The sequence below is a fragment of the Pantoea phosphatilytica genome, from assembly GCF_051025615.1.
In the GTDB taxonomy this organism is placed as follows: Bacteria; Pseudomonadota; Gammaproteobacteria; order Enterobacterales; family Enterobacteriaceae; genus Pantoea.
The window spans coordinates 1-405,980 of the sequence record NZ_JBPFDF010000004.1 but is presented as its reverse complement, the minus strand read 5'-3'; the positions used below and the strand labels follow the sequence as shown (position 1 = coordinate 405,980).

360 protein-coding genes, 9 pseudogenes and 3 riboswitches are annotated in these 405,980 nt (G+C 57.4%); of the genes and pseudogenes, 169 read left to right on the top strand and 200 right to left on the bottom strand.

The window, feature by feature from the left end:
* A partial coding sequence (locus ACR6AS_RS16845) for an Ig-like domain-containing protein (protein ID WP_434163164.1) occupies positions 1–2,189 on the top strand: 2,189 nt, incomplete at its 5' end.
* Positions 2,190–2,430: 241 nt separating this feature from the next.
* Here the strand turns inward: ACR6AS_RS16845 and ACR6AS_RS16840 are convergent.
* Both ACR6AS_RS16840 and ACR6AS_RS16835 read right to left on the bottom strand, forming a co-directional pair.
* Positions 2,431–5,658 carry an autotransporter domain-containing protein gene (locus ACR6AS_RS16840; protein WP_293772160.1) on the bottom strand — a complete coding sequence of 1,076 codons (3,228 nt, stop codon included), beginning with the start codon at positions 5,656–5,658 and terminating at the stop codon, positions 2,431–2,433.
* Between the two features lie 780 nt (positions 5,659–6,438).
* Positions 6,439–7,149, bottom strand: a complete 711-nt coding sequence (locus ACR6AS_RS16835) for a biotin--[acetyl-CoA-carboxylase] ligase (protein ID WP_434163161.1) — start codon at positions 7,147–7,149, stop codon at positions 6,439–6,441.
* Positions 7,150–7,394: 245 nt separating this feature from the next.
* Between ACR6AS_RS16835 and ACR6AS_RS16830 the strand changes: the two genes are divergently transcribed.
* Positions 7,395–8,297 (top strand): pyridoxal-phosphate dependent enzyme, encoded by a 903-nt coding sequence (locus tag ACR6AS_RS16830; RefSeq protein WP_434163159.1) that lies wholly within the window; start codon positions 7,395–7,397, stop codon positions 8,295–8,297.
* 98 nt (positions 8,298–8,395) lie between these two features.
* Here ACR6AS_RS16830 and ACR6AS_RS16825 read toward each other — a convergent pair whose 3' ends face one another.
* Positions 8,396–9,316 carry a LysR family transcriptional regulator gene (locus ACR6AS_RS16825; RefSeq protein ID WP_434163156.1) on the bottom strand — a complete coding sequence of 307 codons (921 nt, stop codon included), beginning with the start codon at positions 9,314–9,316 and terminating at the stop codon, positions 8,396–8,398.
* Between the two features lie 102 nt (positions 9,317–9,418).
* On the opposite strand from ACR6AS_RS16825, the gene ACR6AS_RS16820 reads away from it, so the two are divergent.
* Positions 9,419–10,444 carry a zinc-dependent alcohol dehydrogenase family protein gene (locus ACR6AS_RS16820; protein WP_293772169.1) on the top strand — a complete coding sequence of 342 codons (1,026 nt, stop codon included), beginning with the start codon at positions 9,419–9,421 and terminating at the stop codon, positions 10,442–10,444.
* Between the two features lie 226 nt (positions 10,445–10,670).
* Here ACR6AS_RS16820 and ACR6AS_RS16815 read toward each other — a convergent pair whose 3' ends face one another.
* Both ACR6AS_RS16815 and ACR6AS_RS16810 read right to left on the bottom strand, forming a co-directional pair.
* Positions 10,671–11,357 carry a ZIP family metal transporter gene (locus ACR6AS_RS16815; RefSeq protein WP_293772172.1) on the bottom strand — a complete coding sequence of 229 codons (687 nt, stop codon included), beginning with the start codon at positions 11,355–11,357 and terminating at the stop codon, positions 10,671–10,673.
* A gap of 200 nt (positions 11,358–11,557) precedes the next feature.
* A complete protein-coding gene (locus ACR6AS_RS16810; RefSeq protein WP_293772175.1) occupies positions 11,558–11,698 on the bottom strand; it encodes a hypothetical protein in 141 nt (46 codons plus the stop codon).
* Between the two features lie 343 nt (positions 11,699–12,041).
* Here ACR6AS_RS16810 and ACR6AS_RS16805 point away from each other — a divergent pair.
* Positions 12,042–12,413: pseudogene (locus ACR6AS_RS16805) on the top strand (methyltransferase domain-containing protein); the annotation flags it as partial.
* 22 nt (positions 12,414–12,435) lie between these two features.
* Here the strand turns inward: ACR6AS_RS16805 and ACR6AS_RS16800 are convergent.
* A pseudogene (locus ACR6AS_RS16800) lies at positions 12,436–12,702 on the bottom strand (methyl-accepting chemotaxis protein); the annotation flags it as partial.
* 275 nt (positions 12,703–12,977) lie between these two features.
* Between ACR6AS_RS16800 and ACR6AS_RS16795 the strand changes: the two are divergent.
* Complete coding sequence (locus tag ACR6AS_RS16795; RefSeq protein WP_434163154.1) at positions 12,978–13,871, top strand: LysR family transcriptional regulator; 894 nt, start codon at positions 12,978–12,980, stop codon at positions 13,869–13,871.
* Between the two features lie 491 nt (positions 13,872–14,362).
* Here the strand turns inward: ACR6AS_RS16795 and ACR6AS_RS16790 are convergent, their stop codons facing one another.
* The 12 genes from ACR6AS_RS16790 to ACR6AS_RS16735 form a co-directional block, all read right to left on the bottom strand.
* Positions 14,363–15,565: a multidrug effflux MFS transporter gene (locus tag ACR6AS_RS16790; RefSeq protein WP_434163152.1), complete on the bottom strand. Its 1,203-nt coding sequence runs from the start codon at positions 15,563–15,565 to the stop codon at positions 14,363–14,365.
* A 501-nt stretch (positions 15,566–16,066) separates the two neighbouring features.
* Complete coding sequence (gene araD, locus ACR6AS_RS16785) at positions 16,067–16,765, bottom strand: L-ribulose-5-phosphate 4-epimerase (RefSeq protein WP_111140186.1); 699 nt, start codon at positions 16,763–16,765, stop codon at positions 16,067–16,069.
* On the bottom strand, positions 16,762–17,622 hold the full coding sequence (locus ACR6AS_RS16780) for an L-ribulose-5-phosphate 3-epimerase (protein WP_111140185.1): 861 nt from the start codon (positions 17,620–17,622) through the stop codon (positions 16,762–16,764). The genes araD and ACR6AS_RS16780 overlap by 4 nt, the downstream gene beginning before the upstream one ends.
* Positions 17,619–18,275, bottom strand: a complete 657-nt coding sequence (gene ulaD / locus ACR6AS_RS16775) for a 3-keto-L-gulonate-6-phosphate decarboxylase UlaD (RefSeq protein ID WP_434163149.1) — start codon at positions 18,273–18,275, stop codon at positions 17,619–17,621. The genes ACR6AS_RS16780 and ulaD overlap by 4 nt, the downstream gene beginning before the upstream one ends.
* Positions 18,272–19,753 (bottom strand): FGGY-family carbohydrate kinase, encoded by a 1,482-nt coding sequence (locus tag ACR6AS_RS16770; RefSeq protein WP_434163146.1) that lies wholly within the window; start codon positions 19,751–19,753, stop codon positions 18,272–18,274. The genes ulaD and ACR6AS_RS16770 overlap by 4 nt, the downstream gene beginning before the upstream one ends.
* Entirely contained in the window at positions 19,750–21,045 is a 1,296-nt protein-coding gene (locus tag ACR6AS_RS16765) for an MFS transporter (protein ID WP_293772191.1), read from the bottom strand. Before ACR6AS_RS16765 ends, ACR6AS_RS16770 begins: the two co-directional genes overlap by 4 nt.
* Positions 21,046–21,060: 15 nt before the next feature.
* Entirely contained in the window at positions 21,061–21,528 is a 468-nt protein-coding gene (locus ACR6AS_RS16760; protein ID WP_111140181.1) for a NanQ anomerase/TabA/YiaL family protein, read from the bottom strand.
* A 10-nt stretch (positions 21,529–21,538) separates the two neighbouring features.
* Complete coding sequence (yiaK, locus tag ACR6AS_RS16755; protein ID WP_434163141.1) at positions 21,539–22,537, bottom strand: 3-dehydro-L-gulonate 2-dehydrogenase; 999 nt, start codon at positions 22,535–22,537, stop codon at positions 21,539–21,541.
* A gap of 251 nt (positions 22,538–22,788) precedes the next feature.
* Positions 22,789–23,619 (bottom strand): SMP-30/gluconolactonase/LRE family protein, encoded by an 831-nt coding sequence (locus ACR6AS_RS16750; protein ID WP_111140179.1) that lies wholly within the window; start codon positions 23,617–23,619, stop codon positions 22,789–22,791.
* Between the two features lie 14 nt (positions 23,620–23,633).
* The gene (locus ACR6AS_RS16745; RefSeq protein ID WP_111140178.1) at positions 23,634–24,734 is read right to left on the bottom strand and encodes an ABC transporter substrate-binding protein; all 1,101 of its coding nucleotides are present in this window, start codon (positions 24,732–24,734) and stop codon (positions 23,634–23,636) included.
* The gene (locus tag ACR6AS_RS16740) at positions 24,731–25,831 is read right to left on the bottom strand and encodes an ABC transporter permease (protein WP_418803798.1); all 1,101 of its coding nucleotides are present in this window, start codon (positions 25,829–25,831) and stop codon (positions 24,731–24,733) included. Before ACR6AS_RS16740 ends, ACR6AS_RS16745 begins: the two co-directional genes overlap by 4 nt.
* A gap of 22 nt (positions 25,832–25,853) precedes the next feature.
* Positions 25,854–27,380 carry a sugar ABC transporter ATP-binding protein gene (locus tag ACR6AS_RS16735; protein WP_111140176.1) on the bottom strand — a complete coding sequence of 509 codons (1,527 nt, stop codon included), beginning with the start codon at positions 27,378–27,380 and terminating at the stop codon, positions 25,854–25,856.
* A 317-nt stretch (positions 27,381–27,697) separates the two neighbouring features.
* On the opposite strand from ACR6AS_RS16735, the gene ACR6AS_RS16730 reads away from it, so the two are divergent.
* The 3 genes from ACR6AS_RS16730 (at position 27,698) to ACR6AS_RS16720 (ending at position 29,790) form a co-directional block, all read left to right on the top strand.
* Complete coding sequence (locus ACR6AS_RS16730) at positions 27,698–28,510, top strand: IclR family transcriptional regulator (RefSeq protein ID WP_111140175.1); 813 nt, start codon at positions 27,698–27,700, stop codon at positions 28,508–28,510.
* 642 nt (positions 28,511–29,152) lie between these two features.
* Positions 29,153–29,425: an antitoxin gene (locus ACR6AS_RS16725; protein ID WP_111140174.1), complete on the top strand. Its 273-nt coding sequence runs from the start codon at positions 29,153–29,155 to the stop codon at positions 29,423–29,425.
* Positions 29,425–29,790: a type II toxin-antitoxin system PemK/MazF family toxin gene (locus ACR6AS_RS16720; RefSeq protein WP_293772208.1), complete on the top strand. Its 366-nt coding sequence runs from the start codon at positions 29,425–29,427 to the stop codon at positions 29,788–29,790. The genes ACR6AS_RS16725 and ACR6AS_RS16720 overlap by 1 nt, the downstream gene beginning before the upstream one ends.
* Before the next feature lie 217 nt (positions 29,791–30,007).
* Here ACR6AS_RS16720 and ACR6AS_RS16715 read toward each other — a convergent pair whose 3' ends face one another.
* From ACR6AS_RS16715 to ACR6AS_RS16685, 7 genes are all read right to left on the bottom strand, one after another.
* A complete protein-coding gene (locus tag ACR6AS_RS16715) occupies positions 30,008–30,688 on the bottom strand; it encodes a VIT1/CCC1 transporter family protein (protein ID WP_418798989.1) in 681 nt (226 codons plus the stop codon).
* Between the two features lie 140 nt (positions 30,689–30,828).
* Positions 30,829–31,449: a tetratricopeptide repeat protein gene (locus tag ACR6AS_RS16710; protein WP_434163136.1), complete on the bottom strand. Its 621-nt coding sequence runs from the start codon at positions 31,447–31,449 to the stop codon at positions 30,829–30,831.
* On the bottom strand, positions 31,450–32,256 hold the full coding sequence (locus ACR6AS_RS16705; protein WP_111140170.1) for an SDR family oxidoreductase: 807 nt from the start codon (positions 32,254–32,256) through the stop codon (positions 31,450–31,452).
* Positions 32,240–32,857: an iron-containing redox enzyme family protein gene (locus ACR6AS_RS16700; protein ID WP_434163133.1), complete on the bottom strand. Its 618-nt coding sequence runs from the start codon at positions 32,855–32,857 to the stop codon at positions 32,240–32,242. The genes ACR6AS_RS16705 and ACR6AS_RS16700 overlap by 17 nt, the downstream gene beginning before the upstream one ends.
* Before the next feature lie 51 nt (positions 32,858–32,908).
* Entirely contained in the window at positions 32,909–34,345 is a 1,437-nt protein-coding gene (locus ACR6AS_RS16695) for an AMP-binding protein (protein WP_434163132.1), read from the bottom strand.
* Positions 34,335–34,985, bottom strand: a complete 651-nt coding sequence (locus ACR6AS_RS16690) for a thermostable hemolysin (RefSeq protein ID WP_111140167.1) — start codon at positions 34,983–34,985, stop codon at positions 34,335–34,337. The genes ACR6AS_RS16695 and ACR6AS_RS16690 overlap by 11 nt, the downstream gene beginning before the upstream one ends.
* Before the next feature lie 10 nt (positions 34,986–34,995).
* Positions 34,996–35,580: a cytochrome b/b6 domain-containing protein gene (locus tag ACR6AS_RS16685; RefSeq protein WP_434163129.1), complete on the bottom strand. Its 585-nt coding sequence runs from the start codon at positions 35,578–35,580 to the stop codon at positions 34,996–34,998.
* Between the two features lie 708 nt (positions 35,581–36,288).
* Here ACR6AS_RS16685 and ACR6AS_RS16680 point away from each other — a divergent pair.
* The gene (locus ACR6AS_RS16680) at positions 36,289–37,851 is read left to right on the top strand and encodes a methyl-accepting chemotaxis protein (protein WP_434163126.1); all 1,563 of its coding nucleotides are present in this window, start codon (positions 36,289–36,291) and stop codon (positions 37,849–37,851) included.
* Positions 37,852–38,030: 179 nt separating this feature from the next.
* On the top strand, positions 38,031–38,408 hold the full coding sequence (locus ACR6AS_RS16675) for a YkvA family protein (RefSeq protein WP_434163125.1): 378 nt from the start codon (positions 38,031–38,033) through the stop codon (positions 38,406–38,408).
* A 56-nt stretch (positions 38,409–38,464) separates the two neighbouring features.
* Here the strand turns inward: ACR6AS_RS16675 and ACR6AS_RS16670 are convergent, their stop codons facing one another.
* A complete protein-coding gene (locus ACR6AS_RS16670; protein WP_111140163.1) occupies positions 38,465–38,812 on the bottom strand; it encodes a hypothetical protein in 348 nt (115 codons plus the stop codon).
* A 618-nt stretch (positions 38,813–39,430) separates the two neighbouring features.
* Here ACR6AS_RS16670 and cybB point away from each other — a divergent pair.
* Together cybB and ACR6AS_RS16660 are read left to right on the top strand one after the other, a co-directional pair.
* A complete protein-coding gene (cybB, locus tag ACR6AS_RS16665) occupies positions 39,431–39,955 on the top strand; it encodes a cytochrome b561 (RefSeq protein WP_111140162.1) in 525 nt (174 codons plus the stop codon).
* Between the two features lie 80 nt (positions 39,956–40,035).
* Positions 40,036–40,386: a DUF3147 family protein gene (locus ACR6AS_RS16660; protein ID WP_111140161.1), complete on the top strand. Its 351-nt coding sequence runs from the start codon at positions 40,036–40,038 to the stop codon at positions 40,384–40,386.
* Positions 40,387–40,511: 125 nt separating this feature from the next.
* Here the strand turns inward: ACR6AS_RS16660 and ACR6AS_RS16655 are convergent, their stop codons facing one another.
* Complete coding sequence (locus ACR6AS_RS16655; RefSeq protein ID WP_434163122.1) at positions 40,512–41,000, bottom strand: DinB family protein; 489 nt, start codon at positions 40,998–41,000, stop codon at positions 40,512–40,514.
* A 61-nt stretch (positions 41,001–41,061) separates the two neighbouring features.
* Here ACR6AS_RS16655 and ACR6AS_RS16650 point away from each other — a divergent pair, with 61 nt between their 5' ends.
* The 6 genes from ACR6AS_RS16650 to ACR6AS_RS16625 all read left to right on the top strand — a co-directional run bounded on the left by ACR6AS_RS16650 (position 41,062) and on the right by ACR6AS_RS16625 (position 45,174).
* On the top strand, positions 41,062–41,721 hold the full coding sequence (locus tag ACR6AS_RS16650; protein WP_434163120.1) for a DUF1345 domain-containing protein: 660 nt from the start codon (positions 41,062–41,064) through the stop codon (positions 41,719–41,721).
* Between the two features lie 246 nt (positions 41,722–41,967).
* Positions 41,968–42,453, top strand: a complete 486-nt coding sequence (locus ACR6AS_RS16645; RefSeq protein WP_434163118.1) for a hypothetical protein — start codon at positions 41,968–41,970, stop codon at positions 42,451–42,453.
* Positions 42,454–42,682: 229 nt separating this feature from the next.
* Positions 42,683–43,351, top strand: a complete 669-nt coding sequence (gene fetA / locus ACR6AS_RS16640) for an iron efflux ABC transporter ATP-binding subunit FetA (RefSeq protein ID WP_434163116.1) — start codon at positions 42,683–42,685, stop codon at positions 43,349–43,351.
* A complete protein-coding gene (gene fetB, locus ACR6AS_RS16635; protein ID WP_434163115.1) occupies positions 43,338–44,117 on the top strand; it encodes an iron efflux ABC transporter permease subunit FetB in 780 nt (259 codons plus the stop codon). Before fetA ends, fetB begins: the two co-directional genes overlap by 14 nt.
* Before the next feature lie 251 nt (positions 44,118–44,368).
* Entirely contained in the window at positions 44,369–44,680 is a 312-nt protein-coding gene (locus ACR6AS_RS16630; RefSeq protein WP_434163112.1) for a hypothetical protein, read from the top strand.
* 197 nt (positions 44,681–44,877) lie between these two features.
* A complete protein-coding gene (locus tag ACR6AS_RS16625; protein ID WP_418798639.1) occupies positions 44,878–45,174 on the top strand; it encodes a hypothetical protein in 297 nt (98 codons plus the stop codon).
* A 199-nt stretch (positions 45,175–45,373) separates the two neighbouring features.
* Here ACR6AS_RS16625 and ACR6AS_RS16620 read toward each other — a convergent pair whose 3' ends face one another.
* From ACR6AS_RS16620 to ACR6AS_RS16595, 6 genes are all read right to left on the bottom strand, one after another.
* Positions 45,374–45,604 carry a hypothetical protein gene (locus ACR6AS_RS16620; protein ID WP_111138365.1) on the bottom strand — a complete coding sequence of 77 codons (231 nt, stop codon included), beginning with the start codon at positions 45,602–45,604 and terminating at the stop codon, positions 45,374–45,376.
* 189 nt (positions 45,605–45,793) lie between these two features.
* Positions 45,794–46,879, bottom strand: coding sequence for an ATP-binding protein (locus ACR6AS_RS16615; protein WP_434163109.1), 1,086 nt, complete (start codon positions 46,877–46,879; stop codon positions 45,794–45,796).
* On the bottom strand, positions 46,876–47,571 hold the full coding sequence (locus tag ACR6AS_RS16610) for a response regulator (RefSeq protein WP_434163107.1): 696 nt from the start codon (positions 47,569–47,571) through the stop codon (positions 46,876–46,878). The genes ACR6AS_RS16615 and ACR6AS_RS16610 overlap by 4 nt, the downstream gene beginning before the upstream one ends.
* A gap of 172 nt (positions 47,572–47,743) precedes the next feature.
* Positions 47,744–50,848: a multidrug efflux RND transporter permease subunit gene (locus ACR6AS_RS16605; RefSeq protein WP_434163105.1), complete on the bottom strand. Its 3,105-nt coding sequence runs from the start codon at positions 50,846–50,848 to the stop codon at positions 47,744–47,746.
* Between the two features lies 1 nt (position 50,849).
* Positions 50,850–52,010 carry an efflux RND transporter periplasmic adaptor subunit gene (locus ACR6AS_RS16600; RefSeq protein ID WP_434163102.1) on the bottom strand — a complete coding sequence of 387 codons (1,161 nt, stop codon included), beginning with the start codon at positions 52,008–52,010 and terminating at the stop codon, positions 50,850–50,852.
* 163 nt (positions 52,011–52,173) lie between these two features.
* Entirely contained in the window at positions 52,174–53,064 is an 891-nt protein-coding gene (locus ACR6AS_RS16595; protein ID WP_293772289.1) for a GNAT family protein, read from the bottom strand.
* A 600-nt stretch (positions 53,065–53,664) separates the two neighbouring features.
* On the opposite strand from ACR6AS_RS16595, the gene ACR6AS_RS16590 reads away from it, so the two are divergent.
* Together ACR6AS_RS16590 and ACR6AS_RS16585 are read left to right on the top strand one after the other, a co-directional pair.
* Positions 53,665–54,774: an SDR family oxidoreductase gene (locus ACR6AS_RS16590; protein ID WP_418798650.1), complete on the top strand. Its 1,110-nt coding sequence runs from the start codon at positions 53,665–53,667 to the stop codon at positions 54,772–54,774.
* A 663-nt stretch (positions 54,775–55,437) separates the two neighbouring features.
* Positions 55,438–56,544 (top strand): tyrosine-type recombinase/integrase, encoded by a 1,107-nt coding sequence (locus ACR6AS_RS16585; RefSeq protein WP_434163098.1) that lies wholly within the window; start codon positions 55,438–55,440, stop codon positions 56,542–56,544.
* 20 nt (positions 56,545–56,564) lie between these two features.
* On the opposite strand, the gene pagP is transcribed toward ACR6AS_RS16585, so the two are convergent.
* Positions 56,565–57,137, bottom strand: a complete 573-nt coding sequence (pagP, locus tag ACR6AS_RS16580; RefSeq protein WP_293772295.1) for a lipid IV(A) palmitoyltransferase PagP — start codon at positions 57,135–57,137, stop codon at positions 56,565–56,567.
* 449 nt (positions 57,138–57,586) lie between these two features.
* On the opposite strand from pagP, the gene fhuE reads away from it, so the two are divergent.
* The gene (gene fhuE / locus ACR6AS_RS16575; protein WP_434163095.1) at positions 57,587–59,800 is read left to right on the top strand and encodes a ferric-rhodotorulic acid/ferric-coprogen receptor FhuE; all 2,214 of its coding nucleotides are present in this window, start codon (positions 57,587–57,589) and stop codon (positions 59,798–59,800) included.
* A 106-nt stretch (positions 59,801–59,906) separates the two neighbouring features.
* Here fhuE and ACR6AS_RS16570 read toward each other — a convergent pair.
* From ACR6AS_RS16570 to ACR6AS_RS16560, 3 pseudogenes are all read right to left on the bottom strand, one after another.
* Positions 59,907–60,566: pseudogene (locus ACR6AS_RS16570) on the bottom strand (DUF2931 family protein).
* Positions 60,557–62,432: pseudogene (locus ACR6AS_RS16565) on the bottom strand (type VI secretion system family protein). The pseudogenes ACR6AS_RS16570 and ACR6AS_RS16565 overlap by 10 nt, the downstream one beginning before the upstream one ends.
* Before the next feature lie 79 nt (positions 62,433–62,511).
* A pseudogene (locus ACR6AS_RS16560) lies at positions 62,512–62,846 on the bottom strand (recombinase family protein); the annotation flags it as partial.
* Here ACR6AS_RS16560 and ACR6AS_RS16555 point away from each other — a divergent pair.
* Positions 62,835–63,233: pseudogene (locus tag ACR6AS_RS16555) on the top strand (helix-turn-helix domain-containing protein). The pseudogenes ACR6AS_RS16560 and ACR6AS_RS16555 sit on opposite strands and share 12 nt — an antisense overlap.
* Before the next feature lie 104 nt (positions 63,234–63,337).
* Here the strand turns inward: ACR6AS_RS16555 and ACR6AS_RS16550 are convergent.
* From ACR6AS_RS16550 to ACR6AS_RS16480, 15 genes and pseudogenes are all read right to left on the bottom strand, one after another.
* Positions 63,338–64,184: pseudogene (locus tag ACR6AS_RS16550) on the bottom strand (VOC family protein).
* Positions 64,185–64,204: 20 nt separating this feature from the next.
* Complete coding sequence (locus ACR6AS_RS16545) at positions 64,205–65,344, bottom strand: amidohydrolase (protein WP_434163197.1); 1,140 nt, start codon at positions 65,342–65,344, stop codon at positions 64,205–64,207.
* Between the two features lie 11 nt (positions 65,345–65,355).
* The gene (locus ACR6AS_RS16540; protein WP_434163092.1) at positions 65,356–66,447 is read right to left on the bottom strand and encodes an alkylhydroperoxidase domain protein; all 1,092 of its coding nucleotides are present in this window, start codon (positions 66,445–66,447) and stop codon (positions 65,356–65,358) included.
* A complete protein-coding gene (locus ACR6AS_RS16535) occupies positions 66,444–67,451 on the bottom strand; it encodes a putative FMN-dependent luciferase-like monooxygenase (RefSeq protein WP_418803763.1) in 1,008 nt (335 codons plus the stop codon). Before ACR6AS_RS16535 ends, ACR6AS_RS16540 begins: the two co-directional genes overlap by 4 nt.
* Positions 67,448–69,067 carry a dipeptide ABC transporter ATP-binding protein gene (locus ACR6AS_RS16530; RefSeq protein ID WP_111138379.1) on the bottom strand — a complete coding sequence of 540 codons (1,620 nt, stop codon included), beginning with the start codon at positions 69,065–69,067 and terminating at the stop codon, positions 67,448–67,450. The genes ACR6AS_RS16535 and ACR6AS_RS16530 overlap by 4 nt, the downstream gene beginning before the upstream one ends.
* Entirely contained in the window at positions 69,064–69,915 is an 852-nt protein-coding gene (locus ACR6AS_RS16525; RefSeq protein ID WP_418803761.1) for an ABC transporter permease, read from the bottom strand. The genes ACR6AS_RS16530 and ACR6AS_RS16525 overlap by 4 nt, the downstream gene beginning before the upstream one ends.
* A complete protein-coding gene (locus tag ACR6AS_RS16520; RefSeq protein ID WP_111138381.1) occupies positions 69,912–70,853 on the bottom strand; it encodes an ABC transporter permease in 942 nt (313 codons plus the stop codon). Before ACR6AS_RS16520 ends, ACR6AS_RS16525 begins: the two co-directional genes overlap by 4 nt.
* A gap of 12 nt (positions 70,854–70,865) precedes the next feature.
* A complete protein-coding gene (locus ACR6AS_RS16515) occupies positions 70,866–72,500 on the bottom strand; it encodes a TIGR04028 family ABC transporter substrate-binding protein (RefSeq protein WP_434163089.1) in 1,635 nt (544 codons plus the stop codon).
* A gap of 213 nt (positions 72,501–72,713) precedes the next feature.
* Positions 72,714–73,943, bottom strand: a complete 1,230-nt coding sequence (locus ACR6AS_RS16510; RefSeq protein ID WP_418798658.1) for an MFS transporter — start codon at positions 73,941–73,943, stop codon at positions 72,714–72,716.
* Positions 73,944–74,020: 77 nt separating this feature from the next.
* Positions 74,021–76,375: a GNAT family N-acetyltransferase gene (locus ACR6AS_RS16505; RefSeq protein WP_434163087.1), complete on the bottom strand. Its 2,355-nt coding sequence runs from the start codon at positions 76,373–76,375 to the stop codon at positions 74,021–74,023.
* A gap of 1 nt (position 76,376) precedes the next feature.
* Positions 76,377–77,669, bottom strand: coding sequence for a lysine N(6)-hydroxylase/L-ornithine N(5)-oxygenase family protein (locus ACR6AS_RS16500; protein ID WP_434163086.1), 1,293 nt, complete (start codon positions 77,667–77,669; stop codon positions 76,377–76,379).
* A gap of 1 nt (position 77,670) precedes the next feature.
* Positions 77,671–79,233, bottom strand: a complete 1,563-nt coding sequence (locus ACR6AS_RS16495; protein ID WP_434163084.1) for a pyridoxal phosphate-dependent decarboxylase family protein — start codon at positions 79,231–79,233, stop codon at positions 77,671–77,673.
* Positions 79,234–79,731: 498 nt separating this feature from the next.
* A complete protein-coding gene (gene ulaA / locus ACR6AS_RS16490) occupies positions 79,732–81,105 on the bottom strand; it encodes a PTS ascorbate transporter subunit IIC (RefSeq protein WP_111138387.1) in 1,374 nt (457 codons plus the stop codon).
* Between the two features lie 40 nt (positions 81,106–81,145).
* Positions 81,146–81,418, bottom strand: a complete 273-nt coding sequence (locus tag ACR6AS_RS16485) for a PTS sugar transporter subunit IIB (protein ID WP_111138388.1) — start codon at positions 81,416–81,418, stop codon at positions 81,146–81,148.
* Between the two features lie 46 nt (positions 81,419–81,464).
* Positions 81,465–81,914 carry a PTS sugar transporter subunit IIA gene (locus ACR6AS_RS16480; protein WP_111138389.1) on the bottom strand — a complete coding sequence of 150 codons (450 nt, stop codon included), beginning with the start codon at positions 81,912–81,914 and terminating at the stop codon, positions 81,465–81,467.
* 514 nt (positions 81,915–82,428) lie between these two features.
* On the opposite strand from ACR6AS_RS16480, the gene ACR6AS_RS16475 reads away from it, so the two are divergent.
* The 12 genes from ACR6AS_RS16475 to ACR6AS_RS16420 all read left to right on the top strand — a co-directional run bounded on the left by ACR6AS_RS16475 (position 82,429) and on the right by ACR6AS_RS16420 (position 93,312).
* Entirely contained in the window at positions 82,429–83,163 is a 735-nt protein-coding gene (locus tag ACR6AS_RS16475; RefSeq protein WP_111138390.1) for a GntR family transcriptional regulator, read from the top strand.
* A gap of 487 nt (positions 83,164–83,650) precedes the next feature.
* Positions 83,651–84,649 (top strand): MsnO8 family LLM class oxidoreductase, encoded by a 999-nt coding sequence (locus tag ACR6AS_RS16470; protein ID WP_111138391.1) that lies wholly within the window; start codon positions 83,651–83,653, stop codon positions 84,647–84,649.
* Between the two features lie 19 nt (positions 84,650–84,668).
* On the top strand, positions 84,669–85,820 hold the full coding sequence (locus ACR6AS_RS16465; protein ID WP_434163079.1) for an amidohydrolase: 1,152 nt from the start codon (positions 84,669–84,671) through the stop codon (positions 85,818–85,820).
* A 78-nt stretch (positions 85,821–85,898) separates the two neighbouring features.
* Positions 85,899–87,212 carry an LLM class flavin-dependent oxidoreductase gene (locus tag ACR6AS_RS16460; protein WP_111138393.1) on the top strand — a complete coding sequence of 438 codons (1,314 nt, stop codon included), beginning with the start codon at positions 85,899–85,901 and terminating at the stop codon, positions 87,210–87,212.
* Between the two features lie 11 nt (positions 87,213–87,223).
* The gene (locus tag ACR6AS_RS16455; RefSeq protein WP_434163078.1) at positions 87,224–88,165 is read left to right on the top strand and encodes an ABC transporter substrate-binding protein; all 942 of its coding nucleotides are present in this window, start codon (positions 87,224–87,226) and stop codon (positions 88,163–88,165) included.
* Positions 88,166–88,175: 10 nt separating this feature from the next.
* On the top strand, positions 88,176–88,694 hold the full coding sequence (locus ACR6AS_RS16450; RefSeq protein WP_293772338.1) for a GNAT family N-acetyltransferase: 519 nt from the start codon (positions 88,176–88,178) through the stop codon (positions 88,692–88,694).
* A 9-nt stretch (positions 88,695–88,703) separates the two neighbouring features.
* A complete protein-coding gene (locus ACR6AS_RS16445) occupies positions 88,704–89,627 on the top strand; it encodes an amino acid ABC transporter permease (protein WP_128086787.1) in 924 nt (307 codons plus the stop codon).
* Complete coding sequence (locus tag ACR6AS_RS16440; RefSeq protein WP_434163075.1) at positions 89,611–90,405, top strand: amino acid ABC transporter ATP-binding protein; 795 nt, start codon at positions 89,611–89,613, stop codon at positions 90,403–90,405. The genes ACR6AS_RS16445 and ACR6AS_RS16440 overlap by 17 nt, the downstream gene beginning before the upstream one ends.
* Positions 90,402–91,310, top strand: coding sequence for an ABC transporter substrate-binding protein (locus ACR6AS_RS16435; protein WP_434163073.1), 909 nt, complete (start codon positions 90,402–90,404; stop codon positions 91,308–91,310). Before ACR6AS_RS16440 ends, ACR6AS_RS16435 begins: the two co-directional genes overlap by 4 nt.
* Before the next feature lie 157 nt (positions 91,311–91,467).
* A complete protein-coding gene (locus ACR6AS_RS16430) occupies positions 91,468–92,028 on the top strand; it encodes a non-canonical purine NTP pyrophosphatase (RefSeq protein ID WP_111138399.1) in 561 nt (186 codons plus the stop codon).
* The gene (locus tag ACR6AS_RS16425) at positions 92,025–92,819 is read left to right on the top strand and encodes an SIR2 family protein (RefSeq protein ID WP_111138400.1); all 795 of its coding nucleotides are present in this window, start codon (positions 92,025–92,027) and stop codon (positions 92,817–92,819) included. Before ACR6AS_RS16430 ends, ACR6AS_RS16425 begins: the two co-directional genes overlap by 4 nt.
* A 157-nt stretch (positions 92,820–92,976) precedes the next feature.
* Positions 92,977–93,312, top strand: coding sequence for a YebG family protein (locus ACR6AS_RS16420; RefSeq protein ID WP_111138401.1), 336 nt, complete (start codon positions 92,977–92,979; stop codon positions 93,310–93,312).
* A 68-nt stretch (positions 93,313–93,380) separates the two neighbouring features.
* Here ACR6AS_RS16420 and ACR6AS_RS16415 read toward each other — a convergent pair whose 3' ends face one another.
* Positions 93,381–94,517, bottom strand: a complete 1,137-nt coding sequence (locus ACR6AS_RS16415) for a Fic family protein (protein ID WP_434163070.1) — start codon at positions 94,515–94,517, stop codon at positions 93,381–93,383.
* A 518-nt stretch (positions 94,518–95,035) separates the two neighbouring features.
* Here ACR6AS_RS16415 and ACR6AS_RS16410 point away from each other — a divergent pair.
* Positions 95,036–96,976 (top strand): methyl-accepting chemotaxis protein, encoded by a 1,941-nt coding sequence (locus tag ACR6AS_RS16410; protein ID WP_111138403.1) that lies wholly within the window; start codon positions 95,036–95,038, stop codon positions 96,974–96,976.
* A gap of 129 nt (positions 96,977–97,105) precedes the next feature.
* Here the strand turns inward: ACR6AS_RS16410 and ACR6AS_RS16405 are convergent, their stop codons facing one another.
* From ACR6AS_RS16405 to ACR6AS_RS16385, 5 genes are read right to left on the bottom strand one after another with little or no spacing between them, the layout of a single operon-like run.
* On the bottom strand, positions 97,106–98,188 hold the full coding sequence (locus ACR6AS_RS16405; RefSeq protein WP_418798676.1) for an ABC transporter ATP-binding protein: 1,083 nt from the start codon (positions 98,186–98,188) through the stop codon (positions 97,106–97,108).
* A gap of 2 nt (positions 98,189–98,190) precedes the next feature.
* Complete coding sequence (locus tag ACR6AS_RS16400; RefSeq protein WP_293772353.1) at positions 98,191–99,138, bottom strand: carbohydrate kinase family protein; 948 nt, start codon at positions 99,136–99,138, stop codon at positions 98,191–98,193.
* Between the two features lie 2 nt (positions 99,139–99,140).
* Positions 99,141–99,980, bottom strand: a complete 840-nt coding sequence (locus ACR6AS_RS16395) for a carbohydrate ABC transporter permease (RefSeq protein WP_111138406.1) — start codon at positions 99,978–99,980, stop codon at positions 99,141–99,143.
* Positions 99,970–100,878, bottom strand: coding sequence for a carbohydrate ABC transporter permease (locus tag ACR6AS_RS16390; RefSeq protein ID WP_434163194.1), 909 nt, complete (start codon positions 100,876–100,878; stop codon positions 99,970–99,972). The genes ACR6AS_RS16395 and ACR6AS_RS16390 overlap by 11 nt, the downstream gene beginning before the upstream one ends.
* A 9-nt stretch (positions 100,879–100,887) precedes the next feature.
* On the bottom strand, positions 100,888–102,135 hold the full coding sequence (locus tag ACR6AS_RS16385) for an extracellular solute-binding protein (RefSeq protein ID WP_434163064.1): 1,248 nt from the start codon (positions 102,133–102,135) through the stop codon (positions 100,888–100,890).
* A gap of 295 nt (positions 102,136–102,430) precedes the next feature.
* On the opposite strand from ACR6AS_RS16385, the gene ACR6AS_RS16380 reads away from it, so the two are divergent.
* Positions 102,431–103,600: an ROK family transcriptional regulator gene (locus tag ACR6AS_RS16380; RefSeq protein WP_434163061.1), complete on the top strand. Its 1,170-nt coding sequence runs from the start codon at positions 102,431–102,433 to the stop codon at positions 103,598–103,600.
* Positions 103,601–103,642: 42 nt separating this feature from the next.
* On the opposite strand, the gene ACR6AS_RS16375 is transcribed toward ACR6AS_RS16380, so the two are convergent.
* The 3 genes from ACR6AS_RS16375 to ACR6AS_RS16365 form a co-directional block, all read right to left on the bottom strand.
* Complete coding sequence (locus ACR6AS_RS16375) at positions 103,643–104,917, bottom strand: Glu/Leu/Phe/Val family dehydrogenase (RefSeq protein WP_111138409.1); 1,275 nt, start codon at positions 104,915–104,917, stop codon at positions 103,643–103,645.
* Between the two features lie 465 nt (positions 104,918–105,382).
* Entirely contained in the window at positions 105,383–105,772 is a 390-nt protein-coding gene (locus ACR6AS_RS16370) for a DUF1090 domain-containing protein (protein ID WP_111138410.1), read from the bottom strand.
* Positions 105,773–105,888: 116 nt separating this feature from the next.
* Entirely contained in the window at positions 105,889–106,659 is a 771-nt protein-coding gene (locus tag ACR6AS_RS16365) for a MerR family transcriptional regulator (protein WP_111138411.1), read from the bottom strand.
* 45 nt (positions 106,660–106,704) lie between these two features.
* Between ACR6AS_RS16365 and ACR6AS_RS16360 the strand changes: the two genes are divergently transcribed.
* Positions 106,705–106,935: a hypothetical protein gene (locus ACR6AS_RS16360; RefSeq protein WP_146240815.1), complete on the top strand. Its 231-nt coding sequence runs from the start codon at positions 106,705–106,707 to the stop codon at positions 106,933–106,935.
* Positions 106,936–107,020: 85 nt separating this feature from the next.
* Entirely contained in the window at positions 107,021–107,416 is a 396-nt protein-coding gene (locus ACR6AS_RS16355) for a hypothetical protein (protein ID WP_434163056.1), read from the top strand.
* A 45-nt stretch (positions 107,417–107,461) separates the two neighbouring features.
* Here the strand turns inward: ACR6AS_RS16355 and ACR6AS_RS16350 are convergent, their stop codons facing one another.
* Positions 107,462–107,935, bottom strand: a complete 474-nt coding sequence (locus tag ACR6AS_RS16350; RefSeq protein ID WP_434163053.1) for a nuclear transport factor 2 family protein — start codon at positions 107,933–107,935, stop codon at positions 107,462–107,464.
* 52 nt (positions 107,936–107,987) lie between these two features.
* On the bottom strand, positions 107,988–108,422 hold the full coding sequence (locus tag ACR6AS_RS16345) for a 6,7-dimethyl-8-ribityllumazine synthase (RefSeq protein WP_111138415.1): 435 nt from the start codon (positions 108,420–108,422) through the stop codon (positions 107,988–107,990).
* A gap of 368 nt (positions 108,423–108,790) precedes the next feature.
* Between ACR6AS_RS16345 and ACR6AS_RS16340 the strand changes: the two genes are divergently transcribed.
* Positions 108,791–109,498: a phage antirepressor KilAC domain-containing protein gene (locus tag ACR6AS_RS16340; protein WP_111138416.1), complete on the top strand. Its 708-nt coding sequence runs from the start codon at positions 108,791–108,793 to the stop codon at positions 109,496–109,498.
* 122 nt (positions 109,499–109,620) lie between these two features.
* On the opposite strand, the gene ACR6AS_RS16335 is transcribed toward ACR6AS_RS16340, so the two are convergent.
* Positions 109,621–110,418 (bottom strand): MetQ/NlpA family ABC transporter substrate-binding protein, encoded by a 798-nt coding sequence (locus tag ACR6AS_RS16335; protein ID WP_162287380.1) that lies wholly within the window; start codon positions 110,416–110,418, stop codon positions 109,621–109,623.
* Positions 110,419–110,682: 264 nt separating this feature from the next.
* Between ACR6AS_RS16335 and ACR6AS_RS16330 the strand changes: the two genes are divergently transcribed.
* On the top strand, positions 110,683–111,066 hold the full coding sequence (locus ACR6AS_RS16330) for a cupin domain-containing protein (RefSeq protein WP_288474785.1): 384 nt from the start codon (positions 110,683–110,685) through the stop codon (positions 111,064–111,066).
* 21 nt (positions 111,067–111,087) lie between these two features.
* On the opposite strand, the gene ACR6AS_RS16325 is transcribed toward ACR6AS_RS16330, so the two are convergent.
* A complete protein-coding gene (locus tag ACR6AS_RS16325; RefSeq protein WP_434163191.1) occupies positions 111,088–111,798 on the bottom strand; it encodes a substrate-binding domain-containing protein in 711 nt (236 codons plus the stop codon).
* On the bottom strand, positions 111,798–112,847 hold the full coding sequence (locus ACR6AS_RS16320) for an ABC transporter substrate-binding protein (protein ID WP_434163048.1): 1,050 nt from the start codon (positions 112,845–112,847) through the stop codon (positions 111,798–111,800). The genes ACR6AS_RS16325 and ACR6AS_RS16320 overlap by 1 nt, the downstream gene beginning before the upstream one ends.
* Positions 112,848–113,121: 274 nt before the next feature.
* Positions 113,122–113,220: riboswitch (guanidine-I (ykkC/yxkD leader) on the top strand.
* Positions 113,221–113,279: 59 nt separating this feature from the next.
* Between ACR6AS_RS16320 and ACR6AS_RS16315 the strand changes: the two genes are divergently transcribed.
* From ACR6AS_RS16315 to uca, 6 genes are all read left to right on the top strand, one after another.
* Complete coding sequence (locus ACR6AS_RS16315) at positions 113,280–114,335, top strand: putative urea ABC transporter substrate-binding protein (RefSeq protein ID WP_111138420.1); 1,056 nt, start codon at positions 113,280–113,282, stop codon at positions 114,333–114,335.
* Positions 114,336–114,359: 24 nt separating this feature from the next.
* Positions 114,360–115,175 carry an ABC transporter permease gene (locus ACR6AS_RS16310; RefSeq protein ID WP_434163045.1) on the top strand — a complete coding sequence of 272 codons (816 nt, stop codon included), beginning with the start codon at positions 114,360–114,362 and terminating at the stop codon, positions 115,173–115,175.
* The gene (locus ACR6AS_RS16305; RefSeq protein ID WP_111138422.1) at positions 115,172–115,957 is read left to right on the top strand and encodes an ABC transporter ATP-binding protein; all 786 of its coding nucleotides are present in this window, start codon (positions 115,172–115,174) and stop codon (positions 115,955–115,957) included. Before ACR6AS_RS16310 ends, ACR6AS_RS16305 begins: the two co-directional genes overlap by 4 nt.
* Positions 115,954–116,682, top strand: coding sequence for an urea amidolyase associated protein UAAP1 (locus tag ACR6AS_RS16300; protein WP_111138423.1), 729 nt, complete (start codon positions 115,954–115,956; stop codon positions 116,680–116,682). Before ACR6AS_RS16305 ends, ACR6AS_RS16300 begins: the two co-directional genes overlap by 4 nt.
* Before the next feature lie 10 nt (positions 116,683–116,692).
* Positions 116,693–117,328 carry an urea amidolyase associated protein UAAP2 gene (locus ACR6AS_RS16295; RefSeq protein ID WP_111138424.1) on the top strand — a complete coding sequence of 212 codons (636 nt, stop codon included), beginning with the start codon at positions 116,693–116,695 and terminating at the stop codon, positions 117,326–117,328.
* A 117-nt stretch (positions 117,329–117,445) separates the two neighbouring features.
* The gene (uca, locus tag ACR6AS_RS16290) at positions 117,446–121,051 is read left to right on the top strand and encodes an urea carboxylase (RefSeq protein ID WP_418798697.1); all 3,606 of its coding nucleotides are present in this window, start codon (positions 117,446–117,448) and stop codon (positions 121,049–121,051) included.
* A 64-nt stretch (positions 121,052–121,115) separates the two neighbouring features.
* On the opposite strand, the gene ACR6AS_RS16285 is transcribed toward uca, so the two are convergent.
* Complete coding sequence (locus ACR6AS_RS16285) at positions 121,116–122,027, bottom strand: LysR substrate-binding domain-containing protein (protein WP_434163041.1); 912 nt, start codon at positions 122,025–122,027, stop codon at positions 121,116–121,118.
* 99 nt (positions 122,028–122,126) lie between these two features.
* On the opposite strand from ACR6AS_RS16285, the gene ACR6AS_RS16280 reads away from it, so the two are divergent.
* Positions 122,127–122,900: a HalD/BesD family halogenase gene (locus tag ACR6AS_RS16280; protein ID WP_434163038.1), complete on the top strand. Its 774-nt coding sequence runs from the start codon at positions 122,127–122,129 to the stop codon at positions 122,898–122,900.
* 56 nt (positions 122,901–122,956) lie between these two features.
* On the opposite strand, the gene ACR6AS_RS16275 is transcribed toward ACR6AS_RS16280, so the two are convergent.
* The gene (locus ACR6AS_RS16275; protein WP_418798705.1) at positions 122,957–123,883 is read right to left on the bottom strand and encodes a LysR family transcriptional regulator; all 927 of its coding nucleotides are present in this window, start codon (positions 123,881–123,883) and stop codon (positions 122,957–122,959) included.
* 131 nt (positions 123,884–124,014) lie between these two features.
* Between ACR6AS_RS16275 and ACR6AS_RS16270 the strand changes: the two genes are divergently transcribed.
* Positions 124,015–124,851, top strand: coding sequence for a type 1 glutamine amidotransferase domain-containing protein (locus ACR6AS_RS16270; protein WP_111138429.1), 837 nt, complete (start codon positions 124,015–124,017; stop codon positions 124,849–124,851).
* A 192-nt stretch (positions 124,852–125,043) separates the two neighbouring features.
* Complete coding sequence (locus ACR6AS_RS16265; RefSeq protein WP_418803723.1) at positions 125,044–126,033, top strand: zinc-binding dehydrogenase; 990 nt, start codon at positions 125,044–125,046, stop codon at positions 126,031–126,033.
* Between the two features lie 370 nt (positions 126,034–126,403).
* Here the strand turns inward: ACR6AS_RS16265 and ACR6AS_RS16260 are convergent, their stop codons facing one another.
* From ACR6AS_RS16260 to ACR6AS_RS16250, 3 genes are all read right to left on the bottom strand, one after another.
* Entirely contained in the window at positions 126,404–127,636 is a 1,233-nt protein-coding gene (locus ACR6AS_RS16260; protein WP_434163034.1) for a methyl-accepting chemotaxis protein, read from the bottom strand.
* Positions 127,637–128,102: 466 nt separating this feature from the next.
* Positions 128,103–128,570, bottom strand: coding sequence for a DUF3237 family protein (locus ACR6AS_RS16255; RefSeq protein ID WP_418803721.1), 468 nt, complete (start codon positions 128,568–128,570; stop codon positions 128,103–128,105).
* Between the two features lie 135 nt (positions 128,571–128,705).
* Complete coding sequence (locus tag ACR6AS_RS16250; RefSeq protein WP_434163033.1) at positions 128,706–129,914, bottom strand: aldose 1-epimerase family protein; 1,209 nt, start codon at positions 129,912–129,914, stop codon at positions 128,706–128,708.
* Between the two features lie 359 nt (positions 129,915–130,273).
* Here ACR6AS_RS16250 and ACR6AS_RS16245 point away from each other — a divergent pair, with 359 nt between their 5' ends.
* The 5 genes from ACR6AS_RS16245 (at position 130,274) to ACR6AS_RS16225 (ending at position 133,935) form a co-directional block, all read left to right on the top strand.
* Positions 130,274–130,837 (top strand): peroxiredoxin, encoded by a 564-nt coding sequence (locus ACR6AS_RS16245; protein WP_111138435.1) that lies wholly within the window; start codon positions 130,274–130,276, stop codon positions 130,835–130,837.
* Between the two features lie 24 nt (positions 130,838–130,861).
* Positions 130,862–132,103, top strand: a complete 1,242-nt coding sequence (locus ACR6AS_RS16240) for a protein-disulfide reductase DsbD family protein (RefSeq protein WP_434163029.1) — start codon at positions 130,862–130,864, stop codon at positions 132,101–132,103.
* Positions 132,104–132,174: 71 nt separating this feature from the next.
* The gene (locus ACR6AS_RS16235; RefSeq protein ID WP_434163026.1) at positions 132,175–132,726 is read left to right on the top strand and encodes a sigma-70 family RNA polymerase sigma factor; all 552 of its coding nucleotides are present in this window, start codon (positions 132,175–132,177) and stop codon (positions 132,724–132,726) included.
* The gene (locus ACR6AS_RS16230; protein WP_418798715.1) at positions 132,713–133,354 is read left to right on the top strand and encodes a DUF1109 domain-containing protein; all 642 of its coding nucleotides are present in this window, start codon (positions 132,713–132,715) and stop codon (positions 133,352–133,354) included. Before ACR6AS_RS16235 ends, ACR6AS_RS16230 begins: the two co-directional genes overlap by 14 nt.
* A gap of 170 nt (positions 133,355–133,524) precedes the next feature.
* Positions 133,525–133,935: a GFA family protein gene (locus tag ACR6AS_RS16225; protein WP_111138439.1), complete on the top strand. Its 411-nt coding sequence runs from the start codon at positions 133,525–133,527 to the stop codon at positions 133,933–133,935.
* Between the two features lie 16 nt (positions 133,936–133,951).
* On the opposite strand, the gene ACR6AS_RS16220 is transcribed toward ACR6AS_RS16225, so the two are convergent.
* Positions 133,952–134,437: a helical membrane plugin domain-containing protein gene (locus ACR6AS_RS16220; protein ID WP_434163023.1), complete on the bottom strand. Its 486-nt coding sequence runs from the start codon at positions 134,435–134,437 to the stop codon at positions 133,952–133,954.
* Complete coding sequence (gene fdhF / locus ACR6AS_RS16215) at positions 134,437–137,409, bottom strand: formate dehydrogenase subunit alpha (protein WP_434163020.1); 2,973 nt, start codon at positions 137,407–137,409, stop codon at positions 134,437–134,439. Before fdhF ends, ACR6AS_RS16220 begins: the two co-directional genes overlap by 1 nt.
* A gap of 654 nt (positions 137,410–138,063) precedes the next feature.
* Here fdhF and ACR6AS_RS16210 point away from each other — a divergent pair.
* Positions 138,064–138,885, top strand: a complete 822-nt coding sequence (locus tag ACR6AS_RS16210; RefSeq protein ID WP_434163018.1) for an alpha/beta fold hydrolase — start codon at positions 138,064–138,066, stop codon at positions 138,883–138,885.
* A 199-nt stretch (positions 138,886–139,084) separates the two neighbouring features.
* Here the strand turns inward: ACR6AS_RS16210 and ACR6AS_RS16205 are convergent, their stop codons facing one another.
* From ACR6AS_RS16205 to ACR6AS_RS16190, 4 genes are all read right to left on the bottom strand, one after another.
* On the bottom strand, positions 139,085–140,065 hold the full coding sequence (locus ACR6AS_RS16205) for a LacI family DNA-binding transcriptional regulator (protein ID WP_293772404.1): 981 nt from the start codon (positions 140,063–140,065) through the stop codon (positions 139,085–139,087).
* 56 nt (positions 140,066–140,121) lie between these two features.
* Positions 140,122–141,183, bottom strand: coding sequence for a sugar phosphate isomerase/epimerase family protein (locus ACR6AS_RS16200; RefSeq protein ID WP_434163015.1), 1,062 nt, complete (start codon positions 141,181–141,183; stop codon positions 140,122–140,124).
* A complete protein-coding gene (locus ACR6AS_RS16195) occupies positions 141,180–142,439 on the bottom strand; it encodes an MFS transporter (protein ID WP_111138445.1) in 1,260 nt (419 codons plus the stop codon). Before ACR6AS_RS16195 ends, ACR6AS_RS16200 begins: the two co-directional genes overlap by 4 nt.
* A gap of 134 nt (positions 142,440–142,573) precedes the next feature.
* Entirely contained in the window at positions 142,574–143,485 is a 912-nt protein-coding gene (locus ACR6AS_RS16190; RefSeq protein ID WP_111138465.1) for a DMT family transporter, read from the bottom strand.
* A 228-nt stretch (positions 143,486–143,713) separates the two neighbouring features.
* On the opposite strand from ACR6AS_RS16190, the pseudogene lplA reads away from it, so the two are divergent.
* Positions 143,714–144,729 (top strand): annotated as a pseudogene (gene lplA, locus ACR6AS_RS16185) (lipoate--protein ligase).
* A gap of 162 nt (positions 144,730–144,891) precedes the next feature.
* Here the strand turns inward: lplA and cspE are convergent.
* The 3 genes from cspE to ACR6AS_RS16170 form a co-directional block, all read right to left on the bottom strand.
* Positions 144,892–145,104: a transcription antiterminator/RNA stability regulator CspE gene (gene cspE / locus ACR6AS_RS16180; protein ID WP_111138446.1), complete on the bottom strand. Its 213-nt coding sequence runs from the start codon at positions 145,102–145,104 to the stop codon at positions 144,892–144,894.
* A gap of 371 nt (positions 145,105–145,475) precedes the next feature.
* On the bottom strand, positions 145,476–146,672 hold the full coding sequence (locus tag ACR6AS_RS16175; protein WP_293772411.1) for an MFS transporter: 1,197 nt from the start codon (positions 146,670–146,672) through the stop codon (positions 145,476–145,478).
* 160 nt (positions 146,673–146,832) lie between these two features.
* Positions 146,833–147,726 (bottom strand): ABC transporter six-transmembrane domain-containing protein, encoded by an 894-nt coding sequence (locus tag ACR6AS_RS16170; protein ID WP_434163009.1) that lies wholly within the window; start codon positions 147,724–147,726, stop codon positions 146,833–146,835.
* Between the two features lie 95 nt (positions 147,727–147,821).
* On the opposite strand from ACR6AS_RS16170, the gene ACR6AS_RS16165 reads away from it, so the two are divergent.
* The 3 genes from ACR6AS_RS16165 (at position 147,822) to ACR6AS_RS16155 (ending at position 151,736) form a co-directional block, all read left to right on the top strand.
* The gene (locus tag ACR6AS_RS16165) at positions 147,822–148,397 is read left to right on the top strand and encodes a TetR/AcrR family transcriptional regulator (RefSeq protein WP_434163188.1); all 576 of its coding nucleotides are present in this window, start codon (positions 147,822–147,824) and stop codon (positions 148,395–148,397) included.
* 475 nt (positions 148,398–148,872) lie between these two features.
* Positions 148,873–150,255, top strand: coding sequence for a diaminobutyrate--2-oxoglutarate transaminase (locus tag ACR6AS_RS16160; protein WP_111138467.1), 1,383 nt, complete (start codon positions 148,873–148,875; stop codon positions 150,253–150,255).
* Between the two features lie 14 nt (positions 150,256–150,269).
* On the top strand, positions 150,270–151,736 hold the full coding sequence (locus tag ACR6AS_RS16155) for a pyridoxal phosphate-dependent decarboxylase family protein (protein ID WP_434163006.1): 1,467 nt from the start codon (positions 150,270–150,272) through the stop codon (positions 151,734–151,736).
* A 117-nt stretch (positions 151,737–151,853) separates the two neighbouring features.
* Here ACR6AS_RS16155 and ACR6AS_RS16150 read toward each other — a convergent pair whose 3' ends face one another.
* Positions 151,854–153,167, bottom strand: coding sequence for an MFS transporter (locus ACR6AS_RS16150; protein ID WP_111138450.1), 1,314 nt, complete (start codon positions 153,165–153,167; stop codon positions 151,854–151,856).
* Positions 153,168–153,359: 192 nt separating this feature from the next.
* Between ACR6AS_RS16150 and ACR6AS_RS16145 the strand changes: the two genes are divergently transcribed.
* Positions 153,360–153,671 (top strand): VF530 family protein, encoded by a 312-nt coding sequence (locus ACR6AS_RS16145; RefSeq protein ID WP_111138468.1) that lies wholly within the window; start codon positions 153,360–153,362, stop codon positions 153,669–153,671.
* A gap of 72 nt (positions 153,672–153,743) precedes the next feature.
* Here the strand turns inward: ACR6AS_RS16145 and mqo are convergent, their stop codons facing one another.
* Complete coding sequence (gene mqo, locus ACR6AS_RS16140) at positions 153,744–155,393, bottom strand: malate dehydrogenase (quinone) (RefSeq protein WP_111138451.1); 1,650 nt, start codon at positions 155,391–155,393, stop codon at positions 153,744–153,746.
* 305 nt (positions 155,394–155,698) lie between these two features.
* Here mqo and ACR6AS_RS16135 point away from each other — a divergent pair, with 305 nt between their 5' ends.
* A complete protein-coding gene (locus ACR6AS_RS16135; protein WP_434163003.1) occupies positions 155,699–157,333 on the top strand; it encodes a sensor histidine kinase in 1,635 nt (544 codons plus the stop codon).
* On the top strand, positions 157,330–158,049 hold the full coding sequence (gene dcuR, locus ACR6AS_RS16130; protein WP_111138453.1) for a two-component system response regulator DcuR: 720 nt from the start codon (positions 157,330–157,332) through the stop codon (positions 158,047–158,049). Before ACR6AS_RS16135 ends, dcuR begins: the two co-directional genes overlap by 4 nt.
* On the opposite strand, the gene ACR6AS_RS16125 is transcribed toward dcuR, so the two are convergent.
* Positions 158,043–159,005, bottom strand: a complete 963-nt coding sequence (locus tag ACR6AS_RS16125) for an FAD:protein FMN transferase (RefSeq protein WP_434163000.1) — start codon at positions 159,003–159,005, stop codon at positions 158,043–158,045. The two genes, dcuR and ACR6AS_RS16125, sit on opposite strands and share 7 nt — an antisense overlap.
* Positions 159,006–159,068: 63 nt before the next feature.
* Positions 159,069–161,849, bottom strand: coding sequence for a flavocytochrome c (locus ACR6AS_RS16120; RefSeq protein WP_434162997.1), 2,781 nt, complete (start codon positions 161,847–161,849; stop codon positions 159,069–159,071).
* 592 nt (positions 161,850–162,441) lie between these two features.
* On the opposite strand from ACR6AS_RS16120, the gene ACR6AS_RS16115 reads away from it, so the two are divergent.
* A complete protein-coding gene (locus tag ACR6AS_RS16115) occupies positions 162,442–163,950 on the top strand; it encodes a DASS family sodium-coupled anion symporter (protein ID WP_434162994.1) in 1,509 nt (502 codons plus the stop codon).
* A gap of 156 nt (positions 163,951–164,106) precedes the next feature.
* Positions 164,107–165,753 (top strand): class I fumarate hydratase FumA, encoded by a 1,647-nt coding sequence (gene fumA, locus ACR6AS_RS16110; RefSeq protein WP_434162992.1) that lies wholly within the window; start codon positions 164,107–164,109, stop codon positions 165,751–165,753.
* Positions 165,754–165,856: 103 nt separating this feature from the next.
* Here the strand turns inward: fumA and ACR6AS_RS16105 are convergent, their stop codons facing one another.
* Both ACR6AS_RS16105 and ACR6AS_RS16100 read right to left on the bottom strand, forming a co-directional pair.
* Positions 165,857–166,513, bottom strand: coding sequence for an SDR family oxidoreductase (locus ACR6AS_RS16105; protein ID WP_111138457.1), 657 nt, complete (start codon positions 166,511–166,513; stop codon positions 165,857–165,859).
* Between the two features lie 77 nt (positions 166,514–166,590).
* Positions 166,591–167,658, bottom strand: coding sequence for an SDR family oxidoreductase (locus ACR6AS_RS16100; RefSeq protein ID WP_293772427.1), 1,068 nt, complete (start codon positions 167,656–167,658; stop codon positions 166,591–166,593).
* A gap of 100 nt (positions 167,659–167,758) precedes the next feature.
* Between ACR6AS_RS16100 and ACR6AS_RS16095 the strand changes: the two genes are divergently transcribed.
* A complete protein-coding gene (locus ACR6AS_RS16095) occupies positions 167,759–168,661 on the top strand; it encodes a LysR family transcriptional regulator (RefSeq protein WP_434162988.1) in 903 nt (300 codons plus the stop codon).
* Positions 168,662–168,765: 104 nt separating this feature from the next.
* Here ACR6AS_RS16095 and yfiB read toward each other — a convergent pair whose 3' ends face one another.
* From yfiB to malT, 4 genes are all read right to left on the bottom strand, one after another.
* Complete coding sequence (gene yfiB / locus ACR6AS_RS16090) at positions 168,766–169,239, bottom strand: outer membrane lipoprotein YfiB (RefSeq protein WP_434162985.1); 474 nt, start codon at positions 169,237–169,239, stop codon at positions 168,766–168,768.
* Positions 169,240–169,241: 2 nt separating this feature from the next.
* Positions 169,242–170,447: a diguanylate cyclase DgcN/YfiN gene (dgcN, locus tag ACR6AS_RS16085; protein ID WP_111138461.1), complete on the bottom strand. Its 1,206-nt coding sequence runs from the start codon at positions 170,445–170,447 to the stop codon at positions 169,242–169,244.
* Position 170,448: 1 nt separating this feature from the next.
* Positions 170,449–171,009, bottom strand: coding sequence for a regulatory sequestration protein YfiR (gene yfiR, locus ACR6AS_RS16080; protein WP_434162981.1), 561 nt, complete (start codon positions 171,007–171,009; stop codon positions 170,449–170,451).
* A 359-nt stretch (positions 171,010–171,368) separates the two neighbouring features.
* Positions 171,369–174,071 (bottom strand): HTH-type transcriptional regulator MalT, encoded by a 2,703-nt coding sequence (gene malT, locus ACR6AS_RS16075; RefSeq protein WP_434162978.1) that lies wholly within the window; start codon positions 174,069–174,071, stop codon positions 171,369–171,371.
* 281 nt (positions 174,072–174,352) lie between these two features.
* On the opposite strand from malT, the gene malP reads away from it, so the two are divergent.
* Both malP and malQ read left to right on the top strand, forming a co-directional pair.
* The gene (gene malP, locus ACR6AS_RS16070) at positions 174,353–176,755 is read left to right on the top strand and encodes a maltodextrin phosphorylase (RefSeq protein ID WP_434162975.1); all 2,403 of its coding nucleotides are present in this window, start codon (positions 174,353–174,355) and stop codon (positions 176,753–176,755) included.
* 8 nt (positions 176,756–176,763) lie between these two features.
* The gene (gene malQ, locus ACR6AS_RS16065; RefSeq protein WP_434162973.1) at positions 176,764–178,839 is read left to right on the top strand and encodes a 4-alpha-glucanotransferase; all 2,076 of its coding nucleotides are present in this window, start codon (positions 176,764–176,766) and stop codon (positions 178,837–178,839) included.
* A gap of 235 nt (positions 178,840–179,074) precedes the next feature.
* On the opposite strand, the gene malM is transcribed toward malQ, so the two are convergent.
* The 3 genes from malM to malK form a co-directional block, all read right to left on the bottom strand.
* A complete protein-coding gene (gene malM / locus ACR6AS_RS16060; protein ID WP_293772439.1) occupies positions 179,075–180,016 on the bottom strand; it encodes a maltose operon protein MalM in 942 nt (313 codons plus the stop codon).
* Between the two features lie 104 nt (positions 180,017–180,120).
* The gene (locus ACR6AS_RS16055) at positions 180,121–181,422 is read right to left on the bottom strand and encodes a maltoporin (protein ID WP_111139646.1); all 1,302 of its coding nucleotides are present in this window, start codon (positions 181,420–181,422) and stop codon (positions 180,121–180,123) included.
* A gap of 42 nt (positions 181,423–181,464) precedes the next feature.
* Positions 181,465–182,574: a maltose/maltodextrin ABC transporter ATP-binding protein MalK gene (malK, locus tag ACR6AS_RS16050; protein ID WP_313653314.1), complete on the bottom strand. Its 1,110-nt coding sequence runs from the start codon at positions 182,572–182,574 to the stop codon at positions 181,465–181,467.
* A 362-nt stretch (positions 182,575–182,936) separates the two neighbouring features.
* On the opposite strand from malK, the gene malE reads away from it, so the two are divergent.
* The 3 genes from malE (at position 182,937) to malG (ending at position 186,706) form a co-directional block, all read left to right on the top strand.
* Positions 182,937–184,127 carry a maltose/maltodextrin ABC transporter substrate-binding protein MalE gene (gene malE, locus ACR6AS_RS16045; RefSeq protein WP_146240841.1) on the top strand — a complete coding sequence of 397 codons (1,191 nt, stop codon included), beginning with the start codon at positions 182,937–182,939 and terminating at the stop codon, positions 184,125–184,127.
* Positions 184,128–184,187: 60 nt separating this feature from the next.
* The gene (gene malF / locus ACR6AS_RS16040) at positions 184,188–185,714 is read left to right on the top strand and encodes a maltose ABC transporter permease MalF (protein ID WP_111139644.1); all 1,527 of its coding nucleotides are present in this window, start codon (positions 184,188–184,190) and stop codon (positions 185,712–185,714) included.
* A gap of 101 nt (positions 185,715–185,815) precedes the next feature.
* Positions 185,816–186,706: a maltose ABC transporter permease MalG gene (malG, locus tag ACR6AS_RS16035; protein WP_111139643.1), complete on the top strand. Its 891-nt coding sequence runs from the start codon at positions 185,816–185,818 to the stop codon at positions 186,704–186,706.
* 85 nt (positions 186,707–186,791) lie between these two features.
* Here the strand turns inward: malG and ACR6AS_RS16030 are convergent, their stop codons facing one another.
* The 6 genes from ACR6AS_RS16030 to ACR6AS_RS16005 form a co-directional block, all read right to left on the bottom strand.
* The gene (locus ACR6AS_RS16030; protein WP_111139642.1) at positions 186,792–187,400 is read right to left on the bottom strand and encodes a TetR/AcrR family transcriptional regulator; all 609 of its coding nucleotides are present in this window, start codon (positions 187,398–187,400) and stop codon (positions 186,792–186,794) included.
* Positions 187,397–187,993 (bottom strand): NAD(P)H-dependent oxidoreductase, encoded by a 597-nt coding sequence (locus ACR6AS_RS16025; protein WP_434162968.1) that lies wholly within the window; start codon positions 187,991–187,993, stop codon positions 187,397–187,399. Before ACR6AS_RS16025 ends, ACR6AS_RS16030 begins: the two co-directional genes overlap by 4 nt.
* A gap of 229 nt (positions 187,994–188,222) precedes the next feature.
* The gene (locus tag ACR6AS_RS16020) at positions 188,223–188,891 is read right to left on the bottom strand and encodes a methionine ABC transporter permease (RefSeq protein ID WP_111139640.1); all 669 of its coding nucleotides are present in this window, start codon (positions 188,889–188,891) and stop codon (positions 188,223–188,225) included.
* Complete coding sequence (locus ACR6AS_RS16015; protein ID WP_434162964.1) at positions 188,879–189,667, bottom strand: methionine ABC transporter ATP-binding protein; 789 nt, start codon at positions 189,665–189,667, stop codon at positions 188,879–188,881. The genes ACR6AS_RS16020 and ACR6AS_RS16015 overlap by 13 nt, the downstream gene beginning before the upstream one ends.
* Positions 189,660–190,463 carry a MetQ/NlpA family ABC transporter substrate-binding protein gene (locus ACR6AS_RS16010; RefSeq protein ID WP_111139638.1) on the bottom strand — a complete coding sequence of 268 codons (804 nt, stop codon included), beginning with the start codon at positions 190,461–190,463 and terminating at the stop codon, positions 189,660–189,662. The genes ACR6AS_RS16015 and ACR6AS_RS16010 overlap by 8 nt, the downstream gene beginning before the upstream one ends.
* Before the next feature lie 32 nt (positions 190,464–190,495).
* Positions 190,496–191,515, bottom strand: a complete 1,020-nt coding sequence (locus ACR6AS_RS16005) for an isopenicillin N synthase family dioxygenase (RefSeq protein ID WP_111139637.1) — start codon at positions 191,513–191,515, stop codon at positions 190,496–190,498.
* A 472-nt stretch (positions 191,516–191,987) separates the two neighbouring features.
* Here ACR6AS_RS16005 and proP point away from each other — a divergent pair, with 472 nt between their 5' ends.
* Positions 191,988–193,454, top strand: coding sequence for a glycine betaine/L-proline transporter ProP (proP, locus tag ACR6AS_RS16000; RefSeq protein ID WP_111139636.1), 1,467 nt, complete (start codon positions 191,988–191,990; stop codon positions 193,452–193,454).
* A 40-nt stretch (positions 193,455–193,494) separates the two neighbouring features.
* Here the strand turns inward: proP and ACR6AS_RS15995 are convergent, their stop codons facing one another.
* Positions 193,495–194,094 carry a CGNR zinc finger domain-containing protein gene (locus ACR6AS_RS15995; RefSeq protein ID WP_418798764.1) on the bottom strand — a complete coding sequence of 200 codons (600 nt, stop codon included), beginning with the start codon at positions 194,092–194,094 and terminating at the stop codon, positions 193,495–193,497.
* Positions 194,095–194,269: 175 nt separating this feature from the next.
* Between ACR6AS_RS15995 and ACR6AS_RS15990 the strand changes: the two genes are divergently transcribed.
* Positions 194,270–195,136, top strand: a complete 867-nt coding sequence (locus ACR6AS_RS15990) for an alpha/beta fold hydrolase (protein WP_418798767.1) — start codon at positions 194,270–194,272, stop codon at positions 195,134–195,136.
* Between the two features lie 42 nt (positions 195,137–195,178).
* Here the strand turns inward: ACR6AS_RS15990 and ACR6AS_RS15985 are convergent, their stop codons facing one another.
* Both ACR6AS_RS15985 and ACR6AS_RS15980 read right to left on the bottom strand, forming a co-directional pair.
* The gene (locus ACR6AS_RS15985) at positions 195,179–195,727 is read right to left on the bottom strand and encodes a YbhB/YbcL family Raf kinase inhibitor-like protein (protein WP_434162960.1); all 549 of its coding nucleotides are present in this window, start codon (positions 195,725–195,727) and stop codon (positions 195,179–195,181) included.
* Between the two features lie 230 nt (positions 195,728–195,957).
* Positions 195,958–197,595: a dihydroxyacetone kinase subunit DhaK gene (locus tag ACR6AS_RS15980; protein WP_293772456.1), complete on the bottom strand. Its 1,638-nt coding sequence runs from the start codon at positions 197,593–197,595 to the stop codon at positions 195,958–195,960.
* Between the two features lie 249 nt (positions 197,596–197,844).
* Here ACR6AS_RS15980 and fucO point away from each other — a divergent pair, with 249 nt between their 5' ends.
* From fucO to glsB, 5 genes are all read left to right on the top strand, one after another.
* The gene (fucO, locus tag ACR6AS_RS15975) at positions 197,845–198,993 is read left to right on the top strand and encodes a lactaldehyde reductase (RefSeq protein WP_293772458.1); all 1,149 of its coding nucleotides are present in this window, start codon (positions 197,845–197,847) and stop codon (positions 198,991–198,993) included.
* A gap of 289 nt (positions 198,994–199,282) precedes the next feature.
* Positions 199,283–199,456 carry a GhoT/OrtT family toxin gene (locus tag ACR6AS_RS15970; RefSeq protein ID WP_009093071.1) on the top strand — a complete coding sequence of 58 codons (174 nt, stop codon included), beginning with the start codon at positions 199,283–199,285 and terminating at the stop codon, positions 199,454–199,456.
* A gap of 103 nt (positions 199,457–199,559) precedes the next feature.
* Positions 199,560–199,730, top strand: a complete 171-nt coding sequence (locus ACR6AS_RS15965; RefSeq protein ID WP_199560000.1) for a hypothetical protein — start codon at positions 199,560–199,562, stop codon at positions 199,728–199,730.
* Between the two features lie 173 nt (positions 199,731–199,903).
* On the top strand, positions 199,904–201,103 hold the full coding sequence (locus tag ACR6AS_RS15960) for a CynX/NimT family MFS transporter (RefSeq protein WP_434162956.1): 1,200 nt from the start codon (positions 199,904–199,906) through the stop codon (positions 201,101–201,103).
* A gap of 84 nt (positions 201,104–201,187) precedes the next feature.
* Positions 201,188–202,108: a glutaminase B gene (glsB, locus tag ACR6AS_RS15955; protein WP_434162954.1), complete on the top strand. Its 921-nt coding sequence runs from the start codon at positions 201,188–201,190 to the stop codon at positions 202,106–202,108.
* A gap of 123 nt (positions 202,109–202,231) precedes the next feature.
* On the opposite strand, the gene ACR6AS_RS15950 is transcribed toward glsB, so the two are convergent.
* Both ACR6AS_RS15950 and ACR6AS_RS15945 read right to left on the bottom strand, forming a co-directional pair.
* Complete coding sequence (locus ACR6AS_RS15950; protein WP_434162953.1) at positions 202,232–203,113, bottom strand: Rpn family recombination-promoting nuclease/putative transposase; 882 nt, start codon at positions 203,111–203,113, stop codon at positions 202,232–202,234.
* Positions 203,114–203,520: 407 nt separating this feature from the next.
* Complete coding sequence (locus ACR6AS_RS15945; RefSeq protein WP_434162950.1) at positions 203,521–204,459, bottom strand: D-2-hydroxyacid dehydrogenase; 939 nt, start codon at positions 204,457–204,459, stop codon at positions 203,521–203,523.
* Between the two features lie 220 nt (positions 204,460–204,679).
* Here ACR6AS_RS15945 and ACR6AS_RS15940 point away from each other — a divergent pair, with 220 nt between their 5' ends.
* The 3 genes from ACR6AS_RS15940 to ACR6AS_RS15930 all read left to right on the top strand — a co-directional run bounded on the left by ACR6AS_RS15940 (position 204,680) and on the right by ACR6AS_RS15930 (position 207,668).
* Entirely contained in the window at positions 204,680–205,090 is a 411-nt protein-coding gene (locus tag ACR6AS_RS15940; protein WP_418798781.1) for a DUF2946 domain-containing protein, read from the top strand.
* Between the two features lie 58 nt (positions 205,091–205,148).
* Positions 205,149–206,876, top strand: coding sequence for a DUF2534 family protein (locus tag ACR6AS_RS15935; RefSeq protein WP_434162947.1), 1,728 nt, complete (start codon positions 205,149–205,151; stop codon positions 206,874–206,876).
* A gap of 114 nt (positions 206,877–206,990) precedes the next feature.
* Positions 206,991–207,668, top strand: a complete 678-nt coding sequence (locus ACR6AS_RS15930; protein ID WP_434162944.1) for a pirin family protein — start codon at positions 206,991–206,993, stop codon at positions 207,666–207,668.
* A gap of 122 nt (positions 207,669–207,790) precedes the next feature.
* Here ACR6AS_RS15930 and ACR6AS_RS15925 read toward each other — a convergent pair whose 3' ends face one another.
* The gene (locus tag ACR6AS_RS15925; RefSeq protein ID WP_418798789.1) at positions 207,791–208,018 is read right to left on the bottom strand and encodes a hypothetical protein; all 228 of its coding nucleotides are present in this window, start codon (positions 208,016–208,018) and stop codon (positions 207,791–207,793) included.
* 165 nt (positions 208,019–208,183) lie between these two features.
* On the opposite strand from ACR6AS_RS15925, the gene ACR6AS_RS15920 reads away from it, so the two are divergent.
* From ACR6AS_RS15920 to crtB, 6 genes are all read left to right on the top strand, one after another.
* Positions 208,184–208,714 (top strand): YtfJ family protein, encoded by a 531-nt coding sequence (locus ACR6AS_RS15920; RefSeq protein ID WP_111139622.1) that lies wholly within the window; start codon positions 208,184–208,186, stop codon positions 208,712–208,714.
* 219 nt (positions 208,715–208,933) lie between these two features.
* A complete protein-coding gene (locus ACR6AS_RS15915) occupies positions 208,934–209,842 on the top strand; it encodes a polyprenyl synthetase family protein (protein WP_111139621.1) in 909 nt (302 codons plus the stop codon).
* A 9-nt stretch (positions 209,843–209,851) separates the two neighbouring features.
* On the top strand, positions 209,852–211,147 hold the full coding sequence (locus ACR6AS_RS15910; protein ID WP_434162941.1) for a glycosyltransferase: 1,296 nt from the start codon (positions 209,852–209,854) through the stop codon (positions 211,145–211,147).
* Positions 211,134–212,294: a lycopene beta-cyclase CrtY gene (gene crtY, locus ACR6AS_RS15905; RefSeq protein WP_434162939.1), complete on the top strand. Its 1,161-nt coding sequence runs from the start codon at positions 211,134–211,136 to the stop codon at positions 212,292–212,294. Before ACR6AS_RS15910 ends, crtY begins: the two co-directional genes overlap by 14 nt.
* Positions 212,291–213,769 (top strand): phytoene desaturase, encoded by a 1,479-nt coding sequence (locus tag ACR6AS_RS15900; protein ID WP_111139618.1) that lies wholly within the window; start codon positions 212,291–212,293, stop codon positions 213,767–213,769. The genes crtY and ACR6AS_RS15900 overlap by 4 nt, the downstream gene beginning before the upstream one ends.
* A complete protein-coding gene (crtB, locus tag ACR6AS_RS15895) occupies positions 213,766–214,695 on the top strand; it encodes a 15-cis-phytoene synthase CrtB (protein WP_111139617.1) in 930 nt (309 codons plus the stop codon). Before ACR6AS_RS15900 ends, crtB begins: the two co-directional genes overlap by 4 nt.
* On the opposite strand, the gene ACR6AS_RS15890 is transcribed toward crtB, so the two are convergent.
* The 6 genes from ACR6AS_RS15890 to ACR6AS_RS15865 form a co-directional block, all read right to left on the bottom strand.
* Entirely contained in the window at positions 214,634–215,161 is a 528-nt protein-coding gene (locus ACR6AS_RS15890; protein ID WP_434162936.1) for a sterol desaturase family protein, read from the bottom strand. The genes crtB and ACR6AS_RS15890 overlap by 62 nt on opposite strands.
* Before the next feature lie 198 nt (positions 215,162–215,359).
* Positions 215,360–216,469 (bottom strand): fimbrial protein, encoded by a 1,110-nt coding sequence (locus ACR6AS_RS15885; protein WP_418798803.1) that lies wholly within the window; start codon positions 216,467–216,469, stop codon positions 215,360–215,362.
* Between the two features lie 16 nt (positions 216,470–216,485).
* On the bottom strand, positions 216,486–218,936 hold the full coding sequence (locus ACR6AS_RS15880) for a fimbria/pilus outer membrane usher protein (protein ID WP_476140034.1): 2,451 nt from the start codon (positions 218,934–218,936) through the stop codon (positions 216,486–216,488).
* A 137-nt stretch (positions 218,937–219,073) separates the two neighbouring features.
* The gene (locus ACR6AS_RS15875; protein WP_293772486.1) at positions 219,074–219,742 is read right to left on the bottom strand and encodes a fimbrial biogenesis chaperone; all 669 of its coding nucleotides are present in this window, start codon (positions 219,740–219,742) and stop codon (positions 219,074–219,076) included.
* A 52-nt stretch (positions 219,743–219,794) separates the two neighbouring features.
* On the bottom strand, positions 219,795–220,421 hold the full coding sequence (locus ACR6AS_RS15870) for a fimbrial protein (protein ID WP_111139613.1): 627 nt from the start codon (positions 220,419–220,421) through the stop codon (positions 219,795–219,797).
* A gap of 450 nt (positions 220,422–220,871) precedes the next feature.
* Positions 220,872–221,141 (bottom strand): hypothetical protein, encoded by a 270-nt coding sequence (locus ACR6AS_RS15865; RefSeq protein ID WP_418803682.1) that lies wholly within the window; start codon positions 221,139–221,141, stop codon positions 220,872–220,874.
* A gap of 310 nt (positions 221,142–221,451) precedes the next feature.
* On the opposite strand from ACR6AS_RS15865, the gene ACR6AS_RS15860 reads away from it, so the two are divergent.
* Together ACR6AS_RS15860 and ACR6AS_RS15855 are read left to right on the top strand one after the other, a co-directional pair.
* Complete coding sequence (locus ACR6AS_RS15860) at positions 221,452–221,994, top strand: DsbA family protein (protein WP_434162932.1); 543 nt, start codon at positions 221,452–221,454, stop codon at positions 221,992–221,994.
* A 214-nt stretch (positions 221,995–222,208) separates the two neighbouring features.
* Positions 222,209–222,622, top strand: a complete 414-nt coding sequence (locus tag ACR6AS_RS15855) for an ASCH domain-containing protein (RefSeq protein ID WP_418798812.1) — start codon at positions 222,209–222,211, stop codon at positions 222,620–222,622.
* 6 nt (positions 222,623–222,628) lie between these two features.
* Here the strand turns inward: ACR6AS_RS15855 and ACR6AS_RS15850 are convergent, their stop codons facing one another.
* The 10 genes from ACR6AS_RS15850 to ACR6AS_RS15805 form a co-directional block, all read right to left on the bottom strand.
* Positions 222,629–223,597, bottom strand: coding sequence for a HesA/MoeB/ThiF family protein (locus ACR6AS_RS15850; protein WP_418798815.1), 969 nt, complete (start codon positions 223,595–223,597; stop codon positions 222,629–222,631).
* A gap of 9 nt (positions 223,598–223,606) precedes the next feature.
* Entirely contained in the window at positions 223,607–224,365 is a 759-nt protein-coding gene (locus ACR6AS_RS15845; RefSeq protein WP_111142139.1) for a thiazole synthase, read from the bottom strand.
* Between the two features lie 2 nt (positions 224,366–224,367).
* Entirely contained in the window at positions 224,368–224,565 is a 198-nt protein-coding gene (gene thiS, locus ACR6AS_RS15840; protein WP_111142138.1) for a sulfur carrier protein ThiS, read from the bottom strand.
* The gene (locus ACR6AS_RS15835) at positions 224,555–225,493 is read right to left on the bottom strand and encodes an FAD-dependent oxidoreductase (protein ID WP_434162928.1); all 939 of its coding nucleotides are present in this window, start codon (positions 225,491–225,493) and stop codon (positions 224,555–224,557) included. The genes thiS and ACR6AS_RS15835 overlap by 11 nt, the downstream gene beginning before the upstream one ends.
* A gap of 125 nt (positions 225,494–225,618) precedes the next feature.
* Positions 225,619–225,738, bottom strand: a riboswitch (TPP riboswitch).
* A gap of 122 nt (positions 225,739–225,860) precedes the next feature.
* Complete coding sequence (locus tag ACR6AS_RS15830; protein WP_418803678.1) at positions 225,861–226,175, bottom strand: ArsR/SmtB family transcription factor; 315 nt, start codon at positions 226,173–226,175, stop codon at positions 225,861–225,863.
* A gap of 16 nt (positions 226,176–226,191) precedes the next feature.
* Positions 226,192–227,310, bottom strand: a complete 1,119-nt coding sequence (locus ACR6AS_RS15825; protein ID WP_434162926.1) for an alkene reductase — start codon at positions 227,308–227,310, stop codon at positions 226,192–226,194.
* A gap of 454 nt (positions 227,311–227,764) precedes the next feature.
* Entirely contained in the window at positions 227,765–228,193 is a 429-nt protein-coding gene (locus ACR6AS_RS15820) for a GFA family protein (RefSeq protein WP_434162924.1), read from the bottom strand.
* A gap of 56 nt (positions 228,194–228,249) precedes the next feature.
* Positions 228,250–228,879 (bottom strand): LysE family translocator, encoded by a 630-nt coding sequence (locus ACR6AS_RS15815; RefSeq protein ID WP_111142133.1) that lies wholly within the window; start codon positions 228,877–228,879, stop codon positions 228,250–228,252.
* Positions 228,880–229,076: 197 nt separating this feature from the next.
* Positions 229,077–230,108: a methionine synthase gene (locus ACR6AS_RS15810; protein WP_434162921.1), complete on the bottom strand. Its 1,032-nt coding sequence runs from the start codon at positions 230,106–230,108 to the stop codon at positions 229,077–229,079.
* 29 nt (positions 230,109–230,137) lie between these two features.
* Positions 230,138–231,118, bottom strand: a complete 981-nt coding sequence (locus ACR6AS_RS15805; protein WP_434162918.1) for a DUF1852 domain-containing protein — start codon at positions 231,116–231,118, stop codon at positions 230,138–230,140.
* A 747-nt stretch (positions 231,119–231,865) separates the two neighbouring features.
* Here ACR6AS_RS15805 and ACR6AS_RS15800 point away from each other — a divergent pair.
* Together ACR6AS_RS15800 and ACR6AS_RS15795 are read left to right on the top strand one after the other, a co-directional pair.
* Entirely contained in the window at positions 231,866–232,666 is an 801-nt protein-coding gene (locus tag ACR6AS_RS15800; RefSeq protein WP_434162916.1) for an SDR family oxidoreductase, read from the top strand.
* 156 nt (positions 232,667–232,822) lie between these two features.
* Complete coding sequence (locus tag ACR6AS_RS15795; RefSeq protein ID WP_418798832.1) at positions 232,823–233,299, top strand: glutathione peroxidase; 477 nt, start codon at positions 232,823–232,825, stop codon at positions 233,297–233,299.
* Positions 233,300–233,328: 29 nt separating this feature from the next.
* Here the strand turns inward: ACR6AS_RS15795 and ACR6AS_RS15790 are convergent, their stop codons facing one another.
* Positions 233,329–234,240, bottom strand: a complete 912-nt coding sequence (locus tag ACR6AS_RS15790) for a LysR family transcriptional regulator (protein WP_434162912.1) — start codon at positions 234,238–234,240, stop codon at positions 233,329–233,331.
* 125 nt (positions 234,241–234,365) lie between these two features.
* Between ACR6AS_RS15790 and ACR6AS_RS15785 the strand changes: the two genes are divergently transcribed.
* From ACR6AS_RS15785 to ACR6AS_RS15775, 3 genes are all read left to right on the top strand, one after another.
* Positions 234,366–235,745 carry an MFS transporter gene (locus ACR6AS_RS15785; RefSeq protein ID WP_434162910.1) on the top strand — a complete coding sequence of 460 codons (1,380 nt, stop codon included), beginning with the start codon at positions 234,366–234,368 and terminating at the stop codon, positions 235,743–235,745.
* Positions 235,742–236,134 (top strand): DUF4440 domain-containing protein, encoded by a 393-nt coding sequence (locus tag ACR6AS_RS15780; protein WP_111138965.1) that lies wholly within the window; start codon positions 235,742–235,744, stop codon positions 236,132–236,134. The genes ACR6AS_RS15785 and ACR6AS_RS15780 overlap by 4 nt, the downstream gene beginning before the upstream one ends.
* Positions 236,135–236,311: 177 nt before the next feature.
* Positions 236,312–237,556 (top strand): aromatic amino acid transporter, encoded by a 1,245-nt coding sequence (locus tag ACR6AS_RS15775; RefSeq protein WP_434162907.1) that lies wholly within the window; start codon positions 236,312–236,314, stop codon positions 237,554–237,556.
* 75 nt (positions 237,557–237,631) lie between these two features.
* On the opposite strand, the gene ACR6AS_RS15770 is transcribed toward ACR6AS_RS15775, so the two are convergent.
* Both ACR6AS_RS15770 and ACR6AS_RS15765 read right to left on the bottom strand, forming a co-directional pair.
* Positions 237,632–238,141 carry an SRPBCC family protein gene (locus tag ACR6AS_RS15770; protein ID WP_434162904.1) on the bottom strand — a complete coding sequence of 170 codons (510 nt, stop codon included), beginning with the start codon at positions 238,139–238,141 and terminating at the stop codon, positions 237,632–237,634.
* Between the two features lie 139 nt (positions 238,142–238,280).
* Entirely contained in the window at positions 238,281–239,192 is a 912-nt protein-coding gene (locus ACR6AS_RS15765; protein ID WP_111138976.1) for a LysR family transcriptional regulator, read from the bottom strand.
* Between the two features lie 298 nt (positions 239,193–239,490).
* On the opposite strand from ACR6AS_RS15765, the gene ACR6AS_RS15760 reads away from it, so the two are divergent.
* The gene (locus ACR6AS_RS15760; protein ID WP_111138962.1) at positions 239,491–240,111 is read left to right on the top strand and encodes a protein phosphatase CheZ; all 621 of its coding nucleotides are present in this window, start codon (positions 239,491–239,493) and stop codon (positions 240,109–240,111) included.
* Between the two features lie 265 nt (positions 240,112–240,376).
* On the opposite strand, the gene ACR6AS_RS15755 is transcribed toward ACR6AS_RS15760, so the two are convergent.
* Both ACR6AS_RS15755 and ACR6AS_RS15750 read right to left on the bottom strand, forming a co-directional pair.
* Positions 240,377–242,371, bottom strand: a complete 1,995-nt coding sequence (locus ACR6AS_RS15755; RefSeq protein ID WP_111138961.1) for a BCCT family transporter — start codon at positions 242,369–242,371, stop codon at positions 240,377–240,379.
* Between the two features lie 78 nt (positions 242,372–242,449).
* Positions 242,450–243,724, bottom strand: coding sequence for a DUF2254 domain-containing protein (locus ACR6AS_RS15750; protein WP_418801249.1), 1,275 nt, complete (start codon positions 243,722–243,724; stop codon positions 242,450–242,452).
* A gap of 593 nt (positions 243,725–244,317) precedes the next feature.
* Between ACR6AS_RS15750 and ACR6AS_RS15745 the strand changes: the two genes are divergently transcribed.
* Positions 244,318–245,796, top strand: a complete 1,479-nt coding sequence (locus tag ACR6AS_RS15745) for a SulP family inorganic anion transporter (RefSeq protein WP_434162901.1) — start codon at positions 244,318–244,320, stop codon at positions 245,794–245,796.
* 389 nt (positions 245,797–246,185) lie between these two features.
* Here ACR6AS_RS15745 and ACR6AS_RS15740 read toward each other — a convergent pair whose 3' ends face one another.
* The gene (locus ACR6AS_RS15740; protein ID WP_111138959.1) at positions 246,186–246,857 is read right to left on the bottom strand and encodes a winged helix-turn-helix domain-containing protein; all 672 of its coding nucleotides are present in this window, start codon (positions 246,855–246,857) and stop codon (positions 246,186–246,188) included.
* Between the two features lie 731 nt (positions 246,858–247,588).
* Here ACR6AS_RS15740 and ACR6AS_RS15735 point away from each other — a divergent pair.
* Positions 247,589–247,990 (top strand): GFA family protein, encoded by a 402-nt coding sequence (locus ACR6AS_RS15735; protein ID WP_434162898.1) that lies wholly within the window; start codon positions 247,589–247,591, stop codon positions 247,988–247,990.
* Between the two features lie 1,107 nt (positions 247,991–249,097).
* Entirely contained in the window at positions 249,098–250,006 is a 909-nt protein-coding gene (locus ACR6AS_RS15730) for an alpha/beta hydrolase (protein WP_418798853.1), read from the top strand.
* A 130-nt stretch (positions 250,007–250,136) separates the two neighbouring features.
* Here the strand turns inward: ACR6AS_RS15730 and ACR6AS_RS15725 are convergent, their stop codons facing one another.
* Entirely contained in the window at positions 250,137–251,360 is a 1,224-nt protein-coding gene (locus ACR6AS_RS15725; protein ID WP_375717758.1) for a cupin domain-containing protein, read from the bottom strand.
* A 503-nt stretch (positions 251,361–251,863) separates the two neighbouring features.
* The gene (locus tag ACR6AS_RS15720) at positions 251,864–252,313 is read right to left on the bottom strand and encodes a GNAT family N-acetyltransferase (protein ID WP_293772526.1); all 450 of its coding nucleotides are present in this window, start codon (positions 252,311–252,313) and stop codon (positions 251,864–251,866) included.
* A gap of 195 nt (positions 252,314–252,508) precedes the next feature.
* Here ACR6AS_RS15720 and ACR6AS_RS15715 point away from each other — a divergent pair, with 195 nt between their 5' ends.
* Positions 252,509–253,279, top strand: coding sequence for a carbon-nitrogen hydrolase family protein (locus tag ACR6AS_RS15715; protein WP_434162894.1), 771 nt, complete (start codon positions 252,509–252,511; stop codon positions 253,277–253,279).
* 36 nt (positions 253,280–253,315) lie between these two features.
* Here the strand turns inward: ACR6AS_RS15715 and ACR6AS_RS15710 are convergent, their stop codons facing one another.
* Entirely contained in the window at positions 253,316–254,968 is a 1,653-nt protein-coding gene (locus tag ACR6AS_RS15710; protein ID WP_434162892.1) for a methyl-accepting chemotaxis protein, read from the bottom strand.
* Positions 254,969–255,293: 325 nt separating this feature from the next.
* Here ACR6AS_RS15710 and ACR6AS_RS15705 point away from each other — a divergent pair.
* From ACR6AS_RS15705 to ACR6AS_RS15695, 3 genes and pseudogenes are all read left to right on the top strand, one after another.
* A pseudogene (locus ACR6AS_RS15705) lies at positions 255,294–255,641 on the top strand (transcriptional regulator); the annotation flags it as partial.
* A 335-nt stretch (positions 255,642–255,976) separates the two neighbouring features.
* Complete coding sequence (locus ACR6AS_RS15700; RefSeq protein WP_293772543.1) at positions 255,977–257,233, top strand: MFS transporter; 1,257 nt, start codon at positions 255,977–255,979, stop codon at positions 257,231–257,233.
* Between the two features lie 124 nt (positions 257,234–257,357).
* On the top strand, positions 257,358–258,041 hold the full coding sequence (locus ACR6AS_RS15695; protein ID WP_434162888.1) for a hypothetical protein: 684 nt from the start codon (positions 257,358–257,360) through the stop codon (positions 258,039–258,041).
* Positions 258,042–258,099: 58 nt separating this feature from the next.
* Here ACR6AS_RS15695 and ACR6AS_RS15690 read toward each other — a convergent pair whose 3' ends face one another.
* Complete coding sequence (locus tag ACR6AS_RS15690; RefSeq protein WP_111138949.1) at positions 258,100–258,828, bottom strand: SDR family NAD(P)-dependent oxidoreductase; 729 nt, start codon at positions 258,826–258,828, stop codon at positions 258,100–258,102.
* Between the two features lie 98 nt (positions 258,829–258,926).
* On the opposite strand from ACR6AS_RS15690, the gene ACR6AS_RS15685 reads away from it, so the two are divergent.
* On the top strand, positions 258,927–259,307 hold the full coding sequence (locus ACR6AS_RS15685; protein ID WP_293772547.1) for a winged helix-turn-helix transcriptional regulator: 381 nt from the start codon (positions 258,927–258,929) through the stop codon (positions 259,305–259,307).
* A gap of 217 nt (positions 259,308–259,524) precedes the next feature.
* On the opposite strand, the gene ACR6AS_RS15680 is transcribed toward ACR6AS_RS15685, so the two are convergent.
* Positions 259,525–260,784 (bottom strand): diguanylate cyclase domain-containing protein, encoded by a 1,260-nt coding sequence (locus ACR6AS_RS15680; RefSeq protein ID WP_418798871.1) that lies wholly within the window; start codon positions 260,782–260,784, stop codon positions 259,525–259,527.
* A 721-nt stretch (positions 260,785–261,505) separates the two neighbouring features.
* On the opposite strand from ACR6AS_RS15680, the gene ACR6AS_RS15675 reads away from it, so the two are divergent.
* The 4 genes from ACR6AS_RS15675 to eptA all read left to right on the top strand — a co-directional run bounded on the left by ACR6AS_RS15675 (position 261,506) and on the right by eptA (position 266,919).
* Positions 261,506–262,279 (top strand): COG4705 family protein, encoded by a 774-nt coding sequence (locus ACR6AS_RS15675; protein WP_111138946.1) that lies wholly within the window; start codon positions 261,506–261,508, stop codon positions 262,277–262,279.
* Between the two features lie 358 nt (positions 262,280–262,637).
* Positions 262,638–263,246: a dTMP kinase gene (locus tag ACR6AS_RS15670; protein ID WP_111138974.1), complete on the top strand. Its 609-nt coding sequence runs from the start codon at positions 262,638–262,640 to the stop codon at positions 263,244–263,246.
* A gap of 275 nt (positions 263,247–263,521) precedes the next feature.
* On the top strand, positions 263,522–264,835 hold the full coding sequence (locus ACR6AS_RS15665; RefSeq protein ID WP_434162883.1) for an NAD(P)/FAD-dependent oxidoreductase: 1,314 nt from the start codon (positions 263,522–263,524) through the stop codon (positions 264,833–264,835).
* 443 nt (positions 264,836–265,278) lie between these two features.
* The gene (gene eptA, locus ACR6AS_RS15660; RefSeq protein WP_111138945.1) at positions 265,279–266,919 is read left to right on the top strand and encodes a phosphoethanolamine transferase EptA; all 1,641 of its coding nucleotides are present in this window, start codon (positions 265,279–265,281) and stop codon (positions 266,917–266,919) included.
* 64 nt (positions 266,920–266,983) lie between these two features.
* Here the strand turns inward: eptA and ACR6AS_RS15655 are convergent, their stop codons facing one another.
* From ACR6AS_RS15655 to ACR6AS_RS15595, 13 genes are all read right to left on the bottom strand, one after another.
* Entirely contained in the window at positions 266,984–267,661 is a 678-nt protein-coding gene (locus tag ACR6AS_RS15655; protein WP_111138944.1) for an anti-sigma factor, read from the bottom strand.
* A complete protein-coding gene (locus ACR6AS_RS15650) occupies positions 267,658–268,206 on the bottom strand; it encodes a sigma-70 family RNA polymerase sigma factor (protein WP_111138943.1) in 549 nt (182 codons plus the stop codon). Before ACR6AS_RS15650 ends, ACR6AS_RS15655 begins: the two co-directional genes overlap by 4 nt.
* Positions 268,207–268,266: 60 nt before the next feature.
* A complete protein-coding gene (locus ACR6AS_RS15645; RefSeq protein ID WP_199559976.1) occupies positions 268,267–268,827 on the bottom strand; it encodes a fasciclin domain-containing protein in 561 nt (186 codons plus the stop codon).
* 266 nt (positions 268,828–269,093) lie between these two features.
* Entirely contained in the window at positions 269,094–269,873 is a 780-nt protein-coding gene (locus ACR6AS_RS15640; RefSeq protein WP_111138941.1) for an ATP-binding cassette domain-containing protein, read from the bottom strand.
* Positions 269,870–270,556 carry an ABC transporter permease gene (locus ACR6AS_RS15635; protein WP_111138940.1) on the bottom strand — a complete coding sequence of 229 codons (687 nt, stop codon included), beginning with the start codon at positions 270,554–270,556 and terminating at the stop codon, positions 269,870–269,872. The genes ACR6AS_RS15640 and ACR6AS_RS15635 overlap by 4 nt, the downstream gene beginning before the upstream one ends.
* A gap of 9 nt (positions 270,557–270,565) precedes the next feature.
* Positions 270,566–271,291 carry an ABC transporter permease gene (locus ACR6AS_RS15630; RefSeq protein ID WP_199559975.1) on the bottom strand — a complete coding sequence of 242 codons (726 nt, stop codon included), beginning with the start codon at positions 271,289–271,291 and terminating at the stop codon, positions 270,566–270,568.
* Positions 271,292–271,297: 6 nt separating this feature from the next.
* Entirely contained in the window at positions 271,298–272,146 is an 849-nt protein-coding gene (locus ACR6AS_RS15625; RefSeq protein ID WP_199559974.1) for a transporter substrate-binding domain-containing protein, read from the bottom strand.
* A gap of 19 nt (positions 272,147–272,165) precedes the next feature.
* Positions 272,166–273,353, bottom strand: a complete 1,188-nt coding sequence (locus tag ACR6AS_RS15620; RefSeq protein ID WP_111138939.1) for a M20 metallopeptidase family protein — start codon at positions 273,351–273,353, stop codon at positions 272,166–272,168.
* 378 nt (positions 273,354–273,731) lie between these two features.
* Positions 273,732–274,457, bottom strand: a complete 726-nt coding sequence (locus tag ACR6AS_RS15615; protein WP_434162877.1) for a DJ-1/PfpI family protein — start codon at positions 274,455–274,457, stop codon at positions 273,732–273,734.
* Positions 274,458–274,568: 111 nt separating this feature from the next.
* Entirely contained in the window at positions 274,569–275,468 is a 900-nt protein-coding gene (locus ACR6AS_RS15610) for an alpha/beta fold hydrolase (protein ID WP_434162875.1), read from the bottom strand.
* A 50-nt stretch (positions 275,469–275,518) separates the two neighbouring features.
* Complete coding sequence (locus ACR6AS_RS15605; protein ID WP_111138936.1) at positions 275,519–276,121, bottom strand: TetR/AcrR family transcriptional regulator; 603 nt, start codon at positions 276,119–276,121, stop codon at positions 275,519–275,521.
* Between the two features lie 190 nt (positions 276,122–276,311).
* Positions 276,312–276,635: an AzlD domain-containing protein gene (locus ACR6AS_RS15600; protein ID WP_434163181.1), complete on the bottom strand. Its 324-nt coding sequence runs from the start codon at positions 276,633–276,635 to the stop codon at positions 276,312–276,314.
* Complete coding sequence (locus ACR6AS_RS15595) at positions 276,632–277,300, bottom strand: AzlC family ABC transporter permease (protein ID WP_418803818.1); 669 nt, start codon at positions 277,298–277,300, stop codon at positions 276,632–276,634. Before ACR6AS_RS15595 ends, ACR6AS_RS15600 begins: the two co-directional genes overlap by 4 nt.
* 111 nt (positions 277,301–277,411) lie before the next feature.
* On the opposite strand from ACR6AS_RS15595, the gene ACR6AS_RS15590 reads away from it, so the two are divergent.
* Entirely contained in the window at positions 277,412–277,960 is a 549-nt protein-coding gene (locus ACR6AS_RS15590; protein WP_111138934.1) for a helix-turn-helix domain-containing protein, read from the top strand.
* Here the strand turns inward: ACR6AS_RS15590 and ACR6AS_RS15585 are convergent, their stop codons facing one another.
* Positions 277,961–278,299, bottom strand: coding sequence for an ASCH domain-containing protein (locus tag ACR6AS_RS15585; RefSeq protein ID WP_434162871.1), 339 nt, complete (start codon positions 278,297–278,299; stop codon positions 277,961–277,963). It lies immediately after the preceding gene.
* A gap of 116 nt (positions 278,300–278,415) precedes the next feature.
* Here ACR6AS_RS15585 and zigA point away from each other — a divergent pair, with 116 nt between their 5' ends.
* Together zigA and ACR6AS_RS15575 are read left to right on the top strand one after the other, a co-directional pair.
* Positions 278,416–279,645 (top strand): zinc metallochaperone GTPase ZigA, encoded by a 1,230-nt coding sequence (gene zigA, locus ACR6AS_RS15580; RefSeq protein ID WP_434162869.1) that lies wholly within the window; start codon positions 278,416–278,418, stop codon positions 279,643–279,645.
* Between the two features lie 93 nt (positions 279,646–279,738).
* On the top strand, positions 279,739–280,917 hold the full coding sequence (locus ACR6AS_RS15575) for an NAD(P)/FAD-dependent oxidoreductase (protein WP_293772568.1): 1,179 nt from the start codon (positions 279,739–279,741) through the stop codon (positions 280,915–280,917).
* A gap of 3 nt (positions 280,918–280,920) precedes the next feature.
* On the opposite strand, the gene ACR6AS_RS15570 is transcribed toward ACR6AS_RS15575, so the two are convergent.
* Entirely contained in the window at positions 280,921–282,291 is a 1,371-nt protein-coding gene (locus ACR6AS_RS15570; protein WP_293772570.1) for an aldehyde dehydrogenase family protein, read from the bottom strand.
* Positions 282,292–282,751: 460 nt separating this feature from the next.
* Between ACR6AS_RS15570 and ACR6AS_RS15565 the strand changes: the two genes are divergently transcribed.
* The 3 genes from ACR6AS_RS15565 (at position 282,752) to ACR6AS_RS15555 (ending at position 287,435) form a co-directional block, all read left to right on the top strand.
* Positions 282,752–283,681 (top strand): RepB family plasmid replication initiator protein, encoded by a 930-nt coding sequence (locus tag ACR6AS_RS15565; protein ID WP_111138929.1) that lies wholly within the window; start codon positions 282,752–282,754, stop codon positions 283,679–283,681.
* Positions 283,682–285,256: 1,575 nt separating this feature from the next.
* Positions 285,257–286,456, top strand: coding sequence for an AAA family ATPase (locus ACR6AS_RS15560; RefSeq protein WP_434162866.1), 1,200 nt, complete (start codon positions 285,257–285,259; stop codon positions 286,454–286,456).
* Positions 286,457–286,463: 7 nt separating this feature from the next.
* Positions 286,464–287,435: a ParB family protein gene (locus tag ACR6AS_RS15555; protein ID WP_418798887.1), complete on the top strand. Its 972-nt coding sequence runs from the start codon at positions 286,464–286,466 to the stop codon at positions 287,433–287,435.
* A gap of 1,061 nt (positions 287,436–288,496) precedes the next feature.
* Here the strand turns inward: ACR6AS_RS15555 and ACR6AS_RS15550 are convergent.
* From ACR6AS_RS15550 to ACR6AS_RS15535, 4 genes are read right to left on the bottom strand one after another with little or no spacing between them, the layout of a single operon-like run.
* A complete protein-coding gene (locus ACR6AS_RS15550; protein WP_288473333.1) occupies positions 288,497–289,507 on the bottom strand; it encodes a transketolase family protein in 1,011 nt (336 codons plus the stop codon).
* 1 nt (position 289,508) lies between these two features.
* The gene (locus ACR6AS_RS15545) at positions 289,509–290,351 is read right to left on the bottom strand and encodes a transketolase (protein WP_293772576.1); all 843 of its coding nucleotides are present in this window, start codon (positions 290,349–290,351) and stop codon (positions 289,509–289,511) included.
* Between the two features lie 12 nt (positions 290,352–290,363).
* The gene (locus tag ACR6AS_RS15540; RefSeq protein ID WP_128087003.1) at positions 290,364–291,662 is read right to left on the bottom strand and encodes an MFS transporter; all 1,299 of its coding nucleotides are present in this window, start codon (positions 291,660–291,662) and stop codon (positions 290,364–290,366) included.
* A gap of 54 nt (positions 291,663–291,716) precedes the next feature.
* Complete coding sequence (locus tag ACR6AS_RS15535; protein ID WP_418803613.1) at positions 291,717–292,466, bottom strand: SDR family NAD(P)-dependent oxidoreductase; 750 nt, start codon at positions 292,464–292,466, stop codon at positions 291,717–291,719.
* 197 nt (positions 292,467–292,663) lie between these two features.
* Between ACR6AS_RS15535 and ACR6AS_RS15530 the strand changes: the two genes are divergently transcribed.
* Together ACR6AS_RS15530 and ACR6AS_RS15525 are read left to right on the top strand one after the other, a co-directional pair.
* Complete coding sequence (locus tag ACR6AS_RS15530) at positions 292,664–293,566, top strand: LysR substrate-binding domain-containing protein (RefSeq protein ID WP_111138923.1); 903 nt, start codon at positions 292,664–292,666, stop codon at positions 293,564–293,566.
* A 193-nt stretch (positions 293,567–293,759) separates the two neighbouring features.
* The gene (locus ACR6AS_RS15525) at positions 293,760–295,211 is read left to right on the top strand and encodes a sugar porter family MFS transporter (protein ID WP_293772580.1); all 1,452 of its coding nucleotides are present in this window, start codon (positions 293,760–293,762) and stop codon (positions 295,209–295,211) included.
* A 337-nt stretch (positions 295,212–295,548) separates the two neighbouring features.
* Here ACR6AS_RS15525 and ACR6AS_RS15520 read toward each other — a convergent pair whose 3' ends face one another.
* The 3 genes from ACR6AS_RS15520 to ACR6AS_RS15510 form a co-directional block, all read right to left on the bottom strand.
* Positions 295,549–296,403: an oxidoreductase gene (locus ACR6AS_RS15520; RefSeq protein WP_434162859.1), complete on the bottom strand. Its 855-nt coding sequence runs from the start codon at positions 296,401–296,403 to the stop codon at positions 295,549–295,551.
* Positions 296,404–296,590: 187 nt separating this feature from the next.
* Positions 296,591–301,123 (bottom strand): ATP-dependent helicase, encoded by a 4,533-nt coding sequence (locus tag ACR6AS_RS15515; protein ID WP_434163178.1) that lies wholly within the window; start codon positions 301,121–301,123, stop codon positions 296,591–296,593.
* A 104-nt stretch (positions 301,124–301,227) separates the two neighbouring features.
* The gene (locus ACR6AS_RS15510) at positions 301,228–302,421 is read right to left on the bottom strand and encodes an MFS transporter (RefSeq protein ID WP_434162857.1); all 1,194 of its coding nucleotides are present in this window, start codon (positions 302,419–302,421) and stop codon (positions 301,228–301,230) included.
* Positions 302,422–302,705: 284 nt separating this feature from the next.
* On the opposite strand from ACR6AS_RS15510, the gene ACR6AS_RS15505 reads away from it, so the two are divergent.
* Entirely contained in the window at positions 302,706–303,098 is a 393-nt protein-coding gene (locus ACR6AS_RS15505; RefSeq protein WP_434162855.1) for a VOC family protein, read from the top strand.
* An 84-nt stretch (positions 303,099–303,182) separates the two neighbouring features.
* Here the strand turns inward: ACR6AS_RS15505 and ACR6AS_RS15500 are convergent, their stop codons facing one another.
* Complete coding sequence (locus ACR6AS_RS15500; protein WP_111138917.1) at positions 303,183–303,800, bottom strand: pyridoxamine 5'-phosphate oxidase family protein; 618 nt, start codon at positions 303,798–303,800, stop codon at positions 303,183–303,185.
* A gap of 285 nt (positions 303,801–304,085) precedes the next feature.
* On the opposite strand from ACR6AS_RS15500, the gene ACR6AS_RS15495 reads away from it, so the two are divergent.
* On the top strand, positions 304,086–304,640 hold the full coding sequence (locus ACR6AS_RS15495) for a GNAT family N-acetyltransferase (RefSeq protein WP_434163175.1): 555 nt from the start codon (positions 304,086–304,088) through the stop codon (positions 304,638–304,640).
* 160 nt (positions 304,641–304,800) lie between these two features.
* On the top strand, positions 304,801–305,346 hold the full coding sequence (locus ACR6AS_RS15490) for a TetR/AcrR family transcriptional regulator (RefSeq protein WP_111138915.1): 546 nt from the start codon (positions 304,801–304,803) through the stop codon (positions 305,344–305,346).
* Positions 305,347–305,353: 7 nt separating this feature from the next.
* Here the strand turns inward: ACR6AS_RS15490 and ACR6AS_RS15485 are convergent, their stop codons facing one another.
* Positions 305,354–306,235, bottom strand: a complete 882-nt coding sequence (locus ACR6AS_RS15485; RefSeq protein ID WP_111138914.1) for a LysR substrate-binding domain-containing protein — start codon at positions 306,233–306,235, stop codon at positions 305,354–305,356.
* A 96-nt stretch (positions 306,236–306,331) separates the two neighbouring features.
* Here ACR6AS_RS15485 and ACR6AS_RS15480 point away from each other — a divergent pair, with 96 nt between their 5' ends.
* The 3 genes from ACR6AS_RS15480 to ACR6AS_RS15470 are packed head-to-tail and all read left to right on the top strand — an operon-like array spanning position 306,332 to position 307,547.
* A complete protein-coding gene (locus ACR6AS_RS15480) occupies positions 306,332–306,652 on the top strand; it encodes a carboxymuconolactone decarboxylase family protein (RefSeq protein ID WP_293772588.1) in 321 nt (106 codons plus the stop codon).
* Positions 306,634–307,023, top strand: a complete 390-nt coding sequence (locus ACR6AS_RS15475; protein WP_418798905.1) for a tautomerase family protein — start codon at positions 306,634–306,636, stop codon at positions 307,021–307,023. Before ACR6AS_RS15480 ends, ACR6AS_RS15475 begins: the two co-directional genes overlap by 19 nt.
* Positions 307,020–307,547, top strand: coding sequence for a DUF4865 family protein (locus ACR6AS_RS15470; RefSeq protein WP_434162850.1), 528 nt, complete (start codon positions 307,020–307,022; stop codon positions 307,545–307,547). Before ACR6AS_RS15475 ends, ACR6AS_RS15470 begins: the two co-directional genes overlap by 4 nt.
* A gap of 10 nt (positions 307,548–307,557) precedes the next feature.
* Here ACR6AS_RS15470 and ACR6AS_RS15465 read toward each other — a convergent pair whose 3' ends face one another.
* Positions 307,558–307,935 carry a RidA family protein gene (locus ACR6AS_RS15465; protein WP_434162848.1) on the bottom strand — a complete coding sequence of 126 codons (378 nt, stop codon included), beginning with the start codon at positions 307,933–307,935 and terminating at the stop codon, positions 307,558–307,560.
* Positions 307,936–307,985: 50 nt separating this feature from the next.
* Complete coding sequence (locus ACR6AS_RS15460; protein ID WP_111138909.1) at positions 307,986–308,306, bottom strand: hypothetical protein; 321 nt, start codon at positions 308,304–308,306, stop codon at positions 307,986–307,988.
* 223 nt (positions 308,307–308,529) lie between these two features.
* On the opposite strand from ACR6AS_RS15460, the gene ACR6AS_RS15455 reads away from it, so the two are divergent.
* From ACR6AS_RS15455 to ACR6AS_RS15445, 3 genes are all read left to right on the top strand, one after another.
* Positions 308,530–309,222, top strand: a complete 693-nt coding sequence (locus tag ACR6AS_RS15455; protein WP_128084640.1) for an aspartate/glutamate racemase family protein — start codon at positions 308,530–308,532, stop codon at positions 309,220–309,222.
* A 33-nt stretch (positions 309,223–309,255) separates the two neighbouring features.
* Entirely contained in the window at positions 309,256–309,585 is a 330-nt protein-coding gene (locus tag ACR6AS_RS15450; protein WP_111138907.1) for a DHCW motif cupin fold protein, read from the top strand.
* Between the two features lie 211 nt (positions 309,586–309,796).
* Complete coding sequence (locus tag ACR6AS_RS15445) at positions 309,797–310,537, top strand: YoaK family protein (RefSeq protein ID WP_111138906.1); 741 nt, start codon at positions 309,797–309,799, stop codon at positions 310,535–310,537.
* A gap of 37 nt (positions 310,538–310,574) precedes the next feature.
* On the opposite strand, the gene ACR6AS_RS15440 is transcribed toward ACR6AS_RS15445, so the two are convergent.
* Positions 310,575–311,300 (bottom strand): SDR family oxidoreductase, encoded by a 726-nt coding sequence (locus ACR6AS_RS15440; protein WP_111138905.1) that lies wholly within the window; start codon positions 311,298–311,300, stop codon positions 310,575–310,577.
* A 99-nt stretch (positions 311,301–311,399) separates the two neighbouring features.
* Here ACR6AS_RS15440 and ACR6AS_RS15435 point away from each other — a divergent pair, with 99 nt between their 5' ends.
* Positions 311,400–312,320 (top strand): LysR family transcriptional regulator, encoded by a 921-nt coding sequence (locus ACR6AS_RS15435; protein ID WP_418798913.1) that lies wholly within the window; start codon positions 311,400–311,402, stop codon positions 312,318–312,320.
* On the opposite strand, the gene ACR6AS_RS15430 is transcribed toward ACR6AS_RS15435, so the two are convergent.
* Both ACR6AS_RS15430 and ACR6AS_RS15425 read right to left on the bottom strand, forming a co-directional pair.
* On the bottom strand, positions 312,295–312,690 hold the full coding sequence (locus ACR6AS_RS15430) for a (R)-mandelonitrile lyase (protein ID WP_434163173.1): 396 nt from the start codon (positions 312,688–312,690) through the stop codon (positions 312,295–312,297). The two genes, ACR6AS_RS15435 and ACR6AS_RS15430, sit on opposite strands and share 26 nt — an antisense overlap.
* Positions 312,691–312,802: 112 nt before the next feature.
* A complete protein-coding gene (locus tag ACR6AS_RS15425; protein ID WP_111138902.1) occupies positions 312,803–313,819 on the bottom strand; it encodes a LacI family DNA-binding transcriptional regulator in 1,017 nt (338 codons plus the stop codon).
* A gap of 408 nt (positions 313,820–314,227) precedes the next feature.
* Here ACR6AS_RS15425 and ACR6AS_RS15420 point away from each other — a divergent pair, with 408 nt between their 5' ends.
* Entirely contained in the window at positions 314,228–314,422 is a 195-nt protein-coding gene (locus ACR6AS_RS15420; protein WP_111138901.1) for a hypothetical protein, read from the top strand.
* 410 nt (positions 314,423–314,832) lie between these two features.
* Here the strand turns inward: ACR6AS_RS15420 and ACR6AS_RS15415 are convergent, their stop codons facing one another.
* The 4 genes from ACR6AS_RS15415 to ACR6AS_RS15400 form a co-directional block, all read right to left on the bottom strand.
* Positions 314,833–315,087: a biofilm/acid-resistance regulator YmgB/AriR gene (locus ACR6AS_RS15415; RefSeq protein ID WP_434162841.1), complete on the bottom strand. Its 255-nt coding sequence runs from the start codon at positions 315,085–315,087 to the stop codon at positions 314,833–314,835.
* Between the two features lie 163 nt (positions 315,088–315,250).
* On the bottom strand, positions 315,251–315,544 hold the full coding sequence (locus ACR6AS_RS15410; protein ID WP_111138899.1) for a hypothetical protein: 294 nt from the start codon (positions 315,542–315,544) through the stop codon (positions 315,251–315,253).
* Positions 315,545–315,716: 172 nt separating this feature from the next.
* Positions 315,717–315,962, bottom strand: a complete 246-nt coding sequence (gene ycgZ, locus ACR6AS_RS15405; RefSeq protein ID WP_111138898.1) for a regulatory protein YcgZ — start codon at positions 315,960–315,962, stop codon at positions 315,717–315,719.
* Positions 315,963–316,254: 292 nt separating this feature from the next.
* Entirely contained in the window at positions 316,255–316,545 is a 291-nt protein-coding gene (locus ACR6AS_RS15400; protein WP_111138897.1) for a hypothetical protein, read from the bottom strand.
* Between the two features lie 458 nt (positions 316,546–317,003).
* On the opposite strand from ACR6AS_RS15400, the gene ACR6AS_RS15395 reads away from it, so the two are divergent.
* The 4 genes from ACR6AS_RS15395 to ACR6AS_RS15380 are packed head-to-tail and all read left to right on the top strand — an operon-like array spanning position 317,004 to position 320,413.
* Complete coding sequence (locus ACR6AS_RS15395) at positions 317,004–317,918, top strand: metal ABC transporter substrate-binding protein (protein ID WP_111138896.1); 915 nt, start codon at positions 317,004–317,006, stop codon at positions 317,916–317,918.
* The gene (locus tag ACR6AS_RS15390) at positions 317,915–318,712 is read left to right on the top strand and encodes a manganese/iron ABC transporter ATP-binding protein (RefSeq protein ID WP_111138895.1); all 798 of its coding nucleotides are present in this window, start codon (positions 317,915–317,917) and stop codon (positions 318,710–318,712) included. The genes ACR6AS_RS15395 and ACR6AS_RS15390 overlap by 4 nt, the downstream gene beginning before the upstream one ends.
* Positions 318,712–319,584, top strand: a complete 873-nt coding sequence (gene sitC, locus ACR6AS_RS15385) for an iron/manganese ABC transporter permease subunit SitC (protein ID WP_434163171.1) — start codon at positions 318,712–318,714, stop codon at positions 319,582–319,584. The genes ACR6AS_RS15390 and sitC overlap by 1 nt, the downstream gene beginning before the upstream one ends.
* On the top strand, positions 319,571–320,413 hold the full coding sequence (locus ACR6AS_RS15380; RefSeq protein ID WP_111138894.1) for a metal ABC transporter permease: 843 nt from the start codon (positions 319,571–319,573) through the stop codon (positions 320,411–320,413). Before sitC ends, ACR6AS_RS15380 begins: the two co-directional genes overlap by 14 nt.
* A gap of 13 nt (positions 320,414–320,426) precedes the next feature.
* Here ACR6AS_RS15380 and ACR6AS_RS15375 read toward each other — a convergent pair whose 3' ends face one another.
* Positions 320,427–321,320 (bottom strand): LysR family transcriptional regulator, encoded by an 894-nt coding sequence (locus ACR6AS_RS15375; protein ID WP_293772610.1) that lies wholly within the window; start codon positions 321,318–321,320, stop codon positions 320,427–320,429.
* Between the two features lie 745 nt (positions 321,321–322,065).
* Between ACR6AS_RS15375 and ACR6AS_RS15370 the strand changes: the two genes are divergently transcribed.
* Complete coding sequence (locus tag ACR6AS_RS15370) at positions 322,066–323,115, top strand: GTP pyrophosphokinase (protein ID WP_434162837.1); 1,050 nt, start codon at positions 322,066–322,068, stop codon at positions 323,113–323,115.
* A gap of 127 nt (positions 323,116–323,242) precedes the next feature.
* Here ACR6AS_RS15370 and ACR6AS_RS15365 read toward each other — a convergent pair whose 3' ends face one another.
* Together ACR6AS_RS15365 and ACR6AS_RS15360 are read right to left on the bottom strand one after the other, a co-directional pair.
* Positions 323,243–323,725 (bottom strand): NUDIX hydrolase, encoded by a 483-nt coding sequence (locus tag ACR6AS_RS15365; protein ID WP_434162834.1) that lies wholly within the window; start codon positions 323,723–323,725, stop codon positions 323,243–323,245.
* 275 nt (positions 323,726–324,000) lie between these two features.
* Positions 324,001–324,906, bottom strand: coding sequence for a LysR family transcriptional regulator (locus tag ACR6AS_RS15360; protein WP_111140999.1), 906 nt, complete (start codon positions 324,904–324,906; stop codon positions 324,001–324,003).
* Positions 324,907–325,003: 97 nt separating this feature from the next.
* Between ACR6AS_RS15360 and ACR6AS_RS15355 the strand changes: the two genes are divergently transcribed.
* The gene (locus ACR6AS_RS15355; protein WP_418798923.1) at positions 325,004–325,531 is read left to right on the top strand and encodes a GNAT family N-acetyltransferase; all 528 of its coding nucleotides are present in this window, start codon (positions 325,004–325,006) and stop codon (positions 325,529–325,531) included.
* On the top strand, positions 325,528–326,754 hold the full coding sequence (locus ACR6AS_RS15350) for an MFS transporter (protein ID WP_111140995.1): 1,227 nt from the start codon (positions 325,528–325,530) through the stop codon (positions 326,752–326,754). The genes ACR6AS_RS15355 and ACR6AS_RS15350 overlap by 4 nt, the downstream gene beginning before the upstream one ends.
* Positions 326,755–326,835: 81 nt before the next feature.
* Here ACR6AS_RS15350 and arsC read toward each other — a convergent pair whose 3' ends face one another.
* Positions 326,836–327,264 carry a glutaredoxin-dependent arsenate reductase gene (arsC, locus tag ACR6AS_RS15345; RefSeq protein WP_293772617.1) on the bottom strand — a complete coding sequence of 143 codons (429 nt, stop codon included), beginning with the start codon at positions 327,262–327,264 and terminating at the stop codon, positions 326,836–326,838.
* Between the two features lie 195 nt (positions 327,265–327,459).
* Here arsC and ACR6AS_RS15340 point away from each other — a divergent pair, with 195 nt between their 5' ends.
* Entirely contained in the window at positions 327,460–327,714 is a 255-nt protein-coding gene (locus tag ACR6AS_RS15340; RefSeq protein ID WP_418798929.1) for a YrhK family protein, read from the top strand.
* Between the two features lie 103 nt (positions 327,715–327,817).
* On the opposite strand, the gene ACR6AS_RS15335 is transcribed toward ACR6AS_RS15340, so the two are convergent.
* The 6 genes from ACR6AS_RS15335 to ACR6AS_RS15310 form a co-directional block, all read right to left on the bottom strand.
* Entirely contained in the window at positions 327,818–329,875 is a 2,058-nt protein-coding gene (locus tag ACR6AS_RS15335; RefSeq protein WP_366509716.1) for a pyrroloquinoline quinone-dependent dehydrogenase, read from the bottom strand.
* Between the two features lie 43 nt (positions 329,876–329,918).
* Positions 329,919–330,284, bottom strand: coding sequence for a hypothetical protein (locus ACR6AS_RS15330; RefSeq protein ID WP_111140989.1), 366 nt, complete (start codon positions 330,282–330,284; stop codon positions 329,919–329,921).
* A 406-nt stretch (positions 330,285–330,690) separates the two neighbouring features.
* On the bottom strand, positions 330,691–330,981 hold the full coding sequence (locus ACR6AS_RS15325) for a Bor family protein (protein ID WP_111140987.1): 291 nt from the start codon (positions 330,979–330,981) through the stop codon (positions 330,691–330,693).
* A gap of 229 nt (positions 330,982–331,210) precedes the next feature.
* The gene (locus ACR6AS_RS15320; RefSeq protein ID WP_434162829.1) at positions 331,211–331,537 is read right to left on the bottom strand and encodes an alpha/beta fold hydrolase; all 327 of its coding nucleotides are present in this window, start codon (positions 331,535–331,537) and stop codon (positions 331,211–331,213) included.
* 238 nt (positions 331,538–331,775) lie between these two features.
* Positions 331,776–332,303, bottom strand: a complete 528-nt coding sequence (locus ACR6AS_RS15315; RefSeq protein ID WP_434162826.1) for a rhodanese family protein — start codon at positions 332,301–332,303, stop codon at positions 331,776–331,778.
* Positions 332,300–332,611 carry an ArsR/SmtB family transcription factor gene (locus ACR6AS_RS15310; RefSeq protein ID WP_293772624.1) on the bottom strand — a complete coding sequence of 104 codons (312 nt, stop codon included), beginning with the start codon at positions 332,609–332,611 and terminating at the stop codon, positions 332,300–332,302. Before ACR6AS_RS15310 ends, ACR6AS_RS15315 begins: the two co-directional genes overlap by 4 nt.
* A 414-nt stretch (positions 332,612–333,025) precedes the next feature.
* Between ACR6AS_RS15310 and ACR6AS_RS15305 the strand changes: the two genes are divergently transcribed.
* The 5 genes from ACR6AS_RS15305 (at position 333,026) to ACR6AS_RS15285 (ending at position 338,435) form a co-directional block, all read left to right on the top strand.
* A complete protein-coding gene (locus tag ACR6AS_RS15305) occupies positions 333,026–333,514 on the top strand; it encodes a (2Fe-2S)-binding protein (protein WP_233498999.1) in 489 nt (162 codons plus the stop codon).
* A complete protein-coding gene (locus ACR6AS_RS15300; protein WP_418798938.1) occupies positions 333,511–334,503 on the top strand; it encodes an FAD binding domain-containing protein in 993 nt (330 codons plus the stop codon). Before ACR6AS_RS15305 ends, ACR6AS_RS15300 begins: the two co-directional genes overlap by 4 nt.
* Positions 334,500–336,794 (top strand): xanthine dehydrogenase family protein molybdopterin-binding subunit, encoded by a 2,295-nt coding sequence (locus tag ACR6AS_RS15295; RefSeq protein ID WP_434162823.1) that lies wholly within the window; start codon positions 334,500–334,502, stop codon positions 336,792–336,794. The genes ACR6AS_RS15300 and ACR6AS_RS15295 overlap by 4 nt, the downstream gene beginning before the upstream one ends.
* Before the next feature lie 94 nt (positions 336,795–336,888).
* Positions 336,889–337,455: a nucleotidyltransferase family protein gene (locus ACR6AS_RS15290; RefSeq protein ID WP_111140981.1), complete on the top strand. Its 567-nt coding sequence runs from the start codon at positions 336,889–336,891 to the stop codon at positions 337,453–337,455.
* Entirely contained in the window at positions 337,452–338,435 is a 984-nt protein-coding gene (locus ACR6AS_RS15285; protein WP_293772635.1) for an XdhC family protein, read from the top strand. The genes ACR6AS_RS15290 and ACR6AS_RS15285 overlap by 4 nt, the downstream gene beginning before the upstream one ends.
* Here the strand turns inward: ACR6AS_RS15285 and ACR6AS_RS15280 are convergent.
* Together ACR6AS_RS15280 and ACR6AS_RS15275 are read right to left on the bottom strand one after the other, a co-directional pair.
* Positions 338,424–339,518: an ABC transporter substrate-binding protein gene (locus ACR6AS_RS15280; protein WP_434163167.1), complete on the bottom strand. Its 1,095-nt coding sequence runs from the start codon at positions 339,516–339,518 to the stop codon at positions 338,424–338,426. The two genes, ACR6AS_RS15285 and ACR6AS_RS15280, sit on opposite strands and share 12 nt — an antisense overlap.
* A gap of 34 nt (positions 339,519–339,552) precedes the next feature.
* A complete protein-coding gene (locus ACR6AS_RS15275; protein ID WP_434162820.1) occupies positions 339,553–341,676 on the bottom strand; it encodes a TonB-dependent siderophore receptor in 2,124 nt (707 codons plus the stop codon).
* A gap of 402 nt (positions 341,677–342,078) precedes the next feature.
* Between ACR6AS_RS15275 and ACR6AS_RS15270 the strand changes: the two genes are divergently transcribed.
* From ACR6AS_RS15270 to ACR6AS_RS15250, 5 genes are all read left to right on the top strand, one after another.
* Entirely contained in the window at positions 342,079–342,969 is an 891-nt protein-coding gene (locus tag ACR6AS_RS15270) for a MurR/RpiR family transcriptional regulator (protein ID WP_111140978.1), read from the top strand.
* Positions 342,970–343,147: 178 nt separating this feature from the next.
* Positions 343,148–345,121, top strand: a complete 1,974-nt coding sequence (locus ACR6AS_RS15265; protein ID WP_434162818.1) for an autotransporter outer membrane beta-barrel domain-containing protein — start codon at positions 343,148–343,150, stop codon at positions 345,119–345,121.
* Positions 345,122–345,242: 121 nt separating this feature from the next.
* The gene (locus ACR6AS_RS15260; protein WP_111140976.1) at positions 345,243–345,713 is read left to right on the top strand and encodes a GNAT family N-acetyltransferase; all 471 of its coding nucleotides are present in this window, start codon (positions 345,243–345,245) and stop codon (positions 345,711–345,713) included.
* Positions 345,714–345,816: 103 nt separating this feature from the next.
* Complete coding sequence (gene rluF, locus ACR6AS_RS15255) at positions 345,817–346,668, top strand: 23S rRNA pseudouridine(2604) synthase RluF (protein ID WP_111140975.1); 852 nt, start codon at positions 345,817–345,819, stop codon at positions 346,666–346,668.
* A gap of 409 nt (positions 346,669–347,077) precedes the next feature.
* The gene (locus ACR6AS_RS15250) at positions 347,078–347,749 is read left to right on the top strand and encodes a hypothetical protein (protein WP_293772645.1); all 672 of its coding nucleotides are present in this window, start codon (positions 347,078–347,080) and stop codon (positions 347,747–347,749) included.
* Between the two features lie 56 nt (positions 347,750–347,805).
* Here the strand turns inward: ACR6AS_RS15250 and ACR6AS_RS15245 are convergent, their stop codons facing one another.
* Complete coding sequence (locus tag ACR6AS_RS15245; RefSeq protein WP_434162814.1) at positions 347,806–348,657, bottom strand: Vmh family MBL fold metallo-hydrolase; 852 nt, start codon at positions 348,655–348,657, stop codon at positions 347,806–347,808.
* 130 nt (positions 348,658–348,787) lie between these two features.
* Between ACR6AS_RS15245 and ACR6AS_RS15240 the strand changes: the two genes are divergently transcribed.
* The 3 genes from ACR6AS_RS15240 (at position 348,788) to ACR6AS_RS15230 (ending at position 350,873) form a co-directional block, all read left to right on the top strand.
* Positions 348,788–349,666 (top strand): LysR family transcriptional regulator, encoded by an 879-nt coding sequence (locus ACR6AS_RS15240; protein ID WP_293772648.1) that lies wholly within the window; start codon positions 348,788–348,790, stop codon positions 349,664–349,666.
* Between the two features lie 38 nt (positions 349,667–349,704).
* On the top strand, positions 349,705–350,124 hold the full coding sequence (locus ACR6AS_RS15235; RefSeq protein ID WP_293772650.1) for a bleomycin resistance protein: 420 nt from the start codon (positions 349,705–349,707) through the stop codon (positions 350,122–350,124).
* A gap of 446 nt (positions 350,125–350,570) precedes the next feature.
* Positions 350,571–350,873, top strand: coding sequence for a YmdA family protein (locus tag ACR6AS_RS15230; RefSeq protein ID WP_111139560.1), 303 nt, complete (start codon positions 350,571–350,573; stop codon positions 350,871–350,873).
* A gap of 174 nt (positions 350,874–351,047) precedes the next feature.
* On the opposite strand, the gene gabP is transcribed toward ACR6AS_RS15230, so the two are convergent.
* Both gabP and gabT read right to left on the bottom strand, forming a co-directional pair.
* On the bottom strand, positions 351,048–352,463 hold the full coding sequence (gene gabP, locus ACR6AS_RS15225) for a GABA permease (protein WP_111139559.1): 1,416 nt from the start codon (positions 352,461–352,463) through the stop codon (positions 351,048–351,050).
* A 74-nt stretch (positions 352,464–352,537) separates the two neighbouring features.
* Positions 352,538–353,824 (bottom strand): 4-aminobutyrate--2-oxoglutarate transaminase, encoded by a 1,287-nt coding sequence (gene gabT / locus ACR6AS_RS15220; protein WP_434162810.1) that lies wholly within the window; start codon positions 353,822–353,824, stop codon positions 352,538–352,540.
* Between the two features lie 110 nt (positions 353,825–353,934).
* Between gabT and pdxR the strand changes: the two genes are divergently transcribed.
* From pdxR to ACR6AS_RS15200, 4 genes are all read left to right on the top strand, one after another.
* Entirely contained in the window at positions 353,935–355,425 is a 1,491-nt protein-coding gene (pdxR, locus tag ACR6AS_RS15215; RefSeq protein ID WP_293772656.1) for a MocR-like pyridoxine biosynthesis transcription factor PdxR, read from the top strand.
* 113 nt (positions 355,426–355,538) lie between these two features.
* Positions 355,539–356,885, top strand: coding sequence for a glycoside hydrolase family 10-like protein (locus tag ACR6AS_RS15210; protein WP_434162807.1), 1,347 nt, complete (start codon positions 355,539–355,541; stop codon positions 356,883–356,885).
* Positions 356,886–356,967: 82 nt separating this feature from the next.
* Positions 356,968–357,708, top strand: a complete 741-nt coding sequence (locus ACR6AS_RS15205) for a nitroreductase family protein (RefSeq protein WP_111139556.1) — start codon at positions 356,968–356,970, stop codon at positions 357,706–357,708.
* A 165-nt stretch (positions 357,709–357,873) separates the two neighbouring features.
* Entirely contained in the window at positions 357,874–359,076 is a 1,203-nt protein-coding gene (locus tag ACR6AS_RS15200) for an MFS transporter (protein ID WP_293772661.1), read from the top strand.
* 250 nt (positions 359,077–359,326) lie between these two features.
* Here ACR6AS_RS15200 and ACR6AS_RS15195 read toward each other — a convergent pair whose 3' ends face one another.
* The 3 genes from ACR6AS_RS15195 to ACR6AS_RS15185 all read right to left on the bottom strand — a co-directional run bounded on the left by ACR6AS_RS15195 (position 359,327) and on the right by ACR6AS_RS15185 (position 362,247).
* Positions 359,327–359,806: an Hcp family type VI secretion system effector gene (locus ACR6AS_RS15195; protein ID WP_434162804.1), complete on the bottom strand. Its 480-nt coding sequence runs from the start codon at positions 359,804–359,806 to the stop codon at positions 359,327–359,329.
* Positions 359,807–360,038: 232 nt separating this feature from the next.
* Positions 360,039–360,731, bottom strand: a complete 693-nt coding sequence (locus tag ACR6AS_RS15190) for a hypothetical protein (protein ID WP_434162802.1) — start codon at positions 360,729–360,731, stop codon at positions 360,039–360,041.
* A 598-nt stretch (positions 360,732–361,329) separates the two neighbouring features.
* Positions 361,330–362,247 (bottom strand): LysR family transcriptional regulator, encoded by a 918-nt coding sequence (locus ACR6AS_RS15185; RefSeq protein WP_288474346.1) that lies wholly within the window; start codon positions 362,245–362,247, stop codon positions 361,330–361,332.
* Positions 362,248–362,406: 159 nt separating this feature from the next.
* On the opposite strand from ACR6AS_RS15185, the gene ACR6AS_RS15180 reads away from it, so the two are divergent.
* The gene (locus ACR6AS_RS15180; protein WP_434162800.1) at positions 362,407–363,087 is read left to right on the top strand and encodes a type 1 glutamine amidotransferase domain-containing protein; all 681 of its coding nucleotides are present in this window, start codon (positions 362,407–362,409) and stop codon (positions 363,085–363,087) included.
* A 1,020-nt stretch (positions 363,088–364,107) separates the two neighbouring features.
* Entirely contained in the window at positions 364,108–364,632 is a 525-nt protein-coding gene (locus tag ACR6AS_RS15175; protein WP_111139549.1) for a phenolic acid decarboxylase, read from the top strand.
* Positions 364,633–364,651: 19 nt separating this feature from the next.
* On the opposite strand, the gene clcA is transcribed toward ACR6AS_RS15175, so the two are convergent.
* Positions 364,652–366,040, bottom strand: a complete 1,389-nt coding sequence (gene clcA, locus ACR6AS_RS15170) for a H(+)/Cl(-) exchange transporter ClcA (protein WP_111139548.1) — start codon at positions 366,038–366,040, stop codon at positions 364,652–364,654.
* A 514-nt stretch (positions 366,041–366,554) separates the two neighbouring features.
* Here clcA and ACR6AS_RS15165 point away from each other — a divergent pair.
* The gene (locus ACR6AS_RS15165; protein ID WP_111139547.1) at positions 366,555–367,781 is read left to right on the top strand and encodes an FAD-dependent oxidoreductase; all 1,227 of its coding nucleotides are present in this window, start codon (positions 366,555–366,557) and stop codon (positions 367,779–367,781) included.
* 152 nt (positions 367,782–367,933) lie between these two features.
* Entirely contained in the window at positions 367,934–369,709 is a 1,776-nt protein-coding gene (locus ACR6AS_RS15160) for a sensor domain-containing phosphodiesterase (RefSeq protein ID WP_434162796.1), read from the top strand.
* A gap of 33 nt (positions 369,710–369,742) precedes the next feature.
* On the opposite strand, the gene ACR6AS_RS15155 is transcribed toward ACR6AS_RS15160, so the two are convergent.
* The 6 genes from ACR6AS_RS15155 to ascF all read right to left on the bottom strand — a co-directional run bounded on the left by ACR6AS_RS15155 (position 369,743) and on the right by ascF (position 376,089).
* Complete coding sequence (locus tag ACR6AS_RS15155; protein ID WP_111139562.1) at positions 369,743–370,678, bottom strand: ABC transporter substrate-binding protein; 936 nt, start codon at positions 370,676–370,678, stop codon at positions 369,743–369,745.
* Between the two features lie 23 nt (positions 370,679–370,701).
* Positions 370,702–371,463, bottom strand: coding sequence for an ABC transporter permease (locus ACR6AS_RS15150; protein ID WP_111139545.1), 762 nt, complete (start codon positions 371,461–371,463; stop codon positions 370,702–370,704).
* Positions 371,460–372,200, bottom strand: coding sequence for an ABC transporter ATP-binding protein (locus ACR6AS_RS15145; protein WP_434162793.1), 741 nt, complete (start codon positions 372,198–372,200; stop codon positions 371,460–371,462). Before ACR6AS_RS15145 ends, ACR6AS_RS15150 begins: the two co-directional genes overlap by 4 nt.
* The gene (gene tenA / locus ACR6AS_RS15140; RefSeq protein WP_434162790.1) at positions 372,197–372,898 is read right to left on the bottom strand and encodes a thiaminase II; all 702 of its coding nucleotides are present in this window, start codon (positions 372,896–372,898) and stop codon (positions 372,197–372,199) included. The genes ACR6AS_RS15145 and tenA overlap by 4 nt, the downstream gene beginning before the upstream one ends.
* A 70-nt stretch (positions 372,899–372,968) precedes the next feature.
* A riboswitch (TPP riboswitch) is annotated at positions 372,969–373,071 on the bottom strand.
* Positions 373,072–373,172: 101 nt separating this feature from the next.
* Positions 373,173–374,603 (bottom strand): 6-phospho-beta-glucosidase, encoded by a 1,431-nt coding sequence (locus ACR6AS_RS15135; protein WP_111139542.1) that lies wholly within the window; start codon positions 374,601–374,603, stop codon positions 373,173–373,175.
* Positions 374,604–374,640: 37 nt separating this feature from the next.
* On the bottom strand, positions 374,641–376,089 hold the full coding sequence (gene ascF / locus ACR6AS_RS15130; RefSeq protein ID WP_418798971.1) for a PTS cellobiose/arbutin/salicin transporter subunit IIBC: 1,449 nt from the start codon (positions 376,087–376,089) through the stop codon (positions 374,641–374,643).
* A gap of 258 nt (positions 376,090–376,347) precedes the next feature.
* Here ascF and ACR6AS_RS15125 point away from each other — a divergent pair, with 258 nt between their 5' ends.
* Entirely contained in the window at positions 376,348–377,364 is a 1,017-nt protein-coding gene (locus tag ACR6AS_RS15125) for a LacI family DNA-binding transcriptional regulator (protein ID WP_434162787.1), read from the top strand.
* Here ACR6AS_RS15125 and ACR6AS_RS15120 read toward each other — a convergent pair.
* A complete protein-coding gene (locus ACR6AS_RS15120) occupies positions 377,343–378,110 on the bottom strand; it encodes a DeoR family transcriptional regulator (RefSeq protein ID WP_434162785.1) in 768 nt (255 codons plus the stop codon). The two genes, ACR6AS_RS15125 and ACR6AS_RS15120, sit on opposite strands and share 22 nt — an antisense overlap.
* Positions 378,111–378,175: 65 nt before the next feature.
* Positions 378,176–379,438, bottom strand: a complete 1,263-nt coding sequence (locus ACR6AS_RS15115; protein WP_434162784.1) for a DUF1479 domain-containing protein — start codon at positions 379,436–379,438, stop codon at positions 378,176–378,178.
* 253 nt (positions 379,439–379,691) lie between these two features.
* Between ACR6AS_RS15115 and ACR6AS_RS15110 the strand changes: the two genes are divergently transcribed.
* The gene (locus tag ACR6AS_RS15110) at positions 379,692–380,513 is read left to right on the top strand and encodes a Cof-type HAD-IIB family hydrolase (protein WP_434162783.1); all 822 of its coding nucleotides are present in this window, start codon (positions 379,692–379,694) and stop codon (positions 380,511–380,513) included.
* 29 nt (positions 380,514–380,542) lie between these two features.
* Here ACR6AS_RS15110 and ACR6AS_RS15105 read toward each other — a convergent pair whose 3' ends face one another.
* A complete protein-coding gene (locus ACR6AS_RS15105; RefSeq protein WP_293772745.1) occupies positions 380,543–380,935 on the bottom strand; it encodes a winged helix-turn-helix transcriptional regulator in 393 nt (130 codons plus the stop codon).
* Between the two features lie 109 nt (positions 380,936–381,044).
* Here ACR6AS_RS15105 and ACR6AS_RS15100 point away from each other — a divergent pair, with 109 nt between their 5' ends.
* Positions 381,045–382,094, top strand: coding sequence for an NAD(P)-dependent alcohol dehydrogenase (locus tag ACR6AS_RS15100; RefSeq protein WP_111139535.1), 1,050 nt, complete (start codon positions 381,045–381,047; stop codon positions 382,092–382,094).
* Between the two features lie 207 nt (positions 382,095–382,301).
* Here ACR6AS_RS15100 and ACR6AS_RS15095 read toward each other — a convergent pair whose 3' ends face one another.
* From ACR6AS_RS15095 to ACR6AS_RS15085, 3 genes are all read right to left on the bottom strand, one after another.
* Positions 382,302–382,988: a RipA family octameric membrane protein gene (locus tag ACR6AS_RS15095; protein WP_434162779.1), complete on the bottom strand. Its 687-nt coding sequence runs from the start codon at positions 382,986–382,988 to the stop codon at positions 382,302–382,304.
* A gap of 92 nt (positions 382,989–383,080) precedes the next feature.
* Positions 383,081–383,323, bottom strand: a complete 243-nt coding sequence (locus ACR6AS_RS15090; RefSeq protein ID WP_434162776.1) for a hypothetical protein — start codon at positions 383,321–383,323, stop codon at positions 383,081–383,083.
* Between the two features lie 2 nt (positions 383,324–383,325).
* A complete protein-coding gene (locus tag ACR6AS_RS15085) occupies positions 383,326–383,550 on the bottom strand; it encodes a hypothetical protein (RefSeq protein ID WP_111139532.1) in 225 nt (74 codons plus the stop codon).
* Between the two features lie 229 nt (positions 383,551–383,779).
* Here ACR6AS_RS15085 and ACR6AS_RS15080 point away from each other — a divergent pair, with 229 nt between their 5' ends.
* A complete protein-coding gene (locus ACR6AS_RS15080) occupies positions 383,780–384,085 on the top strand; it encodes a hypothetical protein (RefSeq protein ID WP_293772693.1) in 306 nt (101 codons plus the stop codon).
* Positions 384,086–384,262: 177 nt separating this feature from the next.
* Positions 384,263–385,354 (top strand): diguanylate cyclase, encoded by a 1,092-nt coding sequence (locus tag ACR6AS_RS15075; RefSeq protein WP_418803533.1) that lies wholly within the window; start codon positions 384,263–384,265, stop codon positions 385,352–385,354.
* A gap of 21 nt (positions 385,355–385,375) precedes the next feature.
* Here ACR6AS_RS15075 and map read toward each other — a convergent pair whose 3' ends face one another.
* Positions 385,376–386,173, bottom strand: a complete 798-nt coding sequence (gene map / locus ACR6AS_RS15070) for a type I methionyl aminopeptidase (protein WP_111139529.1) — start codon at positions 386,171–386,173, stop codon at positions 385,376–385,378.
* A complete protein-coding gene (locus ACR6AS_RS15065) occupies positions 386,170–386,415 on the bottom strand; it encodes a ParD-like family protein (RefSeq protein ID WP_111139528.1) in 246 nt (81 codons plus the stop codon). Before ACR6AS_RS15065 ends, map begins: the two co-directional genes overlap by 4 nt.
* 243 nt (positions 386,416–386,658) lie before the next feature.
* Between ACR6AS_RS15065 and ACR6AS_RS15060 the strand changes: the two genes are divergently transcribed.
* The 7 genes from ACR6AS_RS15060 (at position 386,659) to cobA (ending at position 398,605) form a co-directional block, all read left to right on the top strand.
* A complete protein-coding gene (locus tag ACR6AS_RS15060; RefSeq protein ID WP_434162771.1) occupies positions 386,659–387,882 on the top strand; it encodes a nitrate- and nitrite sensing domain-containing protein in 1,224 nt (407 codons plus the stop codon).
* A gap of 260 nt (positions 387,883–388,142) precedes the next feature.
* Positions 388,143–389,405 (top strand): CmpA/NrtA family ABC transporter substrate-binding protein, encoded by a 1,263-nt coding sequence (locus ACR6AS_RS15055; protein ID WP_418798977.1) that lies wholly within the window; start codon positions 388,143–388,145, stop codon positions 389,403–389,405.
* Positions 389,405–390,277, top strand: a complete 873-nt coding sequence (gene ntrB, locus ACR6AS_RS15050) for a nitrate ABC transporter permease (RefSeq protein WP_434162769.1) — start codon at positions 389,405–389,407, stop codon at positions 390,275–390,277. The genes ACR6AS_RS15055 and ntrB overlap by 1 nt, the downstream gene beginning before the upstream one ends.
* 10 nt (positions 390,278–390,287) lie before the next feature.
* On the top strand, positions 390,288–391,076 hold the full coding sequence (locus ACR6AS_RS15045; RefSeq protein ID WP_434162766.1) for an ABC transporter ATP-binding protein: 789 nt from the start codon (positions 390,288–390,290) through the stop codon (positions 391,074–391,076).
* A 10-nt stretch (positions 391,077–391,086) separates the two neighbouring features.
* On the top strand, positions 391,087–395,160 hold the full coding sequence (gene nirB, locus ACR6AS_RS15040; protein WP_434162763.1) for a nitrite reductase large subunit NirB: 4,074 nt from the start codon (positions 391,087–391,089) through the stop codon (positions 395,158–395,160).
* Positions 395,157–397,778, top strand: coding sequence for a nitrate reductase (locus ACR6AS_RS15035; RefSeq protein ID WP_434162761.1), 2,622 nt, complete (start codon positions 395,157–395,159; stop codon positions 397,776–397,778). Before nirB ends, ACR6AS_RS15035 begins: the two co-directional genes overlap by 4 nt.
* On the top strand, positions 397,775–398,605 hold the full coding sequence (gene cobA, locus ACR6AS_RS15030; protein ID WP_418803523.1) for a uroporphyrinogen-III C-methyltransferase: 831 nt from the start codon (positions 397,775–397,777) through the stop codon (positions 398,603–398,605). The genes ACR6AS_RS15035 and cobA overlap by 4 nt, the downstream gene beginning before the upstream one ends.
* A 332-nt stretch (positions 398,606–398,937) precedes the next feature.
* Here the strand turns inward: cobA and ACR6AS_RS15025 are convergent, their stop codons facing one another.
* Entirely contained in the window at positions 398,938–399,204 is a 267-nt protein-coding gene (locus tag ACR6AS_RS15025) for a hypothetical protein (RefSeq protein WP_111139519.1), read from the bottom strand.
* Positions 399,205–400,005: 801 nt separating this feature from the next.
* On the bottom strand, positions 400,006–400,356 hold the full coding sequence (gene iraP / locus ACR6AS_RS15020) for an anti-adapter protein IraP (protein ID WP_111139518.1): 351 nt from the start codon (positions 400,354–400,356) through the stop codon (positions 400,006–400,008).
* Positions 400,357–401,503: 1,147 nt separating this feature from the next.
* Between iraP and ACR6AS_RS15015 the strand changes: the two genes are divergently transcribed.
* The 3 genes from ACR6AS_RS15015 to ACR6AS_RS15005 all read left to right on the top strand — a co-directional run.
* Entirely contained in the window at positions 401,504–401,809 is a 306-nt protein-coding gene (locus tag ACR6AS_RS15015) for a hypothetical protein (protein WP_434162757.1), read from the top strand.
* Positions 401,810–402,634: 825 nt separating this feature from the next.
* A complete protein-coding gene (locus tag ACR6AS_RS15010) occupies positions 402,635–403,309 on the top strand; it encodes an SOS response-associated peptidase family protein (RefSeq protein WP_111139515.1) in 675 nt (224 codons plus the stop codon).
* A gap of 1,161 nt (positions 403,310–404,470) precedes the next feature.
* A partial coding sequence (locus ACR6AS_RS15005) for a BapA prefix-like domain-containing protein (RefSeq protein ID WP_434162754.1) occupies positions 404,471–405,980 on the top strand: 1,510 nt, incomplete at its 3' end.

Genomic DNA, 405,980 nt, shown 5'->3' with positions numbered 1-405,980 from the left:
GGCAGGTGTCGCTGACGCGCGACCAGCTGGCAGAGGCGGAGCTGAACGAGGGCAGCCATAGCCTGACCCTGACCGCCACCGACCTCTGGGGCCAGACCGGCGTCGCTGAGGCGACGTTTATCACCGACACCCTGGATCCGGCTGTCACGATCACGACGCTGTCGGGCGACGGGCTGATCGACCGCAGCGAGATCAGTCAGCCGCTGGTGATCGCGGGCAGCGGCGAAGCGGGCAGCACCATTGAGGTCACCTTTGGCGATCTCCGCTGGAGTGACGTCATCGGACAGGGCGGGCAGTGGCAGTTCACGGTTCCGCCGGAAACGCTGCAGGCGATGGGGGAAGGGAGTTACCGTGCCACGGCTACCGTCACCGACGCGGCGGGCAACAGCGGTTACGCCTCGTCGGGAGTGGAAATCTACGCCTCTGACGCGTTACCGACGCTGACGCTGGATCCTGTCACCGGTGACAACGCCGTCAGCTATAAAGAGGGGATCTACGGCATCACCTTTACCGGCACCGCGGCCCATCTTCCCTCCGGCACAACCATTGAGCTGACGCTGGATGGCCGGGTCTGGCAGGGCAGCACCTGGCAGGACCAGTGGCAGGTCCAGATATCGGACAGCGAGCTGAAGACGATAAAGGATGGCAACTACAGCATCACGGTCAGCGCAGCGGACGCAAACGGCAACAGTACCAGCCTGAGCCACGACCTGCTGCTGATCACCCACTACAACAGCAGCATCCCGAAGGTGACCGTCAACCCGGTGACGCTGGCGGATGCCGTGCAGCATGATGGTGAGACGTGGTACGTTCTCAGCGGCACGATGGAAGCGCCGCTGCCGCTGAAAAGTTTCTCGGTGCAGGTTGACGATACTTTCCACTGGAACACGGCAGTCATTCAGGCAGACGGCAGCTGGCGGGCGGAAATCAGCGCCGCCGAACTGTCTGAGGGAGGGAATAACCTGATGTTCGGCGTGCTGGACGGCGCCGGAAACTGGTTTGAAAAGGCTGGTTACGTCACGGCCGACCTGACCACGCCAGTCACGGACAGCGGCAGCGAGCCAGTCCTTGCCATGGATACGCCCTTTGGCGATGGCCTGCTGAGTCGCGCGGAGAAAAAAGAGGTTGAGACGCTGACCGGCACCACGGGCACCAGCGGCAGCGGTCAGACGGTCACGGTCAGTATTGGCGGGAAGCATCACGCTGCAACCGTCAGCGACGACGGTCACTGGAGCCTCTCCCTGACGCCGGTGATGATGAAAACCGGTTTTGGCAAAGGCCAGCACGATATCGTCGTCACCGCGACGGATGCAGCAGGCCACCAGGCAGTGATGACGACCCATTTCCAGGTGGAAGCTTGTGCGCCGAAAGCGGCGGCTAAACATCTCAGCGACAGTCCCCCGATTCATGCGGAGGCCAGCCACGATCAGCCACTGGCGGGAACGACTGAAACCGATGCTCTCTTTACGGTGAACGCCGGGGAGCATCAAAGCCAGACTCTGGTCACACGTCAGGAGACCCGGACCCATCAGCCTGAAAGCACTGAGGCGGAAACGTCCACGCAAAGCGGAGAAAGGCTGATCGCTGGCGGAGCTGATGGAGATGTTAACCCCGTTTCGCACAGCGCGGCGGCGGAAAGGGGGGACTCGCAGGTGACTCTTGCTGCGGTAGCCCAGGAGGGCCAGGAGACGACCGCTATTCAGGATAGCAGCAGCGCAGGCATCGCTCATGTTGAGGCACCGAATCCTGCAACTGAGGCCGTCAGCGTCTTCGGGTCAGAAAACAGTGACGACTTTACGTTTTCCTTGACGAATCTGCTCACCCGGCCGGACAACGTGGCAGGCCACGACACGCTACCCTTGAATGATACGCACGATACGCTGGACTTTGCCCAGCTCGGACTGAAGGCAGAAAACCACGAGGCGATCGATCTGGCCGCTTTCAGCAGTTACAGTGTCACGCCAGCGCAGACCGATCTGCCGGAGCCGACCCACGAGGCACTCTCGGTAAAAAGCGCGGATGGCAACGTGGTCACGCTGAGTGATACTGAAGGCGGCGTCTGGCACGATGCGGCACCGCGTGCTCTGGATGGTCAACCGGCCGATCTCTACCCCAGCGGTTCTGTCGGCCATCAGGGTTCACTGGCTGATATCCTGAACCAGCATAATCAGCTTCAACATCTGGCCTGATCCTGACTGCCGGGGCGGATTTTCGCCCCGGCCTGTTTGCACTTTCTACTACGTTCTGACTGCCATTTCAGGCAGACAACCCTTCATCCCGTTATTCAGCCTGATGTAAATCAGGCTGTCAGCTTGATCTCGCGGGAAATGGCAGGTGAACTATTCGATCACCACCGCCTTAACTGCCCAGGCGGGATTCAGGCAGAGGAAAACGGGCCGCCCTTATCCTTCAGCATGGGTCGTTTAGTCTTCAGAAGCCGATATTCAGACGAAACATGAGCATCTGATCCTGTGAACGCGCGGCGTCAAGACCCAGCGTAGCCTGATAAGCGAGACCCGGGGTGATATTGTGAGGCAACAGAAAATCAATGGCGGTCCCTATCGTCATACTCTGGCGGCTCTGCTCTGTAAGCGGCACCTGCCAGGTATCATTGCCCGTGTCGGCATAGCCTACCCTGGCCTCACCCGTGTGATTCAGCATCTGTGCATACTCCAGCCGACCCTGCAGGCGCATGACCCCCCATGGGGCAGGAACCGCGCGTTCTCCGCGCAGGCCTCCGCCCGTGATGACCTGCGAGAAGGTCTGCGGGGCATAGGCCAGGCTGAAGGCACCTGCGCGGGTTTCACTGTAGCCATCCAGTCTGGTCCGGAAATACTGCAGACGGGCATAGGGTGAAATCAGTGTATCCGTTGAGCGAAACTCATAACCGGATGTCAGCGCGCTGAATATCTGGCGTCCTGAGCGACTGCCTCGCGCCTCTGCCGCGTTTTCTTTAACATGACGCCGGCTGTCAAAGCTCATCTGCCCCTGTCCAAGCAGCCCATCGACAAAAAAAGTGCCGGGATGATAACTGCCATAGAGCGCAGTGCTGAATGCCCGCCCGCTGGATTCTGAACGGTTATCGCCAATGTCGCTGACGTCGCGTCCGAAGCCCATTCCCATGCCAGCGGTTAACGCGGGCGTAATCCGGTAATCGCCCCCGGTGGAGATGCCCGCCGTTGTGTGACTGAAACGTATGCCATTGTCCTTATCGCTGCCAAAGTCAATGTAGCCGCCTGTCCAGAAAGAGAAACGGTCAGCCTGCTGCGACGGAGTGAAAGGCAACGACGGGTAGGGTTCTGCACGGCTGTCTGTGAGCGGACGCTGATGTTGCCAGGCCGTGGCCCACATTTTCTGATCGGCATCCTGCTCTGGTCGCGATGAGGGCATCGTGAAGCGAATGCCACTCATATCAGAGGGCAAATCTGCGCCGCTGTGTAGCTGCTCAAGCCGGTCACTGAAGTTATGCAGTTGCGCACGAGCAAAACTTTGTGCCGCGCGATACTGCGCACTGACCATACCTATAACGTCGGCATCCCGGGCCGGATTGGGACGTTCCGTAATCGTCAGCAGGATCCGGGCAGGCTCGGTCGCTCCGCTGGGGCCGCTCAGCGTATACCTGAGAACGACGCTTCCACTGGCCTGAGCCGCTGCGGTGAATAGCAGCTCGTAGTCTGCGCCGGTAGCGCGCACAGAGGCAGTGCCTGTACTGCGTTCCGGCTGGTCAAGAAGCTGTGCGCCTGTGAACGGCCCTCCGGTAGCGCCGCTGGTAAGTGAGATCGCAACGGACTGACCCGCGTTGAGCGTGGCACTGTGATCCGTCGCAACGGCAGAAGCAGCACCAATCTCAAGGGTGTATGCCGTTTGCAGCGTATTCCCGGTCGCATCAGTAACCTGAATAGTGAAGGCGCTATTACCGCTGCTCTGCGGCGTACCGCTAAGCTGGCTGTCAGCAAACGTCAGTCCGGCAGGTAGCGGCCCGTTAAGCTGCCACTGATAAGGCGCCACGCCCCCGTTTACATTGAAAGTCTGAGCATACATTTTTCCTGCAACACCCGGAGGCAGTGCGCCGCGTCCGGGTTGCATTAGCAGGAGGGGTTGCATCGCGGCATTTACAGCCAGCGTGTAGCTTGCTGTGCCGCTGGATCCGGAACTGTCCACGGCTGAAATCTGGAAGGTATAGGTTCCTGCAGCGGCAGGTGAACCTGACAGAACGCCGGTCGACGCATTAAGCGTTATCCCGGCGGGCAGGCTGGCGGCACTAAAAGAGTAAGGGCCATTACCACCCTTGACGCTGAGCGTCTGGCTCCAGTTTTTTCCTGCAGTTGCCGGTGGCAGAGCGCCACTCGCTGGCGACAGAGTTAAAAGGATCGGCGAGACACTGAGTGAAACATGGGCGCGAGGCGAGGAACCGCTGCTGTTTGCGGCAGTGTAGGTGAAGCTGTCGTTACCGACATAACCCGCAGCGGGGCTATAGGTAATGACTGTGCCGCTGACGACTGCTGTGCCGTGAACCGGCATGTCCACGAGAGTCACGGAGGTGACTGTGCCGGACAAACTGAGCGTGACAGGGTTGTTATTACTGTTTGCAGCGACAGTGGCTGCACTGTCGCTGGCTACCGGTGGTGCACTATTGACGATCAACAGATAATCAGTGCTGCCCGTAGCACCCAGCGTATCCCTGGCAGCGATCCGAAAGTTATAGTGGCCTGCCACAGAGGGCGTTCCTGACAGGGTTCCTGATGCGGAATTTAATGTGATACCCGGCGGAAGCGCGGTGCTGGTCCAGGTATAGGGTGCGGTGCCACCGGATGCAGCCAATGTCTGCGACCAGGCGGTGCCAGCCGTCGCTGCCTGAAGCGCACCCGCAGCAGGGGACACCGTGAGAACAGGGGCGCTGATAGTCAGCGAGACTGTGGCATCGGAGGATGTCCCGCCACTGTTTGAGGCATGCCATGTGAAACTGTCGCTGCCGGAAAAGCCGGCGACAGGCGTATAAGTGACCGTCGACGCCGAGAGGGTGGCGGTACCATGCGAAGGTGGCGTGACGAGGGTAACGGCAGCAGGTGTGCCGCCAGTCAGGGCCAGCGGTATAAGGTTATTCACACTGCCGGACGCGACAGTGCTGCTGCTGTCAGCCGAGACGGGCGGTGCCTCTGCGCGGTTTACCGTGATGCTGTAGGCGCGGGTCGATCCATCCTGTGCAGTAACCACCACAGAAATAGTGTTGTTGCCTGTCGTCAGGCCAATGCCCGGCGTGGCGGAGCCTGAAGCGACGATCTGACCATTGACGCTGACGGTAGCATGATTTTCACTCACTACGGGCGTGACGGAGATGGATGTCACACTGTCTGTGACCGACGCACTGTAATTGCTGGTCAGGGAGCTGAACGAAGGCGACAGCGAGCCTGACGAAAGCGACAGCCCGGCAAGGGTTGCGTCACTGGATGCGGTAATGGCGCTGGTGCAGGTAAACACCAGATTGCTTATCTGTCCATGTGACGTTGTGGCACGAACCGCAAGACCATAAACTTCCAGGCTGCCCGAAGGAACGGTAATTGAAACATTATGCGCGCTGTTACTCGTCGAGTTTGTCGCATTGTAAGTCTGGGCATTACTCAGGTCATTACGGGCCAGGCTCACACTGTCAGTATTCATCGGGGGAAGCCCCACACCTGTGCCGCTATCGGTGAAGCTGAGCGTCAGAGTATCGCCGGGGGCGAAGTCTGTGGCCGGATATCTGTTGCCGCTGTAGGAAAGCGAAGAGGAGCCCGATAAGCTGTTAAGGACTGCACAACCATTTGAAAGCGCGAGTGCCCGATTTGCTGAACATAACAACAGCAATATGCAAAGCACGTTTGCAGCTAAACGTTTAAAAGACAAAGTCTGCGCCATCAATTACCCCAAAGTCAGTCAGGAAAGTTAATCTGAAAATCATCATGCAATGGCGTGCCTGACAGCCAGCGTGAACTGCTACAGCGACGGTTGCTGAATCCTATGCTTGTGGTTTTAACATCGGCATGAAGTCGCAAAACTCAAATAGTTAATGCACGCATCCGCAGCAGGAACAGATGGATCAGGGAAGGATGTGCGCCTGCCCGTCAGAGCAAGAGAAAAAAAAGGAATGCGTCATTAAATGGGATTCAGGAAAGCGGCTGAGAACGTGGTCAACAGATAATGCGTCTGTTTATAGAGTAAAAATAGACAGGAGAGCGCCTGGTCTGGTTCAGGCAGGGGCAAAAAAAGGCCGCAGAAAATAGTGAGGCACTTCTGCTTTGAGTAAATCTGAGAATTGATTGTTACGTAATGACAATTGAGAAGCAGCACGCTTAGTCCAGGCAGGTACGTGCCTGTTCGTAATAAGGTCATTTATTTTCCGAATGCTCTGGCCCGATGCCCTGACCGGGGCAGGGAGCCAGAAGCGGAAATCAGCGAGAATTAATCCAGAATCAGTATGTCGCCATAATTATACGCCTGAACAGCATTATCCCCGCTCTCAAGCAATATATTGCCGTTCTCATCAATACCGCGACATTGGCCGGTATGCTTCAGCGATTTTTCTGCATCCAGCGAAATCGTGACCTGCGCATTCAGACCATACATGCGGGTTTCATAGGCATTTTTCAGTGCAGCAAAACCCATTTCTGACCAGATTTCAAAGTAGTCCTGCCAGCGGGCAATAAGCATCTCCAGAATCTGGTCGGCACTGTTTTTGCTGAACTGCTCAAGGGTGGCGGTGGCATAGGGGACATCTGCAGGCGCGGCAACGCGATTGATCCCGATACCGATGTAAAGCGCCTTACTGTCGGCTTCAATCAGCGTTCCGCTTATTTTGGCTCCATTCACCAGAATATCGTTGGGCCATTTAATGCGGATATCGGCATCGCTGATGTAAAGACTCAGCGCATCGTGGATAGCCAGGCCCGCCACCAGCGACAAAGAGGCGATATCCTGACGCTGTTCCGGTCGGGGAACCACCAGCGTTACAGCAATATTGCCTTCTGGTGTCTGCCACACACGGTTAAAGCGCCCCCGGCCAGCCGTCTGCATTTCAGCCGAAACGGCAAAGTTCATCCTGCCTGTTGAGTGGACACGACGTCTGGCTTCAGTGTTAGTACTGTCAACACTCTTGAGTTTAATAAGTTGCATAACACACAGATAGAAAGATAAAGAGTGCGCAATCATACCTTATGTAAACTCTGTTTTTCGAGTCTGGTTTACAGGCGGGCAACGTTCATGGGGTGATGTCAGGCGCGCAGCTTAACGCGCATGCTGCAAGGATAAGGGCACAGGGAGCCGATAACGTTAATGCCTCTTGTGCTTTCCCCATCGATCAGGAATGCTCTGTTACGCCTGAACCCGCAGTCACGGGTGAAAACATAAGGACAAAATTCATGGACATCGCTATCCGAACCCCTCTGATCCATTCACTGCCTTTAAGTCAGCATTGCGGCAGCCACGTCTGGCTCAAGATGGAATCGTCGCAGCCGACCGGCTCGTTTAAGCTCAGAAGCGCAGGGCATGTATGCCGTCACTATGCAGAGACGGGCGCGAAAGGTTTTATCAGCTCCTCCGGCGGTAACGCAGGCATCGCCGTGGCGCACAGTGGCCGCAGGCTGGGATTACCCGTCACCGTGGTGGTACCGGAAACCACCTCCGCCAGAGCCAGAGAGCTGATTGAGCAGGAAGGCGCCAGGCTAATCGTTCATGGAAAAATCTGGAGTGAAGCCAACGATTACGCCCTGTCGCTGGCGACAGAAGAGCAGGTCTATGTGCACCCTTTTGACCACCCCCTTTTATGGGAAGGGATCAGTTCTCTGGTGGATGAGGTAATAAGCGAAGGCGTCAGACCGGATACGGTGATCCTCTCTGTGGGCGGTGGCAGCCTGTTATCCGGCATCGCGAAAGGGCTGAAAAATCACCAGTTAAGCCATATTCCTGTCTACGCGGTGGAAACCGAAGGCACGGCCTCGCTGAACGCCTCTCTGAAGGCCGGTCAGCTTGTCAGGCTGGATAAGGTCAGCGGTATCGCCACCACCCTGGCCGCCAGCCAGGTGTGCGAAAATGTGTTCAACGTGGCTACCCGGCTGGATGTCAGAAGCAGAGTCGTCTCAGATGACGAGGCGCTCAGGGCCTGCCGTCGCTTTCTCGATGATCACCGCGTGCTGACAGAGCCCGCCTGCGGCGTGTCGCTGTCACTGCTGTACGATCGCAAAGTGACGTTTAATCCTGAAGATAACGTTCTGGTCATTGTCTGCGGGGGTGCCTCTGTGACGCTGGCAGGCATCACCGGCTGAACAGCCAACGCCTCTGTTCAGCGGATGAACTGGCCGGACGGTGGCAGGTGCGTTTCTGACATGCCGCCGCTGACTGAACGCGATGCCCGCACATGGGATCAGATCGGGCTTTCTGCCGCAGACATCATGGCCGGTAACGCGCTGACCAGCCTGTCCACGGCCAGCCGGACCTTCAGCGAGAGATGTGGCGTATGAGGCCAGACCGCATAGACATTCTGATTTTCCGACCGCCACGCTTTCAGGAGCTGTGTCAGATCGCCGCTGATGAGGTTATCCCGCACCAGCCAGTAAGGCAGCCAGGCAATCCCGCCGCCCGCCAGCGTGATATCCCTGACCGCCTGCATATCATCCATTCTGAAGCGGGCGGGCGGAAGCATCTCAACGATCCCGCCGCTCTCGTTTATGAAGCGCCACCGGAGCATTTGTCCAGAACGGATATAGGCAACCGCGTCATGATCCCTCAGCGCATCCGGTGATGCCGGCTCTCCGGCCCGCTGGAGATAGTCGGGAGACGCGCAGAGCACCATGCTATGCGAGGCGAGTTTACGGGCAACCAGGCGACTGCTGTCAGAGAGCGTGCCGATGCGGACGGCCAGATCAAATCCCTCTTCAATTAAATCGACCGGGCGATCGCTGAATGAGAGTTCCAGTTCCAGGCCGGAATGCTCTTTCGCCAGTGCATAGAGCAGGGGCGAAATACAGAGGTGGCCGAACAGCACCGGCACAGAGACGCTGAGTTTCCCGCTGACCCGCAGTTTTCCCTCCTCCAGGATCTCCTCCGCGCTGCTGATTTCAGCCAGCGCCCGGCGGCAGGCCTCATAAAAAAGTGTGCCCTCATCCGTCAGGCTCTGGCTGCGGGTGGTGCGGTTAAAGAGCGTGACGCCCAGCCGCTCCTCGAGTCTGGCAATGGTTTTAGCCACCGCAGAGCGGGTGACGTGAAGTTTCAGGGCCGCCTGTGAAAAACTCGCCGACTCCGCCGCAGCCACAAAGATCGGAAGAGTGTTCATCTCGCTTTTCATATTGTCGCCATTCAGGAATCAATTTGGGGAAATAGTATCGCCACTGTCGCCTTAATGGCAGTGTTAGGATGCGGTTTCTGTTATCAGCCCGGAGAAATTCCTGTGAATCGCACCATGAAACGCTGGACGTTAAACCAGCCTGGCCGTTCTGCCCTGACACTGATCGACACCGATATTCCGCAGCCCGGTCCCCATGAGGTGCTGGTGCGGGTGAACGCCGTCGCGCTCAACTACCGTGATAACGCCATTATTGAGGGCAGGATGGGGGAAGGCATGGTGATGCCCCTGACGCCAGGTTCCGATATGGCAGGCGTGGTCGAGGCTGTTGGACCCGGCACGACCCGTTTCCATACCGGCGATCGCGTCATCTCCTCGTTTAATGCCGACTGGATCGACGGCAGGCTGCACAATAACGCCAGAGCACCCCACTACAACACACTGGGTTATGGGATTCAGGGTGTGCTGGCCGAATATGTGGTGATGCATGAAAACTGGCTGGTCAGGGCCCCGCTCACGCTGACCGATGCCGAGGCCAGCACGCTGGTCTGTGCCGGTCTGACGGCCTGGTTTGCGCTGGTTGAACGTGGCGGCCTGCGTCCGGGAGAAACCGTGCTGGTGCAGGGCACCGGTGGCGTGTCGCTATTCGCGTTGCAGATTGCCAAATCCCTGGGGGCAGAAGTCTTCGTGACCTCATCCAGTGATGAGAAGCTGGCTGCGGCGCTGGCACTCGGGGCCGATCATGCGATAAACCGCCATAAAGAGGAGTGGGTCGAGGCCATTCACCGCCTGACAGACGATCGCGGCATCGATCACGTCGTTGAAACCGTGGGCGGTCGTAACTTTGCAAACGCTGTGCGCGCGGTCGCCTCACAGGGCCGCATCTCCCTGATTGGGATGATGGATACGCAGGATACCGCCGCGCCCGGCGGATTACTGCTGCTCAAATCCCCTGTTATTCAGGGTATCGGTGTAGGACATCGTCGTGCGCTGGACGATCTGACCCGCGCCGTGGATCAGATCGGACTGAAACCGGTTATCGATTCCACCTTCTCTTTCGGGGCACTGCCGGAGGCGCTGGCGGCGCTTGAACGCGGACCCTTCGGGAAAATCGTCATCGAGCTCAGCTAAGCTCCCGGGTAAATCGCAGCCGAAGCGGAATAAAGATGGCGAAACCTGGAAGTCATACAGTCTGTAGCAGTAACCGGAGGGCTTCACCCGGTAAAGGTTTGCTGAGAAATCGAAAGCGTCCTCAGGGACGCTGTTTTAATGCCGGACGGGGGACGATTGATTCAGCGGCAGTGAACCGGAATCGGGAGTTATCGTGAATGATTACCTGCAACACCACGGCCGCCGATCAGAGCCCTTCTTCAATCAGCATCAGTATCATAAAGCCTGCAAAAAACATCGCTGTCCCCAGCGGAGTGTCCCGATCGCCTTTGTGCGCCTCGACCAGCAGCTCTTCGGTTACCAGGTAGAGCAGCGCCACCAGACCGAATGAAAGAAAGTAGGTCAGCCAGAATTCACCCAGATCGGCGACGGGTGCGCCCGCCATTGCGCCAGCAGGCAGCAGCAGGGCAATACCGGTTACCGCCAGAAGAACCTTAAATGCGCTGCCGAGCAGGGCACGCAACTCTTCCACCACCGACAAACCAAGGAACAGGATCTCAAGCGTCAGCGCCAGTGTCAGCATGATGCCGGTTTTCACCCCCGACGCGAAGCTGATCCCCAGCACCAGACCATCGATAAAAATATCCAGACCAATAGCAATCAGCATCCCTTTCTGGCTGGCCGCTTTTTCGCCAAAGTGCTGGATCAGCATCATCAGTACCACACCGGTAACACCCCCCGCGACAACGGCCATCATCGAATGTTGTTTAAGGCCGGGCAGCACTTCTGTCGCGGCTGCGCAAAATATTACACCCGCCGTGAAATGGTGGATCAGGCTCATCACCTTTTCACCCGGCTGGCGGAACAGGGCGACACCCGCACCCGCTATCGCAGCCGTGACCGGAAAAAGGGTATAGAGAAGAGTCAGAAACATCAGGGGGTCCTTTTTAATAAAGCGTCACCCGTCACCGGTAAAGTCTGATCCCGGACGGTGAAAGCAGAAGAGAGACTCGAACCCTCACATCAGTCAGCAGAGGAGAGCGTTCAGGGGGGAGCATGGTGCGGAATTATCCACGCGTGATCAATAAAAAAGGCCGCACGAGTGCAACCTCTTCGTTCAGATTGCTTTAAGCGTTACTTACCATCAGCCCATTTGGTTATCTGATTATCAATTTTACCATCAAGATAGTCGGTGAAATGAACGGACCCCGCTTTCACTAACATTGCCAGGCAGGCGGCAAAAACCAGGACCAGTAACACTCTGCTGATACTCATAACCTTTCCTTGTATGAATAATGTCCTCTCCTTTATAGCTGTTCTCTTCTGATTGTGATAGTCAGGATTTTATTTACTCTTTCCCGAATAGCACCTTCTTTCAGCGGCAACGGCTTTTCAAAACGCTCTGCGGCCAATGAATGCAAAGAAGTACAACGTCCGCGGCATCCTGCCGCAGAGATTGAAGGTTTACTATCAACTGTGAGGAATGGCTGTATCGCTTCACTGACAGATAAATATTTTTTACCGTGGATGCCAGCGTGCAGAGCTTAAGGTATCGCTGAAATGAATCCTTATGAAAGATATTACAGGCAAATTCGGGCAGAGGGTGCAGCGGCCTGTTGTGGATGATGTTTGCGACATTCACCCCTGCACAGACGCTATGTTTGAATTGATTATTGATGGCAGCTGTTTACATTGCCTGATAGATGACGCGCGCAGACGCTTTTATGCGGAGGTAAAAAGATTGCTCAGGCCCGGTGGACGGTTTGTGATCGGTTCTATGTGTGGAACTCCCCGTTACTCTGAGGACTGGAGCACATATGATCCCCACAGGCATCATCTACTGAAAGAGGGGCGGCCCTGGCGAACGCTGATGCCACTCACGGATTTAACGGATGAAATTGAGCGCGCGCATTTCAGTGTGGAGGCGCTGACGGTGAATGAAAATAAAGGGTGGGATCACGCCACAATAGTCTGTTCAGTGAAGCAATAGCCTGATGCGGCCTCTGCCGGTCTGCGATGCTTTCAATGACAGACGTGATGTCACGAACCCTGGTGGCGCTCACGGAAATCTCCTGCATGGTCGCAGACATCAACTGAACGTCCGCCCCGCCCTAAAGGGCGAGCTGTGCGGTTCCTCGGGCGGACTGAGCGGTCTGCTCTGCTCCGGCGGTGTTTCTCTTCACGGTGGCGGTTAACTGTTCCATGCTGGTTGTCGTCTCCTGCAGCGCGGCGGCCTGCGGTTCTGTCCGCGACGACAGTTCACTGTTGCCCTGAGCGATCCTGCTTCTGAAGCCGTTAAGATGAATTACTTCGCCTCTCCTGTATTGCCAGGCCCTGCATTTCAATAACGGTATTCACGACATGAAGACCAATGCTTTCTGTCGCCCCGGCGGTGAGTGTTGCTATGATAAAATTACTGATAATTAAGACTTATTTTCGACGCAGCCAGAATATTAATTATCATTACTGTCAGTAACAGGGCTAAGATGATGGTGTCTGTGAACACCCTTCATAAGTGTGCATTGAAGGGAATGCCTCAATAAGGAAATCGTCGATGCTGAAAGAGAACTTCAACGAGCTGCAAATCTTTCTGGTGATAGCAAGGGAGCGAAGTTTTACCAAAGCAGCGGGCAAGCTTGGGGTTTCTCAGTCGGCACTCAGCCACGCGATGAAGGCCCTGGAGGAAAGGCTGAATATCCGTCTTCTGACCCGTACGACCCGAAGCGTTGCGCCTACGGAAGCCGGTGAGAGAATTATTGCCTGCCTTGAACCCCGCATCGCCGATCTTGAACAGGAGCTGGAGTCGCTCGTACAACTGAATGGTACCGTCTCCGGCAATATCCGTTTATCTGCCGGGGAGCATGCCGCGCGAAGTCTGGTATGGCCGAAATTAAAACCCTTTCTCAATGAGTATCCGGAAGTTAATGTCGAACTGGTGATTGATAACGGCTTTGTCGATATCGTCGAAGGGCGTTTTGATGCCGGGATCCGTCTGGGTGAAAGCGTGGATAAAGATATGATCGCCGTGAAGATTGGACCAGATATACGTATGGCTGTGGTTGGCGCACCATCCTGTTTTGCCGCTAACCCTGTGCCCGAAACACCTCACGAGCTGCAAAATCATCGGTGTATCAATATGCGCCTGCCGACTTCCGGTGGACTTTATCACTGGGAGTTTGAGAAGGAAGGGAAACCGTTACGGGTAAGAGTGGAAGGGCAGGTAACGTTTAATTTGCAGGCGGAAAGGATCGATGCTGCGTTATCCGGTTTTGGCATCGCCTGTATACCTGAAGACAGGGTGCAGGATTATATAAAGTCAGGAGAGCTTATTCAGATTCTGCAGGACTGGTGTCCGTCTTTCCCCGGATATTATCTTTACTACCCGAGCCGTAAGCAGCATCCGCCCGCTTTTGCGCTGATGATCGATGCACTTCGCTACTCGGAATAACGGGTCCGCCATACGCGGTGGACTCGTCCGGGTATTAACGGCCTGCGCGAGCCTGGTGTTCAGGAGAGTAACGTTCGCCAGCGATTTTAATCGTTTCAAGCGCCTGTTATCTGGTTCGATTCATAATCGGATGTTGTGCGGGGGATAACTTAAGCCGCTCAGAAGTGGTGGAACGCAACGCAATGTTATTCGGGGCGACTCATGTTGCTCTGTTATTCACTCCGGGACAATGTTCGCCTTGCCTCTGATGCCGGGATGTATGCACAGGCATTTCTGCTTTCTCTGGCAGCCTATGATTACGCAGCCATTCCACAGACAACACTGAGTTATTCTGCCAAAACGTTATAGCGGATAGTAAATATTCCTGAGGGCGTCAGTCTGCTATTCGTTATTTCTTTTGGAATGCCAGATAAAACGCCCCTCCTCCCTGAGTTACAGGGAAGAGCGAATAGCTTTATAAACAAGTGTCGTCTGGCATCAATAATAAAGTTTTATTTTTTTAGCTGAACGGTCAGTGCCATTAAGGCGCTGACCGCAGTAAACAACGCAATTATCCAGCCCATCGTCCATGGCGTGCCATCACTGAACAGAGCGAGAAGAAGTGAAGAGATGATGCCACTGCCATATTGCAACGCTCCCATCAGTGCCGATGCAGAGCCTGCAACGTCAGGCACTGCGTCAAGTGCGCAAGCTGTTGATGTTGCAGCGATGATGCCATTCATGGAGAAGAATACGAATACAGCACCGACAATCACGGTAATGCCACCTGCCTTCAGCCCGGTCGCGACCGCCAGCACTATTGTGGCAATAGTGGCGATGAGTACGGCATTCCTGAGCAACGTTTCCAGTGGATAACGATGAACCAGGCGTCTGTTGACCATACTTACAGCCATTAATCCTAAAACGTTTATTGCAAACAGCCAGCCGTAATGCTGCGGATCAACACCGAAGTAGGTGATGTAAACAAACGGAGAGCCCGTAATAAAGGCGTAAGCCGCGACGTAATAGAACATCAGGCAGAGAGTAAACCGCATGTATCTGGCGTTAGTTAACAAGGCATAATAGTTTTGAAAGGCTCTGGTTACGGAGGCTTGCGAACGTTTTTCAGCCGGTAAGGTCTCCGCTAACCAGAATAACGAGATCAGCATCAATGTTCCGATAATCGCCAGCAGCCAGAAAATGGTATGCCATGAGGTGACCTTAATCATCTGCCCGCCGATCAGTGGACCCGCAATGGGCGCGATAGCCATAATAATCATCAGGGTTGAAAGCATCTGTGCTGCACGAGTGCGGCTAAACAGGTCACGGATCATTGCTCGTGCCAGCATCGGACCGGTACAGGCACCTAACGCCTGAAAAACACGCCAGAAGACGATTTGCACGATATCTGTTGATAACGCGCAGCCCACCGAGCCGATGATGAACAGACCTAAGCCGATAAATAACGGCCGACGACGCCCGTAACGATCGCTAATCGGTCCCCAAATCAGTTGTGCGATGCAAAAGCCGATAAGGAACCCTGTTATTGTCAGCTCTGCATTACCCTGCAAATCTCTGGCCATGACGGGCATAGCCGGAAGATAGATGTCGGTTGATAAAGAGGTAACAGCCATCAGGGCGCTGAGAATGAGTAGAAACGACAGACCGGTTTTATTAGCTGTAGCCGACTGCGCACTTGCCTGTTGATTAAGCATGGTAATCCGTCAGAAATGAAGAGATAAGGATATGTTAACGGGTTTGTGCGTGCAGATAATCGCAGGCGGGAGGATAGGGACTATGAATAACATTCATGAATGTTGTGAAGAGCTAAAGCAGTGAAAGAAGGATTCTGACAGGCACTTAATCAGGCCCTGCAGGGACCGATTACCAAATCATAAAACACCCTGCCTTCCTGTCTGATATAAGCAAAGAAAAGGGACTGGTCGAGGCTGGATAATTCCCGGCTATTGCGTTGCCGGATATGGCAATAAGCTTTATGACAGCACCGGATTAACTGACAGGTCTGCATGACCTGTGGCCCGGAAAATTCATGACTCTCCTCATGTAAGCGTAAACCTCACCCCTTGAAGTTATCGTTAATATGTCCGTTTCGCCCCAATTAACTGAAAAGTGACGCGGATGTCATCATGCTGACATCCGCGTTTTAAGAGGGCCGATGATATCCCTGCGGCAACACGTCAACGATTTAACTCCGCTTACTGCCCGTACCAGGCATCCGGCCCATGCTTTCTGAGAAAGTGTTTGTCCAGCAAAGGCTGCTGCATAGAGGGGATTTCCGGGGAGAGATGTCGGGAGAAGAGACCCATATAGGCAATCTCTTCCAGTACGACAGCGTTATGTACCGCGGTATCGGCATCTTTTCCCCAGGCAAACGGGCCATGCGAGTTGACCAGCACCGCAGGGATCGCCGAAGGAGATAACCCGCGCTGCGCAAACGTCTCGATAATCACTTCGCCGGTATTGTGTTCATACTCATGCGTGATCTCGGCTTCTGTCATCTGTCGGGTACAGGGGATCGTGCCGTAAAAGTAGTCGGCATGCGTTGTTCCCCATGCGGGAAGATCCTGACCCGCCTGGGCCCAGATGGTCGCGTGACGCGAATGGGTGTGGACAATACCGCCGATATCCTCAAAAGCGCGGTAGAGTGCCAGGTGAGTCTTCGTGTCCGATGAGGGCTTCCTGCTGCCTTCAACCACGCGTCCGCTTTCCAGCTCCACCACCACGATATCGTCCACGGTCATATTTGCGTACTCCACGCCCGACGGTTTAATGGCGACCAGTCCCTGTGTGCGATCCACCGCGCTGACATTGCCCCAGGTAAAGGTCACCAGCTTATGGTGTGGCAGCGCCAGATTCGCGGCCAGCACCTCTTCTTTCATTGCGGCTATGCTCATAGTAAACCTCCTTCCTGCATTTTTTGTTCAATCCAGCGCCGGGCATGAACGATTTCGGCAACCGGCTCCTCTGCTTTCTCGGTCCACATTTCGATCAGGAACGATCCACGGTAATTCAGCGATTTAAGCGTGCGGAAGATGCTGACAAAGTCGACACAGCCCTGACCAAAGGGCACGTCACGGAACTGGCCCGGCGAACTTTCCGTTACGGGTTGGGTATCTTTCAGGTGAATGGCAGCGATGCGGTCAATGCCCAGGGTCAGCTCTGCGGTAACATCGTTGCCCCAGGCGCTGAGATTGCCGACGTCGGGATACACCGAAAACCACGGTGAGCCCTGCTGCTGCTCCCAGACTTTCCACTTGCTGATCGCGTTCATGAATTCCGTATCCATGATTTCAACCGCCAGCATCACCTGGGCGGCCGCAGCACGCTGCACCGCGCGTGATAGCCCATCGGCAAAGCGTGCCACGGTGCCTTCATCATGGGGTTCGTAATAGACGTCGTAACCCGCCAGCTGAATCGTGCGGATACCCACATCCTTAGCCAGCTGAATAGCCTGATCGATCAGAGCGTCCGCGCGCTGGCGGGTGGCCGGATCGTGACTGCCAAAAGGAAAGCGGCGGTGTCCCGACAGGCACATTGAGGGAATGGTGACGCCGGTTTCAATCATGGCATTCACCAGCGACAGTCGCTGCTCTTTACTCCAGTTCAGGCGCGCCAGCCTTGCATCGGTTTCGTCCACCGACATTTCCACAAAATCAAAGCCACAGGCTTTTGCCAGCGCGAGTCGTTCAGGCCAGGTGAGGTTGGCGGGCAGGGCTTTTTCGTAAATACCTAACGGATGCTGGCGTTTCATACGGTTCCCCAGATACTGGCAATGGCCTGATGAAATTCTGCTGCGCGCGAAATGCCGCAGGCAGGATCGCTGAGTGCTCGCCCGGCGATAAACGCTTTAACGTCAACGTCTTTAAACTGGTAAAGATCCTGCGGCGTAATCCCGCCGGTGATGGAGAGGGCAAAACCCAAATCTGATAAGGCTTTCAGGGTATCCAGATCGTGCTGATTCCACTGCTGCCCGCTGGCCTGCGCATCCCGGCCTCGGTGATAGATGGCCTGTTTCAGACCCAGCTGCCGCCATTTTCGGGCATCCTCCAGCGTCCAGTTGCCAAAGAGTTCGATCTGAATATCGCCCTGATACTGCTGTGCGACCTCCAGTGCGCTGGCAAAGGTAGCCAGCGGGGCGGCACAGATCACCGTCATCCAGCTTGCGCCCGCGCTGAAGGCCATCTCTGCCAGCGTGCCGCCGGCATCCGCCACTTTATAGTCAGCCACCAGCGTTTTCTCAGGATGCTGCTGGTGCAGACGGCTAACGGCTTCGAGGCCGCAGCTCAGGCACAGCAGGGTTCCGGCTTCGATGATGTCCACATGCGGGTGGAGCTGTTGTGCGGTGCTCAGCGCCGCATTCAGCTCGGTATGATCCAGCGCCAGCTGGAGTAAGGGCAGGCTCATAGGGTAGCTCCTTGTGCGTCACTCAGGACGCGGATCAGATGCTGATAACGCTGATACTTCTGCTGATAGCGGGCGTGCCTTGCGCTGTCTGGCTGCCAGACAGCGATATCGGGGGCTAAGGCTTGCTGCGCCTGTTGCAGCGAGGCATAAGCGCCGGTTCCGGTCAGCGCGACCAGTGCCGCTCCCAGACAGCCGCTTTCGCTGATCTGTGGCACCTCGACCGCCAGGCCGCTGGCATCGGCAAACATCTGCATCCAGGGCGCGGATCGCGTGGGGCCACCGCTCAGACGCAGGGCGGTGACCTGAGGGAAACGTAGCAGAATGCGGTTGAGATGGGTCAGGTGTGAAAACACCACGCCTTCATAAATAGCCTGCACCAGATGTGCGCGTGTATGGCCCGCCTGCAGGCCAAAGAAGCTGCCGTGCAGATCGGCACCGGCATTGGTGCCGTACAGAAACGGCAGAAACAGCAGCGTGCTGCTGGCGGGTTCCAGATCCGCGACCCACTGATTCAACTGACGGTAGTCGCTGATGCCCCACTGCTCACAGAACCACTCCAGGTTGGCTGCCGAGGTCGGGCTGGCTTCATGGATCAGGTACTGTCCCTCTATGGCATAGCGACCATAGACGTAGGGATAGTCGGCTTCATCGCTGATGCAGTCGGTGATGCCGCTGGTAACCGACCAGGTGCCCATCACCGCGTTAAGGCGTGTTGCATCATTCAGTCCGGCACAAAGCGCGGTGGACATCACATCAAACAGACCGCCGACCACCGGCGTTCCGGGCAGCAACCCGCAGGCGGCTGCGGCCTGCGGAGTCACGAAGCCTGCAATCTGCGTCGGACCGATAATCGGAGGCAGCGCGGAGACGATCTCGCTGATACCCAGCATCTCAGCCAGCGCGGGCGACCAGTCGGCTGCCTGCATGTCGTAGAGGTTGGATTCGGAGATATTGGTCTCTTCACAGGCCAGCTCACCGGTGAGGCAGAAACGCAGGTAGTCATGAGCCATCAGTACGCTGCCAATCGCAGCATAACGCTCTGGCTGATGCAGCTTCAGCCAGCGCAGCAGTGAAACCGGATGGCCGGTCCACAATGTCTGGCGCGTCAGCGGATAGAGCCGTTGCGGCGTGCCGTCACGCTGCCACTGCCGGACCAGACTCAGGGCGCGACGATCGGAAGATAAAATGCCATTCCCCAGCGGGTTCCGCGCTTTATCCAGCAGAAACAGTCCTTTACCCTGAGCAGAGATGCCCAGACCAGCCACGTCGGCCGCATCCTGACCGCTGGTGGCCAGCACCTCGCGGATCACCGCGGCCGCCTGCTGCCAGAGCTGCGTCATATCACGCTCGGCATAACCCGGCTCCGGCACCTGTACGGGCAGGTTTTGCCGCGCAACGGCCAGTTCACGGCCCGCTTTATCGTAAAGTCCGGCTTTGATGAAGGTGCCGCCGCAGTCCACTCCAATCCAGCGTTTCATATGGCCTCCCGTGTCGCAGCGTCGCAACGGGCAGGCAGCGTCATGGCCAGAAGTGCAGCCAGCGCCAGCGAAATGGCGAGGCTGTAAACGCCGGCATCTTTGCTGTAAAACGCAATCAGCATCCCGACCATGTAAGGCCCGCAGAAACCGCCCAGGTTGCCCAGCGCGTTGATCAGACCACGGGCTCCGCCCGCTACTTCAGCATTGAACAGGCGCGGGGGAATGCTCCAGAACACGCCCGCCGCAGACTGGATAAACACCCCACAGCCCACCAGCGCCGCGTAAGACCACCAGATATGGGCTTTCAGCATCACAGACAGCGCCATGCACAGTGCGAAGCCCGCCAGCGGCAGCGCCACAAACAGCTTGCGCCGCCCGGTCGCATCTGAGAGAACCGAAAACAGAAACATGCCGAAGATGGCGCCCACATAGGGAAGAATAGCCAGCATACCGACCTGTTCGACGTTGCCGTGCGTCAGCTCTTTCAGGATGGTCGGCAGCCACAGGGTGTAGCCATAAATGCCGGTCTGATAAAAGAAATTCACCAGAATCAGCCGCCACATCACCGGCTCACGCATCACCCGACGCAGGGAGGCATTACGCACGTTCTGCCCTTTGATCATCAGCTGCTCGTTATGCAGGGTGGTGATCAGGTAGTGCTTTTCCGCCGCAGAGATCCACGTTGCTTCCTGCGGCCGGTTACTGATGGTGAAATGCCACAGAGCCATGACGAGCAGCGACAGGGCGCCTTCCACATAAAACAGCATGCGCCAGTCCCACTGTGTGATGATCCAGCCGGAGAGCGGGGCAGTAATGATCCCGGCGATCGGCACAAACATAATGACGATGGCATTGGCACGGCCGCGTTCTGCATCAGGAAACCAGTTGCCTATCATCGTCAGCACCACCGGCAGCATGCCGCCTTCGGCAATACCTAACGCGAAGCGCAGCGCCAGCAGCTGATACTGACTGGTTGCCAGCCCGGTGAGGATCGAGATGACCGCCCAGGCCAGCAGTGACCAGCCGATAAAGCGTTTACCGTTGCCATAGACGGCCAGCCTGCCGCCCGGCACCTGCAGAAACAGATAACCAATGAAGAAAATGCCGCCCGCCAGCCCGGCCATGGAGGCGCTGATACCGAGTTCGGCGTCCATTCCGCCCGGCATGGCAAAGGCAATATTGACCCGATCCATATAAGAAATGATGCAGGTGATGAGAATCGGCGGAATGATCCGTAACCAGCGCAGGGCGGGGATCTTCTCACGGTTAACAACGGTGGATGTCAGACTCATGGCATTCCTCCTTGCCTAGACCAGCTCGCGGGTGGGGATCTTGATCACCACTTTGCGAATCGGCCCGGGAGTCGCTGTCGAGCAGTTCGGGCGGTGAATATCCTGCGGAAAAAACACGGCAAACGTGCCCGGCAGCATGCGCACCAGAGTTTCATCCGGCGCGTGCTGGTAAAAGATAATGTCGCGCTCGCTGTCGTAAGGCTGGTGGATTGGCAGATTCAGGGGCTGCGTGGCGACCCCGATGACCTCTTCGCCCGCCACCAGATACTGCACATCGATATGCAGGCGATGCGCTTCCGGGTAGTTCTCTTCAGGCCGGGCGGTGTGCAGATCCAGAACCTGCATCACCCAGCCCGTTTCGCTGTCCTGATAGCGTCCTGCCGCCAGGGTACTCAGGTCCTGGCGGGTGAGACAGGCGATCGCCCGTGCAATGGCAGGCGGATAGTGACGCGGGTCGGTGTTTGAAATATGTCCGGTGATCATGCTTTTCTCCTCACAGCGCCTGAATACGCGCCCAGATGCGTTCATCGACCGGAATACCCAGGCGCTGATTTTCAGCTCGCAGCGGCGGGAATTTATCGCCGGGCAGGCGAATTGCCTGCTCGCTGTTGGCCCTTTCAGCATTGATAACAGAGGCTCGTATACGGTCGAGTTTGTGCTGGCGGGTGTCGCCATCAATCAGCCGGTCTACATCAATGGCGATAAAGACCTGCGAGATGCCAAATTCATCGCCGTTGTCGTGGGTCACTTCAGTCACGGACGCGCCGTTGGAGAGGAGGGTGGCCAGCATGTCCAGCACCACTGACAGCGCGGAGCCTTTCCAGTAACCCATAGGTAAGATACGGCGGTTTTTCTCAAGCGTGGCCGGGTCGCGGGTGTAATGACCCTCATCATCAAATCCGCCGTCAACCGGCAGGCTCTTCCCGGCCAGACGGTTCACCTCCAGCATGCCGTAAGAGAACATCGACATCGACATATCCACCATGGTGATCGGCTCACCCGGCACGGCGATAATCAGCGGATTGGTGCCGATAGCGCCGCTTTTTGCACCCCAGGGCGGCATCACAGCAATAGAGTTCGTCCAGCAGATCCCCACAAAGCCTCTCTCCGCCGCCTGCCAGCCGTAACTGCCACCGCGCATCCAGTGATTGGCATTACGCAGCGCCACCAGCCCGATTCCGTGTTCAGAAGCCACTTTCATGGCGCGCTCCATCATGCTGTGCGCAGTGATGTTGCCGATGGCACGCTGCGCATCCCATTGCTCGATCGCGCCCAGTGACAGAACTTTTTCTGCGTCGGCTTCGGGAACGATATGACCCGCGTCCAGTTGCTGAATAAAACGCGGGAAGCGGTTTACGCCATGGGAATAGACGCCGTTGAGACTGGTTTCGGTAAACATCTGTGCACAGGCTTCAGCTTTATCCTGGGGCACGTTGCGACTCCTGAGAACGCGGAGAAACTCCGCATATAACTGCTGATAGCTGATTCTCATACGACTGATACTCCCGGCGTTGCCGCCTGTTTCATAATGTGGAATGTCATTTCAACTAAATGCTATGGGGAAAAACAGAGCCAGTCAAAGAAATGATCTGAAAATTATTTCTTATAAATCATGCATATATATTTATGTGTGGTTTTTGTGATCTCAGCCTTTTTTGCCGGATTTTGCCCGCAGAAAATCTGTCAGCTCAGGACGAACTGACAGGGTGGTGATGCGTATGCGTTCTGTCTGCCGGGGTTAGCTCAGCGCAGAATTACCCGGTAGAGTGAGGTCTGGGCTGTAATATAAAGTTCATTATTATCGGGTCCGCCAAAGGTGCAGTTAGAGACCGTCTCAGGAACGGGAATTTTGCCTTTACGCGCCCCGTGAGCGTCAAAAATAATGACGCCGTCGGCGCAGCTGCAGTAAATGTCACCGTTGCTGTCCACACAAAATCCATCCGGAAAGCCTGGCGTCACATCGGCAAAAAATTGCCCGGCTGAGAGCTCCTGTCCTTCCACTCTGTAAACCCGGAGCTGATGGCGTCCCAGGGTCGGGAAGTCCACTACGGACATATCGGCCACATACAGCAGGCTTTCATCGGGTGAAAATGCCAGCCCGTTAGGACGTTGCAGATCGCTTGCCGCAATGCTGAGCTGCCCGCTATCGGGGTCGTAGCAGTAGAGATAGCAGCCGATGACCTGGCTGGGTGCCAGATAGCCTTCGTGATCGTTAACGATTCCGTAGGGCGGGTCGGTAAACCAGATCGTGCCATCAGATCGGATCGCCAGATCGTTGGGCGAGTTAAAGCGTTTGCCCTCGACTTTATCGATCAGGACGCTGACCGAGCCGTCAGTGTCGGTCCGGCTGATCGCCCGACGGCCATGCTCGCAACTGACCACACGTCCCTGACTATCCCGGGCATTGCCGTTGGCGTAATTAGCGTGATGACGCCAGATGCTGAGTTCACCGTTGCGCTGCCAGCAGTACATGCGGTTACCTTTTACATCGCTGAATACCACCGCATCATGCTGCGGAAGCCAAACCGGGCCTTCGGCCCAGATGGCAGGGGAACACAATTTTTCAACCTGCATGCTGCTGGCCTCCCTTACTTCACGCCCCAGATGGTTTTGTAATGCGCCTGATAACCGTTTGCAGGATCGTAGTTATTCTGCGGTCCGCCATCCTGGCTGATATTCTCCTGGGTTATGAGATGCGCGGGCGTCACGTAACCTGACGAGGGCTGACCGGCAAAGGCACGGTTAAACTCATCCAGCAGTTGCCAGCCGTGCAGTTTTAACGGTTCCGCCACGGTAGCGACCTGACTTTCGCCATTGCGAATACGCTGGAAGGCCGAAACGGAACCATCGCCTGCGGAGATATTGTAAGGCGCATTTTTGCCCCCTTTTCCGGCGGTTTTCAGTGCCGGTGACATAAAGTCAAAATAGAGATCGTTGATGGCCAGCGAATACTGCCAGCGATCGCCATACTTCTGTAACAGACTGAAGGTCAGCGACGGCATACGGTTAGAGGTATCGGCCAGCGGCGTATCAATAAAATCGATGACTTTACACTCGCTGCATTTTTCAATTTCCTGCTTCATCGCATTGGCTTTATCCAGCGCAATTTTATACAGCGAGTCGGTAAAGATAATGACCTGGGCTTTACCGCCCGACTTCACTACGGCGTATTGTGCCGCCAGGCGGGCCACCTCGTTTGAGTCCGAAGTGATGTTATCTGTAATGCCGTACTGCTTAATCGGCCCTGGTGCAGGCTCCGCATGCCAGGCCATCAGCACTATCTTCTGCTGCACGGCTTTTTTAAGCGGCATTTTGGCGACGTTAGGGTTCCAGCCGCCAATAATGATGCCGTCCGGACGCTGAGCGATAGCCTGATTCAGGGCGGCCAGCTGATCTTTCACCGACCCTGCGCCATCCAGCGTATCCAGCTGCCAGCCCGCAATTTTTGCCGCCTCGCTAAGTCCCTGCTGAACCCCCTGCACGCCGCCGTTTTTCATATCGGAGGCAATAAAAATTAACTTCTTATTCGCCTGGAGCTTTGGACCCGTAGTGGGGCCGTCCCAGGCGGTTGCGCTGGAGGTGGCTTTAGCAACGGCCGCCGTAGCTTGTTCCAGATAGCTCTCTGCATGGGCAGGCAGAGAAGCTACCATGATGGCAACGAGAGAAAGACCAGATACCGGATTTTTCATAATGAGTTTCCTGGTGTGATGGTTTTTTGCTGTGGGTCTGGTGTGGTCGCTGGCGTGCTCTGACTGCGCACGACGGCTTTTTGGTTCAACATACGGCGACGCTGAGCGTAGCCGGCGAGCGTAATTGACAGCAACAGCGTGGCCCCGTTAAAGAGAGGTTCAACCCAGAAGGCCCCGCCGAATTGCTGGATCCCGGCGATACCGATAGCCAGAATCGCTATCCCGACCACCGTGCCCCAGACGTTAACCCGACCCGGACGGATGGTGGTGCTGCCAAGGAAGGCGCCGACTAAGGCAGGTAACAGGTAGTCCATGCCGACGCTGGCCTGACCGACGCCCTGTTCTGCGGCGATCAGCACGCCGCTGAAGCCGGTAATGACGCTGGAGGCGATAAAGGAGCCAATCACATATTTATTGACGGCAATACCGTTGAGTCGGGCCGCCACCGGATTACCGCCCACGGCGTACATGCATCTTCCCAGCGGCGTATGCTCGGTGATCAGCCATAACAGCAGCGCCAGAGCCAGCACATAGAATGCGCCAATCGGGATACCTGCGATCTCCGTGCTGTGCAGCGCACTGAAGGCGTCCGGGAGATCACCCACAATCTGCCGGCCACCGGAGTGCCACAGCGCAATGGCATACAGCACCGTGCCCGAGCCCAGCGTCGCGACAAAACTGTCAATGTCGGCCAGTGCCACCAGAATGCCGTTCAGCAGGCCATACAGCGCAGATAAGATCAGCACCGTCAGCACCGCCATCTGCCAGGAAAAACCGTATTCCACCTGCAGCGTTATGGCCAGAATGTGCCACAGTACGATGCCAAAACCGACGTTCAGGTCGATTTTGCCCACGATCATAGGCAGGGTAGCCGCCAGCGCCAGCAGAGCAATTTTCGCCTTACTGGACAGAATCGCCTGCACGGTCAGCAACGAGGCAAACGTGGGGGAGAGCACTGAAAAAATTAACGCTAACAGCACACATAACAGCAGTAAGCCGTAGCGGGTGAGGAACTGCATCGACCACGGCGCAAAGCCGTGCTGTGCAAGGCTGACCCGTTGTTCGAGTGCGGTGGATTTCACCGAAGTTTTGGACATATCGTTTCTCCTGTCGGCCTGTTCAGACGGTAGCTAAGGGAGCCGCAGAACTGGCGGAGGCCAGCTCCAGTAAACCTGCAAAAGTAACCTGTTCATTTCTGAGTTCGCCGACCACCTGACCCCGGTTAAACACCAGGGCGCGGTTGCAGATGTGAGCGATTTCCTCAAGGTCATTGGAAATCACCAGTATCGCCACGCCATCGGCGAGGGCTTTATTGAGCAGGTGATAGATTTCTTCCCGTGCGCCGACATCCACACCTGCGGTGGGATCTTCGAGGATCAGCAGCGGTGCGTTGAGATGCATCCAGCGTGCCATCACCACTTTCTGCTGGTTGCCACCAGAAAGGGCGCTGATATCCAGGTTCACATCTTTGGGACGCACATCGAACAGCTGAACTTTCCACCAGCTGGCACCCATCTCCGCGCGGCGGCCATAATGGGAGATCAGCCGGTTACCGCTGGCGCAGGGGTTAATAAACAGGTTTTCACGCACGCTCATCGACATCACCAGGCTTTCGCCGGTGCGATCGCCCGCCACAAATGAAATGCCTGCGGCCATCGCATCACGCGGGGTGCGCGAGTGGCAGGGTTTGTCGCGGAAGATCACCTGACCACGGGTGGACTGCTTCAGTCCAAACAGCATCCGGCCAATCTCCTCCTGCCCGGCACCGCGCAGTCCTGCCAGCGCCAGCATTTCGCCGGGTTGCAGGCTGAAAGAGACCGGACCGACTTCATCGATGCAGATCTGGTCCAGTGTCAGAACAGGGGGTCGCGCCTCGGGCAGAGCAAGACGCTGATTGCTTTCCAGCGCTTCACCCACAATCATTTCGACCAGATCGTGCAGCCGGTAATCTGCCGTTATGCCCTCCGCCACGCGCTTACCGTCCCGCATTACGCAGATACGGTCTGCGATTTCAATGACCTCATCCAGGCGATGCGTCACATAAATCATGCCGACGTTGCGGCTTTTCAGGCGTTCAATCACGCCAAACAGGTGACGTACATCATTGGCGGGCAGCGAGGCGGTTGGCTCATCCAGTACCAGCACTTCCGCGTTCACCGCCACAGCGCGCGCGATAGCCAGCAGGGACTTCTCCGTGCGCGACAGCTCAAAGACGCGCGCATCGGGATCCAGCTGGATACCCACCTCTTCCAGTGCCAGACGCGCACGTTCACGCACCGCACGCCAGTTAACCAGACCAAAACGGCGACTGAATCCCATCACCAGCGCCATATTTTCCGCCACGGTCATCCACTCAATCAGCCCAAGATCCTGATGAATGAACGCGATCGGTTGAGTCGTTGCAGTTTTCAGCGCAGCGGCGGATGCTATGGCGTTGCCCTGAAAAGTAATCTGACCTTCATCGCTGGTGTACACGCCAGCCAGGACTTTGATGAGCGTGGATTTACCTGCGCCGTTTTCTCCCAGAAGTGCCACCACTTCGCCGGGGAAGACGTCCAGACTCACATCGTTAACCGCGGCGTTGCCGCCGAAACGCTTCGTGATGTGGCTGAGTGTGAGAACCGGTTTATCCGGATGAGGTTGCATTCCTGCCTCCCGTAACGCCTGATTTTGTTGGCAGCAAGAGCAGAGATCGCTCATGGCTGATTTCAACATGTGAAATAGCATTCCAAAAAATAGTATTCCTGCCGCAGAGGAAATGCAAAGAAGGCGCCCGGTTATTTATTCAACAGAAACAGCAAGTTAAAATATTGTTTTGAATTTGTGATGGACGGCGCACTTCTGCGATGACGGAACAGGCGTGTCCGGCCACACTAAAAAGCTTAAGATTCCCTGCACGCAGGTCATGAGTTAACATCACGCCTTAGCGCGTTCAGGCAGTGAGCAACGGAGAGGTGAGGTGGATGGCGGGTAAAATGGATAAAGAAAAGGATACAAAGAGCGAAAAGCCATCAGGGACACAGAGCCTGTTTCGTGGTCTGCATTTAATTGAGTTGCTGAGTAATTATCCTAACGGTTGTCCGCTGGCCCAGCTTGCTGAGCTGTCAGGAATGAACAAAAGCACCGTACATCGGCTATTACAGGGATTACACAGCAGTGGTTACGTGACTCAGGCCCCTTCGCCTGGCAGTTATCGCTTAACCACCAAGTTTATTTCGGTGGGTCAGAAGGCGCTTTCGTCGCTCAATATTATTCACGTTGCCGGGCCACATCTGGAAAAACTGAATCTGGACGTGGGCGAAACCGTGAACTTCTCCAGCCGGGAAGATGACCATGTTGTCCTGATCAACAAGCTGGAACCCACAACGGGCATGATGCGCACCCGAGCCTATATTGGTCAGCATATGCCCCTTTACTGTTCAGCCATGGGCAAAATTTTTCTGGCCTGGGGCAGCGAAGATTACCTGCTCAAATACTGGCAGAGCCATCAGGACACCATTCAGCAACTCACCAGAAACACCATCACCACGCTGCCTGAGATGCAGCAGGAACTCAAAGATATCCTTGTTCAGCGTACCGCGATGGATCGTGAAGAAAACGAACTGGGCGTCACCTGTATCGCGGCGCCGGTGTTCGATATTCAGCAGCGCGTGCCCTATGCCGTGTCGGTCTCATTACCCACAGCAAAGCTGCAACTGATTGGCGCGAAAAACCTGATGGATAAAGTGGTTGCCACCGCCCGGGCCATTTCAGAAGAGCTTGGGAGTACAGTCTGAGATCTTTATGGCATAGAAGGATCCAGCCGCGGCCACCCTGACCGCCGACGCCGCCAGGGCCCGCAGTCCCTCCGTTTACTCGATTACCTAATCCATCACCCTTACCTCCGTTTCCACCATCAGAAATCACTGTCAGAAAATCACTAAAAGAGAGGGAGTCTGCCGTTGAGGCATAACCGTAGCGTGTTAAAACGGTCTGTATCAGATGAATTACTTCAGTAAGGTAAGGCATTGTTTACAGTTGTTGTGACGGATCATTGTTAACACCATTCCACGCCTGTACCTCCGGTTGCGCCGTCTTTACCGTTTTCTCCATGAGGAGAAGTGGCGTTTCCATTCTGACTCTCACAGGCAGACGGCTGGGTAGCGTCCCGCGGGAGTCACTGACTGAATAACGGAGTGAAAAGACTGGAAGCACCGAGAGCGTTATAAAAACCAGAGTGTTGTGCAGCTCAGATACCACAGTTGCTCCTGTGATTAATGGCTGACCTCATGAGGCAACCCCTTTTAGTCAGATTTTACAGGCTGATTACGCACCGCCCGCAATGAGACGATTTTGTGCTTAAAAAGAGAGCGTAAAAGTGTGACTTAGTGTCACTTGATGATAAGGTATGTGCTATTGATTCACATAGCGGAGGACATATGGCATCAACAAGATTACGCCAGCAGGGCGGCGCCGTCGTGCTGACCATCCCGAGTGACATCGCGGCAAGAGCAGGCTGGACGGTCGGCATTGAGCTGAACGTGACCACAGAGGGCGAGTCCGTCAATATTGCCCCGATGGCGCGTATACCGCGGGGTCGTCGTACCCTGGCACAGCTACTGGCCTGTATCGACCAGCAGGAAATTCAGGGTTACAACGAAGAAACTGCTGACGGTCTGGATGATGCGCCGCAGGGCAGGGAGCTTATCTGATGGTTTCAGGTAGAGTGCCGCAGAAAGGAGAAATCTGGCATGTTAATGGCGATCCGGTAGAAGGCCGCGAATTTAAAGGTCCGCATTACTACCTGGTTATCTCTCAGCGCGAACTGGTTCAGGTGCTGGGAACAGCCGTTTGCGTGCCGGTGACGAGCGGCGGCGGTGCGTCCCGCTCACAGGGCGTAACTGTTTACCTGGATGGCAATAGCACGGATACGGGTAAAGTGACTGGCGTGGCGCTGTGTTATCAACTGCGCTCGCTTGACCTGGTGGCACGCAGGGCAAGCTATGCCGCAAAGGTTGAGCCACACATCATGGATGAGATCCTGTCACTGGTGGTCGATCTTATCGATCCGCGTTAGACCGTCACAGCCAGACCAAAGCAACGTCCCTGAATAACTGCACGAAAAAGAATATTGAGAAGGCGGGAAGCGAGTAACTCACGCTCTGCTGAATGCGCCCTGCATCGGCCAGAATATATCGACGTGCAGAGACGCTCAGTCTCATCTGTTCAACGGTTGTTTCACAGCCTATTTCAGCGCATTTCGCGCCGACTTTCTCATGCCTTATCGCAGCGCCTCAGCCTGCGAAATGCCCAAACAGCGCGCCGGTGACGCCCGACAACGCCATAGCCAGGCTGCTCCAGAAGCTGACGCGGACAACGCTGCGCAGCACCGGTGCGCCCCCAGCCCGGGCGGCGACGGCACCCAGAATGATCAGGGCTAGCAGGGCGGCGATGACAATCCCGGCGATGCCCTGTAGCAGCAGCGCCGCCGCAAACGGAATCACCGCGCCGAGCGTAAAACTACCCGCTGAAAAGAGGGCCGCCTGAAGAGGCCGCGCAGTGGAGGTATCGGAGATGCCCAGTTCATCGCGGGTATGGGCATCCAGCGCATCATGTTTCATCAGTGCGGTAGCGACCTCGTGGGCTAACTCCCGACTCAGGCCGCGATGGACATAAATCGACGCGAGTTCATGGGTTTCAGCCTGATAGTTCTCTTCCAGTTCGGCCCGCTCTTCGGCAATAGCCGCGCGTTCCGTATCCGCCTGTGATGAGACGGAGACATACTCTCCGGTTGCCATCGACATGGCCCCCGCGACGACCCCCGCCACTCCGGCCAGTAAAATACTGTGCGATGAGCTGTTGGCGGCGGCCACACCCGTAAGCAGGCTGGCGGTGGAAACAATGCCATCATTGGCACCCAGCACGGCGGCACGCAGCCAGCCAGAACGCGAAATCTTGTGCGATTCTCCGTGTATCAAAAGCCTGTTCCTTTCAGATCGGATAGGGAATGCCGCAGGGCTGGCACTGTGCGAACCTCATCCCGGTCGCTGTTTTCTGTACGTCAACGTCAGGATGAGGATCGTTACTATAGCCGACAGAGGGGCGTTGTCAGCGGTTAATCCAGTTTTTTCAGGTCGCGCTGGATGTCGGCATGTCGGCCGCTGTCCGCAATTTCACGTCCGGGACGCGGTGCGGCTTTGAGCGCCTTGTCCAGATAGCGTCTGGCTACCTCTTTGTTGCCCTGTTCGAGCTGGAAATCACCATAGAAATAGTTGGGATCGATGCCGTCCGGGTTGATCGCCAGGGCTTTCTGCAGCATCGCTTCGGCTTTTTTATTATCGCCAAAACCAACCGGCCAGCCCGGCACCTGGTAGTAAAGCGCCCCGAGGCTGGTATAGGCCGAGCCCTGCAGCGCCTGCGGATTAATCGCCATAGCCTTTTCCAGATCGGCCTTCGCCTGTTTGACCAGACTCAGCGCGCCCAGGCCACCTTTTGCACCTGCCCAGCTACTGTCGATGATCGCGCTCCAGATCAGCAGTTCAGGATCGCTGTCACGCCCCTGAACGCGATGGGCCTGCTGGCTGAGGTCGCTCAGGCAGTTCTGTTTCTGGTTTTCCAGCGTGCGGTACTGGCACACTGACCACGCTTTCTGCAGGGAAGAGAGCGGGGTTTCCGCCGACGCGAGGCCGGGCAGGGCTGTCAGCGACAGCGTTAACAGTGCGAATAGGGGTTTCATTTATTTTATCTCCGCTGAAGCGTCCGACTGTAGAAAACGATTGATAACCGGCAGTTTTTTAAGCAGCGCCCGGTCAACCAGCGCAGGAAAGAGCGCATTGACACGCACAAAGATGCCCTCCATCACGCCAATCCTGGCCCGGCGGCGACCCTGGATCAGCGTGTCCGTAATAAACCGGGCGACCTCTTCCGGCGTGTCGCTCTGGTTACCCAGCGCGGCATTCATGGCGTTCACCGCTGCCGAATTCAGCCCGGTCCGCGTGGCGCGGGGCGCGGCGTACAACACCTTCACGCCGGTTGCCGCAAGCTCGCGGCCCAGCGATTCCGAAAAGCGATGCAGCGCTGCCTTTGAGGCGCAGTAGACGCTGTAGCCCGGATGACCCAGCTCGCCCAGAATCGATCCCACATTCACAATGGTGCCGCCGGTACTGAACTGATGAATCAGCGCGCGCGTAAGGATCAGGGGGATCTCCACATTGACGCGCAGCTGCTCACGAATATCCGCAAAACTCTGCTGTTCCAGCCGCGCAAAACGACTGGTGCCGGCGTTATTAATCAGTACGTCAAGCTGCCGCCCGCCCTCAAAACAGCTGCCGAGGGAGAGGATCTCGTCGTCGCTGTAGTCAAACAGGGCAAACACGGTATGGCGATCGGGGTCCTGCATCCGGTGACGCAGGTTCTCCAGTTCGCTGTGGTTGCGGCCCACCAGCCAGACGCAGGCTCCCGCCGCGGCCAGGCGCAGAGCCAGCGCCTGACCAATCCCGCCGTTGGCGCCGGTCAGCACCACATTTTTATTGCGCAGTTCCATCAGGTACCTCAGCAAGAGCACGGAGCATGTCGCCGTAAAGCGCATAGACGACGTTAGCGGTATGGACGATATCCTGCTGATCGCGCGCATCGGTCACTTTGTCCATCAGGCTGGCAAAGAACTTCAGATGCTCCAGATCCAGCGCACCGTGCGACCGCAGATAAGTTGTCGCCTCTTCCGGTAACTTCAGCGCGTGCTGCAGCGATTCCGCAATCGGCGTAGCGATGTTAACGCTGGTGCCTTCCAGCACATGCACCATCCCGAATATGCACAGCGGGTTAACGCGCTCAATACGGTAATAGAGATAGGCGAGCATCAGCTCAATGGCCCGTTCGGGCGCGCCGTTGCGTACCGCTTCCGCATCGCCCCCGCAGGCACGGATGTCGTTCAGGATCCATTCGTGATGCCCATATTCCTCTTCGATATACTCAGCCAGCGCCGCCCGCAGCCACTCTTTCTCGGCGGGCAGACGGCTGCCTGCGCTCATCAGCAGGGGAACGGTATGGCTGACGTGATAAAAGGCCTGGCTGAGAAAGGCGATATACATGTCACGCGTCACGTTACCCTGGGCGCTCTGTTCGATGACAACGCTGCTTAACATTGCGTTGCGTGCCTGTTCTGTTTGATCCTGTAATTGCTGATAAAAGGCCATTCAGATGTACTCCTCACAGTTCAGTATTTGATGCTTCATCAACGTCCAGATCGCATCGCGACGCGGGCGTCCGTTGGCGGTCAGCAGCTCAGGTGATGAAATGACCGGGGTAAAAATCAGGTGGTGCGGGCGGGCGTAATCCGGCAGGGCGGCGGACAGCGCCATCAGCTGGTCACGGGCGGCAGACTCCATGCCCTCCATCGCATGGATCAGGGCCACGTTGCGCTGCAGCCCTTCGCCGAACATAACGATGCGCCGGACGGCGCTGCAGCTCATTGCCTCTGCCTCAATCCACTCTGGCGAGAAATTGCGGCCAAAGGCGGTGATCTGCACGTTGCGCGCCCGCCCGTTAATGTGAATAAAGCCCGAGGCGTCGCGCTCGGCGAGATCGCCGGTGTTAACCCGCGTGCCGAACGGTGCCTCGCCCAGATAGCCCGCAGCATTACCGGGGCTGGCCACCAGCAAACTGCCGCTGGCGTCGAAGGTGATATCAACACCGGGCAGGGGGCGGCCGGTGCTGCCCGCCTGTGCGTTGTCGGGCAGATTCAGGGTGACGACTGAGCCACACTCAGAAAGGCCATAACCTTCATAAACCGGCAGACCCGCTTCTCTGGCGGCGTGCAGCAGACCGACGGCCACTTTGCCGCCGCCCGCCGCCACAAACTTCAGTGAGGCACTCACTGACGGCATACGGCTGTGCAGGAAGCTCAGCACGCGCAGCAGTTCAGGAACCAGCACCAGGCTCTGCGGCTGCCAGCGCAGCAGCGCCCCGGCGAACACCTCATGGCTGAACTGGCTCGAACCGGTAAAGCCGACCTCGGCGGTGGAGGGGATCACCGTGGTGACGCCCAGCAGCAGCGGCACATAACCGCCACAGATATTCTCCAGCAGCGTGCTCAGAGGCAGAACGACCAGATGACGCGCCAGCGCCAGCGGTTCCATCGCCGTCGCCAGCGCAGAGGCGGTCCACTCGATCCCGAGCTGCCGCAGACAGACCCCTTTTGGCTGGCCGGTGGTGCCGGAGGTGTAGGTGATTTTGACCGTGTCCCGGTGCAGTTCAGGCTGGTGCGTGCAGGGTAAGCGCTGCAACTGGCCAGCGGAAACGGGGACGGATTCACCCTCATCCGAAGACGCCTCATCAAGAATGGCGTCAAGGCCCGCGGAGCTGATGACCCACGAACGCTGCTGCGGCGAGAAAAACGCAGGTATTGGTACGCAGACAATACCCGCTTTTAAACAGGCGAGATCGGCGATGATCCAGCGCGGTCCGTTTTCCAGCGCCAGACCGAGTCGCTGAACGCCCGCCTGCTGCAGCTCAGCAGCCAGAAGAGAAACAGCCTGTTCATATTCGCGCCACGTCCAGCTTCGCGCGGTGCTGACCAGCGCCACGGCATCGGGCTGGCTGTTAGCATGACGATCAAGGGTTTCAATGAGCATGACGAAGGTTCTCCTGCTGCACGTCCCAGGGGGCCGGGGGTAATTCACCAAAAAGATTGAGAAGCAGCGAACTGCCTGCCAGCGCTTTCTGTCCGCCAGCGAGATCGCCCGCCATGACCTGAGGCCGGTGCTGGTAGTAGCGCCCCCATGTGGCTTCTCCGCCTGCCACTCTGGCGTGGTCGGCCATCGAAATGCACACGGGCGACAGATGGAGCCTGGCGAAGATATTGCGGATCTTCTGCGTGCCCGTGAACATGATGTACTGATAGCGATAGGCGTTAAGCAGCAGGCAGACGGCGGCATACATGACGCGGGCAGCCGCCCCATCAACCGCCGCAAAGTTGCCGGCTTCGACGATGCTGTTGCGATGGACGCTGGTGAACCCGTGTTCAGGCAGGCTCGCCTCCGCCGGTTTGTCCAGATACTGCTCAAGAAACATCGGGCCCTGGGACGCTGGCATCACGCCACAGGCGGCCAGCAGATTATCCTCTCCGTCACAGAGCATCAGAATCCACGGCATCAGAACCGTCAGTCGGGCATCAAAATGGTGTGAATAGTGGTCGCGTATAAAATCGGTGGCGATATTGACCTGTGACGCACCTGCGACCCATTTCAGCGAACATTCCGGCGTGATTCTCATTGCGTCACCTTTACTCTGCGGAGCGTAAATCAGCGGTCTGTTTTTTAGTGCGCAGGAACATATGCGCAACGCCCATCAGCCCATGTGCATAAAAGTACGTTTCAATGAAGGTGGTCAGGAATTTATGCCAGTGCAGAAACAGCCCCGAATAGAGCGCCAGCGAGGGCAGCAACCTTTCTGCGGCAAACCATGCGCTGCCTGACGCCGCAACCAGCAGCAGAGCGGCGACGCCCAGTCCCTGCACCGTGGCGGCGATACTGCCGCGGGAGGATTCCGGTAAAGTGAACTGCATCAGCTGACGGAGGTCAGCTTTGATCTGTTTAAAATCGAAGAAGGCCCAGCTGAAGTACCATCTGACGCCTCGCTGAGTAATCATCCAGCTCAGCAGGATCAGGCCCAGGAGCAGCAGCAGTGCACCGGAAAGGGCATGCCACCAGGTCATCAGCGCCGGCCAGCCCGATTCGCTCAGGGCGTCGGCGTCGATAAAGTTTGAATTGATGATCTGCAGTGCGATCAACAGCGCAATGGAAATATGAAGGCCACGAAAAAAAGGGGCGTAATCATGCGGCAGAGATCTGAGTAAAGTCTTAAGCATTTTTTTCACTCCAGGTCAGTATGGAATGAATTATCGCGGCCGGATATTAGGATTACCTTAAGCAAAACAGCCTCATAAATTTTTTTATTCCTGCCTGCCCGGCCAGAAAGAAAAAAGAGTTCCTTCCTCGTTATCCCGTAAAATCATTGGGATAATGACTTAATCAGGCCGCCTGTTCAGGGGCAGGAGAGTGTTGCGATGACGATCTGATGGCGAGGTTGTTTATGGGAATGAGGATTAATCTGCGCTGCCTGAAATAAATCCGCCCATTTCAGCTTTTATCCCGATACTACGTGTCGTGATTATTCCGGCGGAAATGTAATGCCCTTATTTCTCTTTTCCAGAAAAATGAAATAGCGCCTGTGCGTCAGGTTCTCATTACGCAGATCAACGCTCAGACGCAGAGGCGTATTCTGCATCACCGACTGAGCCTGACGCCTCAGCGCCCTCCGTCTGTTCAGGATAACGGCCTGTAACCTGACTCAGCTGGTCCGGCTGATCAGCCCCCCCGATGTCTGGTCTCCCGCTTTTTCTGATCGTTGCCCTGTCGCCTTCCGGCCCCATCCGACAGAACAAAAAGATTTATGTTATATGCGCGTTTAATCACTCTTTTTCCCGCTTCGCCTGCCGATAACGGGATCAGGCACCAGCGAACCTCAGACAGGGATCTGTCGCTGATCACTTTTTTTTCTTATATCGGGATCTTCCATGAAACAGCATAAAAAAATGAAATTAAGCGTCATGCTTAACGCCGCATTTCTGGCCGTTATTCTGATGGGGGTTTTAGTGACCGCTTTTGCCGGATTTAAACTGAATACGGCCAGCGATCAGCAGAAATTAACGCGTGCGCGACTGACCGACCTTCAGACGCTCCAGACACTTAAAGATAACTTAACGCAGCAGACGGCACTTTTATTGTCCATTTCTCCAGAGACGCAGCCGCAGGTGAAAACGCAGTTTTTTGATCTGCAGTCAAACAGCGACAACACGATTGCGCATTTTCGTACGCTGATTAACGGCGCGAAAAGCATCCCCGGCATCAACCTGGCCGAGGTGGATGAGGCCTCCGGAAATTTAAAGAAAATTGAAGATGCCGCGGGGCCGCTGAATCAGGCTGCGCAGAATCTGTTCAGTGCTGATGCGGCCGCTTTCCCGGCCAGGCTGCGTGACGGATTGATCCCGGTGCTGGAGCAATACCGCGTTGCCGTGAATGGCATGGTTGAGTATCAGGCAAGGGTGACGGGCAAGACTGCGGAAACCTCCAGTGAGGCGTTATCAGGCGTTTATATGACTCTCGCGGCCCTGACGACCCTGTTTGTGGTGATGGGCTTTGTCATGAGTGCGCTAATCACGCGCCGGATCAAGTCTCAGCTGGGCGGTGAGCCTTCACATGCCCAGCATCTGGCGGCGGCCATTGCCGCTGGCGATCTGACCACGACCGTCACATTGTGCAAAGGGGACAGCGTCAGCCTGATGGCTTCGCTGGATAGTATGCAGACCAATCTGCGCGACCTGGTGTCACATATCAAAGACGCGTCTGCTTCTGTCGCGATGGCCGCAGATGAGATTTCTCAGGGTAACACTGAACTCTCCTCCCGGACCGAACAGCAGGCTGCCGCGCTGCAGGAGACGGCGGCCAGTATCGAACAGCTGACCGCCACGGTGAAAAGCAACACCGCAACGGCGCAGCAGACGGCGGAGTCGGCTCGCGAAACCGCTGCGCTGGCGCGCTCCGGTGAAAACGATATGCACCGTATGTCAGACACGATGAACGATATTTCAAACAGTGCGACGAAAGTCAGAGATATCACCTCGGTTATCGAGGGTATCGCCTTCCAGACCAACATTCTGGCGCTTAACGCGGCAGTGGAAGCCGCGCGTGCAGGTGAGCAGGGGCGTGGCTTTGCGGTAGTGGCCGGTGAAGTGCGGACGCTGGCGCAGCGAAGTGCGACAGCGGCCAGAGATATCAAAAGTCTGATTGAAGAGGCGGTGGCGCAGGTAGAGAGTGGGGTGGAAGTGGCTAACGGAACCGGTAAAAGCATCCTGCAGATTAACGCGATGGTCGGGAAACTGGCAGATGCGATGGATAACATCTCACTCGCCTCCGCTGAACAGATGCAGGGTATTTCGCAGGTCAGCATTGCGGTGAATGAGATGGATGGGGTGACGCAGAATAATGCCGCGCTGGTAGAGGAGTCCTCGACCGCATCCCAGTCCCTTTCAGCCCAGGCTCACTCTTTACGTGAAACCGTCAACGCTTTCCGTCTTTAAGCCTGATGCGCCTGCTTCATCCTGAAACAGGCGCGTTCAGGAAAGTGCAGAAAACTGTGACAGGTGGCGGGGAGGGCTGAAGCGGGTTAAATTTGCTCTCAGGCGTTAAGCTGCATGTCATTAGCACGCCTGATCTGGCTCACTCAGAAACCGTTCCTTAATCAGGATTGCACGACATCATGTTCAGACAGTTTATGGCGAACGCCAGAGCGTGGGCGCGAAACATCAGGCGGGATGTGCATGCCGTCTGGCTTTCCGGCCGCGATCCCCGAACGCCCTGGTGGGTAAAAGGACTGGCGTTGCTGGTTGCAGGCTATGCCGTCTCGCCCATTGATCTGATCCCCGACTTTATCCCGGTCATCGGCCTGCTCGATGATCTGATCATCGTGCCAGCAGGGATTATGCTGGTGGTCAGTCTTATTCCTGAAGAGGTGATGCGTGAGCATCGGGAAACCGCCGCGCAGGCCACCGGACGTCCTGTCAGTCGCATAACGGCTGGCGTTTTTGTACTTATATGGGTGATTTGCGCCACGCTGCTGGTCAGAGCCTTCCTGTAATTCAGAGACCGGACGGCTCGCGCAGCCTGCGCCGGATATCGCGCGCCGGGATCGCCCTACAATCCGACCAGCGTAATCTGCTTCTTCAGGGTCAATGCCTTATAGAGTGCCTTCGCCAGGCTGCCCTGCTCTACATTTGAGCGCGTGCCGTCTGCATCAGTCCAGAACGATTTAATCCGCAGAATCGTATTGATACTGGTTACGCGCTCCATCTCCAGCACCGCGAGAACCGGATGGCGCTGTTCGCCATGCTCATCTGTCGCGTCTGCTTCGATAACGGCGGCACGCGCGGCCTGGCTGTCGTAGATAATCTGGCAGCGTGAGCCATTCAAAGTAAGGTTATCGATTACCTCATACAGGCATTCAACGGCTTCAGCACTGTAGGAGGCGGGGACAATTAACATAACAGATCCTTCTGATGTAAATGAGTGAACAGCCAGCATAGGCGAACAATTAACACAGGAGAAGTGACTGTTTTTGAAACAGAAAATTAGGCATCTAAGGTTACGATCACGCAGGTTATCGTTACTCTTATTCAGACTGGTACTGCCATTAAGCGAGGCGCGAGCGGGCTATTGTGGCAGGGCGCGGATTTGACTTAAGTCTCAGTCGCTATTTCGCCGCGTGAATCGCGCCAGCAGGAAATGGTTTTAACCCTGCTGCGTTGATCCCCCACCGGAGCATCGGGCCGGTTTCACGCTTAAGACGCGATGAAGTTTAAGAATTATCGCTATTCTTAAACCCCCCTGTTTTCTGAGCGGCCACTGTTTCCTGCTCCCGGGATGTCATATTACTGACTCCGATTCAGCGGGCCGAAAAAGCGATGGCGGCAGGTCAACGGGTACTTTCCGCCAGTGCCGCAAAGCTTTTAAAGCTTTACGCAGGCTGACTGGCAGTAAGCACAGCTGTCAGGGAGCGGCCTGCCGAAGTCACAGGCTGTCACAATCACGGGTAAACTCCTAATAAACATCTAATAATTAACTGGTATAGTGACGGCAAAAAATAGTGTCGGGAGTTTATCAATGCTTAAAAAATACAAAGGCTCGCAAATTCTTTTTCACTGGCTGACGGTACTGTTGATCATTGTGGCGTACGCCACGATTGAGCTGCGCTGGATGGCGGAGAAAGGCACCTGGCAGAGAAATGCGGTGATGATTACGCACTTTTCGGCCGGATTCTGCGTCATGATCCTGATGATTGCCCGCCTCTGGCTGCGCGCCCGAAGCAAAGCACCGCCGATTACGCCGCCCGTCGCGCGCTGGCAGACCGGCCTTTCCCACCTTGTCCATACACTGCTTTATGCGCTTTTTGTGGTTCTGCCCGTCCTGGGGCTGACCTCGCGCTATCTGCGCGGGAAAGAGTGGGCCCTGTTTGGCTTCACTATGCCGGTTGCCACGACGCCCGATCCGGCCACCGCCAGCATGCTGATTGACTGGCACGAAACCCTGGCCCCGATGGGATACTGGCTGATTGGTCTGCATGCGCTGGCGGCCCTGTTCCATCACTATTTCCTCCGGGATGATACACTGCGCAGGATGATGCCCTGATCGGGTATCAGAAAAACCGGGCCAGGTTCAGAGTGGCCCGGTTCCTGCCTGCCGGATACTCCGCGATACAGAGGAAATTCATGATCTGGCTGATAGCCAAATATGCGATAACGGCCTTTATGGTCGTGCTGATTTCAGAGGTGGCAAAGCGCAGCGACCGGCTGGGCGGTCTGATCGCGGCCCTGCCGCTGGTTACGCTGCTGGTGCTGATCTGGATGAAGCTGGAAGGGCAGTCAGCGGAAAAAATCAGTGCGCATGCGTGGTATACCTTCTGGTATGTGGTGCCGACGCTGCCAATGTTCATTCTGTTTCCCTTCATCTATCCCCGCGTGGGTTTCTGGCTGACGCTGCTGATCTCCAGTGCGATTACGGTCACTCTGTTCGTGCTCTGGGCGCTGCTTCTGAAACGCTTTGGCATCGTCCTGATGTGATGTCAGGGCGCTGCGCGATTGAAACCCCTGAGACGGGCGGTATCAGAACCGGCGTGGTGGTGAGTGTTGCTGTCTGCACGCTGTTTCAGGCCGCCCGTGAAGGGCGGCTGTGCGGGTAATCCCGGTCAGCGATGGTGGTCCCGCAGAAAAACCGTCAGCACATCTTTCGGCGGCACACCCCCGCATTCAGCGATCAACCAGCCGACGGCGCCACGATGATAGGTGACGTGAAAAAGGACGTGATCCAGCATTTCACTGACGCGCATTTCTCCGTTGCCGCCGTCGATAAAAGTGAAATTGATGATCCTGGCTGCATCGTCGGGCGTCATCGCCGTCACCCGCTGGATATATCTCTCTGTGCAGGCGGCCATACTGGCTTCCAGCGCCTCAACTGTGGGTGTATCTGGCGTGTTAAGGGCGGTGTAACCGTGCGGCTCGCCTGACATATTGGCTTCGAAGATTCTGTCGACCACATAGATGTGGTTCATCAGCCTTAGCATCTGGTGGCGCTTCCCTGCATACGCTGTGTCACCTATCTCTTTTATGCTTTTCAGCGTCTCTGCATCAATCCAGCGCTTGTACATCAGAAGTGTAACAATTCTGTCTTTGTCCATGATTTTTACCTGATTTTAGCTAAAGTTGAGATCACGCTGATTAAACCACACTGGCTGTTCTATGCCGACAACCTTAACTTCGACGCTCTATTCACGCTTACGCCTGCTGCTCTCCCTTGCCGCTGGCCTGGTTTGCTATTTTTTACTCTCCGATCGGCTCGGACAGATGCAGCGTCTGCTGATCGGCTGGAACGTCTGGGCCTGGCTCTATCTCTGCATTCTCTGGATCCGCATGTTGCGGACGGATGCAGCCGGGATAAAACGCATCGCTCAGCAGCAGGATCAGAGCGCCGCGCTGGTGCTCGGAATGGTTATCGTGGCGTGCGTGGTCAGCATGGTGGCGATTCTCAGTGAGCTTCCGGCGCTCAGGACGCTGACCGGCACGCCGCGCCTGATGCATCTGCTGCTGACCGCACTGACGCTGATTGCCTCCTGGGCCATGCTGCCCACGGCGTTTGCGATGCACTATGCTCATCAGCACTACCTTTACCGCAGCAGCGATCTTACGCCGCTGATCTTCCCTGAGAAAAAGGCAAATCCCGGCTACTGGGATTTCCTCTACTTCTCCTTCACCCTCGCGGTGGCGTCGCAGACGGCAGACGTCGCCACCGGCACGACCGCGATGCGCAGGCTGGCGCTGCTGCAGTCCGTGATCTCGTTTATTTTTAACCTGGCGATTCTGGGGCTGTCGGTGAATGTGGGGGCCGGATTGCTGAATTAGCGACTCGCGCAGAGGGGTCAGGCCGCTCCGTCACGATCTTAGCCGGTCCGCCAAGTTCAGCCATGAACCCCATCCCCGGTCCACTGGCAGGCTATCCTCGTTCTCTTTCTGAACTGACTCCCTAACGAGTCGTGATTATCACATTGTGTAATAAACTGTGATCGGCCTCTTTCACCCGCCCATCACAGCATGTAAGTTTCAGGCTCTTACGCCAGAGATTCCCCTAATCCTCAGAGGAGAAAGAGAGTGAAAGCAACGGCAATGATGACCACCAGTCTGTTAATGATGATGAGCGGTGTACACGCGGAAGGAGTGACCACGGCCGCACAGGATAATACGCTGACCGTGAGATTCGGCCAGCCGACCATCCGGCAGGTACTGCACTACCGCAAAATGTACGAGAAAAAGCCGTTTCCGGACGCTGAGATTTACTACTACGATAACGGCACTTACAAAATCATTTCGCAGGGTGAGGATCACTACGGCGTTTACGTCATGCAGGGCCACTTTGACGACCAGACTTTTACCGTGCGTTTCATCTCTCTGCCCTCGTCTGACTGGGGCAATAAAACCGCCTTTCATCAGTTAACCTTTGTCAAAGGTGATCAGCAGAACGTCTTTATTCAGAACGCGATTGTGGATACCGGCGAAGCCATTGCTCAGCAGAACGGCACCTACACGCAGGAGAAAAACAGCGTCAGTAATCCGGTTTCCACCCGCTGGAAAAAGTGACCATGATCGGGTGGCCGCCCTGAGCCACCCGGCTTACACTTGCAGCCGCGGCCTCAATGATGATCGCCGCCGGATTTGATGAAGAAGATGATTTGTCCCGCCTGAATGCCTTATCTTATGCCCCGGATGGTTCATGGTGCCGCCTCTGTGCGCCGGACACACCTGATCGGCGAACCGCGGCTTCCGGCCCCCGACTTCTCCACTGTTAATTAACACCCTGAGGCGAAATATGGACAGAGGCTTGCCCCTGCTGGATGCGCAGGCGATCGCTTTTTCCGCTGGCGAGCGCCAGCTTCTGCAACCGATCTCTTTACAGTTATACCCGGCCGATAAGATCTTACTGACTGGCCCCTCCGGCAGCGGCAAAAGCACCCTGCTGAAGATCCTGGCTTCACTGATGGCGCCGACCTCCGGACAGATTTTTTTCAGCGGCAGTGACATTACCACGCTGGCGCCGGAGGCCTATCGCCAGCAGGTTTCATACTGTTTTCAGACTCCGCAGCTCTTCGGGCAGACGGTGTATGACAATCTGGCGCTGCCCTGGCAGGTTCGCCATCAGAAGCCCCCGCGCGACACGCTGGTCAGCGCGCTGGAGAGCGTCAACCTGGCCGCCGCGATGCTGGATAAACCGGTTGATCAGCTCTCCGGCGGCGAGAAACAGCGCGTGGGTCTGCTGCGCAATCTGCAGTTTATGCCGCAGGTGCTGCTGCTGGATGAGGTAACCAGCGCGCTGGATGACGAGAACAGACAGGCCGTGCTTGCCCTGATCGACCGCGTTGCCACGGAGCATCAGGTCGCCGTGGTGCGCATCAGTCATGATGTTCAGGATATTGACCAGGCGGCGCAGGTGCTCCGTCTGGCTCCGCAGAAAAAGGAGAATGCGCGTGAATCAGCATGATATCAGTGACACCTCGCTGTTGCTGTCACTGAGTCTGGTCATCATTGCCTTGCTGATCAGTCAGAAAGAAAAGCTCGGCATGAGCAAGGATATTATCTGGAGTGTCTGCCGGGCAATCGTACAGCTGGTGATCGTCGGCTTTGTGCTGAAGTCGATTTTCGATGTGAACAACGACTGGCTGACCGTGCTGATGGTGCTGTTTATCTGCGTCAACGCCGCAATCAACGCCCGCAAACGGGGACGGGATATCGGAAACGCTTTTGGCATCGCGTTTACGGCGATTTTCAGCGGCACGGTGATAACCCTCGCGATTCTGGTACTGAGCGGTGCGATAGCCTTCGTGCCGATGCAGGTTATTCCCATCTCCGGCATGATCGCGGGTAATGCGATGGTCGCCGTCGGGCTCTGCTTCACCAGTCTGCATCAGCGTTTCCGGGATAATCAGCAGAGAATTATGGAGATGCTGAGCCTGGGCGCCCCGGTAAAGCTGGCCTCGAAGCGCATTATCGCGGACACCATCCGCACCGCCATGATCCCGACCGTGGATGCGGCGAAGACGGTCGGGCTGGTCAGCCTGCCGGGGATGATGTCGGGCCTGATTTTTGCGGGTATCGATCCGCTTAAGGCCATCAAATACCAGATCATGGTGACCTTTATGCTGACAGGCACCGCCAGTCTCTCAACCATCATCGCCGTCTGGTTATCTTACCGGCGCTTTTACAACGACAGGGCGCAGCTGAAAATCGCCAATTCCCCGGATCGGTAAGGTCGCGTTATTGGCTTCCCTTATCGCGCCCGGAACAGCCGGGCGCATGTGTACAGAGCACCCGCCGGGGGCTGAGGAAAGCAGGGGCAGGGCCGATCCAGTATGGCCTGTTCGGAAAGCGATCTCCGCAATTGCCCTGCCGATCGTCAGACCGCACGCCGGTGCCAAACGGTTGCTTGTCTGTTCCTGACACGCTGTTACGCATTGCCTTCTATGTTAGGATTTAAACCTTCACGATGAAGGAGAGCAAGATGATAGTCAGAACATGGCACGGATGCGTTCCGGTCAGACATGCTGAAGGATTTGCCGATCACCTGCAGAAGACCGGTGTTGAACATTCAGAAGGGACGCCGGGCAATCTGGGGGCCAGCGTGCGCAGAGAAACGCAGGGCGAATGGGCGCATTTTTTTCTGGCAACCTGGTGGGAAAACATCGACGCGGTGAAAGCCTTTGCCGGTGAACAGTATCATGTGGCCGTTACCTATCCCGATGATGAGCAGTTTGAGCTGCTATCCGACCCGTATGTTTTCCAGCATCAGGCAGAGAGCATGACACCGCTGTGAGTGACCGGCAGGCGCAGATCGCGGCGGCGCTTCTGCGCCTGCGGCGGGCTAACGTCTGAAGTCCGCATCTGCGTTCAGATAAAAAAACAGGCTTCCGGACGCGGAACCGGGCCTGAACAGCCCCTGTCTGTGCCCTGTTCTGGGGATTGCCGGGCTGATAGGTGCGGTACGTTATCCTCCTCATGCGGGAGGGGATCATGATTAAAATTACCTGTGTTATTTCGGTAATGCTGAGCCTGGCGCTTTGCTGGGCCGGTACGGCTGAGGCTAAGCGACAGAAGCAGACCGACGATGAGGTTCGTCAGCGCATTATCGATGATGCCATCGCCGCTTATCCTGGCGTCTGCGCGTGCCCGTTCAACACTGCGCGCAACGGCAGCCGCTGTGGCGGACGTAGCGCCTGGAGCAGGCAGGGTGGATACGCACTGGTTTGTTTTAATAAAGAGGTGTCAAAGGAAAGCGTGGAGGAATGGCGCAGGAATAATGATGCCTGAACAGTGTTGTCCGGCCATGTCTGGCAGGGAGGTCAGGGTCTGGACAGCAGGGAAGTCTGGATCCCCACGCTCTGCCGGGAGTGATTTTCGCTGATGAGTTGCGCAACGCCTGGCGAAACAGTGACGGACGGCGGCCGGGTAAAGCGCTGATGACCCGGACCGGGCCATCAGCGTACACATTACCGTGTCACGGGGCCGCTTATTTCTGCGCCTGCTGAGCCTGCTGATTTTTCTCTGCTTCTTTCTGTTTTTTCTTCGCCATATGGTGCCCGACTGCACAGCCTGCCGCAGCGCCAGCCACACCATGATGAGCAACATGACCCGCCACGCCGCCCACGGCCGCGCCTTTCAGACACCCTTCGGCATTCGCCTGCATATTCACGGATAAAAACAGACCGGTTGCCATCACAATCACTGATAATTTTTTCATCACTGGATACCCTGGTAGTCATAGTTGCACGTTGAACTCAGCAGAGCATAGCCATCCCCGGCGCGTGATGCTGGCCGGGATACAGGAATCACGACGTTAGTTACCTGTGGTTACGCTTTTCGGTCGCAAAGAGGCAGGAACAGGTCTGTCAGCGCAGAAAACAGAGGGTTATCCCCGGCCGGATTGCCATCAGTCGCTGGCCGCCATTACGCCGGGTCTGGTGGCGGGCAGCCAGAATGAAAAGCGGGTGCCTCCCAGCGCGTTGCTGTTGCAGGAGACGTGCCCGCCCTGCGCCAGCACAATCGCTTTCACTACCGCCAGCCCTAATCCGGTGCCGCCGCTCTGGCGTGACCGTGAATCATCAGTGCGCACAAAGGCATCCCAGACGGTGAGGGCGAACGCCGGGTCGATGCCAGGGCCTTCGTCATCGATATGCACCACAACACCACCGGCATCCTCTTCACAGGCGATCATTATGATGCCTGGCACAGCATAACGGCGGGCATTCTCCAGAAAGGCCAGCAGCACCTGTCTGAAGCGTGAGGCATCACATTCGATGGTTGCCGGACTGATTTTCAGTACTAAGGAGTGATGACTGGTTTTGAAATCCGCCCTGACCAGTTCTGCCAGCGACGCGATCTCACTCTGGATGTTCACCTGCCCATAGTGCATATGCAGATGGCCCGACTGCGCCAGACTCAGGGTTCTCAGATCTTCAATCAGGCGCGTCAGGCCCTCAGTCTGATGGATCAGACTGACGAAGAGCTTCTGATCGGGCGCGAAGATACCGTCCGCCAGGCCCTGAAGCCGTCCGCGCAGTATCGTCACCGGCGTGCGTAGTTCATGGGCAATGGCGGCGTTCCAGGTCTGGCTGTTCTGCGACAGATTCTCCAGCGCGGCCGCCATACGGTTGAAGTCTTTGACCAGCGCATCTATCTCGCCAATCTCTATGGCACCTTCGCTGGCGCGCGCACTCAGGTCGCCTTCCGCCACCCGTTTCGCACTGTGCGTCAGGGATTCCAGTGGCACGACCATCTGACGCGCGAAGCGGGCAGAGAAGAAAACGGAGACGGCGATGGTCAGCAGCGTGGAGACCAGCATCGTGAGCCAGTCACTGGTGGTTCCCACATCCAGATCGAGTGGCAACAGCTCACCTGAAAACAGGCCGATAACGGTCGGCGCGAGCGTATAAGTGGCAAAAGAGGTCACGAATGAATAGAGCGTGACCCTGACGATCAGCCAGTTCAGCTGCTGACTGAGGCTCCGACGTTTCATTTACCCTCTCCCAGACGATAACCGAAACCGCGCACGTTCTGCAGCAGCCCGGACACCCCCGCGTCATCGAGTTTCTTGCGTAACTTACTGATATGGCTATCTACCGTTCGCGGCAGGGTATCCCCCTCAGGGAAGCAGGCCTCCAGCAGTTCATCCCGGCTGAAGACCCGGTTAGGCTCGCGGACAAAATGGGTGATCAGCCTGAACTCGGTAGTGGTCAGGCGGGATGCAATGTCGATCCCCTCAGCTTTGATGATGACGCTGTGCTGCCGCACATTGATGGAGAGGGAACGGGAAGATAAAACATCGTCTGAACGGGTCACAGCCTGGGTGCGTCGCAGCACCGCCTGCACCCGCGCGACTACCTCAGCAGGATTAAACGGCTTAACCACGTAATCATCGGCACCAATGCGCAGCGCAGAGAGTTTATCCACATCGTCGTCGTTTGCCGTCAGCATAATAACCGGCGTGTCGCCGCGCCGACGGATCTCCGCCAGAAACTGCCAGCCATCCATCACCGGCATACGAACATCCAGTATGATCAGCTGCGGTGAAGCGGTTGCGCAGTACGCCAGCCCCAGGGCGCCGTTTTCCGCATGGCTGACGGTATAGCCGCCATTCTGCAGGTAGGCAGTCAGAATGGCGGCTATCTCCACATCATCTTCGACGATTAAAATATCGCTATTGTCCATGAGTATCCTGTCTTCGTCAGACCCCCCGGCAGGCGCTGAACGGCCAGCCGGGGGATTACGGAGCTTATTGCTATGCGGAAACTATGCTGTTTTTCCGGTGAACTGCATCAGCAAAGATGCAGCATCATCATATCAGCTTCGGGAAGTTATAAAGCAGGCCCGATAGATCCGGTTACTCTGCGGGCTTTCCTTTTCCTTTCAGTCTGACCGCCAGCGTCATGATCACGACGAAAAACAGCGGGACAAACAGGATGGCCAGCAGCGTGGCACTGATGATCCCGCCAAAAACGCCGGTTCCGATAGCATGCTGGGTTTCACTGGCCGGGCCGGACGCGATAATTAACGGCACCACACCCAGCCCGAACGCCAGCGAGGTCATGATGATCGGACGCAGCCGCATCCGGGCCGCCGTTATCGCCGCATCCCGCAGGCTCCGGCCCTCCTGGTGAAGCTGCCGGGCAAACTCGACGATCAGCACCGCATTTTTGGCCGACAGGCCAATCACCGTAATCAGTCCGACTTTGAAGAACACGTCATCCGGCAATCCGCGCATCATTACGGCGGTGACGGCACCGGCAATCCCCAGCGGAATAACCATCAGCACGGAGAGCGGGATGGCCCAGCTCTCATACAGCGCGGCCAGCACCAGGAAGATCACCAGAATGGAGAGCGCCATCAGCATCGGTGCCTGCGCAGCGGACTGCTGCTCCTGCAACGATTGTCCTGTCCATTCGATTGCGAATCCTGCAGGCAGCTGTCTGGCCAGCGATTCCATCTCTTTCATGGCATCACCGCTTGAGACACCCGGGGCTGCACTGCCGGAGAGTCGCATCGCCGGATAGCCCTGATAGCGGACCTGCTGAAGCGGCGAGGAAGAGGCTGTCGGCGTGATAAAGCTCTTCAGCGCCACCATCCTGTCGTCGCTGTTACGGACGTAAAGATTCAGGATGTCATCCATCTGCATACGATCCTTTGCCTCGGCCTGAATAATCACCTGCTGCATACGGCCTCTGTTGGGATAGTCGTTGACGTAGAGCGATCCCATCGCGGCGGAGAGGGTGTCGCTGATACTGGCAAACGAAACGCCCATGGCACTGGCTTTCTCACGATCGATATTCAGCCGGATACTCCTGCCGGGCGGCAGACCATCTGCATAAACCTGGGTTACTTTATGGCTGCTGGCGGCAAGCTGCAGTAGCTGCTGCTGCGCGGCTTCCAGCGCCGGATAGCCCCGACCGGCCCGATCCTCCAGCCGCAGCGTAAAGCCGGAAGAGGTTCCCAGCTCCTCGATAGCCGGGGGCATCATCGTCATGATGGTTCCCTCGGGACTATCACGCATCGCCTCTTCGGCGAATCTGGCTTCGCGCAGCGTTGAGCTGTCACCGCGATCTTTTGCCTCTTTCAGGACGGTAAAGGTCAGTGCGGTGTTTGCGCCGGCACCCGAAAAGCCAAATCCCAGAATGGACTGATTGGTGGCGATAGCCGGGCGCGCACCCATCGCCTCTTCATATTTTTTTACGACCGCCAGCGTCCGCTGCTGCGTCGCCTCGGCCGGTAGCTGAAACGCTGTCATAAAGTAGCCCTGATCCTCCTCGGGCAAAAATGCGGAAGAGAGCTGACTGAAAGCGATCGCCGTTCCGGCGCACAGCGCGATATAGACCAGCAGCATGCGGCCTGAGCGTCTGAGGATCGTGGCTGTCCAGCCTGAATAGCGCTGGGTCAGTCGCGCTAACGCCCGGTTAAATCCGCCAAAAAAACCGCCGCTGGCGTGATCGTCGGGCATTCGCAGCAGCGTGGCGCAGAGTGCCGGGGTCAGCGACAGCGCCAGCAGCGCGGAAAAAAGAATCGCGGTGGCGATGGAGAGCGCAAACTGACGATAGATGATGCCGACGGAGCCGCTGGCGAACCCGATCGGGATGAAAACGGCGGTGAGCACCAGGGTAATGCCGATGATGGCGCCGGTGATCTCCCGCATTGCCCGTGAGGTCGCCTCACGCGGGCCGAGATTTTCCTCGCGCATCAGCCGTTCGACGTTCTCCACCACCACAATGGCGTCATCAACAATGATGCCGATGGCCAGCACCAGACCAAACATGGTCAGCACATTGACGGAGAAGCCAGCGAGCAGCATGACGGATAGCGTGCCCAGTAACGCAATCGGCGCGACAATGGCCGGAATGAAGGTATACCTGATGTTCTGCAAAAACAGATACATCACCACGAAAACCAGCACCATCGCTTCGAGAAGGGTGTGGATGACCTTCCCGATTGAGAGCTTTACGAACGGTGCTGTATTGAAAGGGATGGCATACCGGATATCTTCAGGCATTGACAGACTCAGCGCCTGCATTCGTGCAGACAGGGCTTCTGCCGTTTTCACGGCATTGGCACCGGGCGCGAGCATAATGGCCGCACCGGTAGAGTGCTGTCCGTTTTCACGCATCATCATGCTATAGGTCTGCGATCCATATTCCACTCTGGCGACATCAGAGAGTTTGACGCTGGCACCATCTTTGTGCGCACGCAGGACAATATTGCCAAAGGCTGCCGGGGTGGTCAGCTGACCCTCTACCGTCAGGGGCAGAGTGACCATCTGACCCGGCAGCGCCGGTTCGTCGCCGATGCGTCCCGGCGCTATTTGCGCATTCTGCTGTGTGATGGCGGCAGCGATGTCATTCATCGTCAGGTTAAATGAGAGCAGCTTCACCGGATCGACCCAGACGCGCAGGGCGCTTTCTGCGCCAAAGAGCTGAACACGGCCCACGCCTGGCAGCCTGCGCAGTTCTTCAACCACGTTTCTGGCCATGTAGTCACTTAACGCTTCACTGTCCGTTTTGCCGGTTTTTGAGGTGAGGCTGATGATCATCAGAAAACCGGTATCGGCGGATTCAACCTGCAGACCGTTCTGCCGCACGGCCTGCGGCAGGCGGGATTCCACCGTTTTAATGCGGTTCTGGACATCGACCTGCGCCAGTTCGGCATTCGTTCCGGGTTTAAAGGTAACGGTAATCGTTGCCTGACCTGAGGTGTCTGTCGATGATTCAAAGTAGAGCAGGTTCTTAACGCCAGAGAGTTCGCGTTCGATCAGACTGACGACCGAATCGTTCATCGTCTGTGGCGAGGCCCCGGCCCAGGTGGCGGTGAGAGTGACATTGACAGGAGCCACCGAGGGATAACGGGCCACCGGAAGCCGCGTCAGAGACAGAACGCCGAACAGGACAATAAACAGCGCGACCACCCAGGCAAAAACCGGACGTCTGATAAAAAACTGAGCCATATTACTCTTTCTCCTGCAGGGTCAGATTCACAGGAGGCGCAACTGACAGCACCGCGGCGACGCGGGTGCCGTCGCTGAGTTTGTCCATGCCTTTTACGACGACACGACTGCCAGGCGGTAATCCCCCGGCGATGCGATAGCCTCCGTTAACCTGCTCGCCCACGCGGACGCTGAGCGGGTGCGCCTGCTGCTGATCGTCAATCACCCAGACCACGGCTTTGTCATCCTGGCGTGAAACAGCCTGTTCAGGCACCATCAGGGCGTCATCGTAATGCTGGCGGGGAACCTGCACCCGCACGAACATGCCCGGCAGCAGTTCGCGGTCGGGATTACTGACTTCGATGCGCACCAGCACCTGGCCTGTACTGGTATCCACGCTCATGCCGGAAAACAGGATTCGGCCAGTCTGGCTGTAAGCCGTGCCATCCGGCAAAAAGAGCTTAACCGGCAAGCCAGTTGTGGCATTCTGCGGGCTGGCCACCTGTCTGCGCAGCTGCTGATAAACTTCGGCAGGTTGATAGACATCCACATAGATCGGGTCTGTCTGATAAAGACGAGCCAGAGGGCTGCTGTCGCCCGGCGTGACATAGGCGCCTTCAGAAACCAGCGCCTGGTCAATGCGGCCCGATATCGGGGCCTCGACCGTGGCAAAGCGTAAATCGAGCATTTTGCGCTTCAGTGTCGCACTGGCCTGCGCGACATCGGCGGCCGCCTGGCGGGCAGCGGCGACAGCATCATCGTAACTTTGACGACTTATCGCACCTGTTCCGGTCAGTTTACGCAGGCGGGCAGCCTGCTGTTGTGCTCTGTCATTCGCAGCCTGCGCACGCAGTAACCCAGCCCGTGCGTTATCCACCTCGGCCGCAAAGGGGGCCGCATTGATCTGAAAAAGAGGTTCACCCTTTTTCACTTCGGCACCCTGCTCAAACAGACGACGCTCAATGACGCCATTCACCTGGGCGCGTATCTCAGCCGTGCGAAGTGCATTCACGCGCCCCGGAAGCGTTTCGTAAACGGATAAAACCTGAGGCTGGACCACCGCAACAGCAACCTGCGGATCGGCAGCATTGGCATCGGCGCTGGCATCATCATCACAGCCCGTCAGTACGGCAACCAGTGCAAGCAGGATGAAAGGCAGCGAAAACAGTTTGGGGACGAACATGGGCATCTCGTTTTATTAAGGGATGCGCAATCGTAACGAAGTCGCGTTTATTTGCCGTCGAGGGTGTGTGGAGATTGTGTGTAGAAGTGACTTTTTTATTATGATGGTGAAAAACCGGCCGACAGCCTCTCTGTCAGCCGGGCAGAAACGCCGCTATTCAGTTTCAGAAAAGCGTGCGCCCCGAAGGCGTAATATCGCACCACTGTTGTTTGTAGTGCCAGGCGGGGTTGTAGGCGCCCAGGGAGAAAATACATTTCTTCTCGGATGAGGCGGCTAACGCTTTAGCCTGGAGAATATTTTCCCAGAGTAAAACAGAGCCGATGCCAATAGATCTGAACTGCGGATCCATGCCGCCATTGAAATCTTCAAAATAATACCAGTCGGGACACTCGACTTTATAATTGAGATCAAACGCACAGGGTGAGTCGTTGATAAATAAGATTTTACCAAAAATCATCTCCCTGAACAGGGTGAAGGTTTCCGTCAGAATGTGGAGATCCGTGCATTTAAGCTGGTTCTGCCAGCGGAGATCGAACAGGCGCTGATAAATCGCAGCCAGCTCCGCCGGCGAAAAAGCGGAGACATCTTCGACCGTGCCGCCCATTTTCCTGAATCGCCGTACCTCTCCCGTACGCTTCTTTGCCGTTTTAACGGAGAAGTCAGGTTTGATATGGGCCATTTTTTTCTTGAAGAGATTATGACGGATGCTATTCATTATCACGCCCTGAGAATGCGGCGATAACCGCTTTGTTCTGAAAGGCAGGATAATTTTTGCTCCCGCCTTAATCGGCAGAATAATATCGTCAAAAACAAAGGGCAGGCTGGATTTTTTATATTCCAGCGAACCATTCAGGGAAAAAATAGCGGCGACAGCGTGGCCATTGACCTTTTTCAGATAGTACTGAATCGCGACGCCTTCCCGCTCTTCAAGATAAGCAAGAACGCGGGGATGGGTGCATATGCTTCCGCCGAACGCCGTGTAAATCTGAGCGTAGGCCGAGGCCTCGCACTCTTCCCAGCCGGTTTTTTTAAGTTTTAAATGTGTAGTCAGCATGCCTGCTCTCTTAAATGAAATCTGATGCGTCACCCGACGATCCCGCCGCGGGAAGTGCATAACGGGTAAGGATGTAATTCATCTTAATTAAACGGGCGGTAAACAAAAGAATAACCAGAGACAGTAAAACGTCTTTGTTTAACCTCTACACATGCTCTACACACACGCTAAACCCTCTCTCCATAAATAAGCGAGATCGCAGCGTTCATTTATAAAACTCTCACTAAGTTCAGCAAAAAAAGTTTAAATAAAACTTGATTCAAAATGAGTAATTTTGTTCAAATCAGCCGGCAGGTCAGCAACAGGCAAAGTTATTAAACGCCCGGTCGTGTTGCCAGAAAGATAAACGGAATTTAAATGAAAAAAACTTTGTGAATTTTTTGTTTTGTTTAACTTCCGGTTAATGACCGTCTTTATACTGGACGGAAGTATTGCGTGATTCGTTTACCTGTATCAGCGCGGGGTGACTCTGCCCTGGTACGACGCTGCACCTGCAGAATATTTTAGCGACAATTCATCTACTGTTTTGAATTGTTTTTCTGAACGGAAAGTCATTGTTTTAATGCTTTTCTTTGATCAACCAGAATGAATGATACCATTATGAAAAACATACTCATTACCGGTTCTACAGGGTTTCTAGGCGGAGCGGTCGTCGCAAACTTATTACAAAACAGCGTTAAGGATCGACTGCTGCTGCTGGTCAGAGGCAAAACCGTTGATGAGGGGTTAAACCGGCTTAAAGCTAATCTTGTCAATTTTGGCCTGAATGAAGCATTAATTAACTCAGTCACCCCCGACAATATTATTCTGGGCGACCTGGCAGTACCGGAAAACTTTATTGACGACTCACGGCTTGATGAGGTCACGCATGTCATTAACTGTGCCGCCGTAGCCTCATTTGGCAAAAATCCGTCAATCTGGAAGGTGAATGTGGACGGCACATTCAGGTTTGCTGAACGCATGAGCCGCGTGGCTGGCCTGGCGAAATTTATCCATGTCGGCACCGCGATGTCATGTGCGCCGGAACCGGGATCGCTGGTCAGGGAGAGCTGGCTGGACTCCAGCCGGGATCAGCATGTTGTTGAGTACACCTGGAGTAAGGCCACCATTGAAAAGATGATGACAGAGCAGCTGCCGGGACTGCCGCTGGTAATCGCCCGCCCGTCGATTGTGGTGGGGCACTCGGATCAGGGTTGTCTGCCTTCAGCCAGTATTTTCTGGGTCTTCCGTATGGCGCTGGCATTAGGGAAATTCACCTGCAACCTCGACGATCGTATCGACGTGGTTCCCGTAGATTTCTGTGCAGATGCGCTGGTACTGCTTCTTGATGCCGAAAAGGTTATTAATGAAGTGATCCATATTTCTGCCGGTACTCAGAGCAGCGTTACATTCGCGGAAATTGATGAGGCGATGGCTAAAGCATCCGGCAAACGCGCACTGGGTGAGGATTATCAGAAAGTCTCTTATAAACAGCTTTCTGAGAGCAGAAGAAGCTTCAGGGATCTGTTTGGTCCCTGCAACGAACGGATCATGTTGCGTGCCATGAACCTTTATGGCCATTTCTCTAATCTGAATGTGGTCTTTGACAACTCAAAACTTATGCAGCTTGGCATGGGCAAGCCCTCGCGATTCACCGATTATCTGGATCGCTGCGTCTCAACGACCCGCAATGCGACCATCGCTGAACTGATGCAGGTTGACTTCAAATAGGGACAAAGGGCAGCCTGCTTCACAGGCTGCCCGCTATGCGGAAACCCGACGACTCTGCTTATTCAGGCGTTACGCTGATTCCGATCACCCCATGAACGCGCGCCTCATCCGGAACCCTTCTCACTATTCCTTCACGCCAGCGCATCTCATCCGTTTCCTTTGACAGCGTCAGCCGTATAAGTGCCCGGGGCCGTATGGCACTATTTCCCGGCATGACACTTACCGCTTCAGAAAAAAAAGCCCGCACAGGGCGGGCTAATCGTATCGCAGGGATTGTTATTGTTTGCAGCTTTGCACTGGTGTTGGTGTTCGTATTCATTGCAGTATAGGGAGACAATCTTAGTTTTAGCCTGGCAGGCACTGTTACAGCCATCACAAAATTTTCATCCAGTTCGTTTTATTAACCTGGTTTATTCACGTCTGTCGATGATGCGCTGACGGACCTCGCCAGCGCAACCATTCACCCTTATCGGTCTCGCTCTGCAAACTCTCATACCAGTAAATCACGTCATCTTTTCCGCTGAACCAACCCTGCACAATCCTGCTACCAGATACTCAGATTGCGCCAGAACGCGGAATTGTGACTCCAGACTTAATAGGTCTGGAGTCACATGGACAGAGTGATTAGAATACCCCTCTTTGCAGTGACCAGAAGGCAGGGATGTGACAACGGAACGATTAACGGCCTCAGCGCGATCGGCACATGTCGGCCGCCATGTTTTGATCTGGCTGGAGCAGGTCAGGGCGGCTTCGCTTAGTGAGCTGGATAATTTTGGCGATGACGGTACGGTAGAGCAGGTGATGAAGGTCTGGGTAAAACTCTCGCTGCTGGTCAGCCGCCGACGCCCCGAAATCGCCGTCTCCTCGCTGCTGAAACATGTCCTGCCCGGGATCGGTTCGCAGCCACTCAAATCGCTGAACCGCTTACGCCTTAACCGGCTTTATAACATCCTGATTGTCGACGGCAAAAAGGAGGAAGCACGCCGGGTTTTTGCCCTGACTAAACAGTTTCTTGCCTGGTGTGAGATGCAGGGGTATCTCGATCATTCTCCCATCGCTTCGATGAAAAAAAGAGATGTGGCCGGTCGCACAACACCGCCGCGCAGCCGGCAACTCTCTGACGCCGAAATCTGGGTTTTCTGGCACGGTCTGGATAACTGGGCCTTATCAGAGCAGGCGCGCTGGGCGCTGCGTTTGTGTCTGGTGAGCGCCCGGCGACCGGATGAGATTGTGCAGGCGCAGAAATCGGAGTTCGATCTGCGCTCAGGCCTGTGGAAGCAGGGCACGCGCAATAAATCGCAGCGGGAACATGTGCTGCCGATATCGCCGCTGATGCAAAAGTGTATTGAGGCGCTGCTGCTCGCAGCCGATCCCGATTCGCCCTGGCTGGTGCCCGCTCCACGTGATTCACAGCAGCCGCTCTCAAAGGGCGCACTGAATCAGGCGCTGCGCAGGATGATCCGTGCCCCGCGCGGACTGGGGCTTGAAGCTTTTACTCCCCGTGACCTGCGCCGTACCGCGCGTTCAAAACTCTCTGCGCTCGACACACTGAATGATGTCGCCCGCAAAATTATGAATCACGCGCTGGAGGGCATTGATCGGGTTTATGACACCCACGACTATCTGAGCCAGATGCGGCAGGCCATGAATGCTTTATCAGAAGCGGTTGAACAGATTACAGAGAGTGAAAGTTATCATCAGCTGCGACATCGCTACGATAACGAGACGCTGGTGATCAGCGAACTCTCCATCATGGCGATGTCGCGCTGACCCCGGTCAGCGGTTACCGATCAGAAGTGATAACGCAGCCACGCAAAATAGACGTTTCCATTATTATGGGTGCCGGGAATATAGGTCATCTGGAAGTCAAGATCGCCATAACCGACTGAAGCCAGCGGCAGAATGGCTGGCACCGGGATATATTTCCAGTTATCACGCGCAGTCACACCCGCCGTGTAACCTGCGCCCCAGTGAAAATTTTGGTCGGCCAGTGGACGCCAGGTGGCCACCCAGCCATATCCGCCAAAGGGTTCCCATTTATTAAAGGAGTCTTTAAACGCCATCAGGTAGATGCCGTTCCAGTTTCCTTTTTCATCATAACGGGAGATGCCGCCACCTGCGCCCCAGGGTCTTTCATTATATTTATTAATGTGTTCCCGATCGTAGGTGGCACGGTTATGCCAGGTGATCGCGGGCAAATAGAAGTCTATCCCCTGTGGCTGCTGCCAGGTCGTGGCAACCTTGTCACTGAAGCTTTCCCAGCCTGCGCTCACATTCTGCACGAGGGTGGCAGAGTGGGCCGGAAAAACACTGAAAACGGTCGTTGTCATCATCAGCGCTTTAAGAGTCGATGTTCTGCGCATGTATGGATCCCTGCAATATCTGGTATTTAATAAAGAGAAAAAAGTGCCAATGCGGTCATTATTGCACGAAGAGAGGCAACTTCGGGTCAATAGATGGCCAGTACAGGATTTTATAATGAATTTAAGCGAAGCGGAAACCCTCGTTCCATAATTTATCTGCCCTCAGACTGTAGCAAACGAAACATCCTCCCTTTCTCGTTCCCCTGTCTTTAGCAACATTCAGTCGCACTCCGAAAAGAAAAGAGATTAACTGTTAACAAAACATTGTAATGATAATATAAATGCGTATATTTCTCATTTGCTTTAATGGTAGGGCTTACCCCTGATCGGATGACCGGGAATCCAGGGAAAAGGTTTCCGTTGATGTAAAAGAGCAGGGCGGCGGGGTCAGCTGTCAGCACCGTCATAACAGTCGTTGCAATAAAAACATAAAAAAATTTGAGGAATGAATGAACGCTCTCTCACTTTATAACGCCAGGATAAGCTCTTCTCCGGTTCGGTCGCATCCGCGCCGTGTCTCACTGCTGACGGTGCTTATCGCCTCGACGCTGGCAAATATGGCGCACGCCGCCGCCCGTCCGGATTCACTGGATGATACCCAGACGCTGACGGTCACGGCAGCGGATGATAACGTGACGCCGTCACCTGAAGCCGACTACAGTGTCCCGGTGACGCGTGCCGGTACGAAGATGCTGGGCACCGTGCGGGATGTACCGCAGTCGGTCAGCATTGTCAGCAAACAACGGATGGCCGATCAGCAACTTCAGTCGCTGAATGATGTACTGACCAATACCACCGCCATTCAGGGCATCCGGAGCGATATGGATCGCACCAGTTACTATGCCCGCGGTTTTATAATCGACAACTATATGGTCGATGGCATTCCTACGGCCTTCGCCGCGCGCTGGAACCTGGGCGATGCGCAGACCGATATGGCGCTCTATGAGCGGGTTGAAGTAGTGCGTGGCGCGACCGGCCTGTTAACCGGGCCGGGCAATCCATCCGCAGCCATCAATATGGTGCGTAAGCACGCTGACAGCAAAGCGCCCACTGGCACGATCTCTGCCAGCTACGGAAGCTGGAATAAGCAGCGTTACGTAGCCGATCTCGCTGCACCGCTCAGTGAATCCGGCAATCTGCGCGGACGCCTGATCGCGGGCTGGCAGGATAACAACAGCTTCATTGAGCGCTACGGTGCCAGAAAACAGTTTATCTATGGCGTGGCAGATGCGGACCTGACCGATTCAGCCACGCTTTCTGTCGGCTATGAGCTGAGTCAGGTGAATACCGATGGCACGATGTGGGCCGGTGCGCCACGCTGGTATACCGACGGCGGACAGATTCATTCGCGCCGGGGATACAACACCGCACCTGACTGGGCCTATAACAACAAAGAGAACCGTAAACTCTTTGTGAATCTGAAGCAGGACTTCGATAACGGCTGGAATATCACCCTCAACGGCACCCACAATGAGATGCGGCTGGACAGCAAACAGCTCTATCTCGACGGCTATTTCGATCGCAATACCGGCGCGGGGGTCTCTGGCTATGCCAGCTATCCGGTAGTGGGCGGAACCGGCTACAACACCGGTAAACGCAAAGTGGATGCGGTGGATGCCTTTGCCAGCGGGCCGTATGAATGGCTGGGACGGCAGCATGAACTGATGGCCGGAATCAGCTACAGCCGTCAGGATAACCGCTACTACAGCACCTTTGAGAATATCTCGCCGGCTTCGCTGGGCAACTTTAACACCTATAAAGGCGACTACCCGGAATCGGACTGGACGCCGCGTCTGCTGGCCACCGATTCGCAGCGGGTCCACCAGAAATCGACCTACATGGCGACCCGCCTGTCGCTTACCGATCCCCTGCATCTGATTCTGGGTGCGCGTTATACCCGCTGGAGCCGTGTCACGCCAACCGGCGGGATGGAGCAGAACAATACAACGCCATACGGCGGACTGATTTACGACTTCGCGGAAAACTGGTCTGCTTACGCCAGCTACACCTCGGTTTTCCAGCCACAGGACTATCGCGATGTCAGCGGCGCCTACCTTTCACCGGTGATCGGGAAAAACTATGAGGCGGGGCTGAAATCTGACTGGCTGGACAGCCGGCTGACCACCTCGATTTCACTGTTCCGCACCGAACTGGATAATGCGGCAGAGGCGACGACACAGACGATTCAGGGTTCAGGTGATACCGCCTGGATTGGCCGTAAAGGAGTGGTGAGTCGTGGCGTGGAGTTTGAGATCAACGGTGCCGTAACCGACAACTGGCAGATGACCGTGGGCGGAACGCGCTACCTTGCGGAAAACCGCGATGGCAGCACGTTTAATCCGCAGCTGCCGCAGACCAGTTTTAACCTGTTCAGCCGCTATCGCCTGCCTGCCCTGCAACCGCTTACGCTGGGTGGTGGCGTCCGCTGGCAGACCCATATTTGGAACGACATCGCCGCGCCGGAAGGGAATGGCACCTGGCGTGCGCGGCAGGGCAGCTACGCGCTGGTCGATCTGTTTGCCCGCTATGAAGTCAGTAAAAATCTGTCGCTGCAGGGCAATCTGAACAACCTGTTCGACAAAGCTTATGATACCAATGTGGCCAGCTCCGTAGTTTATGGTGAACCCCGCAATGTCTCGGTGACCGTCAGCTACACGTTCTGATATGGCTTCGTTTGGGAAATGGAAAAAAGTGTACGTTAAGGCTGACAATTGACCACCACACCCCAGAAGGATCCTGGAAAGATCCTTCTGAGGGTGAATAGACTGCTTACCAGCTACCGTAAGGATATTTTTTCCCTTTGATAAAATACTCGATATCTTTTCCGTACTCATAGCCGTCAGAAAACCGCGTTATGCCTTTGCAAATACCCAAATTATCCCCTGAGACGGTTTTCAGGACTGATGGGGTGACGCGGTAATTAGGTTCAGAACCACTTCCCTGTAACCAGACGGCCACTTTCCCCTCCGGAGCCAGACCAATTTGTAATCGATCGTAATACGCTGTTCTTCCCCGATAATCCCTGTACTCGCTCGGCCTGAGCATTTTCTCCAGTACAGGTTTAGAGATCGTCAGGTGAGTTTCATACACTTTTTTATCGATAATCGAGTCCCAGCAAAAAATGATATGTCTGGGAGGCCGCTTAACGTGATTCCAGTAGCCACCAGGCGCACGGTCTTTGTCGTTCCACTCACCGATAACGTCGGGCAGGTCGGGTGTACTGTTCAGCGTGTTAAAGCGATAATCCTTTCCATCAGCGTCAAGAATAGCGGCAAACGTGACCACTGCTGGCAACGCTTTCGGTGTGAAAAAGTTAAAAGTCTACTCTGCCGGTACATTGCCTGGCGTGGCGGTGTCGGGCCAGGATTTTCCCTGACAGGCCGTCAGTGCCAATAAAGAAAGAAGACAGGTTACACGGATTATTTCCATATTCTGTTACCGTCCATATCGTAGACCGTACGCTGCCAGCGCTCGTCCGGCCGGTTGGTGAACGTCACCAGCTTCGCCGGTTTGACCGCACCGCTTATGATTCTCTGACTGTCTCTCACCACGCTGTTCCAGTTGGCTGAGCAATGAATATATTTTTCGGCCAGCATCAGAATTTCTGGTGTGGTAAAGCCGGTGGCAGACTGTCCTCTCCTTATGGCACGGCCCATTACAATCGCTTTTTCACACAGGCAGTTCAGTTCTGGCCGGAGTGACAGGTTGTCGTCTTTAGGTAAAATAGGGTCAAACACCACCCCGGCATCCTGTGCCGCATCGAGCATTACCCGCAATACTACTTTCGACCAGTCGTTACGCGTCGGACGGTCTATAACCAGCGCGGCACCGCTGCGTTTCTGTGGCGCTCCGTAACGGTCTGCTGGCATTCTGTCATCATGCCAGGTATCAACATTCACCTCCACTGCGTTCAGCAGGGGTGCTATCACCGGATAGCCGTCCATTGCTGTAAGCTGCGCACAAGTCTGTTGGTAAATCCGTGTTTCCTTGTCGGGGGTGGAAAGGGGAACGGTTTCAAACTCCGGTCGGGTAAGGAAGTAGGTTTCATGCTCATCAGGGTTATAACCGCCGCCAATATCAGAGTGCGCACCGGGCAAAGCCAGTTCCGGCCACGCCGGTTTCACGCTGTTCAGGGCGACGTTAAAGCGGCATTCGTGTTGCGCAGTAATGTGGAACACTTTGTCTGCCACGCCTGGACGCAGCACCAGATTGACATCCCCTGTATCGGCGCTGTGCGGATTGAGGCCGTTAACCGGTGTCCCGATGGCGGCTACGGTATCGAATATCCCCAGAAAGCGGGTTTTTCCTCCGGGCGTCCCGGAAAACGCAATACCATCCAGCCCGGCCTTAATCGCCTTAATAATGGCGTGATCCTGACTGAACACCCGATTGGCAAAGTGGCGCGCCGCCGCTGCGCCCCGGCTGAAGCCAAAAATATCAAACTGCAACTCTTTAATGGTGCAGGAACTGCCGTTGGCATGCTGGAGGAGATAACTCTGAATACCGGCAGACAGTGCAGCGATTGCTTTATCGGTTTTTTTCACTACGCCAGTATCGCCCCGGCCTGTTCCCATTCCGTATGTGCTGTCTCCAGCCCCATCTTCCGTACCGATACCTTCGATATAAATAGCGTACTGACCGGCTCCTGTATCGGGCCTGATATCCTGTCTGTACAGTGTATTCAACCAGTGTATGTTGCTGTAGTAACTGATATAGCTGCCTGCAGCAGTACCGCTATAGCCACGTTTTAATCGCACGCACTCAGAATACGCAGATCCAGCATCAGCATCATTCATCCCGTAATGTTCACCGGAACAGGCCGCCTGACGGTCACCGCTATTATTCGCATTGTTGCCAGTGCCATCAAAGAATACGCCGATGGTCAGCGTGATTTCCCGTTTCTTCTTCGCGGCCTGCGCACGCTGTTCAGGCTCTGACTCCTGCGCTTTTTTCCTCGCGGTCCTGCCCCCGTTCGGCTACCCGTCCGGCGTTGCAGTCGCTTTCGTAGGTGTGCGTCTGGACAGACGGAATAAACCGGGCGCGGCACGGGCAGGAGCTGTAGCTGTCCAGTGAACCCGCCCACTCTTTCAGCTCTCCGCCCACCTCATAGGTGTCCCCCATGCCGCCACACACGCGGAAGCGCCCCTCGTGCTTGCCGCAGGTAACCGGGTCACCCTGCCGCACCTGCTGCCGCTCAATGCCACCGATTTCGTAGGTGTCGTCAGACGCACCGGAAAGGATCCGTCCCCCGCAGGTGGTTTTATCCAGGTGATACAGAAAAAATCCCGTCGCCATAATCCCTCATGAATTAAATGGTTATTAAATCAGCGCATCATACCTTAATCATGACTTAACCAAAATCTTCGGCTTCTGGTTACCGGTACAACGCCTGTATACGGCAGATTTGCGAAGGGCTGTACCCCGTTGCCTCTGCTGTTTCCCGGATACTGCGTTTCCTGATCTGCCGGTAGTACAGGACTTTCTGGCGCCGCTCCTGACCGGCTTGTTTTACCCGCTATCTCCCCAGCGCATGTGCGCGTTCAATTCCCTCTTTTGCCACTGACGGCAGCTCAGCCCGTTCTTATGCGAAGTCGCGGTCATCAGGTCGATAAGCATATTAGTGATGGCGGTTATCACGGAGCGGGTTATTTCATCAGCCTGCGAAAGGTCTTTATCTGACCGTGCCTGCCATGAGTTATGCACATTCAGTCAAATCAGCTCGCGGAAGCATTACCCATACTGGCGGGCAGCGGCCAGCAGCGGGATTATTAAGATGCACTGGAACGGGTCGAATATCTCATTGAACATGAGCCGGATAATCCGCTGGTTGATCTGCTGTGTGCACGGATTGCGGATTATGAAGATAACGATCCCGGACTGGCCATATTTAATGCCCGTCAGAGGGAAATCGAAAGCGGCTCTGCTGTGCTGCGTGTGCTGATTGAGCAGCACAACCTCCGGTTGAGTGACTTCGAAAACGAAATTGGCAAAAAATCACTGGTGAGCAGAATCCTGAGCGGCGAGCGTCAGTTGACGGTGGCCCATATACGGGCGTTATGCGCCCGATTCGGCCTGTCGCCGTCGCTGTTTTTTTAATGCGGACGGCCAGCGTCGTTTAAGGTGATGCTCCGGGCTTTATCTGTACCGATCTTCCTGTAAAACGCCTCAGCTGAGGCGTTTTTTTGTTCCCTCACTGACGTTCAGGTAAAACGCAGCGCCAGATTAAAGCCCTGGCCCGCCTCCACGACGATGGCATCGGGCTGCTCCTGAAAAACGATCTCTCCGGCCTGCAGCGCACGCTTTACCTGAGCCAGACCCGCTGTCTCAAAGCCCAGCGCCACCATTCGGGCGGTGCCATCATACTCTTCCGGCAGGGGACCAAACCGCTGCTGCGCATAATCTGCCGACGCAAACCGCACGGTGGCCGCACCGGCCCGCAACACAAAGGCACCTTCGGGACAGGCGATGACTTTCGCCGCGCCGAACAGATGGCTGTAAACCTGAGCGGAAAGTGCCGGGTCCTGAGCCACAATGACAAACTCGCTGATGTTACGCACGCCGTTGGGGGTGGCGCTGCCACGCAGGCTGCCATACCACCTCAGGCGTCAGATGCTGACAAAAGAAGCTGCGACCATTAGGGATCAGCGAGGCGCGAACCCGGACCGTGGAAAAGCGTGCTTCCGTTTCGGTTCCATCGGGCAGCGTCACCGGACGGTGGAAAGTGGCGGGCGGATCGCCATCCAGATCCTGCCATTGCAGGTGCAGAAAGGTGCTCTCCGCTTCGTGGGTTTTCCATACCAGTCCGCTCAGGCCCAGCGGCGACTGCCAGAGGTCGGCACGCTGGCCGCGCTTGCCCGCTTCATAGCCCAGCAGCCCAAGATAATTCTCACCAAAGACCGCCAGATGATTACTCGACCCCAGCGAATGATGCCCCCGTTCGGTGAGCTGAAACCCGAGTCGCCGGAAGCGTGCGCGGGCGCTATCCAGCTGATCGGCGACATGAATAACAGCGTGATCCAGAATCGGTTGAGGAACCGCTACAGCCATATCGGCACTCCTTTTTTTCGTCATTGCGCCGCCACAATCTGTAGCGCACGCGGCACCAGTTGCGTGAAGTAGTCAACCGCAGGCGCGAGCAAGGCTTCATCGGGATCGAAGGCGGCATGATGCAGACCAAATTCACTGGCGCTGCCGATACTGACAAACGCCCCTGGCACCTGCTGCAGATAGAACGCGAAATCTTCGCCGCCCATCTGTGGCGAGGCGGCATGCTCTGCGTGATAGCCGCTCTCACGGGCCACCTCCAGCGCGACATCCACCCACTGAGGCGTATTGATGAGTGCAGGCGGCCCTTCGGTCCACGCCAGTTCCGCAGATGCGCCAAACCCGCTGGCAATGCCCTGAATCAGTGACCGGATGCGATGGGGGATCTGCGCCCGGATCCCGCTATTGTGTGTGCGCACGGTCCCTTCCAGCTCAACACTCTGCGGCAGGACGTTCCAGGTATTGCCCGCGGTAAAACGCGTCACGCTCAGCACTACCGTCTCCAGCGAGCTGAAGACCCGGCTCGGCAGCGTCTGCAGCGCGGTCACGATATGACTGGCAATCACGATGGAGTCGATGCCCTCCTGCGGCCGCGCCGCATGCGCGCCTTTGCCGTTAACCCGGATCACAAAGCGATCGACGTTGGCATAAAACGCACCCGCGCGGCTGCGCAGCGTGCCCAGCGGCAGGTCCGGCGCGTTGTGCAGGCCGAATATCGCTTTTACCCCCTCCAGCGCGCCCGCCTCAATCAGCTGACGGGCACCGTCAAAGGTCTCTTCGGCGGGCTGAAACAGAATCCGCACCCGGCCCGGCAGCCTGGCCTCCTGCTGTTTCAGCTGCAACGCCACGCCGAGCATGACGGCGCTGTGAACGTCGTGACCGCAGGCATGCATTACGCCGGGTTGCTGTGAACGCCAGGGACGATCGGTGACCTCCTCAATCGGCAGGGCATCAATGTCAGCGCGCAGCGCGATCAGGGCTTCGCCGTGACCCATTTCCGCCACCACGCCGGTCTTCAGCCCGAGCGGCAGGAGCCGGATCCCGGCCTGTTCCAGCCAGCGGGTGAGACGTTCAGTGGTGGCAAATTCGTGGTTTGAGAGTTCCGGGTGCTGATGCAGTTCGCGACGCCACTGCACCAGTTGTTCAGTTAAAGGCAAAGTCATCATTATTCCTGTTATTCCGGCAGAAAAGGCTCACCCAGCGTCAGCATCAGGCGGTTGGCCCAGGCAAAGAAGGCGGTGGACTGAATCAGATCGAGCAGATCCAGCGTGTCCAGACCCTGCTCGCGCAGTGCCTTAACCTGCGACAGCGTTGGTTGCGCAGGGGTCAGCGACAGCGCAGCCGAAAAGCCGATGATGGCCTGCCAGCGGTCACTCTGTCCGTGTGACAGCACCGCGCCCGGCGCGACGTTCAGTAACTTCTGAATCGCCTCATCCTGTTTTGACAGCTGGCTGGCTTTACGGGCATGCACGGAAGCACAGTAGATGCAGCCGTTGACTTTACTTACCACGGTTGCTGCCAGTTCCCGCTCAGCGCGGGGCAGGCCACCGGCGGTATAGAAAATGCCTTTATCCGTCAGCGTCCGCTGTTCCAGCAGCGGCAGATTCCGGGCCAGCAGGCGAAAATAGTCCGAATGTGTGTGGCCGAATTTTGCCAGCGTGGCCTGTTCCGCCTCGCTGAACTCCGCCAGCGGTTTTGCAGGCAGCCAGGGTTCCCAGCCGAGCTCCTGTTGCGTAAACGCGGTCAGTGCCGTTTTACCGCTGGCGGTGCGTGTGGTCTGGTGCCAGGGTCCGGCCACGACAGGCGTCGCCTCATCGTGTCCATGCTTGCCCTGTAAGCTGTGCAGCCCCGCCAGTAAGCGGCTCTGGAAGCTGACGAACGCCACCAGTTGCGCCAGCGTGACAATACCGCGCAGGCTCCAGCCCGCCGCCTTCAGGGTCTGAAGATCGGCAGGCGTTGCCGCAACCGGCTCCACGCTGAGACGACAGGCAAAGGCCTCCGCCGCTACGATCCGTTCAGGCTGTCTGACCGATGCCTGTTGCTGATAATGTGCCTGCAGGCCGGGCTGCGCATGCCAGCCAGCCACCAGTGCGGCAAGATAATGGCGCCCGCTCAGGGGGAAATCGTCATCGCCCAGGTCAAACAGCAGGTTGTAGCTGCCCTGGGCATGAAGCGTAGCGGCGTGACGTGTCTGGCGGGCGTGCGCCAGGTCGGAATCGGGATCGATATCCGCCAGCTGCGCGATTAAATCGTCGGGTTGACTCATGAAATTCTCCTGTTAAGTTCGCCTGAGCCACGGAGCGCGGGCGCAAGATGTTCGGCAATCAGCTCAATTGAGCGCAGCGTATCGGCGTGCGACGGCTCGACCGAATGCACCTGAAATGAGATGTCGGTGACGCGCGCCAGCACGCTGTCCCGCGCCAGCGACGCTTTCACCCGCCCGGCATCGCCGACGTGGGCATCAAATTGCGCCAGCAAATCGTCGAAGCGTTCGCCGCGCAGTTCGCCCCGGTACTGTGAGGCCTGTCTGCGAATGCCGGGTTCTGCTATCTGACGCGCATAGGCGTCCGAATCGGCGACAAAGGCGGTTCGTGAGGCGAGTATGCGTGGCGCCGTTCCCGGCGGCAGGGCTGCCAGATAAGCGTCGATGAGGGGATTCTGCAGCGCATCGAGCGGCAGATCGGGCTGCCCGGCGGGACGTGGCTGGGTGCGCGAGAGCATCAGCCCATGTCCACCCTGTGCAGCACGGATCGCGCCTTCAACCGAGAAAGTGGCAATCCACACCCGTCCGGCGAGCTGCGGCGCGGCGGGATAGAGATGATTGTCAGGATGGCCCAGCGAATCGCCGCCCCAGGCGCTGAGCAGCGTATGCAGATGGTCGTTAAACGCTGCTCCGCGCCCGGCAAAAGTCAGGCCAAAGGGCAGAAACGACTCCGGCGTGCCGCCCGAACCCACTCCGACCTCCAGCCGCCCCTCTGCCAGCAGATCGAGAACAGCGGCGTCTTCCGCTACCCGCAGGGCATTTTCCATCGGCAGAGTGATGATGGCGGTGCCGAGCCGGATGGTGCGGGTGTGCGCAGCTACATGGGCCAGGAAGAGTAAGGGGGAGGGTAAACCGCCCTCATCCTGATGAAAGTGGTGCTGAGCAATCCATGCGGTATCAAATCCGCACCGTTCAGCATGCTGGATCTGTGCAGTCGCCAGCTGATACCGCTGTTTCGCCGGCACCTTTTCCAGCAGCCGGGTAAAGAATCCGAGACGTCGACTCATGCTGACTCCTGATGAGTTAAGGGAACGAGCAGGGGGATGGCGGCAATCAGATCACGCGTGTAAGGGTGCTGTGGCGCACTGAATATCGTGACAACGTCACCCTGTTCTGCCACTTCGCCTGCTTTAAGCACCGTGACGCTGTCAGCAATCTGCCGCACCGTCGCCAGGTCATGTGTTATAAACAGATAGGTCAGGCCCAGTTCGCGCTGAAGCTGCAGCAGCAGATCGAGGATCTGCGCCTGCACGGTGACATCGAGCGCGGAGGTCGCTTCATCCAGCACCAGAATGTCCGGCTCACAGATCAGCGCACGCGCCAGCGCGACCCGCTGACGCTGGCCACCGGAGAGTTCATGGGGATGGCGTGACAGCAGAGACAGAGGCAGCGCGACCCGGCTGGTGATCGCTTCCACCCGCTCGCGGCGCGCCGTGCGGCTTAACCGTCGGAAATTACGCAGCGGCTCTTCGATGATGGCGAACAGGGTCTGGCGCGGGTCCAGCGAGGCAAACGGGTTCTGATAAACAAACTGAATCTTGCGCCGCAGCTGGCGTAACGCTTCGCCCCGTAATCCATTGACGACGATGCCATCCAGCGTCACCTCACCACTATCGGCCGTGTCAAACCCCATAATGATGCGGGCGAGAGTGGTTTTACCCGAACCGGATTCGCCGACCAGAGCATGCGTGGTGCCGCGGGCCACTTGGAAACTGACCTGATTCAGCGCCTGCAACCGTTGCTGTTTGCCCAGCGCAAAACTTTTCATCACGCCGCTTACCCGGATGGCTGGCGAAGAGAACGGCATCGCGACTGGCTGGCTGCGTGGAGGACGCCGGGGAGCGGCATCGTTCAGCAGCTGGCGCGTATAGGGATGAGCAGCGGCACTTATCAGCCGGGCGGCCGGCCCCGATTCCTGAATCTCGCCGTGGCGGAAAACGATAATGCGGTCTGCGCGCTGAGCCGCTAAGGCCAGATCGTGGGTGACAAACAGCACCGCCGTATTGAATTCGTGCCGGAGGTTATCCAGCAGATCGAGAATGCGCTTCTGAACCGTCACGTCGAGGGCGCTGGTCGGCTCGTCAGCAATAATGATCTCTGGCTGCAGGGCGAGCGCGATGGCGATCAGCACCCGCTGTTTCATGCCGCCCGAGAGCTGATGCGGATACTGGTTTACCCGCTGTTCCGGGTGACTCAGCCCGACGCGGGTCAGCAGTTCAATAACCCGCTGCTGACGCAGGGCGGCCGGTAAAGGCAGGTGCAGCCGAAGGATCTCTTCGACCTGCTCACCGATCGTTTTCACCGGATTCAGGGCATTGCCGGGATCCTGTGGCACAAGGCTGATACGTGCGCCGCGCAGGCTATCGAAGCGCTTCTGCGACCACTGACTGATATCCACGCCGTTGAGCCGGATTGCCCCCTGTTCGCGGCGGCCATTCTCCGCCATCAGGCCCAGAATCGCCTGCGCAGTGGTGGTTTTGCCGGAACCGGATTCACCGACCAGCGCCACCATCTCTCCGGCGTGCAGTTCAAAACTGACGTTATGGACGACCGGCTGCCACCGGTTGCCACTGCGATAGCTGAGTGTCAGATCGCTGACGGCCAGTAAAGGCTGAGTACTCATCGGCGTCCTCCTGAAAGTTGCTGGCTGATGCGATTGGCGGCGAGCACGACGGCCACCACAACCACGCCCGGAATGGTGGTCAGCCACCAGGCGGTAGCCAGATAGTTACGCCCTTCGGCGATTAAGAGCCCCCACTCGGGAACCGGGGGCGGCGTGCCGTAGCCCAGGAAGCTCAGGGTCGACAGCGCCAGAATGGCCTGACCAAACTGCAGGGCAGCGTAGGCGATCACCGGTGTCAGCGCATTGGGCAGGATATGACGCCAGAGCACGCTGAAAAAGCGACCGCCGCTGCCGTACGCCGCCTCGATATAATCACTGTGGCGGATCCGCACGACTTCGGCACGCGCCAGGCGGGCAAAACTGGCGATAGAAGCCACCCCCACCGCCAGGGCCGCATTGAGTGTGCCGAAGCCAAGCAAAATCAGCAGACTCAGCGAGAGCAGCAGCGAGGGGATCGCCAGCAGCACATCCACACCACGCATGATGACGGATTCTGATCGGCCGCCGAGGGCACCTGCGACAATCCCCAGCGTGGTGCCCGCCAGCAGTCCAATCGTGACCGCCATCAGCGCAGCGGAAAGCGAATGCGATGCGCCATAGACAATACGGGCATAGAGATCGCGCCCCAGCTGATCGGTGCCCAGCCAGTGCCCCGCCTGTGGGGCGAGTCGCTGGGCGCCTGCAATCCCGTCTGTCGGACTGGAGTGCGTCAGCAGCGCAGGAAACAGGGCCGCCAGCAGGGCCAGCAGCAGAATGAGGATGGCCAGCCAGAGACCGGGAGCGAACCGGACGCTGCGTTTTCCCGGCGTCGCGGGGCGACGGGCGGCGGCGTAATCCACCAGACTCATACAGCACCTCCTGTCAGCTGAATGCGCGGGTCAAACAGCGGCATCAGCAGATCGACCAGCAGGTTAATGACCACAAAGCCCAGCGCGGCGATCATCACCACCGCCTGTAGCACCGCCACATCCTGATTGTTGACCGCCTGCTGGGTGAGCTGTCCCAGCCCGCCCAGTCCGAATACTGTTTCGGTAATCAGCGCGCCGGCAATCAGTTCACCCAGCAGCAGCCCCGCAACCGTAAGCACCGGCAGCATGGCGTTGCGCAGGATGTGCCGCCACAGAACATAGTTTTCGCCTGCCCCTTTGGCGCGCACCACCGCCACAAAAGGCCGGGTCGAAACCTCATCAATGCTGCGCAGCAGAATCTGTGCGAGCGGTGCAGAGATCGGCACTGCCACGGTCATAATCGGCAGGATCAGCCCCTGCCAGGGCGACGGGTTGATCACCGGGATCCAGCGCAGTTGAAAAGAGAAAAACTGGATCAGGGCGATGCCGAGCCAGAAGGTCGGAACGGAAATAAACAGCGCGGGCAGAGACTGCACCAGATTGCGCACGCCACGCAGGGCCGGCAGTCGCGACAATGCCGCCAGCACGAAAGCCAGCAGCGTCGCCAGCGTAAAGCCGCACAGCGCCAGACGCAGCGTACCGGGCAGGTTGCTGCTCAGCAGTTCGCTGACCGGCACCCCCGCCTGAACGGAGTAACCAAAATCGCCGCGCAGCATCGCCAGCAGCGTATGCAGATATTGCTGCCACAGCGGGCTGTCCGCGCCGTAGGCCTGACGCATCTCCGCGATCTGCTGCGGGCTCAGGCCGAGATCGGGATTCTGGAACTTGATCAGGACGGCATCGCCGGGCAGCACCTGCAGCAGCACAAATGACAGGCTGAACGCAGCCCATAACACCAGCACACCGAGGCCCGCACGCTGTAAGAGATAATGACGCATTCTCTGCTCCGGTTAGGGTTTTTCCAGCCAGGCGCCGTAGAGCGCCGGACGACCCACGGCTTCAAAACGGACCCCTTTCAGCCAGGGCGCGCCAGCATAGACCTGCGGCTCTTCAAAGATGGGGATGACGTAGGCCTGGTCCAGCAGATAGCGCTGAACATCGCCCGTCAGCTTAAGTCGTTTCGCTGGATCGACCTCCGCAGAGATGGCGACCAGCAGCTGATTCAGCCTCTCATCACGGAAGTTTTTCACTTTGTCGCTGGATCCGCCTTTCTGCAGGAGGTTGTCACGGTTGGCAGGATAGAAGCTGCTTTTGATGACATCCGGATCGGCGCGACCGACTTCCGTCACGTTCAGCGGCGTTTTAAGCGGATCGAGGTTATCCAGCGTTTTGCTACCCGCATCGCCAGCTTTGACAGTGAGCAGGACACCTGCCTGCCGCCACTGCTGCGCCACCAGCTGCAGGACCTCTTTGTTCTGCGGCTGTGGCAGGGATTCGTAGACGGTCAGGGCCAGCCGCTGTCCCGCTTTCTGCCGGATGCCATCTGGGCCGGGCTGCCAGCCCGCCTCATCCAGCAAAGCTCTGGCTCGGGTGAGGTCAAACGTGAGCTTATCCGACAGATTGACGTATCCCGCGGCCGTCGTGGCCACCACAGAGGTCGCCTGTGGATAGTTGGGTGAGAAGAGGGTCTCAACCACCTGCTTCGCGTTGGTGGCGTGCAGCAGAGCCTGTCGAACGCGGATATCACTGACCAGCGGATTATCGGGACGGAAACTCAAGCTGTCGTTTACGCCACGGGTAGGGGCGGCATAGACCGGATACGCCTGATCTCTGGCCTGTTTCTCATCATACGCCTGCACCTGACGGATCAGCCCCGCCTGACCCGCCAGCAGCGCACCGATGCGCACGCTGTCTTCCGGCGTCACAATCACTTTGATGCCGTCGAGATTAGCCGGGCCCTGCTGCTGAATATTCTTTGGTCCCCACTGATACGCTTTGCGGGCGACCAGATCCACCTCCCGGCCCAGTTTCTCATCGCTGACCACAAAGGGGCCGGAGCCGATGATATGTCGTGCATCGCCGAGTTGATCGAAACTGCGTGCCAGCGTACTCAGCGAAACCAGACCGGATCCGATAGTGGCGGTTCCCTGTAAAAATCCGGGCGAAGGTTTTTTAAAATAGAACTTCACCGTCAGCGGATCGATCACTTCGCTGCGTTCGTAATTATTAATGACCTCTGATACCGGCAGACGTAGCGCCTTATTTCCCAGGCCATAGGTATCGAAGTTTTTAGCAACCGCATTCGCATCTAGCGGCGAGCCATCTGAAAAGGTAACGCCCGGCCGTAATTTAAAGGTGTATTCGGTTTTATCTGCATTGGTGGTCCAGCTTTCCGCAATCCAGGGTTCAACCTGCAGCGTTTCAGGATTCTGCCAGGTTAATTTATCGGTGATCTGATTGAGGATGCCGCCATTCGGATAAAACCCCCCGGCGGGTGGATAAAGATTGGTATGTGCCTGCTGCTCAAGATAAATCAGCGTGCCGCCTTTAACCGGCGCGGCCAGCACATGAAAAGAGAGTGTCCCGGCAAGTAAAGTAAAAACCAGCCTCTGCGTGCGTGGTTTAACGTGAAATAACGTCTTCATGGTGAATTCCTTTGTTATCAATTGCCTCAGCAGGCGGAATCATCATCGAATGACGCAACACACAGATAAAGTAATGATTTGGTCAAAGCTTATCTGAAATTAATCAATGCGGGCCTGGCGGGGAATTAATGCGGGAGAAGTAACAGGCGGAATGGCAAATAAGTGTCTGCCATTCCGTAGGGTTTATTTAATGACGGTCTGACTGCAGAGGGATCAGGATTCGGCGCATAATCTGCGCTGACCGGCGCGCAGAAACGCGCTGACCAGACCCAGCCACAGCAGACCGCAGATCAGGTTCACCAGGCTGAACCCTCCGCTGCCGTAACTGAACCAGGCCGTTTTGGCGGCCTCAATGCCGAGCGCGATGATCAGAATCGTCACCATGCCCACCATCGCGGCTACGCTGCCTTTTCCGGCATGGCTGGAAAAAAGCGTCATGCGGTAAAGTCCGGCATTGACCAGTCCGGTGCCGAAGCCGTAAAGACTCACGCCCGCGGTGAGCCACAGATAGTTCTGCGCATTCAGCACGGTGGCGGTTGCCGCGACGATCAGCCCGCAGACCACCGGCCAGGCCCCGATCCTGATCGGCTGTTCAATCGACAGACGGCTGGATAAGCGTCCCAGCGTCAGGTTACCCGCAATCATGGCGGCAAAAACCGGCAACTGCAGCAGCGCATAGTCGATACGGCTGAGTTGCGCGCCGTGCATTAATATCACGGGGGATAACGCCACCCAGGCGATGCAGGGCACGGTGACCAGTCCGATAGCGAACGACCCGCGCATCACCTGGCGATCTTTCAGCAGCGCGCCATAACCGCTGATAATCGACCCCAGCGACAGCGGTTTTTTTCGATCGCCCGACGTTTCCGGCATCGCGTACCACAAGCCGGCCAGCGCCAGCGCTGCGACGGCGCCCGTCAGCCAGAACAGCGTGCGCCACTCACCCACGGTCAGAAACGCCGCGCCCGCCAGCGGACCGGCGAGCGGCGCCAGCAGGGCGACATTCGCCATCAGCGCCATTATTCTGATGCTGAGTGATTCGACGAATGCCTCCTGTATCGCCGCGTACCCCACCGCGCCAATAAAGCAGAGGCTGACACCCTGGAGAAAACGCAGCAGAATAAACTGCTCAATCGAGGTGACCCAGTGAGTCGCGATGCAGGAGAACATAAAAAAGGCCACACCACTGAGCAGAACAGGACGGCGGCCAACCCGATCCGAGAGCGGGCCGAGCAGCCACTGCAGCAGAATGCCCCCCATCAGATAGGCGGTCAGCGAGGCGGAAACCCACTCCGGCCCGACCTTAAACTCCTGGGTCACCAGCAGCATACCCGGCTGGATCATGTCATGGGCGATATAGGTGGCAAACTCGAACAGCACCAGCGACAGCGGAAAGATCAGATGTCGCCGTGTCAGCCGGGCGATCGGTTGAAAGGAAGTCATGATGAATACCTGAGAAATAACCACAGAACGTGCGGCCAGCAAGGTGGCCGCACGGAGTAAGTGTGACAGTGTAACGATTAACGCCAGCGGGCAATCGGGTTATCCAGTGTTCCGGCAAACTTCAGATTCTCAGCCGGATCGGCGAGGTTGATCATCTGCTGATTATTTGCCAGCTGAAGACGGTTCAGGCAGGAGCGGGTAAACGCCGGTGCGAACATGTCATAGCGCGCAAACTTCGTGGCATGTTCCGGGTGCGCACTCTGGTAATCCTTCACGCACTGCGCCACCGCCTGCCAGAACGCCTCTTCCGGCAGCGTCTGCGACTGATGCAGGATCGCGCTGATAAAGCGGAAGATGCAGTCAAAGACATCGGTGAAGATCGACAGGAGCTTAAGCTCGTCCGGCACATCCACCGCCAGACGCTGCACGCCCTCCGGCAGTACCGCGTCCGGGTTCATCACGGCGATCTCCTCGCCAATATCCTTCATATAAGCCGCCACCGGGACGTTATTCTCCAGCAGCATAATCAGGTTTTCGCCGTGCGGCATAAACACCAGATCATGCTGATAGAAGCAGTGCAGCAGCGGGCTGAGATAGCAGGTCAGATAGCGGTCGATCCACGCTCTGGCAGAGAGACCGGAGTCCGCGATCAGCGCGGGCAGCAGAGGCTGCTGCTGCTGATCGACGTGCAGGAATGCCGCCATGGTCATCAGGCGCTGACCCGGCTGCAGGCTGGCAGCCGGATTATCCCGCCAGAGTGCAGCAAACATCTTTTTATAGGCGGAGTCTCCTTTGATCGCCTGTTCGTAAGCGCGATTGTGATAACCCACCGCCGCCACCTCCCGCAGGATGCGAAAATCGCAGCGTTTCAGCCACGCATCCCCGGCGACCAGCGCGGCCAGCCAGCCATTAATGGCCGGAGTGGTCGCCATATAGTAGGGCGACAGGCCGCGCATAAAGCCCATGTTGAGCACGGAGAGGGCGGTTTTGACGTAGCGTTTCGATGGCGCGCTGCGGTTAAAGAAAGTGCGGATAGACTGCTGCGCCTGATACGCATCGTCCCCGGAGCCGAGATAGACGATCTCATGACGGGCGACGTCTGCGGCAAACACCGTCAGCAGCTTGTTGTTCCACTGCCACGGATGGACCGGCATCAGGATATACTCTTCGGCCGCCAGCCCTTTTTCGGTTAACTGCGCGGTAAACGCGTTCAGCGTGCTGTCACCCAGTTCGTCGCGCATCAGCTGCTCATAGCTCAGTTCGCTGAGGCTGGCGAAGTGGGCGTTGCGGCGATGAACGGCGACCCAGATAAGGTGAACCGGCGCGGCGGCTTCCGGCGCAAAGGCCAGATAGTCACGGGCATCAAAGCCAATACGTCCGTTATTGGCGACAAAGCAGGGGTGTCCTTCGGTCATCGCCGCTTCCACCGTCTGGAAATCGGCAGAGACCAGCGCCTGGCTGTCAGGATTACGTTTCTGACGCTTATAAACGCTGCTGCACAGGGTGCTGCTGATCTCCTCCATGTAGGTCGCCAGCAGCGGCTGCGGAATACCAATCTCCGCGTTGAACTCAACGATAAACTGCAGTGCATCCAGCGGCAGCGCGCGCCCGTTCTCCTGTTTGCGCAGCGATTCCGCGTCAATCTCCCAGTGATCCAGCGCCAGCCGTGCGGCGCGGAAATGATAGCTGGCTTCACCGCCCGGCACCGTCAGCTGATACGCATCGTCGCCCGTGGTCTGTGGCGCGATAATTTTTTCATGGGCGAACTCGGCAATCGCTTTGCGGATCAGCATGCGGTTCGCCTGGGTCCAGTGTTCGCCGATCAGATGGGTGCCGTCGGTCAGTGAAGCGGGGGTTTCCATAGTCTGCGACTCCTGCAGTAACGCGTGTTGATAATCTTCCCGCTGGCAGAAGGCCAGCCAGGCGGTTTTATGACCCAGGTCCAGGGTGTGCTGATAGCGGAACCCGGCTCGCCGGTTCAGGACGTGGATCTTCTCATTGCGCACGTCCGGCTCCACGACGACGCGGTTCACCTCCGGGCGGCTGAACAGGTAGTCCATGACCAGCGTGAAGACCTGCCAGCTGAAGGCTTTAATCGGCTGGCTGGCAGGGGCTATCAGGATATGCATGCCATAATCATCAGGCGCGGCCGGATAGAACTTGCCGATCTCGTCGTCAGCGGCGCGATAGCACTCAATCAGACAGACCGGCTGGTCGTTGCAGCAGCCGATCAGCGCCGCATGAGGATCGGCGGCGGTCAGCGTCTGATAGAACCCGGCAACCTGCGCCAGACTGTGTGACTGCATTCCCCAGAACCGGGCATAGTCGCGGGTGACCCAGCTATGGATCAGGGGCGCATCGCTCTCACGCATCGGTCTCAGGGTAAACCGGCCGGCAGGGCGGTCAGCGGTAAACAGCGGTGGTGTGTTCATCTCAGCGCTCCGTTTTAGCCGGGAAAGTCTGGAAAGCGATCTGACGCTCAATGGGGTAAACCTCGCGTCCGGTCAGTTCGCGCAATAGCACGGAGTTGCGATAGCAGGCCATGCCCAGATCCGGGGTGACAAATCCGTGGGTGTGCAGCTCGGCGTTCTGCACAAAGATCTGGTTGTGATGGTCGATGCTGTAGTTACGCTGCACGTCGTAGCGCCCCTTGTCATCCCAGCGCAGGCGCGACGAGATGCCCTCTAAAAACATCGGCGGCTGATAGTGATAGCCGGTCGCCATCACCAGCCCCTCCGTGCGCCGGGTATAGGTGCACGCCTGCTCCTCCTGATGAAGTGTCAGCTCAAATTCCCCCTGCGGCAGCCAGCGCATCGCGGTCAGGGCCGAATGGGTAAAGAGATTGACGTTCAGGTTACCGTCGAGCTGTTTGACGTACATCAGATCGTAGATGTCGTTGATCAGACTGCTGTTAATGCCTTTGTAGAGATTCTTGTGACGGGCATTCAGCGCATCGCGGGTGTGGGCGGGCAGGGCATGGAAATAGTCGACCCACTCCGGCGAGGTCATCTCCAGCGTCAGCTTGGTGTACTCCAGCGGATAGAAACGCGGCGCGCGGGTGATCCAGTTGAGCTGATAGCCAAAGCGGTCGATGTCGGTCAGCAGATCGTAATAGATCTCGGCCGCGCTCTGGCCGCTGCCCAGCACGGTGATCGACCGCTTCTGCTGCAGTTCAGCTTTATGCGCCAGGTAGTGGCTGGAGTGGGTCAGGCGCTGGCGGTGCGGCTGACTGCACTCGGGCATCCAGGCCACCGGGCCGGTGCCGAGGATCAGGTGACGCGTCAGATAGCGCTGTTTCTTCCCGCTGCGGGTGTCGGTGACCTGCACCTGATAGAGGCCTGCGGCCTCATCGTAGCTGACATAATCCACATGACTGTTCCAGCGCAGACTGGAGAGCCGCGAACTGGCCCACTGACAGTACTGGTTATACTCTTTGCGCATCAGGAAGAAATCTTCGCGGATATAAAAAGAGTAAAGTTTTCCCTTCTCCTTCATGTAGTTGAGCAGGCTATAAGGACTGGTGGGATCGGCGAGCGTCACCAGATCGGCCATAAACGGCGTCTGCAGGTGGGCGCTTTCCAGCATCATCCCGGTGTGCCAGTCGAATCCCGGATTCTGATCCAGGAAAAGACCCTTCAGCCCCTCGACCGGCTCACTCAGGCAGGCCAGGCTCAGGTTAAACGGGCCGATACCGACGCCAATAAAATCGTAAACAGGCTTATCCATTTCAGTTCGCTCCCTGATTGACCGCGCTCAGTGCAGAGGCACGCACCTGTTCCCGGCCGTAATGTGTGATCAGGCTCAGCACATCTTCGATATCCGCAACTGTCGTGGTGGGGTTCAGCAGCGTGAATTTCAGATACTGGCGTCCGTCAACCCGGGTACCGGCCACCACCGCATTGCCGGCGCGGAACAGCGCTTTACGGATGGCGGCGTTAATCTCATCGATCTTCGCATCGCTGGTCTGTTTGCCCGGAACGAAGCGGAAAATCTGGGTGGTCAGCTCCGGAGCGTGCAGCACTTCGATGGCAGGATGCGCACTTAACAGCGCATGGGCAGACTCGGTCAGCGTGATCAGGGAATCGAAGGCGTCACCCAGGGCTGCCGGTCCCATCACGCGCAGGGTCAGCCACATTTTCAGCGCGTCGAAGCGGCGGGTGGTCTGAATGCTTTTATTGACCAGGTTAGGCGTACCTTCCTGCTGAGCGCTCAGCGGGTTCAGGTAATCCGCATGGTGGGTGACATGCTTCAGATTCTGGCTGTCACGGACGAAGAAAGCGCCGCAGCTGACGGTCTGGAAGAACGATTTGTGATAATCGACAGTGACCGAATCCGCCCGTTCGATACCGTTAAGGCGCGAGCGGTGCTTCTCAGAGACCAGCAGCCCGCAACCGTAAGCGGCGTCAACGTGCATCCACAGGCCAGACTCTTCGCAGAGGCGGGCGATTTCCGGCAGCGGATCGATGCTGCCAAAGTCGGTGGTGCCGCTGGTGGCGACGACGGCAATCGGGATCAGCCCCTCGCTGCGGCAGCGCGCAATCTCCTGTTCCAGCGAAGCCACATCCATACGGTAGTGTTCGTCGTGATCCACGGCGATCACCGCGTCATAGCCCAGGCCGAGTATCGCCATCGATTTCTGGATACTGAAGTGACTGAGTTTGGAGGTAAAAACCCGCCATCTGGGCGCGGTCTCCGGCAGGCCACGCTGCTTGATCAGATGACCAGGATGATGCGCTGCACACCAGCTGTCACGCGCCAGCAGCATGGCCATGAGGTTGGACTGGGTGCCACCACTGGTGAAGATCCCGTCCGATCCGTCAGGCAGCCCGATGCGGCCCAGCGTCCAGTCGATCACCTTCTGCTCAATCAGCGTGCCACCGGCACTCTGATCCCAGGTATCGACCGAGCTGTTGACGGCGGCCATGATCTGCTCGGCCATCAGAGAGGGCAGCACGACCGGGCAGTTCAGATGAGCCAGATATTTGGGATGGTGGAACCAGACGGCGTCGCGCAGATAGAGCTGGCTCAGCTCCGCCAGCGCCGCCTCGTTGTTGCCCAGCGGGCGATCCAGATCGACGCCGCTGAACTCGGCCGCCAGCTCGTGGGGCAGGATGCCGCTGAAGGGTTTCTCTACGCCGGTGACGGTGCGGGTCATCAGCGCCAGCACCTCCTGAGTCTGCTGCGACCAGGCTGCCAGTTGCTGATCGTTAAAAATGGCGGTGTCAGCCGTGCTGGCAATCGTGGCAGGCGCGGGTTCCCGTGCCGCCTGGGTGGATGAGCGTAAAAGCATGTTCAGTTCCTGTGCGTGAATACCTGATACCCTGCTGACATAAAATCAGCAGCGCCGGATGTCCGCTCAACAACTCCAGTAAACATAAAACTAACTAACCAGACAAAAACCCGGCCATCGGCTGGCAGAGTGTTTTCACCTTAAAAAGAGACAATGCCACAGATTATTTGTGGACTAATCAGCGTTAAACGCTTTGTTATATGCGGATGAGATTGTAAATGTTAATCATTTGCATTCAATTGTTTTATTGTGAAATTTTATTTATTAGCTGCTCTTATGTCGGAAATGTGATTTTGATCACAGTTTTGATTCGGAATCGTCCTTTTTTAGGGGGGAAGACATGATGCTTCAGGGTGAAGAAACAGGATTTGGGCGAGGGCAGCCCGGTCCGGAGCATGATCAGGCGCGATAAAACAGCGTTATTCGGGTCACTCAACGGGACGGGACGTGAAGCAGCCAGAAAGCGCAGAGCGCGCTTTCTGGCTGGAGAGGCGTGACTCAGCCTGCGTTCGTTTCTGCAGGCACTTTCTTTCTGGTCATAAAGTTGAAAATCACCAACAGGGCAAAGATGCCGGTGATGATCATTGTGATGGTGCCTTTATCCATAAAGTGAGCCATGTTGCCGAGAAGGATACCGGTAACGCCAAAGTCGGTGTCGGAGAAGGTGGTGTTAGTCAGGCCGATCTGTCCCAGCACGGGCAGCAGGGCAACGGGCAGGAAGGTGATCAGCAGGCCATGCGCAAAGGCGCCGCAGATGGCACCGCGTTTACCCCCGGTCGCATTACCAAATACGCCCGCGGTCGCGCCACAGAAGAAGTGGGGCACCACGCCCGGCAGAATCAGAACCCAGTGAAGCTGGCCAAGGACAAACAGCCCGACCAGACCGCCGATAAAACTGGAGATAAAGCCCACCAGAACCGCATTCGGCGCGTACGGGAAGACAATCGGACAGTCCAGCGCAGGCCGGGCATCCGGTACCAGTTTTTCGGAGAAGCCGGTAAAGGCCGGAACGATCTCCGCCAGAATCAGGCGCACACCCTGCAGAATGATAAAGACGCCCGCCGCAAAGGTAATCGCCTGAATAAACGAATAAACCAGGTAATTCTGACCGTTACTGAAATGCGTCTCCACATACTCTTTACCGGCCGAGACCGACAGGATGAGGTAGATAATCATCATCGTCAGAGAGATAGAGATGGTGCTGTCGCGCAAAAAACTCAGGTTTTTTGGCATGTTCATCTCTTCGGTGGACTTAGAGCCTTTGCCCACCAGTGAGCCAATCCAGCCTGATAAGACGTAGCCAATCGTTCCGGTATGCGCCAGCGCAACGTGGTCGCCGCCGATGATCTTGCGCATATAGGGCTGAGCGATAGCCGGGAAGGTCGCCATCAGAATGCCTAACAGCAGCGATCCGGTGTAAATAAGCTGAATACCCTCAAAGCCGGCAACCGACAGAATAATCGCGATCATACAGGCCATATAGAAGGTGACATGACCGGAAAGGTAGATATATTTGAGCCGGGTAAACCTGGCGACAACGATATTCGCGACCATGCCGAAAGCCATGATCATCGTGGTCGGTGCGCCATATTTTGCCAGGGCGATCGAGACCATCGCTTCATTGTTGGGAATGATGCCCTGAACATCAAACGCCTGCTTGAAAATGTCGCCCAGCGGCGTCAGGGAACCGACCAGCACGGTCGCTCCGCCTGCCAGCACCAGAAAACCCAGAATCGTTTTTACCGTTCCCTTAATCACATCCGGGAAGGGCTTCTTCTGCGCAACCAGCCCGAAACATGCCACCAGTCCGACTAAAATGGAGGGCACTTTCAGCACATCGACGACGAACTGCAAAAGGTTTTGAGTAAACATATTAACCTCGAGGGTATGGTGTTTATCTGCTTATCAACTTTCAGTTTTTCTCAAAATACTCACGTATTTTTTGCTCGATTTCTTTCAGATCGATGATGTTATTGATGATGATGACCTTCTCGGGCGGCAGGTTAGCGCTGTAGGCAATATCCTTCGCCATCACAAACACATCGGCCACTTCGGGCGTAACCGAACCGAGATCGGAATGCTCCACTTCAGCCTCAACACCAATCGTCTTAAGCACTTTCTTGATGTTCATCTCCATCATGAAGCTGCTGCCCAGACCTGAACCACACACTGCCATCATTTTCATAGCTGACCTCGTTAACTGTTTTTAGAAAAGGGGGGCGACAGACCGGTTAAACACCGGTCAGAATCGCCATCAGCGCCGGCTGACTGCGGGCGGCAAAGATCTGCTCCATGATGTTTTCATCGGAGAGCACCTCTGCCAGATGAGAAATCATTTCGATATGGCTGTTACTGTCCGGCGCGGAGAACATAAAGATCACCTTCACGGGATCGTTCTCTTCGGAGTCAAAGGTCACGGCGTTGCCCAGCAACACTACGGACAACCCGAGTTTATGTGCGCCCTGTTCCGGCCGCGCGTGGGGCATAGCAATCTGTGGCGCAATCACAAAAAAGGGACCGATCGCCTCTTTCTGGTGAATAATGGCGTCAATGTAATCCTGTGATATGGCGCCTTCACGGAGCAGCGGACGCCCCGCCACGGCTAATGCTTCCCGCCAGTCAGCAACGTTTTCAACGTACTGTACTTTTTCGTTATTCAGCCAGTCAGCCAGATTTGACATCGTCTTAACCCTGCCTCGAATGCGTAATAAAATTTATGTAAGTCGCGACCCCGGATGCGGGGAAACGCGCGCGCTGGTGAGTCCGGCGACGCTGCAGATGTACAGTCACTTTTCCAATAAAAGCGGCTGTCTGCTGCTGTCTGCCCCTGTTATCTGACAACCCGGACAGATGAAGAACCCATGAAAAACAGTGACTATTAATTTATAAACGTCATTTATTCATGCAGTTACTGCATAATTCATCTGCCTGCGAAGATGTAAAAAGGCGGACTCACTCACACCATCACATCTGTACATCTTTCAGATGTCTAGTCATCCTGATAATGTACTTCGACGTGTACGGACACAACCTGTAAAATTAAAATATGGGTACGCAGGCTAAATATCAGTGTCAATTTGTTAAATTGATCACATATTCAGGTAGCCGGTGTAGTACTCCTCCGGCAATGTCAGGCAGAACTGTAGTGACACGGATAAGTGGCGCCTCCGGTTCACGCATAGGGGAAGAAAATCGATGGTTGATGGGATAACTGAAAAGCAAAAAGAGGTGGTGGATTACATCCTCAATAAAATTAAACAGGACGGCCTTCAACCCGGAGAAAAACTGGACACCGAAATCTCAATCGCAAAAAACATCGGCATTACCCGCGCCACGGTCCGTGAGGCGACGCGCATTCTGGTTGAACAGCAGCGGATATACCGGGTAAAAGGCTCGGGGATCTTTGTGGGTTCGACGGAGATGAGCAGTCAGGCGCACCGTTTTCATGTGCTCTCGCCGTTCGATTTTCAGGCGCAGCGGAAAGGGCACAAAGGCGTCCGGAAAATTATTTCGGTCAGTATTGTCAAAGTTCCCTCGGCGGAAATGGCCCAGGCGTTGCGGATTAAAAACAGCGACCAGATCTATAAGATCCATCGCCTGATGTGTTTTGATGATATTCCGGTGGCGCTCGAACAGATTCACCTGCCGGTTTCCCTCTTCAGCAGCATGGAATTCAGCAAGCTGGAGATTTCGAAATATGCATATATTGAAGAGGTGACCGGAAAAAAGGTTCAGCTCAGAGATCAGCATCTTACGGCGATTAATCTCACGCACGCTGAGGCTCTGACGCTGCTGAATTTAAGCCCAGGGGATGCGGTCATCCAGATTAATGAAACCGTCTATCTCGACGACGGGGTGCCCTGCGAAGTTAATATTGCCATCATCAACACCCGCTATTTTCCATTAAAACAGAATTCCCAGCGGCCTTAATTTCTGCCGTTTCCGCTTTGCGGCTGGCTATACCGTCACAGCCATTCGGCAGACAGAAAAACAGGAATGGCCTGCGCGGTAAAATAACCCGGTAAAAGTCCCTGCCCGTTATTTCCGCCGAAGCGAATCCCCCGTTTTTTCCTTCGCTGAGCCTCTATGCCTCCCCCTGTTGCCAGCTCTCTGAAACAGCGCCGCCACGCGCCCGCCCGCTTTATCCGCCCATCCCGGCATCGGCCCCGATAGATAAGACGTTTTTCTGCAAACTTTTGCCAGCTTATCGATTTTAATCCCGTCATGCTGCGAAAACAGGCAACAAAGAGGGGTGAAAAGCGTCTGAAACCGGCTTTGCACGCCCATTTCTGCGCATTTCCCTGCCTGGCGTGGCCATTATAAGGAATTCAAGAAAGCATAAAACAATATGATGTTTTACCAATAACTGGCGTCACCGCACACTGGTCAGCAACAGAAATGCATAAGGACCAGATAAATGGCATATCGATTGAGTCTGTTAGACAAAGCACCCGTGTCGCAGGGAGAGTCGGCCACCGCGGCGTTGCAGCGCACGCTGCAGCTGGCGCAACGGGCAGAGGAGTGGGGCTATCATCGCTTCTGGCTGGCGGAACATCACAACACCGCCCAGCTCGCCAGTCCTTCACCCGAGGTGCTCATCGCGTGGATCATTGCGCAGACCCGTCATATCCGTGTCGGTTCGGGCGGCGTGATGTTGCAGCATTACAGCCCCTACAAAGTGGCGGAAAACTTCAATCTGCTCGCGTCGCTGGCGCCGGGACGCATTGATATCGGCGTGGGTAAGGCACCGGGCGGCCTGCCGCTCTCCACCCATGCGCTGCAGCAGGGTATTGATGCCGCAAAAAAAGGTTCTTTTGCCGATCAGCTTCAGCTGCTGAATAGCTGGCTGACACCCGCCCGCAGGCAGCCCGACGAAGAGGGCTTAGCCGCCACGCCGCTGCCCTCCTGCCCGGCCAACCGCTTTCTGCTGGGAGCCAGTGAAGAGAGCGCAAAACTGGCTGCCCGTCTGGGCTGGCAGTTTGTCTTCGCCGCCCATCTGAATGGCGATCGCCAGCTGCTGGAACATGCGCTGAGTACTTATTCCCGCCTGAGCCAGGGTCAGCGTGCGCTGGTCGCCGTGCAGGTAGTGGTCGCCGACTCCCCGGCCCAGGCTGACCTGCTGGTCAGCTCACTGCGTCACTACCATGTGTCGGTAAAAGAGGGTCCTTCTGTCAACGTCGTCAGCCTGGAGCAGGCGGAACGCTATGTGCGGCAGGGTGGATACCGCGAGTATCAGATCGAGCCGCGCACGCCGTCACTGCTCAGGGGAACCGCGGCTCAGGTTCATGCGCAGTTAGACGCGCTGCATCACAACTTTGATATTGATGAGTTTGTGATCGACACGCCGATCGCTGAACCAGCAGCCCGGCTGCGCTCACTGGAACTGCTGGCAACGCGTCATCTGGTTGCAGCCTGAATCTCAGTGGAGAGACATCATGAGTGCGGAATCACAACTGATTGAATGGCGGCGTGAACTGCATACCTGGCCTGAGCTGTCAGGGCAGGAGTTCGCCACCACCGCCCGGCTGCGAAACTGGCTGCAGGCGTCGGATATCCGTCTGGCTGATTATCCGCTGGAAACGGGCGTGGTGGCAGAGATCGGTCGCGGAGAAACCGTTGTCGCGCTGCGCGCCGACATTGATGCGTTACCCATCCATGAGGCGAGCGGCGTGCGTTTTCACTCCCGTCATCCTGGCGTGATGCACGCCTGCGGCCACGATCTGCACAGCGCAGTGATGCTGGGTGCGGCGCTGCGGCTTCACGCGCAGGCCGATCAGCTGCCCGGCCGGGTGCGTATCCTGTTCCAGCCTGCCGAGGAGATTGCCCGTGGTGCCCGCCAGTTAATCGATGCTGGCGTACTGGACGAGGTTCAGGCGATCTTCGGGATGCACAACGAACCCTCACTGCCGGTCGGCACCTTTGCGACCCGCAGCGGCGCGTTTTACGCCAACGCAGACAAATTTATTATCCGCGTCACCGGCAAAGGCGCACATGCCGCTTCGCCTGAGCAGGGTGTTGACAGCATTGTTACGGCCAGCCAGATCATTCAGGCGCTACAGGGACTTACCAGCCGCAGTTTCAGTGCACTGGACAGTCTGGTGCTGAGCATCACCCGTATCGACGGCGGTAAAAGCTGGAACGTTCTGCCCGGCGTTGTGGAGTTTGGCGGAACGGCCCGCACTCACGATGCAATGCTGCGCGCCGGGCTGGAGCAGCGGGTGCGCACCCTGGTTACGCACTTCGCTGAAGCCAATGGCGCACAGGCGACGCTGAACTGGCATCCCGGTCCGCCGGTGCTGATCAACGATGCACACTGGGCAGACTTCACCAGTGAGGTCGCACGGCAGGCCGGTTATCGTGTGCAGAACGCCGGACTGCAACTGCTGGGCGAAGATTTCGCCTTCTACCTGCAACAGGTGCCGGGAGCTTTTGTCAGCCTCGGCAGCGCCAGCGAGGCGGGTCTGCATCATGCCAGCTTCAACCCGGACGAGGCGCTGATTGCGCCTGCCGCCGACTACTTTGCCCGACTGGCCCGCCAGGCGCTGCAGCATCTCACGGCGCGATGTCGGGCCCCCCGCCTTAACTGAATTCATCTGCCGCCCTGAAAATACGAGGGTTCTGACACCCGTCGCGGGCATTGCTACGACTAAAAAAGAGAGCACACTATGACCACAAGACACCTCCGGCTGGGTACGATTCTGCATGGCGCATCGGGAAATATGTCCGCCTGGCGGCATCCGGCGGCACAGGCCGATGCCAGTATCAGCCTCGATTACGCTAAAAAAATCGCCCGCAAGGCGGAGCAGGGCAAACTCGACTTTCTGTTTGTCGCTGACGGATTATTTATCAATGAGAAGTCGATCCCGCACTTTCTCAATCGCTTTGAGCCGCTGACGCTGCTGTCGGCGCTGGCGGGCGTTACCAAACATCTGGGGCTGGTCGGCACCGTCTCCACCTCCTACAGCGAGCCGTTTACCGTGGCGCGTCAGTTTGCCAGCCTCGATCATCTCAGTGGCGGCCGGGCAGGCTGGAACGTGGTGACCTCACCCCTGGAAGGATCGGCAAAAAACTTTTCGCGCAAGCAGCATCCCGATCATGCGCTGCGCTACCGCATCGCCGACGAATATCTGCAGGTGGTAAAAGGCCTGTGGGACTCCTGGGAAGGCGATGCCTTTGTGCGTGATAAGGCGAGCGGCCAGTTCTTCGACCCGTCAAAACTGCACACGCTCGATCATCACGGCGACTTCTTCCAGGTGCAGGGGCCGCTGAACATTGCGCGCACGCCACAGGGTCGTCCGATTATCTTCCAGGCAGGCGCGTCCGGGGATGGTAAAAAGCTGGCCGCACGCCATGCGGATGCCATCTTTACCCATCAGTCCACCCGCGAAGAAGCGCAGGCATTCTATCAGGATGTGAAGCAGCAGCTGGTCGCCAATGGTCGCCAGCCAGAGGATCTGCATATCTTCCAGGGTGTGAGCGTGATCGTTGGCGATGATGACGAGGATGTGGAGCGCCAGTATCAGACCACAGCCGCGCTGGTGTCCATCCACGATGCCCTTAATTATCTCGGACGCTTCTTCGACCACCACGACTTTTCGCACTATCCGCTCGACGAGCCGTTCCCCGATATCGGTGACATCGGCCAGAACAGTTTCCGCAGCACCACGGATGAGATCAAACGCAAGGCCAGAGAGCATGGTCACACGCTCCGTCAGGCCGCGCTGGAAGCCGCTACCCCGCGCCCGCTGTTTCATGGCACGCCAGACGCGGTGGCCGATGGCCTGCAACTCTGGTTTGAAACGCACGCCGCCGACGGCTTCATCATTAACGGCGGCACGCCCGACACCTTTGAACGCTTTGTTGACCGCGTGGTGCCGATTCTGCAGGCGCGTGGCCTGACGCGTCTCGACTATCCGGGCACGACCCTGCGCGACAGCTTCGCGTTGAAACAACCCGTTAATCAGTACACCTCACAATAAGAGCACACGCCATGCAAACATCACTGCGTCTTATCGCCCTGCTTATTCTGGCCGCCAGCAGCAACGTGCTGGCGGAGGGCACCAGCGTCTCCTACAACGGTCAGCGCGTCAGCCTTGAGGCCAATAAAGCCGCGATTAACACCGCAAAAAACCCGGCGGCGATCGCGCAACTGCCCGCCGGGCACCGTTTTGTCGTACCGGGTGCCTTTACCGTGGCGGTCGCCGCGCTGAACTCGCCGCCGCTGACGGTATTCTCTGATGACAATAAAACCCTGCTCGGCAGCGAAGTCGATATCGCCCGCCTCGTGGCTGACAGCCTGGGCCTGAAGCTCAACGTCGTGCCAACGTCCTGGGAAGGCTGGCCGCTGGGCGTGGCCTCCGGCAAATATGACGCGGCGATCTCCAACATCACCGTGACCCGCGAACGCAAAGAGAAGTTCGACTTCGCCACCTACCGCAAAGATTCACTGGGCTTTTATGTCAAAAGCAGCAGCCCGATTCAGTCCGTGACCAAAGCAGAGGATATCGCCGGGCTGCGGATCATCGTGGGGTCCGGCACTAATCAGGAGGCGATTTTGCTGGCGTGGGACAAAGAGAATCAGGCCAAAGGGCGTAAAGCCTTTACGCCGATCTATGCCAAAGATGACGCCGCCCAGACCCTGGCTCTGCAGGCGGGGCGGGCCGACGCCTACTTCGGCCCCAACGTGATTGGCGCCTGGAAAGCGGCGCTGACCGGCAAAACCCGTCTGGTGGGCAGCGTGGATGGTGGCTGGCCGAAGGCGGCGCACATTGCCGTCACGGTGAAGAAAGGCAGCGGTCTGGCGGAACCTATCAGCACCGCCCTGAACGGGGTAATCGGCAATGGCGACTACCAGAAGGTACTGAATCGCTGGGGTGAGGGCGTCGAGCGCATCGACCGTTCTGAAATTAATCCCGCCGGACTGGGCGACTGAGGAGCTGACGATGAGTGAATCCACGTTTCGTGAAGTCTCCCCGGCGGCACCGGAGCTGCAGCCGATACTCAGCGGTCTGTTTGGTGAATATTCGGCGCGTTACGGCGACTTCTTTTCCCGCCGCAACGAGCTGGAGCAGGAACTGACCGAATGGTATCTGCCGCCGCAGGGGCTGTTTATCGTGCTGGAGCGTGACGGCGAGATCATCGCGATGGGCGCGTATAAACCCTATGACACGCAGACCGCAGAGCTGAAACGCATCTGGACGCGCCGCGATCTGCGTCGTCAGGGGCTGGCTCTGGTGGTGCTGCAGGAGCTGGAGCGGCGCGCCCTGCAGGCCGGTTATCAGCGGCTGTTTCTCACCACCGGCTTCCGCCAGCCGGAGGCGGTGCGGCTCTATACCGGGCACGGCTATCAGCCGCAGTTCGATCTCAGCGGCGATCTGGAGCGTTATGGTCAGCCACCGCACGACGGACGACTGCGTTTTATCAAAGTGATCGGCGTCCATGACGTCGCCAGGGCGAGTTAAGGAGCGACGATGAGCCAACATCAATTAAAGGTCGTGCCGGCGCGTTATCCGGCCCGGACCGCGGGCGCTGTCGTGGCGCTGTTTATTCTGGCGGGCGTGGTGCAGTCCGTGGCATTCAACCCGCGCTGGGAGTGGGGCGTGTTTGCCCGCTGGTTCTTCGATCCGGTGATCCTGCATGGTTTAGGCCAGACGCTGCTGCTGACGCTGTTCGGCACCCTGTTCAGCCTGTTCTTTGGCGGCCTGCTGGCGCTGGCGCGGCTCTCCTCATCGTGGCTGCTGAGCACGCTGGCGTGGGGCTATATCTGGCTGTTCCGTTCGCTGCCGCTGATTGTGGTGCTGATCATTCTCTATAACTTCTCCTATCTCTACGACACGCTGTCGATCGGCATTCCCTTTACCGGCCTGTCGTGGGGCGCGTTTCAGACCATCGATGTGCTGGGTCAGTTTCCGGCGGCGGTGATTGGGCTGACGCTGGTGCAGGCGGCCTACAGCGCGGAGATTATTCGCGGCGGCATTCTTGGCGTCGATCACGGCCAGGTGGAAGCGGCCTCTGCACTGGGGCTCTCCGCTTCGCGCCGGACCTTCCGCATCATCCTGCCACAGGCGCTGCGCGCCATCATCCCGACGGCGTTTAACGAGATCATCAGTCTGGCGAAAGGCACCTCGGTGGTTTACGTGCTGGCGATGCCGGAGCTGTTCTACACCATTCAGATGATCTACAACCGCAATCAGGAGGTGATCCCGCTGCTGATGGTCGGTGCCGCCTGGTATCTGATCATCACCACGGTGCTGTCCGTGATTCAGTACAACGCTGAACGCTGGATGGCCCGCAGCGTCACCCGTGAACCGCAGCCGTCGCGCTGGCGTCAGTGGCGTAACCGCGCCGAACCGCTTCATTCTACCGAGGAGATCAGCCATGTCCGAAGCCATTGATTACCGCACCTCGCACACCACCGGGGCCATCAGCATCACCGGTGTCACTAAACGTTTTGGTAAGCACAAAGCACTGGATGATGTGTCGCTGTCGCTGGCACCGGGATCGGTCACGGTGATCCTCGGGCCGTCCGGTTCCGGTAAATCCACGCTGCTGCGCACCATTAATCATCTCGAACGGGTCGATGAGGGGTTTATTCAGATTGATGGCGACTACATCGGCTATCAGCAGCGCGGCGACAGACTGTATGAACTGAAAGAGAAAGCGATTCTGCGGCAGCGCATCAACGTGGGCTATGTGTTCCAGAACTTCAACCTGTTCCCGCACCTCAGCGTACTGGATAATCTGATCGAAGCGCCGGTTGCGCACCGGCAGTTAACGAAAGCGCAGGCGATAGCGCGGGCTGGAGAACTGCTCGATATTGTGGGCCTGCGTCATAAGGCCGATGCCTGGCCGCGCCATCTTTCGGGCGGGCAGCAGCAGCGCATCGCGATAGCGCGGGCGCTGATGCTCAATCCGCGCGTCATGCTGTTCGATGAACCAACCTCGGCACTCGACCCTGAGCTGGTCGGCGAGGTGCTCGACGTGATCAAAAAACTGGCGCGTTCCGGCACGACGCTGGTGATTGTCACCCACGAGATCGGTTTTGCCCGTGAAGTGGCGGACAATGTGGTGTTTATGGTGGATGGCCGGATTGTGGAGCAGGGCAGCAGCACTCAGGTACTCAGTCATCCGCGTCATGAACGCACCCGCCGTTTTCTGGCGCGCGTATTATGAGGGCGCTGCGGTTCACGGCAGTCGCAACGGCGCTGCTGCTGCCCGCCCTGGCCGTGCAGGCCAGCCGGACGCTGGATGTGCTGCAGAACGAGACGCCGATTCACGTCGCGGCCAGCCCGCAGGCCATCGCGAAGATCCCTGCAGGGTATCACTTTATCGAGCCCGGCACGCTGACGGTGGCGACCTCCGCCACCAACTCGCCGCCGCTGTCGCTGCTGGCCTCTGACAATGTGACGCGGATTGGCAGCGATCCTGACATCGCCAGACTGCTGGCCGACAGTCTGGGCCTGAAACTCAGGCTGGTGCCCGCCTCTTGGGAGGACTGGCCGCTGGGGATCACCGCCGGACGCTATGATGTCGCGATGTTCAACATTGCCGTCACGGAGGAGCGTAAGAAGAAGTTCGATTTCGCGACCTACCGCGCGGATAACCACGCCTTTGCGGTGAAAAGTGACAGTAAGATCAGCCGGATCAACCAGCCTGCGGATATTGCCGGCAAGCGGATCATCGTCTCGTCGGGCACCAATCAGGAGCGCATCTTACTGAGCTGGGATGCACAAAACCGGACCAGAGGGCTGCCCGCCGTGACGCCGATCTACCTGACCGATGACGCCTCCGCCACGCTGGCGCTGCTGTCAGGACGGGCCGATGCGCAGTTCGGGCCGCACTCGATGGCGGCCTGGAAGGTGGCGTCGCGCGGTCAGACAAAGCTGGTTGGCAGCGGGCCTTTTCGCGCCTGGGTGGCGGTGACCACCCGCAAGGGCAACGGACTGGCGCCCGCGCTGCAGGCGGCGCTGGATAACGCCATAGCGGGCGGGCAGTATCAGCAGGTTCTGGCACGCTGGGGCGAGCAGGATGAAGCCATCTCTCATTCGACAATCAATCCCCCCGGCATCGTTTACTGAACCGGCAGAACCGGCGTGCGTTTCCCTGCCGGTTCTGTCTCAGGTCAGCGGATGACGACAGAATTGAACTACACTCTCCAGCGTTAGTGATTTATCCTGCCCGCCTGACCTCATAAAAACCCTCACGGCGTGCCGGAGTAATTGACCTGGAAGCCCCATGAAAATCAGATTCCTTTCTGCCAATGAGCAAAAACTGGCGGAGGTGCGCAAAATACTCGAACCTGTCGGGGTTGAAGTGTTGCCCATCGCCCGTCGCATCGAAGAGATACAGACCGAAAATGAGCTGGACCTGGTGCGCGACAAACTCACCAAAGCCTTTTCCCTGATAGGGCGGCCGCTGTTTGTCGAACACACCGGCCTCTATCTGGATGGCCTGAACGGTCTGCCCGCCGGGCTGACCCGCATTTTCTGGAATCGCCTGGACGCCGACCGTTTTACCGCGCTGGTGCAGGGGCTCGACAGCCAGGCCGTGACCGCTAAAACGGTGCTGGGCTACTGCGATGGCCGCAAAATGTATCAGTTTTCGGGTGAGCTGCGCGGCACCATCGCTGCCCAACCCGCCGGAACGCGGGGCTTTCAGTGGGACTGCGTGTTTATCCCTGAAGGCTACGATCAGACCTTTGCAGAAATGGGCGAACTCAAAAATGAGATCTCGATGCGGCGCATCGCGCTGGATCGCTTTGCCACCTTTTTAAAAACCTCGCGGAGCGTGGCATGAAACCTGAACTCAAGCGTGCTTATGATTCCGGCAAACTGATCCTGTTCGCCGGGGCGGGCATCTCGCGCAACTTTGGCCTGCCTGAGTGGCATGAACTGATCGCGCATCTCGCCAACGAGCTGGGTTACGACCCTAAAATTTTCAACACATACGGAACCCACCTGTCGCTGGCGGAGTATTACAAACAGAAAAAAGGCTCACTCGGGCCGCTGCGCAGCTGGATGGATCGTGAATGGCACCGGCCGGATATCGATGTCCGGTCTTCTGAAATTCATACCATGATCACCCAGGGGAATTTCTCCCGTATCTACACCACCAATTACGACCGCTGGCTGGAAGCGGCGCATGATGCCAACGGCGTGCCTTACTATAAAGTGGCCAATGCGGCCGACCTGGTCTCTCTTACTGAAGACAAACGCCACATCATTAAGCTGCACGGTGACTTCGACGATGACACCTCCATCGTGCTTGATGAAAGCAGCTATTTTGAACGCCTCTATTTCGACTCGCCGCTCGACATCAAACTGACGCACGACGTCATGGGCAACTCGGTACTCTTTGTCGGCTACAGCATCAGCGATTTCAATATTCGTCTGCTCTTCTACCGCCTGACCAAAATGTGGGGACGAACCGGGCTGGCGACCGCGCGTCCCAAATCCTACCTGTTCACCAACCGGAACAACCCGGTGGCGAAAGAGGTGCTGGGACAGTGGGGGATTGAGGTGATCGTCTCCGAAGAGGACGATCCGCGCAAAGCCCTGGCGATGTTTCTTGAGGAGCTGCTGGTGTAGTCAGCCTGTCAGGTGGCGGACGGCAACCCGAAAAAAATAAAAAACCTGCGCGTGGACAAAGTTAGCCAGCGCACCACCCGTAAACTCTAATCTCTGCTGGCAATGCATCACTGCCATGATATACTGTATGCATACACAGTACCTGAGGGCGAAAAAGATGGCTGTTGAAACAAAATTTGTAGTAGTCAGAAAGGGTGAAGAGAAGATGACGTTTGCCAACAAGAAAGAGGCCGATGCCTACGACAAAATGCTCGATATGGCCGAAGCCTTCACCGACTGGCTGTTACAGCAGCAGCCTGAAATGGGCGAATCTCAGGCAGAAACCCTGGGCCTGCTGATGGCCGATCAGAAAGATGCCGTTCAGCATATCCTGCGCACCAGCAAACTGCCGGAAGCGGCGGCCAGCGCGTCGAAGTCCGCTGCCGCTCAGGATGCCAGCGAGCAGGCAGACGAGCCCGCGACAAAGAAAGTGCGCGCCGTTAAAGCCGCGTAATCCCCACGACGCCGGAAGCGAGCCTTCCGGCGTTGCTGTTTTTGCCGGGCTATAACGGCTGGCGTCACTCAGATCTCTCTGTTTGCCTCATTGTGACTGACCTGATAACGGGTGCTCCTCCCGCCGCCTTCCAGCCTGTAAAGACAGCCTTTTTCCACCAGATCGGCCAGGTGTCGGGTCGCGGTTGCCTTACTCACTTTCGCCACTTTCTGATACTGACTGGCGCTGATGCCCAGCTCAAAACCCTGTTCTCCTCCATCCAGCAACCGGTTCAGGACTTTTACCTGTTCAGGGCTTAATCCGGTTCCCTGATGTCGCAGCCAGAATCGTGCTTTCTTCTGAGTACGTTCAATCACCAGCATCGCCTGCTGCAGGCTCTCATCCAGAATATCCAGAAACCACACCAACCAGGGCGTGATGTCGAGATCGCCTTTCTGCGTCTGCTCCAGGATGCGGTAGTAGCCGGCACGCTGCGCCAGAATGGCGGGCGACATGGCGTAGAGGCGGATACTCTGGCTGTCCGCCTGCGCCAGCGCCAGATCGGTCAGTGCACGGGTGATGCGGCCATTGCCATCATCGAACGGGTGCAGGGTGACAAACCAGAGATGGCAGATGGCGGCGCGCAGCAGCGGGTCCAGCATCACATCCTGCTGGCTACTGTTGAACCAGGCGATGAACTCCGCCAGCTGAGGCTCCAGCCCGTGACGCGGTGGCGCTTCGAAATGGACCGTGGGGCGATCGAGGCGTCCTGAGATCACCTGCATCGGCTCACTGCCGCGCAGCGTGCCGACGCTCAGGCGCTGCACCGTCCACTCATCCGCCGGAAAGAGCCAGTGGTGCCACTGATAAAGGCGTTCCAGCGTCAGCGGCTGGCTGCGGTTATTGATCGCATCCAGCATCATCGCGGCCAGCCCCTCTGAGCGATCGGAAACCGGGTAGGGCTGCGTTTCCGACACTCCCAGCCGCCGCGCCAGCGACGACCGCACAGACTGCACGTTGACCCGCTCCTCCTCGATTGCGGAGGAGGAGAGAATATTGCTGAGCAGGGTATCCAGCGTCTGTGTCTCGCCGTCGGTCTGCAGGCTGGCACGACCCAACAGCAGGCCGCGCTGCTGCTGCAGATGGCGCAGGCGCGGCAACAGCACCGCATCCTGCCAGTGAAAATGGGGCCAGTCCGGCTGCTGCCATATCCAGTTAACGCACATAAACGGCTCACAATCAGCGTAGATGAGCCGAACAGATGGGGTTATTCGGCTCATAAAGTGAGTCGATAATAGCGAATAAACGGCTCAGCGGGCAACCTGGCGGAGTGAAAGAGAGAAAAAAGGACCCGAAGGTCCTGATTGTTTAGCGGGAGAACTGCATAAACGTGTCTGAATAGTAGTGAACGATCCAGGCAACATAGGCTAACCAGACGATCATCCCCACAGCTAATCCGGATTTACCAATCATAGAACTCTCCTCGGTGACAGGGTTACAGCCGCGATAGAGATAAACTGACAGTAATACCGGCTGGCAGTATTGTTTCAGATCAAAAAAAGCCCGTTCATCATCAAAGCCATAATCCCTTTCAGATCATCTTCCCCGCACCACACGGGCTGAATCCTTTCGCGCTGCCTGACAACCGCCGTTAAAGTTCAAAAAAACGCCGCCGATAGAGGATAAAGGGAGCACCACATTCACAGGGAGGGCAAGAAACAGGTAAATTTTCAGGGGAACCACGATGGCCAGTCAGGTAACACATAAAAAAAAGATGAGCACCCGCACGCAGATGCTGGTCATGGGCGGGCTGACAATAATGCTGGGATTCAGCGTCACCATTGGTGTCCTGAGCTGGCAGTCGGCCGGTGAGCAGAAGTCGCTGGCAGAGAAGTATCTGCAGCAGATTGCTCAGAGCCGTGCGCTTCAGGTTCAGCAGGAGCTGAGTCATGCGCGCGATGTGGCGAACCACCTCGGACAAAGCGTCATTGCTTTACCCCACGCCGGGATCGGCGATCGTAAAGTGGTCGATAAGGTGATGGAGTATGCGCTGCGCGCTAACCCGGATTATCTGTCGATGTCCGTGACCTTTGAACAGAACGCCTTTGACGGCCGCGATGCGGAGTTTGCGAAGCTGCCCGGTCAGGCACCTGAAGGTCGCTATGCCTGGTTTGTGGACCGCGATACCGCCGGCAACTACGTAATGCACCCGCTCGACTCTTTCCTGACGCCTGGCGACGGGGATTACTACTTGGTGCCGCATAAGGCCGGAAAAGACACACTGATCGAACCCTACAGCTACGCCTATAACGGCGTCCCCACGCTGCTGACCTCTGTCGCCTCAGTGATTTTCGAGCAGGGCGCCCTCAAAGCAATCGTTACCGCCGATATCTCGCTGGCCTCCCTGCAGCAGAAAGTGAACCAGATTAAACCCTGGCAGGGCACCGGATATGCCCTGTTGCTCTCGAATGGCGGCAAGGTGGTCTCCTCCCCGGTGAAAGAAGAAGCCGGAAAAGTGTGGAAAGGCGAGAAAGACAATTTTACCCCGAACGTCGTCGAACATTTCGATCCGGTACTGGGTGAAAAGGCCCTGATGACCTGGCAGCCGGTGGTGATCGGCAACAGCGACAAACCCTGGTATCTCGGCGTGGTGGCACCGGTGAGTCAGGTGATGGCCGCCGCTAACCGCCAGCTGATGTGGGCGGTGCTGCTGATGGTGGTCAGTATTCTGCTGGTCGGCACCGTACTCGGCATGCTCTTCAGCCGTAAAGTGTTAAGGCCGATTGGCGGTGAGCCCATCGAGGCGGCGAACATTGCGCTGGCCGTGGCAGACGGCCGACTGGACAACACCATCAGCGTGAAGAAGGGCGATAGTCACAGCCTCTTCTTCGCCCTGCAAACGATGCAGAATCAGCTGCGCGAGATCGTCGGCCAGATCAAAGATGCCAGCGAATCGGTGCGGCAGGGCGCGGGCGAAATCGCCAGCGGCAACCTTAATCTGGCCTCGCGCACCGAAGAACAGGCCGCCGCGCTGGAGCAGACCGCTGCCAGCATGGAGCAGATCAGCGCCACCATCCGGCTCAACGCCGACAACGCTAAACAGGCGACCAGCCTGACTGAAAACGCCACCCACATCGCCAGCCGCGGGGCCACGCTGGTGGGCGAGGTGGTGCAGACGATGGCGCAGATCGATGACAGCTCGAAGAAGATCGGCGACATTACCACCATGATCAACAGCATCGCGTTCCAGACCAATATTCTGGCTCTGAACGCGGCGGTGGAAGCGGCGCGGGCAGGCGAGCAGGGGCGCGGCTTTGCCGTAGTGGCCTCAGAGGTGCGTAACCTGGCGCAGCGCAGTGCGAACGCGGTGAAAGAGATTGGCGCCCTGATCGAGGAGTCGAGCGTCAGAGTCGAAAGTGGCGTCCGGCTGGTAAACGATGCCGGTCAGACCATGCAGGCGATGATGCACGCCGTCAGTTCGGTGCAGGGGATCATTGGCGAGATGGTAACGGCCTCCGATGAACAGGCCCGCGGCATCAGCCAGATCACCATTGCCGTCAATGAGATGGACGGCACCACCCAGCAGAACGCCGCGCTGGTGCAGCAGATGTCGGCGGCCGCCAGCTCGCTGGAAGATCAGGCCCAGCAGCTGGCGCAGTCGGTCGAGCAGTTCCACCTGGCGTAACATCCTGCATGCCGCCGCATCTGAAAAGTGCGGCGGCTCAGGAGGTGCGCGTGCGCCGCAGGATACATACGCCCCTGTGGCGTGTGCAGGCGCGTCGCCTTAAGCCGGTCAGCCGCTGACCGCCGTGCATCACTGCTCCGTCAGCCGCACACCGCTGCTGGCATCAAACAGGTGCATCTTCTCCGGATTCACGGTCACCGGCAGCGTACCACCCGGCACCGCGTCGCTGCGCCCGCTGAGCTGCATATGCAGCGGAAAACCCTGCCAGTTAAGATGCAATAGAGTAGACTCGCCGGTGATCTCCACGATGCTGACCGTGGCTGGCTGCCCGCTGACATCGCTGATTAGATCGTGCGGGCGCACGCCCAGCGTGACCGGCTGATCGGCCTGCCGCTGCGCGGCATCATGCCAGCGACGCGGCAACGGCAGCCACTGTTCACCACAGCGCAGCCCCGGCAGGGCATCCCGCGTCTCAAAGCGGGCCGCCAGCAGATTCATCGGCGGTGAACCGATAAACCGCGCCACGAAGGTGTTAACCGGGCGATCATAAATCGCCAGCGGCGCACCCTGCTGCACAATCACGCCCTCTTTCATCACCACAATCTGATCCGCCAGCGTCATCGCTTCGACCTGATCGTGCGTCACATAGACCATCGTGGTTTTAAAACGCTGATGCAGCGATTTGATCTCGGCACGCAGTTCCATTCTTAGCTGCGCATCCAGGTTCGAGAGCGGCTCATCGAACAGAAAGACCTGCGGATTTCGCACCATCGCCCGGCCCATCGCCACGCGTTGCCGCTGTCCACCCGACAGCGCGCGGGGATAGCGCTGCAGCAGCTGGTCGATACCCAGAATCGCGGCAATACGGGCGATTTTGCTTTTCTGCTCCTCACGCTTCACCTTCTTCACCTGCATGTGAAAAGCCAGGTTCTCGGCGACGGTAAGATGCGGATAGAGCGCATAACTCTGAAACACCATAGCGATATCGCGGTCAGCCGGATCGAGGTCGTTAATGCGTTTTTTATCCAGCATGATCGCCCCATCAGAGACGGTATCCAGCCCGGCCAGCAGCCGCAGCAGGGTCGATTTACCGCAGCCGGACGGGCCGACCAGCACGGTGAAACTGCCATCGGGAATGGTTAAATCCAGCGGATGCAGCACGCTCTGTTTACCGTAGCGCTTCGCCACCTGTACAAGTTCAACACGGGCCATAATCAGCGCACCTCATTGGAAAGTTGGAGTTGTTGCCAGCTGGGGTAGCGGCGGGGAGAGCTGCTTATCGCCTGGGACGCCACATCGATGCCCCAGCGCAGCGCAGTATGGGAGGGCTGACCGTAGAGCAGCGCGGCGAGAAAGCCGGCATTAAAACTGTCACCGGCGCCGATGGTGTCGATCACCGTCACCGGCTGCGCGGCGGCATACTGCACCGAGGCGGCCGACCAGAGTCGCGCACCCTCTGCGCCACACTTGATCACGCAGCCGCCGCGACCGCTGAGCCGCGCGGCCAGCCAGGCACCGCTTTCGTCCAGCCGCGCCGCACCCGTTAACCCCAGCGCTTCCACCTCGTTCAGGAGCAGCCAGTCGCACGCCGCCAGCCAGTGGCCGACGTGCAGGCGGACTTCATTGCTCCAGCCTGCGGGCGGCCAGCCGGTATCTACGGCCACGCAGAAGCCGCGCTGCTGCAGCGTCGCCAGCAGCGTCGGGTAGTGCTGATAGAGTTCAAGACAGAGAAACGTGCCGCACAGCAGCACGATGTCGCCCGGCACCGCCTGTGCGGGCAGCTGTGCCAGCACATCCTCTGCGGTCAGCACGGTAATATGACCATAATTGCTGAGAAAGGATCGCTCGTTATCGGGATGGGTCACCCCGACCGTCAGTGAAGTTTCACAGGGGTAGCGCGGCCAGTGGGCGGCGCTGTGGGGAAAGTGGCTGGCAAGCCAGTGACTGAACCCGTCGTCACCCTGATTCGCGATAGCCCGGTGAGGCACCTGCATCGCCTCCAGCGCCAGCGCGCAGTTTCCGGCGGAGCCGCCGGGGCGTAACTCGCTGTGCTGCAGCATCACTTCCGTGCCGCGCTGCGGCCACTCGCCGAGCGTGCTCATGATTAAATCGACATTGATATTGCCCACCACATAGAGGGTGGATGCGGTAGTCCCGATCATGATTATCCCTTACTTCCGCCGCTGGTGAGACCGCTGACCAGCGTCTTTTGCAGCCAGATGGCGATGAACAGTGGCGGCACCGATGCCAGAATACCGATCGCCGCGATCAGGCCATCGTCGGTCGCGCGTCCGGCCGTGAAACCCGCGATGGCAACCGGCAGGGTCTGTGCCGAAATATTGCTGGTAAAGAGCAGCGCATAGAAAAACTCATCCCAGGCCAGCAGCCAGCCAAACAGGGCCGCCGCGCCCAGCACCGGTTTAGCCAGCGGCAGCGTAATGCGCAGCAGCACCTGCCAGAAGCGCAGGCCATCCAGACGCGCAGCCTGTTCGATATCGCGCGGCAGCGCGTCAAACTGGTTTTTCAGCATCCAGGTCAGAAACGGCAGGATCAGCGAGCAGTAGACCATCACCAGGCCGGGGCGGGTATTGAGCAGCCCGAGCTGCTGCAGCAGAAAGTAGAGCGGCAGCACAAAGGCCACGGGCGGCACCATATAGATCGCCAGTGCGCCGGACAGCCAGGCCTCGCGGCCGCTGTAGCGGGAGAAGCTGAACGCCGCCGGTATCGCCAGCAGCAGTGAAATCGCCGTGGCGACGGTGGCGACCAGCAGGCTGTTCCCCAGCGCGTGCAGAAAAATCGTGCCCGGCTGGTTCGGTGCCAGCGAAACCAGCCCCTGATAGCGGCTGAAATCCCACTGACGCGGCAGCCACTCAAGTGGCACACGCGACAGATCGCTGGCCGAGCTGACGCTCATCAGAAACAGCCAGCCCATCGGCGCCAGTATAGAGATCGCAACCAGCAGCGCGGCCCCGTAACGCAGCACCCGGCGCAGTTTAGTTTTCATAGGCGGAACTCCGGCGTCGCTGATGCCACAACATCAGCAGATAGATCGTGATCAGCAGGGCGCACATCAGGGTCATCAGTATCGCGTAGGCGGCACCGCTGCCGGCGCGCAGGTAGCTGAACGACTCCTGATAGACGAAAAAACTCAGGGTTTTAGTGCTGTCGACCGGCCCGCCGCGCGTCATCACATAGATGATGTCGAAAATCTTGAAGGCATCGATGGTGCGTAACATTAGCGCCACGCCCAGCGGCGCCATGATCGCCGGGAAGGTAATCGCCCGGAAACGACGCCAGGCAGAGGCACCATCCAGCCTGGCGGCTTCAAACAGATCGTCCGGAATCGACTGCAGGGCCGCCAGCACCAGCAGGGTAACCAGCGGGTAGTTTTTCCAGATATCCGCGAACATCACCGCGTTCAGGGCGGCATCCGGCGATCCCAGCCAGCTGCGATAGCCATCAAGGATGCCGAGCTGCGTGAGCAGGGCGTTGATGCTGCCATAATCGGGATTGAAGTTGAGCCGCCACATCATCGCGTTGACGATGGTCGGCAGCGCCCACGGCAGGATCACCAGCACCCGCAGAACGTTGCGCCCGACAAATTTCTGGTTGAGCAGCAGCGCCACCAGTACGCCGATGACACCTTCGAACGAGACGGAGACCACTGTGAAGTAGAGCGTGCGCCAGATCGACGCCCGGAAATCGGGATCGCCGAGCGCATAGAGATAGTTTTCCAGCCCGACCCATACCGGCGCCTCGCCGCTGCCGATCAGCGCAGCATCGGTAAAACTCAGCCAGATGGTGCGCAGCAGGGGCCAGGCCGTGAGCAGCAGCATCACCAGCAGCATGGGTGCCAGCAGCACCCATGCCTGACGCTGTTCACGTTGACGCAGACTCAGCATCATCACTCCTTAACGCAGCCGGGCGGCGCTTTTATCCACGGTCGCCATCGCATCCTGCACCGGGATTTTGCCCAGTAACACCTGCTGCAACTGCTGCTGAAGCTGGTTCGAAAGACGGGAGTAGTCGGCGGTTTCCGGACGTGACAGCATCACGTTCAGCGATTTATCCGCCGCCGCGATCAGGCTCTCCTGACCTTTTTTCACCGCCTCATCCTGATAGGAAGATTTCCAGATCGGCAGACTCAGCTTCGCGTACTGATTCTGCACGGGCTGAGAGGTCATATACTGAATATATTGCCAGGCCTGGTCGGGATGGGTGCTGCCTTTGGCAATCCCCAGGCCCATCGAACCATTCACCGCCCCGACCTTGCCCGGTGCGTCACCCGGCGCAGGCATGATGCCCACATCGCCCGCGACTTTGCTCTGCTTTGGATCGTTCGCCATGTTGTACATGTAGGTCCAGTTCAGCGCGAACGCCGCATCGCCATTAGAAAACGATTTGCGGACATCCTCTTCCAGATATTCGCGTGAAGCCGGATTGCTCAACCCCTCGTCGAGCGAGCTTTTCATCAGGTTCAGCGCCTTCAGGGAGGCCGGGCTGGAGAAGCTGAGCTTGCCGTTCTGATAAAACTGCCCGCCGAAGCCGGACACCAGCGTGGTGTAGTCGCACACCAGCGCCTCGGCCTGCGACCAGCTCCAGACCAGCGGATAGGTGACGATCTTTTTCTGCCTGATGATTTTCGCGTCATCCAGAACCTGCTGCCAGGTCTGCGGCGGGGTAGTAATGCCCGCTTTCGCCAGCATCGCCTTGTTGTAATAAAGGTATTTGGTGTCAAGGATCCACGGCATGCCCAGGGTTTTGCCTTTATAGATCACCGTGTTCATCGCGCCCGGAAAGACGTTCTCTTTCTCCGCAGGCGTGATGCGGGCGCTGACATCCTGCAGCAGGTCGAAACGGGCAAACTCGGCCGGCCAGATGGCGTCAAACAGCACCACATCATAGCCATTACCGCCTGCACCGCGCGCCGCCACAATTTTGTCGTGCAGCGCTTCATAAGGCACAAACTCAAGATTAACGCTGATATCGGGATGCTGCTGCTGGAAACTCTGCGTCATCGCGCGGATATCATTTTCGCTATAGGCCGCCTGGGTCATAAACAGGGCATTGATCTGGCTGGCCGCCGCCGCACTGCCTGCGCTTAACAGCAGTAAGGCAGCAAAACCGGCTTTCAGTTGGGGGATGTAATGCTGTGACATGCTCTTCTCCACTATGCAGCAACAGGCTGTCGGTTAATTAAATCAATTTGATTGATTTAATCCGGGGCGTAAAACGGGCCACTTTGTGAAAGGGCCTGAGAGACAGAAGCAAACGGCGTGCCACTCATCTCACGGATAGTGAACAACACCGTAACAACGCTGAAACACAGACTGCGCTTTTATGGCAAAATTGCCTATCGCAACGCGCCAGAATTGCGTACAGCATCAAAGATATTGTTTGCCCGCAGGCCCCTGGCCCCCAATACTGTCAGGCGCCGCTGTAATGGAAAACACCATGAAAACCTCGGGAACCAACCTTGAACATGCGCGGGCGCACAACCGGCGTGTGGTAATCGAAGCTATCCGCCTGCACGGGGAGCTGACCCGTGCCGAACTGGCCCGCATGACCTCGCTGACGCCGCAGACCGTGTCGAATATCGTGGCCGAACTGGAGCAGGCCGGATTGCTGACCAGCCGCCAGCCGCGCCGCAGCGGACGGGGCCAGCCCTCGATTCCGGTCACGCTCAATCCCACCAGTGCCTGGTCCATCGGCATTCATCTTGATCATCAGACGCTGCTGCTGGTGCTGGTCGATCTCAGCGGCGAAGTCCACTTCCGCCGCCTTGTGATGGTGCAGAAGCCCCAGCCGGCTGCCACACTGGCGTGCATTGCCGGCGTACTGGCGGAGATGCGCCTTTTCCTGGGGACGCAGTGGCAGAAGGTGCTGGGGATTGGCGTGGTAATGCCGGGGCCGTTTGGCGTCGAGGGCATCTCCTCGGTCGGGCCGACCACGCTGAATGGCTGGGAACAGGTTGATATCGAGGCGGAACTGGCCGCCATCAGCGGTCTGCCGGTTACGCTGGAGAACGATGCCACGGTCGCCGCCATCGGCGAACGCTTTCACGGCTGCGCCCGCCATCTCAACTCCTTTATCTATCTCTATATCGGCACCGGCCTGGGTGCAGGCATTTTCACCGATGGCCATATCTATACTGGTCACGCCCATAACGCGGGAGAAATCGGCCATATCGTGGTGGCACCGGGCGGGCGGGCCTGTTACTGCGGTAATCAGGGATGTCTTGAGCGCTATGTTTCGCTTCAGGCTGCCTATGAGTTCTGCGGCCTCGATCCGATGCGTGCGCTGCCGGAAGATCTCCTGCAGATCGACCCTGCGCGCTTCACCGCCTGGATTGAGAGCGTGACCACGCCGCTGCGCCAGGCGATCAATATTCTGGAGTCGGTGTTTGATGCTGAGGCGGTGATTATCGGCGGCATGATGCCTGCGCCGTTACTGGAACAGATGGTTGAGCGGCTGCCACCTCTCTATCAGTCGGTACGCGGGCGTTATCTTCTGGATATGCGACTGAAGCGGGGCATGACCGGCAGCGACACGGCGGCGCTGGGTGCGGCCGCCTTGCCGATTTTCGATGAGTTTAACCCGCAGTTTCAGGTGCTGATGAAGTAGGCGGGAAAACGGGCGCGGTTGCGGACAACAGCGCCCACGGGATTAACCCGGGAAGATACCGCGATCTTTACGCGCCATCAAAATGCGCTCACAGGCCACGATGTAGGCCGCGGTGCGCAGCGAGCATGCTTTCTCCTTCGATTTCTCCCAGACGTGCACCATCGCTTCCGTCATGATCTTATCGGAGCGGCGGTTGATCTCTTCTTCGCTCCAGAAGAAGCTGGCCATATCCTGCACCCATTCGAAGTAACTCACGGTCACCCCGCCCGCGTTACAGACCACATCCGGCACCACGATGATGCCGCGTGTAGCCAGCATGTCATCCGCATCCGGATAGGTCGGGCCATTCGCGCCTTCCAGCACCAGCTTACAGCTCAGGATTTCTGCACGTTCACGGGTAATCTGCCCTTCCAGTGCGGCCGGGATCAGGATATCCATTTCGGTGGTCCAGAACGCCTCTTTATCAATGTCCTGCGCGCCAGGGAAACCGGCAATCTGCTTGTGAGCGATCTGCCATTCGGTCAGCGCTGCCATATTAATGCCATCGGCGTTGAACAGCGTGGCGGTGTGGTCCTGAATCACCACCACGCGCGCACCGGCTTCATCAAACAGACGGGCCGCTTCGCTGCCGACGTTACCGAAGCCCTGCACGGCTACGCGGGCACCTTCGATCTCGATGCCTGCGCGGCGCGCCACTTCGCGTCCGGTGATGAATACGCCACGGCCGGTGGCTTTTTCACGCCCCAGTGAGCCGCCCAGGTGAATCGGTTTGCCGGTGACGACGCCCGTCACGGTGGTGCCGAGGTTCATGGAGTAAGTGTCCATCATCCACGCCATCACCTTGCTGTTGGTGCCAACGTCCGGTGCCGGAATATCTTTCTGCGGCCCGATGATGATACCGATTTCGCTGGTGTAGCGGCGGGTCAGACGCTCCAGTTCGCTCTCGGAGAGTTTAAACGGATCGACACGGATGCCGCCCTTGGCACCGCCGTAAGGCAGGTTTACCGCCGCACATTTGATGGTCATCCAGGCGGAGAGCGCCATCACTTCATTAAGATCAACGTCCGGGTGATAGCGGATCCCCCCTTTACCGGGGCCGCGCGAAAGGTTGTGCTGAACGCGATAGCCTTCGAAGTGACGAATCGAGCCATCATCCATCTGCAAGGGAATATCGACAATCAACGCGCGTTTAGGATGACGCAAAGTATCTATCCAACGTGAAAGGTCGCCCAGATAGGGCGCAACCCGGTCGATTTGCTGCAGGTAGGTGGACCAGGCAGATGTGCTGCTTTCAGACGCATAAGATAACTTATCCATAAAAAACCTTTCTTAATGAAGTTATTTATTGTGTGGAGCCGTGGATGGTAAGCGCATTGTAGGGCGCGGATATAATCTAACACTCCTGAAACAAATAAGATGTGGCATCCGACAGGCCAGAAGGGCGCTATGCCCCTTTTTGGGGCGGCGTAAGTGAATAGATCGATGAATAAGCCTGCTCAGTCGCGAATAATGATGCGCCCGGAGTGCGTATTTGCTGCATAGAGGGAAAAATATCGCTATCTTTCAATTCTTTGAAGGTGTTCAAAAAGTTAAATAATTGATCGCAACCATGTTGACTTTACTGCACCAATTAGGTGCATGAATATAAGTAATCAACGCATTACATAATGTAATGGAAAGGGCAGGATTTGCGCAGGCGAATCAGTGAGTTAAACATGGAGCGGGCGAAAGGTGTCCGGAGCGCCACACGCGCAGGCCAGCCCGGCGGGCTGACCCGTTGTGTTACTGCCGCAGAGCCTGTTCGGCCTCGTCGAGTTCCTGGCGGGCTTCGGCCAGTTTCTCTTCCCGCTTCTGGATTTTGCTGGCGCTGCGTCCTTCCGCTTTTGCTTTTGCAAGCGCCTGTTCGCGCTCACCGACCTTACGCTTTTTCTCCGCCACCTTTTCCTGACGCTGCTTCAGCAGGCCGCTCTCGGTGCAGTGCTGCTCCACTTCACGCAGCGCCTTTTCAAGGCCGGCAGCCTGCTGGCTGTTGTTGTGCTGCCGGGCAAAAGCGAGTTGTGTCTCGATCGCCTGCTTTTTAGCGGCACAGCCGGTCAGGTCAGAAGCCGCATGCGCAGCGGTGAAGGTAAGGGGTAACAGGCAGAGGCCAAAGGCCAGTAATCTCTTTTTCATCAGCGTCTCGTCAATGAGTCAGGGTTGAGCCACCAGTATACGCAGCCACCTTAAGAGCGTCTTAACGGAAAAAAATATTGTCTGGCGGGAAAAAGCGGGACAGACGCTGCCTGTGATCAGGCAGCGCTGGATGCGGAAGTGTGGGAAAACAGCAGATTGCGATCGGGGCCGGAAAGCATGATCGGATGCCCCGCCTGAGATTCCTGTTCGAAGTAGTCCTGCATCGCCTGACTGATGCCGGCACCACACCACATCACATGGTGCTCATGGATCTTGATTTTCGTGGCAGGCTTACCGCTTGCCCGGGCGTCAACCGCCACATCGAAGCCCATCGCCGTCAGACGAATCGCTTCAAGCCAGATCTCCGTTTTATCCAGCACGCTGACCGCTTCCAGAAACAGCGGAACGGCGGTGGCGCTACGCGACGAGGCGCGCTTCACCCGGCCCGCCTGCTGCAGTACGGTCTGCTCGAAACGATCGAGGCGGCGCGCGGCACCCTGACGCTGGTCCGCATGGAGCCAGCTGCTCAGCGGCCGCAGCAGATTGATGATGAGGTCATCGCCGCTGTAGTTGCTGGCCATATGGTGCATCTGACGGGAGAGCGACAGCGGGGTGCCGAACTCCAGCTGCCAGAGCATGTCACCTTTACGCGCCGCCCAGCCTTGTGTCTTCACCGTCGAGGCCGCCTGCTGACTCTGCCGGATCTCCTCCAGCGTGGCGCCTGTAGCCGTTAAGTTGATCAGGGTGTGAATTTCGCGGAGGTGATCGTCACTCCAGCTTTCCGTATCGTGCTGCGGCGTCAGTAACCCCTGCTTCATCCAGCGTTTCAGGTTCGCGGGATGGGTGCCGGTAAACGCACAGATCGTATCAGTCGTATGAAATTGCATATCGAACCCTCTGTTGAGGGAATGGCCGCCGGGAAGGCCCCGGGGATGAACCTCTACTATGAACCTGATCAGGCTGAATTGACAGGGGCAGCACAGAGGAAAAATCGCCGCGCAGCCGTTTGCAGAGGCGAGATCGGGTCTTATCCGGCCAGAGAAATCAGGCGGATCAAGAGGTTAAAACGCGCGCCCGCTGGTGACAAAAAGACTGTGTATATATTCAGTAAAAAAACTTTACGTAAATTGTCACAACAGGCCCGCTTTTCAGGCACTTTTTAAGAGCATGCCGACTTCGGCCCCCCTTACATCCGGCCGGGAACCCGCTAAAATAGTCAGTTCTGACAATCAGGAGAATGAGTGCCAAATGCGTTATCGTTTTACTCTCGCCGTTGTAACGGTTGCCGCTGTACTGACCGGCTGTGCGAAACATGCCCCTGCCGATGCAGCCGATGAATTTGCTGCTGGCCCGACGCAGATCGATGTCTCCCATATCAAGACCCGCGCAGATGATGGCTCCAGCGTATTCCTGACGTTAGATGGAAAAGAGGCCGGAAAACTGCCTAACGGGGAAAGCAGGCTGCTGCATGTGCCCGCAGGCAAACATCAGGTTGGCGGATATGTGGCAACGCTGTTTGGCATGGGCAGAGTGACGATTGCCCCGATAGAAGTGACCACGTCACCGGAAGATGTCAAAAAAGTGGCTTATACGGTGACGCGTAACAAAGCGGCCTTTGTTGAAAGCAAAGGCGAGCAGGGCTGATGGAACGCTGGCGGAGAGCCACGCTCTCCGCTGGACACGCAAGGGCTATAAGCCGAGATCGCTCAGCGACGGATGGTCGTCTGGGCGTCGTCCCTGAGGCCAGTGGAATAGCCGCTGCGCCTCGCTGATTTTCAGATCATTGATGCTGGCAAAGCGCTGCTTCATCAGCCCCTGCGCATCGAACGCCCAGTTCTCATTGCCGTATGAGCGATACCACTGCTGATTATCGTCGTGCCACTCATAGGCAAAACGCACCGCAATCCGGTTCTGATCAAAACTCCACAGCTCCTTAATCAGCCGGTACGCGTGCTCCTGCTGCCACTTCTGCTGCAGAAAAGCGACGATTTCAGCCCGGCCCGTCAGAAAGGTATCGCGATTGCGCCACTGACTGTCCACGGAGTAGGCCAGTGCGACCCGCTCCGCATCGCGGCTGTTCCAGCCATCTTCGGCCAGCCGGACTTTCTCCCTCGCCTGTTCGGGGCGGGTAAAGGGCGGTAAAGGCGGACGTGATTGTTCCAACGTTTTCTCCTTAGCAGGGCCGCTCAGCGTATGAAGCCTCAGCAGGTGACGATCAGAGTTCGAGCGCGTGGATCTGGCAGACCGCCCGCGCCGCTTCCTGGCCTTTTTTCACGAAGTGGTGCGTGTAGAAGTCGATGAATTCGGCAGAGGGCTGGAAATTATGCGGCGTGAGCGATACGGAGAAGACCGGCACGTTGGTCGCCAGCTGCGCCTGCATCAGGCCACTGACTACCGCCTGGGCGACGAAATCGTGACGGTAGATTCCGCCATCCACCACCAGAGCCGCACAGACGATCGCATCATATTTGCCGGTCTGCGCCAGACGTTGCGCCAGCAGCGGCATTTCAAAAGCGCCCGGCACATCCCATGTCCTGATCTCGCAGGTCGCGCCGCGGCTCTCCATCTCCTGTTCGAATCCGGTGAGGACCTGTGAAACGATTTCGCTATGCCAGTTAGCTTTAATAAAGGCGACGTTCAACGGCTGCATGACTTACTCCAGTAAAAGATACTATCCAGTAGTAACGGGCCAGTTCAGGACGCTGACCCCGCATCAAAAAGGGCGTCTGACAGGCCGGTAACCTGCTGACTGCCTTCACTATACTGCAATGTAAAGGGTCTGTGTCTAAGATTGTTATTTTATGTGAATCCCTGATGTCAGGATCGGCACCTGTAACCTGGCCCGGCTGCCTCAAATCTCCCCGCTGAACTCCGCAACAGGCGCTTTCCGCCGCCGTTTGCGTAACAGCTTCCAGTTACGCGATTGCTCAAATAAAATACTGGATATATGAACAGGTAGTTGTATAATAATTGGACTGCCCGCCGGGTATTGGTAGCGTTTTAGTGAGGGGTGAACCCATGATGATTTCGACTGAAAGCCTCAAATCTCTGGAACAATCGGTCACAATGAGCAGTCGTGAACTGGCTCAGATGACTGGCATCACACACGGAGAAGTGAAGCGGTTAATCAAAAGTCTGGAAACGGCGCAGCGTCTCTCCCAGCCACTCAAAATCAGTGAGTATGAGCGGGAAGGGGAAGTGCGTCAGGAGTACCGCCTGAATAAGCGTGATTCGCTGCTGGCCGTGGCTCGCCTGTCGCCGGGCTTCACGGCTGAAGTGCTGGATCGCTGGCAGGATCGGGAAAAAACCACCCACCTTCCTGACTTTACCAATCCTGCCGAAGCGGCGCGTGCCTGGGCCGAGCAGTTTGAACAGCGCCAGGCAGCAGAGCAGCAGCTGGCGCTCTCGGCACCCAAAGCCGCATTCTTTGATAACTTCGTTGAGGTAGATGACGCGCTGGGTTTCCGTCAGCTCTGCAAAATGCTGAAAGCCAAAGAGCCGGAATTTCGTCAGTTCCTGCTGGAACGCAACATCATGTATCGTGCGAAAGGCACGCTGACGCCCCAGCATTATCATCTGCAGGCTGGCTACTTCACGCTGCACACCGGCACAGGCGAGAACCAGCATGCCTTTTCTCAGGCACGCTTCACCTCAAAAGGGGTGAAATGGGTTGCCAGTTTGTGGGCCGGACATCTCTCTGCGCAGCTGAAAGGGGCAGCCGCCTGAGCGCATACTGACCCGGTGGCGCCGGGCTGACGTCGCTGCGTACCCCCCGTCAGCCGTCAGCGAGGGCGCAAAAAAAGGCCGCAACACGGTTGCGGCCTTTTTCGATCCGTAAAGAGCCGTTCTTACCACCCTTTGATGGCGTCACCCTTATAGACTTCGTCGGCTTTCGCCGCCACTTCCGGTGACTGCAGCGCCGCTTTCAGCTTCTGAATCTTATCGCTGTCTTTATTCTCTTCGCGTGAAACCAGTGCATTCACGTAAGGCGATGAGGCGCTCTCCATAAACAGGCCGTCGCGGTGCGCTGATAATCCCGCCTGAGCGGAGAAGTTGGTATTGATAATCGACAGGGTCACGTTGGGATCGTCCAGCGTGCGGGTCAGCTGTGGCGTATCCACTTCAACCAGCTTCAGATTCTTTGGATTCTCAATAATATCCAGCGAGGTCGGTAAATAACCCACACCCTCTTTAAGTTTGATCAGACCCTGTGCCTGTAACAGCAGCAGGCTGCGTCCCAGCGTCGTGGCTTCATTAGAAATAGTGATGGTGGCACCATTCTGCAGTTCGCTGATGTTCTTGATCTTGTGCGAATAGGCCGCAATCGGGAAGACAAACGTTTTGCCGACTACGGCAAACTTATAGCCGCGCTCTTTGGACTGCGCCTCCAGATAAGGCAGGCTCTGGAAAGCGTTGGCATCCACTTCTTTATTATTCAGCGCCTCGTTAGGCAGCACATAATCATTGAAGTTGAGAACCTCAACATCAAGTTTGTATTTATCTTTTGCGACCTGCTGAACCACCTGCCAGATCGCCTCATCCGGCCCGGTATTAATGGCAACTTTGACTTTGTTATCGTCATCTTTCGAGCAGGCGGATAATAATAAAACAGAACTGGCGAGTAATGCCGTAAACAGACCTTTCATTATCAGAAATCCCTCAGGTAGTAGATGATTTCAAAGATAATACAGAACGGGCAGGTTGCGAACTCGCGCCGGGATATATCTTATAACCGCAAGGCCATTATCGGGCATAAAATAACCAGCGCTGTCGTCAGCCGCTATTTACCATGATTATTTGAGGCGGCGAAACAGTAATCAGTCGCCCGGACAGCAGGCCCGTCACCGCCATTTTCTTCTAAGCTTACTTCTCATTCATGACCGGCACGCTTCCGGAAAACAGGGATTATCATGTCGAAGCAAAAGAACGAAATTAACGCCGTTGAGGTGATGCGCAGCAGCCAGGCCTGGAACGGCGAGGTAATTGATGCTTATCCCGCTGGCGAACCTGAACTGACCGTAATGCGGCTGTCGCTGCCTGCCCATACCTCGCTCCCCTGGCATACCCATCCGATGCCAAATGCGGCGTTTATTCTCTCCGGCACCCTGATCGTCGAAGATAAAGAGAGCGGCGAGCAGCGTACGTTTCACGCGGGAGAGGCCCTGAATGAAACCGTCAACAGCGCACACCGGGGATACACGCTGGAAGAGCCTGCCGAACTGGTGATCACCTATGCCGGTGTAAAGGGGCAGGATCTGAGTGAACCTCTGCCAGGTGAGCCGGAGGAGTTTTAGGGCAGGGGCGCGCGGACGCTGTTATGCCGGAGAATGAGCCTGCGGCGCACCGCCAAACCCGGCCTCCCGCAGCCGCGCCTGCGCCCGGTCGGTCAGCAGAAACCCGGCCAGCGGCTGCGCCTCCGGGGTAAGGATGGCGCAGCAGTAACGCGCTACCGGATTAAACGCGGGCGGGATTGCCATCACCGTCAGCCCGGCAATCCGGCGCAGCGCCGCCCGATAGCTGGCATAACCGATGAACAGATCGGCCCGATCTTCCAGAATAAGCCATTCCGCCGCCAGCCTGCCCGGCGGGATCGGGGGGGAGTGGCGTCCACCGACCCTTGCTCTGGCCCGCTGACGCACCGCTTCCCCCGCCTTTCCCATCCGGGAAAAGAGCTGTTGCGCATAGTCACCGCCGGGATCGTCGCCCGGCGTGGAGGTGGCGATCCGCAGCCTGTCACGGGTCAGCAGTGTGAACCAGTCGTCGCCCGCCTGAAGCCGATCGCTGCGCACGGTAAGGCAGAGCGTATTGGTGGCAAAGGGCAGGGTTGCCAGCGCCTGACCCGCCTGCCGCAGCCGCTGCGGATGATCTTCGCTGGCCGAGACGAAGAGATCGCAGACCAGTCCCGCTTCAATCTCTTCACGCAGCAGACCGGCCGGACCAAACCGGGTCTCCACCGGCGCCGGGAAGGAGGCCATCAGCGCGGGCCAGACCGGTTTCAGACTGCCCGCCACCGCCACCCTGAGCATCACTCCGTTGCCTGCCAGTGGGTGCGATAGAAGCGCTGATACCACTGATTGGCCAGCCGGGTCATATCCACATCCTGAAACGTCTGCGGATAGAGTTTTTTCGCCATCCAGAGTTCCCCCAGCCCCATCGCTTCCGGCATCGGATAGCCCCAGGCCTTGGCGTAGTCCGGCATCAGATAAACGCGATGGTGTTTAACCGCATCGATGCTCTGCCATTGCGGGGATTGCGTGATCGTCTGTACTACACCGGGATAGCGGTTCTGCACAAAAATAACCTGCGGGTTCCAGCTGATCACCTGCTCCATTGAGACCGTCTTAAATCCCGTAATGGTCGCGGCGGCGACGTTGACTGCACCCGCATGCTGCATCATCAAACCGGTGTATTTGCCCGCACCATAGGTGGTCAGTTCCGGATTCGCCATATAGGCGCGAATGCGTTTATCCGCCGGGATCGCCTTGAGACGGTCGCGGACAATCTGCCGACCCTCATCGGTGGCCGCGATCAGCGCCTTCGCTTCAGCGGGTTTATTAACGATCTCGCCAATCAGTGTGATGCCTTCGCGCAGCCCCTTATCGTAGGCGGTTTCCTCGTCGCTCATCGTCGGATTCATTCTGGTTTTTTCACCGGGCCGATCGTGACGCAGAGAGATAGCCACCACCGGAATGCCGAGGGCGCTGATGCTGTCGATCATCGCCTGCGGCGCATAGTTAGTGACAAACACCACCTGCGGATGCAGCGCCACCAGTGTTTCCGGATCGACGTGCGTCAAATCGCCGAGGGTGGCTTTCTGATTCAGTTCCGGTGCCAGACGCGCATAGCCATCGCCCAGCTCCTGCTTCCAGTTCGCCATCACCCCGACAATCTTATCGGTGGCGTTCATCTGCACCAGCAGATTCAGGGTCTGATGCTGGAGTACCACCACGCGGTCGACGCGATCAGGAATCGTAACCTGACGGCCAGTCTGGTCAGTGCTCTGACGCGACGCCTGAGATGCCAGGGGAAGAACGGCCAGTAAACCGAGGGTGCATACCTGCCAGAAACGCTTCATTACGGCTCCTCAAATTTCGTTATGCACAGGATTATATAACGAAGGAGAAAGGGCGTCACGGTCTGCCGCCATTTTCAGCGGCGGTCAGCGTGACAGATTGAGACTGCCGGAACGCCGTCAGCAGGGCACCGATTATGTGCAACGCGCGCCGCTGGCTCCCCATCCCGGTGCCTTCTGCTTTCTGACCTCGTTAACCGACTGATTCTGTGCGATTTAAATTCTGGTACGCCAATTGCAGGTCTCACGGCAGTAAGCAGCGTAAGACACAAGATCATCAATAGCTGGCTAGGGTTCCGGTTCACGCAGGTGAATGGCTGGTCCGAGAGCTGGCGACCTCTGCGAGGTTACACGGCGGGACAAAAGCCCGGGAGACAGCGGCACCATCTGGTGTCCTGCGCTGCTCCCTTTTTTTGTGCCAACCAGAGGTCAACCATGAAGAAATCCCCCCTCCTGACACTTGTTATGTCGCTGGCGCTGCTGGTCAGCGCCCCCTCGTTTGCCGCGGCGAAAAAAGAGTTCAACATCTGCTGGACCATCTATGCGGGCTGGATGCCCTGGGGCGCCATCAGCAATGAGAAGATCATTGATAAATGGGCCAGCAAATATGGCATCAAAATTCACATCACCCAGCTGAACGACTATATCGAGTCGATCAACCAGTACACGGCGGGCCAGTTCGACGGCTGCACCATGACCAATATGGATGCCCTGACCATTCCGGCCGCCGGGGGCGTTGACTCTACGGCGCTGATCACCGGCAGCTATTCCGACGGCAACGACGGCATCGTCCTGAAAGGAACCGGAAAGAAACTCAGCGATCTGAAAGGGATGTCGGTCTATCTGCCTGCGCTGTCGGTTTCTCACTATCTTCTGGTCCGGGGGCTGGAGACGGCCGGGTTGCAGGAGAAGGATGTCAAAGTGGTGAACACCTCGGATGCCGATATCGTCCCGGCCTTTGGCACCAGCGGCGTTAAGGCGGCCGTCGCGTGGAATCCGCAGCTGTCGGTAATTAAAAAGACGCCGCAGACCACCGAAGTGTTCAGCTCCTCCGCCGTACCGGGTGAACTGATTGACATGATGGTAGTGAATACCGACACCCTGAAAGAGAACCCGGCACTGGGCAAGGCGCTGACCGGGGCCTGGTTTGAGATGATGGGGAAGATGCAGGCCGGGGATACACAGGCGCTGAGCGCGATGGCCGCCGATTCCGGTACCGATCTCGCCGGTTATCAGGCGCAGCTGAAAACGACCCACCTGTTCCCGACGCCCGCCGAAACCACCACCTTTGTCAGCTCGCCCGACCTGCCGAAAACCATGCAGCGCGTTGCCGCGTTCTCCTTTGATAAGGGCTTGCTGGGAGAGGGCGCGCAGAGTGCGGACTTCATCGGGATGCAGTTCCCTGGCAATGTCACCGTCGGTGATCCCGCCAACATCAAACTGCGCTTTGACGATAGCTATCTGAAGATGGCCGCCGCAGGCAAGCTCTAATTACTGACTCCGGGAGTTCAAGCCATGCGCCATATCAACCGCTATCCCCGCCAGGGAATGCGCCTGATGCTGATGCTATTACCCTTTGTGCTGCTGGCCGCCGCCTGGTTTATCAGTTCGGCGGTGCGCCTGGAGGCGAATCCGCATGACAAGCTGCTGCCGGGCCTGTCGCAGATGATCGCGGCCATCGATCGGATGGCCTTTACGCCGGACAAGCGCAGCGGGGAATTTCTGCTGTGGGCAGACACCTGGATCAGCCTGAGCCGCCTGCTGACCGGGCTGGCGATCTCATCGCTGATCGGCCTGTGCATCGGCATCGCGGCGGGTGTCTTCCCGATGAGCCGCGCGGCGCTGTCGCCCTTTATGACCGTGGTATCGATGATCCCGCCGCTGGCGCTGCTGCCGATGCTGTTTATCGTCTTCGGGCTGGATGAGCTGTCAAAAGTGATGCTTATCGTGATCGGTATTACGCCGATGCTGGCGCGCGATCTGGAACAGCGGGCGCGGGAGATCCCCGCCGAGCTGTTCATCAAGGCGCAGACCCTGGGGGCCAACAGCTGGACGGTGGTACTGCGCGTGGTGTTGCCGCAGCTGCTGTCACGGCTGATCACCTCGCTGCGGCTGCTGCTCGGGTCGGCGTGGCTCTTTCTGATCTCCGCCGAGGCGATCTCCGCCACGGCCGGTCTGGGCTATCGCATTTTCCTTGTGCGCCGCTATATGGCGATGGACGTCATCATCCCCTATGTCATCTGGATCACGCTGCTGGCGTGGCTGATGGATCTGGCGCTGCGTCAGCTGCACAAGGCCTGTTTCCCCTGGGCGGAAGGAGGCCGGGAATGAGTTTCATCGATATCAAAAACATCTGGCAGGAGTATGGCGACCATGTGGTGCTGGAGCGCATCAACCTGCAGGTGAAAGAGGGCGAGTTCTGTTCGCTGGTGGGCGCGTCGGGCTGTGGGAAATCGACGTTTTTGCGGCTGCTGCTTGGCCAGGAGAAGCCCACGCGGGGCGCGATCACGCTGGACGGCGCGCAGCTGTCCGCCGAACCCGATCGCAGCCGTGGCGTGGTATTTCAGCGCTATTCAGTGTTTCCGCACCTGAACGTGCTGGATAACGTCGCTGTCGGCCTTGAACTGCCCGCCTCGCCGTTTCTGGGACGGCTGATCGGTGCCCGGAAACGCCAGGCCCGTGAGCAGGCAAAAGCGATGCTGGAGAAGGTCGGGCTGGGCCATGCGCTCGACAAATATCCGGCGCAGCTCTCAGGCGGTATGCAGCAGCGACTGGCGATCGCTCAGGCGTTTGTGATGCAGCCGCGCGTGCTGCTGCTGGATGAGCCGTTTGGCGCGCTGGACCCCGGCATTCGCAAAGATATGCACGCGCTGCTGCTTCAGCTCTGGAGCGAAACCCGCATGACGGTGTTTATGGTCACCCACGACCTGGCCGAGGGCTTTAATCTCGGCACCCGGCTGCTGGTCTTTGACAAGGTCCGCCTCGATCCTCAGGCCCCGAATGCGTGGGGCGCGCGGATCACTTACGACATCCCGCTCAACGAGACCCGGCTCTCTCAGCTGGCGACCGGCACGCAAAACAACCTCTATCCGATTAAGGAGATCGCCCGATGACCACACTGTTTCATTCCGCCCCGGCCCTGCGCGAAGAGCGGCTGCCGGGTGGCGCCCATACCTCACTGATTCTGCGCAAAGGGCAGATTCTGCGCCTGACCGATATCGACGGCGGCGCTAACGTCAGCATGATGATGCTCAATCCTCACGAAAAAAGTGAGCGCCTGAACCTGCCCGACACCCTGAAAGGGCAGCACACCGCGCGGCTGACGCGCGGACACTGTTTCTACTCTGATATGGGCCGCGTGATGGCGGCGATCGTCGCCGATAGCTGCGGCTGGCACGATCCCTTTGGCGGCGTACTCAACGCGGCTGAGACGCAGGAGAAGTATGGCACAGGGCGCTATCAGGAGCTGCGCAACGGCTTCTACCGCAACGGTGTGGATAATCTGCTGGTTGAGATGGGCAAATGGGATCTGGGCCTGGCGGATCTGCTGATGGTGGTGAACTTCTTCAGCCGGGTCACGGTGGATAACGCAGGCCGGTTTACATTCACCCCGGATAACAGCCGTGCGGGCGACTACGTGGAGCTTTACGCGCCGATGGATGTGCTGCTGATCCTCACCGCGCTGCCGCATCCGCAGGATCCGGTAACGGAATACAACCCGCGCCCGGTCCAGCTGAGCTGGTATCAGGCCGACGACAGTCAGGCCGTGACGGACGCCATGCTTACGCGCGATGAGAACCAGCGCGCATTTCAGAACACCCGCTTTTTTGCCCTGTAAGGAGGCTGCCATGACCCTCATTCACTCTGAACGTTCTCCCGAAGAGGCGTGCTATCGCCATCAGATCCCGGCGGGCGAGCCGTGGCTGTTTGAAGTCAGAAAAGGCCAGACGCTGCGCCTGCTCGACCTCGAAGGCAATCAGGCGATCGATACCCTGTTTTATAACGCCGACAACCCACGGGAGCGATACGATCCGCAGCGTACGCTGCGCCGTCAGGGCAATGTCTATCTGACCACCGGCAGCGTGCTCTTTTCAAACCTGGGAAATCCGCTGCTGACTATCGTCGCCGACACCTGCGGTCGTCACGACACCCTGGGCGGCGCCTGCTCGCAGGAGAGCAACACGGTGCGCTACGCCCAGGATAAACGCTACATGCACAGCTGCCGCGATAACTTTCTCTGCGCCTGTCTGCACGATGGTCGCCTGCACAAGCGCGATATCGGCGCCAATATCAATTTCTTCATGAATGTGCCGGTCACGCCCGAAGGGGGGCTGACCTTTGCCGATGGCCTGTCCGCGCCCGGCAAATATGTGGAGCTGGTGGCGGAGTGCAACGTGATGGTGCTGATCTCCAACTGTCCGCAGCTGAATAACCCCTGTAACGGCTGGAACCCGACGCCCGCCGAAGTGCTGGTCTGGAACTGAGCCGCGCCATCCGCTGAACATGCCGCCCGCGCGTTTCCTGCGCGCCGGTCAGCCCCGGGGACGACCCCAGGGAATATCGATTGTGGCGGGACGACCCGCCTCCCTGAGAGTTCGCTTATGTTTGATACCTTACTGATTGCTAACCGCGGCGCGATCGCCTGCCGCATTCTGCGCACGCTGCGTACTATGCAGGTAAAAGGCGTGGCCGTTTACGCCGAGGCCGATCTGAGCAGCTTACACGTGCGTGAAGCGGACAGGGCGATCAGCCTTGGCGACGGACCCGCAACGGACACCTATCTGGTGAGCGAAAAAATCATCGCTGCCGCCCGGCAAAGCGGGGCAACGGCCATCCATCCCGGCTACGGCTTTCTGTCAGAGAATGCGGCCTTTGCGGAAGCGTGCGAGGCGGCGGGGCTGGTTTTTGTCGGCCCCACGCCGTCGCAGCTGCGAACCTTCGGCCTGAAACATACCGCCCGTGCGCTGGCGAAAGCCCAGGGAGTGCCGCTGCTGGAAGGCAGCGAACTGCTGGCGGACATCGACGAGGCCTGTCGCGCAGCAGAAGAGGTCGGCTATCCGGTCATGCTGAAAAGTACCGCGGGCGGCGGCGGCATCGGGATGCGCGTCTGTCGTGATGCCCGGGCGCTGGCCGAGGCGTTTGAAACGGTGCGCCGTCTGGGCCAGAACAACTTCAGCGACGCCGGGGTATTCCTGGAAAAATATATTGAGCGCGCCCGCCATCTGGAAGTGCAGATCTTCGGTGACGGCGCGGGGGAGGTGATCGCGCTGGGGGTGCGTGACTGCTCGGTGCAGCGGCGGAACCAGAAAGTCATCGAAGAGACCCCGGCGCCGAACCTGCCAGCCGGTATGGCGGAGGCGCTCTGCCAGGCCGCCATCGCGCTGGGCAAAGCAGTGAACTACCGCAGCGCCGGGACCGTCGAGTTTGTCTATGACAGTGCCGCGCAGCAGTTCTATTTTCTGGAGGTCAACACCCGGCTGCAGGTTGAACATGGCGTCACAGAGCAGGTGTGGGGCGTGGACCTGGTGCAGTGGATGATTGCGCTGGCCGCAGGCGATCTCCCTCCGCTCCGCACGCTGGCCGCCACGCTGACGCCGCAGGGCCATGCGGTGCAGGCGCGCCTCTATGCGGAAGATCCGGGGCGGCAGTTCCAGCCGTCGCCGGGGCTGCTGACCGACGTTTTCTTCCCGGAGAGCGGGGATAAGACGCTGCGTATCGACCGCTGGGTGGAAGCGGGGTGTGAGGTGCCGCCCTTCTTCGACCCGATGCTGGCAAAAGCGATCGCCTGGCGGCCCTCCCGCGTAGAGGCTATTGCCACCCTGACAGAGGCACTGGCGGAAATCCGTCTCTATGGCGTCGAAACCAACCGCCGCTATCTGCAGCAGATCCTGGCTTTTGAACCCTTTACCTCCGGCGAGCCCTGGACGCGCTGCCTGGAGCAGCTCCGCTATCAGGCGGCGACCTTTGAGGTCATCAGTGCGGGCACGCAGACCAGCGTTCAGGACTATCCGGGCCGTCTGGGTTACTGGGCGGTCGGTGTGCCGCCGTCAGGCCCGATGGACGATCGCGCCCTGCGGGCGGGCAACCGCCTGCTGGGCAATGGTGAAGGGGATGCGGCGCTGGAAATCACCCTTAACGGGCCTGCCCTGAAATTTAACACAGCGGTCGAGGCGGTAATCTGCGGTGCGCCGCTCAGCGTCACGCTGGACGGGATCGCACAGCCGATGGACACCGTTTTCACCATCCCGGCCGGGGCGACCCTGAAGCTGGGCGCGATCACCGGCGCGGGCGTGCGAAGCTACCTCTGCCTGAGCGGCGGTATTCAGGTGCCGGACTATCTGGGCAGCAAAAGTACCTTCACGCTCGGTCAGTTTGGCGGGCACGCCGGACGGGCGCTGCGCAGTGGTGATGTACTGCATCTGGCCCCCCGCGCCACGCGCGCGACCGGGGCAGAACTGCCTCCTGCGCTGCGCACCCGTCCTGGCGCACTGCGGACGCTGCGCGTGATCTATGGCCCGCACGGTGCGCCAGAGTTCTTTGCGCCAGACTATATCGAGACCTTCTTCGCCACGGAATGGGAGGTTCACTTCAACTCCAGCCGCACCGGTGTACGTCTGATTGGCCCCAAGCCGATCTGGACCCGCGACAGCGGCGGGGAGGCTGGCCTGCACCCCTCGAACATTCATGACAACCCCTACGCCATCGGCGCGGTCGATTTCACTGGTGACATGCCGGTGATCCTGGGCCCGGACGGGCCGAGCCTCGGCGGGTTCGTCTGTCCGGTGACGGTCATTGAGGCGGATCTGTGGCAGATGGGCCAGCTCAAAGCGGGCGATAAAGTGCAGTTTGTGGCGGTGGAGATTCCCGTCGCCCGTCAGCTGGCCGTTGCCCGTCACCGCGAACTGACCACGCTGCAGCCGCAGGAGATTCACTGGCAGCCTGCGCCGCTGACGTCACCGGTGGTGATGAGCTGTGGCGAAGCGGACAAACGTCTGGTCGCCCGTCTTTCCGGTGACACCCATCTGTTGCTGGAGGCAGGTGAGCCGGAGCTGGATCTGGTGCTGCGTTTCCGAATTCATGCGCTGATGCAGGCGCTGGAGGCGCAATCCCGTGACGGCATTATCGATATCACACCCGGCATCCGCTCGCTGCAGATCCACTTCCGGCCGGAGACCCTGGCACCAGAAAGGCTGCTGACCTGGGTGCGCGGAGAGTGGGAGACGGTCTGTCTGAGTGATGATCTTCAGGTTCCCTCGCGCGTCGTGCATCTGCCGCTCTCCTGGGATGATCCAGCCTGTCAGCAGGCGGTGGAGAAATATATGACTACCGTGCGCCGGGACGCGCCCTGGTGCCCGGATAATCTGGAATTTATCCGTCGTATCAACGATCTGCCGGATAAACAGGCGGTCTGGAACACCGTTTTTGATGCCAGCTATCTGGTAATGGGGCTGGGTGATGTCTATCTGGGCGCGCCCGTTGCCACGCCGCTGGACCCCCGTCATCGGCTGGTTACCACCAAATATAATCCGGCCAGGACCTGGACGGCGGAGAACTCGGTGGGCATCGGCGGCGCCTATCTGTGCGTGTATGGCATGGAGGGGCCGGGTGGCTATCAGTTTGTGGGACGGACGCTGCAGATGTGGAACCGCTATCATCAGGTCGCTGACTTCGATAGCAAACCCTGGCTGCTGCGCTTTTTCGACCAGATCCGGTTTTATCCGGTTTCGGCCAGTGAGCTGCTGCAGATCCGCCGCGATTTTCCGCTCGGCCGCTATCCGCTGCGTATCGAACACTGCACGCTGCGGCTGGCGGAATATCAGGCTTTCCTCGCCCGTGAAGCAGAGAGTATTGATGCCTTCCGCCAGCATCAGCAGAGCGCGTTTAACGCGGAGCGCGACCGCTGGATTGCCAGCGGACAGGCCCATTTCGACAGTCAGGAAGCGGTCGCTGAAGAAGGCGGTGAGATGCCGTTGCAGCCGGGCGAGCAGGGGATCGAAAGCCCGATCTCCGGCAACCTCTGGCAGGTGCAGGCAACGGCAGGCAGCCGGGTGCGTGCGGGTGACACCCTGGTGGTGCTGGAATCGATGAAGATGGAGATCCCGCTCATTGCGCCGTGTAACGGCATCGTTCAGCAGGTGAGCGTTCAGCCGGGCGGCGCGGTGCGGGCAGGGCAAAGGGTGGCCGTGATCGTTGAGGATAACGCGTAACGTAGCGTGACAGGGTCACGCTCTGATCCTGCGTCCGTCAATCAATCAGGGCGGGCGCAGATTGTCACGATACCCCTTCTCCGGCCAGGCCGACAAGCCAGTCGATCATCGCCGCACTGCCTGGCAACTCCCGCGTGCGTGGCGGCCAGGCGAGGTAATAGGGCTTACTTAACGGCAGGCTGAGTGCGTCTGCCACCACAAGTTCGCCGCGCGCCAGCTGCGGCGCGGTCAGGCGGCGCTGTCCGAGCAGCAGCCCGGCCCCTGCGACGGCGGCGTCAATCGCCAGCGAGGTGAGGTTAAAGCTGTACCCCGGCTGGGGCAGCGGCTCGTCCATGCCTCTGGCCTGAAACCAGCTGCGCCAGTCCGGCAGAAAACGCCCCTCCTGTCCCCAGTCCAGATGGATCAGCGGCGCACGGCTGAAGATCTCTGTCGCCGTAAAGCGTTGCAGCAGCGCAGGGCTGGCGACCGGCAGCACCTCATCATGGAACAGCCACTGTTTTTCAAGCTGCGGATAGCGGTCTTCGCCAAAACAGAGGACAAAATCCGCAGGCATCGCCTGAAAATCGACCTGCGCGTGCGTACCGTGCAGCGCCAGATCGACATCCGGACACCGTTCGCGCCAGCTCGCCAGCCGGGGCATAATCCAGTCTGACGCCAGCGACGGCAGGGCATAGATTGTCAGTTTCGGCGCACGAACCGCATCGCGAATATTCTGCTGGCCAAGATGCAGAATATCAAAGGCTTCGGTGACGTAGCGCAGATACTCTTTTCCGGTCTCGGTCAGCACCACACCACTCTGTGTGCGCAGAAACAGAGCACTGCCAAGTTGCTCCTCCAGCTGGCGGATCTGCTGGCTGACCGCCGCCGGGGTCAGGGCCAGCTGGGCAGCCGCTTTTGCCAGGCTGCCCAGTTCGGCCGCGACTTTGAAGGCGTGTATCACGCTGATTTTTGGCAACCTGGCTATTCTGGCTGGCATTAACGCTTCCTTATGAGGGCATTAAGTTTTTATCGTTACATAGCTTCGCGGATGAAAGATAGAGTAACACTACACCTGCTGCTGATGAGAAATGATGCTATGAGTGATGCCCTGGTTCGTCTCGATATCCATCCGCTGGCCGATGATGGCTGGCGTCAACGCTGTCGTGAAGCGTTAAACCACTCTGGCGCACTGGTTCTGCGTCAGTTTTTACAGCCTCAGGCGCTGGCGGTGATTATCGAAGAGGGCAACGCTCAGCGTCATCTGGCTTATCACACCCGCAGCAGACATAACGTGTATCTGATGAAGCCGGATGCGGCGTTCAGCGACGCACATCCGCGAAACCGGGAGGTGGTCAGCACCAAAGGCTGCATCACCGATGATGTGATTGCGGCCAGCTCACCGCTGCGCCAGCTTTACAATGATGCGCTGTTCAAACGCTTCCTGTGCGACGTGCTGGGTGAGGAAACGCTCTATCCCTACGCCGATCCGCTCTCGTCAATTAATCTGCACTATGCCTCTGACGGCCAGGAGCTGGGCTGGCACTTTGACAACTCCTCGTTCGCTATCACCTTACTGGTACAGAAGCCGCTGGCAGGCGGGGTGTTTCAGTATGTCAACGATCTGCGCGACGCCGATGCGGGCGGGATGAACTTCTCAGGTGTCGAGGCGGTGCTGGATGCGCGGCAGGCGGTGAATTCGCTGGCGATCGATGCCGGCGATCTGGTGCTGTTTCGGGGCCGTAACGCCCTGCATCGCGTCACGCCGACAGAGGGCGAGGTGACGCGAATGCTGGCCGTGCTGGCTTACAACACACAGCCCGGTATCGCGCTGTCGGAAACCGCACGGATGACCTTCTACGGCAGACTCTGAGCCCGCCGCACGTTCGCCGGGCTGATGCGCCGCTGACCGCGGTCAGCGCGCACGTGTTACTCCCGTGGCGGCGCGCCGGGGATTGCGCGTCGGAGGAAATCGACAAAGGCCCGGACCCTGGCGGAGAGATGCCGGTTCTGCGGGTAGAGTATTGAGAACTGCCGCGAGCGCCCGCTATAGTTCTGCAGGACTTCGGTCAGGGCGTTTCTATAGAGGGCAGATTCGGCGATGAAGTGATAAAACTGGAACAGCCCGCCTCCCGCCACCGCCCAGCTGACCGCGCCCAGAACATCGTCAGAGACGCTGTAGGGACTTCTGACGTTAATATCGACAGGCTGCCCGTTTTCATCGCGGAATTCCCACGGCATCGGTTTGCCCGAGCTGGGCAGAATAAACCTGATGCAGTCATGCTGATCCAGATCGTCGAGCGTGACGGGTTGGCCCCGGCGACGCAGATAATCCGGCGAGGCAAAAATCCCCAGCGTCGCGTCCTCCAGTTTGTGCGCAATCAGGCTGGAATCCTTTGGTGTCCCCAGACGGATAGCGAGATCGAACCCTTCGTCCACGAAATCGATGACCCGGTTGGCAATACTGATATCGAGTTCGATCTGCGGATGCTCTGCCTGAAAGCGCGGGAGCAGGGGAAGGAGACGATGATGCGCGTAAGGCGTGCCGACGCTGACCCGCAGTCGCCCGCTGGGGATCTTCTGCGTGCCGGTAATGACCCGTTCGGCTTCTGCAATCTGTTCCAGCGCCTGCTGACACTGCCTGTAGTAGATCTCACCTTCATTTGTCAGCCTGATGTTTCTTGTCGTTCTGGCAAAAAGCCGCACGCCTAACCGGGCTTCGAGACGGCTGATCGATCGACTGACCGACGCGGGCGTCAGGCCCAGCAGCTCTGCGGCAGCGGTAAAACTGTGCAGCTCGGCCGCTCTGCAGAAGAGTTCGATACTGCCCAGCTGAACGGGATCGAAGCTTCTCATTTGTTCACCTGTGTAACAAGTCAATTGCCTGAAGGGCACTTTATCATCTTTAACCGATTCAATAGAGTGACTTCAACGGTGACCCTTACCGGATCACCCCATATATCGCAGACCCGGAATGAAAGGATAAAATGCAAAAGATTTTCAAAACGCTGGCGCTTATGCTACTGGTGACCAGTGCAACCGCCTTTGCGGCCAGCAAGGGCGAAGTACTGGTTTTGCTCTCAGGTAAAACAGAATTACCGCTGCAGAATAATAAGACGTTCCCCTCCGGCTATTATCTGAATGAATTTGGCGTGCCTGCCGATGCGCTGATCCGGGCAGGCTATCATTTAACGGTCGTCACCCCGGAGGGCACTCAGCCGCGTGCCGACAAGCGTTCACGCGATGCGCTGTACTTTGGCGGCGATGTAAACGAGATGCACCGGATTGAGGGCGTGGTCAGTGCGCTGACGCAGGCCGCTCAGGTGAAATCGCTGAAAACTGTTCTGGCTGCCGGACTGGATAACTATGACGCGCTCTTTATTCCCGGCGGTCATGCGCCGCTGATTGACCTGTCGAATAATCCGGAGGTCGGCAGACTGCTTCGTGATTTCCATCGGAAAGGGAAGCCGACCGCAGCCATCTGTCACGGCCCGATCACTCTCCTTGCCGCTCAGGATGATCCGCAGGGCTATGAGCAGGGGTTAGTGGCAGACAGAGACGTCAGCGCAGATCACTGGATCTACCGCGGCTATAAGATGACCATCTTTGCCGACGAGGAAGAGAAAATCTTCGAGGCCTCTTTAAAAGGCGAAAAGCTTCGCTATTACCCGGCCAGAGCGATGAGGCAGGCGGGCGGAAACATGAACTTTGCTGCCGCCTGGCAGCCGCATGTGGTGGTGGATCGTGAACTGATCACCGGGCAGAACCCGTTCTCAGACCATCTGCTCGCCTCAGCATTGCTGAAGGCGCTTGCAGCACGATAAAGGGGTTTTCGGTTGTCTCCGCACGGTAACCGGGATGGGCTATAAACAGTATCAGAGACCGCCGGCGGCAACGCGAAGAGGCGTTGCCGCCGGAATGGTCAGCAGGGCGGCTCCGTCCTCTGTCACCGGGGGCCTGGCCGCCTGCTTACCAAAACCTCTCTCTTTCTCTGACCAGAATCAAAGGAAACATAAATGTATAAGACAGACGCGTGGACCTGGCATCGCAATCCATCGCCCCTTCAGCTGAGCAAAGAAGAAAAATCATTATCACCGGGTGACGATGACGTGTTAGTCGAAAATCGTGCCGTCGGCCTTAATCCCGTCGACTGGAAACTGATGGAAGGGCTGTCTCCTGCCTGGCAGGCGGGCCAGATCCCGGGTGTCGATGGGATGGGGATTATTGTCGCGACCGGTAAGAATGTTGCGCATCTCCGTAAGGGCAGCCGGGTGATGTACCATACCGATCTTCGCCATCACGGCAGTTTTGCACGCCATACCCTGGTTAAGGCGAATGCCGTCATTGCCGTGCCGGATAACATCAGCGATGCCACCGCCGCCTCGCTTCCCTGTCCAGGGCTGACTGCCTGGCAGGCCATTAAAAAACTGCCCGATATTGCCGGGCAGACCGTACTGGTAAACGGTGCAGGGGGCTATGTGGGGAATCTGATTACGCAGCTTCTGATTAACCACGCCGCCCATGTTTATGTCACCGCCAGCGAGCGTCATCATAAAAAACTCTCTGCACGGGGCGTGATTCAGGCTTTTGACTACAAAGCGTCAGGCTGGAAAGAGGATTTCCGTCGTATGCTGGGCGAAAAAGCAGTGCACGCGGTGTTTGATACGGTAAACCAGCAGAGCGCGATCTCCCTCGCCGGAATACTGGGTTACTATGGTCATCTCGTCTGTGTTCAGGACAGAATCGAAACCGCGCCGCTGCCGGCGTTCACCACCAGTATTTCGTTACATGAGATCGCACTCGCATCCATTCATGCCTACGGAACAGCGCAGGATTTGAGTCAGCTCCGTCTGGCCGGTGAAACGCTGCTGAAGCAGGTCGGCAATGGTGAGTTACAGCTCGCAGCGCCAGAAACGGTGACCTTTGATGACATTCCGGCGGCGCTGGAGAAACTCAAGCGCAACAACGATGGCACCAAATATGTGGCGCTGATTGCACCGCAGTAAGGGGCTGACGCGCGTGTAGTTCAGTTAACGTTCCGCGCCCGTCATGGCGGCGGGCGCGGAAAAGTCATGGATTCATAACGGAGGGTGTCACTGAGAGCCTCGACTATGAATGCGCACAATCTATCTTATGTTAAATTAAAGCGCCCGATCTCTGTTACGTTTGCCACTCCACTCCCTTCCGGATTTAAAGCTGCACAAATGCTGCCTTTCAATCACCGGACAACACAACGTCTGGCCAGCCTGAGCAGACACTTCAACAATTCAGCCCGGTGAAAAAAGTCAGGCAAACCTGCCAGATCTCTTAGCCAGAAAAAAGCGCCTCGCCTGACCCGCTCAGGATTCCGCACCAGGCGCTCTGAAAAGCCGCCAACTAAGCATTCAGCTGATGGATAACGGTCGAAAACTCATTGACGCCGCTGTTAATCTCCTGGAAGCTCCGGCCCAGCTCGGTAATTTTGTCATTTTCGCGGGTGATGATGCTCTTTATCTCATCGAGCTGATGGTACATGTCGCTGATAAGCCGGTTATTCTCTTCGATTACCGCGGTGATTTTCTGGGTGGATGATGACGTGGACGCGGCCAGCCGCCTGACTTCGCCAGCCACAACTGCAAATCCTCTGCCCGCTTCGCCTGCCCGTGCTGCCTCAATCGCCGCATTCAGCGCCAGGATATTGGTCTGTGACGTTATGCTGCTGATTGTCGAGATTATCTCGCTGATGTTCGCCGCCGATTCGTAGAGCTTTTTACTCACCGTAACAGCCGCTTCTACCTTGTCTGAAACCAGCATCGAGTTTTTAACGGTTTCCGTTAACACGTCTTTGGCGTTGTGTGAAATCTGCGAGGTCTCTTCAGAGGTCGTCACCGCAATATCGGCGATTCTGCGCGAATTTTCGACTCTGACCGTAATGTCAGAGGCGATTTTAATCACCTTATCAATCGTGCCATACGCGTTAAGCACCGGCGTGTAATTCGCTTCCAGCCAGACACGTTCCCCTGCGGCGTTTTTCCTTTCGAATCGCCCGCTGAAAGAGTGACCGCTGCGGATTTTCGCCCAGAAATCGGGGTTCTTCGTATAGAAATCATTAAAACAGAACATCCGGTGATGCTTGCCGACGATATCACTGCGCTGATAGCCCATTAACTTCAGAAAGTTATCATTGGCATCTAACACTTCACCGTCGGTCGTAAACTCAATTAACGCCATTGAGGCGTTAATGGCGCTGATGATCGCCTCTTTGCTTTTAAGTGCTTTGTGTTCTTCCGTAATGTCACTGGCGATTTTTATCACCCGCACCACTTCGTTATGTTTATTTTTTACCGGGAAATAGGAACCGCCAATATAAAAAACGGATTTATCTTTCCGGCAGCGTTCAAAAACGCCGTTTATTGCGTTGCCCTGAGACAATGACTGCCAGAAGCTGGCGTATTCTGCCGTCTGCGTATAGGCGCTCTGACAGAGTGCGCGATGATGCAACCCCGTCACTTCACTCAGCGTGTAGCCTGTCATCGCGAGGAAAATATCATTCGCCTTAATAATCTTCCCCTGAGGAGAAAATTCAACCCATCCCATTGCGCCTTTAATAGCGCTGACATCATCAACCATTCCGGTGGCGTCTGATTTTATCGCTCTCTGGATGACTTCATTCACATTGAACATACAAACCTCAGAGGATGACTGTAATGTATCTTCATTTTTCGTTGACGTATTGCCGCATCAGATCAATGCCGGCTACATGTAAGAAAATCCTTTGTACGCCTTAAGCGTCACCGATATCGCCACGCAGACCGGAAAAACTCCCAGGCCTGGGCCTGCACATGGAAGCACACCTTCTAAGCATTATCGGAAGTGACCGGCAAGACTTTAACGGATATTAACTGTTAAGGGCGACTGCTGATTCGGGGTAACAGAAAGGGTGTTACGGATCTTCAGCTCGCAGTTAATGGAAACCGGAGCAGGATCCGGCAGGGATTGCGTTGCCGGTCAGGGAGGGCAGCAAGCGGATAAGGCCCTGGCGAGGACCAGGGCGTCAGGGCTGAGCAAAGAAAATATGTTTACTGTGAGTTAAAAATCAGACTACTTTGTAAAATTCCAGCGTCACGCCGGACGCGGTTCTTTCTGCGGCGCAGATAAACACCGATGTCGTGAGCCATGACAACTCAGGCACATCGGTTTCAAATACCGGGACGCTTCTGAAATAGATCTGTGAAGGCGGCAGTTCATCAAAAAAGCGCATGTCATCCCCGAACAGCTTCTCTTTAAATGCGTCAGGTACGCGACGAATGCCATTATTCTCGACGTAAACTGTACCCTGGCCGACCTGTAAGGCATAGCGGGCCGAGAGGCGGCAAATCCCATCAGGATCAATGAACTGGCTGTCGATACCCCCCGGCATGACCTGCCCGTTGAGCGCGCCGGAGACGGTGCCGGAGCGTATCGGGATAAGCTGGCGCTTCCCCTTTAAAGGGCTGCTGGAGATCACAACGGGTTTATCGACGTGAATATCAATTCTGAAGCTGTATTCGAGTGCGGGTAACATAGTTCCTCCTGTTATCCCGCCAGTATAGAGAGACCCGCAGAGCGCGGTATAGCTAATGATGCGCCTCACGCGTTAATTCACTCTTTAGCCAGAATGAAAAATCCCGGTACAAGAGGACCGGGATGAGTGCGTGGTTTACTCTTTTGCTATTGGCGTTTCACTTTCCTCAATCTTTGTCTCGCCCTGAATGGTGCTGATACGTTTTTCCACCTCACTGACCTGCTCGCGGCTGTGCAGCAGGGTATATGTCAGATCAAACTGCGTGCTGGCGCCCGGCTGCAGCTGCTTCACGCGTTTCTGCTCGCGTTCCACGGTCACCGGATAAGCATAACTGGTGCCCGGCTCGATGCCGGTCACATATCCCTGCTTCAGGGTGTCGGTGTTTTTCCACAGCGTCAGCACGGGCAGCTGGCGGGTATCAAACTGAATCGAAGCGCCACTGTTTCCCGCCTTGTTAACAACCGCAGCCACACTCTGATGATTGCTGTCAGAGAGAGGCTTGATGTTGAACACCATCTCATCGAAATCTCTGGTCGGCCCTTTATAGGTCTGCCACTCTTTCAGCCCGGCCTTCGCGTAGTCATTGAACGGGCTGATGCCGGACATCGGCGCGATGAAGCGGGCGCCCTCTTCCAGGATAGGCAGACCAAAGTTGCTGTGATAGATGATCTGATAATCGTGCGGATAGTCGGCATAATTCGTTAACACGTCATGCAGGCTGAAACTGTCGCTGCCCGGTACGTAGCGCAGTTCGGTCATGGTCTGAAGATCGGTTTTCTTGAAGGTGCTCTCTTTGATCAGGCCACGAATGCGAATCTCGTGCGGGGCTGCATCGGCGACCTCCACTTCCAGCTGAGAAACCGGCGTGTTGCCCGCTTTACCGTGCAGGGTGTAAATACGCCCCTCATTAGTAACCGGATGGCCGGTCCACTCATAGCCGCAGCGCACCATCATTTCGTTAAAGCCGTCCAGCCAGCCCAGACCGTTACGGCTCTCAAGATTGATATAGGCAGGATTGACCACCTCTTTGACCGGCGAATCCCAGCCCATGCGGGAACCAAAGCCTTCAACACGTAACAGGTTCATGCCGCGCGTCGGACTCAGCGTAATGGTCAGCCCATCCTGACTGTGGATGGTCAGAATTTTACTGCCCTCCTGCTTGCCGCCATGCAGCACCTTTTGCTCAATGCTGAACGGCTTACCCTGCGCTTTCAGCTCGCTGCTGGTGATCTTCCAGTTCCCCTGCTCGGTGCCCTGTTCAGCACTGGTCAGCACCCAGGTTTTTGCAGCCGCTGAGCCGGAAACCAGAACCGCCAGCATCGTTAACGTCAGTTTTATCTTCATCCTTTGCTCCATTAGCTGAATCGTTTTTTCATTCTGTAAGCGAAACTTACTGGCTGATGCCTTTCAGAAACGTGACCATGCTCACCTGATACTAAATTTGTATTTTTAAGCGGCATTAATGCGGACTGAATCACATAAATTCCGCATAAACAGGAATAACAACGGCGCATTATGAGACGCGGAAGGTCAGTAGCTTTACTCGATTCAGCGTTGATAACCCGACGAAAGATTAACCGGACGCTCACCTCCTGATAAAAATCCGTAAAAAACTTTAAAACCAGCGCAACTTTTTCCATTTCTAAGCGAACCTGTTAACAGAGGCAGCAGACAACTCCGTCTGTTCGTCAATGGAGAGAGTAATGCCAATGAAAAAGACCCTGAAAACCCTGGCCGTCGCGACGCTGCTGGCACTGAGTGTTCCGGCCACCTCCGCTTTTGCGGCATTAGAAGCCGGTCAGAAAGCGCCTGACTTTAAACTCGATGCCGCGCTGGCCGGTAAATCAACCACCTTCTCTCTGCAGCAGGCCCTGCAGAAAGGTCCGGTAGTGCTCTACTTCTTCCCCGCAGCCTTCAGCGCAGGCTGTACGCTCGAAGCGCATGATTTTGCTGAAGCGACGGACGAATTCAAAAAGCTGGGCGCGACAGTGATTGGTGTGACCGCAGGCAATACCGATCAGATTGCGAAGTTCTCGCAGCTGGAGTGCCGTGACAAATTCACCGTGGCCGCCGATCCGGGTGCGAAAGTCGCGACCGAATATAAAAGCACGATGGAGATGAAAGGTCAGAAAGTCTCAGACCGCACCTCTTACGTGATTGCCCCGGACGGCAAAATCCTGATGAGCTTCACCGATAAGAATCCGGATACGCACATCCAGAAAGCGATGGATGCCGTTAAACAGTACCGTCAGGCCAATCCGGCTTAACTTCATCATCTGAGCAGGTAAATCATGCTGACTGCGATTGCAGCCGCCTTCCTCGGCGGCATTATTCTGAACCTTATGCCCTGCGTGTTTCCGGTAATCTCGCTGAAAGCACTGAGCCTGATCCGCCATCATGACGCGCCCGGTCATGCCCGCGCAGAGGGCGTGGCGTTTCTGCTGGGTGTGGTGGTGACGATGGTGGCCCTGACCGCCGTGCTGCTGCTCGCCAGGGCGGGAGGCGCATCGGTCGGCTGGGGATTTCAGCTGCAATCGCCGCTGGTTATCGCCGCGCTGATTCTGGTGATGCTGGGGTCGGCGCTGAACCTACTCGGACTGTTTGAAGTCGGGCTGTCGATACAGCGCGTGGGCGGCATGGGCAGCGACCAGGGCGGACTGGTCGGCTCCGCCCTGACCGGCGCACTGGCGATTATCGTCGCCACGCCCTGCAGCGCCCCTTTTATGGCCAGCGCGGTCGGCTATGCACTGACCCAGCCTCCCCTAATCAGTCTGGTAATCTTTATCGCGCTGGCGCTGGGTTTTGCAGCGCCCTTCACCCTGATTTCGTTTTTCCCGCTGCTGGCGCGCATCCTGCCTAAACCCGGTGCGTGGATGAACACGCTGAAGCAGGGGCTGGCGTTTCCGATGCTGGGTGCGGTGGGCTGGCTGATCTGGGTGCTGGAGCGTCAGGCCGGATCGGCGGCGCTGGCCGCGATCCTGATCTGCTGCTTGCTTCTGAGTTTCGCCGCCTGGCTGTATGGCATGGCGCAGAAACGCCGTATGATGGGTCAGCGTCATGTGATGTTGCATGTTGCCACCGCGTTTTTTGTGGCGCTGGTGATCGTGCCGCTGATGAACCTGAACCGCTTTGCGAGCGCACCGGCCGAAACGGAGACCGCTTCTGAGGCCGCCGCCGCCGTTGCCTGGTCGCCGCAGAACGTCAATGCAATCAAAGGTCAGGGCAAGCCCATTCTGGTGAACTTTACCGCGTCCTGGTGTATTACCTGCCAGGTTAACGATCGGACATCGCTGTCGACCCAGGCGGTGAAAGCCGCGATGGCGCGCACCAGTACGATTTACATGGTTGCCGATTCCACCAAATATAATCCCGATGTCGAGCAGGCGCTCAGCGACTTTGGCCGTGGCGGGTTACCGCTCTATGTGGTCTATCCGGCTGATGGCGGTAAACCGGTGGTGCTGCCGCAGGTGCTGACGCCGGGCATTGTGATTTCCGCGCTGGATCAGGCGACAGAAAAAGGAAAGAAAACCTGAAACTGATGACGACAGGACTGGCTGACGCGTTGCCGGGGCAGCGCGACAGGAGAGTGACCTGCTGGTGACCGATGTCAGAGCGTGACCAACGCGCGCAGTGGCCAGCCCTGATGGCCCGCGCGCAGGCGGGCGACCGGGCTGCCTACAACCAGGTACTGAAAGCGATGGTTCCGGCCATCCGGGCACTGGTGCGCAAAAAAATCCATGATGAGGCGCTGACAGAGGATGTCATTCAGGAGACGCTGCTGGCCATTCATCGTGTGCGCCACACTTACGATCCTGAACGCCCGATCCTTCCCTGGGTTGCCGCCATCGCCTCGGCCCGGACGATCGATATGCTGCGCCAGCAGGGCCGTCGTCAGGAAATTCAGGATGAGGTGGCGCTGCACGCTGAGCCCGCCCAGCCTGCGGACGCCGCCGACGACACGGATCGTCTCTCCGGCTATCTGGAGACCCTGCCGCAGCGTCAGCGGACCATTGTCGAATCGGTTCATCTGCGTGAGCAGAGTCTGGCGCAGGCCGCCGCCGAAACCGACCAGTCGCTCTCTGCGGTTAAATCCCTGTTGCATCGCGCAATGGTTAATCTTCGTAAATTCGGACGGACGCAGCATGAGAAATCATGACCAGTTAATTAACCAGCTCAGTGCTTCCGCACAGCCGGTCCGCCGCGTCTGGCCGACCGCCTGGCGCGTCGCGGGCTGGATCGCGCTCGCCCTGCCCTGTGGCGCGCTGACCAGCTGGGCATTTCATACCCGGCTCACTGACTGGTCTCAGCCTGGCGCCCTCGTCGCGCTGGCGGCCCTGCTGCTGTCGCTCGTTATCGCGGGCAGCACGCTGGCCGCCGCCTTCACGCTGAGTATTGCCGGCAGAAAACCGGTCAGCCTCCGCTGGCCGCTGCTGATGATCGGCATCTGGCTGGCGCTGAACCTGATCAACCTGACTTCAGAAACCCCGCCTGCGGGTGCGGCCCGGTTGGGTGAAGGGATCCACTGCTATCTGTTTATGCTGTCGGCCAGCCTGCCCATGATGCTGATGTCGGTGTTTACCCTGCAGCGTACCCGCTCACTTTATCCTGCGCGCAGCCTGGCGCTGAGCGGCTGCGGTAGCGCGTTTACCGCATCGATGCTGCTGTCGCTCTGCCATGATACGCACCTGCATCTTATCGATTTCTCCATGCATCTGGCGGCAGGCATAACGATTGTGGTGCTGACGGTCGTCGCAGGTCGTCGCTGGATCCGGCTGGGCGACTGACCGCAGAGAGAGGCTGTTCACGCTGAAAAGAGAGTGTCGTGATTCACATTACGGCATCAGGCCGTGGATCCTGCTGTTTGCCCTTTGCTTTATGCCTGAGAGAATCCGACACCGGGCCAGTCTCTGGTCCGGACTGAATGGCGGTAGCTTTCACATTACAGGAGATAACGATGGACAATGAGATGACAGGACAATGCCACTGTCGCGCGGTGGCCTTCCGGGTGACGCTGAAGGATGGATTTAATACGGTGCGCCGCTGCAACTGCTCATTTTGCCGGATGCGTGGCGCGGTGGTGGTGTTTGCGACCAGCGTGGCGCTGATTCGGGGCGAAGCGCAGCTTACTGAGTACCGTTTCAACAGTAAGGCGGTGGGCCACTACTTCTGCGCCGCCTGCGGTATTTACACCTTTCATCAGAGCCGCTCGCAGCCCGAACAGTTCGGGGTCAACGTCGCCTGTCTGGAAGGGATATCACCCTTTGATTTCACCGATGTGCCGGTCTCCGATGGCATCAATCATCCCAGGGATGGCGGTGCGGGCGGTGTAGCCGGTCATCTGGTCTACACCCCCACGCAATCCTGACACTAAACAGGCAGATCTATTCCCGGCTGCTTTTGCCGCTGAAACGGGTGATCGGTTTCTGCTCGTCGCGGTCGATCTGTTGTGAGAACACCTTCAGCGCCGCGATGACCGGGCGCAGTCCGCGCCAGAGATCTTCATCATTCAGCAATCGTATAATGCCGCGAATGCCCGGCGCGGCTTTTTCCTGCCGGGCTTCATCGCGCACCGGTTTGACCGCCATCGCCGCATCGCGAACGGCGAGCAGCAGATGATTGAAGCGTTCCGGCGGAACACTGCCCAGCATCATCATCAGTAGCGAAAGGTTCTGAAGAGCATTCTGGGTGCCAGGCTGATTAAGCCCGGAAACCAGAATCTTTCCCACCTCACTGTTGGACTTCACCAGGTCGTTTGCCAGCCGCAGGAAACCGTGCTGGTGGAGATTTTCGATCAACTCATCCATCGCTTCACGGGCGGTTGGCTCGGTACGTGCAGGCGTGACCTGATATTTCATCCGTTCTGCCATCAGAATTTCTCCGGTTTTTCGACGTGTTCAGGCGGTTCGCGGTAGCCAGCCTGCTGCCATTTCTGCTCAATCGGCAGATGCGGCAAAGACGTCCGGCTGCCGTTGCGGAAGTTGTGCAGCGGCAGAGGATCAGGTTGTGGCCGGCGATCGATGCGCTCCATATTTACCGCAAGCTCTTTATAGGCTGGCGTATTAACGTCTGGATCGTGATGTTCACCGGTCAGTGCATTAACGCCATCTTTACCATGATGAATCGGCATAAAGAGCACGTTGCCAGCCACACGATGGGTAATGACAACCGGTACATCCACCGACCCCCGTCGCGAACTGATACGCACCCACTCGCCCTCATTCAGCGCACGCGAGGCAGCCAGCTCTGGTGAGATCTCAACGAAGGCATTAGGCGACAGCGACATGATACGGCCGCCCTGCCCGGTCTGATTCATCGACTGAAAATGTTCCAGCATCCGCCCATTGTTCAGCAGCAGATTATAGTCGGCATCCTCCTGTTCAGCGGGCGGCTGCCAGCTCAGCGGGTAGAGTCGCGCTTTGCCATCGGGGAAGTTGAACCGTTCCGTGTAGAGTCGCGGCGTGCTCTCACCTGCGGCGCTGACCGGCCAGAGCTGGGACTGCCAGCCGACCAGTTGCTCATAACTGACCCCGGCAAAAATGTCGGCAATCGCTGCCGCTTCCGCCATAATCGCGCCCGGATTGGGATAGTTCCACGGGTGTCCCAGCCGCGCCGCGAGTTCGGTAAAGATCTGCCAGTCGGGCCGGCAGTCTCCCAGCGGCTTCATCGCCGGAGAAAAGTGCTGGATCCGCCGTTCCGTGTTCACGAAGGTGCCCTCTTTTTCCACGCTGGGCGCCCCGGGTAACACCACATCGGCAAATTCGGCCGTGCGCGACATAAAGATGTCCTGTACAACCATAAAATCCAGCCTGCTGAAGGCGTCATGGACGGACGCCGAATCAGCATCCGCAAAAGCCGTTTCTTCGCCTGTGATATACATGGCGCGAATTTTCCCTTCGCCCGCCTCTTTCACCATTTTGAAGTTGTCAGCCCCCACCTTGTCAGAAAGGGCCTCCGGAGAGACGCCCCACGCGCGGGCCCACTTTTCCCGGACCGCTGCATCAGTAACCTTCTCATAGCCGGGATAGAGATTACTCAGGCAGCCAAAGTCACTGGCACCCTGGACGTTATTGTGGCCGCGCATCGGATAGCCGCCGGTGCCGGGACGGCCATAGTTGCCGGTGACCAGCAACAGATTCGACAGCGCCGTGCTGGTGTCAGCGCCGTGGCTGTGCTGGGTAATGCCCATCGCCCAGAGTATGCAGACACTCCCCGCCTGACCAATCATCTCTGCCGCCTCAGTCAGTGCAGACTCGCTGAGTCCACACATTTCACTGGCCCATGCCAGAGTGAAAGAAGCGAGCGAGGCGCGATAGGCTTCGACGTTATTGACCCGCTGCGCCAGGAAAGCCTCATCCGCGTAGCCGTGATCGAACATATATTTCGCCATCGCGGAGGCCCATACCAGGTCCGTGCCCGGTCGAATGCGCAGATAGCAGTCAGCGCGCTCCGCCATCTCATGACAGCGGGGATCGACGACCAGCAGTTTCTGTCCGTGATGTTTATGACTTTGCTTAATATGTGACGCGATCACCGGATGATTTTCGGCCAGATTGCTGCCAACCAGCACGATCAGTCCCGCCTGTTGCAGATCCTTGATCGTTCCGGCGTCACCTCCGTAGCCGACGGTGCGAAACAGCCCTTCTGTGGCCGGGTTCTGACAATAACGCGAAGAGTTGTCGACGTTATTGGTGCCAAAGATTAAGCGGGCGATTTTCTGCGTCAGATAGGCCTCTTCATTGCTGGCTTTGCTGGAGCCAATAAAACCAAGCGCATCGCCCCCATGCTGCTGCGCAACGTCGCGCAATCCGTCAGCCACCCGCTGCAATGCTTCATCCCAGCTGGCTGGCCGGAAACGGCCATTCTCGCGGATTAAAGGGGTCGTCAGACGCTCCGGGCTGTTAACAAAATCCCAGCCAAATTTACCTTTCACGCAGGTAGAGATGCCATTAGCGGGTGCTTCAGCGACCGGCTGTATTTTGAGGATGTGTCGGTCACGGGTCCAGATTTCGAAGCTGCAGCCGGTGCCACAGTAGGTGCATACTGTTTTCGTGCGTTTGATTTCAGACTGGCGCAGCGCCACATCAATCTTCGAAATGCCGGTGATCGGCTCCATGCCGATGCTGTTTTCCAGCGATTTCACAAAATCGATAAGGGGACGCTTAAGTCCCTCGTCCATCGCGGTAAAGGGGCCGGCATCGGGTTGCAGGGTTTTTTCCAGCAACGCATTGCAGGGGCAGACCGTCACGCAGTGGCCGCAGCTGACGCAGCTCGAACCAGCGATTTCCGTTCCGCCATCCCAGAGCACGCGAGGATGAGCCTGGGTGTAGTCGATCGACAGGGTTTCGTTGACTTCAACGTTCTGACACGCCTCAACGCAGCGCCCGCATAAGATGCACTGGTCGGGATCGTAGGTATAGAACGGATTGGAGTGGTCTTTGTTGTACGGTTTGGGCTGATGAGGGTAATACTGAATCGGGATATGCATATCCGCCACCGCATTGTGCAGCGTACATTCACCGGTATTATGTTCGCAGACGGTGCAGTAAAGCTCATGGCGGTTAAGCAGTCGGTCCATTCCCTCCTGCTGGGCTGCCTTAAGCGCAGCGCCTTCACTCTGAACCGTCAGGCCCTCTTCGGTACGCAGTGTACAGCCGCGGACGCGCTCACCATCGGCATCCACCCAACAGACATCGCAGCTTTGCAGCGGCGGCAACGCCGGGTGATAACAGACGTGAGGGAGTTTTTTCCCGTGCGCATCCAGAAAATCAATCAGTGGTTGATCCGCCAGCCCCTTCAGCCGTTCACCATTGAATGTAATGGTGCAGTAGTTTTCACTCATATACGCCTCATGACGATATCGCCTGTACCTTGCGGCTTGAAAAGGTCCCTTTATTTAAGGGGTTACTTCACAAGCTTAGTGAGGATTAACAACTCCGCCATCAATGCCGCTACGTTTAGCACGCTTAATGACTGATTCATCAGACTTTTTTAAATGTAATGACTTCTTACCAGCCGGAGCACACGGCGGGGGCTATTCGGAGAGGCGGTTTGGGTTGTTTTTCTGTTAAGCCTTTACCGACGTCGGGGGTCAGGCAGGGGTAATCCTTACCTTTAAGAGGATGTTGTAACTATCAGGAGTAATAACATGCGCGCTTTGAAATCTGCCGTAACGGGGGTGACCCAGTGCAACGCTGACATGCCCCTGTCATGGTGAATTACAAATAGCGGATTACTATTGATGATGCACAGGTCTTTTTCGTCTCTATGAAACATGGCCAACAGGCTCATGCCGGGGGACGCTGCACATATTATCAGCGGTTTGACATTCAGGTTCCGGAGCAGAGGTCAGCAGCCGGACCGCGCGCAGACACCCGCCTCCGCTTTCAACGGTAAGTTGCAGGTGAACGGGGTGAATCTCAATCCCGGAATCGTCATCAGGTGCTGCCTGCAGGTAACAGCGCCACATTCATCACGTCATACAGAGGGCAAGATTATGAGTACCTTTAAAACGACAGACGGCACACAGATCTACTTCAAAGACTGGGGAACCGGTAAGCCGGTCCTGTTCAGCCACGGCTGGCCACTGGATGCCGATATGTGGGACAGCCAGATGAACTTCCTGGCCGGCAAGGGTTATCGGGTAATTGCATTTGACCGGCGCGGTTTCGGTCGTTCCGATCAGCCCTGGAACGGCAATAACTACGATACCTTTGCCTCTGACATCAATGACCTGATCACCCATCTTGATCTGCAGGATGTGACACTGGTCGGCTTCTCGATGGGCGGCGGCGATGTCACACGCTACATCGGCAACTATGGCAGCGATCGCGTCGCGGCGCTGGTGCTGCTGGGTGCCGTCACGCCTCTCTTTGGTAAAACGGCTGACTACCCGCAGGGGGTGGATATGTCGGTGTTTGAGGAAATTCGTGCTGGCCTGCTGAAGGATCGCGCGCAGTTCATCAAAGAGTTCGCCACCCCCTTCTATGGCACCAACGCCGGACAGACCGTGTCTGATGGGGTGATGGCGCAGACACTGAACATCGCGCTGCTGGCCTCGCTGAAGAGCACCGTCGACTGCGTGACTGCCTTTGCAGAAACCGATTTCCGTGCTGACGTCGCCAAAGTAAATGTGCCAACGCTGGTGATCCACGGCAGCAACGATCAGGTCGTGCCGTTTGAATCGACGGGTAAGGTTGCCGCAGAGATGATCGAAGGAGCTGAACTCAAAGTCTATGACAATGCGCCGCATGGGTTCGTAGTCACACATCAGGAGCAGCTGAATGAGGATCTGCTGGCGTTTCTGAACGCGCAGTGAGGCAGAAAACTGCGCGGTGAAAGCCGCGCAGTGCTGTGTTAAGGCTGAGCAGAGGTCAGCTGCGATGATAAAGAAAGATACACCCACCTTTCACGGCATACTGATCTGAGCATGTCACCGCCCTTCTTTACTTCCGCCCGGATAACAGGCAAATGCAGAACAGCCACAGTGACCTGAAGAGAAACTAAAGAGGTGATGTTCAGCTGCTGGCCCGCACCACCAGCTCACCCTGCATGATCACGCACTGCGGCGGCACATCCGGCAGAGCAATTTTTTGCAGCAGCAGCTCGCAGGCCCGGCGACCAATCGCCTGCGAAGGCTGAGCCAGCGTCGTCAGCGGCGGTGACATCATCTCAGCCAGTTCGCTGCCATCGAAACCCACCACGGCAATATCCTGCGGTGTCCGCAGCCCCGCCTGGTGAATCGCCGCCATGGCTCCGGCTGCCAGCGTGTCCGAGACGGCAAACACCGCATCCGGTTGCACCCTGTCAGCCAGTAGCTGCTGCATGGCTGTCTTCCCGGCGCTGAAACTCAGCTCGCTGGCATAGGCGATGGCCTGCCAGGAGAGTTGCTGCTTATTAAGCTGAGTGATGTAACCCTGCTGCCGCAGGCGGGCATAGCGATAGCGAAGATCGTGATTGATCAAGGCGATGCGCTGTCGTCCCCCTCCGGCCAGGTAATGCACTACCGACTGCGCAGCGTCTTCATCATCAATGCCGACGCAGGCGATTTGCCCGCTGTCATCATGTTCAGCGCACTGAACCCAGGGTGCCTCACCAATCAGCGCACTCAGCTCAGGCAGCCTGTCGAAGGCATTCATGGTGATGATGCCCTCCACCACCTTGCCGGAAAGCAGTTGCAGGCTGGAGCGCGAACGCGCGATATCCGCACCTGAGTTACACAACAGGATGCGATAGCCATTTTTCTCCGCCTGCGCCTCAATCCCTTTAACCACCTCGGCGCAGAACGGGTTTGAGATGTCAGACACCAGCACCAGAATCATCGAGCTACGCGCGGTCCGCAGCTGGCGCGCCAGCAGATTAGGCTGATAGTGGCTCTCTTCAATTGCTGCGAGCACTTTCTGGCGATTCGCCGGTTTTACGCGGTCACTGTTATTCAGCACCCGGGAAACCGTGGCGACAGAAACACCCGCCATTTGCGCAATCTTCTGAACAGACATAGCGTTCCTTCTGTTAACCTGTGCAATGCCAGCCCCTCTGAAGATGGCCAGCAGCCTCAGGCGTCGCGGTCCAGACCGAGCTGATGCCGGATGCCGGTGGCGTTTCCGGCTGAGGCAAAATCATCAAATGCCCGGTCAGACACCGGAATGATATGGTTACGAATAAATGCCGCCCCCTCACGCGCGCCGGTTTCCCCCTCCTTCAGGCAGCACTCCCACTCCAGCACGGCCCAGCCACTGAATTCATACTGCGCCAGCTTGCTGAAGATACCGCCGAAGTCGATCTGACCATCCCCCGGCGAACGAAAGCGTCCGGCGCGTGAGAGCCACGGCTGATAGCCGCCATAAACGCCGCTGCGCCCGTTGCGCTGATACTCGGCATCCTTAACGTGAAAGGCTCTGATGTGCGGATGATAAAGATCGATAAACTGCAGATAGTCGATGTGCTGCAAAAAGAGATGGCTGGGATCATACAGGATATGGCAGCGTGGATGCTGATTCACCGCCTCCAGAAAGCGTTCAAACGTGACACCGTCATGCAGGTCTTCGCCGGGATGCAGCTCATAACAGAGATCAACGCCATGCTGATCAAAGGTCTCCAGCACCGGCAGCCAGCGGCGCGCCAGCTCCGCAAAGGCCTCATTGAACAGCGCCTCATGGTGCGGCGGCCAGGGATAGAACCAGGGCCACGCCAGCGAGCCGGAAAAGGTGGCGTGGGCACGCAGCCCCAGTTTTTCAGATGCCGCCGCCGCACGTTTCAGCGTGGCGACAGCCCATTCGGTACGCCTGACAGGATCGCCCCGCAGCGACGCTGGCGCAAAGTTATCGAACGCGAGGTCATAGGCGGGATTCACCGCCATCAGTTGTCCTTCAAGATGCGTCGAAAGCTCACTGATCTCCAGCCCGAATTCCGCCAGCACATCACGTATCTCATCACAGTAAGTCTGGCTCACCGCCGCCTGTTCGAGGTCAAAAATGGCGGGCTGATGACAGGGGATCTGTAACGCGCGATAGCCCAGCCCGGCGGCCCACTCTGCCAGACCCGCCAGCGTATTAAAAGGCGGCCGGTCGTTGATAAACTGCGACAGAAAGATCCCCGGTCCTTTAATGGTTTTCATCGGCGGCTCCTCTGTTCTTCTAACGCCGGATCGCGGTAGGTGAACGAAAAGAAGAAAACAGTGGCGATCAGCGCGGCGGCAACAGCAGGGATCCACCAGAATGTTGCCCAGCTCTGCGCGCTGGCGTGACCGGCAACCAGATGATTGTAGAGTGCGCCCGAAATCTGCGACCCCAGCAGCATGCCCACGCCGTAGGTAAACATCACCACCATGCTCTGCGCCTGCCCTTTCACCTTTTCTCCGGCGATCCTGTCGGTGTAGATGAATCCCACCACAAAGAAAAAGTCATAGCAGATGCCATGCAGCAGAATACCGAGGTAGATCAGTGTGCGCGTCTCATCACTCATACCCAGCGCAAACAGGGCATAGCGGACAAACCACGCAGCCATACCGATCAGCAGCATGATTTTGACCCCAAAGCGGCGGAACAGTAGCGGGATAATCAGCATAAACACAATTTCTGACATCTGACCCAGCGACATCAGCGTGCTCACCTCAGGAATACCGGCATCCGCCAGCCAGGAAGCTGTAAACGCGTAATATGTGCCGAGGGGAATGGAGATCAGCGTGGCGCAGAGCGCAAAGACCATGAAATGGCGCAGACGCAGCAGCGCAAAGGCATCCGCACAGAAGAGATCGCGGACTTTCAGCGGCAAACCTCTGGCGGGTGCCGGGGTATGGGGCAGCGTCAGACTGTAAATAGCCAGCAGCACCGAACAGAGTGCCGCCAGCTGGAAGACCGCGACACTGTCAGCCACGCCGGTGACGCCGATAAAGATCCCTGCGGCGATCCAGCCAACGGTGCCGAAGACCCTGACGATGGGAAAGCTCTTCTCACTGCTGGCGAGACTGTGAAAAGCGATGTTATTTGAGAGCGCCAGCGTCGGCATATAACAGAGCGTGTAGCCAAATAGCAGTGCGATAAGCAGCGCACCGTTCTCTGCGATCAGCGCCTGCGGCACAAACCAGAGGATCGCCGCGCCCGCCAGATTCATCACTGCCATCACCTTCTGCGAAGGAAAAAAGCGGTCCACCAGCATACCCAGCACAAACGGTGAAAGAATCGAGGCGACAGGCCCTGCTGAGAAAGCATCGCCGATCAGCAGCGACATGTTGTGGCGGGTCATGACCAGCCCCAGCGTCACCGACCAGCTTCCCCAGATAAAGAACTGCATGAACATCATCAGAGAGAGGCGCGGCACCAGCAGCTTATGCTGCACCCGCTGGCCTGCATTCTGCTGAACCGTCGCAATCATAGAAACCTCACGGATAAGTAATCGATTACTTTTACTGTCTGACAATAAAGTAATCGATTACTGCCTAGGTTTCCTGCGCCCCGATCACAAATTATTAACCTTACGCAACTAACTGCTCAACGCGCACTCTTGTCTCAGGTTGGAATGTTAACGACCTGCGCTTTACGATACCGGTAACGCTCATACAATACTGAATAGAGGCCGCCAGTGACCACCAGCGCCGCCCCGATGAGGGTGGTTGAGGTTGGCAGATTACCCAGCAGCAGATACCCCACCGCCACCGACCAGAGGAGCGTGGTGTAATCGAACGGGGCAAGTAGTGAGGCTTCGGCATAGCGCAGACTCAGGGTCATCAGGATCTGGGTGATGCCGCCCAGCAGGCCGCACCCTATCAGCAGCGCCAGCTGATTGCCGTGCGGCACCTTCCAGCCACCGGGCAGCGTGACCAGCGACGTCAGTGCCGTGGTCACCGCGAACCAGAATGCGATAGCGCCCGGCTTCTCTTTACCGTTCAGGAAACGGATCTGAACCAGCGCACAGGCGGTGCAGAATGCGGCCATCAGTGCCAGCAGGATACCCAACGATGATGACAGCGAGAAGCTTGCCTGACGCGTCAGCGTGAGGTGGCCGGAGAACATCACCAGAATGCCGCTGAACCCGGTAAACACGGCGACCCAGCGATGATGACGCACTTTTTCCCGCAGCAGCAGCGCCGCCAGCAGCACGGTAAACAGTGGCGCGGCATAGTTAATAGCGGTGGCGTCGGTCAGGGAGATATAGAGCAGCGACAGGTAGCTGAAGTAAAGGCCGCCGGTTCCGGCCAGGCCGCGCACGAAGTGACCGCGAATATTGCGGGTGCGGATCCCGTCCAGCACGCTGCCCTGAAAACGCAGCCAGATCAACAATGGCACCAGCGCCAGCACCGAACGGAAAAATATCACTTCGCCCACCGGTATTGTGCCATCCAGTCCTTTCACACAGGCCAGCATCAGCGTGGAACTCAGCGCAGCGGTTATCTTCATGGCGATGCCAGCAGAAGCGTTCATCAGGTTTGTTGTCTCTCGATTGGGGAAAATACACAGCGGAATCAGCATCCTTACCTTTCATACTGGCATAATGCTCTGCTGCAATCTGCCGCGATTGCGCAGCGGACGGCATTTTATCTTTTTTTTACATGGCGTCACGGCATGAAGATGCACGCAGCCTGCTGACCCGGCTGGCACACTCTGCCTTCTGCCCGGCTTCCGGGGCGTTGCCGAATGATGGGGAGCCCAATGCCTGCGCTGCGTTTACTGATATCTGAATCTCACGATCCCTGGTTTAATCTGGCGGTCGAAGAGTGCATTTCAGGCAGATGCCCGCCACTCAGCAGGTACTGTTTTTGTGGCGTAACGCGGAGACCGTGGTGATCGGGCGGGCGCAGAATCCATGGAAAGAGTGCAATACCCGACGTATGGCTGAGGATAATATCCGGCTGGCGAGACGCAGCAGCGGCGGTGGCGCCGTGTTTTACGATACAGGCAACTGCTGTTTAACCTTCATGGCCGGCAAACCGGACTACGATAAAAGCGTTTCAACCCACATTATTCTGCAGGCACTTCAGGCGACCGGACTTGTGGCTGAGGCGTCGGGGCGAAACGATCTGGTGGTCAACACTACGGAGGGATGGCGCAAAATCTCCGGTTCAGCCTACCGCGAAACACCCGATCGCGGTTTTCATCACGGCACCATTCTGATTAACGCCGACCTGTCGCGGCTGGCAGATTACCTGAATCCTGACGCGAAAAAATTGCAGGCTAAAGGGATCACTTCCGTACGCGCCCGTGTCACCCATCTCGCCGAACTGATGCCAGATATCCGCTATGAGGCTGTCTGTCAGGCCATCACAGAGGCGTTTTTTGACCACTTTGGTGCCCGCTGTGAACCGGAATTTATCTCACCGGACGCCCTGCCCGACCTGCCAGGTTTTACCGCGCAGTTTGCGCGCCAGCGTAGCTGGGCATGGAATTTCGGCCAGGCACCAGACTTCTCACACCTGCTGGACCAGCGCTTTGTCTGGGGTGGCGTGGAGATCCACTTCGATGTCGAACGCGGGGTGATCAGCCGCTGTCAGATCTTCAGCGACAGCCTGAATCCTGCGCCGCTGGAAGCCCTGGCGCAGCGTCTGCAGGGTGTGACCTACAGGCCGGATGCGCTCGAACCGGTATTACATCAGCTGATACGCGATTTTCCGCTGCAGGCGACGGAGCTGACTGAATTACAGCAGTGGCTGATTAACAGCCTGCGCTAATCCCGCCGGCCAGACAGGCCGCCTCGCGCTGCCCTCTGGCCGCCTTTACCCAGGCCAGAATGCAAAAAACCCGCACAGGGCGGGTTTTTGTCATTATCCGTTTCAGGCTTCACTGCTCAGGGTGTTCCCGTCATCGCTATCGTAAGCCCGATCGGTCATGTCTTACATCGGGACGACGTTTGCCGCTGAAGGCCCTTTAGCGCCGTTTTCAATCGTGAATTCGACCTGCTGACCTTCGTCCAGCGTTTTATAATCGTTGGTCTGAATAGCAGAGAAATGTACAAAGACATCTTTGCTGCCATCCTGAGGAGAGATAAAACCGAAGCCTTTACCCGCATCAAACCATTTTACTAAACCAGTCATTTTATTCGACATCGATACTTCCTTAATTAATGAGCCACGACGTGGCAGAGATGGCCTGTCTTCCAGAAGGTTACTTACCAGGATTTTAGGAGGAGACTCACAAAGAAGGGGTATCTTGAGATATCGCTTGCACTGAGGACTGCTTGACTAAAACGGCGTTGATAAGGTCTGTGTTCCAAACCGATGACGCTATAAGAACACAGACAAACCGCGTTAGCTAACATTATTTTAATTTATTTTTAACATCCAGACGTCCGGAATGCTGTGGCTGATATGCCAGCCCTTTTCATTTTCTGGTGTGAAAAATCGATAAGCCTAACTGAACGGTCGGGCCATGCGTGTGAGCGGGCAGCGTCAGATCATACCGCTGCCCGCCAATGCGATCAGGCCAGTTGCGCCTGCTGACGGGCGGCATGTCGCGCCGTCATCACGAATACCAGCAGACCGCCGACGCCCAGCGCCACGCCCACCCAGGCGGTGGAGAGCCAGCCATAGCCCAGCGACACAGTCAGGCCACCCAGATACGCGCCCATGGCATTGGCGATGTTCAGCGCCGAATGGTTCATCGCGGCCGCCAGGGTCTGCGAGTCGTTGGCGACATCCATCAGGCGGATCTGCAGCGACGGCAACAGCACCGAACAGGTACCAATCAGGAAGGTCGCCAGCAGTCCGGTCGCCACATGCTGAACCAGCACCGGGAAGGCCAGCATGACCAGTACGTTCCAGAGCAGCGTCCAGCCAATGATGTTCAGCACTGACCCATCGGCCAGACGACCGCCGACAAGATTACCGATGATCATCCCCAGCCCGAACGCCACCATTGCCCACGGGATGAGTGCAGGCGACAGCCCCGCAATGTTGATCAGCGTGGGCGCGATATAACTGAAGATGGCGAACATCCCGCCGAATCCGACCGCGCCGACCAGCAGCGTCAGCAGGACCTGAGCATTTTTCAGCGCGCCGAGTTCACGCAGCGGATGCGCTTCTGCATCGCCGGGCGTGTAGGGCACATAGCGGCCAATCAGCAGGCAGGTCAGCAGACCAATCGCGCCGACAAAGGTGAAGACCACATGCCAGCTGAAGAGCTGTCCGATCCACGAGCCCAGCGGCACACCGATCAGCGTTGCCACTGTCAGCCCCAGCATCAGTGACGCCAGCGCGCGGCCCCGTCGTTCAACCGGCACCAGCGATGCCGCCACCAGCGACGCCACGCCAAAGTAAGCACCGTGCGGCAGACCGGTCAGAAAACGCGCCACGAGCAGGCTGTGGTAGCTGTCGGCCATCGCGCTGGCGACGTTGCCGATGCTGAAGAGCGCCATCAGAATCAGCAGCAGGGTTTTTCGCGCCATGCGCGCTGCCATCACAGCAATAACCGGCGCACCCACAACCACACCCAGCGCATACCCGGCGATAGCGTTGCCTGCCTGCGGCTCGGTGATCGCCAGAGAGCGTGACACATCCGGCAGCAGACCCATCATGATGAACTCGCCCGTGCCGATGCCAAAGCCGCCCAGCGCAAGGGCGAGCAATGCCCAGCCGACAAAACCGCTAGCGTCGGTTTTATGATTTTCTCTTAACAAAATGGATTCCCAATGGCCTGAAGGTAAAAGCAGAAGTGAGCCGGAAAGAAAAGTAAAACGCATTCTCATCCGGCAACAGCGTTCAGACTATAAAAACTCAGGCGGCGCTTCGCAATCCATTTATGTGATCTGGCGCACACATTGCTCCGGCTTAGTCCTGTCAGTAAGTTCCGGTATTCACCCGGCGGCCGATGTCTTTCAGCTGCGAATATTTCTCCAGCAGCCGCGGACCATCGTCCAGGCTCATGGCAAACATCCACATATAGGTCATTACCGAATAGATATGTCCCGCATCAATGCCACCACGACGGGACATCGCCGCGATGGTAATCGCAAACATCAGCGCCGCGACGCTGCCGATCGCCAGATAGCCCAGGGCTTCACGGTCGGAAAGGCGGATCCGCAGACTGGCCAGTACGCCATAGTGACGATTCAGTGATGTGGCGCTGGCACTGCTGACAAAGCGCACTTCTTTCTCCAGCCGGTTATTCAGCCGGCCAAACAGACGATCGTTTTTCCGGGTAAAGCCAGGCAGAAAGCAGGCAAAGAACAGCAGAATCGCCAGACAGCCCACGCCGGTCCAGAACTCGATCGCCAGCAGCATCACCGCCGCGCCGGTCATGGAGGCCAGCGAGGTAATCAGTACCGGCAGATGTTGCTCGAAAAAGTCAACAAACTCGCGTGACAGGGCTACCCGCGCAGCAATGGTGGAGGCGCTCTGGTTTTCGCTGCGCTGCGTCACGATCACCGGCACCGCCAGCGCGGCATAGATCCGCGCAAAGGTGCGGGTGTCCACGCTGCGTCGCGCCGCACCGATAGCCCACATGGTGAACACCATGACGGCATAGAGCACCGCGTGCCAGGTTTTGCCGGCGACGATCGCGTTGATGGCGAACCCCGCCAGCAGAGGATAAAGCAGGTACATGACGTTTTCCGCCACCACCAGCAGCAGCGTCAGGATAAGCTTACGGCTGTGAAGACGGCCCAGCGATTTTAATGTCAGAATGGCGCTGCGGGGAGCCGCAACGGGCAGGACAGGTTTCAGGGAGTGCATTTTTTCTGTTTCTGTTATGATTATTTTTGAGCGGTTGCTCAAGTTCGAAAAGCAGTCTATTTGAGCAGTTGCTCAAAGTCAACGTGAGTGTGATGATGAAAGAGTCAGCAGAAGCATTAAGAACAAAAATCCTGGATGCGGCGATCGGATTATTTATTGAAAAAGGGATCGAAAAAGTGACGACCCGTGAGCTGACTGAGACGGTCGGCATCTCGCGCAGCCATATCTACCACTATTTCAGTAACTGGCAGGCGCTCTGTCTGGCGGCGCTGGATCGCTTTATGCGGGTGGATTTTGAGGAATTTGCGGACTCCCTGAAGCCCCTGACGCCGCGCCAGCGGCTGGATGTGCTGTTTGAAAGCCATCTGCCCAGTGCGCCGGATACGACCTGGCAGCTCTATTCCTCGTTCTGGCAGATGGCGGCACACCATGAGCCCTACGCGGTACTGGCCGAAGAGATGACACAGTTGTGGCAGACGCTGATGGAGACGATCATCCGTGACGGCGTCACAGAGGGCAGCCTGCGCTGTACGGATATTCCCCGCACCGCCAGACAAATCAGCGCCATGTTAAATGGCTACGCCGATTTACTGACGATTAACGCCTCCGAAGCAAAAGTGCGCGAGGCGCTGGCGGACCTGAATCATTTTGCTGAACAGTGTCTGTCATAAGCCGGTTTAAACCGGAGAGTGGCGTTCAGGATCTGAGCGAATTTTAATTAAATGTTAATATAAGGTTTATTATTTTAATTAATCTGCGGTTTTTACCGCCGGTGAGTGCGACTTTATCAGCGGAAACGGCATATATTTTTTCTCTCTGAAACGGCCGCTTTTTTATAGCCTTTTCTCCGGAAACAGCTGTTTACACAGATTATTATCTTTGATCTGACGCGGCGCGAATCGGGTAAGCTGGTGTTTTTTCGCCACTTATTGGAAATATGTCTGTAAAGCGTGTGCAATACCTGCGGTTACAAACTCAACAACTGATTGATTCATATAACAAAGAATCCCTTTTTCACCGATAAAATTAAAGATTGAGTCAGACCCTAAAAAACCCTATATTGGCCGCGCTTTAAACACAGACCTTTTTTAACATTCATTTATTCAACTGGGACGCCTTAGCCGTTTCGGTTGTAGGAGAGATATGATGACGGATAAAGTCCGTATTGATAGTTTGAATGCTCAAAACGCAAACGCAACTAATGAAACCTATCTGGCCCGTCAGGCTGAATTTGAATCAAACGTTCGAAGTTATCCGCGCAAACTGCCGTTCGCGATCGCGAAGGCACAGGGTGTCTGGATCACCGACGTCGAGAATAATAGCTATCTCGACTGTCTTGCCGGTGCCGGAACGCTGGCACTGGGTCATAACCATCCAGACGTTCTGCAGAGCATTCAACATGTCATTACCAGCGGCTTGCCGTTACATACTCTGGATTTAACCACACCGTTAAAAGATGAGTTCTCTGAGTACCTGCTCTCCGTCTTACCAGGTCAGGGCAAAGAGTACTGCCTGCAGTTCACCGGCCCATCGGGCGCGGATGCGGTTGAGGCTGCGCTGAAGCTGGCGAAAAAAGTGACCGGCCGTAGCGGTATCATCAGTTTCTCTGGCGGCTACCACGGCATGACACACGGTGCGCTCTCCGTAACCGGCAACCTTTCGCCAAAAGAAGCGGTTGACGGCATGATGCCGGAAGTGCAGTTCATGCCTTACCCGCACGAATACCGCTGCCCGCTGGGCCTCGGTGGCGAAGCGGGCGTGAAGGCGCTGACTTACTACTTCGATAACCTGATCAACGACGTGGAAAGCGGCGTGCGTAAACCTGCGGCGGTGATCCTGGAAGCCGTTCAGGGTGAAGGCGGCGTCAATCCGGCTCCGGCTGAGTGGCTGCAGCGCATCCGTAAAGTCACCAAAGAGCACGGCATTCTGCTGATCCTCGACGAAGTTCAGGCGGGCTTTGCCCGTACCGGTAAATTCTTCGCCTTTGAACACGCAGGCATTGAGCCTGACATCATCGTGATGTCGAAAGCGGTCGGCGGTGGTCTGCCACTGGCGGTTCTGGGTATTAAGAAAGAGTTCGACGCCTGGTCTCCGGGTCATCACACCGGGACCTTCCGTGGCAACCAGCTGGCGATGGCGACCGGCCTGACCACGCTGAAGCTGCTGAAAGACAATAACATCGCGGACAAAGTCGCAGCTCAGGGCGAAATGCTGAAAGGCAAACTGCGTGAACTGCAGCAGCGCTACCCGGTCATCGGTAACGTGCGTGGTCTGGGTCTGATGCTCGGCATTGAGATGGTCAAACCGCATGAACCTGCCGATCACATGGGCAGCTTCCCGGCAGATGGAGATCTCTCTGCGCTGGTGCAGAAAAAATGTTTTGAGAACGGCCTGATTCTGGAGCGTGGCGGACGTCACGGCAGCGTATTACGTCTGCTGCCTTCCCTGCTGATCACAGATGCAGAACTGGACGTCTTTATGGATAAATTTGAAAACGCCCTGCTGTCAGCTGGCGTACAACCAGTTTGAGTGGAGTGAATGCAATGTCCCGGTTAAACCCGATTCTGGCGGCCTCAGCGCAGAGCACCGAGGCCTACCAGCAGGCGATTGCCCAGAGTAGTGCGGCCGTCGTTAAGTGGCTGGAACAACCTGAGATGTATCAGGGAAAAACCGTTGCAGAGCTGCGTGAGCGTATCCAGCTGGACTTCAATCCTCAGGGCCTGGGCAACCAGGCCGCGATTGAGCGCGCCATTGAGTACTTCCTCAAAGACAGCCTGTCGGTCCATCACCCGCAGTGCGTAGCGCATCTGCACTGCCCGAGCCTGGTGATCAGCCAGGCGGCGGAAGTGCTGATCAACGCCACCAACCAGAGCATGGATTCATGGGATCAGGCACCGTCCGCTACCCTGATTGAGATGAAGCTGATTGAGTGGCTGCGTACCCAGGTCGGTTATCAGCCGGGTGATGCCGGTGTCTTCACCAGCGGCGGCACCCAGAGTAACCTGATGGGTCTGATGCTGGCGCGCGACGCCTGGTTTGCCCGTCAGGGTCACTCTGTTCAGCAGGATGGCTTAACCGGCGATCTGAAAAAGATTAAGGTCTTCTGTTCAGAGAACGCGCACTTCTCCGTTCAGAAGAATATGGCGCTGCTCGGTCTGGGTTACCAGTCCGTTACTCAGGTGAAGTGCGATCGCTTTGCCCGCATGGATATGGACGATCTGCGCCACAAACTGGCGGCAGCCAAAGCCAATGGCGAAAACGTTCTGGCAATTGTCGCAACGGCCGGGACCACCGACGCCGGTGCGATCGATCCGCTGCGCGACATCGCGGCGCTGGCGGCAGAAGAGAACATCTGGGTGCACGTCGATGCGGCATGGGGAGGCGCACTGCTGCTCTCTGAGAAGTATCGTCACTATCTGGACGGTATTGAACGGGTGGATTCCATTACGCTGGACTTCCACAAGCAATTCTTCCAGACCATCAGCTGTGGCGCTTTCCTGTTGAAGGAAGCGCGTCACTATGAACTGATGCGCTACCAGGCGGCTTACCTGAACTCAGAGTTCGATGAAGCGCAGGGCGTACCGAATCTGGTATCGAAATCGCTGCAGACGACCCGCCGTTTTGATGCGCTGAAGCTGTGGATGGGCCTTGAAGCGCTGGGTCAGAAGCAGTATGCCGAAATCATCGATCACGGCGTGACGCTGGCGCAACAGGTGGCGCAGTACGTAGACGAGCAGCCTGCGCTGGAACTGGTCATGACCCCGCAGCTGGCCAGCGTGCTGTTCCGTTATCGTCCGGCGCACCTGGCGCATCTGAGCAGCGCAGATATTGCCCTGCTCAATCAGCGTATCGGTGATGCTCTGCTGGAGTCAGGCCGCGCTAACGTCGGCGTGACCGAGTACGATGGCGTAACCTGCCTGAAGATGACCCTGCTGAACCCGACGGTGACACTGGAAGATATCAAAGTGTTACTGGCACTGGTGGAAACCACCGCACAGCAGCTGGTGTAACCCTCCGTTCCCCGCTAAAAAAACCAGCCGCCTGGCTGGTTTTTTTTATCCTTTTTTTAGGGGTCGTCGCTCGGGGTTAACCGGGAGAAATTCACACGACTCTGTCCGGGTTCTGCTTTAACGCCCGGGCGGCTCATCCAGCTGCCGCAGATGATCATCCCGCTTCAGCGTCATCAGCGCCACAATGCTCACCAGCGCCGTCGCCATTACATACCAGGCGGGAATGTCAGGATTACCGGTCTCTTTAATCAGTCCGGTGATAATTAATCCGGCACAGCCAGAGAAAACCGCATTTGAGAGCGAATAGGCCAGCCCCAGCCCGGTGTAACGCACCTGCGTCGGAAACATCTCTGCCAGCATCGCAGGCCCCGGCCCGGCCAGCAGCCCCACTACGCCACCCGCAAAAAAAACCACCAGCGCTTTCAGCAGCAGCCCGGTTTCGGTCGATTGCAGAACGTTAAGCAGCGGCAGCGAGAGCACCAGCAGCAGCACCGCCGCCGTAACCATCACCCTCCGGCGCCCTATTCTGTCGCTCAGCATTCCGGCGGGAAGGATAGTGCTGGCAAAGCCGAGGTTTGAGATCACCGCAATCAGCAGCGCCTGGTTAAAACCGGTGTGCAGTGAGGCCTGCAGATAGGTCGGCATGATCACCAGCCAGGTGTATCCGGCTGCTGACCAGACCATGAGTCGGCAGATACCGAGCAGAATCGTTTTCAGCGTGTCGCCCAGGCTGGCCTGCACTTTCCGCACAGGTTGCGCCTGCTGCCCGATAAAGGCCGGGGTCTCCTCCATCTGCACCCGCAGCCAGAGCGCCAGCACCCCCATCGGCAGCGCCATAAAGAACGGGATACGCCAGCCCCAGCTCAGCATCTGTTCCGGGGTCAGCAGCACGGAGAGCAGCGCGACAATACCCGCTCCGGCCAGAAGCCCCAGCGCCACGGTAAAAGATTGCCAGGCACCATAGAGGCCCCGCCTGCCGCGCGGCGCAAACTCCGTCATCAGGGAGACCGCCCCGCCATACTCGCCCCCGGCGAACAGCCCCTGCAGAATGCGCAGTGCCGTGACGATCAGCGGAGCCAGCACGCCGAGCTGCGCATAGGGAGGCACCAGGCCAATAGCGGCGGTTGCCAGCGTCATCATAATTAAAACAAAGATCAGCGTGGGCTTACGTCCGATGCGGTCCCCCATCCTGCCGAAAACGACGGCGCCGAGCGGCCGGAAGAAAAAGGCGATGGCGAAGGAGGCGTAGGTCAGCAGAAGCCCGGTCAGTGCAGACTCGCCCTCCAGCCGGAAAAAGTTCTGCGCAATCACGGTGGCGAGGAAGCCATAAACCGCGAACTCATACCACTCAATAAAATTACCCACGGAACCGGCAATCAACGCACGTCTGCGCCGGGCAGCACTCAACAGGTTATCAGCGGGTTCATGCATAACGGTTCCTTTTTCAGTGTCATCACCGGTTTATGATTAGCATAATCGCCGGACACCTGCGCGCCCGCCTGCGCGCGGCGTTATCGCGGACACATAAAAATCCGCAATGGCCCCTTTTTCACCGCTGCGCCTTGCACAACGGCGCAACGATCGTCAGGATGTGCGGCATTAAGTGAACCGGATGGACAGATGATGAACGCACACACCTCAAAAGATCCTCTGCATGGCGTAACGCTGGAGATGCAGATCAACCGTTTAGTCGCGCAGTATGGCTGGGCGGAGCTGGCAGCACGGATCAATATTAACTGCTTTAAGAGCGATCCCAGCGTGAAGTCGAGCCTGAAGTTTTTACGCCGCACGCCCTGGGCGCGGGCCGAGGTCGAGGCGCTCTATCTCGCGTCGTTAGAGGGGAAAACCGCACCCCGGACTGCGCCTGCAAAGAAGGCGGATACGCCTGCCGCAGAGGATCCCTGGGGGAACTGGCGCGGCGGCAAGCCGGCGTAACGGGCCGGAAACGCAGACAATAAAAAAGCCCGCACGGTTAACCGTGCGGGCTTTTTTTACGTCAGGTCGCGATTACAGCGCCATGTCGTGCTTCGCTGATGGCGCAGCCGGCTGAGCCTGCGCGGCAGGTGCCTCGGCGGTTTTGCCATCCATGTTAATCACCGGCGGCGTGGTCAGCTGCAGGGTCGCAGCAGTGTCATTCCACACCTGCTGCAGCAACGGCACGTTGTCATTCAGTTTCTGACCGTAGCCAGGAACCATCTTGTGAATTTTGGCCTGCCACTCAGCGGATTTAAACTCTTCCGGGAACAGTTTCTGCATCACGTTTAACGCGATAGGCGCGGCGGTGGAGGCACCTGGAGAAGCACCCAGCAGGGCTGCTACGGTTTTCTGCTGATCGGTCACAATTTCGGTGCCCAGTTTCAGCACGCCACCTTTATCGGCGTCTTTCTTGATGATCTGCACACGCTGACCGGCCTGGATCAGTTTCCAGTCCTCTTTCTTCGCGTCCGGATAGTACTCTTTCAGCGATTCAAAGCGATCTTCATCATTCAGCATCACCTGGCCGATCAGATATTTCACCAGATCGAAGTTATCCATACCGACATTGGTCATCGGACCGATGTTGTGGGTGGTGGTGGTGCTCAGCAGATCGAACAGGGAACCGTTTTTCAGGAACTTCGTCGAGAAGGTCGCAAAGGGTCCGAACAGTACGACACGTTTGCCATCCAGGTAGCGGGTATCCAGGTGCGGCACGGACATCGGTGGTGCACCGGTTGATGCCTGACCGTAGACTTTCGCCAGGTGACGATCGGCAATTGCGCTGTTCTCGGTCACCAGGAAGGAGCCACCGACCGGGAAGCCTGCATAGTTGTCTGCTTCCGGAATGCCGGTCTTCTGCAGTAATTTCAGCGCGCCGCCGCCTGCACCGATGAAGACATATTTCGCGTCAACCGCACGCTCGTTGCCGTTTTTGGCATCTTTGATGGTGACGTGCCAGGAGTTGTCGTCGTTACGCTTAAAATCGGTGACTTCAGACGAGGTTTCCAGACGGAAGTTATCTTTCTTCTTCAGGCTGCCGATCAGCTGACGGGTGATTTCACCGTAGTTGACGTCGGTGCCGACCGGGGTCCAGGTCGCGGCCACTTTCTGCTGCGGATCGCGGCCTTCCATCACCAGCGGAGCCCACTGCGCAATCTGCTTGTGATCGGTAGAGAATTTCATGCCCTGGAACAGCGCGGTTTTCTGCAGCGCAGCGTAGCGTTTGGTCAGGAAGTCAACGTTATCGCCCCAGACGAAGCTCATGTGCGGCGTTGAGTTAATGAAAGAGCGTGGATCGTGCATCACGCCCTCTTTAATCTGGGAGGTCCAGAACTGGCGCGAAACCATAAAGGCTTCATTGATTTCCAGCGCTTTGGTCACGTCGATCGAGCCGTCTTTACGCTCAGGCGTATAGTTCAGCTCCATGTTAGCAGAGTGACCGGTACCGGCGTTATTCCAGCCATTTGAAGATTCCAGCGCCACGCCATCCAGTTTCTCAACCATGATCTGCTTCCAGCCAGGCTGCAGCTCTTCCAGCATCGTGCCCATTGAGGCGCTCATGATGCCACCGCCGATTAACAGGACGTCGGTTTTTTCTGGTGAAGTTTCAGCGTGAAGCGCCGAAGAAACGAGCAAGGCCGCGAGGGAAAGGGTGGGAATAACTTTCTTTGAATTCATCATTTAATCTACAGCTCAGACGGTACTGGTTAAAAAAAGTCCTCAAATTTTAAAAGAATGTTATTTATGAGTTAATTCGAAAATAATTATAAAATTAAAAATAGCAATTTGGCCTTAATTTAATTACAAAAGGCTTACCATACTGATCATATATTTTAACCACACATTAAGGGTGTCCTTTGAATTATACAATCCCCTAACACAAATATTGTTCTCTGACGACCACCCGTCTGCAGACGGCTAAAACTGTACGGATGCGCAGAGTTCGCGTATGTTTCCCGGCGATCCTCTCTCCGTGCTGAGCGCCAATGAAAAGCCAACCACAGAACCAACATGCCGTGAAGAAACGACCCATGAAACTCAGTACCCTGACCACCCTGATGATGACTGCGGTTATCCTCACCGTGCTGGTCGCGGTCCATCTGCTCTACTTTGTGCAGATCGATAACTTTGCGCAGTCGCATCTCAAGGATAAGGCGATGGCAGTTGCGCGCACGCTGGCAGACAGCCCGGAGATTCAGCGCAGCCTGGGATCACCACAAGGCAGCCGCCAGATCCAGCCGCTGGCAGAAGCCGCCCGCAAACGCAACGGCCTGCTGTTTGTGGTGGTGACCGATATGCAGGGCATCCGCTATTCCCATCCCAACGCGGCGGTGATCGGGAAACATTTCGTTGGCAACGATATCTACCCGACGCTGCGTGGCCGGGAGAATGTGGCCGTGAATCATGGCGTTCTGGTGGAGGCACTGCGGGTTTTTACCCCTATTTTCAATGCGCAGCATCAGCAGATTGGCGTCGTAGCGATTGGGATCGCCCTGAACGATGTGGCGGCGCAGATTGCAAAAAGCCGCTGGAATATCGTCTGGACCGGTCTCTTTGGCGGCCTGGTGGCGCTGGTCGGCATTTTTATTCTGGTCAGGCGGCTAAAGCGCATCCTGCTGGGGCTGGAGCCGCACGAGATTTCCAGCCTGTTTGAGCAGCGCCAGGCGATCCTTAATTCCATTAAAGAAGGCGTGATTGCGGTCGATGATCATTCACGGATCAGCCTGATTAACCATGCGGCGCAGCAGCTGCTGCACGATACCACCCGTAAGATGCCCACCAGCGGCGATCTGATTGCTGAAGAGAGTGTGATGCATCGCCATCAGCAGGATGCGCTGCATGCGGGCAAAGCCTGGTATGACCAGGAGCTGACGCTGGGAAACCGTATCCTGATCAGCAACACCGTGCCGGTGCGCAGCCGCGAGCGCATTATCGGCGCGGTGACCACCTTCAGGGACAAGACCGAGATCAGCCAGCTGATGCAGCGTCTGGACGGCATGGTAAACTATGTGGATGCGCTGCGTGAGCGGTCCCATGAGTTCATGAATAAGCTGCATGTGATTCTGGGCCTGCTGCATATGAAAAATTATGCGCAGATGGAAGAGTATATCCTTAAAACCGCGAACGCCTATCAGACCGAAATTGGTTCTCTGCTGCAGAAGATTAAATCGCCAATCATCGCGGGCTTTCTGCTGAGTAAAATCAATCGTGTGACCGATGAAGGTCATCAGCTGATTATTGATGAGGCGAGTTTCCTGCCCGACTGCGGCAGTGAGGAGCAGAGCGCGGTGTTAATTACGGTGCTGGGCAATTTAATCGAAAATGCTCTTGAGGCGCTGGACCCGGAGGCTGAAGGAGAAATTCACCTCATGCTGCACTATCAGAATGGCTGGTTAGCCTGTGAAGTGAGCGATGATGGTCCCGGGATCGAGGGCACGCAGCTCAGCGCCATCTTCGAGCGTGGCGTCTCGTCCAAAGGCGACGATCGCGGCGTCGGGCTGTTTCTGGTTAAGCAGCAGACCGAAAGCCTGGGCGGTAGCGTCAGCGTGGAGTCGGAACCGGGTGTGTTTACCCAATTCTTAGTGCAACTTCCGTGGGAGAGAGGAATGATTACCCAATGATCAATGTGTTAGTTGTCGATGATGATGCGATGGTAGCCGAGCTTAATCGCTGCTATATCGGGCAGATATCCGGCTTTACCTGCTGCGGCACTGCCTCCACTCTGCAGCAGGCCAAAGAGTTCCTGGCGCAGGCTGAGCCACCAGTTGATCTGATCCTGCTGGACATCTATATGCAGCAGGAGAACGGTCTCGATCTGTTGCCGGAGCTGCGCAGCGCCGGACGGCCGGTTGACGTCATCATTATCTCGTCGGCTGCCGATGCGGCGACCATCAAAACCTCACTCAACTACGGGGTGGTGGATTACCTGATTAAGCCTTTCCAGTTTGCCCGTTTCGAAGAGGCGCTCACCGGCTGGCGGCAGAAAAAATCGCTGATGGATAATCATCAGTTCTATCAGCAGTCGGACGTGGATCAGCTTCTGCATGGCAATCTGCCCGGTGCCAGCGAGCAGAAGCGGCTGCCTAAAGGATTAACGCCGCAGACGCTGCGCACGCTGTGCCTCTGGATCGACGCGCATCCGGGGACCGAATTCTCTACCGACGAGCTGGCCACCGAGGTGAATATCTCCCGCGTCTCCTGCCGCAAATATCTGATCTGGCTGGCGCAGATTAATATCCTGTTCACCAGCATTCATTACGGCGTGACGGGCCGTCCGGTCTATCGCTATCGTCTGCAGCCGGAGTATCACACGCTGCTGAAGCAGTATTGTCAGTGAACCAGCCGGTAGTCGGTGTCCAGTAACCGGAACGAAAAGTGACGTTGTGACGAGCAGATCACCTGCCTGTCACGGGTCACGAAAATCGCCTCAATGCCCGGCTTGTCGGTCAGACAGGCGATGCCCTGTTCCACGCCCAGCCCATACAGCAGCGTGGTGTAGATATCGCCATCCAGCGAACGGTCCGAGATCACCGTTACGCTCAGCAGCGCGTTATCCAGCGGATAACCGCTGTGCGGATCGAGAATATGGTGGTAACAGATGCCATCCTGCTCGAAGTAACGCTCGTAAATGCCTGAGGTGACCACCGAGCGGTTGTTGACCTCGATCACCCCGATCAGCGCGTCCTTTTCGCCAAAAGGTTTTTTCAGGCCGATGGCCCAGCCCGCTTCATCGGGTGGCGCACCCACCGTCTGGACATTGCCGCCCAGGTTAATCAGGGCGCGGCTGACCTGCTGCTGACGCAGATAAGCCTGCACGACATCGGCAATATACCCCTTGGCGATGGCACCCAGGTCAATCTCCATACCTGGCCGGGCCAGCATCACGCTGCGGGCGTCGGCATCCAGGATCACCTCATGTGGATTGGTCAGCGCCAGACGCGCCTGCAGCGCCGCGTCGGAGGGCACGCTGTGGCCCTGAAATCCAATCTTCCAGCACTTCACCAGCGGGCCGATAGCCAGGTTAAACAGGCTGCCGGGCAGCAGGCTCACCGCGTGTGCACAGGCGATCAAATCGAACACGGGCTGACTCACCACCACCGGATGCTGCCCCGCCGCATGGTTAATCGCCATCACTTCTGACGCGGCACGGTTGACCGTGAAGAGATTCTCCTGCTGTTTGATCAGGCGAAACACCTGACCGGCCAGGATCGGGTTATCATCGAAGAGTTTAAGCAGGACAGGCGAACCCATTAATACAGTGGAGTAAGCATAGACACGCACATCGTTTAACATAGGCGACTCTGCTCTGAAGAGGAAAAAACGGCACCCGCCAGAGGCGGATGCCGGGGCGGGTGATTAACGGCGGGCATAGGCCGCGGCGTTACCTCCCGCCAGGATACCGAAGATGATGATATCGGCGACAGCGTTACCGCCGATACGGTTCGCGCCGTGGATACCGCCAACCACCTCGCCACAGGCCCAGGCACCGTTAATCACCTGTTTCTGTCTGTCCAGTACGGCAGTGGTGGTGTCGATGGTCACGCCGCCCATGGTGTGATGCACCCCCGGTGCGATACGAATCGCATAGAACGGACCTTCGCTCAGCGGGTGACGCAGCGCGGTCTGGCGACCGAAGTCTTCATCTTTTTGCATTCTGACAAAGTTGTTGTATCGGGCCAGTGTCGCTTCCAGCGTCTGAGACTCGCTCATGTTCAGTTTTACGGCCAGCTCCGCCACGGTCGGGGCGCTGATGACAAAGCCTTTAGCAATATATTCGTCCGCCGCTTTGTTGTTCATCCGCACCTGCTCATCGAACACGATCCAGGCACTCTTCTCTGGCAGGGCGATAATCTGAGCGGAGACTTTGTCGCGGGTCTCCATTTCGTTGTAGAAACGCTTACCGGCCTGACTCACCAGGATGGCCCCGCCACCACGAATGGACTCAGAGACCAGATAAGAGGTGGTCTGCTCCACCGTCGGGTGAATCTGGATTTCGCCCATATCCACGGTTCCGGCACCAATTTTCTCCAGCATCGCGATGCCGCTGCCAGTCGCGCCTTTGTGGTTGGTGGTCACGAAGCCATCGAGTTCCGGGCGGTATTTCACCACCAGCTCGCGGTTGGCGCTGAATCCACCAGTCGCCACAATCACACTTTTCGCGTTCAGGATGCGGCTGTCGTTGTACTCATCCACCACTTTGACACCGGTGACCGCGCCATTCTCATAGAGGATCTCTTCAACGGAGGTCTCCAGCAGCACTTCGATGTTGCGGCTGTTGATATTTTTCACCAGGCCGCTGATCAGGAAGCCGCCGACCGCTGAGCGGTCCGCCGGACGATGAGTGCGGTCGATGCTCATCCCGCCGGTGATGGTGATATCATTCAGCTCGATGCCATGATCCGCCAGCCACTCAATCGCTTCCGGTGCCAGGTCAACAAACTCACGCAGCAGCACCGGATTGTTCTTGAACTGGCCCCCTTTCAGGGTCTCTTCATAGAACAGCTCTTTGCTGTCCTCGATGCCTTTGAGTTTCTGGAAGCGGGTCTCTGCGGCGTTCATCCCCACAGAGGCTTTGATGGTGTTGCCGCCGATGGTCGGCATCTTCTCAATGATCACCACGCGTGCGCCCTCATCGTGCGCCTGAATCGCCGCTGCCAGACCGGCACCGCCGCTGCCCACCACCACCACATCGTAGTTCTGGGGTGCGTTGGGATTGCCGCCCTCTTCAATAACATGTTCCTTGCTGGAGGTGGTCATGGCGCGTGAAACCGCTTTTTTCAGCGCCTCACTCTGCGTGGTGGCACCGGTGATCGCATCAACGTGTGGACTGTTGGCGACAAGGATACGGTTACGGAGGCTTTCAAAAGTGGAAGTAAAGTCCACATCCAGGGTGTCATCCGGAACCAGGGTGATGTCGGTGATACGGTCGGTGTCCAGCGTGACGTTGATTTTCAGCTTCAGCGCTTCGGCTTCCACTTTTTCCTGATAGACGCCCGCTTTATACTTGCGGCCAGACTCGCTCATGTCGCGGATCATCGCATCCACCAGTGAGAAGCGCCACAGCGGTTCCGGGATCTGCAGCGCTTCGCGTTTGTTGCTGTCGATATAGAGTTCGAGATGCTCGTTATTAAGAATGCGGTCGGCCCAGTTCGGATAGGCAATACAGGCTTTACCAACCGCCACCAGATCGTAGCCTTTCTCCAGCGCCAGCTCCGCATCCGCTTTGTTCACCACGCCACCCACACCAATCACCGGCACTTTTGCCAGTTGCGGCGAACGCATCGCAATATACTTCTCGATCAGCGGCGTAGGGTCCTGAGTATCAACAATCGACGGACGCAGCAGCTGACCCACGGAGAAGTGGACGTAATCGAGGCCGCGCGCGGCCAGTTTCTCCAGCAGATAGAGGGTGTCATCAAACCGGATGCCGGGCACTTCGATCTCTTCGGGTGAGAAGCGATAGCCGATGATGAAGGAGTTATGCGCGAAGCGTGCCGCCATCTTGTGAGTGATTTCCAGCACTTCAAGCGGGAAGCGAGCACGGTTGTCGCGGCTGCCGCCCCATTTGTCGTCGCGCTGGTTGGAGTTCGGTGAATAGAACTGCTGAATCAGGTAAGTGTTGGCACCGTGGATTTCCACACCGTCGAACCCCGCCTTGATGGCACGGTTCACGGCATCACCAAATTTGGTGATCATGGTTTCCACTTCGTCGGCGCTCAGCGCCAGCGGTTTGGTCGCCCCTTCACGCGGTGCGGCAATCGCACTGGGCGCAACCGGGGTTTTACCGCCAATCAGTTCCGGCTCGACCATGCGGCCACCGTGATAGATCTGCAGGATCGCCGTAGAGCCTTCAGATTTTATCGCGTCCGCAATGCGTTTCAGGCCGGGGATCTTGTTATCGCTGTCGATCGCAATGGCCCCCGGAAATGCCGGGCCACGGTTATCGATAAAACAGCACTCGACGATCACAGTACCGATGCTGCCTGCACGCGCACGATAGTATTCGACCAGCTCGCTGGTGACCGTACCGTCATAAAAACCGGTACAGGTTGTCATGGGTGCCATCACCAACCGGTTTTTCAGCACAGCGCCGCCAGGAAGCGTCAGGGGATTAAGGAGGGGAGTGAGAGTATTCATTGCGATAAACTCCAAGATTTAAAAGTCTGGAAATTTTTATAGCGGACGCTAATTATCGCCTAATTAAGTGGTCCGATGTCATGCACTTAATATACTCCTTTCTTTGCTTTCATAAGCGATAAATTTACTTATTTAACTTTTAAACAATTGGGTGTATTTAATTTGATGATTTGCCAGCGTAAAGATCCATTGATTGTTAACCAATGGAAACTAAAAATCAACACATCGTTCACATAAAAAATAAAACAAAACCTATCAGATAGTTACATGAAACCCGGAGATGCAGGACTTCAGGATATTTGTAGATCTTCGTCACAAAAAGGCGGAAAGAGGGTGCATCAGAATATAGATTAAAAATAAATGTTAAAATCTGACGATAATAAATTAATTTCTTTGATTTAGATCAAAATTCATATTTCAGAAAATCGCATCATATTTACATGGCGCTAAAATAAGTGCTCAATACTCAGTCAGCAGATTAACCTAAATCCGTGCATCGCGGTTTATTCATACTATTAAGAATAAAAAAGAAAGTTATTCGTGAAGGTCCGGGGCGCACATCGTATTCTTCTTAACTTGCAGATAAAACACTATGAAAACACTCTCAACTGTAACCGAACCGCCCAAAGCCTCACCTGCGGCGGTGGCCAGAAAGAAAGCCCTGATGCTTGCCTTACCGGTGATTGTGGCCGTACTGCTGTTACTGGTGCCCACGCCCGCCGGACTCGAACCCTACGCCTGGCACTTCTTCGCCATCTTCGTCGGGGTCATCGTCGGTTTAATCTTTGAACCGCTGCCGGGAGCGGTGATTGGCCTGACCGGGGTTGTCGTTATCGCCCTCTTCAGTCAGTTCCTGCTTTTCAGCCCGGCAGAGCTGGCTAATCCGAAATTCAAAGCCGCCGGCGAGGCTTTTAAATGGGCGGTAAGCGGTTTTGGCAACTCCACCGTCTGGCTGATCTTTGGTGCCTTTATGTTCGCCGCGGGTTATGACAAAACGCAGTTTGGTCGTCGCCTGGCCCTGATTCTGGTGAAGTATCTGGGGCGTCGCAGCCTGACGCTGGGCTATGCCATTACCTTCGCTGACCTGCTCCTGGCGCCGTTTACCCCATCAAACACCGCGCGCAGTGGCGGCACTATCTACCCGATCATCGCCAACCTGCCGCCGCTGTATGGCTCTAAACCCAACGACCCGAGCGCCCGAAAAATCGGCTCTTATCTGATGTGGGTCGCCATTACCGCCGCCTGTATCACCAGCTCCATGTTCCTCTCTGCGCTGGCCCCTAACCTGCTGGCACTGGCGCTGGTGAAAAGCATCATCGGGTTTGATATCTCATGGGGCATGTGGTTCCTGGCTTTCCTGCCGCTGGGCCTGCTGCTGATTCTGACCATGCCGCTGCTGGCTTACTGGTTCTATCCGCCTGAAGTCAAAATCAACGACGAAGTGCCAAAATGGGCTATCGCCGAACTGGAAAAACTGGGCCGTCTGACCCGCAATGAGATCCTGCTGCTGGTGTTTGTGGTCTGTGCGCTGCTGATGTGGATTTTCGCCACCGCCTGGATTGAACCTGCGCTGGCAGCCCTGCTGGTTGTGGTGCTGATGCTGTGGACCGGCGTGCTGAACTGGAACGACATCACCAGTAACAAACCGGCCTGGAACACCTTCGCCTGGTTCGCGACCCTGGTGGCCCTGGCCGACGGCTTAGCCCGCGTCGGATTTATTACCTGGTTAGGTAAAGAGGGGGGAATGCTGCTGCAGGGTTACGATCCGCAGGTTTCAGCCGTCGTCCTGCTGATTGCCTTCTTCCTGCTGCACTACCTGTTCGCCAGCACCACCGCGCATACCACCGCGCTGTTACCGGCCATGCTGACCATCGCCGCCTCTATCCCGGGGATTAACATGCCGGTCTTCTGCCTGATGTTATGTACCTCTCTGGGTGTGATGGGCATCATCACCCCTTACGGCACGGGCCCAAGTCCGATTTACTACGGCAGCGGCTATCTGCCAACCAAAGACTACTGGCGTCTGGGTACTATCTTCGGCGCTATCTTCCTGGTATCCATGATGCTGATTGCCTATCCGTGGATGGTGTGGATGTTCTGACGGATACCAAATGCAGATCAACGCGTTATAAGATACCATTCCTGCACTTCCCCGCTGTAGCCACGGCGGGGAAGCATAATAAACAATACATTCGCCTATGATGTTGCACCCCGCAGCCTGCCCGCGGAGGTTCAGCCAGTCAGTAAGTGAGAAAAAATGTCGAACAAACCTTTTGTCTATCAGAACCCCTTTCCGCTGTCCCACGACGATACCGAATACTATCTGCTGAGTCGCGAGCATGTCTCTGTCGCGGAGTTTGAGGGGCAGGAGATCCTGAAAGTTGCGCCTCAGGCACTGACCTTGCTCGCTCAGCAGGCGTTTCATGACGCCTCCTTTATGCTGCGTCCGGCCCACCAGCAGCAGGTAGCCTCTATCCTCAACGACCCGGAAGCCAGCGACAATGACAAATATGTCGCCCTGCAGTTTCTGAGAAACTCCGAAATTGCCGCCAGAGGCGTGCTGCCGACCTGTCAGGATACCGGCACCGCGATCATTATGGGCAAAAAGGGTCAGCGCGTCTGGACCGGTGGCGGAGATGAAGCCGCGCTGTCACAGGGTATCTACAATACCTATATCGAAGAGAACCTGCGTTACTCGCAGAACGCGGCGCTGGATATGTACAAAGAGGTGAATACCGGCACCAACCTGCCCGCGCAGATTGACCTCTACAGCGTCGATGGCGATGAGTACAAGTTCCTCTGTATTGCCAAGGGTGGCGGCTCTGCCAACAAAACCTACCTCTACCAGGAAACCAAAGCGCTGCTCAGCCCGGGCAAGCTGAAAAATTATCTGGTGGATAAGATGCGGACGCTCGGCACTGCCGCCTGCCCGCCTTACCATATCGCCTTTGTCATCGGCGGCACCTCGGCAGAGAGCACCCTGAAAACGGTTAAACTCGCCTCGACGCACTATTACGACGGACTGCCCACCGAAGGCAACGAGCATGGTCAGGCGTTCCGCGACGTCCAGCTGGAGCGGGAACTGCTGGAAGCGGCGCAGCAGCTCGGCCTGGGCGCGCAGTTTGGCGGTAAATATTTCGCACACGACATCCGCGTTGTCCGTCTGCCGCGTCATGGCGCATCCTGTCCGGTGGGTATGGGCGTCTCCTGCTCGGCTGACCGTAATATCAAAGCGAAGATTAACCGTGAAGGCATCTGGATTGAGAAACTCGAATCCAATCCAGGCCGCCTGATCCCGGAAGCACTGCGTCAGCAGGGTGAAGGCGAGGTATTGCAGGTCAATCTTAATCGTCCGATGGAGGAGATCCTGGCGCAGCTCTCTGCCTATCCGGTTTCTACCCGTCTCTCCCTGACCGGCACCATCATCGTGGCGCGTGATATTGCTCATGCCAAACTCAAAGAGCGCATCGATAACGGTGAAGGTTTACCGCAGTACATCAAAGATCACCCGGTTTATTACGCCGGTCCGGCTAAGACGCCAGAAGGCTACGCCTCGGGTTCACTCGGCCCGACCACCGCAGGACGTATGGACTCCTACGTGGATCTGCTGCAGGCTCACGGCGGCAGCAAGATCATGCTCGCGAAAGGCAACCGCAGCCAGCAGGTGACGGATGCCTGCCAGAAACATGGCGGTTTCTACCTGGGCAGCATCGGCGGTCCGGCCGCCGTTCTGGCACAGCAGAGCATCAAGAGCCTGGAGTGTGTGGAGTATCCTGAGCTGGGCATGGAAGCGATCTGGAAAATCGAGGTGGAGAACTTCCCTGCCTTTATCCTGGTCGATGACAAAGGCAATGACTTCTTCCAGCACATCGAGCGCGCGCACTGCGCCAGATGCGTCAAGTAACGCTGACGGCCAGACAGAAAAAAAGCCCCGGTTTCGGGGCTTTTTTATGGAAAGACTCTGGCCGGTGAGCGGCAGCCAGACTGGCGCCGTTCTGACTCCTCTTTTAGCCGCGCTGTAACCGCTGCAACGCCGCGTCGATCTGCTCATCACCTTTTGTCAGTTCGATGATCTGATACTTAATCGCCGGATTTTCAATTATCCCGACCAGCGTTGCCGCCACATCTTCGCGCGGGATCTCACCATAGGGAATCGCCAGATCGGCATGAACCCGCCCCGTACCGGCGTCGTCAGTCAGCGTTCCTGGCCGCAGGATCACCCACTCCAGCCTGCTCGCCACCAGCTCCGCATCGGCCAGGCGTTTCACCCGCATATAGTTCTCGAAACCCTCTGACGGCGTTTTACCGCGGCCCGCATCGGGAAAGGCGGAAACCAGTACAAAACGCGAGACGCCCGCCTGCGTGGCAGCGGCTACAGCCCGCTTCAGCCCTTCACCATCGATGGCGTTAGTCAGCGCGATCCCCGCTCCGCCCGCGCCCGCCGTAAAGACAGCGACATCGTGCCCGGTCATCAGCGTAGCCAGCGCGGCGACATCCAGCTGCTGAATATCCCCTTCCACCGGCTTCGCGCCTGCCGCCTGCAGCGATTCAGCCTGTTCCGGTTTGCGATGCAGCGCCGTGACCGCATGGTGGCGGCTGCTCAGCTGGCGGGTAAGCTGTCGGCCGACCTTGCCCGCCGCGCCAATGATGAAACATGTTGCCATAGGTTCCTCCCTTTTCTTATCTCGTGCCTGAGTATAGCCTCTGCCGGAAACAAGACAGGTGCCGGCGCCTGCAGGGATTATTCCGGGATCACTTTTTCCGCTTTCAGCTTATCGAACAGCTGAATAAAGGAGTCAAGCGTGCTGCGATAACCGGTAAAGCCCGCCTTGCGGCTTTTGCTCATATCGGTGAAGGCTTCCATCGGACGTCCCAGGTCGGCGTCGGTGTGCCACCATGATGCCAGTTTAGTCACATCGGCCTCACGCAGCTGATGCTGCTCTGCAATCGCCTGCCACGCAGCAGGTGCCTCATCCATCCGGTTTTCCAGCGGCATCATCTGCGCCGGGAACGCTGCGGCTTCAAGACCAAAGTAGTCAGCCAGTTTTGGCCACATCCAGTTCCAGCGGAACACGTCGCCATTGACGGCGTTGAAATCCTGGTTAGCAGCGTCAGGCGAGGTGGCCGCCCAGTGCAGCTGCTCAGCCAGCAGACCGGCATCGGTCATATCCACCACGCCATTCCACTGCTCTGGCGAGCCGGGGAAGATAAAGGGCCAGCCCTTCTCTTTGCACAGCGTTGCGTAGACCGCCAGCGTCTGCCCCATATTCATCGCATTACCTACGGCGTAGCCGATGATGGTGTGAGGACGATGTACGCTCCAGCGATAGTCATATTTCTCTGCGCCAGCGAACAGCTCATCTTCCTGCGCATAGTAGAAGTTATCGACCGGCTGACGGCCCTGCTCTTCACGGAACGGCGTCACCGGTACCGCACCTTTACCGTAGGCTTCGAACGGCCCCAGATAGTGTTTCAGTCCGGTCACCAGCGCGACGTGCGAACCTTTGAGGCGATCGTTCAGCGCATCGATCACGTTGCGCACCATGCCGCCGTTGACGCGAATGTTCTCTTTTTCCGTCTCCTGACGCGCCCAGACGCTGAAGAACAGCGCATCCGGTTTCTCCGATTTCAGAACCTCACGCACGGCGTCGGCGTCCGTCAGATCGGCGGTCAGGCTGGTCACGCCCTCAGGCACCGCACCGCGTCCGCGTGACAGGCCGCTGACCTCCCAGCCCTCCTGCTGAAGTTTTTCTGCCAGTGCGCGGCCGATGACACCACTGATGCCCACAATTAACGCGTGCTTTTTCATTTGATTTCTCCTCGTTTTGGGTAATTCTAAGCCTAATAGAGAATTCAGTTCTTATCTCTGGCATTTATTCACAGCATTCTCAACCTGAGTTCATTAATCGATGCACGATCACCGTCTTAAAGATATTTTGCCGTTTGTTGCCAGCGTCGAATGTGGCAGCTTTACCGCCGCCGCCCAGCGCCTGCATGTCACCGGTTCGGCAATCAGTAAAAGCGTCAGCCGTCTTGAGGCGCGACTGGGATCCAGGCTGCTGGAGCGCACCACCCGCAGCCTGAGCCTGACCGATGCAGGCAGCGCCTACTATCAGACCTGTCTGCGTATTCTGGAGGATCTGGCCGAAGCGGAAGCGGTGCTGGCAGCGCAGCGCACTATTCCATCCGGCCGCCTGAAACTTGCCGTGCCGACGACCTATGGCCGCCTCAACGTTATGCCGCTGCTGGTGCCCTTTTGCCAGCAGCATCCGGAACTGGCGATCAGCATGAGTCTGTCAGACCGGTTCGTTGACCTGTTTGAAGAGGGTGTCGATGTGGCGGTGCGGATTGGCGGCGCACCGGATCTGCCCGCGTCGCTGGGCTGGCGTAATATGGGACGTGAGCAGATGCAGTTCTGCGCCTCTCCCGCCTATCTGGACCGCGAGGGACGCCCGCAGAGTGAAGCAGAACTATTGAAACACCCCGCCATTCTTTATGAGCGGGTGGATGGCAGCAGCAAACCCTGGCTGTTTACCACCGAAGATGGTCAGCCGCACTGGCGTGACGTGCCCTACCGGCTGGCGCTGGGCGATGTGGATGCGCAGTTCCAGGCGGTGCTGGCGGGGCTAGGGGTGGCGCAGATGCCCTCCTGGCTGATTCAGCGCGCCGTCGACGCGGGCGATCTGGAGATCCTCCTGCCGCATCTGCAGCCTGACGGCCTGACGCTGAGCGTGGTGTGGCCACGCCGCAAACAGTTTCTGCCCAAAGTGGATGCGCTGCTGTCGGCACTGACCGCACTCGCGATCCGCTGAAACTCGCCCCGTCTGCGGGAGGCGACGCTGCGCCTCCCGGCTAACCAACGCTGACCGGGGAGTATCAGGCGATCGGCGCGGTTAACGAGACAGCCGACAGCTTATCAGGGTGCTGTGATAACGATAGCGACGCGGCGGTTCTGCGCGCGCCCCTGTGCGCTGTTGTTGCTGCTGACCGGTGCGCGCATGCCCAGTCCACGGGTGACAATATTTTCACGCGGTATCGCCGCACCTGCCGCCCACTGCGTGGCAACGGCCTCTGCGCGTTTCAGCGACAGCTGCTGGTTATAGTCGGGCTTGCCGTAATTATCCGTGTGCCCGTCGATACGGACATGCTCAATCCCGGTTGCGGCCAGGTTTTTTGCCATCCCCTGAATAGTCTGTTTACTGGCGGGCGTCAGTTCTGACTCGTTTACCCCAAACAGGATCTTATCGGACAAGCCTAATCCCCAGCCTTCCATATTCTGAGTGAATCCGGCACTTCTCATCGCTGCGATTTGCGCCTCGCTGAAACGTTCTTTCGACTGACAGCCCGCCAGCGTCAGAGTAAGCAACAGCAGGGAAAGGTTTTTCTTCATCTTTACGCCCTATTTTTTCGCTTGTTTTTGTACATATCCCTGTCGGCACGTTCGAGAATCGACTCTATCGTTTCACCCGGTTGTGACCAGGCGTAGCCAAGGGTTACCGAGGTCGTAACCGGCATGCCTTCTGTAATCAGGATCGGCTCTTTGGTAGCGTCATGAATGCGCTGCATGAGCGACTGTAATGCCGCTTCACTCGTCCGGCTGCAGACCAGCATGGCAAATTCATCTCCCCCTAATCGCGCAACCAGATCCGACTCTGCGGCCAGCGACAGCAGTCGTGACCCTATGGCTTTTAATACCTCGTCGCCGGCGGCATGGCCCCAGTTATCGTTGATGCTCTTGAAGCGATCGCCATCCAGAAACAGCAGCGCAAAGCGCGGTTGCGCCTGTGACGCCAGAAGCTGGGTCAGGCGCGCGGAGAAGGCGCTGCGGTTGGCGAGGCCGGTCAGCGGATCGGTCAGCGCCTGCGCGGCCAGCGAGCGATTGTCTCGGATCAGCGAAGCCTTGAGGGATTGCATCTCCCTCAGCAGCGAGTTGAGATCGTCTGAAAAGAGCTGAAACTCCCTGATGGGGCCGCCCGGAATACGCCAGGAGAAATCACCGGAGTTAATGACATAGTGAATCGAACTGGTGATGGTGCGCAGGGTCGCGATCATCCCCCGATGCAGAAATTCGCTCAGCAGCAGCGAGATAATCAGTACGCAGAGCATCCCGATGGAGAGGATTATAAAGGAGTACTGAATGAAACTCTTCGCGCCGGTAACGGTGCCCTCCAGCGTCAGGGTGCCAACGGCAACGTCAGCGTGAATAATATCGACGTTAAGCGGCTTACGATAAATCCAGTCGCGCAGCAATCGCGAATACCAGCCCGCCTCCTCCTGCTGTGCGTGCCACTGGGCCAGAACAAGATTATCCCGGGTAACCAGCTTTGCAGAAGCGTAAAGTCCCTCATTACCAAAGCGTTCGATTTTACTGCGGGCATCCTCGCTGTCGGCAAAGACGGTGGCCGCCGTTAAGGTCGTGCTTAAGGTCGAACCGATCAGATCGAGGTTACACTTCTCATAGTGTTTAATAAAAATGAGCGACGTCGATGAGAGCAGCAGCCAGCAGAGCAGTAATATTACCGCCGAATTGATGGTGCTTATTTTCCGCAGTTTATTGCGGATAGATGATTTATCGTGCCGGGATTCATCGAATTTCATCTTATTTTTTTCCCTCGCGGGAGAGCAACAGCACATCCGGACTCACTCTGACCCCGCTTCTGGCCAGGGAGTCGAGATTAACAGCAAAGTGGGTATGGCCTGGCTGAAAAATCAGGCAGAAAGCGGCACCCAGGGTGCATTCCGCATTATTCTCGGCAAAGGTTAGTACTCCTCGCCCCTGAAACTGCCTGATAAGATCCACCTGCTGTTGCGGCGTCTCATCACCGAAATAGATGGCGTCACAGCGATGTTTAGCAAGGTCACCCACCCCCGTCAGATAGACCGTGGTGAATGTCGCGGTCACAGAGGCACTTTTTTCCGGTAATGAGAGATGGTGTGCTGAGGTAAAAACACATAATTCAGGCGGCGTATTTAAACCGTTCCAGTGGGTAAAACTGATTATGCCGCTGACGATACGATTCGCGTTGCCATCCTTTATTCCGGCGCGGGCAATATGCGGATGAATAAAGAACAGAATAAGGAGCGTAGAGAGGATCTGGCAGGTACGACGCAGCAGAAGCAGCACATCGGCTTCAGGATGAGTGAAATATTTATCGGTCATACTGCATTCCAGTAATACTACGCACGGCAGAAGGGCTGAATTAGCGCGAAAATTTTACCATAGTGACAGTTACCCTTGCACACAGAATTTTCTTAGCAATCAGTTATCCTGCTTATACTTTCAGGGCATTTTCATCCTGGAATAAACGCGGCATTCATCGCCGTCAGTGTATGAAGCTGTGGTCTATTCACCCACTTCACAGGCGTTTTTAAGGGTCATTACGTCGCGAGCTGGCCGCTCAGCGATGAAGGGATCTTTGTCAACAGGGAGGGGGCACGGTTACTGTGTCAGCACTGACACAATGCGGATCAGCAACGCCTCCGCACAGGTCAGCTATTCACGCATTACGCTTCGCGCACTCAGACATAGCCCATCATTTTCAGCAGCGACTGCACCTGATTCATTGCTTCGCTGCGATGGGTGACGCCCAGCTTCTGATAGAGGTTGCGGATGTGGGTTTTGATCGTGGTCGAGGCCACTGCCAGCTCGCCGGCGATCTGATCGTTGCTGTAGCCCGAATAGATCAGCCCCAGCACCTGCCACTCACGCTGCGTCAGCGGGCTGGTGCGGATCAGCTCCGGCACGTCAGGATGGTTGAGTAACCGGCTGACAAAGCCTTCATCGAAATGAGCAAACTTGTGGCGGTGATATTTATTAATCTCCAGCAGGATGCGCCGCGCGCGGTGGCTGTCCAGCTCGTTCAGGGTATTAAGCTGAATCAGCTGCCGGAGCTGCTGCGCCATCATCTCCCCTTCGATCACGAAATGGCTGATAAAGCCGGTGCTGCGTGCCAGCTTCAGCGCCTCGATCAGGACTCGCTGCGCCTCGGCTTTGCGATCGGTCTGCCAGTAGATCTGATTCAGCAGCAGCAGATTGCGATTCAGGTCGCTCATCAGGCGCAGCGCACGGGCGTTCTCATTCAGCTCCTCCAGCACCACTTCCGCCTGACTGACGTCACCCAGCAGGATCTGCGCGCGGGCGATGTTACGCCACTGGCCCTGCAGGAAGTGGTTGTTGGCAAAGGCCGGTTTAGGGGTCTGCCGCATCCAGTCACGGGCATTCTGGCTGTCGCCCGTCATCTGCCAGTAAATCACCCGCACTTTATCCGCATTGGCGATCCAGTCGCTGTGCCAGTTGCCATTGTTCAGCAGATTCTCCAGCCGGTTCAGATAACTGCGGGCATTATCGAGGTTGCCGCGCGCCAGCGAACACTGCACTAGCAGCCCCAGACACTGGATCTGCTGCTGCGGCTGGAAACCGTTCAGCACTTTGATACCTTCGCGTGCCGCCTGCTCCGCCTCCTCCAGGCGTCCCCACGCCCAGAGCAGCTGCGCGCGGATACGCAGCAGAAACTCATGCAGCGGGAATTGCCCCAGATGCTGCTCGTCGACCAGCACAAAGGCACGGCTCTGGCTCTCATAGGCGGCCTGCAGGAAGCCCTGAGCAAACAGGATTTCGCTCTGCTGAATCAGGCTCCAGAGCGCGTAGTGCCACACTTCGTCGCGGCGCGCCATCTGTTCGGTCTGGCGCATCAGCTTCAGTGAATCATCCAGCTCGCCTTTACAGTGCATCACTTCGCCATGCACCGAGGTCGCCACAATCCGGCTGTAGTGACGGCTGGCGGGCAGCGTATCGAGTGCCACTTTCGCCAGCCGCTCCGCCTCTTCAGTATTGCCATCGTTGATCGCCACCTGGGCGCGCAGCGCATTAAACTCACCGCGCAGGGCCGCATCAATCTCACAGCGGCTCGCCTGTTCAAACCGCGCCAGCAGGCTGTCAACTTCAGAGAAGCGATGCTGACTCTGCATCAGCCACGCCTGCAACAGCACCAGCATCGGGTTCTCCAGCAGCATCTCCCACGGCAGGGCTTTCAGGGAGTTTTCCAGCAGCGGCAGTTCGCTCTGATTAAACAGCGTCCAGGCGTGCTTCAACAGGACATCCCGCAGCATCGAAGCATCGCCGGAGGCAAGCGCATGATGAATTGCCTCGCCCGGAAAGCCCTGCGCCATCCAGCTCTCGGCGGCGGCCCGATGCAGCGCGGGCAGCTCTGCCGTCAGCTCCCACTGACAGCGCTGACGCAGAAAATTGCCGAACAGCGGATGGTAGCTGAACCAGTGGCCGGAGTCGTCCATGCGCTGCAGAAACAGCCCCTGCCGCTCGATCTCCTCCAGCCGCATCTGCCCGTTCTCTTCACCGGTGACGCAGGCGATCAGCTCATCATTCATCGAGCGCAGCAGGGCAGTTTTCAGTAAGAAATGGCGGGTGGGCAGATCCACATTATCCAGCACCTCCTCCACCAGATAATCGGCCAGATGGCTGGCGTTGATACCGGAGAGACGACGGGCCGAATGCTGCGCCGAACTGGCCCCCTGCCGTGCCGACAGCACAATGAGTTGCAGCGCCGTGGCCCAGCCCGCCACATCGTCACACAGCCGGCCGCTCTCTTCGCTTTCCAGCGGCGCCGCCAGGCGGCAGTCAAAAAACTGCTGCGCCTCCTGATGGGTAAAGGCCAACTGCTGACTGCCCAGCTCGATCAGCTGCTCCCGCACGCGCAGGTTCGCAATCCCCAGCTGCGGCAGATTGCGTGACATCAGTATCAGGGTCAGATTGTCGGGCTGATGGCGCAGGAAGAAGCGCATCGCATCGTGGATAACGGGATTAGTGATCAGATGGTAATCGTCTACGATCAGCCACAGCGGCTGCTGCCACTCTACCAGTTCGATAAAGAGCTGAGAAAACAGGGCGTTGAGATTGACATACTGCCGCTTCTGCGCCAGCAGTTCACTGCGCGGACAGCCGCCGTGAGTCGCCTGCTGCAGTGCAGCGATCAGGTAGTCGGCAAAGCGCTCCGGCTGATTATCGCCCTCATCTAAAGAAACCCAGCCCAGATCGCTTTTCCCCGCCGCCCACTGTGACACCAGGGTGGTCTTGCCGTAGCCTGCCGGACTGGTGACCAGCACCAGCCGGTAATTTCCGGCCGCGGTGAGCTTTTGCAGCAATCTCTCACGGATCACGGTGCCTTCAAGACGCACCGGACGGCTGAGTTTGGCGGGTATTAACATGGGCGCGCGTTTCTCCATTTGTCGAGCGCATCATTATTTTACGCTTCGTAATTATTCCTTACACAGGTTCAGCATTTCGTCCGATGAATGCAAGCAAACCCATTATTTAAACTTTACAAAAGCGCCCCTTATCACACTCCTCAGACGATTTCGGAAAAGCCTCATCCTCTCCACCCTCCCCATCCTCCTGCGCTTATTCCTCACAGGAGGAGGAAGCACGTTTTTCCGCCGGGCAAACTGTCACCACATAGACCTGTTTTTCGTTATAAAGGACCTCCGCGATGACACAGCCCGATTTCAATCCGACTCAGTTTCATGCTGCCCTGACCCGTCAGTGGCAGCGCTTTGGCCTGCGCGATGCGCAGGAGATGACCCCGCAACAGTGGTGGCAGGCGCTCAGCGGGGCGCTCGCCGATATGCTGGCGTCACAGCCCGCTCACACCGCGCCAGCCACGCTGCGCCATGTTAACTACCTCTCTATGGAGTTTTTGATCGGTCGTCTGACCGGCAACAACCTGCTGAACCTGGGCTGGTACGATGCGGTCAATGAGGCGCTTTCCGCCTGGGATATTTCACTGAGCGACGTGCTGGAAAATGAGACTGACCCGGCGCTGGGCAACGGGGGGCTGGGCCGACTGGCCGCCTGTTTTCTCGATTCCATGGCGAATGTAGGACAGCCCGCGACAGGCTATGGCCTGAACTATCAGTACGGGCTGTTCCGTCAGCACTTCGAGGCGGGTGCGCAGATTGAGGAGCCGGATGACTGGCAGCGCGACCGCTATTCCTGGTTTAACCATAACGCTGCGCTGAATGTGCGGGTCGGACTCGGCGGCAAAGTTGTGACCCATGCGGGCCAGACCCAATGGCAACCGGCGTTTGAGCTGGTGGGTGAAGCCTGGGATCTGCCGGTGGTCGGCTATCAGAATGGCCTCAGTCAGCCTCTGCGCCTGTGGCAGGCGAAACATGCGCAGCCCTTCAACCTCAGCCGCTTTAACGACGGTGACTTTCTGCGGGCAGAGCAACAGGGCATTGATGCGGAAAAACTGACTAAAGTGCTCTACCCCAATGACAATCATCAGAACGGCAAAAAACTGCGTCTGATGCAGCAATATTTTCAGTGCGCCTGTGCGCTGGCTGATATCCTGCGTCGCCACCATCAGGCCGGACGCAGCATCGAATCCCTGGCCGATCACGAAGTGATTCAGCTGAATGATACCCATCCGACGCTGGCGATTCCGGAGCTGATGCGCCTGCTGCTGGATGAGCATCAGCTGAGCTGGGATCGCGCGTGGCAGATCACCCAGCAGACCTTTGCCTATACCAACCACACGCTGATGCCTGAGGCGCTGGAGTGCTGGGATGTGCGGCTGGTACGCAGCCTGCTGCCGCGCCACATGATGATTATCAATACGCTTAATGCGCAGCTGAAAACTGCCGTCATGGCGCGCTGGCCGGATGATGAGGCGAAATGGGCGAAGCTGGCGCTGGTCCATAACAACCAGCTGCGGATGGCTAACCTCTGCGTCACCAGCGGTTTCGCAGTTAACGGCGTCGCGGCGCTGCACTCAAAACTGGTCGTGCAGGATCTCTTCCCGGAATATCACCAGCTCTGGCCGGAGAAGTTCCATAACGTCACCAACGGCATCACCCCACGCCGCTGGATCAATCAATGTAACCCGGCGCTGAGTGCACTGATCACCCGCACGCTGCAAAAGCCCTGGCTCAACGATCTGACGGCGCTGCAGGGACTGGAGACCTTCGCGGATGATGCCGCCTTCCGGGCGGAGTACCGTGCCATCAAGCAGCAGAATAAAGAGGCGCTGGTGGGCTGGATCAGGCAGCGCACCGGCATTGCCATCGACCCTGCCGCGCTGTTTGATGTCCAGATCAAGCGCCTGCATGAGTACAAACGCCAGCATCTGAGCCTGCTGCACATCATCGCTCTCTGGCAGACGCTGGTTACTGACCCGCAGGCGAATCGCGCACCGCGCGTGGTGCTGTTTGGGGCCAAAGCCGCGCCGGGCTATGCGCTGGCGAAAAATATAATCTATGCCATTAATAAAGTGGCAGAAGTGATCAATCAGGATCCGCGCATTGGCGATCGCTTAAAAGTGGTGTTCATTCCCGACTACAACGTCTCCGTCGCTGAGCGACTGATTCCGGCCGCCGATCTCTCCGAGCAGATTTCCACCGCCGGTAAAGAGGCCTCCGGCACCGGCAATATGAAGCTGGCGCTGAATGGTGCGCTGACCATCGGCACACTTGATGGTGCCAACGTGGAAATCGCGGAGCAGGTGGGTAGTGAAAACATCTTTATCTTCGGCCATACCGTGGAGCAGGTGGTGGCGCTGAAAGCGAGCGGCTACGACCCGACACTGTGGCGCAGCAAAGATTCGCAGCTCAATCAGGTACTGCAGGCGCTGGAAGATGGCACCTTCAGCCAGGGCGATCTCAGCGCCTTTGACGCGATGCTGCACAGTCTCGGACCAGAGGGGGGCGATCCCTATCTGGTGCTGGCAGACTTCCAGCCCTATCTGGCCGCGCAGGCGCAGGTTGAGGCGATGTGGAGCGATCAGGAGGCCTGGACACGAGCCGCCATCCTTAATACCGCCCGCTGTGGTATGTTCAGCTCCGATCGCGCCATCCGCGATTATCAGCAGCGCATCTGGCAAGCGAAACGCTAAGGAACGCCATGAAGACAGATTCCATTCTGGATGCGTACTCGCGGGCGGGTATTGCCGCAGAGTATATCAATGCGCACGGCAAGCCTCAGGCGATCCCGGCCCGCACCCGTCAGCGCCTGCTGGCGGTCATGCAGCCGCCGGGCCAGCCCGACACACCGCTGCCACCGGCTGTGATTTTGCGCAGCGGCGACCCGCTGAGTCTGTCGCCTCAGCTGCAGCGGGAGGCCCACTGGCATCTCACCTGCGAGACGGGCGAAATCAGCTCCGGGCGCTGCCAGCCCGGTCATTCGCTGCCTCTGCCGCCGCTGCCCGAAGGCTATCATCAGCTGACGCTGCAACAGGACGCGCAACAGTGGTCCTGCCGCGTCATTATCGCCCCGGCCCGCTGCTACGAACCGCCTGCGCTGCTGGCAGGCGAATCGCTGTGGGGCGCCTGCGTACAGCTTTATACTCTGCGTTCGGCGGAGAACTGGGGCATCGGCGACTTTGGCGATCTGCGGCGGATGCTGCCGGAGATCGCCGCGCGTGGCGGGGCCTTTGTCGGTCTCAATCCGATCCATGCGCTGTTTCCCTCCAGCCCGGAGAGCGCCAGCCCTTACAGCCCCTCTTCCCGCCGCTGGCTTAACGTTCTCTACATCGATGTTAATGCCGTCGCGGACTTCCGGCAGAGCCCCGCCGCGCAGGCCTGGTGGGCGCAGCCGGACACGCAGCAGGCACTGACGCAGGCACGCGCCGCCGAATGGGTCGATTATGCTGCGGTCACCCGGCTGAAGCTGGCGGCGCTGCGCCTGGCGTGGCCGCACTTCACCGGGCGCGCCGTAACCGATCCTGACGTGCAGGCGTTTAATGCGTTTATCCGCGAGGGCGGCGAAAGCCTGCAGCATCAGGCGCTGTTTGATGCGCTGCACGCCGATCAGATGGCGCAGGACAGTCAGCGCTGGGGCTGGCCGGTCTGGCCGAAAGAGATGCAGCACCCCGGCAGCCCGGCGGTGCAGCGTTTTCAGCGGGAGCATGAGGATCAGGTTCGCTTCTGGCTCTGGCTACAGTGGCTCGCCGCGCAGCAGTTTGCTGACTGCTGGCACGACTGCCAGCAGCAGATGATGATGCCGGGACTCTATCGTGACCTGGCTGTCGGCGTCGCCCGCGGTGGTGCAGAAACATGGAGCGAACGCGATCTCTACTGTCTTGATGCCAGCATCGGCGCACCGCCCGATATTCTCGGCCCGCGCGGCCAGGACTGGGGATTGCCGCCGATGGACCCACAGGTGATGCGACAGCGCGCCTGGGAGCCGTGGATTGCCCTGTTGCGCGCCAACATGCGGCACTGCGGCGCACTGCGCATCGACCATGTCATGGCGCTGATGCGGCTGTGGTGGATCCCGAGCGGTGAAAGCGCCATGCACGGGGCCTATGTCCACTATCCCATCGACGACCTGCTGGCAATTCTGGCGCTGGAAAGTCAGCGTCATCGCTGCATGGTGATTGGCGAAGACCTTGGCACCGTGCCGGAGGCGATTGTCGATAAGTTGCGTGAGGGCGGCGTTTACTCCTACAAAGTGCTCTGGTTTGAACAGAGCAGCGATGATGGCTTCCGTGCGCCTGCGAACTGGCCGCGTCAGGCGATGGCTGTCGCCACCACCCACGATTTGCCGACCCTGCGCGGCTGGTGGCAGAGCGATGACCTGACCACCGGCGCGCAGCTCGGTCTTTATCCGGATAAAGTGGTGCTGGCCGGGCTCTATGAGGTTCGCCTGCGGGCGAAACAGGCGCTGCTGAACAGCCTGCACCGGGTCGGCGCACTGCCGAAACGGGCCGGACGCGATGCACGCCGCACCGGGATGAGCAGGGCGCTGAACCGGGCGATGCAGCGTTATCTGGCTGACAGTCACAGCGCCCTGCTGGGATTGCAGCCGGAAGACTGGCTGGATATGGCCTCACCGGTCAACATTCCGGGCACCAGCGACGAATATCCGAACTGGCGGCGGAAACTGCGTGTCACAACAGAGGAGATGTTCAGCGATCCCGAAACGCCTTCGCTGCTGCGGGATCTGACAGTGAGGCGTAAGCGGTCGGTGCGAAGCTAAAATGAATCAGGAGGGCGGCAAGGTTTGCGTCGCCCGCCGCCGGTTAACGGGTTTCACCGGCGGCGGCGGGGAAGCCTGGCGGGCCGCTCTCCCTTCATGCCTGAGCCGACAGCATGCCAAAGCCTGGCTGAATCTTCTTTATATCCCTATCCTGCCCGTCTGCCCTTAATCAGAAATAAAAAAAGGTGCGCCAGGGCGCACCAGATGGGTCAGCATCAATAGTATCGGGGCCGCTTCACCCCTTGCCTTTAACACTACTGATAAAGGTTCGCCGGGCGGAGGTGGAACCCACTCGCTCGGCTTCATCCAGCAGTTTCAGCGCCTTATCAATATTGCCGCTGTTAACCGCCTGTGTGATCTGCTGATTAAAGTAACGTTCGGTGTCGTGCATGATCGGTTCCGCACGCGGTTTTGCCGCAGGCGCGACGGCCGGAGCAGGTGCTGTTGCCGCCGCGTAGGCCGGTGCAGGCGCGGCGGTGTTGCCGACCGTGACGGCGCTCGGGCCGGAGGAACCAAACAGCGGGCCGACCAGAATGGAGGAACCGGAGCTGGTCTGCATTTTCAGCTTAATCGTGCCTTCACGGCTATGGCTGGCAACGGGATCGGGAATATCCGGCACGGCATGACCGGTGCCCTGCGCATAGGCTTTCGCCGGGTCGAGTAAAGTCGTGGTCCGGGTCAGATCGCTGTCGGTGGTGAACACCAGCAGATAGATTTTCTGCTGCCCCAGCGCAGGGGTCAGTTTCATCACGCCCTCCAGCCGATCGGCCGCCATTACGCCCGGCTTCTGATAGGTAAAATAACGGCTCGGGAACCAGGCGGCGGGACGCAGATTTTCATCCAGCACCAGCACGTTAGGAGCGAAGACCTGGCCGTTGGCCACTTCACTGCTCAGCGTCAGCGTCAGTTCGCCAATGTTCGCGGGCAGACTGTAGGCTGCCACCGGGCCGGCAATATGCGGCGCATTCAGCGTCTGACCGCTGTTCGCCAGTTTTGTGGTCTGTGTCTGCGCGGCCGCGAGAGGCTGCCAGCTCAGGCGCTGAAGATTTTCGGGCGCGACGGCGGGTGCAGAAGAGAGATCCTGCGGCACCAGATTGACCTCGGCCAGCGCGGGCAGCGCCGATCCAGTCAGTAACGCGGCACTCAGGCAGAGCGCAGCCAGTTTTTTCATTTTCATTATGCTTACCTTATTGCTGGCTGCGGCGATAACCAGGCAATGGCTCACCGCAACCAAAGCGATCCATCAGGCGCAGGTCTGCGCCTGTCAGAACAGGGGTTGGCTTACCACCAGATTTCCATCTGCGCGCCGAAGGTTACTTCATCATCTTTACCACGGCTGTTGGTCAGGATGCCGTTGCCGCTGCTGTCAGCGGAGGCGAAGGAGGTGAGATCGCCGGCGCTGTCTTTGTTGTAGCCCCACTTCTCATCCCATTTGGCGTAGGTTGCGAACAGACGCAGCGCCGGACGCGACCAGATGCTATCGCCTGCCTGCCACTGCTGTGCCAGAGTCACTTTGTACTGGCCATTACGCTCATTCGCCTGCTGCGACTTCACGTTGTCGTAGCCCAGTTCCAGCAGGGTGCTCATAATAGGCGTCCATTTGTACATCGGGCGCACGCCCACGGTGTACCACTGGGTGCCGCGGTTATTGTCCAGATCGATGTTCTGGTACATCGCCACATACATCAGATCCCAGCGTTCGGCCAGCGAGATGGCGCCGTGGTCGAGCACGCGGTACATGTCACCGTTGTTATTCAGGCTGGTGCCCTGCGGCACGCCTTTGCCCTGTGAGGTCATCGCATCGGTGGCGTACTGCAGCACAAACTTGTTGTAGCCTTTCAGCATGCTCTGGGTGTGTTCGGCCGTGAACATCCAGCCATCCTTCGACGCGCCATCTTCGATACGGTAACCGTCGCGGGCGTTAGCGCGGCCGTAGTCCACACCCAGCTCCAGCACGCCGTCCGGGTTGGTCTCCAGACCTGCCAGGCGCACATCAAACACGTCGTTGGCAGTGCTGGTGGCGAAATCGCGGATACGATCGCTGGAGAAGGTGTAGGAGCCGCCCGCTTCAGAGGAGCGGGTCGCAGCGAAGGAGAGCTTACCAAAGCCGAGATCCACATCTTCCAGGCCGGCACCCGGACCGGAGATATCCCAGTAGTAGAAGTCGATCATGTGTACGTCATGGCGCTGATAAAAGCGTTTACCGGCCCAGATGGTGGAGCCTGGCAGCGCGTCGATCAGGTTTTTACCCTTAACGTTGGCTTCACGAAACGCGGGCGAGGTCGCTTCCCAGTCATTCTGCTGTGCGACGGAGTAGGCCACGTTGGTGTCGAAATAGAAGCTCTTATCGCCCTCTTTCCACACTTCCTGGCCTAATTTCAGCTCAGCATAGGTTTCGCACTCGTTACCCAGACGGTATTTACTTTGAGCACCGGTCGCCTGGAAACATTGCTGTTCACCACCACTGCCGGTCCAGCCGATGCCGGAACGGGCATAGCCGGTAAAATCGACCGCCATCGTCGGGGCGGAGAGGATGCCTGCCGCGACGGCAACGGCAAGGGGAAGTTTGCGCAGAGTTAACATTTTCTATCTCCTGAGGTCATTGCTTTTATTGTTTTGGCAGGGCTATACACCCGGCTCCTGATAGAGCCTGCGACACGCACTCCCGTCCTCGCGGAACAGGTGACAACGCTCGGGCGGCAGGCCAATGCCGAGGATGGTGCCCTCTTTTACCAGCACGACGTCCTCCTGGCGGTAAACCAGGTTCTGACGGATAGCGGGAATCTCGATGTGGATCTGTGTTTCATGCCCCAGCTGTTCCACCACCTGAACTTCACCCTCCAGGGTGACGTCGGCGATGTCGCTGGAGAGCAGATGTTCCGGCCGGATGCCGAGCGACATATTGCTGCCCACCTGAACGCCGGCACTGTCAACCGGCAGCCAGACCAGCTGCTGATTGGGCAGCCGCACCTGCACCTGATCGATGGCGGTGGCGGTCACTTTGACCGGCAGGAAATTCATCTTGGGTGAGCCGATAAATCCGGCGACAAAGCGATTTGCGGGATAGTGGTAGAGCTCAAGCGGCTTGCCGACCTGCGCGATGCGTCCGGCGTCCAGCACCACGATCTTGTCGGCCAGCGTCATCGCTTCGATCTGATCGTGGGTGACGTAGATCATGGTGCGCTTCAGGCGTTTATGCAGACGGGAGATCTCAATGCGCATCTGGACGCGCAGCGCCGCGTCGAGGTTTGACAGCGGTTCATCCAGCAGGAAAACGCGCGGCTCAGCCACCAGCGTGCGGCCAATCGCCACACGCTGACGCTGCCCGCCTGACAGGGCTTTAGGCCGTCGATCCAGCAGATGCGCCAGTTGCAGGATCTCTGCCACCTGGTTAACCCGCTGCTGAATCTCGGCTTTCTTTACGCCCGCCAGTTTGAGACCAAACGACATGTTCTCCGCCACCGACAGATGCGGATAGAGCGCATAGGACTGAAACACCATACCGATGCCACGTTCGGCAGGCGGCACCTCATTCATGCGGCGATCGCCGATTAACAGCTCGCCGCGGGTGATGGTTTCCAGTCCGGCAATCATGCGCAGCAGCGTCGATTTGCCACAGCCCGATGGGCCCACGAAAACAACAAATTCCCCCTCGCCGATAGTGAGATCGATATCTTTCGATACCACCGTATCGCCCCAGGCCTTTGTGACATTGCGTAGCACAACGCTCGCCATGATCCCTTCCCTCTTAGCTGCTCATTCGTGTCTGCTCAGCGGCAGACGGGTTCCGAGGCTCACTATGCGAGAGGAAATAATCGGTAACATCCTCCGCCGACCGGCAATCTGCTGGGGGAGGAGGCGGGAGGAGGAGAAAAATGAGCAGACAGCGCGCACCGCGCACTGCCACGCTTTTTTGTGATCGTCAGCGCAGACCCGCATTAATTTTTACCGCTTAAGCACGCGCTTAGCGGGCTTTTTGCCAGCGCGATCACAGCGATCGCCTGCGGGGCGTAGAGGCGGGGAGGATGAGAAGCCCTGGCGGATACGCACAATGATGCCAGTAAAGCATTTCCCACTTCCGCAAACAGGATGGATTTATGACGATGAAAACCGGAGCAAGAATTCTGGCCCTCTCTGCCCTCTCTGCCGTGCTCTTTTCGGCAAGTGCCCTGGCAAAAATCGAGGAAGGTAAACTGGTCATCTGGATCAACGGTGACAAGGGCTACAACGGTCTGGCCGAAGTGGGCAAGAAATTTGAGCAGGAGACCGGCATCAAAGTCACGGTTGAGCATCCTGACAAAATGGAAGAGAAATACCCGCAGGTGGCGGCAACCGGCGATGGCCCGGACATCATCTTCTGGGCACACGATCGCTTTGGCGGCTACGCGCAGTCGGGGCTGCTGGCGGAGATCACACCGGACGCCAGCTTCCGCGAGAAGATTTTTCCGTTCACCTGGGATGCCGTGCGCTTCGACGGCAAGCTGATTGGTTATCCGATTTCGGTGGAAGCGTTATCCCTGATCTACAACAAAAAACTGCTACCCGAACCACCGAAAACCTGGGAGGAGATTGCCGCGCTCGACAAACAGCTCCGGGCGAAGGGCAAAAGCGCGATTATGTTCAACCTGCAGGAGCCCTACTTCACCTGGCCGCTGCTGGCCGCAGGTGGCGCCTACGCATTTAAGCTGAAAGATGGACACTACGATGTGAAGGATGTCGGGGTGGACAACGCCGGAGCGAAAGCGGGCATGCAGTTCCTGGTCGATCAGGTCAAAGCCAAAGTGCTGAATGCTGACACCGACTACTCCATTGCCGAAGCCGCCTTCAACAAAGGCGAAACCGCCATGACGATCAATGGTCCCTGGGCATGGGGCAACCTTGACAAGAGCGGTATCGACTATGGCGTCACGACACTGCCCACCCTGAAAGGTAAGCCGTCGAAAGCCTTTGTGGGTGTCCTGAGCGCCGGGATCAACGCCGCCAGCCCCAACAAAGAGCTGGCGAAGGAGTTCCTGGAAAACTATCTGCTGACCGACGCCGGACTGGATGCGGTGAACAAAGACAAACCGCTGGGAGCCGTGGCGCTGAAGTCGTTCCAGCAGACGCTTGAGAAAGATTCACGGATCGCCGCCACCATGAGCAACGCCCGTCAGGGTGACATCATGCCGAACATCCCGCAGATGGCCGCCTTCTGGTACGCCATGCGCACCGCCACCCTGAACGCACTGGGCGGTCGTCAGAGCGTCGATGCGGCGCTGAACGATGCCCAGGCCCGCCTGAAAAAGTAACTTCCCCTTCTGCAGCCGGGCTTATGCCCGGCCTGAGTGACCGTTAAGGAAAACCGCATCATGTCAGGAAAACCGAAAACGCGCAGTCTGCTGCTTAAAGGCGTTCTCATCGGGCTCTGCTGTCTGCTGGTCGGCTATCTGCTGGTGCTGATGTACGCGCAGGGTGAATATCTGTTTGCGCTGCTGACGCTGATCCTCAGCGCGCTGGGCCTGTGGATTTATGCCAATCGTCGCGCCTATGCGTGGCGTTATGTCTATCCGGGCGTGGCGGGCATGGCGCTGTTTGTGCTGTTCCCGCTCGCCTGCACCATCGCCATTGCCTTTACCAACTACAGCAGCAGCAATCAGCTGACCTTCGAGCGGGCGCAGCAGGTGTTGCTGAGCCGATCCTTTCAGTCGGGTGAAGCGGTCAGTTTCGCTCTCTACCCGGCGGGCGACCGCTGGCAGCTGGCGCTGAACGATGGCCGGGAGAACTATCTTTCGCCGCCGTTTCAGTTCGGCGCGGAGCAGACGCTGAAAATGACGCCTGCCCCGCCACCCTCAGGCGAGCGTGCGACCCTGAGAGTCATTACCACCAACCGTCAGGCACTGAGCCAGATTCAGGCAACGCTGCCGGATGGCCGTAGTTTGCGCATGAGTTCGCTGCGCCAGTTCTCCGGCACCCAGCCGCTCTATCGCGTGGGCGCAGAGGATGAACTCATCAACCAGCAAACCGGAACGCACTACCGGGCTAACCCGCAGACGGGCTTCTATCAGGGGGTGGATGCGCAGAACAACTGGCGCAACGAAACCTTAAGTCCCGGTTTCACCGTCAACACCGGCTGGAAAAACTTCGTGCGCGTCTTCACCGACGAAGGCATTCAGAAGCCGTTTCTGGCGATATTTGGCTGGACGCTCTTCTTCTCGCTGATCACCGTCGTCCTGACCGTTGCCGTGGGAATGGTACTGGCCTGTCTGGTGCAGTGGGAAGCGCTGCGGGGTAAGGCGATTTATCGGGTCATGCTGATCCTGCCTTATGCCGTCCCGGCGTTCATCTCGATCCTGATTTTCAAAGGGCTGTTCAACCAGAGCTTTGGTGAGATCAACGTCATGCTCAGCGCCCTGTTTGGGGTAAAGCCCGCCTGGTTCAGCGATCCGACGCTGGCGCGTACTATGTTGATTATCGTCAACACCTGGCTGGGCTACCCCTACATGATGATCCTCTGTATGGGGCTGCTGAAGGCCATACCGGATGACCTCTATGAAGCCTCGGCGATGGATGGTGCCGGTCCGCTGCAGAACTTCTTCCTGATTACGCTGCCGCTGCTGCTCAAGCCGCTGATGCCACTGATGATCGCCAGCTTCGCCTTTAACTTTAACAACTTCGTGCTGGTGCAGCTGCTGACCAACGGCGGGCCGGATCGTCTGGGGACGACCACCCCGGCCGGTTATACCGACCTGCTGGTGAACTACACCTGGCGCATCGCCTTTGAAGGCGGCGGCGGGCAGGACTTCGGCCTGGCGGCGGCCATTGCCACGCTGATCTTCCTGCTGGTGGGCGCGCTGGCGGTGATTAACCTGAAAGCCTCGCGGATGAAGTTCGACTAAACATCTGGCCCGGCAGGTGCAATACGGGGTCGTAAACGGGTATGCGCTGCCGGGTTCTGACCAACAAAACAGCCTGAGGGATCGGGCTCTGAGGAGTGCTTATGGCTATGGTCCAACCCAAATCGCAACGGCTGCGTCTGCTGTTCACGCATCTGCTGCTGCTGTTATTTATCGCAGCGATCCTCTTTCCGCTGCTGATGGTGATCGCGATTTCGCTGCGTGCCGGTAACTTCGCCACCGGCAGCCTGATACCGGAACAGATTTCCTGGGAGCACTGGCGGCTGGCGCTGGGCTTCAGCGTGGAACATGCGGATGGGCGGGTCACGCCGCCGCCCTTCCCGGTGCTGCTCTGGTTATGGAACTCCGTTAAGATTGCCGCCATCAGCGCACTAGGCATTGTGGCGCTCTCCACCACCTGCGCCTACGCTTTCGCCCGGATGCGCTTCGCCGGTCGTGCCAGCCTGCTGAAGGGGATGCTGATCTTCCAGATGTTCCCGGCGGTGCTGTCGCTGGTGGCGCTCTATGCCCTGTTTGACCGACTGGGCCAGTATCTGCCTTTTATCGGGCTGAATACGCACGGTGGCGTGATCTTCGCCTATCTGGGCGGCATTGCGCTGCATGTCTGGACGATCAAGGGCTATTTTGAAACGATTGACGGCTCCCTGGAAGAGGCCGCCGCGCTGGATGGCGCAACGCCGTGGCAGGCATTCCGGCTGGTGCTGCTGCCGCTGTCGGTGCCGATCCTGGCGGTGGTGTTTATTCTGGCCTTTATCGCCGCCGTGACGGAGGTGCCGGTTGCCTCGCTGCTGCTGCGCGATGTTAACAGCTACACGCTGGCGGTCGGAATGCAGCAGTATCTGAATCCGCAGAACTATCTGTGGGGCGACTTTGCCGCGGCGGCCGTGCTCTCCGCAATCCCGATTACCCTGGTGTTCCTGCTGGCGCAGCGCTGGCTGGTAAGCGGTTTAACCGCGGGCGGGGTGAAAGGCTAAACGATCATCATTGTGCATTGCCACTGCTTACACAACGTCTGTTGTGGTTGAATGATTCGGCGGCCTGCGGGCCGCCTTTTTTCATTTATGGCTTTTCCGGCAGATGGCAGCCCCTCACCAGCGCCACGATCAGGGCCGTCAGCGCCTGCTGACCGTCTGCCTGAGCGATATCGCCGCGGGCGACCGCACCGGCGATGCCATCCGCGGCCCCCAGCAGGCCCCACATTCCGGCTTCCGGGATCCCCGCGCTGCCGGTAAAAGGCGCAAACCAGCCCTGGCAGCGACGGATAAAGTCGAGCTGATAGTGGCACCTGACCGCAGCCAGCTCCGGCGAGGTGCTGAGCGCGGAGAGCAGCTCCGGGATCTCCCTGCCCTCCGTCATCACACAATCCACATAACAGGCCGCCAGCACTTCCGCTTTCTGCTCTACGCTCATCGGCGCGGCCTGCATGGCGGCCTCCATGCGCTCGGTCTGACGGCGGTCGAAATCGTCATACAGCGCGGCCAGCAGCCCGTGACGGGTGGTGAAGTGATCATAAACCACCGGCTTGCTGACGCCCGCCGCCTCGCCAACCCGTGCCAGCGTCAGCGCCTCACTTCCTTCGGCCTGCATGATCTGCCATGCCACATCGGCTAACTGCCTGCGCCTGGCTTCGCGGGAGAGGCGTTTACGGGCCGGTTTTTCTGCGCTCATCGGGTGTCCTGAGAGGGAAAGAGTTGCTGGCCCAGTTGCCGGGCCAGCCGGTAATGGGACTCAGGATACCCCTCATCGCCCGTCAGTAACAGTTCGCTGGTGACAACCGGCGCGCCGCAGTAGCCGAAGATGCCCTGCTCGATCTGATTTCGCATGCTGGCGAAATAGCCGCGCCGCAGATATGTGCGGGTGTCGGCCGCGCCGATAGCGAACAGATGCACCGGCAGGTGTCCGAGCCGTTTCACGATCCGGCCCTCCTGTTCGCTGAAGGCCCAGCCCTGAATAAAGACCCGATCGATCCAGCCTTTCAGCTGCGCCGGAAAAGACCACCAGTAGATGGGGTAAACCAGCACCAGCGCATCCGCCCGATCGAGACGCTGCTGCTCCGCCAGCACATCGGCGGGAACGCCAGCCTCGCCGTTGAAACGGCGATGGTCATCAAGGGTAAAACGGGGGTCGAAACCCTCTGCCGCCAGATCCGCGCGTTCCACGGTATGCTGCCCGGTCGCCATAATGCCCTGCGCCAGTTGGTCCGCCACGCACTGGGTATGCGCCTCATGATGAGGATGAGAAGTTACCAGTAATGCCTGCATCGTCGTCACCTTACCTGCTTCACCATTAAGTTACTAAAGGTAAGTTACTAATGGTAGGTTAGCAAGTGGCGGTGATTAATAATCCTGCAAAACGCATCTGCTGTTAAAGGGTGGCGGGGGCATACAACTGAGGACAGCGGAAAAGCGGAGCGGCCGGATTCACCCCCTTGCGGATCACCCTTCCGGCCGTTGTATTAAACGTCGCGGGTCTGCCCGCATCACGGGGCGGTCAGCGGCGATAAGCCAGCGAACGGACCAGCCGGTCGCCGAGTTTCTGGATCAGCATCACCAGCGCCAGCAGCACGACAATGGTGGCCGCCATAATTTGATTGTCGAAGCGCTGGTAGCCGTAGCGAATCGCCAGATCGCCCAGCCCCCCGCCACCGACCACGCCCGCCATCGCCGAGAAGCCAATCAGCATCACGATTGTCAGGGTGATCCCCGCCACCAGCGCGGGCAGCGCTTCCGGCAGCAGCACGCGGCTGACGATATGCCACAGCGTGCCGCCCATCGACACCACCGCCTCTATGCGGCCACGATCGACCTCATCCAGCGCGTTCTCGACGATGCGGGCAAAAAAGGGAAAGGCACCCAGCGTAATCGGCACAATCGCGGCGGTACTGCCCAGCGTGGTGCCGACCAGCAGTCGGGTAACGGGGATCAGCGCGATCAGCAGCACCACAAACGGCAGGGCGCGACCGGTGTTGACCAGGGTGTTCAGCAGCAGCGCGATCGCGCGATTCGGCAGCAGGCCCTGCGGCCGGGTCAGAAACAGCAGCACACCCACCGGCAGCCCTATCGCGACCGTGAACAGCGCCGCCATCAGCACCATGTAGAGCGTCTCGCCTGTGGCGTTGAGGAGCAGTGCCTGGAACCGATCAAGACTCATGCTACGCATCGGGTCATCGCCTCTCGCTGATATTTTTCGATAAACGCCCGATCCGCTTCGCCATCCTTCAGCAGCATTGCGCGCAGGCGTCCCTCCTGGCGGCCCATGATCTGGCTCAGGCTGCCGCTCTCCACCAGCCGGCCATGCTCCAGCAGCGCCGCGCCATGACAGATGCGCTTCACCACCGCCATCTCATGGGTGATCATCACAATCGTAATGTTGAGCTGCTGCTGAATATCGGCCAGCAGATCGAGAATCGCGGTGGTGGTTTCAAGATCCAGTGCGCTGGTCGCCTCGTCGCACAGCAGATAGCGGGGACGGGCAGCCAGCGCGCGGGCGATGCCGACGCGCTGCTTCTGTCCACCGGAGAGCTGTGACGGCCAGGCTGCCGCAAAATCATCCAGCCCCACCCGCGTCAGTAACGCGGCGACCCGATCACGACGCTGCCTGGCCGGCACCCCGGCGATTTCCAGTGCCAGGTCGATGTTGTCATGGACGTTGCGGGAATGGAGCAGGTTGAAGTGCTGAAAGATCATGCCCATCTGCTGCCGCTGCTGACGCAGCTGCGCCAGGTTCATCGCCGCAAGATCCTGCCCGTCAATCTCGATCCGGCCCGAAGAGGGATGCTCCAGCCGGTTCAGGCAGCGCAGCAGGGTACTTTTGCCCGCGCCGCTCCGGCCCAGAATGCCGAAGATGGTGCCCTCTTCGATGGTCAGCGAGATGTCGTCCAGGGCTGGCGCAGGCGCGCCAGCATACTGTTTATGCAGATGACGGATGTTAATCATGCTGCGGGTCCGCAACCGGGATCACAGAGCCCTGGTAGGTTTTGCGGATAAACGCCGCCACCTGCGGCGAACGCAGATCGTTCGCCAGCTGAACAACACGCGGATCTTTCTCCAGCGCCGGCGTGGTCACCAGCAGGTTGGCGTAAGGGTTATGGGCCGCGGATTCCAGCCCCAGCGCATCTTTGGCCGGGTTCAGCCCCGCCTCCAGCGCGTAGTTGCCGTTGATGATGGCGGCATCCACATCATCCAGCGAACGGGGTATCTGGGGAGACTCGATCTCAACGATCTTCACCTTTTTCGGGTTGTCGCTGATATCTTTCGGCGTGACCAGCGTCGAACCCGCCTCGCCTTTGGCGTTGAGCTTAATCACCCCTTTGTCCTGCAGCAGCCAGAGCGCGCGGCTAAGGTTGGTGGTGTTATTCGGAACGGCGATGCTCGCCCCTTCAGGCAGCGCTGCCAGCGATTTCACCTTGTGCGAATAGATGCCCAGCGGCTCGATGTGGACGCTGGCCACCACGGCAAAGGTTTTGCCCAGCGCCTTTTCCTGATCTTTCAGGTAAGGCAGATGCTGGAAGTAGTTGGCATCCACATCACCGGCGGCCAGCAGTTCATTGGCGTTCACGCCGTTGCTCAGCTCGACAATTTTTATATCCAGTTTCGGGTCCAGGGTTTTGACATACTCCAGGATCTCCGCGTGCGGCAGCGGGTCAGCGGCGACACGCAGCGGAGCGGCCTGTAAATTCTGTGCAATCAGCAGTGAAAGACCGGCCAGAACCAGTAAGGGCTTCTTCATCATCATTTATCTCTTATCGTTATAAAGGTGGGTGATCAGTGCGTGTTGTGCTCAGCATAAAATCGCCGGGCGACGTCGGGATGCGAACGCAGACGGCCTTTGAGGTAGTTCCAGCCCACTTCACGCAGCAACGGATTGAGCGGATCGCTACTCGGTCCCTGAGCCAGCGCCGCCAGCTGCGGCGGAAGCTGATAGATCGGCACCACGGTATCGAGCTGGGCGCCCAGGAAGAAGGCGATGGATAAGCGTTCACTGTTCTGCTGCGGCGACACCACACGATGCACGGTGGCGCGCAGATAGCCGTTGGTCGCCAGCTCCAGCAGCTCGCCGATGTTGACCACAAAGGCGCCGGGGCGCGGAGAGGCATCGATCCAGCGGTCCGGCGCCACCTCAACCTGTAACCCCGGCTGGTCATCCTGCAGTAACAGCGTCAGGAAACCTGAGTCTTTGTGCGCGCCAACACCCTGGCGCGATTCGCCCCCGGTGCGGCCCGGATAACGGATCAGTTTGATATGCTCATTGGGATAGTCGCCGTACAGGTTATCGAAGGCGTTGCGCGGCAGATCCAGCGCTTCGGCAAACGCGCGCAGCAGTTCCAGCGCCACCGCGGTCATCTGGGCCTGCCAGCGCGTCACCACCGTCTGCAGTTCCGGCAAGGCCGGTGGCCACTGGTTCGGCCCCTGCATCCGTTGCCAGGCGGGTGAATCGGCGGTCACCGGCAGGGCTTCGCGATCGGCACCAATATCAAACTGCTCGCGAAAGTCGGGCTGGCTGCGGGTGATTTCCACACCGGCCAGGTTATAGCCACGAAAATGGGGAGAGTTCGCCATCGCCACAGCGTCTTTATCTGCCTGTGGCAGCGCAAAGAATTGCCGCGAAACCTGCTGCACCGCATCGGACAGCTCGCGGTCAACGCCGTGATTGATCAGATAGAAGAAGCCGACATCACGCGCAGCCTGGCTTAATGTTTCCAGAACGCGCTGTTTCTGCTGCTGACTTCCCGACAATAACGCGAAATCGATAACCGGCAAGGCTGCCGGGGGTAATGTGCTCATAATTAACACTCTGCTGGCATGGAATGGTTTTACATTGCCATTTCAGTTTTGCGTTAACTACCAACTAATCCTGCTATGGATATGCGGCGAATGGATATATCCCACCCTGTCTCTGGCTCTCACCCGCAGATTACGCTGCCTGCAGATTGATAATGCGCTCAGTAGTGACGTTGTCACATCAGGGCCTGATGAGATTCTCTAAAACGTTTAAAATGGGTGCCCCATAGCCAGCCGTTTTCAGCAGCTAAATGGAGTTCCACAAGCAGAGCCTGCTGCTTTTGTCAGCAAAAGTAGTTTTTCCGGCTGAAAACTTGCAAAACCTTACATTCGTAGTCTATGGTTTACCGGTTGCGGTTACTGCCGCTTCACTTACATTTTTCGGCTTCTTATAGCTTTCATTTCCACTGTTTCTGAACACTGTTTGCGGCTGCGAAAGCTATAAGACTCCTTTACTGATGCACCTGAGGAGAATATGGACACCAGAAACTCATCGTCTGAACACCCAAAGAAACATTTCTGGAACAGGAAGCCTAAAGAGCTGACTGTGGATGACATTACCGTGATTGATAACGACATGCTGAAGCGTGCGGTTGGCGCGGCCGCTCTCGGTAATGCGATGGAATGGTTCGACTTCGGTGTCTACAGCTATCTCGCCGTCATTATCGGCAAAGTCTTTTTCCCCGATGCCAATAATGCGGTGCAGCTGATCGCCACCTTTGGCACCTTCGCCGCCGCCTTCCTGGTGCGCCCGATTGGTGGCCTGGTCTTTGGTCCGCTGGGGGATCGCATCGGCCGACAGAAAGTGCTGGCAATGACAATGATTATGATGTCGATCGGCACCTTCTGTATCGGGCTGATCCCGGCCTACTCATCGATTGGCATCATGGCACCGATTCTGTTGCTGGTGGCACGCCTGGTTCAGGGCTTCTCCACCGGCGGGGAATATGGGGGTGCAGCGACCTTTATCGCGGAGTACTCCACCGATAAACGCCGTGGCTTTATGGGCAGCTTCCTGGAGTTCGGCACCATTGGCGGCTACCTGCTGGGTGCCAGCCTGGTGACAGTTATGACAACTGTGATATCGAATGAGGCGATGATGTCCTGGGGCTGGCGCGTGCCGTTCTTTATCGCCGCGCCGCTGGGCCTGTTCGGGCTCTATGTGCGACTGAAACTGGAAGAGACCCCGGCGTTCCAGCAGCACATGGAAAAGCAGGAGGCGCTGGAGCAGAGCAAACCGCGTCTGACGCTGATGCAGATGTTAAGCAAATATCGCGCCCCGATGCTGAAATGTATTGGCCTGGTGCTGCTGTTTAACGTCTCCAACTACATGCTGACCTCTTACATGCCGAGCTACCTGACCGGTGTGCTGGGCCTGCCTGAGCTGAGCGGTCTGCTGCTGGTGATGGTCGCGATGTTCGTGATGATGCCGCTGACGCTGCTGTGGGGTCGCTGGACTGACCGCATCGGTCGTCGTCCGGTCATCGGTTTCGGTGCTGTGGGGCTGATCCTGCTGGCTATCCCGAGCTTTATGCTGATCGGCTCCGGTAATATGTGGGCCGTCTTTGGTGGCCTGCTGATCCTGGGCGTGCTGCATACCTGCTTCAGCGGCACGATGCCGTCGACGCTGCCTGCACTGTTTACCACCGACATCCGTTACAGCGCCCTGGCGATCGGCTTTAACCTCTCGGTGTCGCTGTTTGGCGGCACGACGCCGCTGATTACCGCCTGGCTGGTGGATACGACCAAAAACACCATGATGCCAGCCTACTATATGATGGGCGCGGGCATTATCGGTCTGCTGACTATCCTCACTGTGCGTGAGACGGCCCGCCAGCCGCTGACCGGCTCATCCCCGGCGGTGGCGACCAAAGCGGAGGCGCATCGTCTGATCGACAAGCTGCGCAAGCGCAACAAGCCCGCCGCCACACCGGCAAAATAACGCTTCCGACACCCTGCTCTGCAGGGTGTTTTTTTATCACTTAACCGCCCGGTCGGGTGACCGCATTTAACTGCCGGAAGCGCGCCACTTTTGCCCGATTGCCACACAGCGCCATGCTGCACCAGCGTCGGCGATGCGCTTTAGTCCGGTCGTAAAACCAGAGCGTGCAGGCAGGATGCTCACAGGCACGTACCCTGCTGAAATCCGCCTGGGTCAGCAGCTGCGCGGCCTGCTCCGCCACCTGGCCCAGCCGCTGCACCACATTCTGACCCGCGTAGATTCGCCTGATCTGCCAGACACCCTGCTCTTCACTGAGCTGCAGATGACTGGTGGCCTGCTTCAGCCAGCCATTCAGCGCCTGCCAGTCCACGCGCTCACCCGCTTTCTGCTGCTGCACACTGTCACTAATAAGCTGGCGTAACTGCCGCGCGGCCTGTAACAGCGCACCTTCGGCTTCTTCTGATGCCGGGTCTTCGGATGCCAGTCCGGCCTGCGTCAGCCAGGCTTCCACGTCCCAATCGCTTTGCCAGAAATCGTGCGGCGCGCCCTCAACGATGGCCTGGGTGTTGATGAAATCCAGCGCCGGATGATCGGCCAGAAACCAGGGTCCCTGGCTGCTGTGCGCCTGCGTGTCACTCATGTTACTGCCTCCTCTCATCATGCGGTTCCGGGTTGGCGCCTGCCTTTCAATCCCGATCTTAGCAGGTAACCCGGCTCATGTAACCCCTATAAATTGATTTGACAGGTTACAGCAGGACAGCCTACCCTGCTGGCGTAACCTTTTAAATTTAATTTTACCAGTTACAGGATTTTCTATGAACGCACACTCTGTTTCATACCGCTATCAGCAGGCTGACGGCGTCAACGTTTTCTACCGCGAAGCGGGCGATCCTTCCCTGCCGGTGCTGCTGCTGCTGCATGGCTTTCCCGCCTCATCACATCAGTTCCGGAATCTGATCCCGCTTCTGGCCGACAAATTTCACCTCATCGCCCCCGATTTACCAGGCTTTGGTTTCACTGAGGTCCCCGCTGACCGTCACTATTCATGGACATTTGATGCGCTCGGCCAGACGCTGACCGCGTTTGTCGATGCGCTGGGGCTGACGCGTTATGCGATGTATCTCTTTGACTATGGCGCACCGGCGGGCCTGCGGCTGGCGCTGGCCTATCCCGATCGCGTGACCGGATTGATTTCGCAGAACGGCAACGCCTATCTGGAGGGACTGGGTGAGGCCTGGGCGCCGGTGCGTGCCTTGTGGGCGGACCCCGGCGAAGCGAACGCTCAGGTGGTCCGTGACACTATTCTGACGGCGGAAGGGGTAAAATGGCAGTATCTGCACGGCGTCAGCGATCCGCAGCAGGTCGCGCCGGAAACTTACACGCTGGACACGCTGCTGATGGCACGCCCCGGCAACAAGGAGATTCAGCTGGCCCTGTTTCTGGATTACGCCAGCAATCTGGAACGCTATCCTGCGTTTCAGGCATTCTTCCGCCAGCATCAGGTTCCGACACTGGTGATCTGGGGCAGGCACGATCCCTTCTTCATTCCAGCGGGCGCAGCCGCCTGGCAGCGTGATAATCCGCAGGCGGAGGTTGAACTGCTCGACAGCGGGCATTTTGCGCTGGAGACGCACACCGACGCTATCGCGGCGCGGATACGGGATCGGTTCAGCGCAGAGTAAGGCAATGGGCAGAGGCAGGCGGCTGCCTCTGCGGGTTTGTTGCTATTCGTTACTGAAACGGCCGACCGTGCTGGCCGCACCCAGCGCGTGACCCTTAAGCTGTGAAATCAGCTCTGTCTGAGTCAGGCCCGCTTTCAGCTGACCCACGGGCAGATCGGTGGCGATCAGCACGAAGTTATAGTGATGCAGGCCGCTGCCTGCTGGCGGGCAGGGCCCGTAGTAGTGCAGCGTGCCGGGACTGTTTTTGCCACCGGTATAGTTTCTGCCCTGCGTCAGCGCACCCTGGGCAAACGACGAGCGGCTGGCAGGAATGTTATATGCCACCATATGTGTGACTCCCAGCCCTTTCGCCCCGACCGGATCGGTCATCAGCAGCGCCAGGCTGCGGGTGCCGGACGGAACGGCAGACCAGTTAAGTTCGGGAGAGACGTTCTCACCGGTACAGGCAGGATTACTTTTATTGGCTCCGGCAAACTTCTTATCCAGTAGCGCATTGTCACTGAAGTCTTTTGACTGCAAGGTAAAGACCGACGCTGCCAGTGTGGTCACGGGCAACGCTGCCAGTATCGTCGCGCAGAGTAATTTTTTCACCAGCTACTCCTTTTCAGATTAACCCGGACAGTCACGTCCGTGCGGATTGTGTCGCAGCCTGCTTACTATAACGGCTTTCATGCCGCAGGCCCGGCGGCGCCCCTGTTTCATGAGGAGTAAACGCCAAATCTATGATCGTCGTCGCGCTCAGCCAGTCACCAGGCTGCATGAAACTGCGCCGGTCAGCGGGTCAGCGACCGGCCCGTTTCCTGCCCTGAAATGCCTGAATTTCAGAGCTGCTTCAGCGCCGCGAAGACCCGGGCAACTGCGACCGCTCCCGGATCCGGCACGCCGTTGAGGCTGGCGCTGTTCAGATAAGAGGAGCGCCCCGCGTTCGCCTTCCCCATCCCGGCGGTGGCGTCACTGCCCTGCTGTGCCGCTTCGGCCGCCGTCGCCAGCGATTTACCTGCCACCAGCGCCTCAATCGCGGGCTGCAGCGCATCGATCATCGTGCGATCGCCCTGGCGTGCACCGCCATACTGCTTCATTTTTTCCAGCCCCTGCTTCAACGCCAGCGGCAGCGTATCCCCTTCGGCCAGTTGCTGAGCCGCCGCAGTGAAAAAGATCGCCATCAGCACGCCGCTGGAGCCGCCCATGACCGTCGCCAGGCGTTCACCGACAAGCGCCAGCAAATCGGGTAGGGCATTCAGGGGCAGTTGATGATCCGCACATTCGCGCTGGATCTGACGTGCACCGACCGCAAAGGTGGAGCCGGTGTCGCCATCGCCCACCTGAGCATCCAGTCTGTTCAGCTCGCTTTCGCTGGCAATCAGGGTGTCGCAGATAGCGTTAACCATCGCCGCCACCCCGGAATTATCGGAGGGTTGCGCAGGCTGTGCGCTGGCCTCACGGGTGACCACCACAGGCGCCAGCGGCGCAATCTTCACGGCGTTAACCCAGCCGGTGACCTCGACCGGCGCACAGATCGCCTCCTCCAGCTGCGGGGTCAGCGTCATACGGGTCACGGAAAAGCCTTTCATATCCAGCGCGGTCATCAGCGGGGCCGGGCCAATCAGATAGTCGCACTGCTGGCTGAGCGGCGAGGCGATCAGGTCCCGCGTCACCAGACTCATCTCCAGTGCCGACATGCCGCCAAGATTATTGAGCAGCAGCGCACATCGCTGATCGTTATCCGGCATCACCTTCTCCAGCAGATGCTGCACAATCTGCTGTGCATTCTGCGTCTGCATGACATCCACGCCCGGTTCGCCATGGATCCCCAGCCCCATTTCAACGCTGCCCTCGGGTACGCGCTGACCACTCTCTTCATCCGGCAGATGACAGCCGGAGAGCGCCACGCCCATAGTGGCAATGGCCTGGCTGGCGGCCTCGGCCGCCCCGGTGACCGCCGTGAGATCGTCACCGCGCTCTGCGACAAAACCCGCCACTTTGTGCACCAGCAATGTTCCCGCGACACCGCGCGGCTGCGGATTGTCGGGCAGCGCCACGTCATCCCCGACAATCACCATATTGACGCGGAAGCCCGCTTTGCGGGCTTTCTCGGCCGCCAGACCAAAGTTGAGCCGGTCGCCGGTATAGTTTTTTACGATCAGCAGGCATCCCGCCTCACCGGTCAGGTGAATGATGGCGTTATAAACGGCGTCAACGCTGGGCGAGGCAAACACATCGCCACAGACGGCCGCCGTCAGCATCCCCTTACCAATGAAGCCGACGTGGGCCGGTTCATGGCCGGAGCCACCCCCGGAGATCAGGGCAACCTGCTGCTTCTGCCAGTCACGCCGCATTACGATACGAATAGCGGGATCGACCTGCAGCCGGACCAGGTTTTGCCACGGGCTGGCGTAGATCATGCCATCTAACGCGCTGTCGACGAGCTCATCCTTTTTATTCATTACGAATCGGGTCATCTCTTTTTTTCCTTACAGGCATTTCGGGTAACAGATAAACCAGTGTTGCACACCTCTGGCAACAGTGAGACATCGGCGTCTGGCGATCGTCTGCTGAGCGGTCTGCCGGGCAGCGCCTGGTGTAGACAATTTTTCTCTGATCCATTGATTTTCATCAAATCTCTTTACCGGAAACTGAGAGGTTATGCGCAGAAGCTGAATGGGTAATGGCAGAGGGTAAAAATTCATTTACTGACAGAGGATGTTTTTATGACCCAACGTATGATTCTGAATGAAACGGCCTGGTTTGGTGCAGGCTCGCTGCGCCATTTACCGGAAGAGGTCAGACGTCGTGGGATGCGAAAAGCCCTGATCGTTACGGATAAAGCGCTGGCAGCCGCCGGGGTGCTGAAACGGGTAACCGACCTGCTGACCGCCCATCAGCTTGCGTGGGCGGTTTATGATGCGGTCGTGCCTAATCCGACGATCCGCACGGTACAGCAGGGTGTGGCCGCGTTCAGAGAGGCCGGAGCCGACTACCTGATCGCTGTCGGCGGCGGCTCACCCCAGGATACCAGTAAGGCGATCGGCATTATTATCACTAACCCCGAATTTGAAGATGTGCGCAGTCTGGAGGGCGTCGCCCCTACCCGCTATCCGGCCGTCCCGATTATCGCGCTCCCCACGACGGCAGGCACGGCCGCAGAGGTGACGATCAATTATGTGATTACTGACGAAGAGAATCGCCGCAAGTTCGTCTGTGTCGATCCGCACAGTATCCCAAAAGTCGCGATTATTGATGCGGAGATGATGGTGACGATGCCCGCATCGCTCAGGGCAGCCACCGGGATCGACGCTCTGACGCATGCGATTGAGGGATACCTCACACGGAACGCCTGGGCGATGACCGATATGCTGCACCTCAAAGCGATCAGGATTATCAGTCAGTCGCTGCGTGGAGCGGTAGCAGGAGAGCTGGAATCAGCCGAACAGATGGCGCTGGGACAGTATGTAGCCGGGATGGGCTTTTCCAATGTCGGCCTGGGGCTGGTGCATGGCATGGCCCACCCGCTGGGTGCCTTTTACAACGTTCCACACGGCGTGGCGAATGCCATTCTGCTGCCTCAGGTAATGGCCTGGAACGCCCCCTGCACAGGCGAAAAATATCGCCATATCGCCCACGCCATGGGCGTAAAACAGGCCGATTCGCTGCCGCTGGCGCAGGCACGGGATGCCGCTGTCGGCGCGGTACGCCAGCTCTGTCACGATGTGGGCATCCCCCGTTCGCTGCGCGAAGTCGGCTTACAGGAGGCGGATATTCCTGCGCTGGCGCAGGCGGCGCTGGACGATGTCTGCACCGGCGGTAACCCACGCACGCCCGACCTGGCGGCCGTCATGGCGCTCTACCGTCAGAGCTGAACCTGCGCTGACCGACTCAGGCCCGCCCAGGCGGGCTTTTTTTACTCTTTCGAACGGGTAATTCGCCACAGGTAACCCGGCGGGGATAGCGCCAGCCGCAACGGTTTCAGAAGCATTAAGCCGGGAGTTTTCAGCCTGAAATCGCCCAGGTCAGACGCAGCGCATTCCTGCACTTCACGCCCCCCTTTCTTCCTGATTTCTTTAGATGCTAAACCTCTGTCCCCTTGATCTGGATCACAAAAATCCGCATCATGCGCAGCAAAACCTGACTGACGCTGCGGAGAGCCCGATGACACTGTACCAGGGTATGCTGATTTTTTATGCCGTTGTTGCACTGTTCGCTACGCTAATTACCTTCTTTATTGCCAAAGATAAGCTGAGCATCAAACTGCTAAGCGCCTTTTTAGTCGGTGCCACCTGGCCGATGAGCTTCCCCGTGGCGCTGATGTTTGCGCTGTTTTAATTGACATAATTCACTTTTCGACCAGACTCAGGCAGACGTCCCTGACCTGCACGCTGCGATCACCGACGCGATTCTCTTACAAAAGGGTATATAAGGAGCGGTGATGCGTATTCTCAGTGCGATGATGCTGGTTTCCCTTCTCAGTGCCTGTAGTGCGCCGTGGCACGCTGAAAAACCGGTGCCGGCAGCCGAAACCCGGCAACAGACCTGTCAGCCAGGTTCCACGACCAGCCAGAACGACTGTGGTCACTTTCCCGAACCCGAATTCCACTAACGGTCATATTGTGACTTCTGTTGCAGGATCGATTTTGTGCTATTTCATCGCATAACAAGGCTTTACACTCCGCCAGCCGGTCAGTAAAGTAGCGCCCAGACATCAACTCTGATGCGTAAGCGTTAACGTCAACCAACACCCCCGCAGCACTGCTGCCTGTGATGATCCCTGCCATGATGCCTGAACAGCACTCAGCCCGACCTCATGCTGCGTTTTCCAGCGCCTCTTTTTTCTTATTCGTTCTGCTTCTCACCGCGGCCAATCTGCGGGCACCGATTACCGTCACCGGACCGGTTTTGCCGGATATCCGTCAGACGTTCGGACTTAGCGCCGGGGAAGCCGGTCTGTTTAACTTTATTCCGTTAATGCTGTTCGCCCTGCTCGCGCCACCGGCCGCCTGGCTGGGCAACCGGATCGGCCTGATGCGCAGTCTGTGGGGCGCACTCAGCCTGATCACTGCCGGTTCGCTGTTGCGCTGGCTACCAGCCGAAGCGGCGCTGTGGAGCGGCACGCTGCTGCTCAGCGCAGGCATCGCCGCCGCAAACGTACTGCTGCCACCGCTGATTAAACGCGACTTTACCGCGCACACCGCGCGCTACATCGGCCTGTATGCTGCCACGATGTCGATTACCGCCAGCCTGGCCTCCGGCATCGCCGTGCCGCTGAGTCAGATTTCAGCGGCGGGCTGGCGGCTCTCACTGGTGGTCTGGGCACTGCCCGGGCTGGTAGCCCTGTTCGCCTGGCTGCCGCTGTTACGTCAGCCTCAGCCTGCCTTAGCCTCTTCAGAGGCATCGATCCCACACCGTCATCCCTGGCGCTCAGCGGGCGGCTGGCATATTGCCCTGTTTATGGCGCTGCAGTCGCTGGCGTTTTATACCCTGATCGACTGGTTTACCCTGTTTGCTCAGGACAAGGGGTTCAGTCAGGCGCAGGCTGGCTGGCTGCTGTTCTGGTATCAGGCAGTCGCGATCGTCGCTAACCTGGGATGTATGGTGGCGCTGAAGCGGCTAAAAGATGCCCGGATCACCGCATTCGTCGCGTCATCAGCGATTTTTCTCGGTCTGCTGGGCTTACTGCTTCAGCCGCAGTGGGCCATCGTCTGGCTGACCCTGGCCGGGCTGGGTGCAGGCGCCTCACTGGTGCTCTGCCTCTCGCTGTTTAACCTGCGTGCAGCCAGCCATCCCCAGGCCTCGCAGCTGTCCGGCATGGCGCAGTGTGTAGGCTATGCGCTGGCGGCGCTCGGGCCACTCTTTTTTGGCGTACTGCATGAGCAGAGCGGGAGCTGGACGCTGCCCTTCGGTATGCTGACGCTGCTGAGCCTGCTACAGATGCTGCTGGCACCGCTGGCCGCGCAGTCAAAGCCGATCAGCTAAGAGCGGCCCGCTGCTCATACTTAATAAGTGGCCGTTCGCTGATGCATGGCATCGCGGGCTGCCCGAAACCGACAGGAGAACGGTGTGTCTGAACTGAATAATGCTCTGCTGCAGGAGGTACTCGATCAGGTGCGTCCGCTGGTACATCACGGGAAAGTGGCGAACTACATCCCTGCCCTGGCGGATGTAGCGGCTGACAATCTGGCCATTGCGGTCTGCCTGCGGGATGGCACGCTCTTTCAGGCGGGCGATGCTGAAACGCGCTTCTCCATTCAGTCGATCTCTAAGGCGCTGTCGCTGACGGTGGCGCTGACCCGCTATGACGACAGTGAAATCTGGCAGCGGGTTGGCAAAGAGCCGTCCGGTCAGCCCTTTAATTCGCTGGTGCAGCTGGAGCTGGAACAGGGCAAACCGCGCAATCCCTTTATCAATGCGGGTGCGCTGGTGATCTGCGATCTGCTGGAAACCCGCCTGACCGCGCCGCGCCAGCGGATGCTGGAGATCGTCAGGCAACTGAGTCAGCAGCCTGATATCCACTATGACCGCCATGTTGCCCGCTCTGAGTTCGAGCACTCTGCGCGCAATGCTGCGATCGCCTGGCTGATGAAATCCTTTGGGAATTTCGATAACGATGTCACCAGCGTGATGCAGACCTATTTCCACTACTGCTCGCTCTCGATGAACTGCGTAGAGCTGGCGCGAACCTTTATCTATCTGGCAAATCAGGGCAGAACGCTGGATGGCAGCGAGATGATCACCCCGCGTCAGGCGCGCCAGATCAACGCGCTGATGATCACCAGCGGCATGTATGATGGCGCAGGGGAGTTTGCATGGCGGGTCGGCATGCCGGCGAAGTCCGGCGTAGGCGGAGGGATAATTGCCATCATACCGGGTGAGATGAGCATTGCCGTCTGGTCGCCAGGACTCGACAGCGCAGGAAACTCCCTGGCGGGCACCGCGGCGCTGGAATTACTGACCGAAAAGCTGGGCCGTTCGATATTCTGAGGCTGGCCGGGCCTGATCCGCGCGTCACGGCGCAAAAGGGTGTCCGTCAGCGATGCGGGCTGCCGCCCGCCGCTGTAAACGCAGAGTAAGGCGGCCATAACCGCCCTGTTTCCGCGATGAGGCTTAGTGTTCGATCTGCGCTAAATCACTTTCTTTAAGTCCGGTCAGCTTCAGAACGGTAAGGCGATCCACGCCGTTCTGCAGCATGGCCTGGGCAATTCTCAGCGCGGCTCTGCGCTCGCCTATCTGCTCAAGCTGTTGTGCAATAGTCATCAGTGCATCTCCATGTTGTGGCACATGGCGTGCCAGCTCGCGAACAAAGGCTCGGGCGTCATCCGTTTCACCCGCCTGCACAATATAGTGTACCAGCGAAACTATCTGCGATGAAGAGTGGTAGCCCATCCGCAAAACGGCGATCAGCCTGTCCATCAGTTCCGCCAGATCGCGCTGGCGGATATGCTTCTGTAACAGGCTCAGCGCGGCCATCCGGCGATGTTGCATGATTTCATCGTCCGGGATGATCGTCACATCCACCAGCGGAAAACTGCGGCTGTAAAGGCTGCCTGCCAGCCGCGCATCGTCGAACTCATCCAGCCAGCGGGTGGAATAGGGATAGGGTGAGCGGCGGCCAGCGTAGCAGAGCATGGGGATCACCAGCGGCAGTCTCTTATGCCCCCTTTCCAGATGGCGCTGCATGGCCGCAATCGCATAACGCATCAAACGAAAGGCCATGTGCCTGTCTGGCACAGACTGATGCTCAATCAGGACATGGATATAACCTTCACCCGCCGTGGTTTTCAGACTGTAGAGCACATCGCTGAAATAGTGCCGCAGATCCGTTTCGACAAATGAGCCTGACTCCAGTGTCAGTGTGCTGAGGTCACAGATTTCCCGTAACTTCGGCGGCAGATGCAGCGTCATAAAGTCGCGGGCGATTTCCGGCTGCGTCAGAAACTGCCGGAAGGTTGCATGATGCGGTGTGAGTGTTCCCTCTCTTTTTTTCATCGGCCTCAATCCCTTCTCTCTCCCGCGATAGCGTGACCGCCCCGAACAGCGCGACATCCTGATATGCCGATCCCCGATCGGTAGTAAGCCAACCCCAGGGTCGATAAACCGTCCTGACGGTGACTGTTTGCCTCAGCGGGAAACAGACAGAACCAGGCAGCGTCAACCAGATAATCAGAATCCGCGATGGCTCCCGCCTGAACAGGCTCTCTGCTTAATAGCCAGATTCACTTGCACGGTAAAAGAGTCTGACTGAATTTTTCGAGACGCGCCGGAAAATAAAAGAGAGGTGGGAGTGATCTGCCCGGCGCACGAGGCAGGAGAGGTGATGCCTGCCAGGGCGTGATCCTGCCGCCTGGCAGGCAGCGCCGGGCCGTAACTGTCATTCCACAATTTGCGCGTCTGACTCAGCTCACGAGATTCACGGGCTGGCCCTGAACAAAAGCGGCGATATTGGTCATCACGCCCGACACCAGGTTCTCCACCCCGCTGCGGCTCGCCCAGGCGATGTGTGGCGTCAGCAGCAGCGTCGGCAGGTCGGCCAGCAGCGGATTATCCGCTGCGGGTGGTTCGCTGCTCAGCACATCCAGCGCCGCGCCGCCAATTACCCCCTGCTTTAACGCCGCCGCGAGATCGTCCTCATTGATCAGCCCGCCACGCGCGGTGTTAATCAGTTGCGCGTGAGGTTTCATCTGACTCAGCACCTGCCAGTCGATCAGCTGCCGGGTCTGTTCGCTCAGCGGACAGTGCAGTGATATAATATCGCTGGTCGCCAGCATCTGTTCAAAGCTGACGTAACCCTCGCGTATCCGGTCGCTGCCTTTACGCTCGGCGTACTGCACCTGCATCCCCAGCGCCTGCGCCAGCTGTCCGACCGCCTGACCGATATCGCCTTTCCCGACGATCCCCAGCGTGGCGCCCGCGATATCCTGAATCGGCTGACGATGCAGGCAGAAATGGGCAGCCTGCGGCCAGTCGGTGCGGGTGTTCAGGGTATAGGTCATCAGCTGACGGCGCAGGGCGAAAATCGCCGCAATTACGGACTCGGCGACGCTCTGCGTGGAGTAACCCGGCACGTTACTGACCAGGATACCGCGCGCGCGACAGGCATCGAGATCGATGCAGTCGTAGCCGGTAGCCGCCACGCAGATGAAACGCAGCCCGGGCAGTTGGTCCAGCATATCGGCCCGCAGCGCCACCTTATTGGTGATCGCCACCGTCGCACCGGCCAGCGCGGCGACGACATCACTGGCTGAGGTCTGCGGGCGAATTACCCAGTCGGCCTGCACCTGGCCGGTGGGCAGGGAGAGAGGCACGGTTTCACCATCCAGCATCACAATTTTCATATTTCGTCCCTTATGGATTCCGATTAAACGCAGCCAGCGCTTTCATGTTATTTGTATGTATTTACCGGGTAACAATTAAGTTAAATGATGCTGAAATTAAAGTGAATATGTTCAAAGAGTGCGAATTTTTTCGCATCCAAAGCCACTTTATTTAACGCTTTTATCCCCTTCGCGTTACACTGCCGCCCTGAATTCTGACCCTGTTACGTTCACTGAAATAATGCCGAGATCTTCACTCAGACAACGCCTGACTGCCTGTATTGCGATACTGGCCGTGCTGCTGTTGTTTGTTGCACCGATGATCTCGAAGAATCTCGCTGAGCATCACGCCATGATGGCGGACATGCCGGGTATGTCCGCCATGAGCGCAGAAATGTCAATGATGCATCATCATGGCGAGATGACATCGGCGGCCCCCGAAACCGGCGTTATGAGCTTCGCCTGCGGCTACTGCGACCTGCTGGTCCATGTGCCATTACTGCTCTGGATTTTTATCCCCTTTATCTGGTGGATGTGCCTGATCAGTCGCGCCCCGCCTGCCCCATCCCCCGCCGTGCCACGGCGGCGGCGGCAATGGCGCCTGAACAGGCCGCGTGCCCCGCCTTTTTGCGTCACACTCACCGCTGAATAGTTCGATTAAGTGACAATGTCACCTGATCGCTTTTATCTTTTGAAAAGTGTGGAATGCTATGTCCTCTTCTCAGGAAATCTCGCCTGCGCCACGCGGCACACTGTTTAACCTGCTGCGCCGCCTGCATTTTTACATCGGCCTGTTTATTGCGCCGTTTATATTTGTCGCCGCCCTCACGGGTACGCTCTATGTCCTGACGCCCCAGCTGGAAAAGGCCATCTATCATGATGCCCTGACCGCCGAACCTCAGGGTGCGGCCCAGCCGCTGTCAGCCCAGATCGCCGCTGCCCGCGCGCGCGCCGGTGAATCCGCCCACATCTACGCCGTACGGCCTGCGCCTGGTCCGCAGGAGACGACCCGCGTGCAGTTCAGCGGGCCGGATCTGGGTCCGTCGGAGTCGCGCTCGCTGTTTATCGATCCCTACAGCCTGCAGGTGAAAGGGGATATGACGGTCTATGGCACCAGCGGCGTATTGCCGCTGCGTATGTGGCTGGACCAGCTCCATCGCGGCCTGTTGCTGGGTGATTTTGGCCGGAACTACAGCGAACTGGCGGCCTCATGGCTCTGGGTCGCCGCCCTGGGTGGCCTCGTTTTATGGGCAGGCACCCGGCCACGCAAACGCACCAAAGCCCGGCGCGGGTTTGCGGCTACCCGCCACTGGCACGTCACGCTGGGGCTGCTGCTGGCAGTGGGACTGGTGTTCTTCTCTGTCACCGGGCTGACCTGGTCCCAGTGGGCGGGCAACAACATCGAAAAAATGCGCAGTGACTTCGGCTGGAAGACGCCGCAGGTCAACACCGCCCTGAACGGTGAAGCGCCCGCCGAAGCCGCCGATCCCCATGCCGACCATCGCGGCACGATGGCCGGGATGAACATGTCGGACATGGCGATGCCCGCTAAAACTGCGGCGCCGGTTATGCAGAATCAGCCGGATGCCCGCTGGGATCGGGTGCTGGTCGCCGCGCGCGAGGCCGGACTGGATGCGGCAAAGCTGGAGCTGCGTCAGCCGAAAAAGCAGGATCAGGCGTGGACGGTATCTGAGATCGATCGCCGCTGGCCCAGCCAGGTCGATGCGGTGTCGATCAATCCCACCGATTTCAGCGTGGTGGATCGGGTGACGTTCGCCCATTTCCCGCTGGTGGCAAAACTGACCCGCTGGGGTGTGGATGCGCATATGGGCGTCCTGTTTGGCCTGGCGAATCAGCTGATCCTGGCATTTTTTGGCTTTGGCCTCTGTGCGATGATCGTGCTGGGCTACCGGATGTGGTGGATTCGCCGTCCGGCGGTGCCGCAGCTCAGCCCCGCGCAGACGCTGCTCGCCGCCTGGCTGGCGATGCCACGCTATGCGCAGGGCACCAGCCTGATTGTGATGCTGGCGCTGGGCTATGCGCTGCCGGTGATGGGGGTAAGCCTGCTGCTGCTGGTACTGCTGGATATCCAGCGCTGGCGCAGCGCCCGGCGCGCCCGGATCGTCCGCGTGGATACGGCACCCGATAAGCAGTCTCCGCTGGCTATCGTTCAGTCACGTTTTGCCGTGAAGCGCAAGGAGATGCGTTATTTCCTGCGCAGCGTGACGGTGCTGGCGCTGATTGTCATCGCAGTGATGGCCAATGCGATGATTGGTGGCGTGATCGACCAGTATCAGATCCCCTTCAGTCACTGGTCGCTGACCATGTATATGACACAGGCGATGATGATCCTGCTCTACTCCACGGTCTTCACCGGGCTGCTGTCGATTCCGCTCTGGTATTTCTTCCTGGGAGAGAGCGACGAACAGGGTAACTAGGCCGCTCAGCGGCTTTTGTTCGAAATAACTGACGAAGCCGGGCAATAATCCCGGCTTCTCATTTTCCATCCGGGGTCTATGATCGATTGAACTCCTGTTAATAAAGAGCAAATCATGAACATTGTGCGTGCAAACCCCGAACAGCTGTTTGAATACGGCCCCTTTACTGTCCGTCGTCAGCGTCCCGGCGAGGCCTTAAGTCCCCTGCTCAGCGTTGACCTGATGTCACTGAAACTGGACGCCCGGATGCCGATGCAGCAGCATCAGGATGAAGAGGTGTTCACTTACCTGTGGCGCGGTTCGATGCAGCATCAGGACAGCAACGGCGAGCGGACGCAGCTCTCGGCTAAACGGGTCATGGTCGTCAATGCTGGCGATGGCGTGCAGTATGAAGAGTCGGTGCCGTTAATCGAGGCGGAGCTGCTGCAGGCGGTTATACGGCCATCAGAACCTGGCGGCGAGGCGATGACCCAGGTGCTGGAGCGCGACCAGGGGATAATGACCAATGGCTGGACCGAACTGGCCGGACCGGAAACGTCCGACGCACCGCTGGAAATTCGCCAGGAGGTCTACATTTATGACACACTGCTGGAGCGCAACCAGTCGCTGGATGTCCCCTCAATGCCGGGCTTTGTCGCTTATCTTACGGTGCTGGAAGGCATCATCCGCGTCGGTAATCAGCGACTGGGCCGCGGCGATGCGCTTACCGGTTCCGGAAACGGTGTGGAAATAGCGGGCGAACGTGATGCTAATCTGGTCTGTTTCCTGGTGAAACCCGACAATCCGGCTTGAGCCGCCGCGAAAGCACCGGGACGACAGATAAAATCCAGCCCGGAAAAAGCGGGACATGCGGCATCCGCAGAGCCAGGGCAACGTGCCGTGCTCATCCCGCGCGCTGTCCGGGCCTTCGCAGCTTAGTGGCCATTTCTCTGCTGCATCGCCTGCACCCGCCTGTAGGCATTATCGAACTGACGCACATCGTCGCGCAGCCAGTGGCGCTGCGTCAGCGGAGCATCATCCAGCGCCTGGGGCAGCGGCACACCCGCCAGCGATCCCCGGCAGCAGAACGCGCGCGCCAGCGTCGGCGTGTTGATACCGATATAACGGGCAAACTCAGGTAGGGTCATCAGTGAATTGCTCATTTTACACCTCATGTTAATCAATCCATCCCCACATTTTCAGCCCAAATCTTTAATGCTTTTATTGATCTGAAACATGGATGTGGTACTAATCATCTGCCTGATGATCAGAAATGTTGCCTGCCGCAGATCGAAAAAAGTGAGGAACCCGTGCGCCATTATGGATTGATGATTGCTTTACTGTTTTCCGGTTTCGCCACGGCGGATACGCTCAGGACAGGTCAGCCTGTTCCCCCGGTTTACATCGCCGAAAAAGGCGAGATGATATTAAGTCAGGGCGACATTCACTATCAGCGCTGGAACAGTCACTCACTGGCCGGTAAGGTGCGGCTGGTGATCCACGTTGCGGGTCGCCTCTCAGCGAAGGAGCAGAGCGCGCCCCTTATCGACGCCATTCAGCAGGCCAGGCTGCCGCGCGATCGCTTCCAGACCACCACTATCGTCAATACGGACGATGCACTACCCGGCAGTGCCCTTTTTGTGGTGCGCAGTATCGCCGCCAGTAAAAAAGCGGATCCCTGGCAACAGTTTATTATCGACAGCAGTGGCGTCACCGCTCATCGCTGGCAACTCCAGCCAGAGAGCGCGTCGGTATTGGTGATTGACCCACAGGGTATTGTGCGCTTCGCTAAAGATGGCGCATTATCCACGGGGGATGTCGCCAGCGTGATGAAAGAGCTGCGTGATTTGCTGGGCTGATTCACGCTCAAATGTAAGCCTGCATCCGCTGCAAAACGCGGAATGCGCCTGAATTCTCCAACATTTTTATCATCCTGAACTACGCTTAATGGTAATGGATTCACCCGCCGTTTGTTAAAAACCTGCCCGCGATGCAAGGGCAGTCGGGGACGATAATTGAAGATGGCATCGAATCATTTCGACCTGCTGTGACTTCCTCTGTAGATAAGGACAGCCTTGATGACGGCCTGTGCAGAACAACACGTCAATTTCATACACAGCGATGCTGCCACTCTGTTGAACGACATTGAGCAACGGCTCGACCAGCTTTTACCGGTTGAAAGTGAACGTGACTTAGTGGGCGCCGCCATGCGCGACGGTGCGCTGGCACCGGGGAAGCGCATCCGTCCGCTGCTGCTGCTGCTGGCGGCGCGTGACCTGGGCTGCCGCGCCACGCCGGCCGGTCTGCTGGATCTCGCCTGCGCGGTGGAGATGGTTCATGCCGCTTCGCTAATCCTGGATGACATGCCCTGCATGGACGATGCGCAGCTGCGTCGCGGGCGTCCGACCATTCACTGTCAGTATGGCGAACATGTGGCGATTCTGGCTGCGGTAGCGCTGCTGAGTAAGGCGTTTGGCGTGGTCGCCGTGGCAGAGGGCCTGACCGCCGCCGCCAGAGCCGATGCGGTGGCCGAACTCTCTCACGCGGTCGGCATGCAGGGGCTGGTGCAGGGCCAGTTTAAAGATCTCTCCGAGGGCGATAAGCCACGCAGCGCCGATGCCATTCTGATGACCAACCACTATAAAACCAGCACCCTGTTCTGCGCCTCCATGCAGATGGCCTCTATCGTGGCAGAAGCCCCGGGCGAAGCGCGCGAGCAACTGCACCGGTTCTCGCTCAATCTGGGCCAGGCTTTTCAGCTACTGGACGACCTCACGGACGGCATGAGCGATACCGGCAAAGACGCGCATCAGGACGCGGGAAAATCGACGCTGGTCAATCTGCTCGGCCCGCAGGCCGTTGAAACGCGGCTGCGCGATCACCTGCGCTGCGCCGGTGAACATCTGTTATCTGCCTGCCAGGACGGCTATGCCACCCATCATTTTGTTCAGGCCTGGTTTGAGAAAAAACTCGCTGCCGTCAGTTAAGGATGCTGCATGAGCCACTTTGCGGTGATTGCACCGCCCTTCTATAGTCATGTACAGGCGCTTCAGCATCTCAGCCAGGCTCTGATTGCACGCGGACACCAGATCACGTTTCTTCAGCAGAGTGATGTCAGCACGCTACTCACCGACAGCCGGATCGGCTTTTTTCCGCTGGGCTTAACCACCCATCCGGCGGGCAGCCTGGCACACACGCTGCAGCTGGCGGCCCATCCGCTCGGCCCCTCAATGCTGAAACTGATCAATGAGATGGCCCGCAGCACCGATATGCTCTGCCGCGAATTGCCGGTGGTGCTGAACACCCTGGCGATTGATGGTGTGATTGTCGATCAGATGGAGCCTGCGGGCGCACTGGCGGCAGAGGCGCTGGCGCTGCCGTATGTCTCCGTCGCCTGTGCGCTGCCGCTTAACCGTGAAGCCGATTTCCCGCTGGCCGTGATGCCGTTTGAGTATGGCAACAGCGAGCAGGCACGCGAGCGCTATCGCGCCAGCGAAAAAATCTATGACTGGCTGATGCGCTGCCACGACCGGGTGATCGCCCGCCACGCCCAGGCAATGGGGATAGCCTCACGGGAAAAACTGCATCACTGCTTTTCACCGCTGGCGCAGATCAGTCAGTTGATCCCGGCACTGGATTTCCCCCGTCACGCACTGCCCGATCATTTCCATTCGGTAGGGCCGCTGCGCGCCACGGAAACCCCCTCTTCCATGTCACAGCCTCGCTACTTCACCGACGACGGAAAACCGCGCATTTTTGCTTCGCTCGGTACGCTGCAGGGGCACCGCTACGGCCTGTTTAAAACCATCGTCCGTGCCTGCCAGGAGATCGACGCGCAGCTGTTGCTGGCGCATTGCGGTCGACTGACGCCGTTCCAGGCAGAGAAACTGGCGCAGGCGAGCCAGGTTCAGGTGGTCGATTTTGCCGACCAGGCGGCGGCGCTGGCCCAGGCCGATCTCGCCATTACGCACGGCGGTATGAACACGGTGCTGGACGCGGTCAACCATCTCACGCCGCTGCTGACCATTCCGCTGGCGTTCGATCAGCCGGGTGTGGCGGCTCGGGTAGTCTGGCAGGGGATTGGACGCCGCGCTTCGCGCTTCACCACCAGCCACTCGATGGCCCGTCAGTTGCAGACCCTGCTGGCCGACGACAGCTACCGTCAGCAGATGAAACCCCTGCGCGATGCGCTGCATCAGGCGGGGGGAACGGCGCTGGCGGCGGACATTGTCGAGCAGGCGATGCGCACCCGCCAGCCGGTCAGCGCCAGGAGAGAATATGCCACGGTATGATCTGATTCTGGTGGGTGCCGGGCTGGCTAACGGCCTGATCGCCTTGCGCCTGCGCCAGCAGCGGCCAGCACTGCGTATCCTGCTGATTGACACCGAAAGCGAGCCGGGCGCCGGTCACACCTGGTCGTTTCATGCCGACGATCTCACGGCGAGCCAGCATCGCTGGATCGCCCCGCTGGTGGCGCATCACTGGCCGGGCTATGAGGTTCGGTTCCCCCAGCGTCATCGCAGCCTGAACAGCGGCTATTTTTGTGTTACCGCCACGCGTTTCGCGCAGGTGATGCACGACAGGTTCGGCCCGGACCTGCTACTGAATACCCGCGTGGCCACCATTGCGACACATTCGGTCACGCTGGAGGATGGTCGCGTGCTGGAGAGTGACGCAGTGATCGATGGCCGGGGCTATCAGCCCGACAGCGCGCTGCGCATGGGCTTTCAGTCGTTTGTCGGCCAGGAGTGGCAACTCAGCAAGCCGCACGGCCTGACCGCCCCGATTATCATGGATGCGACGGTGGATCAGCAGGCAGGCTATCGCTTTGTTTACAGCCTCCCCTTTTCAGCCGATACGCTGCTGATTGAAGATACGCACTATATCGACCACGCCACGCTGGAAGGCGATCGCGCCCGGCAGAATATCCGCGACTACGCCGCGCAACAGGGCTGGCAGTTAGCCACGCTGCTGCGCGAAGAACAGGGTGCGTTGCCGATTACCCTGACCGGTGACGTTAACGCCTTCTGGCAGACACGCGATCTGCCCTGCAGCGGTCTGCGCGCCGGTCTGTTTCATCCCACGACCGGTTACTCCCTGCCGCTGGCGGTGTCGCTGGCGGATCGGCTGGCAGAGATGCTGACGTTTACGACAGAAAGCCTGCACGCCGCCACGGAGCAGTTTGCCCGCCAGAGCTGGCAGCAGCAGCGCTTTTTCCGCATGCTCAACCGTATGCTGTTTCTCGCCGGACCGGCCGACGGCCGCTGGCAGGTTATGCAACGTTTTTATGGCCTTCCTGAAGGTCTGATTGCCCGCTTTTATGCGGGAAAACTCACTCTGCCTGACCGGCTGCGCATCTTAAGCGGCAAACCGCCGGTTCCCGTGCTGGCCGCGTTACAGGCTATTATGACCCCTCACCGTCAACAGGCGATGCAATGAACAGAACTACGGTAATTGGCGCAGGCTTTGGTGGCCTGGCACTGGCAATTCGCCTTCAGGCGTCAGGTATTCCGACCCGACTGCTGGAGCAGCGTGACAAGCCTGGTGGCCGGGCGTATGTCTACGAAGATCAGGGCTTCACCTTTGATGCCGGCCCCACGGTGATCACCGATCCCACTGCTATCGAAGAGCTGTTCACCCTGGCGGGTAAAAAACTCTCTGACTATGTCGAGCTGATGCCGGTCAGACCGTTCTATCGCCTCTGCTGGGAGTCCGGCAAGGTCTTCAGTTATGACAACGACCAGCCCGCGCTGGAAGCGCAGATTTCCGCATTTAATCCGCGTGACGTCGAAGGCTATCGTCGCTTCCTGGACTATTCGCGCGCGGTGTTTGCGGAAGGCTATCTCAAGCTCGGCACCGTGCCGTTTCTCTCGTTCCGCGACATGCTGCGGGCTGCCCCCCAGCTGGTGAAACTGGAAGCGTGGCGCAGCGTATACAGCAAAGTCGCGAGCTACATCGAAGATGAGCATCTGCGTCAGGCGTTTTCGTTCCATTCACTGCTGGTCGGCGGTAATCCGTTTGCCACCTCCTCGATCTATACCCTGATCCATGCGCTGGAGCGGGAATGGGGCGTCTGGTTCCCGCGCGGCGGCACCGGCGCGCTGGTCCGGGGCATGGTAAAACTGTTCGAAGATCTGGGCGGCGAAGTGGAGCTGAATGCCAGCGTTGCCCGTCTGGAAACACAGAAAAACCAGATTACCGCCGTCCATCTGGAAGATGGCCGCGTATTCCCGACCCGCGCGGTTGCCTCGAATGCGGATGTGGTTCACACCTACCGCGAGCTGCTGAGCCAGCATCCGGCGTCGGTGGCGCAGGGGAAAACCCTGCAGAATAAACGTATGAGTAACTCGCTGTTTGTGATCTATTTTGGCCTCAATCATCATCACGATCAGCTGGCACACCACACCGTCTGCTTCGGTCCGCGCTACCGCGAGTTAATCGACGAGATCTTTAACAGGGATGCGCTGGCCGAGGATTTCTCGCTCTACCTGCATGCGCCCTGCGTGACCGATCCCTCGCTGGCCCCGGAAGGCTGCGGCAGCTACTACGTTCTCGCACCCGTGCCGCATCTCGGCACGGCCGATATTGACTGGACGGTTGAAGGCCCGCGCCTGCGCGATCGCATCTTCGACTATCTGGAACAGCACTACATGCCGGGCCTGCGCAGCCAGCTGGTGACGCATCGCATCTTTACGCCGTTTGATTTCCGCGATGAGCTGAATGCCTATCAGGGTTCGGCCTTCTCGGTCGAGCCGATCCTGACGCAAAGCGCCTGGTTCCGGCCGCACAACCGCGATAAGCATATCAGCAACCTCTACCTGGTTGGCGCGGGCACCCACCCCGGCGCGGGGATCCCTGGCGTAATTGGTTCGGCCAAAGCAACGGCGGGATTAATGGTGGAGGATCTGGCTTGAATAGTCCGTCACTGCTCGATCATGCCGTAGAGACGATGGAGGTCGGCTCAAAGAGCTTTGCAACGGCCTCAAAACTCTTTGATGCCAGAACACGGCGCAGTGTGCTGATGCTCTATTCGTGGTGCCGTCACTGTGACGACGTGATTGACGATCAGGTGCTGGGCTTCAGCAATGACACGCCGTCGCTGCAGTCTGCCGGACAGCGTCTTGCTCAGCTGGAGATTAAAACCCGCCAGGCCTATGCCGGATCGCAGATGCATGAACCCGCCTTTGCAGCCTTTCAGGAGGTGGCGATGGCCCACGATATCCTGCCCGCGTACGCCTTCGACCATCTGGCGGGCTTCGCGATGGATGTCAACGAGACGCGCTATCAGACGCTCGATGACACGCTGCGTTACTGTTATCACGTCGCGGGTGTGGTCGGCCTGATGATGGCGCAGATCATGGGCGTGCGCGACAACGCTACCCTGGATCGCGCATGCGATCTTGGTCTGGCGTTTCAGCTGACCAATATTGCCCGGGATATCGTCGAGGATGCGGAAGCGGGACGCTGTTATCTGCCTGAAACGTGGCTGGCGGAAGAGGGTCTGACGCGGGAGAATCTGGCGGACAGAGGACACCGCCAGGCGCTTAGTCGTATCGCCCGGCGGCTGGTGGAAGCCGCTGAACCCTATTATCACTCCTCCTCGGCAGGGCTGCGCGGCCTGCCGCTACGCTCGGCGTGGGCGATCGCGACGGCAAAACAGGTTTATCGCAGAATCGGGATCAAAGTGGTTGCCGCGGGCCCGGCGGCCTGGGACCAGCGCCAGTCCACCAGCACGCCAGAGAAACTGGCGCTGCTGATGGCGGCCTCCGGTCAGGCGGTTACTTCCCGGATGGCGCGTCCTGCTCCGCGCCCCGCTCACCTCTGGCAGCGCCCCGTTTAGCACCGTGGCGCTCGCGCAGCGTCGCCTGCAGTTTTGACAGCGGCGGCGCGTAGAGAAAACCAAACGAGACACAGCCTTCTCTGCCACGCACCGCATGATGCATGCGGTGCGCCATGTAGAGCCGACGCAGATAGCCCTGACGTGGCACATAGCGGAATGGCCAGCGCTGATGCACCAGCCCGTCGTGCACAATAAAATAGAGCAGGCCATACAGCGTCATCCCTGCCCCAATCCACTGCAACGGCCAGATACCCGTGCTGCCCAGATAGATCAGCAGAATCGACAGGCCGGCAAACACCACGGCATAGAGATCGTTGACCTCGAACCTGCCTTTATGCGGTTCATGATGTGACAGGTGCCAGCCCCAACCCCACCCATGCATAATGTATTTATGCGCCAGCGCAGCCGTAATCTCCATACCGATCACGGTGACCAGAACAATCAGGGCGTTCCAAATCCACAACATAGTTTCTCCCGAATAGGCATCCTGCACGGTGGCGCAGCGGTTCAATTTTAACAGAGATTGTGGAAAACGGCGGATCGGGTTTGACGGGTTTTTACGATGGCTGCATGAACGGGATCAGCTGAGGCCTGCGTCAGCAAAGCAGACAGCATAATCAGTGTGCATCACGGTATAAACCATTGATGCACACTGAAATGGTCTCTAGTTATAGACGAGATTAAAGGTCACTGTACCATCCGCTTTGCCCGCCATGACCTGGCCGTCGGTCTGAATATATCGGGCATTGAACGCCATTGAGGCAGCCTGGTCGGGTGAAGAAACGGTTGTCAGTACCGGGAGCTGATCGGTGGAAACATTCAGGGGCACACGCTGGCCTTCAGGCACCTGCAGGCCTGGCCCATACGTCAGGGCGATGCCGACGCCCGAAGCGGTGTTACTTTGCGGAGTCAGGCTAATCGCATCCTTATCACCTGAAGTGGTCATCCCAAAGAATCCTACTTTGACCGCAGCACTATGCTCACACATCACCTGAATCTGAAAACTTTTCGGACTGCCAGCCATGCTGCCAACGCCCCGAAAATCACTCCTGCTGACCTTACCCATATCAACATTGATTGAGGTTTCAGAGGTCACCACGGCGCAACTGCCGTACTGAACGGTAAAACTCGACAATAAAATCTGGGGCTTATCATTGACGGGCTGACTGCTGGCCGCATTGTCACCCACCTTCAGACTGGCATTACCAATGCTAATCTCACCAAAACTGACCGGCTGATTGCCAGGATTAAGGGGCGAGCGCTGACCCGGAATTTTATAAAATACGATATAGGGTTGCAGATTGAGGGTTCTGGCATCCTTGATCTGCGGATTCATCTCTGAAGTACAGACTGAGCTGGTCTGGCCTTTGCCCGTGGTATCGAAAAACGATGAGCCACACAACGCGGGCTCTTTAAAGCCTAAAGCAAAACCTATGCTATCTAAACCTGCAATACGATAAATGGGCGTATTGTGCCCGCCTGCGATATTGGTCTGTAAACCAGATTCTTCAGCATCAATTTCAAAACCCAGATCCTTATAATTAAATCCCTGTTCGCCGCTGTTTTTGATGCAAGTAAAGACATTGTTAATCTGCATGGGTATCTGGGCGGAGATCGGCGTGCCATCCGCGGCCCCTGGGACATAATTGACATTATGCACCTGCACCACCGCCTGCCCAATTCCCTGACAGGACTCCTGTGCTGTCGCCTGCAGACAAAAGAGTGCAGTCACGATGAGCGCACTCCACGTTAGTAAATGCCTGATTGATTTCATTCTGAATTCCTATGCTTTACTGGCAGACTGCGGTAATCAGCCTGACCGGATTAGTCTGGGCCGAGGCAGGCAGGCGGAACGGTGCGCGACAGCGTTTCTGCTCTCCATCTTCCTGCCAGCTCACCACGATGACACCCTGAACCGGGACACCGCTCAGATAAAGCTCACCTTTTTCGGCAACGATGCCACTGCTGCTGCTCTCTTTACCCTTTTCGTCCAGTGCGATACTGCCTGTGGCACCAAATGGCGGAAAGGCATTCTGATACGTCAGCGTGAAGAGTACGCGGTTACCAACGTGTGTGGTGTAATCGGCCATCACGATTGCGCCACGCGTGGGGACCGTCGTTTTTCCGTCAAGCTCGACATCAATGTTATCGGGCAGCGTGTCTGTTTTTAATTCAATGGCGTTTTCCTGATAGGGCGAAAGTGACGGCACAATCGCATAGCCCCATTGATCGGTATAAACATTCGTACTGTTCTGGACGCCAACATCCGCGGCATCCGGCACCCGGACAATCGCGAAGGTATCGCCCAGAGGCTGACTGAGCGTAATTCCGTGGGCATGCGCAACGATGCCGCCAGAGAGACCGTAGTTAAACTGACTGCTGTGTCGATCATGGCTGACACCGACGTTTACGCTGCCACGGCTGCCCCGATAGTCCAGTGAGCCATTGCTGTTAACGTTCTGACCCTGACTGTTATGACCCTGCTGCAGGTTGTAATGGAGTTTATTATCCTGCAACGCGCTGCCGGAGAGGCTGACCTGCTGTGACACATTACCGTCATTGCCTGCATTCATGCTGTAGTTGATCGCACTGCCTGGTAACAGAGCGCTAAAGGGCACAGAGAGATTGAATGTGATGGCGCGATCGGCTTTGCGGGCGCGGGTGGAGTCGGTATAAAACCAGGCCACTCCCCATGAGACGCTTTTGTAATTGCTGTAAAAACCGAGATGCAGCGTGCGGTCAACTTCATTTGAGCGCCAGTAACGCTGAATATACGCTGAGGCGCTCAGACTGCCAAAATCGCCAAGTCCCTGAGAGAGCGCGATTTCCGAGCGACTTCGCTTGTTCATCACATAGCTCGCCGGACTGGTCATCGCATTTGCTTCGCTGAAAGCATAGAAACCGCTGGAGGAGTAGCGATAGCTCGCCATGCTGAAACTGGTGTTGGTTGAGTCAAAATCTTTCTGATACTGAACACGCACAGAGTGACCGCTACGGCTCTGCCCCTCCGGTAACAGGGTTTTTGCCAGCGTGACATCGGTGCCCAGTGAGCCATAATCTCCCAGACTTTTACCCAGTCCCAAAGCCAGAGCATGATAATTTTGCGCAGCCTGCATACCGCCAAAAACCGTGTAATCATGGGGCAGGCCATAAAACAGTGTCGTTTGCACAAAGTCAGGCGATCGCAGACTCTCGCCGCCTGAGTAATGGTAACGGCCCGCACTGATACTGTATTTCAGATGCCCCTGACGCAGCATATAGGGAATCGCGGAATAGGGCTGCGTAAAAGTCCGTGTTGAACCATCCGTTTCATGGATAGTCACGTCAAGATCGCCGCTCTGCGCAGTGGGAAAAAGATCTTTAATTTCGAATGCACCAGGTGCGACGATCGTTTCATAAATCACATAACCGTGCTGCGTCACTGTCACCCGGGCATTGCTGTGTGCGATGCCGCGAATCACCGGGGCAAAGCCACGCTGACTTTCAGGCAGCATACTGTCATCCGACATAAGCTGCAGGCCGCGGAATTGCACGCTGTCGAAAACGTCACCGGACGTATAGGTATCCCCTACGCTGAACTGACTTTTCAGTGTTTTCAGGTCCCGTTCCAGGTAGGTACTCTGAGATTGCCAGTGACTAATGAGATCATAGCGCCAGGTGGCGCTATTTCGCAGTCGCCATGCCCCAAGATTAGCGCCGCTGCGCAGGCTGAGTAGCGTGGTGTTCCAGCGTTCATTCTGATGGCGGCTGCTGCTGCCGGTGAGGTTATAGTCGACAAACGCGGCGGGGACACCCTCATCCCAGCGAGCCGGATCAATATAATCACGATCTTTCATTTTCAGGGCAATTTGCGGCACTGACAGGTTTAACTGCAGATGGGCAAAATCAAAATCTGTCGACGCATCAGGAATGTACTTGCCGAGCTCATGAATGGCTTCATTCTTTTGTAACTGGCTAAGCGCCGGGAAGCCTTTGACATTTATTCCCAGCGCATCCAGCTCTGCTGCAGTAAATTGCGGAACCAGCCCGGATGAGCCCTGTACGAAAGTCACATCGCGACTGTCAATCGCTCTGTTGTTCAGCATAAGGGTGACGTGGTAAGTGCCAGGCTGCTCTCCCCCCTCATGATCAAAATAGTGGAGATCGGCGACACGATGTTGGTCAGTCGAAAATTCCAGTGCTGCCGGATTGAAATAATCATCCGCGCGTACAGACCGTAACGGGCAAACCAGCATAAACATTAAACCCGGAATGCCTGCCAGCCACGGCGAGACAGTAAGCGGCGTCGCAGACCTTATTTTTCCCTTCAGATAAGAGTGAGTCACTTTCACTATTGACGCCCCGAAAACAAAGTAAAACAGGCAGAAAGCAGCCGTGCTTAACGCGTGCGTTGTTCGGTGACGCCGCCATAATCGTTTATCGCAGACCAGGTTACAGCCCCTGAATCCGTGACGGTCCAGTGACGATCCGCAAACGGAGCGATCATGCCCGGGTCTTTAACCGCGTGATGGGCAACGTCGAGCGAATAGAATGAAACAAAATAGGGCGTTGGATTGTGCGCAATTAACTGGTTGCCCTCGTGGCGGAACGTCAGTTGCTGCCAGGCTTCTGAGGGTTTACCCGCCAGACCTTTAGGCCGATAAAAGAGCTTAAATTCAGATTTGATATTTACCTGAAGCTCATTGTTTTTATCGCGAGGTAAAGGTGCAATAGATTTCACATTCAGCCAGAAGACAGATTCGCGATCTTCCGGCAGCGGCATGCCCAGATAAGTAATACGTAATATATTTTCCTTACCCGCATCCAGTCGGAACAGAGGCGGCGTAACAATAAAAGGCACCTTGCCATGATTATTCTGATCAAAATTACTGACCCAGGATTCAATCAGATAGGGGATATTTTTTTCCTGATTGGTGACGGAAAGGGAAGCCTCTTTTTTTCCTTCATCAAAAATAACGCGCGTCCCCCCCATAACAACACCGGCATGCGCAGTCATGCTCAGTATGCATGCAGAGATGAGCGAAATCGATCTTAGTGCTTTTAACATAGTCATATACGCCGTTAATCGTTTTAGGGGGGCAGGCTTAACCTGTCAATAATCAGTTATAAACCATTACAAAGTTTGAAACTGAATTTGCTTTACCGACCGTAATAGCCGAGGCGGCACCGTCGCTTTTATAATTGGCGAAGAAGTTTAAATCTGCACTTCCCCCTGTCGCAGTCCCACTGCCGGCATTCAGGCTGTCATGAGCGACGTTTACCGCGGCAGAAATGGTTCCGACTGGAATCTGTGTCTTACGGTCAGAATTATAAAGTTTAATGCCTACACCACTGGCACTTCCTTCACCGCCGGTCAGTTTCAGCAGCGTATTGTCTCCTTTATCTTTATCACCATCGAATAACACCGCTACGGTTTTGACAGATTCAGGGCAATCTTTCACTGAAATAGTAAAGGGTGTTTCGGTTGTTTCACTGCGGCTTTCAAAATACGATTTCGCCCATTTGCCCAAATCAACATCGACACTGGTTGTCGAAACGTTGCAGGAATCGTCTGTGATTTCACCCGTAAAGTTAACCTGGCCACCTGCGCCCTGCGTACCCGCAGACGTTCCTGGGTTAGGTTTGATGGGAGAAGGGCCATCAGCAGGGGTTGTTCCTGCTAATGCTGATACTGAAACCATAAGACCGGCCAGCGCGACTGGCAGAATACCTTTTCTGATTTTCATCAAATCTGTCTCTTTTCATCACATGCAATGTGGCTGAAATCAACCACCAGATACCTAGATATGCATTTATAAAATGCGCCAACATAACAACACATGGTTTATTATGCTGACGGCATAGTAATTCAACAGAACTATATAAAAGATAAACGAGACGTTTAACCACTTAAACAGAAGTGTGGTCATTCCATTATTGTTGACTTATATCAAAATAACGGGGTAATTAGCGCATAAAAAGAAAAAATTAGAATTAATTTAATACCACATTAACCATTCAGCATTTAACAATACACAATATATATTTATTTATTCCCAAATTAGAATTTATATTATGAAGAAGGTATAATAACGTTGCAATAAATGAGGAACGCGTGCGCCCGTGCTAATGATGTCGCGGAATAATCAGCGTTAAATTTAACAGGCACCTCATCTGATGCCACGACCTTATTGGGTTTACAGGCGGGAGTGATCCTGCGGGGTGCGGAAAGCATGTCGGGCCGCCTCAATCAGCTGACTGGCGGTAACGGTAGCAGGTAGTCGCGTAAGAATTTTACTCGCCTGCCAGTAGCAGAGCACCATGAGTTCATCATCCTCTTTCTCCGCCATGTCGTGCAGTCGGGCGCGCAATGACGGAACATTAAGGGTCTGCTGCTCATTCAGCATATCTGAGATCGTCTGGTTGATGACGCGGTGAAGCGTTTTCCAGGTGAGATCGCTATACAAAATTAACCTCTTTTAGCGCAGGTCGGCTCCGGGCAGACCAATAACAGGACGTCACTGCCATGGCTTAATCATGGGTCAGGCACACTCAGCGAATAACTATAGCTGCTCATCAGCCGGGACGTTTGCAGCGGAGAATACCTGGGCCAGCAATTCTAGCGACTAATGGACCGGGTTGTCGCCTGCTTCGCGCCGGGACGCGACTGACTGCTGCTTTTTGTAACAATTACAGCCGCAGATTAACTGGCTGATGTGTCGGCAATTTGCCAGGGTAAAGTGCCTTTTCATTCCGATTATCTTTAAGGAGTTGTCAATGAGTCAACCTGCTGATCAGCTGGTCTGGGGTCATGGCCCTGCGGTGTTCGAGATGTTTCTTGAACCCACCTGTCCTTTTTCGGTGCGGGCATTCAATAAATCAGACGCGTTACTGGCGCTGGTGGGTGAAGAGCAGATGACGCTGAAGATTCGTCTGCAGTCTCAACCCTGGCACCTCTATTCCGGGTTGATCGTGCGCTACATCCTTGCCGCTGCCTTTGACAGCAAAGCCGCCGCGAAGCAGGTGATGCAGGCGGTGGCCGATCATCGTGAAGAGTTTGAGTTCACCGATCACTGTACCGGCCCGAATCGCGATGCCACACCAAATCAGATCCTTGACCGTCTGAAAGCGTACAGCGGCGTGGATGCTACCGCCGCGTTCGATCGGCCCGACCTGCAGAATGCTATCAAATGGCACTGCAAATATGCCCGGCAGAATGGCATTCACGTTTCGCCAACCTTTATGGTCAATGGCCTGGTGCAGCCGGAGATCGGCAGTGGTGACGACATTGCGCACTGGGCGAGTTTCCTGACGCGTTAACCGTGCAAAACGGGATTGCGTGATGCGCTTCACCTTTCCGCCCGGCAGACATAATTACCTGACATTATGATTGTTTTTCCGTCATGAGGGCGGTTAAGCTGTACCGCTCTCAGCCTCTGGCTGCACGTAAGACATTGCGGCTGTTCATCATAACGGTGTGACTGCGGCAGGCAGCGACAATGCCAGAGACGCGCTATTTATTAAGGAATTGCAGATGACGATGACGCTGGAACAGGTAAAGGAAAGATACCCGGGTGCGATAACCGATGCTTTCGGTGACTCACCGGCATTAGCGGATGAGCTGGCCACATTGATTATCGCGGGAAAAAAGGTGGCCACCTGTGGCGCGTTACAGAGCTGGCAGGAACAGGATCCGCTGCCACAGCCGGGCGGCTACACTATCGTGCTGAACGGCGAACAAAAGCCCGTCTGCGTGATTCGCACCACCGGGCTGTTTCTGACCCGTTTTGACCGGGTGACCTCTGAAATGGCAATGCTGGAAGGCGAAGGCGATCTGAGCCTCGACCACTGGCGGCAGGAACATCAACGCTATTTCCAGCGTGGTGGCTATTTTCACGCCGAGATGGAGCTGATTTTCGAAACCTTCCAGCTGGTCGAGGTGCTCTGAACCGGCTTACAGCGTGTTAGCTGCCATCAGCGCCAGCCGCGTGACACCCCGCGCGGCGAGGATCTCCGCCGCCTGAGCGGCGCGGAGTCCACTGGCGCAGACCAGCACCACGCGCTGATGCGCCGGCGGCTGCCAGCTGGCGATCTGCTGCGGCAGGATCCGCTTGACCCGCCCGGCAACGCTGACCGGCGCCTCTTCCGTACTGCGTAGCTCCACGATGCAATCCTCTTCCGTCAGCATGGACCGATCGATGAAAGGCGTTATGGGTCCGTCAGGCTCCTGCGCATCGTCAAAGCGGAAGCGCCGGATGTGCCACTCTGCAAAATCGCAGTGGATCATGCAGCCCAGCGGTGACGGCGTCAGGTCCAGTAATACGCTCAGCGCCATCTGCGCCTGCATCGCACCCAGCGTCGCGACAGCGGGTCCCATCACGCCAGCGGTATTACAGTTTCCCGCGGCGGCAGGCAACTCCGAAAAGAGCGCACGATAGCCCGGCGCGCCACCGCAGAATCCACCGACGTAACCTTTGCGTCCCAGTACCGATGCGCAGATCAGTGGCACACCTCGCGGATAGCAGGCATCGGAAAGCTGGTAGGTAATGGCAAAATTATCCGCCGCATCCACCACCAGATCGATACCTTCCAGCGCCTGTGGCAACTGACTGGCGCTGAGCGCAGAGGGATGCGCCTCTACCTGGCAGTCCGGATTCCGCTCTGACAGCGCGCGTTGCGCGCAGAGGGCTTTTGGCTGCCCCACATCGTCGACGCCGAACAGCGTCTGCCGATGAAGGTTGTGCAGTTCAACCCGGTCGCCATCATAAAGACGAATGAACCCTGTGCCCGCCCCCGCCAGTAATGGCAGCAGCGCCGCGCTGAGTCCGCCCGCCCCCACCACCAGAACCCGCGCCCGGCTCAGTCGCTGCTGGCCCGCGTCGCCGATCTCCGGCAGCATCGTCTGTCGCTGATAACGATCCATTGCCGCTCCTTAACTGAACTGTGCCAGCCCGAAAATCGGCGTCGAGGCCGATGCCATATCGCGAGGCTCCATCAGCCCCGCCTCAAATGCCTCGCGGCCGCCGCGAATGGCGGCGGCAAAGGCCCCGGCCATTCGCACCGGATCGCGTGCTTTGGCGACCGCCGTGTTGAGCAGTACGCCGTCGAAGCCCATCTCCATTGCCTGCGCCGCCTGGCTCGGTGCGCCAATGCCCGCATCGATAATCAGCGGTATATCGCTGAACCAGGCGCGCATGGCGCGCAGCCCTTCGATGTTGCGCAGTCCCTGGCCGGAGCCGATCGGCGCCCCCCAGGGCATCAGCACTTCACAACCCGCCTCCAGCAGTTTTTCACCTACGATCAGATCTTCCGTGGTGTAGGGAAAGACCTGAAAACCCTCCGCGCAGAGGATCCGGGCCGCTTCCACCAGCGCAAAAGGATCGGGCTGCAGCGTGTCGGCGTGACCGATGACCTCCAGCTTGATCCACGGGGTGTCGAAGAGTTCGCGCGCCATCTGCGCCGTCGTCACCGCTTCTTTAACCGTGTGGCAGCCCGCGGTGTTGGGCAGAATCCGTTTATTCACCTGTTGCAGCAGCGAGCGGAAGGCCCCGCCTTCGTTGCCTTCGCGCCGCAGGCTGACGGTAATAATTTCCGTGCCGGAGGCGTCGATCGCCTGGTGAAGGATCTCCGGCGAGGGATACCCGGCGGTGCCCAGCAGAAAGCGCGATCGGGGTTCGAACTGATAAAACATGATTAACCTCCCTGCATCGGTGACAGAACTTCGACCTGACAACCCGCCTCAAGCCGCTGGCTGGCATAGCCGCTGCGCGGCACAAATGCACCGTTCAGGGCGGTGGCGACGCTGCGCGGATCGATCTGCTGCTCCGCCATCAGTTCTGCCAGCGTGCTGGCAGTGGTTTCGATTGTGCGTCCATTGAGTTCAACCCGCATGTGTCATCTCCTGGGTCAGTTGCAGCATAAGTTTTTCAGCCATGATCGGGGCCAGCAGGAAGCCGTGGCGGTAGAGGCCATTCAGCGAGAAACGGCCCTCTTCGTAGCGCACCTCCGGCAGGTTCTGCCGGTAGGCGGGACGCAGACCGGTGCCGCTCTCCACAATGCGGGCTTCGGCCAGCGCCGGATGCAGGCTGTAGGCGGCGCTGAGCAGCTCCATCATCGCCCTGGCGCTGATCGGGCTGCTGTCGTGGCTTTCAACCATGGTCGCCCCCAGCATGAAGTGCCCCCCGGCACGCGGCACCAGATAGCAGGGAAAGCGGGGATGCAGCAGCCGTACCGGACGGGAAAGCTGGATGTCGGACGTCTGCAGGATCACCATTTCGCCCCGCACCGCGCGCAGTGTGGGCTGCTGTGCAGCGGCGTGAATGCCACGGCAGTCGATGATTTTTCCGGCAGGTTGTCCGCTGTGAAAGGCAACGCCCGCCTGCTGCAGGGTGTCGCGCAGCTGCTGCATCGCCCGGCGTGGATCGAGATGCGCTTCCCCGGCAAAGAACAGGCCGCGGGCAAAGCGGTTTTCCAGCGCGGGTTCGATTTCGCCGGGCGTGACCCACTGATGCGCCTGGGTCAGACTGGCAAAGCGGATCAGTTCGCGGCTGTCGCGCGGGGGGGCTACCACCAGCGTGCCATGCTGCTCTACACCCGCCACGCGCTTCGCCCACCAGCCGGCCGCGTGCTGGCCCCAGGCGATCACTTCCGGCGGCGCGCTTTCGGCTTCGCACCAGGGTGCGAGCATCCCGCCCGCCCAGTGGGACGCGGCACGGCACGCTGGCTGCGTGATGATTTCGACCGTTTCGCCGCGCTCCATCAGCAGCGTGCCGACGCACAGCCCGGCCACGCCGCTGCCGAGCACCGACCAGCGGCTCATGACCGCCATCCGGCAGGAAGAGAAGGTTTCAGGATAAGATTATTCACATTGCCCTCGTTTTGGTTAACGAAGACCCGTGATACAGAGGGAAAAGGCAAAGGCAGATGCGCCCCTGCGGCAAGTATCGGCGGCGATACCCGTCTTCCTACGCCAGTATCAACTGGGTCAGGTTCTAAGGGTCGCTAAGCCGCGCGATGCGCTATTAGCCTCTCAGTCTCTCCGGCGAGACTCCCCTGACGGCTCTAGTTGTAAGTTAAGCGGGCGGGTTCGTCAAGACGCGGGCACAAAGCAGGAACAGAAAAGCGCGGGGGAATGAAAAGGCGCAGGCAACTCCGGTTCGTTTGACCACGCCAGGGAGCCAGGGCGATCAGAGCGCCTGCAACGCCTGTGTCAGGGCCTCAGTGACTTCGCGGATACGCGGTTCGGCGCGGCGGTAGTAGGTCCACTTACCGACTTTGCTGGCTTCGACCAGACCGGCACTCTGCAGGGCCTTGAGGCATAACGAGGTGGCGGGCTGTGATAAGCCCGCCTTGTCCTGGATGAGGCTGGCACAGACACCGTACTGATCGAAGGGATAGAGCTGCGAATAGCCCGCAAACGCCTCGTCAGGTTCTTTAAGCCACTTCAGCACGGCCACACGCGTCGGGTTGGCCAGCAGCTTCAGGGCATTTTCCGGGGACATGCCGCCTCACAGGGTATCAGGATGGGTAAAAAGGATAGTCAGTATACCCTTTCTCACCGCCGCCATACAGCGAGGCGTGGTCCACCGCGTTCAGGGGGTAACCCGACCGGATACGCGCAGGCAGATCGGGGTTGGCGATGAAGCTGCGGCCAAACCCAAACAGATCGCCCCAGCCTTTTTCCAGCATCTGCTGCGCTTTCTCTGCGTTGTAGCGGCCGGAATAGATGATCGGAGAATGGAAGGTATCGCGCAGTGCGATACGGAAACTCTCCGGCATCGCCGGGCTGTTATCCCAGTCCGCTTCGGCGATGGAGAGATAGCCGACTTCCAGCGTATTCAGCAGCTGCGCAGCGTGGATATAGGTGGCATGCGGATCGCGTTCAACCAGACCGAGGTAAACGCGCTCTTCGTCGGTGCTCGAAAACAGCGGCGCAAACCGGACGCCAACACGATGGCTGCCAAAGACTGCGCTGACCGCCTGAACCACTTCACGCAGGAAGCGCAGACGCTTCTCTGCCGAGCCGCCATATTCATCCGTGCGGAAGTTTGTCTGCGCCGAAATAAACTGGTTGATCAGATAACCGTTGGCAGCATGCAGCTCAACGCCGTCGAATCCGGCAGCTTTAGCGTTCTCCGCCGCACGCCGGTAGAGCGCCACGATCTCTTTGACTTCGCAGGTGGTCAGCTCGCGTGGCTCGCTGGGTGCGGTCAGCATCCCGGTACCCGGTCCGGTTTCGATAAATACCCGGACGTTATCGGCGGCGATGGCCGAGGGGGCAACCGGTGCTTCATTGCCCGGCTGAAGTGCATTGTGAGAGACGCGGCCTACGTGCCAGAGCTGACAGAAAATCGTGGCGCCCTGCTGATGCACCGCCTCTGTCACCTTTTTCCAGCCCGCAATCTGCGCCTCACTGTGGATGCCCGGCGTCCAGGCGTAGCCCTGCCCGCGTGGCTCAATCTGGGTACCCTCGGTGATCATCAGCCCGGCACTGGCACGCTGGCGGTAATACTCTATCATCATCTCGCCGGGGATATTGCCCGGCTGTTCGCTGCGGCAGCGAGTCAGCGGCGGCAGGACGATGCGGTTACGAAGGCTGAGATCGCCCAGGGTCAGGGGGCTGAACAGTGACGGCATAAAAAAAATCCTCGGATGCGTGAAAAGCCGTCATTATATTTACACATTTAAATTTGTAAATGTATTATCGTTTTTTTCGGGTTAGCGTATCCGATGCAGGATGACGCGAAGCGTTTGAAACGTTTTTCAGTGAACGCCTGCCCTGCCGGGCGAAGGGTAGTCAGGCGTTTCCGCAGACGGACGGTGTCCTCCTCCGCCTGTCCTGTGCGCCCGGCATCCGCGTATTGTGACGAATGGCCCTTTTGTCGCTTATTATGGTCATCGCCTTTTTAGAGCGCGACAGAGACACAGTTGCTGCGCGCATCCGTCCGCAGGATTCAGCCAGAGGAAACGCCATCAGCAGATCTTTGCTCAGGTAAGCCTGCCAAAAATCCGGCTCCACTCACGGAATGAGATTAAAGCCTGTTCGGAAACCTGGGGGTTAGCGCTGAACATCCCCCGGTAACACCAGCCATTAATCAACGAGCTTCAGGCTCACCAGCAGCGCGTCCAGCGACGCGACGGGTCCGGCGTGGTCAGATGCCGATCGGGTAGTGTCCCAGGGCATGGCGTCAGCGGTGCAGTAATCCCCGATGCACTGCATGTCGGCAGGTTCGCTGAGCAAACCTACCGGGATCCAGATATACGCAGGGTCACGCAACCGGTTCGGCACCGGCGAGCCGCAGCGGGAGCAGAAGTCGCATCGGTAACCGCTCGATCTGGACCATGACGCGATCTGCGCCTCTCCCGATAACCAAGTGAAGTCACGCTCTTTTACCAGTGTCGCGAGGTTATGGCCGGTTCCGCTCTGTTTTCTGCACAGGGAACAGTGGCAGCGGTAATAGAACGCGGGCGTGACGGCGAGTTCAAACGTCACGGTTTCACACAGACAGGTGCCTTTCATTTCATAGCCTTACAGGTTGAGATGCCGGGCCATCGGCAGAGCCGGCAGAGAAGCAGTTAGCTTCGGCTGAAGAGCAGTTTCACGCCTGCCAGCGCAAAGCAGCAGGCTAACAGCGCATCGAGCCCGCGACGAATGCGCAGGTAAAAGGCGCTCATCACGGCGGTGGAGAAGAGCAGCGCGTAGCCGCCGAAAACGCAGATGCAGATCGCGGCGCAGCCGCAGAGGATGATCGGCAGCGTCGAAGCGCCTCCGTCCGGCTTCATCGCAAAGGACATAATCGCCACCCAGGTCAGAATCGCTTTGGGGTTGCCGACGTGCATCAGGATGCCCTGCCGGAAAAGCCGGCCATAGGCGATCCGCTCCCCGCTGGCGTTCAGGGCCGCGGTCTCAGTCCGGCGTAAGGCCGATTTACCCGCTTTAAACGCCAGCCAGAGCAGATACAGGCCACCGCCGATTTTTAGCACGATCAGCAACTGTGCAAAGGCAGCCAGCACGGTCAGCACACCGCAGGCGGCCAGCAGCGCCCAGAGCAGCGACCCGCTCACCACCCCTGCCGCCAGCGCCAGCGCGGCGCCTCTGCCCTTTTTCATTGCCGTGCCCATAATCGCCATGTTGCTCGGTCCGGGGCTGACCGTCGCGACGAGATAGGTCGTAAAAATCAGCAGCAGTTCGTGTGAAAGCGCCATGTGATTCCTCTGGAGGGCGGGATGAACGCTCAGTTATATCGGCTGAGGCCAGAAAATGCCATGTCTCTTTATGACCGAAACGCATTAAGACGCTGAATAAACGCAGAAAAAGGGGGGATGTAACACAGCGGCTAAGGAAAGCGGATTTGCACGCTGTCCGGCCAGCGTCGCCAGCCGGACAGCGTGGGAAGACAGGATTATTTGCCCAGGATCTCTCTGCGCACAATTTCTGCACCCGCGCTCAGCGCATGCAGTTTGCCATTTGCAACGTGGCGCGGCAGCGGGATCATGCCGCAGTTGGTGGAGGGATAGAGGTTCTCCGCATCCACAAACTGCAGCGCCTTGCGCAGGGTGTCGGCCACGGCTTCAGGCGTCTCGATCTCATGGGTCGCCACGTCGATGGCACCGACCATGACTTTCTTACCGCGAATCAGCTCGATCAGATCTATCGGCACGCGTGAGTTCTGGCACTCCAGCGAGACGATATCGATAGCCGAACGCTGCAGTTTCGGGAAGACCTCTTCATACTGACGCCACTCTGTTCCCAGGGTCTTTTTCCAGTCGGTGTTGGCTTTGATGCCGTAACCGTAGCAGATGTGCACCGCAGTTTCACACTTCAGCCCTTCGACCGCGCGCTCCAGCGCCGCGATGCCCCAGTCGTTTACTTCATCGAAGAAGACGTTAAACGCGGGTTCATCAAACTGAATGATATCGACACCCGCCGCTTCCAGCTCTCTGGCTTCCTGATTCAGGATTCGGGCGAACTCCCAGGCCAGCTTTTCGCGACTTTTATAGTGGTTGTCATACAGCGTATCGATCATGGTCATCGGGCCCGGTAACGCCCATTTGATTGGGCGATCGGTCAGCTTACGCAGAATCTTTGCATCTTCAACGAAGACGGACGTCGGACGGGAGACTTCACCCACCACGGTCGGCACGCTGGCGTCGTAGCGATTACGGATACGAACCACTTCGCGCTTCTCAAAATCCACGCCGCTGAGGTGTTCAATAAAGGTGGTCACGAAGTGCTGACGGGTCTGTTCGCCGTCGCTCACGATGTCGATACCGGCCCGCACCTGGTCATCCAGACAGAGACGCAGGGCATCTCTTTTACCATCAACCAGCTCGCCATCCTGCAGTTTCCAGGGTGACCAGAGAACTTCTGGCTGCGCAATCCATGAGGGTTTAGGCAAGCTGCCCGCAGTGGATGTCGGTAATAACGTTTTCATAGCAGGTGACCTTATTTCTGTTTAATTAATCAAAGAACGGATTCAGCAGACCATTGTGAGAGCAGCGTCTGATTCGGCTTAATGAAGTGCGTCTCAGTAAATCTGCCCTGCTCAACCGCCAGACGGCTGCGCTCTTCGCGATCGTAAACAATACGGGTAAGCGAATAGTCCTGATGCTGCAGCGTCGGCTGATAGCAGTGACCGGCTGCAGAATTGGCGTTATAAATTTCCGGGCGATAGATCTTCTGGAACGTTTCCATGGTGCTGATAGTGCTGATCAGCTCAAGATTGGTGTAATCGCTGAGCAGATCGCCGTGGAAATAGAACGCCAGCGGCGCAACGCTGCCCTGCGGCATAAAGAAGCGCACCTTCAGGCCCATTTTTCCGAAATAGAAGTCAGTCAGCGAAGGCGCATCCTGCTGGTATTCGATCCCCAGCACCGGATGCTGATTACCGGTGCGCACGTAGGTGTTTTTACTGGACACGCTCAGGCAGATAACCGGTGATTTGCTGAAATTCTCTTTATAAGCCGCCGAATTAACGAAGCTTTTGAAGATGTTTCCGTGCAGCTGGCCGAAGTCCTCCGGCGTGCTGAACGCCGTCTGGCCCTTGTTATATTCCGCCAGCACCACGCTGAAATCGTAATCACGCACGTAGGAGGAGAAGTTATTGCCCACGATGCCTTCGATGCGCTGGCCGGTGTGGTGATCGACGATCTGCGTTTTCAGAATCTCAATCGCCGGGAAGGATTCACCCGCACCACCGGCTGAGAGGTTCAGCTCCGCCGAGATAATATCCAGTTCGACAGTGTACCGGTCGGCTTTCGGGTTATCCCAGTTTGCCAGTGCGTTAAAGCGATTGTTGATCATCGCCAGGGCGTTACGCAGATTCTCCTGACGTTTTTCGCCACGCGCTAAGTTAGCGAAGTTAGTCGTCGCCCGCGTATTTTTCGAAGGGTTATAGTTTTCGTCGAAACGAATGCGCTTGAGGGTAAAGGCTAAAGTATTCATCGCTGTCGGTATCCTGCTCGCTGATATGAACGTCGAGGGCTATTTCCCCTAACAAACGGTCATATGACACAAAGTTATTAACAATTCTTACTTTATGCCTCAACCTGGAGTTGAAAAAAAGTGATCAATTTTCAACGAACATGAAGGAAATTCATGTTGGCAGCGTGATGCGGGAATTTTTTCATCTGTCGGTGTCGCAGCCCCTGTACGTGCGTTGCGGCGCGTGTGAAACGTGGCGTGCCCGGGCGTAAAGAGGGAGCAGGTCGGCCTGGCTGCTTTCACGCTAAGACGCTGTCAGTTGCAGGGCTGTCCTGGTGAGCGCCAGCGCCGCTGGCAGCCTGTAGTCCTCGCTAAAAATCGGTAATGCTATCCCTTCGCAGGGACCATGGCGTATTGCGGCACTGGAATCAGAATTGTTAAAACGTCAATTCCATGCCTGTCAGGCTTTTAACATCCCGCTCATATTTTCATCGCAGCCGGGTGCGGAGCACTTTCTCCGTCGTCCACCAGCCAGTGGTGCAGGTCTGATCCATTTCTGTTAACGCATTGCAGCGTGCGATCCCCTCACTCCCCCTGATAACGGCCAAACCCCGACTTCGCATCTATAATTCAGTGACTCAGCCCCGGGGCGCGCGTCAGCCAGCGTCAGGGTGACTGAACGTCATGTCAGCGAAGCATCGACGTTTATGCCCTGGACAACGCCAGCCGGGTTAATGAAGCTCATCATCTGCCAATAAAGGAAGCCTCATGATCTTATCACTCAAAAACCAGGTTGCACTGGTCACCGGCGCCAGCTCTGGCCTCGGCTATGCCTGTGCAGAAGGACTCGCCAGGGCAGGAGCCAGTGTGGTGGTGAACTACCATCGTCAGGCAGAACCGGCCGAGGAACTGGTTGAAAAAATCCGCGCAGCGGGAGGCCAGGCCATCGCCGTGAAGGGGGACGTGTCGAAAGAGGCGGACGTTGACGCCCTTTTCAGCCAGACGATCGCGGCATTTGGCAGGCTGGATATCCTGGTCGCTAACTCCGGCCTCCAGAAAGATGCGCCCTCCATCGAGATGTCACTGGAAGACTGGAACACCGTCATTGACGTGAATCTGACCGGCCAGTTTCTCTGCGCACGCGCCGCGTTGCGCCAGTTCCGCAAACAGAACCACGACACACAGATCAGCCGCGCGGCGGGCAAAATTATCCATATGAGTTCGGTGCACCAGCGTATTCCGTGGGCGGGCCACGTCAATTACGCCGCCTCCAAAGGGGGCGTGGATCTGCTGATGCAGACCCTGGCGCAGGAGGTGGGTGAAGAGCGCATCCGCGTTAACGGCATCGCACCGGGCGCGATCGCTACCGCAATCAATGAAGACACCACCCAGGGTGAAGCAGGCAAAGAGCTGCTGAAACTGATCCCCTATGGCCGCATCGGCGAAGCGGAAGATGTGGCCAATGCGGTCGTGTGGCTCGCCAGTGACCTGTCTGACTATGTGCATGGCACCACGCTGTTTATTGATGGCGGAATGAGCCTCTATCCCGGCTTCCGCGACAACGGCTGACCCCCTGACCCTGTGCCTGGGGTCGCGTTCAGGCGGGCGGGGAGCACCTGTTTTCACCCGCCTGCCAGGCAGCCCGCAGAGGCGTTCAGCTGAACGGCGGCTGCGCTCACTGTGCTATGGTGGATGCAAAACGGATTCTGCTCTGAGGATTATGGTATGTCGCCCTTTTATCAATTCACCGCCACCCGCCTGGATGGCCAGCCTGTCACGATGGCCGACTTCGGGGGCAAGGTGGTGCTGGTGGTGAATACCGCCAGCAGATGTGGATTCACGCCGCAGTATGCGGGCCTGGAAGTGCTCTATAAAAAGTATGCCGCTCAGGGTCTGGTGATCCTGGGATTCCCCTGCAATCAGTTTGGTAAGCAGGAGCCTGGCGGGGCCGACGAGATCGCGCAGACCTGTCATATCAACTACGGAGTCAGTTTTCCGATGTTCGCCAAAGTCGAGGTCAATGGCGCGTCGGCGCATCCGCTGTTTCGCTATCTGAAAACGGCGTTACCCGGCGTCCTGGGCGGCCGGATTAAGTGGAACTTCACGAAGTTTTTAATCGGGCGAGATGGTCAGCCGCTCAGGCGTTTCGCACCAATCACCCCGCCGGAAAAGATGGACGCGGCGATTAAGGCGGCCCTTTAATCCGGACAGGCATTCGCCTTTTCCGGTCATCACGCACCGCCAGAAGCGCCTGAACGGTCGCTCAGAAAATCGATAAAGGCGCGCACCTTCTCCGGCACATGGCGGGTATTGGGATAGAGCGCGTAAATTCCCTGACGCGGAAAGCGATGATCGGGCAGCACATGCGTCAACCTGCCGTTCTCTATCTCCTCCTGCACCAGCCAGCCAGGCAGGACAGCCACACCCGCCCCCGCCAGAGCAAAAGCCAGCAGCGAAGAGGCACTGTCTGCCGTGATCATGGCGGGATAGCGGGCGCTGAAAAGCACACTTTCTCCGCCAGGCGTCATCACCTGCCAGTTCAGCGGCGTCGCAAGGCGGCTGTGCGCAATCCAGTCTGCCGACGCGAGCTGTGTCAGGTCCCGGACAGCAGCCCCTTCCAGCGTGTCGAGATAGCCTGGTGCCGCCACCGCCAGAATATCGAACCTGTCGATAAGCCGGGCGTGATGATTTGAATCGGCCAGCTGACCAAGCCGGATCGCGACATCAAAACGACCGGCAATCAGATCGTCATTCTGAGAGGATGAGACGTGCTGAATGCGCAACTGTGGATGGATGGCGGCAAAGGCGGCCAGCGCCGGAACAACCACGCGGGCGCCATACTCGGGCGTCGTTGTGATCCTGAGCAGTCCGCTTAAGCCAGCATGATCGCTGAGTACATCCTCCAGCACGCTTTCCGCATCCTGCAGCAGCTGAAGGCAGCGATGATAAAACCGTTCACCGGTATCAGTGGTTGAAACACGGCGGGTACTCCTGATGAGCAGCGAGACACCCAGCTCCTGCTCAAGCTGCCTGACGTTAAAACTGACCACCGCTTTGGTCAGCCCGAGCGTCTGCGCCGCACCGGTAAAACTGCCCGCTTCCGCCACCGCGACGAATATCCCCAGCCGTTGCATATTGATCATCGCCCTCTCCTTTGCGCTGGCCAATTGTCAAAATAATTTTGACAGTGTAACAACAGGAACTGAATTTATCCCGATCGTCGTCACGCCTATACTGCGCGCCACAGGCCCCCGCTACCGGAATAAAAATGACCTATCGCGTCCGCGTCGCCAGCGTTTATCTGCTGGGATTTTTTATCGATTTGGTGAACATGTTTATCGCCAGCGTCGCCTACCCGGAGATCGGCCGACACTTCGATGCCCCGGTCAGCCAGCTGGCGTGGATCAGTAACGGCTACATTCTGGGGCTGACCCTGGTGATCCCTTTAAGTCGCTGGCTGGCCAGCCGCCTGGGTGCCCGGCGTCTGTTTATGCTCTCGCTGCTCATTTTTATCGTGAGTACCTGCGGAGTCAGTGCGGCCGCATCGATTTCACAGCTTATCGCCTGGCGCGGGTTGCAGGGTATCGGTGGCGGACTCCTGATCCCGATTGGTCAGACGCTGACCTATGCCCTTTACCAGAACCATGAGCGCGCCAGGCTCTCATCCGTAGTGATGCTGGTTGCTCTGCTGGCACCGGCACTCTCACCCGCTCTGGGAGGCGTGCTGGTTGAGCATCTCAGCTGGCGAGGGGTGTTTCTTGTCAGCCTTCCTCTGGCGGTGTTGGCCTTTGTGCTGGCGGGGTTATGGCTCAGGCCGGATCGTCCGGCGAAGATAGCCGATCCGCTGGATTTCACAGGGCTCCTTAGCGGGAGTGCTGCGCTGACGCTGATCCTGCTCGGGCTGACCGCGCTTGGCGAGGCGGCGCGGCCTGGCGAAGGCGCACTGATGCTGCTGGCCGGTCTGGTGGTGCTGGCCGGATATATCAGAAACGCGCGCAGGAAAAACCATCCTCTGCTTAACCTGCATCTGGTGAAGGACCCGCTGCTGCATACCGCAATGCTGATCTACCAGTTTATCCCTGGCATATTCACCGGCGTGAGTGTGATCACTATGCTCTATCTGCAGAATCAGCTGGGTATGCCCGCCAGTGCTGCGGGGGCGCTGATGCTGCCGTGGTCGCTGGCCTCTTTTGCTGCTATCAGCCTGACGGGCAGGCGGTTTAACCACTGGGGGCCGCGTCCGCTGCTGATTGCCGGATGTCTGGCACAGGCGGCAGGGATGGGCCTGCTGGCGCTGACGGGGCAGGCAGCGGACACCCCGCTCTGTCTGCTGGCCTTTGTGCTGATGGGGTTCGGGGGCAGCCTGTGCAGCAGCACGGCGCAAAGTGCGGCGTTTATACAGATTGCCGATCGCGATCTGGCGGATGCCAGCGCCCTGTGGAATATCAATCGCCAGCTCAGTTTCTGCCTCGGTGTGACGCTGGTCAGCCTGCTGTTCAATCTTCTGGCGAACGCGGGGATGGCCCCGCAACACGCTTATCATCTCTGCTTTGCGATTGCGGCCTGCAGTGCGGCAATCCCGCTGCTGTGCGCCCTGCGCATCGCCAACCACAGGATAATAGTTATGCTTAACGGGGAGTCACAATGAATCGCTATTTTCAGGAAGTCCTGGATGCCCATGACTTAATCAGGGCGTGGCTGGGCAACCACGCGGCAAAGGATGAAATCTGTGACCAGCTTCTGGCGCGTTTCAGCCCCGCTTTTTCTATGGTAACGCCTGGCGGCGGCATGCTGGATTTCACGACCCTGACCTCGTTCTTCCGCACGCAGCGCGGTGCCCGGTCGGGTCTGGAGATTGAGATCAGCGATATGCGAATCATTGCTGAGGGCGAAAAGGGCGCAACGGTTGTCTATAAAGAGTTACAGCAACTGCCCGGCCAGCCGCCGACGCTGCGCTTCTCAACGGTGGTATTCGAATTAAAAAGAGAGGGTGACATTCTCTGGCGTCATCTGCACGAGACATCACTGCCGCAGTGATCACCGCCCCTGACGACTCAGACGTCGGTTAACATGATCTTCTGTACCCTGACCAGTGAACGGCGCAGTTTACCTGTCCCCGCACAGATAACCGGAAGAAGATCGCAAGTTGATTAGCCAGAACCCTGCTAATGACGCTATTCTTCTGCGCTCAATTTAACGCTTCAGGAATCCCACATGTCAGAGAGTGCAATTACGGAGCGTTCCCCTTCGGTGTTCTGGGGAGCGACCATCATTTGCGGCACGGTGGTTGGTGCAGGAATGTTTATCCTGCCGGTTGTGATGGCGGGCGCCTGGTTCGGCTGGTCGTTGCTGATACTGGCGTTCAGCTGGATCAGTATGCTGATCAGTGGCCTGATGTTTCAGCGCGTCAGCCAGCACTATCCGCTGGAAACCGGCTATGACAAAATCGTACGTGACCTCTCAGGTCGCGGCTGGGCGGAAATGAATGGTCTGAGCCTGATGTTTGTGCTGGGCATTCTGACCTATGCCTATATTTCCGCTACCGGGCCGGTTTACGAACACTCACTGAGCGCCCTGACCGGCCTCAGCGTCTCGTCCGCAGAGGCGAAAGTCATCCTGGGCGTGACGGTTGCCGCTATCGTCTGGCTGGGAACCAGCAGCATCGGCCGGATTATGTCCGTTATGCTGATCGCCAAAATTGTCCTGCTGCTGGCCTTGTTTGGCGGGTTACTGACGACCGTGAACAGCGGTTATTTACTGGATAGCGACAATCAGACAGGCACTTACTGGCCCTATATGCTCGGTATCGTGCCTTTCTGCCTGGCCTCGTTCGGCTATCACGGTAACATCACCGGCCTGATCGCCTATTACGACGGCGATGCCCGCCGGGTGAAACGGTGCCTGTGCATCGGCACGGCGATGGCGCTGGTTATCTATCTGTTCTGGATCGTCTGCACCATGGGCAACCTGCCCCGTTCCGCATTCCCGGAGATCGCCCGACAGGGCGGTGACATTGCCGCCCTGATGCGGGCGTTTAACCCTGACGGCGTAACCACCCGGCTCTCGCTGCTCTTCTCTGTGTTTTCACATTTTGCGGTTATCTGCTCTTTCGTGGGAGTCACCGCCGGGCTGGTGGACTACATCAGCGATCGCTTCAGCATTCCCACCACCCGGATGGGCCGCCTCAAAGCCACGGCAATCACCTTTCTGCCGCCGTTAAGTCTGTCGCTGCTTTATCCTGATGGATTCGTCAGCGCCATCGGCTATGCGGGCCTGCTCGCGACGCTCTGGGCCGTCATTATTCCGGGAATGCTCCATCTGAAGATGAAGGCACGCCCCGCTTCCGGCTATCAGAGCAGCAGTTGGGATCCGCTGCAGCTGGGTATTATCATGACCTTCGCGGTGCTGAATATCCTCTCGTGGACGCTCAGCGAGTTTCATCTGCTGCCGGTGTTTTAATCTCATAAAAACGTGCCAGCATGCTGGCACGCTGAACGGCCCGTCGCCCCGGTTAACGCCGTCACCGGAAAGTGGTCATTTTTTCATTGCCGCTTCAGTCAGTCCATCGAGCCATTCCTGATGGCCATTCAGCATAGGATTCGGGCGGGTGATGGCCAGCGCCTTTGCCGGCGCGCCCTTCTGCGTTTCCTGCGTCAGGATACGAACCCGGTTGCCGGGAAGATCCTCCAGCAGCCAGGCATGATGCACATCCAGACGCTCAGGCGTGTTCTCTTCACCCGACCAGCCGTGCCATGCCAGGCGCGCAGGCTGCCCCTTTGCCGGAGGCACACATTCCACCACCTGCGCCTCAACCGGAAATCCAAACGTGCTGAAGTAGAAACGCACCTCATCCTCCAGCACCGGACCTTTACTGTCATAAAAGCGGATATCGGCGGCGTTTTTATAATAGTCCGGCCACAGAAATGGCTGACTCAGCAAAGGCCAGATCGTTTCAACCGCCAGCCCCGCGATAATCGTCTCATTTGAAACAAAGTTATCAGTGAAGCCAGGCGCAAAGCCTTCCGGCCAGTAAATCGCATTCATCGTTTTCTCCAGTGGTGGTTATCTTCTGCAGCGTTTCTGCCATCAATAAAGGCTATCTGACGCGGCAGTCGCCATTATTCAGCCACCCGTGTAATAAAACGAATCGCGAATCGTGATTGACCCTATAAGTTAACTTATATCAGGAGGCGGTATTGCGGACTGTTTCAAGGCACAGGGCGCGGATCCATTGATGTGCCGGATCGCAATGAGTGCGTTCATGCCACGCCATGCTTTTCGTAAAACCCGGAATCGCAAAAGGCAGCGGGATCACAGCCAGGTTGCTGTCCATCGGCACCAGACGTCCGGGCACGACCGCTATCATTTCGGTCACGCGCAGAATATCGGGAACGACCAGAAAACTGTTTACCGACACGCCCACCCGCCTTTCGCGGCCCCGTTGCGCCAGCACCTCGTCGGTGACGCCCGCAAAGCGTCCTTCCGTTGAAACCAGGATGTGCTCCTGTTCGCAGAACTGTTCAAGCGTCATGTCTGCCGTGGCGGCGGCCAGAGGATGGTGACGGCCCGCGACACAGACATACTCCTCCTCAAAAAGCGCTCTTGCATGCAGATCTTCGGGCGTGGTCTGCGGCGTGACCAGTGCCAGGTCAAGTTCACCACGGGACAACTGCTGATGCATGCGCTCGTCATCAACGGGCCTTACCGCAATCCGGATATGGGACGCCTGCTTTTTCAGCCGGGCGATCAGGGGAACGACCACCGCGCTGAGAGCATAATCGGTGGCGGCGATCGAATAGATCATCTCTGCGGTTTCAGGGTCAAATTCCGGCGATTTAACCAGAACGGCGATATCCGTAAGGATTTTTTTTACCGGCCCCGCCAGTTCGGTGGCCCGCCTTGTCGGCACCATACCGTGACTGCTGCGAACAAAAAGCGGGTCGTCAAAATAGTCACGTAAACGCGTCAGCATACCGCTGACGGCAGGCTGCGTCAGTGAGAGACGCCGGGCGGCGCGCGTCACGCTGCCTTCATCGAGCAGCGCATCCAGGGCTTTGAGAAGATTGAGATCCAACCCCCTGATATCACTTTTCATCATGAACTCTTTAAGGAGCAATAAACTTTTTTATTCAGGCTACGGACTCTGACAGGGCTTGTCTAGCCGGTTTACCGCGCTGGCCCGCTGGCCGTCCCGCCATCACTGCCCTGCCAGATGCACGCCGGTGACGAAAGAGCCGCTCAGGGCGAAGGGCTGCTCGCTTCGGGGATGCCCTGCCTGGGACGCCCTCTTCTGTTCGTCTTTCTGGCATGAAAGATGTTCAGGAGATTCAAAATCGGTAACGAACTGCCGATAACCACTGGTAGCGACATTTTGTACACAGGAGATAACATCCATGTCATTACCCGATAACCACAGTGAGCAACAGCAAATCAGCGAGATCACTGCGCGGACTGGCGCTATCCTGCGGACGCTGCATGACAGTCTGCAACAGCTGGGGCTTGATAAAACCATCGCCGAGGTGGCGGGCAGCATCCCGGACGCGCGTGAACGGCTGGGCTATGTCGTCACGCTGACGCGGGAAGCCGCGGATGGCGTTATTAACAGCGTCGAAATTACTCAGCCGATGCAGACACAGCTGGCCGATCACGCAGAACAACTCACGCAACGCTGGGAAGCGAATGCCGATCGTCCGCTTAGCGATGATCAGGCGCAGGCGTTAGCGGCAGACACGCGGGCCTGGCTCGATGACGTGCCGCGTATCACCGGCCTGACTCAGCAGCAGCTTCACGCCATTATGATGGCGCAGGGGTTTCAGGATCTGACCGGACAGATTGTGCAACGCATGATGGCGGTTCTGAATCAGTGCGAACAGCAGCTGATTCAGATCATCCGCGATAAATCCGCGTCAGCGGCCACCAGCGAACGTGCCGCGCCGCTTCAGTCGCCTGCGCCCTCAGAACAGGCGGCCAGTCAGGATGACGTGGATGATCTGCTGGCCAGTCTGGGGATCTGACCGTCACGGGCAGCATGACCGGCAGGCGCGGATGTGCTCCCTGTCGGATGATGTCACACAGCAGCAGGCGGGCTGAAAAAGAAAGATCCAGAAGAACGCAGCGCGGACAGCGCCAGTCTGCCGTGCCCGACTGCCGTTGAGCGTGACGGCGGGACCGGGCTTAGCGCCCTGCGCAACCGGAGAGAGAGGGCCCGCCGTCGCGGGAACAGAAAGCGCCAGGATAAAAAAGAGGAGCCAGGCTCCTCTTTTTCAACTCAGCGCTGCATCAGCGTACGATGTGCAGGAAGTGCAGATGCTTCTCATACTGATCAAGAATATCATTGATGATCTGCTCCTGATTCCAGCCCATCACATCATAATCCTGCCCCCCCTCCTTGAGATAAACATCGGCACGGTAATATTTCTGCTCCTCTGTCTTGTCGCTGCCAGACATGCCCGCCAGGGCAAAGGCTGGCTGCAGATAGGCGCGGGCCCGCACTTCATAGACAAAGTTAAGCTCGTCGCCCAAATCCACCTCGAAGCGCACCCGATCTTCAACCTCGTTTGAGGTATGCGACACGGTATTCTGCTTCGCCAGCTCCTGCTCTACCATCTCCATCGCCGGATAGATCACCTCGGCCATAAACCGCTTCACCTGTGAGCGTTTCGGGAAGTGCGCGATATTGCGTAACCGCCGCTGCCAGGGGATCGGGTTACGCGCCGCGGTTGGGGCGATGGTGGCAATCTGCTTACTGTCACGTTTCCAGGCATCGATGCGCAGCGCCTTCAGCAGGCCATAGATCGACATCAGCAGAATCACCGCAAAGGGCAGTGCGCTGGCGATGGTCACGGTCTGCAGGGCCTTCATTCCGCCCGCCAGCAGCAGCGTGACCGCGACGACACCCATCAGACCGGCCCAGAAGATGCGCTGCCAGACCGGTGTGTTGTCGTTTCCGCCCGCCGCCAGCGTATCCACCACCATCGCGCCGGAGTCGGCGGAGGTGACAAAGAACACGACAACCATCGCCATGGCGATAAAGGAGAGCACCGCGCTGAAGGGGAAATGCTCCAGGAAGTTGAACAGCGCCAGGGTCTGGTCGCTCATCACCGTCTGCGCCAGATCGGTGGCCCCCTCCTGCATAATCAGCCAGATTGCGCTGTTGCCGAAGAACGTCATCCAGAGCAGCGTAAATCCGGCGGGCACGAAAAGGACGCCGGTCACGAACTCGCGGATGGTGCGGCCGCGTGAAACACGGGCAATAAACATTCCGACAAACGGCGACCAGGCCAGCCACCAGCCCCAGTAAAACAGCGTCCAGCCGCCGAGCCACTTACCCGATTTAGGCTCATAGGCGTAGAGGTTGAAGGTTTTGGTGACCAGTTCGGAGAGATAGCCGCCGGTGTTCTCGACAAAAGATTTCAGCAGCAGCACGGTCGGACCCAGTGCGCCCACCATAATCAGCAGCAGCACGGCCAGCGTCAGATTGATTTCGGACAGGATGCGGATGCCCTTATCCAGCCCCGAAACCACGGAGAGTGTCGCCAGCGCGGTAATCCCGACAATCAGAATGACCTGCATGGTCTGGTTAACCGGCAGACCAAACAGGTGATTCAGCCCGGCATTCACCTGCAGCACGCCGTAACCCAGCGAGGTCGCCACGCCCAGGACCGTACCGATAACGGCAAAAATATCGACAGCATGGCCCATCCAGCCGTAGATCCGATCGCCGATAATCGGATAGAGCGCCGAGCGCAGCGTCAGCGGTAATCCGTGGCGGTAGCTGAAGAACGCCAGAATCAGCGCCACGATGGCATAAATGGCCCAGGCGTGCAGACCCCAGTGGAAGAAGGTGATGCGCAGGGCTTCCCGTGCGGCCTCAACCGTTTCCGGCTGACCCGTGGGCGGTGCCATGTAGTGCATCACGGGTTCCGCCACGCCGAAGAACATCAGTCCGATGCCCATACCTGCCGAAAAGAGCATGGCAAACCAGGAGTGGTAGCTGAAATCGGGTTCCGCATGATCCGGGCCGAGCTTGATGTCGCCATAGCGGGAGAACCCCAGGTAGGCGACCGTCAGCAAAATCAGCGCAACGGCCAGGATATAGAACCAGCTGGCGTTGGCGAACAGGGAGTTTTGCAGTGCGCCCAGCTGCACATCAGCCTGTTCAGGGAAGAGCGCAGCAAAGGCAACCAGGATAAAAATCAGTGCGGCAGAGGTGAAAAATACGGGTGGATTAATGTGGCTTCGCTTGTGTTGCGTTTCAGTTTCTGATGAAGACATAGGTATCCTGATCAAGAGGAATGAAGACCAAATGTAACAATCAGTATAAAAGAGTAAAAGCGAAACGGCGCCGTTTGGTCAGTTATTCAGCGATTTGTCGGAGATAACGGCCTCTGCCTGCCAGCGGGCAACCCGTTCCACCGCCGCTTTGTCCGCTTCGCTGGTCATTGCGAGGCTGGCACGCACCAGCGCAAGCTGCGCATGACGCTTCGCCTCCGCGCCATAGCGATGCGGTGCAATCATCGCTAACGCCTGAAGCGCTTTCTGCAGGCGCAGCTGTACCTCCACCAGGGCGGCCCCATCGCGTGCGATGCCGGTAAACATATCGTCGAACATATCGCCTATCCCGGCGGGCTGCATAAAGAGCCGGGGATACTGCGGCGTCTCCGATTCCTGCGGTTCGCTGGGGCTGAACAGCCGGACCGCCCGCCCGATAATATCGATTGCCGTGCCGGGGTCGTTAACCGCCGGAGAGAGTGCGCGTGAGGCAATTTCAGACAGGACGCAGAGTCCGAAACGGGGGTCCTGTTCAAACGAGCGCTGTTCACCCAGGGTAAACGCGCTGAGCAGTCGCTGAAGGTCCTCATCCGCAAGCGGCCTGTCGCACCAGAACAGCGGGGCCGCGCCATGCACAAAACTGCCGGGCTGCGCGGTGAGATAGAGATGGCACGCTTTTTCCTCTGCGAAGCCGGCGAGTTCCTGCAGATCCAGATGCTGCAGATAGCCCGCCTGCGGCGGGTAAACGCGGTGCAGCGGGATCGTTTCCGGCAGGATGCCGTCCCAGAAGGCGCAGCCCATGCAGGGCGACCGGAGGCGGTGGTGAAGGGCCGCCGTCGTGGCCTCCTCAACGCGATGCGACGTATCAGACAGGCAGCCAAACTGCGCCAGATGCTGTATCCAGCGCAGCAGGGTGATCACGATCATGGCAATCACGGCCAGGGTGACAAAAAACAGAATAACGCGCCCCTGCATGCCATAAGCCCCCATGCCGAGCGCGATAATCCCCACCAGGCTGTACAGGAAAGAGCCGATAAAGGTTGCCAGCATGGTCTGGGTGGTGCTGTCTTCAAGCAGCAGAACCGTCGCGCGCGGCGTGACGCTGCTGCTGGCAGAATTGTACGCCGTCACCATGATGTTAAGCGAAAAGGTCGTCACGGCCAGCATACTGGAGGCCAGGATAGTCAGTATCTTATCCACCGCGTCACTTCCCACAATGCCCGACATAGAGATGGGAATGAAAGGCTTAATCGCAATGGCGACCAGGGCAGTGATCACCGCCAGCACGGCGAACAGTGAGCTGCGAAACCAGAGCTGGCGGGTCAGCCGATGAATAATCCACTGCGTTTTAGACATCATGTCACCTGTTATCTTAATTTCAGTTACGGCTGAACAGCCAGCACGGCCTCTGAGATGATCGTTCTGCTGCACCCCCGGAGTGAAGAACAGCAGCTGTAACGGTATCGCCAGAGAGGGCCCGCGTGGGTTACGCCCGGCGCGGCGCGCATCCGGCTTCAGAGTAAGCATAGCCGGGGGTGCACGATTTACCTCTGTCCTGCCTGATGCGATCCTGCCGGGCCGGATTCCCCCGCGCGTCGTCAGCCATGCACTGCTTTTTGTCCCTGCCCGGCATTTTGAGCAGAGATTGACCTCATCCTGCTTTCGTTTATAGTATTCAGCCTGTCCTGATCGGCCTGATGTGCCGATCGGACTTCGCCGCCAGCGCCCGTCACCGGAGCCTGGTTTACATCCATCCTGAAGGCACGCTGTTGCCGTAAAGGAGATTTCAGACATCATGCGTCTTACGCCACCCTGAGTCGTCCCCCTTCCCTGCTGCACTGAGACATCTCAGTCGCGCACTCAATAACATCCCGTCTGCGGATGTGCTTTTTCGTACCTGAATTTTCTGCCCTCATGGGCTGACCGTATCTAAAATCTGAGAAATGACTATGCTGCTGTCCTCAACGCGTAAGGACTGGCTGGGTAACGTCCGTGGTGACGTCCTTGCCGGTACTGTGGTTGCGCTCGCGCTTATTCCTGAAGCGATCGCCTTTTCTATCATTGCTGGCGTCGATCCGCAGGTCGGGCTCTATTCCGCCTTCTGCATCCCCCTCGTCATGGCCTTTCTGGGCGGTCGCCCGGCGATGATCTCCTCCTCCACCGGCGCGATGGCGCTGCTGATGGTCACGCTGGTGAAAGATCACGGGCTGCAGTATCTGCTGGCTGCCTCCGTGCTGACCGGCATCATCCAGCTGATGGCCGGATACCTGAAGCTTGGCAGCCTGATGCGCTATGTCTCCCGTTCGGTCGTGACCGGATTTGTTAATGCGCTGGCCATACTGATATTCATGGCGCAGCTGCCGGAGCTGACCCACGTGACCTGGCACGTCTACGCGCTCACGGCTGCCGGTCTGGCGATTATTTATCTCTTCCCCCTCCTGAATAAAACCCTTCCCTCCCCGCTGGTCTGCATCGTTGTGCTGACCTCGATTTCCATGTGGCTGCATCTGGATGTGCGCACGGTGGGTGACATGGGCAAACTGCCGGACAGCCTGCCGGTGTTCCTCCTTCCGGACATCCCGCTTAACCTTAATACCCTGCTGATTATCCTGCCCTACTCAGCGGGACTCGCCGTGGTCGGACTGCTGGAGTCCATGATGACGGCCACCATTGTGGATGACATGACCGACACGCCGAGCGATAAGAACCGCGAGTGCAAGGCGCAGGGCATCGCCAATATCTGCACGTCGTTTATTGGCGGGATGGCGGGCTGCGCGATGATTGGTCAGTCGGTGATTAACGTCAGGTCGGGCGGTCGCGGGCGACTCTCCACGCTGACGGCGGGCGTGGTGCTGCTGTTGATGGTGGTGTTCCTGCGCGACTGGGTGTCGCAGATCCCTATGGCCGCGCTGGTGGCGGTGATGATCATGGTTTCTATCGGCACCTTCTCATGGCGTTCGATTGCGAACCTGCGCACGCATCCGCTTTCAACCAGCGTGGTGATGCTGGCGACCGTTGCCGTGGTGGTGGCAACACACAACCTGGCGTTTGGCGTGCTGACCGGTGTACTGATTGCGTCCCTGAACTTCGCCACGAAGGTAGCCCGCTTTATGGCAGTCACCTCTGAGCGGAAAGAGGAGACCCGGACCTATACGGTTACCGGTCAGGTCTTCTTTGCTTCGGCCGATCGCTTCACCCGCCACTTCGACTTTCGCGAGCCGCTGAAGCGCGTAATCATCGACGTGACGCACGCCCATTTCTGGGACATCACGTCGGTCAGCGCGCTGGATCGTATTGTGATTAAGTTCCGCCAGGAAGGCGCCGTGGTGGAAATCAGAGGGATGAATGACGCGACCCGGACGCTCGTCGATCGTTTCGGCGTGCATGAAAAACCCGAAGAAGCGGAAAAACTGCTGAGCGGTCATTGATTCTCAGGAGTGGCATCCTGAATACCGGGTGATCGGATCATCCTCAGCCCGCCTGGTCCGTGCGTCTGCGGCCCGGACGGCCGGGAACAGGGCCATTGGGGCCATGGATGAGCGATCACGCTTTCCGGTGGTGACGTTCAGAAGCAGCTGAGGCTGCGTTAACTTTCGGGGCCTGCGGCGCAGGCCCTTTTTTATGGCGCGGCGTGATAAGCAGGCCTCTGCTGAAACCGATATCACTGACTCCGCGCTAAAAGAGAGGCGGAGATTCCGTCTGCCCGGCCCTGCCACGCAGATTGTCCGGCATGACACCGACGCCCGGCCCTGAGCAATCGCTCGCGATGCGGGACTCGCCCGCGTTAGCTTACGCGAACCGGCTCAGAGTCGGGCCGCTATAGCTGCTGCCGGAAGACATATCCAAGCCCGCGGATACTCTGGATCTGAAACCCGGAATCCCGGCACAGTTTTTTCTTGAGCCGACAAATCAGAACGTTAACCACATCCTGATTGCGCAGGTCAGCATCCGCGTAAAGCTGGCCCATCAGTTCATCCCGCGTCACGACTTTCCCATTTCGCTTCATCAGGAACTCAGCAACCAGATACTCGAAGTTGGTCAGCTCGACCTGCGTGCCATTTCTTAATACCTGTTTCCCCGTTAGATCGAGCTCATAAGGCGGCAGCCTTATCCGGCTTGAGGCAATCCCCCGGCTGCGGCGGTCGATGGCGCTGATACGCGCGACAAACTCTTCAGGCTCAATCTCATCGGAAACAATGTCATCCGCGCCGGCTTCGTAGGCTGCGATCCTCAGAGCCTGCGTGCTATCAGCTGCGGTGACGATCACCGGCGTTGTAAATCCCCTTTTGCGGTAACGTCTGATCAGCGCGCAGTGCTGCTCACAAAGCAAATGTGTGCTGATGATAAACACGTCAGGAGAGAATTTTTTAAGCGAACGCAGTGCGTTATCCGTGTCTGAAAAGGTATCGGTCACAAATCCCAGCCGTGAGATCAACGCCGGGGCAAAGCGGGAGGAAGCCTGATTTTTATCAAATATCAGAATACGCATTTACCAGTCCGCCAGTCTGTTAAAGGTTAAGAATAACTTATATTAAAATATCCAAATAACACAAAATGTCAACTTGCCGAACAGCAGATTTTTCATGCGTCGGGAGTGACGTCGCATATATTTCCTTCACTGACACGCCGGTTAAGCCATTTGCAATGACGGGCAGAGCGAGACTGTCACTCTTTTGGCTTGTATCTCCGCATCCAGCGATTGTCGATAATCAGTAAGGTAAACTAATATCACTAACGTTATGCGGTGAGCCGACTGGCTCCGGAAAGCCACTATGCAATAACATTTTTACTGAAAAACGACAGCGCCTGCGCCATACAAACCCGAAGCAGACATCTGTCCCGAGACAGCTTTTCAGCAGGCATGTCCGGCAATGCATTCCGGCAACAAAGGCCCCTGGTCAGAGGCCAGTAAATGACGATTGCAAAACGGCCAGACGGGTTAGAAAAAGAGCGACCTTCATTCTTACCGTCGAAGATTAAAAAAACCTTAACGTGGATGAGCGTGCCGCTGAGAGCTGTTCAGCCTGAACGAAACGCGGGGGTGCGGACAGCCAGGATTGGCTGGCGGGAGCCGGAAGCATCGTCAGGTCGGGCTGACGGCAAAAGCAGATAATCAATAGAGAGTCATCACCCCTGAAGGGTGTTAAAGCATTGTTAACTTAATCAGGACTGGTTAAGTATGACGTTTCAGGAGATGTCTGACTGCTATCAGGAGCCGTTATGAAAGGAAGCTGTCTGTGTAAGAAAATCCAGTATGAATGCGATGTAATGGAAGAGGGGATTCTGAACTGTCACTGTCATACCTGCAGAAAAGCACACGCCGCCCCATATGTCCCGGCAGCGGGGGTAAAACGTGAACATTTCAGATGGCTAAAGGGAAGTGAGTACCTCAGTTCATATGCCTCTTCCCCGGATAAATTGCGTCATCTCTGTTCACTCTGCGGCTCAAACCTGATGGCAGAGAGGCCGCATCAGGGCCACGTCATCGTGCGCGTGGCAACCCTGGATGAGCCACCTTTTTCTGCGGCAATTTCATATATCTGGTACTCTCATGATGCCCCGTGGCTCAGTGAAAATCAGGATACGCCTTATTATGCGCAATGGCAGAAAGCCGATGATTAATGGCATTACCCTAACAGCGTGGCCCGCTGTTCGCTCATCGTGGAGATAAAGCTGTCACCGTCCGCTTTGTGCCAGACGCGGACATTGATATTTCAATATTGAGAACTTTAACCGCTTTGCTAATGAAAACCGGGGATCTACGCCCGACATGCAATGCGACTTCCTTACCTCGCTCAGCGCTGAAGCTCACCAAAGCCAACGTCGCCTGGATTCTTGCCAGGCTCCGTGCCACAGGTCAAAACGTGTGAGTGGTTCGAGTTTTTTTAGAACGGCAACTTCACCCGCAGATAAGAGACTTCGCTCTGAAATAGAAATACCGAAAAGGCCTTCAGCGACCGGAAATATTTCACATTCTGATATCAGCGCTCCCAATGCTTTTTCTATCTTGTTACGCTCTGCTTTGATAATTAACTGGAGTCCCAACAGCTTCTAAACTCCACAATCGCTACCTGCTCAAGCGCTTGCCTGACCAAGGCCTGAGCCTGATCAGGGATAGACTGCCCTCTGATGTCATAGACGACCCGGCAAGTTTGAATGTGCGGTGGAAGCTGCGATAGTCCCCAGCTTATTCTGGCAATATTGTATGCAATACTGAGTCTTATTGATTCCGGTGATGCCAGACTGTGGTTGGACAAAAGTAGAAACACGCCGCGTTCTTCATTTATAAACTCCGGGGTGAACATTACGCCTCCATTTCATTGTCTTCGCCAAACGCTGGAAATTGAGTGCTTTCTCATCAATGTCTTATCTTATCAGAAATACTCTCCGAGTCTCGATGCCCGCTTCTCGCTCAAAGTAGACGCTGGCTGACATGCCTGCTCCGTACCAGAAGCAGACGTTTTCAGCATCTGCATGCATTAATCTTTCGAGACGAGCGCTCACTGCATAGCCATGCAGACGCGCTGAAATCTTCAGGACAGTTTTTTAGAATACGGGCAAGAAAGGTCCCGCTTTTAGTCCGCCCGCGTCAGAAACGCGTGGAGAGTGCCCGCAGGGGTGCGCCCAGCCACTTTTATGTAAAATAAATCTCGTGCATGAAGGAAATGGTGCATGCTTCATGTCACAAATTCACAGGTAGTGAATCGAATTAAATAAGGAATTCAGGACGTGATTGACTTCATGCGTTTTGTCGAGCGTTATGAGCAGTTTGACGCTTCATCACTCCCATCTGATAACATCACCGAGTGCCGGATCAATGATTTATATATCCGGGTATACGCGCCAGTGGCAGATCTCAATGAGGTTCTTATTGTCTACCATGGTGGCGGGGTAAACTCTGACGCAGGCTACGACATTCTTGCACGACAGTTGAGTTACGATCTGCCCGTCTGTGTTTGTCTCGTCGATATCCGTGGGCACGGTCGTTCAGTTGGTGTCCGGGGAGAAGCTTCCAGTCCGGTTCAAATCTGGCGGGATATAGATGTTGTCATTGATTATGTCCGAACCTCTTTTTGTGATGCCAGAATTCACTTGCTTGGCCATTCCAGTGGAGGCGGCATGCTGATAAATTACTTCACTCAATACTCTCAATCGAGGAGTGTTGAAAGCCTGATCCTGCTGGCCCCAGCATTAGGTCCTTTTTCACCTCCGGATCTGAACCGCGACTTTTCCTCTCCCTTTGCATCGATAAACCGTTTGAGTTTCATAGTCAATGCAATGAGTGCAGGTTTTTTGTGTGGACGTCGTGCAGGAGTAAGGCTTAATTTCCCCTGTGAGGTAATCAATGCGAGGCCTGACTTTGTTCATACGTACAGCGTTAATATGGCTAACGCCCTTACCCCTCGTAATCCCGAAAGGCAACTTAAAGAAATCTCTATTCCGGTAACAGTCATGCTCGCTGAGCATGATGAACTGTTTGATGTAAGCCGTATGGATAAATTTTTCAGGAGCTGCGGCAATCCGAATGTAAGCATTCGGGTTGTAGCAGAGAGTACACATCTCGATTGTATTTTTGAGTTAACGGATAGGGTGGCGGAACATTTCACTGGCCTGACTTCCAGAGCGCAATATAGATAGTAGGTCTAATACGGAATAACATCTTTATCCCATAGGTTTGACGTCCGCTTCTCACTCAAAGCACACTGTTTCTTTCACCTCTTATCAGACTGGCGTCTGCACCTGAAATTCAGGCACAGACGCTTCCCGTTTACTTCACTACCGGGTTCTTTTTAAGGGAGAGCATGTTCATAAACTCATCATCCAGGTGCAGATGCTGCCGGACAAGTTCAGGTGGTGTGCTCGCCAGCCACTGGTTAAGCGAAATATCGGCATAGTAATCGCTTTTAAACAGCTCAAGAAAACGCAGCGGCCCTTTACCGGTATTTTCAATGTAGTGTCCCATTGCAAAAGGCACATAGCCAACATCTCCGGCGCGATAATCGAACGTTCTTGCCTGACCGGACGAGGCAAAGACCCCCATCCGCCCCTCACCTTCCAGATAATACTGCCACTCATCATTATTAGGGTGCCAGTGCAGCTCGCGTAGGCCGCCCGGCTCAATTTCCACCAGCGCGGCGGAAATGGTTTTAGATACCGGGAAATTGGATGAGTCGGTGATCCTGACAGTTCCTCCCGGCGCGCGCACCGGTTCCTGAGCCAGCATCCTGTGCGTAAAGCGGATTTTCGACTTCGCGGCGCCTTTTATGCTGTCCGATTCCAGGCTGCCCGGCACATTACCGGCAAAGATATATTCATCATCAGGCGAAGGAAGATGCGCAAAAGAAGAGACGGGTACCTTAAAGTTTTTGGCGAGAATTTCCGGCGGAATGTGTCTGAACCAGTCTGACAGCAGAAAAGTGCTGTCCTCATCAAAATTGCCGTCGTCAAAAGCCAGTAAAAACTCGCAGCCATCGGGACCGAGCCCCTGAATCGAGTGGGGAATGCCCGGTGGAAAATACCAGAGATCGCCCGCCGCAATGTCGTCGACGAACCATCCGCCGCTGGTGTCAAACGCTGTCACCCGCGCATTGCCGTATGTCATATAAGCCCATTCGCCCTCCTTGTGCCAGTGCAGCTCGCGGATGCCCCCTGCATTAAGGCGCATATCGACGCCCGCAATCGTCGTAGAGATGCCCAGCTCACGCTGCGTCACCTGCCGCGTCCAGCCACCGCTTCCCTTGCGAACGTGCGCGTCGCTGAAAGAGAAGCGCAGATTCGGCAGTGTTCCGCTGTCTGTCGCAGGCGGATTAACGATATCCGGGTTTTCTGCTTCGCGGACGGGATCATGAGGGCCGGGATCCCGTCCTCCGCCACCCGTTCCGGCAGGAAACGTCTTCACGGTATTGTCGTGAGCCATCGCCTGACCAGCCGCAAGCGCGACAGTTCCCCCTGCCGCAAAAGCCATAAAGTGTCTTCTTGTCAGTGTTTTCATAGCCATCCATCCTCAGAATAGTGTTTATCTCTGGTCTTATTTTGCTAACGCCCTACCGTTATAGACGCGCTGAAAATGAAGGCAGCAACAATTTTGTAACACTGGAGAGGCATTGGAATAACCGTATGAACAGTCAAGGCTGCTGAATGTATTCAGAAAAATTAAGACTGTTTAATCTCCGTATATCTGTCAGGGTTTTCCCCCTAAAATATGCGCACTTATCGTTAATCAACACGCCGCGTTTTAATTTCTGGTCAGCCGATTATCCGTTACAACTGATAAAATTTTTTACCAATTGCGTGAATTAGCAGACGCTGAATGTCGGCAACTCCGTGCCCGATATGTTATTTCAAAGAACGAGGCGATACGGGTGATGGCGAACGAAAGCATGGAGGGGATTTCTGCTGTGATTGCTACCTTCTATTCCGTGTTTCAGAACGTGTATGAAACGTTTTCTGGAGAATGGATGAATATGAGTTGTAAGACAGTGGGTGCTTTTGCGGTCAGGCTGGATGGCTGAGGCAGAACTGATGTGTGACTTTATCTCTGCCCGATAACGCAACAAAGCCCACCTGTTCGTAGAAAGCAAATGCCGATAAGGGCGCATTGGTATTAATCCGATCGAACCAGCGGTCGGCATCCCGGAGTATTTCACTGAGCAGACGGCTGCCTGTCCGCCTGTTTCGCCATTCCCTGTCTATATAGAAATGTCGCAGCCGCCCGATGCCCGTTTCCGGTACAAAAGGATCGATATTAAGTCCGCATACGCCGACCATAAGGCCACCAGCGTAAGCGCCCATCAGTTTTTCTCCGGGCCTGTCAAAACGGTTATGTCCGCTGAGCCAGTTTTCTTCCAGCCGACGCAGCATATTAAATCCCCCGGCTATACTCTGCGATTTCAGCGGCCCAAAGCCGGTGCTGTCCGGGGTAATCTTCGCAAACTGGATATCCATTAAATCCTCCTGCATTTCACTCTGCATAAACGACGGGATTAACTGAGCGCCGGTAATGATCAGGGTACTGCGCCTGGCTTCCGGGTGTCGCTGAGTGCCGGAAGTTAACAGGTCTTTTTTACGCGGCCAGAGTGATGACGCCAGACGTCTGTTTCCGTATGGTAACCCGGAGACCTTAATCAGACAGGACAGTCTATGGACGCAACTGAGAGAAAGTTAAGAATCGCAGCCGGACAGTTTGCCCCGGCGCGTGGCTGTATCGAAGAAAACAGGCGTCACCACGAATTCCTGGTGACATCTGCAGCCTCTGCTGGCGTTAATCTTATCATTTTCCCTGAACTTTCTCTGACGGGTTATGAACCTGAGCTGGCGGCTGAACTGGCTCTCTCCGATGAAACCTGCCTTGCTCCCCTTCAGGCATTGTCTGACAGATATGACATAACAATTATTGCAGGCGCGCCAGTGTCTGTTGAAGGGAAAAAGCCTGCTGTTGGTGCATATGTTATTTCATCCCATCGCCCGGTTACCTGTTACCTGAAAATGCACCTTCATCCGGGTGAATCCGACTATTTTTCAGCAGGCACCAGTGAGTGCGTTATCGAAGAAAGGGCATTTCATCTGGGCTTAGCAATATGCGCCGATGCCGGACAGCCACTTCATGCAGAGCGAACAGTACAGCAGGGTGCTGAAATTTATCTGAACTCAGTGTTGAGCGCCGGTGGCTATGATAATGATGCGCAGCAGCTTAAGGATTACGCCAGACTTTATGCCCTGCCCACCCTGATGGCGAATTATTGCGGGCCGTCAGGAGGCTGGAAACCGGTGGGTAAAAGCGCCGCATGGAATGCCAGGGGAGAACGTATCGCTCAGGCACCCGAAGATTGCGCCGCGCTGGTCATCGTTGATATTCACGATGGCACCTGTTCGGGAGAGGTTATCTGTTTCAATCAGGAAGCCAGTGCTTAGAAACGCACCGCGCCTGCCTGAGGCGCGGTGACGTCATCAGAAGCTCGTCCAGCCGTCGTCCACGGTTTCCTCGCGGGGCTTAACGACCGCAGTCTGGACAGACGCTCTGGCGGTGGCAGCCGGAACCTGAACAGTCCCAGGAGCCGCATGATTTCCCAGGCTGAATACAGAGACCGCCTGAAGAAGTAGCGCCGCCTGCTCTCTGAGGCTCGATGCCGCAGAGGCTGACTCTTCAACCAGCGAGGCATTCTGCTGCGTGCTGGTATCCATTTCTGTTACGGCTATACCTACCTGCTCAATTCCGCGAGCCTGTTCGGCACTGGCTGAATTAATCTCTTCGACCGTATCCGTGAGTCTCCCGACCGCAGAGAGAATGCCCGACATGGTCTCAGAAGCATGGACCACCAGCTCATTACCCTGTCCGACGGTCGTGGCATTAGCTGCAATCAGCTGACGAATCTCCCCCGCAGCAGAGGCGCTGCGCTGCGCCAGTGACCGGACCTCGCTGGCGACGACCGCAAAGCCGCGGCCATGTTCACCGGCGCGTGCGGCTTCAACTGCGGCATTCAGCGCCAGGATATTGGTCTGGAAGGCGATGCCATCGATAACGGCGGTGATTTCACCGATGCGACCGGAGCTTTCGCTGATGGATTTCATCGTGCCGGTAATAGCCACCGTCGCCTCGTTGCCTTTACTGGCGACGTCACGCACGTTGACGGCCAGCTGACCTGCCTGGCGGGCGTTATCGGCGTTGTTTTTAACGGTCATCCCGAGCTGTGTCATGGTCGCGGCCGTCTGCTCAAGTGCACTGGCCTGCTCCTCAGTCCGCTGCGAGAGATCGGCGTTACCCTGGGCAATCTGGGTACTGGCGGAAGCCACATTTTCGGCATTGCTCCTCACCAGGCTGACGGTGTTAATCAGTGAGTCCTGCATCTCACCGATGGCCGTCAGCAGTTTGCCGGTTTCGTCCCGGCGGTCGCTGCGAACCACACTACTGAGATCCCCGCGCGAAACACGCTGGGCCGCCTCTACCGCATCCTGAAGAGGACGCGTGATACTGCGCGTAATGATCCACGCAGAGATAGCCGCCAGCAGCAGGGCCACCACGCCGGCAATGGTTATGATCGTCAGTGCACCAGCACGGTCGTCGCGCGCTTTGGCTGCGGCGGCACTCATACGCCCTTCCTGGAAGGTCTGCATCTCCTTCAGGGACGCCATGTAGTCGCCCTGAGTCTGATAACGGGGGCCGAAAAGCAGCTGTGTGGCCTCTTCACTTTTGCCCTGTTGCGCCAGGGTTACAACGTCATCAATGAAAGGCAGAAAGAGCGCAGCGTGGTCTTTAAGACGGGCATAAATCGCCTTTCCCTGCGGTGTGTTGAGCTGATCGCCGATAAGCGTGATCAGACCGTCCACCTTATGCCTTTCATCGCGATAGTCGCTGATAGCTTTTTCACGTTTGGTGGCATCGCTCAGGAGGATGGCGTTTCGCGCCAGACGACTCATATCTGAGGTGTAGTAGCGGAGTGAAAGCGATGTGGAGGCTTTGACATACAGACTGCCGGATATTTCATCGTTGGCCTGTCCGAGAGAGTTAATTTTTATGATGCCGATGAGCACCATAAACATGACAAGGAGCGCCATAAAGCCGAAGGCAGCGCCGAGCCTGATTCCTATTCTGATGTTATTCATACTTACCCTATGGTGTAAGGCATCAGCATGAAGGCATACCGCTGATGCAAAAAGGTTCCCCTGTTAACAGGAGGTATTGGTATAAAGCCCCGCAGCAGGTAATGCGGAATCATTATTATCGGCAACGGTGAGTAATTAATTACCCCGCACGACAGCGAAAAGTGAACCACGCCCCAGAAGTGAATTTACCGGCGGGGAACATGCAAGCCCAAGCGGATTGAGGATTATTAGAGTTTATTAAAATCAATAACTAATACATTGTGATAGCGATGAGCCTATCGCTAAGCAGCACCAACCCCATACCTGACTCATCGACAAAAACGGTTACGCACGCACCTGCTATGACCATCTTGCAGGTGAGCTTGCTGTCAGTATCTATGAATACATGCTGCGTGAAAAATGGCTGACAGCTGATGGCTCTGGGCTGACCTCGTCCGGGAAAATCTGTTTTGCAAAAATGGGCGTCGTACCTGAGCCTCGATCACGCCGCAGGCCCTGCTGCCCGTGTCTGGACTGGAGCGAGCGACGTTATCATTTAGGCGGAAATGCTGGCTCTGCACTGCTAACGCTGTTTCTGCAAAAGAAATGGTTCACGCGGGTACCGGGGTATCGTGAGGTGAACGTGACGGATGCAGGCCGGACAGCATTATTCCGGCTGTTTGATCTGAAATAGGTCACGGTGGCCCCCCCAACCAGGCAGTAACAGGCCCGACCTGGCCGGTTTATCCGGCTCCGGGTCTGCCGCGCAATGTTCCTCTGCTTAGGCTCTTGCCCGCCCCGCCTCTGCCTGCATCCCTTAATTCAGCACTTCCGTCGGCGTTTTTGATTCCGGCTGGCCTGTTCCCTTTATATTCCTCTTCGGTTAACGGTGTTTACCTGATAAGCGGGTGAAATCAACAGTTCATTAACAATCCGGTTGCGATGACGGATGAATAAAATTATTACTATTTAGTCGCTTATGACTGCACGCCCAAAGAATCGCTAATCATTCTCATATAAGGATATTTTATGAAATCTGAACCTGCCGACGGTGCGTGTCAGACACCGGGATTATTTCGGACGCTGCGGACGTTTCCGGGAACCGTCCACGCCCTGCTCTTTTTCACGTTGGTTATCCGCTTTAGCTATTTTATGGCGTGGCCCTTTATTGCCGTGATCATGACACAGAACTACCACATGTCTCCGATCGCCATTGGTGGCGCGATGACCAGCAGCGCTCTGATCTCCGTGGTGCTCGGCATGTACGGCGGACAGATCTCGGACAGACTTGGCCGACGCGTGATTCTTTTACTCGGCTGTGCCTTTTCGGCCCTGGGCTACATCATCCTCGCAAAGGCGGCAGGAATGGGGCTGTTTATTACCGGCCTGATGGTTATAGGCGTCTCCTTTGCCTGGGTGGATCCGCCACTGCGCGCGCTGATGAGTGATTTACTGGGCGATCGCCGTCGCCGGGCGCTTGCGCTGCAGATGCGTTATTACCTGATCAACGTCGCGGCCGTATTTGGTCCTCTGGTCGGGATAGCCTTCGGGCTGACCTCGCAGAAAGGCACATTCCTGATCACCGGCCTCTCCTACCTGCCTTTTTTCGTTTACGTGCTGCTGTTCATCCCGGCAGGGACATTACTGGCGGGAGAGCAGAAAGAGAGCGAGATAAAGCTCAGGCTGCATCAGGTAACGGGCATTATCATCAGGGACAGGGTATTTATTGCGGCGCTGCTGTGCAGCATTCTGTGTACCGTGGTGTTTATGCATTACGAAGCGGTTCTGCCTCAGTACCTCCTTCTGCTGAACGGCGAGAAGGCCATCAGGCTGATTACCCTGATACTGGTGACCAACGCGTGCACCGTACTGGTGTTTCAGACCTTTATCATGCGGTTTCTGGCGGGCTATGCGCTGCCAAAACGCATTCTGCTGGGTGGCTTGATTTTCGCCATATCACAACTCTGCTTTTTTTCGGTACGTTCTCCGGATGCCTGGATATGGCTCACGGTGACCTGTGTGTTCAGTATGGGTGAGGCGATCCTGATGCCAAATCTGAACATTCTGCTCGACCAGTTGGCGCCGCCAGCGCACCGGGGGGCCTATCTAGGCGCGTCCATGCTGTCTACCCTGGGGATTGCGGCAGGGCCGTTAATCGGTGGCGTGATGCTGGCATGGACCGGTGCCGGAGTATTTATCTGCACGGCGTTGCTGAGCCTTCTGCTCTGCGTCATTATCTTCGTCTGCAGACGCAGAATAGTGGCGCGATTGCAGAATACCCTGTGAGAGATGCGTCAGGCGCCCAGCATTCGGTCGTGGCATTGGACTTCAATTGCGGTTTCGCCACAACGTGATTGCTACCTCTTAACCACCTAAGGAAGATGATGATGTCATTGTTTCGGGGTCTGTTGTGAAACCAGCCACTCTGGAAGAGATATACCGTTCAGCCAATGAGAAAACGGTCGCGACATGGGCGAAAAATTCAGAGATCGGGAAGGTAAAAGAGGGTCATTACTATGATCCGGTAAAGCTTGCCCTTGCGACGGGCATTCAGCCGCCGTTATCGGCGGCTGTATCACGGCTTCTTGATGCGTTACAGCAACGTTTTCAGCACGATCCTCTGGCCGATATTCTGCCCGTCCGGGGCTTTCACTTTACCTTTCTGCCACTGACTTTACCGCTCTATGACGAACGCGAACCCTTACCGGAAAAAGTGGCGCAACTTGCGGCTATCTGGTCAGGCTATAACGCAAACACACTGGTTATCCGGCATCTTCGCCTGGTCGCACTGCCCAATCAGTTACTGCTGGCAGGCATTCCCGAAAGTCCGGCAGTTGACCAGCGTCAGAGCTTCTGCGAACAGGTGATGCAGTCTGACTGGAAAGCGGAGCTGCTGATGCGCCATGCCGGCAGGGCACTGCCCGCCCCTTTCTGGCACAGTACGATCCTGCGATACCACGCCGATTTTCTGCCCGACAGCCTGCGCCGCTATTTTCTGGAACATCAGGACCGGGATTATGGCGAAGTCTGCGGCGAGCTGATTCTGGCCAGCGTGAACTATAACTGGACAACCTGTCATCCCCTGTCGCGATGATCCCCGGCGCTGTCCGCCCTCCTGTGCGGAGCGCGGGCAGCGTCAGCACAAAGCCTTGCTATGCAGACATGCCGCCATCAATCACCAGTTCCGTGCCGCTGATATAGCGGCTCTCGTCGCAGGCCAGGAACAGCGCCGCTGACGCGACCTCATCGGGCTGACCCAGTCGTTTTGCCGGTATCTGCGCGCTCAGCGCCTCCCTGACGTCGTCGCTTGCCTGATCAAACATCGGCGTGTCGGTCGGGCCGGGGCTAAGGGTATTGACCCGGATGCCGCGCGGGGCCAGCTCATGACTCCAGGTTCGGGCGTAAGATCGCACCGCGGCCTTGCTGGCGGAATAGGTGCCGTAACCCGGATTCGCCATGCTGCCTGCGATCGAACCTACCAGCACGATGGCGCTGCCCTCCCCCATAAGCCGCATCGCACGCTGCACCGTCAGCACCATGGCCCGCACGTTCAGATTAAAGGCTCGGTCAAAGTGCGCCTCCGTCGTTTCATCCAGGCTCGCCGGTTCTGCCACACCCGATGAGCTGACGAGGATGTCGAGACGGCCAGCTCTGGCCTGCAGCGTATCGAACAGCTGCGCAAGATCGTCAGCATGGGTGAGATCGCCGGCGATGGTCTCGATCTGCCCATCGATCGAAGCAACAGCCTCAGCCAGCTGCGTTTCGCGGCGGCCGGTAATAAAGACCCGGGCGCCTTCCAGGGCAAATCGACGGGCAATAGCGAGGCCAATACCGCTGCTGCCGCCGGTAATCAGGGCAACTTTTCCACGTAGTTTCATCAGGGTGACTCCAGACGGATGTTAGACACCTGATGATATATTTTGTATATTTAGTGTCAATTACGCACCTGATGTATACCAGATATCCACGAGGAAACCCTGTGACAACCGACATCACGACACTGCTGGCCGAAATCAACAGTACCCGCCCTATCCTGGAACAGGTGGCGAACAAATGGTCGGTTCTGATCCTGACCGTGCTGTGCACTCAGCCCGCACGCTTTAACGCGATCAAGCGCAGACTCGATCCGATTACCCATAAGTCTCTGACAGAAGCCCTGCGGCGACTGGAACGTAATGGATTAGTGAGCCGCAGGGTGATTGCCTCATCGCCCGTGGCCGTCGAATATGCGATTACGCCGCTGGGCCAGACTCTGCAGACCCCTTTTGTCGCGCTGGTCGGCTGGGCAAAGCAACATGGAGCGACACTGGAACAGGCGCAGGCGGCCTATGACGCCGAAGGTGAAAACGGAATTGAATAAATTCGCGCGCAGCGGCGCAAAGTTGAGCTCGCCAGGGTCTGAAAAGGCAGATGCCGCGCCGCGCTCTCGCCGCCGGCGGATCCCATTGACGGATGTGTCCCGCGTTTATCAGGGCCGGACCTGATCCCTGCTCTGTTTCGGTCAGGAAAGGCATCAGGCTCCTCTGTCGGGCACAGAGCCACGCGGGGAAGGCGGAAATGACCCCGCCAGCCGTCATTTACTCGCCAGCGGACTGAGGCGGTAAATCAAAAAACTGCCAGGTGCCGTCACGGCGAGCTTTAGCCTGATACATTGCCTTATCCGCATTTTCAAATAACATTTTTGCGGAGGCGGTGCCAGAGCGGGCAAAGCTGATACCAATCGCGGCGCCGATGCGTACCTCCACGTTATTAATGGTAAAGGGCTTTTGCAGGCTACTGTTGATACGCAGGGCGATTGACGCCGCCGCTTCACGGTCCGTGCATCGGGCTGCCACCACAAACTCATCGCCCCCCAGCCGTGCCACCGCGTCACCGGGACGCATACAGCGTTGCAGCCGTTTACTGACCTGCTGCAGTAACGCATCCCCTGTCGCGTGCCCCATCAGATCGTTTACCGCCTTAAAGCCGTTGAGATCGATGAACATCACCGTGGTATAGCCCTGTTCATCCCTCCTGGCCAGCATCTGCTCAACCCTGTTGTTGATCCAGGCGCGATTATGCAGTCCGGTCAGCTGGTCCAGCGTTGCCAGCTTTTCAAGATCGCGCAACTTCTCTTTGTCTCGCGAGATGTCGCGGGATACCAGCACGGCACCGATATTTTTGCCCGTTGAGGGATTGGTCACGCCACAGGCTTTAGTACCCACGATCATGTAATGGCCGTCGCGATGCAGTTTGCGCACCTCCACCACATCCGGCAGCACGCCACCGCTGAAGAGCGTAGCCAGCGCTTCCGTAGCGGGCTGACGATCGTCGGGATGCAGTAAATCCACCACCCGGCGACCAATCACCTCTTCTGCGGTCCAGCCGATCATTTCGCAATAGGAGGGGGAGATGGAAACGTACCGGCCCTGCGCATCGCAGTGGGCGATCAGATCGGTGCTGTTTTCGATTAACAGACGATACTCCGCCGCCGTGCGCAGTGCATCCTCCAGTGCTTTGCGCTGTCCGGTCACATCAAGGATAAAGCCACTGTACTGCTGATGAGAGGCGCCAGGCTGCGAATCGGGCAGGCCAGAAACAAGGACACGGCGCGTCCTGCCATCCAGACAGTGAATCGGCACCTCAATGTGAAAAGGGGTCAGACCTTCCAGCGCCGCCGTGAGCTGCAATGCGACCTTTGCATCATCATCGGCCTGCGCCAGCCTCAGCCATGAACTCAGCGTGACACCCCTGAGTTCGGGCATCACGCCGGCAGGACTTTCCTGACTGGCGATACAGACACCCTGTGCGTCTGTAGACCAGACGGCGGTAAAGGAGGGTTTAATCATTGTGTACATGGCGGTCGGCTCCGACGTGACTGACGATATTTAACAAACTGAATACCCGTCGCACAGACCTGATTATAACCTTAAACCCCCAGCTGGCACGGAAGGCGGTACCGGGCGGAAGTTTATTCCTGCGAGATTCTCTGCCCTGAACGATGGCTGCAACTGAAACCTTTCCGGCTGCATTTTCTGAGGTGCCCTTCTCCCTGTGGCTCTGCGCATATATAACAGGATGCAGTGGTAAAGTATTAGCCTGTGTTTATCGGCTGATGAGCCGGAAACCTTTAACCCGGGTATCCGTTATACCGCCCCGCTCGTCCTAACGGTTGTGTGCGTTTTTTACCCCCTCACCAGCCTGACACCTTTTTTATCCGCCTGACGAAATTAAGAGGCATGCAAACAGATGCAGGCTTTATCAGCAGCTGCGGCGGCATTGTTTATTTTTCTTAAACGATTCGGCGCCACTGAGAGAACGTCTGGCGTTCTTTCAAAACCCAGCCTCCGACTTTTCGTCCATTAACTGCGCCTGAAATGCAGAGCAAAGTCCCCGCTGGTGCGCCATTAAGTCAAACCCCAGGTCAGATCCTGGAGCAGGCTCAGCCCGCTTTTGTGAGCCAGATTCGATTGCTCAGCAAAATCGCTTCCGCCGCTTGGTGCTTAATCTTTGCTTAAGATTGTTCTTATAACCTCACCGCTGTATTAGCTCATGTTGGGCTTGTCCGGAGTGTTATCCATGCAAAATAAACACACAGCCTCTCTCTCTTTCAGTAAAGTGCCAGCCGTGACCACAGCGTTCTGGCTGACTAAAATCGCAGCGACAACGCTGGGTGAAACCGGTGGTGACGCGGTGACGATGTCGATGAATCTCGGCTATCTGACCGGCACGCTGATTTTCGCCATCATCTTTCTGGTTGCGGTGGCGGTTCAAATCAATCGCCACAGCTTTAACAAATGGATCTACTGGTTCACCGTGGTCGCGACCACTACCGTCGGAACGACACTGGCGGATTTTGCAGACCGTTCGCTGGGGATTGGTTATCTGGGTGGCACCCTGCTGCTGAGCATCCTGCTGGCCCTCTCACTCTTTCTCTGGAAAGTGACCTGCGGAACCGTGGCGGTCAGCTCGGTCAGCAACGGCGTGACTGAGACGTTTTACTGGGTCACTATTATGTTCTCCCAGACGCTGGGCACCGCACTGGGTGACTGGACAGCCGACAGCGAAGGGCTGGGCTACGATGGCGGGATCCTGCTGTTTGTCGGTGCCCTGGCTATCATCTGGGCGGCCAGTTGCTTTACTGCTCTCTCACGCACCGCACTTTTCTGGGCCGCGTTTATTCTGACCCGCCCCCTGGGTGCGGTTGTTGGTGACTTCCTGGATAAACCTTTTGCCGCAGGCGGACTGGCGCTGAGTCGCTACGGTGCCTCGCTGGCCCTGGCGCTGATGATTATCGCCTTCCTGGTTCTGCTGCCTCAGCGTCCCGCAACCCGTCGTGTCACGACAGGCTGACGCGACGACCCGCCTTCATCGCTGTGATCAGAGCCGCCCGCCGTGGCGGCTTTTTTCATCCGCCGTGGCGATACCGCAGAGGAAGTGGAGAACCGCAACGGCAAGGGCCTGATCAGACCGCGATACTTTTCGTTTTCCCTCCGGCGTTCTTACACTACACTGCTCCGCTGACCATCCCACGTTATCCGCAAAACAGGGCGCTCAGGATGTCGGATCGCTGCCCCGGATGATCCTGCAGCCTGCCGGATCGCTCCGCGGCACCCAGGATTGCAGATGAAAACAGACCCGGCCCGCAACAGAGAATGCTTATGTCAGATCCCCGCTTTATCCGTCACGCCTGCTGCCTGTCATTCCAGTGGTGAACCGTCCGCTGTTTGTCACGCTGGATGGTCCCAAAGGCGTCGGGAAAACCACCCTGCTGGAAGCGATCACCCAGGGCCTGAGGGCAGAGAAACGCAAGGTGGTCCGGCTTTGCGAGAGGAAAAGCGATCCTTTCAGATCGGAAACCATGTTGCTTGTGAACCGGCTCGTCAGACAGCCCTCTGCTGAGCTGGAACGGGAAATTTGTGAACGCTTTGCCCGCAGCCGCGCCTGGATTTCACAGCAGGTTCTGACCAGACAGCCAGCCGACAGCATTATCCTGATGGACCGCTGGTATCCCTCAGATGCCGCGTTTCGCCGGATGATCCCATTTGCAGAGATCTTACGGCTCAACAGGGAGCACAACGTGCGTGTGCCGGACCTGCACGTCGGCGTAGTGACCGCCTCTGAGGTGTCGTGGGCAAGAGCCGCAGCACGATCGCGGGGCCTGGGCAGTACGGTGATCCACCGGCTGGAAGAGCACGCGGCTTCTACCCGCGCCTTCGAGCAGGAGATAGCCCGCAACGGCTGGTTGCTGTGCCGCAATGAGGGGAGCCTGAATGAGGCGATGCTGCAGATCATTAAGGCAATCAACGCACTGCGCTGACTTCTCAGGCTGGCATAACGCGCCCCCGTTCCATTGTCAGCTACCTGCCGGAGCAACATGCGTTGAAAGCACCGCCTGCGTCTGCGGGACATGATTCTGCGGAATCGGGTAGGCCCCGCCTGCGGGCATCCATCCCTGCCGCGCACAGCAGCAAAATGAAAAATCTTCACCTGACGTTTCCTTGTCTGAAATCAACGCTGGTCAGATTAGCGCTGGCCCGCATACGCCGCTTTCTCTTATAAATTGGCTTCATTTTTCAGATGAGGCACAGGGAATTGCGCTACGCATCACTACCATTCAACCACAATCAGGTGGGCTGGCCAGCGGGTCAGTACGCCTTTGCCCCCCAGCCGATGCTGCGGGGTCGGTTTACAGCCGACTGGCTTATCGTCGGAGCAGGATTTGCCGGTGTGGCGTTTGCGCGCCGCCTGTCGGAAATCAATCCCGATCTGAGGATACTCATCGTCGACGCCTGCAGCCCGCGCGACAGTTCATCGGCCCGTAACTCCGGCTTTGTCATTGGCCTGCCCCATAATATCGGCAGCTCAACGGCCGAATTAAAAAAGGCCAGCGCCTATCGTCATTTGCTGCAGGAGGGCATCCGGCAGCTGGAGCAGGTGATCGCTCAGCATCACATTGAGTGCGACTGGGAAAAGGTGGGTAAATATCACTGTCAGGCCGAACGGGGTAACGACCGTATTCTGCAGGAGTATGCCCGTCAGCTCGATTCAATGGAGGAGCCCTGGACGCTGGCAGAGGGGGACGCGCTCTATCAGAAACTCGGGACGCGCTTTTACAGTCAGGGCATCTATACGCCGGGCTGCGTACTGGTCAATCCGGCGCAGCTGATTGCCGGCCTGAACCACTGCCTGCCCGAGAACGTACAGCGTTTCGATAATACGCCCGTGCTGGGGATGCGCTACGGCAGCGTGGCTGAGGTGCTGACCCCTTATGGCGTGATTACTACTCCCAGAATAATGCTGGCGACTAACGCATTATCGCCAGAGCTGCGACCAGGTCTTTCACGTCAGGCGGCGATGGCGACCTTTGCCAGCCTTACCGATCCGCTGACGGCGGAGCAGCTGGCGTCTCTGCCGCCGATGCAAAGCTGGGGGCTTACGCCGGTCAATGCTATTGCCGGTGCCACCTTCCGCTTTACCCCCGACCGCCGTTTCCTGATCCGTCAGCATGTGATCCCCGCGCTGAAAGGTCAGATAAATGCCGTGCAGACCTGGCAGGCAACTCAGCTGCATCAGCACTTGTTCCATAAAGTCTATCCAACCCTGCGCGAAGTCAGCATCAGCCAGACCTGGTCCGGGACCCTGAGCGTCACGCGCAACGGCGCGCCGGAGTGGGGCCAACTGAACCGGTTTGTCTGTACGGCAGGCGGCTGTAACGGCGCGGGTGTGTCAAAGCAGACGGTCGCAGGCAGCCTGCTGGCTGATTTCATGCTGAAACAGGATAACCCGCACCTGGCAGATATGCTGTCGCTCGGTAAAGCCAGTTTTATGCCCCCCTCACCGTTGCTGGATATCGGGATTGCCCTCTCGCTGCAGAAAGAGCGTTATCTGGGCAGAAAAGAGGTTTAACCGTCAGCGTAATCGGAAAGAAGCGCAGCGATAAACTACTCTACTGACCGGAGTCTCAGCGGACACGTCTCCGGGGCGTGTCTGCTGAACCTGGCATCATCGACCCGCCTGATTCACCGTAACTGCACGCCCTGCTTAACTAACCAGGCCGCCTTTAGCAAAACAATGTGATCAGCATCACACATCAACGATGATAATCGCACTATCTGTAGCAAAAAGTTCATTAATGCTTAACAGTATTGGCCCTGAAAAGGCCCCCATGCGGCCCCCGCCCTGTTCGCTGTTTCATCAGGAAAAAGGTAATAACGTGCCATTTTATTAATGACGATCCCTGACTTCGTTTATTTGCTCTAACCGGCGCAAAATTCTGATTAATTCTAGCCCGCCCACTCAGAAATTAATTTTTATTTGTTCAGCTCTCTTCAGGGTTATGGAATACCTTCATGCCACGATTCAGAATCACTCAGCCCGCGTTGCACCGCGTGACATTCATTATTTTATTCTCGCTCTATATTTCGGTTTTCCTTAACCTCCCTTTTTACCGCCAGGCCAGTTCACTCATTCCGTTTAACGGCGCGGGTAACCTGCTCTTTTTCCTCTCTATGCCGGTGGTGGCGTTCTGCGTCATTAATATGGTGGTGACGCTCGCCTCCTTTTTGTGGCTCGACAGGATAATCATTGCGCTGTTTGTCATGATTGCCGCCACCGCGCAGTACTTTATTCAGCACTACGGCATCGTCCTCGACCGCTCGATGATCACCAACATGGTGGATACCACGCCCGCTGAAAGCCTGGCGCTGCTGACGCCTCAGATGATCCTGGTGATAGTGGCGAGCGGCGTGTTTGTCGCGGCGCTGGCCTTCTGGCCTGCGTTTAAACAGGCCGTTCCGGTGTGGAAAGGGGTCGTACAGCGCGGCATCAGCCTCACCCTCTCCCTGCTGCTTATTGCCCTGATTGCCCTGGTTTTTTATAAAGATTACGCCTCGCTGATTCGCAATAACCATTCGCTATTAAAATCACTCAGCCCCTCGAATTTTATTGCCGCGTCACTCTCTTACTACAGCCATCGCGAGCGGGCCAACCTTCCGCTGGTGAAAATAGGCGAGGATGCCCGTCAGCGGCCTCAGCGGCTGAACGGCCCGAAAAAGAACCTGACGATCCTGGTGGTGGGTGAAACCTCACGGGCCGCTAATTTCTCTCTGGGCGGTTACGGCCGGGAAACCAATCCATTGCTGGCAAAAGAGGATGTCGTCTATTTTCCGGCGACCTCTTCCTGCGGCACCTCCACCGCCGTCTCCGTTCCCTGCATGTTCTCAAATATGCCGCGCAGCCATTATGACGATGCGCTGGCCAGCCATCAGGAGGGGCTGCTGGATATCCTGCAGCGCGCCGGGCTGAGCGTGTTATGGAATGAGAATGATGGCGGCTGCAAGGGTGCGTGCGCACGGGTGCCGAATCAGGAGATGACCGACCTCAATCTGCCGGAGATGTGCATCAACGGCGAATGCTACGACGACGTGCTTTTTCATGGTCTGGAGGCGTACATCAGCCAGTTGCAGGGCAATGGCATTATCGTGCTGCACACCATTGGCAGTCACGGGCCCACCTACAACCACCGCTATCCCCCGGCGTTCCGCAGATTCACACCCACCTGTGAAACGAAACAGATTCAGGAGTGCTCTCAGGCGCAGCTGATCAACACTTATGACAATACGATCCTCTATGCGGACTACATCGTTGATAAAGCGATAGCGTTACTCAAAGCCCATCAGGCGCGATTTACGACCAGCCTGGTGTATCTGTCAGATCACGGTGAGTCTCTGGGCGAAAACGGTGTTTATCTGCATGGCCTGCCCTACGCCATTGCGCCCGACGTTCAGACCCACGTTCCGCTGCTGATCTGGCTGTCGCCGGACTACCAGCAGCGTTATGGCGTGGACTATCACTGTCTGGGCCAGCATGCCGCGACGCAGAAATATTCCCACGACAATCTCTTTTCCACGCTGCTGGGAATGACGGGCGTGCAGACCCGCGAATATGTCGCCACTGACGACATTCTGGCGAGCTGCAGACGTCAGCCCTGAGCACCGGCCCGGCAGCACAGCCTGCTGCGGGCCGGATGGTTAAAAGCGCAGGTCTGCGGCCCGATCAGAGAAGTGTGACCCTGCCCTGGAAAACGACCGGCCCCGATGGCCCGGCCTGTTTAGAGCCGCCCAGCGGTTCGAGACTGACCGCCAGCACCGTCTGGTTATCCAGCGCCCCGGCGGGCAGTTTAAAGGCATTGCCCTCGCGACGCGCGATCAGCCCCAGCGACTGCGGTGCGGCACTGCCTTTGATCAGCCATAGCTCAAAGTTTTTATCCGCAGGCAGCGTGATGTTGAGGGCAGACACCTCAATCAGCGAAGCGGACTTATCCAGACTCACCACAAACTGCGCATCAGGCCGCGCCCCGCTGAGCACCGCCACCGGCTGCAGAGCAGGGGTAACATCGGGCCTGGTCACGTAACTGACGATCAGAAAGCCCGCCAGCGCCGCCGCCAGCCCCCAGCCGAGCCAGAATCCGGGATGAGCGGATATGCGGGGTGAAGAGGCTGTGGGAGCGGCGCGGCTGAGATCCCGCTCAATCCGCTGCCAGACGCCGGGCGCAGGCGCGACCGCCGGGGTGATGCGATCGAGTCCGCTAAAGGCTTTCTGCCAGTGCAGCACTTCGGCAGCAAAGGCTGCGTCCTCATTAAGCCGTTTATCCAGCGACTGACGGGTGGCGTCATCGGTCAGCCCAAGCACATATTCCGCGGCGACAAGGTCTTCGTTTTCCTGAGCACTCATAGGCCTATGCACTCCCGCAGATGGGTTAACGCGCGACGGATCCAGCTTTTTATGGTGCCTTCCGGCTGGCTCAGGGAGAGGGCAATTTCACTCTGGGACAGGCCACGATAATAGGCGAGCGAAAGCGTCTGGCGCTGCTCTGACGGCAGATGCGCCATACAGTGCTGAAGACGGCGCGCCTCTGCATGTCCGCCATCGGCAGAGAGCAGGGTATGTAAGCCCGCTTCCGCTTCGGTAATCTCCTCCATCGAACAGCACCGGTTATCATGTTTTCGCAGAAAATCGATCGCCCGATTGCGGGCGATGTGACAGAGCCATATCTGCGGTTCGCTGCGCCTGTCGTCGTAATAGGTTGCCGATTGCCAGATCTGAAGGAAGGTGTCGTGGAGGATCTCTTCTGCCCAGTCACGGCGCCGGACCATACGCAGGATAATGCCGAACAGCTTCGGAGAGAGGCTGTGATAAAGCTGCGCCAGCGCGGCTTTGTCGCCACAGGCAATCTGATTCATTAACTCAGCCTGAATGTGAGGCACGTTTTTTGTCATCGTCTTCCCTGTTAAAGGTGTAGCCACATCAGTGGCTACACACAGTATAGATGACACCTTTTATGGCATCAGCACGGTATCGATAACGTCAATGACGCCATTACTCTGGTTCACATCATAGGTGGTGATATTGGCAATGTTGCCCTGGGCATCTTTCAGCTGGATGTTGTGCGGGCCGTTTGCCATCACCCACAGCGCGCCACCCTGCACCGTTTTCAGTTCGGCTTTGCCGCCACCCGCTTTGATTTTTTTCTGCAGCGCTTTCATATCCAGTTTCCCGGCCACGACATGATAGGTCAGCACGCTGGTGAGTTTCTGTTTGTTTTCGGGTTTCAGCAGGGAGTCGACGGTGCCCTGCGGCAGTTTTTCGAACGCGGCATTAGTCGGCGCGAAAACGGTAAACGGCCCTTTGCCTTCCAGCGTCGGCACCAGACCCGCCGCTTTAACGGCCGCCACCAGCGTGGTGTGATCTTTGGAGTTAATGGCGTTCTGTACAATATTTTTCGACGGGTACATCGCTGCCCCACCGACCATCACCGTGTCGCTGTCCATGGTCGCTGCATAAGAGGCACCGCTGAAAACTAAAGCAGAAAAAAGCAGAGCTGGCATGAATGGTTTCATTTTCACTTTCCTCATTGAGTTGACGGACAGGGCCGATGTGCCCTTATCTGTTAATACGAATGAGCAGGGAAAACGGATGCAAAAAATTTAAATTTTTTTTCGGCAGGACGAAATAAAATTTAAGATTATGATTTTTAACAGGTTAAATGGAGCGGCAGCGTACAGAAGAATGCGGAAACGGCCGCGCCATTCGGGTGACTAAATGGCGCGACGTGATATCCGGGTGTACCGCAGGGGGAAATCAGGCGCTGCGGCGCCTGTCTGCGTCAGCCTGCATTGCGTTCAAAATGGCTGTTCACAAAGGCGCGACAGCGAGGGGAGATCGGATCCAGAAAGACCTGTTCCGGTGAGCCAGACTCTTCGATTATGCCCTGATGCAGAAACACCGCTTTGTTCGACACGTCACGCGCAAAACCCATCTCATGCGTCACGATGATCATGGTGCGTCCCTCTTCTGCCAGGCCCCGGATGACCCGCAACACCTCCCCCACCAGTTCCGGATCCAGCGCGGAGGTCGGTTCATCAAACAGTATCGCTTTCGGCTGCTGCGCCAGCGCCCGGGCAATCGCCACACGCTGCTGCTGTCCGCCTGAAAGCTGCGACGGCCAGGCGTCACGCTTTGCATAGAGTCCGACCTTGTGCAGCAGCGCCTCAGCCTCTTCGAGCGCCTCTTTGTGGCTGCGCTTCTGCACATGCACCGGCGCTTCAATGATATTCTGCATTACCGTCTTATGCGGCCACAGGTTAAAGCTCTGAAACACGAAACCGAGCTGCATCCGCATCAGTTTAATGCGACGGCGCTGCTCACGGCTCAGTTTCTCCTCGGCGTTGTCCAGCGTGACGCTGACGTCGCCAACGGCGATCTCGCCCGCCTGGGGCACTTCCAGAAACGGGATGCAGCGTAACAGCGTACTTTTGCCCGACCCGCTTGCCCCGATCAGCGAAATGACGTCGCCATCCTGCGCGGTCAGGCTGATATCATGCAGCACTTCGTGTCCCGCATAACTCTTTCTGAGGTGGCTCAGCATGATGGTAGGTGCGGTCATGAGCGTGCTCCAAAGTAGTAAGGTGATAAGCGTCGTTCCAGCATCGACACCCCTTTACTGACAAGGATGGTCAGCAGCAGGTAGATCAGGGCTGCGCTCAGAAACACCTCCAGCGCCCGGAACGTGGACGAGACGATGGAATCGGCAATGCCGGTCATCTCCATCAGGCTGATGGTACTGACCAGTGATGTCGCTTTGATCATGGAGATGATTTCATTGCTGTAGGCGGGTAACGCCTGACGGACAGCAATGGGTAAGGTGATACGGGTGAACATCTTATACGACGACATGCCCGACACTTTCGCGGCCTCCAGCGACTGCTGACTGACGGCGCGCAGCCCGCCGCGCAGGATCTCCGAGGTGTAGGCCGCATCGTTGAGGATCAGCGCCAGCAAGCCGCACCAGTAAGGATCGCGCAGCAGCGGCCAGAAGAGGCTCTCCCGCACCGCCGGTAAGCTGCCCAGGCCGTAATAGACCATGAAAATCTGGATCAGCAGCGGCGTGCCGCGAAACAGCCAGACGTAGAACCGGCAGAACAGGCTGCCGACGCGCGTCATGCGCAGCAGATTCAGCAGCAGCGCCAGCACGCCACCGCCCAGCAGAGAGAGCAGCGCCAGGTTGATTGTCAGCGGCAATCCTTTCAGCAGCGCCAGCAGCGTCTGCTGTAAAAAGATGATATCCATGAGCTCTCCTTATCCCTTTACGCGCTGTTGACCGCGCATCGCAAACTTTTCCACGTAGCGGAAAACCATATCGGAACAGGTCGTGATAATCAGGTAGATCACCGCCCCGACGCTGTAGAAGAAAAAGGACATCTGGGTGGAGTTTGCGGCGGTAGAGACCTGATTCATGGTCTCCACCAGGCCGGTCACTGAAACCAGCGCCGACTCTTTGATCACCGACTGCCACTGGTTGCCCATGCCCGGCAGCGCGGTGCGTAACGCCTGCGGCACAATAATGCGCCGGAACATCATCAGCCTGCCCATGCCGGTTACGGTGGCCGCCTCCAGCGTGCCGCCCGGAATGGCATAGAAGGCGCCACGAAACACGCCGCTCTGATAGGCCCCCGAAATCAGCCCGATGGCAATCGCACCGGCCACAAAACCGTTGACATCAAACGGCCCCTGAAAGCCCAGCGCGGTGCCGACGGTGGAGACGACCTGGCGTCCGCCGAAGTAGAAGAGATAGATAACCAGCAGCTCCGGCACGCCGCGAAACAGTGTGATGTAGCCTGCCGCCAGCCGCTGCTGCCAGCGCGAACCGGCAATCTGCATCCAGCAGAGCACGCTGCCCAGCATCGCCCCCAGTAGCCAGGCGCAGAGCGACACGCTGACGGTGACGGCGGCGGCGTTAAGCAGCACGCCGCCCCATCCCTCATCGCCGAAGCCCAGTATCTGCCAGTCAATAGTCATCAGCATCCGGGGTTACGCTTTCGGCGCGACATCTTCGCCGAACCATTTGATCGACAGTTTGCTCAGCGTTCCGTCTTTGATCATCGACTCCAGCGCCTGGTTCAGCGCCTGCTGCAGCTCGCTGTTGCCCTTGCGCAGGCCAATCGCCGAGCCGGCACCCAGCACGCCACCGGTGAAGCCATAGCCGCTGCTGCTGATCGCATCGCTCTGTTTTTTCACAAAGGCGTTGAGGTTGGTGCGCGACGCCATCACCGCATCAACGCGGCCATTCAGCAGATCGGCATAGGTTTCCGGACCCGCCTGATAGGTGCGGATCGTGGCGACATCGCCCAGATATTTCTGCAGGAAATCAGCCTGGATGGTGGCGACCTGCACCGCAATGGTTTTGCCTTTGAAGGTGGTTTTCAGATCGTCGATCGCTTTTTTCATTCCGGCTTCGTCATCTGCCGCGACCACCGTGCCGCTGCCCGGCAGGGTCGCCAGTGGGCTTTTTTTCGCGGTCACAAAGCTGGAGACGCTGACGGTGTACTGATGGGTAAAGTCGATCGCTTCAGCGCGTTTTGGCGTTACGGTCACCGCATCGACTACGGCATCATATTTACCGTCGATCAGCCCCGGGATCATACCTGACCACTTCTGCGCGATGATTTCATATTTAAAGCCCGCGCGCTTCGCCAGCTCCGCCACCATATCCGGCTCATAGCCGACGATTTTGCCACTCGGGGTCGTCTGGTTAAACGGAGGATAGGCCGCTTCGGTCGCAAATTTCAGGGTGCCAAAATCTTTCGCCTGGCTGAACGCCGACGTGGCGAGCAGCGCCACGGTCAGTGACGCCGTGAACAGGCGGTTGCGCATCATCATAGAAACCTCATTGTTATAATTAAGAGAGTAAATCAATCGCGAGGCGCGTCAGCGCCTGCGTCCCGGCGGCAATGCTGCGTTCATCCGGCTGATAGTCGGAGTTATGCAGATGGTCATCACGACCCGGTGTGGCAGATCCGATGTGGATCTGGCAGCCGGGTACGCGTTCGGTAAACAGTGAAAAATCTTCTGCTCCAAAGCTGGCACTGGGCTGCCCGACGATCGTCTGATCAAACTGGTGCGACAGGATGGTTTCCAGCGCGTCGATCAGGCGATCGTCATTCATCAGGGGCGGCACGCCACGCTGAAAGTTAACGTCGATGCGCACATTCTGCGCCAGGGCGACGCCTTCACACATCCGTTTGAATGAGGCCTCCATAGCCGCGCGGACCTCGGGCGATTTGGTGCGGATCGTGCCCTGAAACAGGCAGCTGTCGGGAATGATGTTGTGGGTGGTTCCGCCCTGAATATGTCCGATCGTCAGAACGGCGGAGTGCGCGGGGTCGCGTTCACGCGAAATCAGGGTCTGCAGCTGGCTGATAAGGTGGACGGTGGCGATGATCGGATCGGTGCCCATATGCGGCCGGGCCGCGTGGGTCGAGACGCCGTGCACCGTCACATCGAATTCGTCGCTGGAGGCCGTGCTGGACCCGCGCGTCAGGGCAATCTCGCCCGCCGCCAGCTCGGGTTTGTTATGCAGGGTTACGGCCCAGTCGATACCGTCCGCCACGCCATCCGCAATCATGGCGGCCGCGCCGCTGTCCGGCGTCTCTTCCGCGGGCTGGAATATCAGCCGGACCCGGCCTTTAAGCTGCTGGCGGTAGTGCGGCAGGATCGTCGCTACACCCAGCAGGGTCGCCGTGTGAATATCATGCCCGCAGGCGTGCATTTTTCCGGGAAAGCGGCTGGCAAAGGGTAAACCGGTCTGCTCATGGATAGGCAGCGCGTCCATATCGGCGCGCAGCAGCAGCGTTTTACCCGGCTCTGCGCCCTCGATATCGACCACAACGCCGCTGCGGCCTACTCCGCTGCGGGGATGAAGCCCCAGCGCCTGCAGGTAGTCTGTGACCAGACCGGCCGTTCGCAGCGTATCAAATCCTAATTCCGGATGGGCGTGAATATCCCGTCGAATCGCGACTAACTGCGGTTCAAGTTCATTAACTCTGGCTTTTAATTCCCCGGCCAGTCGTGCTTTTTCCTGATTCATAGCAGCCCCGGCAATATGAGGTCGGCAGGCTCCGGCCGACCTTCATTTTATTCATCCTGATGGCGGATGTTGATGACCGTTTATTTATTCACAGCACGTTGCAGAAAGCAACGCGGGAAAAGCGGCAATCAATTACTATAAATCAATAAGATAGAATTAATTATTGGAAAGTCGTATGAGATAACAGCGGATCAGCAATAATATTAATAATCCATCTCGCAACATTACTTTCCCTACTTTTACGGCGGGGGGCCTTTTATTCCAGCACTGAAAATACGTCAGCGTAATTTACGCTGACGTTATGGCGTTCGCATCCGGAATAAATAATCGAAAATCGCCGGACGAAACAGCGCAACCTGGCCGGGCTTTCAGATAGCGTTATTCCGCCCCGTTCCCGCCAGCGTGAGCACGCGGCTGAGCCTGCAACCAGGCAGCCGCCCTTTCTGTTGCCGCACGGCGTGTGGCGATAAAGGGAGCCATCTGAGCCTGTGCCTGTGCCACCTCCTGTGGCGGCGCGGTGCGGGGGGAACCGCTGCTGAAGGGAGGTTCAGGATCATATTCCATCTGCAACTGCACCGCTCTGGCAACGTCTTCACCGGCGATTTCCGCCACCAGCGTCAGCGCAAAATCGATGCCAGAGGTGACGCCCGCGCCGGTGATGCGGTTGCGGTCTCGCACCACGCGCTGGCTGACCGGGTCCGCCCCCAGCAGGGCCAGCTGATCGAGGGAACCCCAGTGGCAGGTGGCACGGTAGCCCTGCAGCAGCCCGGCCGCGCCCAGCACCAGCGATCCGGTACAGACGGACGTAACCCACTGCGCCTGTTCCGCCTGCTGCCGCAGAAAATCCAGCGTGACGGCATCTGACATCAGAGCGATCTGCCCTGGTCCGCCCGGCACACAGATCACATCCAGTGGCGGACAATCCGCAAACGTCATGGTCGGCACGATCGACAGGCCGCGATCGGACCGCACCGGATGACGATCTTTCCAGATCAGGAAGCATTCGACGCCCGGCGTGCGCGCGAACACCTCCCAGGGGCCGGTCAGATCGAGCTGGGTGACATCAGGAAACAGCAACAGGCCTATCTTCAGTGCAGGGTTCATATGAAAACTCCGGGAAACAGTGGCCCCCATCATGCCCGGATGGCTGTTCAGATAGCAATGCGCAGGCCGCGGCGGATTTCTGTAGCGGCGCAGCACATCCTCGCCTGCGCGTTACAACAGCGCCTCTGCGTTTGTCCCGGCCTGTCGGGTAAAAAAACGGGTCAGGATGTCCGCCAGTTTTTCGGGTTGCTCATCCGGTATAAAGTGGCCGCAGTCAGTTATCGTTTCACCATAAACCTGCTGTGCAACAGCACGTAAGGGTGCCGCCATATCAGGAATCGAACCGCGATCGGCACTTACCGCCAGCAGCGGCAGGGACAGTTTACCCTGCTGCGCACGCAGGCGATTCTGCTGTGCGGACTGCTCAAACGCCCGATAGAACGCAAGCCCGGCCCGCAGTGCGCCTGGCTGCTGAAAGACACGCAGATATTCACGCCGGGCCGCCGGATCGATGCGATGCGGGCTGGCGGCTTTCTGGTTGAAAAACCAGTCGAGATAGAGGCCTTCTCTGCCCGCGATCAGGGCTTCCGGCAGGTCCTGCACAAAGTGAAACGCAAAGTGCCAGATTTTCCGGGCGCTCTCCCCTGTCAGCGGCAGCGTCTCCGGAAGCGTGACGCCGGGGATGCCCCCGTCCAGCAGCGCCACCCGGCTGACCTTTCCGCGGTACCGGGCTGCCAGTGACCACGCCACCCAGGCACCGACATCATGACCGGCCAGCGAGAAACGTTCCACGCCGAGCTGTTGCAGCAGCTCGACGATCCGCCCGGCCACCGTGTCCGTGTCGTAACCGTCGGCGGGGAAATCTGAATCTCCCTGACCGGGCAGATCGGGGGCGATAACGTTGAAACGGCGGGCCAGCAGAGGGATCACATCCCGCCAGGCATAGCTGCTCTGTGGAAATCCGGCCAGCAGAACCACGGTTTCCGGGTGATCACCGCCTGCATGCAGATAGTGCAGACGCTGTGAGCCGACAGTGACAAAGTGATGCTGAAACGCGGGATGCGACGACATAGAACCTCCGGATATTAAGGAAACGATCATTTCCTTTATTGGTAAAAAAATTAATCGAGCAGCTTCATCGCCAGTGGAATCACGCTGGCGTCCGGGCGGGTCGCTGCAACTTTACCTGCGACCCTCATCCCCAGCACGACGCAGAGCAGCAGAGAGGCCGCCGGTGCACTGTCGAGCGAGGGATTAACCGAGCCATCCTGCTGCCCCTGAAGGATAAGCTGCTGCAGGTTCTGATAATTACGCATCAGCGCCGCCCCGACCGCGCCCGCCAGCTCTTCATCCAGCGTCTGCAGCTCCACCGCGCTGACCGCCACCAGACAACCGCGCTCGCCTTCTATGTCGCGCACGGAATCCACATAGAACGCCAGCAGCTCTGCCAGTTTTGCCCGGCCGTTTTCACACTGCGCCAGCCGCTGCGACAGGCTGCTGTTACGCATGGAGAGATAGCGGGCAAAAACGTCTGCAAACAGCGTGCGCTTGTCGGTAAAGGCTTTGTAGATGCTGCCCGTGGTAAGCTGCATCGCCTGGCTCAGATCTCCGATCGACGTGGCGTGATACCCTTTCTGACGAAACAGCAGCATCGCACGATCGAGCACCTCATCGGCATCAAAGGCGCGTGGCCGCCCCCGATCCTTGTAGCGGTTATCGTTCATCGCGGGCACCTTTAGGAAACGATCATTTCCCTGAACATAAACCGAATCCCCTGCGGTGTGAAGCTTTTTTATCCTGCCCGGTGAAAGCCGGGGTTTCGGGATCGGGCGGAGCGGACTAGCGCGGGATGAAAGGCGGCCCGAATCTGACCAGGGAACCGGGCCGCCCCGCCGAAAGCGCGGAAGGGAGGCGTCAGGCCACGCCGAGAAAACGCAGCAGCGCCGTCATCATCGCGGCCCCCAGAATGATCATGATCAGCGGTGCCCGCCGCCAGGCCAGCAGCAGCGCAAAGCCCACGCCCGCGACCCGCGCCACACCGGCAAAATGCTGGCCTTCGAACAGCGTGGTGGTTGCGGCGACGGCCAGCAGCAGTATCGTGGCCGCGTCAGAGAGCATCTGCTGCGTGCGCTCACTGATGCGCAGCCGGTTACCCAGCCGGACACCCGCAAAGCGCATCAGATAGGTTCCGACGGCCAGCAGGGCGATGCTGGCGATGATCAATCCCTGGTGCGTCATTTGCGCGATCTCCATGTCAGCAGGCCCAGTAACGAAAACAGTACCGGCATGCCCGCCGGAACCAGGGGCGTCGCCAGCAGGGAGAGGAGTGCGCCGACGGTGGCGGGTAGCCGGGTGCGACGCTGGCGCAGCGCCGGGAAGATCAGGGCGATCAGGATGGCCGGGAAGACGGCATCCAGGCCAATCAGGGAGACATCCGGAATGAACTGCCCTATTGCCGCGCCGGTCATCACGCTCACCGGCCAGATCAGGCCAATCCCGATCCCGCACAGCCAGTAAGCGCTGCGGCGCTGGGCCAGCTGAGGCTGAGAGATGCCAAACACCACGCTTTCATCGTTCATGATGTGGCAGCCAAACCAGCCCGACGGCCCCCTGCCCACCAGATCCTTTACCGCAATGCCAAACGGCAGGTGGCGCGCATTGACCAGCAGTCCGGCCGCGGCGGCGGTAAAGGGACTGCCCCCGCCCGCCACGATGCCGATAAACAGGAACTCCGACGCGCCCGCCAGCACCAGCGTTGACAAGGCCAGCGGCACCCAGAGGGGGAAACCGTCGGCGGAGGCCAGCGAACCATAAGAAAGGCCCACGATCCCGTCCGCCAAGCAGACCAGAAAAATCGCTTTTATCACCCCTTTATCCAGCAACTGCTTCTGCGGAAAAATCATCATCCCCTCTCATAATGAACGTATATTCCGATATAATGAACAGCCGGACATCGTTTTACAAGATGAACGTAACGTTCGATATAAAAAACATTCAGGTTATCAGGAGTGCGTTTGAATACCCCTATCAGCATTATTGCCAATGCCCTCGTGCGGGAACGTCAGCGATCAGGGCTGTCACTGGCTGAGGTGGCGCGCCGCGCCGGCATTGCCAAATCCACGCTTTCCCAGCTGGAGGCAGGAAATGGCAATCCGGGCATTGAAACCCTGTGGTCGCTCTGCGTGACGCTGAATATTCCGTTTTCGCGGCTGCTGGAGCCGGATGCCCGCCGTCTGCAGGTGATCCGGCGCGGGGAAGGACTGACGGTGACGGCCGACCTGGCGGATTATCAGGCCGTTCTGCTGGCCTCCTGCCCGCCCGGTGCGCGGCGTGACATCTATCTGCTGGAGGTTCAGCCCGGCAGCGAGCGCGTTTCACAGCCCCATATTCCCAATACCATCGAGCACATCATTATCGCCAGAGGGCGTGCGCGGGTGGGACCGGTCGACAGTGCGGTCGATCTGGACGTAGGAGATTACATCACCTATCCGGGCGATGAGCTGCATATGTTCCGGGCGCTGGAACCCGATACGCTGGCGCTGCTGGTGATTGAACACACCTGATTAGCCTCCGGCGCGTTTCGCCTCTGTCTGCGCGGGGGTGAGGTGATGGATGAGCTGCACCTCGCTGCTCAGGCAGATAGCCGGATAGTGTTCGCGCATCCCCGCCAGGAGCCACGCATCCGGCCATTCCGCCGCTTTTCCCAGCCGCGCAGCCACCTCACTTAAACGCAGAGTCTCAACGTGCGTCACCCACACAGTGACCGCGTCGGCTGCATCCTGCCGATTTTCCAGTCTCAGCAGGCCAGGGACGATCACCCCCTCCTGCCAGCGTATCGTTGAGGTTTTTTCGCCGCGCCTGACGGCCGGCATCAGGCGCGGAACGAGTGTAAGCCGCTGCATCTTTTCTCCTGCTCATCTGTGGTTATCCGGACAACTAAACACAATTACGGGTTGAAAACAAAATCCTTAATGTTATGTTATAACATATTAATTAACGTGCATTGTAAGGTAACGCTATGACCCTCTCCTCAGTCACTCCCCTCGATCCCCGCCTGCCGGTGGCGGTGCTCTCCGGCTTTCTTGGCGCAGGCAAAACCACCCTGCTTAACCATATCCTGAACAACCGCGAAGGACGGCGGATCGCGGTCATCGTCAATGATATGTCTGAGATCAATATCGATGCGGCGCTGGTGCGCAACGGCGGCGCAGAACTCTCCCGTACCGATGAAAAACTGGTCGAGATGAGCAACGGCTGCATCTGCTGCACGCTGCGTGAAGATCTGCTGCTGGAGGTGAAACGTCTGGCGCAGGCTGGTCGGTTCGACCACCTGGTGATCGAATCCACCGGCATTTCCGAACCCCTGCCGGTGGCGGAAACGTTCACCTTTGAGGATGAAGATGGGGAAAGCCTCTCCGCTTATGCCCGGCTGGACAGCATGATCACGGTCGTGGATGGCCTCAACTTCCTGCGGGATTACCACTCGGTCGACGATCTTCAGTCGCGTGGTGAATCGCTGGGCGAACAGGATGAGCGCTCCGTGGTGGATCTGCTGGTGGATCAGATTGAATTCAGCGATCTGCTGGTGCTCAACAAAACAGATCTGCTGAGCCAGGCGGAACGCCATGAACTGCAGGGCATGCTGCACGCGCTTAACCCGCACGCCCGTATTGTGGAGAGCGAATTCGGCCAGGTGCCGCTGGACGCACTCCTGAATACCGGCCGGTTCGACTTTGATCGGGCGGCTCAGGCACCCGGCTGGCTGCAGACGCTGCGCGGAGAGCATCAGCCGGAATCGGAGGAGTATGGCATCCGGAGTTTTGTCTATCGCGCCCGCCGGCCGTTTCATCCGCAGCGTTTCTGGCAGGTGGTGAACCACGAACTCGACGGGATCATCCGTTCCAAAGGCTACTTCTGGCTGGCCAGCCGCCCCGACTATGCCGGACTCTGGTCGCAGGCGGGCGCAGTGGCGCGTCAGGGATATGCCGGCCGCTGGTGGGTCAGCGTTCCGCGCGCCGACTGGCCGCAGGATGCGGAGTCCCTTAACTTCATCGCCGGACAGTGGCAGGAAGGCACCGGCGATGCGCGTCAGGAGCTGGTCTTTATCGGTATCGAAATGGATGAGCTGCGCATCCGTGCGGCGCTGGATCGCGCGCTGCTGACGGAGCAGGAGATGGCGGCCGGCCCGGAACAGTGGGTTACGCTGGCGGACCCGGTTCCCGCCTGGTTTGACGAGGTAACGGCCTGACGCACCGGTTGACGGCATGGCCGGGCTCCGCAATAGTGACACAACCGCGCGGGTGACGATCGCCCGCCGATCCCTGTTCAGGAGGTGCCGCAGATGCCGCAACGTATTGCCGTTATTGGTGCAGGTGTGCTGGGTTTAGCCGTCGCACAGTGCCTTTCCCGTCAGGGTGCGCAGGTCACCGTTTTCGACAAGGGCTGTCCCGGCGGCGGCACCAGCCAGATCAGTTACGCCTGGGTGAATGCCAACGGCAAGGATCCCGCCAGCTACCACGCACTCAATGCGCACGCGACAGAGGCGCACCGGCGCTGGCAGGCCAGCCATCCGGCCTCGCCCCGCTGGCTGCTGGAAACCGGCACGCTGGAGTGGGCCGCCGATCCCGCTATCCACCAGCAGCTGACCCGGCGTGCCGGGAAACTCACGGCGTTGGGTTATCCCTGTGAAACGCGCGACCGCGAGGCGCTGCTCAGCGCCCTGCCCGGTCTGCGGCTTGATCCCCGCGTTCAGCAGGCGTGGTTTTTTTCCTCGGAATGCCTGCTCTATCCCAGCCTCTACATCGCCTCTCTGCTGGCCGATCTGCACGCCAGCGGGGGGCGACTCATTTCTCAGAGTGAGGTCACCACGCTGGCGGAGTCGGACCGGGGTGTGCATCTGACGCTGGCCAGCGGTGAAGAGTGGCGCGGCGATCAGCTGGTTCTGGCAACCGGCCGCTGGGCACCTGAGCTGCTCAGCCAGTGCGGGGTTGAACTGGCGATGACCAATGCGAACCGTGCCGATCCGGTGGCTTGCAGTTTTCTGGCGCACACCCAGCCGCTGCCGATCCTGCTTAACTGCAATCTGATCACGCCGGAACTTAACGTGCGGCCAGACGGCGGAGGCCGCCTTATGCTGCAGGCGCTCGATCTGGATCAGCATGCCGATCCGGCCCGCCCGGTTTCGCCGGATGGGCTGATTGGCAAAGAGATGCTGCGACGGCTGCAGCGGCTGTTCAGGCACAGTGAGGGGGCAAAAATTGAGAAGATTGAAACCGGGCAGCGGTCGCGCCCGGCTGACGGATTGCCCGCGCTGGGCTATCTCAGTGCATCGTCAAAGATCTATCTGATGGTCACCCACAGCGGCATGACCCTGGCCCCGCTGCTGGGCAGGCTGGTGGCGGAAGAGATGCTGAGCGGCACCGTCTCGCCGATGCTGAATGATTTTGCACCGCATCGGCTGCTGCGACCGCTCAGTGCGGGCATCAGGTGCGCACCCGCCTATCTTCCTGCGGCGCAGTAACCCTCAGCGGCGGTTCTTCCACACGGTCTGTACGTTACAGAATTCGTGCACACCAAAGTGTGACAGCTCACGACCGTAGCCGCTCTTCTTTACGCCCCCAATGGTGACACGCGGATCGGAGGCGCCGTTACCGTTTACAAACACGGCTCCGACTTCCAGCTGCAGTGCCAGCCAATCGGCTGTCTCTTCATTGCCGCTCCAGACAGTGGCGCTGAGGCCAAAATCACTGTCGTTGGCGATCTCCAGCGCATGCCGGGGATCCCGTGCAACGGCGATCGCGGCAACCGGGCCAAACAGCTCCTGACGAAACGCCGTCATGTTGCTGGTGACATCCGCAAGGATCGTCGGTGCATAGTAGTTACCCTGCCCCGCGATCTTTTCGCCGCCCATGACCAGACGCGCGCCTTCCGCCAGTGTGGCTTTGACCTGGCTGTCCAGTTCGTCACGCAGATCGGCGCGCGCCATCGGGCCGAGAAACGTCTTCTCGTCCAGCGGATCGCCCATGGTCAGTGCCTGAACTGCTGCCGTAAAGCGTTTTTCAAACTCGTCGGCAATCGGCGCTTCGACAATAAAGCGTTTGGCCGCCATGCAGACCTGCCCGGTATTCTGGAAGCGTCCGATCACGGCAGACTTAACGGCTTCATCGAGGTCGGCATCGCTCAGCACGATGAAAGGATCCGAACCGCCCAGCTCCAGCACGGTTTTCTTCAGGGCGGCACCCGCCTGCGCAGCGATTGCGGCACCTGCACGGACACTGCCGGTCACGGCAACCGCGGCGATCCGGTCATCTTTAATCGCGACGGACACGCCATCGTTATCGACGTTAATGAGATTAAAGCCGCCTGCGGGCAGATCGGTTGCTCTGAATAGCTCAGCCATCAGTGTGGCGCTTCCCATGACGTTAGGCGCATGTTTCAGCAGATAGGTGTTACCCGCCAGCAGCATGCTGACAGCGCCTCGCAGAACCTGCCACAGGGGGAAATTCCACGGCATGACCGCCAGGATGACCCCAATCGGACGGAATCGCTGCCACGCATCTGCAACCTGAGTCGGCTGATCCGCAAGCATTGCCGGGCCATGTTCAGCATACCAGTCGCATAAATTCGCACATTTCAGGACTTCAGCGCGGGCCTGGGCGATGGGTTTGCCCATCTCCAGCGTGATGGTGCGGGAGAGTTCCGGCTCCCGCTGGCGGAGCTGTTCACCCAGCTGGCGTAATACACGCACTCTGACTGCCATATCGCTGTGTTGCCATTCCGCATATGCCGCCGCACTTTCTGTCAGTGACTGCTCCAGCTCTGCGGCGGATTGCAAAGGCCAGCGCGTCAGAATTTCACCTGTCGCAGGGTTACGTGATAGGACATGTTCAGTCATGATGCCGTTTTCCTCATTCTGTCAGTGATGAAAAAACGATACGCGCTCTCAATGATGATGAAAAATGAATAATAGTGAGGAAGTTGTTTATTAAAAGTGAATCATTACAGGCAGGATCTGTTCAGTCAGACGATCAGGATCCCTGCGTTCTGCTGCTATCAGCCTCCAGGACAGACCGCTGAGGAGCGCCTGTTGCTGAGGTTTTCCACTTATACAGTGACCAGATCCTAAAAAACGATCCTTAACAGATCATAGAGAGATCCAAAGAGATCCCCGATCGTCGCAGGCCGCACACCCCAAGGGCTCAAAGGGTGATCGTGTTCACTATAATCAGTAAAGTGTTCACTGTAATCAGTACTTTATTCACTGTACCAGGTAGAATGTTCACTATAAACAGTGCTAATGTTCACTGTAGTCAGAAAACGATCCTTTTCATCCACAGAATGAAGATCTTAAAACCATGGCAGATAAAGATAAAGAAAACAAAGCGTTACTCGAACCTTTTCTGTCAGTGACCAAAAACAGCGGTGAAGTTATCCAGCTTCATCCCAACAAGAATAATACCGTTCAGCCGGTGGCATTAATGCGCCTGGGACTTTTTGTGCCGACGCTGAAATCGACGGCACGCGGCAAATCCGGTGCGATGGCCTCAACGGATGCCACTAAAGAGCTGAAGAACCTGACGCTGGTGAAAGCCGAGGGCTACGAAAAGATTACCATCACCGGCGCGCGGCTGGATATGGATAACGATTTCAAAACCTGGGCAGGGATCATCCAGTCTTTCTCGCGCTACCCGACCAAAGGCGACACGGTAACGCTGCCGTTTATCGACTTTGTGAAGATGTGTGGTATCCCCTCTGCCAATTCCTCTGCTGCGCTGCGTAAGCGTCTGGATGCCTCTCTGCGCCGTATAGCGACCAACACGCTCTCCTTTGAGGGCAATGGAAAGGCGTACCACACCCACCTTGTTCAGTCTGCCTACTACGATCGTGAAAAAGATATCGTGCGTATCCAGGCCGATCCCAAGCTGTTTGAACTCTACAACTTTGACCATAAGGTGCTGCTTCAGCTTCGCGCCATATCCCGCCTTAAGCGCAAAGAGTCTGCACAGGCGCTTTATACTTTTCTGGAAAGCCTGCCTACCAATCCGGCGCCCATTTCACTTGCGCGTCTGCGGATGCGACTGAATCTGGGTTCGAAAACCACTACACAGAACCATGTGGTGCGGCGAGCTATGGAGCAGCTTAAAGAGATTGGCTATCTGGATTACTCAGAAGTGAAACGCGGGCGCTCCGTCTTTTTCATCATCCACAGCCGCACGCCTAAGCTTGATGGCATCAGCAATCTTGAGAGCATTGATTCCCTGGATGAAATTGAGTTTGATGAGTGATCGCTGACGTTCACTGTAATCAGTATGACTCTGTTGCAGTGTCACCTCTTCTGTCGCTGCTGATGTCAGCTTGTCTTCCACTGCATTCACTGTAATCAGCGCTTAACTGCCTGTTCACTGTAATCAGCACCATTCACTGTAATCAGTGCTCAGCACCCTGCATAAAGCTTTGTCAGTCAGTTACTCACTTTCAATTCCACACCCTATAAGCTCCTGATAGTAAGTGTGTGCTTGCATACTTTTTTGAGTCGGTTTATAACGGCCCCCTTACTGACTACAGTGAATGCGTTGAGGGTCGGCAGGATCGCGGTTTACTGAACACAGTGAACGTCACTGATTACAGTGAATGATGAGCCCTGCTCTGCCGTTAAGGCTGAGGAGATCGCAATGCGGCCTGAAGGAAGGCCTGTTGAGCGGGATGAAAGGCGTGACACTGTTACTGATTACAGTGAATGATGTCAGCAAACGGTCGCTATTCATCTTTCCTGGGGTTACCTGCTGATTACAGTGAACGTTAGCTGCGGGCGCAACGCTGCGCATCCGCTCTTCATTTGCGGGTCAGATCGGCTGCCACTACTGATTGCAGTGAACGCTTACTGATTACAGTGAATGTCAGCAAACGGATTGCTGAATCAGCCATCCGGTTTACTGATTACAGTGAACGACAGATCATCACGCCTTATTACGCAGCTGCCAGATTAAGTCCGTGCAGCCAGAATAAGGCGTTCGGGTAAGCTTGCCAGCACATCCATGCCTGGAGCATTCCTGAGCATACCAGAATGTCCCTTTGGCCCACGCGCTCACGGCAAAGCTTCGTCGATTGATGTTCCCGGACCTCCTCCCGGGTCACGCCGCCGCTCAATTCCCCTCTCTGCTGATTACAGTGAATCTTTGTGCAACGGAGTGGTTTTCACTGACTATAGTCAACGTTTCACTGTTCTGCGGTCACTGACTACAGTGAATATTGAGTAATGCTCTCTTTTGCGACTGCGATCACGGTTAATTTTGACTGTTTTCTCTCCACCATCGCTGTTTTTTCCACCATCTGTGGCTCAACGCCGAAAAGTTTACTGATTACAGTGAACGTCTGGTCGTGAAGCGGTTCCTTTTCGCGCTAAGAAACTGCTGATTACAGTGAACGTCAGACGGATAACTAAACGCACCGGATTACTGATTACAGTGAACGTCTGATGCTTTGCGTTACTGCCTGCTCCCTCAACATTTATGCTGAAATAGACAGAGTCATCCGATCCGGCACGTTTTGCCGACCGCCTTACTGATTACAGTGAACGTTCACTTTTTTCTGTTCGCTTTTCAATCATCTGCCTGTCCGGCTCCTCTCCCGCCTGGCGATCGCCATCTCCATGACTGATTACAGTGAACGTTTTGCTGATTACAGTGAATCTTCTCCGGCGGCTGTGTGGTCATTCTGGCAGTGAAGTAAAAATAATGTGATGAACCTCACCAGAATCGGTGCGGTTGCATATAATCGAAGTTTAGGTTGGCAAGATAAAATATTGCCTCATGTGCAGGATTTATGTATAAAGTCGTAAATCCTACATGTTTGGAGCAACGATGGCTAACGATGACAAGCAGGTGATGAAGGTTGCACAGCGTTCAGAACGCATGCTGCTGAGCCTCACCGAACAAATCCAGGCGCAGAAGCAGGAACTGCACGAAAACACCTATTATCAGGTCTATGCCAAAGCGGCACTGGCGAAGTTGCCTAAACTGACCCGGGCCAGTGTGGATTATGCTGTCAACGAGATGGAAGAGAGCGGTTATCAGTTCGATAAACGCGCAGCGGGCTCTTCCGTCAAATACGCCATGTCGATTCAGAATATTATCGATATCTATCATCATCGTGGCGTGCCGAAGTACCGGGATCGCCATTATGAGGCCTATACGCTGTTTGTCGGCAATCTGAAAGGCGGGGTCTCTAAAACGGTTTCCACCGTTTCGCTGGCGCATGCGCTGCGTGCCCACCCTCACCTTTTGTATGAAGATCTGCGGATCCTGGTCATTGATCTCGATCCACAATCCTCTGCCACCATGTTTCTGAATCATGAGCGTTCAGTGGGGCTGGTAGAAGCGACCGCCGCGCAGGCGATGCTGCAGAATGTTTCGCGTGACGAGCTGATTAACGAATTTATCGTCCCGTCGATTATTCCGGGCGTGGATGTGCTGCCCGCTTCAATCGATGACGCCTTTATCGCTTCGCGCTGGGATGAGCTGTGCGCTGAACATCTGCCACAACAGAACATTCATGCCGTGCTCTACGAGAACGTCATTGCCAAACTGAAGAAAGATTATGACTTTATCTTTATCGACAGCGGGCCGCACCTGGATGCGTTTCTGAAAAATGCGATTGCGGCTTCCGATCTGCTGATGACGCCTGTTCCTCCCGCTCAGGTTGATTTCCACTCGACGCTGAAATACCTGACGCGCCTGCCGGAGCTGATTGCGATTATTGAAGATTCCGGCGCGACCTGTCGGCTGCAGGGTAACATCGGCTTTATGTCCAAGCTTTCCAACAAAGCCGATCACAAACTTTGCCATAGTCTGGCAAAAGAGATTTTTGGGGGCGACATGCTCGATGCCGCCCTTCCCCGCCTCGATGGCTTCGAACGCTGCGGGGAATCATTTGATACGGTCATCTCCGCCAATCCGTCGACCTACGTCGGCAGCAGCGAAGCGCTGAAAAATGCGCGCTCAGCCGCTGAGGATTTTGCAAAAGCCGTGTTCGATCGTATCGAATTTATTCGCCTGAACTGAGGTTTGTATGAGCGCAAAAAGAATTACGATTGGCAGAACCTTCAGCCAGACTCCCCTGGAAAATGAAGCGCCTGACAGCCAGCATAATCAGACTTTCGTACTGGCCACGGGCAAGCGCGCCCTGTTTCGCTTTGAACGTATTGCCGCTGCAGAGGTTGAGAGCAAAACCTTTGTCACGATGGAAACCAACGGACGCGATCAGGCTGGCCTGACGCCCGATTCACTGCGTGACATCATCCGCACGATTAAGCTGCAGCAGTTCTTTCCGGCCATTGGCGTGATGCGTGACGAGCGTATCGAGATCCTCGACGGCTCACGCCGCCGTGCGGCCGCGCTGCACTGCAAAACCGGCCTTGACGTGCTGGTCACGGATGCCGCCATTACTGCGGATGAAGCGCGCAGGCTGGCACAGGATATTCAGACGGCGCGTGAACATAATCTGCGTGAAGTGGGGATGCGCCTGCTGACGCTGAAAGAGGGCGGCCTGTCGCAGAAAGAGATTGCTGAGAATCAGGGACTCTCCCAGGCGAAAGTGACCCGTGCCCTGCAGGCGGCCAGCGTGCCAGCCGACCTGATCACACTTTTTCCGAATCATGCCGAGCTGACCTATCCTGACTATAAGGCACTGTTACAGGCCACGGACAAGTTAAGCGAATCCGGACAAAGCATCGACACGTTAATCAATGCTATTTCGCGGGAAATTGATGTTGTCCGTGCCCGCGAAGGCCTGGCTGAGGATGAGCTGAAGAATCACATCCTGCGTCTAATCCGTCAGGGCAGCCAGACGCTGGTGAAGGAGCCGGAGAAAGATAAAACTCAGGCGACAACGCTCTGGTCCTTCGCGGACAAAGATCGCTTCGCCCGTAAAAAGGTGCGTGGCCGGATGTTCAGTTATGAGTTTAATCGTCAGTCGAAAGAGCTGCAGGAAGAGCTGGATAAAGTGATCGCAGAGACGCTGAAGAAGTATCTGAACCGTTAACGGTCTCAGCCTGAAGAAACCGGTGCGCTGCGCCGGTTTTTTTTTGCCTGCTCATCACTGTTTCATCCGGGATGCAGCCAATTTCAGGCTGAAATCGCCACGCTTTATCACGGTGGTTAATGGATAATTTATTGAAATTATTCTTCTTTTTTAATTATTACCAGCCTGAAATCGCCAGGCTTTTGTGAAATTTCAGTTGAGGTCAGATTCTGCTCCGTACCTTTGCGCAATTTATCACAGCCCATGATGAGTCTGCGTTATGAGATCGGCTGACAGGCTGCTGTGTCCTGAGCGCAGGCTGGCTCATCACGATATTGCAAGAGAAGAATTTCCGGCACTGGTTCATTTGTGACCAACCTTATTCCCCCCAGTGCTCTGAACACCTGACTGCCCCCGGATGCACACGCATCCCCTGATTAACCCGTTTACAGCGGAACCCTCCGCCAGCCTAAATTCATCATTAACCTTTTGTTTATATTGCAATTTACATAGAAATTTCAGGCTGAAATCGCCAGGAAAGCTGGCGGAAAGGTCCAGCCTGTTATCGGTCAGCCTGAAAAAGAACGTCGAAAAAGGGAGTGTGACAGGTTGACAGCTAACACCTGATTCCGGCACGAAAAAAGATACCCAGAAAATATCCCTCAGTTATCCACAGAAAAAGTGGATAACTTTTTCTGTGCAGTAAAATTATTTTTTCATGGACAGTGAAAGATGCTAATGCTGACTGAACACGACAACGAATTCTGGGGTAAAACTCTCTTCAGTGTTGACCCGCGCCGCGCTCATTCAGCGGCTGTGCAGCGTCACGGGATTAGCCTGAATCTCACAGGATGGTTGAAGCGCCTGCCAGACGCCTGCGATGGTCAGATAAGCGTGCTGTTTACAGTGAATCGGCACCGGCCGGTTCTTCAGGATCCTGCATCCGCCCGTCTGCCCCGTTTTCAGGGATAGTGGCGTGGCAAACAGAGTGAAAGGCGTGGTCCACTGCAATCAGTAAAACTGACGATATTCTGTGAAGCAGCCTGGCGGAAAACCGGGCCGGTGGCCCGGTTAAGTTCCCTTCAGCCTTCCAGCCAGGCGGTGATCTGCTTCACCACCGCCTCGGTTGAGAGGCCATAGCGGTCATGCAGCGTGGGTAACGCGCCAGCAGCCAGGAAGGCATCCGGCAGCGCAATCTGTCTGAAGCGTGGCGTCACGCCCTGCCGCATTAACAGCCCCGCAATCGCTTCGCCCAGCCCGCCGGTGACTGAATGGTTCTCAGCAGTGATCACCAGCTGATTGTGGTGCAGCGCCTCCCCGGCTTCACGCAGGATCGTCTCTTCATCCAGCGGCTTGATCACGGGCGAATGTACGACGCCAACCTCAATGCCCCGGCTCTCCAGCACCTCAGCCGCCTCCAGGGCGCGCATGGTCATCAGGCCACTGCTGATGATGACGGCATGTTTACCGCTGCGCAGACGCTGAGCCTTTCCGTGCTGATAGCGGTACGCATACTTATCCAGCACCAGCGGCACCTTGCCGCGCAGCAGCCGCAGATACACCGGACCCCGATGGTCGGCAATAGCCGGAACGACCTGACTGATTTCAAGCGCATCGCAGGGATCGATGATGGTCAGATTAGGCATTCCCCTGAAGATGGCGAGATCGTCGGTAGCCTGATGACTCGGCCCATAGCCGGTCGTCAGGCCGGGCAGCGCGCAGGCAATCCTGACATTCAGATTCTCTTCGGCGATCGCCATGCAGATAAAGTCATAGGCGCGACGGGATGCAAACACGGCATAGGTGGTGACAAAGGGCATAAATCCTTCACGCGCCATGCCCGCCGCGGCGCTCATCAGTAACTGCTCCGCCATGCCCATCTGATAAAAGCGCGCAGGAAAGGCGTCTGCAAACAGATGCAGATCGGTGTATTTGCTCAGATCCGCCGTCAGGCCGACCACATCAGGACGCTGCTGCGCCAGCGAAACCAGAGCATGACCAAAGGGTGCGGACGCCGTCGGCTGGCCGTCTGCGGCGATAGACGCAATCATGGCCGAGGTAGTCAGCCGTTTTTTCTGTGGTTGTAGGTTCATCTCAGACTCCCTGTTCCAGTGCGGTCAGTGCTTTGTCCCACTCATCGGCGTCGACGCGGATAAAGTGAGTCTTTTCACGGCTTTCCAGAAACGGCACGCCCTTGCCCATCCGGGTGTCGCAGATAATGACGCGCGGCTGCGGCCCCACCTGGTTACGTGCGGCGTCAAACGCGGCCTGCAGTGCAGGAATATCGTTGCCATCGACCCGCTGAACAAACCAGCCAAACGCCTGCCAGCGCTCCACGATCGGCTCAAAAGCCAGAATCTCACTGCTGTGGCCGTCAGCCTGCTGATTATTGACATCGACGATGGCGATCAGGTTATCGAGCTGCCAGTGTGACGCGGACATCACGGCTTCCCAGGTTGAACCTTCATTCAGTTCGCCATCTGAAAGCAGGTTATAGACCCGGGCCGTTGAGCCTTTCTGCTTCAGCCCCAGACAGGCGCCTACGGCAATGCCCAGCCCGTGGCCCAGCGAGCCGCCGGTGATCTCCATGCCGGGGGTGTAAGCCGCCATGCCCGACATCGGCAACCGGCTCTCATCGGTGCCGTAGGTTTCCCGCTCCTCTTCGGGAATGACGCCTGCTTCCAGCAGAGCGGCATAGAGCGCGATTGCGTAGTGGCCGATCGAGAGATAAAAGCGGTCACGCCCTTCCCAATCAGGTTCACCGGGCCGGTAGTTCAGGGCATGAAAATAGCTGACCGCGAGGAGGTCGGCTGCGCCTAATGCCTGCCCGATATAGCCCTGGCCCTGCACCTGGCCCATCAGTAAGGCATGGCGACGGATGCGTGTGGCGCGTTGCTGTAAGGAGAGCGTGTCGGCTCTGTATTGAGGGTCTGTCATGTGGCCTCCTGATTAACGATTAACATCCGCCGCCCGGATGCGCAGCACGCAGAGCGCACCACCCAGCAGGACCGCAGCAATAAAGTACATGCCGGATGAGGGGGTGCCGGTTGCCGTGGTGATGGCACCGATCAGCCACGGCGAGAAAAAGCCGGCGAGATTGGCGAAGCAGTTCACCGCGGCGATGCCCGCGGCCGCAGAGACGCCGCCCAGCAGATTGGTCGGCAGCATCCAGAACAGTGATGAGGCGGAAAGGATGCCTGCCGCAGCGAGACAGAGGCAGAGCAGGGAGAAAGCGGTGCTGTGACTCAGCAGCGTCGCCAGCGTCAGACCCGTCAGACCGGCCACCATCGGCACGATGAGATGCCAGCGGCGTTCACGGCAGCGGTCACCACTGCGACCGGCGAGCAGCATCACGACGATGGCACAGAGGTAGGGCAGACTGGTCAGCAGACCAATATGCAGCGGCTCGCTCACGCCTGAGTTTCTCACCAGCGTCGGCAACCAGAACGTCAGGGCATACTGACCCATCACGACACAGAAATAGATCAGGGCCAGCAGCCACAGACGACGGTCTGCGACAAATGCCCGCAACGTGCCGTGGCAGGCCTTCTGCTGATTATCCTCATCCAGGTCGGCACGCACCCGGCGCTTCTCGTCGTCGTCCAGCCACTCCGCCTGCTCGACCCGATCCCTGAGCACCAGCAGCACCACACAGCCCATCACGATGGTCGGTATGGCTTCCAGCAAAAACATCCACTGCCAGCCCGCCCAGCCATGGAAGCCGGCAAAGGTGGCCATGATCCAGCCGGAGAGCGGGCCGCCCAGCATCCCGGAAAGCGGAATGGCCACAAACCAGAGTACCGTCATACGTGCGCGACGGTGCGCGGGAAACCAGTAGGTGAGGTAGAGCAGCAGGCCGGGCGCCAGACCAGCCTCGGCCACGCCCAGCAGAAAGCGCAGCAGGTAGAACTGCCAGGCGGTCTCCACAAAGGCGAAGAGCGCCGAGATGAGGCCCCAGCTAATCATGATGCGGGCAATCCAGCGGCGCGCGCCGACCCGGTGCAGGATCAGGTTGCTGGGTACCTCAAAGAAGAAGTAGCCGATAAAAAAGATGCCAGCACCCAGCCCGTAAACCGTTTCGCTCAGCGACAGATCGTCCATCATCTGCAGCTTCGCAAAACCCACATTGACGCGGTCAAGATAGGCACAGAGATAACAGAGCATCAGCCAGGGCATCAGCCGCCAGGCAATTTTACGATAGGTGATATCGCGCGCAGCCGCGGCTGCGCTCAGATTAAGCGTGGTCATGATGTTCACTCCCGAAGGGCGCCCGCCGGACGGGCGGGCAGGGAAGGGCGTTGCTTAGTGGATCAGCATGCCGCCATTTACATCCAGCGTGATGCCGGTGAGATAGCCGGAGAGATCGCTGGCAAGAAACAGCGCCGCGCTGGCGACGTCGCTGGCCGTGCCCAGGCGGCCGAGCGGTATGCCGTCGATGATGGCGTGACGACGCTCATCCTGAAGCAATCCGCCCGTAATGTCTGTCTGGATAAGACCGGGCGTCAGGGCGTTGATGCGGATCTGGTCCGGACCAAACTCGCGCGCCATCGCTTTAGTCAGGCCGAGTACGCCCGCTTTCGCTGCGCTGTAGTGCGGGCCACCGAAAATTCCGCCGCCGCGCTGAGCCGATACCGACGAGAGACAGATGATGCTGCCGCTTTGCTGCTGCTGCATGGTCGGGATCACCGCCTGGGACATCAGCAGCGTGCCGCGCAGATTGACGTCGAGGATCCGGTTGTAGTCACTCAGGCCAATCTCCAGCGTCTTCACCGGCTGCGTGATGCCGGCGTTGTTGACCAGTACATCAATGCGCCCGTAATGCGCAAGGATCTGGTCGACGGCCCGGCGGATGGAGAGGGGATCGGTCACATCGGTCGCCAGGCCGAGATGTCCTTCGCCGCACGACAGGGCGCTGGCCTGCGCGGCCTCGGGATCTAAATCGAGCACCACGACGCGCGCGCCATGCTGAGCAAAACAGGTCGCCGTTGCCCGGCCAATACCGCGCTGAGAGGCGGCGCCGGTGATAATCGCAACTTTATTTTCAAGTAACATGGTCCACTCCAGAAGAATAATTATTAGTGGTTCGGTATCGCTACCGGCAGGGTCACGATCAGAATTGATAACGCGGCGAAAATTGGCAATGCAAAAAAATTCATTTGATGCTGAATGAATTTGTTGGTTTGATGCAGTTAACAGTTCTGCAACAGAGAAACGGGCACCTGTCACAAAATCGCGGCGCGGAGAGGCGGATGGAAAAGCAGTCTGATCACTTACCTTCAATTAAAGCGCTGCGGGTGTTTGAGCAGGTTGCCCATTTCGGTAATGTGGCGCGCGCGGCGGAGACACTCAGTATTACCCCTTCGGCGGCCAGCCATCAGCTGGCTAAACTGGAGCGGGAACTGGGCTGTATTCTGTTCAATCGCTCTGCCAGAGGGGTCACGCTGACGCTCTCGGGTGAGCATTATCTGCGGGAGATCGGTCCGATCCTGCTGGGGCTGGCGCAGGCGACGGCACGCATTAGTAATGAGAACGCCCGCAGCAATCTGCGGATACACTGCGCGCCCAGCTTCGGGCTGCTCTGGCTGTTGCCGCGCATCCATAAGTTCCGGGAGAGCTATCCGGAGTTTCAGCTTACCCTCTCCTGCTCGTATGAAAATCTTTCCTTCAGCCGGGATAATATCGATCTGGCGATACGGCACGGCTTCCCGGACTGGAAGGCGTTTGAAATCAAAACGATCCGCCACGAGCGCATGTCGGTTCTGGCGTCACCGGCCTATCTGGCACAGCATCCGGTTCAGCAGGCGGCCGATCTGCGTCATCATGCGCTGATCTTATCGGAGTCGCCGCTGATACAGTGGCCGCAGTGGTTTGCTTCCCGGCAGCTGCCCCAGCCGGATAAAGAGTGGCTGTTTCGCTTTGATCGTTCCTATATGAGCCTTGAAGCGGCCATGCTGGGCCACGGGCTGATTTTTGAGAGTGAATTGCTGGCGGAAGCGTATCTGCGCAGCGGGAAACTTGTCAGGGTATTTTCTGAACAGGAGAGCCTGCCCGTCAGCGCGCATCATCTGGTCTTTCCGCGCGGATTTGCCCGGTTTCCACGCGTGGCTCATTTTCTTAACTGGATCCAGGATGAGCTGAAAGGGATGCCCTGAAATAACTTTCTTTCAGTCACTGTTTCGCCGGTTTATTTCTTCTTTTCCCTCTCCCGCTTATTAACGGCGTATTGCTCATGCCAGTTTAAAAATAGCGTCTACACTTCCTTACCCAATCGGTAAATATGTTTCATTTCTATTCCGTATGAAATTTAACCATGCGGATGTTTAACTTATTAATGGCAGGAATATTATGAGTGCAAATACACCAGATTCTGGTGATGCAGGCGATCACGCGCCTGCGGATACGGTACGCCAGCGTATTTTTTTAGTGGTGCTGGTAGCGACGATGGGGGCGCTGGCCTTTGGTTATGACACCGGGATCATTTCGGGCGCACTGCCCTATATGACCTCACCGCCGGATCAGGGCGGGCTGGGACTGAACGCCTTTACGGAAGGACTCGTCGCCTCTTCGCTGGTGTTCGGCGCCGCCATTGGCTCCTTCCTGAGTGGGTTCTTCTCTGACCGTTTTGGCCGCCGTATTACGCTGCGCAGCCTGGCGGTGATCTTTGTGCTGGGTTCACTGGGTACGGCGCTGGCACCCTCGGTTAACGTGATGGTGGCGATGCGCTTCCTGCTGGGTATCGCGGTGGGCGGTGGCTCGTCAACCGTGCCGGTGTTTATCGCTGAAATTGCCGGGCCGCGATTGCGCGCGCCGCTGGTCAGCCGCAACGAACTGATGATCGTCACCGGCCAGCTGGTGGCGTATGTCGCCAGTACGCTGCTGAGCTATCTGCTGCACGATGAGCACCTGTGGCGTTACATGCTGGCGATTGCGATGGTGCCGGGCCTGCTGCTGTTTATCGGCACCTTCTTCGTACCGGCGTCGCCGCACTGGCTGGTGGCGGAAGGACGTCTGCGCGAGGCGAAAAAAATCCTGAAGTATCTGCGTGAAACGCCACGCGAAGTCCGTCATGAGATGGCACAGATGAAGAAGCAGGCCAGGGCAGCCGAGCGCGGCCCGGATGCGAAAACCCTGATCCGCGAGAAATGGGTGATTCGTCTGATGATCATCGGTGTCGGTCTTGGCTTTGTCGCGCAGTTTACCGGGGTCAACGGCTTCATGTACTACACGCCGATTATCCTGAAGTCCACCGGAATGGGCACCAGCGCCTCAATCGCCGCCACCATCGGCAACGGCGTGGTCTCCGTGCTGGCGACCTTTGTCGGCATCTGGGCCATCAGCCGCTTCCCGCGCCGCACGATGCTGATTACCGGTCTGTGTCTGGTGATCACCGCGCAGATCCTGCTGGGCGGCGTGCTGACCTTTATGAGTTCCAGCCTGATGCAGAGCTATCTGGCTCTGGCCTGTATTCTGCTGTTCCTGTTCTGCATGCAGATGTGTATTTCACCGGTCTACTGGCTGATGATGTCGGAGCTGTTCCCGATGCAGCTGCGCGGTGTGCTGACCGGCGGGGCCGTTTCGCTGCAGTGGATATTTAACGCCGTAGTCGCCTTTGGTTTCCCACCGGTCATGGAATATGCCGGCAGCACGACCTTCTTTATCTTCGCCGCCATCAATGCAGGTTCACTGATCTTTGTATTGACGATGGTCCCTGAAACGCGGGGCAAGAGTCTGGAAGAGATCGAGACACACATGAAAGAGAAGTTTGGTGAAAAGCCGAAAGAGGCTGAAGCCGTCTGACCCATCACCGGATTCAGCCCGACGCTGAATCCGGTTTTTTATCCGCTTTCTGCGACGTGCCTGTCTTCGTTCTCGCCTCATGCAAACCGTCAGCGTTCACTGTAAAGGGCAGATGAGAGCGGGTGCAACGCTGGCGATTTCAGCCTGAAATCGCCAGCACCGGACTGTGAAATCGCGGCCGGTTAACGCCGGAAACGCCCGTCAGCAGGGCATCTTCTCCGCTACCCCTGACAGCAATCCGTTTTCTTTCGCCATACGCATATCCGCAGAATCATGCCGCTGTTGTTCTGCTCAGGACGTGACGGCATCACGTCCCGGGGAGCCCGTTGCTCGCAGATTAAAGGGCATTCAGGGTCGCCATCACTTCATCCGACAGCACCAGATTGCCGCTGGCCAGATTCTCCCGCAGATGTTCAGGGGAGGAGGTGCCGGGGATGAGCAGGATATTGTGTGAACGGCGCAGCAGCCACGCCAGCGCGACCTGCATCGGTGTCGCATTCAGAGAGGCAGCAACCTCATTCAGCTTCGCCAGCTTCAGCGGCGCAAAGCCGCCCAGTGGGAAAAAGGGCACCCAGGCAATGCCCTGCTGAGCCAGGCTGTCCACCAGCTCATCATCCTGACGGTGCGCGAGGTTATACATATTCTGCACGCAGACAATCGGTGTCAGCGCCTGAGCTTCAGCGATCTGGGTGGCGGTCACGTTACTCAGGCCAATGTGACGGATGAGCCCACGATCCTTTAAGGCCATCAGCGCTTCCAGTTGCGGGGCAAGCGAACCTTCCTTCGGTCTGGCCGGATGCAGCATACTGCGCAGATTCACTACCTCAATCACGTCCAGCCCCAGATGACGCAGATTATCTTCCACGGCCTGGGTCAGCGCCTCCGGTTCCATCGCCGCATGCCAGCCGCCTTTGGCGTCACGGCGGGCACCGACTTTAGTCACAATGCACAGATCCTGCGGATAGGGATAGAGGCTCTTTTTGATTAACAGATTGGTTTCGTGCGGGCCGTAAAAATCGCTGGTGTCGATATGATTGACGCCTGCTTCAATCGCGTCGCGCAAAACCTGCATGGCACGGGCTTCATCTTTAACCGGCCCGAACACGCCCGGCCCGGCCAGCTGCATAGCGCCAAAGCCGATACGGTTTACGTTACGATCGCCTAACTGGTAAGTCATGGTGTTGTCTGACATGAGAACCTCCTGCATGGGTGTAGATCAAGTGTAATGGTGATTCAGCAGGGCAACTATCGGGTGTTGACAGGCGCGAGAAATAAAGCGGCGTTCTTTGAGGAAAGAGTGTGCGGAAGAGGGCGGCATTCAGCCTGCGGACCGATCCAGGATGACCGCGCAGGCGTTCGCCGATGTGCTGAAACCTGCGCTAGCGGTACCAGCTGAATCCCTGCGGTACCCGGGAAAAACCGGCGTGGCGCAGCGCATTAAACAGGGGTGAGTGCGACACCGGTTGACCCGCCACCGTTTCCAGCGTAAAGCTCGCAGGTTTTTCACGTTTCAGCGACGCACCCAGCGCGGCAACCGCGGCTTCCAGCCGTGTGACATCGTCACTGAACGTCAGTAACTCTTTGCCACCCGGCGTCAGGTAGAGCATCAGGGCACCGTCCGCGATGACCACCCGCGCGCCCTGACGGCGGACAGGCCGGGTTGCGCTGGCGTGTGACGGCCAGCTGAGCATCGCGCCAAACGGATTCGCCGGATCAGAGGCCGCCAGCACGACCGCCTCCGCCGCGGCCCCGGAGTCTTCTGCCAGCTGCCGCAGCCGCTCAATGGTCTGATGATCGGCAAACTGCGCGCCGCCTGCTCCGGCGACAAACCGGCCGCGCAGCAGCCGCCCGGCATCTTCCATGCCGCGCAATACCGGCTGCAGGGCCGGAAAGCCGCCGGGGATCTGTTCTGAAACCACACAGCCGCGCGTGATGACGCCATAGCGGTCCAGCAGGTTCTCCGCCAGCGACAGGGCCAGCCGGGCAGGCGCAACCGCCTGCCGCGCTATCCGCGACCAGCGCCCGGGCAGCGTGCTGACCATCGGACGGCGTGCGGGCAACGCGCCTGGCGTAAAGCTATGACCGAATCGGGTGCGCAGGGTCCGCGCCGGACGTGAACGTGTCACGCCCGGCGCACTCAGACGGCTGCGTACGGCAATCCAGCTATCCGCGGTGATGCAGCCCTGCCACACCAGTTGCCACAGCGCGTCATTGATATCCGCCGTTTCCGGTGCACTCGCTTCCATTTTCGCCGTCAGCTCATGAACAAGCCATGCGCCTCCCTGGCTTAGTGTGTCGTAAAGAGCCTGCTGAAGCGAGGAGAGAGCTGGCGTGGTCTCCTGCACCGGCAGCGTTTCTGCCGCAAAGACAGAGAGGTGAAATGAGATCAGGCCATCATTCTGGCCCAGGGCTTTATGCCCGTACCAGATCACCTCGCCACTGGCTAACAGCGCGTCGAGCATTGCAGGCTGATAGTCGCGGATCCGGGCCCGCAGGATCTGTGATTCCCACAATGAAGCCGGAAGCGGCACGCCAGCGAGCTGTTCAATTACCCGCAGCAGCCCGCTGGCACCCTGACTTTCTTCCCGCTGCAGATCATCTAAACCGTGCCGCTCCAGCAGCAGGCGAACCCAGGCGGAAGGGGGCACCGGCTCGGTCGCCTCGCGAGCTGATTGCAGTGAACGTAAGCGCAGACGTCTGAAGTTCTCCGCAGTGACCCACTCTGTTTCTGACGCGCCTGCGACTGCACCGATGTTCATCAGGCTGCCCTGGGATTGCAGGGCGTGCAGCCGCCCGTTTACTACGGCGGTGCCCAGCCCGAAGTGGGTGGCGAGCTGTCGGGTTGTGAACAGTGCATGCGTGCGGGCGTAGCGGCTGATCAGATCGCCCAAAGGATCGGCCACCGATGCCAGGAAGGTGGCGGGCAGATCATCCGGCAGCGTGCAGGCCAGCGCATCGCGCAGGCGGCCTGCATCTTCGATCGCCGCCCAGCGCGATTCGCCAGCGACAGTGACCGGAATAATCCGCCGGGCAGCCGCGAACTGCGTGATGGCCGGGGAGATCGCGTCAGGATTGCCGGCAAAGCGGGCCGCGATGGCCGCCACGGAGAGCGGGCCGAGGTCGCGCAGCAGATCGACAATGCCCTCGGCGTGCGAAACCTGATAGCGGGGATCAAGGCGTTGCAGAAGCTGCTCAGTCTGCTTCACGGCCTCCGCGTTCAGCAGATCGCGTTCCGGTATCTGGCCGAGCAGCTCACCCAGCAGGCTGCTGTCGAGCGTCAGCAGGGAGGCCTGCCGTTCCGCCTGCGGAGCATCGCTGGCGTAGATAAATTCCGAGACGTAGCCGAATAAAAGCGGCGCGGCGAAAGGAGAGGGCCGGGCGGTCGTCACCTCAACCACGCTGACGCGATCCTCAGCCACCTGTTTCATCAGCGCATGCAGGGCAGGCAGGTCATAGACATCCTGCAGACATTCGCGGGCGGTTTCGATCATGATGGGGAAATCATCATACTGCTGTGCGACGGCCAGCAGCTGACCGGCACGCAGTCGCTGCTGCCAGAGCGGCGAACGCTTACCCGGATTGCGCCTCGGCAGCAGCAGTGCCCGTGCGGCGCACTCCCGGAAACGGGCGGCAAACAGCGCCGACTGGCCGACGCTTTCCGCTACGAACCGGAAGAGTGTATCCGCGTCGAAGAGAAACAGGTCAGCGCCAGGCAAATCGCCTTCACTGGCGGGAAAATGGGCGACGATGCCATCATCGCTGGCAGCAACGGAGGCATCAATGCCCAGGCGTTGCCGGATGCGTGCGCCGATTGCCAGCGCCCAGGGCGCATTGACCCGTTTTCCCCACGGCGAATGCAGGATCAGCCGCCAGTCGCCAATTTCGTCCCGGCAGCGTTCAATCAGCAGCGTCTGGTCATCCGGCACGACGCCGGTGGCAGCACGCTGTTCAGCCACCAGCGCCAGCAGATTACTGACGGCATGATGATTCAGTCCCAGCGCACTGAGCCGGGCTGCATCATCCTCTGACGCGTCGCGGTTCAGCTGACGCAGAAACCTGCCGAGGCGGGCACCTGAATCGGCGCTGCGGCCCACCCCTTCTCCGCGCCAGAACGGCAGGCGGGCGGGACGACCCGGCGCTGGCACCACCACAACCTGGTCATGGGTGATCTGCTGGATGCGCCACGATGTCGCGCCCAGAGTCACGATGTCGTTGATCCGTGACTCATAGACCATCTCCTCATCCAGCTCGCCCACGCGCCTGGAGCCCGCCTGCTCCTCGCCTTCCGGCAGGATCACGCTGAACGTGCCCCGATCGGGAATGGTGCCGCCGCTGGTCACGGCAAGTTTCTGCGCGCCGGGGCGTGCTGTCAGCAGGCCATTCTCCCGATCCCACACCAGCTGCGGCCTGAGCTGAGCAAAGGCATCTGAGGGAAATTTTCCAGCCAGCATATCCAGCGTCGCGTCAAACAGCCGGCGAGGCAGCGCGCGGAACGGGTCGGCCCGGCGCACCCGTTCAAACCAGCTGTCGGCGTGCAGACTCTCCATGGCAACCGCCGCCAGTGTCTGCTGCGCCAGAATATCGAGCGGGTTATGCGGCGGGGTCAGCGCCTCCAGCTGCCCGGTCTGCATCAGTTCGAGTGTGACGGCGGTATCCAGCAGATCGCGCCGGGTGCGGGGAAACAGGATCCCGGTCGATACGCCGCCGACCTGATGCCCGGCCCTTCCTGCCCGTTGCAGCGCGCTGGCGACCGACAGCGGCGCACCAACCTGGATCACCAGATCCACCGGGCCCATATCGATACCCAGTTCCAGGCTCGACGTCGCCACCACGCAACGCACGCTGCCCTCTTTGAGCGCGGCTTCAATATGACTTCGCTGCTCTTTCGACACGGAACCGTGATGCGAGCGGGCGATAAGGTTGTCGTCCCTGTTGTTATCACTCTCCCGATCGCCAGCCGGACGGCATCCGGCAAGATAGCGTGCGTTAAGACGCGCCGTCAGTTTTTCCGCCAGTCCCCGCGAATTGACAAAGACGAGCGTGGCGCGATGCGCCATCACCTGCTGCAGAATACGCGCCTCAATGTGTGGCCAGATCGAACCGCCGACAGCAGGAGATTCAGTCGTGGGATCTTCACCCTCGGCGATGTCGGTCATATCGGCGACCGGCACCTCGATCGTCAGATGCAGCGTGCGTGTGGCGGCCGGATTGACAACCTGGACGGGCTGACAGCCGCCCAGAAAGGCCGCAACGCGTTCGACCGGCTGCACGGTGGCCGAGAGCCCGATGCGCTGAGCGGGCTGTGGCAGCAGCGCATCCAGCCGCTCCAGGCTCAGCGCCAGCTGGGACCCCCGTTTCGACCCCGCGACCGCATGTACCTCATCAACGATCACCGTCGTCACTCCCTGCAGTGTGGTGCGGGCTTTCGATGTCAGCATCAGAAACAACGATTCCGGAGTAGTAATGAGGATATCGGGCGGATATCGCAGCAGCCGGGCACGCGCTGCGCCGGGCGTATCACCGGAACGCATGCCGACATACAGGGTGATGGCGGGCGCGTTCAGTGCCTCACGGCGGGCGCTGACCCCGGCCAGTGGCAGCGTCAGGTTACGCTGCACGTCAGCCGCCAGCGCCTTCACAGGCGAAATATAGAGAATGCGGGTGGTGTTTTCACGCGCGGGTGCGGGATCGTCCGTTCTGGCGCTGAACAGGGTGTCGATGGCGGTAAGAAAGGCCGCCAGCGTTTTCCCGGAGCCGGTGGGGGCGATTACCAGCGCATGCTCGCCACGGGCGATGGCTTCCCAGGCCGCCAGCTGAACCGGCGTCGGGGCCGAAAAGGCGGCAGAGAACCATTGCCGCGTGGCGGCTGAGAAACGGGCTAAGATCGCCTCTGACCGGGCTGCTGACATCATACTCATGGGATTGTGCGTCCACTGCGCCTGAAATTAATCCGTTGAGTGTAAGTGAAAATGCCGCTTCAGGGGGATGCAACGGCTATAGGGTGCGTGGCGCGATGTCAGGAACCGGGTATGTCCGCGAATGCACGCCCTCTGACGGCCAGCAGCGACATCAGCGCCAGCACAATCAGCGTCATGCCGTAATACCAGGCGGTCTGGTTCAGTCCGATATGGGGAGCAGCGATGCCAGCGGCAATCGCGGGCAGGGCAAAGGCGAGGTAACTTTTCACTAAAAAGGCCGCAAACAGACCGGCGCGCTCGTGACCTTCCGCCAGCGGCAAAATGATTTTCAGCACGCTGGAGAAAATTGATCCGAATCCCTGGCCCGCAATCGCCGTGCCGACATAGAGCCAGGCCACGCTGTGCAGAGAGAGGCCGGTCAGGGTGATCGTGACGCCGGTTATCAGCATCAGCGTCCCGATAACCAGTGCGCGTGCAGGGGGAAGCAGACGGAAGAGTAACACCGCAGCCGTTGCGCTCAGCATCAGCGTGGCGACAACCGATCCGCCGATAAGCGGTGAGGTCAGCCCGGTGGCACTGGCGACCATGCCTGGCATGAGAGAAAGGTAGAAGCCGCCCAGCATCCAGGTGGCGATATTCACCGGCGTCACTTTCAGCAGAGGGCCCAGCGCGCGGCGCGGAATGGTGACCTGAGGACGCAGGGCGGCCAGAACGCCGGGCTGAGGCGCGATGGTTTCCGGTATCAGGGGTAAGAGCGCCATGGCCGCCAGCATCATCAGCAGCAAGAGCGCGTAGAGCGTGACGGTAGGAAAAGGGGCAAAGCTCACCAGAAATCCGCCTGCCAGCGTGCCCAGGGTCATTCCCAGGAATGCCGTAAAGGAGTTCAGCAGCGGCCCGCGGGTTTTGCTGGCGTCGATCAGGCTGGCTCCAAAGGTTGGCAGGGCGATGCCGGTCGCAAACCCCTGCACCAGCCGGGCAGTAATCAGCGTTGCCGCCGAGCTGGCCAGCATGAAAATCACCAGCGCAAGCGCATTGAGCGCCAGGGCCAGCAGCATCAGCGGTCGCCGCCCCGTGAAGTCCGACACTTTTCCTGCCGTCAGCAGCGCGGCCAGCAGGGCAAAAGCGTAGGCGCCAAAGACCAGCGTCAGCATGAGCGGCGACAGGTGGAACAGCGTACGATAGAGCGGATAAAGCGGCGTGGGGGCGCTGCTGGTCGCTGAAATCAGTACTGCACTGGTAAAGCTGAAAAGTGTGGTGCGGGTGGCGGCTGCAGGCGTCAGGACAGGGTTCATAACGATCACCTTAATGCAAAATATTAGCTTTAAGGTATACGGCGAACGGTGCCTTAATGCAATATCTTTGCTTTAACAAATCCTGCTGCGGGAAGGAAGAGGGAAAGGAACGCTGAAACCGGCCGAGGTTTTTATGAAAGAGCCTTACTCAGGCTGTGAGTGAAGTCATAAGGTCGATTTCTGCACGCCAGAATAACCAGGAGTTTCATGTTCCTGTGTGCTCATCGGGTTGTTAAGCAGAGGGAACCTGGCGAAGATTTCTGAAACCAACAGGAGGCGGGAAAATGAAAATAGACGAGATCGACTATATTCATCTGTACGTTGAAAACATTGAGCTTGCCGAGCGGTGGTACCAGACCATCCTGGGCTTTTCTCGCGACGAGTCCCTTTTATTCTGGTTCGGGCAGGGCGGACCGCTGGTGATCCGTAACCACGGGGCATCCCTTTCCCTTTTTCTCCGGCGATCGCAGCATCCGGGTCATACGGTGGCTTTCAGGGTCGCAGCCCGGTCATTCAGCGAACTGATTCCGGTCCTGAAGCAACATAATATTCCCTTCAGCGTCAGTGACCATGACGTCTCCATGTCCGTTTATTTCAGCGATCTCAGTGATAACAAAATTGAAGTCACCTCTTACGAGTATCCTGATGCAAAGCAACGGCTTGAGAACCTCGTGTAACGCCCGGTTTTGGTCATCGGTGCCGCTCTGGCTGGCCATGCACGGCTTAAAGCTGGCGGCGAGATCATCAGACCAGAACGGCACTCAATACAGTGAATTCTTCAGCCTTTCCGGCAGCGCTTTGTCATAGGCATCCCCGTCGATCTCTGCAATCTGTTTCAGAATCGAACCGGTGCTCGGCAGGGCCTGGCGGGAAATCTGCGTGTCGGCATCCCATAATCCTGCGCGGATAATGGCGCGGCTGCACTGAAAGAAGACGCTCTCCACGCTGATGCGCAGTACAGTTCCGGGCTGATGATGGTTGACGGCAAACCGCTTCAGCAACGCCGGATCGGTGCTGATCGCCGCCGTGCCGTTCACCCGCAGCGTCTCGCCAATGCCGGGGATAAGAAACAGCAGCGCAACCCGGTTGTCATGCAGAATGTTGCGCAGGCTGTCGATACGGTTATTTCCGCGTCTGTCGGGCAGCAGCAGCGTTTTTTCATCCTGGATCTCAACAAATCCGGCCGGATCGCCGCGCGGGGAGACATCCAGTCCCTCCGGCCCCGAGGTCGCCAGCGCCACAAAAGGTGAGGCTTCGATAAACGGACGATAGGCGGGGTGAATGTAAGCGGTGACCTTTGCAATAGAAGGGCGGGCGACACTGCCATAAAGACTCTCGAGTTCCGCCAGTTCAGTGATGATGTTGCTCTGTTCAGCCATTCATATCCTCTCTGCTGAATAATCCACGCTTCAGGACGCCAGCGATGACAGACGAAAAAACCGGCGTCCGGCTTTAACAGAACATTAACACCAATGGCATCGCCGCCGGAACTGTGGCACTGTGGTTTGTGATCTTTGTTCAGCGTGCTGGTGGTAAAAACAAGGGAAAACAGCCGATTACCGGAATATTCATTTTTCTGGCTGCCTGCTGTCGTCTCTGCACAGCCGGGCGGCAGAACAGGTCGCTGACACAAAGTGAATTTCAGTACCCACAAGGAGCCGTCGATGTATTGGGAGTCAGAGCGTTTGCTTTACCGTTATACCCTTCGTGAAGACCTGGACGATCTCTTCAGAATCTTTGGCGACCCTGAGACACACAGATTTAACCCGAGGGGCCCGTGGCCTGACAGGGCACACGCGGTTCATTCTATGGAACTCAGATTACAGAGCTATAAGGATGACGGGTTCGGCGACTGGACCATTTTTGAGAAAGCACGCCCGGAGAAAATCATCGGTTTTGGGGGCGTTTTCAGAAGCCGGTTTGATGGTCATCCGACCAATAACCTCGGCTACCGGTTTGAGCCGGACGCCTGGGGCAAAGGCTACGCGACCGAGCTTTCGCAAAGAGCCATCCGTTACGGGTTTGAAGAGGCCGGGCTGAGCATCATTACGGGTGTCGTGCGGGAAAATCATCTGGCGTCACGCCGGGTGCTGGAAAAAGCAGGCTTAACCTTTCTGAAAAAGGTAAAGGATCTGAAAGACCTGCCGCCGAGCCTGATCTATACCCTGACCCGCCGTGACTGGCTGGCGGCGCAAAAGGGTGACGCGACGTCCGGTTAATCCCTTCCCGCTTTACCCGAGGTGCGGCTTTAGCCGCGCCCGACTTCGTTTAGCACACTTTACCGCCTGCTCAGCCTGAGATGCGGTACACTGCCGCTATCTGTTAATGCAACTTCGTTGCTTTAAAATGACCAGGATTGCTAAAGCAGGAGAGAGAGAGATGGCGAAGGAGATGATTCGTCAGGGTGGACGCAGCGCACGTATCCAGGCGGAGGTGCATGCGACGGTAAACCGGTTACTGGAAACGCATGAACGTTCTGCCATTACGGTGCCGATGATCGCAGATCAGGCAGGCGTTACGCCCTCAACGATTTATCGGCGCTGGGGCGATTTGACGCAGCTGCTGGCGGACGTGGCCCTGGCGCGGATGCGGCCGATCGCGGAACCGGAAGATACCGGTTCGATGACTGGCGACCTTAATGTCTTTATTCAGCACTATGTTGAGGAGATGTCGTCGAAGGTTGGCCGTGAACTGCTGGCCGATGTGATTGGCAGTCATGCGGAACAGGCCAGCCAGCGATGCTGCGGCTTCACCTATCAGCATCTGGAAACGCTCAACAGCCGTGCGCTGGCACGCGGAGAGACGGGATTTGACGTTAATCGCGTGGTCGATCTGGTCGTGGCACCCGTCATGTTCCATATCCTGTTCGGCGATCGCGAGCTTTCTGCGGAGTATTGCGCGTCGCTGATCCAGCAGGCCCTGTGAACCGCCGTCAGCCCGTCACAAAGGGCAGAGCGGCTTCTGCGATCAGATGCTGCAACAGCGCGCGTGCCGGATCATTTTCCTGATCGGCGCAGGCCAGCGCGATATCCAGAGAGCCGGGCGCGGGCAGCCGCTGCGATTCCACCACAAGCGTCTCCGGCAACCCGGCGCGGGTGCGCAGCGTTATCCCCAGCCCGGCCTGCAGTGCGGCCCAGATCCCGCTCAGGCTGTGGCTGGTAAACACCACGCGCCACGGAATACCGGCCCGATCGAGTGCCTCCGTGGCGCGGGACCGCATCACGCAGGGTGCATCGAAGACCACCAGCGGCAGCGGCTCCGCGCGCTGCAAAAAGCCCGCCAGATCAAAAGCCGGATGCTGTATCCAGGCTAGCGGACAGTGGCCAATCAGCTGCGTGCCACGCTGCCGTTCAGACTGCCAGAGTAGCGCCAGGTCCAGTTCATGACGCGCCAGCGCCGTGAGCAGCGCCTGATTGCGGTCAACCCTTGCTGTCAGCATCACATCCGGATGCTGGCGGTTAAAAGCGCCGAGAATGGCGGGCATCAGGGCTTCGCCAAAATCCTCCTGCATGCCGATACGGATCTCCCCCTGTAATCCTTCGCCTTTTACCGCACGCAGCGCCTCGTCGTTCAGCGTCAGCAGCCGTCGGGCATAGCTCATCAGCTGTTCTCCACTGCGGGTCAGTTGCAGATGTCGCCCTTTTTTCATTACCAGCGGCGTACCGCATTGCTGCTCGAGTTTTTTGAGCTGCGCGCTGACGGCTGAGGCGGACCGGCAGAGATGCTGCGCGGCCAGGGCAAAGCTCCCCGCATCTATTCCCGCCACAAAACTGCGCAGCGCATCCATATCCAGAGATTCCGGTAACCTGTCCATTATCGTCCTGCAAAGGTGAAGGGTTAGTGCTGATTAATTTGATTTTCAGGATGATCATCCCGGGTGACACTCTGTCTGACCCCTAAGGAGTGTGCAATGAAAACTTCACTGAACAGAGAAACACTGGCACAGCAGGCACCGAAACTGGCAGAACTGACCCGTGAGGTGCTGTTTGACGATATCTGGCAGCGCGACCAGCTGTCAGCACGGGAGCGCAGCCTGCTGACGCTGGCAACCCTGACGGCGCTGGGACGGGTTGAGCAGCTCCCCTGGCATATCCGGTTTGCCCGGCAAAACGGACTGAACCGGGATGAGCTGGTGGAAAGTTTCACGCATCTGGCGTTTTACGCGGGCTGGCCTGCCGCCGTTACCGCGCTGAACTATCTGGAGGACAACGCATGCCCGTCACACGAATAACCCTGCGTCAGGGCTACAGCGATGCGGCGCTGCGTCAGCTCTCCGGGCTGCTTCAGCAGGCGCTGGTGGCGGAGTTTTCCGTCCCCCGGCAGGACTGCTTTCAGATCATTGAGATGCTGCCTGTCGCTCAGCGGGTATTCGATCGTCACTATCTGAGCGGCGGCCGCAGCGATGATTTTGTACTGTTTCAGATAACGGCAGGCAGGCCGCGATCCCGGCAGCAGAAGCAGCAGTTTTATCATGCGCTCTGCACGGCGCTGCAGAGGGAGATGGGAATCAGTCCTGACGATGTAATGATCGTTATCCAGTTTAACACCACCGAAGAGTGGAGCTTCAGCGGCGGCCGGATGCTGGCTCAGGAGGCGTTATGATTGTGATGCACTACCGTTTTACTCTGCCCGCCGACTACGATATGGGCATTATCGAACATCGGATCAGAGAGAATGGCGCCAGGCTGGATGGCTTTCCGGGGCTGATAGCCAAAGCGTATCTCTGTGCCCGCCGTGAGGAGGGGGGCTTAGGGGAAAACCGCTATGCGCCGATCTATTTCTGGCAGGAGGCACGAGCGATGCAGCGTTTCCTGCAGACGCCCGGCTTCGCCGCGCTGGTCCGGGATTTTGGCTGGCCGACTCCCGAATGCTGGCTGGCTTCTGAGGACCAGGCTCCGATACCGGATTTAGCCGAAGCCCGCTTTATGACGCTGGAGCGCTGGACGATCCCGCCTCATACGGATCTTACCGCGCTGCCTGAGAGATCCGGTTTCAGCGCCTGGGATGTGACCCGCTGGCAGGGGATAACGCTCCGTGCGTCCTCTCAGCGGCCCGCGGGTGAGCAGGAGGTCTATCGCATCGGCTACCTGGCGCGCGGCGCGGCCGCCTCAGCAATGCTGCTCTGACGCCCGTCGCTCAGAGGGCGAATATGGCCTCAATCTCAATGCGCAGATCCGGGGAGAACAGTCCGCTGACCTGCACCAGCGAGCTGGCGGGCAGATGATCACCGTAATAGCGATAGAGGACTTCGCGCAGGGCATTTATTTCGGTGAACGATGTCACGAATATCGTTACCTTCAGTAGTGCGCCGAGTGAGGTCTGCTCGGCCTCTGCAACAAGGCGGAGCTGTTCAAAAATGGCTTCCGCCTGCTCAGCTATCTCTCCCTGCTGCGCTGCCGTACCAAACGCCGTCAGCCCGGAAACATAGAGTGTGCTGCCGTGTTTCACTGCATGCACATAGGGCGCTTTAACGTCCCCCAGTTGCGGATAGTTTTTACGTTCTGGCTGGGTCATGGCGACTCCTTCATCATTAAAGTGAACAGAGGAGCTCCCTGCACCCCGGATTAGCGATTCAATAACTGCTGACAGGCAGAATTATCCTGCGTGGCGCGCTGCTGTTCATCCGGTGTGAGATCCTGCCAGTGGCTGATGACACGGCGACCCAGCGACGATTTATAATGGATTTTTTGCAGAGCATAGTCGGAATTGCCGCCCTCGATCACATTGCGCATCTGCTGATCAGCCGTCTGGCTATCCTGATGATCAATCGCGCAGAACACTGCCACGTAATACGCCTTATCCTCTTCGCTGTCATGGGGGATAAACCACCAGGCGGCCAGCGCGAGGATCAGCAGCAGGGGAAGGAGGATTTTAACTTTAGCCATTTGAGTCACCGGTTATAAGCAGTTAAGTCAGCCGGGTATGGCCAGACGCAGGGCGCGTATCCTGCCACAGATTCTGCCTGCCGTTAACCCCGTTTAGCCATTGTTGAGGCAACGTTCAGGTTGTTTGTACGCCATCCGGGCGGCGTAGCGGCTGAATAAACGCATTGCCGATTAATGGCAATCTGGCATGCTGGGATTTCACCCCCTGAACCCGGAGTCCGTTGTGAAAGTCATTGGATTGTTAGGCGGCATGTCATGGGAATCCACCGCTCTCTATTACCGTATCCTGAACCAGCAGGTTAAACAGCAGCTTGGCGGTCTTCACTCGGCGGAGCTGGTGCTCTACAGCGTGGATTTTCAGCGTATCGAACAGCTTCAGGCTGCGGGCGAATGGCAGCAGGCAGGTGAGATCCTGGCTGAAGCAGCACGTAATCTGGAACGGGCTGGCGCGCAGTTTATCGTGCTCTGTACCAACACCATGCACAAAGTGGCCGGGCAAATCAGCGCCGCGACGGCGATCCCGCTGTTGCACATCGCCGACGCCACCGGGCGGCGCATCCGGCAGGCCGGGGTGCGTAAAGCAGGGCTGCTGGCAACGCGCTTTACCATGGAACAGGATTTCTATCGTGGACGGCTGCGCGATCGGTTTGACCTTGAGATCATTACCCCGGATGAAGCCGATCGGACATTTGTCCATGAGGTGATTTATCACGAGCTCTGCCTGGGCGAGATCAATCCCGCGTCGCGTCTGCGCTACCGGGAGATCATGCAGAAGCTGGTGGCGCAGGGAGCCGAGGCTATTATTCTGGGCTGCACCGAAATTACCCTGCTGGTGGACGCCACGGATGCCAGCGTACCGCTGTTCGATACTACTCTGATTCACGCGGAAGACGCGGTGACTCAGGCGCTGGCGTAACGCGTTCCTTTCAACCCATTTCAGAGAGACAGGATGAAAATTGAAAATCTGCCGTTTGGCCTGACGCACTGGGATCAGGTTGAAGAGACGATTCATCCCGGCGACCAGGGGCAGGCGACCTGGCGGACGGTCACGTTTAACACTATCCGCGTGCGGATGGTCGACTATTCCCCCGGTTATGTCGCCGATCACTGGTGCACCAAAGGCCATATCCTGCTCTGTATGGCAGGCGAACTGCACACCGAACTGGCCGATGGTCGTCAGTTTGTGCTGACGCCGGGCGTCAGTTATCAGGTGGCGGATAATGCCGAACCGCATCGCTCATCGACCGCCGTCGGCGCCACCCTCTTTGTGGTTGACTGAGGCTGCGAGGGACCCTGCCGCTGCGCTTATGTAAGTGAATTATCACGTCGTTGACACTTTTAAAAGTAAACTGAAACTGCTTTATAAAAATCAGCAAAATTAATGGCTTATTTCGTCAGAGTATTCTGGTTCTGACAGGAATTATCGCTGTCAGGTTGTATGCTTGAAAGTTTGAAGGAACGTTAAGCATTCATCTGATGTGGGGAAGCCTGTGCTGATAAAAAAGAAGAAAGTTCGTTCGCATACTGAAGATCGTCTGCTGGCGCTGGTGCTGGCCACCACGGCCGGCATTCTTAACGCCATGGCGCTGGGTGCCTTTGGGTTTTTTCCATCGCACATGAGCGGTAATACGTCGCAGATCTCGGAGGAAGTGACCACCAGCGACCTGCATACCATGCTGTTTCTGATGGCGCTGATCGGGGCTTTTGTGCTGGGCTGCACCGTTGCGCGGCTGGCGGTCGTGGTGGGGCACAAATACAGACTACGCACCATTTTCTGTCTGATTATTCTGGCGGAAGGGGCGGCGCTGACGGCGGCGTCAATTTTTGAACTGATGTTCTACCGGCCGAGTTTCAATGGCGAAGTGCTGGTGATGCTGGGCTTTTTAATGGGCATTCACAATGCCACCTCCACGCAGCTCTCCAATGGCCGCGTCAGATCGACCCATATCACCGGTACGCTGACCGATGCCGGTATTGCGCTGGGCTCCTGGATCTTCGCGCATACGTCACACGCTGTTCATCTTGAAACCGACGATCGTCGCTTTTTCCAGAAGGTGCTGCACACGCACCTGACCACGGTGTTTTCGTTCCTGAGCGGCTGTATTGCCGGGCTGCTGCTGTTTAAGGCGTATGGCTTTAACGCGATGGTGGGGCTGGGGATATTCCTGATGCTAGTGGCGCTGACAGCGATTGCCATTACCATACAGCGAACCCGCAAAATCCTGTACTGATCCTATGGCCCGATGCACTGCGCATCGGGCCATTTTTTTATTGTTGAGTCCGGGTTGGCCGCACCACAATTTCGTTTACATCCACCTCTTCGGGCTGTTCGATGGCGTAGCGCACGGCACGTCCAATGGCGTCGGGCTGCAACGCGATAGCGCGATAGTGCCGCATCGCTTCGGCGGCGGTTGGATCGGTGATGGTGGACGCCAGCTCACTCTCGACCACGCCCGGATGTATGCAGGTCACCCGCAGCTGGCTGTTCTCCTGGCGCAGTCCGTCGGAAATCGCCCGCACCGCGAACTTGGTGGCGCAGTAAACTGCCGCCGTCGGCGACACGGCGAGCGCGCCTATCGAAGCAATATTAATGATGTGCCCGCACTGGCGGGCCAGCATGCCGGGCAGCACGGCCGCGATGCCGTAAAGCACGCCTTTGATATTCACGTCGATCATCTGATCCCACTCTTCGACCCGCAGCGACGCCATCGGAGAGAGCGGCATAATGCCGGCATTGTTGATCATCACATCGACCCGGCCCCATTTCTCCCGTGCATATTCCGCAAACTGTGCCACCTCGTCACGGCGCGTCACGTCCACCGCCTTGATCGCGACCTCTGCACCATTGAATCGCAGCTCTTCCGCCAGCGCCGTCAGACGATCTTCACGCCGTGCGCCCAGCAGCAGAGTGGCCCCGGTTTTTGCCAGTTCACGCGCAATGCCTGCGCCGATGCCACTTGATGCGCCGGTAATTAAAATCACTTTCTGAGACATAGAATTTCTCCCGTTAAGTTGTCACTGGCGATCATACGGCGGCTGGATTATAAAGATAATCCACTGATTACTTCATGGACTGGTAACTCAGGCTAACCAATGATGACTGATAAAAATGCGCTTGAAATCTTTGTAATTGTGGCCCGGACGCAGAATTTCCGGCTGGCGGCAGAGCAGCTGGGCGTCAGCCGCCCGGCGATCAGTCAGAGTCTGCGGCGGCTGGAAGACCGCCTTAATATCACGCTGCTGCAGCGCACCACACGTTCGGTGCAGCTGACGGAGGCCGGGCAGCGGCTCTATGCCGAAGTCGCGCCAGCGATTAATCAGCTCAACCGCGCCGTAGCGGATGTTGCTGAACTGGCGGCTGAGCCGCGCGGTCAGCTGCGGCTGGCTATCTCTTCGATAGCAGAGCGGATGCTGGGTGGAGAACTGCTGGCAGGCTTCATCACCGCCTATCCGCGTATTGAGCTGGACATCACCGTCACCGATGAGGAGTTTGATATCGTCGGGCAGGGCTATGACGCGGGGGTGAGGCTGGGGGAGGTGATCGCGCAGGATATGATCGCGGTGCCGGTGTCCCGGCCGCAGCGGCAGGTGGCGGTCGCCTCACCCGACTATCTGGCGCGTGCGGGAATGCCGCGCCATCCCCAGGATCTGGTTCATCATCGCTGCATCGGCTGGCGAAAAGGGCCGGGGCTGGCCCCCTATCGCTGGGAGTTCGCTGAGCAGGGCCGGGAATTTGATGTTGCCGTCAATCCGCAGCTCACCACCAATGACATGGGGGTGATGATCCGCACCGCCTGCGCGGGCGGCGGCATCAGCTTTGGCATGGAGGAGACGTTTCAGCCCTTTATTGCGCGCGGTGAACTGGTGACCCTGCTCGATGAGTGGCTGCCCGCCTTTGACGGCTTCTATCTCTACTTTCCCAGCCGCAAAAACCTGGCACCCAAACTGCGGGCCCTGATCGATCATGTCAGGATTGGATCTGCGGCCATCAGCACTGATACTGCGCGTCGCTGACCTGCTCCAGCCACGTCACCGGTGAGCCATTCAGGGATTCCGCTATCGCGATATGGGTCATCGCGTTATCTGGCGTGGCACCATGCCAGTGTTTTACATTCTCCGGGATCCAGACGATATCCCCGCAGTTCATCACCTGAATGGCTTTACCCTCACACTGGATCCAGCCCTGGCCGTGCGTGACGATCAGGGTCTGGCCGAGGGGATGGGTGTGCCATGCCGTACGCGCACCCGGTTCGAAGGTCACCGTTGCGCCGCCCACGCGGGCGGGTTCAGTTGCCTGAAAGGGGGCATCAATCCGTACTCTGCCGGTAAAATAGTCGGCGGGGCCGTTTCGGGAAGGCTGCGAACCGCTGGTAATAATTTTCATCATTCACTCCTGTCGTTGAGGTTTATGGATAGTGTAATTGATGAGGCAGAATGTGATTAGACCGCCTGTTCTGCAAGCGGCTATGAGTGGTGCTCATGAATGACTTGATGAGTCAGGCCGTCATGTTGTAGCGGGTGATGATATTGATTTTAGAATAGGGGGCGGGCGGGGTGGTTGCCGGCAGAAACCCATGAAACTCAAGCAGCGTCCGGAAGGCGTGCAGTGCATCAAGCTGCAGATTATGCTCGATCAGCGCATCGATTTTTCCTGCCTGCAACAGTGCGCAGTTTTCCTGATCGAGATCGTGCCCGATAACCGCGTTGATCTGGCGCTTCTGTTCCGCAAAGGCGCGTAATATGCCGGGATTACCGCCGCCGACCGTATAGACGGCATCCGCATCCGGATGTTGCTGCAGAAATTGTGTGACCGACTGGTGCATCCGTGCATCGATACCATAGCCACCTGCCACCACGCTGACCCGATGCTGAGGCGCAAACGTCTGCATCGCTTGCTGAAACCCCTGGATTCGCTCCTGCTCACCAATGAAATCGTGACTGCCGGTTACCGCAACGATGTGCGAACGAGTCACCCGCAGCCATCGGGACATCAGAAATGCCGCCACTTTACCGGCGTCGAAGTTATCCATGCCGATATAGCGCAGACGCGCGCTGCCAGGCAAATCGCTCATCATGGTCACCAACGGCACACGCTGGCGGAGCAGGGCTTCAACCGTGGGGTTCAGTTCGCCGGAGCAGGCTGCTTTCAGAATGACGCCGTGGCTGTGCAGGGCCTTTTTATTCAGCAGCTGATTAATCGCCTCGGCGGTGAGGTTTGCGCCAAAGTGAAAGCGAAGCTGAAGCCTGAAAGCAGCAAAGCTGGCGATCTGGCTGGTCAGCGCCTCACGGATCAGGGGCTGAAAACGATCCGGAATATGCATAATCACGTCAAAGTAGAGGGTTCGTCCCCTGGCGAGTCCGGCTTTCTGCATCAGCTCCAGGTCCGCTATCGCCTGCTGGATGCGATGCTGGGTTCGCGGATGAACATTACCGCGCTGATGCAGAGCACGATCAACCGTTGCCAGGCTCAGTCCCGACTGGGCTGCAATCTGTTTGTGGGTGAATCGGACCATTCGCTGCTCACGACTGCGGAAGATAAGCACCGTTTTATCATAGCGCGGGGCCGCTTTTGCTGACGGACTGAGATCTTTGTTCAGAATATGGCGGGTCGCACACTCTGCTGTGACCTGGCGTCGGTGAAGTTTATCTGGAGAAGAGAAGGCGGGCGCAGGGTCCGTGCGATTTAAATTCAGGCGGTTAACATTTATAAACAGAAAATTAATCTGGCAAGGAATACGGGACTCTTCTATCTATTATTCAGTGGCAGGTCACGCAGGCATAAATAATATCAGAGAGGCGCCTGTTATCGGTTAATAAATAACCTTTCTGCCGCTTCGCTTATATTTCGGCTGCGCTGGCTTTTTTGGTTTTTAGCTCCTGCTGATGTTAGACTGGATATTCATACACCGTCGGGAGGTCGTGTGAAGTACGATAATGATAATGAAATCCGTGCGCTTGTCGGCGCGGTGGTCAGTGATTTGATCAAGGCGGGAGAGCCAGTTCATTTTCACGACATTACGGACGCGCTGTTTCGCCTGAGCGAAGAGACGCGTGACAGCAGGCTGAGAGCATTGTGCCAGGAAGCGATAAGCTTTTTCAGCCGCAAGATGCACTAAAGCCGGTGGGGCCGACGCCAGGCGCCCTCCAGAAACGCCCCTCTCATATCCCCCTGAATCCTTTTCTGAGCTGAGAATAAGCCGCAATACACAGCGGTCAGGCGTCAGGGGCTTTATTTTTCACACCGCCGGTTATATTTCAATCAGAATGGAAAGATAATCTCTGTTCATAAAATAACCGGCTTATGCTGTCCGGTTCTTTATTATGCTGTGCAGAAGTGACCTGTCCGCGGAAAGCGATCGGCTGTCAGGATCGCTTTCTCTTATATTTTAAAAAATTAATAATATCAGGATGTTATACAGGATTTCTCTTAAGAGACACAGGCGCGTCAGCAAACAGAAATAAGGCAGGCATCAACATCGCGGCGGAGAGTTAACCTGCGCTGTCAGGGACAGCGCAGGAAAGGAAATCAGATGCCGGTGTCGTCAGGCGTGCGACCCACCACTATTTCCAGCGTTTTGCGCAGCACATCCAGTCTGACCACATCTGACGTGCATTCCAGTTCTGCAATCAGATAGAGAATAATGGCTTTATTGGTGACGCGACCCTGATCGGCCACGATGTCTCTGATCAGCGCACCGAGCAGTTCGGTTTCCTGAGCCAGCAGATCGCCTTCGCTACGAAAATAGTCAATGATGGAAGAATCTGATGAAGAGTGTTGCATGATTTTTTCGTTCTCTGAAGAAAATTAGTCAGACGCAATGGTTGATGTCAAAACGAGTGTAGATGCTGTTATCGTTTTGCCCAGCCTGCATAAAAACATTTCTCTGTTGCTTTGCCGCTTCGCTTATTACCAGCCGCCTGCAACAGGTAAGCAATACCTTCTATCAGTGCTTTTTCGAACCCTCAGGCGGGCCATCGCTGGTCATACGATGTACCGTCTTGTCGCGTTCCGCACCCTCATTCTGGACACGTTTGCGCGCAGCGACCATGCCGTTGCGCACCTCAGTTATGGCTTTGCGGATAACCGACACTTTTGCGTCGTTATCTGCGTGAGCCGCCATTATCTCAAGTTGCGCGATCAGGGCGTTGCTGGACACCGGTTTGTCTGACTTCAGCAATGTAAGAACGGCTTCGCCGATCATCACATCTGTCAGTTTCTCATCTTCACTTCTGTACATACTGGCTTCTCTGATTACGAATCAATGGCCATGCTGCGGGTCCGTATGCGTCATCGGGTGCGGTCGGGCGCACCGTATACGGGAAAGCAGTACTGGGCTTTTTACTACGTTAAACCGTCCTGGACTACTGAAAAACGGGCATCCTGAATAACTCATGCTGCCGTAAAGGCAATTACTCTTCGCGGCGGAAAAGCATCGAAATTAATTCGTGCAGGTGCTGCTCTTCTGCTGGCGTCGAAGCCTGTTCAAGACGATGCAGAAGCTTACTGCAGATGGCTTTACGGCTGAGGCTGTTGCCTGCGCGCAGAATTTCCACCACGACAGATCCCAGCGTTTCCTGTTGAGAAGGAGAGCTGGCCTGATTGAAGTAACGGGCAATGTCGCTGAACGTTTCCGGGGACTGTCCGTTCTGACGCATGTTATTTTTCCTCAGGTGATTTAAATCAATCGCACAGTGATGCACAAGTTATACATCACAGATGTGCGTAAGTTATACATCGTAGATGTGCGTAAGTTATACCTTTTTAAAAAACTTGTACAAGATTTTGAGTTTTTAAGATTACAATTTTTGTGCAAAAAGTGCTAAACCTTTTAAAACAGCGTGTTGAGGGGGGGTTACAGCGAGGGAGAAATTGTACCAGAAAGTTGTATCGTTTCAATCCGGGATAGCTCCGACCTGTTGTACAGGTCGGGAGAGTCAGGGGCTGAAATCAGTGCCTGAAATAAATATCATCAGCAGATTCAGAAACGGCGGATTCTGTTGCGACGTTTCCGGACAGCCAGTTTGCCGCACCGGTACGGGAACCGATCGTTTTAAATCCTGATAACCATTGACGCGCATCCTGCATCTGCTCAAGGCGGTACTCGTTGACTTCTGAGCCAGCCATAATCAGCAGTTCTTTAATCAGCAGTTCAACGTTCACTTCCTGACCGGCATTAAACAGGTTCATTGCGGCTTCGCCAATGATGACATTCGCTTTTTCGTCGCTTGAAAAAAACAAAATATCCTCCTGGGTGATTGCGGTAAGTAACTTTAACTCTAGCAAAAAAAATTACTGAATTTAATCAATTCAGCCTATCAATGAGATTATTTTAATTATCCGGATGATATCTCGCGCCTGTTCTGATGCTCTGCAGGCCGACACCCGTCGGGTGGCCGGGTTATCTTTTTTTCTGAGCCGGGAAACGGGTGTTTGCACGCTCTCCTGACGACAATACGATTAAACAGACGGCTACTGCCCCGCTCTGCAGAAAAAAGCGAAAGACAGGGCCAGTTTTCAGACAGGATTAAAAGACTATATATCAGTAGCTTATTTATTTAGCTGACACAACTTCACATTCACCCGCCGACGCTTAAAAAACTTCACATTCCGATGCTGTCAGTAAAATATAGCCTGTGCTATAAAAAATAGCAGAGGCTAATTATGCCTGAAATTTCACCATATCCGGAGATCGCTTCATGGCCCCGATAAAGAAGATGGCTGCGTTCTTAACCGGCGCGCTGCTGATCGCGCTGATGCCCACCAGCAGTAATGCAACAGAGAAATTTAAGATAGTGACCACCTTCACTGTTGTTGCTGACATGGTCAGGAACGTCGCGGGCGAGGCGGCAGAGGTCGTTTCCATCACCCGGCCGGGTGCGGAGATACATGAATATCAGCCTACGCCGGGCGATATTAAGCGGGCTCAGGGTGCGCAATTAATTATGGCAAACGGCCTTAACCTCGAACGCTGGTTTCAGCGTTTCTATCAGCACCTCGACGGCGTGCCGGAAGTGGTGGTTTCCGACGGCATTCAGCCGATTGGCATCGGCGAGGGGCCCTATAACGGGAAACCTAATCCTCACGCCTGGATGTCACCCGACAATGCGCTGATTTACGTTGATAACATCCGGAATGCGCTGATCCAGCATGACCCGGCCCGTGCGGAAACCTATCGCCAGAATGCGGCGGCCTATAAACAAAAAATCAGCGCGGCGCTGGACCCGCTTCGGCAGCAGATTGCGACTATCCCGGAGAATAAACGCTGGCTGGTGACCAGCGAAGGCGCGTTCTCCTATCTGGCCCGTGACCTGGGCATGAAAGAACTCTATCTGTGGCCGATCAATGCTGACCAGCAGGGTTCGCCGCAGCAGGTGAGAAAAGTCATCGACCAGGTCAGGAAACTCAAGATCCCGGCGGTGTTCAGTGAAAGCACCGTCCCGGATAAACCTGCCCGTCAGGTCGCGCGGGAAACCGGTGCGCATTATGGGGGTGTGCTTTATGTCGACTCCTTAAGCACGCCCGATGGCCCCGTGCCGACCTATCTCGATCTGCTCACCGTCACCACCCGCACGCTGGTTCAGGGCATCACGGCGGGAGAAAAAGCAGAATGAGTGAGACTATCGTGGTTTCAGGCGTCACTGTGATTTACCGCAACGGTCATACTGCGCTGCGGGATGCCAGCTTCAGCGTGCCGGGCGGATCGATTGCGGCGCTGGTGGGGGTCAACGGTTCCGGTAAATCGACGCTGTTCAGGGCGCTGATGGGGTTTGTCCGGCTCGCCAGCGGCACAATCTCTGTTCTGGGTATGCCGACCCGCCAGGCGCTGCGTCAGAACCTGGTGGCTTATGTGCCGCAGTCAGAAGAGGTGGACTGGTCTTTTCCGGTGCTGGTGGACGATGTGGTGATGATGGGGCGTTACGGTCACATGGGCCTGCTGCGCCGCCCGACCGCACATGATCAGCAGATTGTCAGTGAGGCGCTGGCGAGGGTGGATATGCTGGCGTACCGGCATCGCCAGATTGGCGAACTCTCTGGCGGACAGAAGAAACGCGTCTTTCTGGCGCGCGCCATCGCCCAGCAGGGCCGGGTCATTCTGCTGGACGAACCTTTTACCGGTGTGGATGTACAGACCGAGGCGCGGATCATCGCCCTGCTGGGCGAGCTGCGCGACGAAGGCAGGACAATGCTGGTCTCGACGCATGATCTGGATTCGATCACCCAATTCTGCGACTACACCGTCATGGTAAAAGGCACCGTTATCGCCAGCGGTCCGACCCTGACCACCTTTACGTCAGCCAACCTTGAGCGCGCCTTCGGCGGCGCGCTGCGCCATTCCGCGGTTAACGGGCTTGTAAATGACATGCAGCCTCTGTCCCGGGCCTCGCAGAAAGGGGAGGCCAGATGATGACGTGGCTTCTGGAACCCTTTGGTTATCACTACATGCTCAATGCGATGTGGGTTGCTGCGATGGTGGGCGCACTCTGCGCGTTTCTCTCCTGCTATCTGATGCTGAAAGGCTGGTCGCTGATCGGTGATGCGCTGTCACACTCGATTGTGCCGGGCGTCGCAGGCGCTTACATGCTGGGGCTGCCGTTTGCGCTGGGCGCGTTTCTCTCCGGTGGGCTGGCGGCGGGCAGTATGCTGTTACTGAATCAGCGCACACGCCTGAAAGAAGATGCGATTATCGGCCTGATCTTCTCTTCCTTCTTTGGTCTTGGCCTGTTTATGGTGTCGCTCAATCCCACGGCGGTGAACATCCAGACTATTGTGCTGGGCAACATTCTGGCGATCGACCCCGCTGACATCCTTCAGCTGGGCCTGATCGGCGGGCTGTCGGGCCTGATCCTGCTGTTTAAATGGAAAGATCTGATGCTGACCTTCTTTGACGAGAATCATGCGCGCGCCGTCGGGCTGCATCCTGAAAGGCTGAAAGTCCTGTTCTTTACGCTGCTGGCGGCGTCGACGGTGGCGGCACTGCAGACCGTCGGGGCGTTTCTGGTGATCTCTCTGGTGGTGACGCCGGGCGCCACGGCGTGGCTGCTCACCGACCGCTTTCCCCGCCTGCTGATCATTGCGGTCGCAATCGGCAGCATCACCAGTTTTCTGGGAGCCTGGGCAAGCTACTATCTGGATGGCGCGACGGGCGGCATTATTGTCGTGGCGCAGACGTTGTTGTTCCTGGTGGCATTTGTGTTTGCCCCGAAACAGGGCTTACTGGCTCAACGCCGTCGTAGCCGCTATCAGAGCGAAAAGGAGCTGGCCGATGTGGATCCTTGAACCTTTCCGGTTTGCTTTTATGAACAGCGCCTTACTGACGGTGCTGATGGTGGCGATCCCCTGTGCCATCCTGTCCGTGTTTCTGGTGCTGAAAGGCTGGGCGCTGATGGGGGATGCCATGAGCCATGCGGTATTCCCCGGCATCGTGCTTGCCTGGATGGCGGGGCTGCCGCTGGCGGCAGGCGCCTTTGTCGCGGGCATATTCTGCGCAGTGGCCAGTGGATTTTTGCAAAACAACAGCCGCATCAAACAGGATACGGTGCTGGGGATCGTCTTCTCAGGCATGTTTGCGGCGGGGCTGATCCTCTACATCGCCGTTAAACCTGACGTGCATCTCGACCATATCCTGTTTGGTAACATGCTCGGCATTACCGGCGCAGACATGATCCAGACTGCGATCATTGCTGTCATTGTCGTAGCCGTAATGGTGCTGAAATGGCGTGACTTTATGCTGTTCAGTTTTGATGCGCAGCAGGCACAGGTTTCGGGATTGCCCACGCGCTGGCTGCATTATGGGCTGCTCTGCATGGTCTCCCTGACGCTTGTCGGAACACTGAAGGCGGTAGGGGTTATCCTGTCGATCTCTCTGCTGATTGCGCCAGGCGCGATTGCGCTCCTGCTCACCCGTCGGTTTTCCCACGCGCTGCTGGTGGCCGTCATCGTTTCCGTGCTGGTGTCGCTAAGCGGGGTTTATCTGTCGTTCTTTATCGACAGCGCACCCGCACCGACCATCGTCGTGCTGTTCGCACTGGTGTTTGTCGTGGCGATGGTCACGGCCGGACGTCAGGCCCGGCCGTCTCAGCCTCAGGTGACAGACGCCGGCCAATAGCTTCTACAGCGCATCAGCCACGATAGCGTATCGCCTCAAGCAGCAGCGAAAAGGCGCGGGTGTGCTGTCGTCGGCTGGGGTAGTAAAGGAAATAGCCCGGAAAAGGTTCACACCACTCATGCAGCACCTGAACCAGACGGCCCTGTTTCAGGTGCTCAGCTACGCTATCCTGCGGAACACAGGCGATCCCCATTCCGCTCAGCGCGGCGTCAATACGCGACGGGAGATGGTTAAAAATTAGCTGCCCCTGCGTTTTGACTCTGATGGGTTTGCCATCACGCATAAATTCCCAGTTATAGAGGCCGCCCAGGGTCGGCAGACGCAGATTGATGCAGTTGTGATGCTGCAGTTCATAGGGCGTTGCCGGTTTGCCATGTTGCTCAAAATAGGCGTGAGTGGCGACCACGCACATATTCCAGTCCGGCCCGATACGCACCGCGACCATATCCTTTTCGACCTGTTCGCCCAGCCGCACGCCCGCGTCGAACCGATCGCTGACGATATCGGTCAGGCTGTTATCCACGGAAAATTCGAGGTTCACATCGGGATAACGCTGCAGAAAGGGTTTCAGGCGCGGCCAGAGCGTGGAGGTGAGCGCATGCTCGCTGGAGGTGATTCGGATAGTGCCCGCGATCTTATCCTGACGTTCGGTGACACCGATCAGCTCTGCTTCGATCTCGCTGAACAGCGGAGCGAGCGTTTTGATCAGCTGCTCACCCGCTTCGGTCGGTGCGACGCTCCGGGTGGTACGCGTCAGCAGTCGGACGTTGAGGCGCGCTTCCAGCCCGCGAATGGCATGGCTTAGGGCAGACTGGGAGACGCCCAGTTTAGCTGCGGCCCGGGTAAAGCTGCGCGCTTCGGCCACGACGACCAGATAAATTAAATCGTTAACGTTTTCTTTCAGCATCGGCTGTGTGACCTGGAAGTAGAGAGAAGCAGGGGGGGCTGAGATCCCTGTGCGGCGATCTGCGTTGCCGACTGAGTGGTTATCAGACCTGAAATTGCTCAGCATTGCACGTTTTGCGGCATCATGATCGCGTTACAGAGAACAGCGAGACAGGGCTTGCTGGGTGCGGGACAGTGCAGGATGAGCAGAGTTGAATCCGGTGGAGCCTGTGCAGATTATCCGGCAGGGCGATGGCACTCATCCGGCAATCAAAGGCAGGCTTACCGATGGGTCGCCTGTGCGGGCATCTGACCATCCTGGCAGCATCGGATGCTGGCGTGATGATCCTGCGGCCTGGAAGGAATTGAATCCTTATTACCCGGCACACCAGTGAGAGTTCCGGCATCCCTGACGCTTATCCTCTGAACCCGCGCAGGTAACCCTCTGCCTGCAAGCTGGTTTTTTCACGAAATTGCGGACGTCGGTGCCTTCCGCTTTTCGAACACCGCGCGGCTTCAGCAGCCACCGTCCGCTATGTGCCAGACGCGGACGTTGTTAAAGTCATTGTCATTTACTTTATAGGATTGAATAATATAATTTAGAATATAAAAAAATGATGGTAAGGTGTAGTCAAATGGAGGCTGTTAAATTTATAAGTAGAATACACTTCAGCTGAGATCAGCAGTTGAAGAGACCGATTGCTGAAATTAGCAAGACGTATTTTAACTAATCTAATAGCCGTTCTCAATGAATAAAGTAAGGGTAAATGATGCCATTGACAGATGCAGATATTAATGAATGTGGGGAAAGATATCTACGAGAATATGATCGATATCAAAAAATGGCAGAGATCGCATATCAAAAATGCTACGACATAGTGCATAAAAAATTAACGGTTCGAGCAACAGTCCAAAGACGTGCGAAATCTCAAAAAAGTTTTGTTGATAAATTAAGGAAAAGCGAATATAGAAATAAATTCAATTCTGTGGATGAGGTTTTTTCAGGCATCAGCGATTTAGCGGGGGTAAGAATTGCGACCTATCTTGAATCAGATAGACAGCAAGTTGTAGATGAAATAACTAATTCTTTCGTTGGAAAGAATGACGATGTTCCAGTAATAGAAAGAATAGATCGAAACGAAAAATATAGGCATTATCGAGCCACACACTGCCAGGTTTATCTTCCTGAAGAAGACCTGTCAGGTACTAACGAAAATTTAAAAGGAACAACTTGTGAAATACAAGTTTGTAGTCTCCTTGCTCATGTGTTTAATGAAATTGAACATGATCTTCAGTATAAGCCTCTCAGCGGGGAATTGTCTCCTTCAGAAAAAGAATTTATTGATCAGCTAGGCTCGCTTACTAAAGCTGGAGATTATACAATAAAGTGGCTGCTTGCAAAAACAGAAGAAAGGCTTAGCCATAGAACTGGTGAGTTTGATGATGTCTACGACTTTGTTGTCAGAATGAGAAAGGATTTTACATACAGTAAAAATTTTCCAAGTAATGCTGGGCAATTATATGAAGAATTAGAGTCATTAGGCTTGAAATCACCAGAAGCAATCCGTGAGGCTATTACAAATTCAGACGGTGATTTGAATAATATTTGTATTGAAGCATTTAATGAATTGAAAGAGTATGAAAAGCAAACTAATAGAATTTTACTCGAAGATGAAAGTTCTGACTTACTACTCGTTGGATTGCTTAAAGTAAAGGTGGATGAGATCCTTAAAAGACATCCTATGGGAAGAGGAAAGGGACGGCCATCTAGGCTTGCATTAATAGCTAAAAGCTATAAAGAAATGCAAGAGAGATAAATTAAAAATGACTATAGTACTAATATTTTATTAAGAACTTTACATCTGTTTTCCGCTCATAACAGACCATCAAACGTCACCGAATGTCCGCTTTGTGCAAGATGCGGACATGGGTGTTTTACCGGAATTAAGCGCCTTTCAATGCACTGAATTCAGCAGGGCTGGATGAATCTTTGCAGAGTATGTCGATGATTAAATCGTGGGGAAAGATAGTTTCGCTGGTATCTTCAAGCTCCTTCAATGTCCACCAGTGATGCTTTTTAATAACTTGCTTTTCATTTTCACTCCATCCTGAGTCGTCGACATCACGCTTTTCAGCATGGATGATAAAGAAATGCTCTTCAGCATGAACGGTCTCTCCGTCAGGCAGCTGCATAGGAAAAGTTCGGGATGCCACCACCGCTCCAGCGGAATCTCTTTTTAACCCGGTCTCTTCCAGCAGCTCCCTGAGCGCTGCCTGTTCGAAGGATTCATTATGTTCAAGCCCACCGCCAGGCGTCGCCCAGTAGGACATGCCGCTTAATGCGTCATTTTCGTGGGAAAAATTAAACAGCAAAACATTTTTGTCAGGTGAAACAATAATTAACCGAGATGACTGACGAGTACGCATGAAGCATCCTTCTGATGCTGTAAAAGCTGATTTCCGTTTCGCTATTCAACCATAAACAGCCGCCTGAATCTTTCAGAACGAGCCCTCAAAATTAATAAGACGTTTAGTTCGTTAGACATTCACCCTGGTATGACAACGTCCGCTTTTCGCCCATAGCGGACGTTGGCTGGCCTGCCCGCTCAGTACCAGAAGCGGGCAGGGGTAAGCGGGTTCATGCTGCGGGGAGACTTCTCCCCTTCAGTCCGCACCTGTCCGGCCTGGATGCCCGATAACATCTATCTGCTTTCGGTTTTTGCAAAACAGCTGTTCAGGCTTTTCAGCACTTCATTGATTCCTCTACTTACAATCCGATCCTCCCGCATAACGGCTCCGAGCGTCCGGTGAAGAGAGGGCGTCACAGGGTAAATATCGAGCCCCGATCTTTCTTCAATGGATGCAACGGACATCCGGGGAACAATGCTGTAGCCAAGACCAGCACGGACCATTCTTTTAACCGCCTCGATACTGCCAAGCTCCATGACCGGGCAGGCCACATGTCCCGCCTCACGGAACCAGTGGTCAATCAGGGCGCGTGTTCCGCTCCCCGGTTCAAAAATGATCAAGGGCAGCGGCAGCAAGGCGCCCGGCGTCCAGATTTTCGCGCTCAGCGCCGCGACATCCTTTTCCATGATGACGACGAACTCATCCCTACCCAGCGGGGTAATGCTCAGATTTTTACCGGTGGCTGGCAGCGTCACCAGGCCAATATCTATACGATTTTCCTCTACGGCCCGTACAATTTCGGACGTGTTGCCTGTGCGTACGTCCACCTTCAGCAGGGGATGAGCCTGTCGCAGCTGCTGCAGTAAGGGAGGCAGCAGATGAATACAGGCCGTTGCGCCTGTGCCGACAGTCACTGTGCCGCTTATCTCGCTGGAGTGCAGGCACACCGATTCAACCGCTGTACTGACCGCAGCATCAATTTTCAGGCTGTGTTCAACCAGCGTCAGCCCGGCAGGTGTGGGCCTGACTCCCCGGCTGGTGCGCTCAATCAGCCGGACCTGAAGCGCCTGCTCCAGTTGTCTGATCTGCAGGCTCACTGCAGGCTGTGACAGACCCAGTGCCTCAGCCGCTCCGGAGAAACTGCCCCGGCTGATGACCAGTCTGAAAGTAGCAAGGTGATCGAGGTTCAGGTTAGCCATACCAAAATTTTCCTTATGCCGCTGATAAGTCCTGCTGACTGCCTCAAATTATTCATCCGGGTTAGTCTCCGCTTCTGACCTGAAAGGAGCCGTACCGATGGAAATAACCGAAGCAGATGAACGACATATTCCTGCCATCCAGCAGATTTATGCTTATCACGTATTGCATGGCACTGCCACTTTTGAGACCGAACCGCCGGACGTGGCTGAAATAACAGCCCGTATGAAAAAGTTGCGTGCAGCAGGATTACCCTGGTTTGTGGCGGTTGAGGCGGGCAGTGTCAGCGGATACTGCTACCTGTCACGCTATCGTGAACGGCATGCATACAGGTTCACCCTGGAGGACTCTGTATATATTGCCCCCGGCAGCCAGGGACAGGGGATCGGAAAAAAGTTGTTATCAAGTGCGGTTGCCTGGGCAGAGGCTAAGGGCTTCCGTCAGCTCGTGGCCGTGGTGGGAAACAGCGAAAATACCGCCTCTCTTGCCCTGCATTGTGCGGCAGGCTTCAGCATGACAGGGACCCTTAAATCCGTAGGATTCAAGCATGGACGCTGGCTCGATACGGTCATCCTGCAGCGTACGCTCGGGCAGGGGAACGCCACATTGCCGGAGTGCGCAGGTTGAGTGACGGGCATCTGACAGGACGCACCCTTTTCTGCATTGGCATGACGCAGCTTATCAACTGGGGTATTACCTTCTATATGCCGGGCGTCTTCGGGACTGCCATCATGGCGGAGACAGGCTGGTCGCCGGTTGTGACCTTCTTCGGGTTGACTATTGCCATGCTCGTTATGGGGCTTGTGTCGCCGCTCACCGGCCCCCTGATCGCCCGTACCGGCGGACGAACAATGATGATGGCGGGTACTTTCGCCATTATCCTCGGTTGTTTTCTGATGGCGTTTACCCGTTCAACCACATCGTGGGTGGCCGTCTGGCTTCTGATGGGAGCCGGTATGCGACTCGCTCTGTATGATGCCGCGTTTGCTCTGCTTGTGGAGATTACTGGCGCAGCGGCCCGCCGGGCGGTCGCCCTGGTTACATTACTGGGTGGACTCGCTTCAGCCCTGTTCTGGCCTGCTGGCGCTGCGCTACTGCATGTTACCGACTGGCGGCATGCTCTTATCGTTTACGGTTGTGCGGGCATCGTCAGCCTGCTTCTCCTGTCCACCGTTCCGGCAGGGCACCGGCGTAACCCTTTCGTTACCGGGCAGTCCGCGCGTGCGACAAGCGGAACAGCAGAAGAGCGAAAAGCATCCGTCAGCGGCCTGTGGTACGCCACGCTGATAGCACTGATGAGCTTTGTTTCCACCGGCGTATCCACTCATTTTCCTCAGATACTGGCCGCCTGGGGCATGTCCGCCATGACCGGCATGTTGTGGGGGGTGGGGCAGGTGAGCGCCCGACTGCTGGACGTTGCTTCTGGCGCACGAACCTCTGCTGTCCGTCTGAATCTGATTATCGGTATTCTTCTGCCACTCTGCTTTCTGGCCGGGCTGGCGGGGAACGTGAATCCTGTGGCTGCAGCCATCTTTGTTCTGAGTTACGGCGCTGTGAACGGACTGAGCACGGTAGTAAAGGCCGTACTCCCGCTGGTACTGTTTGAGCCGCAGCAGTATGCCCGCAGGACAGGCATACTGCTGTCACCCGCTTTTTTCCTCGCGGCGATCGCCCCGTCAGTTTACGCCATGCTGCTGGAGCGATACGGGATACCCGGTACGCTGCTTTTATCTGCCATCCTTACCCTGTTCATCACGGCGATCTCTGTCGTGATCGGGCGTCGCCACCCCGCCTCCGCTGAACAGCGCCGGGATAAGATCGCTACATCCCGTCCGCAGAAAAACAGGTGACTCAACGCCGTTAACCGGAAGCGTATGAAAAAGCTGGCCTCTGTTTTTGCCTCTCCCTTCCGCTGGCAGCACACTGAAAAATCAGTGGCTGATCCGGTTTCCGTGTTCATCAATGACTTTTTCGCCGTCCTCTTTGGTAAATGCTCCCTGCTGCGGGTCGGGCAGAATATCCAGAACCGCTTCAGACGGACGACAGAGTCTTGTGCCGAGCGGCGTCACCACCACCGGACGGTTGATAAGGATGGGGTGAGCCAGCATTGCATTCAGCAGTTCGTCATCGCTGAACCGATCTTCTGCCAGCCCCAGTTGCTCATACGGCTCTGTGTTTTTGCGCAGCAGGGCGCGAGGGCGGATACCCATATCAGCTATCAGCTTTTTAAGCGCGTCCCGGGAGGGGGGTGTCTCCAGATATAAAATCACTGCTGGCTCCGCGCCACTGTTGCGGATAAGCGCCAGGGTATTACGCGACGTTCCACAGGCCGGGTTGTGGTAAATGGTGATATCACTCATAAACGGTACTCCGTTACGGGTCTGCGCAGAGGCTGCCCTGGTGTTGTGGTTAAACAGACAGTCACAGGACCAGCGCAGTCCCGATAATCGCACTCCAGCCCATGCTGACTGCTTTTTATCTTCAGCGTCAGCAATATTTACAACACGGGTGCTAATCTTATCAGGACAGAAAAGTTTATTAAGCATGGGGAGTGGATGCGAAAGCGCGAAGCAGAAATAGACATCGGGGCCGACCACATAATTATCGAGCGGCGTTATCGGGCGCTGGGTGCGCTGAACGATTTACTGATAGCGATATGGTTTTTCATCGGCAGTATTTTCTTCTTTTACGACTCCCTGATGACTGACGGAACGTGGTTATTTGTGGCGGGCAGCCTGCAGTTGCTGCTGCGGCCGGTTATTACACTGGTCGAGCTCATCCATGTCCGCAAGGCCTATGCGAGGGAATAGGTTTTCTCTGGTCAGTCGTTACTAATCAACAGACGCTCTGCTGCATTTAAAGCGTGGGGCACTGAGGCCCCACGATGCGTGCATTAAGGCGTCTTACAAACGATTACTCAGGCAACGCGTATACCACGACCTGATCGCCCACCTGATCTTTCAGGATGGTGTTGCCCCCCGCGACGAAAGCAACATACTGACGACCTTTATACTCGTAGATTGAAGGGTTTGCTACGGCAGGGGCTTCGGCCTGATCAGACCACAGTTCCTCACCGTTATCCACCGAGTAGGCACGGACTTTGGCATCCATTGAGGCGCCAATGAAAACCACACCGCCAGCCGTCACGGCGGGGCCGCCGATGGTGGGTGAACCCCAGCTTTCCGGCATAAAGAAGCCATACTGCTGCGATGCCCCCACCGGGCGACGCCATTTTACATCACCCGTATGCATGTCGATCGCCACCATTTCACCAAAGGGCGGCTGCCAGCATGGCATCCCCAGCCAGTTATTTGCCACCATCAGACGCAGGCCATAAGGCGCCCCTTCCTGCGGTGCAAAACCGTTTTCATTACCGGAACCACTGTCCGCTTTTTCGTAGTCTTTGCGGTTATAAAGCTTCACGTACTGCACAATGTGTGAGGTATTGACGATCGCAATCTGTTTCTGCGGATCGAACGCTACGCCGCCCCACTGGACGCCTCCGGCACTGTCGGGATAGGTCAGCGCGCCTTCACCTTTGGTGGTTGGCGGCGTGTACATACCCTCATAGGTCAGCTTATCCCACAGTCTTGAACACTGACCTGCACCCACCACATCCGCCAGTTTCCAGATCGCGGGCTTTTTCGATTGATCGAGCAGCGGCGCAGGTTTCGTCGGGAAGGGCTGTGTTGGCGAGAGCATTTCGCCCTGTACGGAACCATCACCCTGCGGCACCGGACGCTCTTCAATCGGCCAGACATCCTCGCCCGTCAGACGGTTCACTACAAACAGGAAACCCTGCTTGGTCGCCTGAATCAGTGCCGGGATCTGCTTGCCGTTTACGGTAATATCCATCAGCGTCGGTGCTGAGTTGATATCGTAATCCCATACATCGTGATGCACCCACTGACGAGACCAGACAACGCGACCGGTATTGATATCCAGCGCGGTGGTCGAGGTGCCGAGTGGAATCGGATCGACGCGGTTACCGCCCCAGTAGTTGGGGGAAGGGGACGACACGGGCAGATAAACCAGACCGTGCGCCTCGTCAGCGGACATATGGGTCCAGACGTTGGCCGTACCGGTACGTTCACGGATTGCTGCCGGGATCGCTTCAAATACCCATTCGCGCTTGCCGGTCTGTGCGTTAACGGCAAACACGGTGCCCGGAGGCGCTTCAGCATAGGCCCAGTCTTTACCCGCCCAGCCTATCAGGACGTGGTTGCCAACAACCGTTGGCGGCTGCAACACGGATAGCGGGTATTTAGCATTAATCGTGTTCCATTGATTAAGATTCAGGACGCCATTATCAGCAAAATCCGTGCACGGCTTACCGGAGTCGGCATCCAGTGCAAACAGCTTGCCGTCAACGGTACCCATATAGACAATCTTCTGACACGCCTGCCCGGCAACCGGATTTTTTGCCTGCCAGTAAGAGACGCCCCGGTTTTTCAGTACCGGCTGCGTCAGAGCTTTGCGCGGAGATTTTGTATCATAGTGCCACTTCTCTTTACCTGTGCCTGGATCCAATGCAATCAGGCGATCGAAAGGGGTTCCGATATAAATCGTCTCATTGGCAAAGATAGGCGTGGCCGACCAGACGGTGGCTGGCGTGTCGCCTTTACCATCTGAGACATCGCCGGTATGAAACTCCCAGACTTTTTTTAATTTGCTGACGTTTTCAGCCGTAATCTGCTTAAGAGGGCTGTATTTCTGTGCGTTGAGCTGACCATGAAAGCTGTCCCAGGTGGCAGTCGCAGGCACCAGCGGGGAGCCTGTCTGAGGGGCAGAATCGACTTTCTCTCCATCGCGCTTGCCGGTTGAGGCTTCGCTACTGGTTTTTGTCGTTCCCGGCGATTGTTGGTCGGCCGCGTCCACGTTCAGTTTTTCCTGCGTCCCCATAGAGGCTTCAGCGGCTTTATCCTGCGCCTGCGACATCAGCGGGGTGAGAAGCAGAGCCAGTGCCGTCATGCTGACTTTCATGGTTGAGTATTTGTTATGCACGGGCGGATCCTCAGGCTCTGGCGCGATGATTAGGGGCAACGGGGTTGCGGCTCAGCATAATCAGACCTATCAGGCCGATCACCATCGCGGCTGTAATGAGGTACTGATGCAACAGCGCGGCTGCAAAACCGATACCCGACAACAGCACTACAGTCATAATAATTAACGAAGTGCGCATGCCCCGACGGGATACGCCACGTAACAGAAGCGCCAGGAGCGCCAGCACGGCGCTGGCGATGGCGACACCCAGCGCACCGATGGTGCCGGTAACACCGGTGAGTGGCGTCAGCCATGCGTACAGCGCGACCGAGAAGCCAATCACGCCTGCCAGCAGCAGCAGTAAGCTACCCATGCGTGAAGATTGAGAGTGCAACATCGTAGGAAGTCCCCTGAGAAAATGAGTCGTTAATAAGGTCTGAGGCAGGGTTATGCCGCTCTTTTATGCACAAGGTAATGACGGAAAACCCAACGGGACGCGAAAAGCAGCGGCAAAGCGCAATAAACGTCACTGAGTATAGAAGATGATTTTCCCCTGGATCGTTCAAAGTGACAGGGAACGTTTTTTTGCGGGTGTAAAACAGTGAGAAGGCGGGTCAGGCTGTGGGTATCAACATGACGCTGCTGAAGGAAATCGGGGCTGCGATAATCTCTTCACGCGCGCTCAGCGCTTTATCGTCGTCAGCAGGCAAGCCGTACAGCGGTGCGACAGCAGAAGTTAATAATAGATTGATGCGATTTAATAACTGAGGAGGATTAGGCCGGCGAACCGGCCTCAGGCATGATCAGATGGCGCAATAAACGCGCGCTTCACGAGGCGTGTAGATGCCAAACGTCACTACGCTCAGTAAGCCATTAACAAACGTCTGCTGCACTTCAACCCGATTAACTTTTTCCTGGCCGCCGCACACCTGCGCTGCATCAATGCTCTTACGCTGACCGATACCTGAAACAAAGAACGGCTGGCTGGTGGTTTTTGTCGCCGCGCCAACCTGATTCTGTTTCATTACGAAAGTCTGCTGCGCACAGCCGGTTAAACTCAGAGCCAGTACTGCCGCAACACAAAGCTTGTTCATAAATATCCTTATCGCTTGAAATAAAAAAAATGCTGAGTGAAATCATCACTCAGCCAGCAATCAGGTTATCGGCAACAAAAGCGAAAACATGAGAAAAAAATTTTTAAGTACGCCTGACAGGTACGTTTTGCCGAAGAGTGCAGTAATAAAAAAAGCCGCTGCTCAGCAGGGGCTTTTTATGTTTACCGCGGCGTCTTCGCTTTCACTATAAGTATATATCTGTATGCTGCTAGCAAGGTTGCAACAGAAAACGCTGTAATTCAGCCGTGACTTCTTTTGGATTTTCCTCGGCCATATGGTGACCACTGGCTATAGCTCTTTTTGAAGAACCAGCATGATCAAACTGATCAGCTGGCTTTGACGATTGACCGAACCCCCGCAAATCAGGACATACCACGGTAAATGATTTAGCCAGCTCGGGAGCCACTTTTGACCAGGTTACATGTGTACGAGGGTGTCCATGTAATAACAGAACAGGTGGTCCGATCCCCCCAAATCGCACATTGAGTTCTGCTTCTGAAAGGCTGACTCGTGTATGTGTAAATCCTTCAAACATATGCTGACTCCCACGGTAATAGGTGGGGATAATTATAGGCCGCTGTTTAGTCCGACACTTTGCTACGTAAGGGCTCAGCATATTCACCCCTAATGGCAAAGCTGGTAATGCATCGCAAGAAGGCGTTTTGGGAAAAAATTTAAAATGAATGTCCGCTTCTCGCTCATCGCTGACCTTCAACGCTTAACTATTTAACCGGCGCAAGCAGCGCACTCATCTGCGCATACTCTACTAATCGTTATTGATGCATTCTGTTCCAGGGCATTTTTAACAGTAAATTTGCCATGCCACAGATACCGCTGACGCCTGCAAAAAGTAATCCCGCGCCGGTAAAGCCAGCGAGTAAAAACAGACGGCTGTCTATGCTGTAACCCAGAACAACCCCGGTAAGAATCAGTGTGCCTGCAACAATCTGGACCTGCCTCATAATTGGCAAGGGTTGCTTCTTGTCTTCCACCACCGGGAGGCTGGCGCGCCTCCAGGCATTAATGCCACCCGCCAGTATCAACGCGGGTACCGGGCCTGCTGCGGCCATGAGCGAACGGGCATTCTGAGCCGTGCGACCGCCTGACAGACAGTGAAAGATGAGAGGCCGTCCCTCTGGATTCTCTATCGTTTTACCTGCCTGGATATCGGTCAGGGGAAAGGAACGCGCACCAGGAATGTGTTCACGCAGATATTCTGAGGTATCGCGGATATCAATGAGCAACGCCCCATGCTCAATCAGTGTTTTAGCCTTTTCGGGTGTAACAGATTCCGGACTCATCTGAACTCCTCTGGACAATAGATCGCTTTTAGCGTGGAGATAACTTTTTTCACCGCCTCATCTTTGATGAAGTAGTTCATTCTCTGCGCCACTCTTTCAGATGCAATGACGCCATCCTCTTTCATCTTCGCCAGATGCTGAGAGGTTGCCGAGGGCGAAAGGCCGGTCAGCTGACTCAGCTCACCTGATGAGGTGCCAGGCTTCTCGATAAGCACGCAGAGGATCAGCAGCCGACGGGGGTGGCTCATCGACTTAAGCAGGGTAGTTGCGCGCGAGGCGCTTTCCTGTAGCTGTAAAGGAGTGTTCATCTCTTTATTTTAGTTAAATCTAAATTTAGTAAAATCTAAAATAAACTGCATTTTCCTGCAAGCAAAAATTGAGGAAACCGGGACGTTCCCTGGCGATCACATCAGTCAACTTCCGCTCCCATTCCTGTCCCGCTCTTTACGGTCAAATACCTATCCGCAGTGCCGGCAGAAACCCTGGAGAAAAGATCCGCATTCCGCCCGAAGCAGGGCGCTGGCGCGTTTTCACGGTGCTTTCCGCTTCGGATAACGCTGACTTTTACCGACCCTGCCACCAGATTGCCAAAAAGCTGCTAAACCTTATGACAGAGATACGCGCGTAAAGATTAGGGTTATCACCATTTCCCCGATTTCACTCCCGTCAGAGACACACCAAAAAAATTACATCTTTTAGCCCCCAACAATGGGAAGCAGACAATGTCGGAAAAAATATCGCTAACAATGCAGGTCAATGGTCAGCCGCACCCGATGCAGGTCGATCCCCGGGTCACCTTACTTGATGCATTGCGTGAGCATCTCAACCTGACTGGCACCAAAAAAGGGTGCGATCAAGGGCAGTGCGGCGCCTGTACCGTACTGGTTAACGGCCAGCGGGTGCTGAGCTGTCTGACGCTGGCAGTCCAGGCCGAGGGTGCTGAAGTCACCAGTATTGAAGGGCTGGCCTCTGCGGAGGGAGAACTGCATCCGGTGCAGCGCTGCTTTATGGAAAACGATGCTTTCCAGTGCGGCTACTGCACACCCGGCCAGATTATGTCCGCCGTCGCCTGCATCAAAGAGGGACATGCCGGTTCGGACGATGAGATCCGTGAATATATGAGCGGCAACCTCTGCCGCTGCGGGGCCTATCCGCATATCGTGGATGCCATCAGACAGGCTGCGGCTGAAATGGCGAAGGAGTCCGTATGAATGAATTCAGCTGGAAAACCGCCCACTCGCCTGAAGAGGCGGCCACTCTGAAGCAGCAGTCAGGCAGTCAGCTGCTGGCGGGCGGTACCACGCAGCTCGATTTGATGAAGTGCGGCGTCTTTACGCCGCCGCAGCTTATCGGCATCACCGGGTTAAGCGCGCTTAAAAGCCTGCAGTTTGATGACCAGAAGATCACCGCCGGTGCGCTGGTGACCATGAGCCAGCTGGCCGATCATCCTGACTGCCAGCAGAACGCGCCAGCTATCTACGGCAGCCTCTGGCAGGCGGCGTCACCTCAGATCCGAAATATGGCGACGCTGGGCGGCAATTTACGCCAGCGCACCCGCTGTAATTACTACCGCGATCCGGCGACGTTTTCAGCCTGTAACAAACGTCAGCCTGGTTCCGGCTGCGCCGCCCTTGATGGCGTCAACAGCAATCATGCCATTCTGGGGGCCAGCAATAGCTGCATCGCTGTCTATCCTGGGGATCTGGCCGTTGCGCTGGTGGCGTTTGACGCCACTGTCGTGTTGCAGAACGCACAGGGCGACACGCGCCGGGTGGCGATGGATGATTTCTTCCTGCTGCCGGGCGACACGCCGGACCGTGAACACGATCTGCGCGACGATGAGATCATCGTTGCTATCGAAGTGCCACAGACAGATGCACTGCGCCACTCTCACTACCTCAAGGTTCGCGATCGCAGCTCCTATGAGTTTGCGGCAGCCAGCGCGGCGGCGGGCTTCACGCTGGAGAATGGCGTGATGCGTCAGGTGCACATCGCGCTGGGCGGTGTGGCGACCAAACCCTGGCGGGCCAGGTCGGTCGAGCAGGCGCTGGAGGGCCAGCCGTTCAATGAAGAGAGGGTGTTCCAGGCCGCAGAGCTGATTACGCAGGAAACGCAGGCGCTGACACATAACGCTTACAAAGTGAAACTGGCGCCGCGTGTGATTGCACGCGCGCTGATGGCAGCAGGAGAAACCGCATGAGTGACCTGAACGACACATCACGTCAGGAGTTAACGGAGCCGGCCAGCGCCGTTCAGGGGCTGGGCGCGGTGCGCTCGCGCGGTGACGGTAAAGTTAAAGTGACCGGTGAGGCGCGCTATGCGGTCGAACATCAACCGGACAATCCGCTCTATGGCGTGGTGATCCAGTCCACCGTCGCCAGCGGCCGCATCAGCCGCATGTCCACGGATAAAGCGCAGCAGGCTGCGGGCGTGGTGGCGGTTTATACCCACCTTAATCCGCTGAAGATCATCAGGCCCACCGCTATTGCGGACGGCGGCGCGGCGCAGTCAACCTACACCCCGATCCAGGACGATAAGATTATTCACAACGGCCAGAACATCGGTCTGGTGGTGGCCGAGACCTTTGAGCAGGCCACCTGGGCCGCCTCACTGGTGGAGATTGAGTATGAAACCGACTACGCGCTGATTTTCGCCACCGATGAGGGCGTTGAGCCGAAACCGGTATCGAAACAGGATATCGACATGGGCGATGCGCAGAAGGCCATGCAGCAGGCCGACGTGCGCCTCAGCGAACGCTATACCACGCCGCGTGAATACAACATGCCGATGGAGCCGCACGCCTGTGTAGCCTGCTGGCAGGATGGCCGCATGACCGTCTGGGAACCCAGCCAGTGGGTCGCCGGTGCGCAAGTGGAGATCGCTGAATGGATGGGCATTGATGTTGAAAGCGTACGGATTATCTCGCCCTACGTCGGCGGCGGATTTGGCTCCAAGCCAGTACCCTACACGCACGTCGCGCTGGCCAGCGTGGCGTCGCGCGCGCTGAATCGCCCGATCAAAGTCTCGCTGACCCGTCCACAGACCTTTACCGGTCTCGGCGGCCGTCCGGCCACCTCGCAGCAGCTGGAGCTGGGTGCTTCGCGTGACGGCAGGATTCAGGCGATTATCCAGCGCAGCTTCAGCGAAACCTCACTGATTGATGTCTTTGCCGAGAACTGCAGTAAGGTCACCGCCCGCATGTATGCGGTGGAGAACGTCTCCGCGCAGCATGAAGTCCGGCCAATCAACACGGTCACGCCGGGCTGGATGCGTGCGCCGGGCGAAAATCCGAGCGCCTTTGGTCTGGAGGTGGCGATGGATGAGATGGCCTATGCACTCGACATCGATCCGCTGGAACTGCGTCTGCGCAACTGGGCGGACAAAGATTATCAGCTCGACCTGCCGTGGAGTTCGCGACGCCTGAAAGAAGCCTACCAGAAAGGAGCTGAGGCCTTTGGCTGGGATCAGCGGATCATGGCACCGCGCTCAATGCGCGAAGGGCGTGAGCTGATTGGCTGGGGCATGGCCTCCGGCACCTATCCGGTCAACAAACTGCCAGCCGAGGCAAAAGTCATCCTGACGCCAGAGGGCAGGTTTATTGTTCAGTGTGCTGGCGCAGATATCGGCACCGGCACCTACACCATTCTGGCGCAGACCGCGGCCGACATCCTGAACGTGGCGTCGACCGCTATTGCGGTGGAGCTGGGGGATACCGCGCTGCCGCGTGCGGGGGTGGCAGGAGGGTCGCAGCTGGCGGGCAACGTAACCGCCGCCGTGGATGATACCGCCAGACGCATGCGCGACCAGTTGCTGAAGCTGGCCAGCGAACTGCCGCAGTCACCCCTTAAAGGCACGCCGGTTTCTGCGCTGACCTTAAAAGGCGACGGCGTGCAGGGTCAGGGCAGTGACCAGCGCCTTTCGTTTGTGCAACTGGCCTCCCTGGCACCGGTGGAGAGCCTGACGGTCAAAGGCGGCACCTTCCCGGAGGAGATGTCGCAGGAAGAACGCGACAAAATGGTGCGTAATCTGAACGACATGAGTCGCCCGGAGAAATTTTCTGCCCACAGCTGGAGCGCGCACTTTGTGGAAGTGCGGGTCGATGAAGATTTCGGCACTATCCGGGTAAAACGGATGGTGGCGGCGCTGGACAGCGGCCGTCTCTACAACCCTAAACTGGCGCGCAGCCAGTGGATAGGCGGCATGATCATGGGCGTCGGCCAGGCTTTAATGGAAGAGGGCATTGTCGATCCGCGCAATGGCCGGGTGATCAACAACAATCTGGCGGATTACCTGGTGCCGGTGAACGGGGACATCCCGGAGATCATCACGATTAACGTCGGCGAGCCGGACTTCGAGGCGACCACGATGGGCGGCAAACCGGTGGGTGAGCTGGGGATTGTGGGCGTGGCAGCCGCAATCAGTAATGCGGTGTTCCATGCGACCGGTAAGCGGGTGCGCGATCTGCCGATTACCCTCGACAAGCTTATCTGATCGGATGGCTGACCCGTAATGACGGATCAGCCTCAAAGGATGCGGGCGCTGACCGGAGTCTGCGCCCGTTTTTTACGCCAGCCGGAGCAAAACAGTGAAGATAGCGTTAATTGTGCTGGCCGCTGGTCTGAGCCGCCGCTTTCAGCAGCAGGCGGGCGGGCATAAGCTGCTGGCCGACCTGGACGGCAAACCGGTGCTGCAACGGACCCTGGAGCAGGCCGCCGCAAGCGGGCTGGACCTCTTTGTGGTGACACGTCCCGACGCATCGGCAATACATGCGCTCTGCAACCGGGCCAGGCTGGTCGTGTGCGACAGCGGCGGGCTGGGTGAATCCATCGCCGCAGGCGTACGTGCCAGCCGTCACTATGATGGCTGGCTGATTGCGCTGGGGGATATGCCGTTTGTGACGCCGGAAAGTTACCGCGCCGTTGGCCGTGCGCTGGCGGAGGCGTTGATAGTCAGGCCGTGGATTGAAGGCAGGCCGGGTCATCCGGTGGGCTTTCAGCGCCACTGCTATCCGACGCTGAGCACCTTACAGGGCGACGCCGGACCGCAGGCGATGGTCAGTGCCGCCGCCGTACGATTGCCCCTTCAGGATCGTGGCTGTCTGTATGACATCGATCTGCCCGCCGATCTGCACTTAATCAAGGAATTTTCATGATAACGCTGGATCAACGTGTCATTAATGCGGCACTCAGCAGTTGTCAGGCAGGCCAGACAGTCTGGCTCTGCACGGTGCTGCGCACCTATGGCTCATCGCCGCGTGCGCCCGGCACCCTGATGACGGTCAACGAGAGCGGGGAGTATTGCGGTTCGCTGTCGGGCGGCTGCATTGAAGAGGATTTTCTGGCGCAGCTGGCGGCGGGGGCCTATCGCGCCACCAGTCAGCGGGTACGCTATGGCGAAGGCGGGATCCGCCCGGACGTGCGGCTGCCGTGCGGCGGCAGCCTGGAGATTGTGATTGAGTGCCTGCCGCCTGACGACACCACGCTGGCGCTGCTCACGGCGATGCAGGCCGCGCTGCGAGGCGACCAGCCTGTGGTCAGAATCATCCGCCCCGGCGAGCGCGCGCAGTGGGAAGCGATCGCAACCGACAGGCGACTGCCCGCGCTGGATGCCAGCGAGGAGCAGCTGCTTCTGCCAGTTGGTGCGATCCCGGAACTGCTGATAGCGGGCTACTCCAGTGTGGCGCATGAGTGTATCCGGCTCGGGCAGATGCTGGGCTTTCATGTCCGGGTCTGTGAACACCGGCCGGAGAAGCTGGCGGAGCTGGAGACGCATTTCAGCGGGGCGGATAACGTGACGCTGGTTTCACAGCATCCGGCGCGCTGGCTGGAGCTGAACGGGGCGCACGCCGCGGTGGCGATTGTGGCGCTGACGCACGATCCGCGCATTGACGATCTGACGATGATGGAAGCGATCGCCACCCCCGCCTTTTACATCGGCATTATGGGTTCGGCGAAAAACAGCGAGAAACGGCGGGCGCGGCTGCAACATATTGCCGGTATGGAGAGCCGCGAACTGGACCGCATCCATGCGCCCATCGGTCTGCCTATCGGCAGCAAAACCCCGGCGGAGATTGCGCTGTCGGTCATGGCCGATATTGTCCGGGTGAAAAATGCGGCTCCGTCAGCCGCCTGATGCGGTTGGGGAGGAGGGCGGCAGCCGGTAGAGATAGCTGCCCGTTAACGGAACCGGCAGGAATTCACGGAACATCTGCCGCAGGGTCTGCTCAGGATCGACGTCAGGGAAAAGCTGCGGGTAGAGCGTGGTGGCAAAGAACTCCGTCGCCACGACGTGCCAGGGGCTCAGATAGAAGTTATGCCAGAGGGCTGCGGCGTGACCGTTTTTCAGTGCCGTCAGCTGCTTCAGCGCGTTCTGCTGACCCGTCAGCGTCAGCAGGCTTTCACGGGTCTGCGCCGGGGTGACGGCCGGGCCGAGCTTCAGCGCGCTCGTTTCACCGATGCTGCCGGTGCCGGTTGCGAAGTAGAAGTTCGGCTGCGCGGCAATCACGCTCTCCTCGCTCAGTCGGCCAAATACCCCTTTAACCTGCTGGCTGGCGATATTCTCGCCACCGGCAAAGCGCAGCAGCTCGCCCAGACTGCCGTTCACTGAGGTCACGCAGCATTCGCTGCGCCGCCCCAGATGCAGCTGCAGCAGCACGGTGGGTTTAGGGCCGTGATAGTGCGCCAGCCGGTCGCCGATGCGCTGCATATGCGTGCGATAAAACCGGTTAAAGTCAGCGGCCCGATGGGGCTGGTTGAGCATCTCACCCAGCAGCGTCATGCTGCGCTCGGTATTTTTCAGCAGCGCCACCCGCAGATCGATCTTCACCACCGGAATGCGGGCGGCGCTCAGCATCTTCTCCAGCAGGAGACTGTTTTCGCTGCCGCGCGCCAGCTGCGGCAGGATCACCAGATCGGGTTTCAGTGCAATCACCTTTTCCGGGTTCATATCGTTGACCCCGTCCAGACCCAGCGCCGGGATCTGGCTGATTTCGGGAAACTGGCGGGCAAAAATAGCCCAGGTCTGGGGATCATACTTTTTCAGATCCAGCGGCCAGCCCGCAATGTGCTGCAGCGGATTGCCCGGCGTCAGCAGCGCAACGCTGTAGAGCATCCGGCTCTCACCCAGCACAATGCGTTGCGGATGATCGGGGATCGTGACCTGGCGACCGGTGATGTCGGTCAGCGTGCGGGCGTTCACGCCTGAGGCGGTCGCCATCAGGCTGAACAGCAGCAGCGCACGACGCAGTAATTTAAAATTCAACACGGGCCTGTACCATCAGGTTGCGGGTTTCACCTTCACGGACGCGCAGATTGCCGCCGCTTGAACTGTAGTAGTGCTGGTTGAACAGGTTGTTGATGTTCAGACGCAGCTGGGTCTTTTCGCCGAACAGGCGGTTATTCCACGCCACGAAGCTGTCTGCGACAACGTAGTCAGGCAGGGTAAAGCTGTTATCCGGGTCGCCCGCCCGCGTGCCGACATAGCGTGCACCGCCCCCCAGCCGCAGCGAGCCTGGCACGCCGCTGATCTGCAGCTCATGGCTCAGGTAGAGCGCACCGGCATGACGCGGCGCATTCTGCAGGCGATTGCCGTTGTTGTCCGGGTTCACCCTGTCGCTGACGATCTCTGCCTGATCGTAGCTGTAGTTCGCGCTCAGATCCCAGCCGGGGGCGATCTCGCCATTCAGCTCCACTTCGGCTCCGGTGGAACGGGCCTTGTCGATGGGCCGCGTGCTGCCATTGATATTCAGCGACATCGCTTTCTCATCGATCCGGTAGAGCGCCAGGGTGGCGAACAGTTTCGGTGAGAGCTGCCATTTGCTGCCCACTTCCCAGCTGGTGCCCTGTTCCGGCTTGCCGACGTTGCCCTCATCATCCACATCGGTTGATGGCGTAAACGACTTGCTGACACTGGTATAGAACGACAGGTCAGGGGTAAATTTGTAGATCAGTCCGGCCTGCGGCAGAAACTTGTTGCCCTCATCGTTCAGGGTCTCCACCTGCGGATTAAAACCGCGCGAGGCGCGCTGCTCATAGTGCTGGTAACGGCCGCCCAGCACCAGGATCCAGTCAGATGAGAGCGAAATGCTGTCTTTGGCATAGAGCGAACGGCTATGAATACGGTTCAAATTATTGGCGGCGGTGCTGTTTTCCGTGCTGGCGTCCGTAATGGGGGAGAGCTGATCATACGCCGGAGAGAAGTAATTAAACTGGCGATTGACCCGGCCCTGATACTGATGGGCACGATAAGTCTGGTTCATCTCATAATCGGTGCCCACCACCAGCGCGTGTGACATCCCCAGCAGCTCCGGGTTACCCAGCAGATCCCAGCTCACATATTTCGTTTTGTGGTTAAACCCGCGATTGGCATCGGCGCGGCGCGTCACCACGCCGCTGCTGGCATTCACCGCCGTCACCCGCACCTCATTGTTGTCATAACGACGCTGGTTCCAGCCCAGCGTCAGGCGGGTGCGCCACTCGTCATTAAACTGCCACTCATAACTGGCATTCAGGGTCCTGTTGTGGCCCCAGGCGTGATTGGCTTTGTCATCCAGGCGCGATGTATAACCGAGATCGATGGGTTTGCCGTCGATAAAAGCCGTGCCGCGATCGTAAGGAATATCGTAGCGGTAATCGGCGTAGCTGATCAGGAAGCTCGCCTGCTCGCCATACCACTGCAGAGAAGGAGCGACCAGGGTGTGATCGTCGCTGCCGAAATTACGCCAGTAATCCTGATTCTGTTTTTCGGCGATCAGCCGGAAAGCGAAACCGTTGCCCAGCGGCCCGGTGACATCCAGGGAGCCTGCGCCGCCGCCCTCGCTGGCGTAACGTCCGGCAACGCTGGCGTGCCAGCTGTACTGCGGCTTTTTGCTGACCACATTAATGACACCACCCGGATTCTGAATGCCATACAGCAGAGAGGAGGAGCCTTTCAGCACCTCAACCCGTTCGGTGGTGGCATCGAAATTCAGCCCCTGACTGCTGCGGATACCATCGCGGTAGATCGAACCATCCGCATTGCTGCCGAATCCGCGCCGCACAAAGCCATCTTCTGTTCCGGCCAGAGTATTGGCCTCGGCGACGCCGCTGACAAAGCGCATCGCATCCGCCAGCGAGCTGGCCTGATAATCCTCCAGCTGCTGCTGCGTCACCACGCTGACCGACTGCGCCTCATCGAGCCGCGCCGTCGGCATTTTACTGGCGACGCTGCTCTCGCTGGCGCTGTAACGGCCATCTTCACCGGCATTCGCGGTCACTGTCATATCGGCTGAACTGTCGGTAGCGGCATGGACCTGCGGCAGAGTAAGGCTGCTGAGGATCGCCAGAGCAAGGGCGGAGTAGCGAGCCGGACAACGGATAGCTGAACTGTTTTTCATTTTTCTTTTCGTTTCTGAAGCGATTAATGCGCTGCAACACGGGCAATCTGCGATGCAGGGCGATCCTGGAGGTTGCTGCAACGGGCAGCCACGTAATCAGAGAAAGGCCGCGTCCGGGAAATCCTGGCCGGACGACAATTCTTCTCATCTGTAATTGAGAATCATTCAATCATTAGCTAATGTAGTAGTAAATAAAATTTGCGAGAAATTTGCTACATTTCAGCGTGTCCGGCTAGTGCGTAAATTCTGCTGGGGACAGCGTTTAACTTGCTAAAAGTAAGTCTTTTTAGTGAGGTAATTACACTGGGTGGCACACTAAATCCCTGTAATCCGCAGGTGAAAGCGAAAAGGCAACGACGCATTTACTACATTTTTGGCCTTAAAACCGGCAGCGGGCAGAGCATGAAACAGAACAGAGCGGTAAAAAGCAGGGTGGATGTACTGGCTGAGCGTCTGCGTGCGCGCGAGAAACAGCTCTCGCCGCGCCTGCTGGCAGTGGCCCGCTATCTCGATCAGCAGCGTGAGACGGTGCTGGAAAGCACCGCCATGGAGATCGCACAGGCGAACCACACCTCTGATGCCACGGTGATCCGCGCCATACAGGCGCTGGGTTTTAGCGGGCTGCGGGATCTCAAACAGACGCTGAAAGCCTGGTTTGGTCCGTCGCTGACCTCCGAAGATAAGATGATCACCACCGTCAGCGAGGTGACCAGCGACGTGAACAGTGCCATTGACTTTGTGCTGCAGGGCCACCGGCACGCCTGCGAGATCCTGTCGCAGCCGCAGAACCGGGGCGCGGTCGCCGATGCGGTCACCCTGCTGAGCGAAGCGCGCCAGGTCGCGATCTTCGGCATTAATGCGTCGGGCATTCTGGCCGACTACAGCGTGCGGCTGCTTAACCGGATTGGTCTGCCCGCCTTTTCCCTGAACCGTGCCGGCATTGCCCTGGCAGAGCAGATGCTGGCGTTACAGCGTGGCGACGTGCTGGTGATGATGGCGCAGCAGTCGGCACACCGGGAAGGAACGACCGTGGTACGCGAAGCAAAGCGGCTGGATATCCCGATTGTTCTGCTGACCAACGCCACCGACTCCTTTTTTGCCCGCGAGGCGAACGTGGTTATCACCGTGCCGCGCGGCGGCGAGAAGGGACGCATTCCGCTGCACGGCACGATTATGGTCTGTCTGGAGATGCTTATCCTGTCGGTGGCCTCAACGCTGCCTCAGCGCACGGTTAAGACGATGAAACGCTTGCAGGATCTCTATCGCGGCCTGAAACCCGCCGGCAAAAAGTAATGGCGCAACCCCGGCCTGTGCAGCACGCGGGGGCGGATTAACGCAAATTTTTCCGCTTTGCGAGCGCGATCGCGCCTTTTGAGCCGTCAATTTTTCAGGACGACTACGCTTACAGCGTGCTGATCCCCGTGGGCAGCGCAGACCTTTTCCTTTCCTTTTGATTTGTGCGGAGCTGCTGATGAAACCCCTTCACGCGCAATACCTTTTCTGCTGTGCCACGCTGAGCCTGCTGTCGCCGCTGCCTGCGGCGGCCTGGGACAACCTGACCGTCTTTGGCGATAGCCTCAGTGATGGCGGAAACGTCGGGCGTTATACCTATGACGGCGCAACCCATCCACTGTATGACGATATTGTGGCGCAGTCGCTGGGCGATAGCCTGCGGCCCTCGTCGCAGGGCGGACGCAACTATGCGGAAGGTGGCGCCGTGGCGGTGCCCGCGATCGATCCCCGGTTTAACACCCAGGATCAGCTCGCGAGCTACCTCGCCGCGCGTGGCGGGCGGGCCGACCCGGACGGGCTCTACATTCACTGGATTGGCGGCAACGACTTAGCGGCGGCGGCGTTATCCCCCCTGACCGCCCGGCAGATTGTGGACAACAGCGCCAGCGCCGCGGCCCTGCAGGTCAGCCAGTTGCTGAATGCCGGAGCCGGAACGGTCATTGTTCCAACGGTGCCGAACGTCGGCGCGACACCCGCACTGCTGCAGGCGATTCTGCAGGTGCTGGGGCCAGCCGCACAGCCCGCCACGGCGGCGCTGTTTCAGTCGCTGAGCACCGCCACCACAGCGGATCGTGCCGCCAGGCAACAGGCGATTGAGACGGCGCTGAGCGAGGCAGCAGGTCAGGTTTCCTCAATCCCGCTGATTCGTGATGCGATTGCGCAGCAGCTGATCGCTGCCTGGCAACTGCTCAGCCAGCAGGCCGCACTCCTCACCGATCGCTATAACCAGACGGAAGAGCAGGGACTGGTGGCCGCAGGCGGCAACATCGCCCGCGTGGATATTAACGGGCTGTTTAATGAGGTGATCGATAACCCCGGGCTGTATGGCCTCAGCAACACCGCCGGTATGGCCTGCCCGCCGGGGGTCTCTGCGAAGGACTGCACCAGCGCAACGGCGGGATTTTCTCAGGCGCAGCAGTATCTGTTTGCGGACCGCCTGCACCCCAGCCCGGCGGTTCATGCGCTGATCGCTGACTATGTCCTGTCGGTGCTGAATGCGCCGCTGCAGGTGGCGGCACTGAGTCAGGCACCCACGATGCTGGTGGGCGATGCGCACAACACGCTGGATGGCCATCTGCAGCAGCAGCGTCAGCAGTCCGCCGACGCGGGAGAGTTCACCCTGTTTGGCGGCTATGCCGGACAGCGGCGTGATTTTCACGGCAACAGCCTGCAGGATGGCGATGCCACCAGCGCCACCGGCACCGTGGGCGTGGGCTATCAGCTCAGCGATAACTGGCAGGCGGGTGCGATGCTTTCGACCACCTCTGAGCGCCAGCAACCCTCGTCGCGCTTCGATTACCGCCTGCGCGGCAACATGGTGGCGCTCTGGAGTCAGTTCAGTGACCCCGATGGCGGATGGATTAACGCGGATGTCCATTATGCCGATCTCGATTTTGACCACATCGCGCGTCAGATCCGGCTGGGACCGGCAACCCGCACCGAAAAGGGCAGCAGCAACGGCAGCCTGATGGGCATGCGGCTCCAGACCGGCTGGGATATGCCGCTGGGCCGCTACGTTTCCACCGGCCCGATGGCCAGCTATGCGCTCGACTACACCCAGGTCGATGGCTATAAAGAGACGGGGAACAGCAGCACCGCGATGCGCTTTGGCGACCAGACCCTGCATTCACAGATCGGCTCGCTGGGCTGGCGCATCGATACCAAAGCGTTACCGATCAATCCCTGGGCGCAGGTGAGTTATAACCATCAGTTCGGTGACAGCGATTCGGCCGTCACCGCCGGACTGAAATCGACCCGTACCGCCTTTACCCGCAGCAGCGCCTCCCGTGATGATAACTGGGTTGATATGGCCGTCGGCGCGAGCGTGCCGCTCGGCACGTCGGTCAATGCGTTCGCGGGCGTCTCGGCGGTGGCGGGCAACAGCGATACGCATCAGGTAAGCTGGAATGTCGGGCTGAACGCCCGTTTCTGATCGGGCTGGGCGTGGCCGTCGCCGCAGGGAGAAACCGCGACGGCGCCTGTGTCAGGCCGCTGCAGAAGCCAGCAGAACAATGTGATAACGTAGCGGTTACGTTTCCGGGCCGGAGAGCAGCATGATTGTCAGACAGGCGTCACCCGAAGAGGCATACCGTTTATGGAATATCCGCAATCTGGCCATCCGTCATGGCTGTGAGCAGGTCTATCCCGCAGATGTGATCGCCGCCTGGACGCCGGACAGGATGCCGGCCAGCTTTCCTGCCATGATCCGCGAGAACCCATTTTTTGTAATCGACGGCCCGGATGGGGACCCGGTCTCCACCGGCGCGCTCGATCTTGCCGCCGCCAGCGTAGAGGCGATTTTCACCCGGCCGGACTGCACCGGGCAGGGGATGGCGGGGCTGATCCTCAACGCCATCAAAGCGGAGGCGCGGCAGCGTGGCTATCAGCAGCTGACGCTGGCGTCGACGCCGAACGCGGTCAGTTTTTATCAGCGGCACGGCTTCCGGGCGCTGGGTGAAAGTCTCTATCCTTCTAAGCTGGCGGGCAGCGATTTACGCTGTATGGAAATGGCGATTACGCTGTGAATGTCTGCGATCATCCGGCGGGCCTGGCCGGGCAAAAGTTTCCCGTGCAAAGACTTCGCAAGCCCCCGCCGGTAAGGTATAGTCCGCGTTTTTTGGAGGAATCATGCTGACTGGCTCATCAACTCGTCTCAACAAATACATCAGCGAGAGCGGCATCTGCTCCCGTCGCGACGCCGATCGTTTCATCGAGCAGGGCAACGTTTTCATTAACGGCAAACGCGCTACTGTGGGCGCGCAGGTGTTTGCAGGCGACGTGGTGAAGGTTAACGGTCAGCTTATCGAACCGCGCGACGAAGACGATCTGGTGCTGATTGCCCTGAATAAGCCGGTGGGGATCATCACGACGATGGAAGAGGGTGAACGCGATAATATCAGCGATTTCGTCAACCACAGCAAACGCGTCTTCCCGATTGGCCGGCTCGATAAAGATTCGCAGGGCCTGATTTTCCTCACCAACCACGGCGATCTGGTTAATAAGATCCTGCGGGCGGGAAACAACCACGAAAAAGAGTATGTGGTCACGGTCGACAAACCGATCACCGATGAGTTTATCGCCGGGATGGGCGCGGGCGTGCCGATGCTGGGGACGGTCACCAAAAAGTGTAAGGTAAAAAAGGAAGCGCCGTTTGTCTTCCGCATCACCCTGGTGCAGGGGCTGAACCGGCAGATTCGCCGCATGTGTAAGCATTTTGGCTATGAAGTGACGAAGCTGGAACGCACCCGCATCATGAACGTCAATCTCAAGGGATTGCCGCTGGGGGAGTGGCGCGATCTGACCGACGATGAACTGATTGAGCTGTTTAAACTGCTGGAAAACTCCTCGTCAGAAGATAAACCCGCGAAGAAAGCGAAAGCCCCGGCCAGGAAGCCACAGAAAAGTGCTGCGAAACCGGACACCAGCGGCGCTTCCCGCAAGCGTTTTGCTCAGCCCGGACGAAAGAAAAAAGGACGTTAATCCTGACCGGACGCAGAGGCGAAATGGGTGCTCTGCGTCACTGCCACCGCATCGCACTCTTTCTGACTGCTGCGTCCTGACCTGCAAAACCCGTTGCCGTCCACCTTCCATCTGTTCTGTTTTTTACAGGCACCTTACCCGACGGCAGGTTCGCAGGGAGCGGCAGTGCTTCTGATCAGGCTGAAAAGCGCAGAATAGTTTGAATTCATCGGTGAGCGCGGCGCCCGGCTCTGACCAGGCTGGCAGGACATGCCAATGCGAATGCGCCAGCCTGCCCGTTCATTTCCCCATCATGCCATGCCCCAGACATCCTCTGGCAGAGGATGCCTCCCCACATTCAGAACAACGACACTTTTCACCCCGATCAGGGCGTGGCAGGATAAGCGCAATCTATCAAGGAGTGTGCCTGATGTTACTGAAAGGTATGAACGATCCGCTGCTGAAAGCGTATCAGCATCCCAAATCACGGTTGATGATCAGCCGTTTCAGGGGGCTGGCGGGGGATCGACGACTCAGTGACTGGCAGGCGTTCACCATTCTGGTCACCGGCTTCACCAATTACTGGTATGTTCAGACCGGACACTACCGCATCAACGTCACGCTGACCAAAACCCGCCAGTTCGACTTTCTGCAGGACTTTCTGCATTTCACGGTCACGCTGGATGGGTTGCTCGGCGATGAGCACTTCCGCAGCCCGGACTTTGTCCTGCCGCATTACGACGTGCCCTATGAATTCTGCCGCTGGCGCAACAAGCGTGGCTATGACGCGCTGACCACCTATGTCAGTAAACAGGGGGTGAAGTCGCATAAAGGGATATTCGTCGCGGCGGAGGGCGCCTCCCCGGAGGAGAAGGTAATGAAATGGGAGGGCGTGGTGAACGTCTATGACAAAGCCTTTTTCAGTATGACCAACTTTAACACCACGCAGGCATTCCTGATCAAAGACATCACGAAGGCGATTCAGGAGGGATTACTGAAGAACCTGAGTTTCTACCGCGATCTCTATGATTATATTTTCCCGACGCCCGCTGAGGCCCGGCTACAGGCGCGTGACGACAGGCGCTCCCTGGCAAAACGGTAGCGCCTGCTGTATGTCAGGTGCGGCTCAGCGTCGCAGCCGCGTCACAGATCCCGCGCCTACCATTTCATCTCGCCGGTATTCACTTTCGCGCTGAGTTCCAGCGATCCCGGTTCGGCCAGGTCTGGCCAGGCCTGCGTCATCTCAGCAATCACCGCATCAGACTTTTTGTGCCGGGACAGCGCCTTCTCAAAACTCTGCAGGTAGCTGAGCGTGAAATCGACCGCCTGCGAGCCGGCAGGGCGCGCACCCAGATAGTGACCCGGAATCACATTCCTGGCCTTCAGCCCCTGCATCTCGGTCAGGACATGCCGCCACGCTGCGCGACTCTCCGCGCTCTGCGTGTCCGCCGTCCAGACGTGAATGCCGGAGGAGAGCGCCGTGCCGCCCAGAATCGTGCTCACCGAAGGGATCCAGATATAGGCGGCGTACTGGTCAGGATGACGCAGTTCCAGCACTTCACCATCGATGCTGAAGCGGGTCTGATGCGTCACATCGGGCAGGAAGAGTTTATCCGGCGCGCCCTCTTTCATCTGCGGGCCCCAGTATTTCAGCTTGGCGTCGTGGGTCTGCCGGATGTGCTTCACGATGGCGGGTGGGGCCACCACCTTCACATCCGGCCAGGCTTTCATGATTGGCTGCAGGCCAAAGTAGAAGTCAGGATCGCCAGAGGTAATCACAATCTCCTTAAGCTTTTTATTGCTCTTCTTGATCATCTCCACCAGCTTCTCGCCATCCTGGATGCTGAACTGGGCATCGAACAGAATCGCTTCGGTGGGCCCGGAAACCAGCGTGGAGGAGACGGGGAAGATCGCGTTCGTCTGGGGGTTATAGGTTTCCAGCTGCAGCGTGGCTGCACCGGCGGCAGAGGAAGCCAGCATCAGCATGGCAGGGTAGATCAGCGTTTTCATCGTAACTCCTCAGAGGGTAGCCCGGGTAACGGGCGCTTTAGCATGTCGGTGGCGCTATTTTACGTATCTGGCGATCTGTTAGAATTCCCGCAATCAGAGATGCTGAGTTTCATCATTCGGGCAGGTGAGAGTGGACAGAGTGACGGCGGCCGCCGTATTTAACCGCATATGTGAACTGGGCAGCCTGAGTGCAGCCTCGCGTGCGCTCGGGATTTCCCGGCCGATGGTGAGCCGCTATCTGGAAGAGATGGAAAAGTGGGCCGGCACCCGCCTGCTGCACCGTTCGTCGCGCCGGCTGACCCTGACGCCCGCCGGGGAAACGATCCTGCAAAAGACCCGGCAACTGGCTGTGATCTCTGAGGCGATCGAGCAGGAAACGACCCAGGCGATCCCGGCGGGCACGCTGCGCATCGCCTGCGCCCACTTTACCGCGCTGCATCTTGTCGGCCCGGCGATCCCCGATTTCCTCGCCCGCTATCCGGCGCTGCGTATTGAGCTGGACATCAACAATCAGCCGGTCAGCCTGATCGGTGAGCGAATCGACCTCGCTATCCGCATCACCGATGCACCCGAGCCGGGCGCGATTGCCCGCAAACTCGGCGAGTGCTGCTCCGTACTCTGCGCTTCACCGGACTATCTGCAAAAGCACGGCACGCCGCAGACGCCTGGCGATCTCGCCGAACATAACTGTCTTTACTACAGTCGCTTTGCCGGACAGCGCTGGCACTTTACGACAGCAGCCGGGGAAAATAGGGCGGTCGCCGTCAGGGGAAATTTCAGCGCGGGCATCTCGTCGCTGTTGTGTGAGGCGGCGATTGCGCATTGCGGCATTGCAATGGTGCCGGAGCAGGAGGCGCATCAGGCGCTGGCGGCCGGAAAACTGGTCAGGCTGTTGCCGGACTATGAGCCGCAGCGCATCGGCATCTGGGGGCTCTATCTGTCGCGCGAGCATCAGTCTGCCGCGCTGCGGCTGATGCTGGATGAACTGCAAACCCGACTCCGCGACTGAACAGCGTCGCAGAACTTCATGAAAAAAGGACGCTTTTTATGACAACCGAACAGGAACAGGACTGGAACCCGATGGTGCCGGAACTCACCGTCACAGACTTTGCCACGTCGTTCCGTTTCTATACGGAAATTCTGGGTTTTGAGGCGAGGATCGTCCGTCAGCAGCCCGATTTTGCTTACCTCTGTTACGGGCGGGCGCAGCTGATGATTGAGGCGTGGCACCCGCAGGGCTGGAATACCGCCGCACTGAGCTGGCCGCTGGGCCGGGGCGTCAATTTCCAGATCGAAGTGGATGATATCGAAGCGGTGCTGCGGCGTCTGGCGCAGCACGAGGTCGCGCTCTACCGTGCATTACGTGATAACCACTACGACATCGGCGGGACCACCGCCTGTCAGCGGGAGTTTCTGGTTCAGGACCCGGATGGTTATCTGTTGCGTTTCAGTCAGTTTCTGGAATAACCGGTAATCCTGTCCGGAACGATTCAAGATAGTCCACGATAAAAAACAGAAAGCCCTGCTTGCTGAATAACGCTGCCGCATTCAAAACCCTGACCGTAAAGACGCCGGTGTTCTGATGTGAAAAAGATCATTTTAAACTGCTGATATTCTGCGTTCGCGCCGTGCTGAATCAGCAGACAGGACCTGTTTACCTTAAAACCTGATGTTATCCGTAGCCATCCGAATGCCTTATTTAGCTTCGATAATCTGATTTTTGCAGAAAGTTAAGGGTCTGGTGGGCTAATTGAATTAGCTGTTACGTTAACGGGTGATGCGGCAATGAAAGTTGCGGGATGAGCAGATTTTAAAAACCTATAGCCTGAAGTTTACGAATAATAATTAATTACGTGCTTAACTTTTTATTGCGTGGGCCGATAAAGGGAAACACCACCTTTGGAGGACACGCTATGAAATTACGCTTCTCACTTTGCCTCTCTGCACTACTGGTCACGCTGGTCGGGCCCGTCAGCGCAGGCTCGCAGACAGGCACCCTCATCTTTAGCGGCGCTATCACAAATGGCTCCTGCGATATGAACCTCACTCAGAATCCGGTGGAATTAAACTGCTACGATCCGGCGAGTGGTAAAGCCATCGTTAAAACTGCTGACCTGATGAAGCCAGAAACGGTGACCGGCTTACCAATTGAAATAAAGATGCGCTGGATTAATCCTGAGAAAAATAAGGGAATTATTGAAGTCACCTATCTTTAAATCGACTTCCTGAGTTTTACCTCTTTACCAGATGCATTACGGACCATGCTTAAGCGAACGGCAGGAGAATACCTTTTACTGCGGGATGGCCACAGGCATTTTGTGCCTGACAGAAAAATGCCCGCCTTATCAGGGGCGGGCACGGTTTTAATCGTCATCGGCAATCTGACGGCATCAGGAGGGATCAGACGATCGCTGAGCAAAATATCTGGTCGCCGGACGCTTCTCTTTTTTACGCCGCAGCACCAGGCTGGTGGCGATAATCAGCAGAGTCAGTCCGCCGGTAGCCAGCAATTCGGCCTGATGACGGGCATCAAACAGCATGATCACCAGTACCGCAGAGATGAACAGGATAGTGAACCACGTCAGACCGGGGAATAACCACATCCGGTAACCCAGCACTTCACCCGCTTTCTCGCGTTTCTTACGCAGCACCAGATGCGAAACGGCGATCACCAGATAGACCAGCAGGGCAATCGCTCCCGATGTCGCCAGCAGGAACTCAAACACGACGCTGGGCGCCACGTAGTTGGCGATCACGGCCAGAAACGCGGCGGCCGTTGAGAGCAGCACTGCAACCCAGGGTGTGCCGCTGCGGTTGGTGCGGGAGGCGGCGGCGGGCGCATCTTTACGGCGCGAGAGAGAGTAGAGCATGCGTGATGAGGTGTAGAGCGCCGAGTTAAGGCAGCTGCACACCGCCATCAGCACCACCAGATCGACAATCAGTCGGGCGTGCGGAATATTCATCGCTTGCAACACCGTCTGCCATGAACCCTGTTCAACCAGCCCCGGCGTGTTCCATGGCACCAGCGCGACGACAAAGAAAATCGACAGCAGATAGAACAGGGCAATACGCCAGATAACTGAGTTGGTGGCCTGGGTAATCTGTTTGCCCGGATTTTTCGACTCAGCGGCAGCGATGGTCACGATCTCCGTGCCCATAAAGGAGAACATGGTGGTGAGAATCGCCGCCACGACCGCGCCCATCCCATTCGGCATAAAGCCATGCGTGTCATAGAGGTGCGACAGGCCACTGGTGTTGCTGTCGGGCAGCAGGCCGAAAACGGCCGCACCCGCCACCGCCAGGAACAGAATAATGGCGACCACCTTGATCAGGGCAAACCAGAACTCAAATTCACCATAATTTTTCACGCTCAGCAGATTCGTGATGGTCAGCAGCAGCGTAATCGCGAAGGTGTACTGCCAGATAGCCACTTCAGGGAACCAGGCGTGCAGGATCGTTCCGGCCGCATTGGCTTCCAGCGGGATCACCAGCACCCAGAACCACCAGTAGAGCCAGCCGATGGTGAAGCCGGCCCAGCGGCCCAGCGCCTTGTCCGCATAGGTTGAGAAGGAGCCCGAATCGGGGGAGGCGACGGCCATTTCGGCCAGCATCCGCATAATCAGCACCACCAGCGCACCGGCAGCGGCATAGGAGATCAGCACTGCGGGACCGGCTTCCGAAATAGCGTGGCCGGAACCGACAAACAGCCCGGCACCAATCACGCCAGCGATCGAGAGCATACGAACGTGGCGGGGTTTCAGGTTTTGAGCCAGCGAATCTTCATTCGCACTCTGAGTCATCGTCATGTAAACGTCTCCTGGCGACGTCCGGCCCAGGGGCCGGACGAACGGGGATGAACTTGCGTTAACGCACAGTGGAATCAGGCCGGGATGACGGGATGTCCGGCTGAGGCAACACAGTGATTGATCACTGAAGAGAGAATGGTCAGCGCCTGGCTGAACTGGGCATCCGGGATGGTCAGCGGATAGAGGAAACGGATGACGTTACCTTTAGCGCCGCAGGTCAGCAGCAGCAGGCCCTGTTCCATCGCCATTTTCTGAACCGCCTGGGCGGTGCTGGCCTGATAGAACTCCATCGCCACCATCGATCCCAGCGCACGCACTTCGGCAATGTCCGGGTGTCTGCGCTGCTGCGCCTGCAACTCCGCTTCCAGCCGGGCGCCAAGATCCACAGCACGCTGACAGAGCTGCTCCTCTTCGATCACATCCAGCACCGCATGGGCGGAGGCAATGGCCAGCGGGTTACCGGCGTAGGTGCCACCCAGACCACCCGGCGCAGGGGCGTCCATCACCTCTGCACGTCCGGCGATGGCGGAGAGCGGCATCCCGCCGGCCAGGCTTTTCGCCATAGTGATGATATCGGCCTTCACGGGATAGTGTTCCATCGCGAACAGCTTACCGGTACGGGCAAAGCCGCTCTGCACTTCATCCGCAATCAGCAGGATGCCGTGCCGGTCAGCCAGCTCACGCAGCTGCACCATGAACTCCACCGGTGCAGCATGGAAACCGCCTTCGCCCTGAACCGGCTCCAGCACAATCGCCGCCACATCATGCGGGGCGATATCCTGGGTGAAAATTTCATCGAGGCTGGTCAGTGCCGCTTCGATGCTGATCCCCTGAACCGCACTTGGATAACGCGCATGGAAGACAGAAGGCGGCATCGGACCGAAGTCGCGTTTATAAGGGGCCACTTTGCCGGTCATCGCCATGGTCATAAAGGTACGACCGTGAAACGCATTTCCGAAGGTGATGATGCCGTGACGGCGGGTATAGGCCCGCGCTACTTTAACGGCGTTCTCAACTGCTTCCGCACCGGTAGTGAAGAAAGCTGTTTTCGCCGCACCGGCGATGGGCACACGCTGGTTAATCCGCTCGGCCAGTGCGATGTAGCTTTCATAAGGCGTAATCTGGAAGGCGGTATGGGTAAACTTTGTTAACTGATCCGCAATAGCCTGTTCAATGCGTGGATGGCGATGGCCGGTGTTCAGCACGGCAATGCCTCCCGCGAAGTCGATCCAGCTGTTCCCAGCCTGATCCCATAAGGTGGCGTTTTCTGCCCGGGCAACGTACCAGTCGCACAGCGTACCGATGCCTTTAGGGAGAGCCTGTGCTTTGCGCTGCTGCATCAGGTTATTTTTTTCGCTCATTTCATCCACCTCGTTGAGTTGCGTATTTACAATTCCCGACAAACACGTTTATTTATGCCTGAGGCGAGGTGAGTTGCCAGAGCCAATTGTCAGAGGAAAGGTGGAGCCAATTGCGACTCTTGTACGCAGATCATCTATTAGCACGGTTACAGTTTTTAAGAACAGGCTCACTGCATCAGCGGCTGCTGAACTGTATGCAGGCCGCGATCGCGGAAGAGGTCTTTCCGCGCGGGAGCCGTTTGCCGGCAACGCGCGATCTGGCACGCGAACTGGGCGTGTCGCGAAACACGGTGATGCACGTCTATGAAAGTCTGATGGCGCAGGGGTATGTCACCGCGCGCACCGGCAGTGGCACCTGGATCGCCGAGACGCTGCCGGAAACCTCTTTGCAGAGTGAGGCGGTGGCCGACCTGCAGGCGGTCAGAGCACAGCGTCCGGCCACGCTGTCGAAACGCGGCGCCTCGCTGCTCGGTCATGCCAACGCCTCCCCCTGGCAGTGGGGGGCGTTTGTGCCCGGTGCGCCGGACGTGACCGAATTTCCTCATAAACTCTTTAGTCAGATTCAGGCGCGGTTAAATCGTGAGCCTGACGTGCATCGGCTGGTCTACAGCAGCGGCGGAGGCTGTCCCGATCTGCGGCATGCGCTGGTCGATTACCTGCGGGTCGCCCGTTCGGTGCGGGCCGATGCGGACCAGATCCTGATCACCGAAGGCGTTCACCAGGCCGTTGATCTGGTTACGCGGGTGCTCTGTGACCCTGGCGATCGGGTCTGGATGGAGGAGCCGGGCTACTGGGGCACCCGTAACCTGCTGCGTATGAATGGCCTGAAGATTCGGGCTATGCCGGTCGATGAGCAGGGGCTGGTGCCGGACAGCGGCCCGGCACCGAAAATGGTCTTCGTCACGCCCTCGCACCAGTATCCGCTGGGCGTGCATCTGAGCCTGGCCCGCCGCCAGGCGTTGATCGCCCTGGCGCGTCGTCATCAGAGCTGGATTGTTGAGGATGATTATGACAGTGAATTTCGTTTTTCCGGGCAACCGCACCCCTCGCTGCAGGGGCTGGAAGCGGATGCGCCGGTGATTTACATGGGCACCTTCAGTAAAACGCTCTATCCCGCGCTGCGGATTGGCTATCTGGTGGTGCCTAAATCGCTGGCCCAGCCGCTGCGACTCGCCGCCGCAGAACTCTATCGCGGTGGACATCTGCTGATCCAGCGGGCGCTGGCGGAGTTTATCCGTCTGGGCCATTACATGGAGCATATCCGAAGGATGCGGCTGCTCTATCGCCAGCGGCGACAGTTCCTCTGCAGGCTGATTGAGCGCTACCTGGGACCCGCGTTTCTGCCCACCTTTAATCATGAGGCAGGGCTGCATCTGGTGATGCCGCTGCCGCCGGGCAGTGACGATGTGGCTATCGCCGCCGAGGCGCTGAAACGCGGGGTCAAAGTGCGGCCACTTTCGCAATATTATATGCATCCTCAGGAGACGCGCGGGCTGCTGCTGGGGTACGCCTGCGTCAATGAGCGCCAGTGTCAGGATGCCTTCGGCACGCTGAAAGCCTGCCTGGCGTCGGCCGGGATCTCATTCACGCCGCAGGGGTAACGGCGTTTCAGCCGGGGCGGTTTCGGGGCCATCCTTGAGCTAACGCATTGACATTTAATCAGAGTCACCGAGAATAGCCCTCTTTGCGTGCCGACCAGAGAATACTGGAGTCTATGATCGCCCCTAATCCCTTTTCTGCAGCGGCCAGAACCGCCGTGAAGCGAAGCGCCGTGCTGGCTGCGGCGCTGTTGCTGGCGAGTTGCGCATCTGAGCCGCCGCGCTCGCTGGTCACCCCGTTTCCCCCCGTCAGCAAACAGCCCCTGCCTGCGCCGGGTCAGCCCGTTCAGCCACATGCTCAGGAACCGATGCGGGGGGTCTGGCTGGCGACGGTGTCGCGGCTTGACTGGCCACCCGTCGCCTCGGTCAACGGCACCTCTCCGGCTCAGCGTATCCGCCTGCAGCAGCAGTCGCTGATTGAGAAGCTGGATAAGCTGAAAAGCCTGGGAATTAACACCGTATTCTTCCAGGTAAAGCCGGATGCCACCGCGCTCTGGCCCTCAAAAATTCTGCCCTGGTCCGATATGCTGACCGGACAGATTGGTCAGGACCCGGGATATGATCCGTTGCAGTTTATGCTGGACGAGGCGCACAAACGCGGCATCAAAGTCCACGCCTGGTTCAACCCTTACCGGGTCTCGGTTAACACCAAACCCTCAACCGTCAGCGAACTCAACCGCACGCTGTCGCTGCATCCAGCCAGCGTTTTTGTCCTGCACCGGGACTGGATCCGTACCGCAGGCGACCGCTACGTGCTCGACCCCGGCATTCCCGAGGTACGCGACTGGATCACCAGCATCGTGGCGGAGGTGGTCGCCCGTTATCCCGTCGACGGTGTGCAGTTCGATGACTACTTCTATGCGGAATCTGCCGGTTCGCTGCTCAACGATAACACGACGTTTGCCCGCTACGGTCAGGGGTTTGCCAGCAAAGCGGACTGGCGGCGCAACAACACTCAGCAGCTGATCGAGCAGGTTTCACGCACCGTCCGGCAGCTGAAGCCGGGCGTGGAATTTGGCGTCAGCCCGGCGGGCGTCTGGCGCAATCTGTCACACGACCCTGCCGGATCCGACACGCGCGGGGCGGCGGCCTACGATGAAGCCTTTGCAGATACCCGCCGCTGGGTGCAGCAGGGCCTGCTGGATTACATCGCGCCTCAGCTTTACTGGCCTTTTTCCCGTCAGGCCGCCCGTTACGACGTGCTGGCGAACTGGTGGGCAGAGGTGGTGAAACCGACCCACACCCGACTCTATATCGGCCTGGCCCTCTATAAAGTGGGGGAGCCTTCGAAGATGGAGCCCGACTGGACGCGTCAGGGCGGGGTGCCGGAACTGAAAAAGCAGCTCGATCTCAACGAATCGAATCCCAATATCAGCGGCACGATCCTGTTCAGAGAGAACTATCTGAATCAGCCACAGACGCAGCAGGCAGTGGAATATCTGAAAAGTCGCTGGGGTAACTGAATATGGCACACCCGCATGACCAGTGCGGTTAAGTTTTTCACGGTGACTTACTGCTATTCTTGCGCTTTAAATGGGAGGAACCATGAGCGATCTGATTGATATTTTTACAAGTCATAAAAGTGAACGCAGTTTTACCGATCAGCCGGTCGACGAGGCTGTGCTGGATCGGATTATCAGCACCGCTTACCGCGCGCCAACATCCGTAAACTCGCAGCAGGTTTCGGTCGTCATCACCCGTGATGCCGGACGCCGTGCCGAGATCGCCGCCATTGCGGGTGGCCAGCCGTGGATCGCCAAAGCCCCGATCTTCATTACCTTCGTGCTGGATATGCACAAATCGGCGGTCGCGATCGAGGCGGTTGACCAGCAGCAGATCGCCCATCAGAGCATCGAGAGCATCGTATCGGGCGCAACAGACATCGGTATCGCGCTGGGATCGGTCATGGCGGCCGCGCGGGCAGAGGGTCTGGGCATCGTACCGATTGGCGGGATCCGCCGCGACCCGCAGGCGATGATTTCACTGCTGGAGCTGCCGCCGCTGACCTTCCCGGTCGCAGGTGTGGTGATCGGACATGTGGATGAGCCGGCGCATCAGAAACCGCGCTTACCGCTGGCGACCTTCCGCCATGATGAGACCTACCGGACGCAGGGCCTGGAACAGCAGATCGCTGCCTATAACGAAGAGATGGTTCAGCACTGGAAAAACATCGGTCGCAGCGACGGTGAAAGCTGGAGCGACAGCGTCAGCGGCTACTACAAGCACATCTACTTCCCGGATGTTCTGCCTGCACTGCTGAAGCAGGGTTTCGGCACCGATAAGTAATCCCGACGCCAGGGATTCATCCCTGAAGGGCCATCCGGACAGCGTGCCGGATGGCCTTTTTCATTTTGTTACTATAACGAAATGTGACTTTCCTCGTTGTAACACATAATTTCCCTTTTAACCGAAGCGCAACAGTCTTTAACACTTACCTTCCAGGGAAACACTATGTCTCAGCGTTCACTCTTCGCGCTCTGTCTGATGAGCTTTTTTCTGGCCGACGTCCGCGACGGTCTGGGGCCATTTCTGGGCATTTTTCTGACGGAGCGACACTGGCGTCCTGACGAGATCGGTCTGGTGATGACCTGTGGCGGCATCGCCGGCCTTCTCGCCACGCTTCCGGCCGGGATCGCCGCCGACGCCACCCGCCATAAAAAGATGATCGTGCTGGTGGGCTGCCTGGTCATTACCGTGGCAACGCTGCTGCTGTGGTACAGCAATCAGACCTGGACGGCGATGATGTCGCAGATCGTCGCGGGCATTGCGGCGGCCTTTATCGGCCCGACCGTGGCAGGGATCACGCTGGGGCTGACCGGTCAGCGCGGCTTTAACCAGCAGATGGGCCGCAACGAAGCCTTCAATCATGGCGGTAACACCATTGCGGCCTTACTGGCCGGGTTCTCTGCCTGGTACTGGGGAATGGGGGCCGTGTTCATTCTGATGACGGTCATGGCGATCTTCGCCGCCTTCGCCACGCTGGCGATACGCGGGGATGAGATCGATAACGAGGTCGCGCGTGGCTATGAACAGCATGAGGAACGCCAGCCCGCGCTGAGCCTGGGCGTGCTGATGCGCAAACCGGCGCTGCTGGTCGCTGGATTGACGCTCCTGCTGTTCCATCTGGCCAATGCCGCGCTGCTGCCGATGCTGAGCATGCGCGTCGCCTCAGCGGGAGGGCAGGCGGCGGTCAGTCCTGGTCTCTATGCGGCGGCCACGGTGGTGATCTCGCAGTTGGTCATGATCCCGGTCGCGCTGTGGGTTTCTAAGCGGGTTGAATCGCACGGTTTTCGCCTGTTCATCCTGATTGCCCTGATGATTCTGCCGCTGCGCGCCGTTATCGCGGCGAGTTTTGCCGGGCCGATCTTTGTGATTCCCGTTCAGGTATTGGATGGCGTTGCGGCCGGGATCCTCGGCGTGGCGGTGCCGGGTTATATCGTCTCCCTGCTGCGCGGAACGGGACACGTCAACGCCGGTCAGAGTGTCATTATGCTGATGCAGGGCGCAGGCGCGGCGCTGAGCCCCGCGATGACCGGGATGATCGCTGCGCGCTACTCCTACAGCACCGCTTTTGCAGTCCTCGGCGTCATCGCTCTGGCCGCGCTGATTCTGTGGTGGCGCACCGGCCATTCTCCCACTGCCCGGCTCGCCTGAGTCTGCAGAGAAAAGGCTGCCTTAAGGGCAGCCTTTTTTACGGGTGCCGCCGGAGAAGAAGTCATGAATTGATGGCATGCGCCTGGGTAAAGCAGCGGATCATCAAAAATCTTCCGGGCAATTAAAAAGACATGGCAGACCAGCAACGGGCGACCCGGAATCCTGACGTCGACACGTTCACTGCTGGCAGGCAGGTGAGCACAGTGACCGCCCGCGCACTGGCTTATGCTGCCAGGTTTGCACCTGATTGTTAACTCCTTGCCAGTTCATTCCACGAGTCACGGTAAAGTATGTTGCCATCAACATATTTCCAGGTGATAGCCTGATAGCGTAATTCCAGTGTCTCAAGGTGCGTGCTGCTCAGCCCATTGGGGGCGAGATAAGGCGAGACGGTGGTTATTTTTATATTCTCAAGCAGGATGTTAAAATACTCGGCCTCCGTGCCTGACTCAGTAATGCGGTACATTTTAATGACGCCTTTTTTAAACGTCCGGCCTTCACAGACACCGCGATAAAGAATGGGCGTTGTCCTGTCAAACTCCTTCACGATGGTGACGGGACTGTGAACGCGCGTTCCCGTTAATTTCCCCCATGACGGATCGACTGGTATCGTGACATGGTGTGAGAATGATTTTAATTCGATGGAGCCGAGCCGGAGCGGCATCTGGCAACTGCCTATGCTGGGTGAGCCCTTTTCATCTTCGAGCCATAAGTGAGCGGGTGTGGACATGTTATTTCCTTATTATTTCAGCCTGAAAAGTCTCTGTCACCATTTAAACCAGCGGTAAAAGAAAGTGATAACAAATACAGCAAAAACAGGTATGGGCCATAAAGGCGCAGTCGGGAAAAGCTGAAAAAGTATCATGGCGAAAGTAAAAATAATAAAAGCTGGCCCATAGATATAAAAAGATGACTTAAAGATCCTTTTCAATAGCCGGAACAGTAAATTCCCCATTGACTGATTACCTTATCATGTTGACAATAATATTGATGATATCTTTGTCGGATGTCTGGCCCCCTTTTAGTGCGCCGGATCTTTCGAATAGTGGGTCAATTAAGAAATACATCATTTCCAGTTCACAGGAATACAATGCAGCATAGTAAGCTGGTAGTGAGAATTGCAATTTACTTGCGCAATCAGCCGCTTTTTGAATAACACCATACACCCCTAACGCCGCGGTTATACTAGCTGTTCTGGCACCAACAAGTGCACTCATATCGAGGCTGAGTTTCATGCCAGCAGCCACGACTGCTGCCACCGCCAGTACAAAGCCATATTGCGTAAGGTGGCTGGCAGCAATATGTACGTTGAGTGCCATCAATGATTTTTTTATGTAATCCATTTGACTATTGGTTCCGTAGCGGAAAATTTCTTCGAAATATATTTTTAGCATCTCCTTTACAATATCTGCCTGGCCGAGGATTTTGATCGCGTCTATGGCAAATCTTGCATCTTCACTTCTCTGTTGCTGGCAGACCGTCTGATATTCTGTCGTGAAACATGATGTGTAAAAGAGGGCTCGCTGCAGGCCTGCTCCAACCGTTTCTATCTGATGTAAGACGGCATTGCTTACCCCATGAAAGGCATGGTCAAGTTTATTTGCCAGGATGTCATTTGCCTGTAAATAGCTTATTATTTGATTGTTGTGTAGCACAACCACGTCCTTTTGGTTATCTCATTTCTGCGTTATTTAACCTAAAGGCCATTTGGTTTTATGTAAATACGCCTGGCGTGTCTGAGATGCGCGTGATCAATTTACACAGGCAGGTCTGAGTCAATTGTGTGATCTGACTCGTGAAAAGGCTGCCCTGATATACCATTTTCGTCGTGCGGGGGGGATAACGTAAGGAGGGCGGTGAGTGAATATGCAGGTGTCACTTTCTGAAAATTACCCATAAAGAAATTTCGCTGTCAAAGCAGCATTAATCAGACGGTTCATTATGTTGCCAGCGATTAAAGGTTAATCGGGGTGATAATCCATTCTCTTCCCGCTCTACCTTAATGTGCTGGTTCGCCAGAAGAGTACAGAAAAAATGAACGCGTGACTTTTCTTACCCATTCGTATCAACCTGACCAGACTTAAAGAATTATTTGCAACCCGAGGCAGAGGCCAGTAATTAAGTGTGGCAGTAAACAGGTTCCGCCTGCTCATCGCCACATTCCTGATGTCCAGACCGCCACGCCTTTATGCTTTGAGGATGCAGCGCTTAACCCTAAGACCCATTTTTCTTGCGGCACATAACGGCGTCCGATCACCCGTTTATCAGCGGATCGGCGAGTGCCTGCGCCGTTTCCACCATCAGCGAACGGAACCAGCGATGGGCCGGATCGTCGCGATAGCGCGCATGCCAGCCCATCTCTACCGGGAAAGTACCAAGGTCGACCGGCGCGGGCACAATCCGGAGACGCGTGTCTCTCGACAGATGCTGGCAGATAAGGCGCGGCAGGGTGGCACAGTAGTCCGTTACGGCGATCATTTCAGGCACAGCCAGAAAGTGAGTGACCGAAACGGCAACCTGACGACGCAGGCCACGCTGTTCCAGCGCCTGATACAGACCAGCACGCATACGGCCGGGCGGCAGGACGTTGACGTGCCTGAGCTGCTCATAGAGATCGGCGCTGAGGGTGTCGCCCACCAGCGGATGGTCAGCGCGGACGACGCAGGCCAGCCCCTCATTCATCAGGTGCTGGACCACCAGATTGTCGGGAGGATCAACGATACGCCCCAGTACCATATCGGTATTACCGGAAATCACGCCGGTTTCGGTGACGTCATTACCAAACGGCGTCAGGCGCAGGCGAATGCCGGGCGCACAGACCCGCAGGCGTGCCACAATCGCGGGCATCATAATGAACTCGACGTAGCTGTTCGGCGCGAGTGTAAAGAGGCGGGTTGCCTGAAGCGGATCAAAGTCCTGCTGACCAAGAATGACATTATCGATAGAGGAGAGCGCAACACTCACCACCTGCGCCAGCTGCTCTGCTTTTGGCGTCGGCCGCATCCCGTAACGTTCACGGATAAATAGCGGATCGTTGAGGGTGTCGCGAAGCCGGTTGAGCGCATTGGAGAGCGCGGGCTGCGTAATACCCAGCCGCTCGGCGGCGCGGGTGACGTTGCGCTCTTCCATCATCACCAGCAGTACGGGCAGTAAATTCAGGTCATATTTCATTGAGCTATAATGATTTGTGAATAGCTGAAATTGAAGAAATAAATTACATAAATAGTCGGGAGCCCGCCATAGTTAATGGGTCAACGCAGAAGGGGGCGATGCAAACGCCGATTCTGACAATTCCTGAACCTCAACCACTGACTGTGAAATGGAGCGGAAATGAAAATTTTAATGGTTTTGACCTCGCATGATGAGTTGGGTAACACTGGTAAGAAGACCGGTTTCTGGCTGGAAGAGCTTGCCGCACCTTACTATGCGTTTCTGGATGCGGGTGCAGAGATTACGCTGGCCTCTCCGAAAGGGGGTCAGCCTCCCCTGGATCCGAAAAGTGATGAACCTGATTCTCAGACGGATGAGACCCGCCGCTTCCATGCCGACAGCGAAGCGCAGGCCGCGCTGGCCTCAACCGTGCCGCTGAATACCGTCGATCAGGCCGCTTTCGATGCCGTTTTCTATCCGGGCGGTCACGGGCCTCTGTGGGATCTGGCGAACGACGCGCACTCCATCTCGCTGATTGAGCAGACCCTGCAGGCGGGCAAACCCGTTGCGCTGGTCTGTCATGCGCCTGGCGTGCTGCGTCATGTTAAAAATGCGGATGGCACACCGCTGGTTAACGGTAAGAAGGTCACCGGCTTCACTAATAGCGAAGAAGAGGGCGTTGGCCTGACCGACGTGGTGCCGTTCCTGGTGGAAGATGCCCTCAAAGAGAAGGGCGGCCTCTATTCACGCGGGGATGACTGGCAATCCTACACCGTGCAGGACGGCCTGCTGATCACCGGACAGAACCCCGGCTCCTCAGCGGAAACCGCGAAACTACTGCTGTCGAATCTGGCAAAATAAGCAAAGAGTCGTTCTGAGAGGGCGCCTGCGGGCGCCTTTTTTTATTGCATCAGATTGCAGAATAAATAGTGACCCGCTGAACTATCTGGAACGAATAGAATAGCCTTTTTGTTAATGCTATCCGTTATAAAAAAGGGCATATCTGGTCTTAAAAACGCTATTAAGCGCAATTAACTGAAAATTTAAACATGGTTTTAAAACCAGTGTTGACAACCCTTTTTATCTGCGTAGATTAAGAGTTGTCAGCGGCGTATAGCTGTCCTGATTAATCAGAACTGAAAGGGTTCTGAGTCAACGGTACCGGTGAGCGATTGTATTTTTGTAACCGGTGTTTCTGTTAACAACCATGTCAGACACTGTTCGTTAATTACTGATAACCCTGTTAAATTGAGTCGAAGTTAAGCAGTATCGCGTCGCGATGATGTCAGGCCTCGTAGTTCTGAACGTGACTTTACGACAGGATACGATTGCGGTTTAAACGTCGTAATGAAAGTAAGGCAACGCATCAAAGAGTATATATCGCGATGGGGGTGTGCAGATTTATACGGGCCTGACCTGTCTTCGTTTCATAAAAGACTATCAGGTGGTTAAAACCGTTAATAACAGCGACATTTTAAACCTGTTCGCTTTTATCCGCAGAATCTGTTCATTAATAGCAGTACCTGAGTTGTATCTTTTAATTAAGTCAGTTAATGGTAAATGTTAAATCGGTAGTAACCTGAAAGCCCTGGCTGTCTCAGTCAGGGCTTTTCTCTTTCTGGCGTTCGGGTGCGGTAATCCGCCAGCGACAACCTTTACCGCGCGCAGGCTCTCTCTCTGTCTCAGGACAGCTCCCATCTTTCCTGCGCGGGATAGCCTGTTCAGGACTGTCCGCTGTTTCAGGTCAGTAATCACCGCCGTCTGGATAGAGGGGGTGGCGAAACGCCTCCGTTACGCCATAGTCAATAACTAACGATGCACGCTCCTGTTTGTTCTTATGCCATGTGCGCCCGTCTGAGGCGCCAGATTACCGAGGTTAAAATGTCTACAGATTCCCCAGAGGCTATCTCCAGCGATCTCTCACGGTTCGTTGGCACGCATTTTGTCTATACCTATGATAATGGCTGGAAATATGAGTGGTACGCGCGAAACGAAACCACCTGCGACTACCGGATCCATCAGGGGCTGGTGGGCGGCCGTTGGGTCACTCATCAGACGATGCACGCCGTACAGTTTGCGCCAGGGATCTACAAAGTAGACTGGCACGAGCCGACCGGCACCTGTGTCAGTCTGCTGTTTGACCTGAATCGCACCCTGTTGCACGGGACAATTTTCTTCCCGCAGTGGATTGCCGGAGAAGGGCAGCATCCGGAGAAAACCATCTGCTATCAGAACGACTTTATTGAGGATATGCACCGCTTCCGCGACGAAGGCCCGGCTTACCCCTACGTGATTATTCCTGAGTTTGCGAAAGTGACTTATATGAAGAATGAAGGGCCGGATAACGATCAGGTGATCAATCAGGCACCGGGACAGATGCCTGCTGACTATTTCGATGATAAATAGCTGAGCGGTTTACCCGCCCTTAGGGGCGGGTTGTTTCGGCTTGGCGGGCCAGCGTGCGGGCCAGGATAGAAGAGTAGAGCGGTTTTCCGCCCATAAACTGCGCCAGCAGCGTAGCACCCAGACAGGTGATGATCATCGGCAGGATAAGCTGGTAATTATCGGTCATCTCCAGCACCAGAACGATGCCGGTCAGCGGTGCGCGAACCGACGCCGCAAACAGGGCGCCCATGCCCGCAATCGCAAAGGTTCCCGCTTCCAGATGGTAAAAGGGGAACAGGTCCGTCATGACCACGCCAAAGGCGGTGCCCAGCAGCGTGCCCAGCGCCAGCATCGGCGCGAAAATGCCGCCGGGCGCGCCGGAGCCAAAGCAGAGCAGGGTGGTGACCAGCCTGACCACGAAAATCACCAGCAGCAGCGTGAGCGGGAAAACGCCATGAACCGCCTGGGGGATTAGTTCTGAACCTCCGCCTGCACCCGGCGCAAACATCAGCGCCAGGATGCCGCAGCCGCCGCCCAGCAGCGCCCCCGCCAGCACCACGCGCGCCGTTTTTCCGGCATAAAAGCGGGCAAACAGATCCTGCGTCAGAAAGATCAGGCGATTAAACAGCACGCCGACCATGCCGATAATCATCCCCAGCATCAGATAGAGCCAGAGGGTCTGCACCGGCGCATCCGCCAGTTTACCCACCGAGATCACCGCCAGTTCACCGTTGAAACAGCGGAACACGATGCTTGCCATAATCACGCCGGTAAAAACGGCTTTTATCGAGATCAGGTTATAGCGAAACTGCGGGCGCATCTCCTCGATGATAAACAGGATGCCCGCCAGCGGCGCATTAAAGGCGGCAGCCAGACCCGCCGCTGCGCCGGTTGCCAGCAGGGTATGCCGCGCTTCGTTACTGCGCATCCCGATGAGGTCGATCACCATCCGGCCAATGTTGCCGCCAAGCTGAACGGTGGGACCTTCCCGGCCCAGCACCATCCCGGCTCCCAGTGTGCCCATGCCGCCGAAGAACTTCACCGGAATGACCCGCCACCAGCGTACAGGCCGCAGCTCTTCCAGCGCCCCTTCGATTTCAGGAATACCGGAGCCGCCCGCCTCCGGGGCAAAGCGCCTGACCAGAAAATAGCCCACCATCGCCAGCAGTGCGGAGATAGCGAAGGCGGCGGCATAGATCGTCCAGCCCGGAAACTGTTCGGCGATCAGTGTCCCGGCCCGCCACTGCTGGATGGCTTCGACGGCGCGGGCAAACGCCACGCCTGCCAGGCCGACCAGCGTGCCGACCAGCGCGGCACAGAACAGCATGGCCAGCGGCGTTTTATCCCGATAGAGCAGCGCGCGAAACATGCGGCTGCGCGCCGCGATGGAGCGGGGAACATAAACCGACTGCGGTGATTCTTCATTCATTGAGAGGCATTCTTGTTCAACCAGACCAGCGCCCCAGTTTACTGAGAGACCGGGTGAAAACAAACGGCAGGATCAATTTCATTCGGGGAAAAAGAGTGACTGTCAGTGTGGTGGACAAACCACTTGCGCCATCCGTTCGCGGTAGGCTGGGTCAGGCTGATTTTCAGTGCCAGCGCGGCGGCCATGCGCGGGGCCTGATTCTGCCGTTTGGCGAGGAACCGCTGCCACAGCTGTCAGCAAAGAGAGCGGGCCGGGATTGCCTCGTCTGACCATGTTCGCAGGCACTCAGCGGCTGACGCAGGGGCCACTCTCTGCGGGGCTAACCGCGCGAGAACCTTCAGGAAAGCGTCGGGCGATTCAATCGCACACGCCTGACGTTAACGACAGCCGCGGGACGGGTCAGGCAGATCGCGGCGGGGCGTGCTTTGCTAGGCAGAGTACCCTGCGCCCACAGCGGCAAAGCCGAGCGGTTACTGCAATACTCATAGCACGACTGGCGCGAAAGGGAGCTGACATGCAGCCACATTCCACTGAAATTCTTACCGCCGACTGCTGTATCGTGGGCGGTGGCCCGGCCGGCCTGATGCTGGGCTATCTGTTTGCCCGCGCGGGGTTGCGTGTGGTGGTCATCGAAAAGCACGCCGACTTTCTCCACGATTTTCGCGGAGACACCATTCATCCGTCGACGCTGGAGATCATGCATCAGCTCGGACTGCTGGAGGCTTTTCTGCGGCTGCCGCATCAGCGTGCTGAAAAGCTGGAGGCGGAAATCGCAGGCGAGAATGTCACGATGGCGGACTTCTCCCGCCTGCCGGTTCAGTGTCGCTTTATCGCCTTTATGCCACAGTGGGATTTTCTGAACTTTATGGCGGAGCAGAGCGCCCGCTATCCCGGCTTCACGCTGCTGCAATCCACCGCGTTCGAGTCGCTCAACGAGGAGAATGGCCGGGTCAGCGGCCTCACGGCGAAACGCGGCAACCAGCAACTGCATATCCGCTGCAGCCTGGTGATCGGTGCGGATGGCCGTCATTCGCGCGTCCGTGAAGCCGCCGGGCTGACAGGACAGGCGTTTGGTGCCGCACGCGATGTGATCTGGTTCCGCCTGAGCAAGCAGCCGCAGGATCCCGAACTGGGCATGGGCCACAAAGGGCCGCGCCAGAACTTTATCGTTATCGATCGCGGCGCGTACTGGCAGTGCGGCCTGACCATTCCCAAAGGGGAGTTTGAGGCAAAGCAGGCCGCCGGGCTGGCGGCTTTTAAGGCGGAGGTGGCGGCATTGTCGCCGTTTGACACGACGCGGATGACAGAAATCAGCAGCTGGGACGCATTTAAGCTACTTTCAATACGCATCGATCGGCTGGACAGCTGGGCGAGACCCGGCGTGCTCTGCATTGGCGATGCGGCGCATGCGATGTCGCCAATTGGCGGGGTGGGCGTTAATCTGGCTATTCAGGACGCTGTGGCGACGGCAAATCTGCTGGCCGCGCCCCTGAAACGGGGCGAGCTGTCGCTGCGCGACCTGGAGAAAGTGCAGAAACGCCGCCAGTTTCCGACCGTCGCTACCCAGTTCCTGCAGATTAAAATGAGCCGCAGCAAAGCCAGACGAAAAGCGACGCAGGGCAGCAAGGTGCCCGGCATCATCCGTCGCCTGCCGTTTCTGCGTTTTCTGCTGGGTCGCCTGATTGGACTGGGGTTCAGGATGGAGTCGCCGGATGTTGCGCACGTTGATCGACAGCGTTAAATGCTTTCGACAGTCATCCGATATCGTGCGACACTGTTTCGCCGTGAAAGTACTGTCAGATTGAGCCGCTATTTATCTGATAATTGGGCGCTAATTGAGCAATCTTAAGCGAAATTATTTTCGGTTTTTGCGCCTGCATAGGAGAGGTTTCAGTGCATAACGAGCAAAATGGCAGTGACGTAAAACGTCTGAGTGCAATTAAAGCCCTTCTCACCCCGGACGAAACCCGCGATAAGGTGCTGGAGAGGTTTGTTCATCTTGCCAGCCAGGTGCTGGGGATTTCAGGCAGCTTCATTTCGATTATTGACGATCACAATCAATACATCAAAGCGTCCCGCAACTTCGATCTGAAACAATCAACCCGTGATGAATCTCTCTGCCGTCACGTTCTTGATGGCGAAGGGCATCTGGTGGTGGTGGATACCCTGCTGGACGAGCGTTTCGTGACGCATCCGTTTGTTGAAGGCGATCCGCATATCCGTTTCTATGCCGGTGTCTCGCTGCAGAATCTGGACGGCGCCATGCTGGGCACGCTCTGCGTTACCGATACGCAGCCGCACCCCTTCAGCGATGAAAAGCTGGCCACGCTGCGTTCGCTGGCTACGCTGGTCACCTCTTTTCTGGATGCCTGGAACAACGCCGGTTTTGCCGATGTTATCACCCATCTGCCTAACCGCCCGCGCCTGATCCGCGATATCCAGCAGCTGACCATTACCGAGCCGCACAGCCGCTTTCGCCTGATCCTGATCGACTGCCTCGATATCATTCGTGCCTATGAGCTTTCGCGCGCGGTGGGCATTGCGCCAATGGAAAAACTGCTGAGGCAGATGGCGCAGGAGGCGGCACAGCGCCTGAATCTGCCGGACAACGAAAAGCTCTATACGTTTGCCCCCGGCCGGTTTGCCATTATCCAGCCCTATTCGGGCCGCTACACCGCCCACGCCATTCCCGACCTGTTCAGGGGGATGAAGGCCGATCTGGCGGAGAATATCACCCTGGATCTGGATGTTTTCGCCGGTGAAACCGAGTTCGTGCCGGGTCAGATGGATGCCAACGAGACGGTGCGGCAGGCGGTCAGTGCGCTGCATGAGGCGATCGATGAAGAGATCAGCGCCATGTCGTTTGACGAGAGTTACGACACCCGGCGCAACGATGATTTTATGATCATGAACGACCTCGCACAGGCGCTGAAGAAAGATGAAGAGCTTTACCTGGCCTGGCAGCCCAAGGTCTGCCTCAGAACCGGTAAGACGGTCGGCCTGGAAGCCCTGATCCGCTGGAACCATCCTGAGCGCGGTGAACTTTTCCCGTCTGAATTCATTCCGTTAGCGGGGAAAACCAACCTGATCTCGGATCTGACGAACTGGGTCATCGACCACACCGTTGCGCAGCTGGCGCAGTGGAATCGTGAATATAACCTGATCCCGGTGTCAATCAACGTCAGCGAACGCGACTTCAGCCGTCCTGATTTTGCCGATCGGCTGGTGGCAAAACTGGCCGCGGTGCAGCTGCCGAACGCGATTCTGGGCATCGAATGTCTGGAGAATGAACTGATCACCCGCAGCAATGTGGGGATCGACGGGCTGACCGCGCTGAAATCGCACGGCTTCGTCATCTCTCTGGACGATTTCGGCGTGGGTTACAGCAATATCAGCTATCTGCAGGATATCCCGCTGGATGTGATCAAAATCGATCGCTCGCTGATCTCGCGGATGTGTGAGGATGAGGCGTCAAAAATCATCGTCAGATGCATCATTCAGATGCTGAAAGAGCTGAACTACACCGTGCTTGCGGAAGGCGTCGAGTCCGAGTCTACGCTGGCGTTGCTGAAAACCTACGGCTGCGATCAAATCCAGGGCTACTTCTTCTCGAAACCGCTCCCCGCCAGCGACATTGAGCACTGGCTTCTGCCGAAGTTGCCCGCCTGAATCCGCCCGCAGCGCGGGCTGCGGGCGGGTTTCTCACTCACTGCCGGTGGCGTAACGCTCAACCGGCGTGATTTTTTTAATCAGTTTGTTCGCAAACAGAAACTGCTCATAGGCCTGATAGCGGGCGCGATCCAGTTTTGCCGGATCGGCCGCAAACCGCGGCAGCGTGGCGCGCCAGGCCTCGTGATTCAGCGGTGTGTTCAGTTCCGGATGCAGGCGGGCAAACGCCTGCCAGCTCGCTTCAGGATGCGCCTGCAGCTCCGCATTCCCCTTCTTCAGCGCGCGCAGGAATTTCCGGATCTTCTCTGCATGCGCCTCATCCCGGTTGGCGACGATGATCAGCTCGTCATAGGCCGGTACTCCATAATCCTCGATGTTAAAGACCACCGGATCTTTTCCCTGCTGCTTCAGTTCCAGCGCCTCAATATTGCGATAGCCGCCGATCACCGCGTCCACCTGGCCGGTCAGCAGAGCGCTGGTCAGCTGAAAATTGACGTTAACCAGTTTCACCTGGTCGCTGGCAGTGCCGTTGTGCGCCAGCATGGTCGCCAGCGTCGCCTGTTCGATGCCGCTGACGGAGTAGCCGATGCGCTTGCCTTTTAAATCGCCCGGCTGCCGGATGGATTTATCCAGCGTCATCAGGGTGTTCAGAGGCGTATTCACCAGCGTGCCGACCCGCATCAGCGGCAGGCCCTGATCGGCAAAGAAGTGCAGCTGCGGCTGATAGGTGATGGCCAGATCGGCCTGTTTCGCGGCCACCAGACGCGGCGGCAGCGCAGGGTCGGAGGGCGGGATCATCGTCACCTCCAGCCCCTCAGCGGCAAAGGCCCCGCTCTGCTGGGCCACCATCAGAGGCGCGTGATCGGGATTGATATACCAGTCGAGCACCAGCGTCAGTTTTTCCATCGTCTGCGCCTGAGCGGCGAGAGAGGCGCTGAACAGCAGGGTAAACAGAGGCATTTTTGTCATGGGGTTTCTCATCAGTGAGGTCATTAAGGCGTTTCCGGTGCCCAGGCGATCAGGCGGCGCAGCAGACGATCGAGGATCAGCCACAGGGCCAGCGTCATCAGCACCAGAATAAACAGGGCGGCGAAACAGAGATCACTCTGCATCCTGGCATTGGCGTTCAGCATTACGTATCCCAGCCCTTCCGCGGAACCGACCCATTCGCCAATGATGGCGCCGATGGGCGCGACGGCGGCGGCCATGCGCAGGCCGGAACCCAGCGCGGGCAACGCGGCGGGCAGCCGGACATGCCACAGCTGCGCCCCCTGTGACGCGCCCATCGTGCGGGCCAGATCGAGGTAGCCGGGCGGGACGCGACGCAGGCCGTCGAAAAAAGTGGAGGTCACGGGAAAGAAGATCACCAGTATCGCCATTGCGACTTTGGCCCCCATGCCGAAGCCAAACCAGAGCACCAGCAGGGGAGCCAGGGCAAACACCGGGATCGCCTGGCTGCTGATTACCAGCGGCATCATCCAGCGCCGCAGCCCCGGCGAAAAGGTCATACCCAGCGCCAGTGCGCCGCCCAGCAGCACACCGGCAACCATGCCGCTGAGGATTTCGGAGAGCGTGATCAGCGTGTGATGGGCTAAATAGCCCGCGTTCTGCCACAGCGCGACAGCGACCGATGGGGGCGAGGGCAGCAGAAAGGCTGGAACGGCGGTCAGTGTGGCCAGCCACCACACCGTAATCAGCCCGGCGGCGAGCATCAGGGCACGGCGAAAGCCGTCAACTCCTGCCTGTAATCTCATCCGGCTACCCTGCTCAGCTGTTTCAGCAGCGTGGCCTGACTCTGAATGACGTGGAGGTCGTCGGCGGCGCGCGGGGGTGCGCCCGCCAGGGGCGCACAGGCTTCCACGCCCGCCGGACCGATAACCAGACAACGGTGCGCGAGCCGACAGGCCTCCGCCACATCATGGGTAATCAGCAGCACGGTGTGACCGGTGAGCACGTCTGCCGCCAGCGTCTGAATCTGGCTGCGGGTCAGGGCATCCAGCGCCGAGAAGGGCTCATCCATCAGAACGATCGGCTGACGGGTGTAGAGCGTGCGTGCCAGCGCCGCACGCTGCCGCATCCCGCCGGAGAGCGTTGCGGGCCGTGCGCGGGCGCACTGGCTCAGCCCGACCCGCGCCAGCAGATGCTGCGCCCGGTCGCGATCGGGCTTTTCCCCGCGCAGGCGGCTGGTGAGGCAGACATTCTGTTCTATCGTCAGCCAGGGGTAGAGCAGATCCTGCTGACCCATCCAGGCGATGCGGCCGCTCAGCGGCATGCCGTCGCTGCCGCTGACCTGTCCGGCGGTGGGCGAAGTCAGGCCTGCGATAACCCGCATCAGGCTGCTTTTACCGACGCCGCTGGCACCGAGCAGCGCGGTGATCTTGCCGCCTGCAATCTCCAGATTGAGCTGGCTGAAGAGCGGCTGCTGCCCGAAATCCAGGCTGAGCTGGCGTACCGAAATCCCCGGCGCGCCGGATGGGATCGCCATCTTCATGCACCTTTCTCCGGGCGGGCCGCCTGGTTCAGGCCCATCTGCCAGAAGGCTGACTCCAGCCGGGTCGCCGTGGTGAAGATCGCCGACAGCTGGTCAAAGCGTGCTTCACCAGCGCATGCGTCCGCCAGGCGTTCAAACAGGGAGAGTGAGCGGCTGACGCCCGCCAGATAGGTCTCATCGCCATAGTTCTCTATCCACGCCGCACAGGGGTTGCCCTCAAAGCACGTCGCCGGGTCGTGCAGCAGGCTCAGGCCGATCTCGGCGTACCCGGCAACGCACGGCATCAGCGCCGTCAGCAGTGCCAGCGCATCCCCGGTGTGGCCGACATCCAGCACATAGCGGGTGTAGTTCAGCGTCTCCATTGCTTCGGGTTCGTCTGACATCGCGGCTTCGCTGATACCCCATTGCTGACAGTAGGCCTGATGTAACGGCAGTTCACTGATGATGGCGTTAAGTGAGGCGGTTGCATGGCGCAGCGCCTCAGGATCGGTAAGCTTGCTGATCAGCAGGCCCCAGGCGCGGGCAAAGTGCAGCAGGAACTGGTAGTCCTGCACCAGATAATGGCGGAAGGCGGCGGCGGGCAGCGTGCCCTGGCCGAGCTGCTGCACAAAGTCATGCCTGACATAGGCGTGCCAGTGCGGCCCCGCCTGCTGGCGCAGACGGCCATAAAAGCCGGTGTCGAAAAGCGGATGTGACATAGGATCTCCGGTTGTCAGGGAGATCCGGGCATACGGTCTGGAACAGGGGATAATGCAGGCAATGAGGCAGTAGATTCTGCCGACCCGTCCCTTCGCTGGCATGACCCAGATCAGGTTCAAAGGGTTCGGCTTGCGCCATCTCAGCCCGTTACAGGACACCCCTCGGAGACAGTGGTTATACGATAATTTCTGCCGGAGCACAATCGGCAGAGAGGCCGTTCAGCGTCTCAGCCTCTGCGGCGGCCGGGTCCGTTACCGGCCCTGAGTGACGTTGTCACTCCAGATCGCCGCCGTTGCTGGCGATCACTTTCCTGTACCACCAGAATGATTTCTTTCGTGTGCGCGCCAGCGTGCCGTTACCGCGATCGTCGCGGTCAACGTAGACAAATCCGTAGCGTTTGCTCATCTCACCCGTTGAGGCCGCTACCAGGTCGATGCAGCCCCAGCTGGTGTAGCCCAGCACCGGCACGCCATCTTCAATCGCCTCTCCCATTGCGCGGATATGTTCACGAAGATAGCTGATGCGGTAGTCATCGTCGATCCCGCCGTTATCGTCGATTTCGTCGCGCGCGCCCAGGCCATTTTCCACCAGGAACAGCGGCTTCTGATAGCGGTCATACATCATGTTCATGGTAATGCGCAGACCAAGCGGGTCGATGCCCCAGCCCCATTCACTGCGTGGCACATGCGGGTTAGTCAGGGATTTCACCACATTGGCGGCGCTGCTGTTCTGCTCGTTCATCTCTGCCGAGGCGCAGCGTGAGGCGTAATAGCTGAACGAGACAAAATCAACGCTGTTCTTCAGGATCTCATCATCCCCCTCGGCGACATCAAGAGTGATCCCCTTTTCCCGGAACAGGCGGGCGGCATAGGCGGGATACGCCCCCCGCGCCTGCACATCGATGAAGAAGAGGTTCTCGCGATCCTTTTCCAGTGCCGCCCAGACATCTTCCGGTTTGCTTGACCAGGGGTAGAAGTTTCCGCCCGCCAGCATACAGCCGACCTGATTCGCCGGGTTTATTTCATGGGCGATGCGTGTCACCAGCGCGCTGGCGACCAGTTCATGATGCGCCGCCTGATACTTTACCTGCTCCTGATTCTCGCCCGGTTCGAACACCAGGCCCGCGCCGGAAAAGGGGCTGTGCAGCAGAATGTTGATCTCGTTGAAGGTCAGCCAGTACTTCACCAGGCCATTAAAGGCTTCGAAGCAGGTGCGGGCGTAGCGGGCAAAGAAGTCGACCATCTTCCGGTTACGCCATGAGCCATATTCGGTAACCAGATGCATCGGCACGTCAAAGTGGCAGAGTGTCACCAGCGGTTCGATATGATATTTCCGGCACTCCTCAAATACTGCGCGGTAAAAGGCGATGCCCGCCGGATTCGGCTCCGGCTCATCGCCGTTGGGATAGAGACGGCTCCAGGCAATCGAGGTGCGGAACACGCTGAACCCCATCTCCGCCATCAGCGCAATATCTTCCCGAAAGCGGTGATAGAAATCGATAGCCTCATGGCTGGGATAGAACTCATCGTCACGCAGGGTAAATCGCTTTTCCAGCCCCAGCTTGACCGGCATACGATGCGGCCCGTGCGGGATCATATCGACGGTGGTTAAGCCTTTTCCGCCCTCGCGAAAACCGCCTTCACTCTGGTTCGCGGCCAGCGCGCCACCCCATAAAAATCCTTGCGGAAACCTTGATTCAGACATGCAATCCTCTTTGTTCTGGTCGCGTTGACCGGTTCCTTTAATGGCTGTTAACCGCACTGGTGCGTTCAGTCACGGATGATGGCTGCGGTGCAGCCTGCGGTTCGGTCTCCGGGATATCCTCGAAACCCAGCAGCAGCGTCAGGACAAACGACAGCACCACCGACAGCACCATCACCGCGCCGACCCAGACAATCGTCATCGGATTGGCAGGATCGAAGAACTGGACGCTGGTAAAGAGGCCCGGTGAGGCCATCGAATGGCTGGCCAGTCCGCCGATTCCCGCAACTGCGCCGCAGATGAATCCGCTGATAAGACAGGCGATCAGCGGCCGTTTCAGGCGAACCGCAACGCCATACAGCGCCGGTTCTGAAATGCCCGCCACAATGGCGGAGGCGGCTGCGGCCAGCGCGGTCTGGCGCAGCTCGCGGTTTTTCGTGCGAAACGCCACCGCCAGGGAGGATCCGCCCAGCGACAGGTTGGCGCCAATCTCCGACGGCATCACCATGCCCTCTTTACCGGTTTCGGCGATGGTCTGAATAATGGTTGGCGTAAAGACCCGATGCATCCCGGTCATCACCAGCAGCGGCCAGATCGCCCCCATAATCGCCACGGAAAGCCAGCCGAGATAGCCATGAACGGTATAGACCAGCGCAGAGATACCGCTGCCGATCCAGATGCCAATCGGGCCAATCAGCACAATCGCGATGGGCGCGGCAATCAGCACAATCAGCATCGGTTTCAGGAAGTTTTTAGTCACGGCAGGGGTGATGCGATCCACACCGCGCTCAATGTGCGACAGGATCCAGGTCATCACCAGCGCCGGGATAACGGTGTAGGTATATTTTACCGCCGTCACCGGGATCAGGGCGAACGCCACCGGCTGCCCCTGCGCCGCTTTCGCCATCAGGTCGATAAACGTGGGATGTACCAGCACCCCGGCGATCGCGATCGCCAGCGACATGTTGGTTTTAAATTTCAGCGCCGCCGAGGCCGCGACCATAACGGGCAGGAAGAAAAATGCGCCGTCGCCAATGACGTTGAGGATCACCAGCGTGGAGGAGCCTTTCTCAAACAGCCCCGCCATATCCAGAATCATCGCCAGCAGTTTCACCATCGACCCGCCGATAATGGCCGGGATCAGTGGCGACATGGTGCCGACCAGCGCGTCCAGGATGCCGGCGCCGATGCTCCTGAGGGTGATTTTGCGTTTCACCGGCGCGGCGGATGAAGCATCGGGTGAGCCCAGCGCCAGCACCGCCTGATACGCCTGCGAGACGTTGTTTCCGATGATCACCTGACACTGCGTATCGTTATGCACCACGCCCATCACGCCGTGGATCGCTTTCAGCCTGGGGTAATCAATCTGCGCCTCATCCTTCACCACGAAGCGCAGACGGGTCATACAGTGAGTCACGGCTTCAATGTTGTTGAGGCCGCCTAGCGCATCGACGATGGCGCGTGAGGCCGCGGCATAATTTAGGGACATGATCGCTCTTCTCTGTAGGGTAAATCGGTCAAAGTTTTTATGTTTTATGCGCCTGCGGACAGGCCGATAGGAAACCGGTTTCATAAAATCATGAAGGGCTTTATCAGTCGCGGCAAGCGTGAAAATCAGGCAGTTTTCGGTTTTGTGAGGTGCATCACTTGGACGGCACGGCGGCGTCCGCGCCTGCGCCGGGATAATATTTCCAATATTGAGAGGCTTAGGTAGACTGCATGACGGACGCAGCAGAGGAGCAGCATCATGGCAACGATTCAGGAAGTGGCAAAACGGGCGGGCGTCTCAAAAGCGACCGTGTCACGCGTGCTCTCCGGCAATGGCTATGTCGGCCAGCAAAAACGGGAGCTGGTCCTGCAGGCCATCGCTGAAACCGGCTACCGGCCCAATCTGCTGGCGCGGAATCTGGCGACCCGCACCTCTCAGACGATTGGACTGGTGATCACGAACACGCTCTACAGCGGCAGCTACTTTACAGAGCTGATGGCGCACTCCGCGCGCCTCCTGGAGCAGCAGGGCCGTCAGCTTATTCTGGCGGACGGAAAACACACGGCAGAGCAGGAGCAGGCGGCGATTCAGTTTCTGCTCGATCTGCGCTGCGACGGCATCATCATCTACCCGCGTTTTCTGAGCATCGATGCCCTGGATGCGATCATCTCCAGGCATACACAGCCGATTCTGGTCATTAACCGGCGGCTGCGCGTTAATCAGAGCTACTGCATCTACAGCGATCAGCACGCCAGCAGTGCCAGGGCGGTAAGCCATCTGCTGGCGCAGGGACACAGGGAGATTGCGTTTATCACCGGATCGCTGGACTCGCCGACGGGCGTCGAGCGCCTCTCTGGCTATCGCGCCGCGCTGGCTGCGCAGGGCATTGACGCCGATCCGGACCGCATCGTGACCGGGAAATGGACGGCACAGAGCGGCATGGCCGCCGTGGATACGCTGCTGGCGCGCGGGGTGAGCTTCAGCGCGCTGGTGGCGAGCAATGATGAGATGGCGATCGGGGCGATCAAACGTCTGACGGAGTGCCGGATCGCGGTGCCTGACCAGGTGTCGGTGATTGGCTTCGATGATATCCCGCTGGCGCCCTACATCACGCCGTCGCTTTCGAGCATGAAGCTGCCGGTCACCGACATGATCGATGAGACGATCCACCGTCTGCTGACCATGCTGGATGGCGGAGACTGGCACCCACAGGCTCCCTTCACCGCCAGCCTGATGCTGCGCGATTCCGTGGCTCAGGGGCCAGGGTCTGGCTGATCTGCCGCGACCAGGCTGACCGCGATCCCCTGTTCCCGGAGTTGCGCGGCCGTTAACCTATCCAGCGTTTCGTCGGTAATTACATGTCCGACCTGATAACCGGAAGAGAGCGGATAGGGGTGAACCTGACCGAACTTAGACGCGTCGGTGAGAGCATAGCTCTCCGCGCCTTTAGAGAGGACGGCGTCCACCACATCGCAGCGCAGCATATTACGGCCGGTAAAACCGGTTTCGGGATGCCACCCATCCACCCCAACAAACGCCCGGTGAAAATGAACCTGCTGGATGGAGTAGCGGGTCAGCGGGCCGACCACTGACTCACTGCTTTTCTGCAGTAAGCCCCCCAGAACGATGACCTCGCAGGCTGCCTCACGCAGAAGCTGGGCAATGTAGTGGCTGACGGTGATCAGCGTGAGATCGGCCCGCCCGGCCAGCGCCCGCGCCAGCAGGGCGTTGGTACTGCCGCCTTCGATAAACACCGCTTCCCCGTACTGAACCAGGCTGGCCGCATAACGTGCCAGCGCCTGTTTAACCGGATAGCGGGTGTTCATGCGGGTGCCGACGTTGTCGCTGTCCAGCGCCAGCGCAGAGCCGTGCACCCGGCGCAGAAGCCGATCGCGCTCCAGCAGCGTGAGATCCTGACGCACCGTCACTTCGGATACCCCGGTAAGCTGCGCCAGCTCGCTGACCGGCACGCTGCCCCGGCTATTGACCAGTTGAATGATTTGATGATGTCGCGGGTTCATAATAGCGTTTCGCTGTAAACAGGCGTTTCAGTGTAGCAGGGTTTACCCGGCGTCCGTGCGGCGGATTAGCTCAGCCCCAGCGCCCGGCGGCCGTGAAGATTAAGGTCGGCCGGGGTAAAGCGGTTTTCCCAGGTCGCCTCATAATCCTCCGGCGGAAAGTCTCCCGGCGAGCGGCCCTGCTCCAGCGCCTGCGCGACCTGTGTGGCATAGGCGCGGTTTTTCTCACACAGGGGTGCGGCAGGAATATACATCACGTTGCCCCAGCCCTGCTGATCCTCGACCGGCGCAACGGCATGGATAACATCGCAGTGCCACCATACCGAATCGCCCGCCTCTAAAGCGGGTATCGAACAGAGTCCGGCCATCAGATGGGGATGCCACTGTTCGCTGATCGGCAACACCCGTCCGGGCGCAACGCCACACAGCTCCTCCTCCGGCACATCAGACAGCAGCGGACGCAGCAGCACATAGGCCATCGCCTGCGGCACCGGAACCACATGCAGCAGACCCTGGCCCGGGATCATATCTGAGAGCGCCGTCCAGCCCTGGAACGTACGGAACACCGAGCATTTGGTGGTGCCGGGCAGATCGTACTCATCCACTTCCGTGCGGTGCGCGGCATCCCAGGGATCGTATGCGGCAAAATCACCCTGAAAGAGCTTGCCGAAAACCTGCTGATAAGCGGGTAGCAGCCAGCGTTCCAGTGCCCCGGAATCCGTGTGCGCCCCCAGGCCTTTTGAGGTGGTGCCCGGCAACCGGCGGCGGATGCGATCGGGGTAGATAATGCTGACATCCGGATAGAACCACTGCTGACCCTGCGATTCCGATTTCCAGAGACGGTTCAGAAAAGATTGCGCGTCGGCCATCGCCGGACTCTGCCGGGCCTGCATCTGCGCCTGCGACCAGTAGATAGGGTAGATTTCGGGCCGTGAGGCGGCCAGCGAACCGAAAAAGTCATCGCCCGGCCCGCGATACTGTTGATCGAACCGGTTGTGGTCCAGATAGTCGAGCATCGACTTATCCCAGGCCAGCGCCTGCTCACGCGCAAAATGCTGCTTAATTACCACGCAGCCGCGACATTTAATCAGCGATCGGGTTTCTTCTGAAACCGTGCCTGCGGCAATCTCCTGCATCGGCACGATCGGCCAGGCGCTGCCCGTTCGCTGTTCATCGGCTTTTGCCGCTGCAATCGCTGCAGTGATGTTGTCGCACACCTGGCGGAACAGGGCATCGACATCGCCAATCTGCGTGCGCAGCTGCTGTTTTAGGGCGCGGATCGCACTTCCGACATCCTCGGGCAACGGGGTGGAACGGACGGATTTCTGCATCTCAGGCTCCTGCTGACGGGGTTGAGTTACGAACGTAATTAAAATAACCTTCATTCATAATTTACGTCCTGACGTTAACATCCTTTTAACGGAAAAAACTGTGCGTCATAACACAATGGTGGAACCGGAACGCTCCGAAAGCCGTTAGCAAAGTCACTATTTGCATTCTCATTAATTCACCCAGCGGGTAAGCTTCATAAATCAAATCAATCAGCCGAAAGGATCAGACGGCAAACACAAAGGGGCAGGTGAAATGGCGGTTAAGATGATTGCGGTGGATATGGATGGCACCTTTCTGGACGATAATAAGCAGTACAACGTTCAGCGGTTTTCACGTCAGTATGCACTGCTGAAGCAGAAAGGCATCCGCTTTGTGGTCGCCAGTGGAAACCAGTACTACCAGTTGCAGCGCTACTTCCCGGACATCAAAGATGAAATTGCGTTCGTGGCAGAAAATGGTGCCTGGGTCTCTGACTGCAATGAAGAGATCTTCTGCGGCGAGTTAGCCCAGGAGAAGGTGCATCAGATCCTGGATATCCTGGCGGATGAACCCGATATCGCGGTGGTGGTCTGTGGACGCAACAGTGCCTATATGCACAGCTCCGCGTCGGACGAGATGATGGCCCGGCTCGCGAACCACTATCACCGGCTGGAGAAACGCGATGACCTCTACGCTATCGATGACACCATCTTTAAATTCTCGCTGAAGCTGGAGCATGAAGGGGTCGATGCCCTGCTGCAGCGACTGCATGCCTCGCTGGGCGGACTGGAAAATATTATGCATCCGGTTTCAAGCGGCTTTGGCTTTATCGACCTGATTATTCCCGGCTGCCATAAAGCCCACGGTATCGCGCTGCTGCAGGAAAAATGGGGCATCAGCGACTGCGAAGTGCTGGCGATCGGTGACAGCGCCAACGATATCGAGATGCTTCGTCAGGCCTGCTTCAGCTTCTCCATGGCGAACGCGGCAGAGGCGGTGTCGGCGGTGGCGCGCTATCAGACCCAGAGTAACAACGATGAAGGCGCGCTGAATGTCATCTCACGCGTGCTGGCGCGTGAATTTCCGTTCGACTGACATCCCCCGGCGATCGGCCTGACGGCCCGTCAGCCGTCACGCTCCTGATGGCTGCGCAGATGATTCTCCATCGCATCCAGCGCAGCCTGATTCTCCAGCCCCCACTGATAGAGCTGTTCGATTGGCCCGGTAAAGGTATGCCCCAGCGCGGTCAGGCTGTACTCCACTTTGGGCGGCACCACCTGATAGACCTGCCGGGCGACCAGTCCGCGCTGTTCCAGTTCGCGCAGCGTCTGGATCAACATCTTCTTCGAAATGCCCTGCAGACTGCGCTCAAGTTCACCGGTTCGCGCCCGATGTTCCGGCCAGTGATAGAGGGCGTGCAGCACCATCGTGCTCCATTTCACCGAAAAGAGTTCCAGCAGACGACGCGGCGGTGAATCCGCATAAAAGCACAGTTTTCCTTCGACCCAGACCGGCATCAGAACCTCGCAGAGAGTGGTAACCAAAAGGTAACTACTACCAAACCGGTATCTGTATGTCTATAGTGTCCCGCTTTCTTCAGAACGACCAGGCAAGAAGAGGTAACCGATGAAAATTAACGCGCTGATAGCGACACAGCCCGACCAGCCGCTGCGTGCCGGTCAGGCAGACATTCGTGAACTGCAGGCTGACGACGTCAGAATCGAAATCCTTTACTGTGGCGTCTGCCATTCCGATCTCCATATGGCGCGCAACGAGTGGGGCGTCAGCCGCTATCCGCTGGTGCCGGGCCATGAAATCGTGGGCCGGGTCGCCGCTATCGGTGACAATGTCACTAAATTCGCCATCGGGCAGACGGTGGGGGTGGGTGTGATGGTCGACTCCTGCGGTGAATGCCACTTCTGTCAGCAGCAGGAAGAGCAATATTGTGAAGCCGGGTTCACGCCGACCTATAACGGCACCGATAAATACACCGGCCACACCACCTTTGGCGGCTATGCGCAGTATGTGATTGCCGATCAGCATTTTGTGGTCACCGTGCCGGACAATCTGGCACTGAACGCGGTGGCACCGCTGTTGTGCGCGGGCGTCACGGTCTGGTCGCCGCTGCAGCACTTCAATATTAAAGCGGGCCATCGTGTGGGGGTCGTCGGACTCGGCGGACTGGGCCACATGGCGGTGAAACTAGCCAGCGCGCTGGGCGCAGACGTTACCCTGTTTACCACGTCTCCGTCGAAAGGTGAGGATGCACTGCGACTGGGGGCAAAAAACGTGGTGGTCTCGCGCGATGCCGCACAGATGGCAGCCTGCCAGGCGTCGCTGGATATCATTCTCGACTGTGTGGCGGCGCCGCATGACCTCGATCCTTATCTGAACGCCCTGAAAACCAACGGCCAGCTGGTGCTGGTGGGCATTCCCGATCAGCCGCACCCTTCACCGAACGTCACGCCGATGGTATTCCGTCGTCTCAGCATCAGCGGTACCTCGATTGGCAGCATTCAGGAAACGCAGCAGATGCTCGACTTCTGTGGTCAGCACAACATCACGGCTGACGTGGAGATGATCACGGGCGACGCGATCGAAACCGCCTTCAACCGCATGCTGAAGGGCGATGTGAAATATCGTTTCGTTATCGATATGCAGAAAACGCACTGGTAAAATCGCGGGCCCGCTGTGACGGCGGGCTTTAATCGGGACAGGGCAGTTCGTGATGAGGGAGTCGGACTGTTTGTAGTTACAACATACTATTGGCTGATTCGTTATCACTCCCTGGCACCGGATACGCATCAGTCATGCAGAGGATTTATGGCGGCAAAAAATACCCGGCAGGGAACCGGGTATCCGGGGCATGGCTGAGGAGTCGCGTTATTCCTGCTCTTTCTCTTCGTCCTGCTTTTCCGTCTCAACGGTTACGGCAGCATGGATAAAAGGTTTGAGCAGCTGGATATCCAGGATGACATAGACCATGGTGCTGATAAACAGCGAGATCACGCTGCCGAACACACCGCTGGTGGTAAAGGTCAGATAGTTGTAGATCACCAGCCAAGTGACGCAGATAAAGAGGGCCAGCGAAATGGCGAGGTTAGGGACAGAGTAGTTACTGGTGCCACCGCCCTGGGTGTGGGTCGCCTTAAACAGGTTGCCAATTGTGTACTTTTCCAGCACCACAATAGTTTTCTCCCAGTTGCGCTGCTTCCTGGCACTGGCGCGGGTCAGGAAAAGATAGAGAATAGAGACAAAAAAGCCGGAAAAGGCGATAAGTACCGGAATCGCTTCCAGCGCATATTCAATGCTCTTGTGCGCCGTGGGCGTGCTGTTGAGATCCAGCGTCAGCGACGCCCCCAGCGCAGCATAAAGAAACAGAAACAGCAGGATAAACGTCAGGCTGCGCTTCCCGTCTTCACGCGACTCCGCCGTTTTCTGCCGGATAGCCAGATGAAGCGATTGCTGAAGCTGATGTGCTTCAGGGGAGTCTGTTTCGAAGGTGTGGCAGGGCGCAGCAAAGAAGTTGTGCATAAACAGCTCATCTTCTTCGTGAATGGTGATCTTCATCGGAAACCTGTAGTCGGGGAATTTTCCCTAGTTTAATCAGCACGGCATGAATTAACAGTAACTTTGGCTCTGCACTGCCTGACCGTGCTGACTTATGGGGCTATCAGGTTGAGCAGGCTGCTTACCACAGAATCCGTAGCAAATCCCTGCGCGCACTTCTCATCTTCCTCCCGCAGCTGCTGATAGCGCAGCTCGGCGGCTTCTGCGTTATCTGCATGGATCTCATTCCAGAGCAGGCGATAGCCATCACGGATCAGTGCGTCCTGCTGGTCCGGGCGCAGAATATTTACCGCTCTGATTACCTGATCCTTCTGAAAAAGGCGATAGTCCGGCATGGCTATTTCTCTCCAGGGTTGTCCAGCGTTTTAAACTGCTTAATCGCGTCGTTGATGTTGTTCGTTTCGACGGTGGCAATGCAGCGGTCGCCACTGAATACATCATAGCGGGCGTTGCGCAGCTGAAACAGCAGATCTCTGCCCCGGAAGTAGATACGTTTCTGTTTAACGCCAATGCCATGTCGCCGTAATAGCGCCTGTGACAGGCGATCGGTCCCTTTTATCATGCCTTCAGCTCCCCGGCAGTACGTGGTCACTGAGAGTTAACCTGATTAACATTAGTTTTATATTAAGAGAAAACCCGCCTTTAAGCAGGGTTCCCCGGTCGGTTTAAGAAAAATTACCCGCTATCCGGGCTGGCAGAATCAGCAGCATACTGTCAGCCCTACATCCTCCACGTTTGCTGGCCGTAAATGCGGTACACTGCCATAACAATCCGCTACCGGACATGCCGCTATGAACGATAAAAAGATGATCTCGATTGACCAGTTCGATGCTGACGAGCGACTGGCTGTTGAGCAGGTTTTCAGGGCGCTGGCTGAGAAATACCGTCAGCGAACCGGCAAAGAGCCGGACAGCAAAAAGGAGCGGGAATTTACCAGTGAGGCGCGTCAGCAGGTGATGGCACGCAAGCTGGAGAAGGCGAGAGCGCAGGCGGAGAAGCAGAAAAAACCGCTGCGTAAAAAGAAACCTTCTTCACTCACGGCCAGTGAAGTCAGTGATTTCAGCTGGTCTGCTTCTGTGGCGAAAGGGCGCAGATAAAGGAGGCCGCCTGCGGACAGGCGCGCGGCCCCTTTCCGCTCAGGTCAGGTGGAGTGCGTTCAGGCAGGGCGAGTATAATCACGGTGGCCCATGCAATAAGAATATTCTGCAAATTATATATCCTGCCTTATCATTTGCCGATAAACTGCGGTAACTTTTCGCTGCTTCAGTTTGCCTATGAATTACTACACACCCGACGATGCCCAACTGAAGCGCCGCTCAACGCGATTTGTGCGCCGTATGTTTATGATGCGCCAGCTTGGTACTTTTCTTTGCTTTCTGCCCATTCTGTCTGTGTTGATGGAGATGGGCAGGAGCGCAGGGGTGTGTGCGCTGCTGTTTATCAACGCGTTCATCTGGCCCTATGTCGCCTGCAGGCTGGCGTTGCGGTCGCGCGATCCTACCGGATTTGAACGTAAGAATCTGACGCTGGATGCCGCCTTCGGCGGCGTCTGGGTGGCGCTGATGGCTCTGAGCCCTTTGCCTTCCGTCATTATCATGGCGGTACTGATTTCGGATCGCTACTCCGCTGGCGGCTGGAGCCAGCTGAAATCAGCCCTGCAGGCCTTACTGCTGGCTTTTCTGCTGGTCTGGCTTGCTCAAAGGGCGCCTGTCGTGCTGACATTCAGCACCCGCACTGTCTGGCTCTCTCTGCCGCTTGCCAGCGGGTATCTGCTGGTGCTGAGTGTGGTGTCACACAATCTGACGCTGAGTCTGCGCAAAAAGAACCGGGAGCTGGAACGTATCGCACTGATGGATCCCGGCCTGAAGATCCCCAACCGGCGCTTATTCGAGCGGCGGCTGGAAAGCGAATATCTGCGCACCCAACGGGGCGAAGGCAAGGCCTGGCTGATGTTACTGGATGTCGACCACTTCAAGCAGGTTAATGACACATTCGGACATGAAGCGGGCGACTTTCTGCTGGCAGAGATTTCAGCGCTGCTGCGTGACAGCGTGGGCCTGAAGGATGTGCCTGCCCGTTTTGGCGGCGATGAGCTGTGCGTGATTGTGCGAGATGCCGACGAAAGCAGCATCAGGCGGCTGGCGGAGCAGATCAGGCAGGGTATATCGGCGCTGCGGCTGCCAGCCTCCCCGACTTTTCAGTGCTCGGTCAGTATCGGCATTGCCGCCGCGCGTGATGCCGCGTCGATTCATGCGTGGCTGCGATACGCGGATGAGGCGCTTTATCGGGTTAAGCGTGCCGGACGCAACGATGTGCTTATCTGGCACGCCAGCGCAACAGAAACGCTGAGTAAAGTCAGGAGCTGACTGTCAGCCTGAGCGCAGGTCTCAGCCGCCTGATGAGATCGCAGGGTAGTCGCCGGTGCCATCAGGCCACGGCGTCAGCAGGTCAAAACCGCTCTCTGTGACGGCCACGGTGTGTTCCCACTGCGCAGAGAGTGAGCGATCTTTGGTTACTACGGTCCAGCCATCTGACAGGACGCTGGTTCCGGCTTTACCGGCATTGATCATGGGCTCGATAGTGAAAATCATCCCGGCCTTCAGCGGCATCCCCTGGCCTGGCGTACCGTAGTGCAGCACCTGCGGATCGGTATGGTAGATCTCCCCGACACCGTGACCGCAATACTCCCGCACGACCGAGAAACCTGCACCTTCCGCCACACGCTGAATAGCGGCACCCACATCGCCCAGCGTTGCGCCAGGCCGGACGGTTTTGATCCCGGCGACCATTGACTGATAGGTGATCTCAACCAGGCGCTTTGCCCGCACTGAAGGCGTGCCGACAAAATACATCCGGCTGGTATCGCCATACCAGCCATCTTTAACGATCGCCACATCGATATTAACGATATCGCCATCCTTGAGTTTCTTACTGGCCGGAATACCGTGGCACACCACATGATTAACCGAGGTGCAGGTGGTGCGGGTGTAGCCGTGATAGCCGATGTTCGCGGGCGTCACTTTAAGCTCATTCACGATGAAGTCGTGGCAGATATCATCCAGCTCTTCAGTGGTGATGCCGGGACGGACGTGAGGCGTGATCATCGCGAGCACCTCGGCCGCCGCCTGACCGGCTGCGCGCGCCATCTCGATCTCTGCGGCGGTATGGATTTTAACGCTGTTCATGACACATCTCCCTGTGCGGTGAGGCTCTCTTTCGCGAGCATATTACGTATATCGGCGCTGCCCTGCAGTTCAAGCCGGATCAGCATTTGTGCCAGCTCCTGCTGGGTCTGCTGCGGGTAGAGTTCAGCCAGCATACCCAGTTTCAGCCAGTGTTCTGCCTGTGCATTGATCGAGCGGCTCATCGCCTGACTGGCGATGCGCAGATTCTCGTGCATCAGGTCGGAGATTTTAACGATACCCATGCAAGCCTTATATGAAACGTATATGTTTCATATATTGTCTGTCGATAACGCTGTTCATTGCAAGGACAAATTTCATCCACATCTTAACCCTGCGCACGGATTGTCACGGGAATGGGGCCGCTCTGCATCATTCAGAGCACCCTGTTGTCTGGCGCTTCCCCTGATTCAGGAGAGCCTGTTCGATGTAGTACGAAAACGGCACGGCTTTTGCTTGACTCCCTTTTTGCATCATAGGGGGCAGCAATGGATGACGCACTGAGTTGGTTACAGGCCTCACGGCATAGCGATATTGCCAGCCTGCAACGCCTTCGCCAGACCGGTAAGCTCATTACTACCGTCAGCGAGCTGGTGCATCAGCTTCAGCGCGAGCGGGGAGCGAGCAATCTGTGGATTTGTTCTGAAGGCCGACTTTACGGCGAGCAGCGGCTCGCCAGTGAGCAGGATGTGACGCGCTGCCAGCGGAATTTTTGCGAGGCCTTACCCCAGGCCGAAGCCCAGCCGGGATACAGCCGGTTCTGTAATCTGATCGCCGCCGCGTTGCAGGCGCTGGCCGGGTTACCGGCGCTGCGCCAGCAGATTACGCAACAGCAGATTGCGCACGCGCAGGCCGTTGCAGCGTTCAGCACCATTATCCGTAGCTTACTGAACCTGGTCTTTGAGGCCGCCGACACTGCCAGCCATCCTGACATTACGCGCGCGCTCATTGCGCTGTTCAGCTTTATGCAGGGTAAAGAGCTGGCGGGGCAGGAGCGCGCACTCGGCGCGGCCGGCTTTGCGGCCGGACAATTCAGCGCAGCGCAGCGCAACGGCATGGTGGCCTTGATTGAAGCGCAGGAACAGAGTTTTCTGACCTTCCAGCAGTTTGCCGATGAGGCCGTTTTACAGCACTGGCAACCGCTGGCGCAGGCCAGCCGCGAAATTGAACGACTGCGGCGCATTGCCTGTACTGACGGGCGGCGGGACGACAGCGGCGCACTGCACTGGTTTTCGCTGCTGTCACAACGTATCGATCAAATGAAATTGCTGGAAGATCAGCTGTCAGCCACGCTGATGTCGCGCTGCCGCGAGGCCATCGCACTGGCACAACATCAGGCCGCTGAACCCCTGCAGGTAGCGCAGCCGGGCTGCAATTTTACGTTATATGTCTCCGGAGCGGACTGGCTGCCTGCCGAGTCGGGTGCGCTGAACAGCGACGGGCTGGCGCCCCAGCTCGGTCGCTCACTGCTGTCGTTGATCGCGGAGCAGTCCCAGCGTCTGCAGCATCAGGCCAGCGAGCTGGCTACGCTGCGTACCACGCTGGAAGAGCGCAAATTACTCGACCAGGCAAAAAACTGGCTGATGCAGCAGCATGGGCTGAGTGAAGAGCAGGCCTGGCAACGGCTGCGTAAAAGCGCGATGGATCAGAATAAACGGTTGCCGGAAATTGCCCAGGCGATCGTCACGGTGGCGGCCACGCTGAAGAAATAACTCTAAAGCGTTAGCTGCACAATGCCTGTGCGTGATCTGCGTCACCATCGTGCAGAATAGATCAAAAAACAGCCAGGTAAACACCTGAAACGCCACGCGCAGTACCTTTCAAAAGCTGGCACGCGGTTTGCTTTATCTTACTGAGTAAATGTATTTGCTTTGCCAACGGCGGTAAAGCGAGTGCTTTGGATAAAGGCGTCCATCTCCCTGTGAAAGCAGCGGAGAGGACGCCTTTTTTTATTTCCTGAGGGTGGCAAAAAATGAGCAAATCGCCAGTTTCACTGTCTCGTCGTCAACTGCTGTTATCCGGTGCCGCAGTTGGCGGGCTGTGGCTGTTGCCGGGATTGCGCAACGCCGTATGGGCGGCGGATTCCGATGCGCCAGAAAAAGCCACCGTGCGGGTGGGGTTTATTCCGCTGACCGACTGTGCGCCGGTCATCATGGCGTCAGTGAAAGGCTTTGATAAAAAATATGGCCTGACGCTGCAACCCAGCAAAGAGGCGAGCTGGGCAGCCGTCCGCGACAAACTTACCTCCGGTGAACTCGACGCAGCCCATGTGCTTTACAGCCTGATCTACGGCCTGCAACTGGGAGTGGCCGGGCCGCAGCATGACATGGCGAACCTGATGACGCTCAATAACAATGGTCAGGCGATCTCCCTGTCGAACCAGCTTAAAGCGCAGAAGGTCACCGATGCCGCCAGCCTGAAAAAGCACATCGACAGTCAGCCTGAAGGCAGTCTGACCTTTGCACATACCTTTCCGACCAGCACTCACGCGATGTGGCTGTACTACTGGCTGGCCAGTGCCGGCATCAATCCATTTGAGGATGTGCGCACGGTTGTCGTGCCGCCGCCGCAGATGGTGATGAATATGAAGATTGGCAATATGAGCGGCTTCTGTGTGGGCGAGCCGTGGAACCAGCGCGCCATCAGCGACGATATTGGCTTTACCGCCGCGACCAGTCAGCAGATTTGGCCCGATCATCCCGAAAAAATTCTGGGTACCCGCGCCGCGTGGGTGAAAGAAAACCCCAACACTGCGCGCGCGCTGACGGCGGCTGTTCTTGAGGCGGCGCGCTGGATCGATGCCTCCGATGACAACCGCCGTGAAACGGCGCAGGTGCTGGCCGGGCGCGCCTGGATCAACACGAAACCTGAGATTCTGCAAGGCCGTATGCTCGGCCAGTACGAGAACGGGCTGGGGCAGAAATGGCAGGACCCGCACGCCATGCGCTTCTTCCATGACGGCAGCGTCAGTTTCCCCTATCTGTCCGATGGCATGTGGTTCCTTACCCAGCTCAAGCGCTGGGGAATGCTGACCCAGGAGCCGGACTATCTGGCTGTCGCAAAGCAGATCAACCACATCGATATCTACAAACAGGCCGCCAGCGCCGTCGGCAACGTCACGCTGCCCGACAGTGAGATGCGCAGCAGCACCCTGATGGACGGCAAGGTATGGGATGGCACGAATCCTGCCGCTTACGCCGCCAGCTTCGCCATTAGCCACCAAGAGAGGTCGTGATGAAAAGCCAGACTCGTTCCCTGACGCAGCCTGATACGCTGCCCACCCGCGCTACGGTCGTGCCCCTTCAGGTCACGCCAAAAAAGAGGCGTTCACCCGCGCGCCTGCGTCCGTTTTTGCAGCGTGCCATCCCCGCGCTGTGCGGTGTGCTGCTTCTGCTGCTGGTCTGGCAGATCGCGGCCCTTTCCAGCAAAGGCTTTCCCGGCCCGTACGCCACCTGGGACGCGGCGAAAATCCTGTTCGCCGATCCCTTCTATAACAACGGCCCCAACGATCAGGGCATCGGCTGGAACGTGCTGGCCTCGCTGCAGCGCGTGGCTATCGGCTTTGGTCTCGCCGCACTGGTGGGGATCCCCGCAGGCTTTCTGCTGGGGCGTTTTACCTTAATGGCGCGCATGTTTAATCCGGTTATCGCACTACTGCGTCCGGTCAGCCCGCTGGCCTGGCTGCCTATTGGTCTGCTGCTGTTCCAGCGCGCCGAACCCGCCTCCAGCTGGACCATTTTTATCTGTTCTATCTGGCCGATGATTATCAACACCGCAGAAGGCGTGCAGCGCATTCCTCAGGACTACCTGAACGTCGCGCGCGTGCTGCAACTGTCGGAATGGACCATCCTGCGCCGCATTCTGTTTCCTGCCGTTCTGCCTGCGGTGCTGACCGGGGTTCGCCTGTCGATTGGCATCGCCTGGCTGGTGATCGTGGCTGCGGAAATGCTGACGGGAGGCCTGGGGATCGGCTTCTGGATCTGGAACGAGTGGAACAACCTCAATGTTGAAAACATCCTGATTGCCATTTTGCTGATTGGCGTCGTCGGCCTGCTGCTTGAGCAGGGAGTAATGCTGCTGGCCCGTCGCTTTAGCTGGGATAAATAAGGGGAACACGATGCAACCTATCATTCGCGTAGAGCAGGTCAGCCAGCGTTTTACCACCTCCGGCGGCGATTTTCTGGCGCTCGATACGGTCAGTTTTGATATCCATCAGGGGGAAACCCTGAGCCTGATCGGCCACTCCGGCTGCGGGAAATCCACGCTGCTCAACCTGATTGCCGGTTTGACCCGACCCACCAGCGGGGTCCTGTTATGTGATAACCGCGAAGTGACGGGCCCCGGCCCTGAGCGCGCCGTGGTGTTTCAGAACCACTCGCTGTTGCCCTGGCTGACGGCGTATCAGAACGTTGAGCTGGCGGTAGAGCAGGTGTTTAAAGGCAGGATGAACAAGGCGGAACGACGCGACTGGATCGAGCACAACCTCAACCAGGTGCAGATGAGTCACGCCATGCATAAGCGCCCCGGTGAGATCTCCGGCGGCATGAAGCAGCGCGTCGGTATCGCCCGTGCGCTGGCCATGAAACCGCGCGTGTTGCTGCTCGACGAACCCTTCGGTGCGCTGGATGCCTTAACGCGCGCGCATCTGCAGGACTGCGTCATGCGCATCCAGCAGGCGCTGAACACCACCATCGTCCTGATTACGCATGATGTGGATGAAGCCGTGTTGCTGTCCGATCGAGTGCTGATGATGACCAACGGTCCGGCGGCGCAGGTGGGCGATATCCTGACGATCGATCTGCCCCGGCCCCGTTCACGCGTGGCGCTGGCGGATGACGTGCGTTATCACCAGCTGCGCCAGAAAGTGCTGCATTTTCTCTACGAAAAACAGACCACGGCGGCATAAGGACGACACCATGAAACAACGGCTGCTGGTTGCGGGTAACGGGATGGCGGGTATGCACATGGTTGAAACCCTGTTGCAGCTGGCGCCAGCGCGTTACGACATCACTGTGATTGGCCGTGAGCCGCACGGCAACTATAACCGTGTGCTGTTGTCGCCACTGCTGGCCGGGGAAACTACCGCTGAACAAACGCTGATCCACGACCCTGACTGGTATCACCATCACGGCATTACCCTGCTGGCGGGAGAGACGGTGGAACAGGTGGATGTCGCTGAGCGGACGTTACGCACCGACCTGCGCCTCCTGCACTGGGACCGGCTGGTCATGGCAACCGGATCGCAGCCCTGCAAACCCGCTGTTCCGGGCAGCGACCTGCCGCATGTGAGCCTCTTTCGCACGCTGCGGGATGTTGACACGTTGCTGGCGGGGCACGGCCCGGTAGTGGTGGTCGGCGGCGGCTTTCTGAGTATCGAAGCCGCCGCCGGACTTCAGGCGCAGGGGCGCCAGGTCACGCTGATCCATCGTCAGTCGCGTTTGCTCGACAAGCAGCTGGATGTGAGGGCGGGGGAATTACTGCTGGCTCAGCTCCGGGCGCGCGGCATTCGCTGTGAACTCAACGTCAGCCTTGCGGCAATCCGCACGGATCGTGTGATCCTTCAGGATGGTCGTGTGCTGGCGGCGCAGCAGGTGGTGATGGCTATCGGTGTTCAGCCGGCAATCGCCGTAGCGCAGGCCGCCGGTATTCCCTGCCAGCGCGGTATTCTGGTTGATCGCCAGTTGCGTAGCGCGCACGCCGGCATTTATGCCGTAGGCGAATGTTGTGAAATCAGCGGCGAGACCTTTGGTCTGGTCGCGCCCTGTCTGGCCCAGGCGAAGATTCTGGCGGCGCAACTGGCCGATCGGCCTCAGGCAGATTTCCACAGCGCGGCGACGGGCACCCGTCTCAAAGTCAGCGGCATTTCCCTGTTCAGCGCTGGCGACATTGAGGATGCCCCGTCCATCACCAGTTTTGATCCGATCGCCGGGCACTATCGCCGCCTGTTCCTGAAAAACGGCCGATTAAACGGCGTGCTGTTGTATGGCGACTGCCAGCGAAGCGGCGCGCTGCTGAACGCACTCCATAACGCCGAACCGGTTTCTGTGAACACGCTGTTCGGCCTTGATGAACCTGAAACGCAGCCGCTGGCTGCAGGAAATCCTGTGATGAGCCAAATGAAACCTGTATTAGCCGTGGTCGGTCACGGCATGGTCAGCCACCATTTTCTGGAACAGCTGGTTGCCCGTAACCTGCATCAGCACTATCACGTTGTGGTCTACGGTGAAGAGCGTTATCAGGCTTACGATCGGGTTCACCTTTCTGACTATTTCACCGGGAAAACGGCTTCGCAGCTGTCGCTGGTGAGCGAAGATTTTTTTGCCCGCAACGCGATTGAACTGCGTAGCGGTTGCCGGGTAGAGGCGATCGATCGCCAGCAGCGCAGCCTGCGTGACAGCTCGGGCCGTGAACTGGCCTGGGATAAGCTGGTGCTGGCCACCGGCTCCCGCGCCTTTGTACCACCGGTGCCTGGGCATGATGGCGAGCGCTGCTTTGTCTATCGCACGCTGGACGACCTGGATGCCATCGCCGCCTGCGCCCGCCAGAGCCAGCGCGGCGTGGTGATCGGCGGCGGACTGCTGGGCCTGGAAGCCGCCAATGCGCTGAAGCAACTGGGGCTGGAGACACACGTTGTTGAGTTTGCGCCACGCCTGATGGCCGTGCAGCTGGACGACGGCGGGGCGCTGATGCTGCGGCAAAAGATCGACTCGCTGGGCGTAACGGTGCATACCTCGAAACAGACCGAACAGATTGCCACCCGGCCTGACGGCAGTCTGGTGCTGCACTTTGCCGATGGCGGCGAGCTGCCCACCGATCTGGTGCTGTTCTCTGCCGGTATCCGTCCGCGTGATGAGCTGGCCCGGCTCGCCGACATCAGCGTGGGGCCGCGCGGCGGCATTACCATCAATGATCATTGCCAGACCAGTGACAGCGACATTTATGCCATCGGCGAATGCGCGCTGTGGAACGGGCAGATTTTTGGCCTGGTGGCGCCAGGTTACCAGATGGCGCGCGTGCTGGCCGCGCATCTGGCGGCCGAACCCGCGCAGTTCACCGGTGCCGACATGAGCACCAAGCTTAAGCTGCTGGGCGTAGAGGTTGCCTCCTTTGGCGATGCGCACGGCAAAACAGCAGGCAGCCTGAGCTACCACTGGGCCAACGGGCCAAAAGGCATTTACAAGAAGATCGTGGTCAGCGACGACAACAGACGCCTGCTGGGTGGCGTGCTGGTGGGAGACAGCAGCGACTATGCCACGCTCCTGCAGATGATGCTAAATGCGATGCCGCTGCCGGCGGCACCGGAAGCCCTGATCCTTCCCGTGATGAATGGCGCGCCGGCCAAAGGATTGGGCGTTGCCGCGCTGCCGGACAGTGCCCAGGTCTGTTCCTGCCATAACGTCAGTAAAAGCGATATCTGCCAGGCGGTGCAGAATGGCTGTGGCGATATGGCCAGTATAAAAAGCTGCACTAAAGCCGCTACAGGCTGTGGCGGCTGCACTGCGCTGGTGAAACAGGTGATGGAGTTTCAGCTGGAAGATCTGGGCGTCTCCGTGAAAAAAGATATCTGTGAGCACTTCGCCTGGTCCCGTCAGGAGCTGTATCACCTGATCCGTGTCAATGGCATCAAAACCTTTGACGCGCTGCTGACCCGCCACGGACGGGGCTGTGGGTGCGAAGTGTGTAAACCGCTGGTGGCTTCGCTGCTGGCCTCATGCTGGAACGATTACCTGCTGAAACCGGCCCATTTACCCTTGCAGGACACCAATGACCGTTACTTTGCCAATATCCAGAAAGATGGCACCTATTCGGTCGTACCGCGTGTGCCGGGGGGCGAAATCACGCCACAGGGCCTGATCGCCATCGGCGAAGTAGCCGCACGTTACGATCTCTATACCAAAATAACCGGCGGCCAGCGTATCGATCTCTTTGGTGCGCGACTGGACCAGTTGCCTGCTATCTGGGAAACTCTGCTGGACGCCGGGTTTGAAACCGGTCATGCCTACGGCAAATCCCTGCGTACGGTGAAATCCTGCGTGGGTTCGACCTGGTGTCGTTATGGCGTGCAGGATTCCACTGCTTTTGCCATCGCGCTGGAGAACCGCTATAAGGGCCTGCGCGCACCGCACAAGATCAAGATGGCCGTATCCGGCTGTACCCGCGAATGTGCGGAAGCGCAAAGTAAAGATATCGGCGTAATCGCCACGGAAAATGGCTGGAACCTGTATGTCTGCGGCAATGGCGGCATGAAGCCTCGCCATGCCGACCTGTTTGCCAGCGATCTGGATGATGAGACGCTGATCCGGTACGTCGACCGGATTCTGATGTTCTATGTGCGCACGGCGGACCGCCTGCAGCGTACCAGCGTCTGGATGGATAACATGGAGGGCGGGCTGGACTACCTGCGTGAGGTGGTCATTCACGACAGCCTGGGGATCGCCGCTGCGCTGGAACAGGAGATGCAGCAGGTGGTGGACACCTGGCAGTGCGAATGGCAGACCACGCTGGCCGATCCTTCAAGACGTGCGCTGTTTACCGCCACTGTGAACAGCGAACAGCCGGATGAAACACTGCACTATGCGCGCGTGCGCGGGCAGCGTCAGCCACACAAGGCCACCGGTATCCCTCTGATGCATCTTCCCGCCGAACCCTGGAGCGAAATCTGCCCCCTGGATGCCATCCCGCCAGAGGCTGGCATCGGAGCCCGTCTTGGCAGCGTCCGTATTGCGTTATTCCGTATGGGTGAGGACTGTTATGCCGTGGAGGATTGTGAGCCCGGCAGCGAAGCCAGTGTGCTGTCACGCGGCATCCTGGGGGATGTTGCCGGGGAGCCGGTCGTGATCTCGCCGCTTTACAAACAGCGCGTGCGCCTGCGGGACGGACAGAGCCTTGATAATCCTCACCATCAGTTGCGCTGCTGGCCGGTCAGAGTGGAGAACGGTCAGGTCTGGGTCGCGAACCGTCCGCTTAACCTGATGGCGCAGGCATCATGAAAACCACATGCGCCTATTGCGGTGTGGGCTGCGGTGTCGACGTCACGCAGCCGCCGGGCGGGCCGCTCCGGGTCAGTGGCGATGCCCGTCATCCGGCGAACGCCGGGCGGCTGTGTGTCAAGGGCGCAGCCCTGGGCGAAACGCTGACGCTGGCCGGACGGTTGCTTCATCCTGAGCTTCATCACCAGCGGGTCAGCATGGAGACGGCACTGGATGCCGCGGCTGACGGGCTGCGCAGGATTATTGATGCACACGGCCCGGAGGCGGTGGCCTTTTACGGTTCCGGCCAGCTGCTCACAGAAGATTACTATGTGGCGAACAAGCTGATGAAGGGCTTTCTCGGCGTCGCCAATATCGATACCAATTCACGTCTGTGTATGGCCTCAGCGGTGACAGGCTATAAACGGGCTTTCGGGGCAGATGCCGTACCGTGCTGTTACGAGGATCTGGATCAGGCCGACGTCGTTATCCTGGTCGGATCGAATGCCGCCTGGGCCCATCCGGTGCTGTTTCAGCGCCTGAAACAGGCCAAAGTGCAGCGCCCGGAGATGCAGGTTGTGGTCATCGATCCGCGCCGTACGGCCAGTTGTGAGTTCGCCGATCTGCATTTACCGCTCCGGCCGGGCAGCGATCCGGCGCTGTTCTCAGGCCTGCTGCACTGGCTGGAACAGCATGGCGGCATTGACGCCACGATGCTGCCGCACCTGGAGGGGGTGGACACCACCTTGCAGGCCGCGCGGCGGTGGGATTGTACGGCGGTGGCAGCCCATTGTGATCTCAGCCATGAATTGATCGCTGCATTCTATCGGTTGTTCGCCCGGCATGAGCGCGTGCTGACCTTATGGTGCATGGGCATCAACCAGTCACAAAGCGGCAGTGACAACAACAATGCCATTCTCAATGCGCACCTGCTCAGCGGCAGAATCGGCCGACCCGGCTGCGGGCCGTTTTCGCTGACCGGGCAGCCGAATGCGATGGGCGGGCGGGAAGTCGGGGGGCTGGCCAACCAGCTGGCGGCGCACATGAGTTTCACCGCAGACGATTGCGACCGTTTGCAGCGTTTCTGGCGCAGTCCGCGCATGGCGCGCGAGCCTGGCCTGACGGCGGTCGATCTCTTTGACGCCATTGATCGCGGAACCATCAAAGCCGTGTGGATTATGGGCACCAATCCGGCGGTTTCGATGCCAGAAGGTAACCGCATTGCCCGGGCGCTGGCGGCCTGTCCGCTGGTGATTGTGTCCGATGTCCTGGCGCAGACGGACACCACCGCTTTTGCGCATATTTTGCTGCCCGCACAGGGCTGGGGAGAAAAGAACGGCACCGTGACCAATTCTGAACGCCGGATTTCTCGTCAGCGTGCATTTATGCCTGCGGCCGGAGAAGCGAAACCGGACTGGTGGTTACTCGCGCAGGTCGCTCAGCGTCTCGGCTTCGGTGAAGGCTTTAACTGGACTCATCCGGCCGCCATCTTCCGCGAACATGCGGCGTTGTCGGGATTTGAGAATAACGGCCAGCGCGCCTTTGATATCAGCGGCCTGGCGGGTATCAGCGACGCAGAGTGGGATGCGATGAAGCCGGTGCAGTGGCCGATCAACGCGCGCTATCCCCAGGGCTGCGCCCGGCTTTTCAGCGACCGCCACTTTTATCATCCGGATGGCAAAGCCCGCCTGTTGCCACCGGCCACGCCACAGCCAGTGGTCCCCGGAACGGCTTACCCGTTACTGATGAACAGCGGACGGATCCGCGATCAGTGGCACACCATGACGCGTACCGGCCTGGTTCCCCGACTCATGCAGCATTGTGATGAGCCGTTTGCCGCCCTCCATCCGCAGGACGCACAACGCTATGGCCTGTGCGAAGGGGCACTGGCACGGGTGCAGTCCGACTCCGGCTGGATGACCGTGCGCGTGACGTTCGACAGCGGGCTGCGGCGCGGCGAGATCTTTGTCCCTATGCACTGGAACCGGCAGTTCAGCCTGCAGGGCAGGGTCGGCAGTCTGGTGGCCTCTACCCGCTGTCCGGTCTCGTCACAGCCCGCTTTCAAACAAACCGCCGTACGTATTCAGCCGCTCAACACCCGCTGGCAGGGCTGGCTCTGGCAGCGCGACCTAAGCCCGCCTGACGGACTGCGCTACTGGGCGCGTACACCCTATGAAGGCGCGCAGCGTTTCAGCCTGGCCGGCGACGGTTCGCCAGACCAGTGGATCACGGCAATCCTTCCGCCCGACGGGCTGCAACTGCAAACTGCCCATGCAGCGGAACCGCATTACCGCCTGCTGGCCTGGCGCGACGGCGAACTGCAACTGGCCTTTTATGCCGGTGCATCGCTACCCGCGATCAATCATGACCAGGTTGCGCAGGCTTTTCGCCAGCCACCGTCGAATGCGGCGGCGCGGCACGCCTTGCTGGCGGGACAATCGGCACAGCATGCTGAGGCAGGCCGGACGATCTGTAGCTGTTCTGGCGTCGGGGAAAACACGATATTACAGGCGATTAAACAGGGCTGTCACACCACCCAGGCACTGGGTCATGCGCTCAACTGTGGTACCAACTGCGGCTCCTGCCTGCCGGAGCTAAAACACCTTTTGCTTTCTGTTGCTGTACCGGAGGAAGAATGACAATCGCGATTGACGCTTTGGATAAACTGCTGGCGCCGGAAAACGCGTCCAGCCCGGGTAAGGTCTGGCTGGTCGGCGCCGGGCCGGGGGATGTGGAGCTGTTGACAGTCAGGGCGCTGCGTCTGCTGCAACGCGCGGATGTCGTGGTCTACGATCGCCTGGTCAGCGAAGCGGTGATGGCGGAAGTCGCCAGCAGCGCGCTCTGTATTGATGTCGGTAAACAGCCGGGTCACCACGGCCTGAAGCAGGCTCAGATCAATCAACTGCTGGTGGATCTGGCCGCCAGCGGGCGCAATGTCGTGCGTTTAAAAGGTGGCGATCCCTTTATCTTTGGCCGTGGCGGGGAAGAGATGGTCAGCCTGCAGCAGGCGAATATTGTCTGCGAAGTGGTTCCCGGCATTACCGCCGCCGTGGGCTGCGCAGCGGCCAGCGGCATTCCGCTGACGCACCGTGACTGCGCCCAGTCATTGCGTTTTATTACCGGGCACGGGCGCAGCGGCGAACCGCAGCTGGATGCGGCGGCGCTGACCGCGACCAATCAGACGCTGGTGTTTTACATGGGGTTAAGCTGGAGCAGCGTGATAAGCAAGCGGTTACGGGAATGTGGCCGCAGCGCGGCAACCCCGGTGGCAATTATTGAAAACGGTACGCGCCAGAACCAGCGGGTATTGATCACCACACTGGCCGGGTTGCCTGAAACGGTTGAACAGCAAAAACCGGTCTCGCCATCGTTACTGATTGTGGGCGATGTGGTGCGCTATTACCGTGCGGATCGCGTTGCAGCCCATGAAGGTGAGAGGGCGATGAGTGAAATTGCCGTGCCCTGATTTTAGGGTGCTGAAGGAAAAGGGGACTCTTTTTACGGCTGGCGTGTGACGCCTGAAGCATGATCTGTGAATCTGTCAGTGGCAGCCGGAAACCTAAGTGGCTTTCTGATAAAACGTATGCCTGACAGTGATGACCTGGATATTTTAATCCTCAGACGCTATCTCAGCCTGCGCACAACCGGCGACGCTGTGCAGAGGCTGACGATCCCAGACGGAAAGGGGCCTGCTGAGACCCTGGCCTGCGTTCTGATTTATCTTCGCCAGGCTTTCGTGGGTGCATCACGCCGTCCGTTTTGCGCTGTACTCATAGAACACTGATACGGTAAATCGACTCAGTGCCAGACCTCAACAATCCTGGCGGTGTTCTGTTCAGCGTCAAAGGGGAGGGCCGTGTCATTACGGATAAGGGCAGGACTCAGGCAGGTCTTCTGAATAGCATCAATGATGTTCTTACGACGACTTTCATCAGTTTCTGCTTTAAGCATCTGTTTAAGCTTATCAACAATCGTCACGACACTGATATCAAGATAATCGTCCGCGAGTGATAAAACGGCCTCACCAATCACGATATTCACTAATTCTTCTTCACTTCTGCACATACATTCTTCTTTTTGTCTGTCGGTAAAATGTCCGCTCTGGCGGGTGAGCAATAATGCTGCGTAAATTTTTTACCTGTCACGTACAAACGCTTTCTGCCTTGTATTGTGAAGTTTAACAGCCAGAAGGCGAACACCAGCGCAACAGACGTCAGACAAAGTAAAAAGGGATTCAGCGTGATGATGAGAAACCACCCAGACGCTAAATAACAAATCTTACACCCTCGACGAAAGGTGAACTCATTATAGCGTAAGCAAAGCGGTAATCGCGCCGTTATAGAAAATAAATTCAGGTTGATGTCAATATATCAAGAAGAATTCATGATTCAGGTTCGCAAAAAAACGAATGCGTTCGTCCTGACTGACGATGGCTGAGCAGGATTTTGCAGTAAAATCAGAGGGCCAGGTGATTTTCATAACGTGCATGCAGGCAGGGGGGGAAATATATCGTGATGGATAGCGATTTGTTTGTACGCGACAGGGTATGCCAGAAGATCACGTTGCAAAAAAGGGGGGCATTTACGGTTCGCTGCTGGATAAGAAAACGTATTTTATTATTATTTTTTAGTCTAAGGTTTATATATTCTACAAACTGGCTGGCTGATAAAATACAGCGACACGTGTCAGGTTTTTACCAGTCTTTTATTCAACAGTGTCGGCTTTAAGTGAATCAGGTCTTAATGCAGATGCGATAGCATGGGTTTTAATAAGTAAGGCACCCGGGATTGGCGGGCCTGATGTGAATAATACCAGCACTGAAAATAGCGCTGGCATCCTGATCAGGGAAGAAAGTAACGTCTGATGTTAACTGTCATTTTGAAGAGGGGTCACACCCTGAAGCGCATGTAGCCCTTCATGGTTAACTTCTTCATCGGCACCCTCTACAGCGGCTGAAATAGTCAGCAGGCTCTGCAGTTCACTCAGCAGAATGGCAGCATCGGACTTAAGTATTTCATCCGACTCAGCGGAATCAATGACAGTATTAATGGCTTTATTAGCGCTCTCGATCATTTCGGTCACGCCGCCCTGTTTGCTGACGGCCAGCACAAGTGCGCTGATCAACAGAGACTGTGCTTCAACACGCGCTGTCAGCTGTTTCATATTCGCATCGATGTTTGAGATTTTGGCAAGCATGCTCAGCACTACGTTTTTCATATACCCCCCTGTTAAAACGTAAAATTTTAACTTTTATTCCTGATAGTGAAAAGCCCAAAAATTCTGAAAATCAAAGTCCCTAAAGAATGGCGTATACTCAACCGCTGTCAGTGTGCGACAGAATAATCTAACTCTCTGAAATAACAGCACTCTGAGCTGATAAGATCAGACTAACTGTTTTCAAATAATTAAAGCCTCTGCTGTTTATCCCTCACGAGAATTTATAACGTTCAACTTTTCAGGAGTCCGTTAATCTGCATTCAGGATGCTATTTTAATGCTTATCGCTGCAGGCTAAGTATCGTCAGACGTTTTACTCATTCAGACCAGAGGCGCTATGACTGCAGATGGCGATAAAACCAGGCAGCACGCTACACGATTACAATGCCTGTCGCTTTATGCCGGGTAACTTCAGAGAAGCCTGAAATGGCTGGGTAACGAAAGAAGTCTGACACTATTCGGCAGACGGAATGAAGAAATTGAACGCTGACATCAGGCTAGCTTAACCTTCAGGTTGTTCAGGTGACATATACCTGTTTCTGTTAATAACGTCAGCATCAGAATGATAAATAGATCGCCACAGCATCTGCAACGCTTGTCTGAATCGCAAACGCAGGCGGTGATAAAGCCAGAATACCGGTTTACAGTCATCAATAAGCGCAAAAAGCAGGCCGCTGATAAAGAGGTATAGCCAGATTAAAAATCAGGACACTTCGGCATATTAAACCTGGAAATCGCGAAAGTTGAGCTATTTAACACTTTTTATTTTCGGGTTCGAATTCAGGTTAAGCGATGGCAAAGAAGCCCGCATTACACAGGCGTAAACTGGAACAAAAAAGGAAAAAACGCAGTGTCAGCCTGGGCTGACCAGGGCACTATACAGTATTCCGTCTGGATAGGTAGCGTGAGTGTCGAATTTTCGAAAAGTGAGCACAATATGCTTTCAGACCAGAAACTCATCCGGTTTGAGATTAAAAGGCATGCTGAAGCCTTACCATTCTCAATTTCAATTTTCTTTTCATCTGATTGCATTTTCATGCAGAGAAAGCGCCATAAAATTGTAAATACAAAGGTAAACGTCACCCCCATTAATCTCACTATTATTTAGCTGGAACAATTCACTCTGCTGAATGGGGGGCGCAACCTGTATGAAAAAAGCAAACGCGCTGAGAGCAGCATGGTATCAGGGGCAACCTTATTTCACGCGTCGTAAGGCGTTTTGCTTAAGGGTAGGCAGTAAACGCAATTCAGTTACTGTTTTTGGCTGGCTGATGATTTATGACGTTCAGGGCCGCCCTGAAGCAAAAAGCAGTGACTTGCTGATGTCCGGTCCTGAAATTGCCAGCATACCGGATCGCGTCTGCGGTGAAATATGTTCAGCTTCTGTGAGCACCGGATGCGGATGGGAAGGGAGAGCAGTCTGGTCTGAGCAATCACACATCGCGCTAATCTGAGCAGCCCCTTCCCGATCAGGTCAGCCCTGTTCATGTTTCACCTGTCGAATGCCGGCAGAAAATAACGCCACAGACGCAGGTTTCATTGTTTGTCTTTGTCGCGCTTATCCTGTTCGGGCTTCCATTCAAGGCCGCACATGTCACAGGAAAACTTGCCGTCAGGGCACTTTCGGGGCCCCCGGAAATTGCAGAAAGGGCACGTTCGCGGTCTGTAAGCCATTTTCACTTCGCCTTCCGATTACGCGTTCTGTTCAGGCAGACTGCAAAAAAATCTGCGCTTCCGTCTGTCCTGAAATAACACTGACTGCCTGTTGCTGTTTATGCTGGCTTCTTCTGCGAGGCTATCCCTCAAGTGGTGCGGGGTGATGAGACGCAACAGCCTGTTCCACCCACTCATCAGATGGCCTGTCGCCTGACACTGCGATGAGATAGGCCTGTCCGGATTGAGAGCGAAAGGTTGAAACCCGGAAACCCTGATTAAAACGCACAGGGCCTGGCGCCACAATCTCGAGCTGATTCTGGGTAAAGTCTGTTTTCGATAAATAGCTGATGTAATCACCAGGCGCTGCCACGCTCACTGACCTTTTTTCACCTTTCCAGCCTTCACCAAATAGCATTACGTCGGGCATCTCTACCTCTGCTGTTGTATGACGTCATTTAACCTTATGGTGTGATTGCCGATTACACAATCTGTCCGGCCGATCTGAAAAACATCTCAGGGTAAACCCATGCCGGATCTCTGCAAAATCCAGAAATCCCGCCGCCGGTTGCCGGATACATCCCTGACGTTCACATATCACACTATCCTTAGCAGAGGAGGTATCTATGTGTGGACGGTTTGCGCAGTACAGCAGCAGAGATGACTACTTTGACGCTCTTGAACTCAAGGCAGATGAAATTGTTTATGACCCGGAACCGATCGGGCGTTTTAATGTTGCGCCAGGCACTAAGGTTCTGTTGCTGAACGAACGGGACGATGCGTTGCATTTTGACCCGGTTTACTGGGGCTACGGCCCGGCGTGGTGGCACAAGCAGCCGCTAATCAATGCCCGCGGTGAGACGGCGGCAACCGGCCGCATGTTCAGGCCGCTATGGGAGAATGGTCGTGCGATCGTGCCTGCCGATGGCTGGTATGAGTGGAAGCGGGACGGCAATAAAAAGCAGCCCTATTTCATCTACCACCGAACGCGCGTGCCGCTGTTTTTTGCGGCGATTGGCAGGGCGCCTTACGGTCAGGATCACGGGCATGAAGGATTCGTTATCGTCACAGCGGCGAGTAACAAGGGCATGGTCGATATCCACGACCGTCGCCCGCTGGTTCTGACAGCGGATGCGATACGCGAATGGTTAAGCGAAGACACCACGCCTGAACGGGCGCAGCAGATCGCTCAGGATGCGGCGCTGCCAGAAAAGGACTTCTGCTGGCATCCTGTGTCAGCCAGAGCAGGCAGCATCCGTAATCAGGGCGAGACGCTTATTGAAGAGATCAAACCTGACTGAGCCGGATTGCGAACGGCTGATGCGTTTACGGCGTAATGGGGGCATCCTCTGCACAACCGATCTGATGCGCCGCGAATACGGCTCTCTTCACGCCTTTGTGGTCAGTGAAGTGGATGGGGAATACTCCCTGCGCAGTTCGCGGCTACTGGCTGGTCAAATCGAAATAGTCCGTGGCAGATAAAATGTGAACATCGGTCGCCATGCCTTACAAACGGCACAACAGGTATTCCGGGAATGACGTCACGGGATGAGCAGACCAGATTAATTCAGGACATCCCTGAGAACATGAACGCTTACAGGAATAGTCAGCCCGGACCTGAATAAGCCCTTAAATTTATTTAAATGCATGATAACTGTCCGGTTAACATTAAATCGTGCTGCCATTTATAAACAGAATATTTCGTTCAGGTTTAAATCAGCCATCAATACCGGCGTTTTAACGTACACGTCTGTTTTTGAGCCAGCCGCGGATCGCTAACGTTGCAAAAATAAATGCCATGCTGCGCGCCCGCGCCACTTCGCAAATAAATCTGTCCATCCCTGCACGCTGAATTTCCGTCAACTGACGGGCCAGTTCTGCATCAACCGGGGCTGGAAAGTGCTGCGCGACAGGCGGCGCTTGCCGTGACGAGCCGATGCCATCTGTACCTTATTATTTAAATTAACTGATAAATTTTGTCCGTTAATAAATCTGAGGGACACGAAGAAGCGGCGTGAGGGCTGATCGTATTCAGACGCCGAAAAATATTTAAAACAACAGAAAGCATCAACTATTCACCTAATGAAATTCCAGATTTTACCTGGTAGTCAGAGAGGCAGGCGAAGGATAGTTTATGTCTATCCAGCGTCAACTATTCCTGTTTTAATGGCAATAAGTCATTGAGATTGATAGGGGTTGAATGAGCCGACGCTCGAACTCTTGCAATGAATGGTGCTGATTAATCTCATTGGCAGACAGAAACTGTCCGTGGAACTGATTATTTAATCTGGCTGATCTTCTTAACCATTATCCTTGTTACGGATTGCGATTAATCCGTTGAGTATCGGGTCTGGCTCAGCACCTTTATCTGGTCGCTGGCATCTGCGTGCCTGAAATCAGTAAAGCGCCGCTTTATTTTTAACGGCATTGCGACTCACTACCTGGTATATAAGGAAATCTCCATGGCTTTTTCAGGCACGGACCGTTTCACGGTCGTCTCGCTGACAGGCGGTCAGCCACTGCTCCGGCAGGCACAAAGTTCGTCATCTTTTAATCTGAGCGAACCCGCCATTATTACGCTGCAGGGCTTACCGTCTCAGATTGCTTCCTATCAGAAGCAGGGGGATGACCTCATTCTCAATCTGCCGGAGAGCGACACGCTCCGCTATCAGCACTTCTTTACTGAGGTGGCAGGTGAGCGAAGTACATTACTGTTTCAGCAGGGCAGTCTGCTCCAGCAGGCGCAATTCAGTACAGAAACAATGGACGACGATCAGGCTGTCATCACGCTGACGCCCGTCCTGCAGCCTGTCGATCGGGCGAATGCGCTGACCCCTTTCCCGGCCAACGTAACAGCAGCCTCAGAGCCAGCGTTATCTGGAGTTTCTGTTGCAGAAAACCAGACGCAGGCGTCTGAGAAGACGGCGTCTGGCACGGAAGGGACTTCCGGCGACGCGGCCTCAACCTTAACGTTCGCACACGCGGCGGAAACAGCCACATTAGTGATCACCTCCACGGCGGCTGAAACCGACGCGGTTGTCCTGCCAGCCCTGACCCTGGATCCCGTCAACGGCGACAACACCGTGAGTTATAAAGAGGGGATTTACGGCGTTATCTTCACCGGCACCGCGGCCCATCTTCCCTCCGGTACAACCATTGAGCTGACGCTGGATGGCCGGGTCTGGCAGGGCAGCACCTGGCAGGACCAGTGGCAGGTCCAGATATCGGACAGCGAGCTGAAGACGATAAAGGATGGCAACTACAGCATCACGGTTCGGGCTGCTGACGCAAACGGCAACAGTACCAGCCTGAGCCACGACCTGCTGCTGATCACCCACTACAACAGCAGCAACCCGAAGGTGACCGTCAACCCGGTGACGCTGGCGGATGCGTTTGAGTACAGCGGGGAAACCTGGTACGTTCTCAGCGGCACGATAGATGCCCCGCTGCCGATCAAATCCTTTATGGTGCAGGTGTATGACACCTTCCACTGGAACACGGCGGTGATCCGGCCAGACGGCACCTGGCGGGCGGAAATCAGCGCCTCTGAACTCTCTGAGGGCGGCAATAACCTGGAGTTCGGCGTGCTGGACGGCGCCGGAAACTGGTTCGAACAGGGGGGGTACGTCAGGGCCGACCTGACCACGCCGGTTGACGAGGGCACCCGGGTGCCGCCGGTTCACGAGGAGAATCCGACGGACGGCACCCCCCCGCCTGACGGCGGCGACACGCCGGTCGGCGCGGCGCCCGTTCTCGTCATTCACAGTTTCACCGGGGACGGCGTACTGAGCGCGGAGGAGAAGCTCTCGGCCCAGACCTTCAGCGGCACCCTGGAGAACATGGCCGCCGGAAGCACGGTGACCGTGCTGCTGAACGGCCAGACCTACACCACAGCGCTTGCGGCGGACGGCAGCTGGAGCGTCACCCTGCCGGCTGCCGATCTGCAGGTGCTGCCAGTGGGCGCGGGCACCC

Bases quoted from the DNA above. Each gene is read 5' to 3' on its own strand.
- ACR6AS_RS15585 (WP_434162871.1), bottom strand. From the start codon at position 278,299: ATGCAGCGGCTTACACTCGTTCCGCGCCTGATGCCGGCCGTCAGGCGC.
- ACR6AS_RS15305 (WP_233498999.1), top strand. From the start codon at position 333,026: ATGTCGGAAAAAATATCGCTAACAATGCAGGTCAATGGTCAGCCGCAC.
- ACR6AS_RS16200 (WP_434163015.1), bottom strand. From the start codon at position 141,183: ATGAAAACCATTAAAGGACCGGGGATCTTTCTGTCGCAGTTTATCAAC.
- ACR6AS_RS15425 (WP_111138902.1), bottom strand. From the start codon at position 313,819: ATGGTCCGATTCACCCACAAACAGATTGCAGCCCAGTCGGGACTGAGC.
- ACR6AS_RS15550 (WP_288473333.1), bottom strand. From the start codon at position 289,507: ATGAACCTACAACCACAGAAAAAACGGCTGACTACCTCGGCCATGATT.
- ACR6AS_RS16055 (WP_111139646.1), bottom strand. From the start codon at position 181,422: ATGTTAACTCTGCGCAAACTTCCCCTTGCCGTTGCCGTCGCGGCAGGC.
- sitC (WP_434163171.1), top strand. From the start codon at position 318,712: ATGACGTGGCTTCTGGAACCCTTTGGTTATCACTACATGCTCAATGCG.
- ACR6AS_RS16780 (WP_111140185.1), bottom strand. From the start codon at position 17,622: ATGAAACGCCAGCATCCGTTAGGTATTTACGAAAAAGCCCTGCCCGCC.
- eptA (WP_111138945.1), top strand. From the start codon at position 265,279: ATGCCACGATTCAGAATCACTCAGCCCGCGTTGCACCGCGTGACATTC.
- ulaD (WP_434163149.1), bottom strand. From the start codon at position 18,275: ATGAGCCTGCCCTTACTCCAGCTGGCGCTGGATCATACCGAGCTGAAT.
- ACR6AS_RS15800 (WP_434162916.1), top strand. From the start codon at position 231,866: ATGATCTTATCACTCAAAAACCAGGTTGCACTGGTCACCGGCGCCAGC.
- ACR6AS_RS16365 (WP_111138411.1), bottom strand. From the start codon at position 106,659: ATGCAATTTCATACGACTGATACGATCTGTGCGTTTACCGGCACCCAT.
- ACR6AS_RS16265 (WP_418803723.1), top strand. From the start codon at position 125,044: ATGTATAAGACAGACGCGTGGACCTGGCATCGCAATCCATCGCCCCTT.
- ACR6AS_RS15945 (WP_434162950.1), bottom strand. From the start codon at position 204,459: ATGAAAATTGTGATGCTGGATGGTGAAACCGTGCCTCTCTCCCTGCCC.
- ACR6AS_RS16420 (WP_111138401.1), top strand. From the start codon at position 92,977: ATGGCTGTTGAAACAAAATTTGTAGTAGTCAGAAAGGGTGAAGAGAAG.
- ACR6AS_RS16395 (WP_111138406.1), bottom strand. From the start codon at position 99,980: ATGAAAACTAAACTGCGCCGGGTGCTGCGTTACGGGGCCGCGCTGCTG.
- ACR6AS_RS15740 (WP_111138959.1), bottom strand. From the start codon at position 246,857: ATGCGTATTCTGATATTTGATAAAAATCAGGCTTCCTCCCGCTTTGCC.
- ACR6AS_RS16545 (WP_434163197.1), bottom strand. From the start codon at position 65,344: ATGACTTTGCCTTTAACTGAACAACTGGTGCAGTGGCGTCGCGAACTG.
- ACR6AS_RS15135 (WP_111139542.1), bottom strand. From the start codon at position 374,603: ATGTCTGAATCAAGGTTTCCGCAAGGATTTTTATGGGGTGGCGCGCTG.
- ACR6AS_RS16245 (WP_111138435.1), top strand. From the start codon at position 130,274: ATGCCAATGAAAAAGACCCTGAAAACCCTGGCCGTCGCGACGCTGCTG.
- fdhF (WP_434163020.1), bottom strand. From the start codon at position 137,409: ATGAGTGAAAACTACTGCACCATTACATTCAATGGTGAACGGCTGAAG.
- malP (WP_434162975.1), top strand. From the start codon at position 174,353: ATGACACAGCCCGATTTCAATCCGACTCAGTTTCATGCTGCCCTGACC.
- ACR6AS_RS16165 (WP_434163188.1), top strand. From the start codon at position 147,822: ATGAAAGAGTCAGCAGAAGCATTAAGAACAAAAATCCTGGATGCGGCG.
- ACR6AS_RS15025 (WP_111139519.1), bottom strand. From the start codon at position 399,204: ATGTGCAGAAGTGAAGAAGAATTAGTGAATATCGTGATTGGTGAGGCC.
- ACR6AS_RS15380 (WP_111138894.1), top strand. From the start codon at position 319,571: ATGTGGATCCTTGAACCTTTCCGGTTTGCTTTTATGAACAGCGCCTTA.
- ACR6AS_RS15565 (WP_111138929.1), top strand. From the start codon at position 282,752: ATGGCAGATAAAGATAAAGAAAACAAAGCGTTACTCGAACCTTTTCTG.
- ACR6AS_RS16030 (WP_111139642.1), bottom strand. From the start codon at position 187,400: ATGAGCGCAGAAAAACCGGCCCGTAAACGCCTCTCCCGCGAAGCCAGG.
- fumA (WP_434162992.1), top strand. From the start codon at position 164,107: ATGTCGAACAAACCTTTTGTCTATCAGAACCCCTTTCCGCTGTCCCAC.
- ACR6AS_RS16015 (WP_434162964.1), bottom strand. From the start codon at position 189,667: ATGATTAACATCCGTCATCTGCATAAACAGTATGCTGGCGCGCCTGCG.
- ACR6AS_RS15480 (WP_293772588.1), top strand. From the start codon at position 306,332: ATGAAAACTTCACTGAACAGAGAAACACTGGCACAGCAGGCACCGAAA.
- ACR6AS_RS15055 (WP_418798977.1), top strand. From the start codon at position 388,143: ATGAGCAAATCGCCAGTTTCACTGTCTCGTCGTCAACTGCTGTTATCC.
- ACR6AS_RS16330 (WP_288474785.1), top strand. From the start codon at position 110,683: ATGTCGAAGCAAAAGAACGAAATTAACGCCGTTGAGGTGATGCGCAGC.
- ACR6AS_RS16355 (WP_434163056.1), top strand. From the start codon at position 107,021: ATGCGTTATCGTTTTACTCTCGCCGTTGTAACGGTTGCCGCTGTACTG.
- ACR6AS_RS16230 (WP_418798715.1), top strand. From the start codon at position 132,713: ATGAGAAATCATGACCAGTTAATTAACCAGCTCAGTGCTTCCGCACAG.
- ACR6AS_RS16280 (WP_434163038.1), top strand. From the start codon at position 122,127: ATGAGTGATGCCCTGGTTCGTCTCGATATCCATCCGCTGGCCGATGAT.
- ACR6AS_RS15280 (WP_434163167.1), bottom strand. From the start codon at position 339,518: ATGGCGACCGCCTCAGGCGTGAACGCCCGCACGCTGACCGACATCACC.
- ACR6AS_RS15875 (WP_293772486.1), bottom strand. From the start codon at position 219,742: ATGTTAAAAGCACTAAGATCGATTTCGCTCATCTCTGCATGCATACTG.
- rluF (WP_111140975.1), top strand. From the start codon at position 345,817: ATGCTGACTGGCTCATCAACTCGTCTCAACAAATACATCAGCGAGAGC.
- ACR6AS_RS15270 (WP_111140978.1), top strand. From the start codon at position 342,079: ATGAAACAGAACAGAGCGGTAAAAAGCAGGGTGGATGTACTGGCTGAG.
- ACR6AS_RS15010 (WP_111139515.1), top strand. From the start codon at position 402,635: ATGTGTGGACGGTTTGCGCAGTACAGCAGCAGAGATGACTACTTTGAC.
- ACR6AS_RS16725 (WP_111140174.1), top strand. From the start codon at position 29,153: ATGGCATCAACAAGATTACGCCAGCAGGGCGGCGCCGTCGTGCTGACC.
- ACR6AS_RS16655 (WP_434163122.1), bottom strand. From the start codon at position 41,000: ATGGACAAAGACAGAATTGTTACACTTCTGATGTACAAGCGCTGGATT.
- ACR6AS_RS15470 (WP_434162850.1), top strand. From the start codon at position 307,020: ATGATTGTGATGCACTACCGTTTTACTCTGCCCGCCGACTACGATATG.
- ACR6AS_RS16205 (WP_293772404.1), bottom strand. From the start codon at position 140,065: ATGTCTGTTCAGAAGATTGCGCAAATGGCGGGTGTTTCTGTCGCCACG.
- ACR6AS_RS16480 (WP_111138389.1), bottom strand. From the start codon at position 81,914: ATGTCAAATCTGGCTGACTGGCTGAATAACGAAAAAGTACAGTACGTT.
- ACR6AS_RS15065 (WP_111139528.1), bottom strand. From the start codon at position 386,415: ATGGGTATCGTTAAAATCTCCGACCTGATGCACGAGAATCTGCGCATC.
- ACR6AS_RS15330 (WP_111140989.1), bottom strand. From the start codon at position 330,284: ATGTTGCACTCTCAATCTTCACGCATGGGTAGCTTACTGCTGCTGCTG.
- malF (WP_111139644.1), top strand. From the start codon at position 184,188: ATGTCAGGAAAACCGAAAACGCGCAGTCTGCTGCTTAAAGGCGTTCTC.
- ACR6AS_RS16120 (WP_434162997.1), bottom strand. From the start codon at position 161,849: ATGAATACTCTCACTCCCCTCCTTAATCCCCTGACGCTTCCTGGCGGC.
- ACR6AS_RS15360 (WP_111140999.1), bottom strand. From the start codon at position 324,906: ATGGCTAACCTGAACCTCGATCACCTTGCTACTTTCAGACTGGTCATC.
- ACR6AS_RS16095 (WP_434162988.1), top strand. From the start codon at position 167,759: ATGCACGATCACCGTCTTAAAGATATTTTGCCGTTTGTTGCCAGCGTC.
- ACR6AS_RS15210 (WP_434162807.1), top strand. From the start codon at position 355,539: ATGATCGCCCCTAATCCCTTTTCTGCAGCGGCCAGAACCGCCGTGAAG.
- cybB (WP_111140162.1), top strand. From the start codon at position 39,431: ATGCTTAAAAAATACAAAGGCTCGCAAATTCTTTTTCACTGGCTGACG.
- ACR6AS_RS15475 (WP_418798905.1), top strand. From the start codon at position 306,634: ATGCCCGTCACACGAATAACCCTGCGTCAGGGCTACAGCGATGCGGCG.
- ACR6AS_RS15145 (WP_434162793.1), bottom strand. From the start codon at position 372,200: ATGAAGATGGCGATCCCATCCGGCGCGCCGGGGATTTCGGTACGCCAG.
- ACR6AS_RS16100 (WP_293772427.1), bottom strand. From the start codon at position 167,658: ATGAAAAAGCACGCGTTAATTGTGGGCATCAGTGGTGTCATCGGCCGC.
- ACR6AS_RS16770 (WP_434163146.1), bottom strand. From the start codon at position 19,753: ATGAAACGCTGGATTGGAGTGGACTGCGGCGGCACCTTCATCAAAGCC.
- ACR6AS_RS16695 (WP_434163132.1), bottom strand. From the start codon at position 34,345: ATGCTCATTGAAACCCTTGATCGTCATGCTAACAGCCAGCCCGATGCC.
- ACR6AS_RS16160 (WP_111138467.1), top strand. From the start codon at position 148,873: ATGACGGATAAAGTCCGTATTGATAGTTTGAATGCTCAAAACGCAAAC.
- ACR6AS_RS16315 (WP_111138420.1), top strand. From the start codon at position 113,280: ATGAAGAAATCCCCCCTCCTGACACTTGTTATGTCGCTGGCGCTGCTG.
- ACR6AS_RS15620 (WP_111138939.1), bottom strand. From the start codon at position 273,353: ATGAATCAGGAAAAAGCACGACTGGCCGGGGAATTAAAAGCCAGAGTT.
- ACR6AS_RS16535 (WP_418803763.1), bottom strand. From the start codon at position 67,451: ATGAGTCGACGTCTCGGATTCTTTACCCGGCTGCTGGAAAAGGTGCCG.
- ACR6AS_RS15795 (WP_418798832.1), top strand. From the start codon at position 232,823: ATGTCGCCCTTTTATCAATTCACCGCCACCCGCCTGGATGGCCAGCCT.
- ACR6AS_RS15610 (WP_434162875.1), bottom strand. From the start codon at position 275,468: ATGTCGTCGCATCCCGCGTTTCAGCATCACTTTGTCACTGTCGGCTCA.
- ACR6AS_RS16210 (WP_434163018.1), top strand. From the start codon at position 138,064: ATGAGTACCTTTAAAACGACAGACGGCACACAGATCTACTTCAAAGAC.
- ACR6AS_RS15335 (WP_366509716.1), bottom strand. From the start codon at position 329,875: ATGACGGCACTGGCTCTGCTTCTCACCCCGCTGATGTCGCAGGCGCAG.
- ACR6AS_RS15655 (WP_111138944.1), bottom strand. From the start codon at position 267,661: ATGAGTGCTCAGGAAAACGAAGACCTTGTCGCCGCGGAATATGTGCTT.
- nirB (WP_434162763.1), top strand. From the start codon at position 391,087: ATGAAACAACGGCTGCTGGTTGCGGGTAACGGGATGGCGGGTATGCAC.
- ACR6AS_RS15925 (WP_418798789.1), bottom strand. From the start codon at position 208,018: ATGAGCAATTCACTGATGACCCTACCTGAGTTTGCCCGTTATATCGGT.
- ACR6AS_RS15715 (WP_434162894.1), top strand. From the start codon at position 252,509: ATGGACGCAACTGAGAGAAAGTTAAGAATCGCAGCCGGACAGTTTGCC.
- ACR6AS_RS16475 (WP_111138390.1), top strand. From the start codon at position 82,429: ATGGTTGATGGGATAACTGAAAAGCAAAAAGAGGTGGTGGATTACATC.
- ACR6AS_RS16340 (WP_111138416.1), top strand. From the start codon at position 108,791: ATGATGATTTCGACTGAAAGCCTCAAATCTCTGGAACAATCGGTCACA.
- gabT (WP_434162810.1), bottom strand. From the start codon at position 353,824: ATGAGCGAAAAAAATAACCTGATGCAGCAGCGCAAAGCACAGGCTCTC.
- ACR6AS_RS16400 (WP_293772353.1), bottom strand. From the start codon at position 99,138: ATGATCGGGACTACCGCATCCACCCTCTATGTGGTGGGCAATATCAAT.
- yiaK (WP_434163141.1), bottom strand. From the start codon at position 22,537: ATGAGAATCAGCTATCAGCAGTTATATGCGGAGTTTCTCCGCGTTCTC.
- ACR6AS_RS15600 (WP_434163181.1), bottom strand. From the start codon at position 276,635: ATGACGCACCAGGGATTGATCATCGCCAGCATCGCCCTGCTGGCCGTC.
- ACR6AS_RS16495 (WP_434163084.1), bottom strand. From the start codon at position 79,233: ATGCTTTTACGCTCATCCACCCAGGCGGCACGGGAACCCGCGCCTGCC.
- ACR6AS_RS16650 (WP_434163120.1), top strand. From the start codon at position 41,062: ATGCCGACAACCTTAACTTCGACGCTCTATTCACGCTTACGCCTGCTG.
- ACR6AS_RS16425 (WP_111138400.1), top strand. From the start codon at position 92,025: ATGAAACCTGAACTCAAGCGTGCTTATGATTCCGGCAAACTGATCCTG.
- ACR6AS_RS15450 (WP_111138907.1), top strand. From the start codon at position 309,256: ATGAAAATTGAAAATCTGCCGTTTGGCCTGACGCACTGGGATCAGGTT.
- ACR6AS_RS15605 (WP_111138936.1), bottom strand. From the start codon at position 276,121: ATGAACGATAACCGCTACAAGGATCGGGGGCGGCCACGCGCCTTTGAT.
- ACR6AS_RS15570 (WP_293772570.1), bottom strand. From the start codon at position 282,291: ATGACTGAACATGTCCTATCACGTAACCCTGCGACAGGTGAAATTCTG.
- ACR6AS_RS16125 (WP_434163000.1), bottom strand. From the start codon at position 159,005: ATGTTAAACGATGTGCGTGTCTATGCTTACTCCACTGTATTAATGGGT.
- ascF (WP_418798971.1), bottom strand. From the start codon at position 376,089: ATGTCCCTAAATTATGCCGCGGCCTCACGCGCCATCGTCGATGCGCTA.
- ACR6AS_RS16750 (WP_111140179.1), bottom strand. From the start codon at position 23,619: ATGCAGGTTGAAAAATTGTGTTCCCCTGCCATCTGGGCCGAAGGCCCG.
- ACR6AS_RS15235 (WP_293772650.1), top strand. From the start codon at position 349,705: ATGACAACCGAACAGGAACAGGACTGGAACCCGATGGTGCCGGAACTC.
- ACR6AS_RS16505 (WP_434163087.1), bottom strand. From the start codon at position 76,375: ATGAACACACCACCGCTGTTTACCGCTGACCGCCCTGCCGGCCGGTTT.
- malQ (WP_434162973.1), top strand. From the start codon at position 176,764: ATGAAGACAGATTCCATTCTGGATGCGTACTCGCGGGCGGGTATTGCC.
- ACR6AS_RS16190 (WP_111138465.1), bottom strand. From the start codon at position 143,485: ATGAACGCTTCTGCTGGCATCGCCATGAAGATAACCGCTGCGCTGAGT.
- clcA (WP_111139548.1), bottom strand. From the start codon at position 366,040: ATGAATGAAGAATCACCGCAGTCGGTTTATGTTCCCCGCTCCATCGCG.
- ACR6AS_RS15710 (WP_434162892.1), bottom strand. From the start codon at position 254,968: ATGAATAACATCAGAATAGGAATCAGGCTCGGCGCTGCCTTCGGCTTT.
- ACR6AS_RS15295 (WP_434162823.1), top strand. From the start codon at position 334,500: ATGAGTGACCTGAACGACACATCACGTCAGGAGTTAACGGAGCCGGCC.
- ACR6AS_RS16745 (WP_111140178.1), bottom strand. From the start codon at position 24,734: ATGAAAAATCCGGTATCTGGTCTTTCTCTCGTTGCCATCATGGTAGCT.
- fhuE (WP_434163095.1), top strand. From the start codon at position 57,587: ATGAACGCTCTCTCACTTTATAACGCCAGGATAAGCTCTTCTCCGGTT.
- ACR6AS_RS15245 (WP_434162814.1), bottom strand. From the start codon at position 348,657: ATGAAAACGCTGATCTACCCTGCCATGCTGATGCTGGCTTCCTCTGCC.
- ACR6AS_RS16405 (WP_418798676.1), bottom strand. From the start codon at position 98,188: ATGGCCCGTGTTGAACTTGTACAGGTGGCGAAGCGCTACGGTAAACAG.
- ACR6AS_RS16630 (WP_434163112.1), top strand. From the start codon at position 44,369: ATGATAGTCAGAACATGGCACGGATGCGTTCCGGTCAGACATGCTGAA.
- ACR6AS_RS16240 (WP_434163029.1), top strand. From the start codon at position 130,862: ATGCTGACTGCGATTGCAGCCGCCTTCCTCGGCGGCATTATTCTGAAC.
- ACR6AS_RS15915 (WP_111139621.1), top strand. From the start codon at position 208,934: ATGACGGCCTGTGCAGAACAACACGTCAATTTCATACACAGCGATGCT.
- ACR6AS_RS15080 (WP_293772693.1), top strand. From the start codon at position 383,780: ATGAACGATAAAAAGATGATCTCGATTGACCAGTTCGATGCTGACGAG.
- ulaA (WP_111138387.1), bottom strand. From the start codon at position 81,105: ATGTTTACTCAAAACCTTTTGCAGTTCGTCGTCGATGTGCTGAAAGTG.
- ACR6AS_RS15375 (WP_293772610.1), bottom strand. From the start codon at position 321,320: ATGCTGAAAGAAAACGTTAACGATTTAATTTATCTGGTCGTCGTGGCC.
- ACR6AS_RS16700 (WP_434163133.1), bottom strand. From the start codon at position 32,857: ATGTTAAGCAGCGTTGTCATCGAACAGAGCGCCCAGGGTAACGTGACG.
- ACR6AS_RS16460 (WP_111138393.1), top strand. From the start codon at position 85,899: ATGACCACAAGACACCTCCGGCTGGGTACGATTCTGCATGGCGCATCG.
- ACR6AS_RS16135 (WP_434163003.1), top strand. From the start codon at position 155,699: ATGAAAAGCCAACCACAGAACCAACATGCCGTGAAGAAACGACCCATG.
- ACR6AS_RS15890 (WP_434162936.1), bottom strand. From the start codon at position 215,161: ATGTTGTGGATTTGGAACGCCCTGATTGTTCTGGTCACCGTGATCGGT.
- ACR6AS_RS15765 (WP_111138976.1), bottom strand. From the start codon at position 239,192: ATGAAAAGTGATATCAGGGGGTTGGATCTCAATCTTCTCAAAGCCCTG.
- ACR6AS_RS15370 (WP_434162837.1), top strand. From the start codon at position 322,066: ATGATGCCATTGACAGATGCAGATATTAATGAATGTGGGGAAAGATAT.
- ACR6AS_RS15535 (WP_418803613.1), bottom strand. From the start codon at position 292,466: ATGTTACTTGAAAATAAAGTTGCGATTATCACCGGCGCCGCCTCTCAG.
- ACR6AS_RS16345 (WP_111138415.1), bottom strand. From the start codon at position 108,422: ATGCAGCCGTTGAACGTCGCCTTTATTAAAGCTAACTGGCATAGCGAA.
- ACR6AS_RS16830 (WP_434163159.1), top strand. From the start codon at position 7,395: ATGGACATCGCTATCCGAACCCCTCTGATCCATTCACTGCCTTTAAGT.
- ACR6AS_RS16450 (WP_293772338.1), top strand. From the start codon at position 88,176: ATGAGTGAATCCACGTTTCGTGAAGTCTCCCCGGCGGCACCGGAGCTG.
- ACR6AS_RS15810 (WP_434162921.1), bottom strand. From the start codon at position 230,108: ATGAAAACGTTATTACCGACATCCACTGCGGGCAGCTTGCCTAAACCC.
- ACR6AS_RS15200 (WP_293772661.1), top strand. From the start codon at position 357,874: ATGTCTCAGCGTTCACTCTTCGCGCTCTGTCTGATGAGCTTTTTTCTG.
- ACR6AS_RS15870 (WP_111139613.1), bottom strand. From the start codon at position 220,421: ATGAAAATCAGAAAAGGTATTCTGCCAGTCGCGCTGGCCGGTCTTATG.
- ACR6AS_RS15310 (WP_293772624.1), bottom strand. From the start codon at position 332,611: ATGAACACTCCTTTACAGCTACAGGAAAGCGCCTCGCGCGCAACTACC.
- malT (WP_434162978.1), bottom strand. From the start codon at position 174,071: ATGTTAATACCCGCCAAACTCAGCCGTCCGGTGCGTCTTGAAGGCACC.
- ACR6AS_RS16455 (WP_434163078.1), top strand. From the start codon at position 87,224: ATGCAAACATCACTGCGTCTTATCGCCCTGCTTATTCTGGCCGCCAGC.
- ACR6AS_RS15635 (WP_111138940.1), bottom strand. From the start codon at position 270,556: ATGGATATCATCTTTTTACAGCAGACGCTGCTGGCGCTGCTGAAAGGA.
- ACR6AS_RS15500 (WP_111138917.1), bottom strand. From the start codon at position 303,800: ATGGCTGAACAGAGCAACATCATCACTGAACTGGCGGAACTCGAGAGT.
- ACR6AS_RS15560 (WP_434162866.1), top strand. From the start codon at position 285,257: ATGGCTAACGATGACAAGCAGGTGATGAAGGTTGCACAGCGTTCAGAA.
- ACR6AS_RS16295 (WP_111138424.1), top strand. From the start codon at position 116,693: ATGACCCTCATTCACTCTGAACGTTCTCCCGAAGAGGCGTGCTATCGC.
- ACR6AS_RS16300 (WP_111138423.1), top strand. From the start codon at position 115,954: ATGACCACACTGTTTCATTCCGCCCCGGCCCTGCGCGAAGAGCGGCTG.
- ACR6AS_RS16305 (WP_111138422.1), top strand. From the start codon at position 115,172: ATGAGTTTCATCGATATCAAAAACATCTGGCAGGAGTATGGCGACCAT.
- ACR6AS_RS15750 (WP_418801249.1), bottom strand. From the start codon at position 243,724: ATGTCTAAAACGCAGTGGATTATTCATCGGCTGACCCGCCAGCTCTGG.
- ACR6AS_RS16020 (WP_111139640.1), bottom strand. From the start codon at position 188,891: ATGCGTAGCATGAGTCTTGATCGGTTCCAGGCACTGCTCCTCAACGCC.
- ACR6AS_RS16705 (WP_111140170.1), bottom strand. From the start codon at position 32,256: ATGGAACTGCGCAATAAAAATGTGGTGCTGACCGGCGCCAACGGCGGG.
- ACR6AS_RS15770 (WP_434162904.1), bottom strand. From the start codon at position 238,141: ATGAATGCGATTTACTGGCCGGAAGGCTTTGCGCCTGGCTTCACTGAT.
- ACR6AS_RS16310 (WP_434163045.1), top strand. From the start codon at position 114,360: ATGCGCCATATCAACCGCTATCCCCGCCAGGGAATGCGCCTGATGCTG.
- ACR6AS_RS15060 (WP_434162771.1), top strand. From the start codon at position 386,659: ATGGATGACGCACTGAGTTGGTTACAGGCCTCACGGCATAGCGATATT.
- yfiB (WP_434162985.1), bottom strand. From the start codon at position 169,239: ATGAAGAAAAACCTTTCCCTGCTGTTGCTTACTCTGACGCTGGCGGGC.
- ACR6AS_RS16510 (WP_418798658.1), bottom strand. From the start codon at position 73,943: ATGACTTCCTTTCAACCGATCGCCCGGCTGACACGGCGACATCTGATC.
- ACR6AS_RS15825 (WP_434162926.1), bottom strand. From the start codon at position 227,310: ATGCCGTCACTGTTCAGCCCCCTGACCCTGGGCGATCTCAGCCTTCGT.
- gabP (WP_111139559.1), bottom strand. From the start codon at position 352,463: ATGACGATGACTCAGAGTGCGAATGAAGATTCGCTGGCTCAAAACCTG.
- ACR6AS_RS15910 (WP_434162941.1), top strand. From the start codon at position 209,852: ATGAGCCACTTTGCGGTGATTGCACCGCCCTTCTATAGTCATGTACAG.
- ACR6AS_RS15880 (WP_476140034.1), bottom strand. From the start codon at position 218,936: ATGTTTATGCTGGTTTGCCCGTTACGGTCTGTACGCGCGGATGATTAT.
- ACR6AS_RS16610 (WP_434163107.1), bottom strand. From the start codon at position 47,571: ATGGACAATAGCGATATTTTAATCGTCGAAGATGATGTGGAGATAGCC.
- ACR6AS_RS15125 (WP_434162787.1), top strand. From the start codon at position 376,348: ATGGCAACGATTCAGGAAGTGGCAAAACGGGCGGGCGTCTCAAAAGCG.
- ACR6AS_RS16360 (WP_146240815.1), top strand. From the start codon at position 106,705: ATGAACCTCTACTATGAACCTGATCAGGCTGAATTGACAGGGGCAGCA.
- ACR6AS_RS15110 (WP_434162783.1), top strand. From the start codon at position 379,692: ATGGCGGTTAAGATGATTGCGGTGGATATGGATGGCACCTTTCTGGAC.
- ACR6AS_RS16145 (WP_111138468.1), top strand. From the start codon at position 153,360: ATGAACGCACACACCTCAAAAGATCCTCTGCATGGCGTAACGCTGGAG.
- ACR6AS_RS15155 (WP_111139562.1), bottom strand. From the start codon at position 370,678: ATGACAAAAATGCCTCTGTTTACCCTGCTGTTCAGCGCCTCTCTCGCC.
- ACR6AS_RS16335 (WP_162287380.1), bottom strand. From the start codon at position 110,418: ATGAAAGGTCTGTTTACGGCATTACTCGCCAGTTCTGTTTTATTATTA.
- ACR6AS_RS15950 (WP_434162953.1), bottom strand. From the start codon at position 203,113: ATGAAAAAAAGAGAGGGAACACTCACACCGCATCATGCAACCTTCCGG.
- ACR6AS_RS15495 (WP_434163175.1), top strand. From the start codon at position 304,086: ATGTATTGGGAGTCAGAGCGTTTGCTTTACCGTTATACCCTTCGTGAA.
- ACR6AS_RS16470 (WP_111138391.1), top strand. From the start codon at position 83,651: ATGGCATATCGATTGAGTCTGTTAGACAAAGCACCCGTGTCGCAGGGA.
- ACR6AS_RS15430 (WP_434163173.1), bottom strand. From the start codon at position 312,690: ATGAAAATTATTACCAGCGGTTCGCAGCCTTCCCGAAACGGCCCCGCC.
- fucO (WP_293772458.1), top strand. From the start codon at position 197,845: ATGACCCAACGTATGATTCTGAATGAAACGGCCTGGTTTGGTGCAGGC.
- ACR6AS_RS16005 (WP_111139637.1), bottom strand. From the start codon at position 191,515: ATGAGCACATTACCCCCGGCAGCCTTGCCGGTTATCGATTTCGCGTTA.
- ACR6AS_RS16625 (WP_418798639.1), top strand. From the start codon at position 44,878: ATGATTAAAATTACCTGTGTTATTTCGGTAATGCTGAGCCTGGCGCTT.
- ACR6AS_RS16250 (WP_434163033.1), bottom strand. From the start codon at position 129,914: ATGAAGATAAAACTGACGTTAACGATGCTGGCGGTTCTGGTTTCCGGC.
- ACR6AS_RS15960 (WP_434162956.1), top strand. From the start codon at position 199,904: ATGATGCCTGAACAGCACTCAGCCCGACCTCATGCTGCGTTTTCCAGC.
- ACR6AS_RS15820 (WP_434162924.1), bottom strand. From the start codon at position 228,193: ATGAAAGGCACCTGTCTGTGTGAAACCGTGACGTTTGAACTCGCCGTC.
- fetA (WP_434163116.1), top strand. From the start codon at position 42,683: ATGGACAGAGGCTTGCCCCTGCTGGATGCGCAGGCGATCGCTTTTTCC.
- ACR6AS_RS15395 (WP_111138896.1), top strand. From the start codon at position 317,004: ATGGCCCCGATAAAGAAGATGGCTGCGTTCTTAACCGGCGCGCTGCTG.
- iraP (WP_111139518.1), bottom strand. From the start codon at position 400,356: ATGAAAAACGTAGTGCTGAGCATGCTTGCCAAAATCTCAAACATCGAT.
- ACR6AS_RS15510 (WP_434162857.1), bottom strand. From the start codon at position 302,421: ATGAACCCTGTCCTGACGCCTGCAGCCGCCACCCGCACCACACTTTTC.
- ycgZ (WP_111138898.1), bottom strand. From the start codon at position 315,962: ATGCGTCAGAACGGACAGTCCCCGGAAACGTTCAGCGACATTGCCCGT.
- ACR6AS_RS16760 (WP_111140181.1), bottom strand. From the start codon at position 21,528: ATGATCACCGGACATATTTCAAACACCGACCCGCGTCACTATCCGCCT.
- ACR6AS_RS15525 (WP_293772580.1), top strand. From the start codon at position 293,760: ATGAGTGCAAATACACCAGATTCTGGTGATGCAGGCGATCACGCGCCT.
- ACR6AS_RS16500 (WP_434163086.1), bottom strand. From the start codon at position 77,669: ATGGATAAGCCTGTTTACGATTTTATTGGCGTCGGTATCGGCCCGTTT.
- ACR6AS_RS15650 (WP_111138943.1), bottom strand. From the start codon at position 268,206: ATGACAAAAAACGTGCCTCACATTCAGGCTGAGTTAATGAATCAGATT.
- malM (WP_293772439.1), bottom strand. From the start codon at position 180,016: ATGAAAATGAAAAAACTGGCTGCGCTCTGCCTGAGTGCCGCGTTACTG.
- ACR6AS_RS15415 (WP_434162841.1), bottom strand. From the start codon at position 315,087: ATGCAACACTCTTCATCAGATTCTTCCATCATTGACTATTTTCGTAGC.
- ACR6AS_RS15460 (WP_111138909.1), bottom strand. From the start codon at position 308,306: ATGGCTAAAGTTAAAATCCTCCTTCCCCTGCTGCTGATCCTCGCGCTG.
- ACR6AS_RS15815 (WP_111142133.1), bottom strand. From the start codon at position 228,879: ATGGCGCTTTCACACGAACTGCTGCTGATTTTTACGACCTATCTCGTC.
- ACR6AS_RS15115 (WP_434162784.1), bottom strand. From the start codon at position 379,438: ATGCAGAAATCCGTCCGTTCCACCCCGTTGCCCGAGGATGTCGGAAGT.
- ACR6AS_RS15265 (WP_434162818.1), top strand. From the start codon at position 343,148: ATGAAACCCCTTCACGCGCAATACCTTTTCTGCTGTGCCACGCTGAGC.
- ACR6AS_RS16810 (WP_293772175.1), bottom strand. From the start codon at position 11,698: ATGAGTATCAGCAGAGTGTTACTGGTCCTGGTTTTTGCCGCCTGCCTG.
- ACR6AS_RS16275 (WP_418798705.1), bottom strand. From the start codon at position 123,883: ATGAGAAGCTTCGATCCCGTTCAGCTGGGCAGTATCGAACTCTTCTGC.
- ACR6AS_RS15830 (WP_418803678.1), bottom strand. From the start codon at position 226,175: ATGTCCCCGGAAAATGCCCTGAAGCTGCTGGCCAACCCGACGCGTGTG.
- ACR6AS_RS16225 (WP_111138439.1), top strand. From the start codon at position 133,525: ATGGACAATGAGATGACAGGACAATGCCACTGTCGCGCGGTGGCCTTC.
- ACR6AS_RS15745 (WP_434162901.1), top strand. From the start codon at position 244,318: ATGCTGCTGTCCTCAACGCGTAAGGACTGGCTGGGTAACGTCCGTGGT.
- cspE (WP_111138446.1), bottom strand. From the start codon at position 145,104: ATGTCGAATAAAATGACTGGTTTAGTAAAATGGTTTGATGCGGGTAAA.
- ACR6AS_RS15520 (WP_434162859.1), bottom strand. From the start codon at position 296,403: ATGTCAGACAACACCATGACTTACCAGTTAGGCGATCGTAACGTAAAC.
- ACR6AS_RS15630 (WP_199559975.1), bottom strand. From the start codon at position 271,291: ATGCTGATGACTATTGACTGGCAGATACTGGGCTTCGGCGATGAGGGA.
- ACR6AS_RS16025 (WP_434162968.1), bottom strand. From the start codon at position 187,993: ATGCAGGCATTACTGGTAACTTCTCATCCTCATCATGAGGCGCATACC.
- dcuR (WP_111138453.1), top strand. From the start codon at position 157,330: ATGATCAATGTGTTAGTTGTCGATGATGATGCGATGGTAGCCGAGCTT.
- ACR6AS_RS16765 (WP_293772191.1), bottom strand. From the start codon at position 21,045: ATGAGTCTGACATCCACCGTTGTTAACCGTGAGAAGATCCCCGCCCTG.
- ACR6AS_RS16260 (WP_434163034.1), bottom strand. From the start codon at position 127,636: ATGGTTGATGATGTCAGCGCTATTAAAGGCGCAATGGGATGGGTTGAA.
- ACR6AS_RS16170 (WP_434163009.1), bottom strand. From the start codon at position 147,726: ATGCACTCCCTGAAACCTGTCCTGCCCGTTGCGGCTCCCCGCAGCGCC.
- ACR6AS_RS16620 (WP_111138365.1), bottom strand. From the start codon at position 45,604: ATGAAAAAATTATCAGTGATTGTGATGGCAACCGGTCTGTTTTTATCC.
- mqo (WP_111138451.1), bottom strand. From the start codon at position 155,393: ATGATGAATTCAAAGAAAGTTATTCCCACCCTTTCCCTCGCGGCCTTG.
- cobA (WP_418803523.1), top strand. From the start codon at position 397,775: ATGACAATCGCGATTGACGCTTTGGATAAACTGCTGGCGCCGGAAAAC.
- ACR6AS_RS15545 (WP_293772576.1), bottom strand. From the start codon at position 290,351: ATGACAGACCCTCAATACAGAGCCGACACGCTCTCCTTACAGCAACGC.
- ACR6AS_RS15530 (WP_111138923.1), top strand. From the start codon at position 292,664: ATGGAAAAGCAGTCTGATCACTTACCTTCAATTAAAGCGCTGCGGGTG.
- ACR6AS_RS16270 (WP_111138429.1), top strand. From the start codon at position 124,015: ATGCAAAAGATTTTCAAAACGCTGGCGCTTATGCTACTGGTGACCAGT.
- ACR6AS_RS16155 (WP_434163006.1), top strand. From the start codon at position 150,270: ATGTCCCGGTTAAACCCGATTCTGGCGGCCTCAGCGCAGAGCACCGAG.
- ACR6AS_RS16410 (WP_111138403.1), top strand. From the start codon at position 95,036: ATGGCCAGTCAGGTAACACATAAAAAAAAGATGAGCACCCGCACGCAG.
- dgcN (WP_111138461.1), bottom strand. From the start codon at position 170,447: ATGAAATTCGATGAATCCCGGCACGATAAATCATCTATCCGCAATAAA.
- ACR6AS_RS15555 (WP_418798887.1), top strand. From the start codon at position 286,464: ATGAGCGCAAAAAGAATTACGATTGGCAGAACCTTCAGCCAGACTCCC.
- ACR6AS_RS15595 (WP_418803818.1), bottom strand. From the start codon at position 277,300: ATGATTTTTCCGCAGAAGCAGTTGCTGGATAAAGGGGTGATAAAAGCG.
- ACR6AS_RS15885 (WP_418798803.1), bottom strand. From the start codon at position 216,469: ATGAAATCAATCAGGCATTTACTAACGTGGAGTGCGCTCATCGTGACT.
- ACR6AS_RS15090 (WP_434162776.1), bottom strand. From the start codon at position 383,323: ATGCCGGACTATCGCCTTTTTCAGAAGGATCAGGTAATCAGAGCGGTA.
- uca (WP_418798697.1), top strand. From the start codon at position 117,446: ATGTTTGATACCTTACTGATTGCTAACCGCGGCGCGATCGCCTGCCGC.
- ACR6AS_RS15410 (WP_111138899.1), bottom strand. From the start codon at position 315,544: ATGTACAGAAGTGAAGATGAGAAACTGACAGATGTGATGATCGGCGAA.
- ACR6AS_RS15720 (WP_293772526.1), bottom strand. From the start codon at position 252,313: ATGGATATCCAGTTTGCGAAGATTACCCCGGACAGCACCGGCTTTGGG.
- ACR6AS_RS15100 (WP_111139535.1), top strand. From the start codon at position 381,045: ATGAAAATTAACGCGCTGATAGCGACACAGCCCGACCAGCCGCTGCGT.
- ACR6AS_RS15995 (WP_418798764.1), bottom strand. From the start codon at position 194,094: ATGAGTGACACGCAGGCGCACAGCAGCCAGGGACCCTGGTTTCTGGCC.
- ACR6AS_RS16790 (WP_434163152.1), bottom strand. From the start codon at position 15,565: ATGCTTAATCAACAGGCAAGTGCGCAGTCGGCTACAGCTAATAAAACC.
- map (WP_111139529.1), bottom strand. From the start codon at position 386,173: ATGAACAGCGTTAAAATCCATACCGCCGCAGAGATCGAGATGGCGCGC.
- ACR6AS_RS15175 (WP_111139549.1), top strand. From the start codon at position 364,108: ATGTCTACAGATTCCCCAGAGGCTATCTCCAGCGATCTCTCACGGTTC.
- tenA (WP_434162790.1), bottom strand. From the start codon at position 372,898: ATGTCACATCCGCTTTTCGACACCGGCTTTTATGGCCGTCTGCGCCAG.
- ACR6AS_RS16255 (WP_418803721.1), bottom strand. From the start codon at position 128,570: ATGTTACCCGCACTCGAATACAGCTTCAGAATTGATATTCACGTCGAT.
- ACR6AS_RS15725 (WP_375717758.1), bottom strand. From the start codon at position 251,360: ATGAAAACACTGACAAGAAGACACTTTATGGCTTTTGCGGCAGGGGGA.
- ACR6AS_RS15300 (WP_418798938.1), top strand. From the start codon at position 333,511: ATGAATGAATTCAGCTGGAAAACCGCCCACTCGCCTGAAGAGGCGGCC.
- ACR6AS_RS16740 (WP_418803798.1), bottom strand. From the start codon at position 25,831: ATGTCCAAAACTTCGGTGAAATCCACCGCACTCGAACAACGGGTCAGC.
- ACR6AS_RS15150 (WP_111139545.1), bottom strand. From the start codon at position 371,463: ATGAGATTACAGGCAGGAGTTGACGGCTTTCGCCGTGCCCTGATGCTC.
- ACR6AS_RS15920 (WP_111139622.1), top strand. From the start codon at position 208,184: ATGATTGCTTTACTGTTTTCCGGTTTCGCCACGGCGGATACGCTCAGG.
- ACR6AS_RS15640 (WP_111138941.1), bottom strand. From the start codon at position 269,873: ATGACCGCACCTACCATCATGCTGAGCCACCTCAGAAAGAGTTATGCG.
- ACR6AS_RS16105 (WP_111138457.1), bottom strand. From the start codon at position 166,513: ATGGCAACATGTTTCATCATTGGCGCGGCGGGCAAGGTCGGCCGACAG.
- ACR6AS_RS16150 (WP_111138450.1), bottom strand. From the start codon at position 153,167: ATGCATGAACCCGCTGATAACCTGTTGAGTGCTGCCCGGCGCAGACGT.
- ACR6AS_RS15230 (WP_111139560.1), top strand. From the start codon at position 350,571: ATGAAATTACGCTTCTCACTTTGCCTCTCTGCACTACTGGTCACGCTG.
- crtY (WP_434162939.1), top strand. From the start codon at position 211,134: ATGCCACGGTATGATCTGATTCTGGTGGGTGCCGGGCTGGCTAACGGC.
- ACR6AS_RS15775 (WP_434162907.1), top strand. From the start codon at position 236,312: ATGTCAGAGAGTGCAATTACGGAGCGTTCCCCTTCGGTGTTCTGGGGA.
- ACR6AS_RS16540 (WP_434163092.1), bottom strand. From the start codon at position 66,447: ATGAGTCAACCCGACGATTTAATCGCGCAGCTGGCGGATATCGATCCC.
- ACR6AS_RS16605 (WP_434163105.1), bottom strand. From the start codon at position 50,848: ATGGCTCAGTTTTTTATCAGACGTCCGGTTTTTGCCTGGGTGGTCGCG.
- ACR6AS_RS15790 (WP_434162912.1), bottom strand. From the start codon at position 234,240: ATGATCAATATGCAACGGCTGGGGATATTCGTCGCGGTGGCGGAAGCG.
- ACR6AS_RS15680 (WP_418798871.1), bottom strand. From the start codon at position 260,784: ATGTACACAATGATTAAACCCTCCTTTACCGCCGTCTGGTCTACAGAC.
- zigA (WP_434162869.1), top strand. From the start codon at position 278,416: ATGACCCTCTCCTCAGTCACTCCCCTCGATCCCCGCCTGCCGGTGGCG.
- ACR6AS_RS16320 (WP_434163048.1), bottom strand. From the start codon at position 112,847: ATGAAGCGTTTCTGGCAGGTATGCACCCTCGGTTTACTGGCCGTTCTT.
- ACR6AS_RS16390 (WP_434163194.1), bottom strand. From the start codon at position 100,878: ATGCTGAGTCTGCGTCAACGTGAACAGCGTCAGGCATGGGTGCTGCTG.
- ntrB (WP_434162769.1), top strand. From the start codon at position 389,405: ATGAAAAGCCAGACTCGTTCCCTGACGCAGCCTGATACGCTGCCCACC.
- ACR6AS_RS15965 (WP_199560000.1), top strand. From the start codon at position 199,560: ATGCGTATTCTCAGTGCGATGATGCTGGTTTCCCTTCTCAGTGCCTGT.
- ACR6AS_RS15625 (WP_199559974.1), bottom strand. From the start codon at position 272,146: ATGATGATGCGCAACCGCCTGTTCACGGCGTCACTGACCGTGGCGCTG.
- ACR6AS_RS15970 (WP_009093071.1), top strand. From the start codon at position 199,283: ATGACACTGTACCAGGGTATGCTGATTTTTTATGCCGTTGTTGCACTG.
- ACR6AS_RS15780 (WP_111138965.1), top strand. From the start codon at position 235,742: ATGAATCGCTATTTTCAGGAAGTCCTGGATGCCCATGACTTAATCAGG.
- ACR6AS_RS15615 (WP_434162877.1), bottom strand. From the start codon at position 274,457: ATGAACCCTGCACTGAAGATAGGCCTGTTGCTGTTTCCTGATGTCACC.
- ACR6AS_RS16195 (WP_111138445.1), bottom strand. From the start codon at position 142,439: ATGATTGCGACGGTTCAGCAGAATGCAGGCCAGCGGGTGCAGCATAAG.
- ACR6AS_RS15845 (WP_111142139.1), bottom strand. From the start codon at position 224,365: ATGTTTTATCAGTTCGAACCCCGATCGCGCTTTCTGCTGGGCACCGCC.
- ACR6AS_RS15205 (WP_111139556.1), top strand. From the start codon at position 356,968: ATGAGCGATCTGATTGATATTTTTACAAGTCATAAAAGTGAACGCAGT.
- ACR6AS_RS15485 (WP_111138914.1), bottom strand. From the start codon at position 306,235: ATGGACAGGTTACCGGAATCTCTGGATATGGATGCGCTGCGCAGTTTT.
- ACR6AS_RS16525 (WP_418803761.1), bottom strand. From the start codon at position 69,915: ATGAGTCTGGTGGATTACGCCGCCGCCCGTCGCCCCGCGACGCCGGGA.
- ACR6AS_RS16385 (WP_434163064.1), bottom strand. From the start codon at position 102,135: ATGTCACAGCATTACATCCCCCAACTGAAAGCCGGTTTTGCTGCCTTA.
- ACR6AS_RS16115 (WP_434162994.1), top strand. From the start codon at position 162,442: ATGAAAACACTCTCAACTGTAACCGAACCGCCCAAAGCCTCACCTGCG.
- ACR6AS_RS15645 (WP_199559976.1), bottom strand. From the start codon at position 268,827: ATGAAACCATTCATGCCAGCTCTGCTTTTTTCTGCTTTAGTTTTCAGC.
- ACR6AS_RS15325 (WP_111140987.1), bottom strand. From the start codon at position 330,981: ATGAACAAGCTTTGTGTTGCGGCAGTACTGGCTCTGAGTTTAACCGGC.
- ACR6AS_RS15465 (WP_434162848.1), bottom strand. From the start codon at position 307,935: ATGACCCAGCCAGAACGTAAAAACTATCCGCAACTGGGGGACGTTAAA.
- ACR6AS_RS15760 (WP_111138962.1), top strand. From the start codon at position 239,491: ATGTCATTACCCGATAACCACAGTGAGCAACAGCAAATCAGCGAGATC.
- malE (WP_146240841.1), top strand. From the start codon at position 182,937: ATGACGATGAAAACCGGAGCAAGAATTCTGGCCCTCTCTGCCCTCTCT.
- ACR6AS_RS15805 (WP_434162918.1), bottom strand. From the start codon at position 231,118: ATGAATACTTTAGCCTTTACCCTCAAGCGCATTCGTTTCGACGAAAAC.
- ACR6AS_RS15575 (WP_293772568.1), top strand. From the start codon at position 279,739: ATGCCGCAACGTATTGCCGTTATTGGTGCAGGTGTGCTGGGTTTAGCC.
- ACR6AS_RS15980 (WP_293772456.1), bottom strand. From the start codon at position 197,595: ATGACCCGATTCGTAATGAATAAAAAGGATGAGCTCGTCGACAGCGCG.
- ACR6AS_RS16010 (WP_111139638.1), bottom strand. From the start codon at position 190,463: ATGATGAAGAAGCCCTTACTGGTTCTGGCCGGTCTTTCACTGCTGATT.
- ACR6AS_RS15315 (WP_434162826.1), bottom strand. From the start codon at position 332,303: ATGAGTCCGGAATCTGTTACACCCGAAAAGGCTAAAACACTGATTGAG.
- ACR6AS_RS15355 (WP_418798923.1), top strand. From the start codon at position 325,004: ATGGAAATAACCGAAGCAGATGAACGACATATTCCTGCCATCCAGCAG.
- ACR6AS_RS15195 (WP_434162804.1), bottom strand. From the start codon at position 359,806: ATGTCCACACCCGCTCACTTATGGCTCGAAGATGAAAAGGGCTCACCC.
- ACR6AS_RS16670 (WP_111140163.1), bottom strand. From the start codon at position 38,812: ATGTTAATTGTCCCCGCCTCCTACAGTGCTGAAGCCGTTGAATGCCTG.
- ACR6AS_RS15440 (WP_111138905.1), bottom strand. From the start codon at position 311,300: ATGTCTCAGAAAGTGATTTTAATTACCGGCGCATCAAGTGGCATCGGC.
- yfiR (WP_434162981.1), bottom strand. From the start codon at position 171,009: ATGACCGATAAATATTTCACTCATCCTGAAGCCGATGTGCTGCTTCTG.
- ACR6AS_RS15435 (WP_418798913.1), top strand. From the start codon at position 311,400: ATGATGACTGATAAAAATGCGCTTGAAATCTTTGTAATTGTGGCCCGG.
- ACR6AS_RS16720 (WP_293772208.1), top strand. From the start codon at position 29,425: ATGGTTTCAGGTAGAGTGCCGCAGAAAGGAGAAATCTGGCATGTTAAT.
- ACR6AS_RS15045 (WP_434162766.1), top strand. From the start codon at position 390,288: ATGCAACCTATCATTCGCGTAGAGCAGGTCAGCCAGCGTTTTACCACC.
- ACR6AS_RS15320 (WP_434162829.1), bottom strand. From the start codon at position 331,537: ATGTTTGAAGGATTTACACATACACGAGTCAGCCTTTCAGAAGCAGAA.
- ACR6AS_RS15390 (WP_111138895.1), top strand. From the start codon at position 317,915: ATGAGTGAGACTATCGTGGTTTCAGGCGTCACTGTGATTTACCGCAAC.
- proP (WP_111139636.1), top strand. From the start codon at position 191,988: ATGGACACCAGAAACTCATCGTCTGAACACCCAAAGAAACATTTCTGG.
- ACR6AS_RS15340 (WP_418798929.1), top strand. From the start codon at position 327,460: ATGCGAAAGCGCGAAGCAGAAATAGACATCGGGGCCGACCACATAATT.
- ACR6AS_RS16690 (WP_111140167.1), bottom strand. From the start codon at position 34,985: ATGAGAATCACGCCGGAATGTTCGCTGAAATGGGTCGCAGGTGCGTCA.
- ACR6AS_RS16675 (WP_434163125.1), top strand. From the start codon at position 38,031: ATGTTCAGACAGTTTATGGCGAACGCCAGAGCGTGGGCGCGAAACATC.
- ACR6AS_RS15085 (WP_111139532.1), bottom strand. From the start codon at position 383,550: ATGATAAAAGGGACCGATCGCCTGTCACAGGCGCTATTACGGCGACAT.
- ACR6AS_RS15075 (WP_418803533.1), top strand. From the start codon at position 384,263: ATGAATTACTACACACCCGACGATGCCCAACTGAAGCGCCGCTCAACG.
- ACR6AS_RS16435 (WP_434163073.1), top strand. From the start codon at position 90,402: ATGAGGGCGCTGCGGTTCACGGCAGTCGCAACGGCGCTGCTGCTGCCC.
- ACR6AS_RS15675 (WP_111138946.1), top strand. From the start codon at position 261,506: ATGCAAAATAAACACACAGCCTCTCTCTCTTTCAGTAAAGTGCCAGCC.
- ACR6AS_RS15940 (WP_418798781.1), top strand. From the start codon at position 204,680: ATGCCGAGATCTTCACTCAGACAACGCCTGACTGCCTGTATTGCGATA.
- ACR6AS_RS15860 (WP_434162932.1), top strand. From the start codon at position 221,452: ATGAGTCAACCTGCTGATCAGCTGGTCTGGGGTCATGGCCCTGCGGTG.
- ACR6AS_RS15850 (WP_418798815.1), bottom strand. From the start codon at position 223,597: ATGGATCGTTATCAGCGACAGACGATGCTGCCGGAGATCGGCGACGCG.
- ACR6AS_RS16440 (WP_434163075.1), top strand. From the start codon at position 89,611: ATGTCCGAAGCCATTGATTACCGCACCTCGCACACCACCGGGGCCATC.
- ACR6AS_RS16840 (WP_293772160.1), bottom strand. From the start codon at position 5,658: ATGAATACTGACAGTGTGAGCCTGGCCCGTAATGACCTGAGTAATGCC.
- pagP (WP_293772295.1), bottom strand. From the start codon at position 57,137: ATGCGCAGAACATCGACTCTTAAAGCGCTGATGATGACAACGACCGTT.
- ACR6AS_RS15285 (WP_293772635.1), top strand. From the start codon at position 337,452: ATGATAACGCTGGATCAACGTGTCATTAATGCGGCACTCAGCAGTTGT.
- ACR6AS_RS16370 (WP_111138410.1), bottom strand. From the start codon at position 105,772: ATGAAAAAGAGATTACTGGCCTTTGGCCTCTGCCTGTTACCCCTTACC.
- ACR6AS_RS16595 (WP_293772289.1), bottom strand. From the start codon at position 53,064: ATGCTGACTACACATTTAAAACTTAAAAAAACCGGCTGGGAAGAGTGC.
- ACR6AS_RS15180 (WP_434162800.1), top strand. From the start codon at position 362,407: ATGAAAATTTTAATGGTTTTGACCTCGCATGATGAGTTGGGTAACACT.
- ACR6AS_RS16380 (WP_434163061.1), top strand. From the start codon at position 102,431: ATGAAAACCTCGGGAACCAACCTTGAACATGCGCGGGCGCACAACCGG.
- ACR6AS_RS16325 (WP_434163191.1), bottom strand. From the start codon at position 111,798: ATGCTCAGGGTGGCGGTGGCGGGCAGTCTGAAACCGGTCTGGCCCGCG.
- ACR6AS_RS16615 (WP_434163109.1), bottom strand. From the start codon at position 46,879: ATGAAACGTCGGAGCCTCAGTCAGCAGCTGAACTGGCTGATCGTCAGG.
- ACR6AS_RS15505 (WP_434162855.1), top strand. From the start codon at position 302,706: ATGAAAATAGACGAGATCGACTATATTCATCTGTACGTTGAAAACATT.
- thiS (WP_111142138.1), bottom strand. From the start codon at position 224,565: ATGCGGGTTGAACTCAATGGACGCACAATCGAAACCACTGCCAGCACG.
- ACR6AS_RS15785 (WP_434162910.1), top strand. From the start codon at position 234,366: ATGACCTATCGCGTCCGCGTCGCCAGCGTTTATCTGCTGGGATTTTTT.
- ACR6AS_RS16445 (WP_128086787.1), top strand. From the start codon at position 88,704: ATGAGCCAACATCAATTAAAGGTCGTGCCGGCGCGTTATCCGGCCCGG.
- ACR6AS_RS15900 (WP_111139618.1), top strand. From the start codon at position 212,291: ATGAACAGAACTACGGTAATTGGCGCAGGCTTTGGTGGCCTGGCACTG.
- ACR6AS_RS16220 (WP_434163023.1), bottom strand. From the start codon at position 134,437: ATGGCAGAACGGATGAAATATCAGGTCACGCCTGCACGTACCGAGCCA.
- ACR6AS_RS16515 (WP_434163089.1), bottom strand. From the start codon at position 72,500: ATGAAGACGTTATTTCACGTTAAACCACGCACGCAGAGGCTGGTTTTT.
- ACR6AS_RS16430 (WP_111138399.1), top strand. From the start codon at position 91,468: ATGAAAATCAGATTCCTTTCTGCCAATGAGCAAAAACTGGCGGAGGTG.
- ACR6AS_RS16815 (WP_293772172.1), bottom strand. From the start codon at position 11,357: ATGTTTCTGACTCTTCTCTATACCCTTTTTCCGGTCACGGCTGCGATA.
- ACR6AS_RS16530 (WP_111138379.1), bottom strand. From the start codon at position 69,067: ATGAGTACTCAGCCTTTACTGGCCGTCAGCGATCTGACACTCAGCTAT.
- ACR6AS_RS16485 (WP_111138388.1), bottom strand. From the start codon at position 81,418: ATGAAAATGATGGCAGTGTGTGGTTCAGGTCTGGGCAGCAGCTTCATG.
- ACR6AS_RS16825 (WP_434163156.1), bottom strand. From the start codon at position 9,316: ATGAAAAGCGAGATGAACACTCTTCCGATCTTTGTGGCTGCGGCGGAG.
- ACR6AS_RS15935 (WP_434162947.1), top strand. From the start codon at position 205,149: ATGTCCTCTTCTCAGGAAATCTCGCCTGCGCCACGCGGCACACTGTTT.
- ACR6AS_RS15835 (WP_434162928.1), bottom strand. From the start codon at position 225,493: ATGAGCCGCTGGTCGGTGCTCGGCAGCGGCGTGGCCGGGCTGTGCGTC.
- ACR6AS_RS16285 (WP_434163041.1), bottom strand. From the start codon at position 122,027: ATGCCAGCCAGAATAGCCAGGTTGCCAAAAATCAGCGTGATACACGCC.
- ACR6AS_RS15855 (WP_418798812.1), top strand. From the start codon at position 222,209: ATGACGATGACGCTGGAACAGGTAAAGGAAAGATACCCGGGTGCGATA.
- ACR6AS_RS16680 (WP_434163126.1), top strand. From the start codon at position 36,289: ATGAAACAGCATAAAAAAATGAAATTAAGCGTCATGCTTAACGCCGCA.
- ACR6AS_RS15105 (WP_293772745.1), bottom strand. From the start codon at position 380,935: ATGCCGGTCTGGGTCGAAGGAAAACTGTGCTTTTATGCGGATTCACCG.
- ACR6AS_RS15990 (WP_418798767.1), top strand. From the start codon at position 194,270: ATGAACGCACACTCTGTTTCATACCGCTATCAGCAGGCTGACGGCGTC.
- ACR6AS_RS15015 (WP_434162757.1), top strand. From the start codon at position 401,504: ATGAAAAAAGCAAACGCGCTGAGAGCAGCATGGTATCAGGGGCAACCT.
- ACR6AS_RS16835 (WP_434163161.1), bottom strand. From the start codon at position 7,149: ATGCAACTTATTAAACTCAAGAGTGTTGACAGTACTAACACTGAAGCC.
- ACR6AS_RS16710 (WP_434163136.1), bottom strand. From the start codon at position 31,449: ATGAAACCCCTATTCGCACTGTTAACGCTGTCGCTGACAGCCCTGCCC.
- ACR6AS_RS16735 (WP_111140176.1), bottom strand. From the start codon at position 27,380: ATGCAACCTCATCCGGATAAACCGGTTCTCACACTCAGCCACATCACG.
- arsC (WP_293772617.1), bottom strand. From the start codon at position 327,264: ATGAGTGATATCACCATTTACCACAACCCGGCCTGTGGAACGTCGCGT.
- ACR6AS_RS15365 (WP_434162834.1), bottom strand. From the start codon at position 323,725: ATGCGTACTCGTCAGTCATCTCGGTTAATTATTGTTTCACCTGACAAA.
- ACR6AS_RS16660 (WP_111140161.1), top strand. From the start codon at position 40,036: ATGATCTGGCTGATAGCCAAATATGCGATAACGGCCTTTATGGTCGTG.
- ACR6AS_RS15165 (WP_111139547.1), top strand. From the start codon at position 366,555: ATGCAGCCACATTCCACTGAAATTCTTACCGCCGACTGCTGTATCGTG.
- ACR6AS_RS16465 (WP_434163079.1), top strand. From the start codon at position 84,669: ATGAGTGCGGAATCACAACTGATTGAATGGCGGCGTGAACTGCATACC.
- malK (WP_313653314.1), bottom strand. From the start codon at position 182,574: ATGGCGAGCGTTGTGCTACGCAATGTCACAAAGGCCTGGGGCGATACG.
- ACR6AS_RS16415 (WP_434163070.1), bottom strand. From the start codon at position 94,517: ATGTGCGTTAACTGGATATGGCAGCAGCCGGACTGGCCCCATTTTCAC.
- ACR6AS_RS15035 (WP_434162761.1), top strand. From the start codon at position 395,157: ATGAAAACCACATGCGCCTATTGCGGTGTGGGCTGCGGTGTCGACGTC.
- ACR6AS_RS15755 (WP_111138961.1), bottom strand. From the start codon at position 242,371: ATGTCTTCATCAGAAACTGAAACGCAACACAAGCGAAGCCACATTAAT.
- ACR6AS_RS15540 (WP_128087003.1), bottom strand. From the start codon at position 291,662: ATGACCACGCTTAATCTGAGCGCAGCCGCGGCTGCGCGCGATATCACC.
- ACR6AS_RS16685 (WP_434163129.1), bottom strand. From the start codon at position 35,580: ATGCTTAAGACTTTACTCAGATCTCTGCCGCATGATTACGCCCCTTTT.
- ACR6AS_RS15260 (WP_111140976.1), top strand. From the start codon at position 345,243: ATGATTGTCAGACAGGCGTCACCCGAAGAGGCATACCGTTTATGGAAT.
- ACR6AS_RS16375 (WP_111138409.1), bottom strand. From the start codon at position 104,917: ATGGATAAGTTATCTTATGCGTCTGAAAGCAGCACATCTGCCTGGTCC.
- ACR6AS_RS16730 (WP_111140175.1), top strand. From the start codon at position 27,698: ATGGCGGGTAAAATGGATAAAGAAAAGGATACAAAGAGCGAAAAGCCA.
- ACR6AS_RS16520 (WP_111138381.1), bottom strand. From the start codon at position 70,853: ATGCGTCATTATCTCTTACAGCGTGCGGGCCTCGGTGTGCTGGTGTTA.
- ACR6AS_RS15700 (WP_293772543.1), top strand. From the start codon at position 255,977: ATGAAATCTGAACCTGCCGACGGTGCGTGTCAGACACCGGGATTATTT.
- malG (WP_111139643.1), top strand. From the start codon at position 185,816: ATGGCTATGGTCCAACCCAAATCGCAACGGCTGCGTCTGCTGTTCACG.
- ACR6AS_RS15095 (WP_434162779.1), bottom strand. From the start codon at position 382,988: ATGAAGATCACCATTCACGAAGAAGATGAGCTGTTTATGCACAACTTC.
- araD (WP_111140186.1), bottom strand. From the start codon at position 16,765: ATGAGCATAGCCGCAATGAAAGAAGAGGTGCTGGCCGCGAATCTGGCG.
- ACR6AS_RS16235 (WP_434163026.1), top strand. From the start codon at position 132,175: ATGTCAGAGCGTGACCAACGCGCGCAGTGGCCAGCCCTGATGGCCCGC.
- ACR6AS_RS15490 (WP_111138915.1), top strand. From the start codon at position 304,801: ATGGCGAAGGAGATGATTCGTCAGGGTGGACGCAGCGCACGTATCCAG.
- ACR6AS_RS15930 (WP_434162944.1), top strand. From the start codon at position 206,991: ATGAACATTGTGCGTGCAAACCCCGAACAGCTGTTTGAATACGGCCCC.
- ACR6AS_RS15735 (WP_434162898.1), top strand. From the start codon at position 247,589: ATGAAAGGAAGCTGTCTGTGTAAGAAAATCCAGTATGAATGCGATGTA.
- ACR6AS_RS15250 (WP_293772645.1), top strand. From the start codon at position 347,078: ATGTTACTGAAAGGTATGAACGATCCGCTGCTGAAAGCGTATCAGCAT.
- ACR6AS_RS16590 (WP_418798650.1), top strand. From the start codon at position 53,665: ATGAAAAACATACTCATTACCGGTTCTACAGGGTTTCTAGGCGGAGCG.
- ACR6AS_RS16600 (WP_434163102.1), bottom strand. From the start codon at position 52,010: ATGTTCGTCCCCAAACTGTTTTCGCTGCCTTTCATCCTGCTTGCACTG.
- ACR6AS_RS15120 (WP_434162785.1), bottom strand. From the start codon at position 378,110: ATGAACCCGCGACATCATCAAATCATTCAACTGGTCAATAGCCGGGGC.
- ACR6AS_RS15515 (WP_434163178.1), bottom strand. From the start codon at position 301,123: ATGATGTCAGCAGCCCGGTCAGAGGCGATCTTAGCCCGTTTCTCAGCC.
- ACR6AS_RS15275 (WP_434162820.1), bottom strand. From the start codon at position 341,676: ATGAAAAACAGTTCAGCTATCCGTTGTCCGGCTCGCTACTCCGCCCTT.
- ACR6AS_RS15185 (WP_288474346.1), bottom strand. From the start codon at position 362,247: ATGAAATATGACCTGAATTTACTGCCCGTACTGCTGGTGATGATGGAA.
- ACR6AS_RS16795 (WP_434163154.1), top strand. From the start codon at position 12,978: ATGCTGAAAGAGAACTTCAACGAGCTGCAAATCTTTCTGGTGATAGCA.